The organism is Wolbachia endosymbiont (group A) of Barypeithes pellucidus, from assembly GCF_964030885.1.
In the GTDB taxonomy this organism is placed as follows: Bacteria; Pseudomonadota; Alphaproteobacteria; order Rickettsiales; family Anaplasmataceae; genus Wolbachia.
Genome location: NZ_OZ034985.1, coordinates 115,343 through 576,715, shown reverse-complemented (window position 1 = coordinate 576,715; position 461,373 = coordinate 115,343). Strand labels below are relative to the sequence as shown.

Annotated in this window: 414 protein-coding genes, 15 tRNA genes, 1 rRNA gene and 65 pseudogenes (1 of these 495 running past the window's edge); 223 read left to right on the top strand and 272 right to left on the bottom strand. The window is 35.2% G+C overall.

The genetic code is table 11. The features are described from left to right. Together hisS and ACQH1X_RS03065 are read left to right on the top strand one after the other, a co-directional pair. On the top strand, positions 1–1,076 hold the 3' portion of the coding sequence (hisS, locus tag ACQH1X_RS03070; protein WP_341818581.1) for a histidine--tRNA ligase. 148 nt of this gene lie to the left of the window's left edge; only the last 1,076 of its 1,224 coding nucleotides appear in the window; its start codon lies beyond the left edge, outside the window; its stop codon occupies positions 1,074–1,076. An 82-nt stretch (positions 1,077–1,158) separates the two neighbouring features. Next, a complete protein-coding gene (locus ACQH1X_RS03065) occupies positions 1,159–2,388 on the top strand; it encodes an IS256-like element ISWpi15 family transposase (RefSeq protein ID WP_425385875.1) in 1,230 nt (409 codons plus the stop codon). Positions 2,389–2,444: 56 nt separating this feature from the next. Here ACQH1X_RS03065 and surE read toward each other — a convergent pair whose 3' ends face one another. The 8 genes from surE to rseP all read right to left on the bottom strand — a co-directional run bounded on the left by surE (position 2,445) and on the right by rseP (position 13,991). Beyond that, positions 2,445–3,197, bottom strand: a complete 753-nt coding sequence (surE, locus tag ACQH1X_RS03060; RefSeq protein WP_265025776.1) for a 5'/3'-nucleotidase SurE — start codon at positions 3,195–3,197, stop codon at positions 2,445–2,447. A 285-nt stretch (positions 3,198–3,482) separates the two neighbouring features. Continuing rightward, positions 3,483–4,826 (bottom strand): signal recognition particle protein, encoded by a 1,344-nt coding sequence (gene ffh / locus ACQH1X_RS03055; protein WP_425386513.1) that lies wholly within the window; start codon positions 4,824–4,826, stop codon positions 3,483–3,485. Beyond that, on the bottom strand, positions 4,811–6,370 hold the full coding sequence (locus ACQH1X_RS03050) for a proton-conducting transporter membrane subunit (RefSeq protein WP_425386512.1): 1,560 nt from the start codon (positions 6,368–6,370) through the stop codon (positions 4,811–4,813). The genes ffh and ACQH1X_RS03050 overlap by 16 nt, the downstream gene beginning before the upstream one ends. A gap of 303 nt (positions 6,371–6,673) precedes the next feature. Beyond that, the gene (locus ACQH1X_RS03045) at positions 6,674–9,508 is read right to left on the bottom strand and encodes an FAD-dependent oxidoreductase (RefSeq protein WP_425386511.1); all 2,835 of its coding nucleotides are present in this window, start codon (positions 9,506–9,508) and stop codon (positions 6,674–6,676) included. A 29-nt stretch (positions 9,509–9,537) separates the two neighbouring features. Further along, the gene (fabZ, locus tag ACQH1X_RS03040) at positions 9,538–9,978 is read right to left on the bottom strand and encodes a 3-hydroxyacyl-ACP dehydratase FabZ (protein ID WP_425386510.1); all 441 of its coding nucleotides are present in this window, start codon (positions 9,976–9,978) and stop codon (positions 9,538–9,540) included. Positions 9,979–9,982: 4 nt separating this feature from the next. Further along, positions 9,983–10,534, bottom strand: coding sequence for an OmpH family outer membrane protein (locus tag ACQH1X_RS03035; protein ID WP_425386509.1), 552 nt, complete (start codon positions 10,532–10,534; stop codon positions 9,983–9,985). After that, positions 10,535–12,865 (bottom strand): outer membrane protein assembly factor BamA, encoded by a 2,331-nt coding sequence (bamA, locus tag ACQH1X_RS03030; RefSeq protein ID WP_425386508.1) that lies wholly within the window; start codon positions 12,863–12,865, stop codon positions 10,535–10,537. A gap of 7 nt (positions 12,866–12,872) precedes the next feature. Continuing rightward, a complete protein-coding gene (rseP, locus tag ACQH1X_RS03025; RefSeq protein WP_425386507.1) occupies positions 12,873–13,991 on the bottom strand; it encodes an RIP metalloprotease RseP in 1,119 nt (372 codons plus the stop codon). A 99-nt stretch (positions 13,992–14,090) separates the two neighbouring features. Between rseP and ACQH1X_RS03020 the strand changes: the two genes are divergently transcribed. Next, positions 14,091–14,369, top strand: a complete 279-nt coding sequence (locus ACQH1X_RS03020; RefSeq protein ID WP_182158663.1) for a succinate dehydrogenase assembly factor 2 — start codon at positions 14,091–14,093, stop codon at positions 14,367–14,369. Here the strand turns inward: ACQH1X_RS03020 and ACQH1X_RS03015 are convergent. The 3 genes from ACQH1X_RS03015 to ACQH1X_RS03005 all read right to left on the bottom strand — a co-directional run bounded on the left by ACQH1X_RS03015 (position 14,344) and on the right by ACQH1X_RS03005 (position 16,703). Next, positions 14,344–14,670, bottom strand: coding sequence for a cell division protein ZapA (locus ACQH1X_RS03015; RefSeq protein WP_425386506.1), 327 nt, complete (start codon positions 14,668–14,670; stop codon positions 14,344–14,346). The two genes, ACQH1X_RS03020 and ACQH1X_RS03015, sit on opposite strands and share 26 nt — an antisense overlap. A 72-nt stretch (positions 14,671–14,742) precedes the next feature. After that, complete coding sequence (locus ACQH1X_RS03010; protein ID WP_010963035.1) at positions 14,743–15,021, bottom strand: HU family DNA-binding protein; 279 nt, start codon at positions 15,019–15,021, stop codon at positions 14,743–14,745. A 29-nt stretch (positions 15,022–15,050) separates the two neighbouring features. Beyond that, entirely contained in the window at positions 15,051–16,703 is a 1,653-nt protein-coding gene (locus ACQH1X_RS03005; RefSeq protein ID WP_425386505.1) for a 30S ribosomal protein S1, read from the bottom strand. 139 nt (positions 16,704–16,842) lie between these two features. Between ACQH1X_RS03005 and trmB the strand changes: the two genes are divergently transcribed. Both trmB and ACQH1X_RS02995 read left to right on the top strand, forming a co-directional pair. Beyond that, complete coding sequence (gene trmB / locus ACQH1X_RS03000; protein WP_425386504.1) at positions 16,843–17,508, top strand: tRNA (guanosine(46)-N7)-methyltransferase TrmB; 666 nt, start codon at positions 16,843–16,845, stop codon at positions 17,506–17,508. 1,117 nt (positions 17,509–18,625) lie between these two features. Then, positions 18,626–18,757: a hypothetical protein gene (locus ACQH1X_RS02995; RefSeq protein ID WP_425386503.1), complete on the top strand. Its 132-nt coding sequence runs from the start codon at positions 18,626–18,628 to the stop codon at positions 18,755–18,757. Positions 18,758–18,938: 181 nt separating this feature from the next. Here ACQH1X_RS02995 and ACQH1X_RS02990 read toward each other — a convergent pair whose 3' ends face one another. After that, positions 18,939–19,961, bottom strand: a complete 1,023-nt coding sequence (locus tag ACQH1X_RS02990) for an IS110 family transposase (RefSeq protein ID WP_425385829.1) — start codon at positions 19,959–19,961, stop codon at positions 18,939–18,941. Positions 19,962–20,184: 223 nt separating this feature from the next. Between ACQH1X_RS02990 and ACQH1X_RS02985 the strand changes: the two are divergent. Beyond that, positions 20,185–20,730: pseudogene (locus tag ACQH1X_RS02985) on the top strand (IS256-like element ISWpi15 family transposase); the annotation flags it as partial. Positions 20,731–20,798: 68 nt separating this feature from the next. On the opposite strand, the pseudogene ACQH1X_RS02980 reads toward ACQH1X_RS02985, so the two are convergent. Further along, a pseudogene (locus ACQH1X_RS02980) lies at positions 20,799–20,972 on the bottom strand (transposase); the annotation flags it as partial. A gap of 947 nt (positions 20,973–21,919) precedes the next feature. Next, entirely contained in the window at positions 21,920–22,999 is a 1,080-nt protein-coding gene (prfA, locus tag ACQH1X_RS02975) for a peptide chain release factor 1 (protein ID WP_265025604.1), read from the bottom strand. A gap of 98 nt (positions 23,000–23,097) precedes the next feature. Between prfA and yihA the strand changes: the two genes are divergently transcribed. The 4 genes and pseudogenes from yihA to ACQH1X_RS02955 form a co-directional block, all read left to right on the top strand. Then, positions 23,098–23,691: a ribosome biogenesis GTP-binding protein YihA/YsxC gene (gene yihA / locus ACQH1X_RS02970; RefSeq protein WP_425386502.1), complete on the top strand. Its 594-nt coding sequence runs from the start codon at positions 23,098–23,100 to the stop codon at positions 23,689–23,691. A 4-nt stretch (positions 23,692–23,695) separates the two neighbouring features. Beyond that, positions 23,696–24,607: an acetylglutamate kinase gene (argB, locus tag ACQH1X_RS02965; RefSeq protein ID WP_425386652.1), complete on the top strand. Its 912-nt coding sequence runs from the start codon at positions 23,696–23,698 to the stop codon at positions 24,605–24,607. 223 nt (positions 24,608–24,830) lie between these two features. After that, positions 24,831–26,264: pseudogene (locus ACQH1X_RS02960) on the top strand (IS4 family transposase). 1 nt (position 26,265) lies between these two features. Further along, positions 26,266–27,031: pseudogene (locus ACQH1X_RS02955) on the top strand (IS3 family transposase); the annotation flags it as partial. Here ACQH1X_RS02955 and ACQH1X_RS02950 read toward each other — a convergent pair. From ACQH1X_RS02950 to ACQH1X_RS02940, 3 genes are all read right to left on the bottom strand, one after another. After that, positions 27,017–27,976 carry a hypothetical protein gene (locus ACQH1X_RS02950; protein WP_425386501.1) on the bottom strand — a complete coding sequence of 320 codons (960 nt, stop codon included), beginning with the start codon at positions 27,974–27,976 and terminating at the stop codon, positions 27,017–27,019. The pseudogene ACQH1X_RS02955 and the gene ACQH1X_RS02950 sit on opposite strands and share 15 nt — an antisense overlap. A 414-nt stretch (positions 27,977–28,390) precedes the next feature. After that, positions 28,391–28,789 (bottom strand): hypothetical protein, encoded by a 399-nt coding sequence (locus ACQH1X_RS02945; RefSeq protein ID WP_425386500.1) that lies wholly within the window; start codon positions 28,787–28,789, stop codon positions 28,391–28,393. Between the two features lie 270 nt (positions 28,790–29,059). Further along, entirely contained in the window at positions 29,060–30,727 is a 1,668-nt protein-coding gene (locus tag ACQH1X_RS02940; protein ID WP_425386499.1) for an ankyrin repeat domain-containing protein, read from the bottom strand. A 616-nt stretch (positions 30,728–31,343) separates the two neighbouring features. Between ACQH1X_RS02940 and ruvX the strand changes: the two genes are divergently transcribed. Beyond that, on the top strand, positions 31,344–31,811 hold the full coding sequence (gene ruvX / locus ACQH1X_RS02935) for a Holliday junction resolvase RuvX (RefSeq protein WP_265034323.1): 468 nt from the start codon (positions 31,344–31,346) through the stop codon (positions 31,809–31,811). Between the two features lie 142 nt (positions 31,812–31,953). Here ruvX and ruvC read toward each other — a convergent pair whose 3' ends face one another. The 6 genes from ruvC to ACQH1X_RS02905 form a co-directional block, all read right to left on the bottom strand. Beyond that, positions 31,954–32,442: a crossover junction endodeoxyribonuclease RuvC gene (ruvC, locus tag ACQH1X_RS02930; protein WP_425386498.1), complete on the bottom strand. Its 489-nt coding sequence runs from the start codon at positions 32,440–32,442 to the stop codon at positions 31,954–31,956. Continuing rightward, positions 32,443–33,270, bottom strand: coding sequence for a cytochrome c oxidase subunit 3 (locus ACQH1X_RS02925; RefSeq protein WP_425386497.1), 828 nt, complete (start codon positions 33,268–33,270; stop codon positions 32,443–32,445). It abuts the gene before it with no gap. 47 nt (positions 33,271–33,317) lie between these two features. Continuing rightward, positions 33,318–33,977 (bottom strand): TenA family protein, encoded by a 660-nt coding sequence (locus ACQH1X_RS02920; RefSeq protein ID WP_425386496.1) that lies wholly within the window; start codon positions 33,975–33,977, stop codon positions 33,318–33,320. Between the two features lie 77 nt (positions 33,978–34,054). Further along, positions 34,055–34,807 carry an IS5 family transposase gene (locus ACQH1X_RS02915; RefSeq protein WP_425385758.1) on the bottom strand — a complete coding sequence of 251 codons (753 nt, stop codon included), beginning with the start codon at positions 34,805–34,807 and terminating at the stop codon, positions 34,055–34,057. Positions 34,808–35,062: 255 nt separating this feature from the next. After that, positions 35,063–36,901, bottom strand: coding sequence for an OTU domain-containing protein (locus tag ACQH1X_RS02910; protein ID WP_425386495.1), 1,839 nt, complete (start codon positions 36,899–36,901; stop codon positions 35,063–35,065). 199 nt (positions 36,902–37,100) lie between these two features. Further along, on the bottom strand, positions 37,101–38,204 hold the full coding sequence (locus ACQH1X_RS02905) for a hypothetical protein (protein WP_425386494.1): 1,104 nt from the start codon (positions 38,202–38,204) through the stop codon (positions 37,101–37,103). Positions 38,205–39,120: 916 nt separating this feature from the next. Between ACQH1X_RS02905 and ACQH1X_RS02900 the strand changes: the two genes are divergently transcribed. Next, a complete protein-coding gene (locus ACQH1X_RS02900; RefSeq protein ID WP_425386493.1) occupies positions 39,121–42,273 on the top strand; it encodes a host RNA manipulator TomO in 3,153 nt (1,050 codons plus the stop codon). A gap of 196 nt (positions 42,274–42,469) precedes the next feature. On the opposite strand, the pseudogene ACQH1X_RS02895 reads toward ACQH1X_RS02900, so the two are convergent. Continuing rightward, positions 42,470–43,363 (bottom strand): annotated as a pseudogene (locus ACQH1X_RS02895) (recombinase family protein); the annotation flags it as partial. Positions 43,364–43,435: 72 nt separating this feature from the next. Between ACQH1X_RS02895 and ACQH1X_RS02890 the strand changes: the two are divergent. Genes ACQH1X_RS02890 through ACQH1X_RS02880 form a run of 3 tightly spaced genes read left to right on the top strand, consistent with a single transcriptional unit; the run spans position 43,436 to position 45,284 of the window. Continuing rightward, on the top strand, positions 43,436–43,822 hold the full coding sequence (locus ACQH1X_RS02890; RefSeq protein WP_246433168.1) for a hypothetical protein: 387 nt from the start codon (positions 43,436–43,438) through the stop codon (positions 43,820–43,822). A 26-nt stretch (positions 43,823–43,848) separates the two neighbouring features. Next, on the top strand, positions 43,849–45,150 hold the full coding sequence (ltrA, locus tag ACQH1X_RS02885; RefSeq protein ID WP_425385808.1) for a group II intron reverse transcriptase/maturase: 1,302 nt from the start codon (positions 43,849–43,851) through the stop codon (positions 45,148–45,150). Positions 45,151–45,161: 11 nt separating this feature from the next. After that, positions 45,162–45,284 carry a hypothetical protein gene (locus ACQH1X_RS02880; protein ID WP_425386492.1) on the top strand — a complete coding sequence of 41 codons (123 nt, stop codon included), beginning with the start codon at positions 45,162–45,164 and terminating at the stop codon, positions 45,282–45,284. On the opposite strand, the pseudogene ACQH1X_RS02875 reads toward ACQH1X_RS02880, so the two are convergent. Both ACQH1X_RS02875 and ACQH1X_RS02870 read right to left on the bottom strand, forming a co-directional pair. Beyond that, positions 45,279–45,893: pseudogene (locus ACQH1X_RS02875) on the bottom strand (recombinase family protein); the annotation flags it as partial. The gene ACQH1X_RS02880 and the pseudogene ACQH1X_RS02875 sit on opposite strands and share 6 nt — an antisense overlap. Continuing rightward, a pseudogene (locus tag ACQH1X_RS02870) lies at positions 45,887–46,027 on the bottom strand (DUF2924 domain-containing protein); the annotation flags it as partial. The pseudogenes ACQH1X_RS02870 and ACQH1X_RS02875, both read right to left, overlap by 7 nt. A 245-nt stretch (positions 46,028–46,272) precedes the next feature. On the opposite strand from ACQH1X_RS02870, the gene ACQH1X_RS02865 reads away from it, so the two are divergent. Further along, on the top strand, positions 46,273–47,295 hold the full coding sequence (locus ACQH1X_RS02865) for an IS110 family transposase (RefSeq protein ID WP_425385829.1): 1,023 nt from the start codon (positions 46,273–46,275) through the stop codon (positions 47,293–47,295). Positions 47,296–47,476: 181 nt separating this feature from the next. Here the strand turns inward: ACQH1X_RS02865 and ACQH1X_RS02860 are convergent, their stop codons facing one another. The 7 genes from ACQH1X_RS02860 to ACQH1X_RS02830 all read right to left on the bottom strand — a co-directional run bounded on the left by ACQH1X_RS02860 (position 47,477) and on the right by ACQH1X_RS02830 (position 53,200). Then, entirely contained in the window at positions 47,477–47,878 is a 402-nt protein-coding gene (locus ACQH1X_RS02860) for a DUF2924 domain-containing protein (RefSeq protein WP_425386491.1), read from the bottom strand. 4 nt (positions 47,879–47,882) lie between these two features. Continuing rightward, the gene (locus ACQH1X_RS02855) at positions 47,883–48,347 is read right to left on the bottom strand and encodes an ankyrin repeat domain-containing protein (RefSeq protein ID WP_425386490.1); all 465 of its coding nucleotides are present in this window, start codon (positions 48,345–48,347) and stop codon (positions 47,883–47,885) included. Between the two features lie 33 nt (positions 48,348–48,380). Then, the gene (locus tag ACQH1X_RS02850; RefSeq protein ID WP_425386651.1) at positions 48,381–49,034 is read right to left on the bottom strand and encodes an ankyrin repeat domain-containing protein; all 654 of its coding nucleotides are present in this window, start codon (positions 49,032–49,034) and stop codon (positions 48,381–48,383) included. A 170-nt stretch (positions 49,035–49,204) separates the two neighbouring features. Further along, positions 49,205–50,506, bottom strand: a complete 1,302-nt coding sequence (gene ltrA / locus ACQH1X_RS02845; RefSeq protein ID WP_425385808.1) for a group II intron reverse transcriptase/maturase — start codon at positions 50,504–50,506, stop codon at positions 49,205–49,207. 26 nt (positions 50,507–50,532) lie between these two features. Then, positions 50,533–50,919 carry a hypothetical protein gene (locus ACQH1X_RS02840; protein WP_246433168.1) on the bottom strand — a complete coding sequence of 129 codons (387 nt, stop codon included), beginning with the start codon at positions 50,917–50,919 and terminating at the stop codon, positions 50,533–50,535. Beyond that, positions 50,909–51,640, bottom strand: a complete 732-nt coding sequence (locus tag ACQH1X_RS02835) for a hypothetical protein (RefSeq protein ID WP_425386489.1) — start codon at positions 51,638–51,640, stop codon at positions 50,909–50,911. The genes ACQH1X_RS02840 and ACQH1X_RS02835 overlap by 11 nt, the downstream gene beginning before the upstream one ends. 108 nt (positions 51,641–51,748) lie before the next feature. Continuing rightward, positions 51,749–53,200 carry a replicative DNA helicase gene (locus ACQH1X_RS02830; RefSeq protein WP_425386488.1) on the bottom strand — a complete coding sequence of 484 codons (1,452 nt, stop codon included), beginning with the start codon at positions 53,198–53,200 and terminating at the stop codon, positions 51,749–51,751. Positions 53,201–53,314: 114 nt separating this feature from the next. On the opposite strand from ACQH1X_RS02830, the gene ACQH1X_RS02825 reads away from it, so the two are divergent. Further along, positions 53,315–53,397, top strand: a tRNA-Leu gene (locus ACQH1X_RS02825). A 24-nt stretch (positions 53,398–53,421) separates the two neighbouring features. After that, on the top strand, positions 53,422–54,018 hold the full coding sequence (locus ACQH1X_RS02820) for an RDD family protein (RefSeq protein ID WP_425386487.1): 597 nt from the start codon (positions 53,422–53,424) through the stop codon (positions 54,016–54,018). Between the two features lie 751 nt (positions 54,019–54,769). On the opposite strand, the gene ACQH1X_RS02815 is transcribed toward ACQH1X_RS02820, so the two are convergent. After that, positions 54,770–56,080 (bottom strand): hypothetical protein, encoded by a 1,311-nt coding sequence (locus ACQH1X_RS02815; protein ID WP_425386486.1) that lies wholly within the window; start codon positions 56,078–56,080, stop codon positions 54,770–54,772. 66 nt (positions 56,081–56,146) lie between these two features. Between ACQH1X_RS02815 and ACQH1X_RS02810 the strand changes: the two are divergent. Beyond that, positions 56,147–56,898 (top strand): annotated as a pseudogene (locus ACQH1X_RS02810) (IS5 family transposase). Here the strand turns inward: ACQH1X_RS02810 and ACQH1X_RS02805 are convergent. The 3 genes from ACQH1X_RS02805 to rpmE all read right to left on the bottom strand — a co-directional run bounded on the left by ACQH1X_RS02805 (position 56,852) and on the right by rpmE (position 58,130). Then, complete coding sequence (locus ACQH1X_RS02805; protein WP_425386485.1) at positions 56,852–57,010, bottom strand: hypothetical protein; 159 nt, start codon at positions 57,008–57,010, stop codon at positions 56,852–56,854. The pseudogene ACQH1X_RS02810 and the gene ACQH1X_RS02805 sit on opposite strands and share 47 nt — an antisense overlap. An 83-nt stretch (positions 57,011–57,093) precedes the next feature. Further along, positions 57,094–57,888: an NAD kinase gene (locus ACQH1X_RS02800; protein ID WP_425386484.1), complete on the bottom strand. Its 795-nt coding sequence runs from the start codon at positions 57,886–57,888 to the stop codon at positions 57,094–57,096. 38 nt (positions 57,889–57,926) lie between these two features. Beyond that, positions 57,927–58,130: a 50S ribosomal protein L31 gene (rpmE, locus tag ACQH1X_RS02795; RefSeq protein ID WP_250294634.1), complete on the bottom strand. Its 204-nt coding sequence runs from the start codon at positions 58,128–58,130 to the stop codon at positions 57,927–57,929. A 128-nt stretch (positions 58,131–58,258) separates the two neighbouring features. Here rpmE and fabD point away from each other — a divergent pair, with 128 nt between their 5' ends. Together fabD and ACQH1X_RS02785 are read left to right on the top strand one after the other, a co-directional pair. Continuing rightward, the gene (gene fabD / locus ACQH1X_RS02790; RefSeq protein WP_425386483.1) at positions 58,259–59,239 is read left to right on the top strand and encodes an ACP S-malonyltransferase; all 981 of its coding nucleotides are present in this window, start codon (positions 58,259–58,261) and stop codon (positions 59,237–59,239) included. A 45-nt stretch (positions 59,240–59,284) separates the two neighbouring features. Next, entirely contained in the window at positions 59,285–59,410 is a 126-nt protein-coding gene (locus tag ACQH1X_RS02785) for a hypothetical protein (protein WP_425386482.1), read from the top strand. A gap of 147 nt (positions 59,411–59,557) precedes the next feature. Here the strand turns inward: ACQH1X_RS02785 and gpmI are convergent, their stop codons facing one another. Together gpmI and ACQH1X_RS02775 are read right to left on the bottom strand one after the other, a co-directional pair. Next, entirely contained in the window at positions 59,558–61,054 is a 1,497-nt protein-coding gene (gene gpmI / locus ACQH1X_RS02780) for a 2,3-bisphosphoglycerate-independent phosphoglycerate mutase (protein ID WP_425386481.1), read from the bottom strand. Between the two features lie 33 nt (positions 61,055–61,087). Next, positions 61,088–61,159 (bottom strand) — tRNA-Asn (locus tag ACQH1X_RS02775). 759 nt (positions 61,160–61,918) lie between these two features. Here ACQH1X_RS02775 and ACQH1X_RS02770 point away from each other — a divergent pair. Further along, the gene (locus ACQH1X_RS02770) at positions 61,919–62,875 is read left to right on the top strand and encodes an IS5 family transposase (protein WP_264735368.1); all 957 of its coding nucleotides are present in this window, start codon (positions 61,919–61,921) and stop codon (positions 62,873–62,875) included. A 1,243-nt stretch (positions 62,876–64,118) separates the two neighbouring features. Here ACQH1X_RS02770 and ACQH1X_RS02765 read toward each other — a convergent pair. Next, a complete protein-coding gene (locus ACQH1X_RS02765) occupies positions 64,119–65,639 on the bottom strand; it encodes an HlyD family type I secretion periplasmic adaptor subunit (RefSeq protein ID WP_265025646.1) in 1,521 nt (506 codons plus the stop codon). Positions 65,640–65,905: 266 nt separating this feature from the next. Here ACQH1X_RS02765 and fabG point away from each other — a divergent pair, with 266 nt between their 5' ends. Together fabG and ACQH1X_RS02755 are read left to right on the top strand one after the other, a co-directional pair. Beyond that, the gene (gene fabG, locus ACQH1X_RS02760; RefSeq protein WP_341818330.1) at positions 65,906–66,640 is read left to right on the top strand and encodes a 3-oxoacyl-[acyl-carrier-protein] reductase; all 735 of its coding nucleotides are present in this window, start codon (positions 65,906–65,908) and stop codon (positions 66,638–66,640) included. A gap of 99 nt (positions 66,641–66,739) precedes the next feature. Continuing rightward, entirely contained in the window at positions 66,740–67,072 is a 333-nt protein-coding gene (locus ACQH1X_RS02755) for a TrbC/VirB2 family protein (RefSeq protein ID WP_341818331.1), read from the top strand. Between the two features lie 28 nt (positions 67,073–67,100). Here ACQH1X_RS02755 and ACQH1X_RS02750 read toward each other — a convergent pair whose 3' ends face one another. The 36 genes from ACQH1X_RS02750 to carA all read right to left on the bottom strand — a co-directional run bounded on the left by ACQH1X_RS02750 (position 67,101) and on the right by carA (position 87,951). Further along, positions 67,101–68,381, bottom strand: a complete 1,281-nt coding sequence (locus tag ACQH1X_RS02750) for a M48 family metalloprotease (protein WP_425386480.1) — start codon at positions 68,379–68,381, stop codon at positions 67,101–67,103. Positions 68,382–68,452: 71 nt separating this feature from the next. Continuing rightward, positions 68,453–69,106: a 3,4-dihydroxy-2-butanone-4-phosphate synthase gene (gene ribB, locus ACQH1X_RS02745; RefSeq protein ID WP_265035471.1), complete on the bottom strand. Its 654-nt coding sequence runs from the start codon at positions 69,104–69,106 to the stop codon at positions 68,453–68,455. A gap of 6 nt (positions 69,107–69,112) precedes the next feature. Further along, positions 69,113–69,607, bottom strand: a complete 495-nt coding sequence (gene greA, locus ACQH1X_RS02740) for a transcription elongation factor GreA (RefSeq protein WP_341818333.1) — start codon at positions 69,605–69,607, stop codon at positions 69,113–69,115. A 9-nt stretch (positions 69,608–69,616) separates the two neighbouring features. Beyond that, positions 69,617–71,158 carry a F0F1 ATP synthase subunit alpha gene (gene atpA, locus ACQH1X_RS02735; protein ID WP_425386479.1) on the bottom strand — a complete coding sequence of 514 codons (1,542 nt, stop codon included), beginning with the start codon at positions 71,156–71,158 and terminating at the stop codon, positions 69,617–69,619. Continuing rightward, on the bottom strand, positions 71,155–71,715 hold the full coding sequence (atpH, locus tag ACQH1X_RS02730; protein ID WP_265025655.1) for an ATP synthase F1 subunit delta: 561 nt from the start codon (positions 71,713–71,715) through the stop codon (positions 71,155–71,157). The genes atpA and atpH overlap by 4 nt, the downstream gene beginning before the upstream one ends. 41 nt (positions 71,716–71,756) lie before the next feature. Then, positions 71,757–72,107: a YraN family protein gene (locus ACQH1X_RS02725; protein WP_265035468.1), complete on the bottom strand. Its 351-nt coding sequence runs from the start codon at positions 72,105–72,107 to the stop codon at positions 71,757–71,759. 23 nt (positions 72,108–72,130) lie between these two features. After that, entirely contained in the window at positions 72,131–72,559 is a 429-nt protein-coding gene (rplQ, locus tag ACQH1X_RS02720; RefSeq protein WP_425386478.1) for a 50S ribosomal protein L17, read from the bottom strand. A gap of 7 nt (positions 72,560–72,566) precedes the next feature. Continuing rightward, positions 72,567–73,634, bottom strand: a complete 1,068-nt coding sequence (locus tag ACQH1X_RS02715; RefSeq protein WP_425386477.1) for a DNA-directed RNA polymerase subunit alpha — start codon at positions 73,632–73,634, stop codon at positions 72,567–72,569. 21 nt (positions 73,635–73,655) lie between these two features. After that, positions 73,656–74,042: a 30S ribosomal protein S11 gene (gene rpsK, locus ACQH1X_RS02710; protein ID WP_425386476.1), complete on the bottom strand. Its 387-nt coding sequence runs from the start codon at positions 74,040–74,042 to the stop codon at positions 73,656–73,658. A 24-nt stretch (positions 74,043–74,066) separates the two neighbouring features. Beyond that, positions 74,067–74,435 carry a 30S ribosomal protein S13 gene (gene rpsM, locus ACQH1X_RS02705; RefSeq protein WP_425386475.1) on the bottom strand — a complete coding sequence of 123 codons (369 nt, stop codon included), beginning with the start codon at positions 74,433–74,435 and terminating at the stop codon, positions 74,067–74,069. Between the two features lie 59 nt (positions 74,436–74,494). Further along, positions 74,495–75,136 (bottom strand): adenylate kinase family protein, encoded by a 642-nt coding sequence (locus ACQH1X_RS02700; RefSeq protein WP_425386474.1) that lies wholly within the window; start codon positions 75,134–75,136, stop codon positions 74,495–74,497. Next, positions 75,133–76,461, bottom strand: a complete 1,329-nt coding sequence (gene secY, locus ACQH1X_RS02695) for a preprotein translocase subunit SecY (RefSeq protein WP_265035465.1) — start codon at positions 76,459–76,461, stop codon at positions 75,133–75,135. The genes ACQH1X_RS02700 and secY overlap by 4 nt, the downstream gene beginning before the upstream one ends. 3 nt (positions 76,462–76,464) lie before the next feature. Beyond that, positions 76,465–76,935 (bottom strand): 50S ribosomal protein L15, encoded by a 471-nt coding sequence (gene rplO, locus ACQH1X_RS02690; RefSeq protein ID WP_265025661.1) that lies wholly within the window; start codon positions 76,933–76,935, stop codon positions 76,465–76,467. A 3-nt stretch (positions 76,936–76,938) separates the two neighbouring features. Continuing rightward, positions 76,939–77,451 (bottom strand): 30S ribosomal protein S5, encoded by a 513-nt coding sequence (gene rpsE / locus ACQH1X_RS02685; RefSeq protein WP_265035464.1) that lies wholly within the window; start codon positions 77,449–77,451, stop codon positions 76,939–76,941. A 12-nt stretch (positions 77,452–77,463) separates the two neighbouring features. Further along, the gene (gene rplR / locus ACQH1X_RS02680) at positions 77,464–77,835 is read right to left on the bottom strand and encodes a 50S ribosomal protein L18 (protein WP_265025663.1); all 372 of its coding nucleotides are present in this window, start codon (positions 77,833–77,835) and stop codon (positions 77,464–77,466) included. 5 nt (positions 77,836–77,840) lie between these two features. Continuing rightward, on the bottom strand, positions 77,841–78,386 hold the full coding sequence (rplF, locus tag ACQH1X_RS02675) for a 50S ribosomal protein L6 (RefSeq protein WP_265025664.1): 546 nt from the start codon (positions 78,384–78,386) through the stop codon (positions 77,841–77,843). 16 nt (positions 78,387–78,402) lie between these two features. Beyond that, on the bottom strand, positions 78,403–78,798 hold the full coding sequence (gene rpsH, locus ACQH1X_RS02670) for a 30S ribosomal protein S8 (RefSeq protein WP_265025665.1): 396 nt from the start codon (positions 78,796–78,798) through the stop codon (positions 78,403–78,405). Between the two features lie 21 nt (positions 78,799–78,819). Then, a complete protein-coding gene (rpsN, locus tag ACQH1X_RS02665; RefSeq protein WP_265025667.1) occupies positions 78,820–79,128 on the bottom strand; it encodes a 30S ribosomal protein S14 in 309 nt (102 codons plus the stop codon). Between the two features lie 16 nt (positions 79,129–79,144). After that, a complete protein-coding gene (rplE, locus tag ACQH1X_RS02660) occupies positions 79,145–79,678 on the bottom strand; it encodes a 50S ribosomal protein L5 (RefSeq protein ID WP_010962750.1) in 534 nt (177 codons plus the stop codon). 6 nt (positions 79,679–79,684) lie between these two features. Further along, entirely contained in the window at positions 79,685–80,002 is a 318-nt protein-coding gene (gene rplX, locus ACQH1X_RS02655) for a 50S ribosomal protein L24 (RefSeq protein ID WP_425386473.1), read from the bottom strand. After that, entirely contained in the window at positions 80,002–80,361 is a 360-nt protein-coding gene (gene rplN / locus ACQH1X_RS02650) for a 50S ribosomal protein L14 (RefSeq protein ID WP_006279348.1), read from the bottom strand. The genes rplX and rplN overlap by 1 nt, the downstream gene beginning before the upstream one ends. A gap of 13 nt (positions 80,362–80,374) precedes the next feature. Further along, entirely contained in the window at positions 80,375–80,611 is a 237-nt protein-coding gene (rpsQ, locus tag ACQH1X_RS02645; RefSeq protein WP_265035462.1) for a 30S ribosomal protein S17, read from the bottom strand. Further along, the gene (rpmC, locus tag ACQH1X_RS02640) at positions 80,604–80,807 is read right to left on the bottom strand and encodes a 50S ribosomal protein L29 (protein WP_425386472.1); all 204 of its coding nucleotides are present in this window, start codon (positions 80,805–80,807) and stop codon (positions 80,604–80,606) included. Before rpmC ends, rpsQ begins: the two co-directional genes overlap by 8 nt. Before the next feature lie 11 nt (positions 80,808–80,818). Beyond that, complete coding sequence (gene rplP / locus ACQH1X_RS02635) at positions 80,819–81,232, bottom strand: 50S ribosomal protein L16 (protein ID WP_425386471.1); 414 nt, start codon at positions 81,230–81,232, stop codon at positions 80,819–80,821. Positions 81,233–81,246: 14 nt separating this feature from the next. Beyond that, entirely contained in the window at positions 81,247–81,861 is a 615-nt protein-coding gene (gene rpsC / locus ACQH1X_RS02630; RefSeq protein WP_425386470.1) for a 30S ribosomal protein S3, read from the bottom strand. Positions 81,862–81,900: 39 nt separating this feature from the next. After that, complete coding sequence (rplV, locus tag ACQH1X_RS02625; protein WP_425386469.1) at positions 81,901–82,251, bottom strand: 50S ribosomal protein L22; 351 nt, start codon at positions 82,249–82,251, stop codon at positions 81,901–81,903. A 5-nt stretch (positions 82,252–82,256) separates the two neighbouring features. Then, positions 82,257–82,541, bottom strand: coding sequence for a 30S ribosomal protein S19 (rpsS, locus tag ACQH1X_RS02620; RefSeq protein ID WP_006279181.1), 285 nt, complete (start codon positions 82,539–82,541; stop codon positions 82,257–82,259). A gap of 3 nt (positions 82,542–82,544) precedes the next feature. Continuing rightward, the gene (gene rplB / locus ACQH1X_RS02615; protein WP_425386468.1) at positions 82,545–83,369 is read right to left on the bottom strand and encodes a 50S ribosomal protein L2; all 825 of its coding nucleotides are present in this window, start codon (positions 83,367–83,369) and stop codon (positions 82,545–82,547) included. Between the two features lies 1 nt (position 83,370). Further along, entirely contained in the window at positions 83,371–83,658 is a 288-nt protein-coding gene (locus ACQH1X_RS02610) for a 50S ribosomal protein L23 (protein WP_064124642.1), read from the bottom strand. Beyond that, positions 83,655–84,269, bottom strand: a complete 615-nt coding sequence (gene rplD / locus ACQH1X_RS02605; protein ID WP_425386467.1) for a 50S ribosomal protein L4 — start codon at positions 84,267–84,269, stop codon at positions 83,655–83,657. The genes ACQH1X_RS02610 and rplD overlap by 4 nt, the downstream gene beginning before the upstream one ends. A 2-nt stretch (positions 84,270–84,271) precedes the next feature. Then, entirely contained in the window at positions 84,272–84,994 is a 723-nt protein-coding gene (gene rplC / locus ACQH1X_RS02600; protein ID WP_425386466.1) for a 50S ribosomal protein L3, read from the bottom strand. Between the two features lie 9 nt (positions 84,995–85,003). Beyond that, entirely contained in the window at positions 85,004–85,324 is a 321-nt protein-coding gene (gene rpsJ / locus ACQH1X_RS02595) for a 30S ribosomal protein S10 (RefSeq protein WP_065094535.1), read from the bottom strand. A gap of 14 nt (positions 85,325–85,338) precedes the next feature. Beyond that, positions 85,339–86,511 (bottom strand): elongation factor Tu, encoded by a 1,173-nt coding sequence (gene tuf, locus ACQH1X_RS02590; protein ID WP_425385771.1) that lies wholly within the window; start codon positions 86,509–86,511, stop codon positions 85,339–85,341. A gap of 77 nt (positions 86,512–86,588) precedes the next feature. Next, positions 86,589–86,659 (bottom strand) — tRNA-Gly (locus ACQH1X_RS02585). 4 nt (positions 86,660–86,663) lie between these two features. Further along, positions 86,664–86,745 (bottom strand) — tRNA-Tyr (locus ACQH1X_RS02580). A gap of 114 nt (positions 86,746–86,859) precedes the next feature. Then, positions 86,860–87,951: a glutamine-hydrolyzing carbamoyl-phosphate synthase small subunit gene (gene carA, locus ACQH1X_RS02575; RefSeq protein WP_425386465.1), complete on the bottom strand. Its 1,092-nt coding sequence runs from the start codon at positions 87,949–87,951 to the stop codon at positions 86,860–86,862. Positions 87,952–88,152: 201 nt separating this feature from the next. Between carA and ACQH1X_RS02570 the strand changes: the two genes are divergently transcribed. Continuing rightward, positions 88,153–88,635, top strand: coding sequence for a hypothetical protein (locus tag ACQH1X_RS02570; protein ID WP_425386464.1), 483 nt, complete (start codon positions 88,153–88,155; stop codon positions 88,633–88,635). A gap of 181 nt (positions 88,636–88,816) precedes the next feature. Here the strand turns inward: ACQH1X_RS02570 and glpX are convergent, their stop codons facing one another. Beyond that, a complete protein-coding gene (gene glpX / locus ACQH1X_RS02565; protein ID WP_425386650.1) occupies positions 88,817–89,725 on the bottom strand; it encodes a class II fructose-bisphosphatase in 909 nt (302 codons plus the stop codon). A 118-nt stretch (positions 89,726–89,843) separates the two neighbouring features. Between glpX and ACQH1X_RS02560 the strand changes: the two genes are divergently transcribed. After that, positions 89,844–91,667 carry an ankyrin repeat domain-containing protein gene (locus ACQH1X_RS02560; protein ID WP_425386463.1) on the top strand — a complete coding sequence of 608 codons (1,824 nt, stop codon included), beginning with the start codon at positions 89,844–89,846 and terminating at the stop codon, positions 91,665–91,667. A gap of 172 nt (positions 91,668–91,839) precedes the next feature. Here the strand turns inward: ACQH1X_RS02560 and ppdK are convergent, their stop codons facing one another. Next, the gene (ppdK, locus tag ACQH1X_RS02555; RefSeq protein ID WP_425386649.1) at positions 91,840–94,521 is read right to left on the bottom strand and encodes a pyruvate, phosphate dikinase; all 2,682 of its coding nucleotides are present in this window, start codon (positions 94,519–94,521) and stop codon (positions 91,840–91,842) included. A gap of 236 nt (positions 94,522–94,757) precedes the next feature. Next, a complete protein-coding gene (locus tag ACQH1X_RS02550) occupies positions 94,758–96,107 on the bottom strand; it encodes a phosphomannomutase/phosphoglucomutase (protein ID WP_425386462.1) in 1,350 nt (449 codons plus the stop codon). A gap of 107 nt (positions 96,108–96,214) precedes the next feature. On the opposite strand from ACQH1X_RS02550, the pseudogene ACQH1X_RS02545 reads away from it, so the two are divergent. Continuing rightward, positions 96,215–96,941, top strand: a pseudogene (locus tag ACQH1X_RS02545) (hypothetical protein); the annotation flags it as partial. A gap of 19 nt (positions 96,942–96,960) precedes the next feature. On the opposite strand, the gene ACQH1X_RS02540 reads toward ACQH1X_RS02545, so the two are convergent. Next, a complete protein-coding gene (locus tag ACQH1X_RS02540; RefSeq protein ID WP_425385758.1) occupies positions 96,961–97,713 on the bottom strand; it encodes an IS5 family transposase in 753 nt (250 codons plus the stop codon). A gap of 81 nt (positions 97,714–97,794) precedes the next feature. Between ACQH1X_RS02540 and terL the strand changes: the two are divergent. After that, positions 97,795–98,235: pseudogene (terL, locus tag ACQH1X_RS02535) on the top strand (phage terminase large subunit); the annotation flags it as partial. 94 nt (positions 98,236–98,329) lie between these two features. Here terL and pdhA read toward each other — a convergent pair. Beyond that, positions 98,330–99,310 (bottom strand): pyruvate dehydrogenase (acetyl-transferring) E1 component subunit alpha, encoded by a 981-nt coding sequence (gene pdhA, locus ACQH1X_RS02530; RefSeq protein ID WP_341818618.1) that lies wholly within the window; start codon positions 99,308–99,310, stop codon positions 98,330–98,332. Between the two features lie 65 nt (positions 99,311–99,375). Here pdhA and hemJ point away from each other — a divergent pair, with 65 nt between their 5' ends. The 3 genes and pseudogenes from hemJ (at position 99,376) to ACQH1X_RS02515 (ending at position 102,273) form a co-directional block, all read left to right on the top strand. After that, a complete protein-coding gene (hemJ, locus tag ACQH1X_RS02525; protein ID WP_425386461.1) occupies positions 99,376–99,804 on the top strand; it encodes a protoporphyrinogen oxidase HemJ in 429 nt (142 codons plus the stop codon). A 367-nt stretch (positions 99,805–100,171) separates the two neighbouring features. Then, positions 100,172–100,972, top strand: a pseudogene (locus ACQH1X_RS02520) (IS110 family transposase); the annotation flags it as partial. A 71-nt stretch (positions 100,973–101,043) separates the two neighbouring features. Continuing rightward, positions 101,044–102,273: an IS256-like element ISWpi15 family transposase gene (locus ACQH1X_RS02515; protein ID WP_425385875.1), complete on the top strand. Its 1,230-nt coding sequence runs from the start codon at positions 101,044–101,046 to the stop codon at positions 102,271–102,273. Positions 102,274–102,382: 109 nt separating this feature from the next. Here the strand turns inward: ACQH1X_RS02515 and ACQH1X_RS02510 are convergent, their stop codons facing one another. Both ACQH1X_RS02510 and ACQH1X_RS02505 read right to left on the bottom strand, forming a co-directional pair. Further along, positions 102,383–102,910: a transposase gene (locus tag ACQH1X_RS02510; RefSeq protein WP_425386460.1), complete on the bottom strand. Its 528-nt coding sequence runs from the start codon at positions 102,908–102,910 to the stop codon at positions 102,383–102,385. Then, positions 102,900–103,361, bottom strand: coding sequence for an IS110 family transposase (locus tag ACQH1X_RS02505; RefSeq protein ID WP_425386402.1), 462 nt, complete (start codon positions 103,359–103,361; stop codon positions 102,900–102,902). The genes ACQH1X_RS02510 and ACQH1X_RS02505 overlap by 11 nt, the downstream gene beginning before the upstream one ends. 329 nt (positions 103,362–103,690) lie before the next feature. Between ACQH1X_RS02505 and ACQH1X_RS02500 the strand changes: the two genes are divergently transcribed. The 7 genes and pseudogenes from ACQH1X_RS02500 to ACQH1X_RS02470 all read left to right on the top strand — a co-directional run. Continuing rightward, a complete protein-coding gene (locus ACQH1X_RS02500) occupies positions 103,691–104,122 on the top strand; it encodes a hypothetical protein (RefSeq protein ID WP_425386459.1) in 432 nt (143 codons plus the stop codon). Positions 104,123–104,125: 3 nt separating this feature from the next. After that, a complete protein-coding gene (gene ccmA, locus ACQH1X_RS02495) occupies positions 104,126–104,749 on the top strand; it encodes a heme ABC exporter ATP-binding protein CcmA (RefSeq protein ID WP_425386458.1) in 624 nt (207 codons plus the stop codon). Between the two features lie 106 nt (positions 104,750–104,855). Further along, positions 104,856–106,289 (top strand): annotated as a pseudogene (locus ACQH1X_RS02490) (IS4 family transposase). A gap of 386 nt (positions 106,290–106,675) precedes the next feature. Then, complete coding sequence (locus ACQH1X_RS02485) at positions 106,676–107,668, top strand: hypothetical protein (RefSeq protein ID WP_425386457.1); 993 nt, start codon at positions 106,676–106,678, stop codon at positions 107,666–107,668. A 48-nt stretch (positions 107,669–107,716) separates the two neighbouring features. After that, positions 107,717–108,064 carry an IS630 transposase-related protein gene (locus tag ACQH1X_RS02480; RefSeq protein ID WP_425385784.1) on the top strand — a complete coding sequence of 116 codons (348 nt, stop codon included), beginning with the start codon at positions 107,717–107,719 and terminating at the stop codon, positions 108,062–108,064. A 10-nt stretch (positions 108,065–108,074) separates the two neighbouring features. Then, complete coding sequence (locus ACQH1X_RS02475) at positions 108,075–108,575, top strand: IS630 family transposase (RefSeq protein WP_306794344.1); 501 nt, start codon at positions 108,075–108,077, stop codon at positions 108,573–108,575. An 8-nt stretch (positions 108,576–108,583) separates the two neighbouring features. Next, positions 108,584–108,805, top strand: a pseudogene (locus tag ACQH1X_RS02470) (patatin-like phospholipase family protein); the annotation flags it as partial. Between the two features lie 88 nt (positions 108,806–108,893). Here the strand turns inward: ACQH1X_RS02470 and wmk (ACQH1X_RS02465) are convergent. The 4 genes from wmk (ACQH1X_RS02465) to ACQH1X_RS02450 form a co-directional block, all read right to left on the bottom strand. Further along, positions 108,894–109,814 carry a WO male-killing family protein Wmk gene (gene wmk / locus ACQH1X_RS02465; protein WP_425386456.1) on the bottom strand — a complete coding sequence of 307 codons (921 nt, stop codon included), beginning with the start codon at positions 109,812–109,814 and terminating at the stop codon, positions 108,894–108,896. A 25-nt stretch (positions 109,815–109,839) separates the two neighbouring features. Continuing rightward, a complete protein-coding gene (gene wmk / locus ACQH1X_RS02460; protein WP_425386455.1) occupies positions 109,840–110,745 on the bottom strand; it encodes a WO male-killing family protein Wmk in 906 nt (301 codons plus the stop codon). 215 nt (positions 110,746–110,960) lie between these two features. Then, the gene (gene ltrA / locus ACQH1X_RS02455) at positions 110,961–112,724 is read right to left on the bottom strand and encodes a group II intron reverse transcriptase/maturase (protein ID WP_425386648.1); all 1,764 of its coding nucleotides are present in this window, start codon (positions 112,722–112,724) and stop codon (positions 110,961–110,963) included. Positions 112,725–113,225: 501 nt separating this feature from the next. After that, positions 113,226–114,047, bottom strand: a complete 822-nt coding sequence (locus tag ACQH1X_RS02450; protein ID WP_425386454.1) for a hypothetical protein — start codon at positions 114,045–114,047, stop codon at positions 113,226–113,228. Positions 114,048–114,113: 66 nt separating this feature from the next. On the opposite strand from ACQH1X_RS02450, the gene ACQH1X_RS02445 reads away from it, so the two are divergent. Continuing rightward, a complete protein-coding gene (locus tag ACQH1X_RS02445; RefSeq protein ID WP_425385758.1) occupies positions 114,114–114,866 on the top strand; it encodes an IS5 family transposase in 753 nt (250 codons plus the stop codon). Here ACQH1X_RS02445 and ACQH1X_RS02440 read toward each other — a convergent pair. The 4 genes from ACQH1X_RS02440 to ACQH1X_RS02425 form a co-directional block, all read right to left on the bottom strand. Continuing rightward, positions 114,831–115,151 (bottom strand): recombinase family protein, encoded by a 321-nt coding sequence (locus ACQH1X_RS02440; protein WP_425386453.1) that lies wholly within the window; start codon positions 115,149–115,151, stop codon positions 114,831–114,833. The two genes, ACQH1X_RS02445 and ACQH1X_RS02440, sit on opposite strands and share 36 nt — an antisense overlap. Positions 115,152–115,413: 262 nt before the next feature. Then, positions 115,414–115,569, bottom strand: a complete 156-nt coding sequence (locus ACQH1X_RS02435) for a hypothetical protein (RefSeq protein ID WP_425386452.1) — start codon at positions 115,567–115,569, stop codon at positions 115,414–115,416. A gap of 11 nt (positions 115,570–115,580) precedes the next feature. Further along, complete coding sequence (ltrA, locus tag ACQH1X_RS02430; RefSeq protein ID WP_425385808.1) at positions 115,581–116,882, bottom strand: group II intron reverse transcriptase/maturase; 1,302 nt, start codon at positions 116,880–116,882, stop codon at positions 115,581–115,583. Positions 116,883–116,908: 26 nt separating this feature from the next. After that, entirely contained in the window at positions 116,909–117,295 is a 387-nt protein-coding gene (locus tag ACQH1X_RS02425) for a hypothetical protein (protein WP_246433168.1), read from the bottom strand. Positions 117,296–117,376: 81 nt separating this feature from the next. Between ACQH1X_RS02425 and ACQH1X_RS02420 the strand changes: the two are divergent. Next, positions 117,377–117,769 (top strand): annotated as a pseudogene (locus tag ACQH1X_RS02420) (class II aldolase/adducin family protein); the annotation flags it as partial. 162 nt (positions 117,770–117,931) lie between these two features. On the opposite strand, the gene ACQH1X_RS02415 reads toward ACQH1X_RS02420, so the two are convergent. The 3 genes from ACQH1X_RS02415 to gltX form a co-directional block, all read right to left on the bottom strand. Continuing rightward, entirely contained in the window at positions 117,932–118,879 is a 948-nt protein-coding gene (locus ACQH1X_RS02415) for an IS110 family transposase (RefSeq protein WP_425385766.1), read from the bottom strand. 88 nt (positions 118,880–118,967) lie between these two features. After that, positions 118,968–119,120 carry a hypothetical protein gene (locus ACQH1X_RS02410; RefSeq protein WP_425386451.1) on the bottom strand — a complete coding sequence of 51 codons (153 nt, stop codon included), beginning with the start codon at positions 119,118–119,120 and terminating at the stop codon, positions 118,968–118,970. A gap of 239 nt (positions 119,121–119,359) precedes the next feature. Next, positions 119,360–120,721, bottom strand: coding sequence for a glutamate--tRNA ligase (gene gltX, locus ACQH1X_RS02405; RefSeq protein ID WP_425386450.1), 1,362 nt, complete (start codon positions 120,719–120,721; stop codon positions 119,360–119,362). Between the two features lie 150 nt (positions 120,722–120,871). On the opposite strand from gltX, the gene ACQH1X_RS02400 reads away from it, so the two are divergent. Both ACQH1X_RS02400 and ACQH1X_RS02395 read left to right on the top strand, forming a co-directional pair. Next, positions 120,872–121,627, top strand: coding sequence for an ankyrin repeat domain-containing protein (locus ACQH1X_RS02400; RefSeq protein WP_425386449.1), 756 nt, complete (start codon positions 120,872–120,874; stop codon positions 121,625–121,627). A 69-nt stretch (positions 121,628–121,696) separates the two neighbouring features. Then, on the top strand, positions 121,697–123,676 hold the full coding sequence (locus ACQH1X_RS02395; RefSeq protein ID WP_425386448.1) for an acetyl-CoA carboxylase biotin carboxylase subunit: 1,980 nt from the start codon (positions 121,697–121,699) through the stop codon (positions 123,674–123,676). Here ACQH1X_RS02395 and ACQH1X_RS02390 read toward each other — a convergent pair. The 6 genes from ACQH1X_RS02390 to ACQH1X_RS02365 are packed head-to-tail and all read right to left on the bottom strand — an operon-like array spanning position 123,659 to position 128,223. Further along, positions 123,659–124,657: a COX15/CtaA family protein gene (locus ACQH1X_RS02390; protein WP_425386447.1), complete on the bottom strand. Its 999-nt coding sequence runs from the start codon at positions 124,655–124,657 to the stop codon at positions 123,659–123,661. The two genes, ACQH1X_RS02395 and ACQH1X_RS02390, sit on opposite strands and share 18 nt — an antisense overlap. After that, positions 124,639–126,228: a glycosyltransferase family 2 protein gene (locus ACQH1X_RS02385; protein WP_425386647.1), complete on the bottom strand. Its 1,590-nt coding sequence runs from the start codon at positions 126,226–126,228 to the stop codon at positions 124,639–124,641. Before ACQH1X_RS02385 ends, ACQH1X_RS02390 begins: the two co-directional genes overlap by 19 nt. A gap of 14 nt (positions 126,229–126,242) precedes the next feature. Further along, entirely contained in the window at positions 126,243–126,719 is a 477-nt protein-coding gene (locus tag ACQH1X_RS02380) for a hypothetical protein (protein ID WP_425386446.1), read from the bottom strand. 8 nt (positions 126,720–126,727) lie between these two features. Then, positions 126,728–127,207 carry a hypothetical protein gene (locus ACQH1X_RS02375; protein ID WP_425386445.1) on the bottom strand — a complete coding sequence of 160 codons (480 nt, stop codon included), beginning with the start codon at positions 127,205–127,207 and terminating at the stop codon, positions 126,728–126,730. A gap of 3 nt (positions 127,208–127,210) precedes the next feature. Continuing rightward, positions 127,211–127,438: a F0F1 ATP synthase subunit C gene (locus tag ACQH1X_RS02370; RefSeq protein WP_006014985.1), complete on the bottom strand. Its 228-nt coding sequence runs from the start codon at positions 127,436–127,438 to the stop codon at positions 127,211–127,213. Positions 127,439–127,497: 59 nt separating this feature from the next. After that, the gene (locus tag ACQH1X_RS02365) at positions 127,498–128,223 is read right to left on the bottom strand and encodes a F0F1 ATP synthase subunit A (RefSeq protein ID WP_425386444.1); all 726 of its coding nucleotides are present in this window, start codon (positions 128,221–128,223) and stop codon (positions 127,498–127,500) included. A 183-nt stretch (positions 128,224–128,406) separates the two neighbouring features. Here ACQH1X_RS02365 and ACQH1X_RS02360 point away from each other — a divergent pair, with 183 nt between their 5' ends. The 4 genes from ACQH1X_RS02360 to ACQH1X_RS02345 are packed head-to-tail and all read left to right on the top strand — an operon-like array spanning position 128,407 to position 130,484. Then, entirely contained in the window at positions 128,407–128,547 is a 141-nt protein-coding gene (locus ACQH1X_RS02360; protein ID WP_425386443.1) for a hypothetical protein, read from the top strand. Next, positions 128,537–128,923 carry a hypothetical protein gene (locus ACQH1X_RS02355; protein WP_246433168.1) on the top strand — a complete coding sequence of 129 codons (387 nt, stop codon included), beginning with the start codon at positions 128,537–128,539 and terminating at the stop codon, positions 128,921–128,923. The genes ACQH1X_RS02360 and ACQH1X_RS02355 overlap by 11 nt, the downstream gene beginning before the upstream one ends. 26 nt (positions 128,924–128,949) lie before the next feature. Continuing rightward, positions 128,950–130,251 (top strand): group II intron reverse transcriptase/maturase, encoded by a 1,302-nt coding sequence (ltrA, locus tag ACQH1X_RS02350; protein ID WP_425385808.1) that lies wholly within the window; start codon positions 128,950–128,952, stop codon positions 130,249–130,251. Positions 130,252–130,262: 11 nt separating this feature from the next. Further along, positions 130,263–130,484 carry a hypothetical protein gene (locus ACQH1X_RS02345; protein ID WP_425386701.1) on the top strand — a complete coding sequence of 74 codons (222 nt, stop codon included), beginning with the start codon at positions 130,263–130,265 and terminating at the stop codon, positions 130,482–130,484. On the opposite strand, the pseudogene ACQH1X_RS02340 reads toward ACQH1X_RS02345, so the two are convergent. Further along, positions 130,377–130,667 (bottom strand): annotated as a pseudogene (locus tag ACQH1X_RS02340) (class II aldolase/adducin family protein); the annotation flags it as partial. The gene ACQH1X_RS02345 and the pseudogene ACQH1X_RS02340 sit on opposite strands and share 108 nt — an antisense overlap. A gap of 276 nt (positions 130,668–130,943) precedes the next feature. On the opposite strand from ACQH1X_RS02340, the gene ACQH1X_RS02335 reads away from it, so the two are divergent. Next, positions 130,944–131,546, top strand: coding sequence for an AAA family ATPase (locus ACQH1X_RS02335; protein WP_265025892.1), 603 nt, complete (start codon positions 130,944–130,946; stop codon positions 131,544–131,546). A 1-nt stretch (position 131,547) separates the two neighbouring features. On the opposite strand, the gene tsaB is transcribed toward ACQH1X_RS02335, so the two are convergent. The 3 genes from tsaB to ACQH1X_RS02320 all read right to left on the bottom strand — a co-directional run bounded on the left by tsaB (position 131,548) and on the right by ACQH1X_RS02320 (position 134,476). Continuing rightward, the gene (tsaB, locus tag ACQH1X_RS02330) at positions 131,548–132,141 is read right to left on the bottom strand and encodes a tRNA (adenosine(37)-N6)-threonylcarbamoyltransferase complex dimerization subunit type 1 TsaB (protein WP_425386442.1); all 594 of its coding nucleotides are present in this window, start codon (positions 132,139–132,141) and stop codon (positions 131,548–131,550) included. Then, positions 132,141–133,271 (bottom strand): cation:dicarboxylate symporter family transporter, encoded by a 1,131-nt coding sequence (locus ACQH1X_RS02325; protein WP_425386646.1) that lies wholly within the window; start codon positions 133,269–133,271, stop codon positions 132,141–132,143. Before ACQH1X_RS02325 ends, tsaB begins: the two co-directional genes overlap by 1 nt. Positions 133,272–133,486: 215 nt before the next feature. Continuing rightward, entirely contained in the window at positions 133,487–134,476 is a 990-nt protein-coding gene (locus tag ACQH1X_RS02320; protein WP_265025895.1) for a ribonucleotide-diphosphate reductase subunit beta, read from the bottom strand. A 130-nt stretch (positions 134,477–134,606) separates the two neighbouring features. On the opposite strand from ACQH1X_RS02320, the gene ACQH1X_RS02315 reads away from it, so the two are divergent. Beyond that, positions 134,607–134,945: an outer membrane protein assembly factor BamE gene (locus ACQH1X_RS02315; RefSeq protein ID WP_425386441.1), complete on the top strand. Its 339-nt coding sequence runs from the start codon at positions 134,607–134,609 to the stop codon at positions 134,943–134,945. A 112-nt stretch (positions 134,946–135,057) separates the two neighbouring features. Here ACQH1X_RS02315 and ACQH1X_RS02310 read toward each other — a convergent pair whose 3' ends face one another. Further along, positions 135,058–135,687, bottom strand: a complete 630-nt coding sequence (locus tag ACQH1X_RS02310) for a hypothetical protein (protein WP_425386440.1) — start codon at positions 135,685–135,687, stop codon at positions 135,058–135,060. A gap of 172 nt (positions 135,688–135,859) precedes the next feature. Between ACQH1X_RS02310 and ACQH1X_RS02305 the strand changes: the two genes are divergently transcribed. Both ACQH1X_RS02305 and recO read left to right on the top strand, forming a co-directional pair. Further along, positions 135,860–136,891, top strand: a complete 1,032-nt coding sequence (locus ACQH1X_RS02305; protein WP_425386439.1) for a PDDEXK nuclease domain-containing protein — start codon at positions 135,860–135,862, stop codon at positions 136,889–136,891. 206 nt (positions 136,892–137,097) lie between these two features. After that, positions 137,098–137,820 carry a DNA repair protein RecO gene (gene recO / locus ACQH1X_RS02300; protein WP_265025901.1) on the top strand — a complete coding sequence of 241 codons (723 nt, stop codon included), beginning with the start codon at positions 137,098–137,100 and terminating at the stop codon, positions 137,818–137,820. A 35-nt stretch (positions 137,821–137,855) separates the two neighbouring features. On the opposite strand, the gene ACQH1X_RS02295 is transcribed toward recO, so the two are convergent. The 8 genes from ACQH1X_RS02295 to ACQH1X_RS02260 all read right to left on the bottom strand — a co-directional run bounded on the left by ACQH1X_RS02295 (position 137,856) and on the right by ACQH1X_RS02260 (position 149,367). Then, positions 137,856–139,232 carry a PleD family two-component system response regulator gene (locus ACQH1X_RS02295; protein ID WP_425386438.1) on the bottom strand — a complete coding sequence of 459 codons (1,377 nt, stop codon included), beginning with the start codon at positions 139,230–139,232 and terminating at the stop codon, positions 137,856–137,858. Then, positions 139,204–139,500: a Sec-independent protein translocase subunit TatB gene (tatB, locus tag ACQH1X_RS02290; RefSeq protein WP_425386645.1), complete on the bottom strand. Its 297-nt coding sequence runs from the start codon at positions 139,498–139,500 to the stop codon at positions 139,204–139,206. Before tatB ends, ACQH1X_RS02295 begins: the two co-directional genes overlap by 29 nt. Positions 139,501–139,504: 4 nt before the next feature. Continuing rightward, the gene (locus ACQH1X_RS02285) at positions 139,505–144,211 is read right to left on the bottom strand and encodes an NAD-glutamate dehydrogenase (protein ID WP_425386437.1); all 4,707 of its coding nucleotides are present in this window, start codon (positions 144,209–144,211) and stop codon (positions 139,505–139,507) included. A gap of 27 nt (positions 144,212–144,238) precedes the next feature. Next, positions 144,239–146,896 (bottom strand): ATP-dependent Clp protease ATP-binding subunit, encoded by a 2,658-nt coding sequence (locus ACQH1X_RS02280; protein ID WP_425386436.1) that lies wholly within the window; start codon positions 146,894–146,896, stop codon positions 144,239–144,241. A 167-nt stretch (positions 146,897–147,063) separates the two neighbouring features. Next, positions 147,064–147,849 (bottom strand): hypothetical protein, encoded by a 786-nt coding sequence (locus ACQH1X_RS02275; protein WP_425386435.1) that lies wholly within the window; start codon positions 147,847–147,849, stop codon positions 147,064–147,066. A 65-nt stretch (positions 147,850–147,914) separates the two neighbouring features. Further along, positions 147,915–148,304 (bottom strand): phage tail protein, encoded by a 390-nt coding sequence (locus tag ACQH1X_RS02270; RefSeq protein WP_265025905.1) that lies wholly within the window; start codon positions 148,302–148,304, stop codon positions 147,915–147,917. Continuing rightward, positions 148,279–148,689, bottom strand: coding sequence for a tail completion protein gp17 (gene gp17, locus ACQH1X_RS02265; protein ID WP_265025906.1), 411 nt, complete (start codon positions 148,687–148,689; stop codon positions 148,279–148,281). The genes ACQH1X_RS02270 and gp17 overlap by 26 nt, the downstream gene beginning before the upstream one ends. 228 nt (positions 148,690–148,917) lie before the next feature. Continuing rightward, a complete protein-coding gene (locus ACQH1X_RS02260) occupies positions 148,918–149,367 on the bottom strand; it encodes a phage head-tail connector protein (protein WP_425386644.1) in 450 nt (149 codons plus the stop codon). Between the two features lie 119 nt (positions 149,368–149,486). Here ACQH1X_RS02260 and ACQH1X_RS02255 point away from each other — a divergent pair, with 119 nt between their 5' ends. Both ACQH1X_RS02255 and ACQH1X_RS02250 read left to right on the top strand, forming a co-directional pair. Then, on the top strand, positions 149,487–150,437 hold the full coding sequence (locus ACQH1X_RS02255; RefSeq protein ID WP_425385985.1) for an IS481 family transposase: 951 nt from the start codon (positions 149,487–149,489) through the stop codon (positions 150,435–150,437). A gap of 79 nt (positions 150,438–150,516) precedes the next feature. Then, entirely contained in the window at positions 150,517–151,269 is a 753-nt protein-coding gene (locus ACQH1X_RS02250) for an IS5 family transposase (RefSeq protein ID WP_425385758.1), read from the top strand. Here the strand turns inward: ACQH1X_RS02250 and ACQH1X_RS02245 are convergent. From ACQH1X_RS02245 to ACQH1X_RS02230, 4 genes are all read right to left on the bottom strand, one after another. Further along, positions 151,223–151,351, bottom strand: coding sequence for a hypothetical protein (locus ACQH1X_RS02245; protein ID WP_425386434.1), 129 nt, complete (start codon positions 151,349–151,351; stop codon positions 151,223–151,225). The genes ACQH1X_RS02250 and ACQH1X_RS02245 overlap by 47 nt on opposite strands. A gap of 691 nt (positions 151,352–152,042) precedes the next feature. Beyond that, the gene (gene recF / locus ACQH1X_RS02240; RefSeq protein WP_425386433.1) at positions 152,043–153,140 is read right to left on the bottom strand and encodes a DNA replication/repair protein RecF; all 1,098 of its coding nucleotides are present in this window, start codon (positions 153,138–153,140) and stop codon (positions 152,043–152,045) included. 16 nt (positions 153,141–153,156) lie between these two features. Next, entirely contained in the window at positions 153,157–153,624 is a 468-nt protein-coding gene (gene bcp, locus ACQH1X_RS02235) for a thioredoxin-dependent thiol peroxidase (RefSeq protein WP_425386643.1), read from the bottom strand. 174 nt (positions 153,625–153,798) lie between these two features. Further along, positions 153,799–155,226 carry a sensor histidine kinase gene (locus ACQH1X_RS02230; protein WP_425386432.1) on the bottom strand — a complete coding sequence of 476 codons (1,428 nt, stop codon included), beginning with the start codon at positions 155,224–155,226 and terminating at the stop codon, positions 153,799–153,801. 65 nt (positions 155,227–155,291) lie between these two features. On the opposite strand from ACQH1X_RS02230, the gene ACQH1X_RS02225 reads away from it, so the two are divergent. The 4 genes from ACQH1X_RS02225 (at position 155,292) to ACQH1X_RS02210 (ending at position 158,313) form a co-directional block, all read left to right on the top strand. Next, positions 155,292–156,467: an aspartate aminotransferase family protein gene (locus ACQH1X_RS02225; protein WP_425386431.1), complete on the top strand. Its 1,176-nt coding sequence runs from the start codon at positions 155,292–155,294 to the stop codon at positions 156,465–156,467. A gap of 14 nt (positions 156,468–156,481) precedes the next feature. Next, entirely contained in the window at positions 156,482–156,988 is a 507-nt protein-coding gene (gene rimM, locus ACQH1X_RS02220; protein ID WP_353285151.1) for a ribosome maturation factor RimM, read from the top strand. Positions 156,989–157,050: 62 nt separating this feature from the next. Beyond that, a complete protein-coding gene (efp, locus tag ACQH1X_RS02215) occupies positions 157,051–157,617 on the top strand; it encodes an elongation factor P (RefSeq protein WP_425386430.1) in 567 nt (188 codons plus the stop codon). Next, positions 157,618–158,313, top strand: coding sequence for an inositol monophosphatase family protein (locus ACQH1X_RS02210; protein ID WP_425386429.1), 696 nt, complete (start codon positions 157,618–157,620; stop codon positions 158,311–158,313). Here ACQH1X_RS02210 and hemA read toward each other — a convergent pair. The 3 genes from hemA to htpG form a co-directional block, all read right to left on the bottom strand. Then, on the bottom strand, positions 158,305–159,507 hold the full coding sequence (gene hemA, locus ACQH1X_RS02205) for a 5-aminolevulinate synthase (protein ID WP_425386428.1): 1,203 nt from the start codon (positions 159,505–159,507) through the stop codon (positions 158,305–158,307). The two genes, ACQH1X_RS02210 and hemA, sit on opposite strands and share 9 nt — an antisense overlap. A 68-nt stretch (positions 159,508–159,575) precedes the next feature. After that, positions 159,576–162,878, bottom strand: coding sequence for a host RNA manipulator TomO (locus tag ACQH1X_RS02200; RefSeq protein WP_425386427.1), 3,303 nt, complete (start codon positions 162,876–162,878; stop codon positions 159,576–159,578). 38 nt (positions 162,879–162,916) lie between these two features. Continuing rightward, the gene (htpG, locus tag ACQH1X_RS02195; RefSeq protein ID WP_425386426.1) at positions 162,917–164,821 is read right to left on the bottom strand and encodes a molecular chaperone HtpG; all 1,905 of its coding nucleotides are present in this window, start codon (positions 164,819–164,821) and stop codon (positions 162,917–162,919) included. A gap of 1,056 nt (positions 164,822–165,877) precedes the next feature. Between htpG and gatA the strand changes: the two genes are divergently transcribed. The 3 genes from gatA to ACQH1X_RS02180 all read left to right on the top strand — a co-directional run bounded on the left by gatA (position 165,878) and on the right by ACQH1X_RS02180 (position 169,491). Continuing rightward, complete coding sequence (gene gatA, locus ACQH1X_RS02190) at positions 165,878–167,374, top strand: Asp-tRNA(Asn)/Glu-tRNA(Gln) amidotransferase subunit GatA (RefSeq protein ID WP_425386425.1); 1,497 nt, start codon at positions 165,878–165,880, stop codon at positions 167,372–167,374. Between the two features lie 738 nt (positions 167,375–168,112). After that, positions 168,113–169,069, top strand: coding sequence for an IS5 family transposase (locus ACQH1X_RS02185; protein WP_264735368.1), 957 nt, complete (start codon positions 168,113–168,115; stop codon positions 169,067–169,069). A 293-nt stretch (positions 169,070–169,362) separates the two neighbouring features. Further along, positions 169,363–169,491 (top strand): hypothetical protein, encoded by a 129-nt coding sequence (locus tag ACQH1X_RS02180; RefSeq protein ID WP_425385836.1) that lies wholly within the window; start codon positions 169,363–169,365, stop codon positions 169,489–169,491. 181 nt (positions 169,492–169,672) lie between these two features. On the opposite strand, the gene ACQH1X_RS02175 is transcribed toward ACQH1X_RS02180, so the two are convergent. Beyond that, positions 169,673–170,695, bottom strand: a complete 1,023-nt coding sequence (locus tag ACQH1X_RS02175; protein ID WP_425385829.1) for an IS110 family transposase — start codon at positions 170,693–170,695, stop codon at positions 169,673–169,675. A gap of 401 nt (positions 170,696–171,096) precedes the next feature. Between ACQH1X_RS02175 and radA the strand changes: the two genes are divergently transcribed. After that, the gene (gene radA, locus ACQH1X_RS02170; RefSeq protein WP_425386424.1) at positions 171,097–172,440 is read left to right on the top strand and encodes a DNA repair protein RadA; all 1,344 of its coding nucleotides are present in this window, start codon (positions 171,097–171,099) and stop codon (positions 172,438–172,440) included. On the opposite strand, the gene ftsY is transcribed toward radA, so the two are convergent. Next, positions 172,427–173,338, bottom strand: coding sequence for a signal recognition particle-docking protein FtsY (gene ftsY, locus ACQH1X_RS02165; protein WP_425386423.1), 912 nt, complete (start codon positions 173,336–173,338; stop codon positions 172,427–172,429). The two genes, radA and ftsY, sit on opposite strands and share 14 nt — an antisense overlap. A gap of 179 nt (positions 173,339–173,517) precedes the next feature. Between ftsY and iscU the strand changes: the two genes are divergently transcribed. Genes iscU through hscA form a run of 4 tightly spaced genes read left to right on the top strand, consistent with a single transcriptional unit; the run spans position 173,518 to position 176,513 of the window. Further along, positions 173,518–173,901, top strand: a complete 384-nt coding sequence (gene iscU, locus ACQH1X_RS02160) for a Fe-S cluster assembly scaffold IscU (protein WP_007548853.1) — start codon at positions 173,518–173,520, stop codon at positions 173,899–173,901. A gap of 12 nt (positions 173,902–173,913) precedes the next feature. Beyond that, on the top strand, positions 173,914–174,327 hold the full coding sequence (locus tag ACQH1X_RS02155) for a HesB/IscA family protein (RefSeq protein ID WP_425386422.1): 414 nt from the start codon (positions 173,914–173,916) through the stop codon (positions 174,325–174,327). Continuing rightward, positions 174,320–174,778, top strand: a complete 459-nt coding sequence (locus ACQH1X_RS02150) for an iron-sulfur cluster co-chaperone HscB C-terminal domain-containing protein (RefSeq protein ID WP_425386421.1) — start codon at positions 174,320–174,322, stop codon at positions 174,776–174,778. The genes ACQH1X_RS02155 and ACQH1X_RS02150 overlap by 8 nt, the downstream gene beginning before the upstream one ends. Further along, positions 174,756–176,513, top strand: coding sequence for a Fe-S protein assembly chaperone HscA (gene hscA / locus ACQH1X_RS02145; RefSeq protein WP_425386420.1), 1,758 nt, complete (start codon positions 174,756–174,758; stop codon positions 176,511–176,513). Before ACQH1X_RS02150 ends, hscA begins: the two co-directional genes overlap by 23 nt. Positions 176,514–176,520: 7 nt before the next feature. Here hscA and lepB read toward each other — a convergent pair whose 3' ends face one another. Beyond that, the gene (lepB, locus tag ACQH1X_RS02140; protein WP_425386419.1) at positions 176,521–177,267 is read right to left on the bottom strand and encodes a signal peptidase I; all 747 of its coding nucleotides are present in this window, start codon (positions 177,265–177,267) and stop codon (positions 176,521–176,523) included. A 547-nt stretch (positions 177,268–177,814) separates the two neighbouring features. Between lepB and ACQH1X_RS02135 the strand changes: the two are divergent. Beyond that, positions 177,815–178,293, top strand: a pseudogene (locus ACQH1X_RS02135) (IS4-like element ISWosp8 family transposase); the annotation flags it as partial. 388 nt (positions 178,294–178,681) lie between these two features. Here the strand turns inward: ACQH1X_RS02135 and ACQH1X_RS02130 are convergent. After that, positions 178,682–179,272: a CvpA family protein gene (locus tag ACQH1X_RS02130; protein ID WP_425386418.1), complete on the bottom strand. Its 591-nt coding sequence runs from the start codon at positions 179,270–179,272 to the stop codon at positions 178,682–178,684. A 57-nt stretch (positions 179,273–179,329) separates the two neighbouring features. Next, on the bottom strand, positions 179,330–179,926 hold the full coding sequence (locus ACQH1X_RS02125) for a riboflavin synthase (RefSeq protein ID WP_425386417.1): 597 nt from the start codon (positions 179,924–179,926) through the stop codon (positions 179,330–179,332). Positions 179,927–180,607: 681 nt separating this feature from the next. Here ACQH1X_RS02125 and ACQH1X_RS02120 point away from each other — a divergent pair. From ACQH1X_RS02120 to ACQH1X_RS02105, 4 genes and pseudogenes are all read left to right on the top strand, one after another. Continuing rightward, the gene (locus ACQH1X_RS02120) at positions 180,608–181,015 is read left to right on the top strand and encodes an IS5 family transposase (protein ID WP_425386416.1); all 408 of its coding nucleotides are present in this window, start codon (positions 180,608–180,610) and stop codon (positions 181,013–181,015) included. A gap of 6 nt (positions 181,016–181,021) precedes the next feature. After that, entirely contained in the window at positions 181,022–181,387 is a 366-nt protein-coding gene (locus ACQH1X_RS02115) for a transposase (protein ID WP_425386642.1), read from the top strand. 280 nt (positions 181,388–181,667) lie between these two features. Further along, a pseudogene (locus tag ACQH1X_RS02110) lies at positions 181,668–182,449 on the top strand (IS982 family transposase). A gap of 239 nt (positions 182,450–182,688) precedes the next feature. Then, positions 182,689–183,222: pseudogene (locus ACQH1X_RS02105) on the top strand (transposase); the annotation flags it as partial. Between the two features lie 2 nt (positions 183,223–183,224). On the opposite strand, the gene ACQH1X_RS02100 reads toward ACQH1X_RS02105, so the two are convergent. The 5 genes from ACQH1X_RS02100 to ACQH1X_RS02080 form a co-directional block, all read right to left on the bottom strand. After that, a complete protein-coding gene (locus ACQH1X_RS02100) occupies positions 183,225–183,401 on the bottom strand; it encodes a hypothetical protein (protein WP_425386415.1) in 177 nt (58 codons plus the stop codon). A gap of 11 nt (positions 183,402–183,412) precedes the next feature. Continuing rightward, entirely contained in the window at positions 183,413–184,714 is a 1,302-nt protein-coding gene (ltrA, locus tag ACQH1X_RS02095) for a group II intron reverse transcriptase/maturase (protein WP_425385808.1), read from the bottom strand. 26 nt (positions 184,715–184,740) lie between these two features. Continuing rightward, a complete protein-coding gene (locus tag ACQH1X_RS02090) occupies positions 184,741–185,127 on the bottom strand; it encodes a hypothetical protein (protein ID WP_246433168.1) in 387 nt (128 codons plus the stop codon). Positions 185,128–185,481: 354 nt separating this feature from the next. Next, entirely contained in the window at positions 185,482–187,833 is a 2,352-nt protein-coding gene (locus ACQH1X_RS02085; protein ID WP_425386414.1) for a hypothetical protein, read from the bottom strand. Positions 187,834–187,844: 11 nt separating this feature from the next. Further along, the gene (locus ACQH1X_RS02080; RefSeq protein WP_425386413.1) at positions 187,845–189,410 is read right to left on the bottom strand and encodes a hypothetical protein; all 1,566 of its coding nucleotides are present in this window, start codon (positions 189,408–189,410) and stop codon (positions 187,845–187,847) included. Between the two features lie 199 nt (positions 189,411–189,609). Here ACQH1X_RS02080 and ACQH1X_RS02075 point away from each other — a divergent pair. From ACQH1X_RS02075 to ACQH1X_RS02060, 4 genes and pseudogenes are all read left to right on the top strand, one after another. Beyond that, positions 189,610–190,387, top strand: a pseudogene (locus tag ACQH1X_RS02075) (IS5 family transposase). A gap of 170 nt (positions 190,388–190,557) precedes the next feature. Further along, positions 190,558–192,108: an ankyrin repeat domain-containing protein gene (locus ACQH1X_RS02070; RefSeq protein ID WP_425386412.1), complete on the top strand. Its 1,551-nt coding sequence runs from the start codon at positions 190,558–190,560 to the stop codon at positions 192,106–192,108. Positions 192,109–192,169: 61 nt separating this feature from the next. Further along, positions 192,170–194,584, top strand: a complete 2,415-nt coding sequence (locus ACQH1X_RS02065) for an ankyrin repeat domain-containing protein (RefSeq protein WP_425386411.1) — start codon at positions 192,170–192,172, stop codon at positions 194,582–194,584. 322 nt (positions 194,585–194,906) lie between these two features. Further along, entirely contained in the window at positions 194,907–195,731 is an 825-nt protein-coding gene (locus tag ACQH1X_RS02060; protein ID WP_264711326.1) for a hypothetical protein, read from the top strand. A gap of 112 nt (positions 195,732–195,843) precedes the next feature. Here the strand turns inward: ACQH1X_RS02060 and ACQH1X_RS02055 are convergent. Beyond that, a pseudogene (locus tag ACQH1X_RS02055) lies at positions 195,844–196,389 on the bottom strand (IS256-like element ISWpi15 family transposase); the annotation flags it as partial. 223 nt (positions 196,390–196,612) lie between these two features. On the opposite strand from ACQH1X_RS02055, the gene ACQH1X_RS02050 reads away from it, so the two are divergent. Continuing rightward, positions 196,613–197,635, top strand: a complete 1,023-nt coding sequence (locus ACQH1X_RS02050) for an IS110 family transposase (RefSeq protein ID WP_425385829.1) — start codon at positions 196,613–196,615, stop codon at positions 197,633–197,635. A gap of 301 nt (positions 197,636–197,936) precedes the next feature. Here the strand turns inward: ACQH1X_RS02050 and ACQH1X_RS02045 are convergent. The 9 genes and pseudogenes from ACQH1X_RS02045 to mnmE form a co-directional block, all read right to left on the bottom strand. Then, a pseudogene (locus ACQH1X_RS02045) lies at positions 197,937–198,467 on the bottom strand (IS256 family transposase); the annotation flags it as partial. Continuing rightward, the gene (locus tag ACQH1X_RS02040) at positions 198,455–198,580 is read right to left on the bottom strand and encodes a hypothetical protein (protein ID WP_425385885.1); all 126 of its coding nucleotides are present in this window, start codon (positions 198,578–198,580) and stop codon (positions 198,455–198,457) included. The pseudogene ACQH1X_RS02045 and the gene ACQH1X_RS02040, both read right to left, overlap by 13 nt. Positions 198,581–198,591: 11 nt before the next feature. After that, the gene (gene ltrA, locus ACQH1X_RS02035) at positions 198,592–199,893 is read right to left on the bottom strand and encodes a group II intron reverse transcriptase/maturase (protein WP_425385808.1); all 1,302 of its coding nucleotides are present in this window, start codon (positions 199,891–199,893) and stop codon (positions 198,592–198,594) included. Between the two features lie 26 nt (positions 199,894–199,919). Next, positions 199,920–200,900: a hypothetical protein gene (locus ACQH1X_RS02030; protein WP_425386410.1), complete on the bottom strand. Its 981-nt coding sequence runs from the start codon at positions 200,898–200,900 to the stop codon at positions 199,920–199,922. Between the two features lie 55 nt (positions 200,901–200,955). Further along, positions 200,956–203,406, bottom strand: coding sequence for a type I DNA topoisomerase (gene topA / locus ACQH1X_RS02025; RefSeq protein ID WP_425386409.1), 2,451 nt, complete (start codon positions 203,404–203,406; stop codon positions 200,956–200,958). A gap of 87 nt (positions 203,407–203,493) precedes the next feature. Beyond that, the gene (locus ACQH1X_RS02020; protein WP_425386408.1) at positions 203,494–206,127 is read right to left on the bottom strand and encodes a TomO hydrophobic C-terminal domain-containing protein; all 2,634 of its coding nucleotides are present in this window, start codon (positions 206,125–206,127) and stop codon (positions 203,494–203,496) included. A gap of 1,010 nt (positions 206,128–207,137) precedes the next feature. Then, positions 207,138–208,154, bottom strand: a complete 1,017-nt coding sequence (locus ACQH1X_RS02015; RefSeq protein WP_425386407.1) for an NAD(P)/FAD-dependent oxidoreductase — start codon at positions 208,152–208,154, stop codon at positions 207,138–207,140. A 176-nt stretch (positions 208,155–208,330) separates the two neighbouring features. After that, a tRNA-Ser gene (locus ACQH1X_RS02010) sits at positions 208,331–208,418 on the bottom strand. Between the two features lie 47 nt (positions 208,419–208,465). After that, a complete protein-coding gene (gene mnmE / locus ACQH1X_RS02005) occupies positions 208,466–210,001 on the bottom strand; it encodes a tRNA uridine-5-carboxymethylaminomethyl(34) synthesis GTPase MnmE (protein WP_425386406.1) in 1,536 nt (511 codons plus the stop codon). A 230-nt stretch (positions 210,002–210,231) separates the two neighbouring features. Here mnmE and nuoI point away from each other — a divergent pair, with 230 nt between their 5' ends. After that, positions 210,232–210,714, top strand: a complete 483-nt coding sequence (gene nuoI / locus ACQH1X_RS02000) for an NADH-quinone oxidoreductase subunit NuoI (RefSeq protein ID WP_425386641.1) — start codon at positions 210,232–210,234, stop codon at positions 210,712–210,714. A gap of 255 nt (positions 210,715–210,969) precedes the next feature. On the opposite strand, the pseudogene ACQH1X_RS01995 reads toward nuoI, so the two are convergent. Beyond that, a pseudogene (locus tag ACQH1X_RS01995) lies at positions 210,970–211,871 on the bottom strand (IS5 family transposase). A gap of 722 nt (positions 211,872–212,593) precedes the next feature. On the opposite strand from ACQH1X_RS01995, the gene ACQH1X_RS01990 reads away from it, so the two are divergent. Both ACQH1X_RS01990 and ACQH1X_RS01985 read left to right on the top strand, forming a co-directional pair. Further along, on the top strand, positions 212,594–213,997 hold the full coding sequence (locus ACQH1X_RS01990; protein WP_425386405.1) for an NAD(P)H-dependent flavin oxidoreductase: 1,404 nt from the start codon (positions 212,594–212,596) through the stop codon (positions 213,995–213,997). Between the two features lie 294 nt (positions 213,998–214,291). Further along, a pseudogene (locus ACQH1X_RS01985) lies at positions 214,292–215,232 on the top strand (IS110 family transposase). Positions 215,233–215,265: 33 nt separating this feature from the next. Here the strand turns inward: ACQH1X_RS01985 and ACQH1X_RS01980 are convergent. Beyond that, a pseudogene (locus ACQH1X_RS01980) lies at positions 215,266–215,390 on the bottom strand (IS3 family transposase); the annotation flags it as partial. 367 nt (positions 215,391–215,757) lie between these two features. Continuing rightward, on the bottom strand, positions 215,758–216,312 hold the full coding sequence (locus ACQH1X_RS01975; protein WP_425386404.1) for a hypothetical protein: 555 nt from the start codon (positions 216,310–216,312) through the stop codon (positions 215,758–215,760). A 287-nt stretch (positions 216,313–216,599) separates the two neighbouring features. Here ACQH1X_RS01975 and ACQH1X_RS01970 point away from each other — a divergent pair. After that, positions 216,600–217,503, top strand: a pseudogene (locus ACQH1X_RS01970) (IS4-like element ISWosp8 family transposase). A 161-nt stretch (positions 217,504–217,664) separates the two neighbouring features. Here the strand turns inward: ACQH1X_RS01970 and ACQH1X_RS01965 are convergent. After that, positions 217,665–218,210: pseudogene (locus ACQH1X_RS01965) on the bottom strand (IS256-like element ISWpi15 family transposase); the annotation flags it as partial. Positions 218,211–218,433: 223 nt separating this feature from the next. Here ACQH1X_RS01965 and ACQH1X_RS01960 point away from each other — a divergent pair. Continuing rightward, on the top strand, positions 218,434–219,456 hold the full coding sequence (locus ACQH1X_RS01960) for an IS110 family transposase (RefSeq protein WP_425385829.1): 1,023 nt from the start codon (positions 218,434–218,436) through the stop codon (positions 219,454–219,456). A gap of 301 nt (positions 219,457–219,757) precedes the next feature. Here the strand turns inward: ACQH1X_RS01960 and ACQH1X_RS01955 are convergent. Further along, positions 219,758–220,441: pseudogene (locus ACQH1X_RS01955) on the bottom strand (IS256-like element ISWpi15 family transposase); the annotation flags it as partial. 71 nt (positions 220,442–220,512) lie between these two features. Between ACQH1X_RS01955 and ACQH1X_RS01950 the strand changes: the two are divergent. Further along, positions 220,513–220,692: pseudogene (locus ACQH1X_RS01950) on the top strand (IS110 family transposase); the annotation flags it as partial. Positions 220,693–221,018: 326 nt separating this feature from the next. Here the strand turns inward: ACQH1X_RS01950 and ACQH1X_RS01945 are convergent. Then, positions 221,019–221,579, bottom strand: coding sequence for an IS110 family transposase (locus ACQH1X_RS01945; protein ID WP_425386403.1), 561 nt, complete (start codon positions 221,577–221,579; stop codon positions 221,019–221,021). Continuing rightward, positions 221,569–222,030 (bottom strand): IS110 family transposase, encoded by a 462-nt coding sequence (locus ACQH1X_RS01940; protein WP_425386402.1) that lies wholly within the window; start codon positions 222,028–222,030, stop codon positions 221,569–221,571. Before ACQH1X_RS01940 ends, ACQH1X_RS01945 begins: the two co-directional genes overlap by 11 nt. A gap of 1,447 nt (positions 222,031–223,477) precedes the next feature. Here ACQH1X_RS01940 and ACQH1X_RS01935 point away from each other — a divergent pair. Then, a complete protein-coding gene (locus ACQH1X_RS01935; protein ID WP_425386401.1) occupies positions 223,478–224,023 on the top strand; it encodes a hypothetical protein in 546 nt (181 codons plus the stop codon). Positions 224,024–224,125: 102 nt separating this feature from the next. Further along, complete coding sequence (gene guaA / locus ACQH1X_RS01930; RefSeq protein ID WP_425386400.1) at positions 224,126–225,688, top strand: glutamine-hydrolyzing GMP synthase; 1,563 nt, start codon at positions 224,126–224,128, stop codon at positions 225,686–225,688. Positions 225,689–225,969: 281 nt separating this feature from the next. On the opposite strand, the pseudogene ACQH1X_RS01925 reads toward guaA, so the two are convergent. Then, positions 225,970–227,403, bottom strand: a pseudogene (locus ACQH1X_RS01925) (IS4 family transposase). A 98-nt stretch (positions 227,404–227,501) separates the two neighbouring features. Here ACQH1X_RS01925 and ACQH1X_RS01920 point away from each other — a divergent pair. Next, positions 227,502–228,261 (top strand): annotated as a pseudogene (locus ACQH1X_RS01920) (IS3 family transposase); the annotation flags it as partial. 46 nt (positions 228,262–228,307) lie between these two features. On the opposite strand, the pseudogene ACQH1X_RS01915 reads toward ACQH1X_RS01920, so the two are convergent. Both ACQH1X_RS01915 and ACQH1X_RS01910 read right to left on the bottom strand, forming a co-directional pair. After that, positions 228,308–229,105 (bottom strand): annotated as a pseudogene (locus ACQH1X_RS01915) (IS630 family transposase); the annotation flags it as partial. 856 nt (positions 229,106–229,961) lie between these two features. Further along, the gene (locus tag ACQH1X_RS01910) at positions 229,962–230,576 is read right to left on the bottom strand and encodes a hypothetical protein (protein ID WP_425386399.1); all 615 of its coding nucleotides are present in this window, start codon (positions 230,574–230,576) and stop codon (positions 229,962–229,964) included. A 153-nt stretch (positions 230,577–230,729) separates the two neighbouring features. Between ACQH1X_RS01910 and ACQH1X_RS01905 the strand changes: the two genes are divergently transcribed. The 19 genes and pseudogenes from ACQH1X_RS01905 to ACQH1X_RS01815 form a co-directional block, all read left to right on the top strand. Continuing rightward, positions 230,730–232,233, top strand: a 16S ribosomal RNA gene (locus ACQH1X_RS01905). Positions 232,234–232,333: 100 nt separating this feature from the next. Beyond that, complete coding sequence (sdhC, locus tag ACQH1X_RS01900; protein WP_010963112.1) at positions 232,334–232,711, top strand: succinate dehydrogenase, cytochrome b556 subunit; 378 nt, start codon at positions 232,334–232,336, stop codon at positions 232,709–232,711. Next, positions 232,708–233,064, top strand: a complete 357-nt coding sequence (gene sdhD / locus ACQH1X_RS01895) for a succinate dehydrogenase, hydrophobic membrane anchor protein (RefSeq protein ID WP_425386398.1) — start codon at positions 232,708–232,710, stop codon at positions 233,062–233,064. Before sdhC ends, sdhD begins: the two co-directional genes overlap by 4 nt. A gap of 84 nt (positions 233,065–233,148) precedes the next feature. Then, positions 233,149–234,423, top strand: a complete 1,275-nt coding sequence (locus ACQH1X_RS01890) for a hypothetical protein (RefSeq protein WP_425386397.1) — start codon at positions 233,149–233,151, stop codon at positions 234,421–234,423. A gap of 335 nt (positions 234,424–234,758) precedes the next feature. Beyond that, positions 234,759–236,059 (top strand): annotated as a pseudogene (locus ACQH1X_RS01885) (sugar phosphate nucleotidyltransferase). A 128-nt stretch (positions 236,060–236,187) separates the two neighbouring features. After that, positions 236,188–237,396, top strand: coding sequence for a hypothetical protein (locus ACQH1X_RS01880; protein WP_425386396.1), 1,209 nt, complete (start codon positions 236,188–236,190; stop codon positions 237,394–237,396). Positions 237,397–237,676: 280 nt separating this feature from the next. Beyond that, positions 237,677–238,906, top strand: a complete 1,230-nt coding sequence (locus ACQH1X_RS01875) for a lipoprotein-releasing ABC transporter permease subunit (RefSeq protein ID WP_425386395.1) — start codon at positions 237,677–237,679, stop codon at positions 238,904–238,906. Beyond that, a complete protein-coding gene (locus ACQH1X_RS01870; RefSeq protein WP_425386394.1) occupies positions 238,899–239,630 on the top strand; it encodes a hypothetical protein in 732 nt (243 codons plus the stop codon). Before ACQH1X_RS01875 ends, ACQH1X_RS01870 begins: the two co-directional genes overlap by 8 nt. Next, a complete protein-coding gene (locus ACQH1X_RS01865; RefSeq protein ID WP_425386393.1) occupies positions 239,627–240,847 on the top strand; it encodes a heme biosynthesis protein HemY in 1,221 nt (406 codons plus the stop codon). The genes ACQH1X_RS01870 and ACQH1X_RS01865 overlap by 4 nt, the downstream gene beginning before the upstream one ends. 198 nt (positions 240,848–241,045) lie before the next feature. After that, positions 241,046–241,909, top strand: a complete 864-nt coding sequence (atpG, locus tag ACQH1X_RS01860; RefSeq protein ID WP_425386392.1) for an ATP synthase F1 subunit gamma — start codon at positions 241,046–241,048, stop codon at positions 241,907–241,909. Between the two features lie 18 nt (positions 241,910–241,927). Then, positions 241,928–243,262: a TldD/PmbA family protein gene (locus ACQH1X_RS01855; protein ID WP_419246988.1), complete on the top strand. Its 1,335-nt coding sequence runs from the start codon at positions 241,928–241,930 to the stop codon at positions 243,260–243,262. A 174-nt stretch (positions 243,263–243,436) separates the two neighbouring features. Next, the gene (locus ACQH1X_RS01850) at positions 243,437–243,688 is read left to right on the top strand and encodes a cold-shock protein (RefSeq protein ID WP_064124857.1); all 252 of its coding nucleotides are present in this window, start codon (positions 243,437–243,439) and stop codon (positions 243,686–243,688) included. 35 nt (positions 243,689–243,723) lie between these two features. Next, a complete protein-coding gene (locus ACQH1X_RS01845; protein WP_425386391.1) occupies positions 243,724–244,950 on the top strand; it encodes a DEAD/DEAH box helicase in 1,227 nt (408 codons plus the stop codon). 204 nt (positions 244,951–245,154) lie between these two features. Continuing rightward, a complete protein-coding gene (locus ACQH1X_RS01840; protein WP_425386390.1) occupies positions 245,155–247,461 on the top strand; it encodes an AAA family ATPase in 2,307 nt (768 codons plus the stop codon). 64 nt (positions 247,462–247,525) lie between these two features. After that, complete coding sequence (locus tag ACQH1X_RS01835) at positions 247,526–248,422, top strand: class I fructose-bisphosphate aldolase (RefSeq protein WP_425386640.1); 897 nt, start codon at positions 247,526–247,528, stop codon at positions 248,420–248,422. A gap of 5 nt (positions 248,423–248,427) precedes the next feature. Next, positions 248,428–248,499, top strand: a tRNA-Cys gene (locus ACQH1X_RS01830). 138 nt (positions 248,500–248,637) lie between these two features. Further along, the gene (locus ACQH1X_RS01825) at positions 248,638–249,705 is read left to right on the top strand and encodes a quinone-dependent dihydroorotate dehydrogenase (protein WP_425386389.1); all 1,068 of its coding nucleotides are present in this window, start codon (positions 248,638–248,640) and stop codon (positions 249,703–249,705) included. 92 nt (positions 249,706–249,797) lie between these two features. After that, entirely contained in the window at positions 249,798–250,496 is a 699-nt protein-coding gene (gene rnc, locus ACQH1X_RS01820; RefSeq protein ID WP_425386388.1) for a ribonuclease III, read from the top strand. Positions 250,497–250,577: 81 nt separating this feature from the next. Further along, a pseudogene (locus tag ACQH1X_RS01815) lies at positions 250,578–250,713 on the top strand (IS66 family transposase); the annotation flags it as partial. A gap of 417 nt (positions 250,714–251,130) precedes the next feature. Here ACQH1X_RS01815 and ACQH1X_RS01810 read toward each other — a convergent pair. The 3 genes and pseudogenes from ACQH1X_RS01810 to ACQH1X_RS01800 all read right to left on the bottom strand — a co-directional run bounded on the left by ACQH1X_RS01810 (position 251,131) and on the right by ACQH1X_RS01800 (position 253,823). Continuing rightward, positions 251,131–251,673, bottom strand: coding sequence for a hypothetical protein (locus ACQH1X_RS01810; RefSeq protein ID WP_265035012.1), 543 nt, complete (start codon positions 251,671–251,673; stop codon positions 251,131–251,133). A 109-nt stretch (positions 251,674–251,782) separates the two neighbouring features. Beyond that, positions 251,783–252,313: a phospholipase D family protein gene (locus tag ACQH1X_RS01805; protein ID WP_265025859.1), complete on the bottom strand. Its 531-nt coding sequence runs from the start codon at positions 252,311–252,313 to the stop codon at positions 251,783–251,785. Between the two features lie 758 nt (positions 252,314–253,071). Further along, a pseudogene (locus tag ACQH1X_RS01800) lies at positions 253,072–253,823 on the bottom strand (IS5 family transposase). Between the two features lie 25 nt (positions 253,824–253,848). Between ACQH1X_RS01800 and ACQH1X_RS01795 the strand changes: the two are divergent. The 6 genes from ACQH1X_RS01795 to ACQH1X_RS01770 all read left to right on the top strand — a co-directional run bounded on the left by ACQH1X_RS01795 (position 253,849) and on the right by ACQH1X_RS01770 (position 256,093). Then, positions 253,849–254,328 (top strand): reverse transcriptase domain-containing protein, encoded by a 480-nt coding sequence (locus ACQH1X_RS01795; RefSeq protein WP_425386639.1) that lies wholly within the window; start codon positions 253,849–253,851, stop codon positions 254,326–254,328. A 60-nt stretch (positions 254,329–254,388) separates the two neighbouring features. Then, positions 254,389–254,571, top strand: a complete 183-nt coding sequence (locus tag ACQH1X_RS01790) for a group II intron maturase-specific domain-containing protein (protein WP_425386387.1) — start codon at positions 254,389–254,391, stop codon at positions 254,569–254,571. 111 nt (positions 254,572–254,682) lie between these two features. After that, complete coding sequence (locus ACQH1X_RS01785; protein WP_425386386.1) at positions 254,683–254,805, top strand: hypothetical protein; 123 nt, start codon at positions 254,683–254,685, stop codon at positions 254,803–254,805. Beyond that, positions 254,783–254,884, top strand: a complete 102-nt coding sequence (locus ACQH1X_RS01780) for a transposase DNA-binding-containing protein (RefSeq protein ID WP_425386638.1) — start codon at positions 254,783–254,785, stop codon at positions 254,882–254,884. Before ACQH1X_RS01785 ends, ACQH1X_RS01780 begins: the two co-directional genes overlap by 23 nt. 360 nt (positions 254,885–255,244) lie before the next feature. Then, positions 255,245–255,580 carry a hypothetical protein gene (locus tag ACQH1X_RS01775; RefSeq protein WP_425385942.1) on the top strand — a complete coding sequence of 112 codons (336 nt, stop codon included), beginning with the start codon at positions 255,245–255,247 and terminating at the stop codon, positions 255,578–255,580. Between the two features lie 75 nt (positions 255,581–255,655). Then, entirely contained in the window at positions 255,656–256,093 is a 438-nt protein-coding gene (locus ACQH1X_RS01770) for an IS4 family transposase (RefSeq protein ID WP_425386385.1), read from the top strand. Here ACQH1X_RS01770 and ACQH1X_RS01765 read toward each other — a convergent pair. From ACQH1X_RS01765 to ACQH1X_RS01755, 3 genes are read right to left on the bottom strand one after another with little or no spacing between them, the layout of a single operon-like run. Then, the gene (locus ACQH1X_RS01765) at positions 256,040–256,198 is read right to left on the bottom strand and encodes a hypothetical protein (RefSeq protein WP_425386384.1); all 159 of its coding nucleotides are present in this window, start codon (positions 256,196–256,198) and stop codon (positions 256,040–256,042) included. The genes ACQH1X_RS01770 and ACQH1X_RS01765 overlap by 54 nt on opposite strands. An 11-nt stretch (positions 256,199–256,209) precedes the next feature. Continuing rightward, complete coding sequence (ltrA, locus tag ACQH1X_RS01760) at positions 256,210–257,511, bottom strand: group II intron reverse transcriptase/maturase (RefSeq protein ID WP_425385808.1); 1,302 nt, start codon at positions 257,509–257,511, stop codon at positions 256,210–256,212. 26 nt (positions 257,512–257,537) lie between these two features. Then, complete coding sequence (locus ACQH1X_RS01755) at positions 257,538–257,924, bottom strand: hypothetical protein (protein WP_246433168.1); 387 nt, start codon at positions 257,922–257,924, stop codon at positions 257,538–257,540. Positions 257,925–258,414: 490 nt separating this feature from the next. Here ACQH1X_RS01755 and ACQH1X_RS01750 point away from each other — a divergent pair, with 490 nt between their 5' ends. From ACQH1X_RS01750 to ACQH1X_RS01690, 13 genes and pseudogenes are all read left to right on the top strand, one after another. Then, positions 258,415–258,627, top strand: a complete 213-nt coding sequence (locus tag ACQH1X_RS01750) for a hypothetical protein (RefSeq protein WP_265025921.1) — start codon at positions 258,415–258,417, stop codon at positions 258,625–258,627. Beyond that, positions 258,624–258,797, top strand: a complete 174-nt coding sequence (locus ACQH1X_RS01745; protein WP_425386383.1) for a hypothetical protein — start codon at positions 258,624–258,626, stop codon at positions 258,795–258,797. The genes ACQH1X_RS01750 and ACQH1X_RS01745 overlap by 4 nt, the downstream gene beginning before the upstream one ends. Before the next feature lie 8 nt (positions 258,798–258,805). Then, complete coding sequence (locus tag ACQH1X_RS01740; RefSeq protein ID WP_425386382.1) at positions 258,806–259,696, top strand: hypothetical protein; 891 nt, start codon at positions 258,806–258,808, stop codon at positions 259,694–259,696. Positions 259,697–259,774: 78 nt separating this feature from the next. Further along, positions 259,775–260,050 (top strand): YggT family protein, encoded by a 276-nt coding sequence (locus ACQH1X_RS01735; RefSeq protein WP_341818369.1) that lies wholly within the window; start codon positions 259,775–259,777, stop codon positions 260,048–260,050. A 4-nt stretch (positions 260,051–260,054) separates the two neighbouring features. Continuing rightward, a complete protein-coding gene (locus ACQH1X_RS01730; protein WP_425386381.1) occupies positions 260,055–262,169 on the top strand; it encodes a DNA translocase FtsK 4TM domain-containing protein in 2,115 nt (704 codons plus the stop codon). Between the two features lie 172 nt (positions 262,170–262,341). Continuing rightward, positions 262,342–262,890 (top strand): hypothetical protein, encoded by a 549-nt coding sequence (locus ACQH1X_RS01725; protein WP_425386380.1) that lies wholly within the window; start codon positions 262,342–262,344, stop codon positions 262,888–262,890. Between the two features lie 196 nt (positions 262,891–263,086). Then, a complete protein-coding gene (locus ACQH1X_RS01720) occupies positions 263,087–263,719 on the top strand; it encodes a TRP75-related protein (protein ID WP_265025927.1) in 633 nt (210 codons plus the stop codon). Positions 263,720–263,735: 16 nt separating this feature from the next. After that, on the top strand, positions 263,736–265,016 hold the full coding sequence (ispG, locus tag ACQH1X_RS01715; RefSeq protein ID WP_265034798.1) for a flavodoxin-dependent (E)-4-hydroxy-3-methylbut-2-enyl-diphosphate synthase: 1,281 nt from the start codon (positions 263,736–263,738) through the stop codon (positions 265,014–265,016). A 111-nt stretch (positions 265,017–265,127) separates the two neighbouring features. Then, positions 265,128–265,406: a hypothetical protein gene (locus tag ACQH1X_RS01710; RefSeq protein WP_425386379.1), complete on the top strand. Its 279-nt coding sequence runs from the start codon at positions 265,128–265,130 to the stop codon at positions 265,404–265,406. Positions 265,407–265,795: 389 nt separating this feature from the next. Continuing rightward, positions 265,796–266,041 (top strand): annotated as a pseudogene (locus ACQH1X_RS01705) (PD-(D/E)XK nuclease family transposase); the annotation flags it as partial. Positions 266,042–266,494: 453 nt separating this feature from the next. After that, positions 266,495–266,638, top strand: coding sequence for a hypothetical protein (locus tag ACQH1X_RS01700; RefSeq protein ID WP_425386378.1), 144 nt, complete (start codon positions 266,495–266,497; stop codon positions 266,636–266,638). Further along, the gene (locus ACQH1X_RS01695) at positions 266,625–267,527 is read left to right on the top strand and encodes a reverse transcriptase domain-containing protein (protein ID WP_425386377.1); all 903 of its coding nucleotides are present in this window, start codon (positions 266,625–266,627) and stop codon (positions 267,525–267,527) included. Before ACQH1X_RS01700 ends, ACQH1X_RS01695 begins: the two co-directional genes overlap by 14 nt. A gap of 513 nt (positions 267,528–268,040) precedes the next feature. After that, on the top strand, positions 268,041–268,340 hold the full coding sequence (locus tag ACQH1X_RS01690) for a hypothetical protein (protein ID WP_425386376.1): 300 nt from the start codon (positions 268,041–268,043) through the stop codon (positions 268,338–268,340). A 10-nt stretch (positions 268,341–268,350) separates the two neighbouring features. Here ACQH1X_RS01690 and ACQH1X_RS01685 read toward each other — a convergent pair whose 3' ends face one another. After that, positions 268,351–269,439 (bottom strand): IS481 family transposase, encoded by a 1,089-nt coding sequence (locus tag ACQH1X_RS01685; protein ID WP_425386375.1) that lies wholly within the window; start codon positions 269,437–269,439, stop codon positions 268,351–268,353. 559 nt (positions 269,440–269,998) lie between these two features. Further along, positions 269,999–270,750: pseudogene (locus ACQH1X_RS01680) on the bottom strand (IS5 family transposase). An 834-nt stretch (positions 270,751–271,584) separates the two neighbouring features. Between ACQH1X_RS01680 and ACQH1X_RS01675 the strand changes: the two are divergent. Then, positions 271,585–272,535, top strand: a complete 951-nt coding sequence (locus ACQH1X_RS01675; RefSeq protein WP_425386374.1) for an IS481 family transposase — start codon at positions 271,585–271,587, stop codon at positions 272,533–272,535. A 273-nt stretch (positions 272,536–272,808) separates the two neighbouring features. Here the strand turns inward: ACQH1X_RS01675 and ACQH1X_RS01670 are convergent, their stop codons facing one another. The 3 genes from ACQH1X_RS01670 to ACQH1X_RS01660 form a co-directional block, all read right to left on the bottom strand. Then, the gene (locus tag ACQH1X_RS01670) at positions 272,809–274,287 is read right to left on the bottom strand and encodes a UbiD family decarboxylase (RefSeq protein ID WP_425386373.1); all 1,479 of its coding nucleotides are present in this window, start codon (positions 274,285–274,287) and stop codon (positions 272,809–272,811) included. Between the two features lie 95 nt (positions 274,288–274,382). Further along, a complete protein-coding gene (locus tag ACQH1X_RS01665; RefSeq protein WP_425386372.1) occupies positions 274,383–275,435 on the bottom strand; it encodes a Fic family protein in 1,053 nt (350 codons plus the stop codon). Between the two features lie 16 nt (positions 275,436–275,451). Continuing rightward, positions 275,452–275,604, bottom strand: a complete 153-nt coding sequence (locus ACQH1X_RS01660; RefSeq protein WP_425386371.1) for a hypothetical protein — start codon at positions 275,602–275,604, stop codon at positions 275,452–275,454. A gap of 263 nt (positions 275,605–275,867) precedes the next feature. On the opposite strand from ACQH1X_RS01660, the gene ACQH1X_RS01655 reads away from it, so the two are divergent. The 3 genes and pseudogenes from ACQH1X_RS01655 to ACQH1X_RS01645 all read left to right on the top strand — a co-directional run bounded on the left by ACQH1X_RS01655 (position 275,868) and on the right by ACQH1X_RS01645 (position 278,779). Beyond that, on the top strand, positions 275,868–276,626 hold the full coding sequence (locus ACQH1X_RS01655; protein WP_425386370.1) for a DsbA family protein: 759 nt from the start codon (positions 275,868–275,870) through the stop codon (positions 276,624–276,626). 199 nt (positions 276,627–276,825) lie between these two features. Beyond that, positions 276,826–277,422 (top strand): TIGR02217 family protein, encoded by a 597-nt coding sequence (locus ACQH1X_RS01650; RefSeq protein ID WP_065095104.1) that lies wholly within the window; start codon positions 276,826–276,828, stop codon positions 277,420–277,422. Positions 277,423–278,027: 605 nt separating this feature from the next. Further along, positions 278,028–278,779, top strand: a pseudogene (locus tag ACQH1X_RS01645) (IS5 family transposase). Positions 278,780–278,795: 16 nt separating this feature from the next. On the opposite strand, the pseudogene ACQH1X_RS01640 reads toward ACQH1X_RS01645, so the two are convergent. The 7 genes and pseudogenes from ACQH1X_RS01640 to ACQH1X_RS01610 all read right to left on the bottom strand — a co-directional run. Continuing rightward, a pseudogene (locus tag ACQH1X_RS01640) lies at positions 278,796–279,101 on the bottom strand (AAA family ATPase); the annotation flags it as partial. A 35-nt stretch (positions 279,102–279,136) separates the two neighbouring features. Continuing rightward, the gene (locus ACQH1X_RS01635; protein ID WP_425386369.1) at positions 279,137–279,736 is read right to left on the bottom strand and encodes an AAA family ATPase; all 600 of its coding nucleotides are present in this window, start codon (positions 279,734–279,736) and stop codon (positions 279,137–279,139) included. A 5-nt stretch (positions 279,737–279,741) separates the two neighbouring features. Further along, entirely contained in the window at positions 279,742–280,395 is a 654-nt protein-coding gene (locus ACQH1X_RS01630; RefSeq protein ID WP_425386368.1) for a hypothetical protein, read from the bottom strand. Then, a complete protein-coding gene (locus tag ACQH1X_RS01625) occupies positions 280,392–280,892 on the bottom strand; it encodes a hypothetical protein (protein ID WP_425386367.1) in 501 nt (166 codons plus the stop codon). Before ACQH1X_RS01625 ends, ACQH1X_RS01630 begins: the two co-directional genes overlap by 4 nt. Before the next feature lie 25 nt (positions 280,893–280,917). After that, entirely contained in the window at positions 280,918–281,739 is an 822-nt protein-coding gene (locus tag ACQH1X_RS01620) for an AAA family ATPase (RefSeq protein ID WP_425386366.1), read from the bottom strand. A gap of 12 nt (positions 281,740–281,751) precedes the next feature. Beyond that, a complete protein-coding gene (locus tag ACQH1X_RS01615; RefSeq protein ID WP_425386365.1) occupies positions 281,752–282,555 on the bottom strand; it encodes an ATP-binding protein in 804 nt (267 codons plus the stop codon). A 52-nt stretch (positions 282,556–282,607) separates the two neighbouring features. Then, positions 282,608–283,105: a sigma-70 family RNA polymerase sigma factor gene (locus tag ACQH1X_RS01610; protein ID WP_425386364.1), complete on the bottom strand. Its 498-nt coding sequence runs from the start codon at positions 283,103–283,105 to the stop codon at positions 282,608–282,610. A gap of 251 nt (positions 283,106–283,356) precedes the next feature. Here ACQH1X_RS01610 and ACQH1X_RS01605 point away from each other — a divergent pair, with 251 nt between their 5' ends. Next, positions 283,357–283,557 (top strand): hypothetical protein, encoded by a 201-nt coding sequence (locus ACQH1X_RS01605; protein WP_425386700.1) that lies wholly within the window; start codon positions 283,357–283,359, stop codon positions 283,555–283,557. Here ACQH1X_RS01605 and ACQH1X_RS01600 read toward each other — a convergent pair. The 8 genes and pseudogenes from ACQH1X_RS01600 to pheS all read right to left on the bottom strand — a co-directional run bounded on the left by ACQH1X_RS01600 (position 283,522) and on the right by pheS (position 289,593). Next, positions 283,522–284,273 (bottom strand): annotated as a pseudogene (locus ACQH1X_RS01600) (IS5 family transposase). The gene ACQH1X_RS01605 and the pseudogene ACQH1X_RS01600 sit on opposite strands and share 36 nt — an antisense overlap. A gap of 57 nt (positions 284,274–284,330) precedes the next feature. Beyond that, positions 284,331–284,914 (bottom strand): annotated as a pseudogene (locus tag ACQH1X_RS01595) (TenA family protein). Between the two features lie 224 nt (positions 284,915–285,138). Then, complete coding sequence (gene metK, locus ACQH1X_RS01590) at positions 285,139–286,311, bottom strand: methionine adenosyltransferase (protein WP_265034320.1); 1,173 nt, start codon at positions 286,309–286,311, stop codon at positions 285,139–285,141. A 64-nt stretch (positions 286,312–286,375) separates the two neighbouring features. Then, positions 286,376–286,452, bottom strand: a tRNA-Ile gene (locus tag ACQH1X_RS01585). A gap of 9 nt (positions 286,453–286,461) precedes the next feature. Next, positions 286,462–286,731 carry a 50S ribosomal protein L27 gene (rpmA, locus tag ACQH1X_RS01580; RefSeq protein ID WP_010082252.1) on the bottom strand — a complete coding sequence of 90 codons (270 nt, stop codon included), beginning with the start codon at positions 286,729–286,731 and terminating at the stop codon, positions 286,462–286,464. Between the two features lie 10 nt (positions 286,732–286,741). Continuing rightward, positions 286,742–287,044, bottom strand: a complete 303-nt coding sequence (gene rplU, locus ACQH1X_RS01575) for a 50S ribosomal protein L21 (RefSeq protein ID WP_182366585.1) — start codon at positions 287,042–287,044, stop codon at positions 286,742–286,744. A 212-nt stretch (positions 287,045–287,256) separates the two neighbouring features. Continuing rightward, positions 287,257–288,549, bottom strand: coding sequence for a bifunctional UDP-N-acetylglucosamine diphosphorylase/glucosamine-1-phosphate N-acetyltransferase GlmU (glmU, locus tag ACQH1X_RS01570; RefSeq protein ID WP_425386363.1), 1,293 nt, complete (start codon positions 288,547–288,549; stop codon positions 287,257–287,259). Then, positions 288,550–289,593, bottom strand: coding sequence for a phenylalanine--tRNA ligase subunit alpha (gene pheS / locus ACQH1X_RS01565; protein ID WP_425386362.1), 1,044 nt, complete (start codon positions 289,591–289,593; stop codon positions 288,550–288,552). A 145-nt stretch (positions 289,594–289,738) separates the two neighbouring features. Between pheS and ACQH1X_RS01560 the strand changes: the two genes are divergently transcribed. Continuing rightward, positions 289,739–291,451 carry a hypothetical protein gene (locus ACQH1X_RS01560; protein ID WP_425386361.1) on the top strand — a complete coding sequence of 571 codons (1,713 nt, stop codon included), beginning with the start codon at positions 289,739–289,741 and terminating at the stop codon, positions 291,449–291,451. A gap of 155 nt (positions 291,452–291,606) precedes the next feature. Then, positions 291,607–293,040: pseudogene (locus ACQH1X_RS01555) on the top strand (IS4 family transposase). Positions 293,041–293,566: 526 nt separating this feature from the next. On the opposite strand, the gene ACQH1X_RS01550 reads toward ACQH1X_RS01555, so the two are convergent. After that, positions 293,567–293,643: transfer RNA gene (locus ACQH1X_RS01550), tRNA-Met, on the bottom strand. 236 nt (positions 293,644–293,879) lie between these two features. On the opposite strand from ACQH1X_RS01550, the gene ACQH1X_RS01545 reads away from it, so the two are divergent. From ACQH1X_RS01545 to ACQH1X_RS01525, 5 genes and pseudogenes are all read left to right on the top strand, one after another. Continuing rightward, positions 293,880–294,257, top strand: coding sequence for a hypothetical protein (locus ACQH1X_RS01545; RefSeq protein WP_425386360.1), 378 nt, complete (start codon positions 293,880–293,882; stop codon positions 294,255–294,257). A 4-nt stretch (positions 294,258–294,261) separates the two neighbouring features. After that, positions 294,262–295,881 (top strand): annotated as a pseudogene (locus ACQH1X_RS01540) (ComEC/Rec2 family competence protein); the annotation flags it as partial. 61 nt (positions 295,882–295,942) lie between these two features. Further along, on the top strand, positions 295,943–296,221 hold the full coding sequence (locus ACQH1X_RS01535) for a hypothetical protein (RefSeq protein ID WP_265025942.1): 279 nt from the start codon (positions 295,943–295,945) through the stop codon (positions 296,219–296,221). 196 nt (positions 296,222–296,417) lie between these two features. Continuing rightward, positions 296,418–297,175: pseudogene (locus tag ACQH1X_RS01530) on the top strand (IS5 family transposase). Between the two features lie 48 nt (positions 297,176–297,223). Continuing rightward, positions 297,224–297,880: pseudogene (locus ACQH1X_RS01525) on the top strand (Rpn family recombination-promoting nuclease/putative transposase); the annotation flags it as partial. A gap of 247 nt (positions 297,881–298,127) precedes the next feature. On the opposite strand, the pseudogene ACQH1X_RS01520 reads toward ACQH1X_RS01525, so the two are convergent. Next, a pseudogene (locus ACQH1X_RS01520) lies at positions 298,128–298,879 on the bottom strand (IS5 family transposase). Positions 298,880–299,107: 228 nt separating this feature from the next. Between ACQH1X_RS01520 and ACQH1X_RS01515 the strand changes: the two are divergent. Continuing rightward, on the top strand, positions 299,108–300,307 hold the full coding sequence (locus tag ACQH1X_RS01515; RefSeq protein ID WP_425386637.1) for a ribonuclease D: 1,200 nt from the start codon (positions 299,108–299,110) through the stop codon (positions 300,305–300,307). On the opposite strand, the gene coaE is transcribed toward ACQH1X_RS01515, so the two are convergent. Both coaE and ACQH1X_RS01505 read right to left on the bottom strand, forming a co-directional pair. Further along, positions 300,290–300,877: a dephospho-CoA kinase gene (gene coaE / locus ACQH1X_RS01510; RefSeq protein WP_425386359.1), complete on the bottom strand. Its 588-nt coding sequence runs from the start codon at positions 300,875–300,877 to the stop codon at positions 300,290–300,292. The two genes, ACQH1X_RS01515 and coaE, sit on opposite strands and share 18 nt — an antisense overlap. A gap of 232 nt (positions 300,878–301,109) precedes the next feature. Further along, positions 301,110–301,353 (bottom strand): annotated as a pseudogene (locus ACQH1X_RS01505) (IS5 family transposase); the annotation flags it as partial. 290 nt (positions 301,354–301,643) lie between these two features. Between ACQH1X_RS01505 and thrS the strand changes: the two are divergent. Beyond that, positions 301,644–303,545, top strand: coding sequence for a threonine--tRNA ligase (gene thrS / locus ACQH1X_RS01500; RefSeq protein ID WP_425386358.1), 1,902 nt, complete (start codon positions 301,644–301,646; stop codon positions 303,543–303,545). Positions 303,546–303,557: 12 nt separating this feature from the next. Next, positions 303,558–304,076: a translation initiation factor IF-3 gene (gene infC, locus ACQH1X_RS01495; protein ID WP_265026521.1), complete on the top strand. Its 519-nt coding sequence runs from the start codon at positions 303,558–303,560 to the stop codon at positions 304,074–304,076. A gap of 28 nt (positions 304,077–304,104) precedes the next feature. On the opposite strand, the gene nuoF is transcribed toward infC, so the two are convergent. Beyond that, entirely contained in the window at positions 304,105–305,358 is a 1,254-nt protein-coding gene (gene nuoF, locus ACQH1X_RS01490) for an NADH-quinone oxidoreductase subunit NuoF (protein ID WP_425386357.1), read from the bottom strand. Between the two features lie 18 nt (positions 305,359–305,376). After that, a tRNA-Lys gene (locus ACQH1X_RS01485) sits at positions 305,377–305,449 on the bottom strand. Between the two features lie 348 nt (positions 305,450–305,797). Here ACQH1X_RS01485 and ACQH1X_RS01480 point away from each other — a divergent pair. The 4 genes from ACQH1X_RS01480 (at position 305,798) to ACQH1X_RS01465 (ending at position 308,533) form a co-directional block, all read left to right on the top strand. Continuing rightward, positions 305,798–305,873 (top strand) — tRNA-Ala (locus ACQH1X_RS01480). A gap of 228 nt (positions 305,874–306,101) precedes the next feature. Further along, positions 306,102–307,598 carry a magnesium transporter MgtE N-terminal domain-containing protein gene (locus ACQH1X_RS01475; RefSeq protein ID WP_425386356.1) on the top strand — a complete coding sequence of 499 codons (1,497 nt, stop codon included), beginning with the start codon at positions 306,102–306,104 and terminating at the stop codon, positions 307,596–307,598. A gap of 150 nt (positions 307,599–307,748) precedes the next feature. Next, the gene (locus tag ACQH1X_RS01470; protein ID WP_065094379.1) at positions 307,749–308,063 is read left to right on the top strand and encodes a hypothetical protein; all 315 of its coding nucleotides are present in this window, start codon (positions 307,749–307,751) and stop codon (positions 308,061–308,063) included. A gap of 125 nt (positions 308,064–308,188) precedes the next feature. Continuing rightward, the gene (locus ACQH1X_RS01465) at positions 308,189–308,533 is read left to right on the top strand and encodes a hypothetical protein (protein ID WP_425386355.1); all 345 of its coding nucleotides are present in this window, start codon (positions 308,189–308,191) and stop codon (positions 308,531–308,533) included. 185 nt (positions 308,534–308,718) lie between these two features. On the opposite strand, the gene ccmE is transcribed toward ACQH1X_RS01465, so the two are convergent. The 10 genes from ccmE to ACQH1X_RS01415 form a co-directional block, all read right to left on the bottom strand. Beyond that, positions 308,719–309,111, bottom strand: a complete 393-nt coding sequence (gene ccmE, locus ACQH1X_RS01460; RefSeq protein WP_425386354.1) for a cytochrome c maturation protein CcmE — start codon at positions 309,109–309,111, stop codon at positions 308,719–308,721. Then, entirely contained in the window at positions 309,095–309,232 is a 138-nt protein-coding gene (locus ACQH1X_RS01455) for a CcmD-like small membrane protein (RefSeq protein WP_182158513.1), read from the bottom strand. Before ACQH1X_RS01455 ends, ccmE begins: the two co-directional genes overlap by 17 nt. After that, positions 309,229–309,960: a biotin--[acetyl-CoA-carboxylase] ligase gene (locus ACQH1X_RS01450; protein WP_425386353.1), complete on the bottom strand. Its 732-nt coding sequence runs from the start codon at positions 309,958–309,960 to the stop codon at positions 309,229–309,231. The genes ACQH1X_RS01455 and ACQH1X_RS01450 overlap by 4 nt, the downstream gene beginning before the upstream one ends. Positions 309,961–309,986: 26 nt before the next feature. Beyond that, complete coding sequence (locus ACQH1X_RS01445) at positions 309,987–311,255, bottom strand: hypothetical protein (protein WP_425386352.1); 1,269 nt, start codon at positions 311,253–311,255, stop codon at positions 309,987–309,989. A 48-nt stretch (positions 311,256–311,303) separates the two neighbouring features. Further along, the gene (locus tag ACQH1X_RS01440) at positions 311,304–312,692 is read right to left on the bottom strand and encodes an NADH-quinone oxidoreductase subunit N (protein ID WP_425386351.1); all 1,389 of its coding nucleotides are present in this window, start codon (positions 312,690–312,692) and stop codon (positions 311,304–311,306) included. Further along, on the bottom strand, positions 312,689–314,131 hold the full coding sequence (locus ACQH1X_RS01435) for a complex I subunit 4 family protein (protein ID WP_425386350.1): 1,443 nt from the start codon (positions 314,129–314,131) through the stop codon (positions 312,689–312,691). Before ACQH1X_RS01435 ends, ACQH1X_RS01440 begins: the two co-directional genes overlap by 4 nt. 3 nt (positions 314,132–314,134) lie before the next feature. Further along, positions 314,135–315,991, bottom strand: coding sequence for an NADH-quinone oxidoreductase subunit L (gene nuoL / locus ACQH1X_RS01430; RefSeq protein WP_425386349.1), 1,857 nt, complete (start codon positions 315,989–315,991; stop codon positions 314,135–314,137). A 4-nt stretch (positions 315,992–315,995) separates the two neighbouring features. After that, entirely contained in the window at positions 315,996–316,304 is a 309-nt protein-coding gene (gene nuoK / locus ACQH1X_RS01425; protein ID WP_019236815.1) for an NADH-quinone oxidoreductase subunit NuoK, read from the bottom strand. Beyond that, positions 316,295–316,882, bottom strand: coding sequence for an NADH-quinone oxidoreductase subunit J (locus ACQH1X_RS01420; protein ID WP_425386348.1), 588 nt, complete (start codon positions 316,880–316,882; stop codon positions 316,295–316,297). The genes nuoK and ACQH1X_RS01420 overlap by 10 nt, the downstream gene beginning before the upstream one ends. Before the next feature lie 73 nt (positions 316,883–316,955). Continuing rightward, complete coding sequence (locus tag ACQH1X_RS01415; RefSeq protein ID WP_425386347.1) at positions 316,956–317,702, bottom strand: hypothetical protein; 747 nt, start codon at positions 317,700–317,702, stop codon at positions 316,956–316,958. A 196-nt stretch (positions 317,703–317,898) separates the two neighbouring features. Here ACQH1X_RS01415 and ACQH1X_RS01410 point away from each other — a divergent pair, with 196 nt between their 5' ends. From ACQH1X_RS01410 to ACQH1X_RS01330, 17 genes and pseudogenes are all read left to right on the top strand, one after another. Continuing rightward, entirely contained in the window at positions 317,899–318,327 is a 429-nt protein-coding gene (locus tag ACQH1X_RS01410) for a WD_0964 family protein (RefSeq protein WP_425386346.1), read from the top strand. A gap of 127 nt (positions 318,328–318,454) precedes the next feature. Further along, positions 318,455–320,371 (top strand): ATP-dependent helicase, encoded by a 1,917-nt coding sequence (locus tag ACQH1X_RS01405; protein ID WP_425386345.1) that lies wholly within the window; start codon positions 318,455–318,457, stop codon positions 320,369–320,371. A gap of 284 nt (positions 320,372–320,655) precedes the next feature. Beyond that, positions 320,656–320,796: a hypothetical protein gene (locus ACQH1X_RS01400; RefSeq protein ID WP_425386344.1), complete on the top strand. Its 141-nt coding sequence runs from the start codon at positions 320,656–320,658 to the stop codon at positions 320,794–320,796. 283 nt (positions 320,797–321,079) lie between these two features. Continuing rightward, positions 321,080–321,526, top strand: a complete 447-nt coding sequence (locus ACQH1X_RS01395; protein ID WP_425386343.1) for a hypothetical protein — start codon at positions 321,080–321,082, stop codon at positions 321,524–321,526. Between the two features lie 371 nt (positions 321,527–321,897). Beyond that, on the top strand, positions 321,898–322,845 hold the full coding sequence (locus ACQH1X_RS01390) for an IS110 family transposase (protein WP_425385766.1): 948 nt from the start codon (positions 321,898–321,900) through the stop codon (positions 322,843–322,845). 310 nt (positions 322,846–323,155) lie between these two features. After that, positions 323,156–323,933 (top strand): annotated as a pseudogene (locus tag ACQH1X_RS01385) (IS5 family transposase). A gap of 466 nt (positions 323,934–324,399) precedes the next feature. Next, positions 324,400–324,843, top strand: a complete 444-nt coding sequence (locus tag ACQH1X_RS01380) for a PAS domain-containing protein (protein WP_425386342.1) — start codon at positions 324,400–324,402, stop codon at positions 324,841–324,843. A gap of 98 nt (positions 324,844–324,941) precedes the next feature. Next, a complete protein-coding gene (gene rpmI / locus ACQH1X_RS01375; protein WP_265034920.1) occupies positions 324,942–325,148 on the top strand; it encodes a 50S ribosomal protein L35 in 207 nt (68 codons plus the stop codon). A 20-nt stretch (positions 325,149–325,168) separates the two neighbouring features. Continuing rightward, complete coding sequence (gene rplT / locus ACQH1X_RS01370) at positions 325,169–325,534, top strand: 50S ribosomal protein L20 (protein ID WP_353288842.1); 366 nt, start codon at positions 325,169–325,171, stop codon at positions 325,532–325,534. Positions 325,535–325,546: 12 nt separating this feature from the next. Then, on the top strand, positions 325,547–326,446 hold the full coding sequence (gene fmt / locus ACQH1X_RS01365) for a methionyl-tRNA formyltransferase (protein WP_425386341.1): 900 nt from the start codon (positions 325,547–325,549) through the stop codon (positions 326,444–326,446). 290 nt (positions 326,447–326,736) lie between these two features. Further along, entirely contained in the window at positions 326,737–327,693 is a 957-nt protein-coding gene (locus tag ACQH1X_RS01360; RefSeq protein WP_425385760.1) for an IS5 family transposase, read from the top strand. Positions 327,694–327,969: 276 nt separating this feature from the next. Beyond that, a complete protein-coding gene (gene purH, locus ACQH1X_RS01355; RefSeq protein WP_425386340.1) occupies positions 327,970–329,481 on the top strand; it encodes a bifunctional phosphoribosylaminoimidazolecarboxamide formyltransferase/IMP cyclohydrolase in 1,512 nt (503 codons plus the stop codon). Between the two features lie 145 nt (positions 329,482–329,626). Continuing rightward, positions 329,627–330,468, top strand: a pseudogene (locus ACQH1X_RS01350) (IS982 family transposase). Between the two features lie 860 nt (positions 330,469–331,328). Next, positions 331,329–331,956 (top strand): annotated as a pseudogene (locus ACQH1X_RS01345) (IS110 family transposase); the annotation flags it as partial. Between the two features lie 83 nt (positions 331,957–332,039). Beyond that, positions 332,040–332,650 (top strand): annotated as a pseudogene (locus ACQH1X_RS01340) (IS630 family transposase); the annotation flags it as partial. A gap of 77 nt (positions 332,651–332,727) precedes the next feature. Then, a complete protein-coding gene (locus ACQH1X_RS01335) occupies positions 332,728–332,880 on the top strand; it encodes a transposase (RefSeq protein ID WP_425386339.1) in 153 nt (50 codons plus the stop codon). 26 nt (positions 332,881–332,906) lie between these two features. Further along, positions 332,907–333,658: pseudogene (locus ACQH1X_RS01330) on the top strand (IS5 family transposase). Here ACQH1X_RS01330 and ACQH1X_RS01325 read toward each other — a convergent pair. The 3 genes from ACQH1X_RS01325 to purE form a co-directional block, all read right to left on the bottom strand. Next, entirely contained in the window at positions 333,612–333,761 is a 150-nt protein-coding gene (locus tag ACQH1X_RS01325) for a hypothetical protein (RefSeq protein ID WP_425386338.1), read from the bottom strand. The pseudogene ACQH1X_RS01330 and the gene ACQH1X_RS01325 sit on opposite strands and share 47 nt — an antisense overlap. A gap of 384 nt (positions 333,762–334,145) precedes the next feature. Beyond that, the gene (gene mutL / locus ACQH1X_RS01320) at positions 334,146–336,005 is read right to left on the bottom strand and encodes a DNA mismatch repair endonuclease MutL (protein WP_265026108.1); all 1,860 of its coding nucleotides are present in this window, start codon (positions 336,003–336,005) and stop codon (positions 334,146–334,148) included. Positions 336,006–336,012: 7 nt separating this feature from the next. Next, positions 336,013–336,504, bottom strand: coding sequence for a 5-(carboxyamino)imidazole ribonucleotide mutase (gene purE, locus ACQH1X_RS01315; RefSeq protein ID WP_425386337.1), 492 nt, complete (start codon positions 336,502–336,504; stop codon positions 336,013–336,015). Between the two features lie 435 nt (positions 336,505–336,939). Here purE and ACQH1X_RS01310 point away from each other — a divergent pair, with 435 nt between their 5' ends. The 9 genes from ACQH1X_RS01310 to ACQH1X_RS01270 all read left to right on the top strand — a co-directional run bounded on the left by ACQH1X_RS01310 (position 336,940) and on the right by ACQH1X_RS01270 (position 342,713). Further along, positions 336,940–337,236 (top strand): helix-turn-helix domain-containing protein, encoded by a 297-nt coding sequence (locus ACQH1X_RS01310; RefSeq protein WP_010081926.1) that lies wholly within the window; start codon positions 336,940–336,942, stop codon positions 337,234–337,236. A 60-nt stretch (positions 337,237–337,296) separates the two neighbouring features. Continuing rightward, positions 337,297–337,692: a DNA-directed RNA polymerase subunit omega gene (gene rpoZ / locus ACQH1X_RS01305; protein WP_265034658.1), complete on the top strand. Its 396-nt coding sequence runs from the start codon at positions 337,297–337,299 to the stop codon at positions 337,690–337,692. A gap of 28 nt (positions 337,693–337,720) precedes the next feature. Next, a complete protein-coding gene (locus ACQH1X_RS01300) occupies positions 337,721–337,966 on the top strand; it encodes a monovalent cation/H+ antiporter complex subunit F (RefSeq protein WP_425386336.1) in 246 nt (81 codons plus the stop codon). Between the two features lie 6 nt (positions 337,967–337,972). Beyond that, positions 337,973–338,251, top strand: a complete 279-nt coding sequence (gene mnhG / locus ACQH1X_RS01295; RefSeq protein ID WP_425386335.1) for a monovalent cation/H(+) antiporter subunit G — start codon at positions 337,973–337,975, stop codon at positions 338,249–338,251. 11 nt (positions 338,252–338,262) lie between these two features. Then, positions 338,263–338,790 (top strand): DUF4040 domain-containing protein, encoded by a 528-nt coding sequence (locus tag ACQH1X_RS01290; RefSeq protein ID WP_250294918.1) that lies wholly within the window; start codon positions 338,263–338,265, stop codon positions 338,788–338,790. Beyond that, a complete protein-coding gene (locus tag ACQH1X_RS01285) occupies positions 338,783–339,202 on the top strand; it encodes a Na(+)/H(+) antiporter subunit B (RefSeq protein WP_425386334.1) in 420 nt (139 codons plus the stop codon). The genes ACQH1X_RS01290 and ACQH1X_RS01285 overlap by 8 nt, the downstream gene beginning before the upstream one ends. Beyond that, the gene (locus ACQH1X_RS01280) at positions 339,199–339,525 is read left to right on the top strand and encodes a cation:proton antiporter subunit C (RefSeq protein ID WP_265026103.1); all 327 of its coding nucleotides are present in this window, start codon (positions 339,199–339,201) and stop codon (positions 339,523–339,525) included. Before ACQH1X_RS01285 ends, ACQH1X_RS01280 begins: the two co-directional genes overlap by 4 nt. Positions 339,526–339,648: 123 nt before the next feature. Continuing rightward, positions 339,649–341,592 (top strand): RNA polymerase sigma factor RpoD, encoded by a 1,944-nt coding sequence (gene rpoD, locus ACQH1X_RS01275; RefSeq protein WP_425386333.1) that lies wholly within the window; start codon positions 339,649–339,651, stop codon positions 341,590–341,592. Positions 341,593–341,732: 140 nt separating this feature from the next. Then, complete coding sequence (locus ACQH1X_RS01270; RefSeq protein WP_425386332.1) at positions 341,733–342,713, top strand: SGNH/GDSL hydrolase family protein; 981 nt, start codon at positions 341,733–341,735, stop codon at positions 342,711–342,713. A 349-nt stretch (positions 342,714–343,062) separates the two neighbouring features. On the opposite strand, the gene ACQH1X_RS01265 is transcribed toward ACQH1X_RS01270, so the two are convergent. The 6 genes from ACQH1X_RS01265 to ACQH1X_RS01240 form a co-directional block, all read right to left on the bottom strand. Further along, a complete protein-coding gene (locus tag ACQH1X_RS01265) occupies positions 343,063–344,547 on the bottom strand; it encodes a hypothetical protein (RefSeq protein ID WP_425386331.1) in 1,485 nt (494 codons plus the stop codon). A gap of 1,149 nt (positions 344,548–345,696) precedes the next feature. Further along, a complete protein-coding gene (gene ubiA, locus ACQH1X_RS01260) occupies positions 345,697–346,554 on the bottom strand; it encodes a 4-hydroxybenzoate octaprenyltransferase (RefSeq protein ID WP_425386330.1) in 858 nt (285 codons plus the stop codon). 3 nt (positions 346,555–346,557) lie between these two features. Next, positions 346,558–346,965, bottom strand: coding sequence for a ribosome-binding factor A (locus ACQH1X_RS01255; RefSeq protein ID WP_425386329.1), 408 nt, complete (start codon positions 346,963–346,965; stop codon positions 346,558–346,560). Positions 346,966–346,974: 9 nt separating this feature from the next. Then, positions 346,975–349,299 carry a translation initiation factor IF-2 gene (infB, locus tag ACQH1X_RS01250; RefSeq protein WP_425386328.1) on the bottom strand — a complete coding sequence of 775 codons (2,325 nt, stop codon included), beginning with the start codon at positions 349,297–349,299 and terminating at the stop codon, positions 346,975–346,977. A gap of 9 nt (positions 349,300–349,308) precedes the next feature. Continuing rightward, on the bottom strand, positions 349,309–350,871 hold the full coding sequence (gene nusA / locus ACQH1X_RS01245; protein WP_425386327.1) for a transcription termination factor NusA: 1,563 nt from the start codon (positions 350,869–350,871) through the stop codon (positions 349,309–349,311). Between the two features lie 88 nt (positions 350,872–350,959). Further along, the gene (locus tag ACQH1X_RS01240; protein ID WP_425386326.1) at positions 350,960–354,034 is read right to left on the bottom strand and encodes an efflux RND transporter permease subunit; all 3,075 of its coding nucleotides are present in this window, start codon (positions 354,032–354,034) and stop codon (positions 350,960–350,962) included. A gap of 174 nt (positions 354,035–354,208) precedes the next feature. On the opposite strand from ACQH1X_RS01240, the gene ACQH1X_RS01235 reads away from it, so the two are divergent. Further along, on the top strand, positions 354,209–354,895 hold the full coding sequence (locus ACQH1X_RS01235) for a hypothetical protein (protein WP_425386325.1): 687 nt from the start codon (positions 354,209–354,211) through the stop codon (positions 354,893–354,895). A gap of 68 nt (positions 354,896–354,963) precedes the next feature. On the opposite strand, the gene ACQH1X_RS01230 is transcribed toward ACQH1X_RS01235, so the two are convergent. Further along, positions 354,964–355,701, bottom strand: a complete 738-nt coding sequence (locus ACQH1X_RS01230; RefSeq protein ID WP_425386324.1) for a glutamine synthetase — start codon at positions 355,699–355,701, stop codon at positions 354,964–354,966. 326 nt (positions 355,702–356,027) lie between these two features. Here ACQH1X_RS01230 and dnaA point away from each other — a divergent pair, with 326 nt between their 5' ends. Then, on the top strand, positions 356,028–357,410 hold the full coding sequence (gene dnaA / locus ACQH1X_RS01225; protein WP_425386323.1) for a chromosomal replication initiator protein DnaA: 1,383 nt from the start codon (positions 356,028–356,030) through the stop codon (positions 357,408–357,410). Between the two features lie 27 nt (positions 357,411–357,437). On the opposite strand, the gene ACQH1X_RS01220 is transcribed toward dnaA, so the two are convergent. Next, complete coding sequence (locus tag ACQH1X_RS01220) at positions 357,438–358,712, bottom strand: metallophosphoesterase family protein (RefSeq protein WP_425386322.1); 1,275 nt, start codon at positions 358,710–358,712, stop codon at positions 357,438–357,440. Between the two features lie 190 nt (positions 358,713–358,902). On the opposite strand from ACQH1X_RS01220, the gene ACQH1X_RS01215 reads away from it, so the two are divergent. The 8 genes and pseudogenes from ACQH1X_RS01215 (at position 358,903) to ACQH1X_RS01180 (ending at position 367,099) form a co-directional block, all read left to right on the top strand. After that, positions 358,903–358,990, top strand: a tRNA-Leu gene (locus ACQH1X_RS01215). Between the two features lie 29 nt (positions 358,991–359,019). Next, the gene (locus ACQH1X_RS01210) at positions 359,020–360,102 is read left to right on the top strand and encodes a GTP cyclohydrolase II (protein ID WP_425386321.1); all 1,083 of its coding nucleotides are present in this window, start codon (positions 359,020–359,022) and stop codon (positions 360,100–360,102) included. 72 nt (positions 360,103–360,174) lie between these two features. Further along, on the top strand, positions 360,175–360,855 hold the full coding sequence (locus ACQH1X_RS01205; RefSeq protein ID WP_425386320.1) for a virB8 family protein: 681 nt from the start codon (positions 360,175–360,177) through the stop codon (positions 360,853–360,855). Then, positions 360,842–361,642 (top strand): P-type conjugative transfer protein VirB9, encoded by an 801-nt coding sequence (gene virB9 / locus ACQH1X_RS01200; protein ID WP_425386636.1) that lies wholly within the window; start codon positions 360,842–360,844, stop codon positions 361,640–361,642. The genes ACQH1X_RS01205 and virB9 overlap by 14 nt, the downstream gene beginning before the upstream one ends. A 16-nt stretch (positions 361,643–361,658) precedes the next feature. After that, the gene (locus ACQH1X_RS01195) at positions 361,659–363,104 is read left to right on the top strand and encodes a TrbI/VirB10 family protein (RefSeq protein WP_425386319.1); all 1,446 of its coding nucleotides are present in this window, start codon (positions 361,659–361,661) and stop codon (positions 363,102–363,104) included. A 1-nt stretch (position 363,105) separates the two neighbouring features. Next, positions 363,106–364,098: a P-type DNA transfer ATPase VirB11 gene (gene virB11, locus ACQH1X_RS01190; RefSeq protein WP_425386318.1), complete on the top strand. Its 993-nt coding sequence runs from the start codon at positions 363,106–363,108 to the stop codon at positions 364,096–364,098. Positions 364,099–364,128: 30 nt separating this feature from the next. After that, on the top strand, positions 364,129–366,156 hold the full coding sequence (locus ACQH1X_RS01185; RefSeq protein ID WP_425386317.1) for a type IV secretory system conjugative DNA transfer family protein: 2,028 nt from the start codon (positions 364,129–364,131) through the stop codon (positions 366,154–366,156). A gap of 116 nt (positions 366,157–366,272) precedes the next feature. Further along, a pseudogene (locus ACQH1X_RS01180) lies at positions 366,273–367,099 on the top strand (P44/Msp2 family outer membrane protein). A gap of 513 nt (positions 367,100–367,612) precedes the next feature. Here ACQH1X_RS01180 and prmC read toward each other — a convergent pair. Next, positions 367,613–368,452 (bottom strand): peptide chain release factor N(5)-glutamine methyltransferase, encoded by an 840-nt coding sequence (gene prmC / locus ACQH1X_RS01175; protein ID WP_425386316.1) that lies wholly within the window; start codon positions 368,450–368,452, stop codon positions 367,613–367,615. Between the two features lie 1,083 nt (positions 368,453–369,535). Here prmC and polA point away from each other — a divergent pair. Then, positions 369,536–372,052, top strand: coding sequence for a DNA polymerase I (gene polA / locus ACQH1X_RS01170; protein WP_425386315.1), 2,517 nt, complete (start codon positions 369,536–369,538; stop codon positions 372,050–372,052). Between the two features lie 98 nt (positions 372,053–372,150). After that, positions 372,151–373,272 (top strand): hypothetical protein, encoded by a 1,122-nt coding sequence (locus ACQH1X_RS01165; RefSeq protein ID WP_425386314.1) that lies wholly within the window; start codon positions 372,151–372,153, stop codon positions 373,270–373,272. A gap of 36 nt (positions 373,273–373,308) precedes the next feature. On the opposite strand, the gene ACQH1X_RS01160 is transcribed toward ACQH1X_RS01165, so the two are convergent. From ACQH1X_RS01160 to ACQH1X_RS01140, 5 genes are all read right to left on the bottom strand, one after another. Then, on the bottom strand, positions 373,309–374,088 hold the full coding sequence (locus ACQH1X_RS01160) for an exodeoxyribonuclease III (RefSeq protein ID WP_425386313.1): 780 nt from the start codon (positions 374,086–374,088) through the stop codon (positions 373,309–373,311). Beyond that, positions 374,088–374,795, bottom strand: coding sequence for a uroporphyrinogen-III synthase (locus tag ACQH1X_RS01155; protein WP_265037139.1), 708 nt, complete (start codon positions 374,793–374,795; stop codon positions 374,088–374,090). The genes ACQH1X_RS01160 and ACQH1X_RS01155 overlap by 1 nt, the downstream gene beginning before the upstream one ends. 152 nt (positions 374,796–374,947) lie before the next feature. Further along, positions 374,948–375,331 (bottom strand): hypothetical protein, encoded by a 384-nt coding sequence (locus tag ACQH1X_RS01150; RefSeq protein ID WP_265034410.1) that lies wholly within the window; start codon positions 375,329–375,331, stop codon positions 374,948–374,950. A 66-nt stretch (positions 375,332–375,397) separates the two neighbouring features. Then, complete coding sequence (locus ACQH1X_RS01145) at positions 375,398–375,904, bottom strand: hypothetical protein (protein ID WP_425386312.1); 507 nt, start codon at positions 375,902–375,904, stop codon at positions 375,398–375,400. Positions 375,905–375,974: 70 nt separating this feature from the next. Then, positions 375,975–376,059 (bottom strand) — tRNA-Leu (locus ACQH1X_RS01140). 62 nt (positions 376,060–376,121) lie between these two features. On the opposite strand from ACQH1X_RS01140, the gene tldD reads away from it, so the two are divergent. Next, a complete protein-coding gene (gene tldD, locus ACQH1X_RS01135) occupies positions 376,122–377,540 on the top strand; it encodes a metalloprotease TldD (protein WP_425386311.1) in 1,419 nt (472 codons plus the stop codon). Between the two features lie 738 nt (positions 377,541–378,278). Here tldD and ACQH1X_RS01130 read toward each other — a convergent pair. Together ACQH1X_RS01130 and tyrS are read right to left on the bottom strand one after the other, a co-directional pair. After that, the gene (locus ACQH1X_RS01130) at positions 378,279–378,755 is read right to left on the bottom strand and encodes an SWIM zinc finger family protein (RefSeq protein ID WP_419247260.1); all 477 of its coding nucleotides are present in this window, start codon (positions 378,753–378,755) and stop codon (positions 378,279–378,281) included. Positions 378,756–378,823: 68 nt separating this feature from the next. After that, complete coding sequence (gene tyrS, locus ACQH1X_RS01125) at positions 378,824–380,074, bottom strand: tyrosine--tRNA ligase (protein ID WP_425386310.1); 1,251 nt, start codon at positions 380,072–380,074, stop codon at positions 378,824–378,826. 26 nt (positions 380,075–380,100) lie between these two features. Here tyrS and ACQH1X_RS01120 point away from each other — a divergent pair, with 26 nt between their 5' ends. Beyond that, positions 380,101–380,250 carry a hypothetical protein gene (locus tag ACQH1X_RS01120; RefSeq protein WP_167347162.1) on the top strand — a complete coding sequence of 50 codons (150 nt, stop codon included), beginning with the start codon at positions 380,101–380,103 and terminating at the stop codon, positions 380,248–380,250. A 68-nt stretch (positions 380,251–380,318) separates the two neighbouring features. On the opposite strand, the gene rsfS is transcribed toward ACQH1X_RS01120, so the two are convergent. Beyond that, positions 380,319–380,645 (bottom strand): ribosome silencing factor, encoded by a 327-nt coding sequence (gene rsfS / locus ACQH1X_RS01115; protein WP_425386635.1) that lies wholly within the window; start codon positions 380,643–380,645, stop codon positions 380,319–380,321. A 258-nt stretch (positions 380,646–380,903) separates the two neighbouring features. Here rsfS and ACQH1X_RS01110 point away from each other — a divergent pair. Beyond that, a pseudogene (locus tag ACQH1X_RS01110) lies at positions 380,904–381,226 on the top strand (IS110 family transposase); the annotation flags it as partial. Positions 381,227–381,412: 186 nt separating this feature from the next. Then, positions 381,413–381,541: a hypothetical protein gene (locus ACQH1X_RS01105; protein WP_425385836.1), complete on the top strand. Its 129-nt coding sequence runs from the start codon at positions 381,413–381,415 to the stop codon at positions 381,539–381,541. Between the two features lie 181 nt (positions 381,542–381,722). On the opposite strand, the gene ACQH1X_RS01100 is transcribed toward ACQH1X_RS01105, so the two are convergent. Further along, positions 381,723–382,745 carry an IS110 family transposase gene (locus tag ACQH1X_RS01100; protein WP_425385829.1) on the bottom strand — a complete coding sequence of 341 codons (1,023 nt, stop codon included), beginning with the start codon at positions 382,743–382,745 and terminating at the stop codon, positions 381,723–381,725. Between the two features lie 223 nt (positions 382,746–382,968). On the opposite strand from ACQH1X_RS01100, the pseudogene ACQH1X_RS01095 reads away from it, so the two are divergent. Next, positions 382,969–383,514 (top strand): annotated as a pseudogene (locus ACQH1X_RS01095) (IS256-like element ISWpi15 family transposase); the annotation flags it as partial. A 58-nt stretch (positions 383,515–383,572) separates the two neighbouring features. Then, complete coding sequence (locus ACQH1X_RS01090; protein ID WP_425386309.1) at positions 383,573–384,001, top strand: ankyrin repeat domain-containing protein; 429 nt, start codon at positions 383,573–383,575, stop codon at positions 383,999–384,001. A gap of 84 nt (positions 384,002–384,085) precedes the next feature. Here the strand turns inward: ACQH1X_RS01090 and ACQH1X_RS01085 are convergent, their stop codons facing one another. The 6 genes from ACQH1X_RS01085 to ACQH1X_RS01060 form a co-directional block, all read right to left on the bottom strand. Further along, complete coding sequence (locus ACQH1X_RS01085; protein ID WP_425386308.1) at positions 384,086–384,505, bottom strand: DedA family protein; 420 nt, start codon at positions 384,503–384,505, stop codon at positions 384,086–384,088. Between the two features lie 5 nt (positions 384,506–384,510). Then, complete coding sequence (gene cysS, locus ACQH1X_RS01080) at positions 384,511–385,884, bottom strand: cysteine--tRNA ligase (protein WP_265034349.1); 1,374 nt, start codon at positions 385,882–385,884, stop codon at positions 384,511–384,513. Then, positions 385,877–386,533, bottom strand: coding sequence for an exopolysaccharide biosynthesis protein (locus tag ACQH1X_RS01075; RefSeq protein ID WP_265034348.1), 657 nt, complete (start codon positions 386,531–386,533; stop codon positions 385,877–385,879). The genes cysS and ACQH1X_RS01075 overlap by 8 nt, the downstream gene beginning before the upstream one ends. A gap of 97 nt (positions 386,534–386,630) precedes the next feature. After that, positions 386,631–387,287 (bottom strand): exopolysaccharide biosynthesis protein, encoded by a 657-nt coding sequence (locus ACQH1X_RS01070; RefSeq protein ID WP_425386307.1) that lies wholly within the window; start codon positions 387,285–387,287, stop codon positions 386,631–386,633. 166 nt (positions 387,288–387,453) lie between these two features. Further along, complete coding sequence (gene tatA / locus ACQH1X_RS01065) at positions 387,454–387,621, bottom strand: twin-arginine translocase TatA (protein ID WP_265025453.1); 168 nt, start codon at positions 387,619–387,621, stop codon at positions 387,454–387,456. A 282-nt stretch (positions 387,622–387,903) separates the two neighbouring features. Further along, entirely contained in the window at positions 387,904–388,677 is a 774-nt protein-coding gene (locus tag ACQH1X_RS01060; RefSeq protein WP_425386306.1) for an ABC transporter ATP-binding protein, read from the bottom strand. 149 nt (positions 388,678–388,826) lie between these two features. Here ACQH1X_RS01060 and ACQH1X_RS01055 point away from each other — a divergent pair. After that, a tRNA-Arg gene (locus ACQH1X_RS01055) sits at positions 388,827–388,903 on the top strand. Positions 388,904–389,155: 252 nt separating this feature from the next. On the opposite strand, the gene ACQH1X_RS01050 is transcribed toward ACQH1X_RS01055, so the two are convergent. The 4 genes from ACQH1X_RS01050 to ACQH1X_RS01035 all read right to left on the bottom strand — a co-directional run bounded on the left by ACQH1X_RS01050 (position 389,156) and on the right by ACQH1X_RS01035 (position 391,052). Beyond that, positions 389,156–389,236: a JAB domain-containing protein gene (locus tag ACQH1X_RS01050; protein ID WP_425386634.1), complete on the bottom strand. Its 81-nt coding sequence runs from the start codon at positions 389,234–389,236 to the stop codon at positions 389,156–389,158. A gap of 203 nt (positions 389,237–389,439) precedes the next feature. Further along, entirely contained in the window at positions 389,440–390,387 is a 948-nt protein-coding gene (locus ACQH1X_RS01045) for an IS110 family transposase (protein ID WP_425385766.1), read from the bottom strand. Positions 390,388–390,597: 210 nt separating this feature from the next. Continuing rightward, a complete protein-coding gene (locus ACQH1X_RS01040; RefSeq protein ID WP_425386633.1) occupies positions 390,598–390,753 on the bottom strand; it encodes a type II toxin-antitoxin system RelE family toxin in 156 nt (51 codons plus the stop codon). A gap of 65 nt (positions 390,754–390,818) precedes the next feature. After that, positions 390,819–391,052 carry a DUF6290 family protein gene (locus tag ACQH1X_RS01035; protein ID WP_010081986.1) on the bottom strand — a complete coding sequence of 78 codons (234 nt, stop codon included), beginning with the start codon at positions 391,050–391,052 and terminating at the stop codon, positions 390,819–390,821. 251 nt (positions 391,053–391,303) lie between these two features. On the opposite strand from ACQH1X_RS01035, the gene lipB reads away from it, so the two are divergent. The 7 genes and pseudogenes from lipB (at position 391,304) to lepA (ending at position 396,848) form a co-directional block, all read left to right on the top strand. Next, on the top strand, positions 391,304–391,921 hold the full coding sequence (lipB, locus tag ACQH1X_RS01030) for a lipoyl(octanoyl) transferase LipB (RefSeq protein ID WP_425386305.1): 618 nt from the start codon (positions 391,304–391,306) through the stop codon (positions 391,919–391,921). Beyond that, complete coding sequence (locus ACQH1X_RS01025) at positions 391,921–392,898, top strand: LD-carboxypeptidase (RefSeq protein WP_425386304.1); 978 nt, start codon at positions 391,921–391,923, stop codon at positions 392,896–392,898. Before lipB ends, ACQH1X_RS01025 begins: the two co-directional genes overlap by 1 nt. A gap of 406 nt (positions 392,899–393,304) precedes the next feature. Next, complete coding sequence (locus tag ACQH1X_RS01020; RefSeq protein ID WP_425386699.1) at positions 393,305–393,460, top strand: hypothetical protein; 156 nt, start codon at positions 393,305–393,307, stop codon at positions 393,458–393,460. A gap of 26 nt (positions 393,461–393,486) precedes the next feature. Then, positions 393,487–394,238 (top strand): annotated as a pseudogene (locus ACQH1X_RS01015) (IS5 family transposase). Beyond that, positions 394,226–394,699: a hypothetical protein gene (locus ACQH1X_RS01010; RefSeq protein ID WP_425386303.1), complete on the top strand. Its 474-nt coding sequence runs from the start codon at positions 394,226–394,228 to the stop codon at positions 394,697–394,699. The pseudogene ACQH1X_RS01015 and the gene ACQH1X_RS01010 overlap by 13 nt, the downstream one beginning before the upstream one ends. A gap of 29 nt (positions 394,700–394,728) precedes the next feature. Then, positions 394,729–394,935, top strand: coding sequence for a hypothetical protein (locus ACQH1X_RS01005; protein WP_182320213.1), 207 nt, complete (start codon positions 394,729–394,731; stop codon positions 394,933–394,935). Positions 394,936–395,051: 116 nt separating this feature from the next. Next, entirely contained in the window at positions 395,052–396,848 is a 1,797-nt protein-coding gene (gene lepA, locus ACQH1X_RS01000) for a translation elongation factor 4 (RefSeq protein WP_425386302.1), read from the top strand. 919 nt (positions 396,849–397,767) lie between these two features. On the opposite strand, the gene ACQH1X_RS00995 is transcribed toward lepA, so the two are convergent. After that, complete coding sequence (locus tag ACQH1X_RS00995; protein WP_425386301.1) at positions 397,768–398,841, bottom strand: 5-(carboxyamino)imidazole ribonucleotide synthase; 1,074 nt, start codon at positions 398,839–398,841, stop codon at positions 397,768–397,770. Positions 398,842–398,940: 99 nt separating this feature from the next. Between ACQH1X_RS00995 and apaG the strand changes: the two genes are divergently transcribed. Then, on the top strand, positions 398,941–399,342 hold the full coding sequence (apaG, locus tag ACQH1X_RS00990) for a Co2+/Mg2+ efflux protein ApaG (RefSeq protein WP_425386632.1): 402 nt from the start codon (positions 398,941–398,943) through the stop codon (positions 399,340–399,342). A gap of 13 nt (positions 399,343–399,355) precedes the next feature. On the opposite strand, the gene ACQH1X_RS00985 is transcribed toward apaG, so the two are convergent. Further along, positions 399,356–400,954, bottom strand: a complete 1,599-nt coding sequence (locus ACQH1X_RS00985; RefSeq protein ID WP_425386300.1) for an ABC transporter permease — start codon at positions 400,952–400,954, stop codon at positions 399,356–399,358. 129 nt (positions 400,955–401,083) lie between these two features. Here ACQH1X_RS00985 and ACQH1X_RS00980 point away from each other — a divergent pair, with 129 nt between their 5' ends. After that, on the top strand, positions 401,084–401,890 hold the full coding sequence (locus ACQH1X_RS00980; protein WP_425386299.1) for a rhodanese-related sulfurtransferase: 807 nt from the start codon (positions 401,084–401,086) through the stop codon (positions 401,888–401,890). 493 nt (positions 401,891–402,383) lie between these two features. Here ACQH1X_RS00980 and ACQH1X_RS00975 read toward each other — a convergent pair whose 3' ends face one another. The 8 genes from ACQH1X_RS00975 to ACQH1X_RS00940 all read right to left on the bottom strand — a co-directional run bounded on the left by ACQH1X_RS00975 (position 402,384) and on the right by ACQH1X_RS00940 (position 408,692). Beyond that, complete coding sequence (locus ACQH1X_RS00975; RefSeq protein ID WP_155975170.1) at positions 402,384–402,530, bottom strand: hypothetical protein; 147 nt, start codon at positions 402,528–402,530, stop codon at positions 402,384–402,386. Between the two features lie 2 nt (positions 402,531–402,532). Further along, a complete protein-coding gene (locus tag ACQH1X_RS00970; RefSeq protein ID WP_425386298.1) occupies positions 402,533–402,736 on the bottom strand; it encodes a hypothetical protein in 204 nt (67 codons plus the stop codon). 11 nt (positions 402,737–402,747) lie between these two features. Further along, complete coding sequence (gene ltrA / locus ACQH1X_RS00965) at positions 402,748–404,049, bottom strand: group II intron reverse transcriptase/maturase (protein ID WP_425385808.1); 1,302 nt, start codon at positions 404,047–404,049, stop codon at positions 402,748–402,750. A gap of 26 nt (positions 404,050–404,075) precedes the next feature. Then, the gene (locus tag ACQH1X_RS00960; protein WP_246433168.1) at positions 404,076–404,462 is read right to left on the bottom strand and encodes a hypothetical protein; all 387 of its coding nucleotides are present in this window, start codon (positions 404,460–404,462) and stop codon (positions 404,076–404,078) included. A 114-nt stretch (positions 404,463–404,576) separates the two neighbouring features. Next, entirely contained in the window at positions 404,577–405,059 is a 483-nt protein-coding gene (locus ACQH1X_RS00955; RefSeq protein ID WP_252154099.1) for an IS630 family transposase, read from the bottom strand. 28 nt (positions 405,060–405,087) lie between these two features. Then, positions 405,088–405,435, bottom strand: a complete 348-nt coding sequence (locus tag ACQH1X_RS00950) for an IS630 transposase-related protein (RefSeq protein ID WP_425385784.1) — start codon at positions 405,433–405,435, stop codon at positions 405,088–405,090. After that, the gene (gene mnmG / locus ACQH1X_RS00945) at positions 405,425–407,410 is read right to left on the bottom strand and encodes a tRNA uridine-5-carboxymethylaminomethyl(34) synthesis enzyme MnmG (protein ID WP_425386297.1); all 1,986 of its coding nucleotides are present in this window, start codon (positions 407,408–407,410) and stop codon (positions 405,425–405,427) included. Before mnmG ends, ACQH1X_RS00950 begins: the two co-directional genes overlap by 11 nt. 325 nt (positions 407,411–407,735) lie before the next feature. Beyond that, positions 407,736–408,692 (bottom strand): IS5 family transposase, encoded by a 957-nt coding sequence (locus ACQH1X_RS00940; protein ID WP_425385760.1) that lies wholly within the window; start codon positions 408,690–408,692, stop codon positions 407,736–407,738. A gap of 322 nt (positions 408,693–409,014) precedes the next feature. Between ACQH1X_RS00940 and ACQH1X_RS00935 the strand changes: the two genes are divergently transcribed. The 3 genes from ACQH1X_RS00935 to dnaN all read left to right on the top strand — a co-directional run bounded on the left by ACQH1X_RS00935 (position 409,015) and on the right by dnaN (position 411,679). After that, on the top strand, positions 409,015–409,908 hold the full coding sequence (locus ACQH1X_RS00935) for an RNA polymerase factor sigma-32 (RefSeq protein ID WP_425386296.1): 894 nt from the start codon (positions 409,015–409,017) through the stop codon (positions 409,906–409,908). Continuing rightward, positions 409,901–410,398 carry an invasion associated locus B family protein gene (locus ACQH1X_RS00930; RefSeq protein ID WP_425386295.1) on the top strand — a complete coding sequence of 166 codons (498 nt, stop codon included), beginning with the start codon at positions 409,901–409,903 and terminating at the stop codon, positions 410,396–410,398. Before ACQH1X_RS00935 ends, ACQH1X_RS00930 begins: the two co-directional genes overlap by 8 nt. 123 nt (positions 410,399–410,521) lie before the next feature. Further along, on the top strand, positions 410,522–411,679 hold the full coding sequence (dnaN, locus tag ACQH1X_RS00925; RefSeq protein WP_425386294.1) for a DNA polymerase III subunit beta: 1,158 nt from the start codon (positions 410,522–410,524) through the stop codon (positions 411,677–411,679). An 87-nt stretch (positions 411,680–411,766) separates the two neighbouring features. On the opposite strand, the gene truA is transcribed toward dnaN, so the two are convergent. Beyond that, a complete protein-coding gene (truA, locus tag ACQH1X_RS00920) occupies positions 411,767–412,504 on the bottom strand; it encodes a tRNA pseudouridine(38-40) synthase TruA (RefSeq protein WP_425386293.1) in 738 nt (245 codons plus the stop codon). Between the two features lie 141 nt (positions 412,505–412,645). Between truA and recA the strand changes: the two genes are divergently transcribed. The 6 genes and pseudogenes from recA (at position 412,646) to plsY (ending at position 419,111) form a co-directional block, all read left to right on the top strand. Next, positions 412,646–413,713 carry a recombinase RecA gene (recA, locus tag ACQH1X_RS00915; protein ID WP_425386292.1) on the top strand — a complete coding sequence of 356 codons (1,068 nt, stop codon included), beginning with the start codon at positions 412,646–412,648 and terminating at the stop codon, positions 413,711–413,713. A gap of 182 nt (positions 413,714–413,895) precedes the next feature. Continuing rightward, positions 413,896–414,588, top strand: a complete 693-nt coding sequence (locus tag ACQH1X_RS00910) for a phosphatidylserine decarboxylase (RefSeq protein WP_425386631.1) — start codon at positions 413,896–413,898, stop codon at positions 414,586–414,588. Continuing rightward, complete coding sequence (locus ACQH1X_RS00905; protein WP_425386291.1) at positions 414,585–415,355, top strand: CDP-alcohol phosphatidyltransferase family protein; 771 nt, start codon at positions 414,585–414,587, stop codon at positions 415,353–415,355. Before ACQH1X_RS00910 ends, ACQH1X_RS00905 begins: the two co-directional genes overlap by 4 nt. 22 nt (positions 415,356–415,377) lie before the next feature. Then, positions 415,378–416,721, top strand: a pseudogene (locus tag ACQH1X_RS00900) (alanine/glycine:cation symporter family protein). Between the two features lie 2 nt (positions 416,722–416,723). Then, a complete protein-coding gene (locus tag ACQH1X_RS00895) occupies positions 416,724–418,190 on the top strand; it encodes an alanine/glycine:cation symporter family protein (RefSeq protein ID WP_425386290.1) in 1,467 nt (488 codons plus the stop codon). A gap of 348 nt (positions 418,191–418,538) precedes the next feature. Continuing rightward, complete coding sequence (gene plsY / locus ACQH1X_RS00890; RefSeq protein ID WP_425386630.1) at positions 418,539–419,111, top strand: glycerol-3-phosphate 1-O-acyltransferase PlsY; 573 nt, start codon at positions 418,539–418,541, stop codon at positions 419,109–419,111. Here the strand turns inward: plsY and ACQH1X_RS00885 are convergent. The 3 genes from ACQH1X_RS00885 to ACQH1X_RS00875 form a co-directional block, all read right to left on the bottom strand. Next, a complete protein-coding gene (locus ACQH1X_RS00885; RefSeq protein WP_425386289.1) occupies positions 419,106–420,926 on the bottom strand; it encodes a hypothetical protein in 1,821 nt (606 codons plus the stop codon). The genes plsY and ACQH1X_RS00885 overlap by 6 nt on opposite strands. A gap of 52 nt (positions 420,927–420,978) precedes the next feature. Then, positions 420,979–421,890 carry a cation diffusion facilitator family transporter gene (locus tag ACQH1X_RS00880; protein ID WP_425386288.1) on the bottom strand — a complete coding sequence of 304 codons (912 nt, stop codon included), beginning with the start codon at positions 421,888–421,890 and terminating at the stop codon, positions 420,979–420,981. Positions 421,891–421,901: 11 nt separating this feature from the next. Continuing rightward, a tRNA-Val gene (locus ACQH1X_RS00875) sits at positions 421,902–421,974 on the bottom strand. Positions 421,975–422,217: 243 nt separating this feature from the next. Here ACQH1X_RS00875 and ACQH1X_RS00870 point away from each other — a divergent pair. Next, positions 422,218–423,959 (top strand): annotated as a pseudogene (locus tag ACQH1X_RS00870) (peptidase M2); the annotation flags it as partial. A 19-nt stretch (positions 423,960–423,978) separates the two neighbouring features. Here ACQH1X_RS00870 and ACQH1X_RS00865 read toward each other — a convergent pair. Beyond that, a pseudogene (locus ACQH1X_RS00865) lies at positions 423,979–424,071 on the bottom strand (IS5/IS1182 family transposase); the annotation flags it as partial. Positions 424,072–424,142: 71 nt separating this feature from the next. Here ACQH1X_RS00865 and ACQH1X_RS00860 point away from each other — a divergent pair. After that, positions 424,143–425,372 carry an IS256-like element ISWpi15 family transposase gene (locus ACQH1X_RS00860; RefSeq protein WP_425385843.1) on the top strand — a complete coding sequence of 410 codons (1,230 nt, stop codon included), beginning with the start codon at positions 424,143–424,145 and terminating at the stop codon, positions 425,370–425,372. A gap of 19 nt (positions 425,373–425,391) precedes the next feature. On the opposite strand, the gene ACQH1X_RS00855 is transcribed toward ACQH1X_RS00860, so the two are convergent. The 15 genes and pseudogenes from ACQH1X_RS00855 to ACQH1X_RS00785 all read right to left on the bottom strand — a co-directional run bounded on the left by ACQH1X_RS00855 (position 425,392) and on the right by ACQH1X_RS00785 (position 433,020). Then, positions 425,392–426,075, bottom strand: a complete 684-nt coding sequence (locus tag ACQH1X_RS00855; protein WP_425385939.1) for an IS5 family transposase — start codon at positions 426,073–426,075, stop codon at positions 425,392–425,394. A gap of 26 nt (positions 426,076–426,101) precedes the next feature. Next, positions 426,102–426,899 carry a baseplate assembly protein gene (locus ACQH1X_RS00850; RefSeq protein WP_425386287.1) on the bottom strand — a complete coding sequence of 266 codons (798 nt, stop codon included), beginning with the start codon at positions 426,897–426,899 and terminating at the stop codon, positions 426,102–426,104. Positions 426,900–426,901: 2 nt separating this feature from the next. Continuing rightward, positions 426,902–427,237 carry a GPW/gp25 family protein gene (locus tag ACQH1X_RS00845; RefSeq protein WP_425386286.1) on the bottom strand — a complete coding sequence of 112 codons (336 nt, stop codon included), beginning with the start codon at positions 427,235–427,237 and terminating at the stop codon, positions 426,902–426,904. A 2-nt stretch (positions 427,238–427,239) separates the two neighbouring features. Further along, positions 427,240–427,494 carry a PAAR domain-containing protein gene (locus ACQH1X_RS00840; RefSeq protein ID WP_425386285.1) on the bottom strand — a complete coding sequence of 85 codons (255 nt, stop codon included), beginning with the start codon at positions 427,492–427,494 and terminating at the stop codon, positions 427,240–427,242. Next, on the bottom strand, positions 427,491–427,955 hold the full coding sequence (locus ACQH1X_RS00835) for a phage baseplate assembly protein V (RefSeq protein WP_425386284.1): 465 nt from the start codon (positions 427,953–427,955) through the stop codon (positions 427,491–427,493). Before ACQH1X_RS00835 ends, ACQH1X_RS00840 begins: the two co-directional genes overlap by 4 nt. Further along, positions 427,942–428,415 (bottom strand): hypothetical protein, encoded by a 474-nt coding sequence (locus ACQH1X_RS00830; RefSeq protein WP_425386283.1) that lies wholly within the window; start codon positions 428,413–428,415, stop codon positions 427,942–427,944. The genes ACQH1X_RS00835 and ACQH1X_RS00830 overlap by 14 nt, the downstream gene beginning before the upstream one ends. Beyond that, positions 428,412–428,918, bottom strand: a complete 507-nt coding sequence (locus ACQH1X_RS00825) for a phage tail protein (protein WP_425386282.1) — start codon at positions 428,916–428,918, stop codon at positions 428,412–428,414. The genes ACQH1X_RS00830 and ACQH1X_RS00825 overlap by 4 nt, the downstream gene beginning before the upstream one ends. Before the next feature lies 1 nt (position 428,919). Next, positions 428,920–429,234, bottom strand: coding sequence for a head-tail joining protein (locus ACQH1X_RS00820; protein WP_425386281.1), 315 nt, complete (start codon positions 429,232–429,234; stop codon positions 428,920–428,922). 68 nt (positions 429,235–429,302) lie between these two features. Next, positions 429,303–430,307 carry a major capsid protein gene (locus tag ACQH1X_RS00815; RefSeq protein WP_425386280.1) on the bottom strand — a complete coding sequence of 335 codons (1,005 nt, stop codon included), beginning with the start codon at positions 430,305–430,307 and terminating at the stop codon, positions 429,303–429,305. A 35-nt stretch (positions 430,308–430,342) separates the two neighbouring features. Continuing rightward, positions 430,343–430,711 (bottom strand): head decoration protein, encoded by a 369-nt coding sequence (locus tag ACQH1X_RS00810; protein ID WP_425386279.1) that lies wholly within the window; start codon positions 430,709–430,711, stop codon positions 430,343–430,345. 67 nt (positions 430,712–430,778) lie between these two features. After that, positions 430,779–430,940, bottom strand: a pseudogene (locus tag ACQH1X_RS00805) (S49 family peptidase); the annotation flags it as partial. Between the two features lie 177 nt (positions 430,941–431,117). Next, entirely contained in the window at positions 431,118–432,089 is a 972-nt protein-coding gene (locus tag ACQH1X_RS00800) for an IS110 family transposase (protein WP_425385755.1), read from the bottom strand. A 219-nt stretch (positions 432,090–432,308) separates the two neighbouring features. Next, positions 432,309–432,476, bottom strand: coding sequence for a transposase (locus ACQH1X_RS00795; protein WP_425386278.1), 168 nt, complete (start codon positions 432,474–432,476; stop codon positions 432,309–432,311). A gap of 25 nt (positions 432,477–432,501) precedes the next feature. Continuing rightward, positions 432,502–432,633 (bottom strand): hypothetical protein, encoded by a 132-nt coding sequence (locus ACQH1X_RS00790; protein ID WP_425386277.1) that lies wholly within the window; start codon positions 432,631–432,633, stop codon positions 432,502–432,504. A 114-nt stretch (positions 432,634–432,747) separates the two neighbouring features. After that, a complete protein-coding gene (locus ACQH1X_RS00785; protein WP_265025750.1) occupies positions 432,748–433,020 on the bottom strand; it encodes a transposase in 273 nt (90 codons plus the stop codon). 231 nt (positions 433,021–433,251) lie between these two features. Here ACQH1X_RS00785 and cutA point away from each other — a divergent pair, with 231 nt between their 5' ends. From cutA to ACQH1X_RS00770, 3 genes are all read left to right on the top strand, one after another. Continuing rightward, complete coding sequence (gene cutA, locus ACQH1X_RS00780) at positions 433,252–433,587, top strand: divalent-cation tolerance protein CutA (protein WP_425386276.1); 336 nt, start codon at positions 433,252–433,254, stop codon at positions 433,585–433,587. Continuing rightward, positions 433,578–433,652: transfer RNA gene (locus tag ACQH1X_RS00775), tRNA-Gln, on the top strand. The genes cutA and ACQH1X_RS00775 overlap by 10 nt, the downstream gene beginning before the upstream one ends. 273 nt (positions 433,653–433,925) lie before the next feature. After that, a complete protein-coding gene (locus ACQH1X_RS00770) occupies positions 433,926–434,255 on the top strand; it encodes a hypothetical protein (RefSeq protein WP_425386275.1) in 330 nt (109 codons plus the stop codon). A gap of 15 nt (positions 434,256–434,270) precedes the next feature. Here the strand turns inward: ACQH1X_RS00770 and ACQH1X_RS00765 are convergent, their stop codons facing one another. Beyond that, positions 434,271–434,558 carry a hypothetical protein gene (locus tag ACQH1X_RS00765; RefSeq protein ID WP_265025998.1) on the bottom strand — a complete coding sequence of 96 codons (288 nt, stop codon included), beginning with the start codon at positions 434,556–434,558 and terminating at the stop codon, positions 434,271–434,273. A gap of 611 nt (positions 434,559–435,169) precedes the next feature. Further along, positions 435,170–436,372, bottom strand: a complete 1,203-nt coding sequence (ispD, locus tag ACQH1X_RS00760; protein WP_425386274.1) for a 2-C-methyl-D-erythritol 4-phosphate cytidylyltransferase — start codon at positions 436,370–436,372, stop codon at positions 435,170–435,172. 105 nt (positions 436,373–436,477) lie between these two features. Here ispD and ACQH1X_RS00755 point away from each other — a divergent pair, with 105 nt between their 5' ends. The 8 genes from ACQH1X_RS00755 (at position 436,478) to ACQH1X_RS00720 (ending at position 442,927) form a co-directional block, all read left to right on the top strand. After that, positions 436,478–437,383, top strand: coding sequence for an alpha/beta hydrolase family protein (locus ACQH1X_RS00755; RefSeq protein ID WP_425386273.1), 906 nt, complete (start codon positions 436,478–436,480; stop codon positions 437,381–437,383). 49 nt (positions 437,384–437,432) lie between these two features. Beyond that, a complete protein-coding gene (locus ACQH1X_RS00750; protein ID WP_341818628.1) occupies positions 437,433–438,497 on the top strand; it encodes an AI-2E family transporter in 1,065 nt (354 codons plus the stop codon). Position 438,498: 1 nt separating this feature from the next. Further along, positions 438,499–439,134 carry a DnaA ATPase domain-containing protein gene (locus tag ACQH1X_RS00745; protein ID WP_425386272.1) on the top strand — a complete coding sequence of 212 codons (636 nt, stop codon included), beginning with the start codon at positions 438,499–438,501 and terminating at the stop codon, positions 439,132–439,134. A 213-nt stretch (positions 439,135–439,347) separates the two neighbouring features. Further along, entirely contained in the window at positions 439,348–439,518 is a 171-nt protein-coding gene (locus ACQH1X_RS00740) for a hypothetical protein (protein ID WP_006279319.1), read from the top strand. Then, positions 439,508–440,494 carry a tyrosine-type recombinase/integrase gene (locus tag ACQH1X_RS00735; protein WP_425386271.1) on the top strand — a complete coding sequence of 329 codons (987 nt, stop codon included), beginning with the start codon at positions 439,508–439,510 and terminating at the stop codon, positions 440,492–440,494. The genes ACQH1X_RS00740 and ACQH1X_RS00735 overlap by 11 nt, the downstream gene beginning before the upstream one ends. 55 nt (positions 440,495–440,549) lie before the next feature. Beyond that, positions 440,550–441,275 carry a lysophospholipid acyltransferase family protein gene (locus ACQH1X_RS00730; RefSeq protein ID WP_425386270.1) on the top strand — a complete coding sequence of 242 codons (726 nt, stop codon included), beginning with the start codon at positions 440,550–440,552 and terminating at the stop codon, positions 441,273–441,275. 51 nt (positions 441,276–441,326) lie between these two features. Then, complete coding sequence (gene rpsT / locus ACQH1X_RS00725; RefSeq protein ID WP_425386269.1) at positions 441,327–441,596, top strand: 30S ribosomal protein S20; 270 nt, start codon at positions 441,327–441,329, stop codon at positions 441,594–441,596. 80 nt (positions 441,597–441,676) lie between these two features. Next, complete coding sequence (locus ACQH1X_RS00720) at positions 441,677–442,927, top strand: citrate synthase (RefSeq protein WP_065094622.1); 1,251 nt, start codon at positions 441,677–441,679, stop codon at positions 442,925–442,927. A gap of 283 nt (positions 442,928–443,210) precedes the next feature. Here ACQH1X_RS00720 and ACQH1X_RS00715 read toward each other — a convergent pair. Next, a pseudogene (locus ACQH1X_RS00715) lies at positions 443,211–443,483 on the bottom strand (transposase); the annotation flags it as partial. Between ACQH1X_RS00715 and ACQH1X_RS00710 the strand changes: the two are divergent. Then, positions 443,479–444,040 (top strand): annotated as a pseudogene (locus ACQH1X_RS00710) (transposase); the annotation flags it as partial. The pseudogenes ACQH1X_RS00715 and ACQH1X_RS00710 sit on opposite strands and share 5 nt — an antisense overlap. A gap of 224 nt (positions 444,041–444,264) precedes the next feature. Beyond that, a complete protein-coding gene (locus ACQH1X_RS00705; RefSeq protein WP_425385875.1) occupies positions 444,265–445,494 on the top strand; it encodes an IS256-like element ISWpi15 family transposase in 1,230 nt (409 codons plus the stop codon). Positions 445,495–445,602: 108 nt separating this feature from the next. On the opposite strand, the pseudogene ACQH1X_RS00700 reads toward ACQH1X_RS00705, so the two are convergent. The 3 genes and pseudogenes from ACQH1X_RS00700 to ACQH1X_RS00690 all read right to left on the bottom strand — a co-directional run bounded on the left by ACQH1X_RS00700 (position 445,603) and on the right by ACQH1X_RS00690 (position 447,270). Beyond that, a pseudogene (locus tag ACQH1X_RS00700) lies at positions 445,603–446,380 on the bottom strand (IS5 family transposase). Positions 446,381–446,411: 31 nt separating this feature from the next. Then, positions 446,412–446,894 carry an IS630 family transposase gene (locus tag ACQH1X_RS00695; RefSeq protein WP_252154099.1) on the bottom strand — a complete coding sequence of 161 codons (483 nt, stop codon included), beginning with the start codon at positions 446,892–446,894 and terminating at the stop codon, positions 446,412–446,414. Positions 446,895–446,922: 28 nt separating this feature from the next. Next, positions 446,923–447,270: an IS630 transposase-related protein gene (locus tag ACQH1X_RS00690; RefSeq protein WP_425385784.1), complete on the bottom strand. Its 348-nt coding sequence runs from the start codon at positions 447,268–447,270 to the stop codon at positions 446,923–446,925. 95 nt (positions 447,271–447,365) lie between these two features. Between ACQH1X_RS00690 and ACQH1X_RS00685 the strand changes: the two genes are divergently transcribed. Further along, positions 447,366–447,485 carry an ankyrin repeat domain-containing protein gene (locus ACQH1X_RS00685; protein ID WP_425386629.1) on the top strand — a complete coding sequence of 40 codons (120 nt, stop codon included), beginning with the start codon at positions 447,366–447,368 and terminating at the stop codon, positions 447,483–447,485. Positions 447,486–447,603: 118 nt separating this feature from the next. Here the strand turns inward: ACQH1X_RS00685 and ACQH1X_RS00680 are convergent. Then, a pseudogene (locus ACQH1X_RS00680) lies at positions 447,604–448,149 on the bottom strand (IS256-like element ISWpi15 family transposase); the annotation flags it as partial. Positions 448,150–448,372: 223 nt separating this feature from the next. On the opposite strand from ACQH1X_RS00680, the gene ACQH1X_RS00675 reads away from it, so the two are divergent. Next, the gene (locus ACQH1X_RS00675; protein ID WP_425385829.1) at positions 448,373–449,395 is read left to right on the top strand and encodes an IS110 family transposase; all 1,023 of its coding nucleotides are present in this window, start codon (positions 448,373–448,375) and stop codon (positions 449,393–449,395) included. A 301-nt stretch (positions 449,396–449,696) separates the two neighbouring features. Here the strand turns inward: ACQH1X_RS00675 and ACQH1X_RS00670 are convergent. From ACQH1X_RS00670 to ACQH1X_RS00630, 9 genes and pseudogenes are all read right to left on the bottom strand, one after another. Beyond that, a pseudogene (locus ACQH1X_RS00670) lies at positions 449,697–450,227 on the bottom strand (IS256 family transposase); the annotation flags it as partial. Continuing rightward, on the bottom strand, positions 450,215–450,340 hold the full coding sequence (locus ACQH1X_RS00665; RefSeq protein WP_425385885.1) for a hypothetical protein: 126 nt from the start codon (positions 450,338–450,340) through the stop codon (positions 450,215–450,217). The gene ACQH1X_RS00665 and the pseudogene ACQH1X_RS00670, both read right to left, overlap by 13 nt. Before the next feature lie 11 nt (positions 450,341–450,351). Beyond that, positions 450,352–451,653 (bottom strand): group II intron reverse transcriptase/maturase, encoded by a 1,302-nt coding sequence (gene ltrA, locus ACQH1X_RS00660; RefSeq protein ID WP_425385808.1) that lies wholly within the window; start codon positions 451,651–451,653, stop codon positions 450,352–450,354. A gap of 26 nt (positions 451,654–451,679) precedes the next feature. After that, positions 451,680–452,066, bottom strand: coding sequence for a hypothetical protein (locus ACQH1X_RS00655; RefSeq protein WP_246433168.1), 387 nt, complete (start codon positions 452,064–452,066; stop codon positions 451,680–451,682). Positions 452,067–452,148: 82 nt separating this feature from the next. Next, positions 452,149–452,301, bottom strand: a pseudogene (locus ACQH1X_RS00650) (IS256 family transposase); the annotation flags it as partial. Positions 452,302–452,541: 240 nt separating this feature from the next. Beyond that, entirely contained in the window at positions 452,542–453,294 is a 753-nt protein-coding gene (locus ACQH1X_RS00645) for an alpha/beta hydrolase (RefSeq protein ID WP_425386268.1), read from the bottom strand. Between the two features lies 1 nt (position 453,295). Then, positions 453,296–453,823, bottom strand: coding sequence for a c-type cytochrome (locus tag ACQH1X_RS00640; RefSeq protein ID WP_425386267.1), 528 nt, complete (start codon positions 453,821–453,823; stop codon positions 453,296–453,298). Between the two features lie 77 nt (positions 453,824–453,900). Then, the gene (locus ACQH1X_RS00635; RefSeq protein WP_425386266.1) at positions 453,901–454,425 is read right to left on the bottom strand and encodes a hypothetical protein; all 525 of its coding nucleotides are present in this window, start codon (positions 454,423–454,425) and stop codon (positions 453,901–453,903) included. Positions 454,426–455,073: 648 nt separating this feature from the next. Continuing rightward, positions 455,074–455,574: a Smr/MutS family protein gene (locus ACQH1X_RS00630; RefSeq protein ID WP_425386265.1), complete on the bottom strand. Its 501-nt coding sequence runs from the start codon at positions 455,572–455,574 to the stop codon at positions 455,074–455,076. Positions 455,575–455,666: 92 nt separating this feature from the next. Between ACQH1X_RS00630 and rlmB the strand changes: the two genes are divergently transcribed. The 3 genes from rlmB (at position 455,667) to ACQH1X_RS00615 (ending at position 457,771) form a co-directional block, all read left to right on the top strand. Further along, entirely contained in the window at positions 455,667–456,431 is a 765-nt protein-coding gene (gene rlmB, locus ACQH1X_RS00625) for a 23S rRNA (guanosine(2251)-2'-O)-methyltransferase RlmB (RefSeq protein WP_425386264.1), read from the top strand. 80 nt (positions 456,432–456,511) lie between these two features. Continuing rightward, on the top strand, positions 456,512–457,234 hold the full coding sequence (locus tag ACQH1X_RS00620) for a Bax inhibitor-1/YccA family protein (RefSeq protein ID WP_265034443.1): 723 nt from the start codon (positions 456,512–456,514) through the stop codon (positions 457,232–457,234). Further along, the gene (locus ACQH1X_RS00615) at positions 457,235–457,771 is read left to right on the top strand and encodes a cytochrome c oxidase assembly protein (protein ID WP_253307274.1); all 537 of its coding nucleotides are present in this window, start codon (positions 457,235–457,237) and stop codon (positions 457,769–457,771) included. A 174-nt stretch (positions 457,772–457,945) separates the two neighbouring features. On the opposite strand, the gene ACQH1X_RS00610 is transcribed toward ACQH1X_RS00615, so the two are convergent. From ACQH1X_RS00610 to ACQH1X_RS00600, 3 genes are all read right to left on the bottom strand, one after another. Then, positions 457,946–458,902 carry an IS5 family transposase gene (locus ACQH1X_RS00610; protein ID WP_425385760.1) on the bottom strand — a complete coding sequence of 319 codons (957 nt, stop codon included), beginning with the start codon at positions 458,900–458,902 and terminating at the stop codon, positions 457,946–457,948. Between the two features lie 363 nt (positions 458,903–459,265). After that, a complete protein-coding gene (gene ppa, locus ACQH1X_RS00605; protein WP_425386263.1) occupies positions 459,266–459,772 on the bottom strand; it encodes an inorganic diphosphatase in 507 nt (168 codons plus the stop codon). 45 nt (positions 459,773–459,817) lie between these two features. Then, complete coding sequence (locus tag ACQH1X_RS00600) at positions 459,818–461,056, bottom strand: WD1261 family protein (RefSeq protein ID WP_425386262.1); 1,239 nt, start codon at positions 461,054–461,056, stop codon at positions 459,818–459,820. Between the last annotated feature and the right edge of the window lie 317 nt (positions 461,057–461,373).

Below are 461,373 nucleotides of genomic sequence, written 5' to 3'. Positions count from 1 at the left end.
TCACAAAGACTTTAGGTGATAGCTCAGACATCATCAATAAAGAGATGTACACCTTTAATGATAAAGGAGGAAAGAGCATAACTTTACGTCCTGAGTTCACTGCAGCGATTGTCAGGCTACTCATTGAAAAAAAACTGCAAACACCGATAAAATTATTCTCAACAGGACCTGCATTTCGCTATGAAAGACCGCAAAAGGGAAGACAAAGGCAATTTCATCAGATAAATTTTGAGATTTTTGGCATAGAAGATCCAAAAGCTGATATTGAATTGATATCACTCGCTCAGCACTTACTAACTAAATTTGGCATCAATAAAAATGTAAAGCTGGAAATCAACTCTTTAGGTGATGGTGAAACAATAACTAAATATAGAGAAGCTTTGATCTTATACTTTACAAAGTACCAAAATGATCTATCAGAAGATAGCAAAAATAGGTTGATCAAAAATCCACTCAGAATACTAGATTCTAAGGATGAGAAAGATAGATTAATAATCTCTGGTGCACCTAAAATCAGCAATTATTATACGAAAGAGTCCTCAGATTTCTTTGAACAAATACTAAATGGATTAACAATTCTTGATATACCTTATACCGTAAACAATAAACTAGTTCGAGGTTTGGATTATTATTGCCACACAGTGTTTGAGTTTGTCACAGAAGATTTAGGTGCACAAGGGGCAGTTTTTGCCGGTGGAAGATACGATAATCTAGTATCTTCAGTAGGTGGAAAACACACTCCAGCAATAGGATTTGCAGGAGGTATTGAACGCATAATGGAGTTAATCAATTATTCTCCGAAAGAAGAGCGACCTATTTACCTAATTCCGATCGGCAGAGAGGCTGATGAACATGCTCTAACACTTGCAAATGAATTGCGCAGAAATGGTTTATATGTAATCTATGAATATAGCGGAGCGCTTAAAACCCGAATGAAAAAAGCAAATCAAGCAAATGCTAAAGCTGCCTTAATTTTTGGTGATGAAGAATTGAGTAGTAAAACTTTAAAGATTAAAAACATGGATACAGGTGAAGAAAAAATAATTGCTCGCGATAACACAATAGAAAACATCTAATTAGGAGCAAGGGAGTGTTAAATAAACTGTGTCAAACCGAAAAAAAAGTAATAAATTGATATAAAAAAATGGAGGTTTGACAATGAGTCAGAAAGTAGTAAACAGAACTACCGGTTTGGTAGATTATAAAGAATTAGAAACAAATATCCTGTCGTCTATACGAGAAGGAAGACCGTTGACAGGAAGAGATGGAGCATTAACACCGTTTATAAAAAAGTTGCTGGAGGTAAGCCTGGAAGGTGAAATAGAAAACCACTTGTCGGCTGAAAGCGAAGAGAATAATCGAAGAAATGGGAGAAATGCAAAAACTTTACGTACAAGTGCAGAGCTATTAACACCAAGAGATAGAGAAGGAAGTTTCGAACCACAAATAGTCAAAAAAAGGCAAACAAACTTACATCCAGAGCTTGAAACGAAGATTTTGAGCACATTTGCCAGTGGTATGGGCTATAGAGATATAGTGTCACATGTTGAGGAAATTTATGATCACAAAATATCGGCGGCAGAGATATCAAGTATTACTGACAAATTGCTACCAGTAATCAACGAATGGCGTAGTCGCCCGCTGCAGTCTGTATATCCGATAGTTTTCATGGATGGCATGTTTTTTAAAGTCAAAGAGGACGGGCATTGCGTAAGTAAATGCATGTATAACATATTAGGCATAGATCAAAATGGCAAAAAAGAAGTATTAGGTTTTTATTTGGCTGAAAGTGAAGGAGCTAACTTCTGGTTGGGAGTGTTAAATGACCTCAAAGAAAGAGGAGTAGAAGATATCCTTATTGCCTGCGTTGATGGGCTAAAAAGCTTTCCTGCAGCTATAAACAGTGTCTTTCCTAATGCGGAAGTGCAGATGTGTATAGTGCATCAGATACGCAACTCACTGAAGTATGTGGCCAGTAAAGATGCGAAGAGTTTTTTGAGCGATTTAAAGAAGGTATATCAAGCTTCAAGCAAGGAAATTGCCGAGAATTATCTGTTGGAATTGGATGAAAAATGGGGCACAAAGTACCCTATGGTTATAAAATCTTGGCAGAATAATTGGGAAAACTTGTCTGGTTATTTTAAGTATTCTGGTCCAGTTAGGAGGATAATCTACACCACCAATCCCATAGAGGGGCTACATAGGCAAATTAGGAAATTCACTAAGACCAAAGGCTCATTTACCAGCATAAATGCCTTGTATAAGCAGGTATATTGTGCTATAAAGAAGGCAGAGGAAAAGTGGACGATGCCTGTACATGATTGGGCATTAACTATCTCTCAACTTGATGTTTTCTTTCCTGGCAGATTGAAAATTGAGTCGAACTAAAAATGCGGTTTGACACAGTTTATTTAACACTCCCAGGAGCAATGCAAATGTTTTTCTCAGTCAGCTATAGAAGAAAATTCGTCTGCACAAGAATTTTTCATAGCATTCAATGTATCATAATCTGTAAAATCTAATTTTACTGGTGTGATAGTAATAAATCCTTCTTTTATTTTATTTACACTACCACTGCCTGAGTGCTCTCGAGACCAATTTAAGCTAAAAGAGCCATTCGAATTTTCAGTAAAAGTTAAATCCCCATCAATGTTATATTCACCTTGTTCAGCAAATTCTACTCCTTTTACTTTTTCCGTAGCAGGAAAATTTACACTCATCACTATGTTTTTAGGCCAACCAACCTTAACTAGCTTGGCAATAACCTTTGGTGCAAAAACCTTCGTATTGTGCCAGTCTATTTTATCATGATAAACTTGGCTCAGCGCAATAGAAGGTATAGACCTTGCAGCACCTTCCATTACAGCACCAATTGTTCCTGAATAACAAATATCGTCCCCGACATTTGATCCAATATTTACTCCGGACAATATTAAGTCTGGTTTTTTATTCATAACTTTATTTAGCGCAATAATGACACAATCTGCAGGAGTACCAGACACACTAAATTCCCTTTCACTATGTTGTTTTATTCCAATAGATTGTTTCACTGGATAATCAAGAGATCTTGCAGCCCCGCTTCTATCAGTATCTGGTGCCACTATCCATATTTCTGATGCAAAATTACGTGCAATCTCTTTGAGTAATTTTATTCCTTCACTTCCAAAGCCATCATCGTTTGTTATCAATATTATCATGTACAATACTCAGCTATACAGTTCCAAATTATGTAAATCACTGGCTGTAAATAAACTCATAAGGCTTTAGGTTTCTTTGCATAACTACGAACTGTAACAAAGAACCTGCTGTAAATCAATAAGAAAAGATTAGGAGTGCAAACAGGTTGGAAAGTATAGTATTTCCTAAATTTAATAATAAATTTCTTGGCTAGCAAGAAGCTGTAAATTTTTTTGCGAGACCTAAGCCGCTTTTGATATAGCTAAAGGTTTACTGACAATCGTCTCATTCCACTACCTGCTGACTTACTTTCTGCTTAGCATATCCATCAAATCAGATTCTTTGAGTTTACTATGGTCAACTTTACTGAACTTATTCACTATAGAGCTCATTTGATTATACTGCTTAATTAGAAGATTAACGTCAGTTACACTTGTTCCGGACCCCTTAGAAATTCTAAGTCTTCTTTTGCCATTTAAAATATCTGGATTTTGCCTTTCCTTTTCAGTCATTGAGTTTATGATGGCTATATATTTTTTCACTTTATTGTCATCTGGCACACCGCTGCTTAGCTTTTTTGTGAATGAACTAGGAATGAATTTCATTATGTTGCTAATACCATCCATTTTATTGAGAGTTTTTAACATTCCCACTAGGTCATTTAGGTCGAATTTACCCTTTTTTACTTTCTTTTGTAACTTATCAATTTCTTCCTGACCAACAATCTCAGCAGCTTTTTCAACCAATGATACAACATCACCCATGCTAAGTATCCTTTTTGCAATTCTATCGGGATAAAAATCATCGAGGTCACTTAATTTTTCACCACAAGCAATAAATTTAATTGGACAATCGGTGATCATTTTCATAGAAAGAGCAGCACCACCACGTGCATCACCATCAACGCGGGTGAGAATAATGCCGGTTACACCTATTACCTCATTGAATGATTTGGCAATGTTGACCGCATCCTGGCCTATCATTGCGTCGGCTACTAAAATAACTTCTGCAGGTGAAGCTATTTCCTTTACGGCTTTCAACTCATTCATCATATTATTGTCAATATGAAGCCTGCCTGCGGTGTCTAGTATTAATACATCATAATTATCGTTCTTTGCTGCTGCCAGTGCCCTTTTTGTAATTGCAATAGGCCCCTCATTTATTACTGTAGGTAAAGTTTGTACGTCTATCTGTTTACCCAGCACCTCAAGTTGTTTTTGGGCAGCCGGCCTATAAATGTCTAAAGAGGCAAGCATCACTTTTTTCTTTTGCTTTTTTAGCTTGAAAGCAAGCTTTCCTGAGGTAGTTGTTTTACCTGCACCTTGTAAGCCCACCATCATAATCACAGCAGGGGGTTTAACTGCTAGATTTAAGTCACTTTTCTCTGATCCGAGAACTGCAACTAACTTATCCTGCACAATTTTAATTATCATTTGTGCTGGAGAAACACTTTTTATGACTTTTTCCCCAATCACTTTATCTTTAATGTCGTTGATGAATTTTTTTGCAACTTCAAGTGAAACGTCAGCTTCAATTAAGGCTATGCGTATTTCACGCATGGCAAGATTAAAATCATCTTCAGAAATGATCGACTTTCCTCTTAGTTTACTAAATACAGAATTTAAACTTTCAGTTAACGATTTAAACATAATAGCGTTAGTAGAATACTCATTAAAAAGAGAGAAGAAGCTGAAACAAAACTCACTGAGTTATAACCCAGCACTTCTTTAAGTTTAGTAATATTATTAAAGTATAAACTAGTAAGTGAATTAGTCAAGTTTTGCACTACGCTGGCAAATATTTCTCTAGTTTTAGAGACTAACTGATTGAACAGCAAGATAATATAGGATATGAAAGCTCTAAAAATCCAATCAACATCCATTTTAAAATTTACTCTCGGGTAAAATAACTTGCGTAAAGGAATAAACAATAAAGTGGTACATAGTAACAAATTAAATTGCGACAAAATATTTTCTGTGTTGTACACAAAATCGAAAATCGAAGGTTTATTGTAAATAGGTAAGTAAGGATTGCCAGCGATTACGCATATAAATGCTAAAATGATCATAGTCATTTTGCCCCCCCTCTCTGCTAACGGTTTTGACTTACTTTTTGCAATAAATAAGTAATAAAGAAACTTTAGCCCCACGCTTAAATGAAGCAGCAAATTTAGAACCTTATATAAATTTTTATACCCTTTTAAGGCAACAGTGTTCATTTCAATTTCAGCTGTGATATATGATTTACTGATAAATCCAGCGGTTCCAGGAAATGCAGCCATTGTAAGTATTGCGATTATAGCACACATGCCTTCCACTGACATCAGTTTACCTACTCCATTAAAACTAATTGTTTTTGTTCGTGAAATAATCGAATTGCTGACCACAAACAATAATGATTGATAAACAAGAGAGAAGATTATATGCAGTATCAAAATTGGTATTGCCTTTTCCGAAGGGCTAAGTAAACCTCCTGCAATAATCAGCAAGCCCATTTGTCCTACAACGTTATAGCATAAAAATCTACGAATATTTTGCTCAAGAGAAGCAAATATAATGCTGTAAATTGCAGTGATGGCGCCTACAAGCGCTAATATTTCAGTACAATCTTGCCATAGGTTATAAGTGTGTAAAAGCATCACTAAAAAAGAGACTTTAGTGGTAAATAAAGAGAGATATGTAGTGCCATGTAGCGATGCAGCAGGATATGCATCAACAACCCAAAACGAAAAAGGAAAACAAGCGCAGTTTATCAATAAACCCAAAATTATCAGATTAGTACTTTGCAGTGCCAATCCTGCTGTTAATATAACTCCAACGAAAAAGTGTACACAGGCGTACCTTATTGCAGGTCCATTATCTCTACAGCCAGCTGCGATAGTAAAAAATGCACTGACGGTCATTAATTCACAGAATATTATAACCAATATCATATGTTCAGATAAAACTGCATAAAGTGAACTAATAGTGTAAGCAGCAAAAGATAGCATCTCTGAAAAAGTCAAATTTTGTGCTGGTAGAACAGCTAAAAATGCAACTGATAAAAAAGATATTAGTATGATACGAAAAGATAAATCAAAATCTAGAATTGGGAGAGACCAATTTACTGCAATGCTCAAATTTTCAGGTAATTTTAGGACTATAACTATTAATATAGTCAGTAGGAGTAACAGTGACGATTTACAAAGTTGCACAATAATTTAAACCAATATGGTTTATGCTATCTCAATATATGAATAAAATCAATTTGCATATTAACCACTAATTAAACTAATTATCATATAATTATATCAGAGTTTAGAGGGTTATAGAGAAACCGGTCAGATTAGGTTTTTAATCTAATCTGACCGATAGCTTTAATAGTGAGGTAAGCTTTAATATAGCATTCTTAATTCATAATGCTACACTCGTGCATAATTTATTTTTAATTTGTGCACGAGCGTTAGTAAATTATTTACTTTTTGAAATAAAATTTGGCATCACTTTAATATCCAGACTTAGTAAACCTCAGTAGGGCATCCAGTTGGGCCCATAAGAATTATTTGCTCGCCTTCTCTTAAGTGTCTACATAAATTAGTGGAGCCGCCGGTTTCAAGCACAATAGTGGAAATAACTCCTTTTTTTTTGTCTACTTCAGTGCCAGTTACAGCTATACCTTCCATAGCGAGGTTAGTTTTTCTGCCATTGGTTTCAAAATTTTGCAATCTAAAGAATTGCCCAGGTTTAAAATTCTTTGCCGCAAGAGGTGCTTTAATCACTATTTCTATCACTTTATCTGTTAAATATTGAACTTTTATAACCTTTGCAGTGAATTGCTCTTTGATTTTATTGAAAAATTCTTTGTTAGCCAGATCTTCAACGCTTGACCACGCATTTTTTTTCTGGATCTCAGTATCAGCTACTTGGATGACATCTTTTTTGGTGAAAGTTACTCTTACATTACAACATTCATACAATTGTGCATATGACTCCGAGATTCTAGCTGGAGTGACAGAAACGAAGCTATTAACTCTATTCAAAAGCTGGGAAATAATAGGGTAGCCGTTCTTAGCACTTGCCATAGCTTTCACGACGCTGCCGCTATACGAAGGATGAAGATCACCAAAAAAGCTAATTGTTTTATTGCCTTGCTTATACACTAATATTCTATCTTTATTTTGCATTTTAGGAGAAAATATTGGATCTATTTCTTTTCCTGATGAATTCAAATGAGTAAAATACCCATTACTTAATTTAAAATGCTTTCTATCTTCTGTTGCAATAACCGTATTTGGCTCAGTACCTGCTGCTATAAAAATAGAACGTGCTTTCATGCATTTGATTTCGCCGGATTTTGTGTCTATCAGTTTTATTGATTCAGCATGGTTATATTTATCCGTCACAACTTTAACTGGCTCTAAGTTTTCAATAAAGTAAATCCCTTCTGACAGCGCATTTTGCACCTCTTCGCTATTTAATCGATAACTTGGTGAATCTTTTAGCTCTTTTCTATATACAATTTTCACTCCCCCCAAGCTCTGCATTAACTCTAATACTTTTATTTCTCTATTCTCTTTTTTTGCTAACTCTTGCTTTTCTCGGATCAATTGTGCGTGCAGCATAAACTCATTCGCAATTTCGCGCTCTTCTTCTGTCCAATCTTTTTCAACACAGTCCTTTCCATACTTATCAACTAATATCTCATAACGAAGAAGAAATTTTTCTACTTGAATTGGATAATACGCTAAAGCTTCAGTGGCAGTGTCAATCGCGGTAAGCCCCGCACCTATGACAACTATCGGCATACGAACTTGCAGATTCGCTATAGAATCAAATTTAAGAGCGCCAGTCAGTTGTAACGACATAAGAAAGTCAGATGCCATACGCACTCCACGAGCTAGTATATTCTTTATTTTGATCATTCGTGGCTTGCCAGAGCCAAGCGCTAAAGCGATGTGATCAAAACCCAAGTTGAACGCGTCATCAACATTAATCGTGCCACCAAAACGAATGCCTCCATAAAGTGCGAAATTCTCACGTCTTTCCAGCAGTAATCTAATAATCTTTAAGTAATTCTTATCCCACCGAGAAGTAATGCCATATTCTGCCACCCCACCAAACCCATCTGCCATGCGTTCACTCAATTTTTCGTGTTTGAAATCTTTAATTAGTTGGAAATTATCGATCAAAGGCTCAATTTTTAATCCATCAATAGCGATAACGTTATGCCCATCATTCAACAAATGATGAGCTAAATTAAAACCAGCAGGACCAAGGCCTGCAACTAGAACGTTTTTTCCGGTGTTTTCTCTTGGCAATGAACGCTGAAAATTTAAAGGATTCCAACGGCTGAGCAGAGAATATATTTCAAATCCGTACGGTAAACTGAGCACATCATCCAGAATCCTTGTTTCAATTGCTGGCACATTTACGGGTTCTTGTTTTTGATATATGCACGAATTCATGCAGTCATTGCATATTCTGTGTCCAGTAGCTGCGCATAGCGGATTGTCTATCATCACAATTGCAAGACTTGCTATGCTGTACCCTTCGCTTTTCACCAGATTCATTTCTGATATTTTCTGTTCTAGTGGGCAGCCATGCAGCTCAACTTTTAGTGGGGATTGTTTAAAAGTATTGTCGTTATTAATTAGCCCCTTTGAGCAGCTATCCTTATTTTGCTTATGACAGAATATGCAGTAGTGAGCGTTATCTAATGCTTTATTCAAACTCACCTTTTTGCTTGTTAGATCAAAACCATATCGTCTTTTTACTTCATTTGAATACAGCACTTCAACTTTGTCTACTTCTTTTTTAGAAAATGGTATGAGATTTTCATGGTCAATTTTCCTATGGATACTAAAGAGTATACTCTGTTTATTTTTCACTCTCCACGCTGCATATTGTGCTGCAAGTTCTATTTCCTCTTTGTGATCCTCTTTATTTTCAAACCAATGCATCACCTGCTCAGCAAAATTTTTTTCTGTTGTTGGCAAAGTGAGAAAATGACTTAGTTTGTTAGTAATATCTATATTCGCCACATTAGTGTATTTCCTCAATGCATAGCGTTGGACAAATAACCTTTTGCATTTATATATTACAGCAAAGTCATTGTGTTTTTTCTTTAGCTCCTCTATTTCTTTTTCAACATTGAAAAGTTTTGCAATAAATTCATCAAGTAAGTACGAAAGGTCTATAATCAACTGGCTATCGCCAATGCGATTTTCTCTTGCTTCAATTAATGAACAAAACAAGCTTTCATCACATGATTTAATATAATTCAAAAATGTCTCATCCAATTTTATTAATCCACTGCGAGTATATAGACTAGAAAATGAGATATTAATCTGCATTATACAGTATGCACACTGTCTTTTGTATATTACGTATTTTGTAGCATAGCTAAAATCGTTGCCTCTGCAACCTTTTTTTCACCAACATACGCAATACACTCAAATTTACATGCACTTAAACGTGCATTTTTAACATTAGCTTGAAGAATCAGTGTGTCCCCTGGAGTGATTGGCTTTCTGAATTTTGCATTTTTAATAGACATAAAGTAAATAGCTTTGTTTTCTATTGTACCTTGACTTTCTTTACCAAGAACACATATAGCAGATGCTTGAGCTAGAGATTCAATTATCAAGACTCCTGGCATTATTGGATGACCAGGGAAATGGCCAATAAAAAATGGCTCATTGAAAGTCACATTTTTGATTGCTTTTATACTTTTACCAGGATCACACTCTATAACCCTATCTACTAAGAGAAACGGATAAGAATGTGGTAGTATTTTTATAATATCACTGATATTAAATTGCATAAGCCTACTCAATGCCTTTTAAAGCAAATTCAGGTATTTCCTTGTTTATATTGTTTAATACCATATCCGATAAATCAACTTCATCCATAGAGTATAAAACTTGGTTCTTTTTTGAAATAAATAGTACCAAATCTATGTTGTTTTTTTCTGCCGTTTTTTTAGCAACTTCTTTTATCTTGTTAAAAACACTCTCTACTGCATCTCTATAACTTTCTTCTAAATACAACATTTTTTCAGCGTAAGCATCTCTAGCATTTACAGTATGCTTATTAAACTGTTCTGTCTTTTCCTTTTTTGCTTCTTCTGACAAAAGTTCAAATTCTTCTTTTGATGGCTTAAGTTTTTCTAACTCACTTTCAAATTCTTGTTGTAATCTAGAATTCTGCTCCTTTATTTGTTGTTGTATATTTTGCAGAGCAAGAGATTCATTGATGACTTTGTCACTATCGATAATTGCAGCTTTTGTGTTCTGAGGTTGATATCCTACAAACTTATACCCCACAAATAAGGAAATAATTAAGGCAATAACTGATATAAATAACTGTATATATTTCATTCAAATCCCCGCTTCAATAGAAAATTTAACATTTGGTGATGGTATTATATCATAAGATTCCTTTACTAAAGGAAACCCAAAATCTAATCTAAGTCTACCAAAAGGAGAAGGCATTGAAAAGCCAAAACCTGGTGACACTCTTATAAGCTTACTATCATTATATGGATCTTTATATTTCCCATTTTTATCATCTAAGCCAAAAAGTGTTGCATAGTCAACAAATAATGAGCCTTTGATACCAGCATAGTCATATAGTTTTGGTAGTGGAAAATCTACTTGCTGTGTTAAATTAAAATAAGTTTTGCCTCCTAGTGAGCTTTTATTTTTGTTTTCTGTTCTTGGTCCAATACCGGAAAGGTCAAATCCTCTAATTTCATTACCACCTTTAAAAAAGTGCTGGCCAATGTTTAGATCTTCATCGGTATAAGAAAAAATATGACCTGCTGCCATCTTAAAGCGTAGTATTATGCTATCGTCAATTTTACTTAATATAGGATGCGTGTAAAAAGACAAGAACTCAGATTTTAGGAAGTTTACATTCCCTCCCAATCCTGAAATATCCTGACTTAAGCGCAGTAAATACCCTTCTTTTGGAGTATAGAGGTTATCCAGTTTATTATACGCTAATGTGTATCCTACTGATGAAATCTGATGTTCACCTTCTTGCCCCTTTATTATATCAGAGATGTCATTGTCTTTTCCATCCTTATTATCCATATGTATACGGTTATACTTGTAAGAGTAGCGAATGGAATTAGTTAAGTTTTCTATAACTTTATATGATAATTTTGTTGAAAATCCCATGTCACAACTGTCGAAGCTAGTGTGTGGTTTATCTTGTTTTTCATAAAATACGCCCACACCTAGTGATGTATCAGAATCGTTAAAATTATTTTCAACAACCTCTACATTAGTAGAAAGTGAATATTGATTTTTCTCAAGAGCAAAAGAGAGCTCTTTACCACTACCAAATAAATTACGATCTGTGAAATCAGTTTTAACAAATGCTCCGCCAGGAAAGGACATACCTCCTGCTAAAGATAATGAGGCAGTTCTTTTTTCTTTAACATTTAAGTCAAGATTTACTGCATTGTCATTAACTGCGTAACTATTTACTTTCACTGTTTCAAAAAAATCACTACTCATTAGTTTTTTACGTGATTTTTTAATCTCAGATATATTGTACGCATCACCTTCTGCTATACTTAGCTTACTTCTGATCACCTTATCTAAAGTGCGATCGTTACCATCAATTGTAATTTGATTTATATAAATCTTTTTACCCGGCAGCACTCTGTAGGTCACATCTACAACATTGTCACGTTGTGCATACTCTGGATTAACTTTTGCAAATATATATCCTTTCTCATTTAAATACTTGTTTATTTTTTCTACTGTATTATTAATTTTAACTCTATTAAATATCTTATCGTTTTCCTCTGTTATAAAGTCCAACATTTCTTCTTTTAGGCTTAAATCCTGAATTTCAGTTTCAATATTAACCTCATTATTTCCAAACAAATATTGCTGTCCTTCGTCAATCAAAAAAGTCAACTCTATCTGATTGTTATTATCAACCTCAACAATCGGTTGAATATTATTTTGAATATATCCTTTAGATGAATAAAAACGATCGAGTAATTCTGTGTTAATCAATAAATATTGTGGTGAATAACGAGTTCCGCCCTTAAACATGGCTCTAAATAACTTACTAAATATGTCATTACTATGCACTTTAATAGCTTGCTCTAGCTCGGTTTCAGAAAAGTTTTTGTTACCTATAAATCTTATATCCTTAATTTTAGAGGTTTTACCTTCTTTTATTTTGAAAATTAGATTGACCCTATTACCATCGAGCTTCTCCAACTCATATTCAATTTTAACGCCGACTTTGCCATTATTTCTATAAGTAGTAACTAAATTCATTAAATCGCTTTGCAATTTTGTTTCAGTGAAAATAGTTAGCGATTTTGACTGAATCACATTATTTAGTAACTCTTTGCTATTAAATAACTTATTACCCTTTAATATTATCTTGTTAATTAGTGGATTTTCTTGAATTTTTACTACTAAATTCTTTTTATCATCGATATAAGCGTTAACACTAGCAAACAACTTTGTTTTATATAAACCTTTTATAATCGAATCTATATCATCGTCGTCTACATAACTACCAGGTTCTAACTTTATATAAAACCCTATTGTCTGGTTGCTTACCCTCTCATTACCAATACATTTGACATCTTTCACCTGCACTTTTTCCTTATTTTCTAAAGCAACAAGTAGAGCGGGAAAAATTACTATTAATAATATGTAAAGTAGCTTTTTCATGTTTATTTTAAAAAAGACTCCTAATATCATTCGAAATTGCAATTGCCATAAGCAAAAACAATACGGAAGCACCAAAAGTAGCTGCATATTTTTGATATTTCAAACTTAAATCCCTGCGTATAACTGCTTCTATAATATAGTGAAATAAATGCCCACCATCCAATAGTGGAATTGGCAGCAAGTTAATTGCAGCTAAATTAGCTGCAATAATTGCCATGAAATACACAACCATAATGCCCCCCTTTTTAGCTGATTGCCCTGAATACTTTGCGATTTTTATTGGCCCACCTATTTCATTGATACTCCTTTTACCAACAATAATTTGAAAGAGAGCTTTGATCGTTAAGCACATAGTGTGGTAAGTTTCACTTACTGATAAGCTCACAGCCCCAATAAAAGACGACTGCTTTAATGTATTGACTGAAGTAATCCCTATCATTTCTCTTTCTACTTTGTTACCAAAATCGTCCTTACCCTCTATTATTAACGGAGTGAGGCCAGTTCTGTGCTCTGCATTATTTCTAGTATACTCAATTTCCATTTTTGTCTTAGGGTTTGACATTATCACACGTGAAATATCTTCAAAGTATTTTATTTTATGCTCATTGATTTGTGTAATAGTGTCACCTGGCAACAAACCAGCTTGCTTGGCTGCACTGCCTTCGACTACATTTCCGATAATCGGTGGAGTGTGATAATAGCCTTTAATGCTGAAAAACATTGTAAAAGCGATAACAGCGAGTACCATGTTTGCAAATGGTCCTGCAAAAACCACTGCTGCCTTTTGATGACGTGGCTTTGTATGGAATGAATATAATCTTTCTTCGTTAGTCAATTTTTGCTGATCAGCTGGAACGCTTGCTGCATTAGTATCCCCTAGCATTTTAACGTAGCCACCCAGTGGAACAGCACTTAATCTCCATCTAGTTCCAGATTTATCGTTAAAACCAAAAATTTCAGGACCAAAGCCTATAGAAAAAGATTCAACTTTAACTTTGCATGCTTTAGCAACAATATAATGCCCATATTCATGCACAAACACTATAACAGAAATGATTAAGGCAAATGACAAAAAACAATATATTCCATTGCCAAACTGATGAATGAAATTTGAAATTAACTCCACCTGTGTATTTAGATCTTATACAAATGTTAAGTATATTAAAACGCGCCTCGCTTGACAAGTATTTAGTTTAACTTTTAAATTAAAAAAAGTTTAATTGTAATGACAGATACCTCACTACTCAGAAGAAAATTAATGTATAGAAGCTGGCATAGGGGTTGCAAAGAAACCGATATACTTTTAGGGCATTTCGCATTGAAATATCTTGATAAATTTTCCTTAAGCGAACTAATCGAATACGAAAAAATAGTTGATCTTGATGATTACGAATTATATTGTTACATAACTCGTAAGACAAACCTCCCTCCTGGCTTAAATAGTCAGATAGTCAATTTAATTGCTTGCTTTATTGAAGCTAATCCTTTATGCACTCAAGATTAGTGATAATCTTATTTACTTTATCTAGTACTTCAGTATATTCTATTCTTTTCTCCTTTCTATACTTTTCGCGCTCTTGATTTGCTTCATCCAACCGCTTTGTTAATTCTAAAATTTTATCCTCAAGAATTAGTGCTGCAAGTAAGAAATTTAATGCATCCGAACCCTTACCTCCAGTTTTTTGAGATACAGAACCAACTAGCTTGTCAAAACTATTAGCAAGGCGTAATAAATGGCTCTTCTTCCCACTTTCGCAAGATATTTTGTATGTGTTATTACGTATAACTATTTCTACTACTTGCATATGGTGCTAAAAATTTCTATCGTACAGTATAAACTCAAACCCCTACTTTCATCTTATTTATGGTATAAATTTTTATTCATTTATCAAATCAGATAATTTTTTACTGCTACGAAAATATGTTTTAAAGTATTGATTCTTTGTAAACTTCTGTAACATTAAATGGCTTGTTTCTTTCAAGTTATAACTTCTAACTGAAAAAGAACCAAACCCTCTAATTTCAACTCTATTATGATGCTTCAATGTACTTGAAAGTATCCCAAAAAATCTATCAACTATAGCTGCTATAACAATCTTATCTAAAAAAGGATGTCTTTTTGCTACCCTCGCTATTATATCAGACTTTGTTGCCATTTATATGAAGCCAAAATAAGTAAACCTTATCACTTAGCAGATAATACTATGTTATATTCTTCAACACCCAATACTTCAACTTCTATTTTTTCTGATATAGAGAACTTTTTATTTTCCGGTAAATGCTCTTGATCTATTAGAAGGGTTACATCGTTCTCAACTTCAACGACTAGTCCACTATCTTCTCTCTTACCTACAATAACCTGTATTTTATCGCCTACCTTAACTTTCTTTATCAGTTCTTCAAGAGGATCATACTCTATTTGTTTTATTCCAAGATAAATTCTTGCCCGATTCACGTTAGCCCTTATTACTTTTGCTTCTATTTTATCACCTATATTATACTTCTCTATCTCATCTGAGCTATTTTTAGACCAACTTAAATCTTTCACATATATTGTCCCTTCTACGTTCTCATCTATTTCAGAATCATTGAAAGCAACAGATACATATGAGCCGGTATTATTCTTCACTTCACCAAAAACAATAGAACCAGGAAGATATTTATTGATAAATACTTGCCAAGGGTTGTCTACACACCTTTTCATGCTTAAACTCATCCTACTCTTAGCAATGTCAATACTGAGAATTTTTACATATACTTCTTGTCCCCTTGTCACAAGGCTACTAACCGGTAAATTGCTCTTAACCCAAGTTATTTCTGACGAGTGCACTAAACCTTCAATTCCAGGTCTAAGCTCAACAAACAATCCATAATCTTCTATGCTTGTTACATAACCCTTATGCACACTATCAATTGGATACTTTGACTCTGCATCTTGCCAAGGGCTATCTTCTAGCTGCTTCACACCCAAGGAAATTTTAGCATTTTCCTTATCTATTTTTATAATTTTAACTTTTATAACCTGGCCATAAGCAAAAACTGCAGATGGATGACTTACTCTACTCCAAGAGATATCTGTAATATGTAGCAACCCATCTATAACTCCCACTGCATCTGATTCATGAATACCGACAAATACACCGTAATGAGTGATGCTTTTTATTTTTCCTTCTATTATATCACCTTCATTTAAAGATTCTAAAAATTTAATTTTTTCACCAGCGTGCAATTTTTCTAACACCAGCTTTCTTGATACTACAATATTACCTTGCTTCTTATCCATTTTAAGCACGATGAACTTTTGTTCAGTTTCAATAAGGTGCTTCGCGTCTTTTACTTGCTTCAAATCCACATGACTCAGCGGTAAAAAAGCGCTTATTCCGTCACCAAGATCAACAATAAAACCACATTTAATTGAGCGTTTAATAACTCCGTTTACTTCAGCTCTTGTAACTGTATCTTCTTCTAACTTATTCCATTTTTCGTCCCTAATTGCTTTTTCACGGCTAAGAACAACATTACCATGATAATCTTCAATTCTTTCCACATAAACTCTAATTTTCGAGCCAATAATGACCTCATCATTACAACCGAGTTCCTTGATCAGAATTCTCCCGTCAGACTTTAAACCAATATCAACCACAACGTCGTTAGGGTTTATTCTTGTAATTACACCTTCTACCACATCTCCTTCTTTAATTTTGTTAACAAAAGAATCTTCAAACAAGGCATTATCTTGATCCTCAAATTGGCCTTGACATATCTCTTCTATAAACTTGTTTGATGATAGCTTTCTGATAGTAACCGGTAGATTTACAACTGGATTATTATTATTCATACCTTTAATTTAAACTTTATTAGAACTCATATATTATATAATATTAACAATTATTGACAAGTAATTTTTCGTTAATTCATTTCGAGAATTGTTTAAGCTATGTAAAATGTGGTGAGAAAATTATATATGTATCAAGAATATGCTATTTAAGAATAGCAAGTGGATTAGATCGTTCTCCAGAAGGTCCAGGCTAAAACCGGATGTTGATGAAATATTGGAAAGATATTCTATTCAAAACAGCAAGGAATCTATAGAGAAGATTGTAAATTCACAAAAAAGAATATGGGTAGAAATAGGCTTTGGCAACGGTGAAAATATGCTTTACCAGGTGCTCAATGAACCTGATCTATTATTTATAGGATGTGAGCCCTACTTAAAGGGGGTTTCTCGCTTGTTAACAAACACAGAAATACAAAACATAAAAAACATTTTAATATGGACAGAAGATGCAAGAGAATTGATTGCAAATTTTCCTGACAACAGTGTTGAAAGATTCTTTATTCTCTTTCCAGACCCATGGCCAAAAAGAAGTCACAATAAAAGACGATTAATTAATACGGAATTTTTAAATTTATTAGCAAAAAAAATACTTATAACAGGGGAAATATTCATTGCAACCGATCATCAGGACTATGCAGAGTGGATAGCATCACATATAAAGCAGTGTAACTCTTTAATCTATAGGGAAGACGATTTCACAAGTTGTACTCTTACAAAATACCACAGAAGAGCGCTCAAAGATCAGCGTAAAGTGAAGTTCTTTAAAGTAAGTGTTATTAATAATTTGCAGACTATGGATCAATAGAGTTTTTGCATATCTCTTTTACGTTAACTATAGATTAAGAATAATAAAAAAAGAGGGAGAAATAGAGTAAATTCCTTTAACTACTTTTCCTTATGAAGGAATAGACTTCTTGCATAACCCAAACTAAGTAGAAAAAAGGTACAAGGATGATGTCATTCCAGTGCTTGACACTGGAATCCAGGAAAGTTTGCTTATGAGCAAGCAAACTGATTTGGTGAGTATAAAAGTATAGCTTCTACGTCATGCCGCCACGGTATCTCAGCCGCTAACAAGCAGCGGGATGACAGCAGTCCTACGTCATACCGCCGCGGTATCTCATCCGCTAACACGTAGCGGGATGACGGTTGTCAGGGTGTCATCCCAGTGCCTTGACACATAGCTGTACAAACGTTTTCGGCTTGACTCACCAGTGGGTGTCATTCCAGTGCTCGACACTGGAATCCAGGAAAGTTTGCTTGCTCACAAGCAAACTAGCATAGAAAGTGGTTACAACGTTTTCGATGAGATTATATGGAAAACTAGATCCCAGTGTCAAGCACTGGGATGACACCCTTCACTACCCTTCACGGGCTCTTTTAGCTACAAGTATTAAGAAATTTACCGAATAAAAAAAAGGCAAAAGAAGCCCCGATTAATATCTATTTTAGAACATTGGCGTTTTTTAAGTCTTAAACACTGCAATTTAGCTGCTTTTAAATGCAACTCACCTTAGTTTGAATGTTTAAGAAATTTACTAAGCAGAAAAAAAGGCAAAAGATATCCCGTATTAGCTAGTTGTCACTCTCTAATCCTGCAAATTGGCGTGCTATACTGTCTTAAACGCTTTATAAGCGCGTTTCAGCTTATATAGGTAAAAACCCAGAAATGTTGTGAAGACGTAGGGTGCGCATAGTGCAAAAAATTAAAAATAAGACGCCAACTATGTTGTTTTCTTGCTGTTTAATCTGCACAGATGAAGATAACTGAATACCTTCAGTTTCATGATAAGGGGGCTGGCGAAGGGTGTCAAGTAAGTTTTTTCGTTTCTATTCCCAATAAAAGTTCGTTATATGGTTATGCAAGAAGTCTAATAGCAGATTTTTAAGTTTCTCTTTAACTCTTTAACCAGCGGGCTCCCATGAGGAGAGGAGATACCGTCTCGCCAGTCAACAAGAAAATTACAAAAATTGAATCTAAATTGCCTAAGTTATATTGTGAAATCAAAAAATACTGCCAATTCCCGTCCTGTGTAGCGGTATACAGATTGTAGTTGTATTAAACAAGAGCCTGATATTAGTTTTGACTACCTCAATTCTTCTGTCAGTTAATTCTTGTCTGTCAGATTAAATCTTGTCTTTTACACTTATCAACATATACACTAACCAACTACATTCAATAAATTTGTGTAAGATACCATTTTACATAAGATAGAATGGAAGCATTTTTCGATTTTAAATTACTAAAGCTTCAGTCAATCTCCTAGTCCTGTAGCTTTTGATATGGTCAGGATTAAAAGCCTTTTTTGATTTTAAAATACCAAAAACAATATGAAGCAACTTACGCATTGCAGCACCAACAATGGCCATATTATGCTTGCCTTTTTCTTTTAATCTCTTGCAAAAAGTCATAATAATAGGATTGTGATTTTTAGCTACTATAGCAGGAAAATACATGGCCTTACGTAGTGTTCGTGAACCTGATTTACTTAATCTGGGCTTGGCATATACAGATGAACCTGATGTTATATTTCGTGGTATAGTTCCAGCGTATGCTGCCAATTGTCTGGCATTTATAAAAGCCTTTGTGTCAGGAATTTCAGCTAAAATAGCTATTGCTGATTCCTCTCCTATTCCTGGAATAGTCAATAAGAGTTGAAAGTTTTCCAACAACTCTTTGTGCTGTTTTAATAGTTCACGTATGGAGTTTTTTATTGTTTCTATTGATTGTTCTATGTTCACTGCAAGGTTTTCCCAAGCATTTGCAACTTCTTCAGGCAGTCTCTCCTTCTTTTCTAAATGATTATTTACGAATGTTAATCCATCTTTTAACGCAACCGAGCAACGATAAAGATGTTTTAATTTTTTCATTTCAGGAGAAGGTGGTGTCCAACGAGTAGGTTCCTGTCTTTGGCAATAATCAGCAATAATTTCTGCATCGGTCTGATCATTCTTTTGTCTTACAAGCTTACTCCTCGCATAAGATTTAATACAATAAGGATTTACAACACTTACAAAATGTCCAGCATTGTGTAGAAATTCAGCCAAAGCTTCACTATAACAACCGGTAGCTTCCATACAAGCTTTCACTTGCTCTACGTTATGTTTTTGTAGAAAGCTCTGCAGACCTTGAAACCCATTATCATCGTTCTTAAAGCTTCTTTTCCTAGTTTCACGTTTTCCTTTTTTACTTATAAATGAGAGAAAAACATCAAAGCGATCTTTTGATACATCTATTCCCAGAAAGTTGTTGATCATATATAACCCCATACGTTACTATTTAAAATGAAAAGTAAGGCTAACCTTGTGAATACAGAATTAGAACCATTTAGGTTTTTCTACGATACCGTCCAGCCTATACTTTTGAGAAGGGAATTCTTATCTCCTCTACAGATTTTATATCTAAGAAGAAGCACAGAGTTCCTCCCTTCTCCACCTAATGCTTAAGCTTAAAACATTAGATGCTTTTGACAAGATACAAGTAGAAGATATCCTTATTGCCTGCGTTGATGGGCTAAAAAGCTTTCCTGCAGCTATAAACAGTGTCTTTCCTAATGCGGAAGTGCAGATGTGTATAGTGCATCAGATACGCAACTCACTGAAGTATGTGGCCAGTAAAGATGCGAAGAGTTTTTTGAGCGATTTAAAGAAGGTATATCAAGCTTCAAGCAAGGAAATTGCCGAGAATTATCTGTTGGAATTGGATGAAAAATGGGGCACAAAGTACCCTATGGTTATAAAATCTTGGCAGAATAATTGGGAAAACTTGTCTGGTTATTTTAAGTATTCTGGTCCAGTTAGGAGGATAATCTACACCACCAATCCCATAGAGGGGCTACATAGGCAAATTAGGAAATTCACTAAGACCAAAGGCTCATTTACCAGCATAAATGCCTTGTATAAGCAGGTATATTGTGCTATAAAGAAGGCAGAGGAAAAGTGGACGATGCCTGTACATGATTGGGCATTAACTATCTCTCAACTTGATGTTTTCTTTCCTGGCAGATTGAAAATTGAGTCGAACTAAAAATGCGGTTTGACACAGTTTATTTAACACTCCCTTCTGTGCACTGAGAATACACATATGTAAAACCTCCTAACTTGTGATCTACCGCCCTGAATACGTCTCTTTCCCTTACTAAAACCACTGTCTCGATTAAAAGGTGCAAGTCCTGCAAGGCTAGATATTTGCTTTTCTTGAAGGGTTCCAAGTTCGGGCAAATAGCAAATCAAAGTAATGGCTGTGATTTTGCTTACACCTGGTATACTAGTTATTGATATGTATTTTCTTTTAAGCTCTTGATTTTGATCAATAAATGTAATCATCTCATCTTCTAAAGTTTTAATTTGATCCCCTAACTTTGAAAGTATATCATCCAAATCGACGACGCAATTGCCCGCAAGAGTAGATTTTGGAACGACGCCTCTGGGATTCAACCCATATTGATCAGTTGTCTCCTCTAACGGAGCAGAATTTGGAAGGAAATTTATTGAATTATTTAACGTTGAAAATTCATCCTGAAAAGATCTCTTTCTTTTTTGTGCTAACGATTCATTATCTAAACTGTCTGTATTGGAGTTTTCGGTTCTTATCTTGCTTGAACCCTCTTTATTGTTTAAGTAAAATTTCCTTGAGGTAGACCGAATTCTGGCCGATGCCTCGTCTAAATATGCACGATAGCCTTCTTTTTGCCGATAATTTAATTTATTAAATAGAGTTTTATATGAAGCACGTTGAAAACGATAGGTAGCTTTCAATGTACTGAACGCAAAATCTTGATTCTTTTCGAGTAGATCATAAAATTTCCTAACAGCTTGATCTTTTACCTCTGCTATCAGTATAAAAGACATAGCGCCATTACGAAGCCCCTGTGTTGTTATGTTAAGGTAATACTGTTTATGGTAGTTACTGAGGCTATTAAACGTCTCTCTAAATTTGTTTATTCGCCTGCATCTCGCTGAATCGTTCAATTCTTGAATTACTTCACTGCTTATATCATTAGGACTATTATGCATTTCTCTACCACCACTATTAATCAGTACATTAATGTTATATTAATATTTATCAAGAAATCAATAGAAATATTTAAAAAAAATAGATTAGTCTTAGCATTAAGTATTAGAGGGTTTGAGATCTCTGTGAAAAGAACTACAAGCAGAGTACGTGTATAAGCCTGTTTTGATTAAAAAACAATTGCAGAATTGTTTAATCAATTTTAACTCTCTCCGGCCAATCTTTCTGCTTCATTACGTGAAATTAATGCCTCAATAAATTCATCTAGTTCACCTTCTTTTATAATCTGCTCTAGCCGATGTGAAGTTAGATTAATTCTATGATCTGTTATTCTTGATTGTGGAAAGTTATATGTTCTTATGCGCTCGGAGCGGTCCCCAGAGCCAATCTGACTTTTTCTCATTGTTGACCTTTCCATTTCTTTTTTTTGTCTTTCAATTTCGTATAGCCTTGCCCTCAATACTTTGAGCGCTTTAGCTTTATTTTTATGCTGTGATTTTTCATCTTGCTGTATCACAACTATCCCTGTTGGCAAGTGGGTGACCCTTACTGCGCTGTCAGTTGTATTGACTGACTGCCCTCCAGGGCCACTGGATCTATAAACATCTATGCGTAAGTCTTTTTCTTCTATTTTAAAGTCAACCTCTTCTACTTCAGGTAATATCGCAACAGTAGCGGCAGAGGTATGCAACCTTCCTGAGGATTCAGTTTCTGGCACTCTCTGTACTCTGTGCACCCCTGATTCAAATTTCAACCTTGCAAAAACTTCTGTTCCATTAATGAGTGCAGAAGCTTCCTTATAGCCACCTATACCTGTATTAGAAATGCTTATTGGCTCGAACTTCCAATTTCTTCTTTCTGCATATTTTTGATACATACGAAATAACATTGCTGCAAATAATGCTGCTTCTCCTCCTCCTGTACCTGCTCTGATTTCCAATATTGCATTTCTTGAGTCATCTTCATCTTTGGGCAATAATGCTAACTTTAGTTTTGCTTTTACTTTTGGCAATAATACCTTGTGCTTTTCGAAAAATTCTTCTTTTGCTAACTCTTTTATATCACCTTCGCTGTTTTCATCTTTCATTATTTCTTCTAAGTCTGAAATTTCCTCTTTCAGCGTGTTATATTCATCAATTATCTTGATTATTGGCCTGAGCTCAGAGTATTCCTTTGAAAGGGTAATGAATTCTTTTTGACTTAAATTGGTAGGATTTTCCAAATTCCTCTCTATATCATTAAATTTTTTCTTTAAGTCTTGTAAATTATTTTCCATATCCATATAGCACAGATCTAGCTAAGTAATATATACTGAAATAAAAAATTTCTTATATCAAGCAATAACACTATAATATACCTACTACCTTCTAGTTGAATATAATGGCAAAACAGATAACATCAAACTGCAATTTCATATTTGGAGCTTCGGACATAAAAACATTACCAAATGAGTCGGCTCCAGAGATTGCGTTTGCTGGTAGATCAAATGTAGGAAAATCCAGTCTGATCAACTTACTGATAAACAGCAAAAAAGCTGCCAGAGTTTCCTCTAAACCTGGATGCACTAGACAAATAAATTTTTACTCTATGTACGATGATAAGTTCAGACTTGTTGACCTACCAGGGTATGGCTACTCTCATGCAGGCAAGGAGGAAATTATACAATATTTAAACTTAATTGAGTATTATCTAATTCAAAGAGAAAATCTAAGAAGAGTGTTTGTGTTGATAGATAGCAAGGTAGGATTAAAAGAAATAGACAAAGACTTCATTTATTGGTTAATATATAATAACATTAACTTTAACATTGTGCTAACAAAAATAGATAAAGTAAGTCAAAAAAGCTTAGGTGCTGTTATAGAAGATATTCAAAAATGGATTAATAATGAGAATGTGTCAATTCATCAAATGAGCATCCGTGTTAAGCATAAAATAACCAAGGTAAGAGATGAGTTTTTCAAGTTTACAAGATAAAAAAATGAAAAGTAGTGAATTTTTAAAGGGTGAGGTATCATTTGAACAAAAAGCAGAAATATTACTTGAAGTGTTATCTAACATACCTAGCTTTGTGGGCGAAACTTTTGTCATTAAATGCGGCGGAATAACGATCTCAGATGAAATACTATTCTATACTTTTGTGCATAATGTTGTCTTATTAAAGCAGCTTGGTATAAATCCGGTGATAGTTCATGACGGAGAATATGAAATTAACTCAGTGTTAAAAATGCTGGGTATGGACAGTAAGTTTGTGAATGGTATCAGACTTACAGACAAAGACACTATGAAAATCATTGAAATGGCACTGTGTGGTTCAGTTAATAAAAAAATTGTTCAGCATATAAATTCTGCTGGTGGTTCAGCTATTGGATTATGTGGAAAAGATGGTAACTTAATTAAAGCCGAAAAAATAACCGCTACGCTTAGAGAAGATAGATCAAATAATATCGAAAAGATATTAGACATGGGGTTCATCGGTAGACCCACTGAAATCAATCCTGATATATTATTTTTTATTGAAGAATCAGATTTTATACCAGTTATTGCACCTATCGGTCATGGAAAAGACGGGGAAACATATCATATTGATGCCGATAGTACTGCAAGCGCAATCGCAATTGCAGTTTCTGCATCTAAAATGATAATCTTGAGTGACACAGATGAAGAAATAGATAAAATTGGTGGCAGGAAGATATCTGTTAAAAATTTAAATGCATCGATTGATTGTGGCAAAATTCAAGGAGAAAAATTTATTGGAAGGCTTATGGCATATACTAAAGTGGTAGAGGAATGTGCTGGAGTTGTTCACATAGTTGATGGTAGAATACCTAACATTATGCTTGATTTATTTACTGAAAATAATTCGAGTATATCAATTGTGAGTGATTTATAACTAGACAACTACACGAATGTTGTCTACCAGGGATGCCAGTGCCTTGACTACTTGGATTCAGCTAAGTTGGTGAGCATAAAATAACGCCTTCATACTGCCGCGGTATCTCTAGATCCCGCTAACAACTTACTATTACCCATAAATCTAAAAATGGAGAAAAAGCTGCTATTTTACTAATTCAACTTTCTATTATAAATAGATCTATGGTCTAAAAATGGAATATATGATGAAAAGAAATATAAATACCTCAACTGGCGAATGGGCAGAAAGTGAATTTGGAATTGTTAATTTTGGTGATATAAGATTAAGTAAGAGGCTTTTAAAAATAGTTAATAGTTTTGCTGAATCGCCTGAGCGTTCAATAAATCAAGCTTGTGAAGATTGGCATCAAAGTAAAGCAGCTTATAGATTTTTCCAAAACGATGCCATTTCTGAAAGAAAGATATTAGACAGTCATATAATTAAAACTGTTGAAAGAGCTAAAAACTATCTTAGCTATCCAAGACACGAGTTATATTTCATATAAAAATCATAAAAAGACCGAAGGATTAGGGATTATAGCAGCAAGATTAACATCTAAAACAACTAACTTTAAAACCCATGATGCATACAACGTTTGCAGTTACAACAGAAGGGCTACCTATAGGATTATTAGATCAAAAAATTAGTACTAGACCTCCTTTGGCTGAAGACCTAAAAGAGTTGAAAAGAAGAAGCCATAATACTGCTATTCCGATAGAAGAGAAAGAAAGCATACGGTGGATAGCATCACTTAAAGATTCTACTCACCATCCTGGATTAAAGAACGTTAAGGTAGTTACCGTTTGCGATAGAGAAGCAGATATTTATGATTTATTTGAAGTCGCTTCCACTAATCAATCTCTTTTTGTAGTAAGAGGAAATCAAAACAGAACAGTAAATAAGAAGTCGACTTATTCTGAAAAAGGTGGTGAAAGGTTGTGGGATTTAATGAATCGCATGTCTTGTCAAGGAGAAATTCAAGTCTGCTCGCAATGATAAACCTCAAAGAACAACAGTTTTAGAAGTAAAGTTTAGTAACTTTGTGATGAATGCATCAAAAAATAATGCTAGACGTAAAACCCAAAAACTTCCTAATTTAAGTTTAAATGCTGTCTATGCTATAGAAAAACACCCCCCATTTGGCGAAGAACCTATGAACTGGATTTTGTTGACAAATATAAATATTAATAATTTTGAAGAAGCAGTAGAAAAAATACAATGGTATTGCTTAAGATGGAGAATAGAGGTTTTTCATAAAATTTTAAAATCCGGTCTTAAAGTTGAAGAATGTAGGCTCCAAACAGCAGATAGATTAATCCGCTTTCTTACAATTATGAGTATAATTGCATGGAGAATATTTTTTATCACACTAGTAGCTAGAACAAATCCAAATCTTTCTTGCACTGTCATACTGACTGATGACGAATGGAAGGTTTTGTATACCAAAATGCTTAAGACAAAAGACTATCCTGAAATCCCACCACCTATAAGAGAAATCGTGAGGTGGATAGCCAAATTAGGAGGGTTTTTAGCTCGCAAAAATGACTTAGCTATAGCTTTGTGGAAGGGATGGAAACGTCTCTTTGATTTAGCAGAAGGATGGAGACTCGCTCATGAATTTTATACTTGTGGGTAATAGTAAGTACTATAAGTGGACTACAAGGAAAATAAGCAGTAGAGAATCAGCAAATAAGGAGTTATTAGCAGATATTCAAAAAATATATCAAGCTTCTAAATGTAGATATGGAGCTCCTAAAATTCATGCTGAATTAAAGGCTTCGGGTAAAAGTTGCAACTTGAAAACAGTGCAAAGTATTATGCAGAAAAATGGTATTCAGGCTATATTGAGAAGAAAATTTAAAATTAAGAAACAACAAACGGACAGTAGAGTCGTAATATTAGACCAAAACTTTATTGTCGATCAACCAAATAAAGTATGGGATTACTTATATAAAAACCAAAGAAGGATGGCTATATTTGGCAACAATAATCGATCTATATTCACGCATGGTAGTTGGCTGGTCAATGAGCAGTTCAATAAATAAACAATTGGTTATGGACTCTTTATTAATGGCCGTTAACAAGCGTAAACCTGCCAAAAATCTACTATTACATAGTGATCAAGGTTCACAATATACTTCGCAAGGTTATCAATATCTCTTATCCATAAAAAACATAGTACCTAGCATGAGTCATAAAGGTTGTTGTTACGACAATTCTGTTGTGGAAAGCTTCTTTAGTTCTCTAAAAAGGGAGTTACCAATAGACACCTCTCGGCACTCTAAACAGCATATCAAAACTGCTATATTTGAATATATAGAAATTTTTTATAACAAACAACGTAGACACTCCACTATTAACTATTGCATTCCTGAGCATTTTGATTCATCATTCTCTTTGTAAAAAACATTCCAAACTTTCTCTCCACTTTTTCTGGGTAAGGTCATACCCATCTTTTCCGTCTTCTCCTAATAAGCCTCTTCCCCCTATCACAGCTATAAATTCTTCGAATATTTTATCCCTGTCTTTTTCGTACTTACTAAATTTAGCTTGATTGCATATTCCGTTGAACCATGAAAAAAATGCATTTCTATTGATTGGCCTCTTCCCCTCTACACGCTTTCTCATTTCTGCGTCTTCCTTTGTTACCTTTTCAATAAACTCATGAACAGACAAGAACTCAATTTCCTCTGGAACACGAGTCTCATATTTATTAGTAGTTTCATTATAGTATGCATATTCATATAATTCTTTTGATTTTTTTATAAGATTTTCGGATTTGGTGATATATAGAATTTTCCCTTTCTTGAGCTCCTCTTCTATCTTTCTAAGCTTTTCCAAAGCTACTGATGTCTTTCCACTACCAGCAAATCCACTAACAACTAAAGGTAGATTATACTTTTCTTCAACTATTGCTTCTTGCTTTGCACTAAAAGTGATAAATTTGCCTAACCAACGAATTTGTGGAGCATCTCTAATCTTCACTTCACCCGTACTATCAGAAACTTCTTTGTTGTTTTGATCTACTATTTTTATGTTTTTTATTTTTTCTTTATTTTTTAAGAACTCTGAATTGCCATATTTATGACTCAGAATTACTTCTAAAATAACAAAAGCACCTTCGTTATTATACTTTATACTCGTAAACAATAATCTGTCCCTATCACTCAATTTAGCCCGAAGATATTTAACACCACCCTTACTATGTATGAGCTTTATACTTCCCTGATGTGTACCTCCTCCTTTCTCTAAATCTTCAACTATTGCATTGAACTTTTTTCTTAAAGGACTTTCGCCATCACCTAAATCATGGTCATTAAACTCATCATAAAGAAATACAGGATGCATAACTTCTCCCCTCAATTCAAGCTATAAAAGTTAACCTAATAGATACTATAAATCGTTGTCAGACCTCATTTTAATCGCCAAGTGACTCTTAAGGTACAATAATATCTCTGATTTGCCAATACTCCAATTTTGATTATTTCTTAACACCAATTCTCATTACTATGGAGTAACACTGCAGTTACCATAACTACTGTACATAAAAAATCAATTTTAATATGCTCTAGGTATACTACTCCATCTCTAAACCTTGTCAATCATTAATAAGTTGCTACTAATTTAGCAATACGTGCTGTTAAAAACCTAAACAATACAACCACTTCCAGCAACAAAAACCCAAGGTCGTGAGATACAAGGTGTTCATTTTGAAATCGGAAGGTCTGTGGTTACAATTATCTTGTAAAAACATAATTTATATCAAGCCTGCATTTTTCGCCGTTCACATTCATACATTATACGTTTTATAATACAACGCTCTTGCTTTAATCTCTCAAGTTCATTCTCATATTTGTTAAATTCTATATCAAATTTTGCTTTGCTATTTTCCAAATTCTTGTAATAGGTCCACTCTGCCGCATGCTTTGTATTATTTGAGGTCCAGAACGACTGTACTTTTCTGTCATAGATTGTATTCAACAGCTCTATCTCTCTGTTATAGTTGTCATTCGACAACCGTATTTTTTGGTCAACAGATTGACTGAGTTCATCTATTTCACTTAACCTTATTAAATTATATTCTTGTAACTCACATACGCTTGGATCATCCTCTATTCTTTGTAACGCTATTTCAAATGCATTACTTGTAAAATCTATCACATAACACCTCAAAATTAAAACATATGATTAAATTATATAGGTATTTAATAAAAAAGCAAGTTTTTGCTCGCCAATTCTAATTTCTTAATGTTATTTTCTTATGATTTTTTCTTAATTATATATACACTTTATGTAGATATTAAAATAATATTACTGCTATTCCACAAATCAACAAGAGAGGAAGTTGCTTTGGAATTGGAAGGTCTCTTGCATTACTCTACACATCCGTGTCCATTGCACTATAATGATCACCACTATTATCTTCTTTGTCTAAAGAAACATTAGCATCGGTTTGTGATGTAGATTCATCAGTGTTAGACCCAAATAACCATAAAAAAAACCACCAAAAAATGATGCAATTAATGAAAAAGGCTTCATAAGTATACTAAACAAACTACCAAAGAAAGAGCTCGGCTGTTCTTCTGTTTGTGCAGGTTCTGCGGGAGCAACAGACTCTACACCTTTGGTTTCTACATCTTCTTCTTGACTCACTTTACTATCCGTCGATGATTTATCCACTGGATCAGATTTTTCTGCATTTTTCAATAGGGCTTTTATTTCTTCGTTAGTAGTTAAATTGAAAGGAGTACATCCACTTTTATCTACTGCATCAACCTTTGCCCCTTTATCCAATAGAGCTTTTACTACACCTTCATTGCCATATCGAACAGCAAGATGTAAAGGAGTCTTTCCCTCATTATCTTTTTCATCAACCTCTGCCTTATTAGCCAATAGGGCGTCTACTACCTCTTTATTGTCATTTTCAGCAGCCCAATGTAAAGGAGTCCATCCCTCATTATCTTTTTCATCAACCTTTGCCTTGTTAGCCAATAGGGCGTCTACTATCTCTTTATTGCCATGTACAGCAGCAAAATGTAAAGGAGTCTTTCCACTAATATTTTTTAGATTAGCATTGATTCCATCTTTTCCCAGTAGAGCGTTCAATACATCTATCTCTATGTTGTCCTTTTCAAGAACCAAATGTAAAGGAGTCTTTCCCTCATTATCTTGTGCATTAACGTTTGCATCTTTATCCAATAGGGCTTCTACTGCATCTTTATTGCCATTTTTAGCAGCCAAATGTAAAGGAGTATTTTTTTTGCTATCCGCTAAATTAACATTGATTCCCTTTCCTTTCAGTAGAGCATTCAATACATCCATCTCTATGTTGTCCTCTTCAAGAACCCAATGTAAAGGAGTCTTTCCCTCATTATCTTGTGCATTAACGTTTGCATCTTTATCCAATAGGGCTTCTACTGCATCTTTACGGCCATATTGAGCAGCCAAATGTAAAGGAGTACATTCAAAATTATCTTGTGCATTAACGTTTGCATCTTTAGCCAATAGGGCTTCTACTACCTCTTTATTGCCATTTTTAGCAGCCAAATGTAAAGGAGTATTTTTTTTGCTATCCGCTAAATTAACATTGATTCCCTTTCCTTTCAGTAGAGCATTCAATACATCTATCTCTATGTTGTACTTTTTAAGAACCCAATGTAAAGGAGTCCTTCCACCTAGACATTTTGTATTAACATCAATTTTCTCTGCTGTTAATAGAAGCTCAACTATATCTTTATTGCTATTGAAAGCAGCCAAATGTAAAGGAGTACATCCATTATCATTTTGTAGATCAACAATTGCATCTTTATCCAATAGGGCTTCTACTACCTCTTTATTGCCATGTACAGCAGCCAAATGTAAAGGAGTCCTTCCCTCATTATCTTGTGCATCAACGTTTGCATCTTTATCCAATAGGGCTTCTACTACCTCTTTATTGCCATTTTTAGCAGCCAAATGTAAAGGAGTTTCTTCATTATTGATTTTTGCATTAACATCTGCTCCACCCACTATCAAATTCTTAATTTGCCCTACATCACCATTTTCAACAGCATCAAAAAGTTGGTTATTTAACTCTCTTTTTTGTTGTGTTTCGTTCATAAATCACCAATTTATTAGTATGCTAAATGATAATGCAGTATAAATATTTGATATTTATTAATATTACTACACTTACATTATATATAAAATTTTTAATTCAATTCATCATCACCTACAGCATCAGCAAGCCAAACACTTCCCTTTTTTCGTTGAGCGCCATAAAGCTTTTTCTATACACTTCGACAATCTTTGCCTCGTTTCTATGAGAGTTTCTATTGCATCTTTGTTATAAGATGAGCACAAACCTTTTTTGCCATAAACATGCCTTGATTATTCTTTTTACTCTCGAATAAATTACTATTGATTTTGTAGTATATATTATTAATAATTTAAACAATGCAACCATTTCCAGCAACCAAAATCAGCAAGCGTGAGAGCTTTTTATTTTGGAATCGGTTGGTCTGGGCACTGGGATGACAGGGAAGGAAGGCACTGCCGTCTTGGATGGAAACCAGTGTCAGCTACTCGGATGATACCTTTTTTCTACTTAGTTTGGGTTATGCAAGAAGTTTATTGCATTCCTGAGCTATTTGATTCATTATTCTTTTTGTAAAAAATTTTCTTAACTTTCTCTCTACTTTTTCTGGGTAAGGTCACTTTAAAGGAAGTCTAATAGATGCTACATAGAAATCCAGATGAGTTCCTAAAGTCTATTCCAAAAGATAAGCGCATAATGTGCCTTGACATGGGAGAAAAGCAACTAGGCATAGCATTTAGCGATAAAACACAGCTTATAGCCACAGCTCATAGTGTATATTATAGGAAAAATATGAACAAAGATTTAGGTTATCTGCATAGAATATTTAAAGAAAATGAAGCTGGATCAATGGTAATAGGACTACCATTCAAAATGGACGAGCAAGAAACTAAATGGTGTAAAACCATAATCCAATTCGCAAATAAAATAATAAAAAAATATAAAGTAAATATATACTTACAAGACGAAAGCTTCTCAACATCTATCGCAACTCATACACTAAAAATTACTGGAATATCAATCACAAAATCGAAAAAAATAGATGATAAAATCTCCGCATGTATTATTTTGCAACGAACGTTAGACAAGATAAATACAATCAAATAGTTTTTCTTGAGTTGCTATAACTAGTGCAGCCCTACGTCATACCGTCGCGGTATCTCGTTTGTAGATTCCGCTAACAAGTAACGGAATTTCGGCATTTAGCTATGAATTTAAAATGCATAGTTGAATAATAGAAAACTTAAATCTATTCTACCAAACAAGAACCTTTCGTATAAGCATGACAAATTGCTACAGCAAGAGCGTCAGCAGCATGGTGACATTTTATATCTAAGTTTTTAACTATCTGTTTCACCATAAATATAATATGATCCTTATCAGCATGGCCATTTCCGGTAATGCTTTTTTTTACATAGTTTGCATCATATTCATTCATAGTTAGCTTTGTTATTTTTAACGCTAAAATTACAACCCCTCTTGCATATCCTAAAGTTAGTGAAGATTTAGGATTTTTATTAACAAAAATTTTCTCCACCGCAGCTTCATTCGGAGAGTATAGGGAAATTACTTCCTTTAATTGTTCAAAAATTATATGTAGGCGTTCACCTGTACCCAATTTACCATCAGTTGATATGGTACCGCCGCCCAAAAATTCAATATTATTTTTTTCGATTAGGTCAATAATGGCCCAACCAGTCTTGCTTATCCCTGGATCTAGACCTATTATTTTAACCACTTAATAAACGCTTAACCAATAAATAAATAAAAATAAAAATATCCAGACTACATCTACAAAGTGCCAATACCAGGAGGCGAACTCAAAGCACAAATGGTCCTGAAGTGTAAATTGGCCTTTCCGCGCTCTAAATAAACACACTGATAAAAATATTATTCCTATTATAACGTGTGCGCAGTGAAAACCGGTAATCATATAAAAATTGGATGTATAAATAAGCTTTTCTCCTGTTTCTTGTAGAGAAAAACTCGCTTCATGATACTCTATTGCTTGCACTATTATAAAAAAAAACCCAAGCAATATAGTTATGGACAGCATTTTAATCATGCTCTTTTTATCATTTTCAAGTAAAGAGTGATTTGCCCAAGTAATTGTTGTACCAGAAAGCAATAATATTAATGTATTCATGAATGGTAGTGACCACGGATCAGGTGGCAAAATTCCCTCAGGGGGCCATTCAACTTTTTTTGCAGGAGAAAACGCCTCAAATAAAAAAACTGGATCAAGCCAGGCTTTAAAGAATGAACAAAAGAACACTATAAAAAATACGACCTCCGAGAGAATAAATAAGTACATTGCAAATTTGAGTCCATGTTTTACAATGGTAGTATGACATTTATCATAAATGGCCTCCCTTATTACATCTCTCCACCAGTAGAACAGCACCCCTGATACCGCGAAGATGCCTAAAGCTAAACCAAACATTCCGAAAATTTGTTTATGAAGCGCGCCAACTAATCCAAGTGCAAGAATAAGAATTGCTGCTGATATAGCAATTGGCCAAGGACTTGGGTCCACTAAATGAAAATCATGTTCTTTACTTTTCATAGCATTTTAAAAAATACTTACTAAGGATACAAATTAGCTTAAAATTGTCAATGTTCCTTAGGAAATTGATTGAATCTTGAAAAATTATATGCACCGTTCAAAAAATCTAACACAAATTGTGCAGTTATTCTAAACAACTCAAGCATTTTGCTCTTTTCATTTTCTCTTGCTCTGCTGCAATATCCATCAATAATATTTTCCAAAATAATGCATCCAGACTTTACTGAATCACTGTAACAAAAATTAAACCAATCCCTATATCTATTATTTTTTTTGAATCTATTTTTCATGCTATCAACGACAGTCTTGTATATAAACATGCAAGAATACAAAACCGTCATAGCCTCATAGGTATTACTATACGAGATGGATAAAAGAAAATTAGTGAAATTAAAACACTCAAGAGATTTCTTTCCACGACTTATACCGTACATAGTAAAGTAGTAGTCATATAGCACTCTATTAACAGTCACTGCTCTTTGGGCTACTTCAGTAAGCGAGATAATACTACTATAATTTTCCATTCTGGATGCAGTAATTAAGGTGGTACGAATATAATCACCTAAGAACAACGCCTCTTGTTGAGTATAGAATTTGAAGTTCTCTATATTTAGGGTGTTATTCGCTAACTCAACATCAAAAGGATGCTCAATTATATCCTTTAAAAGATTTGACCCGTAACAGCTCCTAATTATGCCACTGAACACTGTAGTTACCGATAAAGATCAAGTCAACGTAAATAATCCGCTGCTAATATTCTTTGCTAGGCTCTGTGGACAAAATTTTAGAGAAGCCATACAAGAGCCCCGACAAAATTTAGAAAACCCATAAAAACCTCAGCCGTTTTATCGAATCTGGAAAAAATACGCCTAAAGTTCTTAATTTTACCGAAAAAACACTCAATTAAATGACGCTCTTTATAAATGTGTTTATCGTAACCCCTCTGCACTTTTCGATTACGCTTCGGAGGAATAACTGCTGTACATCCCTTGCTTTCAAGACTCGTAACAAAAGCATTGCTGTCATAGCCTTTATCAGCCACTACAGTGGTATTATAGACACTTTCAGTTAATGTTGCTGCTTGTGTAATCTCATTTCTTTGACCAGGGGTCAGAGTAAATTTAAGTGGATTTCCAAGTGCATCGACAAGCGCATGTATTTTAGTTGTAAAGCCACCTTTGCTCCTCCCTAAAGCTTCTTGATCCTTGGAGTTTTTTGTATATCCAGATGAACATGGATGGGCTCGGATGATCGTACCGTCGATTATAGCAACTTCTAAATCAGGCTCTTGTTTAGTATATTCAAGCAATTTTTCCCAGACATCTCTTTCACACCATCTTTTAAATCGCTTATGTATACTCCTGTAATTACCATAAGTTTTTGGTAAAAGTCTCCATTGGCAACCACTTCGGACTATGTACCACACTGCCTCTATGAATATTCTTAAACGTTTTTCATCTTTGCTATGCATTCCTTTTACGCTTTTTATGAACTCTAAAATTTGTTTCCAATTTTCCTCTTTGATGTAATATTGCATATGGTAGTTTCTCCATTTTTTACCTATTAAGCTAAACTACCATCTTTTTCTCTCTTTTCATATTTTTTGTCCACAGAGCCTAAGTTATATTGTGAAATCAAAAAATACTGCCAATTCCCGTCCTGTGTAGCGGTATACAGATTGTAGTTGTATTAAACAAGAGCCTGATATTAGTTTTGACTACCTCAATTCTTCTGTCAGTTAATTCTTGTCTGTCAGATTAAATCTTGTCTTTTACACTTATCAACATATACACTAACCAACTACATTCAATAAATTTGTGTAAGATACCATTTTACATAAGATAGGAGATGGATTATCAAGATTGACACCAACACATAAAATGTTATCCGCAGTAGTTAAAACTCGCCGAACATTTGGTTGGAAGCCTTGTGCATACTTTTCTGTTTGTTGCAAAGCCTTATCTGGAGTAGCGTTAGGACCTGCCCCTGCTTTTAACTCAATAATAATGGGAATAGAATCTAATGCACGATCAGGACCACGAGCTAGCAGGATAATATCAGCATAACCCCTTCCTGCAAATTGCTCTGGGTAAACTCTAAGATTATACCTATAGTGGAAATTCGTGAAAACACCTACCATAAATCCATGATGTGCTGCTTCACGTGCACTACTATCATAGATTAATGAGTTTTCATATTTAGAATGAACCTTACTAATCTTTCTAAGAATTCCCTCAAGAGATTCTTTAACCCCTATCTCTCTACTAGAACTTAGCTCAGCTATATCAGCTTCCGGATTATTCCATACTCCTTTTTCTATTTTATGAAATTCTTTGCTAGCAGGAGAATCAAGTATCTCTTTAACTTCCATATTAACAAAAATACCATCCTTTCCTTTGTAGATCTGTACTAATCTGGATTTTATTCTATCTTGAATTTCATTCTTAATATTTATGATCTCATTCTCAACGTTTCGATTTCTAATCCTCCCCCTATCTATATTATTTCTTAATATGTTTTCCAACTCATTAACAGTAAACTGATGGCCACGCTTACCTTCTGAAATGGAAAATAAATCTATATTATTAATAGCGTCTTCAGCATTTCCAATTTGACCATTTTTAACAACAGCCACTTTTAAAGTTTTCGAAGTATCAAAGCTAAAATAAATCTTTTTAATATTTAACTTTTCTGCAATCTCTGTATCCAGTAAAGTAGAAAAGCTTCCTAGGAAAAAATGTGTAAAAAATCCTGCCTTCTCTACAGAGTGTAAATAGGATGGAATTTGATCTATAAATGATTGAAATCTTGTTTCGAAAGATTTAAAATCCTCTCCTTGCTGGCTTGTGCCAACTGCTTTACCTGCTTCCTCTATCAATAACTGTATTAACTCAAAGTCTTGTGGCCTTACTTTACCCATGACTCTTTTTAAGCCTTTTGCAAGCTCTTTATCATTATCAATAATATTCCTTTCAAGACCAAAATTATAACGGTTTCGTTTACCTGGTGCACCAACATGAAATAACTGTATTTGAATATTTCCATCACCATATTGAGTTTCAACCTCACCAGAAACACTAATTGTTGCGCTAAGTACTCCACTCATTGCTCTTATTTCAGGTTCACCTCCCCAAGTATTAGAGTTCCTCATGTTCTCTAAGTAATTCTCAAAATTGCCTTCAACAAAATCTCTGAACTCATTTTCATGATCACGTATATAATCAACTACTCGATTGCGGAATACATTTCTTACTAAGTTTACAAATGCATCATCATAATCCGCAGTACTTAAATTTCGAACCAAACCTCTAATACGATCTAAATTTTTGGTCACATCTTCTCCATTTCCAAACAAAGCTTTGTACCTTTGTCGAAATAGAGCATCATCGTTTCTGACAGGTATTAAGTAAGCCATAGTAACAGACCAAAATAAGCAGCTACCATCTCCTGGAACATCGATTCTTTTAAACCTACTTTCACTCTCGGAATCAACATCAGACCTTCGATAACGCTCAAATTGAGAAAATTCCTTAACTTGTTCTGTATATTGCATTTCATCTGATAACTCAGCAACTTTTGAATTAACACCTTCTTTTTTAAGACGATTTGTTGGATATTGTGTCTTAAACATAAAACCCCCTTTATTACATTATACCAAACCCACTATTTCTTATCAGAGATATCAATAACATAAACTATTTTTACCTACATGCTAACTTATGTATATAATATCTGTATTATAATGCAACACCTTCCTGACGAAAACTAAACAAGCTAAAGTAGTAACAAGAAACCATCACCTGTTTTATAGAATTACCCTATAATACCTATTAATTACCCAACCCTAATTGCTCACATGCTTTGTTTAATTTTACTTCAGTTAAGCTAGCAGGCCCTTCAGATCTAGAATTACCATATGATAAAAATTTATTTAATGAATCAATATCTCTTTTCTCTAACACAGATCGTATATACTCTGCTTGCCTAGAATCCATAAACTCCTTAATTTGATCAGAATTAGCCTTATCTAATATCGCCCATACTGGTGCCATACAACCTCTATCAATTAAAGGGACTAACAACCTCCCTTGAAATACTGAGCTACTCCTCATTTCTTTATTTAATAATAAGGCACGATGGCTATCAAATCCCTTCTTCATCCACATATACATAAAAAGCTTTACTCCTGCACCCACACAAGACTCTGAGTAATTTTCTAATTCTTTTATATACTTTAACCAAATACAATAACAACTTTCTGAAACATCACTTGACCCCAAGCAGTCAAACAATTTTTGGAATTGATCAAAGCGAAGTGCACTCTGTAGCGTATCTAAACTGCCATAATAACCATTTTCAGCTAAGTCTCTTTTTAGAAGTTCTGGATATTTATCAGGACTTATTTGGCTAAAACAAAATTCGAATATTTCAGGATAACTATTGCAACGGTTCCCTGCTGCATATACCGCTGTTTTCATCAAGATCTCATCCTTTTTCTGTGCACCCATCTCACTTTCAGGTAATGATTTTATTTTATTCCAGAAGAATTCTACTGCCTGCTCTTGCTTAAAACTCATAGCACATTTAAGCCCGTACTCATATGGATGGCAGCCATCTAAATTCAATTTAGAGATATAACCACTGATAAAATGTGACCAAAAAACTATTAAAAGGTTCCCTGATAGGGTCTTAACTAAGTGAGAATACTCCAATAGACTGCTCTTACCTTGAGCTGACAGTTTGTTTTTCCTCTCTTCAAACAAAGCAACAATATCCTCTTCTAGGCAATAACGACAAGCTGTCTCATATCTCTTTTCAGAGCTAAATGGATTATTTGAACCTTGCGCAATCAATTTTTTGCCTACTACTTGCCTATCAAGCTTAACTCCATGTAAATTGTCTACTTTTTTCCAACAATCCTCACTAGATAGCACTTGTGCAAGAAAATTACGTCCTTTCTGGCCGCTTTTTTGGTGTAGACGCCAATTTGCGTAGCACCAGCGTTCAATTTGAAAAAGCTTAGATGCTCTATAGGGGTCATCTTCTTTAATACAAGAAAATAGGACCTTTGGAATATCTGAACGCAGCATAATCACCCCTCTATGAATGGAAAAACATGGAAACTGCTACACCTAACATACACTATAGTAACTTGATACCATTTTGAGTAAGATATCCCGTTTCTAAGTTTTGTCAATCCTCAATTTGAAAAATTTTTTTAGACTTGAATAACTTTTTGCAAAAGGCTCTTAATAGGCTGAATATAAGATCTTTTATTTGCTTTTTAATTTTGTTTTTTGTCATAAGCTTGCCTTAATTCTTCTTTGGTTATTCTAAAACAAATTACTATTAATTTAGTAGCGTATCTTATTAAAAAACTAAATAATACACCCATTTCCAGCACTCAAAACCAAGGGCGGTGAGAAGTGTTTTTCTTGGGATGTGTTGGTCTACCGCTAGATCCGTGCGAACTTTTCAATATAATGATTTTGCTATACGCTAAAATCAGCTATATTGGCTCACTTTTACTAAATCCACGTACGAACTGTTTTGCATAACTTTGTTGCAACAATTTTTCGTTTTTATTTTCATAACCCCGTTTTTGCGTAACTTATTCTCACAAATATACGTACTTTTTTAGATTTTTGGACAAGTAAATAATTAAATTGTTGTTGCTACTAGTTATTGCAATATTTTACCTAAAAATGCCCATTCAAAAAATATTGCTTGTATCGTGGAAGGCGGAGAGACGGATGATAATGATAGCCTATTTATCAAGGAATTAATGATTTGCTTGGCAAGATTATTGTTTGGCGCTATACTTAATTGGTTATTAGTAGGAGATAAGATATGGTTAATCAAACTGACTCCCTAGATTCAAGTTGTGTTAATTTGGGAACAGAAAAGAATCAAGAAATAACCAAAGATCGTCGCTATTCTGGAGATTCAGGCATTGAAGAAAAGGAAGAGTTTGAAGTTTTAGATGGCGAAAATCAAGAGATACAAGCTAATCTATGTGATACACCTCCTGAAGATCTGAGTCTAGAGAATGCAATACTTACGAACTTTCCTGATGGTTGTGATAGGTCGTTTACTGTAGAGTTAAAAGATGAAGATTCATATGATATCATTCCTAAAAACTTAACTTTTGCTGAGATAATAAATATCTTAAATCAAGCTGTAAGGGGAGATAATTGTGAAGAACTAGACAAGGTTGTACAAAATATTGAAGATTATGAAGGTAGGTCTATTACGCTGGATAATGTAAATTTAAAGAGTTTTTGTGAGCAACAACTTAACTTAGATTTACAAGATAGAAGCGATCATCAACATATATATTCAAATGTACTATCACAGTATAAATTTGATCAGGAGAATTTTGAGTGTGATTATTCAGTAAAAGAGTTGGTATTACTAGCAATTGCAGCTAATGACAAGCTGACAGAACGATGTCAGGACATACTTTTTGCTGAAGGAAATCTAAGTCTTTTACCTTTACTTGTTGGTGGTCAAAAATATATTGAAGCTTTTACAGAAAAATTCCATAGTAACGATGGAGTTCATGGAAGGTTAAAAGATCAAGCTATACAACTTGTCGAACCTAATAAGATTAGCTTTTTCTCAGTTATAGCACTAAGAAAAGAGCAAGAATTATTAAATGCAATTTTTGTTGAATACGTTTTAAGAGATTTTGGACAGGTGTTAAAAACAAGTAAACCTGATCCTTTGTATGGTGTGCTTGAAACAGCGTCTCTGATCAAAAATGAAGAATTCATCACGACAGTGCTAGGTGCATTTGAAAAATATATTAATGAGCCAACTAAAAAAGCCTCAACAGAAGGGTTATTAAAAAAGAGCTTTGCTACCTTGTTAGAAACTGCGATAAGTCAAGAACACATATCTGTCATTGAATACTTGTGCAAACGATACACTAATAGTACAGGTCACGCCATTTACGATGTATATGAACAAGCATTTGCAGATGATAAAGTTATTACAATACTAAGGCAACAAATCCTGAAAAACATAGGAGCGCGTGGCAGAAGAGAAATTTACAATTTAGTTCTGAAAACTGCATTGGATGCTGGCAATATTGCATTTATTGAGCATCTATGCAAAGAATGTGCTGAGTGCAGCAATGATGTTATCGGCTATCTCAATCAAAAATTTAAAAATAACGAATTTGATAACATACAAGAATCAATCCTCATTGCATTGTCTAATGTTGAATACAAAAACACAGACGTTATAGTCAAGGTGCTTTTTTACACTGAAGAAATCTATCAAAACGCATCACATAATGAGCAAGTAATTAGGCAGGTCATACAGAATATACTGAAAAATGCAACACACTACTCAATAGGCCAAGAAGATTACTCCTTAGTCAAGGAAGTATGTTACTTATGCACAGAAGAGGGTGCAATTAACGTAATTTTTCAAGAGGAGTGTGGGATTTTTAAATCTAGCATAGAAAAGCGCATAGAAGACCTGAAAAAGGAAAATAAATTATTACAATCTGAAGCTTTACGTGAGTATAATCACAGCTATTTGCCAGGTATTGTAAATGGATTAGCTCAGACTGCTTACATAGCATATGATGAATACACTAAAGATCCAAAAGACAATAAACGTCGAAAGAATATTGATCTAATATTCAGTTTAATGCAAATTAGAAATATTCTACAGTTTTCTATTGACGTGCAAGAATATTCCTGTCATGAATGTCAAGGTTTGTGGGATGAAATGCACCAAACTCCTGGAACTTTTATAATACGAAAAAGAAGTAATAACGTTGCAGATGAATTAGAAATTCCAGTTATAACAAGTGACACTCTATCAGAAAATCCAGGACTTGAAAGTGCTGCCAGTAAGCAGGTAGAAAAAGATGTTCTTGCACAAAAGGGAGAAAGTGATATACTAGATGGCATGATGGTTTCAATAATGGATCGTATAAGTGATAATTTTGAGGAGGATAGAGTGCATAGTAGTGACCAAAATACAAGAAGCATAGAAAAGGAGTTGTCTGATGCTATCTTCAGTCTTGATTATAAAGCAGTAGAATGTTTAGTAAAACGGGTAAAACAAGAGGACAATAATGCAGAACGAATCATTAATCGGGCTTTGGAGAAAGCTCATGAGACAGAAGTTGGAAAGAAAGATCAACAGTCCAAAAATAAGGTTAAAAAAATTAGAGAATTTCTTGCAGTAGAAAGTAAAAGTATTGGTGCTGCTGCAGGTAGACAAGAAGTCCCTGTGGTAGAGCCTAAAGAAAGTGAATCAGATTCACCGAATTCTGAGGAAGAAATTAATGAAGTAAGAATACCTGTAATTGAAGCAATAGAATCTGTAGCTACTGCCATGGTGTCAGAAATGCCTTCAATGGCCACTGAAGAATCTAAATCCGAGCCTGATAACCTAAATGATGAGCAAGATGATCAGCAAAATTTAACAGTACCTAAAGTATCAAGTTCTGTAAGTGAGGATGTTTCGACATCTAGAAGTAATGAAGAAGAATCTGTAGTAATTACACAAGGCAGCCAAAATGATGGTGAACATGATAAAGTTATACCTGAAGAACACCAAGATGATGATGCTATGCAGAACATGCAACCAAAAACTTTAGTTGTTGACAGCAATCCTAGCAATACAGGTGTTGAGGGTGATGAGAAAAAACAAGCTCTCGTTCAGCCTACTGAACCTGTGTCAAAAAATGCTCAAGGTAACAGCAAACAACCTGGTTATCCAAACAAAAACAACCCTAATCCACAAGATGCAAAAAGTAAGTTGCCTGTGATAGCTGCTTCTATGTTAGCAATAACAGGAGTTGCTACAGGAATAGCTGTTGCAGTTTATTTAGAAATGCTAGCAGTGGGAATAACAGTTGGGACTTGTTGCTTAGTTATTGCTTCAATCATATACTATTGTAATAAGCCTTCAAAGTCACTTGAGAATAGCAATGCTGAAGCTGTAGTGAATCAAATAACAGTGCAAAATATAACTTAAGGTAAGAAATATAGCAGGAGAGTTGGCTTTGTTACCTATGAAAGGCCGACTATACAAGCAACTTATTGAAGATCTTATTTTTTTGCAATCAATTTATCCAATTTAGTAGGAGTGTTAAATTTACTAATCTTTCCATAAAAGAATTACAGAGAGATTTAATAATTTAAAGATCCTTCTAAAGAAATTATCTCATTTTTTATTGGCAGACAGCTTGCTTAAACCCGTAAAACTTCTCCATCTGCTCACTCCATAACATTGGTATTTCCCTCAAGTCAGATAGCTTCAAACCCCTTGGCTGCCTCCCATTTACTATATCTTCTTTAATCTTTGGTGCTAAATAATTTAATCTCAAAATTTGCTGTATACGTCTTGTACCTATATTAATTTTGGCACTCAGTTCCTTCACACTTCCATATTTTCCCTCTTCTAGCTGACGTTTCCAGGAATGGGCTCTTACTACTGCTTTGAGTAACGCATTATTTGTTTTCCCCTCTGGTTCTACTACTTTGCATTTGTTTCCTTTCTTCTTTAAATTCATTGCTATAAATATCTCTCCTGATTCAGAACTTATTACTATTCCATCGTCTCTTACCATTACCCCACTTATTAAGTTCCTTACTACTTCCTTCTGTTTTCCGAAGCTTAACTCTTCCCATTCTTCCGCTTTTTCTTGCCAATTTTTGTATAGGTGCTCTGCTCTCTTCATCACTTCTTTTTCCACTTCTCCTGCTACTACTGTTCGATTTACTGATTCACAATTTTTCCCTCCTAGATGATTGTTACATACATAATATCGGTACCTTTTATTTTCCTTTTTTGAGTATGTCAGTGTCATATTTACGTCACAGTTCTTGCACTTGATTATCCCCTTTAGTAGTGCCTCTTCATATTTTTTGCCTTGATAAGGCTGATTCTTTATCAACTCTTGCGCTTTTTGCCATTTTTCTTCTTCTATTATCGCTTCATGCTTTCCTTCATACTCTTTCTCATAATGTCTGATTTTTCCCAGATATATTGGATTTGTTATTATTCTTCTCACCGTCGCTTTTTTAAAGATATCTGATTTTGTCCGGTATCCTGGGTGCGCCAAGAAGTGCTTGGAGAACAGTTGGTGAAAATCCAACACAAACAAAGTCTAGCCAACAGTTTGGAACAGACCACTATGTTGCATGAGGTAACGAGTGTAATAGAGCTAGTGGGATGGACAATGCAGGGTACAACGAAAGTGAAGGGATTGAGTTCCGAAATACCTGAAGACATAGAGGTCGACATTTTCATGGCCATGGAAGACAGCATGAAGGATAACGTAAAGGCAAGTTATCACTCACTCTATCGGGATCTGAGACCGTGCCATGTATTGAAATGGACTTCAAGTGAACTTGGGAGATCCTATGCATTCCTACAAAGGTACGCTGGAACAAGTCAACAAAGGCAAGAACTAGCGGAAGATGCAGGGGAAGTCGGACTGATTGATAGTACTCAGAATGTGGGAAAGCCACGTACAAGGGGAAGCGATCAGCAATATAGTAACTGGAATAGGGATTGCTAGGCCAATACAACGGAGGTTGGAATAACATGCAAAATAAACTAAACCAGATAGCAGTAAGAGCAAAGCAAGATAAGCGACTAAAATTCACATCGTTAGTCCATCTGATAAATACAGAGAATCTTGCGAGATGTTATAAAGAACTGAAGCGTAACAAGGCTTGTGGAGTAGACCAGATAACAGTGGAATCATACGGAGAAAATCTGAATGAGAAACTCGAAGTGCTAGTAGAAAGTATGAAGAGGAAGCAATATCAACCACAACCAGTAAAGAGGGTATATATACCGAAAGCTGGAAGTAAAGAGAAACGCGGACTCGGAATACCATCGACCGAGGATAAATTAGTACAGATTATGCTGAAGAAGATATTAGAAAATATTTACGAGGCAAACTTTCTGGACAGCTCATATGGATTTCGACCTGGAAGAAACTGTCATCAAGCGGTAAATGCACTAGATAAAGCAGTTATGTACAAGCCAATAAACTACATTGTAGAAGTGGATATCAAGAAGTTCTACGATAATATACAGCATAAATGGCTAATGAGATGTCTAAGGGAACGAATAACTGACCCAAATTTGCTGTGGTTAGTAAAGCGGTTTCTCAAGGCAGGGATAGTCGAAGCTGGAAATTATGAAGCAACAAAACAAGGTACACCCCAAGGTGGTATAGTAAGTCCTGTATTAGCAAATATATACTTACATTATGTGTTGGATTTATGGATAGAAAAGAAATTTAAACCAAGATCCAGAGGATATATACAACTAATAAGGTTTTGCGACGATTTTGTGGTTTGTTGCGAAAGTAAGGTAGACGCGGAAGAATTTCTGGAATTACTGAAACAAAGGCTAAATAAATTTGGGTTGGAAGTATCTGAAAACAAGACCAGAGTAGTAAAGTTTGGCAAGAGGGAGTGGCAACAAGCGATAAGAGAGAAACGAAGGACGGAAAGTTTCAATTTTCTGGGGTTTACGCACTATGGTGCAAAAAGTCGTCGTGGTAGATTAATAATGGGACATAAAACCTCAAAGTTAAATCTAGCCAGAAAACTAAAAGAAATCAAGGAGTGGTTGAAAATAGTCCGCGGAAGTATTCGACTTAAAGATTGGTGGCAAGTACTGAAGGCTAAATTAACAGGACACTATAACTACTTTGGTATTAGCGGAAATTATTGGTGTTTGAAACAATTTTACACATCAGTAAGAAAGCTAGCATTTAAATGGATAAATCGGCGTAGTCAGAAAAAGAGTATGACCTGGGAACAGTTTGTACACTACGTAGAAGTAAATCCATTACCAAAGCCAAAAATACATTTTTCTTTATATGCATAAGAGGGACGACTGTGAAAACTAATATTGATGAGCCGTGTGCGGGAAATCTGCAAGCACGGTTCTTTAGGGGGAGTTGTAGTAATAAAACTCAAACGAGAGGAGTAAAGCTACAGCTTCTACCGAACACTATTTAACTCCCTTGCCAATTCTGCCATTGATTTTAGCTCCAAATATCTTTCAAATATGTGCCCTACTATTTTCGCTTCTTTTTCATTTATTATTAATTCTTTATCTTTTACATCATACCCAAGCGGCAAAGTTCCTCCCATCCATAATCCTTGCTCTTTTGATGTTGCTATTTTATTTTTTACTCTCTCCACTATCATTTCTCTTTCTAGTTGTGCTGCTCCTGATAACACTGTTTGTACAAATTTTCCCATTGGCGTATTATTATCAAATATCTGCGTTACTGCTATAAAATTTACTCTATGCCTTCTAAAAAATGATGTCACTTCTATACTATCTTTTGTTTCCCTTGATAGCCTATCCAGAGTATATACCACTACACAATCTACTTCTCCTGCCTTTACATCTTCAAATAATTCCTTTATTGCTGGTCTTTCTAAATTCTTTCCTGAGAAACCTCCATCATCGTATCTTTTGGCCAATGCTACCCATCCTTCTCGGCTTTTTATATATTTTTCACATGCTACACGTTGCGCATCAAGACTATTAAACTTTTGTTCTAGACCATCTTCATTTGACTTCCTAGTATATATCGCACATCTTACCTCTTTCAGCATTCTTTCTCCTTATCTCTCATTCCAAATAGAAGCGGCCCATTGTAGCTCATTCCCATTATTTTCCCTGCTACTGCTGACAATGACGTATAAAACTCTTCTTTATAGATTAAACCCTTATCTGTTACCATCAACGCAGGCAATAAGGATATCTTCTACTTGTATCTTGTCAAAAGCATCTAATGTTTTAAGCTTAAGCATTAGGTGGAGAAGGGAGGAACTCTGTGCTTCTTCTTAGATATAAAATCTGTAGAGGAGATAAGAATTCCCTTCTCAAAAGTATAGGCTGGACGGTATCGTAGAAAAACCTAAATGGTTCTAATTCTGTATTCACAAGGTTAGCCTTACTTTTCATTTTAAATAGTAACGTATGGGGTTATATATGATCAACAACTTTCTGGGAATAGATGTATCAAAAGATCGCTTTGATGTTTTTCTCTCATTTATAAGTAAAAAAGGAAAACGTGAAACTAGGAAAAGAAGCTTTAAGAACGATGATAATGGGTTTCAAGGTCTGCAGAGCTTTCTACAAAAACATAACGTAGAGCAAGTGAAAGCTTGTATGGAAGCTACCGGTTGTTATAGTGAAGCTTTGGCTGAATTTCTACACAATGCTGGACATTTTGTAAGTGTTGTAAATCCTTATTGTATTAAATCTTATGCGAGGAGTAAGCTTGTAAGACAAAAGAATGATCAGACCGATGCAGAAATTATTGCTGATTATTGCCAAAGACAGGAACCTACTCGTTGGACACCACCTTCTCCTGAAATGAAAAAATTAAAACATCTTTATCGTTGCTCGGTTGCGTTAAAAGATGGATTAACATTCGTAAATAATCATTTAGAAAAGAAGGAGAGACTGCCTGAAGAAGTTGCAAATGCTTGGGAAAACCTTGCAGTGAACATAGAACAATCAATAGAAACAATAAAAAACTCCATACGTGAACTATTAAAACAGCACAAAGAGTTGTTGGAAAACTTTCAACTCTTATTGACTATTCCAGGAATAGGAGAGGAATCAGCAATAGCTATTTTAGCTGAAATTCCTGACACAAAGGCTTTTATAAATGCCAGACAATTGGCAGCATACGCTGGAACTATACCACGAAATATAACATCAGGTTCATCTGTATATGCCAAGCCCAGATTAAGTAAATCAGGTTCACGAACACTACGTAAGGCCATGTATTTTCCTGCTATAGTAGCTAAAAATCACAATCCTATTATTATGACTTTTTGCAAGAGATTAAAAGAAAAAGGCAAGCATAATATGGCCATTGTTGGTGCTGCAATGCGTAAGTTGCTTCATATTGTTTTTGGTATTTTAAAATCAAAAAAGGCTTTTAATCCTGACCATATCAAAAGCTACAGGACTAGGAGATTGACTGAAGCTTTAGTAATTTAAAATCGAAAAATGCTTCCATTCTATCTTATGTAAAATGGTATCTTACACAAATTTATTGAATGTAGTTGGTTAGTGTATATGTTGATAAGTGTAAAAGACAAGATTTAATCTGACAGACAAGAATTAACTGACAGAAGAATTGAGGTAGTCAAAACTAATATCAGGCTCTTGTTTAATACAACTACAATCTGTATACCGCTACACAGGACGGGAATTGGCAGTATTTTTTGATTTCACAATATAACTTAGGCAATTTAGATTCAATTTTTGTAATTTTCTTGTTGACTGGCGAGACGGTATCTCCTCTCTCTAATATTAGCTCTGTTCCTGCTACTGGCAGTTTGTCACTACTTATTCTTTTTCCCTTCTCTAGCCGATCTGCTAGATACTCTAGTCTTTTTGTTCCTTTTCTTGACATTTCTCCATACGCTTCCTCCTGTATTCTATATGCTAGTCTCGGTATCAGATATTTCTTTGAGTATCTAGGCGCCTCTTCCCCATATACCTTCTTCCATATTTTTCTCAGTTCATCCAAAGGTTTTCTCTCTAAATTCATTACTTTCTTTTCTACTTCTTTCTCCATATTTTTAGCCTTTCATAAATAACTTCTCAATTCTGTCTGTTTCTTTCTTCAATATCTTGGTTATCTCTTTGCTATTTTTTGCATAATCCATCGCTGTCATTCCAAATTTATCTGCTTGCTCTATTTCTGCTCCTGCTTCCACTAACTCTTTTACTATTTCCACTTTCCCCACCATACATGCAAGGTGTAGAGGTATGAATTTATTTCCATATTCCTCAGCATTTACGTCTGCTCCTGATTTTATCAACTCCCTCACGATTTCTAGGCGTTTCTCCGTTACCGCTAGGTGCAGTGCTGTATATCCTTCTACATCTTTAGCATTCACATTCGCTCCTTTTTCGACTAATAACTCCACTGTTTTTACCTCTACTGCATAATGTAGAGCTGTTCTTCCTTTTTCGTCTCTTTCATAAATATTTTCAAACGAGTTCTCTAATAGTGACTCCTCTTTTTTACCGAGCTTTACCATAACTTACCCCACCTTTTCTTTAAATTTAAATCCCTAAGCCTTCCTTTTTACCACCTCATCTATCATTTCATTCACTTGGCTGATTATCTTGCTTGCTAAATTTTGACATTCTTTCTTTATTAGCGATTTGTCTCTCTTCCTTATTTCTTCTATCTCTATTATTTTTAGCTCCGGCATATAGCTCCCATTCAACATGTCTGCTATTTCTCCCACTAGCCCCTCTATTCCATAGCAGGTCAGTTCTCTACTTTTTGTTACTCCTCCTTTTTCTCTCAAAAATTTACTTGCCTTTTCACTCTCTTTGCTATCACATAGACGATACTTTTCACTTTCCCATATGTAATACATTGGTGTTGCACCATATTTATTCAGCTGATTAACTGCAGCCCCTGCTTTTACTAGCTCTTTTATTATTTCAACTCCTGCTCCTCCTATTTTGCACGCAGAGTGCAGTGGCGTACATCCACTGACATATTGAGTGGCATTTACTTCCGCTCCTTCCCTTAGCAGCACTTTTACATTTTCTAAACTCTTTGCGAATACTGCACAGTGTAGAGGTGTATAACCATTTTTATCTCTTGCATTTATCTCTGCCCCCTTTTTTATTAATAATCTCACTGTTTTGTAATCAGAGATTTCCACTGCTTGGTGCAATATCGTCTCTCCTTTTTCATTTCTTTTATTAATATCGTTACTTGATACTTCTTTAAAAAACTTACTCTTGCTAAAACTGTTCGGTAGAAGCTGTAGCTTTACTCCTCTCGTTTGAGTTTTATTACTACAACTCCCCCTAAAGAACCGTGCTTGCAGATTTCCCGCACACGGCTCATCAATATTAGTTTTCACAGTCGTCCCTCTTATGCATATAAAGAAAAATGTATTTTTGGCTTTGGTAATGGATTTACTTCTACGTAGTGTACAAACTGTTCCCAGGTCATACTCTTTTTCTGACTACGCCGATTTATCCATTTAAATGCTAGCTTTCTTACTGATGTGTAAAATTGTTTCAAACACCAATAATTTCCGCTAATACCAAAGTAGTTATAGTGTCCTGTTAATTTAGCCTTCAGTACTTGCCACCAATCTTTAAGTCGAATACTTCCGCGGACTATTTTCAACCACTCCTTGATTTCTTTTAGTTTTCTGGCTAGATTTAACTTTGAGGTTTTATGTCCCATTATTAATCTACCACGACGACTTTTTGCACCATAGTGCGTAAACCCCAGAAAATTGAAACTTTCCGTCCTTCGTTTCTCTCTTATCGCTTGTTGCCACTCCCTCTTGCCAAACTTTACTACTCTGGTCTTGTTTTCAGATACTTCCAACCCAAATTTATTTAGCCTTTGTTTCAGTAATTCCAGAAATTCTTCCGCGTCTACCTTACTTTCGCAACAAACCACAAAATCGTCGCAAAACCTTATTAGTTGTATATATCCTCTGGATCTTGGTTTAAATTTCTTTTCTATCCATAAATCCAACACATAATGTAAGTATATATTTGCTAATACAGGACTTACTATACCACCTTGGGGTGTACCTTGTTTTGTTGCTTCATAATTTCCAGCTTCGACTATCCCTGCCTTGAGAAACCGCTTTACTAACCACAGCAAATTTGGGTCAGTTATTCGTTCCCTTAGACATCTCATTAGCCATTTATGCTGTATATTATCGTAGAACTTCTTGATATCCACTTCTACAATGTAGTTTATTGGCTTGTACATAACTGCTTTATCTAGTGCATTTACCGCTTGATGACAGTTTCTTCCAGGTCGAAATCCATATGAGCTGTCCAGAAAGTTTGCCTCGTAAATATTTTCTAATATCTTCTTCAGCATAATCTGTACTAATTTATCCTCGGTCGATGGTATTCCGAGTCCGCGTTTCTCTTTACTTCCAGCTTTCGGTATATATACCCTCTTTACTGGTTGTGGTTGATATTGCTTCCTCTTCATACTTTCTACTAGCACTTCGAGTTTCTCATTCAGATTTTCTCCGTATGATTCCACTGTTATCTGGTCTACTCCACAAGCCTTGTTACGCTTCAGTTCTTTATAACATCTCGCAAGATTCTCTGTATTTATCAGATGGACTAACGATGTGAATTTTAGTCGCTTATCTTGCTTTGCTCTTACTGCTATCTGGTTTAGTTTATTTTGCATGTTATTCCAACCTCCGTTGTATTGGCCTAGCAATCCCTATTCCAGTTACTATATTGCTGATCGCTTCCCCTTGTACGTGGCTTTCCCACATTCTGAGTACTATCAATCAGTCCGACTTCCCCTGCATCTTCCGCTAGTTCTTGCCTTTGTTGACTTGTTCCAGCGTACCTTTGTAGGAATGCATAGGATCTCCCAAGTTCACTTGAAGTCCATTTCAATACATGGCACGGTCTCAGATCCCGATAGAGTGAGTGATAACTTGCCTTTACGTTATCCTTCATGCTGTCTTCCATGGCCATGAAAATGTCGACCTCTATGTCTTCAGGTATTTCGGAACTCAATCCCTTCACTTTCGTTGTACCCTGCATTGTCCATCCCACTAGCTCTATTACACTCGTTACCTCATGCAACATAGTGGTCTGTTCCAAACTGTTGGCTAGACTTTGTTTGTGTTGGATTTTCACCAACTGTTCTCCAAGCACTTCTTGGCGCACCATTTGCAACATCACTACGGCGCTGCTTAATAGTACTATGAACGCGCCCACTACTGTAGACTTCTGCTACATATGCAAATGCTTCTTGAGATGCTTCTTTGATATTCTTCATTGCTTGCGGAACAAAAGTTTTTTTGTGTTTAAGTTCTTCTATTTCTTTTTTTTGATTATCAATCTCCTCATTTTTTTTATTAATTTCAATTTTTTGCTTAGAAATTTCTTCCTCTTTAGCTTTTACTTCCGCTTCTTTTTTAGTCAGTTGGTCATTTTGCCCAGAAATTGTTTGCTCTTGAGTTTGTATCTTAGCTTCTAACTCAGAAATTGTTTGCTTTTGAGCCTGTACTTTATCTTCTTCTTTAGCTAGTTGAGCATCTTTTTTAGATATTTCTTCTACTTTCTCAGCCAGTTGAACATCTTTCTCAGAAATAGTTTTGTTCTTACTAATTGCTTTATATGAAAGTGCAATAGTTACAACAGAAAATATAGCACAACCAATAATAAATGGCAGGCCAACACTTAATGCTGCAACTGGAGCTAAGAAACCAATATAAGGAGCTGCAGCAAATATTCCTGATGCCAATAAAGTGAAAGTAGCCAAAGTTCCAGTTATATAATAGGGTACATTGTTTTTATTTATCACGATTATTCCTCACGTACTATAAAATATAGTATCATTATAAATTGTCAAGTTAACTTTTTACATAAAAAAATAATCAATGAACTTGGGAACAAGAAGATTGCTGCCAAGCTACAAACTATGCCTCTCCGTGTAATCTTTAAATGAACCTCTGTTAGAGTCAAAATATAGCTTCACACTGCCAATTGGTCCATTTCTCTGCTTTGCAATAATGAGCTCTGCAATGTTTCTAATTTTTTCCATTTTCTCTTGCCATTCCCGATGTTTATTGTTCCCTTCATTTGGCTGTTTTCTTAGTTCATAATACTCTTCTCTATAGAGAAACATTACTATATCTGCGTCTTGCTCTATGCTTCCTGAATCACGTAAATCAGAAAGTTGTGGTTTTTTATCATCCCTCTGCTCAACAGAACGAGAGAGCTGAGATAGTGCAACAATGGGAATATTTAGCTCCTTTGCAATTGCTTTCAAACCCTGCGTTACTTCCGAGATTTCTTGCACTCTATTTTCATTACTCCTTTTTGTTGTTCCTCTGATTAGCTGCAAATAATCAATGAATACCACTTCTACATTATATAATTGATACAGCAAGCGTATTCTGGTGCGAAGGGCACTAATTGATAGCGCAGGGGTGTCATCTATGATGAAAGGCAGTTCAGACAATTCTGTACTAGTATTGATAAATTCATGCAATTCAAAATCACTAATTCTCCCGGTTAATGCCTTATAATAACTAATCCCTGAATCTATAGTGATCAGCCTTGCAGTTAATTGCTCTGCTGACATTTCAAGCGAGAAAAACGCTACATAGTGTTGTTTATCTGCTCTTTTTTGCAACATCTTACAAGCATTAAGTGCGATGTTTAGCGCCAATGCTGTTTTACCCATAGAAGGCCTTGCAGCTAGAATTAATAGGTCAGATTTCTGCAAACCACCAAGAAGCTGATTTAGATCTTGAAGTCCGGTTGTAACGCCCAGCGCTTCTGGATTATTTTTCAGCGTGCTGATCTTCTCAACTACGTCTTTAATTGAACTTGCAAGTTTTATATATGTTTTCTCACCTTGTTTTTTTATTGCTAAGTTGAACAATTTTGTCATTGCTTGTTCAATTTGCGCCTGTGCAGGGTTTTCAATATCGTAGTTGTAGCTATCACCAACTATTTCTTGCCCGAGCTTAATTAAACATCTCCTTAAGTAAGTGTCACGGATTATTCTAGTCAAACTATAGATATCAAGTGCAATACTTGCTTTAGCTGCAAGCTTTGCTAAGTACTCTACCCCACCACATTCGGTAAATGCTTGGTCGTTCTCAAAAAACATTTTTAGGCTGAGTTCATTGGCAATTATGCCGTGTTTTCTGGTTTTGGATATTTGCGTAAAAATACTTTGATGTAATGGATCATAAAAATTCTCTGCCGTGATTGTGTCTTCAACTGCATCACAGATTCTATTATCACGAATCATTGCACCAATAAGCATTTGCTCGGCTTCTAAATTATGCGGTAATTTACATATTTCCTTGTCTACACTTCTTGAACTGAGGAGACTAGCTAATTCATTCATTTTAAGTTTTGAGAGTAACTGTTGATTATTGTAGAATATTTAGTCCTCATTTGAAAGATGTAAAGGCAAAAAAATTTGACTAATTCCGTGTTGCCTATAGCATTAAAACTTAATGCCCCTGTGGTGGAATGGTAGACACGGCAGACTCAAAATCTGCTGCTTGCAAAAGCATGCTGGTTCAAGTCCGGCCAGGGGCACGTTAAATATTGGAAAGTGTATATATGTTACATAAATTTTTTGATCGTTTATTTTCTATTTTTTCTTCTATAAATGTTATTCAAAAGGTAAAGAAAGATGAAAATGGAATATGTTATGTAACGGGCCTCAGGCGCTATATATCAGTATTGCTTGATTTGATTATTATTGTCTTGTTCTTGCAGTTTTGCAGCCAAGCCTTAAATCAGCTCTTTATGAACTCAGAGGATAGCAAAATATTAAGTCAAATTGCTGCAAAATCCCAAATGCAAGCACCACTGTCTGCGGAAGAAAAGACAACGCAGAGTAGACTTATAAAATTACTAATCCTAAATCAAATAGTCCAATGCATTATGCTCTTTTGCTATGTAACATATATGTGGGTAAGGTTTGCTGCTACACCTGGAAAACTATTACTTGGGCTTAGAGTTGTGGATGCACAAACTTTCGAAAAGATAACTTTAAGACAAGCAACAAAGAGATTTTTTTCCTTTATATTGTCAGTTGCACCATTATTTCTAGGCTTCATATGGTCAAATTTCAACAAACGCTGTCAAACTTGGCACGACAAGATCGCAAGCACAGTGGTTGTCACGAGTAAAAGCCTTAGAAGGCAGAACTAAAAACTACTTGACACCCTTCGCCAGCCCCCTTATCATGAAACTGAAGGTATTCAGTTATCTTCATCTGTGCAGATTAAACAGCAAGAAAACAACGTAGTTGGCGTCTTATTTTTAATTTTTTGCACTATGTGCACCTTATGTCTTCACAATATTTCTAGGTTTTTACCTATATAAGCTGAAACGCGCTTATAAGTCGTTTAAGACAGTATAGTACGCCAATTTGCAGGATTAGGGAGTGAACACTAATTACCACGGGGTTTCTTTTGCCTTTTTTTCTGCTTAGTAAATTTCTTAAACATTTTAGCTAAAGTTAGTTGCACTTAAAAGCAGCTAAATTGCAGCGTTTAAGGCTTAAAAAACGCCAAATACTGAAAATAGACAATGACCAGGGCTTCTTTTGCCTTTTTTTTTGTTTAGTAAATTTCTTAACGTTTGTAGCTAAACGACAACCGTCATCCCAGTACCTTCTCTTGTCATCCCAGTGCCCAGACACTGGGATCCAGGAATTTTATTAAGTTGGTAAGCATAAAAGTAGCCGTTTTATGCTAAAGTACAACGTTTTGATGATTATGAAAAAGCTGGATTCCAGTGTCAAGCACTGGAATGACACCCTCTTGGATGGAAATCAGCGTCAGCTACTGGGATGACAGCTAGCCTGACAACCGTCATTCCGCTGTTTGTTAGCGGAATCTATGCTTGAGATACCGCGGCGGTATGACGTAGGGTTGCACTAGCTATATCATGCATTTTATTAACCGACACTATAAACAACATCCTTACAATTATGAGATTGGACTACAACTTGCTCAAGCGTTAAGCTGCTGCGTTTAGCGTCTTTACTGTGGTTTTCTCCAAGAACCTCTGTTCTTTCTTGTTTTATTTCTTCAATGAATTTCTTGTTAACGCTTTCAGGATCAATCTTTTCCTGAGAATATATAAGGTTAGTGCAATTTGTTTTTCTATAATAATGCACGCCAGAACATATAATTAATAATGCAAATACACCTGAACCTATAAGTAATGATAATCCTATGTTATTAGTCAAAGGGTTTTGGTAAAATTTTTGTACGTTATTAACACCGCCTTCCGCATACAATAATAGAGGAAGTGCTATATTTGCAGCAACTACACCGGTCAGTAATGCAGTAAATAGTGGCCTATTGTTAATTACTGATTCTATTTTACTAGTTTTACTAATTACTTTTTTGTCAATGTTCATGAAGTCGTTTTCAGATTCCAAAGCATTAAATACAAAATTTGAATGAGTGTTATTGCTATATTCCAGTCTTACAGATTTTATAGCTTTATTTTCTGGCTGACACCCCAACACATTATCTAAAATTTCATCTGCATCTTTTCCTTGAGTTTTATGCTCTGCAGTATTTCTAAATTGCTTTATTGCAAAAAGTATTGGACTAATTGCAAGCACCGCAGCAAGTGCGATAACTGGTATAGTGATATATTTTGGGCTGTTTGTAAAAAATGCAATAAATTTTGCTTTATCTTGTAAGTATAATAAAGCTGCAGATGTGCTGAGTATAATAGCAGTGGCAGTAAAAATTATAAAGCCCTTCTGCTGCATGGCATATTTTGCTCTTGGCAAGAATCTGTTTGTTTTTTTATTTTTTAAAATTGCATCGTCATTTATGTCAGATTCACTATTTGTAAGCAAAGACTTTTTAGAGTCGCCCGCGCTCATATATGATGGTAAAGTAGTTGAAGACGTATTGCTAAGTTTGTTACTCAATTCTCCGCTTAACCGTGTTAATGTTTTATCAAGATCAAGATTCTCAGAGTTATCAAATACTGTCTCTTGAGAAGGTGATCTGCTTAGAATTGAATTTTGACCATCTATTCCACTGTCTAAACTCTTTTTCGAAGATTTTGTATCTGGGTCTATAGTTGCATAAATAGGTTCTTCTGATCCATCACCAACTGATCCTTCCATATTTAAGTTTGCTGTTTCTTTATCATCAGACTCGCCATCAAACGGACTTGTAGAGTGTGAAATTTCATTTTTATCGTTTGTTCGTGGCACTGTGCTTCTAGGCTCTGTGGACAAAAAATATGAAAAGAGAGAAAAAGATGGTAGTTTAGCTTAATAGGTAAAAAATGGAGAAACTACCATATGCAATATTACATCAAAGAGGAAAATTGGAAACAAATTTTAGAGTTCATAAAAAGCGTAAAAGGAATGCATAGCAAAGATGAAAAACGTTTAAGAATATTCATAGAGGCAGTGTGGTACATAGTCCGAAGTGGTTGCCAATGGAGACTTTTACCAAAAACTTATGGTAATTACAGGAGTATACATAAGCGATTTAAAAGATGGTGTGGAAGAGATGTCTGGGAAAAATTGCTTGAATATACTAAACAAGAGCCTGATTTAGAAGTTGCTATAATCGACGGTACGATCATCCGAGCCCATCCATGTTCATCTGGATATACAAAAAACTCCAAGGATCAAGAAGCTTTAGGGAGGAGCAAAGGTGGCTTTACAACTAAAATACATGCGCTTGTCGATGCACTTGGAAATCCACTTAAATTTACTCTGACCCCTGGTCAAAGAAATGAGATTACACAAGCAGCAACATTAACTGAAAGTGTCTATAATACCACTGTAGTGGCTGATAAAGGCTATGACAGCAATGCTTTTGTTACGAGTCTTGAAAGCAAGGGATGTACAGCAGTTATTCCTCCGAAGCGTAATCGAAAAGTGCAGAGGGGTTACGATAAACACATTTATAAAGAGCGTCATTTAATTGAGTGTTTTTCGGTAAAATTAAGAACTTTAGGCGTATTTTTTCCAGATTCGATAAAACGGCTGAGGTTTTTATGGGTTTTCTAAATTTTGTCGGGGCTCTTGTATGGCTTCTCTAAAATTTTGTCCACAGAGCCTAGGTGCTGGTGTCGGCAGTACTTTCTTGCCATCTTCATCCTTTTTTGTATAAGAAGTTGGTGTGACATTATCTCCGTTTTCTAATCCATGCATATCTGCTCCAAAATTAATTACTATGCTGCATTGATTACGCTATAGTTATTAAGATGTAGTAAATACCAGTTTACGGATAATTATTAGTATAGAAATTGTCTATCAAAGATCCTTTCATTCAGAGGGTAATCTTTGTCAAAGAGCAAAGTTATTGTGTTTTCATGGTCTTTTTGTATTTTTATCTGTGATATATTATGAAACTCCTTGTAATCTGATACTACAAGTGCTGGACGGTTTTTTGTGTCGTTAATGTCAATTTGTACGATCGTATCATTTGAGATTAGTGCTCCATTCCAATGCCTTGGGTAATAGCTATTAATAGAGGTCAGTGCAAGTAAGTTTGAATTTAGTGGTAAAATTGGGCCACCGGCAGAGAAGTTATATGCAGTGCTACCTGTGGGAGTAGATAATATTACTCCGTCCCCTCTAAATTTTTCTACTTTTAGCTTATCATTAATAGTGATATTCATTTCTACTATTTGGTTTGCTTTTCTAAAAACATATACCTCGTTTACCGCTATGTAATGATATCTCTTGCCACTTGTGTCTGTTGCTTCCATTTTTAGCAAAGTTAACTGAGTTGAAGTTGCATGCTCTATATGATCAATTAAATCTTCACTGCAACTAAAGCATTTATTCATCAAAAACCCAACATTGCCAGTGTTTACTCCGTATACGTGTGTGTTTTTGTTTTCTATAACGTAATTATGCAAGGTGCGTAGCATAAAGCCATCACCGCCAACAACTATCAGTAGATCAATTTCGGACTTATTTTCTTCTGTTATATTGATAAAATTAAGTTTCTTTAATAGTTTAGATACTTCCTGCGATTTTGATGATTGAGAAGCAACATAGCCTATATTTTTGTATTTATGCATACTTCAGTAAACTCTCTAAAACTTAAAGAGGAGGAAAATTAGAAAATGCTTCCATATTTATCGTTAAACTTAGCTAATTTGCTAGTTTTACTTGCTGACCCGCTTGTCAAACTTCCAGTCCATGCAGGGTGAGTAAGAGGATCTCTATCAAGCTTTACCCTGTCTCCCTCCTTTCCATAAGTGGAACGAGTTTCAAATTCTTGACCATCTGTCATAACTATAATAATTTTATGATAATTCATTGTTGCTTATAAACTTTTAGTCAGTTAATATTCTAGTGAACTTAATTCACTAAGTCAATCATTATTCTAAAATATTGACAAAAAATAGATAAAATGTTATACTTAATAGGGAATAAATAATAGTTATCATGATTTTCGCTTTCCCTGGTCAGGGCTCTCAGTTTGTAGGAATGGGAAAGAGCTTATATAGTGAGTTTTCCGTTGCAAGACAAGTATTTAATGAAGTAGATAGCATATTGGGTAGAAAGCTGTCTCATTTAATCTTCAACGGTCCTATTGAAGAATTAACTATTACGGAAAACGCTCAGCCAGCTATAATGGCAGTGTCAATCGCGACGCTACGCGTTATCGAGCATGTGTTTGGCAAATCTCTTTTCACTGATCACAATGTTAAATATGTTTGTGGACATTCAGTTGGCGAATATACAGCGTTGTGTGCTGCAGGAGCGTTAACGCTTGAGTCTGCAGTCAAGCTGCTAAAAGTTCGCAGCGAAGCAATGCATGAAGCTTCACTGAAATGTAAAGGCGGAATGGTCGCATTGCTTGGAGCAGAGATAAATGAAGTGGAAGACATATTAAGATCAGCCAAAATTGACGGAATTTGTGAAATTGCAAACGATAATGGCGGTGGGCAGGTAGTGGTAAGTGGTACTGCAGAAGTCCTTGAGATATTACCTGATTTATTCAAAAACTCGAGTGTGAAGAAATTGATTAAATTACAGGTTAGTGGACCTTTTCATTCATCTCTTATGAAACCTGCTGATGAAAAAGTTTTGGAATTTTTGAAGGGTATTAAAATGACTCGCCCTATAGTTCCTTTGATATCAAATGTTACAGCTAAAGAGGAGAGTGATCCCAAAGTTATAAAAACTTTGCTTGCTAAGCAAATTATAAGCAGAGTGAGATGGAGAGAAATGGTTTTACATATGGCGCGTTGTGGTATTAACAAGTTCGTTGAAATTGGCCCTAATAAAGTTTTATCTAATTTAGTTAAAAGAATTGACCAATCTATCAGTACGAAAAGCATAGGTAGCATTGGCGATATTGACAGCTTCTTTAATGAATCATTAGTACTAACAGCGAAAAATTTAAAAGTTGGGTTAAGTTAAAACACATCTGTTTGCCAGCGCGTCTAGCTGGAATGACAGAGGGTAATGCAAGAAATCAACGAACTACCTGTCATTTTATCAGGTTCTTTAATTCCAAGTAGCTGTAAAATAGTAGGGGCAATATCGGATAACTCCTATGATGTCATTCCAGTGCTTGACACTGGAATCTAATCTTTCACTATCAAAGATATTATTTTTAATATAAGATTACAACTTAATCTTTAATCTGGATTCCAGTGTCAAGCACTGGAATGACACCTTCCCGGTGTCTCAAACTACAACAGCTGTGCATATCCAGTTAGAAAGTAATGCGAAAAATTATACAATCAACGAACTACCTGTCATTTCATCAGGTTTTTTAATTCCAAGTAGCTGTAAAATGGTAGGGGCGATGTCAGATAACCTTCCGTCTCTTAGTTTTAGATTGTTACAAGATACGATGAATGGAACTTTATTTAGAGTATGTGCTGTATGAGGTGTATTATTTTCCTCATCGAACATACATTCCACATTACCATGGTCTGCAGTGACAATTAATGCGGTGTTGCTTGACTTTTTAACAGCACTAAGCACTTTTGCAAGACAATCATCTACAGCTAGCACAGCTTTCTCGGCTGCTTTTATATTACCTGTATGCCCTACCATATCAGGATTAGCGTAATTTACAACTATCAGTGCGAATTCTTGGGAGTGAATTTTTTCTACAAGCTTTTCTGTGAGCTCGGAGGCTGACATTTCGGGCTGCAAATCATAAGTTTGAACTTTTGGTGAGGGAATGAGTATTCTTTCTTCACCAAGGAAAGGTTCTTCTTTTCCACAATTGAAAAAGAAAGTCACATGAGCGTATTTCTCGGTTTCGGCAATGCGTAATTGTCGTAATTTGTTGTCTTCTATTGTTTGTCCTAGAGTATCAACGAAAGAAGTAGGAGGAAAAATATAAGGAATTTTGAGATCTTCTTTATACTTCATCATACTTAGAATTGAAGAGAATTTTGCTACCTCAATATAGTCTGTTTTGCCTAGCAAAATACTTGCTAATTGTATCATTCGATCAGCACGAAAGTTAGCTAACAGCACTCCATCTTCTGGTTTTATACCTTGATAGTCACCTATTACTGCGGGCCTGATAAACTCATCAGTTATGTTATTCTGATAATTTTCATCAATCAACGATACTGCATTATCATGACGAGGTGCCTTTGCAAATGCGATAGCCTCATAAGCCTCAATTGTTCTCTCCCACCTGTTATCACGGTCCATAGCATAGTAACGCCCAGAAACAGTAGCAATTCTTATGTCATTATTCTTTATATTCTCTTCAAATTCTTGAATGCATTTTTTTCCTGAATTCGGCAATGTGTCTCTGCCATCTAAAAATGCATGTATCACCACTTTGATTCCATGCTGTGATATTTTTTTTGCTAAAGCTCCAATATGCTTTTGATGCGAATGAACACCGCCATCTGATATCAACCCCATTATATGGCATATGCCATTCTTACTTTTTAGATTACTAATAAAATTTTGTAGATTTGTATTATTTTCTATTGTTCCGATTTCTTGATTAATGCGCTGAAGGCTTTGCATTACTACTCTACCACTGCCAATATTCATATGGCCAACTTCTGAATTACCTATTTGACCACCAGGTAACCCAACATCAGCTCCACAGGCGGATAAACTGCATTTTGGATAATTAGAGCTAATATATTGCCAGCAGGGTGGATTTACGTTGCTGATAGCATTGTATTTACTGCTTTCCACTCCATTTCCCCAGCCATCTAGTATACATAAAACGACTGATTTAATGCCCATATAAGATTAACACTAGAATTTAACAGAGAAGAGCTCCCCGGGCCGGATTCGAACCAGCGACCAATTGGTTAACAGCCAACTGCTCTACCACTGAGCTACCGAGGAATAAACCGTCTTTAATTTATCACGTTGAACGTTGGTTGTAAACGTTTTTTGTGTAGACTTTGAGTCCAACTGGTCATAGAAACAAAAACTTACTTGACACCCTTCGCCAGCCCCCTTATCATGAAACTGAAGCTATTGTATTTGCTTTCGCCAATCTGCAGATTAAAAGGTAAGGATTACTTAATGTATCGGCGTCTTATGTTCAATTTTTTGCAGTATATAGATACTGTATGTCTTTACAAAACTTCATCTACATCTAGATTTTTATCTAAATAAGCTGAACGCGCTTATAAAGCGTTACAAGACATCAAAAAATGCCAATACTCGACAGAGATAGTAAAAGACTAGCTAACTCGGGGATTCTTTGTCTTTTTTTCTGCTTAGTAAATTTCTTAAACATTTGCAGCGTAGGTTAGTTGCAATTAAAAGCAGCTGAATCTCGCTTGTCAAGCGTTTAAAACATAAAAAACGCCAATATTTTAAAGCGGATAATAACCACGGGGCTTCTTTTGCCTTTTTTTTTTATTTGGTAAATTTCTTAATATTTATAGCTAACATGAACAAACATTTGAGAGTAACTTCCGCTAGTAGGGTGTCATCCCAGTGCGTGACACTGGGATCTAGCCTTTATTATGCAGTCACTTGGTTGAAATTAAGTCTTCTGGATCCCAGTGGGCTTTGTTGCACAGCAACCGAAAAAATCTGGTAGCTACTGACAAAATTCATTATAAATAACCATTTAACTGTTGAAGAAAAAATATGCCACAGAAAATGAAAGTCAGTAACCAAAACGAATATAACAAATTCCTTGAAAAAAGGGGAAATATTTTTCGTTACATCGATGAAGCTATCGAAAATTGGTATGAAAATAGTCCAAAAATGCAGGGCGGCAACTATATTTACAGTGATAAAGTCGTAATTTTGGTGCATATAATTGTCAATCTTTTTAGAATTGGTTTAAGACAAACGGTGGGGTTTATAAAAGGATATCTGCAACAAATAGGAAAAAATTTGGCAGTTATCAGCTATTCACAAGCATCAAGAAGGTTTAAAAAACTTAATATTAAGATAAATGATTGCAGGGTTGATAAAAGCAACATGGAAAATATTGAAATTATCATAGATAGCACAAGTATCAGCATTTACAGTAACACTCCTGGCCACAGTAAGGAAAACAGTGCAGATAGAAAGTACCGAAGCTACGAGCAAGTAAGAAAGTTACATGTTATGTTAAGTGTGAATAGTAAAAAAGCTATAGCTGCAAGATACAGTAATGGCGTCTACTCTGACCACTATGGAGCTTGCGATTTGCTTGAAGAAGTTAATTTTCAGCACAAAATAAAAGCATTATATGCAGATAGGGCATACGATAGGCACAAACTTTATAAATTGTGTAAGAAATACGATATAAAGACAAAAGTTCTACCAAAAAAGGATGCAGCAGAACATTCAAAAATAGATTATATGTCTGACAGAAATGCTGCTATTAGGTTAATAAAATTATATGGACAAGATGGTGTAAAAGAGTGGAAAAAGGAAGCGATTTATGGAAAGAGATCTTACATAGAAGGATTTTTCTCAAGGTTGAAGCAAGTATTTGGATTTAGCTTTAGGAATAAATCTGAAGTAAATCGTGAAAAAGAATTACTAATTAAGTGCTATTTGCTCAACAAATTCACTGATATTGGTATGGCTAAATTTGAAATCATTACATAAATTTGTCGTAAACCATCACTGCTTAAGGTGCTATGCAACAAAGCCCACTGGGATCCAGAAGACTTAATTTCAACCAAGTGGCTGCATAATAAAGGCTGGATGCCAGTGGGCTTTGTTGCATCGCTAGCTATGATGGATTAAAGATAAAAAAGATAGAGAATATCAGTAGCTTATTATTCTGGTATTTATAACAAGAACGGTCAGTGAATACCTAAATTTGAGTAAAAGAAATTTCACTACCACTCACTAATCCGGCTAAAATTCAAGAATTTCAATGCTTTAGCTATTTTCAATAGAATTAAATTTATTAATATAAATAATACATTACTATTCTTAAATTTGATCAGATTGATTGCAAAAAAACAAGATTTTCAATAGGTTGCTTATAATCCTAACTATAGTTAGCCTTTCATAAGTAGCGATGCAACAAAGCCACTGGGATCCAGGAATTTTATTAAGTTGGCGAGCATAAAAATAGCTGTTTTATGTTAAAATACAACGTTTTAATGATTATGAAAAAGCTGGATTCCAGTGTCAAGCACTGGAATGACAAGAAGAGGGTACTTGGATAAGAGGCATTGCCCTTCTGGTAGGCCCAAATCACAATGTTCGTACAGTTATGGATTCATTCGCGGTATCTCTAGATCCCGCTACTTGTTAGCGGGATGACGGTTGTCGTTTAGCCATAAATGTTTAAGAAATCTACCAAATAAAAAAAAGGCAAAAGAAGCCCCGTGGTGGTTGGCTATTTACTATGTACTAAAATATCGGCGTTTTTTTTATTCTAAAACGCTTGATTAAGAGCGATTTAGCTGCTTTTAACTTGCAACTAACCTACACCGCAAGTGTTTAAGAAATTTACCAAGCAGGAAAAAAGGCAAAGAAACCCCGTAGTAGCTAGCATTCAAATTCTCCCTTGTCAATTTGACGTTTTTTGCTGTCTTAAACGCTTTGTAAGCGCGTTTCGGCTTATATAGGTAAAAACCCAGAAATTTTTAAAGACATGCGATGCACGTAGTGCGAAAAATTAAACATGAGACGCCAAATACCCTAAGTTTTTTGTCACTAACCTGCACAGATTGCGAAGATAAATAAATAGCTTCAGTTTCATGATAAGGGGGCTGGCGGAGTTTGTAAAGCAATTTTTCGTTTCTATTGAATGACACTGGGAGGTAGTGCAAGAAGCCTATTGTCTAACTATATACCTAAATTTTATTACGGCACTTTTACTTTAACGAGTGAGCTACCTTTCTATAAAAGACCTATCGACTGTTGCAATTATAGGTGTAAACAAGAATGATAAAAGAGTACGGGATTGAGTAACTATGTACACTTCTGCTGGCATACCAGGGTATAGGTATACATTTTTAAACTGAGCAAGCTCTGACTTTGGTATCACCACGCGCACTGAATAATAACGCCCTAGTCTTGGATCATCAAGAGCATCAGGAGAAATATGGCTTACTATACCACTAATTAAACTTAAACGACGTGCACTGTAAGCACTTAACCGGACTTTAACCTTTAGTCCTTCTAGCCCATCAATAGAGACTATGTTGCTATCTTTCTTTTGTGCTGACAGTACCTCTTCTATGTTTCTGGTCTGAATTTTAGCATCTATTATTAAGTCATCATCCGATGGCACTACGCTCATGATCGGAACTCCAGATTGTATAACACCACCTTCAGTATGGTATCTTATATCTGTAACTATCCCATCTTGAGGGGATTTAATTATTGTACGTGCCAGTGAATCTTCAGCAACCATCAGCCTCTCTTTCAAGTCTGCAATAGACGTACTAACTTCCTTAAGTTCAGCGTTTGCTCTTTCTTGAGAATCATTTTTTACGTTTATAATTTCTAATTCATTCTCTCCAATTTTTTGCTGCACTTGAGATATTGCAGAACGGTAATGTCCAACTCTGCCTTCAATTTCAGCAAACTGTTTTTCTAAAGCTAAAATGTGTGGTTTGCTTATATGGCCACTATCAAGTAATTGTCTTTTTGTTTCCAACTCCTCAGTTATCAAGTCATATTGCTTATGAGCTGCATTTAGTTGAAAGTTTAGCCCCGCTAATTCATCATTTAACTGCTTTATACGTTGTTGCAGTATGTCTGTTTTTCCCAATATGCTCTTTCTCTGAGAGTTGAACAACTTTACTTGATTCTTTATCGCTTTATTTACAAGTTCATCGTGAGATAATTTTTTAACCTCATCAGGAAACTCGAGCGTGTCCAAATCTACTCTGATTGCAAGAAGCCTTGCTTCTGTTGCTAAAAATGATAAGAGCTTCTCTTTGATAATACTTAAATTCGCCTTCTCGTTAACATCACTCAACAAAACTAGAGGCTCATCTTTTTTAACTGCTTGGCTCTCTTTTACTAAAATTTTGCTTATTATTCCTCCGCCCAAGTGTTGAACTATTTTCCTATTTGAAGATACAATAACTTCTCCACTTGCATGCACCGCACCGTCAATTGGAGCTATAGCCGACCAAATACCGCCTATTCCAAAAAAGATGAGTATCACTATCAGACCAAAAGATAGTGGCCCCCATGTTACTTTCAGGACTTCATTTACGTTATTACTTTCGCGTTTTAAAATAAAATTTATCACTGCATCAATCAATGCAAACGTCTTATCCAAAAATTTTGGGTACTTCTTCTTTTTATTTTTTGCTCCTTGCATATTTATATTATCACTATGGCCAATCAAGCCTGTCAAAGAAAATCCAGCGCTAAGCTTTTTTAACTTACTTATCATAATACTACTGTGAATTTGTGTTAACTCAAGATAACACACAAAAACAAAGAATCCATAATTTAAGCATTCCATTTAGACTGTAGAGCACCAGAATAAACTATTTAGTAACAATTTCTGCATCAACTATGTTTTTAAAATTTTTTGACGTTTAACTTCATTATAACTTTTCCTTTATTTTGTGAATATCTGAGTTACTTATATTATGTAAGAAATCTATTGCCAACCAGTCAATATTCTGTTAGGAGTTAAGATAATATAAAGTTATTATGTTTGGATTGGAAAGCAGAAAGTTCCTGATCACTGGCGCATCAGGCGGAATAGGGCAAGCAATTGTAAAAATTATGCATAAAGCCGGAGCAACTTTATGTATTTCTGGCACAAAAAAAGAAGTGCTTGAAGAAGTTGCTAAACAATATGAAAAAAATATACACATACTCCCTTGTGACTTATCAAATGCTGAGGAAGTAAATCAACTAATAAATAGAGCAAGTGAGTTGATGGAAGGCTTTGACGGGCTTGTATGCAATGCGGGCATTACGCGAGACAGTTTATTATTGAGGATGACAGATGAAGCATGGCAAAAAGTAATTGATATTAACTTGAGCTCTACATTTAAGCTGAGTAGAGAAGCATGTAAGAAACTAATTAAGAATAATTGGGGAAGAATTATAAATATTTCCTCAATAGTAGGGCTGACAGGAAACGCCGGGCAAGCAAATTATGCAGCATCTAAAGCTGGAATAATAGCTATGAGCAAATCTATAGCAAAAGAAGTTGCAAGTCGTAATATAACAGTAAATTGTATTGCTCCTGGATTTATAGATACTAAAATGACTGAAGTTTTAAATGAAGGACAAAAGGGAAAAATATTAGATAATATTCCAATGAAAAGAATGGGAACAGGGGAAGAAATAGCAGCAGGGGTCTTATTTTTAGCAAGTGATGAAGCAAAATATATAACAGGGCATGTGCTTAACATTAATGGTGGGTTATTTATGTAGCAACACTTATGTATGGACAAATTATAAGTTTTACTTTAAAATAAAAAATGTGTAGTGTAGGTTTAAGTTTGCGTTAATTTATTATTTAAAGGCAAAAAAATGAGCTCTATAATAAAAAGATTTTTTAGTGTTTTTTGTGTAGTATTGCTTTTCTCTTTCTCAGGTTATGCAGCTGACTCTGATATGGATGACACAACTAAAGTAATATGCAATATTATTGGTTATGTTTGGGGGATAGGCGGTCCACTTATGACGGTAGTAATAATTGGTGCAGCTTTGCTTGCAATATTTGGCAGGATGCCATGGCCAGCCCTCTTTGCTCTAGGCATGTTCTGTGGTGTATTTTTTGGCGCTAAAACTATCATAACGAAAATTATGCCCAACGTAAGCGATGAAGCAAAAGCTATGTTGGAAAAGTGTGGACAAAAATAACCCATAAAAGTGCAGAAATGCTTTTTTGTTATCCATTAAATCGTTTCATATCTTCAACTTGCAACAAATAAGGGCTATCTTTTGGTAGAGTTTTAACAGCTAGCCTAGCATATTTTGTAAATTGCTTTAAATCACCTTCAATACAAGCCTTTTTTGTCAAGGCAAAATAATGCATTGCCGTATCAGCTTCACATTTATATGCAATGCTTAAATATTTCCAGACAAAGGCGTTATTTGGTTCTACATTCAAAATCTGCTCCAGGTAAAAAATCGCCTTTTTTGCATCACCGTGTAATAATAAAGTATGAGATAATGCGAGTTTTACTAAATAACTATTCTTCTCAGATAAATACCTAAGCGATTCTTCATACATTTTTATTGCTTCACTTAAATTTCCAGCCTTGTATAGCATTTCTGCTTTTAATTCATATAGGTATGGGTCATTGCGTGATTCTTGAATCAATGAATTAACTTTAGCTATAGCCTCTTCTATCTTTCCTTGCCTATAGTAAACTATAGCATTTACATACTCAGAATTACCTTCATATTTATTAGATAACACATGAATAGGAGTAAAGAAAGAGTCTAGCTTTGCAACCACACGCTCAAACTTTAGTAATTTATCCGCAAAAATTGGTTTTACATTGTTTTTAACCTTATAATTTTGCACAGCAAATATGCGTTTATCACTAAGTGGGTGAGTGCGGAAATATTCCTCGGTGTTCTCATGCTCAATACTTTTAAAATAGTCAAAAATCTCTTTCATACCTGAATTATCATAGCCAGATTCATCAAGATACCTTAAAGCATAGCTATCTGCTACACTTTCTTGCTCTTGAGAATAGTTAAAAAACAGCCTTGAACTAAGCGCTACACCACTAAGCAAAATTGCACCAGCAATCTGAGGATTAATGATAATACTAGAAACTAATCCTACCATATAACTAATCATTGCTATTGATTGAAAATAACCCATAGCACCACTCATTTTCAATATATGACCAGCAGATATATGAGCAATTTCATGTGCTAATATACCAAGCAGAACATAAGGTTTAGCCGAATATTGTAAAAGCCCTAAATGAATGAAAATACTATTATTGCTAATTACGAAAGCGTTAATCGAATTATCATTAATTATAAAAACCTTCATTCGGTCACTATCAACATCCGCAGCAGAAAATAAAGGTTGCGCTAGCTCTTTCACTATTGCTTCCACTTCACTATCTCTAATAATGTTAATAGAGTAAGCATTATTATAATATGCAAAAAAGAACAATAAAGTCAAAAACTTAGCAATTTTAAACATGAAAATTCTGTATTTGTACAACTTACAGGAATTTTATATTTTAACACTTAAATTATACAAATTTATAAACGCTAGTTTGATTTTTTGACGTAACTGATAAGTTTGTCGATGGTGGTTAACTTAATTTTATGATGTTCAGCAAATTCAAGCAGCTCAGGTAAGCGCATCATAGAGCCATCATCATTCACTAATTCACACCCTACAGCTGCATGATTAAAGCCAACTAACTTTGCTATTTCAACACTTGCTTCAGTATGACCATTGCGTGCTAAAACCCCACCATCATTTGCAATAATAGGAAAAACATGCCCAGGAGTAATAATATCATCTTTAGTACTCTTTTCATCAATAGCGGTAAGTATCGTATGCGTTCTATCATGAGCAGAAACACCTGTTGTAATGCCATAACGCGCATCAATTGACGTAGTAAATGCAGTATGAGGAGTAAGCTTTTCATCCACATTACTTCTTCTCATAAACTCAAGATTTAGTTTATTCATATGAAGCTTTGTCATAGCTAAAAACACAATGCCAGTACCGTACCTAACCATAAAAGCCATATGTTCTGGTTTTACTTTTTCAGCTAAGACAACCAAATCACCTTCATTCTCTCTATTTTCATCATCAACTAAAATGAATAATTTACCGGAACGAGCATCCTCTAACACATCTTCCACAGAAGAAATACCGGGTAGACTCATTGAAGCATAAGTGGCCTGTACCATAATAATTTACTTAAATTCAATCTTAACTATTTTATACAATTTCTCTCCATTTGGCACTGTCACTTCCACATACTCACCGACTTTTTTGCCGATTAAGGCACTCCCGAGTGGTGAACTAGTAGATATTAACTGCTTTGAAACATCAGCTTCATATTCGCCTACAACTTTATAAACATACTCCACTTCACCGTTATTATCACTTAACATGCTTAATGTCACAGTTGCACCAAACATTACTGAATCACCAGACAAATTTTTTACTTCTATTATTTCCGCATGTGAGAGCTTACTCTCTATCTCCATTATACGGCCTTCAATAAAACCTAACCTTTCCCGTGCTGCATGATACTCTGCGTTTTCAGACAAATCACCTTGATCACGAGCATCAGAAATAGCTTGTATAACAGAAGGTTTTTCTTCCTTTAATTTTTCAAGTTCGGCTTGCATATTCTCAAAACCTTCCCTCGTCATAGGAAATTTATTAATAATGGATGAAGCCATAATCACCACCTAAACGCAATTAAATTGAGTAACGAAATTACTCACAATGTTAAAAATATCACCTTTTATATCATCACTCATGTCATTTGACAACTTTTTTAAAACCCCAGGATGCACAGTATGAAAATAATTAATAAGATCATGTTCAAATTTATTAATGTAACTTATTTGTATTTTACTTAACTGATTATACAGGTTAGAAAAAATATACATCAGCACTACTTGCTCTTCTATTGACATAGGTAAATGTTGTTTTTGCTTTAATAACTCGACAAGATATTTACCCTTACTCAAGGATAATTGAACACTAGCATCAAGATCAGAACCAAATTTTGCGAAATCTTCTAATTCTCTATACTGAGCTAAGCTTAGCTTAATAGAACCAGCAACTTTCTTCACAGACTTTAGTTGTGCAGCAGAACCAACCCGTGAAACTGACAAACCTATATTTACTGCAGGTCGAAATCCTTTATAAAATAATTCAGACTCAAGAAAGATCTGCCCATCGGTAATTGAAATAACATTTGTTGGCACATATGCAGATACATCACCAGCTTGAGTTTCGACAATTGGCAAAGCAGTTAAAGACCCCTGCCCTTTTTTATCAGACATTTTAGCAGCTCTTTCAAGCAAGCGAGAATGTACATAGAATATATCTCCAGGGTAAGCTTCACGACCAGGAGGACGTCTGAGCAATAAAGACATCTGCCTATATGCCACAGCATGCTTAGATAAATCATCATATACAATCAAACAATGCATTCCATTGTCACGGAAAAATTCCCCAATAGTGCAACCAGCATAAGGTGCTAAAAATTGCATAGGCGCGCAGTCAGATGCACTAGCCACAACTACAGTTGTATACTTTAATGCTCCGCTTTCTTTCAGCTTATTTACCACTTTTGCTACTGTTGAAATTTTTTGTCCAATAGCAACATAAACACAGTAAACTTTTTGATTTTCGTTTACCTCATCGTTAATCTTTTTCTGATTGATAATAGTATCAAGCGCAATAGTAGTTTTACCAATTTGTCTATCACCAATAATTAATTCACGCTGCCCTCTACCTATTGGAATTAGCAAATCTATAATTTTAATTCCTGTTTGCAGTGGCTCATGCACAGACTTACGATCAATAATGCCTGGCGCTTTAGATTCTATATCCATTCTGTTTTTGGCTCTAATTTCCCCACCGTCGTCTATAGGATGGCCCAACGCATTTACAACTCTCCCTAACAATTCATGCCCTATAGGCACCTGCACAACATCACCACTACATTTTACAACGTCCCCTTCTTTCACATCACGGTCATTACCAAGTACAACTATTCCAGCCGTATCATGATCTAAATCAAGAACTATTCCTTCTACACCGCTTGCAAAAAATACCTTTTCACCGAATTTTGCTTTTTCCAGTCCATAAACCAATGCGATACCATCTGTTACTGAAATTACTTCACCTATATTTTCCCGCTTTATAGGATTATCAAACGTCTCAACCTTTTCTCTTATTATACTTGCTATCTCAGAAACATTCATACTGTTCTTCATACAAAATTCCTTACTTTTAATATTTCCATTTTACTTAATTCAACTAACCTATCCAAGCAACTTTTTAGCGAAGCATCGATCAAATTAAAACCATACCTAACTACGAAGCCACCTAGTATAGAAGGGTCAACCACATTGCTTACTTTTATTATTTTACCAAGAAAGCTCAAAGATTCAGTAATTATTTTTATATCAGATTCCTTTAAAGTTTCTGCTGACTTTATAGTAATCTCGAATTCATTTTCATTTTCTCTTGCAAGACTTAAGAATTTTTCTAATATAAGGATCAATAAACTAGAGCGTTTATTTGCAAATATAACCATAATAAATTTTACTAAATTCTCACTCAAGTGCTCATTTATAGAAAGCATCACTTCTTTTTTGTGTGCAAAAGAAATCATAGGATGAGATAGGTACACAAAAACATCACGTTGATCCTTAAAAAAAGCCAACAAAAATTCTACTTCTTTCCTTATAATACCTAACCTGCTTCCTGAGACATGAAACAGCACTCTAGCGTAAGATGAAACTAAATTATTGTATTGGGTCTTTTTCATATTAAATCCAGTAAATCTAAATTAATTCAGCTACAAATCTTTCATTCTTCAATCCAAGCATTTTTTATATAAACAGGTCTTCTCTTTAAGGAAAGAAAATATAAATCATATCTGACTGAATAATCTAAAAAACTAAGGTTTTTACTTAAGAAATACTTAGAAGAATTTATAATAGAATGACATTGAAGATGAGATATCGGTATTTCTTTTCCAAGTAAACTTGTTTTAACTTCTATAAAAATCAGCTCCTTTTTTTTAGATACAATTAAGTCAATTTCACCGAACTTACAACGGTAACGGCGTTTTATAACATTATACCATTTCAGTTTTAAATATACTAAAACTAATAACTCGCCAAAGTAACCTACAAAGTAGCGTAACCTACTTACCATAAGAAGAACAATTATGATAACAATTAACTTTGTGTAACTACTTTGCCTCCTTCTTTATTTTTACTATAAACCTTACCTCTTGCTGCAATATCCCTATCAACCAGTTCTATCACTGCCATTGAAGCGCAATCACCCTTTCGAGTGCTAAATTTTATTATTCTAGAATACCCACCTTTACGATCTTGATAACGGCTGGCTAAGACGTTTAATAACTTATCAACTGCTAACTTACTATTATGAAGGCGTGAAAGCAAAAGTCTTCTACCATGTAAAGTATTCTTATTCTTAGCAATTGTAATAAACTTTTCGACATATGGACGAAGTTCCTTAGCTTTTGGTAAAGTAGTTACAATCTGCTCATGGTTAACTAATGAGATAGATAGATTCTTTAACGTCGATAATCTATGTTCAGTGCAACGAGATAGTTTACGTTTTTTTATTCCATGTTTCATATATCACCTAATCTTCATCAGTATGTTGTTTAGCCAACTCATCTATATCCTTAGGCGGCCAATTTAGCACATTCATACCCAAAGACAAGCCAAAATTAGCCAAAACTGCCTTAATCTCATTCAAAGACTTTCTGCCAAAATTAGCAGTTCTTAACATTTCACCTTCTGTCTTTTGCACAAGATCACCTATATAAGTGATATTTTCGTTTTTCAGACAGTTATGAGATCTGACAGATAATTCCATTTCATCTACCTTACGCAATAAGACAGGGTCATAACCCAAATCTTTAGCACCACTAGACGAAGAAACCTGCGATTTTTTATAACTTACATCAGAACTAATAAAGGGCTGAAGTTGCTCCTGCAATATTCTTGCAGCAGAGTCAACAGCTTGACTCGGAGAGATTGTACCATCAGTTTCAATTGACAATATCAGCTTATCCTTATCAGTCACTTGGCCAACACGACTGTTCTCTACCCTGTACGAAACCCTGTTGACAGGGCTATACAAAGCATTAACTGGAATAAAGCCAATTAAATCCTGTTCACTCATAAGCTTCAAAAGTTCATTTTCTTTATACTTAATTACAGGAAGATAACCTTTTCCGCTAGCCACATATATGGTCATGTTAAGCTCTACATTTTGCCCCAGCGTACATATTAATAAATCTTTATTAACAATAGAGCATTGATCATCAGTTTCTATCATCCCAGCTAATACCTGGTAAGGCCCTTTAGCGTTTAAATTTAAGCATTTATTAGAAGCACCATTTAATTTACACCTCAACATGCCCATATTTAATACTATATCAGTTACGTCTTCTCTCACCCCTTGAACTGAAGTAAACTCATGAGTTACACCTTCAATTTTTATTCCATAAACAGCACTACCTTTAAGAGAAGATAACATTACACGTCTTAATGCATTACCTAATGTTAAAGCAAAACCACTTTCCAACGGTTCTAGCACTATATCACTTTTTTCACTGGAATCATCTGATATTACCTTAACTGAACTAGGTTTAATCAATTTATCTAAATTGCTACAGAGAGAAACATCATTATTATAATACATAAAACAACCTTTTCAAATATCCTATACTCTTCTTTTTTTTCTTAACCTGCACCCATTATGAGGAATTGCGGTTTTATCTGCAATTGAAGTCACAGTCAACCCACAGCTCTGAAGTGCTTTAACCGCAGCTTCGGTACCAAAGCCAGGACCACGAATTATTACAGAGACAACCTTCATACCAAATCTCTCCATTGCCTTCTTCGCAGCAGCCTCCGCAGCCTTACCTGCAGCATAAGGTGTGGATTTTCTCGAACCTGAAAAACCACATACACCCACAGAAGTTTGACATAGCGTATTACCATGAACATCAGTTACATTTACAAAAGTATTATTAAAAGTTGCACGAATATGAACAACACCAGTAATAAACTCTTTTGTACTCTTACCAACCGTTTTGACTTTTTTCATTAAAACTCACAATAATAATAAATTTTATTTTTTCCCAGCAATAGGCAACCGAGATCTACCTTTACGAGTCTTAGCATTAGTATGAGTCCTTTGCCCTCTCACAGGTAAACCTTTTCTATGTCTCACTCCTCTATAGCATCCCATTTCCACTAAAGATTTTATGTTCATAGCCACTTCTTTTCTGAGCTCACCTTCTATAACATAATTTTGTCTAATGAAACTGCTGATCTTTTCTATATCTTCATCTCGTAATTCTGAAACACGTTCGCGCTTATCAACTTCGCAAGCGTGACAAATTACATTCGCAGTAGCAATACCTATACCATATATATAAGTTAATGCAAAAGGAACACATTTCCTCACTGGAATATTTATGCCTGCAATACGTGCCACTGGTACCTCGATACTTTATTAATAACAACTCTTAATTTATACCATAAAACAACTCAGAGTCAAACCAAATTACAAGAAATTTTACTTTCAATCTCTTGCGTTACCTCATCAACACTCAAATTAGCGTCAATTGTTAATAATTTGCCTTTATAATACTCGCGTAAACCTTTCATTTGAAGGTGATATTCACTTATTCTCTTATTAATTGCAGACATATCAGCATCATCAATTCTTTTCTCTAACTTCGTACTTTTACACTTAGCACAAGTAGTACTCTTAAAAGAAGATATACTATATATACTTTTACAGTCCAAACACGCAAGACGATTTTTTAATCTATCGATTGCAATATTATCGTCAAGCTGCATCTCAATTACAATATCAACATCTGTACTATATTTCTCCTGCAAAATTTGAGTCAAGAAATGAGCTTGGTTTAAATTTCTCGGAAACCCGTCTAACAAGCAATTACCATCCATTGATGCAAGCTGGTCACGCAATAATCCACATATAATTTCATCTTGAATTAAATTACCAGATTCTACGGTACCCTTTATTTTTTCACCTAACTCACTACTGCTAGATATAATATTCCTTAATAAATCCCCTACTGAAATTAATTTTAAATTATATTTTGCTATTAACAAGCTTGACTGAGTACCTTTACCAGAACCTGGAGGACCAAAAATCGTAATGATCATCTTACTTTCCTCGTTTTAGACTCATATTTCTTTATCCAGCTATCGTACCTATTCGAAAAAATATAAGATTGTATTTGCACAATAGTATCAGTAATAACGTTCACTATAATCAGCAAGCTCGTTCCACCAAAAATAAATGGTATATCATAATAATATCTCATAACTTCAGGTACGGTACATATAACTACCAAATACGCAGAGCCAATGAATGTCAACTTAAAAACTATATCTTGAAGGTAATCAGAAGTATGTTTCCCAGGCCTTCTACCAGGTATAAAACCACCATTTTTTTTAAGAAAATCTGCGTTTTCCTCTGGATTAAATATAAAATTGGTATAGAAAAAATTAAAAAATACTATCAGCACCAAATAGGCTACAATATATACTACTTTATTTGCCATAAAGTAATTCAAAATAAAATCGGAAAAAGCGTGCCCCTTATAGAAATTTGCAATTGAAATAGGTGTCAATAAAATTGCATTAGCAAAAATGGTTGGTACTACACCAGATAAATTAATCTTCAATGGAATATAAGTAAAATCGTCATTATGTAATCTTTTAAATTGCTTTTTAGGATGTTGAACAATAACCTTTCTATAAGAAGACTCTACAAAAATGACTAAGAGTAGCAGTAAAAAAAACAATATCAAAACAAAAAGGATAATAAATAACGATACGCTACCGTTTTTATTTAACGTTAACAAAGATGACAAAGCGCTGTGTAACTCTGATATTATGCCCGTGAAAATGATTAATGAGATACCATTGCCTATACCGCTAGCGCTGATTCGTTCACCAAGCCATATTAAAAGCATAGTTCCACCTAAAAGGCTAAAAACACCTATTGTACGAAACATAACACCAGGTTCGATTACAACCAATACCCCTTCCCTATTCATCCCTTCCAATCCAACCAAAATTGGAATTGATTGAAATACACAAATTACTATGGTCAGGTAGCGTATATAAGAATTCATCTTTCTACGGCCTGACTCTCCATCATTCTTAACTTCCTTCATTCCTTTAATCGCAGAAGAAAGCAACTGAATAATGATAGAAGCCATTATATATGGCATAACGTTCAATGCTAGAATTGTCATTCTAGCCAATGCACCACCAGAAAATAAATTAAATACTCCAAAAACGCCTGAGCCCTCTTTGGGAAATATATCATTAATTACATCAAGATTAATTCCAGGGATAGGCACATAAGTACCCAAGCGATAGCAAATTAAAGCTATTAGCGTAAAAAATATACGTTTTAATAAATCGCCTTTATATAACAACGTAGGATCCAAGCTATTAAATGCGGATTTATTGCCCATAATTTACGATAGTATTTCCACACTACCACCAACTGAAGCTACAGATTTTTTTGCAGCTTCTGACGCAAAATCAACATGAAACACAAATTTTTCGCTCAACTTACCTTTATTAAGAAGTTTAATTTTATTCTTAATAGACTTTATAAAACCTAATTTATACAGCCTCTCCTTATCTATAACAGAGTCTTTCACTATTTTTTTAGCTTCCATTAAGCGCTGTATATCGCCAACATTAATTATAGAGTATATGTTCCTACGTATAGGCTTAAAACCTCTTTTAGGCAAACGAGTATATATAGACTGTTGTCCACCCTCAAAACCATTTATGGAAACTCCACTTCTAGCCTTTTGCCCTTTATGCCCTCTACCGGATGTTTTACCTTTACCACAACCGATACCTCTACCCAGCAACTTAGGCTTCTTTTTCTTAGATAATTTAGTAAATATAGAGTTTAATTTTACAGCATTATTCATACTTTACCTGTTTCCAACTATCTCGCTAATCTTTTTGCCTCTTTTGCTTGCCACCTGACGAGGAGACAACATACTATCAAAAGCCTTAAACACCGCACATATAACGTTATGAGGATTATTTGATCTAGTAGATTTAGCTACCACATCCTTTATACCTAACACCTCAAAAACTGACCTAACCGCTCCACCAGCAATAATACCTGTTCCGGCTCTTGCGGTTCTTAAAACTATCTCACCAGAACAAAATTTAGCTTTAATATCATGATGCAAAGTTCTACCTTCACGCAAGTACACTCTAATCATCGATTTCTTTGCAGCATTTACAGCTTTGACTCTTGCTTCAGCAACTTCTGCGTGCTTACCTATTCCACATCCTACCCTACCCTTCTCATCGCCAACAACAACCAAAATTGAAAATGAAAATCTTCTACCACCTTTGGTAACCGTTGTTACTCTTCGTACCGAAACTAAAAGCTCTGATAAATCATTATTATTTTGTAAATTCTTTATAGCCATATTCAAACCCTTCTAAAATTCAAATCCAGAACTTCTTAAAGCCTCAGCAAATTGAGAAACTAATCCTGTATATTTATACGCTCCACGATCAAACGTAAGCTGCTGCTCTAATTTCATGCCAGACAGACGCTCAACCATTAAAGAAGAAACCTGTTTTATAGTTTCAGCGTTGACTTTCCCTTTACATACATCCTTAATTTTAGCATCCAAAGTAGAAGCTGAAGTGAGAGTTACTCCTTTTACATCATTAATTAACTGGACATAAAAATGCCTATTAGATTTAAATATGGATATACGCAAACGTTCAGCGCTCTTGTCAAGCTTCGCTCTATTACGCAACTTCCTTTTTTCAGCATTACTTAAAAAATTATATAACCTTCTCATCTTAATTACTTCTTTTTACTTACAACTTTACGCAACATAAATTTACCCTTTATTACAACACCCTTACCTTTATAAGGATCATATTTTCTAATTTTGCATATATCAGACGCCACCATATAGACCTTCTGCTTATCCATACCACTAACTACTAAGTGAGTTGGCTTTATACACTTAATCTCAACATCTTTAGGCACTTTATATTTCACATTATGGCTATAACCAAGATACAAAGTCAAATACTTACCATCACACTCTGCCTTATATCCAACACCGTTAATCTCAAGATTAACAGAAAAACCATCAATCATGCCGTTAATGATATTATTAATATTACTCCTATAAGTGCCCCACATAGGCTTTATTTCATCATAATCATCTTTATCTTGATCAACAGAAAGCAATAGCTGATTATCAACAATCCGGCACACAACATCACTGATTAAGCTAACTTCTTTTTCAGCCTTAGCGCTCTTTATTAACACACTACCATTATTATATTCAACTGAAACACCAGCAGGAATATTGATAGGAGCAGCACCTATACGAGACATGAATTTCTCCTATTATTTAAAACACACGACACAAAACTTCTCCACCAACCTTTAACTTATGTGCATTATAATCAGTCATCACTCCTTTGGGTGTCGATATAATAAAAATACCAAGACCATTATATGCTTTAGAAATGTCCTTATACTTAGAATAACGACGACAACCAGGCTTTGACACCCTAACTATGTCACTAATTACAGGTGACTTCTCATAATACTTCAATTTTACAATGAAAGAAGGTAAATTATCTACAACTTGCTTTTCATAATCAAGGATATACCCTTCATCTTTTAAAATCTTCAGTATAGAAGAATTCACTTTAGAAAACAACACTCTTGTTGTTCTATGCATTGCTAATTGAGCATTACGTATCCTTGTTAAAAAATCACCAATACTATCAGATAACGCCACAATATACTCCTTATATTATATTCACCAACTAGACTTTGTAACTCCTGGAACTTGCCCAAAAGAACATAAATCACGCAAAACAATTCTACATAAACCAAATTTTCTATATACTCCTCTTGGTCTCCCAGTTAAAGCACACCTATTTCTAATTTTGGTTTTAGAAGAATTTCTAGGCAATTTTTTAATTAATTTATTTTGAGCTGTAAACCTTTCTACAATAGACAAATTCTTATCATTTATTATAGATTTCAATTTTTCTCTTTTTTCTTTATATTGATCGCACAGCTTTATTCTGCGAAGATTTCTTTCTATCATAGATTTTTTTGCCATATATTTCTCCTCTCAATTAATCAAAAAAAGGAAATTTAAGAGCCAGTAATAATTCCTTTGCTTCCTTATCGCTAACTGCACTTGTTATAATATTAATATCCATACCTCTAATTTTACTTATTTTATCATAGTCTATTTCTAAAAACGAGATATGTTCCTTTATACCAAAGGAAAAATTACCATTACCGTCAAATTGCTTCACACTAAATCCTCTAAAATCTTTTTCCCTTGGCAAAGCAATATATATCAATCTTTCTAAAAACTCATACATTTTATCTCTACGCAAAGTTACTTTGCAACCTACTGTAGCACCTTTTCTGATCTTGAAGCCAGAAATAGATTTTTTTGCAAAAGTTGATAAAGGCTTCTGCCCAGCAATCAAATATAGGCTATCAAGTGGTTCATTTATTGCTTTACTATCTGTAGCAGCATCTCCAACGCCCATATTGATACACACCTTGACAAGTTTAGGCACTTGCATTATATTGCCGTAATTAAACTTATCCTTTAAGGACTTTACTATGCTATCTTTATACAATTCTTTAAACATATCAACCTAATCTATCACTTCTCCAGAAACTTTTGCAAAACGCACTTTTCTACCATCTATAACCTTAAACCCCACTCTAGTTGGAGTTTTATATTTAGGGTCCAATGTTGCAACGTTGGATATATCAATAGCTAACTCTTTATTTAATATACCACCACTACTACCAGCTTTTGGTTTAGTGTGTCTCTTATGTACATTTACCCCAGAAACAATTACCTTTCTTTTAGCATCATATGCCACAACTTTAATCACTTTACCAATTTTTCCCTTATCTCTACCAGTTAAAACTATAACGTCGTCACCACTTTTTATTTTAGCACTCATTATAAAACCTCAACAGCCAATGACATTATCTTCATAAAAGAACCAGATGATAACTTTTTTACCGGACCAAATACCCGAGTGCCAAGTGGTTCACCTTGATCGTTAATCAAAACTACAGCATTGCTAGAAAAACGAATTACAGAACCATCAGATTTTCTAATAGGGCTTTTCACCCTCACCACAACTGCTCTATATACTTTTCCCTTCTCAACCTTCCCTCTTGGAGTAATAGATTTAGTAGATACAATAACTGTGTCACCTATAGATGCAGACTTTCTACCACCCAATAAACCAATACAAAGCACTGCACGCGCACCAGAATTATCAGCTACTTCCAACAATGTATTTTTTTGAATCATATAAATATCCTATTCAATGTGAGCTATTAACAACAACCCATTTTTTAGTAATAGAAATAGGCTTGTGTTCTTGTATTAAAACCTTGTCCCCTTCTTTACAACTATTATTCTCATCATGTGCTGTATACTTCTTGTATTTTTTTATAACCTTTTTATACAGCTCATCCTTATACACTTGTAATACCGAAACCTTTACAGTTTTATCACATTTAGTCTTAATTACAGTACCACAAAAAACCTTCTTAGGCATTCTTTTCCTCTCCTTTTCTTTCATTTAATGCAGTTAGAATACGAGCTATGCTCTTTTTTATCAAACCAAAACGCGAAATATTGTTGCACTGGCCTAACTTTTTTTGAAAAACCAAATTAACAAACTCTTTTCTCAAATTTACAAGAATTTCATGCAATTCTTGTAAGGATTTTGACCTAATGTCAGCTATATCCATTGCAACTCCATTTAATTATGATTAGATACAAATTTACACTTCATAGGAAGCTTAGCGGTTGCCTTTTCAAGCGCCAATTTTGCTAAATGCATGGGAACATCACTGCTAATTTCAAACAACATTCTACCGGGCTTAGCTTTAAATACCCAAAATTCAACACTACCTTTCCCTTTACCCATACGCACATCTGCCGGCTTTTTACTAACAGGGGTATCAGGAAAAATTCTTATCCACACTTTACCAGAGCGTTTCAATGTTCTAGATATTACACGCCTTGCAGTTTCAATATGCTTAGACTGAATCCTACCAGCTTCCATAGCCTTTAGACCATAATCTCCAAAAGATAGCGTACTACCACCTTTCGTGTTACCCTTAATTCGTCCTTTAAATACTTTTTTATATTTACTTTTTTTGGGAACAAACATTTCAATATACCTAATTAGTTACCAATATAAACCCAGACCTTAACTCCTATGGTGCCATATATAGTTTTTGCTTCACAAAAAGCATAATCTATATTAGCACGTAAAGTATGCAAAGGCAAACGACCTTCTTTATACCATTCAGTACGAGCTATCTCAGCTCCGCCAAGGCGCCCAGAACAACTTACTTTAATACCTCTAGCACCCATCCTCAAACAACTTTGAATAGCTTTTTTCATCGCTCTTCTAAATGAACCCCTTTTTTCTAACTGTTGTGCAATGCTGCTTGATATTAAAACTGCATCTATTTCAGACCTTTTAACCCCTACTACATTCACTTCTACATTATTTTTTACTTTTTTAGCTATTTTTTGCTTTATCTTCTCAATATCTGAGCCTTTCTTACCTATTATTACTCCAGGTCTAGAAGAATGTATTATTACAGACACCAAATCGATCGTACGCTCTATAATTACTTTAGAAACACCAGCATGCTTAAAAGATTCATTTATATAACTGCGAATAGATAAATCTTGATGCAACCCTTGTTTATAACCCTTCTCAGCATACCAAACAGATGACCAAGTATTAATTATTTTTAACCTAAATCCTTTAGGATTAACGTTTCCCATACTTTTGCACTTTCCTTATTAATTTTCTATTTTTATGAATCATATAATTTCCCCCAATTTTACAGTTATATTACTATAACGTTTACTAACTCTATTAGCTCTACCCATAGCTTTTGGACATACCCTACGCAAAGTAAGAGACTTACCTATTGAAATTTCTTTTATATATAAATTATCGATATCCAATCCATAATTATATTGAGCATTAGCAATCGCAGAATTTAATACCTTCCTTATAAGACCCGCAGCTTTCTTTTCACAAAATCTTAATTGCACAGTGGCAAAAGAAACTTTTTTATTACGTACTAAACCAGCAACCAAATTCAATTTACGAGGAGTTGATTTTAAAACCTTAGAACCAGCTTTAACTATTACATCTCTGTTTTTCATATCAATTACCTTCTTGTCGCCTTTTTATCACCACTATGCCCAGTAAATTTACGAGTGGGCGAAAATTCACCAAATTTATGACCTATCATATTCTGATCATTAACATTAACAGGAATGTAATCCTTACCATTATAAACAGCAAACTTTAAACCCAAACAATTAGGAAGAATTACAGAAGCCCTGGAATGAACTTTTATAGCCATGTTAACAAACCCCTTGTTTAAAGCATTATTCACCGACTTTAATATAGAAGGATGACAAAAAGGAGGCTTCCACGCAGATCTACTCATAAACTAACCTTTCAATTGTTTTATATACTTATCACTAGATTTATTTTTCCTCCGAGTTTTCTTTCCTTTTGTTGCAACACCCCAAGGAGTAACAGGATGACGACCACCAGAGGTTTTTCCTCCCCCACCTCCATGAGGATGGTCAACCGGATTCATCGCAACCCCACGCACAGTAGGTCTAATTCCAAGCCACCTACTTCTTCCAGCTTTACCCAGCTTTCTATTCTTATGGTCAGGATTAGATACTACACCAATAGTAGCCTTGCAAGAAGATAAAATCAACCTAATTTGACCAGACCTGAGTCGTAATAAAACATATTGGCCATCACGACCAACGATTTGCGCATAACAACCAGCAGCTCTAGCAATCGCAGCACCATTACCTGGTTTCAGCTCAACATTATGAACGAAAGAACCAACAGGTATATACTTGAGTAGCAAACAATTTCCTGGTAAAATATCAGCATCATTTCCAGCTGTAACAACATCACCAGGCTTCATACCTTGAGGAGCTAATATATAAGACTTAATATCATCTTCCTTATATGATATTAACGCTAAAAACCCACTTCTATTTGGATCATACTCTATTTTTTCAACTATACCCTGACCACTTCTATTACGCTTAAAATCTATAACTCTATACTTCTTTTTGTGACCACCACCCCTATGACGAGTTGTAATTCTACCATAATTATTCCTTCCACCACTGGACTTTTTACCGGATGTAAGAGACTTTTCTGGCTCGTCTTTTGATAAACCAACTTTACTTACTAACACAGTTCCACGAGAAGACGGAGTAACAGGATTAAAAAATTTCATACCCATATTAAACGCTCATTATATCTAATTTTTGACCATCTATCAAAGAAAAATAAACTTTCTTTTTCTGTTTTTCACAACCAATCACACCCCTGAAACGCCTATATTTAGGCTTAATTCTAACAACATTTATAGAAGAAATTTTAACATCAAATAGAGACTCTATTGCCAACTTTATTTGACGCTTATTTACATTTACAAAAACATACAAAGAATATTTATTAAACTTCTCCCTCAGAAAAGAGGCCTTTTCTGTAATTATAGGAGATTTTATTATATTATTATATTTGATCATAATAATCTACCTTCAAGATGCTTTAAAGTATCCTTTGTCAACATCACGCATTCGTGATTCAATATATCAAAGACATTTAACCCAATAGGTTTGATTAAGTCTACATAATGCAAGTTTCTAACAGCACGCAACAAATCATCTCCATAATCACCAATTATCAAAAAGGAAGAAAATTTAAAATTTTCAATACATTTACACATTTCAGACGTTCTCTTCACATCAATATTTAAATTATCCAGAATAATCACTTGATTATTTAAATACTTTAGAGATAAAGCAATTTTTAAACCAAATTTGCGTACCTTCTTATTAAGAGAATAACTATGACTCCTCACAACAGGGCCGAAAATAATCCCACCACCTCCAAATTGAGGAGATCGCAAGCTCCCTTGTCTTGCCCTACCGGTACGTTTTTGACCATAAGGTTTAGCTGTTGTACCAGAGACATCACTGATACCTTTTGTTTTATGAGTACCAGCTCTTCTCTTCGCTAATTGCCATCTCACTATATCATGCAAAATACTCAATTTTTGCTTAGCAGAAAATATCAAAGGATTGAGCTGAGCAGTACCTACATTATTATTAGATAGATTAACTAAATTACATTCCATAACTAACTTACCAAATTACTAGCATCGTCATTTACATCTAACAGCAGACCTACCGGAAAAGGAACATCTTTATGTAAAGATTTTTTAACTGCATCTCTTACAAAAACATAGGAATTTTTAAACCCAGGAACATTATTACCCTTCACAGCAATTATACTATTTTCATGATCAATGGATAATATCTTCATATTTTGTGCAGTTATTCTGCTGTTACCTAAATGACCAGCCATTTTCTTTCCTTTAAATACTCTACCAGGATCCTGACATTGACCAGTAGAACCTTGTGATCTGTGAGCAATAGAAACACCATGAGATGCCCTAAGCCCACTGAAGTTATGCCGCTTCATCACACCAGCAAATCCTTTACCTATAGAATAACCCGTAATATCAAGATATTGACCAACCACAAAATGATTGATTCCCACTTTTTTACCACATTCTATTCCCGACAGGTCATTTAATCTACTTTCGTATAACTTACATTTATTATTTATACCCTTTTTCTTTAAATATTCCAACTGAGGTTTTGCTATATTTTTAAAATCTCCTGTGCCTAAAATGACTGAATTATAGCCACATTTATCTTGTCCTTTTATATCAATAATATAAGTTTCGCTGAGATGCAATAAAGTTACAGCCATGCGACTATTGTCAGAACACATAGCAGTATGACCAATATTCATCATTAGTAAACCAATTCTCCTCAGCGAATTTATTCTCTTCATTTCCTTCTCCTAAACCTTAACTTCCTTGACTTTTAAATCCACTTCTACGCCAGCAGAAAAAGATAAACCTGTAAGCATCTGCATCATAGTAGGAGTAAGATCATGTAAAACAATCAAACGCCTAGAAGTTCTTATTTCAAACTGTTCACGAGATTTTTTATCAACATGAGGAGATCTATTAACAATAAATTTAGAATCTTTTCTTGGCAACGCAATCGGACCAGATAATTTTGCACTGGACCGCTTTAATTCATCAACAAATTTTCGAACACACTCCTCCAATAAAGAACAATCGAAAGCCTTAATGTTAATATATATATCTTGCTTCATCTTAGTTACTACACTCACTCCAAAATCTCAGAAACAACGCCAGAACCAACAGTTCTACCGCCTTCTCTTATCGCAAAACGCAATCCCTTATCCATTGCTATCGGTACTTGCAATCCTACTTCTACACTCACATTATCTCCTGGCATTACCATCTCCTTCCCATCTAGCAATTTTATGCTCCCAGTTACATCCGTTGTCCTTAAATAAAACTGTGGCTGGTAATTCGCAAAAAATGGTGTATGCCTTCCTCCTTCCTCTTTCTTTAATATATAAACCTCCGCCTTAAACTTTCTATGCGGCGTTATCGTCCCCGGTTTTGCTAATACTTGCCCTCTCTCCACTTCTTCTCTTTTTGTTCCTCTTAACAATATTCCTACATTGAGTCCTGCACTTCCCTTATCCAGCAACTTCTTAAACATTTCTACACCTGTGCATATCGTCTTTTGCGTCTCCTTCAGACCTATTATCTCTATCTCTTCTCCCGTCTTTATCTCTCCCTTCTCTATCCTTCCTGTTACCACCGTTCCTCGCCCCGATATCGAAAACACATCTTCGATTGGCAATAAAAATGGTAAATCCACAGGCCTTGGTGGAACCGCCACATATTCATCTAACTTTTCCATCAATTTGTCTATTGATTTCTTTCCATATTCGCCGCTGTCATCCTCCAGCGCCTTGAGTGCTGACCCAACTACCACAGGCACTTCATCCCCTGGAAATCCGTATTTACTCAGCAATTCCCTCACTTCCATTTCTACTAAATCTATCATATCAGCATCAGCAACATCAGCTTTATTTATATACACCACGATATATCCAACACCCACCTGCTTCGCCAGCAATATATGCTCTCTCGTTTGTGGCATTGGCCCATCAACCCCTGACACTACTAATATCGCTGCATCCATCTGCGCTGCACCTACTATCATGTTCTTTACATAGTCAGCATGTCCAGGACAATCAACGTGTGCATAATGCCTTTTTTCCGTCTGATACTCAACATGCGCTGTTGCTATCGTTATCCCCCTCTTCCTTTCTTCTGGCGCTTTATCTATCTGATCGTACGCTACAAAATTTCCATAATGCTTCGTTATCGCCGCTGTTAACGTTGTCTTCCCATGATCCACATGTCCTATTGTTCCCACATTTACATGCGGCTTTCCAAATGCTTCCACTACTGCTGTCATAATTTAAACTTTTCTACCTAAAATACAAATACATCAATAAATAATATGTTGATTTTATAAAAATACAACAAAAAAAGAGCGGATAGTGGGAATTGAACCCACGTCACTAGCTTGGAAGGCTAGAGCTCTACCATTGAGCTATACCCGCACAATGGAGGAGGTAGGATTCGAACCTACGTACGCAACGCGGACAGATTTACAGTCTGTTACCTTTAACCACTCGGTCACTCCTCCACAAAAATTTGTTAAGAGAACGCTATTTTAGTACCTTAACTCAAGCTTTTATTGTATTTAATACTAAACACCTAAAATTAAAAAATCAAGCAATAAAACCCACCCTGATTAAAATCATGCAGATTTCATTTTATACAACACAATATTGCCAATAAAACGTCTAAACAAATAATGCGAATCATGCGTACCTGGCGCTTCTTCTGGATGGTATTGCACAGAAAAGACTAGGTAATCCTTCATCATTATTCCCTCTACACTATTATCAAATAGAGAAATGTGAGTAATTTCAACATTACTTGGAAGAGAAGCTGAATCAACAACGAAACCATGATTTTGGCTAGTGATCTCAACTTTTCCACTACTTACATCATAAACTGGATGGTTACTCCCTCGGTGACCAATATCCATCTTGATGGTCTTTGCCCCCAAAGTAATCGCAAGTAATTGATGGCCCATGCATATGCCAAAAATTGGTATTTTAGATTTTATAATAATGTCTATTTCTGAAACTACACTTTCTCCTATTTCTTGCGGATCACCAGGACCATTTGAAAGCACTATACCATCTGGATTCATACTCAACACTTTTTGAGCAAAACCTGTGCTTGGTCTGATTAATTCAACTGTACAACCAAGTTCTATTAAGCGTGAAACTATACTGATTTTTACGCCAAAATCAACGATTACAACCCTATATTTTGCATTAAGGTCACTTTTAAAATTACTATGCAAGCTGACTTTATTGGTTATTTCTATCCCATTTACAGATTTGTATTCCTTCAATTTGTCCAACGCATGCGCCTTACTCGATGAGCATATCGTTCCATTTTGAGATCCATGTTCTCTCAAATGTCTCGTTAAAGCTCTAGTATCAACTCCTGATATCCCAATCACGTTATTTTTCTCTAACCAATCATTTAAACTGATATATGAAGAAGGGTGGGACATAGAAGAAAGTTCACGCATAACCACACCACTTGCAAAAATTTTCTTTCCTTCATTATCTTTATGGTTTATTCCAATGTTACCAATATGAGGAAAAGTGAACGTTATAATTTGATCAGCAAAAGAAGGATCAGTTATAGTATGCTGATAACCGGTCATACCAGTGGTAAAACAGACCTCACCTATGCACTTGCCTTTTTTACCTACTGATTTTCCCCAAAAGCACTTGCCATCTTGTAAAATTAAAACTGCGTCCTGCACTTCATTATCTATTTAACTGATTCAAAACAGTATACAAGAATTTTAAATAATACGTAACTCTTTCTAAAATTCCAAATTTAACCACGAGGCGGCGAAGAACAATATGAAAAAAATTTTTAACGTGCCCTTTCATAAAATATGTTGACTATCTCCGTATTTTATATTAGGTATACTCCGGCAATTATGAAATGGAGGTTTATTATGTCAAATGAAATCCAACCTAAAAATAAGTTACTAATTGTAGGAGCTGGCTTGCTATTCTTTGCGATGGTGTTTCCATCATTTTTTCTCTTAGCAAAAATAGCCATAGGATTAGCTATGATCGCAATTGCAACAATCGTGGTAAAAATTCTCTCAAAAACAATATCAAACGTTCTTGAAAAAAAAAAAGTAGATCAGAATCAGGCAGAACAACAAACAACACAAAGTAAAATTATAAACCTAGCTATTGGATTAACATTTATATTTGCAGGAGGATTATCAATGCTCATTATAGCAAAAACTGGCTTAATTGCAGCATGTGCAGCTATAACTGCTTTAGCTCTACACGAATATGTTAAAAATGAAGAAATAGGAAAAGAGATAAATGATAAATTCGATAAGGTAGCTGACGATACAATCAATTTTATTGTTAGCAGTGTTGAAAAACTTATTCCAACAAAGCCGCCAGGCATACCAGCCTAAACTGTCTCCGTTCAGCAGAGTGGTTTAAGAAACAATAGATAGAAGGTTTTGAAAAGGGTTCAGCCTTCTTTTTATGTCCGTCTTGAGGAACTTCTTGTACAATTAGTTTCTCTTGAGAAAATGAATCTAACATTTTAACATTCCCTTTAACTCTTACATAATATATTGAAAAATAATCAACCTAACTTATAACCTGCAGCTTTATCAGCTTGTTAGGCAGGATTATTAAAGAATTAGTTGAACAGACGTTATCAACTCCATCCACAAGTTCTCCGCTTGTTACTCCAGTTGCAATGAACACTGATTCACCTCTTGCCATATCTTTTACGGTGTAGATTTTTTCTGGATCGTGGATGTTTAAATTTTTTGCTCTTTCTTTTAACTGATCCGTGTCAAATATTAATCTTCCCTCCATCTGTCCGCCGATTGAGCTTATCGCTGCAGCCGCAAGCACCCCTTCTGGTGCTCCTCCTATGCCGATATACATATCATGATTGCCATTTACTAGTGAAACTACGGCCGCAACATCACCATCATCTATTAGTTTAATTTTTGCTCCTAATTTCCTGATTTTCTCTATTAATTCATCATGCCTTTCACGTTTAAGTACAGTTACCACGAGATCATTCACTTTGCATTTTTTTGCCTTGGCTAAATTGTCTAGATTCTTCTCAATGCTATTTTTTAGTGAGACTACACCCTCTGGAAGATTTTTTCCTACCGCTATCTTTTCCATATAAACATCAGGTGCATGTAAAAAATCACCTTTTTTCGTTGCAGCAAGAACGGACATTGCCCCCTGTTTGTAGTGAGCGCAAATTGTGGTACCCTCAAGTGGGTCAACAGCAATGTCGATTTCAGGACCATTTCCAGTGCCAACCTTCTCGCCAATATATAGCATTGGTGCTGAATCTCTCTCACCTTCACCAATTACGATAGTACCATTTATTTCCATTGAATTTAATACTGTACGCATTGCATCAACTGCAACCTGATCAGCCTTTTTTTCATCGCCGAAGCCTGCTAGTTTATATGCAGCAAGTGCTGCAGCTTCAGTCACTTTAACTAATTTATAGGCTAAATCTTCCATCATTTGCTTTAAGAACTATATTCAATATATATCATGCTGCTTGAAACTGCAATATGTCTTGACTGGTTGTGGGAAAGTTGCTACAATAAATTGGATAGTAATAGTGGTAAAATTTGACATGACTTATGAAAAGATAAAGGAAATTGTAACTAACAATCCTAATATAACTGCTGAGGAGTTTGGTGAGAAGTTAAAACAAAGTGGGACAACGGATACAAAGATTTGTGATTTATTTATGGATATCATCCGTTCAACTTTAAACGATCGTAATACATTTCTAAAAGCTGTTGAATTGCTCGCGAAGTCAAACATTAAAATTGATATTGGAGATACTGTTTCTAAGACTGTATTGGATTATGCTGTGGTATGTGGACAACCTGACGTTATAAAGATATTTTTGGAAAGCGGTAAGTTTGATCAAAAAAGAAAATTGAATGCTTTCTCTCTTGCTATTAATGGGGAGAAAGTCCAAGAGTTTGAGGTGTTTTTAGACTACATAGATCATGCAAGCACACAAGAGCATCTAAATGCAGCTCCTCGCAATGAGAACACTGACATTATGAAGATGCTTTTAGATAATAAGAGACTTACTGGAATAGAAAAGGTTAACGCTCTGAGTGGTGCCTCTATAGATGGTGACTTACCAAAAGTTAGGTTACTTTTAAAGCATATGACAGGTATACCAGAAGATGGTATAAGAAATCTTCTAAAAATAATTGAAGAGAGGAAATTATCACTTGGAGAAGAACTTAAAATAGATTCTGAGTTTAAATTAGACTTCAACAACCCTAATCACCATACGTACCTCTCAAATTATGTAATAATTGCAATACTTAGATCAGCAATAAACAAAAAAGAGGAGCGAAATACACCTGACGCAGGAAAAAATGGAGCTGGGTTCAGTAGCAGTAATATAAGTACTGATCAGACTACTACACTAAATAATGTTGAGGACTTATGTGAAAAGATAGATAAGAATATAAAACTTGCAATTCGTTATGATAATGGAATCGCTGATCTTGAAGGCTTGCAAAAAAGATTAAAGAGAGAGATTAATTTTCGAGATAAATGTAAGCAAGGTGCTGTGCTAGGAAATGCATTGTTAGAGCATGCAATTAAAAATGAAAGATTAAACACTATAAAATTTCTCCTACAAAATGGAGTAACCGTTATTAATGTAATTGGTCAAGAAAAAGGAATTAATCGATACTACATTAGTAAAACTGAGGAGAGTAAATCTATATTATGCTCTGTTGTTTCCTATACTGATAATAGTAATGCTGAGATTCTAAGCACGCTACTGCAAAGTGTTAATGCAGAGCAATCAAAGTTAAATCCCGAAGACGAATTATACATATTATACCAACAATTAAAAGATGATGCGTTCTGCACTGCTATTGCAGAAAATAATTCTGTAGCAGCGACAGTGCTAATACAGAACGATCAAGAAACACGCGCATCAGCAGTAAGCAAGAATGGGATACCTATAGCAACAGTGCATCCTATATTAACAAAAGAAACAAATACCAATCAAACTGTTACACCAAATAGTGGTAACGGTCAGCATCATAATAACAAAAATAAAACGCCTGTATCAACAAGGACTGACCGAACTGCCACACCAAATAATGATAACAAAGCTAACAGCTTCATAGATGCTCAATTTTCTCCACCAAATACACAAGAAACTAAATATAAAGAAAGCAAGGAAAATTTTTATACCTCATTAACAAAAGATGTTGTTGGAGTTGTTGTTACAGGGTTATTCATTGCTGCTGCTGTGATGGTTCCATCTGTGGCTGGTGCGGTGGTTTGTGGTGTTATAGCTGCTTTGGTTGCAACATATATCGGATTACATGTAAAAAATTCTACATTACCAAGCTATAAAGAAATGGAAAAAAATAAAGTTGAACACGTGAGTTCAGGTATACAAAAGGTGTGATTTAAGAGAAATCTTTGCCAAGCAGGATGTCATCCGAGTAGCTGACACTGGGATCTATAGCTAGCACAGCCCTACGTCATACCGCCGCGGATAGATTCCGCTAACAAGTAGCGGAATGACGAGTTTCACACTTATCAAATTGTAGGTAAACCTAAATTACTTTAGCTATAATTTACCCAACAAACTTAGATTTTATGCTAAATTGTGCTGCTACTAACTTTGCAACCGGTACTCTATAGGGCGAGCATGAAACGTAATCCACCCCTGATTCGATGAGAAACTCTATAGATCTTGGATCTGCTCCATGCTCTCCACATATACCCAGTTTTATTTCTTTTCGGGTTTTTTTACCTCTTTCAATGGCTATCTTGATTAACCCCCCTACCCCTTCGATGTCCAGCACTTCAAATGGGTCGTTTTCGAATATGTTGCTTTCCTTATAAGAATCGAGGAAATTAACTGAATCATCTCTTGAAAGTCCCATGGTTGTTTGCGTTAAATCATTAGTGCCAAAACTAAAAAACTCTGCATGTTTTGCTAACTTATCAGCAATCAGTGCCGCTCGTGGCAGTTCTATCATAGTGCCGATTGAATAAGCCTTGTCTGATGTCATTCCAGCGCGTGACGCTGGAATCTGCATCTGGATCCCAGCTGAGATGACAGAGGATTCTTTCTTTGCTAGCTCGCATATCAGAACAAACTCTTTCTCACTCATGATAAAAGGAATCATGATTTCAGGCTCCACTTCTATCTTCTTTTCTTTCTTTAATTCACTTGCAGCACTAAGTATTGCCCTAATCTGCATGCTATATATTTCAGGATGAGAAATGGCAAGTCTACAACCTCGATGGCCAAGCATTGGGTTCTTTTCTGACAACTGTGCTATTTTATTTTTTACTGATTCAACTGACTTACTAAGTGATTTGGCGATTTTTTCTATAGTAGACTGATTATTGGGTAAAAATTCATGCAAAGGCGGATCAAGCAACCGTATAGTGACTTCCCTGCCCTCCATAATAGAAAATATTTCTTTGAAATCAGACTTTTGCATTTCTTCCAGTTTAATGAGCGCATTTGCCCTTTCATTTTCATCGTCAGCTATTATCAACTTTTGAATGAATTCGATTCTATCACTAGCGAAAAACATATGTTCTGTGCGACATAAGCCTATACCTTCTGCACCGAATTCTTTTGCAATTTTTGCATCTTTTGGAGTATCAGCGTTCGCTCTCACTTTGATCGTTTTGATTTCATCTATCCAGTTAATTATCGTTTTGAATTCTTGCGATAATTCAGGTAAAATTGTAGGGAGAATGCCAAGCATAACCTCCCCTGTTCCTCCGTTGATGGTAATTGGTTCACCTTTATTTACTTTTGTATCCCCTACAGAAAAGAAAATTCCATCTTTATCGATATAAAGTCCACTCACACTGCAAATGCATGGCTTACCCATTCCACGGGTTACAACAGCAGCATGCGAGGTCATCCCTCCACGTGCTGTTACTATGCCACTTGCAGCATTCATTCCATTAATATCTTCAGGACTCGTTTCTGACCTTACTAAAATCACTTTTTTGCCCTGCTCTGCAGCTTTTTCAGCATCACTTGCACTAAACACTACATATCCGGAAGCAACCCCTGGAGAAGCCGGCAGTCCCTTCCCTATTACTTTCTGGTCACTCTTAACATCAAGAACTGGATGCAATAAATTGTCAAAAGTTTTTGGATCAATTCTCAATATTCCTTCTTCTTTTGTAATCGTTCCTTCGTTTACCATATCAACTATTATGCGAATAGCAGCTTCAGCCGTGCGCTTGCCAGACCTAGTCTGCAAAATCCATAACTTACCGTCCTGTACAGTAAATTCGATATCCTGCATGTCTTTATAATGCCTTTCAAGTTTTTCACATACCACGCATAATTTTCGGTAGACACTTGGCAGCAACTTCTCCATGGTGTTTTTTTGCTCTCCGTCAATTGGCATAGGAGTATAAACACCAGAAACCACATCCTCACCCTGAGCATTAACCAAAAACTCACCAAAAAGCTTTTTTTCTCCAGTTGAAGGGTTTCGTGTAAATATCACACCAGTTGCAGAATTATCATTTAAATTACCAAAAACCATTGCTTGCACGTTGACTGCTGTTCCAAGGTTTTCAGGAATATTATGTATTCTTCTATAGGAAACAGCCCTATCATTTTTCCAAGAGGCAAATACTGCATTAACTGAGTTTAACAATTGCTCTTCAACGTTCTGCGGAAAATGTTTTCCTGTTTTTTCATGTACTATCCTTTTGAAATTGCTAACAATTCTCTTTAAAACATCAACATCAAGATCAGCTAAGCTTTTTGCTCCACTCTTTTGCTGCTCATTATCAACAACATCTTGAAATAGGTGATGGTCAAGCTGTAGTACAACATTGGAGTACATCATAATGAAACGGCAGTAGCTATCGTAAGCAAAACGTTCGCCACTTTTTTTTGCAAGCCCAACAACGGTTTCATCATTTAGACCAACATTTAAAATAGTATCAAGCATGCCCGGCATTGAGTTGACACTACCAGAGCGTATGGAAACTAATAAGGGGTTATTTAAATCCCCGAATTTACAACCGATGTCATTTTCGAGCATCGTCATGTAGTTTTTGATCTCGTTACGTAGGTCGTTAGACAATTCATTATCCTGACAGTAGGCCTGACAAACAGAGGTGGAAATTGTGAAACCAGGTGGAACAGGAATGCCAACATTGCACATTTCTGCTAAATTTGCTCCCTTCCCTCCCAGCAGATTTTTCATTTCTGCATTGCCTTCGCACTTGTTCTGGCTGAAGTAATGTATTAACTTTTCCCCCATCATTTTCTCCGGATTTTCACTGATAAACACATTGTACATATAGTCCCAATAAACCTGTGAGGACTTGAAACCTTAGGATAATAAATTTTACAAAATTTGGCAACAACGTTCCTTCTGGCAACATCAGTAAAGTTAACAAAAAAGATGACAAATTATTATCAATAAGAATATATAATATAAAGATACATTTAAAAATTTTTTTATGGCTCTTTATTTAAGAGATAGGGTCAATTTTTCTATGAGTAGCTACAATTTAAAGACCTTGCTTCATCAATGTAATGGAACAAAACCTTTTTAGTAAGTTCAAAACCTTCTAAAGTCTCTCCTTCGCATCTTGCTGTAATGCAGTTTTGCGTATTTGATACCCTAAGAAGCCACCAACCTTTATTATCGGTTACCTTAACACCATCAAGATTTGAAAATACAATATTTTGCTGCTCCAGTGTTTTCTTTATTGATTCAATTATTTGAAATTTTTTCTCATCTTTCACTATAATCTTTACTTCATGAGTGATATATAACTTCGGTAAATCCTCAATTACTTGAGATAGGCTTTGGTTTTTCTTAAGCAAAATGTCAACTGCTTTAACAGCAGAATATAGCCCATCATCAAAACCTAGCTCAGAAAAGAAGAAGTGCCCGCTTAATTCACCAGCAAACTTTGCCTCTTCCTCTACCATCTTCTTCTTAACTAGTGAGTGTCCAGTAGCGCAGGTAATAACTTGCCCTCCTAACTTACTAACAAAATCATGCACTTTCATACTCATTTTTACGTTGGCAATAACTTTGCTTTCTGGATATTCCTCCAACACTTCACGTGCAAAAATTATAAATAAATGGTCATTGGAAACAACGTTGCCTTTATTATCAATTAAGCGCACCCTATCGCTATCGCCATCTAGCGCAATGCCAAGATCACATCCATATTCCTTCACAATGTCAATTAATTGAGCGAGATTTTTTTCCTCTATGGGATCTGGATCATGCAGTGGAAATGCCCCATCTATAGAGTTATTGGTTACGATATGCGTATGACCAGGCAAGATCTTTTCAATATACCTTATAATTCCACTTGCTGGACTATTTCCACAATCCCAGGCTATTTTTAATTTCTGTGTAGCATTATTCTTCACTGCACCTTTTAATATGCGAATGTACTCACCATATATATTTATGTTAATTAAGCTTCCAATTCTTGTACTATTTTTAATTGGACTGCTTATAATTTCCTTCATTTCTTGATCTGAGAAGACTTTTTTATTACTAAAAAATTTAAAGCCATTATATTCGCTGGGGTTATGAGAGGCAGTTATTATGATACCAAGATCCGCCTGCGTGATTTGTGTTGCAGCGTAGAGCATAGGTGAAGAGCATAGTCCAACGCGTATAACATTTGCACCGGATAAAGTTAAGCCCCTAATTAATTCTCTTTCTATACCTGGTGAATCTATTCTGCTGTCGTAGCCGACACAAACACTAGCTACGGTTTGGCCAAACTTTCTACCTATCTCGTACCCATCATTAATCTGCAAATCTTTGCCTACTATACCTCTAATATCGTATTTTCTTATAATGGTATTGTCCATACTGCACTGCTTAAGGAGTAACTACTATATAACATAATGGACAAGTGTTCAAATTTCTTCTTTATTTACCCATATAATTAGTTGATTTTTTAATTAAAATTGTTAGTATTATAGTATATTTTCTAAAAATGTAAAATTATGCCATGGGAGAACGAAAATGTATTTATAGCTGAGGGTCAAAGTTTAAATGTAGATGAACAGCAGAAAAAGGATATTTTAGATGTGATTGAATCTTGTAGCAGCTTTCAAGAGACTATAAAACAATTGGAGGAAAAAAATTTAATCTGGTATTTTATTGGCCCTTTACGCAAAGATGAGAACATTACAGGACAGATAAATTTAAAGTGGGAAAAGGAGTTCCAAAAATTTGAGCAATCAATAAATGAAACACATAGAGAATTTGAAGCATCTTTACCAAATCAAAATTTCTTAGTGTATTCAACAAAAGATAATGACTTCAAAATTAGATTTGAAAATGAAGAAAAACCAATAGAAATTAGCAATATTTTAGGGGCCAGCAGTGAAGGTAAGGTTTATAACATATCTTTAGGGAAAGATAGTCAAATAACCGCAAGCAAGAAAAATGGCAATGAGAGGCACTATGATTTTACTGGCTCCGGCTCATGTGAAATGACCATTAACTGGCAGGCTAAAGATTCTGAAGGTAACAGCATAGACTGTAGCATGATCGTAAAATTGGATTCTGGTGGTATACAGAGTGTTATTGGTAAGCCAAAGTTTGGAGGAATAACGAGTTCAGAAGAAGTATTAAAGTTAGTTGGACAAAATAAAGAAGTTTTTATCAACGGAAAAACTTTATATCAAGCTTTTACTAGGCTCTGTGGACAAAATTTTAGAGAAGCCATACAAGAGCCCCGACAAAATTTAGAAAACCCATAAAAACCTCAGCCGTTTTATCGAATCTGGAAAAAATACGCCTAAAGTTCTTAATTTTACCGAAAAAACACTCAATTAAATGACGCTCTTTATAAATGTGTTTATCGTAACCCCTCTGCACTTTTCGATTACGCTTCGGAGGAATAACTGCTGTACATCCCTTGCTTTCAAGACTCGTAACAAAAGCATTGCTGTCATAGCCTTTATCAGCCACTACAGTGGTATTATAGACACTTTCAGTTAATGTTGCTGCTTGTGTAATCTCATTTCTTTGACCAGGGGTCAGAGTAAATTTAAGTGGATTTCCAAGTGCATCGACAAGCGCATGTATTTTAGTTGTAAAGCCACCTTTGCTCCTCCCTAAAGCTTCTTGATCCTTGGAGTTTTTTGTATATCCAGATGAACATGGATGGGCTCGGATGATCGTACCGTCGATTATAGCAACTTCTAAATCAGGCTCTTGTTTAGTATATTCAAGCAATTTTTCCCAGACATCTCTTTCACACCATCTTTTAAATCGCTTATGTATACTCCTGTAATTACCATAAGTTTTTGGTAAAAGTCTCCATTGGCAACCACTTCGGACTATGTACCACACTGCCTCTATGAATATTCTTAAACGTTTTTCATCTTTGCTATGCATTCCTTTTACGCTTTTTATGAACTCTAAAATTTGTTTCCAATTTTCCTCTTTGATGTAATATTGCATATGGTAGTTTCTCCATTTTTTACCTATTAAGCTAAACTACCATCTTTTTCTCTCTTTTCATATTTTTTGTCCACAGAGCCTAGCGGCTTTAGCGTTTGTACCACCTGGGCAAAAGCGGATAATAAATTCTATTTACTTGATGTATATCGTGCAAAGCTTGAGTATCCAAAATTTAAAGAACAAGTTCTGTCACTAGCTGCAAGGTGGAAGCCACATGCAATTTTAATCGAAGCAAAAACGAGTGGTCAGCAATTGATTCAAGAGCTAAAGGCAAATAGTGACCTACCTGTTATCGAGATAGTGCCACATAGCGGTAAACTTGCTCGATTCTACCAAATTGTTCCAATAATAGAGTCTGGTAAGGTTTTTCTGCCACACCAAGCAGTATGGCTCAACGATTTTGAGTATGAAATTTTTATGTTTCCGGAAACGCGCTACGATGACCAAGTAGACAGTACCGTACAATATCTGCAGTGGGTAAGAAATAGTGCCTCTAGGGTTATGGCTGTACGAACATTGTGATTTAGGCCCACCAGATGCAAGTAGCCTATGGATGACGGGAGAATTAAATGACATCGTTTACTATACAATGTTTGTACAGTTCTGGATAAAAAAATTAGCTAACAAATTTATAAACATCAGTATACAACTCATCAACGCTTGGTTCTTTACTATTTTTGGCAAAATCTTCCGACTTTTTTACTAAATCACGTACTTCCTTATCAATTACTTTACATTCTTCTTCTGAAGCAATTTTATTATCTATCATGTATTTCTTTAAAGTGCCTATAGGGTCATGATTTTGCTTCATATCTTCAACTTCTTCTTTTAAGCGATAAGTAGCAGGATCTGACATCGAATGGCCGCGATATCGATATGTCTTCATTTCAAGCAGGATAGGCCCTTTTCCGCTGCGTGTGTGTTCCGCTGCTTCGCTTGTAGCCGCATAAACAGAGAAAAAATCCATTCCATCAACTTGTTTTCCAGAAATACCAAAACTTTCTCCTCTTTTATATAACTCTGTTACTAAAGTTGATCTTTGCACAGAAGTTCCCATTGCGTATTCGTTATTTTCTATGATGTAAACCACAGGCAACTTCCACAAAGCTGCCATATTAAATGATTCATATACTTGTCCTTGATTTGCAGCACCGTCACCAAAATACGTGAATACCACGTTATCTTTTTTCTTATACTTATTAGCAAATGCTATTCCTGTGCCAATTGGAACTTGTGCTCCCACTATTCCATGTCCACCGAAGAATTTTTTTTCAACGTCAAATACGTGCATCGAACCACCTTTACCTTTCGAGCATCCTGTTTCTTTGCCAGTGAGTTCTGCCATTACAACATTTGGATCAGAATCACATGCGAGCATTAAGCCATGGTCTCTATAACTTGTGATAAAAGCGTCACCTAATTTTGATGCAGCTTGAGTTCCAACTGCAACTGCTTCCTGTCCTATTGATAGGTGACAGAACCCGCCTATTAATCCCATCCCATATAATTGTCCTGCTTTTTCCTCAAATCTGCGTATGAGTAGCATTTTCCTGTAGAATCCAATTATCTGTTCTTTAGTGAAATTTTCTGCTTTCATATCGATTTCTTTTTCATTAAACTAAAATAATATCAGAAATTTTTAACATTTTGTAATAAATCTTAATGGATTACTACCACTGGCTTGAAGCTTTTCACATTATCTCCGTCATTATGTGGATGGCAGGTATGCTTTATTTACCCAGGCTTTATGTCTACCACGCAACTGTAAAACCGGGATCGAAAAATGATAGCTTGCTTCAAACAATGGAAAAGAGGCTACTTAGATATATCATAAACCCTGCAATGCTTTTCTCACTTGGTTTGGGAATGACATTAATGATTATAAGAGAAGCATATCGCGAAGGGTGGTTTCATGTGAAAGCACTAGCATTATTTTTTATGTTTGCTATTCATGGACTGCTTGCAAAATACAGGAAAGATTTTGCAATGGGTTCAAATGAAAAAAAACACGTTTATTTTCGTGTTTTAAATGAAGCAGTTACAGTATTGATAATAGTTATAGTTATTATGGTTGTTGTAAAACCTTTTTGACTGACCTTACCCAAAAAAAGCAGAGAGCTCAGCTACTCTTCTATTTTCATTTTTGACTTTTTTGAAAATAACATAAGCTAAAGTGACTTAGGTTCTCTAATTGCACATAAGTCAACAATAATTTTCACACAAATCAAAACAGCATATCTTCTTATATGTTGAAATTAAGTCTTTATAAGTATTAAGAAGTAGTAATATAAAGATGTATAGAGAAGAGGAACCGTATATCTTCTTGGTCATAAGGACCGCGGTGGAGCAAGGTTCTCTTCTCTGTTTATTATACTGAAAGTTCCGAACAACTGATTGAGCTTTTAGGCTCGTATATAAGGCTGGAAAATGCAGTATATGTTATTATTATGGAGGAATTATGAATTCATCAAACATTATTGCTGGCATTGATGTTAGCAAAGGTAAATTAGATATCCACATTCACCCACTTGAGCATTATAAAATATTTGAAAACAATGTACAATCCATTGATGAAATACTGGACTTTTTACGTTTGCATAATGTAACCAAAGTTGGTCTTGAGGCAACTGGTGGATACGAAAAATTATGTGCCTATACTTTACTAAGCAATGGTTTTGAGGTGTACATCATTCAACCAAGGTGGGTGAGAGACTATGCTAAAAGCCTTGGTATTACTACAAAAACTGATAAAATAGACTGCAGTATCATTTCACGTTATATCAATAACACAGATATGCGTGTTACTCCTTTAACAGTTGATAATGGTAATATTGATTGCTTGAAACAAAAATTATCTCGTAGAAACCAACTTGTAGAAATAGCAAAAATACAAAAAACCCAAATCCAACAGGTAACGGATACATCTATAATCAAACAAATAGAGGAGCTTCTTGCAATTTTACGTAATCAAATTAAAACTTTAGAAGATGAGATGATTACATTTATCGATCAAAATCAAGAGCTTAAAAGAAAATACATATCAATAACTAGTATACCAGGTGTAAGCAAAATCACAGCCATTACTTTGATTTGCTATTTGCCCGAACTTGGAACCCTTCAAGAAAAGCAAATATCTAGCCTTGCAGGACTTGCACCTTTTAATCGAGACAGTGGTTTTAGTAAAGGAAAGAGATGTATTCAGGGCGGTAGATCACAAGTTAGGACGGTTTTACATATGTGTATTCTCAGTGCACAGAAGGGAGTGTTAAATAAACTGTGTCAAACCGAAAAAAAAGTAATAAATTGATATAAAAAAATGGAGGTTTGACAATGAGTCAGAAAGTAGTAAACAGAACTACCGGTTTGGTAGATTATAAAGAATTAGAAACAAATATCCTGTCGTCTATACGAGAAGGAAGACCGTTGACAGGAAGAGATGGAGCATTAACACCGTTTATAAAAAAGTTGCTGGAGGTAAGCCTGGAAGGTGAAATAGAAAACCACTTGTCGGCTGAAAGCGAAGAGAATAATCGAAGAAATGGGAGAAATGCAAAAACTTTACGTACAAGTGCAGAGCTATTAACACCAAGAGATAGAGAAGGAAGTTTCGAACCACAAATAGTCAAAAAAAGGCAAACAAACTTACATCCAGAGCTTGAAACGAAGATTTTGAGCACATTTGCCAGTGGTATGGGCTATAGAGATATAGTGTCACATGTTGAGGAAATTTATGATCACAAAATATCGGCGGCAGAGATATCAAGTATTACTGACAAATTGCTACCAGTAATCAACGAATGGCGTAGTCGCCCGCTGCAGTCTGTATATCCGATAGTTTTCATGGATGGCATGTTTTTTAAAGTCAAAGAGGACGGGCATTGCGTAAGTAAATGCATGTATAACATATTAGGCATAGATCAAAATGGCAAAAAAGAAGTATTAGGTTTTTATTTGGCTGAAAGTGAAGGAGCTAACTTCTGGTTGGGAGTGTTAAATGACCTCAAAGAAAGAGGAGTAGAAGATATCCTTATTGCCTGCGTTGATGGGCTAAAAAGCTTTCCTGCAGCTATAAACAGTGTCTTTCCTAATGCGGAAGTGCAGATGTGTATAGTGCATCAGATACGCAACTCACTGAAGTATGTGGCCAGTAAAGATGCGAAGAGTTTTTTGAGCGATTTAAAGAAGGTATATCAAGCTTCAAGCAAGGAAATTGCCGAGAATTATCTGTTGGAATTGGATGAAAAATGGGGCACAAAGTACCCTATGGTTATAAAATCTTGGCAGAATAATTGGGAAAACTTGTCTGGTTATTTTAAGTATTCTGGTCCAGTTAGGAGGATAATCTACACCACCAATCCCATAGAGGGGCTACATAGGCAAATTAGGAAATTCACTAAGACCAAAGGCTCATTTACCAGCATAAATGCCTTGTATAAGCAGGTATATTGTGCTATAAAGAAGGCAGAGGAAAAGTGGACGATGCCTGTACATGATTGGGCATTAACTATCTCTCAACTTGATGTTTTCTTTCCTGGCAGATTGAAAATTGAGTCGAACTAAAAATGCGGTTTGACACAGTTTATTTAACACTCCCTATAATCAATATAAAAAGCCATATAAAATTGCTTCCACTGCTGCCATGAGAAAATTACTTACTCTTGCTAACTCTTTAGTAAGAGATGGTAGAGTGTTCACTGAGGAATATAGTCCTAATTCTACTTTTATCTAGTACTAGCGTAGCTGTGAATAAATACGTCCACACAAACTTTAAGTATTTATTCACAGCTACATCAATTTTTCTATTGACTTTTAACACAACTGCTCTACATTCCATGGGACCCATTTTTGATATACTACCATGTCGGTCAACTTCTCCAGAAGAATATTGCCTTGGTGTCAACCCTATATATGCTCCAACTGTATCAGATTTCTCAAACCTATGTGGATTATCAATAGCAGCTTTAAATGTCATTGCCACTATAATACCAACTCCTGGAGTAGTAGTTAACAATTTGCAATCTTCATCTTTTTCACCTTGTTCTGAAAGTATTTTGTCAAGCTTTCTTAATGACTTTTCTATTGCTTCCAAACTACAAACTAACGCTTCAATTGAAGTCTTACTGACTTTATCTAAATCTTTAATTGCTTTTTCCACTCTTAAAGACAAGCTTTCAAATTTTGATCCTTTACCGACCATGTATCTTCAATAACCCTCTTATTGTTCCGACAATTTGCTGTTTGCTACATATTAACTGTCTTCTGCTTCCAAGCGCTATTTTAATTTGACAAGACTCATCTGATTTTACTAACACTTCTTTGTACAACCCAGCCCTCATCATCTGCGCTATACCCCTCGCATCGTTTTTATCATTCTTATTGATTCTTGCAGACAATGCTGCTGCCATATGCCTTGCATCTACACAAATTACTGGTAATCCAAAACTCCTTAACTCTTTGCACATTGATATTGACAACTGTCCACTTTCTATTCCTATGGATTCGTATTTTTTGCCTTGGCTAAGCAAATACTCTGCTATTGCATTACTTTCGCTTGCAACAACCTCTTCCTTAACAATTTTTCCTTTCTCATCAACGATACTGATGAAAGTTTCTTTGAGTGAGACATCTAATCCGCTATAATATTTCATGACCTACTGTAAAAGTTTAAATTATTTTTGAAGAATTTATTCTACTGAATTCGTTACTTCGTGCTAAAATAATGGAGTATGTCTCTCCATCATTCAACAGCAATTACAGTATGTTTACCTATAATTTGATAAGCGTAAAACTCGTCATTCCGCTACGTGTTAGCGCCGCGGCGGTATGACGCAGGAAGACCTGATCTGTAGCTGTATTTGTCCAATTTACGAAATAGAGCAGTATTACTTTTATACTGTCTTTACCCGCAAAAAAATTGCACAATTTCTATAATTATGGTATAATGGTAAGGGTATTTTTAATGAATTAGATACAGGAAATGCCACTTACACAGATCATATTATATAGCGTAACATTACTTGCTGTAGCTGCAGTATTTCTCTTTTTGAGAAAAATATACAAAAATCGCATTAGAAAAATCATATTTCCTAGAAAAGTTTTTAAAGAAGAGTGGGAAGAAGACAGAAAATTCAATGAATTGTATCAAAAAAATAAGCAAAAAGAGTTGCTGAAGCAACAAGAAACGCTACGCGAGAAACAAAAAGATGTGCAAGTTTATAAAGAAGATCCAGAAATAGTTGACATAGCAAACCCGGTAGGTAAATGGACAAAGATGGTTATGATGGGTAATGGTTTAATGCAGCGTTTTGCACAATTGATACATAGAGAAGGCGGCCAGAAAGGATTTTGGGAGCTGTTTGTAAAAGCTCAGGCTTCAACTCAAGGTAAACATAAGGGGAAGGGCAGATAATCCATGCTTGAATGTGAAAATTTATCCTGCGCTCGTAATAACAAAGTATTATTTAAACATCTTAGCTTTAAAGCTGAGCCAAAATCAAAGATTCTAATCACTGGTCCAAATGGTAGTGGTAAAACCAGCTTAATTAGAAGTTTATCTGGACTTTTGCCGCCGGTATCAGGCAATATAAGGCACTGCGGAAAAGACATATATGATGATCCAAAATCCTATATACCTTCTATGGTCTACGTAGGGCATAAAAATGCCTGCAAGGATAGCTTAACTGTGACTCAAAACATAGAATTCTGGGCAGGAATACGAAATACTAGGGAATTGATTGTGGCAGCTGTTTGTTGCTTGCAGTTACAGCCTGTACTTAATATTAGATATGGCGAACTTTCTGCAGGCTGGAGAAGAAGAGTTGCGCTTGCCCGCCTCGTGATTTCTAATGCAAACGTTTGGCTGATAGATGAACCATTTTGTAATCTTGATAGTGCGACGTGTGAATTAGTGCTGAACCTAATCTCAATACGCTCTGAGCAAAATGGTATAGTAATTATTACAGGGCATAGCTCTACAGAGCAATTGTGTGATTTTACAACGATCGATATACGCGATTTCAATAGACTTCTTGCATAGTTTTTGGCCTTACTATTACCCATAAATCTAAAAATGGAGAAAAAGCTGCTATTTTACTAATTCAACTTTCTATTATAAATAGATCTATGGTCTAAAAATGGAATATATGATGAAAAGAAATATAAATACCTCAACTGGCGAATGGGCAGAAAGTGAATTTGGAATTGTTAATTTTGGTGATATAAGATTAAGTAAGAGGCTTTTAAAAATAGTTAATAGTTTTGCTGAATCGCCTGAGCGTTCAATAAATCAAGCTTGTGAAGATTGGCATCAAAGTAAAGCAGCTTATAGATTTTTCCAAAACGATGCCATTTCTGAAAGAAAGATATTAGACAGTCATATAATTAAAACTGTTGAAAGAGCTAAAAACTATCTTAGCTATCCAAGACACGAGTTATATTTCATATAAAAATCATAAAAAGACCGAAGGATTAGGGATTATAGCAGCAAGATTAACATCTAAAACAACTAACTTTAAAACCCATGATGCATACAACGTTTGCAGTTACAACAGAAGGGCTACCTATAGGATTATTAGATCAAAAAATTAGTACTAGACCTCCTTTGGCTGAAGACCTAAAAGAGTTGAAAAGAAGAAGCCATAATACTGCTATTCCGATAGAAGAGAAAGAAAGCATACGGTGGATAGCATCACTTAAAGATTCTACTCACCATCCTGGATTAAAGAACGTTAAGGTAGTTACCGTTTGCGATAGAGAAGCAGATATTTATGATTTATTTGAAGTCGCTTCCACTAATCAATCTCTTTTTGTAGTAAGAGGAAATCAAAACAGAACAGTAAATAAGAAGTCGACTTATTCTGAAAAAGGTGGTGAAAGGTTGTGGGATTTAATGAATCGCATGTCTTGTCAAGGAGAAATTCAAGTCTGCTCGCAATGATAAACCTCAAAGAACAACAGTTTTAGAAGTAAAGTTTAGTAACTTTGTGATGAATGCATCAAAAAATAATGCTAGACGTAAAACCCAAAAACTTCCTAATTTAAGTTTAAATGCTGTCTATGCTATAGAAAAACACCCCCCATTTGGCGAAGAACCTATGAACTGGATTTTGTTGACAAATATAAATATTAATAATTTTGAAGAAGCAGTAGAAAAAATACAATGGTATTGCTTAAGATGGAGAATAGAGGTTTTTCATAAAATTTTAAAATCCGGTCTTAAAGTTGAAGAATGTAGGCTCCAAACAGCAGATAGATTAATCCGCTTTCTTACAATTATGAGTATAATTGCATGGAGAATATTTTTTATCACACTAGTAGCTAGAACAAATCCAAATCTTTCTTGCACTGTCATACTGACTGATGACGAATGGAAGGTTTTGTATACCAAAATGCTTAAGACAAAAGACTATCCTGAAATCCCACCACCTATAAGAGAAATCGTGAGGTGGATAGCCAAATTAGGAGGGTTTTTAGCTCGCAAAAATGACTTAGCTATAGCTTTGTGGAAGGGATGGAAACGTCTCTTTGATTTAGCAGAAGGATGGAGACTCGCTCATGAATTTTATACTTGTGGGTAATAGTAAGTCGCAAAACTGTACGTAAACCTCTCGATTTATACAGCTTCTATTACTCAACCTTGATGATTCTATCAAAGTCTTTGTTTTAACCGATTGCTCCTCCCATTTCTGGTTGATAGTCAGCTAAAACCGAATAACTCAGCCCCTTCGCTCCATTCCCATTACAGAAACTTCTTTACTACTATGAGCTAATCCGCCCCTGTATAAAACATAGTATAAAAAGAGCTATTTCAGCAAAATTTTAAACAAATAAAGTTCATTAGCTTCACAATTGGCACTTTATGAGAAAAGTACACTTGATATATAAATTTAAAATACAAGTTAACGAATTATTATGATTTTTACCAAGATAATAATATAGTAAGGTTTGGTAGTGAGGTATCAAAATGGGAAAATACACTAACGCATGGTTTTATAAGAAGACTGACCCAAATCATCACGATTGTGCAAATGATGGTACTTGCGGGCAATCTATAACGGATTTTAGGATTGGTAATTCTGACATTTCTTTTTTTGATAGTAACAAAAACTTAATTGCCAAAGTACCTAAACTACCAAAGTATTCTAGGGATAAATATGGGCATCAATTGTATAAGGAAGCTGAGTCAAAGCAGTTCAATTATTTTTCCACAAATATACATGATGTTTTATCTAACAGCTTTACCGTTAAATACGGGTATATAAATTGTACTATAAAATACGACAACTTATCTCAACAAGAACGAAGTCAAATAGAAACAGACATTAAAACTGCCTATGAGGCATTTAAAGAAAAGTTTTGCTTGAAAAATAGTAATGCAAGTTACGATATAACGGTTTACATTTTTAATAATAGAAGCGATTATACAAAGTATAACAATCTTCTCAGCATAGATGAAGATGGTGGTCCAGGATATATTACACGAGGAGTAACAGATTATCAGAATATTCTGACATATAAGCAAAGTGCCATGGATTTTGTTCTAGGTCATGAGCTAGGTCACATATTTCAATTACGTTTTTCACCATCAGCAACAGTCCGAACTTTGAATATTCTGGATACTGAACTCATAGCAAATGTTGTTGGACGAGAGGTAGAAGAAAAAAATTATAAAGCTATTTGCAAGCAGATGGGTGTAGATGAATATAAAGACCGTGGATGGATGTTTCAATTTAAATATAAGGACACAACTGGTAGTATATACCGCAAAGATCTTTCAGAAGAAGAAAAATTTCAAATTATACAACGTATCAAGAACTCTGGATTAGATGAATATGAAGACCGTGGATCGATGTTTCAATTTAAATATAAAGGTACACTTTATAAATATCACAAGAACCTTTCAGAAGAAGAAAAATTTAAAGCTATACAAAATGTCAAGAATATTCATGAACTATAGTATTTCCCAAAGTAAATGATAAAGGTATAATAAGGTATTTGGGTTATAATGGCGTATAGTGTGGATTTAAGAGAAAAGGCAATATCGATGATAGGAAAAGGGAAGAAGAAGGTTGAGGTGGCAGAGCTTCTGGAGATAGGAATAGCAACTTTGTACCGCTGGTTAAAAAAGAAAGCTGCTGGTGAAAGCCTCAAGCCATCTAAAAACGGCAGCTTTATTCGAAAAATAGACCCAAAAATACTCGAAGAATATGTTACAAAGAATCCAGATCATACTCTGGCAGAGATGAAACAAAATCTTGGATTTGGAATAAATTCAATTTGGTATAGACTAAAACAGCTAAAAATTACTTTAAAAAAAAGTCACACTATATCAAGAGCGCAATCAAGAAGATAGGCAGCAGTTTATTGATAAAATCTCAAAAATAGACCATTCCAGCATCTTATATATAGATGAAGCAGGAGTTGATAATAAATTATACCGAGAATATGGACGTGCTCCAAGAGGAAAGAAAATTTATGCAGATATTCCAGGGAGAACTCGAGAGAGAATCAGTATAGTAGCCGGGTGGATTGGAATGAGATTTATTGCACCAATGACTTTCAAAGGTGGGTGTGACAAAGAGGTATTCAATATATGGTTGGAGAAGATGTTATTACCTAAATTGCCACTTGGCACAACCATAGTTATGGATAATGCTACATTTCATAAGACCACTAAAACAAAATCATTAATAGAGTCTTTTGGCTGTCATGTGCTGTATCTTCCAACATATTCACCAGATTTGAATCCCATAGAACACTGTTGGCATACCATCAAAAGCCGCCTCAGACCTCTAATGTATAAATGTACAGACTTACAACTTTTGGTTGGTAATACCATAATGGAAATTTATCATTCATTTTAGAAAATACTATACTACATGTGATGTTTGCTTCAAGTTTAGATGCAGTAAACTACCAACTAGATCAAGTTATAGCTGATAAATATATACGTATACAATCGCAATTAAAAATAGCATCACCTGACATGGATAATATTACATCAAAAAATATCAAATCTCTTCAGCAGGAGGCAAATGCAATGATAGAAGGTAATCAAAAAGTAATCGATAAATTCTGTGATGTTATATCTTGATACTTAGAAATGCCAAATTCTGTAGAGCTAAGCAAGAGTTTAGAACAGATAGCATGTTAACTACTTTTACTTATATATTAAACACAATTCAATTTTCACACTCATCCAACTCATCAGCAGTTAGGCCACTTGCTCGCACAATAATATCACTAGCAACACCTGCCTTTGCTAGATTTTTCGCAACTTTGATTTTTTCTATTTTTTTAACCTTTTCTTTACTATCCTTCATATCCCTAGATAAAAATTTCTTCACTAATTCTTGCTCTTCAGTTTTTCTTAGTAAATTGAGTAGTTTATTCTCTTCATTATCTTCATTTGTTTTAGGCAGCAGAACTTTAATATTCACTGATAATGCATCTGATATTTCATATAATTTGTCGAATGAAACAGTAGTATATCCTTTTTCATACTCGTGTATTTCCTTGAGTGTTAAACCAACTTTATCCGCCAAATCTTTTTGAGTATATCTTCTTATCAACCTCCATTCTCTTATTCTTTGCCCTATTCTGTAGTATATAGAATCAGTGCAGACTTCTTTTCTTATATCGTTATATTCGTAAATAGATAAGCCGGTTGCTTGGGAAATTATGTCAACTGAAACTCCTTCTTTAACTAGATTTTTTGCTACTTCTAATCTTGCCTCCTCTTGATTGATTTTCTCGCTAATATGAACAAACCTGACTAATGAAGGTACTATTTTGCCTAACTTTTGATTCTCGTATATTTTTGTTAGATAGAGTATTTCCTCGTCTTCATCTTCATACTCTCTTACTGTTATTGGTTTAGGTAATAGATCTACAGCATTAACTGACAATACTCTTGCTATTACATATAGTACTTCAATTGGAATAGGAATATACCCATTTTCATAGCTGTTTACTTCTTGGTATGTTAAACCTATTTGACTTGCTAATTCTATTTGAGTATGCCCTCGCATTAACCTGCTATTTTCTATTTTTTGTCCTATTTTGTAGCTTATAGAACTAATATCTCTTACAGAAACAAACATATATACCTTACTTAGAAACAAATTTTCATGCAATTTGATCAGCAGATAAGCCGACTATTTGCAAAATAATATCAATAGAAATTCCTCCTTTTACTAGATCTCTTGCAACTTTGATCCTTTCCGCTTTTCTCACTTTTTCTTCACAACCTTCAAACAAAGATTTTATTAGTGCATTACGTAGTTCTTGGCTCTCAATTTCTTTGTATTCTTTAATCAAATCAAGCAGCTCATTTTCCACTTTACTACCTTCATCTTTCTCTATTAGTAGATCTGTAATATTAATCGATAACGCTTCTGCCATTTCATATAATTTATCAAGTGGAACAGCAGTCCTTCCTTGTTCATAGTTGCTTACTTCGTGACGTGTTGTACTCATTTTTTCTGCTAAATCTTTTTGAGTATACTCTCTCATTAGCCTCCATTCTTTTATCTTCTTTCCTATTTGGCAGTAAATAGAACCTCCTTTTTCTTCAACGCATTCATCAGCAGAGAGACCAATTGTTTTTGCAACAATATCAACAGAAACTCCTGCTTTCACCAAACCCTTTGCAATTTTTATTTTTTCCGATTTTCTACTACTTTTTTCACTAACTTTGACAAATTTGGTTAGTAAACAAAACATCTTACGTAACTCCTGATCATTGATCTTTTTATATTCTCTTACTAGATTTAATATTTCTTCTCCCTCATCTTCAAGACAGCTTTTTGATACAGGAATAAGATCCGTAATACTGATTGATAGTGCTTCAGCTATAGTATATAACTTTTCAATTGGAACTCTACGATTCCCTTTCTCATATTGCAGTATTACCCAGTATTTTACACCAATTTTCTCAGCTAAATCTTTCTGAGTATACCCCCTCTCTAACCTCCAACTTTTCACTTTTTCCCCTACTTCATAGTCTAGAATTTTTTCCACGCAAAGAACCATACATATAATATTTTCTATTATAGCTCAAAGGCTCCAGATATAATAGCCAGACTCTGGAACCTTTAAATTAAAGTGCCCTACAAGTTTCTTTACTATTTTCACGTACTTTGTCTGCCCATGAAAACAATTTTTCACTTACTTCCTTCTGCTTTTCACTCCATAAGCCACATCTAGTGAAACTACCTCTTTCTACCGCTTCTTTAACTTTCACTCCGTTATCTAAGTGAAGAAGGTCGCCCTTCCTCACTTGACTTCAAAACCGGACTTGATAGTTTCCCATCATCCGGCTCCTCTTTAATTTGGTGCTTGTCATTCATACTCCTGTGTAAATCATCATGACAATGTCCATGTAACAAGGTTAAATTTTTGTTCATATTATTACGTCTGTTTCGGTCTATATGATGTATCTCTAAGATGTCATCATTTTTAAACCAAAGCCGACAATGGCTACATTTACCTTGCTGTAACTTCAATAATTTTATTACTCTTAGTGGTTTTTCTGGTATTTTCTTTAGACGATTACCCCAATAAACCCAATCACCATCATATGGGGACTTGGTTCCTTTTACTTTGACATGCCTTTTAATAGCATGATCTCCGTGTTTAATAAGAAGTATTTTGTTATTCTTCATAAATCGCCAATTATCGTTTTTATACTTTTTAAAGTATTTACCTTTAATCCAGTATTTTCCTTTGGCTGGGTGTCTATAGACTGCCCATTTCCAGAGCTTTCTAAACATTATATTATCAATAAACTTAAAGGTTTTTTTTGAAACCACTGAAGAGTAATATTGACACCACCCTCTGGTGATTGGGTTGAGCTCTTTTATTATTGCTTCTTGTGGTGCTCCACGTAGTTCTCTAAGTTTATGTTTGATAGTAAATGCATGCTGTTTTATAGATTCTCGACTTGGTTTGATTAATAATTTATAACCTTTCTTATTATTTTTCGTAGGGTAATGCCTTATTGAGAAACCAAGAAAATTAAATCCCGGCTTTTCCCCTTTTAGAGTGTGAGAAATTCTTGTCTTTGAAGGTTTTAATTCTAATCCGATGGTTTTTAACCACTCTTCAACTAGAATCTTTGCCTTAAGAATAATTTCCTCACTCTCATGTATGATAACAAAGTCATCACCATAGAGAGCTACACTTATAGATCCTTGTGCATCTCTATGTGATCCCTTACCATATTTCTTTTTCCAAAATTGAAAAAGTTCACTTGTTAATGCTTGCTTAATATTTTGTTCTAATCCATATAATGCTATACATGCAAGTAATGGTGATGTTGTTCCACCTTGAATTGTACCACATTTAGTGGGTTTAAACTTTTTTTCTTCCATAACGCCTGCTTCCAACCATCCTTTTATAATTTTTCTTAGAGTTGGTGTGGTATTAAGTTTTTCTAACATTGCGTTATGATCGATATTATCAAAGCATCCGGAAATATCAGCATCCAGTATAAATGTTGTTTTCCTTCCAAGCACAATAAATATGGCTTCTATTGCATCATGACATGATCTACCAGGTCTAAAACCATATGCGTTTGGTTCAAACTTCGCCTCCCATTCTGGTTCTAGTGCCATTTTTACAAATGTTTGTTTTGCTCGATCTGCTATTGTGGGTATCCCTAACGGACGTTTCTCAGTCTTTCTAGGTTTGGGAATCCAAATGCGTCTTGATGGCTTTGCTTTTTCTCTTATATCTAAGGAATTTGCCAATTGCAATCTTTCTCTTTGATTAAGATTAGCTTTTCCATCAATACCTGCAGTCTTTTTCCCTCTGTTATCCTGAGTTACCCTTCTAACAGCGAGCGTTCTTGTACTTGTTGATTTGAGTAATAACCTCTGAAGATTATGCATCTTTTTGATATCATTACATTTAGAAGCTTGGTAAATTCGTTTTTGTAGCTTAAATGAAGATTTCTCCAGCTTACGCCAGGGAATTTCATTCCATTCATACCTAACTTTTTGTTGGTCCATAACATATTCACTATTATTCACAACTTTACCTTCCAAATTAAAGTATCTACGTCTGCGTATCCTAAGCATTACCTTAGGCATTAGCTTCTTAGACAATCCCTCCACATAAATGCTTGTGGCTGGCTACCTACTTATACTCAAGCGAATATAAGAGCATTCATGTAGGTTACTCCGTTTCACGGTTTTTGTTTCACGTTAGACTTAGATTCCTACTGTTTGCCGGAAGCTGAGAACATCTATAATTAAGATTTGGAAGTCTTAATTCCTCATTTGCTTCATACCTTTTGGTCTATGCGTCTTCAACCTCATTTCGCATATTCTGCCTAACGACAGTTCTGACGTAGGTTTCTCTCGTAATCATATCTAACTCTGTTTGCGGGGATTTGCTATAAGGTTTAGCATTACCCGCTTTTGTCTCATGCTTGCACCCCAGAGGTTGCCACTCTCTGAAATGTGAGACATACATTATCCCTGATGTCTAGGGAGGATGGAATTTAACCATCACAAAAACCGCAACATCGGATCGCACTCCAAATCTGCATTCTTTTCCTCTAGTACAGTTAAATTAGCTTCACTTTGCTTCAATTTCTTCTGTAGTTCTTTATTTATCCCATTTACTGATTGAACTTCATTTTCTTTATCTTTCAACTGATCATTTAAGCTCTTTATTACATCATTTTCCTGTAGTTCTTTCTCTATCTTTTGTGTTAACTGCTCAATATTTTGATTCTTCCAAGCTAATTCTTGCGCCATCCTTTTCAATTCAGCTTTAAGTCTTTCAGCTTCTTCTTCCCAAATTTGCTTTCCCTCGCTTAATGCGCTTATTTGTGTATCACCTTCTTTTTCTATCTTTTGATTAAGTTCTCCTAATTTTTCGAGTTTCTCTATAAGTGACTCAATAGAAGCATCTTGTTCCTTTATTCTTTGATCTCTTTCAAATATCGCTCGCTGTTGTTCATTAACTTTATCTCTCAAGGAGTTGCGTTCTAAGCTTAGATTGTCACGCAGCTCTGCAAGTTTGTTAATTTCATTTATAGCCTCATCTACACCTTTTAATCCTTCTTGTTCATACTTTTTCTCATAATCTTTGTGTATTTCTTGTTCATCGTAGTCATCGTCAATGTATTCATCAGTAATTTCAGACTCTTCATCACCAATCTCGCTTTCAACAGAAAAAGAACTTCTACGTGAAGAAGGTGTGCTAGGAGAGGAATACCCACTGCTGCTTGGTGTAGGTGACTGTGGTGATATATGTGGATCTTTTGTAAATATTTCCTCTGCTGGTACTTGCTGATCGTCTACACTCCTAGGCTCTGTGGACAAAAAATATGAAAAGAGAGAAAAAGATGGTAGTTTAGCTTAATAGGTAAAAAATGGAGAAACTACCATATGCAATATTACATCAAAGAGGAAAATTGGAAACAAATTTTAGAGTTCATAAAAAGCGTAAAAGGAATGCATAGCAAAGATGAAAAACGTTTAAGAATATTCATAGAGGCAGTGTGGTACATAGTCCGAAGTGGTTGCCAATGGAGACTTTTACCAAAAACTTATGGTAATTACAGGAGTATACATAAGCGATTTAAAAGATGGTGTGAAAGAGATGTCTGGGAAAAATTGCTTGAATATACTAAACAAGAGCCTGATTTAGAAGTTGCTATAATCGACGGTACGATCATCCGAGCCCATCCATGTTCATCTGGATATACAAAAAACTCCAAGGATCAAGAAGCTTTAGGGAGGAGCAAAGGTGGCTTTACAACTAAAATACATGCGCTTGTCGATGCACTTGGAAATCCACTTAAATTTACTCTGACCCCTGGTCAAAGAAATGAGATTACACAAGCAGCAACATTAACTGAAAGTGTCTATAATACCACTGTAGTGGCTGATAAAGGCTATGACAGCAATGCTTTTGTTACGAGTCTTGAAAGCAAGGGATGTACAGCAGTTATTCCTCCGAAGCGTAATCGAAAAGTGCAGAGGGGTTACGATAAACACATTTATAAAGAGCGTCATTTAATTGAGTGTTTTTTCGGTAAAATTAAGAACTTTAGGCGTATTTTTTCCAGATTCGATAAAACGGCTGAGGTTTTTATGGGTTTTCTAAATTTTGTCGGGGCTCTTGTATGGCTTCTCTAAAATTTTGTCCACAGAGCCTAGATAAACGATCAGGAGAGTGAATCTATCAATTTTACCTTCTGTTACTTTATCGCGTAATTTTTCTAGATCAGGACGAACCAAATTAGATCCACTGTAGCCGTTATCAATAAATTTATACTCACTCAATAATTTGTACCCATCCATACCAATTTGCTTCTCTAAAGCTGCAACTTGACTTGCTATTGTATTTTCTTGTGCTTGTTTCCCTGAAGAAACCCTTGCATATAAACTCACTGTTACCATTTGATCCTCCTTGAATCCCATTTTTACCCTTTAAGTTTTTTTGACTTTCTCCCTTTGATGCTGACTTTTCATAAGCATCTGATAAATACTTTTCTGCCAACCGGTTAGGCTCATGGCTACAACTAATCCGTATAGCTAATCTCTTATTTCCCATTATCTTTCCTTGAAATAATATGTTCATATCATTCATTGAAGCTGATGGTTAATTGATTATTAGCGCTATAAATAAATGGAACTCTTGTTTTTGGACACAGAAGTTTTCGAGAAATAGTTTTCTCTAGTTTTATGTTTTTTGCGACATTGTTGGCGGAGTAATAAGAGCCTTGTTCGGTAGAAGCTGTAGCTTTACTCCTCTCGTTTGAGTTTTATTACTACAACTCCCCCTAAAGAACCGTGCTTGCAGATTTCCCGCACACGGCTCATCAATATTAGTTTTCACAGTCGTCCCTCTTATGCATATAAAGAAAAATGTATTTTTGGCTTTGGTAATGGATTTACTTCTACGTAGTGTACAAACTGTTCCCAGGTCATACTCTTTTTCTGACTACGCCGATTTATCCATTTAAATGCTAGCTTTCTTACTGATGTGTAAAATTGTTTCAAACACCAATAATTTCCGCTAATACCAAAGTAGTTATAGTGTCCTGTTAATTTAGCCTTCAGTACTTGCCACCAATCTTTAAGTCGAATACTTCCGCGGACTATTTTCAACCACTCCTTGATTTCTTTTAGTTTTCTGGCTAGATTTAACTTTGAGGTTTTATGTCCCATTATTAATCTACCACGACGACTTTTTGCACCATAGTGCGTAAACCCCAGAAAATTGAAACTTTCCGTCCTTCGTTTCTCTCTTATCGCTTGTTGCCACTCCCTCTTGCCAAACTTTACTACTCTGGTCTTGTTTTCAGATACTTCCAACCCAAATTTATTTAGCCTTTGTTTCAGTAATTCCAGAAATTCTTCCGCGTCTACCTTACTTTCGCAACAAACCACAAAATCGTCGCAAAACCTTATTAGTTGTATATATCCTCTGGATCTTGGTTTAAATTTCTTTTCTATCCATAAATCCAACACATAATGTAAGTATATATTTGCTAATACAGGACTTACTATACCACCTTGGGGTGTACCTTGTTTTGTTGCTTCATAATTTCCAGCTTCGACTATCCCTGCCTTGAGAAACCGCTTTACTAACCACAGCAAATTTGGGTCAGTTATTCGTTCCCTTAGACATCTCATTAGCCATTTATGCTGTATATTATCGTAGAACTTCTTGATATCCACTTCTACAATGTAGTTTATTGGCTTGTACATAACTGCTTTATCTAGTGCATTTACCGCTTGATGACAGTTTCTTCCAGGTCGAAATCCATATGAGCTGTCCAGAAAGTTTGCCTCGTAAATATTTTCTAATATCTTCTTCAGCATAATCTGTACTAATTTATCCTCGGTCGATGGTATTCCGAGTCCGCGTTTCTCTTTACTTCCAGCTTTCGGTATATATACCCTCTTTACTGGTTGTGGTTGATATTGCTTCCTCTTCATACTTTCTACTAGCACTTCGAGTTTCTCATTCAGATTTTCTCCGTATGATTCCACTGTTATCTGGTCTACTCCACAAGCCTTGTTACGCTTCAGTTCTTTATAACATCTCGCAAGATTCTCTGTATTTATCAGATGGACTAACGATGTGAATTTTAGTCGCTTATCTTGCTTTGCTCTTACTGCTATCTGGTTTAGTTTATTTTGCATGTTATTCCAACCTCCGTTGTATTGGCCTAGCAATCCCTATTCCAGTTACTATATTGCTGATCGCTTCCCCTTGTACGTGGCTTTCCCACATTCTGAGTACTATCAATCAGTCCGACTTCCCCTGCATCTTCCGCTAGTTCTTGCCTTTGTTGACTTGTTCCAGCGTACCTTTGTAGGAATGCATAGGATCTCCCAAGTTCACTTGAAGTCCATTTCAATACATGGCACGGTCTCAGATCCCGATAGAGTGAGTGATAACTTGCCTTTACGTTATCCTTCATGCTGTCTTCCATGGCCATGAAAATGTCGACCTCTATGTCTTCAGGTATTTCGGAACTCAATCCCTTCACTTTCGTTGTACCCTGCATTGTCCATCCCACTAGCTCTATTACACTCGTTACCTCATGCAACATAGTGGTCTGTTCCAAACTGTTGGCTAGACTTTGTTTGTGTTGGATTTTCACCAACTGTTCTCCAAGCACTTCTTGGCGCACCATCTGCATACACCCTCTATTGTAGCGGTTTCTTCTCTCAAGGATGGGCTGCTTCCTATAAGTCAATGGGCACTGCACTTTTATAATAAAATATCTTACCATGATTATAATTCCCTGGCACTTGATGATGCAGAAGGAAAGAGACTAATAGCTGACCTGAAAGAGAATTTTGTGATGTTAATGCGTAATCATGGATCCATAACGTGTGGTCGGACTATACAAGAAGCAATGTTTTACACGTATCATTTAGAACGAGCGTGCAAAACTCAATGTTTAACGTTAGCAATGAATAAGGAGTTATCAATTCCAAGTGAAGAAATTTGCTCAAAAGCTGTAAAGGATCTCCTATCAACTATGTTTTTTTTAAAATTTTTTATTTGTGTAATTCTGTAACTTTGTTCAATCATGTAGGCAATAAAAACCCGTGTGTCATAGAAATAAAATTTTATATCAAACACTGCCACAACAATTTCTGCTTAGCTAATGAATATGTGCTTTAAGTCTGTGTGGACGCACATATTCATTAGCCAATTTCAGTTACCGTTGTGAGGATTTTTAAGTATGCAAATTAATTGCTTCTTTAAGTTTTGCATTAGCAATTACTATAATTTTTCGCATTAGAGCTGTTATAGCTACCATTTTCTTCTTACCACTTTCAACAAGCTTGGAATAAAAGGCACCAAGTACAGATTTGGACCTTGCAGCAGACATGGCAGCTATAAAAAGCTTTTTACGGACATTACTTCTACCACCTATAATCCTTCGATAACCAACAGCTTTACCACTTTCCCTAGGATGAGGTGCAACTCCGGCAAGACTTGCTACTTCTCTTCTGTTTAAGTAACCAAGCTCTGGTATTAAACACAGAAAATCTTGTGATAACTTTTTACCTATTCCAGGAACTGTTTTAAGGATTTTTTGATGTTCTTGTAACTCATGGCTTTCATCAATGATTTTTTGTATAGTATTACTGAGTTCATCTATTTGGCTATTAAAGAATTCAATAGTTTTTTGACAACTTTCCCTTATATGGTCGTTTTCAGGTGCTTCCAGTCTACATTTTTCCTGAGTTCTCATTTGCGTGATGCCATCACGACGTTGACAAAGTGCAACCAAGGTTGATTGTTTTTCAGAAGTAGGTACAAATAGAGAGAGAGTTCTATGGCGTTCAAATCCATATTGAGCAAGAGCCCTTGCATCTGATTTATCGGATTTTGCTAAAGTTCCGTGAGATAAAATAAAACTTTTTACTTTGCGGGTATTAGCTCGATGTACGGTGATATTCTTGTCAATAAGAAAATGCGACAAACCAAGCTCATATTTTCCTGTGTTTTCTAAAGTCACTAAAGAATTAGGTAAGATATCTGAGAATTTTTGAAACAATTGTTGCCAACCAGAAGTATTATTGTCAAATTCGACAGCATTTTTCTGTTTGTGAACCGCAACAACATTCTTGAATTTTCCGATGTCAATGCCAATAAAATTTTGATAAGATGTAACCATGATAACCTCGATAGTTTTATTAATTTAAGATTGTAAACGGGTGCATATATATGTCCCATACAACTATTCAAACGTATCGAGAGATGGGCTAGTGTACCTTGATAGGAACGGTTGTAATACCAATCTTTGTTCGGTCGCACACGCCCGTGATAGCCCTATTCCTATAGTGAGTAGGGTTATCTTCCCTCTTGTTTCTTTTATAACATGTTTTTAACTTACAATCTTTGTCGAGTATTGGCATTTTTTGATGTCTTGTAACGCTTTGTAAGCGCGTTCAGCTTATTTAGATAAAAATCTAGATGTAGATGAAGTTTTGTAAAGACATACAGTATCTATATACTGCAAAAAATTAAACATAAGACGCCGATACATTAAGTAATCCTTACCTTTTAATCTGCAGATTGGCGAAAGCAAATACAATAGCTTCACTGTCATGATAAAGGGGCTGGCAAAGCTTGTCAAGGAATTTTCTTATTTCATTTAAATTGCTTGTAACCTTTTTATACACTCGTCTTTACCAAGAATCACCATGATATCAATGATTCCAGGTGCGTCCATTACCCCGGTTGTGGGAGCACGTAATGAGTGGTATACATCGCTTATTTTCATATCGTGCAATTTTGCAAATTCCTTGATCTGAGAAGATAAAAAACCCTTGTTCCAGTCTTCATCACCGATCTTTGACAGAAATGACGCGAGTAACTTGATTATATCGAGGTTAGATTTGACAATTTGCTTGGCTTCTTCACTTAAATCAAGAGGCGGGTCTTTTATATAAAACTGCGCTAAATCCAGCAGTTCAGTCAGGTAATTTGCTCTTTTTTTCAGCTCCGTCAGCCCTTGCAGTAAATAGCCCTTTTTCCTGTCAGTTAGAGTACTTTCTCCAAGTATTAGAGCCAGAATATCTTTATTGCTCATATTACTAATATAGTGGTTATTCAAATGCTCCAGCTTTTTGAAATCGAGCCGTGCAGGTGAACGACCAATGCTTTCTAAATTAAACCACTCTATTGCTTGCTCATCGCTAATAATCTCATCATTACCATGGCTCCAACCAAGCCTCAGTAGGTAATTACGCATCGCTTTTGGCAATATTCCCATTTTCTCGTAGTCGCAAACACTTGTTGCACCGTGCCTTTTGGATAGCTTATTTCCATCTTCCCCATGAATAAGCGGCACATGTGCAAAACGTGGAACATCAAAATCAAGAGCCTGGTATATTAGCAATTGCTTAAAAGTATTAGTGAGATGGTCAGAACCGCGTATTATATCAGTTATTCCAGCATCATGATCGTCAACTACCACGGCAAAAATATATGTTGGAGTGTTATCAGAGCGTAAGATCACTATATCATCAAGCTGCTCGCTATTTACTTTGATTTGGCCGTATATTTTATCATCAATGACGATCTCTTGCGAGTCTGGCACTTTAAAGCGGACAACAGGCTTTACGTTTGATGTCACACTAGTACATTTATGCTTGTATATTTTTCCTTCTTCTCTTGCTTTTGTCTTCTTTTCTGTAACTTCATCCTCAGAGCAATAACAGTGATACGCCCTACCCTTCTCAACTAAAAGGTTTGCTACTTCTTTATGCCGCTCTATTCTTTTTGACTGATATACTATTTCCCCATCATAGCTCATACCGAGCCATTTTAGCCCTTCTATAATTGCATCAATTGCTTCTTGTGTTGAACGTTTTCTGTCGGTGTCCTCAATCCTTAGCAAAAACCTGCCACCATGGTGCCTCGCGTAGAGCCAGTTAAATAAAGCAGTACGAGCCCCTCCAATGTGCAAAAACCCTGTTGGTGATGGAGCGAATCTCGTGACTACGTCTGGCATGTTATTGTTACAGTAAAGTATAGGCTATGATACCCAAAATCCACGTTTGTAACAATGTAGAATTTATTTATCCTGAGAGATTAAATTTTATTTATTTTTAATAAATTGTGTTGTATAATTTAGTATTGGTTGAATATAGCGAGGTGAGTTATGGATGGACTTGTAGATATAGCAAAATTGCTTTCAGATAATGAAGCCAATGTCAGTTGGCGTTACACCGGCCCATTTGATAAAACAAAACAAAGAGTACAGGTAGATAATCTCCTGCATTTAGCTGCAAGAATACAAAACAAAGGTAAATTTGTAGACATTTGTAAGAAGAACATTGCTTCTGTAACTGCGCATAATGAATATGGAGATAATCCATTTCATGAAGCAGCAAGAAGTGGAATTTTGCTGCCTGCAGTAAAAGAGATTGTGAATTACTTAGAGACGGAAGCTTATAACAAAATTACAAAAGCAAAAGAAGCTGGAGATTGGAAAGAAGTAAGCAGATTGAAAGAGGAACTCAAATGTAAAAAAAAATATATTAAAGATGCGCTCTGCAGTAAAGACCGTGCTTTTAATAAGAAAAGGGAAACTCCTTTTTATTACTTAGATGCTGCACAACAGAAAGAAATTAAGCAAATCGCAGACATAAAAGACAGCTTTATATGTAATCAGAAGTTTCACCTGTGTTTATATATAGTAGGGGCTATAGCGTGTATTGCTGCCTTGTGCTTATCTTTATATTTTCTGTATCTATCTTCTCAGACTTTTGCACTAAGCTCGATGGTTGCAATAGCTTCTGGCGGAGTCACATACCTGTCAGTTAAGGCATGTAACGAGATACATGCCTTGCATAACGAAAGCACTTTAGCGGAAGTTAATGTTATGCAGAGTTCAGGTGGTTTAGCTCCAGCATGAAGATTAAAATTACTTGCAGGCAATGATATAGAAATTTACTTTCTTAACTTAAGAAAGTATACTCATAAGATGATGGAAAAGAAGTACAGTAAGATTTTAATAGCAAACAGAGGGGAAATTGCCTGCAGGATTATCAGGACTGCTCGTAGGATGGGTATATCTTGTGTATGCGTATATTCGGATGCGGATATAAATTCTGTGCATGTAAGACAAGCAGATGAGTCAAGATATATCGGCCCTTCGCCATCTTGTCTCAGTTATTTAAACATTGAAAAAATATGTGAAGCAGCAGTTGAAACAGGTGCTGAGGCAGTTCATCCTGGCTACGGTTTTTTAGCAGAAAATCCAGATTTTCCACGTGCTCTTCAAAAACATAATATAGACTTCATCGGTCCCAGTGCAGAAACAATAGAAGTTACAGCCAACAAAATAACAGCAAAAGAAGCGGCAAGAAAAGCTGGAGTGAATGTAGTGCCAGGATATATGGGTAAGATCAGCGATGCTGCCCACGCAGCTCAAGTTGCTGAAGAAATTGGCTTTCCGGTTATGCTTAAAGCCGCATCAGGCGGTGGTGGCAAAGGAATGCGAATTGTAAATTCCAAAAAAGAAATTGAACTAGCGTTCACATCAGCAACAAATGAAGCAGAGAAAAGTTTTAAGGATGGCAGTATCTTTATAGAGAAATATATAGAACTACCAAGACATATTGAAATACAAATCATAGCAGATAAATATGGCAATATAGTGTGTCTTGGAGAAAGAGAATGCTCGATACAAAGGAATAATCAGAAAATAATAGAAGAAACTCCAAGTCCATTCATTAGTGAAGAAGTAAGACAAAAAATGTATGCCCAATGTGTTTCTTTAGCAAAGCAAGTTGGCTATTTTTCAGCAGGTACTGTTGAGTTTGTTGTAGATAAAGACCAAAACTTCTATTTTCTTGAGGTAAATACGAGATTACAAGTTGAGCATCCAGTAACAGAATTTATAACTGGAATAGACATAGTAGAAGAAATGATTAGAACTTCCTGTGGAGAAAAATTGAGATTCAATCAGGATGATATTAAACTTACTGGTTCTGCAATAGAAAGTAGAATTTGCGCTGAAGACCCATCAAAGAAATTTTTCCCTTCCAGCGGAAGAATAAAATATTACGATAAACCGGGTGAAAATGATTATGTAAGAATAGATGATGGAGTTGCTGCAGGTTCAGAAATTAGCACGTTCTATGACTCAATGATTGCAAAAGTTATAACATATGGAAAAGATAGAGTAGAAGCGATCAGCAGAATGCAAAAAGCATTGTCTGAATGCTATATAGAAGGAGTAACAAATAATATAGAATTTCTAGAATCCATCTTCCATCACCCAAATTTTATTGCAGCAAAGCTCCACACGAGATTCATTCCAAACCATTACCCCAGTGGGTTTCACGGCGATTTTGTTACAGAAGAATATATAAAAGTATTTATTTTTGTTTCGTTATATGTTTATTTAGAAAACGAAGAAAAGTACCATTATAAAGCAGTGAATGAAACGCTTGTAGTTGTAATAAATGACAATAAGTACTCTGTAAACGCAAAGTACCAAGATAATATATTAACAACAGTATATAATCACAATACATACTCTGTAGTAGGCAAGTGGAAATCAAGTTATAGGTTGCTAAACATCACGATTAACGATGATACCGATATAACACTTAAAGTAGAAAAACAAGGCAGCAAATACTTCATAAGACATGCAGGCATGAAAGCTGAGTGTTGTATATTTAAACCTCATGTAGCTGAATTAAGTAAGTTAATGCTAAATAATGAAACAGAAGGGATTTCAGTAGATGCTGTAAAATCCCCAATATCTGGCTTATTAGTTAAGTTGCACGTAAATACAGGAGATCAGGTAGAAATAGGACAACCTTTATTTGTGGTGGAGGCAATGAAAATGGAAAATATTATATGTGCTGAAGCAGCAATGGTGATAAAAAATATTCCCGTTCAAGAAGGAAAAAATGTGCAGATTGGTGATGTAGTATTAGCTCTGCTTTCTTAAATAACACAAGAAGTATAAACTTGACCCAAACAAGATAAATGAAAACACTTGATGAGCTATGGCAATGGCTATTGGTATGTGCAATAATAGAGTAATTACACCCAAAATGATCTGAATGATAACGGAGAGCAGCATAATATATACCGGTTTTACACTGGCATTTTTTATTGTGAGTATCACTGTCAGAACTAATATTAGCAATGCCAGTGCTCGGTGTATAAATTGCACTGTCGCTCTGTTCTCAAAGATATTCAGCCATATAGGCTGTAAGAAAAATAAATCTTCTGGAACGATTTGTCCGTCCATTAGTGGAAAGGTATTGTAAATCAAACCAGCATTTAATCCTGCAACAAATGCGCCGAAAATTATTTGTATCATGATCAAAACTAAAATAATTCCTACGTAGTACTTGGTGTTACAACTAATCTTAAGTTTTGTCTGCTTTGGCCTGATTTGGTAATCAAAAAATTGATATGACAATAATGCAAAGATAATTAATGCTAATAATAAGTGAAGTGCAAGCCTATAGTGGCTAACATGAGGTTCAGTTACTAAACCACTCTTAACCATATACCAACCAGCAAAAGCTTGTAAAGCTCCAAATAATAATGCCACAAATAGCCTTATTACTACCTTTTTAGATATTTTTCTTCTTAATGTAAAATATATAAATGGCAGGACAAAAACTAAACCTGTTAGTCTTGCAACCAATCTGTGTACATATTCTATTAAGTATATAGCGCGAAACTCCTCCATACTCATACCATAGTTAAGTGCTTTATATTCAGGTGTAGCTTCGTATTTTAATTTTTCTTGTAGCCAGTCTTGTTCACTCAGTGGTGGTAATGTCCCAGTAATGGGTTTCCACTCCGTGATTGACAATCCTGCTTTTGAAAATCTGGTAAATCCACCAATCCCTACCATAAGGATTACCATGACCGAGCAGAGAAAAAGCCAAATAGTTACAGCTTTTGCTTCCATAAACCATGCTGAGTTTTGTTCCATCGCTCAGGGTAAAGAATAAATTCCCACAAGGCAAGAAAAGCTGCAACGCTATGTAGCAGACTATAGACCGGAAAAAATATCGATACTATATAAAAATAAAAAGGCATCTTTTGCTGTTTGACAGCTATTACCAAAAGAATCAGGTTAGTAATGTATACCACTACAAAGTAGTACAAAAATAATTCATTTAAAACTTTAGTTAATATCAATGAAAGCAGTAAAAATGGAGTAGTAAAAAATATAAAAGCTGCAGAGCCAACAAAAAGATTCAATAGCAAAATTCCTTTAAATCCAGTGTGTTTATAAAGTGACTTTATATTTTTTAAATGAACAATATAAGTTTGCATATAGCCTTTGATCCAGCGCGCTCTTTGCTTAATCCAAGCAAACACAGTAATCGGTGATTCTTCCAATGTTTCCGAATCAATAATTCTAGTTTTATATCCCATTTGCGCAAGTCTCAAACCGAGGTCAGCATCTTCGGTCACACTATAAGCATCCCAGAAAAACATTTTTCTTAGAATTTTTACTGAAAAATGATTACTGCTACCACCTAAAGGTATCGGCATGTTCATTTTTTGGAATCCAGGCAATAAGTATTGAAACCAGCTCATATACTCCAGAGAGAAGGATTTTGTAAGAAAATTATAATCACAATTATAGTAATTTAATTTCGCTTGTACACAGGCAAGCTTATCGTCGCCCTTATTAAATTCAATCAGCGCTTTTTTTAACTGCAATGGATCAGGCTTGTCATCTGCATCATATATTACTGCATACTTTCCTCTAGCAAAGCTCATAGCATAATTGCATGACTTGGCTTTTGTTTTAGGCAAAGAGTGAGGCACTTTTATTACTTCAAAATACTGCGGTAAAGTATACTTTTCTATAGCTGCCAGTGTTTCCTGGTCATCACTTTCTACCAGAAGCTTTACATCTAATTTCGACTTTGGATAATCCAAACTTTTAACGCTTTCAATTAATTGCCCTATTACTGCACTTTCTTCAAATACAGGCAGTAAAATAGTATATATAGGTTCATTCAGCTTACTATAATCCACTTTTTGATTAGAGGTTTCACATAAGCTAAAAACTGTAGCTATAAACTTGAATAAATAACTAGAACATCCGATTATAAATATCAACATCAAAGCAAAATATGTATATTTCTCTGTTAGTGTTAAAATTGAAGTTACAATAAAGAAAGAAGCAAAAAATATTGAGCTTAGTTTAATGCTTTTGGCTGAAAAATTAGGATTCTTGTAATATAAGTAGTTGCTTGCAAATTCTGAAATACCAAAGTGCGAGTTAAGAAGATTTAAAATCTGTTCGCTATCCACTTTTATTAATACATAGTCAATACCGTAATGTGCTTCGACCCAACGATTGACATCTCGGCTTGTGTCTTCAACTATAAAAAAAGTAGTATCATTTAATTTTTGCCAAGGCATTATATTAAATTTATAGTAAAAAAGTTTCTCTTGCTCTTTGCACAAACTAGAATCAAACTTAATTTTTTCTATATTATCAGCTTGAAGTATAGGCAATTGTTGCATTAAACCTAATGCAATTTTTTATTTAAGTCACGTGAAAATGAAGATATGACCTCGCTACTACGCTTATCATCTTTACGTTCATGCATTATTTTTTTTACAGCATCAGCAGCTACACTCGCTGTGTTAGCCTGTAAATCTCCAAGAGCTTTTTCAACTTGGTCAGTGACTTTCTTCAAGTTAGAATGGGCATTGTCATCTAATGTCTGATCTAGCTGCTGTCTATTGTGCTTAATGATACTATTAGCTTTATCAAGTGCTTCATTCATCATTTTATTAACTTCTGCATCTAATTCTTTGTATTTTTCAGAAGATTTTTTGTAATACTCCAACATATCTTTCCTGAATTTTTCAGTTTCTTCACTTGAAAATTTGCTTTTGTTACGCTTATTGTTAAGCGCATTTTCTATCACTTTCTTTAGCAATTTATACGAAAGGACAAAACTTACCAAGAAGGCAAGACCGATAATCAGTGATGTAGACATAAAAACCCCTAAAATTCTTTGGACACCAAGTCAGCAACAAACTCCTCTTCAATTTCAGAATTAGTCAATTTAGTATAATAAATTAAAGCAATACTAGTAGCCATTTGTTTTAACTGATCAGTATATTCAGATTTAAATTCTACCACTTTTTCTTCAATAAGCTTGCTCTTTTTTTTGTCTTCCTCTTCTAATATACTCTTAACATTAGCTCTCATTTCTTCTACCTGAGCAAGTGCATCATCTATGATTTTTTTTGCCTGTATTCTAGCTTGGTTTAAAGCGGCATTATATTTGGCAATCTGATCTTCCGTAAGTCTTAAAAGATGAACAGAACTATTAAAAGAACCCAATACTTCTTTACTTCTAGTGCTTATTATTTCATCTAACTTTGGTAAAAATAAACAACTTACTACGAAAAAAAGTGAAGAGAAAAAAATTAAAAACCAAAAAACTTGAGAAAAGAAGGTTGAAACATCAAGCTGTGGCATGTGTTAAGCAGCAAATATTAATAACATTGCAAGTACAAACGCAAGCAATCCCATGATTTCAACCATGGCAGCACCAATATAAACGTAACTTTTCATTTTACCTTCTGATTCAGGGTTTCTCGCAATCCCATTTAACATAGCAGAGAAGATATTAGCTATACCTAAACCAGCACCGAGCATTCCAAACACAGCTAAACCAATTGCTATAAATTTTAAAGCTACTAAATCCATATATTACCTTTAATTATTTCTTTATAATATAATTGTAAAATATTCTACAAGGAAGTCAATTACTTTACTGCATCTGACAAATATACACATGTTAATATAGTAAATATATAAGCTTGTAAAATTGCAACAAATACTTCAAATCCTATCAATGCAATTATGAACAAAAACGGCGCAGGAGTGAGAAATATGTTCATATTTACAATAAACCCTGCTATCACTTTGATGATTGTATGACCAGCAATCATATTTGCTGCAAGCCTTATTGATAGGCTAATCGGCCTTACTAAATAAGCAAACAACTTAATAATAATTATTATAGGTGCAAGCCACGAAGGAGTTCCTTTTGGTAGCAATATGCGTAAAAATTCTACTCCCCTTTCTTTAAATCCAACAATCGTTATATAAGTAAAAACTACCATCGATAAAGCGAAGGTGACTATCACATGACTTGTGACCGTGAAACTATAAGGAAGAACACCAACTAAATTACACGATAAAATGAAAATAAATACTGTGAATATCAATGGAATGTGCTGCAAGCCTTTGCTTCCAGTGTTATTTTCTATTATTGAAATAACAAAATCATATACATATTCAACTGCAGCTTGCAAATATCCTGGTATTACTGACCCCTTCTTTATTCCAAAAAGCAAAAAGAGTATCACCAATATCACCGAAATCATTGTGAAAAGAGATGAATTGGTAAAGCTTACGTCATACCCAAATAACCTAGGTAACTCTATTATTGTATATACTTTAAACTGTTCCAGTGGATTTAATGCCATTTTAATCTGAACTATAAACAGTAAATAAAGTATGAATTTTATAGGACAAAGTCAAGAGTTAAGATAGGGCTCTATGTTATTGTAATATTAGCATATTAACAAAATATGTAATTAGGATGCCAATTATAGCCAGCACTGTGTTTTTAAATTTACCAATCTTATTAAATTATTCAATAATTTGACTTGACATCTTATTTTAATTATAATTTAATTTTTAGTGAGGTATTCCAAGGTGCGCCAAGAAGTGCTTGGAGAACAGTTGGTGAAAATCCAACACAAACAAAGTCTAGCCAACAGTTTGGAACAGACCACTATGTTGCATGAGGTAACGAGTGTAATAGAGCTAGTGGGATGGACAATGCAGGGTACAACGAAAGTGAAGGGATTGAGTTCCGAAATACCTGAAGACATAGAGGTCGACATTTTCATGGCCATGGAAGACAGCATGAAGGATAACGTAAAGGCAAGTTATCACTCACTCTATCGGGATCTGAGACCGTGCCATGTATTGAAATGGACTTCAAGTGAACTTGGGAGATCCTATGCATTCCTACAAAGGTACGCTGGAACAAGTCAACAAAGGCAAGAACTAGCGGAAGATGCAGGGGAAGTCGGACTGATTGATAGTACTCAGAATGTGGGAAAGCCACGTACAAGGGGAAGCGATCAGCAATATAGTAACTGGAATAGGGATTGCTAGGCCAATACAACGGAGGTTGGAATAACATGCAAAATAAACTAAACCAGATAGCAGTAAGAGCAAAGCAAGATAAGCGACTAAAATTCACATCGTTAGTCCATCTGATAAATACAGAGAATCTTGCGAGATGTTATAAAGAACTGAAGCGTAACAAGGCTTGTGGAGTAGACCAGATAACAGTGGAATCATACGGAGAAAATCTGAATGAGAAACTCGAAGTGCTAGTAGAAAGTATGAAGAGGAAGCAATATCAACCACAACCAGTAAAGAGGGTATATATACCGAAAGCTGGAAGTAAAGAGAAACGCGGACTCGGAATACCATCGACCGAGGATAAATTAGTACAGATTATGCTGAAGAAGATATTAGAAAATATTTACGAGGCAAACTTTCTGGACAGCTCATATGGATTTCGACCTGGAAGAAACTGTCATCAAGCGGTAAATGCACTAGATAAAGCAGTTATGTACAAGCCAATAAACTACATTGTAGAAGTGGATATCAAGAAGTTCTACGATAATATACAGCATAAATGGCTAATGAGATGTCTAAGGGAACGAATAACTGACCCAAATTTGCTGTGGTTAGTAAAGCGGTTTCTCAAGGCAGGGATAGTCGAAGCTGGAAATTATGAAGCAACAAAACAAGGTACACCCCAAGGTGGTATAGTAAGTCCTGTATTAGCAAATATATACTTACATTATGTGTTGGATTTATGGATAGAAAAGAAATTTAAACCAAGATCCAGAGGATATATACAACTAATAAGGTTTTGCGACGATTTTGTGGTTTGTTGCGAAAGTAAGGTAGACGCGGAAGAATTTCTGGAATTACTGAAACAAAGGCTAAATAAATTTGGGTTGGAAGTATCTGAAAACAAGACCAGAGTAGTAAAGTTTGGCAAGAGGGAGTGGCAACAAGCGATAAGAGAGAAACGAAGGACGGAAAGTTTCAATTTTCTGGGGTTTACGCACTATGGTGCAAAAAGTCGTCGTGGTAGATTAATAATGGGACATAAAACCTCAAAGTTAAATCTAGCCAGAAAACTAAAAGAAATCAAGGAGTGGTTGAAAATAGTCCGCGGAAGTATTCGACTTAAAGATTGGTGGCAAGTACTGAAGGCTAAATTAACAGGACACTATAACTACTTTGGTATTAGCGGAAATTATTGGTGTTTGAAACAATTTTACACATCAGTAAGAAAGCTAGCATTTAAATGGATAAATCGGCGTAGTCAGAAAAAGAGTATGACCTGGGAACAGTTTGTACACTACGTAGAAGTAAATCCATTACCAAAGCCAAAAATACATTTTTCTTTATATGCATAAGAGGGACGACTGTGAAAACTAATATTGATGAGCCGTGTGCGGGAAATCTGCAAGCACGGTTCTTTAGGGGGAGTTGTAGTAATATAACTCAAACGAGAGGAGTAAAGCTACAGCTTCTACCGAACAAAAATTGCTTGAATGTCTTTTCTTGCTTGATAAATAAAACCGTGGATTATATAGCCAGTTTTATTATATTGATATTCTGTACCCTCAATCACATTTCCATCAAGTGATACTCTCATCAATGAATTTTCATTCACTTCGTCAAAGCGTATACCAAATTGGTAAATATAAAACGACTTTTGATCTTCAGAACGTACCGAGAGGTGAGTGTATGTATGGTCATCCAGCTTAAGGTAGGACAAAATTTGATAGGCGTAAACCAGATCCCTTTTTACTTCGCTTTTTGTTAACATCCCTGTTAAAATCTTCTGAAGGTTTATACACAAAAAGAGGCTTGTAGTAAACTAATAAGTTTATGCCACTCTGTCTTGCTTTCTGAATACCAAACACTTTTGTGTTGTAGCTTGCTTAAAAATAGTTATCATTATTATAGAGTTTATATACAGAATTTATGCTTCTAAATTACATAATATCTTAACTATAAAAATAATTTTCTATATAATATTTCATATGTTTTAAAGCTTCATTTTTATGTTATTATAAATGTAGGTTTTAAGATTGAAAATAATATGGTAAATATTAACACAAAAAAGCAGCCAGCAGGGTTTTTCATATATCTCTCTGGTCTTTCAGGAAGTGGTAAACTTTCCACAGCAATAGAATTATCCTATATGATAAACGCATTAATTGTAAATAGTAAGTTCTATAACAATATTCAAGTTTGCTCTATATACAATGGTGTCTTTGAACGTGATCAAATACCTAAAGAAGTTCAAGATAGAATATATGGCATTATGCAAATTATGCTTCAGGTAATAGAAAATTATCCAATTCACTCAAAAAATTACATATTTATTGATGAGTTGATGGAAAATAATGACCAGAACATGAGGATGTATGATTCAATAGTAAGGCTTAGTAAAAAAATGAACACAGAAATCCTTCCTGTGGTACTTAGGTGTGATCTGCCGACATTACAAAAGCGTATTGCATTAAAAAGGCAAAGAAAAAATAGGAAGGCGATTAATGTAAATAGCATGATAGAGCAATGTAGAATTAACAATTTATTTATACCACCGAGTGCCATAGAGATAGAAAATTCAGATATGAGTATAAAAGAAGTAGCTCAAGAGATAGTAAACCAGATGCACAGGCTTTACGCAAAAGAATAGTCTATAGCAATTTCATATACTGAGGCTCATTTAAATATAGAGCTTCAACTTCTTTTAATTTTTGCTTGTTCTTCAGTCTATAATGAACTAATAGTCCTGCATGGCCAGCATTTAAATTGCAATCCATATATGTAATGCAGTCACTGCTTGTAGCATGACCAGGGTCACGTGCTGCAGTTGGACCAGATAGCGGCAATAAATTGAAATCAAATAACTGCGTATAAAACCCTTGAGCATTTTTGATTATAGCTCTGATATTTTTTTTGCTATTCGTACAAAGCAAAGATATTGTGTAAGCTTGAACTTCCAGCGCATTAACTCCGTATAATGGCTTATCTGTAGCAAGATTTATACCTTGTGCAGCTGATATACCAACTCTAATTCCAGTGAAACTTCCTGGTCCAACTACTACCGCCAAATGATCTATTTTATCATAATTATAGTTGTGCTTATCAAACAAAGTATTCAGTATTTGAAAAAATGATTCTGCATGACTATTGCTGGCGGAATTGCGCTCTACAAAACAGTTACCATCATAATCAACTATTGCTATTGAACTACCAATACCTACAGTATCAATCGCCAAAATAGACATTACTTAAGCTTATCATGGAGTTTTGAAAATATTATAGCAAAGGCACCATTACCCATAACATTTGCTGAAGTGATTATTGGATCAAACACTATATACAATGCTGTGATTAACGAAAGCATTTCTGGAGAGAATTTAAGATATTTCTCAAGAATAGGTAGCATTACCATAATTCCTCCTGCCGGCACTGCAACAATAGCAAACTTAAATAACAAAAAATAGAGAAGGAAAGTCACATAGTCTGTTGTGCACAATGAATAACCGGAGGCAATTATCATCGATAATATTATGATAAAAAAGCAATCACCTACTAAATGAAAGCTAGCAGTTATTGGTACAACAGACGATGCTATGTCAGGTTGCTTTACATTTTTTTTGCTTCCTTCAAGAGTAAGCGGCATAGTTGCATTACTAGACATTGTGCTCATTGCAGTAATAAATGCCGGTATCATATTGCCTATACTAGCTATCCAGCTTGTGATCTTGAATGAATTTGCTGCTCCATATAAGAGAAAAACATAAAGGTAGGTTGCAGATGCTATAATAATGAAAATTATTGAGTAATCCTTAAATATTATAGATAAAACTTGATCATGCTGCATTTTTAAAGCAAGCCCAAGTACGAATATTGGAATAATCGGCGTCAAAAACGTCTTCAAAATAAAGAGAGTTAAATCTAACATTTTGTTCGAAAGCTCTTTGCTTTTCTTAGGTAGCAGTATAGACACTACTATGCTGGACACAAATCCACAAGCAAGGGCATAAAAATTAGAAAGGAGTAGCGGCAGCCTAAATGACCATAAAGGAACAATTGTTTCTTCATACGTTATATCTTGTATTGAATAAGTGTTTTGTATGATAAAATGCCCAACAGAATAAGCTATTAAACTTGAAGCCAGATTCGATAAGAAGATCATTATAATAAGTAACAATATAAACTTTATAGCTGACTGCTTAAGATTGTTAACACTGCTAAAGATTAACGCAAAAACAATAAAAGGCATTATAAATAGCAAAACCTCTTTTATACTCAGGCTCGTTGAGTACAAAAAGGTTTTTACTTCCACTGGAACTAAATGACCAAAGAATGCAACTGAAGTGATGACCGTGAGTAAGATTAATAGTTGTAGCACGTTCTTATATACCAATGTCCTATGGACATATATATGGTAAGTTAGTTGTTAAGTAAAGCACAACTGTCTAAACTGCTGTGGAACACTATGAAAAACCAGCTGCTTTTGTTGCTCCCGCGCGTACTGTACGAATATTATCTATCAGATCCCAGTGCCCTCTTCTTTGTCATTCCAGTGCTTGACACTGGAATGACAAAGAAGAGTGAAATTAGCACTCACTTATTATTCGTGTCGTTTTCAGTAAAAGCCTCCTCCCATGTGCCTTGAGTTGCTGCACGGCTATACTCTGTTACTCTATTTTCAAAGAAATTCGTATGTTCCACGCCATTTAGTATTTCATCGAGCCATGGAATAGGATTATCATTGACATCATATATGGATTCAAGACCTAATTGCATTAACCGTCTGTTTGCTACGTAGCGTATGTAATTGCGCACTTCTTCTGCGGATAGTCCTTCAACATCTCCGAAATCAAAAGCAAGCTTTATAAATTCATCTTCAAGTTCAACGATAGTGCGGCATGCAGAGTATAATTCCTCTTTAAATTCTTCGTCCCAAATTTCATTATTCTCTTTAATAAATGTATTAAATAACATAATAATTGAATTGGTGTGCAAAGTTTCATCACGGGCTGACCAGGCGATTATCTGCCCCATGCCTTTCATTTTTCCAAAGCGTTGGAAATTGAGCAAAATTGCAAACGATGCGAATAACTGCAACCCCTCGGTAAATGCACCAAACACTGCTAGAGTTTTAGCTACATGTTTTTTATCGTGTTTTTTGCTTTCCTCAAATTCTAGCATGTACTCATACTTCTTTCTCATAGCATCATACTTTAAGAATGCTTGATACTCGCTTTCTTGCATGCCAATTGTGTCTAAAAGATAAGAATAAGCTGCAATATGTATAGTTTCCATATTGGAAAAGCTTGCAAGCATCATGCATATTTCTGTTGGCTTAAATATATTTGAATAATGCCTCATGTAGCAGTTATTTACTTCAATGTCCGCTTGAGTAAAGAATCTAAAAATCTGAGTTAGTAGATTTTTCTCTACGTTTGAAAGTTTAGTTTTCCAATCTTTCACGTCATCAGCAAGCGGAACTTCTTCAGGTATCCAATGGATTCTTTGTTGCTGCAGCCACGCATCATACGCCCAAGGGTAATTAAAAGGTTTGTATATTGGATCTGCTTCTAACAATGACATAAGACACCTATTATTTTCTAAAGTAAATATTATATTAAGTGATATTGAGAACTAGTCAATTTAATTTTTTGAAATTTGACGTCAGGTAGTTTATTAGTGTATTATAGCTTCAAGTAATTTATCAACAGAAATGCGAATATTAATATCTTTTATTTTATTATTTACAGTGAGCTGCACTCACACTATTCACAATCACGGAGCTCCTGGCATTAGTGTTGAATTGTGGAGCAAGATAAAAGTAGGTGACGATAAAGAAAAAGTGGTTCACACTTTAGGATCACCAACATTAGTATCAAAGTTCGATGGTAACGTTTGGTACTATGTCTCATATAAAATTAAACAAGCTAACTTCTTAGGAAAAAGGAAGTATAGCAGTAAGTCTCTGCAAATTTCATTCGATCAGAACGGTAAAGTTGCAGATACAAAAGAAACTGACATCTTAGAGAGATCTTTGGCTGTTTCTGATTGAAAGTTTGCTCAGATCTTCCTACGTCATACCGCGGTTCATTCGCGGTATCTCAGCATAGATTCCGCTAACAAGTAGCGGAATGATGGCTTATTAAATTATAGAATTACTTTAGCTATAGAATAAAGTCTAGTGTTACTTCACGCCAAATGTGGTGGTGCTGAGTAGGCAAGCCAGTCAATGGGCTACATTTATATACTGCACGCATTGCGTTATCTGCTATCGACCTGAAAAGTGGATTATTTCGATAGGAATCACTGTCTGCTACATCGGCCATAATTATCTCGCCTTGACTGGACAATAATAAGTTAATTTTTATATTAAAATTTTCTTTGTAAGCTATGCTTTCAGGAATGCTCCAGCATTTTGTAAGTTTGTCTCTTATAGAGTTAATAATTTCTGTTACAACTAATTCATCCTTTTTACTCTCAACGCTTTTTTCATTTCCTATTTCATTTTTTGCCTCTCTAACATCCCTTCTTAGTTTTTTCTCTACACTTTTTTTTCTTTTTGGAATTGGAATGAACTCTTTACCCTCGTTAATAATGACTTCTTCTTGCATTTCGATAATTTGCCTCGGTTGTGCTGTTTTTTTCACAACAGTGTGCTCAACTATTTCTTTTTTCCTTTGTGGTATAGGAACAGCTGACGTATCATTCGTTTGGGCTTTTGTTGAAGATAACGAAAAAAGCAAAAAACAACATAAAGACAAAAAAAGAATATAATTAGAATAGAAAAAACGCATATGTTAAGCAGCTTGTTTTACTGGTTTAAAGCTAATATTGCACGTAAAGTCAATATATTTTAGTTGATGGACGAGTTTGAAGTAAATAAGGAATCCCTTCAAAGCTGAAGGCAAGCGAAAGATTGCCTTCTCGACAGACAAAGGAATTGTATAATGGATTAAAAGGAACCGTATGACAAAAATTATAGCAAAAGAATATACAGAACTTTTAGAGCAGTTGAAGGATCGTATTGCAACAAGCCGTTATAAGGCAGCAAGAACAGTAAATAAAGAACTGCTACTGCTTTATCATTATATTGGAACACGGATTCTAGAAAAACAAAAGAGTCAGGGTTGGGGATCTAAAGTAATTGAGCAGTTAAGTAGAGACTTAAAGGCTGGATTCCCTGAAATGAAAGGTTTTAGCACGAGAAACTTGAAATATATGCGCCAATTTGCAGTGGAGTATCAAGATATTGAATTTGTGCAACAACTTGTTGCCCAATTGCCGTGGGGACATAATGTATTTCTAATGGACTTAGTTCAGGACAAAGAAGCGAGGCTATTCTACATAAAAGAAGCTATAGAACATGGCTGGTCACGTAACATTATGGTGATGCAGATAGAACTTGGACTACATAAACGTCAAGGGAAAGCTATTACTAACTTTAAAGAAAAATTACCATCCTCTCAATCAGATTTAGCACATTATACATTAAAAGATCCGTATATTTTTGATTTTTTAAGTATAGGTAAAGATGCTCACGAAAGAGAAGTAGAAAAAGGACTCGTAGGACATATGGAAAAATTTCTGTTAGAACTCGGTGAGGGATTTGCTTTTGTTGGCAGACAATTTCATTTAGATGTTGGAGATGAAGACTTTTATATTGATTTATTATTCTACCATTTAAAATTACGTTGCTTTATAGTGATTGAGTTGAAAGATAATAAATTCAAACCAGAATACGCTGGAAAAATGAATTTTTATCTTTCTGCAGTTGATGACTTACTGAAGCATGAGACTGATCAACCATCTATAGGATTAATTTTATGTAAATCAAAAAATAATGTACTGGCCGAATATACACTGCAAGACATGACAAAGCCAATAGGTCTTGCAGAATACCGAATAACTGAAAATCTACCAGAGAACATAAAAACAGCTTTACCGACGATAGAAGAATTAGAAGCTGAATTATCCAAAATTTCAGATAAGGAAAAGTAGTGTTACTAAAATCATTCAAACAATTATTTAGCAAACCAAAAACCAAAAGCTCAGCATGGAGGCTCAGGAAGAAGAGTGGCAGCCAATAACTTACTCTCTCATAGCCTTGAAACTTTGGAAGCAGACAGTGACGGAGTAAGTAATTTTTATGGATTACAAGCTCTAGGTGCACTATCCTATAATATCATACGGTCAATATACTCTAAATGAGATGGAAAGATGAAGGCATCATTATAGCTGCTAAAAAATACGGCGATAAAAACTTAATTCTTTCTCTGTTTACAAAAAATCATGGAAAGCGCAGGGGATTAACTAAGCTAACAAACAATAGCAATTATAAGTTTCAAATAAGTAATCTATTACATGCAGAATGGAGTGCTAAGTTACCTGAAAATCTAGGTTTTTTTAAGTGCGAATTAATCGAATCTCCATTCCATCATTTCTTTCAAGATAGGTTAAAAAGCATTACTATTGTTTCTTTCTCCTCTATTTTAGAAAAAGTGCTTCCAGAGAGTGAACCTTGTGTTGTACTGTACGATAACTTTCGATATTTCATCGATATAATTAAGCACAATAATGAACTTTGGCAAGGCCATTACCTCAACTTAGAGCTTCTGCTTCTTACGCAATTGGGATTCAAGTTAGACTTATCCAAATGCGCTGTAACAGGTGTTAAGGAAAATCTACAATTTATTTCTCCAAAAACTGGCAGAGCAGTGTCAAAAAAAGCAGGAGATTATTATGCAGATAAACTCCTACCTTTTCCACCAATGTTGCATGATGTATACAATAATAACCTACAAAACAGCTACTCATTCCAAGAATTTCAGTTAGGACTGAAAGTCACAGGATATTTCTTAAATAAGTATCTATTTTTGCAACTAAATATGGAATTTCCAGAGCTAAGAAATCTCATGCTTTCGCTTTAATCTTAGTTATCATTTTTTTGAAAGAATTTTAGAATTCAGCCAGTAATCACTCTATTTCTACCACTGTTTTTTGCCTTATATAAATATTTGTCAGCACGTACTATAAATTTTTTAATATCGTCAAGGTCAGATTCTTGCATTTCTGCAATTCCAATGCTCACAGTTACATTGTGGGTTGTATTTTTATCCGCAAGTATAAAAGGTTTTTTAGCAATAATTTTGCGTATTCTTTCCGCAATAGTATACGCATCTGATGTATCGGTATCTGGCATTACAACAACAAATTCCTCACCACCAAATCTAGCTAACAAATCTGTCACTCTAATATTTTCAGAAATTCTTCTCTGTATTTGCTTTAAAAGTTCATCTCCAGCACTATGTCCAAAATTGTCATTCACCATCTTAAAATAGTCTATATCAAGTATCATAAGAGACAACCTTCTATCTTTTTCTACAGAGTCCTTAACAATGTTTCTCAAGTGTGCATCAAAATATCTTCTATTATAACAGTTAGTTAATGGGTCCTTTATAGACATTTCCGCATTATTAAATAAATTCATTCTCAAGGCATCTTGATATCTTTTGCGTTTCACTTGCGAATTAACCCTTGCTATTAACTCACCCTCATCCAAAGGTACTGTTAAATAATCATTAGCACCTACATCAAGTGCTTTTACTAAATTGTTTTTATCATAATCCTCAGAAAGAATTAGAATTGGTGTATAACGTGTTTCCACCTTACTACGAAACCCAGAACACAAACGCAAGCCGTCAGTTTTTGAAAACTGCATATCAGAAATGATCAGGTCGTAATTATCCTTAATACCAACCTTTAATGCCTCTACTGGATCACTCAGTATTTTAATTGACCTAAAGCGGTGCTTTAGTACATTATATATCTGCTCTGCTTGAAAGACATCTTCATCTACAACAAGTATGTTAGCATCAAAAATCTGATTAGAATAATCCATAATACTGTTTCCTGCTACTCCGCCAATCTCAGCGTTGGTTTCTCCTCTTAAACGCAATTCATCTATAATCATTTTTAAGCGCGTGAGAGACTTGATCCTTGCAGATAAAGCAGTTTCGTCTATTGGTTTAGTCAGAAAATCATCTGCACCAGCATTAATGCCCTGTACTCTATCATGAGCGTCATGCAGTGCAGTTACCATAATTATTGGAATATGAGTCGTTAAGGGATCACTCTTTAGCTTCTTACAGACTTCAAAGCCATTCATTTTTGGCATCATGATATCGAGCAATATAATATCAGGCTGCTGCTTTGCTACTAAATCCATGGCTTCCTCACCATCATAGGCTACGATAACCGTATAGTACTCTGCTTTTAGTCGAGCTTCTAAAAGCTTGACATTAGATAGTACATCATCTACTACCAGAATCTTCGCTGTCATTATCTTTAGATGTATTATCTATATCGTAAGTAGGATAAAGCTTACCATTTTTACCAACTATGTAATTTACTTTCTCAGTATTACACTCTTTATATAAGTCTTCAATTCCGGCATCCTTCAATAACCTTTTGGCTTTTGACTTTGCAATTATAAAACACCTATATATAGTCTTAATAAAATCAATAAATACAGGTACCTTATTTTTATCAAGAACAATTATGCTCACTAAAGCTACAACTAAAATTTCTGAAAGACCTATATTGAACATTTTCCTATGAAGCAAGTACTTTAATCCTTCTGATTATAAATATTAATTTGCTTAAATCAAGTTTAGAAGCAACCATCTCATCTAAAAAACTATTATAACGTTCTATGTAGTCCTTATCATTACAAGCCCAGGTTTGAACCTTATCTTCGGGGTTATCAGTAGCTTTTATGACTTTAACAGCTAGCTTGTGATGGTAATTGCTTAAATCGTCCAATAAATCATTAACTAAGCTGCGATCCCAATAAGAAGAGCGGCTTTTCATCTTGATGGCAATTGTTCTAATCAGATCGAATCTTAACAGCGACTTCAACTCAAAGTATATTTTACCAGCATCAAGAATGGACAAAGATGTCTGTTCAGCAACAGATATAATGTCCAGTGCATAAGCAAGAACGCATAGATCAGCAACTTTTTTTGCTAGATCTTTATTTATATTAAGTTCTACTAAAGAAGTTGATCCATGGCTATAGACCTTTAATAGGTGTTCATCTAAAACATCAGTTAAGTTCTGGCCTAAAGTTTCAATTGCATCTTTAAATTTTGTAACATCATCCAATTCTACAAAGCTAAGCTTGCCAAGATTTTTCACTAACCAAAATGATACCCTACCAATAAATTTCTGCACGTTCCTCACTATTTGTAAGTATGAGTTAACATCAATTTTTCCATCCAATTCATCAATTTTCTGCCACAGGCTGTTTAAATCATACAGGTGGTTAACAACAATATATATGTTAACCGCTTCTTGTATCTTAATTCCAGTGTTCTCAGCCAAATTATTGATGAATATACAGCCCATTCTATTCACTACATCATTTGCAATGCAAGTAGAGATAATTTCTCTACGAAGTTGGTGTTTTAATATGAAATCCTTAAATTTTGTTACCATCTTTTTAGGAAAATAACCTAGCAAGTAGTCATTAGATATAAGATCTTTTTCAGGCAGATCGGAATGTATAATTTCATTTTTTATTGCCGTTCTAGCATAAGACATTAGAACAGAGAGCTGAGGAGAACTGAAACCTTCTGCACCAGTTAACATCCTTGCTATCTCTTCTTCAGCTGGAAGAAATTCTACGCTTCGGTTTAACAGTCCAGATTTTTCTAAACTGAGCAGCAACCTGTGGTGCTGCTCCAATCTCTCTTTAGCTTGCAAACACTCAAGGAGTAATGCTTTTGTTTCAATTCTGTTGTGGTTCTCAAGCACTTTGGATGCAACTTCGTCCACCATACTTGCCAGTATTTCATTCCTTTTTTCTAAAGAAATATCCCCTGCTTTCATAGCTAAAACAAATGCAATCTTGATGTTAACTTCAAGATCCGAACATATCACTCCTGCCGAATTATCAACAAAATCTGCATTGATATATCCACCTCTTTCAGCATATTCTATTCTTCCAAGCTGTGTGCATCCCAAATTTCCGCCTTCTATAAACATAGAAGCTCTAATATCTTTACCATTCACTCTTAACTCATCGTTTGCTTTGTCACCGACCATGCTATGGTTTTCACTCTTTGCCTTAACAAACGTGCCGATTCCTCCATTCCATATGAAGTCCACTTCTGCTTTGAGTAGATATCTAATCAAATCACTTGGAGGTAGCATATCTTCTGTTATATCAAAGCATTTTTTCATTTCTTGAGAAATGTTTACTTGCTTGCTGCTACGCTCAAATACTCCTCCACCCTCAGAAATCAAATCTTTGTTATAATCCATCCAAGTTGAAAATGGTAACTCAAAGAGACGTTTACGCTCTGTGAAACTCTTTTCTGCACTAGGATTTGGATCAATAAAAATATGCATATGGTTAAATGCGCCGATTAAATGTATATTTTTTGAAAGCAGCATACCATTTCCAAATAAGTCGCCAGCCATATCCCCAATTCCAATAACAGTTGCATCTTGGTAAATATCCTTATTCATTTTCCAAAAATGCCTCTGCGCTGCAATCCATGCACCTCTGGCTGTAATACCCATTTTTTTGTGATCATAACCTGCTGATCCACCAGATGCAAATGCATCGCCAAGCCAAAAGTTGTATTCAGAGGCTATTTGGTTTGCATAGTCAGAAAAAGAAGCAGTGCCTTTATCTGCTGCAACTACCAAGTATGGATCATCCTCATCATACCTAATCACATTCTCTGGTGGAATTATTTTGCCATTAACTACATTATCAGTAATGTCAAGCATTCCCCTGATAAAACTCTTATAGCATTCAACACCTTTCTCTCTTAAAATATCTTTGTCTTTATAAACTTGCTTAATTACAAACCCACCCTTTGCGCCAACAGGTACAATAACCGCATTTTTTGTCATCTGAGCTTTCATGAGCCCCAAAACTTCAGTGCGAAAATCTTCCGTCCTATCCGACCACCTTAAGCCACCACGGGCTAATTTCCCTCCTCTTAGATGTATTCCCTCAAAAAGGTTTGAATAAATATATAATTCACGATACGGGCGAGGATCAGGCAAACCATTTATTTTACTTGAGTCAAATTTTGTAGATAAATATGGTTTATCGTCTTGATAATAACTGGTCCTTAAAATAGCCATTATCAAGTAAAATATCGAGCGCAAAACGTAATCATGTGAAACATTGCTGATCTCTTTTAGAAGTTCCTCAAATTTTTCTATGAAAATGTCCGTGGTTTCTGCTCTATCAATGTCTATGCTAGGATCAAATCTTGCATGAAATAGTTGTATCAAATACTTTACTATTTTTGGATACTCTGAGACTACCTTTTGGATATATTCTGGATTGTAGTTAAATGACGTCTGCTTTAGGTAAGCACTTAACGCTCTAACCAGAAGCACTTCTTTCCACTCCAGCCCAGCAATAATGACCAAACTATTGAAATAATCATTTTTAATTTCCTTTCTAAACACTTTCGCAAGTGTTATTTCAAATTGCTCTTTTAGAGTAATGTTGTCTATTAATTCATCGACTCTTGACAACACAAAATGGTGTATCCATATTCCGCCGTTGATTTTTATGTAATAACCATTATGAGATAGGATCTTCGCTCCCAAATTCTTAGTAATCCTTAATATCTTCGATAATTCAAGACCTCCATTGCTCGAAGTGTAAACCTTTAATTGATAATTAAGATTGTCACGAGTAAGTCTTAAATCGACCTCGCTAACTCCTTTTTTCCTCACTATCTCCAATTTTTTCATATCGTAATATGCGTCATGAGGTTCGAAACTCTCTTGATAGCTTATTGGAAATGCCTTGCAATAACGGATGAATATATCCTCAACAGTGCTAAAAGTATTATATAAATTGTCTATAAAACGATCTTCCCATTTTTCCGTAATGTTCCTTAATTTGTTTTCGATACGCAAAACTTCATCATCAGGAACACTAGCGTTTTTAGCCTTTAGCACCACGTGCAATTTCATTAAGTCATATTCGTTTATAATGTGGTGGTTATAAATATCTGAACTTTCTGCATTTATCTCATCCTTCAATATATTGCTTATCTTGAGCATTAGCCTGGAGCTAGCATAACGCATCGGTATCAGCACTATACAACTAGTAAACGCTCCCTTACTTCTTAAGCATAACTTGACTCTTGGTCTTATTGCAAGGGACATAATAGAAGTACAAATTTGAAATAATTCTTCCTCATTAAACTGGAACAATTCATCACATGAGAATGCTTGTAAAATATAAATTAGAGCTTTGTTATTGTGGCCCCCGGTTACAAACCCTGCATTTTTTTCTATAACTTTAACTTTATCTCTTATTATTGGAATAGTTCGAATATCTTGGACCTCCGCTATAGAAGTAAATAATCCAAAAAAACGCCGTTCCTTTACCACATTACCCTGGTCATCAAATTCTTTTACTCCTATACAATTCATGTATGTACGCCGATGGACTATTGAGATTAGATCTGATCTCAATATGTATAGGGAATCAAGGTTTACAGAAGGAATCAACGTACTTTGACCTACTCTCATCAGGCCAAGGTCCTTTTTGCTATCACAGATGAGTTTTTCATCTTTACCAGCAATATATTCTTGATAACCTAGAAATACAAAATTATTGTTTTTTAGCCAATCTAAGAAATCCTTTCCTGGTGTCACTCCAGCATTCGACGCTGGCTGCTCGATGATAGAAAGAAGACTTTTTGCTTCATCAAGTTTCTTGAGCATTAAGTGCCAATCTTTCACAACGCAATTAACCGCTTTCAGCGTTTTCTGTAGAGATTCTTTTAATGTATCAACAAAGCTGTCACTTATACCTTTGATAATTACATATATAACTGACTCTTTGATTCCATTACTTTCTTCCAAAGGGTAAATCTCATCTATTAGGCCATCTTTTCTTTTAATGTTAATTATGCTATTGCTGTAATAGCATATGGTTAAATCGTGCGACTTAATAGTTGCAATAACGGAGTCAACCAAAAATGGCATATCATCGTTTGTTATCTTAATCGTGGTAAAATCGCCTTCTATTCCTGGTATATCATCTATATTGCTTACTACTAACTTACTTTCATCTTTCTCTTTTTGAGAAACAAAATTGTAAGCATCGTTTACAATATATAGCAAAAACTTATCGTTGGCTTTTAGGTCGCTTTTATAAACAAAACTATAAAAATACTTAATAAATTTTTTAATTTTTTCTTTATCTTGCTGATTTTCTTGATCAGCTAACTTAAATAAAGACTCAGTGTCAACATTATGATCTATACACATTTTTTTTAACAAAAATACACAGTGAACTTAAACCTTTTTAACTAAGATTTCATTATCAAGAGCGTACACTATTAGTTCATCATTTTCTACTACTTCCCCTGATAAAACTAATTTAGCTAAATTATTTTGAATACACTCTTGTATAACCCTTTTTAGGGGCCTTGCTCCATATTCAGGGTCATAGCCAGTTTGTGCTATTAGTTCTTTAGCTTCCTGCGACAAACTTATACTCAGTTTACGCTTAGCAAGTGTTTTTTGTAAATAAGAAAATTGAACATCTATAATTTTATAGATGTCATCTCTGGTTAAACTGTGAAATATAATAATTTCATCCAGTCTGTTTAAAAATTCTGGACGAAATGTTGATTTAACTATTTGCATCACTTCATTTGATCTCTCTGGTGTCATTCCAGTGCGTGACGCTGGAATCCACTTTTTTTCCTGGATCCCAGTGTCAAGCACTGGAATGACAGAGGGCTTTTCAAGAGAGCTATTTTCTTTTGCTCCTTTAAGCATTATCTCAGCGCCAAGGTTAGAAGTTAAAGTCAGTATGGTGTTGCGAAAATCAATTAATTTGCCATGACTATCAGTGAGTCTCCCCTCATCCAAGATTTGCAACAATAGATTAAATATATCTGGATTTGCCTTCTCTATTTCATCAAACAGAATAACCTGATATGGCCTTCTTCTTACTGCTTCGGTTAATCTGCCACCTTGCTCGTAGCCAACATACCCTGGAGGCGCGCCAATTAGCTTTGAAACAGAATGTTTTTCCATATATTCTGACATATCAAAACGCAGAAGCGCTGATTGATCGTCAAACAGAAATTCAGCAAGGGCTTTCGCAAGTTCCGTTTTTCCAACTCCAGTTGGACCTAAAAATAAAAATGAACCAAAAGGCCTGTTGGTATCTTGCACCCCAGAGCGGGAGCGCCTAACTGCATTACTTATCGCTTCTATTGCATCTTTCTGCCCTATTACTCTTCTTCCTATTTCATTCTCCATGTTAAGGAGTTTTTCCTTTTCACTGTGCATCATATTATCAACTGGAATTCCCGTCCACTTTGAAACAATGTTTGCAATGTCATCTCCAGTCACTTCTTTCTTTAAGAAACTATCAGTAACCTTTTCCTGATTTTTTAATTCATTCTCAAGCTGAGGAATCACACCATACATCAATTCCCCTGCCCTTCCTAAATTTCCACTCCGCTGAGTTAATTCCAGCTCTTTTCTAGCGTTATCTAAATTTTCGGCTGTTTCTTGTATTCTAGCTATTTTATTCTTTTCCATCTGCCATTTGCTGTTCAAGTCAGCAAATTTACTGTTTAGGTTTTCGATCTCTTCATTTATCTTTTTTAAACGCTGTTTAGAATTTTCATCACTTTCTTTTTTTAGAGCCTCTGCTTCAATCTTTAGCTGTATAACCTTTCTCTCAAGTTCATCAATAACTTCAGGCTTGCTATCCATTTCAATTCTCACCCTGCTTGCTGCTTCATCAATCAAATCAATTGCTTTATCAGGTAAAAACCTATCTGTTATATACCTATTGGACAACGTTGCAGCGGCAATTATTGCACCGTCTGTAATTCTTATACCATGATGCACCTCATATCTTTCCTTCAAACCCCTGAGTATTGAAATGGTATCAGTTTCAGTTGGTTGAGAGATAAACACAGGCTGAAAACGCCTTGCAAGTGCAGGATCTTTTTCTATATGCTGACGATATTCATCTAAAGTTGTGGCTCCTATACAGCGAATTTCTCCACGCGCAAGAGCAGGCTTTAGCAAATTTGAAGCATCCATTGCACCACTTGTTGCTCCTGCTCCAACTAAAGTATGAAGCTCATCTATAAACAAGATAACTTTTCCCTCCGCTTTCGAAAGCTCATTAATAACTGCTTTTAACCTTTCTTCAAATTCTCCTCTAAATTTTGTTCCAGCAATTAATGCGCCAAGATCGAGGGCTAAAACTTTTGCATCACGCAAACCAAGTGGCACGTCATTTGCAACGATTCTATTTGCAAGCCCCTCAACTATTGCAGTTTTTCCAACGCCAGGTTCACCGATCAGCACTGGATTATTTTTTGTCCGCCTCAGTGACACCTGCATAGTTCTTCTGATCTCTTCATCACGACCAATTACAGGATCAAGCTTTCCTTGCATAGCAAGCTCTGTAATATCTTTTGTATATTTCTTTGCCGCGTTTAATTTTTCCTCACTGTTTGGCGAGTCCGCACTGCTGCCTTTTCTCATTTCTGCAATAACTGAGTTCAGTTTTTGTGGAGTAACACCATTCTCCGCCAGAATTTTGCCTGCAGTATCATCTTTTTGTGCAGTGAGGCCCTGCAGTAAACGCTCAACGGCAACAAACGAATCTTTATTCCTCCGAGCAATACCAATTGAATCTTCAAAAACTTTTGCTATTTCTCTTGAAAGTTGAAGGCTCCCACTTCCTGGACCTTCAATTACTGGCAACTTTTTTATTGCGCTATCCACAGCATCGGAAATACTTTGCACATTTCCACCACAAGCGTTTATCAAATCCTGAACTAAACCTAATTCATCCTCAAGCATCACTTTGAGTAAATGCTCAGGCATAAAAATCTGATGCCCAGCTCCCAACGCTTTCATCTGAGCACTTTGAATTAGACTTTTTGCTTTTTCGGTAAATTTATTTAAGTCCATAACACCAGTTAAATTCGTATTTGCTGATGTATATAACAACTGATTTCATAAATTTAAACCTAAAGTTGTTTATTGTTAGGTATGAAATTTAAAACTTTTTTTTAAAAGAAACTATTATAGTAATTATAGCCCTACCCTTTACTTCATTAGACCATCTTATGGATAGTCTATACAGATCGACCCTTTTGTGAATCTGCGTTTCTGCTTTCTTCAACTTGTTTTGCAAAAGATGTTTCCTGTTTCTGAAGTGGTTTAGCAATTTCGCGTACAACGGCAGTAACTGCTGTTAAAAACGTTTTTAACAATGCACCTAAAACTCCACCAACTGCTTCCCTGCCATGTATATGAGCTTGCTTTTCGTTGTCGTCAGCAGTTTCCCCTGCCCTCCTTCTTGGATCCATCCTATGAGCAATCACCGAAAACAACACTCCCCTGATTGAAGACTTCACTTTTTCCTTTGCTTCGTGGACATCCCCATCTTTTGCTGTTTCATGTCCATGGCTTAAGTGTTTAGCGTTCATTAGCTCCTTTTGTTGCTGGGCAAACATGCCACTTAATACTTCTTCTATCACTTGCTTTCTTCTCTTCTCTCTAACTCTTTTCATAGATTCTGATTTATCGCGAGTGTGTTTGGTAGTTTCAAATTCTGCATCAATATCTTCAGACGCAGCCTGACTATATAAAGTCTCTATGAGCCTGTCTATACTTCGCTTTATTTGCATAGTCCTTTCGTAACTATCCGAATTATCGATTCCTTCGTCGATCTGATTTAGAATATCCTCAAAAACTTTTAAATAGTCTTGAATATATTGTATTATATATTGTTTATCTTCCTCTTTGTGTTGTTCTTCTTGATTCAACTGATTTTCATTTTCCAAACTTCTCTCTCTTTTATCATCGTTATTTTCTTCAATATTATCACCGTCTTCCTCGAAAAGGTTTTCGTCGTTCATGATTTTTTTTAATTTAGTTAAAATTCTCACCAGTTATTATTGTATATGAAAAATTTAAATTAACATTAATGAAAAGCGTTTACAACTTCAGCACTAGTTAAAACTACAGTAAAGCTGTCAAAAGTAACAGGATCATAATATCTCTCATACAATTCAACTGAACACCTAAGCCTTATCTTTTCCTTAGCATTAAAACTAATTTCATAATCATTATTAGAGTTTAGCATAGCAGAATTACGTAATAATTCATCAGCTAATACAGAGTCTAAAATTCCATTAATTTTTATCGTAATGTGTCTGCTTCCAGCACAATCGAGCACTTTCCTCCAGCCAAAAGAAGAAATATCTTTCACCTCTTCTCTGTTATTACGCAAAGTAAACCTTAGGTTTCTTATATTATTTAACACAATAAAATTATTGTCATGACCTTTAATTTTTAGCTGTAATTTGCTCATTATCACCTCCTTTTATTAAAATATCAAAATTAATTGTTGAATGTAAAATTTCATCGTGCTGATCCATAGCACAATTACTTTCTAAAATGACCTCACTACTAAAACCTTCAATGCTCTTAAGTATCAAGTTAATATGCCTTATAATGGCAAACATACTGTCTATATGATAAGTATATATGTCGCATGAAAATCTTGCCTTTGTAGCAAAATTGGACAGCATATGCAGGTTATTATAATTCACTACACGCAATCTCAGGTAAGGAATGGTGACCTGTTTAGGTAAGTAGTCATAAATGTTAGTAACATATTTCCTTAAATCAGAGTTTGCTTTTAGTGCTGCATAAATACTATTGTACAACTCGTTTATAGCTTGAATTTTTTCCATGATTAATCCTCAGATTTACTCAGACGCGGCTGTACGGACATTGCAATTTGCAGGCAATTTGCGTGGCAGATGGTGTCATTCCAGTGCTTGACACTGGAATCCAGCTTTTGATCGAAAATGTTGTATAGTGCACAATCAATTTTTCTGGATCCAAGTAGTCAAGGCACTGGGATGACACCCTTCTGGTGGACAATGTTTGTACAGAGCTACTTGGATGACAAGAAAGAGCTACAAAACAACCTTTGGTTCGCGAAATGGAGAATAAACCTTCTTCACTTCAGATAAATGGCTACTTACCCCCGATTCACGATCTTTGTAAATAGCAGAAACATGCCGCATAATACCGAGTTTTATCTGCTCAGGAACATTGTCATAGCCAGCCTCGTATACAACATCAACTCTTATTGCATTCAAATAATTGAAAAACTCAACGTAGCCCCCTACATCGCTAAAATAATACTTAAGTGTTCTCTTCTCTTGATTTTTAGACATCATTGCAGTAGCCAATACTATCTTACTCACAGGGCCATAGCTTAAATAGATCCTACGAGGTACATAATCTTCATATGAAACTTGCCATGTTTGCTTTACTAGTGACTTTTCCATATGCCATTCAGCGTAATCAGTTGCCATAAAAATTAAACTTGAAATCAATTTATCATCCTGGTCGTTCTCAATGCGTAAAAAAGATTTAACCTCTTCTAAAGTAACTGGAAAAGATTCAGGCTTAGGTGTACAGTCCTAGAGTGTGATGGTATGATAAAATATGAGAAAAAAATACCATCAAAGGAGGAGTTATGGGACAAATATTACATGGGTGCGCCAAAACAACACAGACGATTCGTAGAGCAATACAAAATAGAAAAGAGAGCATAGCAAAACTCTCCAAGCATTATAACCTTAATCCAAAAACTATTATTAAGTGGAGAAAACGTTCATTTACGAAAGATGCTGATATGGGTCCAAAGCATCCAAGATCGACTGTTTTAACGCTAGAAGAGGAAGCTATAATAGTTACATTTCGCAAGTATACACTACTGCCACTAGATGATTGCCTTTACGCTCTGCAGTCTACAATTCCGCATTTGACTCGCTCTAGCTTGCATCGTTGTTTACAAAGACACAACATTAGCAGATTACCAACTGTTGATGGAGAAGTTAAGTCAAAAAAGAAATTCAAACAATATCCTATCGGTTACTTTCATATTGATATTGCTGAAGTTAGAACTGAGGAGGGCAAATTACATTTGTTTGTTGCTATTGATAGGACATCCAAATTTACCTATGTTGAGTTGCGTAACAGTGCTACAAAACCCATAGCTGCTGAGTTCTTACGTAATTTGATTAGAATTTTACCGTATAAAATCCATACTATTTTGACAGATAACGGTATACAATTTACAAACCAGAAGCGTCATAAGTATGCTTTCCAACACATATTTAATAGAGTTTGCGAAGAGAATGTTATTGAACATCGTTTGACAAAAGTTAGCCATCCTTGGACAAATGGGCAAGTTGAGCGTATGAATAAAACTTTAAAGGATGCTACAGTTAAGAAGTATTACTATCAATCGCACCAGCAACTTAAAGAACACCTTTATAACTTTGTTATGGCTTATAATTATGCAAAGAGACTCAAAACTCTTAAGGGTCTTACTCCTTATGAATTTATATGTTATCAGTGGACACAGTCTCCAGAATTATTTATACTAAATCCACACCATCACACTCTGGGACCATACACTTAGGCTCTGTGGACAAAAAATATGAAAAGAGAGAAAAAGATGGTAGTTTAGCTTAATAGGTAAAAAATGGAGAAACTACCATATGCAATATTACATCAAAGAGGAAAATTGGAAACAAATTTTAGAGTTCATAAAAAGCGTAAAAGGAATGCATAGCAAAGATGAAAAACGTTTAAGAATATTCATAGAGGCAGTGTGGTACATAGTCCGAAGTGGTTGCCAATGGAGACTTTTACCAAAAACTTATGGTAATTACAGGAGTATACATAAGCGATTTAAAAGATGGTGTGAAAGAGATGTCTGGGAAAAATTGCTTGAATATACTAAACAAGAGCCTGATTTAGAAGTTGCTATAATCGACGGTACGATCATCCGAGCCCATCCATGTTCATCTGGATATACAAAAAACTCCAAGGATCAAGAAGCTTTAGGGAGGAGCAAAGGTGGCTTTACAACTAAAATACATGCGCTTGTCGATGCACTTGGAAATCCACTTAAATTTACTCTGACCCCTGGTCAAAGAAATGAGATTACACAAGCAGCAACATTAACTGAAAGTGTCTATAATACCACTGTAGTGGCTGATAAAGGCTATGACAGCAATGCTTTTGTTACGAGTCTTGAAAGCAAGGGATGTACAGCAGTTATTCCTCCGAAGCGTAATCGAAAAGTGCAGAGGGGTTACGATAAACACATTTATAAAGAGCGTCATTTAATTGAGTGTTTTTTCGGTAAAATTAAGAACTTTAGGCGTATTTTTTCCAGATTCGATAAAACGGCTGAGGTTTTTATGGGTTTTCTAAATTTTGTCGGGGCTCTTGTATGGCTTCTCTAAAATTTTGTCCACAGAGCCTAGGCAATTTAGATTCAATTTTTGTAATTTTCTTGTTGACTGGCGAGACGGTATCTCCTGTCATCCCAGCACCTTCTTCCTGTTATCTAAGTAGCTGACTACTTGGATCCAGAAAACTTAACTTTAAATAAGTGGCTGCATCTAGATTCCAGACTGGAATGACAAGGCTATAAGTGTCAACACTGGGTTAGCCCAAGCGAGACGTCATGCCGCCGCGGATAGATCCCGCTAACAAGTAGCGGGATGACGAGGTTATCGTCATGCCACCGCGAACCGTCATACCGCCGCGGTATCTCTTAGCCGCTAACACGTAGCGGGATGACGGTTGTCGTTTAGCCATAAATGTTTAAGAAATTTACCAAACGAAAAAAAAGGCAAAAGAAGCCTTAGTCATTGTCTATTTTCAGTATTGGCGTTTTTTAAGTCTTAAACACTGCAATTTAGCTGCTTTTAAATGCAACTCACCTTTGTTTAAATGTTTAAGAAATTTACTAAGCAGAAAAAAAGGCAAAAGAAACCCCGTGTTAGCTAGTTGTCACTTTCTAATCCTGCAAATTGGCGTTCTCTACTGTCTTAAACGCTTTGTAAGCGCGTTTCGGCTTATATAGCTAGAAATGTTGTGAAGACATAAGGTGCACATAGTGCGAAAAATTAAAAATAAGACGCCAAGTACGTTGTTTTTTTGCTGTTTAATCTGCACAGATGAAGATAACTGAATACCTTCAGTACCATGATATGGGCGCTGGCGGAGTTTGTCAAGTAGGTTTTGCATTTAATTCATTTGATAATTCAAAAAACTTGAAAGAATAAAGATAGCTATTGAAATTATCTTGATTTACATCAGTTATCCAAGTTTGACATTGAATACTTAACACTTCCTCTATTAACGCCTTTCTGTAATGTTTATCCAGATGAGACATTATATCATCAAGTAGAAGAAGTGGTGCCTTATTGTAATGAATACACCTTGCTTTTACACTGGATAAAATAATAGAAAGCAGTAATAACTTTTGTTCTCCAGTGGAGCACAGATTTATTGGTACGTTTCTTTTTTGACAAAAAACCCGAAAATTATCGTTATGCACACCAAGGGTTACTCTACCAGTCAATGAATCTTTTTCTCTGTTTTCCTTTAGACGATTCTGAAAATATTCTGCAGTATCGTCCAAAGTTAGCTGGCTGCTGAATTTCAAACTTGCCTTCGGAAAAAGCTTACTGGAATGGTTATCAATTGTATCTTGTAATATTTTTAAAACAGACGATCGCATATGTAAAATACTAACTGCATTAACGGCCATTATGTTTTCAAGACTAGAGAACCAGTTTTTGTTCAAAATGTTCTCCCTCAATAGTTTACTTCGCTCATGTTTAGCTTTTCTATATTTCATGTAGCAGCAAGTGTAATTTTCTTCAAACAGTGAAACTATACGGTCTAAAAATTTTAATCTGTCACTTGGAGAATTAAGAAGAACATAGTCCATTTGTGGAATCAGCCATATTACATTGGATATCTTATACAGAGATGAATAACTTGATTGCGTTTTTCCATCAATTTGTATTAGTTTCTTATCAAAACTCTTTGCGATACCAATTGAATTAAAATCCGTTCCATTAAAAAAATCATAGTGCACTACCCAATCTTCATTACTGAATCTATTTTGTATCTCACTGGCTTTTGCTTTTTTCATTCCATTGCTTTTAGCAAGCAACGAGATTGCTTCAAGTATATTAGTTTTACCAATACCATTTTCGCCAGTTATTACAACTGAGCTATCATCTGAATCCAGTTCAAAGTTTGAGTGGCTACGAAAATTATGTAATTTCAGCTTTTTTATGTAGCAATGGGTAGCCATTAACCTATTCTTTAGTTTACATTCTCCTTACTTCTTCCAGAACCTCATCAACATGCCTACTAACTTTTACATTTTTCCAGATCTTCACTACTTTACCTTTTTTATCTATTAAAAAAGTAGTGCGCTCTATTCCCATATACTTTTTGCCAAACATACTTTTCTCTACCCAAACACCATATTTTTCCAACATTTCAGCATTCTCATCAGAAACTAAGGAAAATGGCAGAGAATATTTTGCTTTGAAGTTAGCGTGGCGCTTAACACTATCTTTTGATACACCAATTATCACTGTGTCAAGGGAAGAAAAATCATCTATTTTATCTCTAAAGCCTTTTGCCTCCATTGTACAACCCGGAGTATCATCTTTAGGATAAAAATAAAGAACTACATTTTTTTTATCAAAGAATTCACTCAATGATAAATTTTCACCAGAATCTGTTGGTAAGCTAAAATCAGGTGCATTATTTCCTACTGCTAATTCCATACCTTGCTCCATTAATAACACTTCTATCTATAGTAGTATATTGTAGTCAGAGTATCAAATTTTATATATAGCTAACACAGATAAGATTCTTGATAGGGGGCTTATTGATAACTGCCTTCTCGGCTTGCCGCTTTTGATAAAGTGTGGTTTTCAAGACCATATCAATAGATCCTATTAAAAACCAATCGAATCTTCACATGTTTGTTCTTCATAAAAGAAGTTCAATGTTATCGTAGTACCAAGTTTTGCTTCACTTTTAATGTCGAAAGTTCCACCCATTAACTCTACTAATTTCTTGCTTAGCGGCAATCCGATGCCCGTACCTTCATTTCTATATCCCGAATCTGCTTGGCCAAAAACAGACATAACTTTATATATATCCTGCTGCATTATTCCTATTCCATTGTCATGAAACTCAATAGTTAATAAGTTTTTTTCTATATTTTCTTTTACCACCATTCTTATTAAACCACCCTTTGGGGTAAATTTGATTGAGTTTGATAATAAATTTATTATAACTTGTTTCATTCTCTTAGGATCTGCAATAACTAATAATTGCTTATTAATTATCTCTTTTTTTAAATTAATCTCAGTTTCTCTTAATTTAGGTAATAGCATATTTATGCATGAATCCATTATTTTGTTCAGGTTAAACTTCACTTTTTCTACTGTTAAACTACTTGATTCAGCTTTTGAAAAATCTAACACATCATTAATTAAGGTAAGTAAGTGTGTTCCTGCATTATATATATCGTCTGCATACTCCTTGTATTGAGAATTATCCATTGAACCTAAAGTTTTATTTTTGATCAACTCCGCAAATCCAATAATAGCATTAAGAGGTGTGCGTAATTCATGTGTAACGCTTGCAAAAAACTTTAGCTTGTTTGCATTTTCTTGCTCTAATGTCTCTTTTATCTGCTGTAATTCAATGTTAGTTTTATGTTGCTTGGCTAGCATTTGGGTATTAGAAGAGTGCAAATAGAACATTATTAATATTAAAATTATTAATAATAAGCCTAAAAATGTTAAAAATAGGCCATATGCTATAATATAAGAATTATTGTGGTTTCGAAGAATCTTCAAAAAAAACGACGGTTTAACGCTATTTTCATGGAATATAGGAAAAATAGAAGTTAATGTATTTCCTGTAGTATAAAATATTTCTTGGTTACTTAATAGTTCATCAATTTCATCGTTTGTAAGTAACTGTTCATAATCATAATCTTGAGTGTTAAAATTACTGAATATTATTCTGCCGTTTTGATCATACAGTATTAAGCTGAAATCCTTTACTTTGCTCACTGATTGTAATAATTCAGCACGCAGTTTTACCAGTTGGTTTATGTAGTCAAAACTTTTGTATTTAATGTGATGCTTTTCTATTAGTAAATAATGGTATTTTTTTATTATGCCATTTTCCAGTATACTTTTTAAGTTTACACTTGAATCACGGTAAGAAGAAAGGAAATTACTCCTTAGTAAATAATTACAATATATCACACTGAATAAAATCATAAAGATCGATGAGAGTAATGCAATAACTTTTGTGTATTTGTTTTTCTCCAGCGCAGAAAACATTGATTTACCTAGCTTATACATATCCTTCTTATTGTGAAACAACGGTTTTTATGTTATTAATAATAAAATTTAGCATATAATATTTTATGACAATTTCTCCTATTTTGCCAGTTTATTCTCCTGTTAACATAAATTTTTCTTATGGTAAAGGTATCTACCTATATGATGTTGATGGTGAGCGCTACGTAGATTTTCACTCCGGAATAGCCGTTAGTAGCTTAGGTCACACTAATTCGCGATTAATTAGTGCTCTTAAATTGCAAGGAGAAAAATTATGGCATATATCAAATACCTATAATATACCTGCCGCCAATAATTTTGCAGAAAAATTAATAAACAACAGTTTCGCTGACACTGTATTTTTCTCAAATTCTGGATCAGAGGCAGTAGAATGTGGGCTTAAGATTGCTAGGGTCTATCAAAACGGAAAAGGCAATAAAAACCGTCACAGAATTTTAACATTCCATGGTGCATTTCATGGAAGAACCTTCCTAACTTGTGCTGCAAACGATAAACAGAAATTTTCTGAATTACTGAGTCCCTGTATTGATTGGTGTGATAATATCGAGCCCAATATTGAGAGTGTAAAGAAAGCAATTTCAAGTGATATAGGCGTTATATTAATAGAACCAATACAAGGGCAAGGTGGTATCAAAGTAATGAATGAAGTCTTTATGAAAGAACTAAGAAAGCTGTGTGATGAGAATGACATATTGTTATTTTTTGATTGCGTGCAATGCGGTGCCGGTAGGACAGGAAAATTATTCGCATACGAACATATAGGAGTGGAACCTGATATATGTGCTCTTGCAAAGGGAATAGGCGGGGGGTTTCCGCTAGGGGCTTGTCTTGCAACTGAAAATGCTGCTAAATACATGGCAGTTGGTATGCACGGTTCCACTTTTGGTGGCAATCCGCTTGCAACCTCAGTAGGTAATGCTGTGCTCGAAGAATTGCTCAGCCCCGGCTTTTTGAAAAATGTTGAAATTAGAGGTAAATACCTAAAAAATAAACTAGAAAACTTAGCAAGTAAATTTCCAATAATAGAGGAAGTGAGAGGGAAAGGGTTAATGCTTGGAATAAAAGTGAAAGCAGACAATCAAAAGTTTGCAGAAGAGTTAAGTCATCGTGGTTTACTCACTGTTGGGGTAACATCAGATAATGTTGTAAGGATTTTGCCCCCATTAATCATCACTGAAAAAGAGATTGATGAAGGCATCGAGATTTTGACTCAATATTTATCTGAGAAATCTTCTGATTAGATCCTTGCATTAATATGAACGACAATCTGGTATGTTTAGGAATTATTACCTCTCCTCACGGAATTAAAGGAGCTGTTAAAGTAAAAACCTTTACTGAAAAGCCCGAAAATATCTCCTTATATGGTGAGCTAATAAGTGGTGATGAGAATTATGAAATAGACTCAGTATCCGTCATAGGTGATAATTTAGTAATAGCTACAATAAGCGGAGTAAATTCCCGTAATGAAGCAGAGCTTTTAAGGAATAAGAAGCTATATATAGAAAGAAGCAAGTTACCAGAGCTAAATGATGAGGATGAATTTTACCAAAGTGACCTTGTAGATATGGAAGTAAGGCTGAAAAGTAATGAATTATATGGCCATGTAAAATCTGTGTATAATTTTGGCTCAGGGGATATATTAGAAATTTTAGTTATCAGCACAAAAAAACGCATTATGCTATCTTTCACTAAAGAGATATTTCCACATATAAATATAAAGGGGAGGTATATAGTATTAAATATGCCAGAATTTATTGACTAATAAAGACTTTGATATTTATATAAAGCTACTTATAATTGTAAGATCAAACTAAAAATGTAATTATGGCAGAAAGAGCTAACGATATCAGACCAGGTCAGGTGTTGGAACATAACGGCGGATTATTTTTGGTTGTAGGTATTATGCATACTCAACCTGGTAAAGGTGGTGCATACATACAAGCCGAAATGAAAAACATCAAAACCGGAGCAAAACACTATGAAAGATTTCGCTCTGATGCAACAATCAGAAGGGCAATTTTAGATGAAGAGGAGTATGTTTACCTTTTCACTGAAGGAAACATTGTAAATCTTATGCATCCAAGTAATTACGAACAAATCACTATAAATTTAGAATTATTGGGAGAAAAAAAGATTTATTTGCAAGATAATATGAAAATTAAAGTAGTAACTTATCAAGACAAAATAATTTCTGCGCATGTGCCTGATTATGTTACACTTGCTGTGAAAGAAACAGAGTCTGTTATTAAAGGACAAACTGCTACTGCTTCTTATAAGCCTGCAATTTTAGAAAACGGAATGCGTGTTAACGTGCCTCAGTTTATAAAAGAAGAGAATAAAATTATAGTACACACTACTGATGACAGCTATTACGAAAGAGTAAAAGAGTAAATGTCCATTTCCTCACCACGAATCAATGTGATGCTTGATTCTGTACGCAGTGCTTCCAAGCAGCTTATGCGCGATTTTAATGAATTGCAAATCTCCAGTGTTAAGTCAGCGGACTTTATCAATAAAACTTATTCAAAATCCAAGCAAACCATATACGATTGCTTGCACGACTACAAACGAGACTATGGGTTTATTTCCGAAGATGATACTGATCAAGAAGTAAAAGATGACACTTATACCTGGTTTATTATGCCTATAGAGGGCAGGGAGAATTTTTCTAGTTGTATGGTTTATTTTGCAGTATCAGTCTGCCTCATTCATAAAAACAAAGTTGTAGCAGCTGTAATTGATGCTCCGGCTCTTAGAGAAACTTTTTGGGCAGAAGAAAAGAAAGGTGCTTTTCTTGAGGATTTTAGATCTCGTCATATAAAAATGCGGGTGAAAAGCCGTGAAGGGGGTCTAATAGATGTAAGTGGTAATTTGTTAAAATTGCTGCCTGGCAATAATAATGTACGCTCCATCGGTTCAACAGTTCTGGGTTTTGCATATCTTGCTGCAGGAAGATACAGTGGAATAGTTTACTCTGGAATTAACAAATACAAAACTTCGCTCGGTAGGCTTTTTCTGCAAGAAAGCGGTGGAAGGCTAACGGAAGACAACGGATTGATTATTGCTGGCGATATTAAATTAGGATAAACAGGCTACAGAGATAGACAACTTTTCGAAAACTTTTACAAGAGATTCTGTTAAATGTTCTATCATTTCATCGGTATGGTAAGGTGTAGGGGTAATACGGAAACGCTCAGTTCCTCTTGGAACTGTCGGGTAATTTATATGTTGAACGTATATTCCATACTCATCAAATAATAATTTTGATGCTCCTTTGGATAACTCTGGGTCGCCAATTATTATTGGAATTATATGAGTTTCTGTTGGAATGAAGTTAATTCCTGCATTTCTCAGTGAGTTTTTTACTTTTTCAACGACTTGCTTTTGCTTTTCCCTTTCAATGTTGCTCGATTTTAGGTGCTCAACGCTTGCCTTTGCTGCCGCTGCTAAAACAGGCGACATAGCAGTGGTGAAAATAAATCCTGGAGCGGAACTTCTTATTACATCCACCAAATTCTTTGAAGACGCTATATACCCACCCATCACTCCAAAAGCCTTCGATAGTGTACCTTGAATAACGGTTATTCTATCCATCAGGCCTTCTCTTTCTGCAATTCCGCCACCATGTGAACCATACATGCCAACTGCGTGCACCTCATCCAAATAGGTGATTGCATTATGTTGATCTGCAAGATCGCATATCGTTTCAAGCGGCGCTATATCGCCATCCATTGAATATACGGATTCAAGTGCTATTATCTTTGGTGTTTTTGTGTCTACGGACTTTAACAACTGCTCTAAGTGATCAACATCATTATGTCTAAATATATGTTTTGGTCTTTTTCCTGATTTTATGCCTTCTATCATCGAAGAATGGTTTTTCTCATCTGAGAAAATTACCACGTCAGGAATAACAGACGATAAAGTGCTAAGTGTTGTCTGGTTAGCGAGGTAGCCACAAGCAAAAGTTAAAGCAGCCTCTTTTTTATGCAAACAAGCTAAGGATTTTTCAAGTTCGACAACCTCTTTTGTTGTGCCAGATATATTTCTTGTTCCTCCAGCGCCAACAGATGAATTTTGAATAGCGGCAATAACTTTCTCATTTTGTGACATTCCTAAATAGTTATTACTGCACCAGACTATTACTTCCCTATTTCTTTCATAGTCCATAATGTGAGGGAGCCTACCTGGCAATGACGCAAAGTTCGTAAATTCACGGTAGCGCCCCTCATCTTTTATATCTTTGATTTTGTTCAAGAATATTTCTTCGTAGTTTACCAAGTTTTTATTCGCTAATAATTAATATAATTATAATAAATTATTAAATGGTAAACTACAATATTTATTCTTCAACTTACTGTTGCAGCAAGCTCTTTATCAGCTATAAGTTCAACATTACTACCCTTAAATGAACTTGAAGGTCTGTTACAGCAATATATGATTAAAGCAGCAACTAAACAACAAACTCCAACACCTGCTATTATTCCTGTTGTCAGCAAGCTAACACTAAAAGCAAAATATGCAGCCGGTGCAGCAGCCCCTGCAAGTATTCCAGCTACTGCGAACGTCCATATAGCTACGGTAGGCCACTTACTCTTTTGCGTATTTTGTGTTGCAGTAATACTTCCATTTCCTGGATTATTAGGCAGCTTGCCATTGGTTTGAGTATCACCTACTTGTCCAGAGCTTCCGTCAGCTACTGGAGGCACTGGTTCTGGTGTTGGCACTGGATTCGGTGTTGGTGTTAGATTCGGTGTTGGCACCAGCGTAGGTGTTAGAATTGGATCTTGTGTTAGGTCCGGTGTCAGTCCTGGCGCCGGCGTAGGTGTTGGAATTGGATTCGGTGTTGGTGTTAGATTCGGCGTTGGCGCCGGCGTAGGTGTTGGAATTGGATTCGGTTCTTGCTGCCTGGTGGTAGTTTGAGTACCATCTTCTTGTTCAGGGATTTCGTTAGTTAATGTAGGTACTGGATCTCCTAGAAGACTATTGCCATCATCACTTGAAAAATCTATTAAATCTTTTTTTAGTGCATCATCTTGGTGCTCTTTAGACACGGTTTTATCATGCTCACCATCATTTGGCTGTCTTGTTGTAATTACTACAGGCTCTTCTTCATTAACTATATCCTGAATTGGAGAGCTGCTGCCAGAACCTGAAGGAATTACAACATATTCGCTGCTAGGGTTTGAAGGAGTACCACTATGCTCATCACCACTCACAGAACTCTGTAGTAAAAGTGGTTGTGTGTCTTGATCACCTTCAAGCTGGAAACTATTCTCACTTGAAGAAGCATTAGGCGTTTCAGGTGTAGTTGGTTGAACAGGTGGTACAGTATTGCTTAGATTACTAGGCTGCCCGCCATTGGTTTGAGCACCATTTTTCTTATTTTTTATGTATTGGGTTAAAAATTCTACTACTTCACCCCTAAAGGGACCTTCTTGATTTTTCGCGTATTTTAGTACAAGATCATGGTTTGCATTTTTCAGGACATCTTTAAATTCCTCTTCTAAGTTATCATTACCTTTGCTTATAATTTCATCAATCTTTTTCTTAACAGGACTAGCAAGTTCCTTAACATCTTTTTTTTTGCTTCTTTTAAACATTTTACCCCTCCTATAATCATTACCTATAGCTTCTTCTATTGAAGCCTCACCACTATTTATAATATCTTTTTCATTGTCAACAATATTTTTTTCTGTCTGCTTACTGCCAGCACTTTCAAGTCCTGGATTTTCTGATTGATCATCACTTTTTTCATTCACTACTTGGCTCAAGACCGGAAGTTCATTTATTACAGTTGAAACACCTTCAACATTTATAACAGGTGATACTGCATTATTACTGCTTCCTTTATTAACTTGTGTATCTGTTTGTGTCTGTATATTTGCTTTACTGGAAGTATTGATTAATTTACTACTTTTTAACAAATTGCTAATTAGATATAGATTATTCAAAGTATCTCTATTTTTTTGATACTCATTACGAGTCATACTTGGAAAAAGTTCCATGCTTGTTTTTTCAAGCTGCTCTGCAACTACTGGTAAAGCTTTCTCAAATTCTTCCTTGCATATTGCCTGAAGAGCTGCGAATTTTAGGTCAACATGCTGACATAAGAGTACAACAACTTCATAACTAGCTTCCTTTATCGCATTTCTCAGTATATTTTGTATGGTTTGCCTGAATACTTGCTGTTTATTATTGAGTATGCTTTGACAAATTTGAACACGAGCTAGAACACTGACTATAATGTCTTGACTTCCAGTATTAGACAATGCAACTAGAATTGATTCATATATTTCATCAAATTCGTTATTTTTAAGTTTATGATCAAGATAATTAATCACATCGTTGCTGCACTTAGCACATTCTTTGCATAAGTGCTCAATAAATGTAACATTACCAGCATCCAATGCAGTTTTCAGAATTAAATCATAAATTTCTTTTCTGCCACGAGCTCCTATGTTTTTCAGGATTTGTTGCCTTAGTATTGTAATAACTTTATCATCTGTAAATGCTTGTTTATATACATCGTAAATGGCATGATCTGCACTATTAGTGTATCGTTTGCACAAGTATTCAATGACAGATATGTGTTCTTGACTTATCGCAGTTTCTAACAAGGTAGCAAAGCTCTTTTTTAATAACTCTTCTGTTGAGGCTTTTTTAGTTGGCTCATTAATATATCTTTCAAATGCATCCAGCACTATCGTGATGAATTCTTCATTTTTGATCAGAGACGCTGTTTCAAGCACACCATACAAAGGATCAGGTTTACTTGTTTTTAACACCTGTCCAAAATCTCTTAAAACGTATTCGACAAAAACTGCATTTAATAATTCTTGCTCTTTTCTTAATGCTGTAGCTGAGAAGAAGTCAATCTTATTAGGTTCGACAAGTTGTATAGCTTGACCTTTTAATCTTCCATAAACTCCATCGGTACCATGGAATTTTTCTATAAAAGCTTCAATATATTTTTGACCACCAACAAGGAGAGGTAAAAGACTTAAATTTTCTTCAGCAAAAAGAAAATCCTGATATTGCTCTACTAGCTTGTCATTAGCTGCAATTGCCAATAGTACCAATTCTTTTACTGAATAATCATACTTGAACTCTACTTGGTCAAATTTATACTGTGATAGTACATTTGAATATATATGTTGATGGTTGCTTCTGTTTTGTAACTCCAAATTAAGTTGATTTGAACAGAAATCTTTGAGATTTTCATTATCCAGCGTAATAGACCTGCCTTCATAATTTTCAATATTTTGTACAACCTTGTCTAATTCTTCACAATTATCTTCTTGTATAGCTTGATTTAAGATATTTATAATCTCAGCAAAAGTTAAGTTTTTAGGAATGATACCATATGAATCTTCATCTTTTAACTCTACAGTAAACGACCTATCACAACCATCAGGAAAGTTTGCAAGTATTGCATTCTCTAAACTTAGATCTTCAGGGGGTGTGCTACATGGAGTAGCTGGTATCTCTTGACTTTCGCTATCTAAAACTTCAAACTCTTCTTCAATACCTGAATCTTCAGAATCTGGTTTTTCAAAACCATGCCAACTTTTGATTAATCTTTCAGAATTTGATTGGCCCTGTGAAGTTGTATCTTGTGATACAAAGTCTCTAAAATTGGAACCAAACATGTTTTACCTCCTAACTAGCAGCTAAGCTAAGTATAGCATTAAACAGAAATCTTGCCAAGCAAATTATTCAGTCTCTTAGCAAAGCTGCTCGCGTCATCCATCTCTTCGCCTTCCACGATGCAAGCTTGGTAAAACAATAAGTGAATCATGTCCTCCAATGTTGGGTTTTCACCATTTTCAGCGTGAGATTTCATTATACTTTTTATTACAGGATGCTTAGTGTTAATTTCCAGCACCTTTGGCGTGCGGTAATTTAGCTGCTTTTGTTCACGCAAAAAACGCTCCATGCGAAGATCCATAGCACCTTCATCAACTGCTAGACATACAGGGCTGTCAGTCAATTTTTTAGAGATCTTTACGCTTTTCACTGAATTGCCAAGAACCTTGGTGAAATATTGCAGTATAGAGTCCGTATTTTCTTCAGTCTTTTCTTCATCTTGCTTATTTTCTTCATCTTTTTTATCTTCTTCTGAAGAGAATTTTTCCAAATCAACATCAGCACGGGTCACAGACTTAAATTTTTGATCTTTATATTCATGAATCACGCTAGTCCAGAAATCATCAACTGGATCAACAAATAGGAGCACTTCTAGTCCTTTACTGACGAATCCCTCAAGTTGCGGACTGTTTTTCACTGAATCGAGGCTATTCCCGGTGAGATAATAGATATGTTCCTGCTCAGGCTTCATTCTGCTTATGTAGTCATCAATGCTGACTAATTTCTCATCACCAGTACTATGAAATCTGCAAATTGAGAGTAGCGCTTCTCTCTCATCAGTTGGCATAGCTTCACAAAGACCCTCTTTTAATACTGCACCAAAATTGGTCCAGAATTTTGTATATTCCTCTAAATTCTCTTTTGCCTTTTTACCGAGCTCTGATATTACACGCTTAGTGAGGGATTTTCTGATTTGCTCAACAACACGATTATTCTGCAGCGTTTCTCTGCTGATATTAAGAGGCAAGTCCGGTGAATCAACAATACCTTTCAAGAAACGTAAATACTGCGGTATGATCTGTACGTTATCTTCAGTGATAAATACTTTATTTACATATAACTTAACAGAGCAACGTCTATCTGGATGAAATAAATCAAAAGGTTTAATAGAGGGAACATAAAGCAAATTTGTATATTCTATTGCACCTTCATTTTTATTATGCAATATCATCCAAGGCTCCCCGCCAACATGAGCAACACTGCGGAAAAAATCATTGTGCTCCTCTTGAGTAACGTCATTTTTTGGCTTAGTCCAAATTGCAGCTTTACTGTTTAACTTTTCACTTTTTCCTTCTTCATTTATGAATTCAACAGGAAAATTGATGTGATCAGAGTAAGTAGTGACAATGTTTTCAACACGAAATTTATCTAAAAACTCACTCTCTTCAGGATGCATAATGAGTGTAATTTTAGTTCCACGAGAAATTTGATTATCTAGTTTACTTATCGAATACTCTCCATCTCCTTTGGATTGCCAGACCCAAGACTCCTCTTCTCCAGCTCTCCTTGATTCCACTATCACCTCCGATGCAACCATAAAGCTTGAGTAAAAACCAACACCAAACTTCCCAATCAGCTCCACAGCTTGGCTTGAATCCTTGCTATTCTTAATTGCATCCAAAAATTTTTGCGTACCAGAGCTGGCAATTGTACCAAGGTTGTCTATTAAATCTTGCCTATTCATTCCGATGCCATTATCAGTGATATATAGCTCGTTCTTATCTTTATTGGAGCTGATAGTGATTTTTAATTCGTCATTCAAATCTAGCAAATTAGGATTTAGTTGAGATTCATAGCGCAATTTATCACATGCATCCGATGCATTTGATATTAATTCACGCAGAAAAATGTCTTTATTGGTGTAAAGTGAGTGAATCACTATGTTTAGTACTTTCCCTACTTCAGCGTCAAATTTTAAATTTTCAGTTTCTTGTACGTTATGCATTTTGAGCTCCATTATTTGCCTACTACCCTAATAATTTAAGTATTGAATTACGATCTTTCAAGGTCACGTACATCAAAATTAATGTGGGTGTAGTTATTATGACACCCAATTTATGGGATCTCTTGCATAACAAACTTTTGGCAGCGTGTTGAGAAACAAAAAAACTTCCTTGACAAACTCCGCCAGCCCCCTTATTATCATAATAAGGGTGTTTATGACTCAAAACTTGTTTTTGACCTGCAGGCTCAATGACAAAATTCAGTAAAAAACTCGAGGTATCTTTTGGCGGATTACATAAAATTATAGCGGCTGCATGTCTTTTAAATTTTTTCTACATTCAGCAAAAACGCGCTTCATTTAAGCGTTAGCGCATTATTATAGCGCCAATTTAAATTATTAAAGGGTCAAAACTCGCACTACGGGGCTTCTTTGCCTTTTTTTTTATTTGGTAAATTTCTTAAATATTTATGACTAAAAGAGCCCGTGAAGGGTGTCATTCCAGCGCGTGGCACTATCCAAGAGGGTGTCATTCCAGTGCTTGACACTGGAATCCAGCTTTTTCATAATCATCAAAACGTTGTACTTTAACATAAAACGGCTACTTTTATGCTTACCAACTTAATAAAATTCCTGGATCCCAGTGTCTGGGCACTGGGATGACAAGAGAAGGTACTGGGATGACACCCTGACAACCGTCATCCCGCTGCTTGTTAGCGGCTGAGATACCGTGGCGGTATGACGTAGAATTTTATACTCACCAACTCACCTGGATCCAAGTAGTCTGGGCACTTTAGACAATGTTACAAAAAATATTATAGAATTTAAGAAGATAATCCCTAGAAAATTCCCACGTTCAAAGGTAAGTCGTGTATAATGTTGTTTAATGTTTTGAATAGAAGAGTAGGCGGCATAATTTAAGGCGTATTGCCAACTTAATCATAAACCCATTTTGGTGAATCTAAATTACCTTAGCTACATTTCTAGCTGTAACTATAAATGTATGGATTTTTTATCGTACTATGTTACAATTAATGTCTTGCTAAAAATTAAATATTAATGAACGAACTAAGAAGGTTAAGTATTACACAAATGCATGACGGGCTCAAAAAAAAGAGTTTTTCTGCCGTTGAACTCGTAGAGGCGCACATCAGTGCGGTTGAAAATGAGAAATTAAATGCATTTATAACAAAAACCCCAGAGGTAGCGATGAAAGCTGCCAAAGCTGCAGATGAATATTTCTCTAGGCAAAAGGATGATTTAATCTCGCCGCTCATGGGTATACCAGTTGGCATCAAAGATCTATTCTGTACAAAAGGAATAAAAACAACATCATGCTCAAAAATGCTGGAAAATTTCGTTCCGACTTACGAATCTACGGTGTCTGACTTGCTTTTAAAAAGTGGAGCAGCCATGCTCGGTAAGCTTAATATGGATGAATTTGCTATGGGTTCTGCGAACACAAACAGCTATTTTGGCCCTGTTGAAAATGTGTGGATTAGAAAAAGTGATGGGGAAAAAGTTGTTCCTGGTGGATCATCTGGTGGATCTGCAGCATCGGTTGCTGGATTTTTATGCGCTGGAGCGTTAGGGAGCGACACCGGTGGATCTGTACGCCAACCAGCAGCTTATTGTGGAGTAGTTGGAATAAAGCCAACTTATGGAAGATGCTCGCGTTTTGGTATGATTGCATTTGCGAGTTCTCTGGATCAAGCAGGAGTCATTACTCGTTCTGTCTCTGATTCAGCATTAATGCTGGAAGCAATTTGTGGCTATGATACAAAAGATTCAATATCAAGCGAAAAGCCAGTGCCTAAATTTTCTAGCTTCATAAATGGTGATGTCAAGGGTAAGCGTATTGGTATACCAAAAGAATATAGGATGGATGGAATTTCAGAGGAAATAGTTCATAATTGGGAAAGAGTTGCTTCCTATTTAAAAGAAAATGGTGCTGAAGTTGTTGACGTTACTCTGCCACATACTAAATATGCAATACCAGTCTATTATTTAATCTGTTCTGCTGAAACTTCATCCAATCTTGCTCGTTATGATGGTGTGCGTTATGGATTAAGGGTTGATGCTGATACCCTTGAAGAAATGTATTCACTAACAAGAGCAGAAGGTTTCGGTAAAGAGGTGAAAAGAAGAATTTTAATTGGCGCTTATGCGCTTTCCTCAGGTCATTACAATGAATATTACGAAAAAGCGCAGTGCATTAGGGCATTAATCAGAAATGATTTTATAAAAGCGTTTGAAAAAATAGATTACATACTTGTGCCATCTGCTCCAACAGAAGCTTTTGGCTTAAATGAAAAGCCAGATCCGCTAATTATGTGCATCAATGATGTGTTTACTGTGCCGGCAAGTCTGGCAGGATTGCCTGCTATTTCTGTTCCTGTAGGACTCTCCAATGAGGGTTTACCACTTGCCTTGCAAGTAATTGGAAATTATTACGACGAAGCTGGAATATTAAATGTGGCAAGTGTGATAGAGCAAAATTGTGGCAGAACAATTAGCACTGATTTCCATCCAAAAGAGTGTCATTCCAGCGCGTGAAGCTGGCATAAAACGGAACTAGAATTAAATGCAAAAATTGCTTTACAAGCTTCGCCAGCCCCCTTATCATGAAACTGAAGCTATTTATTTATCTTCGCAATCTGTGCAGGTTAATGACAAAAAACTTAGGGTATTTGGCGTCTCATGTTTAATTTTTCGCACTACATGCATCGCATGTCTTTAAAAATTTTTAGGTTTTTACCTATATAAGCCGAAACGCGCTTACAAAGCGTTTAAGACAGCAAAAAACGTCAAATTGACAAGGGAGAATTTGAATACTAGCTACTATGGGGTTTCTTTGCCTTTTTTCCTGCTTAGTAAATTTCTTAAACACTTGCGGTGTAGGTTAGTTGCAAGTTAAAAGCAGCTAAATCGCTCTTAATCAAGCGTTTTAGAATAAAAAAACGCCGATATTTTAGTACATAGTGAATAGCTAACCACCACGGGGCTTTTTTTGCCTTTTTTTTCATTTGGTAAATTTCTTAATATTTATAGCAACATGAACAAACATTTGAGAGTAACTTCCGCTAGTAGGGTGTCATCCCAGTGCTCCTGTGATGTCATTCCAGTACTCCTTTCTCGTCATCCCAGTGCGTGACACTGGGATCTAGCCTTTATTATTTGGTTGAAATTAAGTCTTCTGGATCCCAGTGGGCTTTGTTGCATAGCAACCGAAAAAATCTGGTAGCTACTGACAAAATTCATTATAAATAACCATTTAACTGTTGAAGAAAAAATATGCCACAGAAAATGAAAGTCAGTAACCAAAACGAATATAACAAATTCCTTGAAAAAAGGGGAAATATTTTTCGTTACATCGATGAAGCTATCGAAAATTGGTATGAAAATAGTCCAAAAATGCAGGGCGGCAACTATATTTACAGTGATAAAGTCGTAATTTTGGTGCATATAATTGTCAATCTTTTTAGAATTGGTTTAAGACAAACGGTGGGGTTTATAAAAGGATATCTGCAACAAATAGGAAAAAATTTGGCAGTTATCAGCTATTCACAAGCATCAAGAAGGTTTAAAAAACTTAATATTAAGATAAATGATTGCAGGGTTGATAAAAGCAACATGGAAAATATTGAAATTATCATAGATAGCACAAGTATCAGCATTTACAGTAACACTCCTGGCCACAGTAAGGAAAACAGTGCAGATAGAAAGTACCGAAGCTACGAGCAAGTAAGAAAGTTACATGTTATGTTAAGTGTGAATAGTAAAAAAGCTATAGCTGCAAGATACAGTAATGGCGTCTACTCTGACCACTATGGAGCTTGCGATTTGCTTGAAGAAGTTAATTTTCAGCACAAAATAAAAGCATTATATGCAGATAGGGCATACGATAGGCACAAACTTTATAAATTGTGTAAGAAATACGATATAAAGACAAAAGTTCTACCAAAAAAGGATGCAGCAGAACATTCAAAAATAGATTATATGTCTGACAGAAATGCTGCTATTAGGTTAATAAAATTATATGGACAAGATGGTGTAAAAGAGTGGAAAAAGGAAGCGATTTATGGAAAGAGATCTTACATAGAAGGATTTTTCTCAAGGTTGAAGCAAGTATTTGGATTTAGCTTTAGGAATAAATCTGAAGTAAATCGTGAAAAAGAATTACTAATTAAGTGCTATTTGCTCAACAAATTCACTGATATTGGTATGGCTAAATTTGAAATCATTACATAAATTTGTCGTAAACCATCACTGCTTAAGGTGCTATGCAACAAAGCCATCCCAGTGTCAGTTACTTTCATGACATCATCATAAAGTAAAATGAGATCCCAGTGTCACGCACTGGGATGACGAGAAAGGAGTACTGGGATAACACCTACGCACGCTCACTTTGTCATTCCAGCGCGTGACGCTGGAATCTAGTTCTTATTGTACATTTACTTGGTGTAGAGTTAAGTTTCCTGGATCCCAGTGTCTGGGCACTGGGATGACACCCTCTTGGATGGAAACCAGTGTCAGCTACTCGGATGACAGGAGATACCGTCTCGCCAGTCAACAAGAAAATTACAAAAATTGAATCTAAATTGCCTAAGTTATATTGTGAAATCAAAAAATACTGCCAATTCCCGTCCTGTGTAGCGGTATACAGATTGTAGTTGTATTAAACAAGAGCCTGATATTAGTTTTGACTACCTCAATTCTTCTGTCAGTTAATTCTTGTCTGTCAGATTAAATCTTGTCTTTTACACTTATCAACATATACACTAACCAACTACATTCAATAAATTTGTGTAAGATACCATTTTACATAAGATAGAATGGAAGCATTTTTCGATTTTAAATTACTAAAGCTTCAGTCAATCTCCTAGTCCTGTAGCTTTTGATATGGTCAGGATTAAAAGCCTTTTTTGATTTTAAAATACCAAAAACAATATGAAGCAACTTACGCATTGCAGCACCAACAATGGCCATATTATGCTTGCCTTTTTCTTTTAATCTCTTGCAAAAAGTCATAATAATAGGATTGTGATTTTTAGCTACTATAGCAGGAAAATACATGGCCTTACGTAGTGTTCGTGAACCTGATTTACTTAATCTGGGCTTGGCATATACAGATGAACCTGATGTTATATTTCGTGGTATAGTTCCAGCGTATGCTGCCAATTGTCTGGCATTTATAAAAGCCTTTGTGTCAGGAATTTCAGCTAAAATAGCTATTGCTGATTCCTCTCCTATTCCTGGAATAGTCAATAAGAGTTGAAAGTTTTCCAACAACTCTTTGTGCTGTTTTAATAGTTCACGTATGGAGTTTTTTATTGTTTCTATTGATTGTTCTATGTTCACTGCAAGGTTTTCCCAAGCATTTGCAACTTCTTCAGGCAGTCTCTCCTTCTTTTCTAAATGATTATTTACGAATGTTAATCCATCTTTTAACGCAACCGAGCAACGATAAAGATGTTTTAATTTTTTCATTTCAGGAGAAGGTGGTGTCCAACGAGTAGGTTCCTGTCTTTGGCAATAATCAGCAATAATTTCTGCATCGGTCTGATCATTCTTTTGTCTTACAAGCTTACTCCTCGCATAAGATTTAATACAATAAGGATTTACAACACTTACAAAATGTCCAGCATTGTGTAGAAATTCAGCCAAAGCTTCACTATAACAACCGGTAGCTTCCATACAAGCTTTCACTTGCTCTACGTTATGTTTTTGTAGAAAGCTCTGCAGACCTTGAAACCCATTATCATCGTTCTTAAAGCTTCTTTTCCTAGTTTCACGTTTTCCTTTTTTACTTATAAATGAGAGAAAAACATCAAAGCGATCTTTTGATACATCTATTCCCAGAAAGTTGTTGATCATATATAACCCCATACGTTACTATTTAAAATGAAAAGTAAGGCTAACCTTGTGAATACAGAATTAGAACCATTTAGGTTTTTCTACGATACCGTCCAGCCTATACTTTTGAGAAGGGAATTCTTATCTCCTCTACAGATTTTATATCTAAGAAGAAGCACAGAGTTCCTCCCTTCTCCACCTAATGCTTAAGCTTAAAACATTAGATGCTTTTGACAAGATACAAGTAGAGGCTACTTAGATCCTGGAGGGAAGCGTGCGTGCAATTATTGTGCATGAATTTAAATGGCACAACTTATGACAATTATCTTCGCACCACAACGTTTGTGAGACTCAGTGTTTAGATTTACTTCGCCTATTCAGCTAATTTTTATTACAATTATAACAAAATAATTTTGATTTTAATGAAAACTGTATATGTATGTCAATCCTGTGGTCACAGCACTGGTAGGTGGGTAGGGAAGTGTATTGCATGTGACAATTGGGATACAGTTGTTGAGGAAATAGCAGTAAAAACGAGCAAAAGAAGTATATCTTCGCCAATTTTAATAAAGACGTTATCGGGTAGCGAAATTATCATTCCAAGTCGTTTCCTAACAGGGATAGAAGAATTAGATAGAGTTTTTGGTGGGGGTATCGTTCAAGGTGCTAGCATTTTAATTGGTGGCGAACCTGGAATTGGGAAATCTACCCTTTTGCTTAAAATTGCAGCTAATGTTGTGCAACTTTCCTCTTTTGAATGTCTTTATGTATCTGGCGAGGAATCTTTAGAGCAAGTGAGTCTCAGAGCAAAGCGTCTTAAGATAAATGAACCTAAAATCAAGCTTTTATCTACAGTGTCTTTAACTGATGTAGTAGCAACAATAAAGGAAAATAAAAGTATTAAATTCTTAGTAATTGACTCTATACAAACAATGTATGATAGCAGAATTACATCGGCACCAGGAACTGTAACTCAGGTTCGTACTTGTGCACATGAATTAACCATTCTTGCGAAACAATATGGTGTTTCTCTCTTGATAGTTGGCCATATAACGAAAGATGGACAAATAGCTGGACCTAAAACTTTGGAGCATATGGTAGATACGGTATTATATTTTGAAGGTGAAAATAGTAATCAATATCGCATTTTACGCACTATTAAAAATAGATTTGGTCCTGCAAATGAAATTGGTGTTTTTGAGATGTCTGAAGCAGGACTTGTGCCTGTTGATAATCCATCATCATTGTTTCTGATGGCCCATGACAGAGAAGTAGTTGGCAGCGCCGTATTTGCAGGAATTGAAGGTTCAAGACCAATTTTAATGGAAGTGCAAGCATTAATAGCAGGGACTAATATGGCAACCCCAAGAAGGGCAGTAGTTGGGTGGGATATTAATCGATTGGCTATGATCATCGCGGTGCTAAATGCTCGTTGCAAAATGTTTTTGCATGATAAAGAGGTATACCTAAACATTGCAGGGGGACTCAAAATACAGGAACCATCGGCTGATCTTGCTGTTGCTGCTTCCCTTATTTCAAGTGTAGTAAATTTACCGCTGCCAACTTCTTCAATAATCTGCGGTGAAGTTGCACTTTCAGGAGAAATTAGGAATGTCTCGCATGCTGATCTCAGACTAAAAGAAGCACAAAAGTTAGGATTCAAAAAAGCAATTATGCCTAAAAATGGTAATTACTCTTCTCATGATATTGAGATAATTAAGCTTGGTCACGTAAGGGAATTAAGAGAAATTTTTAATTACAATTAAATAATGCTTCAGCAAATTCTTTACTAGTAAACTCCTTTAAGTCCTCTATACTTTCGCCAATTCCTATAGCATGTAACTTTACCTTATAAGCTTCTGCAAGTCCAATTACTACTCCGCCCTTAGCGGTGCCATCTAGCTTTGTTACGATTAGCCCGGTAACATTAACCATTTTGCTAAATGCTTCTAATTGGCTATAAGCATTTTGGCCGGTAGTTGCATCAAGAACTAAAATAACGTCATGAGGGGCAGTGTCATCCAATTTCTTTATCGTTCTATATATTTTTGATAACTCCTCCATAAGGTTCACATTATTTTGTAGCCTGCCTGCTGTGTCAATTAGAACAACATCAACGTTATCTTTTATAGCTTGACTCACAGCCCTATACGCCACACTTGCAGAGTCGCTACCGTACTCTCCAGTAACAATGGAACAATCAGAACGTTCTGCCCAAATGTTTAATTGTTCACTAGCAGCAGCTCTAAATGTATCGCATGCAACAAGCATAACGGACTTTCCCATCTCCTTATATTTATATGCAAGTTTACCTATAGTTGTGGTTTTACCATTACCATTTACTCCGCATACCATTATTATATGTGGTTTTTTATTTAAAATTAACGGTTGCACGACAGGGTTTAATATAGCTTCTATTTCGTTCATTAACTGCTGTGTGATGATATTATACTCAACTTCCTTGTCAAATTTGATGCTTGTGAGCCTGTTAATAATTAATTTGGAAGTTTTATGACCAATGTCCATGCTAATTAGCAATTCTTCTAGCTCATCTAAAAGCGACTGATCTAATTTTTTTTTGCCAGAAAAAATACTTTTCACCCCGTCGCTAAAGCGAGAAGAAGTTTTTAACAGTCCTTTATAAAGGTTACCAAATAAACTCAAGGGAATACTCCTTTTAAAATTACAATATAAAGAATGACACGCACTACGTGTATTTGTAAAGTAAATACACTCGTAACCCATATATTTTGTGAGTAAAATATACTGTTTGCTAGTGCATTTTTCTTTAGTTTTTAACCTAAATATGTTATAACGTAGAATAGCAGTTCACAGGTAATTTTATGAGTTATAATGAGAAAATTTTAGATCATTACGAAAATCCAAGAAATGTTGGCTCTCTGGATAAAAATGATCCAAATGTTGGTACTGGTTTAGTTGGTGCACCATCGTGCGGTGATGTAATGAAATTGCAGATAAAGGTCAATGACAAAGGTGTTATTGAAGATGCAAAATTTAAAACTTTTGGTTGTGGTTCTGCCATTGCTTCAAGTTCCTTGTTAACAGAGATGATAAAAGGGAGAACCATCAGTGACGTTACACAGATAAAGAATACTCAAATAGTGGAAGAGTTGTCTTTACCTCCAGTGAAGATACACTGTTCGGTACTTGCTGAAGATGCTATAAAGGCTGCTATTCATGACTATCAAAGTAAACAAAAGAATTAAGAAGCTACGAACATGGGTGAATATCAAGAAGTAGGCGGAGGTAAAACTGTAAAAAAGAATAAAAAACTTATCACTATAACTGCGGAAGCAGTAGAAAGGATAAGGTATTTATTGGACCAAAAGAAGCATACTAACCTCGAGAAACCGGAAGAAGCAATAGGAATAAGAGTGCTAATTAAACAAAAAGGATGTTCTGGTTTAAAATATGATATTGAATATGCATATGATACTCGTCCTTTAGAGTCGATAATTGAGGAAACCTGTAGTGATGACCAAAAAGTTAAAGTGTTGATCGATCCAAAATCCGTCATGTTTATTCTTGGCTCTGAAATGGATTATGTAGAAGAAAAATTTTCATCGGGTTTTGTTTTCAAAAATCCTAATGAGAAAGGAAAATGTGGTTGTGGAGAGAGTTTTCATGTCTAGCAACTATTTTGCATTGTTTGAAATTGAACCAACTTTCAATATCAGCTTTGATGGGCTAGAGAAAAAATATATTGAGCTAAGCAAGACTGATATAAATGAAAGACAGTCCAAAAACATGGAAAATATCAACAAAGCTTATCAAGTGCTAAAGTCACCACTAGAACGTGCCGAGCATTTGTTGAATCTTTTTGGTGTGGGAAGCCCAAAGGATCATCCGAATTCTGAAATATTAAATGAATCAATGGAAATAAGAGAGTACTTACTAGACTGCAACGATCTACAATTTGCAAGCAGGATGATTGATGAAAAAATAAAAGATTGCGTTAAAAACCTAATTAACACTTTTGCTGTAAAGAATTTTGATGGAGCTGCTACACAAGTCCTAAGATTAAAATATTTATATAAGTCATTTGAGGAGGTGAAAAAGAATGCAACCAATTCAAATTTCTGAACCAAATTCAAGTGAAGTAGTTTTTGGTATAGATCTTGGTACTACCAATTCTTTAATTGCCATGGTAAATAAAGCTGGCAATGCAGAAATATTTAAAGATGAGCAAGGAAGAGAGCTACTGCCTTCTGTTATTTCATATGAAGATAATACATTGAAAACTGGCTGTAACGTCGGTCGAAATGCAATCTACTCAATAAAGCGTTTAATGGGTAAAAGTGTTGAAGAATTAAATAAAGAAGGCCTCAATTTTGAAATAGATAACGAAAGTGAAAAAGTTATTAGAGTAAAATGCGCAGAGGAAAAGTATCTTACTCCTGTTGAGATTTCTGCTGAGATATTAAAAGCTTTATGTGAGAGGGTAAAAAAGTCTAAGGGGCTGGAAGTAAAAAAAGCAGTGATTACTGTGCCAGCTTACTTTGACGATTCAGCACGTAACGCAACTAAATATGCAGCAAAATTAGCTGGAATAGAAGTTCTTCGCCTCGTTAACGAGCCAACCGCTGCAGCGCTTTCTTACTCCATTGAAAAGAACAATAATAGTGGAATATATGCAGTTTATGACCTTGGTGGAGGAACATTTGATATTTCGATATTGAAATTACATCAAGGAGTGTTTCAAGTCCTTGCAGTTGGTGGTGACACCAAACTCGGCGGTGATGATTTTGATCATCTTCTGAGTTCAATTGTGCTTAATAAGTATAGAGAAAAGACTGGAGAAACCCCTAAGCAACTAAATTCCTTACTTATCGAATCACGCTCTGTGAAAGAGTACCTAAGCAATCACACTATGGGTATCTTCGAATTTAATGTTAATGGCAAGTCATTTAAATGCGAAATTACTAGAGAAGAATTCGAGCCGGCAATAAGTCCTTTAGTTAATAGGACTATCAATATAGTCACTCGTACTATAAGTGATATAGATCTTAAAATTGATGATATAAAAGGAGTAATTTTAGTTGGTGGTGCAACTAGAACACCATTGGTTCAAAATTCACTAGTCAAACTCTTTGGAAATAAAGTACTGAATGACGTGGATCCAGATAAAGCAGTTGCCATTGGGGCAGCCCTGCAGGCTCACGATTTAACTTCGAGCTCAAAAGATAGGAATATTCTCCTGGATGTTCTACCTTTATCACTTGGCATAGAAACTATGGGAGGCATAGTTGAAAAAATCATACCAAGAAATACGCCACTACCAGTTTCAGAAACAAAAGAGTTTACAACTTATGTTGATGGGCAAACAGCAATGAAAATTCACGTTTGTCAGGGAGAACGTGAAATGATAGAGGATAACAAATCTCTAGCGCAGTTTGAACTAAAAGGTATACCGCCACTGCCTGCAGGTTCTGCAAGAGTTGAAATAGAATTTACAGTTAACGTTGACGGGATCTTGACTGTTACTGCAAGAGAAAAAACTACTGGAATTGAGCAGGCAGTTAAAGTAAATTCAAGTTTTGGCTTGAGTGAAGCTGATGTTCAAAATATGGTTAACCAGTCAATAAACAGCTTTGATGAAGATATGAAGGCTCGTTCCCTTGCAGGTGCTAAAATTAATGGAAATAAACTCATACACTTGGTTGAAAACAATAATAACCTTTCCACTGATCAAAAGTTGAAAAACCTATTACAAAATGCAAAAAACGCTTTACAAGGCAATGACTTGAATGAAATTAACAACACTATCGCCGAGTTAGAAAATTCTTCTTTAGAGTTATGTGAATTAACAAATAGGTAGAAAAAGCTTACACAACCTTGTGCAATACCCTATTTAATCTCAAAGCAACAGGTAACCTGAAATTAAATGGTAACCAATCGACCTTCCCCAATTTAAACGATAAACCAACTATGCTTACACGCCCAATGATATTTTCCATTGGTACAAAACCAACTTCAGGAAACCTGCTATCCAAAGAATTATTTCTATTGTCTCCCATAACAAAAAATTGATCGTTAGGTACATAATAAACCGGAGTGTTATATGATAGCTTATTAGAAATGTTATCTATCAAAATCTCATGTTCCTTGCCACTTAAAAGCGTTTCTATATATCTTGGTATGTTACGATTTGACTCATAATCAAAAAAACTTTCAATTTGCTTTCGCTCTACTTTCTGATCATTTAGGTATAATTCTCCCTCTATTATTTGCACTTTGTCGCCCGGTGTTCCTATTACCCGCTTAACAAATCGGATACTGTCGTTTTTTGTGGGTTTGAAAACTACTATGTCGCCACGCTTTGGAGGGGTGTAAAAAATCCTGCCGCTAAAAATGTTTGGAGAAAATGGAAAGGAGTGTTTACTGTAACCGTATGAGTATTTACTAGTAAAAATGTAATCCCCTTCAAGTAGGGTGCTTTTCATTGAACCAGAAGGTATATGAAATGGCTCGAATAAAAAACTACGTATTGATAGCGCAATTAGTAGTAAAAAAAACAATGAAGATAAAAATCTTCCCGTTCTTATCACCCAGTTTTTGCTTAGTCCTTCCAACTTTGTTTTTCTTATAAATTAAGTTTATTATAATACATAAATTAAAAAATGGTAATATGAAATTTTACTTGTGAATGTTATTCCTCTATTCAAAACAATTTTGAAAAGGCGGTTCATTTCTTTCAACGGTGTCATCCAAGTAGCGTGACACATAACTGTACGAACATTGCAATTTGCAGGTAGGCAGATGAAAGTAGCTGACACTAGAATCCAGCCTTCCTGCAATCTCATCGAAAACGTTGTGTTTTAACAACCACTTTTTATGCTAGTTTGCTTGTAAGCAAGCAAACTGATTTGGTGAGTATAAAAGTATAGCTAACGCGAGCTCTACGTCATACCGCCACGGTATCTCTTAGCATAGATCCCGCTAACAAGTAGCAACTGTTCAGCCAATGGCGTCAACTTAAGGGAAAATATCAATGATTGTGCATAAAACTTCTCTCTAAATTTTTTACCATTAAATTACCCAAAAGCTGCAATAAACAGCACTTTTGTTTCTGTTTTATTTCAACAAAGAAGTCTAAAATGTGTCCTTTTTAGGTGAAACATGCAAAAAGGAAAAAATCTTATTCTACAAATTAAAAATATAATATACTCGAAAGCTTTTCAGAGAATCCATTGTGTTGAGTTTCACACGAACAAGCTTTTACGACAGTATTTTCTATGATTTTAAAGTTAATTAAGAAAAGTTTAGGAATAGAATGTGAGCTCATTAAGTTCCACCCTCAAAGCAAGCTTTTTCTAAAGCAAGATATAAATACAGGTTTTAAAGAATTTAAGCATCCAAACAGCCTATCAAGATGAGCCTGAGCTGGAGAGGCTATAGGTTTATTGCAGCAGATGGTTCTGGTATTCAACTCTGAAGAAATCGTATCCGAGTTTGAACCAAATGGAACAACAAGCACCGCTAGCAATTTGTTCGTTGATTTGTGTACTTTGCTAATTTGTAGTGCTCGTCTTGCAGTTTGGGAGCAAACGTTGGCAGAGGAGAACGACTCACTCCCCCTTTCGATGTTCACTTCCCTTTTCAACACGTTCATCAGTGGTTCACTCACGTTCGTCTTTCTGATCCACACCTTCCAGCTTATATGCTGATTTTTCCTTAACGCTTATGACCCTATCTCTTGAATAGAGCCACTTAAGGTGGTTTGAAACCTGCTCCTGAAAACCGATTTCGAAGGACCTCCTTCATCTTCAATAAAACAAACATTACTTTGTTTGTTACTGCAGCACACCATCATTCTTAGGGTCGAGAAATTTAGAAAGAGCCATTGCCAAAATGCTTAGAAAAGATTAATAATTATACACACAGTTATTCAACCATATTTTTGACTTACAATTTTGAATATTTGCTCTTAACCTGACACATATGGCTTTTTGAATACTCCCAATGAACATATTTATAAATAAATATTTACTCTTCTTTTTTATTGTTTTTAGGTTTTTCTTGATCAACCATTTCTCCACCGATCTCTTTTATTTTTAGTATCAACGACTCTGGTACATACATGTCAATTACTTCTTCTGCTGTCACAAATAAAGTCTGATAAGAGTGTGAATTTATTATCCAATTAGGCAATATGTCTTCTGCTTTTATTGCAGAATGTTCCTCTTTTTTGTCATATACTGTGTAGCAATATAAGTGCACAGCAAAAAATAATATATAAGAGAGCAATATTCCTTTAAGCACTCCGAGAAAGATTCCAGTAACTCTATCGATAAACCCCAACCTTATGGGCGATAATATGTACATTAGCCAGTTATTTATTATCATCAATATAAGATTAAGTATAATAAATACAGAAATTGTAGAGAGTATGTTTAACGTAACTTTAGAATCAAAATATTTACTATAATTTAGAGTGAAAAAATCATAGTGATTAGCTGTCAGAAAAACTGATAAAAATAGAAACATTAGTGCGCATAGCTCTTTTATAAAGCCTCTAGTTATCGAGATTATTACACATAGAACAACAATGAAGATAATTAGACTATCGAAAAGCATATTTTATATCTATATGGTTTTCAAGATATAATAGTTATAAATAACGAGGTTGTAAAATTAATTGTATTTATGCTGCATCAGTTGATCTAAATACCTAGTGATCATGTCAATTTCTAAATTCAGATAATCATTTACTTTGTTGTACTGAAAAGTTGTATTTTCCCATGTATAGGGAGTGATATTTACTGTAAATTCCTGATTAATAACTGAGTTCACTGTGAGAGAAACCCCATCTAGTGTAACAGAGCCTTTTTTTGCAACAAATTTAATTAATTCTTGTGGGCATGATAGCTTGATTTTATGAGAATCTAAATTTCGCTCAATTGTTAAAATTTTTACTATCCCGTCAACATGACCCTGAACTAGGTGGCCATCGATCTTATCACTTAATCTCATTGCTTGTTCGAGATTTATTTTTTTGCCTATCTTCCACGTATTTAAGTTAGAAACCTTCATAGTTTCTTGAGACGTTTGGACTGTAAATGTATCGCTCATTATATCAACAACAGTTAAACACACACCAGAGCAAGCTATTGAGTCTCCTTTATTTATAGAAGGTAAGTTTTGTGTTTTGATATGGAAAATTTGATCAGAGTTGGAGTGAGTGGTAGTATCAGTTATAGTCCCGATATCCGTGATAATTCCTTTAAACATGTGGTGAAAATAAATAATTTTACCATGAAAAATTTTTTACAACAACTTATTTCTATTTTGTTATAGCTAAAGTAATTCTGGTTTACCGACGATTTAAAAAACGACAAATTTGTCATTCCGCTACTTGTTAGCGGCTAAGAGATACCGCGGCGGTTGTAAGTTAAAAATATGTTATAAAAGAAACACCTTGGTTACACTTTGTCAACGTCGTTACGCAAATGAGAGCTCAAGAAAAATGCAGACTAGAAGCACCGGCATGTAAAGGAAAGTTGTCAAAAAACTGGCCCTACCCAGAAGGTATGAATTAGGTATTGCTTGGTTGGAAGCAAGAGAAGATAATCACTTCTCAGAGTGGATAGGTGGCAGGTTGGCACTTTTTCTGAGTGTTCTTGTATAAAGTATATGAAAGAAGACCTCGTTACTCAGATTCTGCCACCGGTGATGCTCACAAAATGTGATGACCTCGTATAGGAGTTTGGACCAACCAGTACTCTGATATATTGAAATGTGCAATTGGAGGAAAAATATGCGTCACATAGGCATTATACCAATAGTTTTACTGTTTGTTACTTGCAAGAAGGAAAATCGGAGTATATTCAAACGTTTCGCTTAAAAGACTTAAGAGGTTGTCCGGAAACTAGTAAAAGGCTATAATATCTGAAATTTTAGTACGGGGTAAAGATGAGAAAAAAGTATCCAACAGATCTAAGCGAAAGGGAATGGGCAAGAATAGAAAAACACTTCAGAGTATCATACAAGAAAGGAGGAGGGCCGCCAAAGTATAGCAAAAGAGAAATATTAGAAGCAATTTTCTATGTATTGCGTACAGGGTGTCAATGGCGGTATTTACCAAATGATTTTCCGCTATGGAAGACTGTGTATGAGCAGTTCAGGCAATGGAAGAAGCAGGGAATTTTTGAGAAAATGAATTATGAAATTACAAAATATAGTAGAAGAAAAATAGGAAGGAATGAGCAGCCGAGTGCCTGTATAGTAATCTGTAAAGACTACAGAAAAAGGGGGATCAAAGGCTATGATGGAAGTAAAAAAGTAAAGGGTAGAAAAAGGCATATAATTACAGACACTTAGGGTTTTATACTAGGTTGTTACGTAGGCGCTGCTAACGAAAATGATAGAGATGGTATTAAAATAGCATTAAACAATATGAGAACAAAATATACTAAAGTTAAAAAAATGTGGGCTGACATGGGATACCAAGGAAGAAATTTAAAGAATCACATAAAGGAAGAATATGACATAGATATTGAAATTGTTAAAAGGCCTCCATGTAGATTTTGGGTGCACAAAGATACGCCACCTGAGCTACTACCAACAAGAGAACAAGGGTTTAAAGTACAGCCAAGAAGATGGGTTGTAGAAAGGACTTTTGCTTGGGTTAATAGGAATAGAAGGCTATCGAAGGAGTATTCACAACATCCACTGAGAATTTCATATACCTAGCTATGAGTAGGGTTATGTTAAAGAGGGAATATGCTTGAATTTACTAGTTTCTGGACAACCTCTAAGTTGGGCTTGAATACCATTTTCCTGCATAACACTTTCCACTGTTTTGATGTTATAATTTTTGCCTAAAGCTTTTATGTATTTTAGACGCTAACTATGGATTAGAAAAATAGTAAGAGAGGAGGGAAAAAGAGGGTAAACTCCAGTATTTTAGCGATAATAGGAGGTTACTCAATGAATAAGAATATAACACTGTTTTGTAGATGATTATTGTAAAATAATAGATGAAAATTTTGCAAGCAGACTACTGCCAAGTGGCAAAAAACCTACCAGAGTGCCAGAAATAACGTATTCTGAAATTATAACAATAATTCTACTATATCAGCAATCTAGATATGAAAATTTTAAATCATTTTATCAATACTATCTAAAGTTATTACATAAGTCAGACTTTCCAACACTGCCTTCATATGATAGGTTCATTGCATTAAAGCCGCGAGTTTTATGGTATTTAGCGATTCTGCTGCAATGGTTAAGCAAAAGAGACAGTATATTGATTCAACACCTATTGCAGTATGTCACAGAAAGAGAATCTCAAAAAACAAAGTTTTTTCCGGAATTGCTGAGATAGGAAAAAGCACTTATGGTTGGTTTTATGGTTTCAAATTACATATGGTAATCAATGAAAAAGGTAAGGGGTTACTTTGACAAAAGGTAATGTTGACGATAGGAAACCAGTTCCAGACCTGACTAAAAAATTAGCGGGTTTATTATTTGGAGATAAAGGCTATATTAAAAAAGATCTATTTTTTTGATAGAAATCTCAAGCTTGTGACCAAGATAAAAAAAGGTATGAAAAATGTATTAATCTCGCTAAATGAGAAGATTTTTCTGAGAAAAAGATCTATCATTGAAACCGTCTTTGGTTACCTAAAAAACAGATTAGATACCCGCCATAGAACTCCTATTAATTTTTTAGTTCACATTTTTTCCACCCTTATTTCATATTCTTTAAAACGGAAAAAACCTTCTATTTCCAACACTTTCTTCATCAGCTAATCCATAGTTAGCGTCTTGACTACTTGGATCCAGAAAAATTGATTGTGCACTATACAACATTTTCGATCAAAAGCTGGATTCCAGTGTCAAGCACTGGAATGACACCACCTGCCACGTAAATTGCCCGCAAATTGCAATGTTCGTACAGTTATGTGTCACGCACTGGGATGACAAAAAAAGGAGCTACTCGGATGACACCACTTTTGCTTCAATATTTGCGATGCCCCTGAACAGATACCAGCAAAGAAAATAGCAAAGATAGAGAGTACCGCGGCTATAAACAAGTAAGAAAATTGCACATAATGTTGAGCAAACAAGTCATAGCTACAAAATACAGTAATGGCGTTTACTCTGATCACTATGGAGCATTGGGGAAATTTGATGTTAAATATGCTATAAAAGCACTATATGCAGATAGGGCATATGATAGAAAAAAGCTCTATAAGCTGTGTAATCAATATGGCATAAAAACGAAAATTCCTCCGAAAAACAACGCAGCAGAGCATCCAAAATTGGATTATATGCTTGATAGAAATGCCGCTATTCAGTTAATGAAATTACATGGTGAGAATGGTATAAAAAGATGGAAAGAAGAAGTAAATTACGGAAAAAGATCGTATATTGAAGAATTTTTCTCAAGGTTGAAGCGAATATTTGGGTTTAGTTTTAAGAATAAATCTGAGACAAATAGAGAGAAGGAACTACTTATTAAATGCTACTTAATGAACAAATTTACTGCAATTGGTATGCCTAAATTTGAAATAGTCGCATAAAATTATTTACTCTGGAAAAAACTTACGTTGCTATGCAACAAAGCCATCCCAGTGTCGGCTACTTTGTTCGGTAGAAGCTGTAGCTTTACTCCTCTCGTTTGAGTTTTATTACTACAACTCCCCCTAAAGAACCGTGCTTGCAGATTTCCCGCACACGGCTCATCAATATTAGTTTTCACAGTCGTCCCTCTTATGCATATAAAGAAAAATGTATTTTTGGCTTTGGTAATGGATTTACTTCTACGTAGTGTACAAACTGTTCCCAGGTCATACTCTTTTTCTGACTACGCCGATTTATCCATTTAAATGCTAGCTTTCTTACTGATGTGTAAAATTGTTTCAAACACCAATAATTTCCGCTAATACCAAAGTAGTTATAGTGTCCTGTTAATTTAGCCTTCAGTACTTGCCACCAATCTTTAAGTCGAATACTTCCGCGGACTATTTTCAACCACTCCTTGATTTCTTTTAGTTTTCTGGCTAGATTTAACTTTGAGGTTTTATGTCCCATTATTAATCTACCACGACGACTTTTTGCACCATAGTGCGTAAACCCCAGAAAATTGAAACTTTCCGTCCTTCGTTTCTCTCTTATCGCTTGTTGCCACTCCCTCTTGCCAAACTTTACTACTCTGGTCTTGTTTTCAGATACTTCCAACCCAAATTTATTTAGCCTTTGTTTCAGTAATTCCAGAAATTCTTCCGCGTCTACCTTACTTTCGCAACAAACCACAAAATCGTCGCAAAACCTTATTAGTTGTATATATCCTCTGGATCTTGGTTTAAATTTCTTTTCTATCCATAAATCCAACACATAATGTAAGTATATATTTGCTAATACAGGACTTACTATACCACCTTGGGGTGTACCTTGTTTTGTTGCTTCATAATTTCCAGCTTCGACTATCCCTGCCTTGAGAAACCGCTTTACTAACCACAGCAAATTTGGGTCAGTTATTCGTTCCCTTAGACATCTCATTAGCCATTTATGCTGTATATTATCGTAGAACTTCTTGATATCCACTTCTACAATGTAGTTTATTGGCTTGTACATAACTGCTTTATCTAGTGCATTTACCGCTTGATGACAGTTTCTTCCAGGTCGAAATCCATATGAGCTGTCCAGAAAGTTTGCCTCGTAAATATTTTCTAATATCTTCTTCAGCATAATCTGTACTAATTTATCCTCGGTCGATGGTATTCCGAGTCCGCGTTTCTCTTTACTTCCAGCTTTCGGTATATATACCCTCTTTACTGGTTGTGGTTGATATTGCTTCCTCTTCATACTTTCTACTAGCACTTCGAGTTTCTCATTCAGATTTTCTCCGTATGATTCCACTGTTATCTGGTCTACTCCACAAGCCTTGTTACGCTTCAGTTCTTTATAACATCTCGCAAGATTCTCTGTATTTATCAGATGGACTAACGATGTGAATTTTAGTCGCTTATCTTGCTTTGCTCTTACTGCTATCTGGTTTAGTTTATTTTGCATGTTATTCCAACCTCCGTTGTATTGGCCTAGCAATCCCTATTCCAGTTACTATATTGCTGATCGCTTCCCCTTGTACGTGGCTTTCCCACATTCTGAGTACTATCAATCAGTCCGACTTCCCCTGCATCTTCCGCTAGTTCTTGCCTTTGTTGACTTGTTCCAGCGTACCTTTGTAGGAATGCATAGGATCTCCCAAGTTCACTTGAAGTCCATTTCAATACATGGCACGGTCTCAGATCCCGATAGAGTGAGTGATAACTTGCCTTTACGTTATCCTTCATGCTGTCTTCCATGGCCATGAAAATGTCGACCTCTATGTCTTCAGGTATTTCGGAACTCAATCCCTTCACTTTCGTTGTACCCTGCATTGTCCATCCCACTAGCTCTATTACACTCGTTACCTCATGCAACATAGTGGTCTGTTCCAAACTGTTGGCTAGACTTTGTTTGTGTTGGATTTTCACCAACTGTTCTCCAAGCACTTCTTGGCGCACCTTGGAATACCTCTTAATTATTGCTAAAATACTCGAGCTTACCCTGTTTTCCTCTTCTTAGCTGCACTTTTATCTCTTTATTTAATCCATAGTTGGGGTTAAAAACATTTTAGATGCCTCGCACTTTTATTATAGATTGTCTTTAACACAAATTTTCAAACTATTAAATCCGTGTCCACCTTGTAGTTAAGGAAGGACATTTCTCCATTGTTCAATCAAAGCGTGTACCTTCAACATTCTTATACCCGACGATAACTACTTCCTCTCTTCGATTTACTTGGCTAGGGATCTTGTATTGATGTTGGTAGCAATAGATAATCCAGATAGTTTACTGCTAAGACTGACATCTGTCGAGCTGTGCGGAACACCAGCCACAATAAACTTTTCGCTTACTAGTATCAAATTATCTCTTTTATCAGCATTGCTGTTGAAAACAACTCCAATAAACGCTACCTTGTCACCTTCTGTTATTGATTTGATATTTTGAGATCTTGCATATCCCTCTATCTGATTATTTGCTTCTTTTAACTTTTCACTAGCTGCCTCCTTTGTTGTTTCAGAGTACTTCAATTCAAACCCCATAGATACAGATTCTTTTAGCTCTTCCATCTTCTTCTTTTCATCAGGATTTTCGTTATCTACAACTTGTACCATAATATCAACTCTACCTCCTTCTCCAACTTGAAATTCTGTAAGTACAGCAATTACTTTATCTTTATCCAAATCACTTAATCCAGTGAATAGCCCATCTAAAAAAGCTTTAAACCTGTTTTCACTACTAATCATTGATACAAGACTTTGTTTTGGTTTCCCATTTTCATCACACATTAACTCTTTAACTGCATCAAACAAGTTTTTATATGCACATAACTCAAATTTATTGTCATTTCTTCCTAACTCTTTCTTTTTTCCTTCAATTTCTTCCCTTAATCCTTTTTGTTGATAATTTATTGCTTCTCTAAATTTATCAATTAATTTAGGTGCAAGATTGATTAGTTGCACCTCTCCTTTGAACTTATTCTTAGATGTGATAGATCTTGTTTGTCTCCCTTGAGAAGAAAAAGCTCCTTCAAAGTATTCCCTTGAATCTTTATTTTCAACCTTTACTAAGTCTTTATTTTGATAAAAAGTGCCAGGTGAAGGTGCTGATTGACTAGGTCCGGTTTCTCCATAACCCATTACATATACCTGAGTGACTTGTCTAATTTCTCCTTGTTTGAGGCCAATTTTATTTAATATTTCTTCAGTAAATGAATACTTGTTATACTTAAATTTTTCACTACCAGCTTCCTGTACATGAAAAATAAATACCTTGCTTTTATTGACTTGTTCCTTAATAACAATTATGTACGTAGTAAGACGGTCCTGTATATCTGCTTCTGAGTGGTTAAATAAGCATACTTTTATATCTTTTGCCTTTTTAGGCTTTTTTACTAAAGGCAACTGTCCAAGTAAGAACCTACTTAAGTAATCTCTTGTATATTGCTCTGAAGGAAACGTGTAGTATACTTGGCCTAATAGATTTTCCATTCTATTTTGAGTATCTTCATTACTATAAACCGTATTAAACAAGGATTGCATAATAGGTTCTTCATTTCTTTTTATCTTAGATGCTACTTCAGGAATTTTATATGATTTTTTCTGCTCATTAAGGTTAATACCTACACAAATAGCTTTATCAGCATTTGTTAATAAGCGCATCTTATTACGACGCAATCCCCTAGCGTAACTTTCTGCTTCTGTTAATGCATTATTTACATTACCCTCTGCCTTTAATTCCATTACCACAGGAACAGCTGACCAAGATCGCTCTTTTCCTCTTATAAGCAACATAATATCACTATACCCCCTCCCTGTTAATAACTCTAAGTATAACTTCAAGTTGTAGCGATAACGAAAGTTTATCAACATACCACTGATAAAGCCATGTTGTGCTGCTTCTTTGCTACTATTTTGTACGAGATTTTTTCCTTTGAGGTCAGAGTAAAGTTTTTTAGCTTCTTGAATTATCTTTTCAATAACATCTATACCATCTTGAAAGTCACCTGTAGCTAACTTAACTATACTGCCTTCTAAATTTTCATCTGCTTTGCAATCTACTTTTTTAAAATCTTTGACTTCAGGGTTCTTACTTGTTTTATGTTCTACTAAGACTTTAAACTTCCACCTCTGATCCTCTTTTTTCTTTTTTTCTTCTTCTTCAAGTATTTCTCTACCTATTAGAACCTTAGTTCCTACATTTTTGCCTATATTGTCGCCTATATTCTTTATTTCTTCCTCCAAATTGGCACTGGACTTTTTGCCTTTGCTTTCTGAGAAAACAAAAAGATGTTTTTTCTTATCTTCTCCAAATTCTGCAATAACATGTAAATCTTTTCTAATTACCTGAACTTCCCGAAAATGCAAATTTTGTAGCTCAAGTTTTGCAGCAAGTTCTGTGCTCTTTAAACTAGCGAACATGCCAAGAAAGAAGTTTATAAAGAACCCTTCCTTTTCTGGTGCAGCAGAAGCTCCACTTGGTTTTGGTATTTGATCCAAGAATGACTGAAATCTTTCTTGAAATTTTTTATTAGCAGTGCTCGCCTCGAAAAGATGCTGTATTAACTCCTTTTTATCATCTGGCATATTACCACTCCTTAATGTGTTCTATACTTAGATACGTCTGCTTGAATAGAAGCGGTAGACTTCAGATCATTTAAAGATGATGATACATCGCCACCAGCCTGACTAGCTTGCTCGAACTCATTTATTTTCTTATCTATAATATCACTTAACCCGCAGTCCGATAGTAATTCCAAGATTTTTGTCATAGATTCTTTTATTCTAAATTCCTTATGTAGGTTGCACGCGCAATCCCATTTTTGTTTGTAAGCAGGATTTTGTTTTAGAATTTCCTCTATAGCCCTTACAAAATTATTACTATATTTAGTATCATCAAGAACTTTATCCAACAGATCTTTTCTACCTTGAATGTATAAAGCACAACAAGGCTCCTGTAGCATACGAAATGACTCGGCTATCTCCTTACGCCCTGCTTTAGTTACAGAGTCTAATATCTTTTCTAAAGGCTCAAATGCACCAGCTTTGGAAAGTTCTGATAACATATTAATTAATCCAGGATCACCTTTACTTAATTTATTGAGACAGTATTCCCTATGTTTTGCAAAACCTTCTTTATCCAATATCCACGTTAAAAAATCACCTCTTACCTGCATTAATTTCTTATCAAGCGCCACACATACTTGACGTCCTATCCCAGAAATCAAGTGAACAGAATATTTCTCAAATGAGATATTCTCAGGCTCCAAACAACCAATTAACTCTTTTACATACCAGAACAAATACCTACCCTCTAACTCGTCCAATATAGAGTAATTGCCACGAACCTCAAAATCTTTCTGCAGAAGCATCTTATACTTATCAGCACCTAGATTAGCAAGACAAAAGTCTATGACATTAGCATTGCTATGCCTGAGATTGAAACTACCCGAGGAAGTAGCATACAGTGCTGTGTCAATTAAAATTCCATCACGTTCATTTTGTGTTATTCTCCCTTCTAATTTACCTAAAAAGAATTCAAGAGCTTCTATACACCCTTCTTTTTTTGCACATTCAAACCCATATTTCCATAAGTCAACTTGGGTGTTATAGTCTAAGTTTTTATGATAGTTCTTATTATATTTTGCTATTAATTCTTTGAAGTTATTTAGGATTTTTTCATTAGGATTTGAAATAAGGTCACCATTTTTATCCATTATCCGAATATAGTGTGACCAGAACTCCATCAGCCTAGAATACCTACCCAGTGTGTCTGTAACAAACTCCCCTTCTGACTCTGAATCGCCTTGATATTGCTTTAGAGATGGAAAATTTTTACGTATACTTTCCTCTGAGCAAAGCCAACAAACAACTTGATACCTGTCGTAGTCATCTAATAGATCTTCATCGTCTATTCTCTTTATGCCAAGTAATTCATTTACAATAGAGGCTCTATTGAGAATAAAATCACCAAATTGCCTGTGCATCCAATACTTAGCATCTGAGAAATTATTTAGCTTTTCAGCAACATAAGAAAGATCTGCACTCATTAAGATTTTTTTCCCAAATGGCTCATACCATTCCTTAATCTGAAAGCGCTTTACAGCATGATCTGGGTCACTTTCTGGAACTGAATTTATAAACTTTTTTTCATTTTCATTCATGACTATCTTACCCCCACCAAGTTAATATTAGCATCGTTTTTCATGAAAGCATATATTAGCCAGAATTGCAAGATTTTTAATGAAGAAAGAGTAGGGTTAAGGAAGGCTATAAAAAATTAATTAAAAAGAATGTTTAAGAGACTGTACATGATGTCAAGAAAGGAATAAACTAAGAGATAGTATATATAAATGAGGATATATGAGGAGTGTATACCCAAGTGACATAAGTCGGGAAAGATTTGAGATTATTTTACCAGATCTAGAGTCCTGTAGAAAAAAAACAAAACCAAGAAAACTGGATTTGTATGATGTATTTTGTGGAGTGTTATACGTCCTGAAAAGCGGTTGTCAGTGGAGAATGCTACCAAAAGCGTTTCCAAAATGGCGCAATTGTTACAACTATTTTAAAAAATGGAGTGAAAAACCAAGCATAGGTGAAGAAAGTATTTTGGAATGCGTTTAAAAAAAATTAGTTGGAGAAGTCCGAAGAAACAATGGTCGGAAAGAGAAAACCAGTTTCTGTATAATTGATGCTCAAAGTGTTAAAAACGCAGATACTGCTGAAAGAAAAGGCTATGATGCAGGTAAAAAGATTTTAGGCATAAAGCGCCATATTGCTGTAGATACACAAGGTTTACCGCATGCAATTTATGTAACGACTGCAGAAGCAGCTGATCGTAGCAGTGCTGTGAAAATGGTTAAAAATGCTAAAGAAAACCTCTCTGAAGTTAAAAATATACTAGTTGATGCTGGCTATACAGGAGAAAATTTTGCAACTCAAATAAAAGCAACTAGAGGTAATAAAACGAAGCGAATTACATACCTTTGCTGTATTGCCAAAAAGATGGGTTGTAGAGAGGTCTTTTGCTTGGTTGGAAAAATGTAGAAGGTTATGGAAAAATTGCGAGCGTAAACTCAACACCAGCTTACAAATGGTCGTTCTGGCTTTTACTGCTTTGCTTCTCAAAAGATTATGAACAGGTTCTTATGACACTAAGTTGAATGTTTTTCTATCCAATTTGAAATAAAAGATATTTTTCTACACCTATATACAACAAATTTGCTGTTCTAAAAAATACATAAAACTCTTGCTAATTAGATCAAGTGTATAATAATCAAAACATAGATTTTTAGAGTGAGGTAAATTATGTATCATAATGTACGCGAAAGTAACGGTAATACTAAGTTACATTGTGCTGCTTTTCATGGTAACTTAGAAGTAGTTCAAGCTCTATTAGATGAAGACGCTAATGTTGATGCACAAAACGACAATGGCGATACTGCTTTACATATAGCTGCTCAAGAAGGCCACTTAGAAATAGTTCAAGCTCTGTTAGATAAAGGAGCTAGTGTTGAAAAACAAAATAGTGAAGGCTGCGCTGCTCTTCATTGTGCTACTGAAAAGGGTTGCTTAGCAGTAGTTAAGTACTTTATAAATGAAAAAAGAATCAATGTTAACCAAAAGAACGATGATGACACTCCTTTACATATAGCTGCTGAAGATGGCCACTTAGAAGTAGTTCAATTTCTGTTAGAAAAAGGGGCTAGCGTTGAGGAACTAGGTAACGAAGGATGTACTGCTTTGCATTATGCTGCTAGAGGAGGTCACTTAGGGATAGTTCAAGCTCTATTAGATAAAGATGCTGATATTGATGCACAAAACAACAATGGCAATACTGCTTTGCATATTGCTGCCGAAGACGGTCGCTTAGCAATAGTTAAGTACTTTGTAGACGAAAAAGGAATTGATATTAACCAAGAGAACGATGATAATGAAACTCCTTTGCATCTTGCTGCTAGCAAGGGACGCTTAGAAGTAGTTCAATTTCTGTTGGAAAAAGGAGCCGTTTTTGAGGCAAAAGAAAATGATGACTTAACTGCTTTGCATTATGCTGCTACAAATGGTCCCTTAGCAGTAGTTCAAGCTCTATTAGATAAAATGGATAATGCTGACATACTAAAGAAGAGTTTCAAATATGTCTTGCATATTGCTGCTCGAGAGGGTTACTTAAAAATAGTACAAGCTCTACTAGACAAAGGTGCTGATATTGATGCACAAAACAAGGATGGCGATACTGCTTTGAATGAAGCTGCTGGACGTGGTCATTTGAAAGTAGTTCAATGTCTGTTAGAAAAGGGTGCTAGTTTTGAAACACGAAACAACGAAGGCTGTACTGCTTTGCATATTGCTGCTGAGATGGGTCACTTAGACATAGTTCAAGTTCTATCAGATAAAGGGGCTGATGTTGATACACAGAGCGGGCATGGTAATACTCCTTTGAATGAAGCTGCTCAAATGGGTTACTTAGACGTAGTTCGATATCTTGTAGAGAAAAAAGATGCTAATATTTATATAAAAAATACTTATAATAATACTCCTTTGGATAGTGCTTGTTCCAAAGATCGTAAAGATATTGTTGAGTATCTTAATTTTCAAGAAAAGAAGCATTCTGAAACTTCAAGAGCAATAAAGACCGGTTTCTCTGTAGGTGTAATAGCCACGTTGACAGTAACCATTGGACGCATTGTTACTCATATAAGTTTATCAATATTAGTTATTGCTGCATTGATAGTTGGAGCCATTGCTGGTGGCATGACATATACAGTATTAAAGCCTAGTACTAAGCTAAATGAATATGAAGTAGAGGGACAAAGTTTACCAGAAACCGATAACATCTTAAGAGTAAATGCTACATAGCTCTTGTTTTTTATGTCAAGTATATAATAATAAAATATGAGGTTTTAAACTGAGGAGAATTATGAGTTTTGACAAGTTGGAAGAAATACTAGCTTCTATTGATACTGACGTTGGTTCAAGTAAGAGTAATATCGTTGGAAAAATAGAAGAGAAGCTAAAACAAGTAGATACATCTGGCCTATTACAGCTTGCTGTTTTGAAAAACAATAAACGAATAGTAGAAACTCTTATACAAAAAGGGGCTGATGTTAATGGGGTGGATATATACAATCGTGATCCATTATATTATGCTATCTTACATAGAAATACACGAATGGTAGAGGTCCTGATAAAAAATGGGGCAAGTGTTAGGAAGAAATATAATGATGGAAGTACTCCTTTGCATCATGCTATCTTGGGTAACAAAACAAAAATAGTAGAGCACCTAATAAACAATGGGGCTGATCTTAATGCAGTAGATGAAAAAGGTAGGACTCCATTATACTTGGCTGGCCGAAATACAAAAATGATCTCGATTCTTATGAAGAATGGAGCATGTCCCTTACTGGAAAATAGAAATGTTGAATTTTTGAAGTATTTAATTGCACTCATTAAAGATGGTGATATAGATAATTTGGAGAAGAGAGAAGCGAAACAGAAAGAAGAGCAAGTAGATGATGAATATGAATCACTTAAATACTCATTGCTGCTTAGTGATAACAGCTCTTTGATCTCTATTATAAAAAGGGAAGAATTCAATAATTTAATATCTGAGTGGTCTTCAGGTGCACCTGACTTAAAAGAGGGCCAAAAAAATTTGAATAAGGCGTTGTTAAGTCTCCTAAAAGACTTTCCATTTTGTAACATTACAAGGTTTGAGAATTTTTTACAAGACAACAAAAGTAATGATGATCTAAAGATTGTTCTCAATCTTCAAAAAGGAAAGTCCAAGTTGACAATACTGCATGTAATACAAAGTATGGAGCATTTGGCAGTAGAAAAAGATATGGCCTGGGCAGTTGGAGCATTTATAACTTTACTTTTAAAGGCTGGAGCTGACCCTAACATAGTTGACAGTGAAGGACAAACACCTTTGCACTATGCTGCTTATTATAATACTTTAAATATACCTTTACTTCTGAACAAAGGAGCACGTAATCAACCTGATAAACAAGGAAAAACTCCTCTAGATATTGTAATTATTAACAAAAAACCTTTTGAAGTGAATATTTTAGAACAAATCTTTTTAACTCAGGAGCAAATGAGAGCAAAAAGCCATTTAGAAAATATTTGCGGTCATAGCCTTGACACTAATCAACTAAGAGAGTTTTTAAATCAGCACAGAGGAAATGAAGGTCTTAAAGAGATTTTAAATCTTCGTGATAGCAAAGGAAAGTCTCGTATTTTTCAAAAGATTAGAGATGCTTGTTATGGTGATAAAATTCATTTTAAAGAAGCAGAAAGGTTGCTGTTAGAAGCAGGAGCAATTGATTACAAAGGATGGAAGGACAAAGAACATTTACCTAAAGCTTCCACTTTATGGGACATTTTAATATTAAACCAACGGGAGGAATTGAAAACTTTTTTAGATATGGTCAATGCAGCCGAAAACATGAACGAGTTAGAGCAAGTTGTAAAAAGAGCTATAGAAGCAGGAGTAATGCTGAACTTTGCTGTGTCAGGAAGTTTATATGACAAGAAATATGAGAGTAAATATGGCTTTGCAGATTGTGTAATAAGAAAAATTAGTGAATTAAAAAAGAACTCTAGAATTGCAAGTGATGTAGAGGTTGCTAGTCGTATAGTATGTAACTTAGTATCAAAAGGAGTAGTACTACATACTATAAGCAGCATCCTTGTCATTGATGAACTAGAAGAGTTTAAAAGCCACAAAGCTAATATGGTAAAAGCCTATGAAAGTTATGCAAAGCGTAGTTTGAAATTTATGGAAATTGTTAAAAGTGCAACTACTGGCAAGGTGAAAAATGTAAAAGCGGATAACTCTATTCTCTATTTGGAATATTCAGAAAATAGTGTAGTTGAGGTTGCGAAAATCATAAATGAAGCAAATTTAACTCATGGAAGTATAGAATCTAGAAGAGATGTAATAGCAATCGGTGAAAGTGAGGTAGAAATTATAACGGAAGATGGGATAAGAAATTATACTAATCTTACGGGCAATATAGTACTGACTTTCTATACTAGTTTGGGAAAGATAGACGTTAAACTGTATCCTGACGTACAAGATAAAAGCAAAATTATAGTAGAAGTGAGTAATAAAGAGGAAGTATTGGAAAAATTCGAAGGTCATGAAGAAGAATTAGGCGAGGATTGTGAACTTGGTAATTATTGTGTCTACGATGCTATTGAACGGGGATATTTTGAAAGATCTGGTGGATTAATGCGTCCTGAAGTAATAAGCGAGTCTAACAACAAATGGGCAGAACGTGAAGAATTAAGAAGGGTTTCTAATTCGAGGGAAGAAATTGCTAAGTAGAAGGTATTAAATATTAACTAAGATAATTAGCAATCTAAGAAACGAATTATCTTAAGCTCTACACAAATCACTCGCTCTTTTTTACAATTAATTTGGTTTATAGAACTACTCGTAGTAATCAAAATAAGATTTTTTCTTATAGTCAAGTTATAGTAAAATGAAATGCGATAAAGTTGCATTATTCTTTCTACAGCTAAATTTTTGCCTTAGCGTATTTATTATACAGGTAGTACAAAGCCATCGTTACACTTATATATCGTCAATAATCTATTAACAATTCCTATAGTATAATTAATTTTGAAGGCTTTAGTAAGGGGGAAGTATGACAGAAGCAAATCCAATAGTTACATTAAAGGCTAAAATTAAAGAATTTGGTTTTAATAAATTAAGAGCTAAAGATAATAAAAGCGCAAATTCTGGTGAGCAAGCATATAAAGACATTAATAGAATGGATTTCATCATTAACGGAGAGAATATAGATAGGGACTTTGTTGACCGATTATATAAAAAACATATTAGCTTGGTTAAAAATAATAAAGATGGAGAAAAGAATTATCGTTCATTTGCAAAAGAGGTTTTTAAGGAGATGTTTCAACATTCTAGAGCAGAAGCTCCAAATGATCATATTCTAGAAGAGTTAGCTACTAATTGCAATCAAGCAGGATATGAACATATATATGGACCATTTATGATGGAACTTTACGAGAAACATAAATTATTTATGAATGTCAATAGTGGTGTTGAGAGAAAAGTGTACATTGACTGCAAAAATCCAAATTCTGTAAAAGTTGAGTGTAAAATCCCCAAAGCACCTGTAAAGCTTCTAGATTTTTCTGAGAAAAAAATATGTGATATATCATTTTCAATGGAATTTACACTTGAATCTCAGAATGGTAAAGAGGGTCTAATATATAGAGACGGTAAGTTATTACTTGATGTTCCTGAGGAGTTAAAAAACTACCAAGATGGCGATAAGAGTTTATTTGATATTATAAGAGAATATTTCGAAAAATTTTGCAAAATATTAGGATTTACGTTTGCAACAAAAATAGAGCACAACTTAGGAAATGAATTGAAAGTAGACAGTCATGGCTATCTGGAAAATGTGGAACCTCCTGTCCGGAGCAATAATCATGCTCATGGTTAAAAAAGTATACTCTATAAGCTCAAATGAGAAGAAATTACCTAATTTAAAAATTTTACTTGATGATTATGGATTTTCTCAGGGAGTGTTAAATAAACTGTGTCAAACCGCATTTTTAGTTCGACTCAATTTTCAATCTGCCAGGAAAGAAAACATCAAGTTGAGAGATAGTTAATGCCCAATCATGTACAGGCATCGTCCACTTTTCCTCTGCCTTCTTTATAGCACAATATACCTGCTTATACAAGGCATTTATGCTGGTAAATGAGCCTTTGGTCTTAGTGAATTTCCTAATTTGCCTATGTAGCCCCTCTATGGGATTGGTGGTGTAGATTATCCTCCTAACTGGACCAGAATACTTAAAATAACCAGACAAGTTTTCCCAATTATTCTGCCAAGATTTTATAACCATAGGGTACTTTGTGCCCCATTTTTCATCCAATTCCAACAGATAATTCTCGGCAATTTCCTTGCTTGAAGCTTGATATACCTTCTTTAAATCGCTCAAAAAACTCTTCGCATCTTTACTGGCCACATACTTCAGTGAGTTGCGTATCTGATGCACTATACACATCTGCACTTCCGCATTAGGAAAGACACTGTTTATAGCTGCAGGAAAGCTTTTTAGCCCATCAACGCAGGCAATAAGGATATCTTCTACTTGTATCTTGTCAAAAGCATCTAATGTTTTAAGCTTAAGCATTAGGTGGAGAAGGGAGGAACTCTGTGCTTCTTCTTAGATATAAAATCTGTAGAGGAGATAAGAATTCCCTTCTCAAAAGTATAGGCTGGACGGTATCGTAGAAAAACCTAAATGGTTCTAATTCTGTATTCACAAGGTTAGCCTTACTTTTCATTTTAAATAGTAACGTATGGGGTTATATATGATCAACAACTTTCTGGGAATAGATGTATCAAAAGATCGCTTTGATGTTTTTCTCTCATTTATAAGTAAAAAAGGAAAACGTGAAACTAGGAAAAGAAGCTTTAAGAACGATGATAATGGGTTTCAAGGTCTGCAGAGCTTTCTACAAAAACATAACGTAGAGCAAGTGAAAGCTTGTATGGAAGCTACCGGTTGTTATAGTGAAGCTTTGGCTGAATTTCTACACAATGCTGGACATTTTGTAAGTGTTGTAAATCCTTATTGTATTAAATCTTATGCGAGGAGTAAGCTTGTAAGACAAAAGAATGATCAGACCGATGCAGAAATTATTGCTGATTATTGCCAAAGACAGGAACCTACTCGTTGGACACCACCTTCTCCTGAAATGAAAAAATTAAAACATCTTTATCGTTGCTCGGTTGCGTTAAAAGATGGATTAACATTCGTAAATAATCATTTAGAAAAGAAGGAGAGACTGCCTGAAGAAGTTGCAAATGCTTGGGAAAACCTTGCAGTGAACATAGAACAATCAATAGAAACAATAAAAAACTCCATACGTGAACTATTAAAACAGCACAAAGAGTTGTTGGAAAACTTTCAACTCTTATTGACTATTCCAGGAATAGGAGAGGAATCAGCAATAGCTATTTTAGCTGAAATTCCTGACACAAAGGCTTTTATAAATGCCAGACAATTGGCAGCATACGCTGGAACTATACCACGAAATATAACATCAGGTTCATCTGTATATGCCAAGCCCAGATTAAGTAAATCAGGTTCACGAACACTACGTAAGGCCATGTATTTTCCTGCTATAGTAGCTAAAAATCACAATCCTATTATTATGACTTTTTGCAAGAGATTAAAAGAAAAAGGCAAGCATAATATGGCCATTGTTGGTGCTGCAATGCGTAAGTTGCTTCATATTGTTTTTGGTATTTTAAAATCAAAAAAGGCTTTTAATCCTGACCATATCAAAAGCTACAGGACTAGGAGATTGACTGAAGCTTTAGTAATTTAAAATCGAAAAATGCTTCCATTCTATCTTATGTAAAATGGTATCTTACACAAATTTATTGAATGTAGTTGGTTAGTGTATATGTTGATAAGTGTAAAAGACAAGATTTAATCTGACAGACAAGAATTAACTGACAGAAGAATTGAGGTAGTCAAAACTAATATCAGGCTCTTGTTTAATACAACTACAATCTGTATACCGCTACACAGGACGGGAATTGGCAGTATTTTTTGATTTCACAATATAACTTAGGCAATTTAGATTCAATTTTTGTAATTTTCTTGTTGACTGGCGAGACGGTATCTCCTCTTTCTTTGAGGTCATTTAGCACTCCCAACCAGAAGTTAGCTCCTTCACTTTCAGCCAAATAAAAACCTAATACTTCTTTTTTGCCATTTTGATCTATGCCTAATATGTTATACATGCATTTACTTACGCAATGCCCGTCCTCTTTGACTTTAAAAAACATGCCATCCATGAAAACTATCGGATATACAGACTGCAGCGGGCGACTACGCCATTCGTTGATTACTGGTAGCAATTTGTCAGTAATACTTGATATCTCTGCCGCCGATATTTTGTGATCATAAATTTCCTCAACATGTGACACTATATCTCTATAGCCCATACCACTGGCAAATGTGCTCAAAATCTTCGTTTCAAGCTCTGGATGTAAGTTTGTTTGCCTTTTTTTGACTATTTGTGGTTCGAAACTTCCTTCTCTATCTCTTGGTGTTAATAGCTCTGCACTTGTACGTAAAGTTTTTGCATTTCTCCCATTTCTTCGATTATTCTCTTCGCTTTTAGCCGACAAGTGGTTTTCTATTTCACCTTGTTCGGTAGAAGCTGTAGCTTTACTCCTCTCGTTTGAGTTTTATTACTACAACTCCCCCTAAAGAACCGTGCTTGCAGATTTCCCGCACACGGCTCATCAATATTAGTTTTCACAGTCGTCCCTCTTATGCATATAAAGAAAAATGTATTTTTGGCTTTGGTAATGGATTTACTTCTACGTAGTGTACAAACTGTTCCCAGGTCATACTCTTTTTCTGACTACGCCGATTTATCCATTTAAATGCTAGCTTTCTTACTGATGTGTAAAATTGTTTCAAACACCAATAATTTCCGCTAATACCAAAGTAGTTATAGTGTCCTGTTAATTTAGCCTTCAGTACTTGCCACCAATCTTTAAGTCGAATACTTCCGCGGACTATTTTCAACCACTCCTTGATTTCTTTTAGTTTTCTGGCTAGATTTAACTTTGAGGTTTTATGTCCCATTATTAATCTACCACGACGACTTTTTGCACCATAGTGCGTAAACCCCAGAAAATTGAAACTTTCCGTCCTTCGTTTCTCTCTTATCGCTTGTTGCCACTCCCTCTTGCCAAACTTTACTACTCTGGTCTTGTTTTCAGATACTTCCAACCCAAATTTATTTAGCCTTTGTTTCAGTAATTCCAGAAATTCTTCCGCGTCTACCTTACTTTCGCAACAAACCACAAAATCGTCGCAAAACCTTATTAGTTGTATATATCCTCTGGATCTTGGTTTAAATTTCTTTTCTATCCATAAATCCAACACATAATGTAAGTATATATTTGCTAATACAGGACTTACTATACCACCTTGGGGTGTACCTTGTTTTGTTGCTTCATAATTTCCAGCTTCGACTATCCCTGCCTTGAGAAACCGCTTTACTAACCACAGCAAATTTGGGTCAGTTATTCGTTCCCTTAGACATCTCATTAGCCATTTATGCTGTATATTATCGTAGAACTTCTTGATATCCACTTCTACAATGTAGTTTATTGGCTTGTACATAACTGCTTTATCTAGTGCATTTACCGCTTGATGACAGTTTCTTCCAGGTCGAAATCCATATGAGCTGTCCAGAAAGTTTGCCTCGTAAATATTTTCTAATATCTTCTTCAGCATAATCTGTACTAATTTATCCTCGGTCGATGGTATTCCGAGTCCGCGTTTCTCTTTACTTCCAGCTTTCGGTATATATACCCTCTTTACTGGTTGTGGTTGATATTGCTTCCTCTTCATACTTTCTACTAGCACTTCGAGTTTCTCATTCAGATTTTCTCCGTATGATTCCACTGTTATCTGGTCTACTCCACAAGCCTTGTTACGCTTCAGTTCTTTATAACATCTCGCAAGATTCTCTGTATTTATCAGATGGACTAACGATGTGAATTTTAGTCGCTTATCTTGCTTTGCTCTTACTGCTATCTGGTTTAGTTTATTTTGCATGTTATTCCAACCTCCGTTGTATTGGCCTAGCAATCCCTATTCCAGTTACTATATTGCTGATCGCTTCCCCTTGTACGTGGCTTTCCCACATTCTGAGTACTATCAATCAGTCCGACTTCCCCTGCATCTTCCGCTAGTTCTTGCCTTTGTTGACTTGTTCCAGCGTACCTTTGTAGGAATGCATAGGATCTCCCAAGTTCACTTGAAGTCCATTTCAATACATGGCACGGTCTCAGATCCCGATAGAGTGAGTGATAACTTGCCTTTACGTTATCCTTCATGCTGTCTTCCATGGCCATGAAAATGTCGACCTCTATGTCTTCAGGTATTTCGGAACTCAATCCCTTCACTTTCGTTGTACCCTGCATTGTCCATCCCACTAGCTCTATTACACTCGTTACCTCATGCAACATAGTGGTCTGTTCCAAACTGTTGGCTAGACTTTGTTTGTGTTGGATTTTCACCAACTGTTCTCCAAGCACTTCTTGGCGCACCACAGCATAACCCACCCCAGCTCCAAGCAATGCACCAATTACAGCAGATGCAATAAACACTGCAACAGAGACGCCAACAGGAATTAAAGCAGCAGCCCCTAAACAATATGCTGCAACTAGACCAATAACTAAACCAACTGTTGCTCCACAAATATAGTATTTGCTACTGCTTTTAAGTTTTTCTTGCGAGTTTGATACCTGATTTACATTTCCACTTTTATTGCTAGTATTGCATCTTTCTAAACCACTTTCTAAATAACTTCCCAAACTATTTTTTAAACCATCTTTTAAATCACTGGCTAACTCTTCTTCACTGCAATCTTCTATTATTACAATACCTCGTTTGAGTAATTCTTCTTCATATTCATCATTAATACTGTTCCTACCAAGATCAAGCACTTTGATTTCCGTTTTTTGTTTAACAAAGCCTAATAACTCGGTTGTATCTACGTTATCCAACTCATGTAAATCTAAAGTTTTACCTCGGATATATCTATTAAATTCTATTGCCATTCTCCCTAAGCATTGTCAAATATATTTCAATTTTACCTAATATTTCAACAAAAGTCTACTTCTTATTCTTAATCAACTCTAAAGCCTTCTCCAAATCTATACTCTCAATATCTGCACTCTTGCCCAAAGCAACGTTTGTTTTACCGCATTTTATATAGAATCCGTACCTACCGTTGCAGATAAAAACTTCTTTTCCCTTTTCATTGACCCCGAGAGATTTTAACTCTTTGCGTGGACTGTTTGCAATAATTTGTACAACTTCGCTCAATTCTGTATTCAGCACCTCTTTGGAGCTTTTCTTAAGAGAAAAGTATCTACCATCATAGAAAATATAGTACCCAAATCGCCCAAGGCCTATTTTTACTTCCTTTCTGGTTTCAGGGTGTTCTCCGATTACTTTTGGCAAGGAAAGTAATTGAGTAGCAGTGCTCAGATCAATATCATTAACATTTATATCTTTTGGTATAGAAACCGCTTTTTTCTTTTCTGACTCATTATTAAACTGCAGGTAAAGCCCAAAAGGACCTTTTTTGATCACCACCTCTTGTCCTGTTATATCATCTACACCTAAACTTTTTGGATATTCTGAATTGTCGTTACTACCTGTAATTTCTTTTGTATGGTTGCATTCAGGATAGTTAGAACATCCAAGAAATACCCCCGCGCGCCCGAAGTTCAATTTCAATATGCCATCAGAGCAAATAGGACATTTCGTATTCACCTCTTTTCTTCCTTCTTCTGAACAAAACCAATCGACTACCAAATCGTGAATGCCGCTGAAAACTTCATCATGCGTCATTTGCTTAACAGAGTTTACATGACCAAAAAATGGCACCCAAAAGTGGCCTAATTCTTTTTTCCAATCTGCATGTCCATTTGAGATTAAATCAAGCTTTTCTTCCATTTGTGCTGTGAAGTCATACTCTACACAACGCTGAAAAAAGGTTTCTAAAAATATAGTAACGATTTTACCGCGGCTGCTTGGAATAAATCTTTTGTTATCCAATGAAACGTACTCACGATCTTGTAATACCGAAATAATTGTTGCATAAGTTGATGGGCGGCCTATACCGATTTCTTCCATTTTTTTAACGATACTTGCTTCACTATAACGAGGTGGCGGTTGAGTGAAATGCTGTTTTGGCTCAACTGAAATCAGCTTGCATGCTTCCCCTTCCTTCATGGCAGGTAGCAGGCCTTCATTTTCGGCTTCCATGTTATCTTGGTAGACTTTATAAAAACCATCAAAGAATATACTTGATCCACTTGCTCGCAGAATTACTTTCTGGTCAGTAGAACTAATTTCAACTACCACTTGATCAAGGATCGCCGATTCCATTTGACTTGCAATGGTCCTTTTCCAGATTAAATCGTACAATTTAAATTGCTCTGGCGTTAAGTAATCCTTAATACTACCCGGCGTTCTACTTATATCAGTTGGACGAATTGCTTCATGTGCTTCTTGAGCATTTTTGACCTTTTTTACATATTTACGAGGAGACTGCGGTAAATATTTATCACCATATAATGACTTAATTGACCCTCTAATTGAGTTTATAGCCTCATCTGCAATATGAAACCCATCTGTACGCATGTAAGTTATCAACCCTACAGTTTCACCACCAATATCGATACCTTCATATAAATTTTGCGCTATGCGCATAACACTTTTCACATTAAAATACAGTTTATTCACTGCATCTTGCTGAAGACTTGAAGTAATAAATGGAGGAAGCGGGTTTCTCTTAACTTGCTTGCGTTCTACTGTGCTTACAGCATACTGCCTTGACTCAATCTCCCTGACTAAGTTCTTTGCTTCTTCTTCATTCTTAATATCAAATTTTTCTAGCTTTTTATTGTCATAGTGGCTTAGCATAGCAAAAAAAGCCTCATCTTTGCTATTTTGCATTTCTGCCTTTATGCTCCAATACTCCTGTGTTATAAACTTACTGATTTCATCTTCTCGTTCGCATATAAGCTTTAATGCAACAGACTGCACTCGCCCTGCAGACTTGCTCCCCGACAATTTCGTCCACAGCAGTGGTGACAAACTAAATCCAACTAGATAATCCAAAGCTCTGCGTGTTTGCTGTGCACGCACTAAATCCATATTTATTTCACGTGGATTTTTTATAGCCTCTTGTACTGCTCTTTTTGTTATCTCATTAAAGACCACTCTATAAATGTTGTTTTCATTACTGATTGCTTTCTTTTCTTTTAATGTCTCTATCACATGCCAAGCCATTGCTTCCCCTTCTCTGTCTGGGTCTGTTGCAAGATATATATCTGATGTTTTGCTTGCAGCTTTTACTAACTCTTTTATATACTTTTCTGCTTTTTCAATGGTTTTATACTTTATAGCAAAATCATTATCCGGATCGACAGAACCGTTTTTTGCTGGAAGATCCCTCACATGTCCAAAGGATGCAGCTACTTTGAACTCTTTACCCAAATATTTACCTATTGTCTTTGCTTTCGCAGGTGATTCAACTATTAATAATGCCATGTTGTTAATTATTTTAGTACTTAAAGATAATATGTTGAGAAATATACGATGAAAAGTAAAAAAATATTTTAATAGGTCTTGTGAATTTTACACAATGGGTTGTGGAACCTTTTCAGAAACCCGTTGGACGTTGTTATCTTCAAGTGACTTTGAAGGCTCATTACAATAGTATATGATCGCAGCAGCAACCAGACAACAAATTGCTCCAACTGCTATTCCCATTGCTAACATTTCCAAATGAACTGCAATAGCTACTCCTAAAGCAACTCCAGCTATTCCAATAACCATACTACACCCAATACCTATCTTACTATAAACACTTTGAGATTCTTTTACTGGCTGATTTAAATCTTTTATATTAGATTGTGTAAGTATTTGTGGTTGATCATCTTCCTCTAGTGCAAAATCTTTCATCATCTTAATTTTAAATAATTCTTTAATGATAATTTTATACTCATCTTCTTTTGGTATGCTTCTATCGTAATTGGGCAAGAAACTCTTGATATTTGCACTAAATTCTTGATTAATTTTTGCAAGGGCCCTTTGCTGTTCAAATTGGATATTTTCAGGTCTATCTAAATCTATTCCTCTCAGTATAAAATTATCTACCAAATCTTCTTTGAACTCTGGATTATTTCTAGCATATTGAATTAATTTCTTAGCTAAATTTTCTACAAATGGTGTAATGTTCTCTTTTGTAATAACATCTTTTTGTGCTTCTAGCTTTTGTTCTTCTTCTAAATGGCGATCATATTGTGCCACGATTTCGGAGCTAATTTCGTTTATACTACTAATAATCTGGGTCCATGTGCCTTGAATGCAGGCACTGCTACTTTCACCATAAGTTGTTGCTGCTATATATATTTGTTTTAGGAGAACAAACTCTTTTTGCTCTCTCCAGACCTCTTCTATATTCAAACAACTGATCTCTTTGAACAACTCATCTACTTTTTTACCGTCATCTATACCATTTAATAATTCATGTAGTTCTGTTTTATTAAACTGTTCTTTATCGAGGATTACGCTATTTCCAAGTTTTTCTTTTACCTTAGATAATTTGTTCTTTACCAAATCTGGATTTTGTTCCATAAGAGTGACTAGCAACTCCTTTTTTTCTTTCAGTGGAACGGAAAATTTATCAATAAGTAGTTTTATATAACCTATAGATTCAGGTATAGTAATTTTTGCATCATCTCTCGTATAATCATATTGTAATTCTTGTGTAGGGTATCCTTGGTCATATTCACCGTGGAAGTTCTTTTTTAAATACTGCTGTTTTAGTACTTGCTCAGCTTTATCAATGACAGTCTTAATAAATTCTTCATCACTTGGTACATCACCACCGTTTAACACTTCCTCCATTACACTTTTTTTTTCGTTCTCTTTAAGACCGAGTAACCCTATTTTAACTTGATCATTTTGATATTCCTTAAGCAGTTTAGGTATACTTTCCACATAAGAATTTACTGCTTGCTCTAATTGACCTTCACTAGCTTTTATAGATTCTACTAAGTTTTTAGTGATAAACTTCGTTTTCTTAACTGCTAAACCTGCGTGCACAGATTGTTTATCATTAGTAATATTTCGTAGTGTACTATCTTTTTCAGGAACTAAACCATGCTTGAACAAAAACTCTTGTATCTCAGGTGAGTGATTATAAAAATGAGATAGTGTGTGCCATTGCTCATCTTTTGAATTGATTAAAAAAGGGTATTTATCAGGTTGTGTCAATATGTACCTCACCAAATCTCCACTATAATTACTTCTAGCTACATTAAAAATCATCTTTTTTATGCTCTCTTTATCTACGACTTGATTGTTAGAACATTTTTTCAATAGGAAATCATAAAAGACCTTCTGATCTCGATTATTTAACTTGATTCCAGAACATTTAGATCTGGCTAGAACCTCTATATGTTCAAAATCAATATTATTATAAGATAGATCAAATTTAGTAAACTTTGTAAGGTTAACATTAGCTAAAGCTTCTGCACCCTTATTACCAATGTTGTTACAACCTAAATCAAGTGAAGTAAGATTTGGAAGGTTGTCCTTAGCTAAAGCTTCTGCACCTTCAGCGCTAATGTTGTTAGAGAATAAATTAAGCTTTTTAAGATTTGTAAGATTACCATTAGCTAAAGCCTCTGCACCTTCATCACCAACTTTGCAATGATTTAAATTAAGCTTTTTAAGATTTGTAAGATTACCATTAGCTAAAGCCTCTGCACTTTCAGCGCTAATGTTGTTACTAGATAATTCAAGTGAAGTAAGGTTTGGAAGATTGCCCTTAGCTAGAGCTTCTATACCTTTATCACCAATGTTATTGCTTAAATCAGGGCTAAGAAGATTTCTAACATTCTTAGTAGCGAATAAAGCTTCTACACTTTTTTTATCAAAATGATTCCCTAAATGAAGCAATTTAAGATTTGGAAGATTGCCATTAGCTAAAGCTTTTGCACCTTCATTACCAATCTTATTAGCTACTAACCGAAGTGAAGTAAGATTTATAAGGTTACCATTAGCTAAAGCTTTTGCACCTTCATCACTAATGTCGTTACAAAGTAAATGAAGTGAAGTAAGATTTATAAGGTTACCATTAGCTAAAGCTTCTGCACCTTCAGCGCTAATGTTGTTACAAAATAAATGAAGTGAAGTAAGATTTGGAAGATTGCCACTAGCTAAAACTTTTGCACCTTCATCACCTATTTTGCTAAAACGCAAGATAAGCCTTGTAATGCTTTGGTTCCTTTCTAGGAAGCTTACTAAGTCGCTTATATTTATGGCGTTAGATGAAAATAAAAGAGTATCCCCTTTGACATATTGTTTAAAATCCACTTTTTCTTCTCGCTCAACATTACCACATAAATATTTTAGTTGGTATTTCAGTGATTGTCAATTTTATTAACAAATTACGTGAAAGTTTGTAGAAAATACTGGACTCTGTAGCATTACAAAAAATCCAATTATTTTCTTGCATTACTCTCTGTCATCCTGTTGCTCCTTTCTTGTCATTCCGCCGCGAACCGTCATACCGTCACGGTATCTCTTAGCCGCTAACTAGTAGCGGGATGACGAATCACTTGACCGTCATACCACCGCGAACCGTCATACCGCCGCGGTATCTCAGCCGCTAACACGTAGCAACTGTTCTCCCTCGTCACGGTATCTCTTAGCCGCTAACACGTAGCGGTATGACGAGCTTATCGTCATACTGCCACGAACCGTCATGCCACCGTGAACCGTCATACCGCCGCGGTATCTCTAGATCCCGCTAACAAGCAGCGGGATGACGGTTGTCGTTTAGCCAAAATATTAAGAAATTTACCAAATAAAAAAAAAGGCAAAAGAAGCCCCGATTAATATCTATTTTAGAACATTGGCGTTTTTTAAGTCTTAAACACTGCAATTTAGCTGCTTTTAAATGCAACTCACCTTAGTTTGAATGTTTAAGAAATTTACTAAGCAGAAAAAAAGGCAAAAGATATCCCGTATTAGCTAGTTGTCACTCTCTAATCCTGCAAATTGGCGTGCTATACTGTCTTAAACGCTTTATAAGCGCGTTTCAGCTTATATAGGTAAAAACCCAGAAATGTTGTGAAGACGTAGGGTGCGCATAGTGCAAAAAATTAAAAATAAGACGCCAATTACGTAATACTGTTGTCGTTTAATCTGCACAGATTGAAGATAAATGAATACCTCCACTACCATGATAAGGGGGCTGGCGAAGGGTGTCAAGCAAGTTTTTCTTTCCCGTGAATTCCTTTTGAAGTCGAGTATTGAAAATTGACTGGAGAGTTGTGGATTATTTTGTATATGTCATAACAAGCCATGGCACTCTCAGCAAAACCACTTAATATTAACTTTAGTTTGCCTGAATAAGTAGCTATATCTCCGATTGCATATATCCTATCTCTACTGGTTTTTAAGGTAGTCGGATCAACAACTATGCGGCCATGTTCTAACTCTATACCCCAACTGTTTATTGGCCCAAGATTCATTGACAATCCAAAAAATGGCAGCAAAAAATCAGCGGATATTTCTTTTTCTTCCTTAGAGGCAATGTTTTTTACTATCACTGCGCTCAACTGCCCATCACCTCCTGCTAGTTCGTGTAATTGATATGGCACTACCAGTTCTATCTTTCCATCATTTTCAAGTGATTCTAATTTATTTCTAGTTTCAGGAGTGCAGCGAAATTCCTTTCTTCTATGTATCACATAAATTTTCTTTGCAACTTTAGAAAGTTCTACAGTCCAATCAGCTGCAGAATCACCCCCCCCTGCAATGACTATAGTTTTGTCCTGAAAATCAGAAATCTTATTTACACTGTAAAATACAGATTTATTTTCATATTCTAATATACCACTTAAGGGTGGACGGTTAGGTTCAAACATTCCGTTACCTGCAGCAACAATAACAGCCTTACATTTTACCTCTGTGCCTGTATTAGTTATGATAATAAAGCTTTGATCGCAGTTATTCGAAATCTTTTCCACTTTTTGACTTAAATGGTAAACGGGCTCAAATGGTGAAGCTTGCTCCGTTAGTCGTTCAATTAATTTCTGGGCAGTAATTACAGGATAACCAGGTATATCGTATATTGGCTTTTCTGGGTAAAGAGCTGTGCATTGTCCTCCTGCTTGATCCAAAACATCTATTACATGACATCCCATATCAAGCATTCCCGCTTGAAAAGCAGTGAATATTCCAACAGGCCCTGCACCTATTATTACTATATCGGTTTTCATATTCAGATGGTAATCTATTTATAGATATTAGCTTTCTTCGCTAATAAGGTCAATTCACAAAGGGATGTATTTTTAAAAATGTGGCTAGATTAGATAAGATTTCCAGCGTTACGAACCACATAGTCCAAATAAGCTCTAAAAATCAGCTAACATAGTGGGATGCTAAAAGTAGCGTGCGGACGGAATGGGATTCGAACCCATGGTACGCTCATCACGTACGTCAGTTTTCAAGACTGGTGCCTTAAACCGCTCGGCCATCCGTCCATTTCTTTTCTATCACAACATTTGATTTTAAGCAATCTATAAAAGCTTTACTTGCCCACGCAAAAGTTGCTAAATATACTGTCCAATATTTCCTCAACATCAATAATTCCAATCACCGCACCAAGTTCAAATGCAGCAAGCCTCAAATCTTCAGATATTAATTCAATTGGATTATCGATATTAAAACGTTGTAAATGTTCCAGTGCTTTCTGCATGTGACTCCTATGTCTTTGCCGAGTAATCACAGGAGTGTCTCTATCATGCCCAAATTTTTCCTCTGCCTTCTCTTTTATGAGAGAGATCAACTTGTTTGTACCTATTCCCTTTAGAATAGAAATGGGTAAAAGATCTATGCCATTAATTTTTATATTGTGATTATTGATAACATCGTCAGCTTTGCTCAGAACATAAATGGTGTCATTTTGGTCTGATGTCATGCAAGTAGCTGACACTGGAATCCAGCTTATCTCATCATGAACATTGTTTTCAGCACATGTTTCTAGAATCCATTGTCTATTGCATAATTTGCAAGTATTTTTATATCTGGATCCCAGTGTCACGCACTGGGATGACACCGTTTGTTGATTACAATATTTGCATAGTTGTGTGTCAACGACAGATGGTATATTGCCTGCGGCTTGATAGTTGACATCGTGTCGTTGTTCAAAAGGAAATAGTTCTATTCTTAAATCAGCTTCAAAAGACCTTTTTTTCGCTCGACTTATACCTTCTGATTCTATTGGATCTGAACTCTCACGAATTCCAGCAGTATCAGAGAGAATGATTGGGTATCCGCCAATGTCAATATGAGCTTCAAGTATATCTCTTGTTGTGCCTGCATATTCAGAAACAATAGCAATATCACGCTTGGCTAAGAAATTAAACAGAGTTGATTTACCGACATTTGGTTTACCAGTTATTACAATATGTAAACCCTCACGCAACCTTTCGCCCCGTCTATTATCATTTAAATGCTCTTGTATCAACTGCACGAGAGATTGCACTTCATTATTAATTTTTTCCAATTCACTTTTTTCTGCCCAAATGTCCTCTGGAAAGTCTATATATGCTTCGATTTTGGATTGTATCGTTATTAATCTTTGCCTCCAATTGCTGTATAGTCTCTCTAATTCTCCTGATATCTGCTTAATTGCTTGTTTAGCTTGCATTTTCGTCTCAGCATCAATTAAGTCTGCAATCCCTTCTATTTGCGTTAAGTCAAATTTACCATTTAGAAAAGCCCTAAGTGAGAATTCTCCTGGTCTGGCCATAACAAAAATTTTCGATAATTCCTCCAAGATGATTTTTATGACTGCCTTGCTTCCATGCACTTGTAACTCTATAACGTCCTCGCCAGTGAAACTGTTTGGAGCAGGGAAATAGATGATTATTCCATTATCTATCAATTGATTGGAATCATCATATAGATCAACTAAAGTAGCAAATCTTGGTTTAATTTCTTTCTTAATATGAAAATGATTTAAAGCTTTAAGCGCGTAGTTGCCTGAAATTCTAATTACTGCAACTCCTGACTTACCAAATACGGTCGATAAAGCGAAAATAGTTTCATTTGTGTTTGTCATTATTTATATAAACTAGTTTGCTTTTTAGCAATGTTATACTTAAGGAACCAAAATACCTAATCTAAAGATATCTAAAATTTTTACTTATTTTGCTGATTTATATTAATGCAGTACTATCATACTAGTGAATGTATTATATAGAAAAGCTGTAAAAGTCACCCAGGTGAAAATATTTATTTTGAAAACTGATAATATGATTTATAATGACTGACACAAGTTTTAAATATTTTATGCTCAAGAAATTAGCTTGGTATTGGTCTTTTGTAGAGTTAATTAAAGGGTTTGCTATTACATTGAAATATATGTTCAAACCAAAGGTTACGTTGAGATATCCTATGGAGAAGGGCCCTTTAAGTCCAAGGTTTCGTGGTGAGCATGCGTTGCGTAGGTATTCAAACGGTGAAGAACGATGCATAGCTTGTAAATTATGCGAAGTTATCTGCCCTGCTCAAGCAATAGTTATTGAAGCAGAGGAAAGAGAAGACGGTAGTCGTCGCACCACACGCTATGATATTGACATGACAAAATGCATATACTGCGGGCTTTGCCAAGAGGCATGTCCAGTTGATGCAATTGTGGAGGGTCCTAACTTTGAATTTGCTACTGAAACAAGAGAGGAGCTAATGTACAATAAAGAAAAGTTATTGCGTAATGGTGAAGTTTGGGAAGACGCAATTGCACTTAGGTCAAAAAAGAATAGACCTTATTATTAACTAGGTATGTCAACAATTAAAATTTCTTACAGCAAGTATGTAATAGATCTCTTGTACAACTGTGATTTAAGTGAAAGACTAACAGCCTACCTTTTGGCAGCACATGACGCTGGAATCTGGAAAAAAGGACCAGTGTCAAGCACACAATTGTGCGAACGTTTTAACCTGAATGTGCAGCAAATGGTGTCATGCAAGTAGCTGACACTGGGATGGCTTTGTTGCATAGCACCTTGTGTTGGATAGATCAGGAAAAACTTATGTAGCCATTTCAAACTTAGGCACGCCTATTTCGATAAATTTATTCAGCAAATAACACTTGAGTAGCAGTTCCTTCCCACGATTAATTTCAGATTTGTTCCGAAAATTAAACCCGAATGTTTGTTTCAGTCGCGAGAAAAAACTTTCTACATAAGATCTTTTTCCGTAGTTTGTTTGCCTTTTCCACCTCTTCATTCCATCTTCGCTGTATGACTTTATTAGTCTAATTGCAGCATTTCTCTCTGCCATACTTTGGATGCTCTGCTGCATCGTTTTTTGGAGGAATTTTTGTCTTTATGCCGCATTCATCATACAATTTATAGAGTTTATGTCTGTCATATGCTCTGTCTGCATATAGTACTTTTATGGCATGAACTTCTTTAAGCAAATCGCAAGCTCCATAGTGATCAGACCGTTACTGTATTTTGCAGCTATGGCTTTTTTGCTGTTTATATTCAACATTACGTGTAGTTTCTTTACTTGTTCATAGCTGCGATACTTTCTATTTTCGCTATTTTCCTTGCTGTGGCCAGGTTATAAATGCTGATGCTTGTGCTATCTATGGCAATTTCGATATCTTCCATATTATTTTTATCAACTCTGCAATCATTGATCTTAATATTAAGTTTCTTTTGATGCTTGTGAATAGCTGCAAATTTTTTCCTATTTGTTCAATGTATCCCTTTAAAAATCCCACTCAAATCTATTCTGAATAGATGGGTTGTTATATGTATCAAAATCACCACTTTATCACTATAAATATAGTTGCCGCCCTGCATTTTTGGCCCAATTTCATACCAATTTTCGATAGCTTCATCGATGTAGCGAAAAATATTTCCCCTTTTTTCAAGGAATTTGTTATATTCGTTTTGGTTACTGACTTTCATTTTCTGTGGCATATTTTTTCTTCAAAGGTTAAATGGCTATTTTATAATGAATTTTGTCAGTAGCCACCAGATTTTTTCAGTTGCTATGCAACAAAGCCCACTGGGATCCAGCTTCTGTATCAAAAACGTTTGTTTTAGCATAAAACAGCTACCTTTAGCTCATCAGCTCAGTATGCTTACTTATAATCAAAATTCCTGGATTCCAGTGGGCTTTGTTGCATCGCTACCTATGAAAGGCTAACATAGTTAGGATTGTAAGCAACCTATAGAAAATCTTGTTTTTTTGCAATCAATCTGATCAAATTTAAGAATAGTAATTTGTTATTTGTATTAATAAACTTAATTCTATTGAAAATAGCTAAAGCATTGAAATTCTTGAATTTTAGCCGGATTAGTGAGTGGTAGTGAAATTTCTTTTACTCAAATTTAGGTATTTACTGACCGTTCTTGTTATAAATACCAGAATAATAAGCTACTGATATTCTCTATCTTTTTTATCTTTAATCCATCATAGCTAGCGATGCAACAAAGCCATTCCAGTGTCAAGCACTGGAATGACAAGAAGAGGCTACTTGGATGACACCCTTCCCTAGCGGAAATTGCTCTCAAACTACAATATTTGTGCAGCGTGGATAGGATAGTAGCTATAGAAGCTTTAATGATACAAGAAAAAATAAACAGCTATTATTTTTTTAGTAATTAAGTAAAATAGAGTGAAAGATTGCGAGGAAGTTTTGAAAAATAAGATAAAAAAAATAGTAATTTCAGGAAAGGAAGTGTGGCCAATCATCGAGGGCGGCAAAGGCATTGCAATCAGTGATGGAAGGTCAAGTGGAGCATTTGCTGCAGCAGATGCTGTGGGTACGTTTTCTGGTGCAAATGCTAAGCTTATTGATGATAATGGCGAGTTAGTGCCATTAATTTACAAAGGCAAAACAAGAAATGAAAAACACAGTGAATTGATAGAGTATAGTATTGAAGCTGGGATTAGTCAGGCAAGAATAGCAAATGAAATATCAAAAGGCCGTGGAAGAGTACATATGAATGTGCTTTGGGAGATGGGGGCAGCAGAACGCGTGCTTCATGGCATATTGGAAAGAGCAAAAGGCTTAGTTCATGGTATTACCTGCGGTGCTGGTATGCCTTATAGGCTTGGAGAAATTGCAGCTAAATATCAGGTTTATTATTACCCTATTATCTCATCGGTACGCGCTTTTAAAGCATTATGGAAACGTGCTTACCAAAAAATATCTTCTTATTGGCTAGGTGGAGTAGTTTATGAGGATCCATGGCTTGCTGGTGGTCACAATGGACTGAGTAACAGTGAAGACCCAGAACTACCACAGGCTCCATTTGAAAGAGTTGCAGAGCTTAGATCTTTCATGAACGAGATCGGTCTTTCAGAAACACCAATTGTTATGGCAGGAGGAGTGTGGCATTTGAAAGATTGGGAACATTGGTTTGACAATCTGCAAATTGGACCAATAGCTTTTCAGTTTGGCACTCGTCCACTTTTGACGAAAGAAAGCCCAATTTCTGCAGAGTGGAAAAAGAAGCTACTCACTTTAGAAGAAGGTGACGTATTTTTAAATAAATTCAGTCCAACAGGATTTTACTCATCTGCAGTAGAAAATAACTTCATACGTGAGTTGCAGGAACGGAATTCACGTCAAATAAAGTTTTCAGAAAATGCCAGCAAGGAATTCAATAGTGAATTTGCAATGGGTAGCAGAGGTAGGAAGATTTACCTTACTGCAAAAGACAAAGAACTGGCAAATACATGGACTAAAGCAGGGTACACAGAAGCAATGAAAACCCCAGATTCAACTGTTATTTTTGTGACGCCAGACAAATTTGCAGAGATAAGACAAGATCAAATCAATTGCATGGGATGTTTGAGCCATTGCCTGTTTAGCAATTGGAAAGATCATGGCGACCATTCAACAGGGCAAAAACCAGATCCACGGAGTTTTTGTATACAACAGACACTGCAAAACATTATACATGACAGCGATATTGAAAATGAACTCATGTTTTCCGGACATAATGTATATAAATTCAAGCAAGATCCGTTTTATGAGAATGGCTATGTACCGACAGTAAAAGAACTGGTAAAAAGGATATTGACTGGGTATTGAGTCAGCAGTGGCCTGAAAAGTCCATTTTTCACTTTATAAAATGTTTATATTTTACCACCTACTGACCTTACCCAGAAGGTATGAATTAGGTATTGCTTGGTTGGAAGCAAGAGAAGATAATCACTTCTCAGAGTGGATAGGTGGCAGGTTGGCACTTTTTCTGAGTGTTCTTGTATAAAGTATATGAAAGAAGACCTCGTTACTCAGATTCTGCCACCGGTGATGCTCACAAAATGTGATGACCTCGTATAGGAGTTTGGACCAACCAGTACTCTGATATATTGAAATGTGCAATTGGAGGAAAAATATGCGTCACATAGGCATTATACCAATAGTTTTACTGTTTGTTACTTGCAAGAAGGAAAATCGGAGTATATTCAAACGTTTCGCTTAAAAGACTTAAATAATTTTATCAGAAATCTTCAAGAAACAGATGAAATAGCTAACAGGCAATAGCTGTTTTTTTTATGACGCAGTGTCACCTTATGTTAAGAGCGTGGTCTCCTGGACAGTTTGAAGTTGTTCGTCGCTCTGTGAACAAAACGGACAAGCACGATGCGCGAGCTATTGCTTTTTTTCTAAGCAAAGGTATGTTGCCTGAAGCAAAGCAAACAATGCAAGCAGTTAGCTTCTCTTCTTCAAACAAGAGACCAGTTACGGGTATCTTTAATCAATAAAATGCATGGTCTTTTTAATTACCATGCGGTAAAAATTAAAAAGGAAGCACTTACAACTAAGGTGGGTGCTATTGGAAAGTATACTTGGGATCCTTTAGAAAAGGTTGAAATTGAAGTAATTAGCTATCATTTGGAAGCTATTCGGGAAATCTTAAAAAACTTGAGAAGGAAATTATAGCTTTTGCCAAACAGCTTCCTGAACCTTATCAGCATAAAAGGAATTGGCCCAATTTCTGCAGCTATTTTTATTGCAACAATTGGAGACATTAATGATTTTCATAGGCCTGAAAAACTTACTGCATATTTTGGAATTGTGCCACGAGTTTCTCAATCTAATCAACAGTGCACGATCGGAACAAACGTGATATTCTTTAGTGCAGTGTACTTGGGTTGCTATACGCTTATCTGAACAGCTTATGTAAAAAAAAGCGTGGTTCTGCTAAGGCTATTATTGCTACTGCCAGGAAATTTCTTACAACTATTTTCTATACTCTTAAAAATGACTGGGTTTTTAAAGATTTCACAAAATTTGAATTTTTTATTGGACAACAATCATAGGAGAAAAAGTGAAGAGAAAGTTAAGAAAATTTTTTACAAAAAGAACGATGAATCAAAATGTTCAGGAATGCAATAATTAATAGCAGAATGCCTACGCTATTTATTGTAAAAATTTCTATGTATTCAAATATAGCAGTTCTAGCTTGTTGAACGGAGTGCTTAGGTATACCAATCACATAAGCAACTTAAAGATCACCTTTACAACTTTGTTATATTATGCAAAAAGACTCAAAACTCTCAAAACCTTATGAATTTATATGTAACCAGTGGACACAAGCATCCTGTATTATTTATACTAAATCCATACTATCACACTTTGGACCTAGTTCTTTATTCATTCTCACAATCCGTGAACGGTTACAAATACTGGAGTTTACCCTTCTTCTTGTTATTTTTCTAATCTATAGTTAGCGTTCAAAACCATATTCGAAAAGTATCTCATATATTTCCAGATTTTTTTAATGATGTTTATTTCATCCTCAACATTGTCTCTACCTTTATGAACTAAATTACAATTTAGCAGCATTAAAAATTATAACGTATTCCTACTTCTAGAATCGCGTTCGGTATTTGCACTGGTGGTTTAAAGCCCCTCAGTTGCCCGCCCGCGGTAATACCAACTGTACCAACTATCTGTGGAGCAATTTCATAATCAACACCAACCTTCAGTTTATAGGAAATAGAACCCAGCATTTTATCTACTACCTCACCTTCACCAAAGCTAAAAGGCATTACTTGTAGGTATCCTCCTAAGCCTCCACTGACATACAGCTTAACGGGATCAATGTCAAGGTCAGGGTAATAACGGTAATTTGCCAATAAACTAGCCCCCCTTTTCTTTTCTTCTTTACCAAACATATCACTTATGTCAGTGAGAACCTCAAGTTCAAACTTAGAGTTTTTGTCATGATGATAACCAAAAACAACGCTAGGTTTTATTTTTAAGCTGCTACCCCATCCGGCACCAAAGTTTAAACCTGCATAATACTGATCTTCTGACTTACTTGCACTATTACTAGCTGCACCTGCTAAAGATGAAGTAAGCAACACAGCCAAAACGCACAATCTCTTTATTTTCATATAACTCCTCATACAAAAAAATATATAATGCATAAGTATATATGCTTTGTATTAAAAAAGATATAACTACATGTCAAAAAAAGTATACCCACAAAGTAAAGGATGTGCTACTCGGATGTATCCGTTCAGCCAATGGCGTCAACTTAAGGGAAAATATCAGTGATTGTGTATAAAACTTCTCTCTAAATTTTTTACCATTAAATTACCCAAAAGCTGCAATAAACAGCACTTTTGTTTCTGTTTTATTTCAACAAAGAAGTCTAAAATATGTCCTTTTTAGGTGAAACATGCAAAAAGGAAAAAAACTTATTCTACAAATTAAAAATATAATATACTCGAAAGCTTTTCAGAGAATCCATTGTGTTGAGTTTTACACGAACAAGAAAACTTCCTTTTACGACAGTATTTTCTATGATTTTAAAGTTAATTAAGAAAAGTTTAGGAAATAGAATGTGAGCTCATTAAGTTCCACCCTCAAAGCAAGCTTTTTCTAAAGCAAGATATAAATACAGGTCTTAAAGAATTTAAGCATCCAAACAGCCTATTGAGCAAACGTTAGCAGAAACCTGAAGTCGTTACTCAAATGCGTTCATTAAATCAAATTATTTATCTACGACCGTCTTCATTAAAATTTATTCAGCAGCATTATGAATTGAAAGTAGACTTTATTTTTCGCTCGCAAAAAAGAAATTATAGCAAGCTATGGTTCATCTGGTGAATTAGATTTTGTGCTAGAAAATAAAACGAAAAGCCAAAAAGTAAGAGTAATAGTGCTTACATTAGCCAATGGGGAAACAGAGTTTTTGACCGAGACTTTGGAGCAAAGCTTATGTGTTAAGGTGGCATATAGAAGAGCGCTATAAACGATTCAAAATAGGTGCAGAGTTAGAGAATTTTTCTGGCGTAAATTTAGAGGCTGTATTACAAGAATTTTGGGCAAACTTAGTCATGTGTAATATATTGTTGCTTCATATCACAAGGGCCTTGGAATCCAGATAAAATTGCTGATAAATTTTTCAGTTTTATTTGGTGTAATGAGGCAGAAACTCTATCAGGTACTTATTGCGCCAAAAAACTTTCAAGCCCTTTTTGATAGAGCAAGTATACGCGCTAAAGTTAAAATCCGACCAGGACAGCCGCAATAAGGTAGATAAGCCCAAACGCCATCATGTCTTTAGGAGAGTTTGCTAATGAAAGTTCTTAAGTTGACGCCATTGAGTGAACGGTTACTATTTAAAAGGATATGTTCAAAAAAACTGTGTCAAATCAACTCATACATTTCATTACCAACTTCATGATGAAGTTCTGCAGTTGGATGGGGAGTGTTAAATAAACTGTGTCAAACCGCATTTTTAGTTCGACTCAATTTTCAATCTGCCAGGAAAGAAAACATCAAGTTGAGAGATAGTTAATGCCCAATCATGTACAGGCATCGTCCACTTTTCCTCTGCCTTCTTTATAGCACAATATACCTGCTTATACAAGGCATTTATGCTGGTAAATGAGCCTTTGGTCTTAGTGAATTTCCTAATTTGCCTATGTAGCCCCTCTATGGGATTGGTGGTGTAGATTATCCTCCTAACTGGACCAGAATACTTAAAATAACCAGACAAGTTTTCCCAATTATTCTGCCAAGATTTTATAACCATAGGGTACTTTGTGCCCCATTTTTCATCCAATTCCAACAGATAATTCTCGGCAATTTCCTTGCTTGAAGCTTGATATACCTTCTTTAAATCGCTCAAAAAACTCTTCGCATCTTTACTGGCCACATACTTCAGTGAGTTGCGTATCTGATGCACTATACACATCTGCACTTCCGCATTAGGAAAGACACTGTTTATAGCTGCAGGAAAGCTTTTTAGCCCATCAACGCAGGCAATAAGGATATCTTCTACTTGTATCTTGTCAAAAGCATCTAATGTTTTAAGCTTAAGCATTAGGTGGAGAAGGGAGGAACTCTGTGCTTCTTCTTAGATATAAAATCTGTAGAGGAGATAAGAATTCCCTTCTCAAAAGTATAGGCTGGACGGTATCGTAGAAAAACCTAAATGGTTCTAATTCTGTATTCACAAGGTTAGCCTTACTTTTCATTTTAAATAGTAACGTATGGGGTTATATATGATCAACAACTTTCTGGGAATAGATGTATCAAAAGATCGCTTTGATGTTTTTCTCTCATTTATAAGTAAAAAAGGAAAACGTGAAACTAGGAAAAGAAGCTTTAAGAACGATGATAATGGGTTTCAAGGTCTGCAGAGCTTTCTACAAAAACATAACGTAGAGCAAGTGAAAGCTTGTATGGAAGCTACCGGTTGTTATAGTGAAGCTTTGGCTGAATTTCTACACAATGCTGGACATTTTGTAAGTGTTGTAAATCCTTATTGTATTAAATCTTATGCGAGGAGTAAGCTTGTAAGACAAAAGAATGATCAGACCGATGCAGAAATTATTGCTGATTATTGCCAAAGACAGGAACCTACTCGTTGGACACCACCTTCTCCTGAAATGAAAAAATTAAAACATCTTTATCGTTGCTCGGTTGCGTTAAAAGATGGATTAACATTCGTAAATAATCATTTAGAAAAGAAGGAGAGACTGCCTGAAGAAGTTGCAAATGCTTGGGAAAACCTTGCAGTGAACATAGAACAATCAATAGAAACAATAAAAAACTCCATACGTGAACTATTAAAACAGCACAAAGAGTTGTTGGAAAACTTTCAACTCTTATTGACTATTCCAGGAATAGGAGAGGAATCAGCAATAGCTATTTTAGCTGAAATTCCTGACACAAAGGCTTTTATAAATGCCAGACAATTGGCAGCATACGCTGGAACTATACCACGAAATATAACATCAGGTTCATCTGTATATGCCAAGCCCAGATTAAGTAAATCAGGTTCACGAACACTACGTAAGGCCATGTATTTTCCTGCTATAGTAGCTAAAAATCACAATCCTATTATTATGACTTTTTGCAAGAGATTAAAAGAAAAAGGCAAGCATAATATGGCCATTGTTGGTGCTGCAATGCGTAAGTTGCTTCATATTGTTTTTGGTATTTTAAAATCAAAAAAGGCTTTTAATCCTGACCATATCAAAAGCTACAGGACTAGGAGATTGACTGAAGCTTTAGTAATTTAAAATCGAAAAATGCTTCCATTCTATCTTATGTAAAATGGTATCTTACACAAATTTATTGAATGTAGTTGGTTAGTGTATATGTTGATAAGTGTAAAAGACAAGATTTAATCTGACAGACAAGAATTAACTGACAGAAGAATTGAGGTAGTCAAAACTAATATCAGGCTCTTGTTTAATACAACTACAATCTGTATACCGCTACACAGGACGGGAATTGGCAGTATTTTTTGATTTCACAATATAACTTAGGCAATTTAGATTCAATTTTTGTAATTTTCTTGTTGACTGGCGAGACGGTATCTCCTCTTTCTTTGAGGTCATTTAGCACTCCCAACCAGAAGTTAGCTCCTTCACTTTCAGCCAAATAAAAACCTAATACTTCTTTTTTGCCATTTTGATCTATGCCTAATATGTTATACATGCATTTACTTACGCAATGCCCGTCCTCTTTGACTTTAAAAAACATGCCATCCATGAAAACTATCGGATATACAGACTGCAGCGGGCGACTACGCCATTCGTTGATTACTGGTAGCAATTTGTCAGTAATACTTGATATCTCTGCCGCCGATATTTTGTGATCATAAATTTCCTCAACATGTGACACTATATCTCTATAGCCCATACCACTGGCAAATGTGCTCAAAATCTTCGTTTCAAGCTCTGGATGTAAGTTTGTTTGCCTTTTTTTGACTATTTGTGGTTCGAAACTTCCTTCTCTATCTCTTGGTGTTAATAGCTCTGCACTTGTACGTAAAGTTTTTGCATTTCTCCCATTTCTTCGATTATTCTCTTCGCTTTTAGCCGACAAGTGGTTTTCTATTTCACCTTCCAGGCTTACCTCCAGCAACTTTTTTATAAACGGTGTTAATGCTCCATCTCTTCCTGTCAACGGTCTTCCTTCTCGTATAGACGACAGGATATTTGTTTCTAATTCTTTATAATCTACCAAACCGGTAGTTCTGTTTACTACTTTCTGACTCATTGTCAAACCTCCATTTTTTTATATCAATTTATTACTTTTTTTCGGTTTGACACAGTTTATTTAACACTCCCGCACAGAAAGTTAATTCTTATATCAAACCTTTCTTTACTAGATTATATAATCAATATAAAAAGCCATATAAAATTGCTTCCACTGCTGCCATGAGAAAATTACTTACTCTTGCTAACTCTTTAGTAAGAGATGGTAGAGTGTTCACTGAGGAATATAGTCCTAATTCTACTTTTATCTAGTACTAGCGTAGCTGTGAATAAATACGTCCACACAAACTTTAAGTATTTATTCACAGCTACATCAATTTTTCTATTGACTTTTAACACAACTGCTCCATAATCCTTGGTAATTTTACATAAGTTAAAAGTAGCATGCTTTCCATGGTTCTCTCCGCGGTCTGAGATGACAATAAATTTGTCAAGCCGCATTATACTTGTTAGGCGGAAGTGGACGGCAACATGTTTACCACGAAGTCTAAGCTTCACCCTAAGTTCTTGCTTGTCCCTTCCATCGGCATTGCTATCTTTATTTTCAATAAAATTATTGTCCTATGCTCTTTTGATGTTTATTGATAACAAAATTCTGTTTTATCAACCAACATCCTATGCATAATTACAGCTAATTTTCTTGCTACTGCTACAATTGCTTTTTTCATCCCTTTTTTCTTCGCAAGCTTCAATCCCCAGCTTCTCAACTTAAAATTTTTCCTACTGATTGTAAGTAAGACTTGTGCAGCTTCATACAACATACTTCTACATTCCATGGGACCCATTTTTGATATACTACCATGTCGGTCAACTTCTCCAGAAGAATATTGCCTTGGTGTCAACCCTATATATGCTCCAACTGTATCAGATTTCTCAAACCTATGTGGATTATCAATAGCAGCTTTAAATGTCATTGCCACTATAATACCAACTCCTGGAGTAGTAGTTAACAATTTGCAATCTTCATCTTTTTCACCTTGTTCTGAAAGTATTTTGTCAAGCTTTCTTAATGACTTTTCTATTGCTTCCAAACTACAAACTAACGCTTCAATTGAAGTCTTACTGACTTTATCTAAATCTTTAATTGCTTTTTCCACTCTTAAAGACAAGCTTTCAAATTTTGATCCTTTACCGACCATGTATCTTCAATAACCCTCTTATTGTTCCGACAATTTGCTGTTTGCTACATATTAACTGTCTTCTGCTTCCAAGCGCTATTTTAATTTGACAAGACTCATCTGATTTTACTAACACTTCTTTGTACAACCCAGCCCTCATCATCTGCGCTATACCCCTCGCATCGTTTTTATCATTCTTATTGATTCTTGCAGACAATGCTGCTGCCATATGCCTTGCATCTACACAAATTACTGGTAATCCAAAACTCCTTAACTCTTTGCACATTGATATTGACAACTGTCCACTTTCTATTCCTATGGATTCGTATTTTTTGCCTTGGCTAAGCAAATACTCTGCTATTGCATTACTTTCGCTTGCAACAACCTCTTCCTTAACAATTTTTCCTTTCTCATCAACGATACTGATGAAAGTTTCTTTGAGTGAGACATCTAATCCGCTATAATATTTCATGACCTACTGTAAAAGTTTAAATTATTTTTGAAGAATTTATTCTACTGAATTCGTTACTTCGTGCTAAAATAATGGAGTATGTCTCTCCATCATTCAACAGCAATTACAGTATGTTTTCCATTCATCCTCTTAAATAAGTTCACTACTTATCGTTCTACAGCCAGAATGTCACACAAACGAAAGTTTAATCTGTGCTTACTGTAGACATGGGGTTTTAAATGTGATACCCATGGATGTGAAGTCCCACCCCTGAAGATTAGAATTCAAGCAGTTTAGCTTTAACCATATTGATCAGGTGTTGCAAGCCGTTATCTTACACATCTTCAGACAACTCTCGCTTTACATACATGCTCTTGTCCTCCTTCCCTTTCGGGTTAAAGTTAGTTGTTCACCTCGAGGCCATTTATTCTGAACCCCGCTTAGCTCCGCTAAGTATTTCTTAATGCGTACCACGGCGCACCCTCTCGATTTATACAGCTTCCATTACTCAACCTTGATGATTCCATCAAAGTCTTTGTTTTAACCGATTGCTCCTCCCATTTCTGGTTGATAGTCAGCTAAAACCGAATAACTCAGCCCCTTCGCTCCATTCCCATTACAGAAACTTCTTTACTACTATGAGCTAATCAGCCCCTGTTTTTCGCATCAGTACTCTCACCCTTGGAGTTTAGCTCCTTGGATTTCTCCCTTACCATCGAAACGACAGGTTCCCACAGTTCCACACAATAGCCTAAAATAGATTCATGCCACCTATATGCCGGACGCTACCTACCCAGTAAGCAAGTTTCCGGTAGATTTATCCCAGAAGAGTAGTGGACTCCTGGTTTTAACGTCATCCAAAGCCTTTCGTACACCTCATCAGTGGTTCATTTTCATTCATCTCTCTATTTCATACATGACGTATAAATACGCCTTTTCCATAACGCTCACTACCTTGCCAAAGCAGCTTATGGTTGTTTGAAGCCTGCTCTTGCAAACCGGCTCCGAGGGGCCCTCCCTCATCTATTGCGTAGCTTTTGCACTTAGTTTGCTCTTACTTGAACATTCTTTGTGTCTCTACGGCACACCTAACCCAAGAAAGGTTTCCCTACGTCATACCGCCGCGGCGCTAACGAGTAGCGGAATGACGAATTTGTTGTTTTTCAAATTGTAGGTAAACCTAAGCCACTTTAGCTATAAAAAGTAGATCATAGCTAACGTTTAAGCCATGTGTTAAAGCTTTTAAAGAGGTCTTAGTTTACTTACTTCTTTATTTTCTTTATTATCAGATATCACTTTTAAATAATATGGAGGAGCAAATTGTCAGCAATTGCCATTATTGATTTTGGTTCACGTACGACATCGGTAGTTAACATTAGCTACCTGAGGGTCAGAGTCGCCTTTCTTAAAGATATTTTAAGTATACTAGATGTATTATTGATACGTGATAATAAAACTGGGGGGTTTTATGGAAACATCTGAATTAACTTTACTCGACTTGCAGAACTTTTTTGAAAAATTAAAAGGGCATGTGCGTAGTGAAGTAGAAAAATATGTAGATGAAGAGGCAAAAGAAATTAAGGACAAAGCAGCAACTTATATAACAAACAAAGTATTAAATAATATGGTGGGTAATAAACCGATAGGTGAGCTCCAAATAGATAAACCCAAAACAGATAAGCCTAAAAAAGTTATGGTAGCTGAGAATCAATATGGTGGAGCGCAAAATAAAGAGGTCATCAAAGCTCTATTTATAGGGAAAATACTTGTATGGAATCGCTCAAATAGTGGCCAGAAATACGAAATTAAAGTTAAGGGAGTGGAAGAGTTTGTAGATAACAAAACTGGAAAAGTGATTGAGGCTAAGTCTCTATCCAGAGTGTGTATAAAATTGGTTGGTGGTGGAAGTTATAGTGGTTGGGAAGAATTGAAATTATGTCTTGACCATAAAGAAGGGCTGCAACCCCTGAAGTACCACCGTAAAAAGTTCTTCTTAGATAAAAATAGATCATAGCCAACCCACGCCGTCCGTCAAAGTTTTAAAGAGGTCTTAGTTTACTTACTCCATTATTTTCTTTATTATCAGATATTGCTTTAAATAATATGGAGGAACAAATTGTCAGCAATTGCCATTATTGATTTTGGTTCACAGTTTACACAGCTTATCGCAAGACAAGTAAGAGGAATGGGCGTTTATTGTGAGATATTTCCAAGCAACATCAGTTTTGAAACAATATCAAAATTCAATGGGTTTATTCTCTCTGGAGGACCACAATCTGTAAATGATGATTGTTCTAAAATAAGTGGAGTAGCGCATGAAATTATAAAACTTAATGAGGCAACAAACGTTCCTATACTTGGAATATGCTATGGACAGCAACTCATTTGTCATTATTTTGGAGCAAAAGTAAAAGAGAGTTTCAAACAGGAGTTTGGCAGAACTAAAATCAAGATACTAAAAGAATCCCCCATTATAAAGGATACCTGGGATGTTAATTCTGAAGTGGATGTATTAATGAACCATGCGGACAGTGTTGATACTATACCACAAGGATTTACTGTTATCGCATCAGGTGTGATAAATCAAACAATTGCAATGATTGTCAGCGAACAGCGGAAGATTTACTGTACTCAGTTCCATCCTGAAGTTAAGCCTACAACAAATGGCAGTAAATTGCTCTCTAACTTCTTGGATATTGCAAATTGCAAGAGAGACTGGACAATGAAATCGTTTATTGAAAAGCAGAAGGAAAAAATCAAAAATGTAGTAGGAGAGAAAAAAGTGATCGCTGCAGTAAGTGGTGGGGTTGACTCAAGTGTTGCAGCGGCTCTCACACATAAAGCTATAGGAAAACAATTGAACTGTATTTTCATCGATACTGGGTTGTTACGCAAGAACCAGACCATTGCTATGTTAAAAGAGATTCCGATAAACTACGTTGATAAGTCAAATTTATTTTTGAGTAGGTTGAAGGGAATAACTGATCCAGAAGAAAAGCGAAAAATTATCGGTAACGCTTTCATTGAAGTGTTTGAAGAAGAAGCAAAAAAAATAGGTGATGTGGATTTTTTGATGCAAGGTACCATCTACTCTGATGTAGTTGAGTCAGGGCATGCCTCAGACAACACTAGTACAATTAAGTCTCACCATAATGTTGGTGGGTTGCCAGAAAAGATGAACCTGAAGCTAGTAGAGCCTTTACGCTACCTCTTTAAAGATGAGGTAAGGCTACTTGGAAAAGAAATTGGGCTTTCAGACGAGATAATATTTCAACATCCATTTCCTGGACCCGGACTTGCAGTGAGGATTATAAGTGAAGTCGATGAAGAAAAGGTGCGAATATTGCAAGAAGTAGATGAAATATATATTAATACGATGAAAAATTACGATCTATACGATAAGATATGGCAAGCTTTTGCTGTATTATTACCAATAAAAACTGTAGGCGTCATGGGAGATGGTCGTACGTACGGATATGTTTGTGCTTTGAGGGCTGTAACATCGTCCGATGGTATGACGGCTGATGCATTTCCATTTGAAAGTAAGGATCAACACTTGCTAGTATTTTGGGATTTTTTACGCAATGTCGGCAGTATAATTGTTAATAATGTTCCCGGAGTAAATAGAGTTGTTTATGATATAACTTCCAAGCCACCTGCAACTATTGAGTGGGAGTAAATCAAAAAGATCCCGTGACGGTATAGTAATTCGTCATTCCCCTACGTGCTAGCGGCTGAGATACCGCGAATGAATCGCGGTATGACGGTGTAGATGACGGTTAAGTAATTCGTCATCCCGCTACGTGTTAGCGGGATCTATGTGAGATACCGCGGCAGTATGACGTAGGACTGCTGTTATCCCGCTGCGTGTTAGCGGCTGAGATACCGCGAATGAATCGCGGTATGACGGTTCGCGGCGGTATAGTAACTCGTCATCCCGCTACGTGTTAGCGCTTACTATTACCCACAAGTATAAAATTCATGAGCGAGTCTCCATCCTTCTGCTAAATCAAAGAGACGTTTCCATCCCTTCCACAAAGCTATAGCTAAGTCATTTTTGCGAGCTAAAAACCCTCCTAATTTGGCTATCCACCTCACGATTTCTCTTATAGGTGGTGGGATTTCAGGATAGTCTTTTGTCTTAAGCATTTTGGTATACAAAACCTTCCATTCGTCATCAGTCAGTATGACAGTGCAAGAAAGATTTGGATTTGTTCTAGCTACTAGTGTGATAAAAAATATTCTCCATGCAATTATACTCATAATTGTAAGAAAGCGGATTAATCTATCTGCTGTTTGGAGCCTACATTCTTCAACTTTAAGACCGGATTTTAAAATTTTATGAAAAACCTCTATTCTCCATCTTAAGCAATACCATTGTATTTTTTCTACTGCTTCTTCAAAATTATTAATATTTATATTTGTCAACAAAATCCAGTTCATAGGTTCTTCGCCAAATGGGGGGTGTTTTTCTATAGCATAGACAGCATTTAAACTTAAATTAGGAAGTTTTTGGGTTTTACGTCTAGCATTATTTTTTGATGCATTCATCACAAAGTTACTAAACTTTACTTCTAAAACTGTTGTTCTTTGAGGTTTATCATTGCGAGCAGACTTGAATTTCTCCTTGACAAGACATGCGATTCATTAAATCCCACAACCTTTCACCACCTTTTTCAGAATAAGTCGACTTCTTATTTACTGTTCTGTTTTGATTTCCTCTTACTACAAAAAGAGATTGATTAGTGGAAGCGACTTCAAATAAATCATAAATATCTGCTTCTCTATCGCAAACGGTAACTACCTTAACGTTCTTTAATCCAGGATGGTGAGTAGAATCTTTAAGTGATGCTATCCACCGTATGCTTTCTTTCTCTTCTATCGGAATAGCAGTATTATGGCTTCTTCTTTTCAACTCTTTTAGGTCTTCAGCCAAAGGAGGTCTAGTACTAATTTTTTGATCTAATAATCCTATAGGTAGCCCTTCTGTTGTAACTGCAAACGTTGTATGCATCATGGGTTTTAAAGTTAGTTGTTTTAGATGTTAATCTTGCTGCTATAATCCCTAATCCTTCGGTCTTTTTATGATTTTTATATGAAATATAACTCGTGTCTTGGATAGCTAAGATAGTTTTTAGCTCTTTCAACAGTTTTAATTATATGACTGTCTAATATCTTTCTTTCAGAAATGGCATCGTTTTGGAAAAATCTATAAGCTGCTTTACTTTGATGCCAATCTTCACAAGCTTGATTTATTGAACGCTCAGGCGATTCAGCAAAACTATTAACTATTTTTAAAAGCCTCTTACTTAATCTTATATCACCAAAATTAACAATTCCAAATTCACTTTCTGCCCATTCGCCAGTTGAGGTATTTATATTTCTTTTCATCATATATTCCATTTTTAGACCATAGATCTATTTATAATAGAAAGTTGAATTAGTAAAATAGCAGCTTTTTCTCCATTTTTAGATTTATGGGTAATAGTAAGTACTATAAGTGGACTACAAGGAAAATAAGCAGTAGAGAATCAGCAAATAAGGAGTTATTAGCAGATATTCAAAAAATATATCAAGCTTCTAAATGTAGATATGGAGCTCCTAAAATTCATGCTGAATTAAAGGCTTCGGGTAAAAGTTGCAACTTGAAAACAGTGCAAAGTATTATGCAGAAAAATGGTATTCAGGCTATATTGAGAAGAAAATTTAAAATTAAGAAACAACAAACGGACAGTAGAGTCGTAATATTAGACCAAAACTTTATTGTCGATCAACCAAATAAAGTATGGGATTACTTATATAAAAACCAAAGAAGGATGGCTATATTTGGCAACAATAATCGATCTATATTCACGCATGGTAGTTGGCTGGTCAATGAGCAGTTCAATAAATAAACAATTGGTTATGGACTCTTTATTAATGGCCGTTAACAAGCGTAAACCTGCCAAAAATCTACTATTACATAGTGATCAAGGTTCACAATATACTTCGCAAGGTTATCAATATCTCTTATCCATAAAAAACATAGTACCTAGCATGAGTCATAAAGGTTGTTGTTACGACAATTCTGTTGTGGAAAGCTTCTTTAGTTCTCTAAAAAGGGAGTTACCAATAGACACCTCTCGGCACTCTAAACAGCATATCAAAACTGCTATATTTGAATATATAGAAATTTTTTATAACAAACAACGTAGACACTCCACTATTAACTATTGCATTCCTGAGCATTTTGATTCATCATTCTCTTTGTAAAAAACATTCCAAACTTTCTCTCCACTTTTTCTGGGTAAGGTCAGTCGATATTTTTAGGTACTTTTAAATTTTTTGACTTATGCCAACTAGCACAATCCATGATAAGAAATGCCTCCCTTGTTCCTAAATATTGTGACATCTGCTCAAGGAATATATTCATACAATCAGTATTGACGTTTGAGCTAGAACTCTCTCCATTTCTGGGATTAACTGCACTATAGAGATAAAAATTTTCCTACCTAGTTTTACCTTAACCTGTGTCCTAATGCCTTTTTTAAACCACCCGTGTCCAATCTTTGAATGTGTGCCAAACCGCGATTCATCGAAGAAAAATAGCTCTTTTTCAGGATACATGACAATAGTTTCATTAAGATTTTTTTTTAAATCCCTCTTGTTTACTTTTATCTTGTCCGTTATGCACTGGTCTTGGTGTGATACATGAGAATTTCATTCTTTGCATATTACGGTGTACTGTAGATTTGCTGATATTCAAACCAAACTTTTCTTGAATTCTTATTTTCATTTCTTTTATAGTAATATTGGGGTTTTCCTCTATCCACACCTCAACTTGTTCACGTTGACTTTGATTCAATATAGTTTTTCTACGGCGTTGAGGCGGAGCAAATAATTTTTCTTCTCTGCCAAATTTTAGGTGCTTTATCCATGCAGTAAGTGCCTTTCTTGAAATGCAGCATATCTTTGCTACGGCTGTTATACTGTGCTTTTTTGCTGCAATTACAGCATTTAGTTTTTTTGCAACATATGCGTTATTTCTTACTTTCTTCAGCATTTCTTTTGCTGATTCCACCACTTTTTCATCCAATAATTTTGATCTTAATGCCATTTAAACCTCGCTATTTTACTTACTTCAGTATGGCTTTTTTTCTATTATTGTCTATCCGTTACTTGTGTAGCGGGAATTGGTATAAGTAGCCTTCTTCTCCTGTCATCCCAGCACCTTCTTCCTGTTATCTAAGTAGCTGACTACTTGGATCCAGAAAACTTAACTTTAAATAAGTGGCTGCATCTAGATTCCAGACTGGAATGACAAGGCTATAAGTGTCAACACTGGGTTAGCCCAAGCGAGACGTCATGCCGCCGCGGATAGATCCCGCTAACAAGTAGCGGGATGACGAGGTTATCGTCATGCCACCGCGAACCGTCATACCGCCGCGGTATCTCTTAGCCGCTAACACGTAGCGGGATGACGGTTGTCGTTTAGCCATAAATGTTTAAGAAATTTACCAAACGAAAAAAAAGGCAAAAGAAGCCTTAGTCATTGTCTATTTTCAGTATTGGCGTTTTTTAAGTCTTAAACACTGCAATTTAGCTGCTTTTAAATGCAACTCACCTTTGTTTAAATGTTTAAGAAATTTACTAAGCAGAAAAAAAGGCAAAAGAAACCCCGTGTTAGCTAGTTGTCACTTTCTAATCCTGCAAATTGGCGTTCTCTACTGTCTTAAACGCTTTGTAAGCGCGTTTCGGCTTATATAGCTAGAAATGTTGTGAAGACATAAGGTGCACATAGTGCGAAAAATTAAAAATAAGACGCCAAGTACGTTGTTTTTTTGCTGTTTAATCTGCACAGATGAAGATAACTGAATACCTTCAGTACCATGATATGGGCGCTGGCGAAGGGTGTCAAGTAAGTTTTTCGTTTCTCAACACGCTGCCAAAAGCTATGCAAAAAGTCTAATGAGTTAACTCCCATATATCCTGAGTAGCTCTTGTGCATTAGCCTTTATTAGAGTAGGGCATTTTCTGTCATTTAATAGGGAACGCAATATTTCAGTTGCACCTTTAATGTCGTTATTATGTATCTTTACTACAGCGATAGCTTCTTGGCTTGAGTAAGGATACACTGCACTTGATTCTAAATTATCAATTTTATCTTTATTTATTTTTTCACCGTTGGAGTGAAGTAAGCTCATTACTTCTAAGTATTGTGCTAACTCACGCAAAACATTAGGAGCATCTTTATTATCTGCCAAATCATTATAAATAGATGCTGTGTCTGTTGGCATTGAATCTGAGATATGATTGAATGCGCGTTCAAAATTTGCTAAATACTCCCAATTTGAATCTATTTCTTCTAGCAGCGGCTTATTATCTTTTTTAAAGAATAATACTTCGTAAAACTTGTCACCCGCAGTTATAGATTGTTTTGTGTTATCAATGTTGCGCAATAAGTATAATGTGATACCAATTAACATTGGTGCGAGTGCAAGCAGAAAGATGTATTTTTTCATGGTAGTATTCCAAATAGTTATATATTTATACATTAATGCTTTTGATTTGCAAAAACATATTGACATAGTGATTATATCACATAATAATATTCTCAAAGTTGTTTGAATAGTTGGAGATTAAAATATTTCTAAAGTAGAAATAAAGACAGCAGTATTAAGCTAAATTATTTTTTGTCGGATTTATCCGATGTACCCTCAACCTTTTATAGGTTGAAGTCTAAATTTGAGAGTTTGATCCTGGCTCAGAATGAACGCTGGCGGCAGGCCTAACACATGCAAGTCGAACGGAGTTATATTGTAGCTTGCTATGGTATAACTTAGTGGCAGACGGGTGAGTAATGTATAGGAATCTACCTAGTAGTACGGAATAATTGTTGGAAACGGCAACTAATACCGTATACGCCCTACGGGGGAAAAATTTATTGCTATTAGATGAGCCTATATTAGATTAGCTAGTTGGTGGGGTAATAGCCTACCAAGGCAATGATCTATAGCTGATCTGAGAGGATGATCAGCCACACTGGAACTGAGATACGGTCCAGACTCCTACGGGAGGCAGCAGTGGGGAATATTGGACAATGGGCGAAAGCCTGATCCAGCCATGCCGCATGAGTGAAGAAGGCCTTCGGGTTGTAAAGCTCTTTTAGTGAGGAAGATAATGACGGTACTCACAGAAGAAGTCCTGGCTAACTCCGTGCCAGCAGCCGCGGTAATACGGAGAGGGCTAGCGTTATTCGGAATCATTGGGCGTAAAGGGCGCGTAGGCGGATTAGTAAGTTAAAAGTGAAATCCCAAGGCTCAACCTTGGAATTGCTTTTAAAACTGCTAGTCTAGAGATTGAAAGAGGATAGAGGAATTCCTAGTGTAGAGGTGAAATTCGTAAATATTAGGAGGAACACCAGTGGCGAAGGCGTCTATCTGGTTCAAATCTGACGCTGAGGCGCGAAGGCGTGGGGAGCAAACAGGATTAGATACCCTGGTAGTCCACGCTGTAAACGATGAATGTTAAATATGGGAAGTTTACTTTCTGTATTACAGCTAACGCGTTAAACATTCCGCCTGGGGACTACGGTCGCAAGATTAAAACTCAAAGGAATTGACGGGGACCCGCACAAGCGGTGGAGCATGTGGTTTAATTCGATGCAGCGCGAAAAACCTTACCACTCCTTGACATGGAAATTATACCTATTCGAAGGGATAGGGTCGGTTCGGCCGGGTTTCACACAGGTGTTGCATGGCTGTCGTCAGCTCGTGTCGTGAGATGTTGGGTTAAGTCCCGCAACGAGCGCAACCCTCATCCTTAGTTACCATCAGGTAATGCTGGGGACTTTAAGGAAACTGCCAGTGATAAACTGGAGGAAGGTGGGGATGATGTCAAGTCATCATGGCCCTTATGGAGTGGGCTACACACGTGCTACAATGGTGGCTACAATGGGCTGCAAAGTCGCGAGGCTAAGCCAATCCCTTAAAAGCCATCTCAGTTCGAATTGTACTCTGCAACTCGAGTGCATGAAGTTGGAATCGCTAGTAATCGTGGATCAGCACGCCACGGTGAATACGTTCTCGGGTCTTGTACACACTGCCCGTCACGCCATGGGAATTGGTTTCACTCGAAGCTAACGACCTAACCGCAAGGAGGGAGTTATTTAAAGTGGGATCGGTGACTGGGGTGAAGTCGTAACAAGGTAGCGGTAGGGGAATCTGCAGCTGGATTACCTCCTTAGGCTTTGCACATAACTTACCATTTTTAATGATGGTGTTGTTATGTGCTATACTGCTGTCTTTACTTCTACTTTATTTTAATTTCCCGATAACGGAATTTTATGAGTGATAGACCTCTTTCTCCACATTTACAAATATATAAAGTACAAGTTACTAGTTTTTTCTCTATTATGCACAGATTGACTGGTATCTTGCTATTCCTTTTATTAATGATACTTTCTTGGTATTTCATATTACATGTTTACTTTCCTGAGTTACTTATAGTAAGGTACTTAAATGCATTATTATTCACTCCTGTTGCTAAATTAGCTTATGTCTTATGTTTTATAAGTTTTGTATATCATTTTCTTAATGGTATTCGTCATTTATTGTGGGATGTTGGGCTTAATTTAGAAATTACTGGCGTTTCAAGGAGTGCTATACTGCTGACAGTAACGCTACTTCTTTCTACTATGGCTTTTTTATTTATGTTTATATGAGTCAATCTGGAAATTCAGTACATCATTGGTGGGACCAGCGTGTTTCTGCGGTAATTTTACTATTCCTGTTTCCTTGGTTTATCTATTCATTTTCTTGCGCATTTTATACTGATAGCTCTTTGTCTTTTAGTGAAAAATTTATTAATCACCCTTTAGAGCTTTTATTTTTTGTTGTATTGTTGTTTTGCATTTTTTGGCACGCAGTTCTTGGAATGCAGGTAGTGTGCGAAGATTATATACACAGCGTACCTCTAAGGATTTTTACAATTACATGCATAAAGTACTTATCAAGCATTACTTATATAGTCCTTGCTTTTACAAGCTTTATCTTCTACAGGCATATTTTCTTGTAAAATTGCCAATTCTGTGTTAATATATTATTAGTGTACTAGTTTTATTATTGAGCTATAGCATTATAGCGATTTTGGTTTAGCAATATGTTCGGGGTATTAAAAAAGGGGGCAACAGATCTTACACTTAAAGCAAAAGGTCTATTTACTTCATCTGAGCCTGCCACAACTTATGTCGAAGACCTTAGAAAGGTAATGACATATAAAGGTGAAAGAAAATGCAAATATCCAGGGAATTACGATCAGATTAAAAAGTCTGGAAAAATTATAGAAAACAGGGATATACATGGAAAGCTTATACTAGAAGATGGAAAACCCACGTATAAACTTTTGTATGGTCAAAAAGATGAGAATGGAGAACAACCAAGTTTCAGATTATCTTTAGTTACCGAAAATAAAGATAATGATAATGATAGATCTTATTTTACTATCAATTATATAGACAATCAGGGTAAGCAAATTCCTATAGATTGGTTAGATAAGTCATATTTTGAGCCATTAGGCTTTTCGAGAATGGATTTGAAAAAATACGTGCCAATTTTTGAAGCTAAAAAAACTAATGATCCTCAATATCCGTTTGAATTAACTAACTCTTCTGTAGAGGTAAAAAATAAAGAAGGTAAAGTTCAGGAAGTTGTTGATGAAAAAGGAAGAAATGGAAAATTACTATACACTAGTGATTACAAGAAGTTAAACACTAGTTTTTCTGAAATTAGAGATCAGAATGGTAATCTAGAGCTAGATAAAAGTCTTATATCTGTTCCTATCGTTTTTGCTACAAGCTTGGCTAAAGTTTGTACTAAATTGTTGACTTCTCTTCCTATAAAGTTAGGGGAGCATTTAATAAGCAAACAAAATCCAATTGCAAAGTCTTTTGGTTATCTTTTATTTACTCCTGCAATGGCAGTAAAAAATTTAGTGAATATGGGAGCTACTATACTTAAGGCTCCAATTTTATTATTTGTAGCAGATAAGAAGAAGTATGGTGATGCTTACTACACTATGTGGAAACACCAATTGAAAGGATGTTGGGAAGAAGCAAAAAGTGACTTTAATGTTATTAAAGGTGGAGAAAGGCTAAAGCCGGAGCAAAATGATGATGAGCCACTTAGTATAGTGGGCACATGGGATGAGCTTGACGCCAGGAGGAGAGGCTTAGAAAACGCGCTGAATAAAAGTAGTGAAAGTATAGATAAATTTAGAGAACCAGGTGTTGAAAAAAGCTTAAAGAATGAAAGCTTAGCTGAATCTAAAAAAGCGGCTACCAATCAGGAGAAAGTGAGTGCCGCTCCTCATGCTGATAAAGTACTAAGCAAACGAAATTCATTGCGAGATGAAGAAATTCGATTACCTTCTCGCTAATTACAACTGTACGAACGTTGTGATTTGTAGGTAATTTTCATAACAAGCGGTGTCATGCCAGTGCTTGACACTGGCATCCAGTTTTTGGTAGTTTCATTGAAAATGCTGTATAGTGCGCTTGTTTATGATCGATTTTGCTGGATCCCAGTGTCTAGGCACTGGGATGACACCCTCCTGGTAAGCTCAAATCACAATGCTCGTACAGCTATGCCTCGCTAATTAGCCATTACTTTAAATTGATACCCACCCTCTATTTAATCATTTTACAACAAAAACTTGCATGCATCTTGCTCTTAGTATAAGATATTAATTATTTAATTAATTTTCTTAACTATATGCGCCCTGTGATATTATGTGGTGGTAGTGGCAGTAGACTTTGGCCTTTATCTAAGCCAAAGCAATTTCAGAAAATATTTAGTCAGAACACTATGTTTCACAACACTTTGTTGAGACTAAAAAGTAGTTATATGCCACCCATAATTACCACAAATATACAGTACGAGTCGTTAGTGAAGAAGGAGTTGCATACGCTGCGAGAATATAAAGTGATTTTCGAACCAGTGAAAATTGGAACAGCAGCAGCGATATTAATTGCTGCGCTTCTCTGCAATGAAAACGAGATAATGTTAATTCTGCCTTCAGACCATTTTATAGGCGATTTAAATAATTTTTATGCTTCTATTGAGAAAGCGTCTAAGTTAGCCTCTGAAACTAACTCTATAGTAACTTTTGGGGTTAAGCCTCATGAATTCAATTCTGAATACGGCTATATAAATGCAGTATATGATCAGAAAGAAAAATGTCATATAGTGAAAGATTTTACAGAAAAACCCGAGCGTAAGTTAAGTAACGATCATTATTGGAACTCTGGAATATTTGTATTTAAAGCAAAACGCTACATAGATGAGATCAAAAAATCTGCCCCGAATCTTTACAATTCATGTTTTGCAAGTGTGAAACATTTCACACCGCAAGAGAGATTTCTATATTTAAAACAACGAGATTTTGCAGGAATTGAAGGCATATCCATTGATTACTTGGTAATGGAAAAAGCAAAGAACATTACAATGGTAGAGGCTAATTTCGATTGGTTGGATGTTGGAACTTGGAATTCAGTTTTAGAATTGAGTGAGAAGTTTAGCAAAGAACCAGTGTCATTTCAGCATGTGATTAGAGAAAAAGAACCAGTTTCAACGACAGAAAGTAATAAAAATTTATTGGTGGAGCTTATAAGCAACCAAACAAAAGCCTAATATCGTTTATTAATAAGGTTAAGAAAGCAAAAGCGATAAGAAGAGAAGTCAAGCCATGGGGGTTTTATAGTATAATTTTAATGAGCGAAAATTTTCTTATAAAATATCTTTTTATAAATCCATTAAGCTGCACTTCTAAGCAATTCCATCACTATAGAGATGAATACCATATAGTACTATCGGGAGTTGGGTATGTTAGTTTAGGCGACAAAGAATATGCTATAGTAAAAGACCATATGATAGAAATCCCAAGGGAAGTTTCCCATAGGATTGAAAATAGAAGCACAAGCTCTCCACTTGAAATAGTTGAATTTCAGATAGGAGAGCATTTATCTGATAATGATATAGTGAGATTGGATGATGTATATGGAAGAATATGGTAACGCCATAAATGCATTTGTTGGCAATTTATAATATGGGTATAGCTGCTTTATGTAAAAAATAATATTTACTAAATCTTAATATTTTAAACCTATACCCATATTTTAATAAATAATGAGTTGTAATTAATATGAAGGATCCATTTAAAAGTGACAATTATAGAGAAAATCTCGATTTCCTTAAAGAAGCTATAAAAGCAGGAGATGAGTTAGTAACTATTAGACATTATAATAAAACGGTAAGGGATTTATCTCAGGCATTAAAGCGTTTTACAGATAAGGCAGAAGATGTAGCTAAGTTTGTTATACGTAGTGACTCAATTGATTATATAAAATCGATGAATGGAAAGCCATCAGGTCTTAAGATATTAAAGGAAATATTGAATAGAATCTCGGGAAGAAATGTTCCAGTTAAGAATATAAGTAGTTTTATTGATAAATTACCTCTTCCTACTTCAATGACAATCTTTGAATATCTAGAGGCTTATCGTAAAATTTCAGGTTTGGAGCAAGTTGAAAGAGGAAATATTGTAATAGCTCCAGAAAAGCCAGAACGCAGTTTTCTAAAAGAAGATAGACAAGTGGAAGTTAATTATAATGATTCAGGCCATGGAAATTCATTAGATGAAAAGCCTGGATACAAAGAGATATCAAATTATCAAGAGAAGAAGAGTAAAATTTTAACAGAAAATTCACAAAGTTCAAAATCGCCTAGAGAAGAGCTAATTTATGCAACAGTTTCTAAAGAACATATAGAAGCAAAAAAAGAACTTAAACAAAAACAACAATCTAAACCTCCAATATTGCCAAAACCATCAATAGCACCCCCATTGCCAAAAAAAATGTTTACTGCTGGTCAAGAAGTTAGACAAAAACCAAAAGTAGTAGGAACTGTTTCTAAATCAACTAAAGATAAACCTGAATTACCACCAAAACTTAAAAAGTTAGGTCATACTGATCAAAAATCAAGCACAAAGCTAGAAATGGTAGTATCTTCTATGGAAAAAGAAATTAATTATAATATCGATATTAAAGTACAAGAGATAAGAAAAAAATTCAAACAAAATCAAGCAAAAGAAAGTCCTAATGCGCAAACTATTGAAAGCAGGACCCCTCCTGTTGCACAAGTGAATATAGATGTGGAGAAAAAAACTAGGCCATCACCAAAAGTTGCTTCCCAATCTCGCTTATTTCCAATGAGGGATGAAATATCTCAGATGAATCCCTTATCAGCAAAATCTGATCCGAGACCTCATGTTAGCAAAAGTGCTCTTCTCACAGATGTAAATGTAAAGCAAATAGTTGTACAATTTGAAAATTATGGAAGGAAAGTATCATAACTTATTGAATAAAGCCAATAATATTCTTGATTTCTTTTATGTTATAGAAGCACAAGCTCTCCACTTGAAATAGTTGAATTTCAGATAGGAGAGCATTTATCTGATAATGATATAGTGAGGTTGGATGATGTATATGGAAGATTTTGAAATTCTAATGTTAAAGATACTCTATAAGTCTGCTAAATTTAAGGAAGCAAAAATCTCTAGTTTTCAAATAAAGAAAAGTCTACAATTATACGAAGTTTCAAAAATATAATGTTTTACCTCAAAATATTTTGTAATGTCCATTGCCTTTGAAATTACTATGGCTGCTTGCTATTTGCGAGCAAGAAATGCCAGATTTTGCTCTATAATGACTTTGTTCTCTATTATCGGCATTGCCCTTGGAGTTGCAACGCTAATAGTAGTGATGTCTGTGATGAACGGATTCAGAGCAAAGTTGCTTGACTCAATACTTGGCATTGATGGCCATATTAATGTTTATTTTGATAGGAACATAAATTCAGATTACTGCACAGTTTCGAAATCTATTGAGAAAATTCCTGGTATATTAAAAGCTACTCCTATGACCAATGATCAAGTTATTATTGTAGCAAATGGTAAAATTGCAGGTAGCGTAGTGCGAGGTGTGTCAACTAAAGATTTGCTTGATAGTACTGCCGTTACAAATAATGTAATTATAGGTGATGTAAAAAAATTTGATGAAGGGATAATAATAGGAGCACGATTGGCAGAAGCTTTGAACGTTGACTATGGCGACGAAATTACGTTTATATCATCTGAAGAATTTGATGCATTACTTGGTGAAATGCCGCGAATGAAAAAATATAAAGTTATAGCAATATTTGATATGGGTATGTTTGAGTATGATAATACCTTGATATATATGCCTCTAAAATCAGCACAAGCCTTTTTTAATTATGAAAATAGTATAAAAAATATAGAAGTACTTGTAGACGACGTTACTAGAGCTGATAAGCTAGCAGATGCTATAGAAAAAGAAATAGGAATGGAAGCTGAAAGTTGGCAATCACAACAAAGCCATTATTTTAGTGCTTTAGAAACTGAAAGAAATGTGATGTTTTTAATTCTTACTTTGATTATAGTTGTAGCAGCGTTTAATATTATCTCAAATTTAATGATGATAGTGCAAGAAAAGAAATCCGCGATTGCAATTATGCGTACATTTGGTGCAACAAGTGGAAGCATTATGCGCATATTTTGTGCTTGTGGTCTATTAATCGGTTTTACGGGAACTTGTCTTGGCTGTATTATAGGTGTCGTTTTTTCTCTCAATATCGAAAGTATTAGAGTATTTTTAGAAAACGTTACTAACGTCAAGCTGTTTGATCCTATGATATACTTTTTTTCAAGTTTGCCAGTGATATTAGTACCCCAAGACGTAGTAAATATTTCTGCACTTGCGTTATTCTTATCATTTTTAGCGACAATTGCTCCTGCATTGCAGGCAGCTGCACAAGATCCTGCGGAGATACTACGTTATGAATGATACTCAGCAAAAGTACATAGGTTGGTTCTTAATTGTATTGTTATTTACCGGTTACATCGCAATAAATAACATAATCTTTTTTAAAATAAATCAGCAAGAGAGTGAAAATAATGTGAAAATTTTAATGGAAGGCATGGATGAGCTTAGAATGTTGCTTGAAGTTAATCAATCTAGAACGGAAAAAAGGATATTTGACTTAAAGAGAAGTCAGCATACTCAGTGTGAGCAAGGTGATAATAACTCAAGATGTAAGAACCTTGCAAAATTGCTATTACTTGTGGTTAAAATGAAGGATTCGTTATTGCGAGAAGCAAAATTTGATAATCATATAAATTCAATAAAGCCTTTGATATCAGAGCTTGACGATCCAGAGATAGAAAATGCAATGAGTGAATTAGAAAATGTGAAAGAGATAAATACTTTACATGAATTAAAATTATCTTTTGAAAAAACCATTGCTGTTATTAACTACAATAAAAGTACATTATTAAAAAAAATCATTTCAAACTGGATAAAGGTAGACGACCGGAATGATCCATTAAGAGTAAAATTTGCGAAAATTGAGGAGTCAATAAACGATAATGATTGGCAGAGCATAGCTACTACAATAGGAGATTTAGCACACCCAGAATTCAAGCCATGGCTGAATAAATTGAATGGTCTTATTGTAGCTTCTAAGAATATTTCAACAATATATCATCACTTATTACAATATATCTCATGATTTATTTTATAATTTTCGCTTTTTCGTTTTTATTTGGCATATGGGTCAAGGTAAGTGGTGAAGTAATAAAATTAGAATTAGGCAATTACGCTATAAGTATTGATCTATATTTCATTATTTTTACTTGTGTAGTTTTGTTATTTTTATTAATTACACTTGTACGCTTTTTTTCCTCCATTTCATCAACATTTGCCAACATAAGAAATAGAAGAAGGGATAGGGAAGAATTGCTTCTCTTTGAAGCTTTCTTTAGCATAGACTTAGACAATATAGAGAACGCCCAAAAGGTAGTTAAAAGTCTAAATGAGAAGAGCGATAGGTTGTCTTTAATAAAGCTCTTTAACTCAGGTAAGACGGGAAATTACAGCTTTTTCAGTAATGGTTTAACAGACATTGCAAATAAAAATCGTAACTTAGCTCTACTTCTAGCCAATAAGCTAATTGTTTACCTTAAACAAGAAAAGGTAGTCTTTCAAAAATTTATAGAATATTGCTCTAGCTCAATCAACGATAAAATGCTATCTATTCCCTTTCAAATAGAGCATTGCATATTGAAAGAAGATTGGATTAATGCAATTTTGAGATTAAAGGAAGCAGTTAAGTTCAATATTTTTCTTCCCTTTGACCATAAAGAAATGTTTGCAGTTTTTTATTGTGCTTTGGCAAAACAATATGAAAGTAAAGGGGATTTTAAAGGGGCTATAAAGTCTTTATTCAGAGCACAAAGTTATTATGCAACTTTTCGGCCCATCAATTATTTAAAGGCAGAATTATATATTAAACTTGGAAAAATCAGAAAAGCTTCTGCAGTGCTAGAGATAGAATATGCAGTAAATCCTACTCCTCAGTCAGCTAGAATGTACATCAATTTAAATAGTAAAGGTGCTGAAAGACTATACAACTTACGCCCTGATTATTATTTTAGTTACTGTTTACTTGCTTTGTCCTCAATGAGTTCAGGTAAATATGATCTTGCAAGTCAATATTTAGACACTGCTATCAAAAAAGCTAATTACATGTCAATCTACTTTATTGTAATACAGCTCAAGGTTACATTGCAAGAACACGACAAGGTAATTTATTGGCTAAACAAGATGGGCTCAGAAGCTTTGCCTGATCCAGGCTGGAAGTGTAAAAATTGTAACAGAGAACTAAAGCAATGGGATCATAAGTGTTCAAGTTGTAATAGTTTTAATTGTATTTATTATGTATTATAAGATTCCACAAAGTGTAGAAATTACCATTAGGCTACTTTCACATTGATATTGCTGAAGTTAGAACACTTTCTTAATATAATCCTTATCTTCAAACAATAAACCTGCAAGTTTCTTAGTTAGACTTGGTTTTAATGTCAAAAAAACTTGCTTTTAGACACTAACAGTTATATATTTTTAATAAATAGAGTTGTATACAAAATGAAGAGCTTAAAGGAATTATCCTTAAGAATTAAGAATATTAGGTCTGTCCAGAAAACCACGAAAATAATGCAAATGGTTTCTGCAGCAAAGTTATTACAAAGCCAAAAGAAATTATCAAATTCAAAATTATATGTATCTAAGCTGCATAGCATTATTTCTTCATTAATGCTATCAGTTGATCAAGAATTACTGGCAAAAATTCTAAATGTCAGTAACGACGGTTCTTACCTAGTATTCATTGTTGCGTCTGATCGTGGCTTATGCGGCAACTTTAACTCTTCTATTGTCAAATTTAGTCAAAATAAGTTAATCGCAAATGGCAAAAAAGTAGATATTGTATTTCTTGGTAAAAAAGCTTTTGATGTAGGTAAAAATAGATTTGACTCTAAAAGTATCTTAAAAATTGAAAATAGTAAGGGAATCACGTTAAAGCACGTAGAAGCTTTGGTTGATGGTATAGATTTAAGTAAATACGATAAAGTTAAAGTTTTTTATAGTAAATTCTATAATACCTTCACGCAAAAACCAATGTTGGAAACAATAAAACCATGGAGTGAAGACTCATCCTTGATTGACAACTCTCTGGCTGGTCCAACAATAGATTACGGCTATGAGTATGAACCACAAAACATTGAATTTATTTTAAAATCTTTGGTTCAAGATTACGTTGTAATTGCTCTTTACTCTGCTTTGCTTGAAAGTGCAACAAGTGAGAATAGTGCTAGAATGGTTGCTATGGAATCAGCAAACAGAAACACTAAAGAGATGCTGAACAAACTAGCATTGCTTTATAATCGTTCTCGTCAAGCAGCAATTACAACTGATTTAATTGAAGTTATAGGTGGTGCAGAGTCTTTATAAAAATCTAAGGAATAGAAAATGAATATATTAAATATTGCAGCAGATATCACTAAATTAATAAAAAAGCAGAATCAAGACGCGGAAGTTACAATATATGAGACTAATAAAACTTCAGTTTCTCAGCGTCTATCAAAAATTGAGCAAATATCACAATCTAAAAATTGCACTGTGGGAATCAGAGCTATAGCAGGTAAAAACAAAGCTGCGTATATTTCTACAAACGATTTGAATAATCTTAGTGATACGGTAAGCCAAGTGGTAGAAATGGCAAAGAATGCGCCAGAAGATCCTTGCATTAATTTTGCTGTAAATGGTAGTAATTATATCTCTTCTGCAGATTTAAGTATCTCAGATAATAATGTTGTAACCGTTGATAACCTAAAAGAAATTGCTGAAGCTGCAGAAAATTCAGCCCTTGCACATAAGAGTATCACTAATTCTGAAGGAGCCTCTTCTTCATACGCTTTAGTGAATACAGTATTATCGACTGTTTCTGGTTTTATTGGCTCGTTTAGTAAATCAACCTTTGCTAATCAGGTCTCTGTTGTTGCTGGAAGAGAAAGTGAAATGAAGGTTGGTTACGATTATGATATAGCATGTAATTTTAGTGATTTAAAGTTGCCAGAGTTAATAGGAAAAGAAGCAGCAAAAAGAGCAGTTGATCAATTGAATTCACGTACAATTAAAACTGGTAAATTTCCAGTTATTTTTGAAAAAAGAGCAGCAAAAGGGCTAGTAAAAAGTTTTGCTTCTGCTATAAATGGGAGCAGTATTATAAGCAACAGTTCTTTCTTGAGGGGTAGTTTAAACGCTCAGATTTTCAACGATAGAATTAATATTATCGATGACCCGTTGTTGCCAAGAGGCATAGCATCGAGACCATTTGATGGAGAAGGGATAACTAGCAAAAAAAATATATTTGTAAAAAACGGAATATTACAAAATTGGATTTTAGACTTATACTCGGCTAAAAAATTAGACTCAGAAACAACCGGAAGTGCAACTCGTGCAAGTAATGCTGCAGTTATTCCTGCAGCTAGTAACTTCTATATTGAGAATGGTAATGTATCGTTTGAAGAATTAATTCAGGAAGTGAAAAAGGGAGTATATGTAACTGATTTATTTGGTTTTGGTATCAATTTAATCAATGGCGATTACAGCCAAGGCGCTTCCGGATTTTTTATAGAAGATGGAAAAATAACGTATCCAATACATGAGATTACCATTGCTAGCAATTTGAAGGATATGTTTAGCAATTTAGTCGTTGCAGATGATCTAACTTTTTGTGGGCAATTTAATTCACCGACAATTAAAGTTAGCGAAATGACGGTTGCAGGTTCGCTTAACGATTAAAAAATTTATTTGCATCAAGTACAACAATTGTGTATTATTGTCATGTAATGTTAAGAATAGACTATGGAGTATAAAGGTTTAGTTTCAATAGCTAAGCTTAAAGCATTCTCAATCGTAATTTCAAAGTTTTTCATCACATTAGTAATGTTAGTTAATAATTTAGGAGTTGTTTAAATGGAATTTGGTAATGTAAAATGGTTTAATGCCGAAAAAGGCTATGGTTTCATCAAGCCAGAAGGTAAAGGGGGTGATGTTTTTGTACATATTAGCACATTGGAACGTTCAGGAATAAGGCCTGAGACACTTAAAGGAGAGAATAAAGAGAAGGGAATAAAAGGAGAAAGGGTGAGTTATGAGGTTAAAGAGGAGCGCGGTAGAAACGGAGAAGATAAAAAATCTGCAATAAATTTAAGATTGGAAGATTAATCTATTATGAAATCTTTTAACAGGATTAACGTATTGTGAATAATTTTCATGGGATGGGTCTCCCAGCTTCGCTTACACAAGCTCTAGATAAAAATAATCTTTTCGTCCCAACTCCGATTCAAGTACAAGCGATTCCCTTAGCGCTACAAGGTAAAGATATTCTCGGATCTGCTCAAACGGGAACTGGAAAAACTTTGGCATTTGCTATTCCATTGGTTGCTAAGTTGCTGAATGAGCCTAACACTGGTTCAGCTTTAGTCATCGTGCCAACCAGGGAGCTTGCGCATCAGGTAACAAATGAGATAAGAAAACTCTTATCTCAAAATTCTGCACTAAGGGTCGCTTTGTTGATTGGTGGTGAGCCTATTTTTAGGCAGCTAAATCAGCTTCAGAAAAAACCACAAATTGTAATAGGTACTCCTGGTCGTATTATAGACCATATTGAGCGTAAAACTTTGATTACTCGCAATGTTAGCGTTCTTGTGCTTGATGAAACGGATCGTATGTTTGATATGGGCTTTGGAATTCAAATTGAAGGGATCATGAAATATCTGCCAAAAATACGGCAGACTCTTATGTTTTCTGCAACTCTTCCTAGTGATATAGTTAAACTTACTGAGAAGTACCTTAATCGACCAGAACGTATTTCTGTTGATTGTGAGACTACAACTTCTGTAAAAATTAAGCAAGAGATTGTTTATGCATCAGAATCAGAAAAATATGAAAAGCTTGTTACACAACTATGTCAGCGCGAAGGATCAATCATTATCTTTGTCAAAACAAAGCAAGGAGCGGATCTGCTAGCTAGCAGATTGCACAAAGATGACTATAGCGCTTTAGCAATTCATGGTGATTTAAGGCAGCACAAGCGCGAAAGGGTCATTAATTCTTTTCGTCGTGGCCGCAATCAAATCATGGTTGCAACAGATGTTGCTTCTCGCGGCCTTGATATTCCCCACATTCAACATGTTATCAATTATGATGCACCACAATCGCAAGCTGACTATATTCATCGTATAGGCAGAACTGCACGTGCTGGAGCTGAAGGGCATGCGCTATCTTTTGTTACACCTCAAGATAAGAGAAGACTGCCTGCATTGGCAGACAAAGAAGGAGAGCCAAATTTTGATTGTAGTGTGCAATTTAAAAAACGTAATAGCAAAAAGGTCTTTAAAAGGCCAAGTACGTTAAAGACTAAATACGGTAGAAAAAAGATCAATGCATTTAAGAAGAAAAGCAGAGTACTAGAAAAAGCGTATTAAATAGGATTTACCTACAACTTGATAAGCGTAAAACTCGTCATTCCGCTACTCATTAGCGGAATCTATGTTGAGATATCGCGGTGCTATGACGTAGATCCATAGTGGGGATTCAAATTGGCTACAGCGAACTCCTGGATTTCAATTTTTTTAATAATTGTGTGCTATTCATTATATATGAGTTCCCACTTTTAAAGAGAATAGGAGATGATTTCCAAAAACTTAGAGGCAAGTTTGAATAGAGCACTACTCATTGCTTCTAATTTTAATCTAAAATATGCGAAAGTAGAACATTTATTGCTGGCGTTAACTAAAGACGTGGACGTAAATTACGTTTTATCAAGATGTAATATCAGAGCCGATGAAATCATCAATATGGATAACATTCTATCAAGATGCAATATTAAGGCTAATGATTATAATAATAATATAAAAGGGTTTTTACAAAGCAGTTCTGAATTGATTATCAGTGGAGTTAAACCTAGCTCAATCTTTCAATGCATAATACACAGAGCAATAATACGGGCTCATAGCTTGGGGAAAAAAGAAATAAATGGAGCAAGTGTTCTAGTAGAAATTTTGTCTGGGCAAGATTTCTACGTTGAAGATCTATTGCAGAAACAAAGTGCGAAAGATTCCAATTTGATTTACCATATATCTAATATGAAATACTCTAACGATATAGATGAATACACCACCAATCATAAAGTAAAACTTGATAAAAATAATGACGCTCCTACTACAGTAAATAAAGGTGAGCTACTAAAAGATGAGGAAATTCTACAAAGTTATTGTAAAAATTTAAATGACTATGCAAGAAGCAAAAAAATAGATTATGTTATTGGTCGTGATTATGAATTAAATCGCACTATAGAAATATTATTGAGGCGTAGAAAAAACAACCCTTTATATGTTGGAGACCCAGGTGTTGGCAAAACAACAATAGTTGAGGGTTTTGTATTGAAGATCATTGAAGGCAGTGTTCCGAGTGCGCTCAGGTCCAGTGTAATTTATGCTTTGGATTTAGGATCACTCCTTGCAGGGACACGCTACAGAGGTGATTTTGAAGAGAGAATAAAATCTATAATAAAAGCGATTGAGGCAAAACCAGGTGCTATCCTTTTTATTGACGAAATACACACTATCATTGGAGCAGGTTCTACAAGTGGTAGCTTTCTTGATGCAGGTAACCTACTCAAACCTGCGCTTGCAAGAGGTACACTGCGTTGTATAGGTGCAACTACATATAGAGAATACAGCACTAGTTTTGAAAAAGATAAAGCACTAGCGAGAAGGTTTCAAAAAATTAATGTTAAAGAATCTTCTGTTAATGAAACGATAAAGATACTAGATGGTATAAAGCACTACTATGAAGGGTATCATGGAGTATATTATACAAAGAATGCCATTAGGTCTGCGGCTGAACTTTCGCATAAGTATATTACTGGGCGAATATTACCTGATAAAGCGGTTGATGTTATTGATGAGGCAGGAGCATATTGTAAATTGCTAAGAAACAGGGGTAAAATTGTAAATAGTAGAGATATTAAGAATACCATTACTAGAATTACAAATGTGCCTTGCGGATCTGAATCTGATGATTTGCAGAAAGTAAAGTCTTTAAAAGCTAATCTAGAGAAGGTGATTTTTGGCCAAGAGCAGGCAATAGAATCTCTTGTTAGTTCTATTAAAATTGCTAAATCTGGGTTGAGAAATTACAATAAGCCTTTAGCAAATTATCTTTTTGCAGGGCCAACCGGTGTTGGTAAAACCGAGCTAGCAAAACAATTAGCAGAAAGCATGGGCATGAATCTTATACGCTTTGATATGTCCGAATACATTGAATCTCATACGATATCAAGGATGATTGGTTCTCCTCCTGGATATGTAGGTTATGATCAGGGTGGATTACTCACAGAGTCTGTATCTAACAATCAATATAGTGTTGTGTTGCTTGATGAAATTGAAAAGGCCCATAGCGATATCTATAATATATTGCTACAAATTATGGATTATGGTTGTGTTACAGACACTTACGGACGTAAAGTTAACTTTTCCAATATAATTTTAATTATGACAACTAATGCAGGAGCAGTTGAACGCAGCAAAAGTTTTGTTGGCTTTGGGCATAAAAATTTTAACATTGGTGATAGTGAAAAAGCGATAGAACAGGTTTTTAGCCCTGAATTTCGTAATCGTCTTGATGCGATTATTTCTTTTTCTGACTTAAGTACGGATGTGATTTTGCATATTGTGGATAAATTTGTCCTAGAACTGAAAAAGCAACTGACGCAAAAAGGCATAAACTGCTTGGTAGAGGATGAAGTGAAATCTTATCTTGTACAAATGGGTTATAGTAAAGAAATGGGAGCACGTCCGATAGAGAGACTTATTGAAAAAGAGATAAAAAGTTACTTAGCGGAAGAAATACTGAATCGTAAATTAACAAAAGGAAAGAAATTAAGAATTTATATGAATAAAGTAGTAAATAAAATTGCTTTTGATATAGTTTAAAATCCTTGTATTGAACTTCATCTTTGTTACAATTTATAACTTAAATTTAATTTGAATTATAGTGATAAGTGATAAAGTAAAACAAGTTCTAAGCTACTACGAAAGTGAAAACCCCGGGGTAAAAGCAAACCTTACTCGTATTCTCATGCATGGAAAGCTTGGTGGCACTGGCAAGTTAGTGATTCTGCCTGTAGACCAAGGGTTTGAGCACGGGCCAATAAAAAGCTTTGAAGTTAATCCCGATGCTTATGACCCACATTATCATTTTCAGCTTGCGGTTGATTCGGGAGTAAGTGCATATGCTGCTCCACTTGGTATGATTGAAGCTGGTGCTTCGACTTATGCTGGAATGCTCCCACTTATTTTGAAACTTAATAGTTCCAACTCCTTACATTCAAAAAATCTGACTTCTGATCAAGCAATAACCTCTTCTGTGAAAGATGCGCTGCGTTTGGGCTGCTTGGCTGTTGGATTTACTATATATCCTGGTTCTGCCAAGTGTTTTGATATGATGGAAGAAGCTCGTGAAATCGTAGCTGAAGCCAAATCTTATGGGCTTGCAGTAGTGCTATGGTCTTATCCACGTGGTGAAGGAATTTCCAAAGAAGGTGAAACAGCAGTTGATGTTATTGCCTATGCTGCGCACATAGTAGCTTTACTTGGCGCTAATATAATCAAAGTAAAGCTTCCAACTAGATATTTGGAAAAAGAAAAGATAGAAACAGAAAATATTGAATCATTATCTAAAAGAATTGAATATGTTAAAAAATCTTGTTTTGCAGGGAAAAGAATAGTAGTTTTTTCTGGTGGCGAATCGAAGGAAGTAGATGACATATGCAATGAAGCGAAAGAAATTAAGCAGGGTGGTGGTAATGGTTCAATCATTGGACGTAACACTTTTCAACGCAAAAGGGAGGAAGCTTTATCTATGCTAAAAGATATAATGGATATCTACACATAAAAAACGGCTGGGTGGCAGAATGGCTTATGCGGAGGACTGCAAATCCTTTTATACCGGTTCAATTCCGGTCCCGGCCTCTTTCATTTTCTATATCTTGTAAAAGTTGCTCAATTCAACAGTAGCTTTAAGTGTGTAACCTATAGAGAAAGCTTGTCCATTATTCATAAGTAAAATCAATTTCTTTTCAAGTTATGTTTATACTCTTATAGCGTTTCATGGTAAAAAATAAACTAAAAATAAGCAAAGTGTTTTACAAAATGATATTACGTAATTTATTGTTTTTACTGCCGCCTGAAGTTGCTCACTCTTTGGCAATCATGGCATTAAAGAAAATACCTTATAAGAATCCTATAGAGCTACCAGAATCTTTGAGTGTGAATTTTTTTGGTAGTAAGCTCAGAAGCCCCGTAGGCTTGGCTGCAGGTTTTGACAAGAATGCAGAAGTTATAAGGCCTATGCTTTCATTTGGTTTTGGGTTTATTGAAACTGGTACTGTAACTCGTAATCCACAATATGGAAACAAAAAACCAAGAATTTTTCGGTTAATTAAAAATCAAGGGGTAATTAACAGATTGGGATTTAACAATAAAGGAATAGACTATTTTCTTAAACAAATAGATGAAACCAAGCTTGATGACTGCATTTTTGGTATAAATATAGGAAAAAATAGTGCATCGAAAGACCAAATCCGTGATTATGTTGATTTAATAAAGATGGTATATGGAAAAAGCAATTATATAGTGCTGAACATCTCATCCCCAAACACGCCTAATTTACGCAATCTGCACAATAAGCAAGAATTATCGGAATTGTTGAAATCCATAACTCTAACCCGGAAATCAATTGATAATTCCGCAATAATATTAAAAATCTCACCAGATATAGATCAGCAAACGAAAGAAAATATCGCTGAGCTTGCGTTGGAATATAAGATTGACGGATTAACAGTAAGCAACACTACGGTAAGTAGAGATAATCTGCATTCCCACCACAACGAAAGTGGCGGATTGAGTGGCAAACCACTGTTCAAACTTTCAACCGAGTTATTGGGCGATATGTACAAATTTACTAAGGGCAAAATATTATTGATAGGGTGCGGAGGAATCTCAAGTGGTGCTGATGCATATAAAAAAATAAAGGCAGGAGCCTCTTTAGTGCAACTGTACACTGCTCTCATATACCAAGGGCCTCAAGTTGTGGATAAAATCAATCTGGAACTTGCAGAATTAGTAAGAAGGGATGGATTTAGTAACATTAGTGAGGTGGTGGGTTGTATACATTAATTTTGAAAGTTGTTGTTATTATTTTAGTAAAACTAAACTAATTCTCTGATATAAAAGTGTGGTAGGAAGTGCTTTTCTTTTAAACAATGGGTATGAAAAATTTGAATGATGCAATATCTAAAATCATTGATTATAAATTTACAAATTATGCAATATTAGAAGAGGCACTAACTCACCCAAGCGTAAATAAAAGGAATAGCAAAAACCAGATTGTAAGCTACGAAAGACTGGAGTTTTTAGGCGATAGTGTTTTGAATATGGTTGTGTCTGCTATATTGTATAAACTATTTCCTGAAGAAAAAGAAGGAGCATTGGCAAAAAGAAAAACGGATTTAGTTTGTGGCAACACCATTGCTAATGTTGCTAAAGAGATAAAATTAGGCAGTTTTATCATCATGAATAATAGTGAACGCTGCAATGGAGGAAGATGTAACCTAAAAAATTTAGAAAACTCGCTTGAAGCACTAATAGGTGCAATTTATATTGATGGCGGGCTTGAAAATGTTGAAAAATTTATTATCCAATATTGGGAAAAGCTAGCTAAAAGTATGCTTGACCCCCCTCAAGATCCTAAAACCTCACTGCAAGAGTGGACTCAGAAAAGCAAATTGCCTTTACCAGAATATGAGCTTGTAAAACAAACTGGACCAGCACACAATCCTGAATTTACTATATCAGTTTGCATAGAAGATTATGGTAAAGTTTCTGCATGCGCTTCTAGTAAGAAGATTGCTGAACAAAAAGCTGCTGAGTTGATGCTAGAAAAAATTGGAAAAAACGCTTCAGTTTAGGCAAAATAGGCATTAATGTAAGTTTTAAGGAAGCTAATAGCGTTTAGGGGAAATGGTCAATTTAAGGAGAAGCATAGTATTATTCATAAAAAAGTTGATCTACCAAAAATTAAGCCTTATGTAGTGGAATATCAATGGCCGTTGTTGGAGATGCGGAAAAAAAAGAAGTAGCAAGTTACCAAAAGGTGTTATGCCAGATACATTTGGTCCAAGAGTTGTTTTGTGAAGTTGACAGAGTCAAGGAGAATGAAAGTTTTAAAAAATAGCATATTTTTTAATTATAAAAATTTAATATTAACTGATATAGCTAACCCAAGAAAGGTTTTCCTACGTCATACCGCCGCGGTATCTCAGCATAGATTCCGCTAACAAGTAGCGGAATGACGAATTTTTGTTTTTCAAATTATCGGTAAATCTAAGTCAGTTTAGCTATATTATCTCTCACACCGCTTAGCTGAACAGATACCATAAAAGATAGCTAGAAAGCAATTGCACTTGCAGCAAATTTCAAGATACAAGCTTCTGTATTTATTTTAAATTAAAAAAAGCTCAAGAAAAATAAAGTCAATTTTTGACGTCCCAAATATTACAGAATGTAGTTGGTTGATTGAGTAAAAACCAGTGAACGGTCAGGTTAAAACATGTTTTTAAATTTTTGCCAAAATCCTGGTTTATTATCATTAACCTTTGTAAATGTTATATTTAAACTGTATTTCGGATCATTTGGCACGTCGTATTTTATGCTAAATGTTGAAACTTTATCGTTATTGTAAATATGCACATCATCATATGATAGCTTTGTTGTGTAACACTTTACATGCTTTTGCTTATCATACACTAAATCGCCTGACTCCCTTTCTAGTTCCACAAATTTCGTTTTTTTCTGACATTCCTTTATTTTTATTAAATCCTTATCTAGTGATATTGAAACTGGCAGCGTATTTCCAGCGTATTCTTTAGCTAAAAGTTCACTTTGAGGATACATTTTTATTTCCCTTCCAAAATGTGAGTCTATGAAATTATTACTCCAAAATTTATCGCCAGAATGTACGTATTCGTCAGTAGCATACGGTACACCACCATAACTGCATTGAACTTTATAATCTCCAACACCGTTGTTTTGAAAAAAATCGTGAATGGCAGTATAGCTACCGGCAGCATCGTTTATATAATCCATTACCTTATTCCTTGAACTTTTGGTTTATTATATCATAATCATCAGGCCAATCAATCAAAAAAGCTCTCTCTTGCTGTTTTTAGAACTGATTTTAAGCAAGTGCTCTTGATTAGTTGGGAGCATATTTATAAGACTGTGACATTCGTGCCTCCCAGTTTTTCACATACTGCTGAATCAATTCAGGATAATCTGTAATAATTAATAAATTTTCAGCATTTCCTTTTTTAGCTGTCTTACTCAGGTTAAACGACCCTGTGATAACTTTTTGATTATCAACAATCATTATCTTATTATGAGCAATTTTTGGCTTATCATCGATCCAAACTGGTACTCCACCTGAAAATAATTCATTTATAACACTATATTTTGAGTAGAGTTGCGATTTATCTAAAATGACTTTAACATCAACGCCACGCTCTTTAGCATTGATCAAAGATTTTGCAATTGTTCCAAGAGTAAATGTATATTCTTGAACTAAGATAGATTTTTTAGACTGATCTATTACGCTGATTATCGGCATAGCACAGTCTTCTCCAGGTGAAAAGCAAACCGTAGCTTTTGGGCAGGGCGAAAATATAAAACCCGCATAGTAATACAGAGAAAAACACATTAACAAGAATAAAAAGTGAAAAAGCCTCACAACAACCCACCCCCGGATATACGGCGATAGGCTACATCATAATTTAATCACCTGTCAATAGACTTCTTGCATAACCATATAACAAACTTTTATTGGGAATAGAAACGAAAAAACTTACTTGACACCCTTTGCCAGCCCCCTTATCATAAAACTGAAGGTATTCAGTTATCTTCATCTGTGCAGATTAAACAGCAAGAAAACAACGTAGTTGGCGTCTTATTTTTAATTTTTTGCACTATGTGCACCTTATGTCTTCACAATACTTCTAGGTTTTTACCTATATAAGCTGAAACGCGCTTATAAGTCGTTTAAGACAGTATAGTACGCCAATTTGCAGGATTAGAGAGTGACAACTAGCTAACACGGGATTTCTTTGCCTTTTTTTCTGCTTAGTAAATTTCTTAAATATTTAAACAAAGGTGAGTTGCATTTAAAAGCAGCTAAATTGCAGTGTTTAAAACTTAAAAAACGCCAATACTGAAAGTAGACAATGACTAGGGCTTCTTTTGCCTTTTTTTCGTTTGGTAAATTTCTTAATATTTATAGTTAAACGACAACCGTCATACCGCTACGTGTTAGCGGAATCTATGCCGAGATACCGCGAATGAATCGCGGTATGACGGTGTAGATGATGGTTAAGTATCCCGCTACGTGTTAGCGGGATCTAGAGATACCGTGACGGTATGACGGTTCGCGGCGGTATAGTAATTCGTCATCCCGCTGCTTGTTAGCGGGATCTAGGCTCTGTGGACAAAATTTTAGAGAAGCCATACAAGAGCCCCGACAAAATTTAGAAAACCCATAAAAACCTCAGCCGTTTTATCGAATCTGGAAAAAATACGCCTAAAGTTCTTAATTTTACCGAAAAACACTCAATTAAATGACGCTCTTTATAAATGTGTTTATCGTAACCCCTCTGCACTTTTCGATTACGCTTCGGAGGAATAACTGCTGTACATCCCTTGCTTTCAAGACTCGTAACAAAAGCATTGCTGTCATAGCCTTTATCAGCCACTACAGTGGTATTATAGACACTTTCAGTTAATGTTGCTGCTTGTGTAATCTCATTTCTTTGACCAGGGGTCAGAGTAAATTTAAGTGGATTTCCAAGTGCATCGACAAGCGCATGTATTTTAGTTGTAAAGCCACCTTTGCTCCTCCCTAAAGCTTCTTGATCCTTGGAGTTTTTTGTATATCCAGATGAACATGGATGGGCTCGGATGATCGTACCGTCGATTATAGCAACTTCTAAATCAGGCTCTTGTTTAGTATATTCAAGCAATTTTTCCCAGACATCTCTTCCACACCATCTTTTAAATCGCTTATGTATACTCCTGTAATTACCATAAGTTTTTGGTAAAAGTCTCCATTGGCAACCACTTCGGACTATGTACCACACTGCCTCTATGAATATTCTTAAACGTTTTTCATCTTTGCTATGCATTCCTTTTACGCTTTTTATGAACTCTAAAATTTGTTTCCAATTTTCCTCTTTGATGTAATATTGCATATGGTAGTTTCTCCATTTTTTACCTATTAAGCTAAACTACCATCTTTTTCTCTCTTTTCATATTTTTTGTCCACAGAGCCTAGAAAATAAAACGAAAAGCCAAAAAGTAAGAGTAATCTCTCCAGTACTAGCTAACTTTACCTTAGATGGTCTTGAAAAGTTATTAGAAAGTCGCTTTGGTAAACTTGGTAGTAGAAGAAGGGATAAAATCAGAAGTGGAGTAAATTTAATCAGGTACGCGGACGACTTTATTATTTCAGGTAACACATGCGAGTTACTAGAAAATGAAGTCAAGCCATTAGTATCATTCTTCCTTCGTGAGAGGGGTCTAGCCCTGTCAGAAGAAAAGACAAAGATTACATTTATTACAAAAGGGTTCGACTTTCTTAGTTGTAATGTACGTAGACATAGCAAGAAATTAATTATTACGCCCTCGAAGGAAAGTATTAAGAGGTTTCTTAAAAAAGCGCGTGCATTAATAAAAGCAAATATAGGCAGTTCATAAGCTGTAGTAATTAAGTCACTCAATCCTTTATTAAGAGGATGGGGAAACTATTACCGTCATGTGTGTGCTAAAAAAGCGTTTAGTAAGATCGACAATGAAATTTGGCATAGTTTATGGAAATGGGCAAAGAAAAGACATCCCCGTAAAGGATTACGTTGGATAAAGAATCGCTACTTTAAAGTAATGAACCATCGTCAATGGGTCTTTGCTACTTCTGTATGCAAAACAAATCAAAGAAAATAAGGCTTATGAGCTTACTCAAACTAAGCGATATTCCTATTAGACGTCATATTAAAATCCTTACTTTTACTCACAAATATAAAAAGTGAGTAAGCTAAATAATTTAGGATCAAAATGATAGAAACAAGTACAAGCGTGCAATATACAGATGGCTTAGGGGATAAATGGCTGGAAAGAGAGTTAAAACACATTAATTTGGGAGATATAAGGCTTAATAACAGATGGCTTAGGGGATAAATGGCTGGAAAGAGAGTTAAAACACATTAATTTGGGAGATATAAGGCTTAATAAAAGACTTATAAAAACAAGTTATTAGCTGTAGTGGGTGGTAAGGGTGCATATAAGCAATGAAAAGCTTGAAGATAAGGAAATTTATTCTTCCCATTATAAAGAAACTAAGGAAAGAATAAAAGGAAACCAGTTGGTATTTTCAGTTCAAGATACAAGTTATTTGGATTTTGACTCTCATATAAAGACCAAGAGACTAGGCAGTATTTCTAAAGCTTATACAAAGCATAAAATGGGTTTACTGTTGCATAGTGCCTAGCAAAGACGGATTACCTTTAGGTCTATCTTCCCAACAATGTTGGGCGCGTTCTATTAGGGAAGAAGAAACGGTACAAGAAAAAGCAAACAGAAAATACCGTACCTCCATAGAAGAAAAAGAAAGTTATAAGTGGATAACAGCTCTCAAAGAAACTATAAACAACCTTCCTCCAAATGTACAACTTTTGGTGATAGGGAAGCAGACATCTTCAAATTTTTATGGGTGGCTGAGACGTTAGGTAGTTTTTATGTAATCCGCAATCGAGCTAATAGAAGATTTATCTGTACTGAAGTCGGAAAAACAGATTTGCAAACACGCATCACTCAACTGCCAGTAAAAAAGAAAATTTCTCTAGAAGTTACTAAAGGTGAAAACCAGAGATCAAGGAAAGCTAATATTGAAGTTAAGTATATGAAAGCCTATCAGATCTTCTTCCATTTATGGGTCAAAAGATACAATACATAAAATAAGTCCCTGTATATGTGGTAAGTGCAAAAGCTCCTGATGGATTGGAAGCTGTCGACTGGACTCTACTAACTAATGTACCATACTTTAGATGCCATAGAAAAGATAAATTGGTATAAGCTAAGATGGAAAATTGAAGAGTATTTTAGGATTTTAAAATCAGGATGTAAGATAGAAAGCTCTCGCTTAGCTACAAAAGAAAGATTACAGAAGTTAATTGCTATAAAAAGTATAATCGCGTTTAAAATTTTATATTTGACAAAAGTGGCTTTATCAAATCCCATGGAAACTTGTACTAAAATTTTAAGCAACGAAGAGTGGAAGGTCCTTTACATGCGTGAGTATCGGGTAGCAACATTACCCGAAGAACCTCCAAACATAAAACAAGCTATTATTTGGTTAGGAAAATTGGGTGGATTTATGAATAGAAAAAGTGATAATTTACCAGGGTCTATGACTCTATGGCGGGGCTATGAAAACCTTAAGGAGAGCATTGTTATGCTTGTTCGGTAGAAGCTGTAGCTTTACTCCTCTCGTTTGAGTTTTATTACTACAACTCCCCCTAAAGAACCGTGCTTGCAGATTTCCCGCACACGGCTCATCAATATTAGTTTTCACAGTCGTCCCTCTTATGCATATAAAGAAAAATGTATTTTTGGCTTTGGTAATGGATTTACTTCTACGTAGTGTACAAACTGTTCCCAGGTCATACTCTTTTTCTGACTACGCCGATTTATCCATTTAAATGCTAGCTTTCTTACTGATGTGTAAAATTGTTTCAAACACCAATAATTTCCGCTAATACCAAAGTAGTTATAGTGTCCTGTTAATTTAGCCTTCAGTACTTGCCACCAATCTTTAAGTCGAATACTTCCGCGGACTATTTTCAACCACTCCTTGATTTCTTTTAGTTTTCTGGCTAGATTTAACTTTGAGGTTTTATGTCCCATTATTAATCTACCACGACGACTTTTTGCACCATAGTGCGTAAACCCCAGAAAATTGAAACTTTCCGTCCTTCGTTTCTCTCTTATCGCTTGTTGCCACTCCCTCTTGCCAAACTTTACTACTCTGGTCTTGTTTTCAGATACTTCCAACCCAAATTTATTTAGCCTTTGTTTCAGTAATTCCAGAAATTCTTCCGCGTCTACCTTACTTTCGCAACAAACCACAAAATCGTCGCAAAACCTTATTAGTTGTATATATCCTCTGGATCTTGGTTTAAATTTCTTTTCTATCCATAAATCCAACACATAATGTAAGTATATATTTGCTAATACAGGACTTACTATACCACCTTGGGGTGTACCTTGTTTTGTTGCTTCATAATTTCCAGCTTCGACTATCCCTGCCTTGAGAAACCGCTTTACTAACCACAGCAAATTTGGGTCAGTTATTCGTTCCCTTAGACATCTCATTAGCCATTTATGCTGTATATTATCGTAGAACTTCTTGATATCCACTTCTACAATGTAGTTTATTGGCTTGTACATAACTGCTTTATCTAGTGCATTTACCGCTTGATGACAGTTTCTTCCAGGTCGAAATCCATATGAGCTGTCCAGAAAGTTTGCCTCGTAAATATTTTCTAATATCTTCTTCAGCATAATCTGTACTAATTTATCCTCGGTCGATGGTATTCCGAGTCCGCGTTTCTCTTTACTTCCAGCTTTCGGTATATATACCCTCTTTACTGGTTGTGGTTGATATTGCTTCCTCTTCATACTTTCTACTAGCACTTCGAGTTTCTCATTCAGATTTTCTCCGTATGATTCCACTGTTATCTGGTCTACTCCACAAGCCTTGTTACGCTTCAGTTCTTTATAACATCTCGCAAGATTCTCTGTATTTATCAGATGGACTAACGATGTGAATTTTAGTCGCTTATCTTGCTTTGCTCTTACTGCTATCTGGTTTAGTTTATTTTGCATGTTATTCCAACCTCCGTTGTATTGGCCTAGCAATCCCTATTCCAGTTACTATATTGCTGATCGCTTCCCCTTGTACGTGGCTTTCCCACATTCTGAGTACTATCAATCAGTCCGACTTCCCCTGCATCTTCCGCTAGTTCTTGCCTTTGTTGACTTGTTCCAGCGTACCTTTGTAGGAATGCATAGGATCTCCCAAGTTCACTTGAAGTCCATTTCAATACATGGCACGGTCTCAGATCCCGATAGAGTGAGTGATAACTTGCCTTTACGTTATCCTTCATGCTGTCTTCCATGGCCATGAAAATGTCGACCTCTATGTCTTCAGGTATTTCGGAACTCAATCCCTTCACTTTCGTTGTACCCTGCATTGTCCATCCCACTAGCTCTATTACACTCGTTACCTCATGCAACATAGTGGTCTGTTCCAAACTGTTGGCTAGACTTTGTTTGTGTTGGATTTTCACCAACTGTTCTCCAAGCACTTCTTGGCGCACCACATCATAACCTCTCAAAATTGTGGGTAAAAGTAAGATCTAAATCCGATAGAGCATTGTTGGCACACCATCAAAAGTCGCCTCAGACCTCTAATGCACCACTATACAGACTTGCAGCTTTTAGTTGGTAGTACCATAATGGAATTTTATCATTCATTTTAGAAACTACTATAGTTAGCGGAATCTATGCCGAGATACCGCGGCGGTATGACATGGGGAAACCTTGCTTGGGTCAGCTATAGTAAAAAGATTACTAAACATTTCTCCTTAATTAATTTTATTAAATATTAGCATAATAAATTAAGTTTAATATTTTTTTATTAAAATATTAAATTAAAATATTGATTACTTAAACAGCATGAATTATGATATTATTAATTTATATAGTTGAAATTTTAGGAATATGTTTATGCCAAAATATGTTAAGGAGTATATTAAGGAATATGTTAGTAATATTGCTGAGTCTAATATATTAAAGGTTTATACTTTCAAAAATGAATCTCAAATTCAGGTATTTTTCAAAATTGAAAATGAAGAAATTGATAGAATTTTTTCAGGACAAGAAATAGTAACATTTTTAAATTACACTACCAAAAAGAACTTAAACCTGAAAAAAATATGATAGATCGTAAAAATAACTTTACCATTAGTAAAAACGTAAAACAAGGCATTATTAAAGATGTAGAAGGTATACGTAGAAAAAATGGTAGATATTCATATAAAGTACCAGTTTTATCACCTGAAGAACAATACGAGGAATTGTTTGAAAGCAAGCTATCCGATTTGATTTGAATCATTTTATGTCAAGCAACATATCAAAAAGCATGAACTTGAAGAATAGATTTGAAGAAACTTTGGGTTTTGACCCCGAAGAAGGGCTATGTCATCCGTTAAATTATTTTATTACTGCTATAGGACTAAAGAATAAAGAAGATTTTGCTAAGCTTCTCAAGCATGAATATGTTGTATCTGAGCAAGATTTTATAGCTTATGTTGATACAGGACAAGGACAAACGACTAAGTTATTAGCAATACAGGTTTTAGCGCAATGCTTACCTGTTCTTGATGTTCAGAGCATTGACAGGCGTGAAGGAGAATCATTTTATGATGAAATGATATACGATCAACTATGTAAAGATTCATCCTTGATGAGAAGACAAGTTAACATTGATCAAGAACAAGTCAAACGTGCTTTAAAGGATGTAGGAACAGAACGCTACTTAGAATTTATCTTTGCTTGTGGTACTTACTGTAAAAAGAATGGTACTGATAATTCCTATTACACCTCCAATAGTGATAGCGATTACCCCATAGATAATAATGATTATAACGTAAGCTCTGCACATTCTATGTTGGTGTATAAAGCAGAAAATAGTAAATATATATTTTTTGATCCTAATGAAGGGGCAGTTGGCTTTTGCCCCGATACAGGAGTTGCTAATTTAACCTCTGAAGAAATTTGTAAGACACTAGAGTTGGCTGTAAACCTTTATTCATACGATCAATATATTGAAGATTTTTTGATTGTTCCAGACAGTTTTTACACTTATGTTATGCTTGCAGATGCAACATTAATGTTAAAAAAAGCTGAACAATTTTACGAAACAGCAAAAGATCCAAGCTCAAAAATTGTAGATATATCTGTTAATAAAAATACTGGTAATTTATCATTTATACCTGTAATACCATAAAAGTGTATAATTGCTACAAGACTTGATTTTTAACCTTTCATGTAATACAAGTGCAATATAGTCAATTAAAGCAAAGCTATGCATCCAATCATATATCTACTCAACACGTTACTTGATTTTTATAGCTTCATTCTAATATGTTGGATTATCCTAGATTTGCTGATTAGGCTTAATATAGTGAACGTGTATAATGATACTGTCAATCGCATAATGCGCACCTTGAATCAGTTGACTTATCCACCACTGAAAATTATCAGAAGATACATACCACCGTTCAACGGATTAGATTTATCTATAATGATATTGCTAATAGCAATTCGCTTTGTACAATATACAATGAATTACTACTTTTAAGTAGATGCTAAAAAGATATCTAAAAGCAGCAGTATGTCTATCACTCTTAATATATATATATATATCAGTTTTTAGCTACAACTATAAAGATCCTTCCTTAAACACAGCCACAAATGAGGAAGTGACAAATTTAGGTGGAATAGTAAGTTCATATTTAGCTGATATATTGGTTCAATTTCTTGGATTAACTAGTGTTACAATAGCTACAACCATAGTTTACTTGTTGATCTTCAGGCCATCAAAAAGGCTGCTAAAAATTCTCTATTTAATATTAATCAATTTAGGGATATGTGCTATACTACCACAACTTTCGCTAGGCATCACTGCAAGGTACAGACACAGTGGAATAATAGGGAATGCACTAATTAATAACTGCCCGTTTTATGTATTTGTGATAGTAACATCAATAGGTCTTATAGGATCGGTTGGTTGGAAGAGAACAATTTACTCTCTATTCTTCTTATGTAAAAAAATAGCTTACTTATTTGTAAATGTTCCATTCTTCAGATCACATAAAACTGCTGAGTATTCAATTGCACCATTAGTAGTAGAAGAAAAACATAGAACTAAAATCACTACTAAACAACAACCAAAAGAAAGACAGAAAAAAGCTACCGAAGAAATTTTCAGTGAGTTCGAGTTTCCAAGCATTCATTTACTTTCTAAAGCAGAGGAGTCTTTGCAGAGAAAGCAGCTGAATAAAATGGAGAGCAATAAAAATTTATCTCTGCTGGAACAAGTCCTGAGTGATTTTGGCGTGCAAGGAAAAATTATCAGTGTATGCTATGGGCCGGTTGTGACTTTATACAAACTTGAACCACAAGCTGGCACGAAATCTGCAAGAGTGATTGGCCTTGCAGATGATATTGCACGTTCAATGAGTGCACTCTCTGCACGTATTTCAATAATTCGTGGGCAAAATGCTATGGGAATAGAGTTGCCGAACAAGGAACGAGAAATTGTAATGCTGCGTGATTTGCTTGAATCCCCAGAATACCAGAATGCAAACTTAAATCTTCCAATTGCGCTTGGCAAGGAAATAAGCGGAAAACCAGTTATTGCAGATCTGACTAAAATGCCCCACTTGCTTGTTGCTGGAACCACAGGGTCGGGTAAATCAGTTGCGATTAACACTATGATTCTTTCACTCGTTTATCGATTAAGTCCTGATGAATGTAAGATGATAATGATCGACCCCAAAATGCTTGAGCTTTCGATATATGATGCAATACCGCATCTAATAACGCCAGTGGTAACAGAGCCAAAAAAGGCTGTAGTCGCTCTTAAGTGGATAGTGAAAGAAATGGAAAATCGTTATCGCATGATGTCGTATTTGAATGTGCGCAACGTAATAAACTATAATCAGAAAATCACAGAAGCGATGAATAGTGGAATAGAATTGGAGCGCGTTGTGCAGATTGGCTTTAATTCAACAACAGGCAAACCTTTGTTCGAAAAAATACCAATCAAGATGGAGACATTTCCATATATTGTAGTGATCGTGGATGAAATGGCAGATCTAATGCTTGTTGCCGGTAAAGAAATAGAGTGCTCTATTCAACGTTTAGCTCAGATGGCTCGTGCTGCAGGAATACACATCATAATGGCAACACAACGTCCATCCGTGGATGTGATAACAGGTGTGATAAAGGCAAACTTTCCAACAAGAATCAGTTTTGCTGTTACTTCTAAGATAGATAGCCGCACAATACTTGGCGAACAAGGGGCTGAACAATTGCTCGGCATGGGTGATATGCTCTATATGGCCTCTGGTGGTAAGATCATTCGAGTTCACGGCCCATTTGTAAGTGATAATGAGGTGCAAGATATAGTTGATCATCTAAAAATGCAAGGTGAGCCGAATTACATGGAGGAAATCACCAAAGAAGATGAAAATTCTTCTGTGGAATCAGAAGGTGAAACAGAGGATGAAGAAAACGACCTTTACAACCAAGCAGTGGCCATCATTCAAAGAGATCAAAAAGTTTCAACCAGTTATATTCAACGACAACTTAGAATAGGCTATAACAGAGCTGCAAACATCGTTGAAAGAATGGAAAAGGAAGGTATTATCAGCGCTCCAAATTACTCAGGGAAAAGAGAGATATTGGTTGAATAACAGGGCTTCTTTTTTTGCAACCTTGTAAATACCTTAATTTAAGTTTCCGCACTTTCAAAAAGCAAGTCAAACAAAATTATTAAAAGGTCAATACATAATGACAGTTAATTTAATAATAACTTAAACATTGGGAATGTAAAATTATAATATATTAATTAACTAGGGGGTAAAAATGTCAACAAATTGGCTTCATGATTTTTTTTTCGGTTCTAATGAATCGACAATAAAAGCACTAGAAAAACTTCAACAGGTGGATGCTGAGCAGTTTCAAAAGGCATTCAGTGCACTAGAAAAATTGCAAAAAGGTCAACAGATCAACGCTGATCAACTTCAAATTGCATTTAGCAGGTTAGAGGAATTGCAGGCAACTCAAAAGATCGATGCTGAACGGTTCGAAAGTATACAAAAGTATTTAGACGGTTTGCAAGAAAGACTCGCAGACGTGGAAGAAAAAGTGGAAACACTTACAGAAGCAGTAGGGGAGCAAGAAAAAGTAATGGCAACTTGTATCATAGTCAGTGCTGTTGCCGCAATAGCGATAACTTGTTTTGTTGCATTCTGCATCTATCAGGGAGTTAAACTTGAAAAGGAGAAAGAAAAGAACTTGTCTAAAGATACGCCAGACGCAAAACTTAATAATGCAGATGACGCTGGTATCTCTGAAAAACTGGATAACTTAAAAGTGGATGGCTTACAAAAATCTGTAAACATAGCTGCATAACACTCTTCTTGAGGAGGTGTTACATAGCTTGTAACACCTTACTCTTCTCTTAGCCTATGTAGGTTTTTTGATAGCAAACATATCACTTTTTAGAAAAATATTTGTGACATATTATTGTAAAGTTAGTAAAGATTCTGGTTTACTTAAAGTTTGTTAATTGCTATCTTTTAAAACACTATATTTACTATAGCACCATATGCTCAGGATTTTTTCTAAAGTTTTGTTTATATTAATGTTTTTGGTTTCTAGCTTTTTTACTGTGCATAGTGCTGAAGCTAAGTCTAAGGTAAAGCTCAGTAAGAAATACATACCTCCTGGTAACCCTGGTGGTGCAAACTTTCATACAGATGAGGATTTTGCTGAGTCATATAAACTGTATGAGAAGCGTAGGGAATTGCTCAAGAAAAAAAAGTCACAAGATCGAGCTATAAATAAAGAAGATCTAATCAAAAAATTAAAAGAGAAAAAAATTGCTAGTCTTGATAATGAGCCAAATGACATGGAAGCTTGCATAGTCGACGATGAAGAGAGCGCTATGATAAATCAGCATGGTATTAATATCGCGCGTTTAAGGGGTGCTGTATTTATAGATCAAGAGCCAGTTTCCCAGTATGAAAATAAGCAGTATGAAAGTGAGCAGCATGAACAAGAAGGAAAAAAAATTACTTCAACACGAGAAAAAAAAGTTTCTCCTATGAATATCACTATAAAAAAAACTCCATCAAAAAGAACATGTTCACATGATTCTATTGCTAATTTGGATAACGTAGATGCTTATAGTTTGAATGGTTCGAGTTCATTTGGCAGTGTAGCTGACACAGTAAAATAGTATCACAATTAATAATATGCTAGATAAAGACCTAATATTGAATGATGATGCATATGAATTATCGCCGATTTCCAGGCACAAAACTCATGTTGTAGAAGTTGGAAAAGTAAAGATAGGTGGAAATAATCCTGTAGTTGTACAATCTATGGCGCTTGGCGTGCATATAGATTCTGATAATATAAAAAGTAGCGCAAAACATTATGCAAAAGAGATAACAGAACTAGCACGTGCAGGTTCAGAGTTAGTACGGATTGCTTTGAATTCAGAGGAGGTAGCAAGAGCAATACCTTATATAGTAGAAGAGATAAATAAAGAAGGTTTTGACGGTAAAATATTGGTAGGCTGTGGTCAGTATGAGCTAGATAAATTAGTTCAAGATTATCCAGACAACATCAAAATGCTGGGTAAAATTAGAATCAATCCAGGCAATATAGGCTTTGGCCACAAACGTGATGAGAAGTTTGAAAGGGTTATAGAGTATGCAATAATGCATACTCTTCCGGTTAGAATTGGAGTAAATTGGGGTAGTCTTGATAAATACCTTTTACAAAAACTGATGGATGAAAACTCTTCGCTTAGTAATTCAAGGCCTTCTGATGTTATACTGCGCAAAGCACTTGTAATGTCTGCTCTTGATAGTGCAAAAAAAGCTGAAGAAATTGGTCTAAGTTCAAACAAAATAATCATTTCATGTAAAGTTAGCAAAGTACAAGATTTAATTTTAGTTTATACGGCACTTGCAAAATCTTCCAATTATGCACTGCATTTGGGTTTAACTGAGGCTGGTATGGGCAATAAAGGTGTGGTAAATACCGCAGCAGGGCTTACTTATTTATTGCAAAATGGCATTGGAGATACCATACGGGCTTCTTTGACTCAACGTCCTGGTGAATCGCGTACTAATGAAGTGGTGGTGTGTCAGGAAATATTGCAGTCTATAGGCTTGCGACACTTTAACCCTCAGGTTAATTCATGTCCTGGTTGTGGGCGCACGAGTAGCGATCGTTTTCGTATATTAACTGAAGAGGTGAATGGCTATATAAAAACTCATATGCCGATGTGGAAGAAAAAAAATCCAGGTGTAGAGCATATGAGCATTGCTGTTATGGGATGCATAGTAAATGGTCCTGGAGAAAGCAAACACGCAAATTTGGGAATCAGCTTGCCTGGATATGGAGAAAAACCTGTTTCAGCAGTCTACAAAAACGGCAAATATTTCAAAACTTTACAAGGTGATAATGTCTCTGAAGAATTTAAGGCAATTATTGATAATTATGTGAAGGAGCATTACACGTAACCTTTCACGGTTAATTAATAGATAAATCGCAAATAAAAAAGAAAATTAAACCTTGTTTTTCTTTTTTCGCTATTAATATATTTATAACACAATTGAGTTTAAATAATTGATATGAAAAGCTTTTTACTTATTTTACTATTAGTTTTGTCTCCATTTTTAGCATCATCTATAAGCATTGAGGACATCGAAGAAAATTGCAATTACGAATATTACCCTAAATTAGATTCTTCTTCTGCTGATGAGTTATACGTTATAAAGCGAAATTATTATAGATACGGTAAGGAATTAAAAATACTAGCAGATGAGAGGATAAAGGAGATCACTTTAGGCACTAGTGATGTAACCAGACTGCATTCTGTGGTTTTTAGCAAAACACGATCTTTCATTTGAGCTTTCTTCAATTTAAAGTAAATACAGAAAATTGCTGCCTATAGCTAAACTGACTTAGATTTACCGACAATTTGAAAAACCGTCATTCCGCTACGTGTTAGCGGGATCTATGCTAAGAGATACCGTGACGGTATGACGGTTCGCGGCAGCATGACGATAACCTCGTCATCCCGCTACGTGTTAGCGGCTAAGATACTGCGAATGAATCGCGGTATGACGGTTCGCAGCGGAATCTATGCCGAGATACCGCGAATGAATCGCGGTATGACGGTTCGTGGCAGTTGTAAGTTAAAAATATATGACGCGTTAGCTATAGCTATCTTCAAAAATATGATTGAATAATTATTAATAATAGTGTATAATTATTAATATTTTTAAGCACTTTTGCTATGGCTCTTTCAAAATTTCTCGATCCTCGCAATGATTTGTGTTTCAAAAAAATCTTTGGAACGGAAAAAAATAAGAATATCCTGATCCACTTTTTGAACGATATTTTAGGGTTTACTGAGATAAATGCAATACAAGAAGTTGAGTTTCTTAGCACTATTATGGATCCCGAAGTTGCCTCTGATAAACAAAGTATTGTTGATGTTCTCTGCAAGGATTCTCACGGAAATAGATATATAGCAGAAATGGTGCGACCTGAAAGTCTTTGGTCATATTGTTTAAATGGAGAGGAATTCCTTCAGAAAGAAACTGAAAGGATTCTAAAACTTATTAAACCAGATGTTTTGCCATCTGAGTCTACGTATTAGTGCGAATCGGGCAACCGGTTGGTGCCGAGCGATGCGGACAATGAACCTCCTCTTAAAAAAGAAGATGCTCAATCGTAAGAATGGCATAAACTGCAAGCATCATGTGGTTGGAGGGCTAGGCTAAGTGGTATGGTGAACTTAAGTGAAGCTTTATAAGTACCGATACGATGAAAGAGCTAAAGATGCTGATAAGCTCTGACCAAAAGGTAATGTGGATAAGTTACATTTTTCATTTCTGGATGTACGCAAATAATAATTCCACCGGTATAGAGAAGCCACCTAACCCACTGCTGTATGACTGGAGGAACAGGGTAAGCCTGTATTTCCGCCTACATGGCAAGCAAACCGCAAGGAATGCTGATGGATGTGCAGGTAAAGGAAAATGGAGAAAGCGAATGCTATTTTGTAACGAAATGGATAGAATTTGTAACATTAATTCGCGTGAAAACGAGCAGACTTCCATTTGGTCCCTCGTGACAAGAAACTTTGTCAACCACTTAAGGTAGGAAAGCAGATGATTACAAGTAAAACTGTAAGTGCACCTACCAACAACACCGAAACATGGAACCAGTTACCCTGGAAGAAATGTCAAAAAGTTGTTATGAGGCTACAAAGACGTATTGTTAAGGCTGTTCAACAAGGAAGATGTGGTAAGGTGAAAGCTTTACAACATCTGCTCACACGCTCTTTTAGTGGCAAAGCTTTGGCTGTTAAGAGAGTGACTGAAAATCAAGGAAAAAACACAGCAGGTATAGATCGTCAACTATGGTCAACTTGCAACACAAAATTTCAAGGAATAAAGCTATTAAAACAAAGAGGATACAAACCTTCTCCGCTAAAACGAATTTACATTAGTAAGTCTAATGGCAAAAGAAGACCTCTTGGAATACCCACGATAAAAGATAGAGCCATGCAAGCATTATATCTGCTGGCGTTGGAACCGGTAGCTGAAACAATCAGTGACCGACACTCCTACGGCTTTAGACCCAAAAGATCCTGCGCAGATGCTATTGTCGCTAGCCATTTGTTATTGGCAAGTCGCAATCAACTTCAATGGATACTCGAAGGTGATATCAAAGGATGTTTTGATAACATTAACCATGAATGGCTTATAAAGCATATTCCTATGGAGAAGAAAATTCTTCATAGCTGGTTAAAAGCTGGCTTCCTAGAGTCAAAAACTCTGTATCCCACAACTGCAGGTACCCCGCAAGGTGGTATAATCTCTCCAATACTAGCTAATTTTACCTTAAATGGTCTTGAAAAACTATTAGAAAGTCGATTTGGTAAACTAGGTAGTAAAAGAAGAAGCAAAATCAGAAGTGGAGTGAATGTAATTAGATACGCAGATGACAGTGCGCCGTAGAAACACGGGAAGTGTTGAAGCTGTGCAATAGATGAGGGAGGGCTCCTCGGAGCCGGTTTACAAGAGCAGGCTTCAAACAGCCATAAGCTGCTTTGGTAAAGAGCTAAGGTAGTGAGCGTTATGGAAAAGGCACAATTATGTGTCATGTGTGAAATAGAAAGACGAACGCAAGTGAATCACTGATGAAGTGTCGAAAGCGTAGAGACGACGTCAAAACCAGGGGGTAGTCGTTAATCTGGGATAAATCTACCGGGAGCTTGTTTACTGGGTAGGTGGCGTCCGGCATAAAAGTGGCGTGAATCTATTTTAGGCTATTGCATGGAACTACGGGAACCTGTCGTTTCGATGATAAGGAAGAAGTCCAAAGAGCAGATCTCTGAGGATGAGAGTACCGATGCGGAAAACAGGGGCGGATCAGTTTGTAGTAGTGAAGAAGTTTCTGTAATGGAAATGGAGCGAAGGGACTGAGTTATTTAGTTTTAATTATTTTGTCAACCGTAATGGGAGGAATTAATGAATAAAACAAAGTCTTTTGATATACCGAAGCAACTTATTTGGAGAGCTTATAAACAAGTATCGAAAAATAAAGGTGCTGCAGGTGTAGATGAGGTCTCGATAACAAAGTTTGAGGAAAATCTAAAAGATAATTTGTACAAACTATGGAATCGGATGTCATCCGGAAGTTATTTTCCTGAGCCAGTAAAAGCTGTTGCAATACCGAAAGATACGGGAGGACAAAGAACTTTATGTGTTCCTTCAGTGTCCGATAGGATAGCACAAACAGCCGCTTGTACTAGACACAACTTAATCTGACAGGTGAGAATTAACTGACAGAAGGATTGAGGTAGTTAAAACTAATATCAGTCTCTTGTTTGATGCTACTAATATTTTTCTGAAAAGCAATATGTTTGCTATCAAGAAAAGTCTGCATCGGTGTTTTGCCATAGCAATACTTACCTGAATGAGGTCTTGTCTCATTGTAAGAACGCAACCAATGATCAACATCAATCTGCAAATCTTCCAAAGAACTGTAGATTTTCTTTCTAAAGATAATATTGTAACACTCATCTTGCATAGTTCTATGAAACCTCTCACATATGCCATTAGTTTGTGGTGAATTGGCCTTAGTTCTTGAATGATCAATGTTTTCAATTCCTAAATATAGCTGATAAGCGTGATTTTCTGGTTTGCCACAGTATTCCGTACCCCTATCAGTCAAAATGCGGGATAATGGTACATTTTGTCCATCAAAGAACGGTATGACTCTATCATTAAGAAGATCTGCAGCAGTAATTGCAGTTTTGTCTGTATAAAGCTTTGCCATAGCAACCCTTGAATAGGTATCAATAAAAGTTTGCTGATAGATTCTTCCTATACCCTTGATATTGCCTACATAATAAGTGTCTTGAGAACCTAAGTAACCAGGATGCTCTGTTTCAATTTCACCATGTGCTTCCCTTTGTTCTTTCACTTTCTCTAAAGCTGCAAGTTGCTCTTCAGTTAAAATTATGCCATCTTGTGCAACCTTCGCTTCAAGAGCTTTAAGTCTTTTTTTGAACGTTTCAATATCGTTTCTTAGCCATACAGATCTTACACCACCTTCGGAAATTATTATACCCCTTTTTCTCAGCTCATTTGCAGCTCTTTGTTGTCCATATGCTGGAAATTCTGTTGCGATATTTACTACTGCTCTTTCTATGTCTTCGGAAACTCTGTTTGCCATAAGTGATTTTTTCTTACTTATCTCATGCAGTGCTTCTTCTCCTCCATTTTCATATAATTCCTTGAATCGATAAAACGTATCTCTTGAGTAGCCCATTACTTTGCACGCTTGAGATACATTTCCTAATTGTTTTGCTAGCTCTAATAACCCTAACTTTGGTTTTAGTATTTTTGCTTGTATTGTACTCATATCTAACACTCCTTTCTTTTATTATTTTATAACTTACTTTTCTAAAGTGTCAGATCAAGTCTTGTTTAATACAACTAAGTAGAAAAAAGGTATCATCCGAGTAGCTGACACTGGTTTCCATCCAAGACGGTAGTGCCTTCCTTCCCTGTCATCCCAGTGCCCAGACCAACCGATTCCAAAATAAAAAGCTCTCACGCTTGCTGATTTTGGTTGCTGGAAATGGTTGTATTGTTTAAATTATTAATAATATATACTATAAAATCAATAGTAATTTATTCGAGAGTAAAAAGAATAATCAAGGCATATTTATGGCAAAAAAGGTTTGTGCCCATCTTATGACAAAGATGCAATAAAAACTCTCATGGAAAAGAGGCAAAGATTGTAGAAGTATACAGAAAAAGCTTTATGATGCTCAACGGAAAAGGGAAGTGTTTGGCTTGCTGATGCTGTAGGTGATGATGAATTGAATTAAAAATTTTATATATAATGTAAGTGCATTAATATTAATAAATATCAAATATTTATACTGCATTATCACCTAGGCTCTGTGGACAAAATTTTAGAGAAGCCATACAAGAGCCCCGACAAAATTTAGAAAACCCATAAAAACCTCAGCCGTTTTATCGAATCTGGAAAAAATACGCCTAAAGTTCTTAATTTTACCGAAAAACACTCAATTAAATGACGCTCTTTATAAATGTGTTTATCGTAACCCCTCTGCACTTTTCGATTACGCTTCGGAGGAATAACTGCTGTACATCCCTTGCTTTCAAGACTCGTAACAAAAGCATTGCTGTCATAGCCTTTATCAGCCACTACAGTGGTATTATAGACACTTTCAGTTAATGTTGCTGCTTGTGTAATCTCATTTCTTTGACCAGGGGTCAGAGTAAATTTAAGTGGATTTCCAAGTGCATCGACAAGCGCATGTATTTTAGTTGTAAAGCCACCTTTGCTCCTCCCTAAAGCTTCTTGATCCTTGGAGTTTTTTGTATATCCAGATGAACATGGATGGGCTCGGATGATCGTACCGTCGATTATAGCAACTTCTAAATCAGGCTCTTGTTTAGTATATTCAAGCAATTTTTCCCAGACATCTCTTCCACACCATCTTTTAAATCGCTTATGTATACTCCTGTAATTACCATAAGTTTTTGGTAAAAGTCTCCATTGGCAACCACTTCGGACTATGTACCACACTGCCTCTATGAATATTCTTAAACGTTTTTCATCTTTGCTATGCATTCCTTTTACGCTTTTTATGAACTCTAAAATTTGTTTCCAATTTTCCTCTTTGATGTAATATTGCATATGGTAGTTTCTCCATTTTTTACCTATTAAGCTAAACTACCATCTTTTTCTCTCTTTTCATATTTTTTGTCCACAGAGCCTAGAGATACCGCGAATGAATCCACAACTGTACGAACATTCATTCTTGAAGGTAAACTGCACAGCAAATGGTGTCATTCCAGTGCTTGACACTGGAATCCAGCCTTGCCGTAATCTCATCAAGAACGTTGTGTTTTAACATAAGATCAGCCACTTTTATGCTTACCAACTTAGTGCCCAGTCAAAATTCCTGGATCCCAGTGTCTGGGCACTGGGATGACATCCTTCTGGTAGGCTCAAATTGTAATGTTCGTACAGTTGTGGAATGAATCGCGGTATGACGGTGTAGATGATGGTTAAGTATCCCGCTACGTGTTAGCGGGATCTAGAGATACCGTGACGGTATGACGGTTCGCGGCGGGATGACGGTTCGTGGCGGTATAGTAATTCGTCATTCCGCTACCCGTTAGCGCCGCGGCGGTATAGCTATAGGATGACAAAAAAAAGGGCACTGTGACGTACTTAAACCACAATTATCAGTTAATACTAATCGCGGCATTACAAAAAACGCCAAACTTTTCTCTGCTTTTATGCAAGAAGTCTAGTCCATATATTCTTCCCACTTCTCTGTAACCTTTCCAATTATTTCTTCGCTCATTTCAAACTTTTGAGTTATTACATCAATCAACTATAAACCCTACTCCCTCCTCTATATTTTTGTACATCTTCTGGATTAAATCTTGAACTTACATGTACAGTCCCAGAGTGTGATGGTATGATAAAATATGAGAAAAAAATACCATCAAAGGAGGAGTTATGGGACAAATATTACATGGGTGCGCCAAAACAACACAGACGATTCGTAGAGCAATACAAAATAGAAAAGAGAGCATAGCAAAACTCTCCAAGCATTATAACCTTAATCCAAAAACTATTATTAAGTGGAGAAAACGTTCATTTACGAAAGATGCTGATATGGGTCCAAAGCATCCAAGATCGACTGTTTTAACGCTAGAAGAGGAAGCTATAATAGTTACATTTCGCAAGTATACACTACTGCCACTAGATGATTGCCTTTACGCTCTGCAGTCTACAATTCCGCATTTGACTCGCTCTAGCTTGCATCGTTGTTTACAAAGACACAACATTAGCAGATTACCAACTGTTGATGGAGAAGTTAAGTCAAAAAAGAAATTCAAACAATATCCTATCGGTTACTTTCATATTGATATTGCTGAAGTTAGAACTGAGGAGGGCAAATTACATTTGTTTGTTGCTATTGATAGGACATCCAAATTTACCTATGTTGAGTTGCGTAACAGTGCTACAAAACCCATAGCTGCTGAGTTCTTACGTAATTTGATTAGAATTTTACCGTATAAAATCCATACTATTTTGACAGATAACGGTATACAATTTACAAACCAGAAGCGTCATAAGTATGCTTTCCAACACATATTTAATAGAGTTTGCGAAGAGAATGTTATTGAACATCGTTTGACAAAAGTTAGCCATCCTTGGACAAATGGGCAAGTTGAGCGTATGAATAAAACTTTAAAGGATGCTACAGTTAAGAAGTATTACTATCAATCGCACCAGCAACTTAAAGAACACCTTTATAACTTTGTTATGGCTTATAATTATGCAAAGAGACTCAAAACTCTTAAGGGTCTTACTCCTTATGAATTTATATGTTATCAGTGGACACAGTCTCCAGAATTATTTATACTAAATCCACACCATTACACTCTGGGACCATACATTTGATATAAATGGGGCAAAAAGACTCCTAAGTATCCTTTTAATTTGTGTCTCTATAAAAATCCTCAAATCATTTAATGTACTTTTATTGCTAAGATTAGTAATGTACCTACCTTTAGTTCTTCCAGTGCGTTCAAATTTTACATCCTTAAATTTGTCTTGTAATTCATCAATGTAATTACAATTGACATGAGCTTGGTGTCCTTGAGTGCTTACCATAACATTTACCTGACTATGAACAAAACACTATAATATATCATATTTTTAATTTTTTAGCAATTACAGTCCGTATTCCTCCCACTTCTCCGTGATTTTTCTTACTATTTCTTCGCTCATTTCAATTTTCTCTCCCCATTCTCGTTTGGTTTCAGGCGGAATTTTGTTTGTCGCATCAAATCCCATTTTACCTCCCAGGCCACTTTTAGGGGAAGCAAAGTCTAAATAATCAATAGGTGCATTTTCTATCATGATTGTATCACGCACAGGGTCCATTCTCGTTGATATTGCCCACATCACTTCCTTCCAATCACGTACATTTATATCATCATCAACAACGATGATAAATTTTGTGTATAAAAACTGCTTGAGAAAAGAAAGTATGCCCATAACAATTCTTTTTGCCTGCCCTGGATAGGATTTTTTTATCGACACTACTGCTATTCTATATGAGCAACCTTCCGGCGGCAGATAAAAGTCCACTATCTCTGGAAATTGATTGATGAGGATGGGCACAAAAATTTCATTGAGTGCTTCACCAAGAGTTGATGGTTCATCAGGTGGCTTGCCGGTGAAAGTGCTAAGATATATCGGGTTTTTACGCATTGTAATTGCAGTAATGTTAAATTCAGGAAATTGCTCAACAGAATTATAGTAGCCAGTGTGATCTCCGTATGGCCCTTCGTTTTGATATCTATCCAAACTCACATAGCCTTCCAGAACGATTTCCGCGTGAGCTGGCACTTGAAGCGGAATAGTCTTACAATTTACAAGCTCAAGCGGCTTCTTTCGCAGTAGTCCAGCAAATTGGTATTCTGACAATGTTTCTGGCACCGGGGTTACTGCAGCAATAATCGTTGCAGGATCACTACCGATCACAGCAGCAGCAGGAAATTTCATATTTTGTTCCTTCTCTTTCCATCGTTTATGGTGACCTGCACCACCACGATGTGCAAGCCAGCGCATTAGAGTCGTTTTTTTATCTATGACCTGCATACGATATATTCCAAGATTGAAATTATCTTGTTTGTCTTTCGTGGGTCCTTTTGTTACCACAATCGGCCAGGTGATAAGTGGTGCAGGTTCATTTGGCCAGCATGTTTGAATGGGCAGTAGACTTAGGTCCACGTCATCTCCGGTTAGCACTACCTCTTGACATGGAGCTTTGTTCACGACTTTACTTCGCATCGATAACACGATTTTTAATAGAGGAAACATTTTTATAGCATCCTTAAAGTTTTTTGGCGGCTCAGGTGATCGCAAAAATGCTAAAAGTTTACCAAGATCTCTTAGTTCATCAGGATTTATGTTCAACCCCAATGCAATCCTCTTAATAGTACCAAATAAATTCACCAAAACTGGAATCGAATTTTTGCCATTTTCTGTGATAACATTTTCAAAAATGATCGCTGGCCCTTTGCTTGACAAAACTCTGCGATGAATTTCTGTCATTTCAAGAACTGTTGAAACCTCTTCCTTAATCCTAATCAGATCCTTTTTTTCTTCTAAGGCTTTAATGAAGTCGCGTAAGTTGTTGTACATATTCCAGTTTTTAAAATTTTAAGTTTACATTTAGTTTTCAAGCACTTTATTAAAATTTGATCTATGCACTGCTTTTCTGTCTAACAAGCTTTCAGTTAATTTGAGATCAAATCTTCATATTGCTTACTAAGTTTGTATTTCCTTCCTCTATTGGAAAAATCTACAATCTCGATAAACCCCATTTCCACCCACTTTTTACAAAGTTGCGCATTAGTACGAGGCTTAAAATTAAATAGTTTGCCAACCTGACTAGCTGTAATAGCGGAAAACTCCTGGAAGAGTTCAAGAGCTTTACGTTGTTTAGGATCAAGCTTACGTATAAGATCAGTCTGATCAGTGTGGTATTCTTCTTCATTTATACGTTGTAAAACGTTCTCAAATGAATTTGCCATACCTTCTACGAAATACTCCACCCACTTAGTGATATCTGCTTCAGCTCGCCCCATGTAATAATTGTGCGATGTTATTGCTTCATAATAAGCCCCTAGATTTTTAGCATAATATTCTTCCAATGAGTAAAGCCCTTTTAGGTCATATCCACCAAGGTGTAAAATTAATGTAGTCAGCAATCTTGCAGTACGACCATTACCGTCATAGTAGGGGTGAATTGTTACAAATTGATAATGAGCAATACCTGCAATAACTGGGCAAGGCACTTGCTCACTGTCACGAATCCAACCAATCATACTGCTCATGAGCTTTGGTACATCCTTTGCTTCAGGTGGCATATAAATTATTGCACGTGTACGGCTATCACGAATAACGTTTTGACCATCACGATAAGAGGTTGGCTTCACTTTAGATTTTCCACTTGCCATATGAAGCGTTTGAATGGCTTTCTCAGTAATAGGGATCGTTCTCGCTGATTGTTCAACTTGGGTTAAAGCTGCATAATATCCTTTAACCTCATTTTCATCTCTCCTATATTTTGGAAAGTGGCTTTTACCACTTAAAACCTCTTCAATCTGTTTAGGCTCAAGTCGATTTCCTTCGATCATAGTAGAATAGTGTGTGGTATAAAGCCGTGCAGTTTCACGAAGAGACGAAAGCATCGGTACAGTGAGCGGCAAATGTAACACTTTTTCTTTTGCTGCTTCAATCCTCATAAGGCAATTAGCAATTTTAGAAGTAATCGTATAATTTGGCATCGGCATAATATCTGCATTACATTACTTCTATATTATGCTGATAAAATGCAGATAATACAACATTTACACAACGCCGACCATAAACTGCAATAAATTCGGCTGATCGAGAAAGAAGTTTGTCTTGTAGAATAGCTATTTCTTTTTCCCTGCCAATTATTGGCTCGTTCATATGTTTATTCCGCGAAAAATTATACACAGCGGAATAAAACAAACAACTTAAATTTATGCTCCACGCGCTTTTGCTGTTTGCATCTTAAACTTTCTGATTAGTTTTGCGCTTAGTTTGTATTGTTAAAGTTTGCATTTGAGGCAAAACTGGCTATAAAATACACTTGATATAAATGTTTTTATATATTAACATTAGATGCTTTTTTTAATATACAGATAAATGTGTACTAAAAGTTTTATATTGTAGGTTTTTAAATAAATTGTATGTCTAGGGTATCGTTTTTATTGATTTTAATAATAGCAATAGCAAGCTTGCCGATAATAAATAATTGGCTTTCAAATCGCAGCCAAATGCTAAACGATGATTATATAGGTGAGAGATTAGATGATTATATCAGTAGAAATTTTGATAAGATCGTAAGAACTCTCAAAGAGGAGTCGATTAAAAGTAGTTACGCTGCTCGAGATAATGTGACCAAAAGTAAAATTTCACAATACAAGGATCAAATATTTGACCTTACTTATCCTTACTCCGGAAATGAAAATAGTAGTGTTGTAGCTGCAGGCTTCTTTGACTATTCTTGTGGATATTGCAAAGCTATGAAGAATGATATAAAGCAGTTAATTAACGACGGTAAAATTAAGTATATCTTTAGGGATGCTCCAATACTTGGTAACGCCTCTTTAAGGGCAGCAAAAAGCGCTTTAGCTGTTTACTTTATTGATAAAGAAAAATATTTCGACTTTCACTATTCTGCTTTAAGTCACAAAGGAGGATTTTCAGACGAAAGCATATTGGATATAGTGAAAAGCATAGGGATTGATGAGGACGATTTTAATAATTCCATGAAAAATAATGCAGACAAAATTGAGCAAATGATAAACGACAGTAAGCTCCTAGTAAGAGATTTGGGAGTAGGTGGTACACCTTTTTTAATAATTGGGGATAGTCTGTTTGTAGGAGCAACTGATTTGAATGTATTACGCAAAAAAGTAGATGAATTAAGTCATAAACAAGGCTAGTTGCAATTTGCCATAAAATTTTATTTTTTTTGCTTGACAACTCAAATGAACCTGAGTATAGTAATTGTGGGTATGACAGCAGTTTAAGGTATTATCTCAGTGGTCTCATCCACTTTCCATAGCGTCATTTACTATGTGAAACACTTTCAAATTACAACATTTTCTTCAACCAAACTATTTTACTTTCACAGGAGGACATATGTCATTCACAGAAATTAGATTTCCAGAAAATATATCTTATGGTTCCGCTGGAGGACCGGAATTTTCCACTGACGTTGTAACAACTCATAACGGTTGTGAACAGCGCAACATCAATTGGTCTCATGCACGTACTAGATACAACATAGCTTACGGGGTCAGATCAAACGAGCAGCTATTAGAATTAATAACATTTTTTCATGCACGAAAAGGTAAAGCAATAGGGTTTCGTTTTAAGGATTGGTCGGATTTTATAGCCATTAATCAAGAGATTGGTATAGGAGATAACAAAAAAACGACTTTTCAGCTAATCAAAACTTATGTAAGTGGGGAAGATAAGCATATACGCATGATCAAAAAGCCAGTACATGGGACAGTAAAGATTTATTTAAATGGTAAAGAAGAGAGTGAATATTCAGTAAATTATTCAACGGGAGAAATAACATTTATGAAGCCACCAGTAAAAGATGCGATAATCACTGCGAGCTTCGAATTTGATGTGCCCGTGCGCTTTGATACAGATTACTTAAACGCTTCTATTGATGACTATGGAAGCAATAGCTGGAACAACATTCCACTAGTGGAAGTGAAATTTTAGTTATAAGCGAGCATAGATCTACATCATACTACAACAACTGTATTATAATTCGAAAGCAGCTTGCTCAGCCCTATGCCCTCAAATATGAAGATGTCATTCCAGTCTGGAATCCAGGAATTTTGATTGGACGCTAAGTTGGAGAACATAGAAAGTAGCTTGCTTTATGCTAAAATAAGCATTTTTGATAAAACTGTATGGAAAACTGGATCCCAGTGGGCTTTGTCGCATCGCTATTTATGAAAGGCTAACTATAGTTAGGATTATAAGCAACCTATTGAAAATCTTGTTTTTTTGCAATCAATCTGATCAAATTTAAGAATAGTAATTTATTATTTATATTAATAAATTTAATTCTATTGAAAATAGCTAAAGCATTGAAATTCTTGAATTTTAGCCGGATTAGTGAGTGGTAGTGAAATTTCTTTTACTCAAATTTAGGTATTCACTGACCGCTCTTGTTATAAATACCAGAATAATAAGCTACTGATATTCTCCATCTTTTTTATCTTTAATCCATCATAGCTAGGCTCTGTGGACAAAAAATATGAAAAGAGAGAAAAAGATGGTAGTTTAGCTTAATAGGTAAAAAATGGAGAAACTACCATATGCAATATTACATCAAAGAGGAAAATTGGAAACAAATTTTAGAGTTCATAAAAAGCGTAAAAGGAATGCATAGCAAAGATGAAAAACGTTTAAGAATATTCATAGAGGCAGTGTGGTACATAGTCCGAAGTGGTTGCCAATGGAGACTTTTACCAAAAACTTATGGTAATTACAGGAGTATACATAAGCGATTTAAAAGATGGTGTGGAAGAGATGTCTGGGAAAAATTGCTTGAATATACTAAACAAGAGCCTGATTTAGAAGTTGCTATAATCGACGGTACGATCATCCGAGCCCATCCATGTTCATCTGGATATACAAAAAACTCCAAGGATCAAGAAGCTTTAGGGAGGAGCAAAGGTGGCTTTACAACTAAAATACATGCGCTTGTCGATGCACTTGGAAATCCACTTAAATTTACTCTGACCCCTGGTCAAAGAAATGAGATTACACAAGCAGCAACATTAACTGAAAGTGTCTATAATACCACTGTAGTGGCTGATAAAGGCTATGACAGCAATGCTTTTGTTACGAGTCTTGAAAGCAAGGGATGTACAGCAGTTATTCCTCCGAAGCGTAATCGAAAAGTGCAGAGGGGTTACGATAAACACATTTATAAAGAGCGTCATTTAATTGAGTGTTTTTCGGTAAAATTAAGAACTTTAGGCGTATTTTTTCCAGATTCGATAAAACGGCTGAGGTTTTTATGGGTTTTCTAAATTTTGTCGGGGCTCTTGTATGGCTTCTCTAAAATTTTGTCCACAGAGCCTAGTGCTTTTTCTATGTACTTCTGCCCAAAGGTCAATGATATCACCACCTTCTTTTGTTGCAAAATCGTGCCATAGGCCAGCTTCACTGCCACTTACTTCTACTACTAGACTCTTTCCTTTATCACCTTGTACATTGCCTACATAAAACTTATCACCACGAAAAATACCTCTTGTCAATAGATAAGAAAGACATGATCTGATATTTAGTAGAAGTTGATCTTTTAACTGTTCTTTCTCCTCTAATGGCTTATAATGTCCATTCTTTAGTGGAGTTGCGGTATTAAAATCACAATAGATATCCATAAAATCTCCAATATATTTAAAGTTTAGAAATTTGGTTAAGCTGTAGCTATCCAGCGTCCGTTAACGTTCTTAACGAATTTTGTTGGTATAGGCTTTCCGTTTCTGAGCTCGTACATTACTTTTAAGGTATTTTTATGCTCTTTAGGTTTAAACATTACAATGCCAGACGTGTAGAAATTTCTTAAAACTCCTGCACCACTTAAAGATTGAAATGGATTCTTTTCTAACATGGCTGTAGATACTTTTTTAGTATGATGCGTAAGGATGATGCCAGCCATGGGACTCGTTATAGAACGTAATTTTTCAGTTCCATCTTGCAAAAAAGAAAGCATGGCTCTGCTATTTCCATAATCACGTATATTATAGAGAGAATCTATCACAATAAGATCAACTGTTTTTGGGTTAAATTTTTCTTCTATAATACTTTTTATTCTTTCTATGCCTTCAAGGTTCAAAGCTAATTTTGTTTTTGGAGTAATAGCTAAGTTTTCTGTTGCTATATCAAGAATCTTTTGGTTAACTTTCAGTTGCTGCAAACGTTCTCTTATATAATCGTATTCCATTTCATTCTGTAGGTAGAATACTTTCAGTGGTCTTTCAGGTTTCATGCCAAGAAATGATATTCCTCCGGCCATATGCACTAATAAAGAAAGTAAAAAATTACTTTTGCCGATTTTTGGAGTACACCTATAACTAAAAGACCACCTGGAGTTAAGATTCTTGGGCCTATTATATCTTTTGGCATTGGTGATTTATCATTTAAGTAATGTCTTACAGAAAATACTTTTTCTCCGTTTTCTTGCAACGTGGAATTTTTTTCAGCTTTAGTGTTCAACCACTTTTTGGCAGAATCTATGTTACCTTCAACAAAAGTCCAAAGACTGAGTATGTCTCCCTTCTTTTCTTTATAAATGTCGTTCCAATTTCCTGCTTTCTCTCCTTTTATTTCAACTATTATCTTATCTTTACCTAAATTTCCCAGATAGAACCTATCTTGATAAAATTCTCCGCCCGGAAGTAAGTAAGATACACATTCCTTAATATTATTAATCAATAGTGATTTAATCTTTTGAGATGAAAAATCCATAAAATCTCCTTTTTTTCCAATAATTTTACTCAACATATTTTTTAAACGTTCAGAGTCCAAGTTAGCGAGTTCGCAAACAGTTCTAAAAGATTCTGTGCTGTGGATCCATGAATAAGCTTCTTCTCTAAGCTCTCTATTCTTTCCTGTTGCTTCCCGAATAGCTTGTTCAACAACAGCAGTCCATAGTTTCTCTTCATCGTACTTCAAAACGGAACCCAGTCAGATTTAATGTCGTTACTTTGTTCAGGAGTAATAGCTGCAGCAATTCTATTCCTGTCTCCATATCTACTATCGGTCTCAATGCCAACTTTTGCGGTAAATTCTAGGCCATTTAAATCAGCAATGGAGCTAAGTTTACGAGCAAGTGTTGCTTTTTCTGAAGGGTCATTTTGATGAATATTGCGAGCAGACTCCAAAATACTTCTAATCATAGCACGACCCATTTCTCCCCAGACATCTTCTTTTTCAACGCTTGCTTTGCCACTTTTAATACCAATTACTTGATAAATCTTACGTTTTGCATATGGCCCTTCAGTGACAGTAAATTCAGCGTTTAAATAGATGCTGCCAGTAGAAAGACTCCTAGCGAACCAACTTTCATATCCTCCCGGCTTTATTGCCATTTTTACCTTGACTATTGTACCTTTCGGTATTAAACTGCTTTGCAGTTTCACGTTGTTAAAATCAGTTAAATCCTGTAACATAAATACTTCTATAATAAAGTTGAAATCAGTTATTCCATTGGTCAACGAACTGCCAGCGGCCATCTATCTTATCGACAGTCTTGCGCAGAACACGTTTTCCATTGCGTAACTCAAATACTATTTGACATGCGGTTTTTTCATCGTCATTTTCTTCATCCTTTCGGAACATCACCATTCCTGTGGTGTAAAACCCTCTTAAAGATCCAGCACCACTTAAACCTTGAAATGGATCTTCTTCTAGCATCTTTTTGGACAATTTTTTCGTGTGGTGAGTGAGTATTATACCGGCATCTGGATTGACAACATTACGAAGTTTTTTAAGTGTTTTTTGTAAAAAGAATAGCATAGCGCTGTTATCATTTTCGTTGCCATATTCACTGCTAAAGATGTTACGAAGAGGATCTATGGCCAAAATATCAGGCTTAAAACATTTGTCCTCTAGAGAGTTTTTTATTTCGTCTATCTCCTCACTACTAAGCGATAGTTGTACTCTTGGCGTGATCATGAAGTTGTTTGCACCAACGTCCAAAAATTCTTTATCGAGTTTTAACTCTTGTAGACGCTCTTTTAAATATCCATCATCAATTTCAGTCTGCAGACAGAGAACTTTCATAGGCTGATTGGGAATCATACCCAGAAATGAAACGCCTGCTGCCATGTGCATGAGCCATGAAATTAAAAAATCGCTTTTACCAATTTTAGGTGGCCCGCCAAATACCAACAAACCCCTTGGAGTTAATATCCTCGGGTAGATGATGTCTTCTGGGATTGGTGCTTTGTCACTTAAATACTCTTTTACGCTGAAAAAAGGGATTTTTTGACCAGTAGTAAAAATGTTTTGTAGCATAGTTATTCTCCATTAAGCAGCAGTAGAACAGGCTTTAGCTTTGATTTTCGTTAGTAATTTACCCAGATGCGGTTCTTCAACCATATCAAGGCACCCACTTCGATCTTTAGCCGGATATCCCCAAGAATTAATCGTCTGACAGACAAATGAACGTTTCTCCGTTCCATCATCTTTCTTGATTCCAACCATGCTGATTACTTCATCAACAATGCCGGGAATTTCACTTGCGGTTTTAGCGCCTTCACATTGAGGTAGCCAAGTTGAGCGATTGAAATCATCAAGGTATTGTCCAAGAGTTCCAACGGTAATAATGTCTTTATTTGGAATATGTTGAAACTGATTGAGCCAAGCTATCATCTCTTGAGCAAGTGTTCCGTAAGCAGCTCTCATATCTTGCTTTCCACTTCTCTCAGAAAAAGCTTCCGGTTGCATTTTTGCCCATAAGAGACAAAGACGTGATGCTACGGTAATGCTATCAATGAAAATACATCGATATTTAGAAAACTCTTCATTGTATTTACTTGATACGTGCTCATAGTGTTTTTGGCTATACGCTTGATCAGATTTTAGTGCAGGGTTTGGACCACCAATTAGGCAGGCAATATCCCGAGCTTGACTCCAAGTACGAACACTAATCGAATCTCCCTGCCAATCTTGAACAGCAAGCAGACCTGCTTCAAAGTCAAGACATAGTGTTGGTTCACTTATAGTCTTTAAGAGACTGGTTTTACCAATACCGTAAGGACCAAAAATTACTACTTTTATGCCTGTAGTTGTTTTCAATCTTTCATTATTGTTTAAAATTTTAAAAGTCATTTATTCACCTCAATGGTATATGTTATATATTCAGGAAAGGTAGAATTTATGTTCAATTTTTCTTTTTGCCCTTGTAGTAGATGGAAGAGAGTTTTATACGTATTTTTCTTACCATAGTATTTAAAGTAGTTCTTGATATGTTGTTCATCTTAGCAACTTCATATAAGTTAAAGTACTTGAGTTGTTCGCATATCCTCTGCATCTTTCTTGGTAGCGTTGAAATCATGTAATCTACATCAGTACGTTTCGCTACTTCATCTTCAAAAGCTTCTGTTTTCTCAATATTGATGTAGTTATTAATATTGCGTTTTATACATAGTTGTTTCTCTAATAAGTTGTTGGCACGACGTTCAGTTAATCTTGCTACAAAAGTGTTAAAGCTACCTTTACTTTCATCATATCTATCAAGATAAGTCCAAATTTCACAGAAAAGTTCTTGCTCAAGATCTTCATGAGTTTCATGAGTAAAGCATTCAAAAAGTTTTAATCTCCTAGCTTGATACCGTATATTTTGAACAACTATGGGGTCAACACCAGTTTTTAGTTTCATAACTTTTCCCTAAAACAATTAATGCTTTAAGGATGAGAACCTATAGGTGCACTTTGTAGGACAGGGGCAAAAATAAATAATACAGATGCAATTTTTAAACTACTGATATTCAATTACTTTTCTTCAAGAATAATACACATCCAAATTTAAATAATACTGCAACAAAAAATTAGGCAAAAATTCATTTTTTTTGGACAAAAATTTTCCAAATCCTGAATATATATTATATAAGCCTTTCAAACTCATCACAGGTGTCAATTCTTACACAATCAGGAAGAGCAGCAATAGCAGCCAGCATAAAAAAGCAATCTATCCATCTTGCTTGGGGAACAGGTGATTCAAGCTCTGGAAGTAGCCATCAGGTCGAAAAAGTTTTTGTTGAGGGTGAAATAGCTCTAGGCTCTGTGGACAAAATTTTAGAGAAGCCATACAAGAGCCCCGACAAAATTTAGAAAACCCATAAAAACCTCAGCCGTTTTATCGAATCTGGAAAAAATACGCCTAAAGTTCTTAATTTTACCGAAAAACACTCAATTAAATGACGCTCTTTATAAATGTGTTTATCGTAACCCCTCTGCACTTTTCGATTACGCTTCGGAGGAATAACTGCTGTACATCCCTTGCTTTCAAGACTCGTAACAAAAGCATTGCTGTCATAGCCTTTATCAGCCACTACAGTGGTATTATAGACACTTTCAGTTAATGTTGCTGCTTGTGTAATCTCATTTCTTTGACCAGGGGTCAGAGTAAATTTAAGTGGATTTCCAAGTGCATCGACAAGCGCATGTATTTTAGTTGTAAAGCCACCTTTGCTCCTCCCTAAAGCTTCTTGATCCTTGGAGTTTTTTGTATATCCAGATGAACATGGATGGGCTCGGATGATCGTACCGTCGATTATAGCAACTTCTAAATCAGGCTCTTGTTTAGTATATTCAAGCAATTTTTCCCAGACATCTCTTTCACACCATCTTTTAAATCGCTTATGTATACTCCTGTAATTACCATAAGTTTTTGGTAAAAGTCTCCATTGGCAACCACTTCGGACTATGTACCACACTGCCTCTATGAATATTCTTAAACGTTTTTCATCTTTGCTATGCATTCCTTTTACGCTTTTTATGAACTCTAAAATTTGTTTCCAATTTTCCTCTTTGATGTAATATTGCATATGGTAGTTTCTCCATTTTTTACCTATTAAGCTAAACTACCATCTTTTTCTCTCTTTTCATATTTTTTGTCCACAGAGCCTAGATATATTAGAGTAATACACCTCATCCCAGAATATTACCCCAAGTTCTAATCCGTTACGAAAAAACTCGAGCATCTTTTTCTTCTCCTTATTACTAGATTCTCTATACAGCTTATTCACAATCTCAGTTATAGCATCAGCTGTGTTATCCACTATATTAGTATTATAGAGATTAATCCATTTTTTATACTTATTGCTTGAAGGAATGCTATCTTTTACCGTATGTTGAAAGGTGATCTGACACATACCAAAACATGGATAAGAAGCTGCTAAGCTTTCAGCTACTGAATTATGGTATGCAGCACGCATGAAGAAATCAATGAGGGCAGAACTAGATTTCGATCTTTTGTGGCTATCGGATGAGTTACATTCTGTAAACTGCTCCTCACATAGACTTCGCATACTGAATATTTTACGAGCTATAAAGGTTAATTTATCCATTGTTTCAATATCATTAGCTCTAGATGCAATAATTAAAAAAGCACGAGTGCAATCCACTAAGCATAAAAAGTCTGTTGAACGTAGAACTTGAACTTCTTATAACTTAATTTGCCATTCATCAATTCAACATAAAAAGGATGTTCTTCTATTCTATCAATAAGATCAGATGATTCTTTTATAGCTATGCTACAAAATTCTTCTTTTATGTCATTATACATTGCATGAGCCTCACAATAAAAACTGAATATAATAATTATCACTAATATAGTATAATTATTATGAAAAAGCAATTATACTTTAACAATAAGCTAATATATAAATGTGGGGCTGTAAATCAAAAATTTCAGCAACCTAAAGAAATTTTACTATTACCTTCTATATTGAATTCTCTACAAAGATCAGCAGACAAGTTCATGCTTTCCCAAGAAAATCCACCGTCATTTTCTGACTCTTTACCAAAATGTCCATAACAGGCTGTACGTTTATATATAGGATGATTAAGCGATAAATGCTTGATTATACCTTTTGTTGATAAATCCACACTATTCTCAATAAACTTTTTAATCTTTTTTTCATCTATCGTATTTGTACTAAATGTGTCAATATAGAATGAAGTAGGTTGTGATATACCAATTGCATAAGAAAGCTGCACAAGACAACGTTTAGCCAAACCTGCAAAGACAATATTTTTAGCAAGGTATCTTGCCATATAAGCTGCAGATCTATCAACTTTGGTTGCATCTTTTCCGGAAAACGCTCCTCCACCGTGTGGAATATAACCTCCATAAGTATCAACCATAATTTTCCGTCCGGTTAATCCACAATCACCAACCGGCCCACCAATAACAAATCTACCTGTTGGATTGACTAAGAGATTTTCCTCATGACACATCCATCCTTCAGGTAAAGATGAAACTATGTAAGGGTAAATTATTTCTTTTACTTTTGATTGATCCAAATCCTCAGGGTGCTGTATTGAGACAATAATACTTTCAGCACGTACCGGGAGGTTATTCTCATATGCCAAAGTGATTTGTGACTTTGCATCCGGACCAAGTTTTGCTTCTTTAACTGCGCTCATGATATTTTTCAGAATCGAGTGCGCATAAAAAATGGGAGCCGGCATAAGGTTTTCTGTCTCTGTTGTTGCATAGCCATACATTATGCCCTGATCTCCAGCACCTTGATCCAACCCTATTGCAATGTCATTTGATTGCTCATGTAATAATATATTTACCTTCACTTTTCTCCAGTGGAAACCATCATGCTCATAACCAATATCTTTTATTGTATTCCGTACAATACTTTCAATCCTGCTATTTTTGATGTTAGGTCCGAATACTTCCCCAGCTATAATAACGTTATCTTTGGTGACTAAAGTCTCTATTGCAGCTCGCGCAAAAGGATCAGTGAAAAGGTATTCATCAAGTATTGCATCTGAAATTTGATCTGCTACTTTATCTGGATGACCAGCCGCCACTGATTCACTGGTTACTAAATTTTTATATGAACTCATGCTTTAGGTTTCTGCTTATATAATACCAAAACTGCTATAAAAAACACAGTTAGTAATCATTAAATGGTGGGTCTGGGAAGAGTTGAACCTCCGACCTCACGCTTATCAGGCGTGCGCTCTAACCACCTGAGCTACAGACCCATGATTTATTCAAGCTGAAGCTTTCATATTATCTGTAGGCAAGATATCAATAAAAGTCTTTTTATTTGCTGACCTTCTAAAGCTGACCCAGCCTTCTATTTTAGCAAAAATCGTATGATCTTTACCTATACCAACATTCTTTCCAGGATGGAATTTTGTGCCTCTTTGGCGCACAATTATGTTACCAGGAATAACCTTCCCATTCTTCTTTATTCCTAACCTACGACCTGCTGAATCTCTACCATTACAGGAACTACCACCTGATTTTTTAGTTGCCATATTTTACCTCTTACTTTTGAAGATTAATTTCATTGATACGAAGAACAGTTATATACTGCCTATGACCAGTTTTCCTACGGTAATTTTTTCTTCTTTTCTTCTTAAAGATTATAATTTTTTCTCCTCTACACTGCTCCAATACTTCAGCTTTAACAGTAGCATTAGATGAATAAGATAAGCCATTATTTGAAATACAAATCACCTTATTGATTTCCACCTCTTTTTTTTCTTCAGCTTCTAACTTCTCTACCTTTATTATACTGCCTTCTTTTACTAAATATTGCTTTCCACCAGTCTCAATTACTGCAAACATGATAAATATAAATTATTGTTATTAACTTTAATCGTAAACGATGTCATATATACTGTCAATATAAATAAAAAGCACGACTTAACGTTCTTTTTGAGCTACTAAAATACTTTTAAGTAAACTCGAGAACAGGGTTTGCATTATGCTCTAAAAGTAATTCTACAAGCTCTTGCAACAGTTCTGTTATTAGGAAGATCTGCTATAATTACAGCGAATTACTTTATTTTCTTAATCACTTGTTTTTCTCTTGCTATTGCAAGGCTTTTCTCTGGCACGTTCTTAACTATAACACTGCCCGCTGCAATTATAGAGTCATCATAAACATTGAGCGGTGCAATGAGTGAGCTATTGGCGCCAACAAAGCAATTGCTCCCTATATTCGTTTCATATTTATTTTTCCCATCATAATTACAAACAATAGTGCCTGCTCCTATATTACTCCCCTGCCCTACTTTAGTATTTCCTATATAACTTAAGTGTTTTATTCTAGTGTTTTGACCAACTTCACTTGTTTTCACTTCCACAAAATTTCCTATTTTTGCCTTATTACCAATTGTTGTGTTTCCGCGTATTCTGGTAAATGGACCGACCTCAGCATTACTTTTAATTAAGCAGTTTTCTAAATGCAAAAATGGCAGTATTTTCGCACCAGACTCTATTTTCACTCCAGGACCAAAAAAAACGTATGGGTAAATCACTGAATCTCTGGCAATTTGCGTATCAAGAGAAAAGAAAACAGTCTCTGGCGCAACAAGCGTTACTCCGGCGTCGGTAAAAATTTTTCTTTTATTTTCTTGAAAGTAAAATTCAGCTTTTATAAGGTCATTTCTGTTATTTATTCCCGTTGCTTCTTCTCCACCCGTAATAACGTAACCGACATTTAAATTACTCTTCACTGCAATGGAAACTATATCGGTCAAATAATATTCATGAGTTGAGCTATTGCACTCTATTTTCTCCACCAATTCACGTAAATTCTTTGCATATGCAACCATTATTCCAGCATTGGCAAGAAACTCTTCATGATTATTTTGATCACTCTTTGCTTCTACGATTTCTCTTAAGGAACCATTCTCAATGATTAACCTACCATATTCTTTATTGCTTGCCCTAAAACCTAGGCAAACTAGAGCCTTGCCTTCTAAATAACTAATCATTTTAGTTATTGTGCTGCTTTTTATGAGCGGAGTATCTCCATACTGCACAACAACTATGTTCGAGTCTGGCAATTCTTTCAGGTTTCTCATCGCAGTTTTGACTGCATCTCCCGTGCCGAGTGTTAATTCTTGTGTAATTAACTGTATATCCTCAAAGCACTTTAGTCTTTCAATTAAAGGCAGATCAACTACAACAGCAATATTTTCAGGATTTAACTGTTTTGCATTGTAAATGACATGCTGAAGCATGGAAAAATTGCCTATTTCGTGCAGAACCTTAGGCAAATCTGAATTCATCCGCCTGCCATACCCGGCAGCAAGTATGATGAAAGTATGAGCTTTATTTATCACTTATCTTAAAGATGAAAAATGAAAACCATAATGATCAAGCCAACTGATTTTGTTATCGTAAAAGCTTCTTAGGTCGCTGATTTGATATTTTAGCATCGCAAGCCTTTCTATACCAATGCCAAACGCAAAACCATTGTATTTAGTGCAGTTTATTCCAACATTTTGAAAGACATTTGGATGCACCATACCACATCCAAGCACTTCTATCCATTTACTACCTTTATAACTTATGTCCACTTCCGCAGAGGGTTCAGTAAAAGGGAAAAAACTATTACGAAAACGTATCTTCAGCCCTTTATCTCCAAAAAACTTATTAAGGAAGTGATGAGTAGTAAATTTTAACTGGCCCATATTGACGTTTTCATCGACATATAACCCTTCTATCTGGTGAAACATAGGAGTATGAGTTGCATCAAAGTCATTTCTGTATACTCTACCTGCGGCTACTATTTTAATTGGGAAATTTTTTGTTTTTTCCATGGTTCTAATCTGCACAGATGAGGTGTGAGTGCGCAGTACCATTCTTTTATCGTTTATTTTATTCTTTAAGTAGAAGGTATCTTGCTCCTCTCGCGCAGGATGATGACTTGGAGTATTCAGTGCATCAAATACATGAAATTCATCTTCAATGTCAGGGCCATCAACTGCTTTAAAACCCATATGTGCAAAAATAAGCTTTACTTCATTTATAACTTTACTGAGTGGATGGATCTTGCCAATTTTTTCTGGTCTAACGGGCAACGTAATATCAACTGCCTCGTTCTGCAATTTAAAGTTAACTTCTTCTGTTTTTAGTACATTTTCCCTATTCATGATAAGATGATCTATCTTATCACGTAAAGCGTTAATAACTGCGCCTAAATCACGCTTTTTCTCTGCATTTTCTATCTTTTTTAAGTTATCAAAATAAGCTCTAACTACACCCTTTTTTCCCAAATATAATAGCCTAACTTTTTCTAAATCTTGCAAAGAAGAAGCATTCTCAATTTCGGAAACTGCTTTATCTTCAAGTGAAAGTATGTCATCTAATAACTCTTTATTCATCTTAAAATGCTGGCTTAAACTTTCATTATAGTGAAATTTTAAATATCATCAACAATCCGAAAAATTGCCCTATTCTGATTATTAATTTATTGACCAATTAATCTTTTTTATTTACCTTTGTGTTGATGAATTTGCTGTATCAACTATGTACAACAGTAACACTGAAACTAAGAATAAGTATAAAATAGAGGATTTACCTAAGCTCTTTAAGGAAAAATCCAAAAACATAAGTAAAGCATTTTCTAGCGAAACAATTAAGATCAGTACTATTCGCTCGAGAAGTATTGAAAGCAATATACAAAAATTTTCATTTGAGCTAACAGCAACAGATAAAGACACCTTTAATATAAGATTATTTAGAATAAACCCTTTAATTGATTTTTTCAAAATCTGCCTTCCTCAGGAAAAAAATTTTACAGTCAACATGAAAGTGCCGAAAGAAAGCAGTGAATTATATAATCACTACCGTAAAACTAACAGTTATAAAACTGTAGAAGAATTCATAAATAATGCTCCATCTCAAATTCTCTTACAAGGAATAACAATAACACTACAAACAGATGCTAAAAACATTAATCTGGATAATTTGCACCAAATTGGGTCATTTTTAAACGAAAAGTCAAAACATGCAGAAAAAAATGAAAATCAAGACAAAAAAGAACAGAGTGAGACTAACCAAAAAAACGCACAAAATAGACAAATCGTACCAGTTACAGGCCTGTTTGGCTATAATTTAACAAGTAGTAAAAAGCAAGTGATGCGGGTTCCAATAGTTGTTGCTGCAATGCGTGACAATTTTTTTTGGTTTGGATCTTCTTTTCGGCTACCCAATTTTTTTAATACAATACAATTCTTCTTTCAACAGCCACCAAAACTGTCCATACGAAAACAGAGGGCTTTGACTTACCACCCAACACTTCAAGAGGCAAAACAGGACAAGGTAACACAAAAAGATGGAATCGATGAAAGAAGAATAGAAGGCGTCACAACGCTTATTTCTGATTTCGGTCAAACTACTTCGCACACAGAGTATTTTAAAGCTAATAGAAAAAAATCGAAAAAGCAATCTCAAGAACTACCAGAAGAAGAAAAACAATCTACCATAAAACAAGTACGAAATGATGCTAGAGTAGCTATGATAGATAACCAAATTGAGCACAGGGGGAAAAAACTCGATGAAATATTTATTGAAGTGATAAGTGGATACAAAAATCAAGATCCAGAAACATTTTGCAATATTTTCAGCTCAGTATTCAATATTGTTTACTTTCAAGATAAACAATTACATGCAATATTAGAGCCAGGCGAAATATCAGAAGTATTACAGATACTCGAAAGGCCACAACCTCTTAGTAACTCACTTTTAGGTAAAGAATATTTACAAAAACAAGTATATAGAAAAAAAGAGCAATTGCTCAAATTAGTTTCAGGTGTTTATATACAACAACCTTCTCCACAACATGAAAATACTCCTCATAAATCTACAAACCCTTTACCAATTAAAGATCTTTCACCAGCAACAAATGAAGCTAAAACTCTACCACCTACTAACATTACACTCAAATCATCATTAAAAACTGTATTTTCCTCAAAAAAGGCTTATTTTTGTCTATTTATAATAATAGCATCTGCATCAACACTTTGCTTATGGCATTTTCCGTTAGGAAAAGTGTCAATGTTAAAAGGATTAGTGCCACCAGAAAAAAGAGAAAGTATTGGGTTAGCATTGAACATAGGACTACCAATATTAATCGCGCTGTGTATTTTGAATTTAGCTCGCTTTATATATTCTGAATATTCTATAGAATCTGTTAAGCAAGTAAGTGAAAACGATCCCCTTTCTCACGCCTATAGCTAGTGCAGGCTCAGTTTTTCTACGTCATACCGCCGCGGTATCTCTAGATCCCGCTAACAACTTACTATTACCCATAAATCTAAAAATGGAGAAAAAGCTGCTATTTTACTAATTCAACTTTCTATTATAAATAGATCTATGGTCTAAAAATGGAATATATGATGAAAAGAAATATAAATACCTCAACTGGCGAATGGGCAGAAAGTGAATTTGGAATTGTTAATTTTGGTGATATAAGATTAAGTAAGAGGCTTTTAAAAATAGTTAATAGTTTTGCTGAATCGCCTGAGCGTTCAATAAATCAAGCTTGTGAAGATTGGCATCAAAGTAAAGCAGCTTATAGATTTTTCCAAAACGATGCCATTTCTGAAAGAAAGATATTAGACAGTCATATAATTAAAACTGTTGAAAGAGCTAAAAACTATCTTAGCTATCCAAGACACGAGTTATATTTCATATAAAAATCATAAAAAGACCGAAGGATTAGGGATTATAGCAGCAAGATTAACATCTAAAACAACTAACTTTAAAACCCATGATGCATACAACGTTTGCAGTTACAACAGAAGGGCTACCTATAGGATTATTAGATCAAAAAATTAGTACTAGACCTCCTTTGGCTGAAGACCTAAAAGAGTTGAAAAGAAGAAGCCATAATACTGCTATTCCGATAGAAGAGAAAGAAAGCATACGGTGGATAGCATCACTTAAAGATTCTACTCACCATCCTGGATTAAAGAACGTTAAGGTAGTTACCGTTTGCGATAGAGAAGCAGATATTTATGATTTATTTGAAGTCGCTTCCACTAATCAATCTCTTTTTGTAGTAAGAGGAAATCAAAACAGAACAGTAAATAAGAAGTCGACTTATTCTGAAAAAGGTGGTGAAAGGTTGTGGGATTTAATGAATCGCATGTCTTGTCAAGGAGAAATTCAAGTCTGCTCGCAATGATAAACCTCAAAGAACAACAGTTTTAGAAGTAAAGTTTAGTAACTTTGTGATGAATGCATCAAAAAATAATGCTAGACGTAAAACCCAAAAACTTCCTAATTTAAGTTTAAATGCTGTCTATGCTATAGAAAAACACCCCCCATTTGGCGAAGAACCTATGAACTGGATTTTGTTGACAAATATAAATATTAATAATTTTGAAGAAGCAGTAGAAAAAATACAATGGTATTGCTTAAGATGGAGAATAGAGGTTTTTCATAAAATTTTAAAATCCGGTCTTAAAGTTGAAGAATGTAGGCTCCAAACAGCAGATAGATTAATCCGCTTTCTTACAATTATGAGTATAATTGCATGGAGAATATTTTTTATCACACTAGTAGCTAGAACAAATCCAAATCTTTCTTGCACTGTCATACTGACTGATGACGAATGGAAGGTTTTGTATACCAAAATGCTTAAGACAAAAGACTATCCTGAAATCCCACCACCTATAAGAGAAATCGTGAGGTGGATAGCCAAATTAGGAGGGTTTTTAGCTCGCAAAAATGACTTAGCTATAGCTTTGTGGAAGGGATGGAAACGTCTCTTTGATTTAGCAGAAGGATGGAGACTCGCTCATGAATTTTATACTTGTGGGTAATAGTAAGCGCTAACAAGCAGCGGGATGACGGTTGTCGTTTAGCCATAAATATTAAGAAATTTACCGAATAAAAAAAAGGCAAAAGAAGCCCCGATTAATATCTATTTAAAAACATTGGCGTTTTTTTATATTTTAACCGTCTAATAACCGCGATTCAGCTGCTTTTTAATGCAACTAACCTTTAGTCATAAATGTTTAAGAAATTTACTAAGCAGAAAAAAAGGCAAAAGATATCCCGTGTTAGCTAGTTGTCACTCTCTAATCCTGCAAATTGGCGTTCTATACTGTCTTAAACGCTTTATAAGCGCGTTTCAGCTTATATAGGTAAAAACCTAGAAATGTTGTGAAGACATAAGGTGCTCATAGTGCAAAAAATTAAAAATAAGACGCCAATTACGTAATACTGTTGTCGTTTAATCTGCACAGATTGAAGATAACTGAATACCTTCAGTTTCATGATAAGGGAACTGGGGGAATTTGTCAAGTAGTTTCTACCTGAAACCACAATATTCGTACAGTTGGAAAATGGTTGCGGGAGTAGGATTTGAACCTACGACCTTCAGGTTATGAGCCTGACGAGCTACCGAGCTGCTCCATCCCGCGTCGTTGCTTATTTAGTTATTATATATACAATAATAGAAAATAAAAGAATAAAATTGCGTCACAGTCACATATCGGTATGTTTGTTAACTTTCTTTGACATAATAGTTAGTTATATACGTCATAACCTACACAATGAAAAATATAACTTGATACTATGGTTTCCTGTGTGTCAGTGTGTAGGAATTTTAACCTATTTTTCCCTAAGTTTTGAACCAAGCTGCATATCTATTTTTCTTTTGCTTTTACCCACACTAATTCTGATTGCAATATTGTATAAAAGGTACGCGATATTATGTATCGCTTTAATTGCAGTGCTCATAGGGTTTACAGCTAGTAAATTAAGAACAGCTTTAGTTGATACTCAAATTCTTAATAAAGAGAGATATGTAAAAGATATCGTTGCTACAGTGAAAGATATTAATGACAGGGGCTCATATAAACAATTTCTGCTTTCTGTTGAAAAATCCCCTACTATCTCAAAATCCTTTCCTATCATCCCAGTGCCCTCTTCTGTCATCCCAGTGCCCCCTTTTGTCATCCCAGTACTTGATACTGGGATCCAGAAAAAAAAAGATATGGATTCCAGCGTCACGTGCTGGAATGACACCGGATAGAGCTCTAGATAACATCAGAATATCAGTTAGAACCAAAGTGGAAAAAGGCATTAAAATAGGCGATCAAGTAAAATTATCAGCAAAACTCTTCCCTCTAAAGATTGCGCCCTCGGAGCATGCATATGATTTTGCAAGAATAGCATATTACCAGAAAATAAGTGCAACAGGTTTTGCAACAAGCAAAATAGCTTTGCACAAAAAGGCTGAAGCAAGGAAATTTCTAGAGTATATAGAATCTTTCCGTCAATATATTTATGAAAACCTGCAGCAAAATATCAAAAAACCACATGCGGATATAATCTCTGCATTACTGATCGGTAAAAAGGACGGGATAGATCAAAAAACTATGGACGCGATACGAGATTCAGATATAGCACATTTATTTGCTATATCTGGTTTGCATTTATCATTCGTTGCTGGTCTGTTTTTTGTAGTGTTTCGTAATTTATTCGCAATATCTGAAACTTTGACTCTTAAGTATAACACCAAGAAAATATCTGCATTCCTTACTATCTTGCCAACCACGTTTTATTTGTTGATTACCGGTATGCAAATTTCTGCTCAGCGTGCCTACATCATGGTGATTTTAGTACTCGTTGCAATAATGATAGAGAGAAAATATCGAGGGTTAATAGCAATTGCGTTTGCTGCTTCAGTGATACTCTCAGTAGAACCAGAAGCAATTTTAAAGCCAGGCTTTCAGATGTCATTTTCTGCGGTTTTGGCACTGGTTGCCAGTTATCAAATTAATGCTAATAAATTGTTCAAAATAAAAATAATGAAATATTTTGTATCGATAATGATCAGCTCAGTAATAGCAAGTTTAGCAACTGTTCCGTACACGATATACAATTTTAATTATTTTTCAATTAGTGGCATTATCACAAATTTAGTTGCTATACCAATAGTTACATTAATTATTATTCCACTTGGAATAATTTATGTCTTATTGATTCCTTTAGGTATTGAATGGATTATAGCGCCATTTATAGAGCGCCCAATTGACAGTATTTTGTATATAACAAACGCTATCGCTAGTCTTCAGTATTTGGTTATTCCCATTCGCACTTTTCCTGCCTTATCAATTATTATAATAACATTTGGGTTATTATGGCTGTGCTTGTGGGAAAGAAATTGGCGCTTCTTCGGAATTTTCTTTATTGTGCTGGGTATTTTCTCTAGTGCTATGTATAGAACTCCTGATATCTTGATAAGTGCTGATAATGTTGCTGCAAAGGAGAGTGACAACTTACTATATTCTCTCACCAGAAAAAATAGGAACTTTGTTGTCAAAACATGGGCAAAGCAAAATGGGCAGAACCAAATTTTGAATCATAAAAAATACAATAACTCAGATAAAAGGCTAAAATGTAACGATTATGGCTGCATATATAATAAAGGAAATAATAAGTCAGTGTTGCTAGCTTATAAAAAAGAAGATATTCTAGAAAATTGTGATAAAGTTGACTTAATAATTCAATTAAGTGAATTCGACTATTCAGTTTATAATACTAAAACTATCAAATATGCCGATTTAGAAACACATGCAATTTGGTTAACAAATCGTTACATAAAGATTAATAAAGTGCGCTCCAATAGGCCTTGGCACATGTTGAAAAATTAAGAAACTTGATTTTAAGGTTTGGTTAATGTATACTTAAATAAATTTAAACTAGAAAAATGTTATGGTTACAGACACTAAAGATCCTTTCAAAGACTATTTTGATTTTTTAGGATTTAGAAAACTTTCTGACCAGCCCAGTAGAATTTTGAGCTCTATAAGAAAGTATTCTGGTACTATATCGATAGCAAGTACCATTGCTACTCTTATAGCATTTACTGCCTTTTCTATTCAGCCTGTTATAGTGGCCCTACCCAGATGGTATGAATTAGGTATTGCTTGGTTGGAAGCAAGAGAAGATAATCACTTCTCAGAGTGGATAGGGTCAATCCAAAATATTTAAGGTTAACCATGCAAGTATCGATGATGAGAAAATAAGGGAACTGGGATCAAGCAAAACAACTGCGTCAATTAGTGCAGGGTATGCCATCTAAGGATTCTTGCGATCCAAATTATCGACGTCTTTGGTATGTTAGAACCTGTTTAAAATCTCAAAGAGATGAGCTAAAGTAGGAACAGGTAAATAATGAGGTGTATAAATGAGTCAAAGGTATCCAAGCGACATAAGTCGTGAGCAATTTGAAAAAATCAAACCAATTTTAGAAAGTAGGAAAAAGAAAACGAGACCAAGATTAATTGATATATACAAAGTATTTTGTGGAGTGTTATACGTGCTAAAAAGTGGTTGTCAGTGGAGAATGTTGCCAAAAGAGTTTCCAAGGTGGGAAAACATATATTACTATTTTCAAATGTGGAGTAAAAAGAAAGGAAAGGAGCCAAGCTTGTTGGTTAAAAAAAATTGGTTGCGACAAAACAGTGGTCGGAAAGAGAAAACCAGTTTCTGCATAATTGATGCTCAAAGCGTCAAAAACGCAGATACTGCTGAAAGAAAGGGCTATGATGCAGGTAAAAAGATTTCAGGGTCATATCGCAGTTGATACACAACACATGCAATTCATATAACAACGGCAGAAGCAACTGATCGTAGCAGTGCTGTGAAAATGGTGGAAAATGCTAAAGAAAACCTCTCTGAAGTCAAAAATATACTCGTTGATGCTGGCTATACAGGAGAAAATTTTGCAACACAAATAAAAGCAACTATTGGTGCAACTGTTGAGGCAGTAAAACGAAGCGAATTACATACCTTTGCTGTATTGCCAAAAAGATGGGTTGTCGAGCGGTCTTTTGCTTGGTTGGAAAAATGTAGACGGTTATGGAAAATTGCGAGCGTAAACTCAACACAAGTTTACAAATGGTTGTTCTTTCCTTCATTTCTCTTCTATTGAGGAGATTTTAAACAGGTTCTAAGGGAGGGGATAGTAGTAATACTGTCTCCTTACCTAACCAAGTTGCTAAAACTAAAGGATTTGAAAAACGTGCTCAATACTATGCTGCTAAAGCTTACTCAAGGCAAGCTGATAAAGGTGACCAGTATCATAACCTTAAGGAAATTATCTTCATTGCTATAGCAGATTGTGTACTGTTTCCTAATAAATCTGAGTACAAATCAAAGCATACTATTCGAGATGAAGACACTAATGAGCATGATCTAAAAGATTTCTATTTTATATTTATTGAGTTGCCAAAATTTCCAAAGAATAAGGAAGATCAGTTGGAAAATATAGTTAAAAAATGGGTTTATTTTTTTCGATATGCAGATGAGACTAGTGAAGAAGAGCTGGAAAAAATAATAGGTAGTGATGTAATAATTAAAAAGGCCTATGAAGAGCTAAATAGATTTAACTGGTCAGAAAAAGAATTTATTGCCTATGAACAGAAAATAAAACGTATTCTTGATGAACAGGCTGTCCTTGCTCAAAAGCTTGATGATGCTACTGAAAAAGGCATCAAAATTGGTAAAGAGAAAGGTAGGAAAGAAGGGAGAGAGGAAGGCAAAATTGAAGTCGCAAAAGCAATGCTGGCTAATAATGTTGATGTCAACACTATTGTTAAGTTTACTGGACTTTCCATTAAAGAAATTGCAGAATTAAGGTCAAGTTAAGAAGAAGTAGCATTAGAAAGGACTATTTTAAAATTAAACAATAAAGTTAGTGGGTTTTCTAAAAAAATTGTTTTGCTCTACTTTCCTAAAAAATAAATGTAACAAATAAGATGTCTATTTTAAGCATTGCTTATTTGCCAATATTCCCTTAACTTGACGCTTATGCACAGTCCACGGTATCACTCCAGTGCGTGACACTTGTATCTAGTTCTTATTATACAACCACCTAGGCTCTGTGGACAAAATTTTAGAGAAGCCATACAAGAGCCCCGACAAAATTTAGAAAACCCATAAAAACCTCAGCCGTTTTATCGAATCTGGAAAAAATACGCCTAAAGTTCTTAATTTTACCGAAAAACACTCAATTAAATGACGCTCTTTATAAATGTGTTTATCGTAACCCCTCTGCACTTTTCGATTACGCTTCGGAGGAATAACTGCTGTACATCCCTTGCTTTCAAGACTCGTAACAAAAGCATTGCTGTCATAGCCTTTATCAGCCACTACAGTGGTATTATAGACACTTTCAGTTAATGTTGCTGCTTGTGTAATCTCATTTCTTTGACCAGGGGTCAGAGTAAATTTAAGTGGATTTCCAAGTGCATCGACAAGCGCATGTATTTTAGTTGTAAAGCCACCTTTGCTCCTCCCTAAAGCTTCTTGATCCTTGGAGTTTTTTGTATATCCAGATGAACATGGATGGGCTCGGATGATCGTACCGTCGATTATAGCAACTTCTAAATCAGGCTCTTGTTTAGTATATTCAAGCAATTTTTCCCAGACATCTCTTCCACACCATCTTTTAAATCGCTTATGTATACTCCTGTAATTACCATAAGTTTTTGGTAAAAGTCTCCATTGGCAACCACTTCGGACTATGTACCACACTGCCTCTATGAATATTCTTAAACGTTTTTCATCTTTGCTATGCATTCCTTTTACGCTTTTTATGAACTCTAAAATTTGTTTCCAATTTTCCTCTTTGATGTAATATTGCATATGGTAGTTTCTCCATTTTTTACCTATTAAGCTAAACTACCATCTTTTTCTCTCTTTTCATATTTTTTGTCCACAGAGCCTAGTGTACTCGTTTCTAATTGAGTTTTCTGGATCCAAGTAGTCACGCTACTTGGATGACACCAATGAGTGATAGAAAGTTTTGCAAGAAGTCACTAATTGCAAAAATTTAATGTAAGTGGTAAAGTAGAACCACTGAATAAAAAACATATGTTAATTAATACAACGTCGGAGCTGGAGGACATATGTGAGGGGTTGATAGCAGAAAAGCCGAAATTTATAGCAGTTGACACGGAGTTCATTAGAAATAATTTAATCTACTACCCAAAATTATCGTTAATTCAAATTTCTTGCGGAGAGAAGAGTTTTATTGTAGACGCATTAGTGCCAGAAATTGATTTATCATTCATTAAGAAAATAATGCTAAATCAGGGGATAACCAAAGTGTTTCATAGCTGCCGGCAGGATATAGAATCCTTACTCACTGTGTTTAAATGTATTCCCACTCCCATTTTTGATACCCAAGTTGCCGCTATGTTTTGTCATTATTATCATGACTTTATTGGTTACTCAAAAGTAGTGGAGCAATATCAAGGAATAGCACTGGATAAAATTAAAGCTAAAAATTCAGACTGGTTAAGAAGGCCGTTATCCGAGGATCAGTTAGATTATGCAGTAAACGACGTGATACACCTATATGACCTATACCAAATATTGTGCGATAAACTTGAAGAAAATAATAGGATGGGTTGGTTTCAAGAAGAGATGGAATCAATAGTTGATATAAATAAGTATCTACATAATCCAAAAGATGCATGGAAGAGGATTAAATTTAATTATGAAGTAAATCCAAGATTGATACTAACTGTTAAAGCAGTTAGTGAGTGGCAAGAGACCTTAGCACAGCGCTATAATATGAATCGTAATAAAGTAATTAATAATGCTGTAATAGCTGGTTTTATTGAAAATAATGTAGAGCATGTTGATGAGATTTTAGATGATCTCAAGAGGAATGCAAAAAATATAAGAGATGCAGATTTACTAGAGTTTGTGAATATTTTTAATGAAAATGAGAGAAATTGGATGCAGCAAAACAACACCTTCCCGAATAATTATGACAAATCTGTATTCGATATACTCTCAATTATTTTAGATAGTAAATGTAAAGAAAGTAACATATCAAGGAAATTAGTTTCTTCAAAAGATGAGTTAACTGGGTCAATATCTAGGCAGACAGATAAACTATTCAAGGGGTGGAGATATGATTTTTTTGGCAGGTCAGTTGAATCATTTTTGAACACAAGCTCAAAATTTGAGATTTTAGCAGTGAAATCCGCAAATAATACAACTAAAATTCGGAGTAATTTGGTGGAAGCAAATTGTGAATTGAAATCAACTGCTGAGATTTAACGAGTCCACTATATCTTTTACTTGAGAAAAAACATACTCTTTGCTTACACTGGTATCGATAATAAAGTCACTCATCTTCCTTTTCTCCTCAATAGATAACTGAACATTGGAGATTAAATTTAGCTTTTCTTTATTTATGTTGCGTTCGTTAAGTCTTTGAGCTTGCACAACGCTATCTGCATGGACGAAAACAATAAGGTTGCAATATAAATAAAATTTTGTTTCTAATAGAAGTGGCACATCTAAAACTAAAAGTTTTCTATCGATCTTTATTTCCTTAGCAATAAAAAGTTCTAGTTCATTTCGCACAACGGCATGAACCAAAGATTGAAATTGTTTCCAATTTTCATCGTAGGCTAAGAAATATTTAGACAGTACTGTTCTATCTATTTCACCATTTACTACCACTCCAGGAAAATTTTTTTCTGCATAGCTTATTATGCTTTTATCCACTTTATAAAGTTGGTGTACAACAGAATCAGCATCAAATACAGCAGCACCAAACTCTTGAAAGCAATTAGCTACAAAGCTCTTTCCTACACCAATTCCGCCTGTTAGACCTATGATCATATAGCAAAATACATCAGACTCTTTTCGAAACTATAGCTAAGGTTTCTCTATATATATTAACTAGATTTTCTAGATCCCAGTGGGCTTTGTTGCATAGCAACTGAAAAAATCTGGTGGCTACTGACAAAATTCATTATAAAATAGCCATTTAACCTTTGAAGAAAAAATATGCCACAGAAAATGAAAGTCAGTAACCAAAACGAATATAACAAATTCCTTGAAAAAAGGGGAAATTTTTTCCTATTTGTTCAATGTATCCCTCTAAAAATCCCACTCAAACCTATTCTGAATAGATGGGTTGTTATATGTATCAAAATCACCACTTTATCACTATAAATATAGTTGCCGCCCTGCATTTTTGGCCCAATTTCATACCAATTTTCGATAGCTTCATCGATGTAACGAAAAATATTTCCCCTTTTTTCAAGGAATTTGTTATATTCGTTTTGGTTACTGACTTTCATTTTCTGTGGCATATTTTTTCTTCAAAGGTTAAATGGCTATTTTATAATGAATTTTGTCAGTAGCCACCAGATTTTTTCAGTTGCTATGCAACAAAGCCCACTGGGATCTAGGTGTAAAAGTATTTGCAAATTATGCAATGGACAGCTGACTCTAGGGGTATATGTCAAAACAATGTTCGTAAGCTGGATTCCAGTGTCACGCACTGGAATGACATCAATCGTTAACGTCTTACATTTATTCTATTGCCTTATGGAACATTTGAACAATCACGCTTGGATTTGGATGACAAAAGGTCTGATGAATGATTAAAGTTACTTTTTCAACCGAACAAAAAGTAAAAGAATACAGTGGTAAAGTCACTGGCTTTGATATATTACAACCGGATGCTTTGAAAGAAGTAGTTGCATTGAAAGTAAATGGTGAGTTATATGATCTCTCACGTGAAATTGAATCTGATACAGAGATAGAGGTGATACAACTGAGTGACGAAGCGGGTTTAGATATAATAAGGCATGATGCTGCTCATATAATGGCGCAGGCAGTGAAAGAGCTATTTCCTAATACTCAGATTACTATCGGCCCAACAATTCAGGACGGTTTTTACTATGATTTTGCTACAGATCGTACCTTCACTACGGATGATCTTGCTGCAATAGAAAAGAAAATGAAAGAGATTGTAAAAAGTAATCACAGATTTGTTCGAGAGGTTTGGACTCGCAAGCAGGCAGTTGATTTCTTTAGTGGTATAGGCGAAAAATATAAGGTTGAAATTATATCCTCTATATCAGAGAGTGAAAACCTAACTGTTTATAGACAAGGCGATTTTGTAGACCTATGCCGTGGTCCGCACTCACCATCAACCGGCAGAGTTAAAGCGTTTAAACTTATGAAAGTAGCGGGTGCATACTGGCGAGGTGATGCAAAGGGCCCAATGTTGCAGCGAATATATGGCACAGCATGGAGAAATAAGGATGAATTAAACGCTTATCTTGAGTGTCTCAAAGAAGCAGAGAAACGTGATCACCGCAAAATTGCCAAGGATATGGATTTATTTCACATCCAAGAGGAAGCTGTCGGGCAGGTTTTTTGGCATGAACAAGGATATATTTTATATAATGTTCTCGAGTCTTACATCAGAAAGAAGTTAATAAATAATGGCTATTTTGAGGTAAAAACCCCTATTTTAGTAGGCAAAGAGCTGTGGGGAAAATCTGGACATTGGGATAAGTTTCGTGAAAATATGTTTACTGTTGACGAGTCTGAAAGTAAAAAGCTAGCAATAAAACCCATGAATTGCCCCTGTCATGTGCAGATTTTTAATTCTCACACCAGAAGCTATCGTGATTTACCGATACGTATGGCAGAGTTTGGCATATGCCATAGAAATGAAAGCTCAGGCTCATTGCATGGACTGATGCGAGTGCGTGGTTTTACGCAAGACGATGCACACATTTTTTGTATGGAAGAACAAGTGAATTCTGAGACTATAAAGTTTTGTGACCTTTTAAAAGAAGTATATTCAGAGCTTGGATTTAATGAAATTTCTGTGAAATTTTCAGACCGTCCAGATATTAGAGCAGGTAATGATGAAGTGTGGGATAGAGCTGAAAAAGCGCTGCTTGAAGCCGTTCAAGAAGCGGGCTTGAGTTATAAACTTAACCCTGGTGAAGGTGCATTTTATGGTCCAAAGTTAGAGTTCGTTTTGAAAGACGCAATAGGCAGAAATTGGCAATGTGGAACATTACAAGTTGATTTCATTTTACCAGAACGTCTGGGAGCTTTTTATATAGGGGCAGATGGACACAAGCATCACCCTGTCATGTTACATAGGGCAATTCTTGGGACTTTTGAGCGTTTTATTGGAATTTTGATAGAAAATTATGCAGGAAAATTTCCAGTTTGGCTTGCTCCAACGCAACTTGCTATTCTGACCATTACAAATGAGGCTGACAGTTACGCCACAGAAATCAGCAATGTCTTAAAAAAACAAGGTGTGAGAGTCAAGACTGATTTGACCAATGAAAAAATTAGTTATAAGATACGTTTGCATAGTTCAAACAAGGTTCCTATATTATGGATTATAGGCAAAAATGAAGTTACAAGTAAAACTGTGTCAGTGAGAAATTTAGGATCAGAAAGACAGGAGTCTTTTTCTTTGGAAAAGGCTACTGAATCGCTGTTAAAAAGTATTAATTTGAATTAAGGGAGTTAAAGTTTGCAAGTTAAAAAGAACAATAAAAACAGAATTAATGGATTCATCACAGCTAAGGAGGTACGCTTAGTTGATCATAGTGGTGAAATGGTCGGAATCGTGCCAATAGAACGAGCTTTGGAATTTGCACAGGGTGTTGGTTTAGACTTGGTAGAAATTGCACCTGATTCAACTCCTCCAGTATGTAAAGTTCTGGATTATAGCAAACAAAAGTATGATATAAAAAAGAAGGCAAGTGAAGCAAAAAAGAAACAAAAAACATTAACTATAAAAGAGATTAAACTGGGCCCCAATATTGGTGATCACGATTACGAAACAAAATTGCGTCAAGCAAGAGACTTACTTGCCCACGGACATAAAATCAAAGTTACAATGAGATTTAAGGGCAGAGAGCTTATAAACACTGAAGTCGGACTGGAAAAATTAGAACGGCTAATTAGAGACACTGAAGATATTGCAAAGGTAGAATTGGCACCTAAAAGGGAAGGGAATCAATATTTTTTAGCTCTGGTTGCTAAGTAGCAAAACGGCTTAAGAAGTATAAGTAGAGTTAAACTATCGCTCTCTCTTTGATAACATGGCGAAAATGTCTTATTAATCCTTGAATCGGCCAAGCTGCAGCATCACCAAGCGCGCAAATTGTATGTCCTTCTATTTGAGTTGTAAGGTCAAGCAGCTTATCTATTTCATCAGGCTTAATATCTCCTGCCACCATCCTCTTCATAATCCTCCACATCCATCCAGTACCTTCACGGCATGGTGTGCATTGTCCACAGGACTCATGCATGTAAAAGTGTGATAACCTCTCTATTGCAGCTATTATATCAGTTGATTTATCCATCACTATTACAGCAGCAGTACCAAGCCCTGATTGTGCGGTTCTTAATGAATCAAAATCCATTTCAATAGTATCGCATATAGATTTTGGAATTAATGGCACTGAAGACCCACCAGGTATTACAGCAAGTAAATTATCCCAACCCCCTCGCACTCCACCTGCGTATTTTTCAATCAATTCACGTAGTGGAACTCCGAGCTCTTCTTCAACATTACACGGGTTGTTTACGTGTCCTGAAATACAAAAGACCTTGGTACCAGTATTATTTGGTTTACCAAGAGATGCAAACCATTCTCCTCCGCGATTCAGAATATCTGGAACCATGGCTATAGTTTCAACGTTGTTTATTGTGGTTGGGCAGCCAAAAAGTCCAACACCTGCGGGAAATGGAGGTTTCATGCGAGGAAAGCCCTTTTTTCCTTCAATTGATTCGAGTTGAGCTGTTTCTTCCCCACATATGTAAGCTCCTGCACCCCTATGGATAAACACATCAAGATCATAACCTGATTTGCAGGCATTTTTTCCAATTAAGTTTTCTTTATAGGCTTCCTCAAGTGCTTTTTTTAGAACTAAATATTCATTATAAAATTCACCCCTGATATAAATATACGCAACTGATGCGCTGATCGCTTTGCCGGCTAGGAGAATTCCCTCAAGTAACTTATGTGGCTCATATCGCAATATATCTCTATCTTTACATGTACCAGGTTCTGACTCATCTGCATTGACTACTAAATATGCTTTTGGGAGATTTTTGGGCATAAAGCTCCACTTAAGGCCGGTGGAAAATCCTGCACCTCCTCGACCTCTCAAACCAGATTTCTTTACTTCATCAATGATCTTTTCTGATCCTAAATCTAGTAACTCCTTTGTTTTTTGCCAGCTACCACGTTTTTTTGCATCCTCAAGTAGTGGAGTTTCTTTACCATTTAAGTTTGTAAATATTTTGTCCTGTTCCTTCAGCATGCTTTTTAAGATTCTAAGTGATCCCGACGCGATTCGAACGCGTGACCCACTGATTAAAAGTCAGTTGCTCTACCGGCTGAGCTACGGGATCATTTCATTTTTTAGCTATACTAAACAGTAATATAGTTTTTATCCGTTTTAATCAAACTAAAATTTTCATGTGTGGTTAAATAAATTATATAATATACTGCGTTAGTGATAATTTAGTTCAAAAATCTATGGATAATTAAAAAAAATTTCCAAAGGAAAACTTCTTGTTAATTTTCGGTTCACAGATTTATTTGGCAAAGCTTATAGTGTGATGTACAAATCTGAAAAGACAAAAAGATAGAGAATTGTACATAACTGCAGAATTTGTGCACTATTTAGCAATAGCCTAACAGATAAATATTTCTTGCATTTCAGCCTGAGTGATTTATGCTTTAAGCAAGAATTACCTGGGGGTATAGCTCAGCTGGTAGAGCATCTGTTTTGCACGCAGAAGGTCAGCGGTTCGATCCCGCTTGCCTCCACCAATATAGGTTCTAGCATATCATAAAGTCAGCTTATTTTAGCTCATGAGTATTTTATACTAGTTCCCTAAAAAATCCCTATTTCTTTTCGTAACTTTTCTCTACACAAGTAATGTTTGTTATTATAATTCTGATATATACTAACTTAACAATAAATTAATCAATAAATGTTAGAATACTAACAATGAATTTATTGGTAACACCTATGAGTGGAAAAAACATGTTTTTAAGATGGTGCCTGGAAAAGAGATGCTCATCAACAAGATTAGCCATATATATTGGCCTGACCGGAATACACCTATTAAAAAAGTTGAGCTTGTACCACTGGATGATAAAAACGATATAGCACTAGACTTACTACCTATAAAATTTTGCGGTGGTAATCTTTGCCAAGACCATTTCTCATGCATAGAGGAAGAAAATGAAGGAAGTCTGGCGATCGACCGTCATAAATATGATTCTAACTTAGATCACATAAATAATAAGCATGCATTTGTATATTATGGTAATGATACATTGGCTAAGTTATCAATTGCAACACAGCTTATTAATCCTAAGTCCCTCAATATTTGTGGTAGTATTATCGGATCGAAACAATTGGAATACAAATATGTAACATGGGAAGATTCTGGCAACAGTAAATATTATTTTTCAGACAGGGAAGGAAATATAATAGATTCACCTGACAATAAGGCATTACAAGATATTATATCATACTACTGCGAAAAATATATAAAAGATATACCACTATCTAGTATACAAAAGAGCACACTGTTATCAAGCGTGTTTGCCAAAATCTTTATTCAGGACCTAACAGAAAACCAACTAAAGACCCTTGCAAATACTCTTAGTAACGAGCAACTACAAAAAATAATTCCTGAACTAAATTCAAATCAACTGCAGGTTCTTGCACAGAATTTAACGAATGGACAGCTACAAAAAATAATTCCTGAGTTGAGTTCAAACCAGTTGCAGGCTTTAGCAGAGAACTTAACAGATGAACAACTCCAAGCTTTAGTGGATCATCTAACCGACTACCAATTACAAACTCTCGCTCAGGAACTAAATCCAGAAAAATTACAAATAATTGTTCCTATTTTAAATGATGCTCAGCTTGAAGCTCTAGTTAGAGACTTAAATCCAGAGCAAGTAAAAGAAATTTTACCTCACTTAAAAGTGGATCAGTTCAAAGCACTTATTAAAACTTTAAATGACGAGCAATTTACAGTGCTTGCAAAAGACTTGGCTGAGCACCATTTGACGATACTCTCCAAAGAATTAGAAGGTGATCAGTTAAAAGCTTTAGTAAATAGTCTGCAAGAAGACCAACTGAAAGACTTAGTTAATAAGCTTGATCCTAAGAAACTTGAAGCAATTGCTCAGGATTTAACTGATTCTAATAGGATTCAGATTATCATTAAGTCTTTAGCTGACAACCCAGACAAACTTCAAGCTTTTGCTCGCAATATGTCTAATGAGCGGTTTAAAGAACTTTTGGATAACGTAGGTGCAGAAGAGCTTAAAGACATCATTCACAAGCTGCCTTATGAGAAAGTAACAGCTGTGATTGGTGATCTTGGCAATCAAGATCAGTCTAAAGCTATTATTGATGCATTAAAAGAGAAGTTTGATGAACAAAACAAGAAACAAGAGGAAATGAAAGAAAAACTTGAAGAACTTAAGGAATTGCTGGAAGGTGATGATATAGTTAACCCCCAATCAATTTAGCTATCAACATTCTTTTGTAGTAAATGAAGAGTATTACCTTAACAGTAATGATGCTTATACTGTTCAGGATTACTCCATATCTGTTTAGCAGATTACAGAAGATAATGAATAATATTATTTTTAATATTATTATTTAAGGAGTTAATGAATATGAGTAATTTAACAGAAGATAAAAAATTTAATGTGGAGTTAATTGAGACACCATTAAAAGAGATATCAGGAACTAAAGGGATGGTACAAACTTCGACATTTGTAGGATCAGTCAATTCCATAATAAAACATATCAATAATGTAGTAAGCCAAACCACACAGCACTTATCTACAATAAAGAAGGAAATTGGTGATAAAGATTCAGGTTTAATTGAGAAAATCGATAAATTGAGAGATGAAGTAGATTCATTCACGGATTCTGACATAACAAATCCCAACACCTTTTTTTCTCCAGAGTTAAATCCACTAGGATAGAAAATAGCTAATAATTAGCAAAAATAAGAAAAAGGTAATAGCCCACTGGGCTATTACCTTTTTTCACATACCATTTCAATATAGCTGAATTGATTTTGAAATTATAATTTTTTATAGGAGTTAATATGAGTAATTACAGTATGAAAGAAAGCGAAGACGACTTTGAAGTGAAAAGCGGAATGAGCGGTACTAACCATAGAATAATAAATGACATAGAGGTCAAAATTAAACCTAAATCTTTTGAGAGCGATAAAGAAAAGAATGCACAGGTCAAGTATGTCCACACAATTCTAGATAAACTAATCGCAGATTTAAACGACACATTTGTTCCTAAATTGAATGACGTGTTGAAAGGTCATCAAGATTATATGGATGAATTGTATGATAAAATTGACGAATTAAAAACAGGAGCAACTGGTGGTGATAACATAGATGAATGGGAAGCACCAACTCACTCTGATATCTTGTAGTAGTTAGGAAAGTAACAGCTTACTATAGCTAAAGTAACTTAAGTTTACAACGATTTGATAAACGACAAATTCGTCATCCCGCTGCTTGTTAGCGGGATCTAGAGATACCGCGGCCTGACTTGTACTAGCTATAGCAGGCTGTTACTCTCTCTACATACCGTTTCAATACAGCTGAATCAGGGAATCTATTTTAAAACTTTCGGCATATAATTCTCATCATGTTTTGCAAACACCGTATCTGCAAGAAAGGTACTATTATCAAACATTTTACCTTGCATAACAACACCACTTTTTTCTGAAAACATTGGTGGAAGTATTCCCTGATATTTCACCATAACGCTCTTATTAAAATCTGTCATTTGAAAAATCACTTCACTTTCGTTGCGTATCACGCTATTTTCAACGACCATTCCACCAACACGGATTGGCTTTTGATTATTTGGTAAAACTATTGCCTCACTTACTGTATAGAAAAATGAGATATTTTCTTTGAGCGTTGTTAAAATAAAAAAGACTATGCAGCTTAAAAAGCAGAAAATTCCTGAAGTTATAAGTAATCGCTTATGTTTCTTCTTCATTATTATCTTTCAGGCTTTCTAGAATTTTTTTACTTTTAGTATAGCAAGAAATGGTAAAAATCAGTTCTCCGGTAATCAACGTAAAACTAATAAGGTAAGCAAAAATTACATACGTATTCATAATGCACTGCCAATAAATAACTCACCTGCATCAAAATAAATTAAGCTTCCATCCTTTTGCTGCAACACCAATTTACCACTTTTATCTATATCAGCAAAAATTCCTTCATACAATTTGTCAGCTAACTTTACACTGATTTGCTCGTTCATCTTGAATGCTCTTGTAAGCCACATTTTTCTTATAGCATAAAACCCATCAAATAGCCATTGCTTTCTTAGCTTGTTAAAATTTATTATTAATTTTTTTAACAGATCCATGTTAGACACAGATTCACCGTAATTGCTAATGCACGTTGTTCCTGGAAGTGGTGCATGATTGACATTAATTCCAATTCCTATAATCAGCCAATTCGAATTGGATCTTTTTTCAAGCAATATTCCGCTTATTTTCTTGCCATCGATTAGAATATCATTTGGCCACTTATACTGGAGATTTAGACCATTTATAAATGACAGTATAGTATTTCCAACAGCAAGAGCAGTAACAAAAGTCAATTCTGTTAATTTGCCAATATCTGTGACTTGATTTATCACCAAACTCGCATAGAGATTACCTTCTGGAGAAACCCAACTTTTTCCAGTGCGTCCCCTACCTTCTGTTTGTTTATCGGCAATAATAATAGTTTCATTAGATATCCCTCTCTCAATTAAATCCAACGCTTCTTCGTTAGTGCTTGAAACTTCTTTATAGTGATGAATATGAAAGCCCTCAAATGTTTCAGGAATCATTTTCTTAATTCTATCAAAAAACTCTCTTATCCAGAAAAACTGTTGCTACGGTTAGCAAAACTTGATAATACAGGTGATTTCATATTGCTATATGGAACCATATTATCATTTACGTCATAGGGCATTGCTTTAGGACCGCTGTTAACATTTGTTTCAGTAAGTGGAAATACCCATTTGTAATTAGGAGCTTCCCCTGCATGCTCGGAAAGTCTAGCATGATTTACTTGAAAATTAACGCTATCAAAATTTTTTTTACTTACATCATATAAAAGCTTCTTCTTTGGTTGAAAAGACTGCACTGATGGATTGTCACTTCCTAAACTTGCTTGTAGCCTATCTGGTTCTTGTATTGATGAAAGCATAGAAGAACAATAACTGTTAGAGCAATTATTCATAAGAGATAGCTGTCTTCGATACTCGAGTATATTATGAACATTATTTAGTTCAGAAAAACACCTAACTCCTCCTGACCGTTCTTCTAATTCTTGGGTGATACTAACACTAGGAAGGCTATTGTTGGCAATTATTGAGTCCTCAAAGTCACTGCCCCAGGAAACGTCAATATCTATTGTACTAGCCTGATTAGGTTGTTGCCTTCTTTCATTTAATGCATAACTAAGCCCCAAGGCCAGTTTTGCATTATGTAAAATCTGAGATTGTTGGGGCAAATATATTGGAAGTGACATATTTTCTTGATAAATTTTGATGGAATTACTACCATCTCCCAAATTGTTGTGTGCATCCACAACAATTGACGGCAATTCAGGAAACGATTTGAGTTGATCCATGCTATTTAGAGGCGAGGTGGGTTCTGGATATGGTGGCAACGATTCCTCTGTTTGGTTAGCTTGCTGATCAGCACCATTAACCATAACGTTTTCAGGTTGCGGTGTTTCTGTTTCTTCCACTGGATCATCAACTGGTGGTTGTTGTGGAATAGGAATAACCGACTTTTCAGGCTCTTGCGAGAGCAACGGTGGCGTAGGAGTAGGTGCATCTTTTTCTTGTACTAGACTTTGTCCTTTTTCTTCATTTTTACTTCCTGGTTCGCTACTAACCTTATTAGATTTACCCTTACTGCGTATGGCGGAAATAGTAAATGCTGCTAATGTAATTACTGAAGCTAATGCAGCAACTACAGAAATGGCAAAAATTGCCAGAGGAGCTGTAGAAATTACAATACCAAATTTAATTGCTAAAGCAACATAAGGAAAATATAAAACAGCTACAGCGCTAAATCCACCTAGCAAGAGAGCGGCAATTGAAAATTTCAAAACAGTTTTTCTTTTACTCATTTTTCACCACAAAATATTAATTAATCACTAATTATAAACACTAAGTTGTTAATTTGTCAATGAATTAATCAATGAGTAAAGATCTTCTGCGTACAAGAAAAGAACGAGGTTGATCAGTGAAGCCACTGAAGTGATAATGAATAGACCCTTAGAATAAGCAACCTTATTACCACTAGCTTTATCAAAATACATAACTTTCATGATATTTAAATAATAGTAGCATGATATCACACTCGCTATTACAAGGATCAAAGACAGGCTGATAAAGCCAGAATTTATTAAACTTTTGAATATAAAAAATTTAGCGATAAAACCTGCAAGTGGAGGTATTCCCGACATCGAGAGTAACAGTACAGAAAGATGAAATGCTACAATTGGGTGTTTCTTCCCTATACCAGATAAATTTGCAATATCACAATCGTCATCGTCAATTTGTACGAGATATGAGAATAGTCCTATGCTTGTGATGATATATATCACCAGATACATTAAGGCACTATCTGTTCCTGCTTGTGTAAAAATAGAAAGTGAAGCAAATATAAAACCAATGTGACCAATTGAACTGTAAGCAAGCAGCCTTTTTAAGTTTTGCTGACGCAAGGCCCCAAAAGCTGAGATAAGCACAGACAATGCTGAAACGTATAAGAAAATAGGCTGAACATAACTTTTTACATTTACTAACTCTTCATTCATCAATCGAATTAAAAATGTTACAAGTGCAGCTTTTGGAGCTGTAGAAAAAAACGCAGTTACTATGGTAGGTGCACCTTGATAGACATCTGGAGCCCACATATGAAAAGGAACAATAGCAAGCTTGAAACACAAACCAATTAGAACAAAGACTAACCCAAAGACTGTTCCATAAGTTATTTGATGGTTTTGCAAGAATGAACTTAACTCAGAGAAATTGACTTGTCCTGTATATCCATAAAGCAGCGACATTCCATATAGCATAATGCAGGAAGATAGTGCACTGAGTGTAAAATATTTCACTCCCGCTTCACATGAATAAATCGAATCTTTATTAAAGCTCGCAAGAACATACAAAGATATACTCATCAACTCAAAAGCTAAATAAAAAGAAATCAGACTATTTGCTGAAACTAAAGTTATCATGCCAAATAGCGCAAAAAGAATCAGTATTGAAAATTCATATTTATAGTCATATTTTGATAAATTCAGCATCAAAAGTATTAAAATTCCTGTGCTGAGAATTAACCCTTGGGCTGACCTAATGTATAAATTGAGTTTTAACAACGAATTAAAGAGAAAAATTTCATTGTTTTCTGCCGAAAGAATTAAAATAATCAAAGTTATCACTGTGCAGCCAAGTGCTAATAAGTTGATAGTTCGGCGGTTAAATATAATTCCAAGCAGTAGCAACACTAACGAGGAGATAATAGAGAACGTTTCCGGCAATATCTGTATATAATTCATAGCGCATCATATTTGACTAACAAATTTGCCATACATGGCTTCAAATAATTCAGTGCAAGGGTTGGGTAGAATCCAAGCAAAATAACAAACACTGCAAGCAGAATTAAGACAGAAAATTCTATGCTATCCAAGCGGTTATTTAATAATTTAGAATAGCTAACCCCCCATATTATTTGCTTACATAAATTCAGCATATAAACTGCGCTTAAAATAGTGCCAAGTGCGATAAATCCTGTAAAAAACCCTATGCTCTTAAACATTCCAACCATAGCCAAAAACTCACCTATGAATCCAGATGTTCCAGGTAGCCCTATTGAAGCCATTGAAAATAAAATGAACATAAAACCAAATTTTGGCATTGTGTTTACTATGCCAAAATATTTTGCAATCTCCAAAGTTCCAGTTCGAGTATATAGCATTCCAACACATAAAAATAAAGCAGCAGAAATAAGGCCATGACTAATCATTTGAAATATAGCGCCGAGTACTCCTTCCTCACAAAATGAAAAGAGGCCAGCAGTAACGATCCCCATATGTGCTATTGAAGAATAAGCTATTAACTTCTTTATATCATCTTGAGCAAACGCAACTAGAGAAGCATATATCACAGCAATAATGCTCAGCACAACAACGAAATTTGAAAAATACAAACTTGCCTGAGGAAGCATTGGAATAGAAAACCTTAAAAATCCATATCCCCCCATTTTAATAAGCAAGCCAGCTAAAATCACAGATCCAGAAGTTGGTGATTGCACATGTGCATCAGGAAGCCAAGTGTGAAATGGAAACATCGGTACTTTTATTGCAAAAGAAATAAAAAATGCAATCCACAGCAATGACTGCACTTTAAGATCAAGGCTTGGCACTAATGTAGCTAATTCTTGTATATTAAACGTCCCAAAAATGCTATAGATGTACACCAATCCAAGTAGAAATAATAATGAGCCAGTTAATGTATAAAGAAACAACTTAAACGTCGCATATACCCTTTGCTTCCCTCCCCAGATGCCAATAATAAAGAACATTGGTATTAAAACAGCTTCAAAAAACACATAAAAGCTTATAGCATTCAGTGAAACGAAAAAACCGACTACAACACTCTCAAGCAGTAGAAATAATGCCATATATGGCTTGAGGGTCGTATAACTCATTTTGCAGTTGTAGAGTATACAAATTACAAACAAGAAAGTTGTAAGCAGAAGGAAAAGCAACGATATACCATCTATCCCTATTCCAACATTTCTAATTGGGTAGCTGACAAACTGAAAGTCCGCATCGTTATAATCAAATTCTATACAAGCTACAATGCTAAGCAAAAATGGAAGTACAGCAAAAAATAGGGCAAGGAATCTTAAGTGTATAGATTGATGATTAATCCTGATTAAGGATAAAATCAATGCTCCTATCAGTGGAAGCAAGAATATACTAAGTAACAACACCTTCTATTTAATTCCAACAATATATAAAGCACCGATTATTAGAGTAACAAACATAATAAATGCATAATCAAATATATAACCAGTTTGCAACTTTATAGAACTTTTTGAACATTCATTAACCAACCTTACAACACCATTTGGCCCAAATGAATCAATGGCCTTAACATCAAACTTCCATAGAAGCCTAGACATAAACCTTATCGGTGCAATGATAACAAACTCATACACCTCATCAAAGTACCATTTATTCTGCAAAAACTTAAGTAAAAATTTACTCTTAATTTGCCTAATTACTTGATATTGGTAAATTAGGTATGCAAGTGCTATTCCACTTAGGCTCGCTAAGGTTGGCAGTAGTTTTATAAAGAAATTATGAACTCCATGCTCATCAATCACCATTAAACTTGATTTCCAAAACGCATTACTAGTTATGTTCAAAATATTTGCTCCCCACACTCCAGAAAATACCGAACCAAAAGCAAGTATCAGTAATGGTATAAGCATAATCTTTGGTGCCTCATGTATATTAATTTTACTTTGTTTTTGGCTATGGAACACAAGAAGCAATAACCTCCAAGAGTAAAACGCTGTGAAGAATGCAACAACTAAGCTTATTACAAAAGCAAAGCTATCCGTGCTATAAGCATGTTCAATTATCAAGTCTTTTGAGTAAAAACCTGCAAATGGAAATATTCCAGAAAGTGCAAGAGACCCAATCCACATGAGAGTGTAAGTGCAAGGGATTTTCTTCCAGCAATTTCCCATTTTCTGAATATTTTGCTCATGATGCATTGCATGAATCACATTGCCAGCACCAAGAAATAGTAAAGCTTTAAAAAAAGCGTGTGTCATTAAATGAAAAATAGCAACATTGTAAGCAGAAAGCCCACATGCCATGAACATATAACCAAGTTGACTGCAGGTTGAATAAGCAATTATTTTCTTTATATCGTTCTGAGTAATCGCAACGGTGGCTGCAAAAAAAGCAGTAAGTGCACCAACAATAACTATTAATTCTCGTGCCACATTTGATAACTCAAACAATGGAGAACATTTTGCTATTAAAAATATACCGGCTGTTACCATCGTTGCTGCGTGAATGAGTGCAGAAACAGGGGTTGGCCCTTCCATTGCATCTGGCAACCAAACATGTAAACCAAGCTGTGCAGATTTACCCATACAGCCAATAAAAAGTAATATGCATATTATATGAATTATTTTAAATTCACAGCAGAATGCCCTAATGTTCTGTGCGCCAAGAAGATCAGCTGTGTCAAAAACTTCAGTAAATTTCAAAGAGTGAAATGTATAATAAATGAGAAAGATCCCAATCAATAGTGCAAAGTCTCCTACCCTATTCACAACAAATGCTTTAATTGCTGCATTATTTGCAGAATATTTTTGGAACCAAAATCCTATGAGTAAATAAGAACATAGGCCAACCCCTTCCCAGCCAAAAAAAAGCTGCACGAAATTATCGCTTACAACCAGCACAATCATGCAAAACGTAAACAGCGATAGGTAAGAAAAAAACCTCGACTTCCCTTTATCATGCTCCATATAACCGATAGAATAGAGGTGGACTACTAGTGAAACGGTGGTAATAACAATAAGCATTAAGGATGAGAGAGCATCCACACTAATTGCCCAATTTACTTTTAATACACTTAATGAAAACAAAGGAAATAAAACTAAATGATAGTTTTCAGAGAAGGTGAGAAAAACATACCAAGATAAAACTGCAGATATTCCAATCCCTGCCGTTGTAACTAACTGACTAAAAACATCTTTTTTAAAAAGTGCTGCAAATAGCGAACCAAAGAGTGGCAAAAATACTATTAATTTCAGTATATCCATCATACTTTCATTCTTTCATTAAGTTCGCTTGTTCAACATCTATATTGCCACGGCTTCTATAATATACAACCAATATTGCAAGCCCAACTCCTGACTCTGCTGCCGCAACAGTCAACACAAACATCACAAAAATTTGCCCAACTATATCATTCATAAAGGCAGAAAAAGCAACTAGATTGATGTTAATCGCCAGCAATAATATTTCTATTGACAACAGTATGTTGATTATGCTCTTACGGTTGATGAAAATACCGCATACTCCAATAGTGAACAAAATAGCAGCAACTATCAGAAAATGATTTAATCCTATTTCCATTCTACTCCTTTTCCAAATTTAGCCTTAATCAATTTTACAGATGAAGATTGTGTCAATTGCTTTAATACATTCTGTTTTTTAACTCCTTTTTTCTTGTCCTGCAAAGTAAGAGCAATTGCACCGACAATTGCAACAAGCAGCAGAATACCAGAAAGATGAAAAGCGTACATGTAGTCGGTATACAGCAAATTACCAATAGCTTTCACATTATTGGTATTATAGTTTATAACATTGCTTATATTCGGTGCTGAGCTGCGGATTACAAAGCTGATGACTAGAAAAAACACAACACACAACATAGCACCAAGAGTGCAATGCTTTGCAAAACCCTGGCGCAACCTTATGTAGTCAATATCGAGCATCATAACTGCAAAGAGGAACAACACCGCAACCGCACCGATGTATACTATCAGCACCATCATAGCAATGAATTCAGCTCCAAGGAGAATAAAAAGAACTGCAGAATTAACGAAGGTGAAAATTAAAAATAATACTGCATGCACAGGATTTCTTACACTAATCACACAAACAGCAGATAAAATGCTAAGAATTGCAAAAAAATAAAAGAAAAAAGGCATTGATACTTTAACTGCAACAACAATTACTAATTTAAAGTGACTATCGTAGTAAAGTCAATATTAAATGCCTACCTTATGGATGAACTTGCGATTGTGATTTTAAACATTCGGGAGTAAGTACATTCTTAATTGCAGTACACATACTCATATCAGGATCATTTTGCTTCTCTTCACTTACTTTCTCGCAAAACTTTCCAATACCATAACCCACCAGTGCACCAACTACTGCAGCTGCAATAAACACCACAACAGCAACAATAGCAGGAGCTAAAGTGGCGGCTCCTGCAAGGTATGCTATAGCTGCTCCAATAATTGCACTACCACTTAAAGCACAACAAGTTTTATAGATACTTGTCTTGATCTTCACTTCTGTTTGTGGTTTTGAAGCTTCTTCTATCCGTTCAAGTTTTCTTGCAAGTAAACGTCTACCAATCTCCGTACCATCTGAACTACCACATTTCTCCAAAATCTTCGAAATATATTCTACATAGCTCCCAATAGATTTTATATACCCTCTTAATATGTCTATCTTACCTTCATTGACATATTTTTCAATAGTATCAGGGGTAAGCTCATCAAATATTAGCAAATAGCGGATTTCTGTTTCATTAATTGTTTCAATAAATTGCTCAGAAGGTTTCCCTACACATTCAATATACTTATCTATGATATCGGTATTTTTTTTAGATAACTCTGCAACACCTCGTCCTGATTCATATCTTTTTAATTTATGTTCGTATCTACACAGCAACATGTCCACAACAGCACTTTCCAATTCTTCAAGCGATATTTTTCTTTGCTCATCAGAATTAGTAGGCATATTTTCTCCTATTTACTATACTTAACATACAATAATTTTAACTAATATTTTCACAATTGTCAAATTTAGGCGTCCATTTTTCTCAAAGTTCAAAGTACACAACAAAAACTTTACAGAGTGCAAGTAGTAAAATTCTTGACAACTTTAATTTATTAATACATAATATATGTATATTAATAATCAGCGGTAGCTCAAGATGTACAACATATTTGGTTATTTCAAAAGCAACAATAGTTCTAACGCACAAAGTAGCAGACTAGATGGAGAAAGTTATCAATACACCACAAGAGACTATATGACAATTTACTTTAATAACACACTAGCAAGTTTCAGTAGATCATTGAGAGAATTTAAAGAAAAAGCGTATGGATTTATGTATGATATCGGAACTTGGTTGAAAGAAACATATGAAAATCTCACTGAACGACCTGCAACGCATAATCGCTATACCCCAAAAGAAAAACCCCTTGTTGAAGTTGAAGAAATAGAAATGAAGAAACTAAACCGTACATATAAGCCATTCCAAACTCCACTTATCCACCCAACAAGCAGAAGTTCTGGTGCCAATACCTCAAATCAAGTTGTTGTTACTCGACATACACCTGAAACTACTAAAACAAAATAGATGTAAAACCTACGTTTAAATATGTAGTACTTGAGTGAAGCATTCTTTAACTGTTCTATTCAATAAAACCTTTACAATATTTCAATCATAGGTTTAACTTTACGAAGTTATAATCTATAGGGCTACGATGAACGATTATCTCTCACTGCTAAATCCAGAACAACAATCAGCTGTAACTAACATAGATGGACCAGTTTTGATACTGGCAGGAGCCGGGACGGGAAAAACAAGAACGATTACTTCAAGAATAGCACACATAATTAGGAACGGTCACGCTTATTCTGATGAGATATTAGCAGTTACATTCACAAATAAAGCAGCAAATGAGATGGTATCAAGGGTACTTGAGCTAACTGGCACAAACATACCATGGCTTGGCACTTTCCATGCAATTGCAGCAAAAATTTTGCGCCTGCATGCAGAAATTGTGGGCTTAAACCCCAATTTTACAATCATTGGTGTGGATGACCAATTACAGGTAATAAAAAACGTCATGAATGAAATAAGCCCTGATTACCTATCAGAAAAATGCAAGACCATTATGAATATTATTCAGCAATGGAAAGAGAAGTGCTTATTGCCATCTGAAGTGGAAGATATTCAATCATTTAGGCCAGTATATGTAACTGCACTCAAAGTCTATCACCAGTATCAGGAAAGGTTGAAATTCCTTAATTCTGTCGATTTTGGTGACTTATTGCTATATAACATACAGCTCTTTAATCAAAAGACCGAAGTTCTGTCCTACTACCAAAACAAGTTTAAATATGTTATGGTAGATGAATATCAAGATACAAATGCAATACAATATCTTTGGCTAAAATACCTTGCAAAAGAGCACTCAAATATTTGCTGTGTAGGAGATGATGACCAGTCGATATATAGTTGGCGTGGTGCAGAAGTTGAAAATATTTTAAAGTTCTCCGATGATTTTAAAAATGCAAAAACCTTCAAGTTAGAGTGTAATTATAGATCAACACCCCACATACTTGCAACTGCGTCATATGTTATCAATCACAATAAGACTCGCTTAGAAAAAAAATTGTGGACAACAAACATTGAAGGGGAAAAGGTAAATCTAATAAAATTATGGGACGGAAAAGCTGAAGCAAGGTTCATAAGCGAACAGATATTAAAGCTCAATAAATACAGACTTAGTGACATTGCAGTGCTGGTAAGGGCCACTTTTCAAACTAGAGTTCTCGAAGAGTATTTTATAAAATATTCAATTCCCTACAAGATTATAAGTGGCGTAAAATTCTACGAACGTCAGGAAGTCAGGGATATAATTGCATATTTAAGGCTTGTTACAAACAATAACGATGACTTAGCTTTCGAAAGGATCGTAAATCGGCCAAAAAGAAGCATAGGAGCTACAACTCTAAAGAAAATATACACGACTGCTCAGGATAACAAAATTTCTTTTTTTGAGGCAGCAAAAATATTAGTTAATAGTAATCAAGTAACCGAAAGAATTAAACTCTCACTCAACGATTTTTTAAATAAAATTAAAGCTTGGGAAGAAATAGTAAGCGTAAAACCACTGCATGAATTCATTAAAATCGTAGCAAACCAATCAGGGTATATTGAAATGCTTGAAAATGAGGAGGTAACAGGCTTAGCACGAATAGAAAATGTCAAGGAGCTCATCTCATCTTTAAAGAATTTCGATAATGCCACAACTTTCTTGGAGCACATAAGTTTGGTGATGGAAGTGGATAATATGAATAACGATGACACTGTATATGTTATGACTCTTCATGCAGCCAAAGGACTTGAATTCCCGTGCGTGTTTCTACCTGGTTGGGAAGAGGGATTATTTCCTCATCAAAGATCTTTTGATGATAAAAGTGGTAAAGCTTTAGAAGAAGAAAGGAGACTTGCATATGTTGGCATAACCAGGGCAAAGGAAAAGTTAATCATTTCATGTGCAGATAGGAGAGAAATTAATAATCAGTGGCAACCAATGCGCACTTCTCGATTCATTAAAGAATTGCCAAGAGAAAATGTTGAGGTAATTAAAAGCAACATTGCTTACTGTTGAAGCTATAATTGCAGCCCTTACTACAAACACATCTTGCAAACCTGAATTACTTCAATTATATGTTTCTCCTGGCAAAAAGGGAGTGTTAAATAAACCATACGCGTCAAGTTAAGGAAATATCGCCCAATATAGCACCATTTAAACTTGTTTGTTACATTTATTTTTTTGGAAATTTTGATCTAAAATAAGATAATTCTTTTGTGTGTCCAGATAAGGTGAGTATGTTCAGTGGGAATCAAACCCCATCAGGATAAAAGTCGGAGTCCTGTAGCTAGGGTAGCAATGTGGAGGGAAACCAAGATATTGAAGCCTACCGACAACGTTATCGTAAGGATAATGGCGAATTACCAGGCCGTAGCGAAAGCGAACACATAGGTGGCCCCGAATGTCAAGTACTAAAAGCTGAGCCCACAAAAGAAGGGTGAAAGCAGTATAGGTGGCTGAAATACGAATGACACAGCGTACCTACTTTAGCGGGGTGTTAGTGACAGCATGGTAATGAGGACATACAAAGTAACTGGAGAAGCCCTCCTCATCCCAAGGAGAAATACCTTGGAGTGATAGGTTCTATAACTGGAAAACAGGAAGTGAACTGAAGATGAGAGGGTGGCGGATGGGTGCGTAGTAGTGAAGAAATGAGGTAACGCTCATGGAGCAAAGGCACCCTACTAGTAGAAATCTTTTAACAAAAGGGAGGTAAAGGTAAAAATGACAAAAATACCAACAAAATTACAAGACCTGAGAAGGAATATATATACCAAAGCGAAGGCAGAACCGGAATGGCGATTCTGGGGAATCTATGTTCATGTCTGTAAAATGGAGACACTGGAGGAAGCTTACAAGCTAACGAAGAGGAGTAATGGGGCACCAGGAATTGACGGGGTGACATTCGAATCGATAGAGGCAGAAGGCATAAGAAAGTATCTTCAACAAATAAGACACGAACTAATAACCAAGACCTATAGCCCAAATAGGAACCGGAGAAAGGAAATACCAAAATCTGGAGAAAAATTCAGAACGTTGAACATACCCTGCATCCGGGATAGAATAGTGCAAAGTGCACTAAAGCTAATAATTGAACCGATATTTGAGTCTGACTTTCAGGACGGATCATATGGGTATAGACCAAAAAGAAAAGCGCATGAAGCAGAGTAGCGAAAGTAGCAATCAAAGGCAAAACAAAATGTATTGACGTAGATCTGAAATCCTACTTTGATAACGTGAGACATCATATTCTTATGGAGAAAATTGCCAAAAGGATAAATGATAAAGAAATCATGCACTTGATCAAGCTAATCCTTAAGGTTGTAAGTTAAAAACATGTTATAAAAGAAACAAGAGGGAAGATAACCCTACTCACTATAGGAATAGGGCTATCACGGGCGTGTGCGACCGAACAAAGATTGGTATTACAACCGTTCCTATCAAGGTACACTAGCCCATCTCTCGATACGTTTGAATAGTTGTATGGGACATATATATGCACCCGTTTACAATCTTAAATTAATAAAACTATCGAGGTTATCATGGTTACATCTTATCAAAATTTTATTGGCATTGACATCGGAAAATTCAAGAATGTTGTTGCGGTTCACAAACAGAAAAATGCTGTCGAATTTGACAATAATACTTCTGGTTGGCAACAATTGTTTCAAAAATTCTCAGATATCTTACCTAATTCTTTAGTGACTTTAGAAAACACAGGAAAATATGAGCTTGGTTTGTCGCATTTTCTTATTGACAAGAATATCACCGTACATCGAGCTAATACCCGCAAAGTAAAAAGTTTTATTTTATCTCACGGAACTTTAGCAAAATCCGATAAATCAGATGCAAGGGCTCTTGCTCAATATGGATTTGAACGCCATAGAACTCTCTCTCTATTTGTACCTACTTCTGAAAAACAATCAACCTTGGTTGCACTTTGTCAACGTCGTGATGGCATCACGCAAATGAGAACTCAGGAAAAATGTAGACTGGAAGCACCTGAAAACGACCATATAAGGGAAAGTTGTCAAAAAACTATTGAATTCTTTAATAGCCAAATAGATGAACTCAGTAATACTATACAAAAAATCATTGATGAAAGCCATGAGTTACAAGAACATCAAAAAATCCTTAAAACAGTTCCTGGAATAGGTAAAAAGTTATCACAAGATTTTCTGTGTTTAATACCAGAGCTTGGTTACTTAAACAGAAGAGAAGTAGCAAGTCTTGCCGGAGTTGCACCTCATCCTAGGGAAAGTGGTAAAGCTGTTGGTTATCGAAGGATTATAGGTGGTAGAAGTAATGTCCGTAAAAAGCTTTTTATAGCTGCCATGTCTGCTGCAAGGTCCAAATCTGTACTTGGTGCCTTTTATTCCAAGCTTGTTGAAAGTGGTAAGAAGAAAATGGTAGCTATAACAGCTCTAATGCGAAAAATTATAGTAATTGCTAATGCAAAACTTAAAGAAGCAATTAATTTGCATACTTAAAAATCCTCACAACGGTAACTGAAATTGGCTAATGAATATGTGCGTCCACACAGACTTAAAGCACATATTCATTAGCTAAGCAGAAATTGTTGTGGCAGTGTTTGATATAAAATTTTATTTCTATGACACACGGGTTTTTATTGCCTACATGATTGAACAAAGTTACAGAATTACACAAATAAAAAATTTTAAAAAAAACATAGTTGATAGGATTATTGGATCAGAAAATTAGTACTAGACCTTCCTTAGAGACTGTACATGATCTCAAGAAAGGAATAAACTAAGAGATAGTGTATATAAATGAGGATATATGAGGAGTTTATACCCAAGTGACATAAGTCGAGAAAAGTTTGAGATTATTGTAGCAGATCTGGAATCTTGCAGAAAGAAGACAAAACCAAGAACACTTGATTTATATGATGTATTTTGTGGGGTGCTATACGTCTTAAAAAGCGGCTGCCAGTGGAGAATGTTACCAAAAGAGTTTCCAAAATGGCGCAATTGTTACGACTATTTTAAGAAGTGGAGTGAAAAATCAGATGTAAATAAAGAAAGTGTTCTGGAGCTGGTATTAAAAAAAAATAGTTGGCGTGGTCCGACAAAACAATGGTCGGAAAGAAAAAACCAGCTTCTGCATAATTGATGCACAAAGTGTAAAAAATGCAGATACTGCTGAAGAAAAAGGCTATGATGCAGGCAAAAAGATTTCAGGAATAAAACGCCATATTGCAGTAGATACGCAAGCATGCAATTTATATAACGACAGCAGAGATAACTGACCGTAGCAGTGCTGTGAGAATGGTCGAAAATGCAAAAGAAAACCTCTCGAGAGTAAAAAATGTACTGGTTGATGCAGTGGAGAGAATTTTGCAACTCAAATAAAAACGATTATTGGTGCAACCGTTGAAGTGGTAAAAAGAAATGAATTACATTCCTTTGTTGTGTTGCCCAAAAGATGGGTTGTGGAGCGATCTTTTGCTTGGTTAGAAAAATGTAGAAGATTGTGGAAAAATTGTGAGCGGAAACTCAACACTAGCCTGCAAATGGTCGTTCTTGCTTTCACTGCTTTACTCCTTAAAAGATTATGAACAGGCTCTTAGAACAGTGATCAAACTCAACTTGAGCATTCCAGAGCTACACCGAAAACAGAGGAAAGAGGATCTTTGTCCAGCAGAGTAAGCAATGCCACATCAGTAGCGCATCTATCTTCTCAAATTAGCACCGAATATTAGCACTTGTCCAAACTAGGGGATGTTTTTTAAACATCCCCTAAATTCACATACAGGATTCTTTAATAAATCAATAGAATTGTATATCCTGTTTTAATATTTCCTTTACTAAATCCACAACTTTTTCATTTAATAATTTTGATGTTAATGCTACCCTAAACCAACTAGCTATATTTACCTTGTATAATCTTGTTTCCCATATTGTTTATTCTATAAACAGGAATCGGTACAAGAACTTCTAGTGATATGCACCTTGTGGTAAGAAAAAATCAATATATTCACGATAAATTTACCTCATATCTGTGTTTTATATGTGGAAATTGGAATGGAAATTTATGTAGGCAAAGAAAAAAGAATAGCAAATGTGGTAACTGAGCACTGGAGTGACATAAAAGGATCAGACAGAGATTGGCCAGAAAGGCCCGAAATAGACACTGCAGAAATAATGGAGTCATGGCAGCATTGTTTTATCATTGAAGTCAAGGATCAAGGTTATATTTGTGAAAATGCAGGAGAAAAGGCTGTTGAATTCTATGGTTTTGAGAAAAAGACGCGCATTGATAATAAGTATGCAATTGATGCACCATTTCTGCGACTATATAAAATAGATGCAGTCATTGATAAACTTGATACTGTAATAGAGAGTAAATGCCCAATCAATGAAGAGGAAGAAAGTGAAAGTGTTAAAATGAGACAAGTATTGTTGCCACTTGGGAATAAAGAAGGTATAACACATATATTGGGCGTAATTACATTTAAGCTCCTTTAATATACAATTTAAATTTGATTCTTTAATAAAATTATTTATACTAATGCTTAATTACTATTAAAGAACTCAATAGTAGTATTTGTAAATTTATTTGGAATATGAAGAAAATAAAATTAAAAACCAAATCTTCTGTTAAAAAGCGCTTTCACCTTACAGCTAAGGGTAAAGTCATTTCTACTCAGTCAGGCAAAAGGCATGGCATGATAAAGAGAAGTAAATCTAATATTCGTAATCAGCGCGGTACAACGATTCTTGGTAAATCTGACTCGCGTATAGTTAAGCTTTATATGCCTTATGGTATTTAATAAAATGGAGGTAAAATAAAATGGCTCGGGTAAAACGTGGGGTCACTACTCACGCTCGTCATAAAAAAATATTGAAATTGGCGAAAGGTTATAGAGGACGCGCAAAAAGTTGTTATAGAATTGCATTACAAAGAGTTGAAAAAGCATTGCAATATGCTTATAGAGACAGAAGAACTCGTAAACGTGATTTCCGTAGCTTATGGATAATACGTATTAATGCAGCAGCAAGAGAGCATGGGCTTACTTATGGTAGGTTTATACATGGTCTTACACTTGCTGGCATTGATTTAAATAGAAAAATTCTTGCTGAGATGGCCGTTAATTATAAGGATGATTTTGCCAAATTAGTAGAAGCTGTAAGTGGTAAATTAGCGGAGAATTCTTAAAGCAAAAACACTGTGAGAATTATTTTCATGGGGTCACCAGGGTTTGCTGTTAATTCTCTGAGCTTGTTACTGAAATCAAAGAGCAAAGTGGTAGCAGTATACACCAAGGCTCCAAAACCTTCAGGGCGTGGACAGAAGCCAACGAAATCTCCAGTACATGTTATTGCTGAAGAAAGTAACATAGAGGTATGCACTCCTATCTCTCTAAAGTTTTCGGCAGAGCAAGAAAAATTTAGAAATTTAAAACCAGACGTTGCAGTTGTTGCCGCGTATGGATTGATACTTCCAAGAGAAATTTTGAATATTCCCAAATATGGTTGTATTAATATTCATCCTTCATTATTACCAAGGTGGCGTGGTGCAGCTCCGATACAGCACACAATTTTAGCAGGAGATCAAGAAACCGGGGTTAGCATTATGCAATTGGATGAAGGATTAGATTCCGGCCCTGTTTTAAAACAGGAAAAATTTCTTATCGAAAAGAACGATAACTACAAGACATTGCATGATAAATTGTCTGAATTAGGCAGTGATTTACTGCTGAAAGTGCTAAACGAAATTGAAAAACAGGTTCCCTTAAAACAGAACGATAATGATGCATGTTACGCTGACAAAGTGGAAGACTATAAAATTTATGCAAGTGATGCTTGTGAGGTTGCTTATAGAAAGGTTAAAGCGTTTTACCCAAAAGCGTTCATCAAGATAGAGAATAAACGTATCAGGATACTTGATGCTGACTTTGAAGCTCTCGCTTCAGAACAAGGTAAGATTGTTAACGATAATATGCACATAAGTTTAAAAGGTGGCACTTTAATTCCTAAAGTTATACAAATGGAAGGGAGAAATCCTTGCAGTATTGAAGATTTTATTCGTGGCTTGAAATCAAGCATGGTAAAAAAATTTATAGAATAGACTACTTTGAAGGGAAGGTTAGGAGGGCTAAAGCAACTTCTACAATTTGGTATTCCGCTGCTTGTTACACAACTGTACAAACATTCATTTGTGAAAGCAGTGTGTTAAATATTATAGCAGGTTTTGCCTCAAACACAAAGGCGGTGCCCAGACTACTTGGATCCAGAAAAAAGGATGATGTCATCCCAGTACTTGACACTGGGATGGCTTTGTTGCATAGCAACCGAAAAAATCTGGTAGCTACTGACAAAATTCATTATAAATAACCATTTAACTGTTGAAGAAAAAATATGCCACAGAAAATGAAAGTCAGTAACCAAAACGAATATAACAAATTCCTTGAAAAAAGGGGAAATATTTTTCATTACATCGATGAAGCTATCGAAAATTGGTATGAAAATAGTCCAAAAATGCAGGGCGGCAACTATATTTACAGTGATAAAGTCGTAATTTTGGTGCATATAATTGTCAATCTTTTTAGAATTGGTTTAAGACAAACGGTGGGGTTTATAAAAGGATATCTGCAACAAATAGGAAAAAATTTGGCAGTTATCAGCTATTCACAAGCATCAAGAAGGTTTAAAAAACTTAATATTAAGATAAATGATTGCAGGGTTGATAAAAGCAACATGGAAAATATTGAAATTATCATAGATAGCACAAGTATCAGCATTTACAGTAACACTCCTGGCCACAGTAAGGAAAACAGTGCAGATAGAAAGTACCGAAGCTACGAGCAAGTAAGAAAGTTACATGTTATGTTAAGTGTGAATAGTAAAAAAGCTATAGCTGCAAGATACAGTAATGGCGTCTACTCTGACCACTATGGAGCTTGCGATTTGCTTGAAGAAGTTAATTTTCAGCACAAAATAAAAGCATTATATGCAGATAGGGCATACGATAGGCACAAACTTTATAAATTGTGTAAGAAATACGATATAAAGACAAAAGTTCTACCAAAAAAGGATGCAGCAGAACATTCAAAAATAGATTATATGTCTGACAGAAATGCTGCTATTAGGTTAATAAAATTATATGGACAAGATGGTGTAAAAGAGTGGAAAAAGGAAGCGATTTATGGAAAGAGATCTTACATAGAAGGATTTTTCTCAAGGTTGAAGCAAGTATTTGGATTTAGCTTTAGGAATAAATCTGAAGTAAATCGTGAAAAAGAATTACTAATTAAGTGCTATTTGCTCAACAAATTCACTGATATTGGTATGGCTAAATTTGAAATCATTACATAAATTTGTCGTAAACCATCACTGCTTAAGGTGCTATGCAACAAAGCCCACTGGGATCCAGGAAACTTGACTTTAAATAAGTGGCTGCATAATAAAGACTAGATTCCAGTGCCAAACACTGGAATGACACCATTTGCTGTGCGATTTACCTTCAAAAATGAATGTTCGTACAGCTATAGCGGAATCTACAATAAGATACCGCGACGGTATGACGTAGTAGCTATATATAGACAAATTTTCTTTTCTTAGATATAATCTTAAAAAACTTTCCATATAAAAATGAAAATAAAAAGAGCTTTAATATCAGTATACGATAAAACGAATATAATTGATCTTGCATCGTTTTTAACGCAGCAACAAATAGAAATTCTTTCAACGGGAAATACTTATAAAGCACTATCTGATGCCGGAATAAAAACACAAGAGGTTTCAGATTACACACAATTTCCAGAGATACTGGGTGGTAGAGTAAAAACTTTACACCCTAAAATTCATGGAGGAATACTTTGCAATAGAGAAAAGCACAAAACGGAAATACAAAATCTAGGTATTGAGCCAATAGACCTGCTTATAACTAACCTATACCCATTTTGGGAGACAGTGAATAGCGGCTCAAATGAAGAACAAATTATAGAACAAATTGATATCGGCGGAGTGGCGTTAATTAGAGCTGCAGCAAAAAACTTTCGTTTTACTTCAGTTATTTCTAGCATTCAAGACTATGAAGCACTAAAAGCTGAGATGATAAAAAATAACAATGAAGCAACATTGGAATATAGAAAACATTTAGCAATCAAAGCATTTGCTTTCACTGCACACTACGATTCTAATATTCACAGTTGGTTTTTATCCCAGAGTAAAAATAATGAGTTGCCAGAGTTTTTTGCACTATATGGACATAAAGTACAAGAACTCAGGTATGGTGAAAATCCTCATCAAAAAGCTGCATTTTATAGCAATCAATTTACCAAATATCCGCTGGAAAAAATACATGGAAAAGAGTTGAGTTATAATAATATAGTAGATATAGAGTCCGCACTTAACATAATTTCTGAGTTTAAAGAGCCTGCAGCAGTAATAATAAAGCACAATAACCCATGTGGCGCTGCTGTTAGTAATAATGCTTTGGAGGCATATGAAAAGGCCCTATCGTGTGATGAAGTAAGCAGTTTTGGTGGCATAGTTGCCTTAAATCGGGAAATAGATTTAAAGCTAGCAGAAAAATTAAACGAGATATTTTTGGAAGTAGTGATAGCACCATCGGTAAACAATGAGGTACTAAAAATTTTGCAAAGAAAGAAAAATTTAAGAGTGATTATTCATAAATCTTTCCAACAAAATGTGAAATACCAAACTAAAAATGTTGTTGGTGGGTTTTTGGTGCAAGAAAATAATGACCACACAATAAAAGCAGAACAAGTAACAGAATGCACTACAACAGAAAAAGAAAAGGAAGATCTTATTTTTGCCTGGAAAATATGTAAACATGTGAAATCCAACGCAATAGTTATAGCAAAAGATGGTTGTGCTATTGGCATCGGTGCAGGGCAAACAAGCAGAATAGATAGTGTGAACATTGCAGTAAAAAAAGCAGGTGAAAAATGTAAAGGTGCAGTGCTTGCTTCAGATGCATTTTTTCCATTCCCAGATAGCATAGTAGAAAGTGCAAAACATGGAATTACAGCTATAATTCAGCCTGGTGGCTCGCTGAAAGATCAAGATGTGATAAAAGCTGCAAATGAAAATAAAATTGCTATGTTTTTCACTGGCGTTCGCAGTTTTTTCCATTAGGCTTTGTGTCTTATCCAAACTACACTGCTACAACTATACGAACATCGTCTACCATGCACGCTAACTATGGATTAGAAAAATAGTAAGAGAGGAGGGAAAAAGAGGGTAAACTCCAGTATTTTAGCAAGAAATAGGAGGTTACCCAATGAATAAGAATATAATAGAATTGTTCTGTTTTGTAGATGATTATTGTAAAATAATAGATGAAAATTTTGCCAACAGACTGTTGTCTAATGGTAAAAAACCTACCAGAGTGCCAGAAATAACGTATTCTGAAATTATCACAATAATTCTACTATACCAGCAATCTAGATACGAAAATTTTAAATCATTTTATCTATATTACTTAAAGTTGTTACATAAGTCGGACTTTCCAACACTACCTTCATATGATAGGTTTATTGCGTTAAAACCACGAGTTTTGTGGTATTTAGCAATGTTGCTACAGTGGTTAAGCAAAAACCACAGGCATTTCCTATATTGATTCAACTTCAATTGCAGTATGTCATAAAAAAAGAATCTAAAAACACAAAGTCTTTGCTAGAATTGCAAAAATAGGGAAAAACACTACTGGCTGGTTTTATGGCTTTAAATTACATATGGTAATCAATGAAATAGGTAAGGGGTTACTTTGACAAAGGGTAACGTTGACGATAGGAAACCAGTTCCAGACCTGACTAAAAAGTTAGCAGGTTTATTATTTGGAGATAAAGGTTATATTAAAAAAGATCTATTTTTTTGATAGAAATCTAAAGCTTGTTACCAAGGTGAAAAAAGGTATGAAAAATGCATTAATTCCTCTGAAAGAGAAGATTTTGTTACGGAAGAGATCGATTATCGAAACGGTCTTTGGTTACCTAAAAAATAGATTGGAAATTGAACATACTCGCCATAGATCTCCTGTTAGTTCACATTTTTTCCACGCTTATTTCATATTCCCTAAAACGGAAAAAACCTTCTATTTCCAGCACTTTCTTTACCGGCTAATCCATAGTTAGCGTTAGAGATACCGTGAATAAATCACGGTATGACGTAGAGCTCGCGTTAGCTATACTTTTATACTCACCAACTCAGCGTCCAATCTGGATCCCAGTGGGCTTTGTTGCATTGCTAGCTATGATGGATTAAAGATAAAAAAGATAGAGAATATCAGTAGCTTATTATTCTGGTATTTATAACAAGAACGGTCAGTGAATACCTAAATTTGAGTAAAAGAAATTTCACTACCACTCACTAATCCGGCTAAAATTCAAGAATTTCAATGCTTTAGCTATTTTCAATAGAATTAAATTTATTAATATAAATAATAAATTACTATTCTTAAATTTGATCAGATTGATTGCAAAAAAACAAGATTTTCAATAGGTTGCTTATAATCCTAACTATAGTTAGCCTTTCATAAATAGCGATGCAACAAAGCCATCCCAGTGTCAAGCACTGGGATGACAGGAGAAGGAGGCTACTTGGATGACAGGGGAAGGTACTAGCCTGACAACCGTCATCTCGCCACGTGTTAGCGGGATCTATGTTAAAGTATGACGGTTAAGTAACTCGTCATTCCGCTACTTGTTAGCGGGATCTGGAGATACCGCGAATGAATCGCGGTATGACGTAGAGCTCGCGTTAGCTATACTTTTATACTTACCAACTTAATAAAATTCCTGGATTGTATCTTAAAAAAAGTCAAAAGACTATGATAAGCAAAGGAGTGATACTGTGTCTGGGTAAAAACCGTTGCTGGCTTAAAGCAAAATGTAGTACGAGCGGTAGGTGGATCTAAAAGATCGAATTACAATTCTGTATACAGCATTTTGCATTATTGTTTGATTATATTTATAGGTACAAAAATGGCTAGAATAATTTTTATGGAAGTGGATGTTTCCAAGGAAACATTGGATTAACGGCAAGCATAAGCGCATAGCAAACGTGAGTGATGCTATATCTAAGTTTATAGAAACAAATATAGTCGATTTACCCATCAAGTTATGTGTAAACCGGCGGCTACGAAAAACTCGTTGCAAAATTGTTACAAGATAACTGTCCATAAAGCTCACCCGAATCGGGTATATGCATTTGCCAAAGCTTGCAATCATTTTGCAAAAACTGACAAATTAGATGCTAAATTACTGGAAAAATACGCTGAATTTATCAGTAAAGATGGTGAAGTAAAAGGATGTACAAAAGCAAGAAGAATTAAAGGAGCTAGGAGCAGTTGAGCGTAATTTAAATCATGCAAATAAGTGTCGTCTGCAAAATGCAACGGGAAAAGCTAGAGAATATATAGAAAGACAAATAGAGTTTGCTGAAAAACAATTGAAGGAAATTAGGCAAGACATAGAAGACGTGATAGCTGAATTGAAAGGAAAAAATGAGCTTTTAATCAGCTATAAAGGTATTGGGCCAAAGACAGCGAGCGTTCTACTGACAGAGGTACCTGAGCTTGGTAGATTAGAGAATAGAGAAATTGCATGCTTATACCAATTCCCATTACACGGCAAACAGATGGACAATGATGGAAAAAAAGCCATAATGAAGTAAGTAAAATAGTTGAGGTATAAATGGCATTAAGATCAAAATTATTGGATGAAAAAGTAGTAGAATCAGCAAAAGAAATGCTGAAGAAAGTAAGGAATAATGCATATGTTTCAAAAAAACTAAATGCTGTAATTGCAGCAAAAAAGTACAGTATAACGGCTGTAGCAAAAATATATTGCATTTCAAGAAGCGCACTAACTTCGTGGGTAAAACTCTTGAAATTTGGCAGAGAAGAAAAACTGTTTGCTCCTCCACAACGCCGTAGAAAAACTAAATTAAATCAGGCTCAACTACAACAAATTGAAGCATGGATAGAAGAAAATCCTAATATTACCATTAAAGAAATGAGAATAAGAATCCAGGAAAAGTTCGGATTAAATATCAGTAAATCTACAGTACACCGCCATATGCAAAAGATGAAATTCTCATATATTACACCAAGACCAGTTCATAATGAACAAGATAAAAGCAAACAAGAGGAATTCAAAAAAAAATCTCAATGGAGCTATTAGCAAGTATCCAGAAAAAGAGCTATTTTTCTTTGATGAATCACGGTTTGGCACACATTCAAAGGTTGGACATGGGTGGTTTAAAAAGGGCACAGGTTAAAACAAAATTAGGTAGGCAAAATTTCTGACCTTACCCAGAAAAAGTGGAGAGAAAGTTGGTACGTTTTTATAATAAAAAAATGTTTTTATAGAGAGGTAGAATATGTCAAATGGAAGAGAATATACAGCAGAGTTGAAAGAAGAAGCTGTAAAACTTTTTAAAGAAAGAGGAGAAACAATTTCGAAAGTAGCAAAAGATCTAGGCTCTGTGGACAAAAAATATGAAAAGAGAGAAAAAGATGGTAGTTTAGCTTAATAGGTAAAAAATGGAGAAACTACCATATGCAATATTACATCAAAGAGGAAAATTGGAAACAAATTTTAGAGTTCATAAAAAGCGTAAAAGGAATGCATAGCAAAGATGAAAAACGTTTAAGAATATTCATAGAGGCAGTGTGGTACATAGTCCGAAGTGGTTGCCAATGGAGACTTTTACCAAAAACTTATGGTAATTACAGGAGTATACATAAGCGATTTAAAAGATGGTGTGGAAGAGATGTCTGGGAAAAATTGCTTGAATATACTAAACAAGAGCCTGATTTAGAAGTTGCTATAATCGACGGTACGATCATCCGAGCCCATCCATGTTCATCTGGATATACAAAAAACTCCAAGGATCAAGAAGCTTTAGGGAGGAGCAAAGGTGGCTTTACAACTAAAATACATGCGCTTGTCGATGCACTTGGAAATCCACTTAAATTTACTCTGACCCCTGGTCAAAGAAATGAGATTACACAAGCAGCAACATTAACTGAAAGTGTCTATAATACCACTGTAGTGGCTGATAAAGGCTATGACAGCAATGCTTTTGTTACGAGTCTTGAAAGCAAGGGATGTACAGCAGTTATTCCTCCGAAGCGTAATCGAAAAGTGCAGAGGGGTTACGATAAACACATTTATAAAGAGCGTCATTTAATTGAGTGTTTTTCGGTAAAATTAAGAACTTTAGGCGTATTTTTTCCAGATTCGATAAAACGGCTGAGGTTTTTATGGGTTTTCTAAATTTTGTCGGGGCTCTTGTATGGCTTCTCTAAAATTTTGTCCACAGAGCCTAGCGATGCAACAAAGCCATCCCAGTGTCAAGCACTGGGATGACATCACAGGAGCACTGGAATGACACCTTCCTGCCCAGTTCATGTTGCTATAAATATTAAAAAATTTACCAAACAAAAAAAAGGCAAAAGAAGCCCCGAGTAGCGAGTTTTGACTCTATATTACTGTAAGTGGCGCTGTAATAATGTGCTGACGCTTAGTTTAAGCGCGGTTTGGCTGAATGTAGAAAAAATTTAAAAGACATGCAGCCGCTATAATTTTATGTAATCCGCCAATAAACACTCTGAGTTTTTTACTGAATTTTGTCATTGAGCCTGCAGGTCAAAAACAAGTTTTGAGTCATAAATACCCTTACTATCATGATAAGGGGGCTGGCGGAGTTTGTCAAGGAAGTTTTTTCGTTTAATCCGTTTCTATGAGCTACTTGGATGACGAGGAAGGAGCACTTACATATTTATGGCAACCTCATTACCTACGCTCGAACAGTTTTTCAATATCACTCAATTTCATTTCTATATAAGTTGGCCTTCCGTGGTTGCATTGTCCGGAATATGGGGTTTTTTCCATTTGCCTCAGCAACTCATTCATCTCCTCTAACCTCATTTTTCTACCCGCTCTAATTGATCCATGACAAGCGATAGTGGCCAATATTTTGTTCACTTTATCTTCTACTGGCAATGTATCTTCTATTTCCGTTAATCTACCCACTATATTAATTAGCATCTCTTTCACATCTATTGCTCCCAAAATTGCAGGGATTTCTTTTACTATCACTTTATTCTCTGATTTGATTTCAATATCAAAACCCATTTCAAATAACTTATCTTTATAGATTTCAATCATCTCCATTCCAGCTTGATTTTTGATTTCAACCGTTTCAGGAAGAAGTAGTTTTTGTCTTTTTATACTTGATTTTTGTTTTAGGCATTCATATACTAGTCTTTCGTGGGCTGCATGCTGGTCGACTATAATCAATTTGTCTCTTACCTCGGCAATAATGTAAGTATTATAGACCTGACAGCGTGCAAACCCGAGTGGGTGGCTCTCTATCAAATCAACTTGCTCTAACACCTTTTTTTCTAGAACCATAGCCTCCGCTTGTGCTGGGAATTTCTGTATGCCGGTATAATTAAACGATTTTGACTGTTCTGATAAGCCTTTTGCTTTTTCATTTGGAGAGGCAAATTCTTTTATTAGTTGATTTTCAAAAGGACTTGGCCTCCTTTCATAAAATTCTTTTTGAACATTAGACTTATCAAAAGGATCTGATAATGAACCTTTCACAAAACCCTCTATCGTATTAGTAGTTTTCTGGTCACTAGCTGGAATGACATCAAAGGTGCCTATCCTTCTTGACAACGCTTTAATTAATCCTCTTGTCACTATCTCATATATGAGCTTCTTATTCTGAAACCTTACTTCTGATTTATTTGGATGCACATTTACATCTACTTGATCATAAGGTATCTCTAAATGTAACGCTGCAAAAGGATACCTATCGCTTGGAATAAAATCATGATATGCATACCTAACCGCACCAATAAGTAAATTATCTTTAATTGGCCTTCCATTAACAAACGTATAGATTTGAGTTGACTTACCACGATTGACGGTCGGCTTACAGATGTGTCCCGTAAGTTTAATGCCGTCTTCTTCTTCATTGACCTCCAAAGAATTGCCCTGAAATTCTTCTTCTACTTCACACAATCTATGAAATAACGAAGTCTGCTTAGCGTATTTTAAGAGCTTTTTATTACCTGAAGTGAGAGTAAACCCTATATGATAGTTAATCATTGCTAGGTTGTTTACAATATCAACAATGCTTTGAGTTTCTGCTCTTTCGGTTTTTAGAAATTTTAGTCTATTTGGGGTAGCGAAAAACAAATCTCGTACTTCAATATGTGTCCCTTGTGATAAAGAGTAAGGAGTTAGCTCCCCTATTTTCTCTCCACCCTCATAACTTATAGACCATGCTTCACTTGCTTCTCTTGCCTTAGACGATAATTTTATCCTACTTACTGCTGCAATTGAAGGTAGAGCTTCTCCTCTAAAGCCAAGATGCTTGATTTCTATCAACTCACTATCGCTCAATTTTGAAGTAGCATGGCGCATAAACGCAAGTTCTAAATCGTTTTTTTCTACTCCGTTACCATCATCTGTCACAATAATAAGGTTACGCCCACCACTTTCTATTTTGATCTCTATTTCTAAACTTCCAGCATCTATTGCATTTTCCACTAATTCCTTTACTACACTTGCTGGCCTTTCTATCACCTCCCCCGCTGCTATACGGTTTATGGTTTTTGTGTCTAAAAGAATTATTGCCATAGATTTATTATGAAACTGGTTTTTCTTTTACTTCTTTGGTCTGTTTTTCTCTCCACTTTTTTAACCTACCTGCAATTTCACTGTTGGAATTTGACAATATAGATACGGCGGTAATGGCAGCATTATATGCTCCATTTTCTCCTATAGACATGGTTGCAACTGGAACACCCTTTGGCATTTGAACTATAGAGAGTAGACTGTCCAGCCCATTTAATTGTTTACTATGCACAGGAACGCCGATAACTGGTAAACAAGTTAGTGACGCAACCATACCAGGTAAATGAGCTGCACCTCCTGCACCAGCTATAATAACCTTAAAACCTTCTTCTTGTGCAGATTTAGCAAAATTGAAGAGCCTTTCTGGTGTTCTATGTGCAGATATTATGAATATGTCATGTGAAGCTTCTAATGCTTTTAACATATTAACGGTATGGACCATAGTGGTGTAATCTGACTCACTTCCCATAATAACAGCAACATCTTTTTTTATTTTTGTCATATTCAACACAATTTTACTTACTAACTAAATAATGTTCCAGCTAAAAAGCAACAAATATTTAAGTCATATTATAAATAGAATATATAGAATTCTCGTTAAAATAGAAATTTTAAAAATTTAAATAAATATCTATATTAAGATATAGAGTATAAACTTCTTATGTAAGATAAATTTATAAAATAATTATTTTTGTATTTCAAGCTTTGTAATTTTAGCTTGTTCTTTCTGTAAATGACTTTTTCAGATAGGCTGATAGTAAAATGATAATTTAAAATTACTAGAAATTTGATTGAAATATTAATATACAATCAACTTAAAGTTTTAAATATTGATATCATATAATTATTGACAAGTTATATGATATTAATATCTTGGTATATTAAATATTATGTTATAATGTTTAATAAAGTTAATTGATATGTGAGTGTAAAAATTATGGAAATAATATCGTTAAATAACTTAGACAGTGCAGGAATAAAAACAAAGTTGCTTTATATAATAAATAAAATTATAGAAAAAAATGCTTGGACTCAGGCTTTTGCAGCTGAGAAACTTGGTATTGATCAGCCAAAGGTATCGCAAATTAAAAATGGTAAAATAGATGGTTTTTCTTTAGAGCGATTGTTAGGATTTCTAAAAAAACTTGATCATGAAATAACAATCACGATGACAGAAAGCCAAGAAATAAAATCTGAGGCAGAAAAAGTAAAACATGAAGTTGAATCGCAATAGATACAAAGTTGACAACTTGTTTTTTGTGATATAGTATAAAACTTATTAAGGTAGTATCTTATGGCTGAGTCTATTGTAGAAAAGTGTACAGAACAGGTAAGTAACCGTTTCAAATTGGTTCTATTGGCAAGTCAAAGAACACATGATTTAAATACAGGGGCAAGTAATCCAGTTCAAACAGCTCAGTTTAAAGACCATAAGAACACCATAGTTTCCTTACATGAAATAGCAGAAAAACAGGTGGATACTCATGACCTATTTAACCTTTTGGTAGGTAGATGCAAGGAGTACATGAAAGGAAATATGAATAATGTTTACAGCAGTAATACAAGTAAGCTAGCGAATTTATTAAATTTTTCTGATAACACAGATCTTGATGTAAGTCAAGAAAGCCAAGATTATGAAGTGGATGGTGAAATAAATGATCAAGATGGCGATGAAGAAGTATCCGTTTAGAAATCTACTGAAGTTACATAGTCTTTAAATGATTCACATTGCTATCTATACACTGTTGTTCTGTATGAGTGTAATGTTGTGTCGCATAGTCTCTAAGTCAAGTGATGTGTACAATAAGGTTTTAGCGTTCAATAAATTCTCAACGCAAGTAGTTGTACTCATAACAGCAATATCAATCATTCTGAATAATTTTTTTTTAATTGATATAGCATTGTTGTATGCTAGCGTTAGCTTTATATCAACTATAGCACTAATGAGATTAATGTTGTTTTAATAATTTATGATAGGATCCGTTCTTATATTTTTAGGCATTTGTTTAGTAATTATTTCAAGTGTGGGAGTAATTAGATTTCCTGATTTCTATACTAGGTTACATGCAGCAGGTATTACAGATTCTAGCGGTGCAACGTTATTGTTAATTGGTTTTTCTTTGCAGAATGGATTTTCAATCAATACTGTTAAAATAATATTATTAATTCTTATAATATGGGTAGCTAGCTCAACTAATGGCTATATTTTAGCGCGCACTTATTATAAAGTTAAGAAAAAAAACTGTTAAAGAAGGTTAAGGTGTTAGAAATATTAAATGTAGTGCTACTTTTGTTGTTACTAACAGTTACGGTTTTTATAGTCTTCTCGCGACATTTAGTCGTAAGTGCTGTTCTAATGTGTGTATTTAGTTCACTTATTGCGCTTATATACTTAATTATGAATGCACCTGATGTTGCAATTACTGAAGCTTCTGTTGGTGCGGGGCTCAGTACGGTTTTTACGTTTGCAGCACTCTCCTTGATAAAGAATCATAAAGTAAATCTATCTCATAACCCTATAACGCTTTTTTTTATGTTATTTCTGGCTGTATGTTTGTCATATTTTATGATTCAATTGCCAGATTTTGGCAGCCACAATGCTCCGATCCACTTGCATGTTGCTCCTTATTATGTGGAAAATACCGAAAAAGCTACCGGTATTCCTAATATAGTGACAGCTGTTTTGGCAAGCTTTCGTGGTTATGACACGTTTGGAGAAACTATAGTAGTTTTTACTGCTGCGCTTTGTATAACGTTGATATTAAAAGAAGAAAAAGAAAATGATTAAAGATCCGATATTAAATGCAGTAACATTTTTGATGATACCTTTTATCATTTTATTTGGTTTATACATACAATTTCACGGTGATTACACTCCGGGTGGAGGTTTTCAAGCAGGAATAATTATTGCCTCCGGGATAATATTATATTCAATGCTATTTGGTGTATCTACAACTCTAAAAGCAATACCTTATTCTGTGATTAGATTGACTAACATGTTAGGTATTTTAATTTATGGAGGAACGGGCGTTGCAACAACTTTACTTGGCCAAAGTTTTTTATCTTACGATATCTTGTCAGCCAATAATAGAACCGGTCAAAAATTGGGTATTTTTTTTGTGGAATTAGGTGTAGCATTTACTGTCTGCTCCTCTATGTTAATTATATATATAAATTTTGCTCGTAGGAAAAAACAATGACTTTATATAATTATACAATTATTATTATATTAATGGTGCTAGGTTTATATATTATTATAAACGATAAAAATTTAATCAAGAAAATGATAGGAGTAAGTGTCTTCCAAGCATCTGTTTTGTTGTTTTACATATCTCTAGGGTATATAAAAAGTTCCTTGCCTCCTATATTGGTTTCAAATTTTTATTCATATAGCAATCCTATACCCCATGTTTTAATGCTTACTGCTATAGTGGTTGGAATTGCAACATTTTCAGTTGGATTGTCCATAGCAGTAAAAATAGAAGAAAAGTATGGAACAATTGATCAAGACAAGTGTACATAAATTAACAGTATCTTAAACTATATGAAGTAACAAATAGCCACAAGTTAAAAGTAAAATTATAGACTTGCTCGTTGTAAGTTTGTTTGTTAATAAGGAATAAAATTATAAACTATAAAGGTAATGATGTCAACTATTAATGATGCAGAAGATAAGAAAAAAATTATCAGAGATCTTGTAACTAAAAGTATAAAAAAAGGTGGTTTTGTCACCTTTGATGATATAAATGATAAATTATCAGATGAAAATTTTTCGTCTGACTTTATAGATGATGCTATATCTTTATTGCAGGACTCCGGAATTAATGTGCTTGAAAGTAGCGAAGATGAAGAAGATGTTCCTTCCAACAGTGATGATAGTAAACTTGATGATGATGACACATCGCCAAATGTTACTGCAACTTTAGTACAAAATGATGATCCAGTAAGGATTTATTTACAAGACATGAGCTCTGTAAAGCTTTTGTCAAGGGCAGATGAAATCGAGATAGCAAAAAAAATTGAATCTGAAAAGCATAACATGTTACGTGCAATAATTGAAACATCAGTAACATTAAAGGTGATAAAAGTATGGCGTGATGATTTAAGTAGTGGAGCTCTCTTACTGAGAGAAATTATAGATCTGGATGCAATTTATAACTCTGATTTTAATGTGGTACCCAAAGAAGAGAGTGAAGAAAGTGCTGAAGATGTTGAGGATTCTGAGGATGTTTCTGAAGATGCTGAGTACTGTAGTGATGATGAGAAAGATAGTAAAAAAAGTGATGATGAGAAAGACGGTGATAATGAAGATATAAGTTCAGTCAATTTAAATGTTTCTATTCTTGAAATGGAAAGTGACTTATTGCCAAAGGTCATAGTTGCATTGGATGAGATAATTACTTTAGCAAATGAAGCATTCGTATTAAGAAAAAATTCTAAAGATTCCTCTGATGAACTAGAGAATTTATATAATCAAATATGGTCTATAGCATTACAAATTAAGTTAAGTGATGCTGCTGTTGCCAGAATTACACAAGAACTTTATAAGATAAATAGATCCATCACGCTTGAAGAGGCTAATCTTATTGCTGAGGCTAGAAAATACGATATCGATAGAGAAAGTTTCTATAAAGTTTATGATGACGTGCTTTTAAAGCACGAATTGAAAAAGATAAGTCTTTTAAAGATCAATGAAAATCAGTCCTCTTTTACAGGTGAATTAAAAAACAAATTTTTAAGGTTTATAGACGATAACTCTGAACATATAGCTAGTACTTTGAACGGTATTAAGCAGCATATACAGGAAGATAACGTGCAAGAATTTAAGGAGCTAATCAGGAGAATACAAAAACACGAACGAGAAGTCTCTGAAGCAAAGCAAGAGATGATTAAGGCTAACTTAAGGCTAGTAGTTTCCATTGCTAAGAAGTATTCAAAAAGAGGCCTTGATCTGCTTGATTTGATACAAGAAGGCAATATTGGTCTTATGAAGGCCGTGGATAAGTTTGATTACAAACGTGGATATAAATTTTCAACTTATGGCACTTGGTGGGTAAGACAATCAATCACTAGGGCAATACCTGAGCAGTCTAAAGTAGTTAGAATACCAGTTCATATGGTGGAAATTATCAGTAAAATCAACAGAGCATTAAGAAAGATGACTCATGAGATGGGAAGGGAGCCGACGTTAGAGGAATTGAGTGTAGAACTGACAATGCCACTGGAAAGAATACGCAAAGTTATGAAAATAGCAAGGGACCCAGTAAGTCTTGAAGCTCCAACAGGAAAGGATGATAGTAGTACCTTCGGTGATTGTATAGAAGATAAGCGCGTTTCCAGACCAGAGGATGCTGCAATACTTGCTGACTTGCGCGGCATTACGACCAACGTTCTTGCAACTCTAACACCAAAAGAAGAAAGAATTCTAAGAATGCGTTTTGGCCTTGGTAAAGATGGGAAGGAGCATACCTTAGAAGAAGTAGGAAAAATTTTTAATGTAACACGTGAGAGAATTAGGCAAATAGAGGCAAAAGCACTGCGCAAGTTGAAACATCCAAGCCGCGCTAGAAAACTTAGAGGGTTCTTTTAAGCATATGCGTCAAGTTAAGAAGAAGCTGATTTTGCCCGGAAAAAATGGAGAGAAAGTTAGGCTAAAGTTGTATAATTTCACCACTATTTTTCTTTTTTTATGAATCTAATGAAACAACATGCTAATTTACGGTAAATATTATGACAAACAAAAATGACAATTCTAATTCAAAGTATAGAAATTTTTATGTTCTGGGTGATAGTTTATCCGATAATGGCGCAATCATTGGAATTTTAAATAATTTGTCCTTTGCAAAAAGCGTAAAATTTGATGCCCCTTTTTATCAAGGGGGATCTTTTAGCAATGGCCCTACTGCTGTTGAATATGTAGCAAAATATTTAGATTTAGATGAATTTAAACCTGGGTGGAGTTATTCATTTTTTGGTAGATGCCACGAACAGCAAGGTCAAAACTATGCAGTTTCATGTGCAACAGCGTCTGAAATTTTTGACCCTATTTTTTCTTATTTCTTCAATAAATTTCGTTTAGCTAACCAGCTAGATGCGGTAATTAAACATCATCCAGATATAGGTAAAGAAGATTTATTTTGCATCATGATCGGCGGAAATGATGTTATGGTTGCAACTGCTTATGACAATACTAAAGCGGAAGAAGTGTTGGAACAAGCAGTGAGTGAAATATGTAATGCACTTAAGGTTCTAAATGAACATGGTGTTAAGCATGTAGTTGTTGCAAACGCACCTGAAGTTGGCTCAATACCAGCTTTTAATAGAGATGAAGAAGCAAGGGAACTAGCTACAAAGCTCACAGAGAGTTTCAATGCAAAATTGGCTAATGGCTTAGATTGTATGAAGAAAAGTACAGATCTTGAAATCAAAGCATTTGATCTTAACTCTAAAATGAAAAGTATGCTTAGCGAATACAAGAGCAAAGGTTTAAATTGTCAAGATGCATGCACATCGAACATTGCAGACCAAATTGGGAGATTTAAAGAAAATATAAAAATACTCTTAAAGTTGATATTTAAAGGGGAACTTGACATTCACTATAACCCTAGGTGTAGCGAAGAAACACTAAAGTATTATTTCTTTTTTGATTGTTTCCATCCAACTGCAGAACTTCATCATGAAGTTGGTAATGAAGTGTATGAGTTGATTTGACACAGTTTTTTGAACATTCCCTAGATCCCAGTGTCCCTATGATGTCATCCCAGTGCTTGACACTGGGAACCAGAAAAGTTTGCTTGTTCACAAGCAAACTAGCACAGAAAGTGATTACAACATTTTCGATGAGATTATATGGAAAACTGGATCCCAGTGTCTGGGCACTGGGATGACATCGTTTACTATGTGCCATATTGCAATGTTCATACAGCTGTGAGTCACGCACTTTGCTTCAATATTTGCACATTAGCCACTCCTCTGAACAGATACAGTCAGTTTAGCTATAATTTCCTAAGTTTGCTCATAATCTCTTGACTTGACACATATGTTTTTTTCCCAAATGTTACTATCTTCCTCCTTTTCCTTTCTCAATTTGTGCAACCATTTCCTTTACATTTGCACGCGTGAGAAGGGAATTTTTGCTGACATGAGATTTTGCTGCTGTTAGGTGATTCATTGCAGATCTTTTATTTCCTGTTGGAAATGAATGAGATTGTTTTTTCTTCACACCGATATCCGCTTGTGCTGCTGGGGTGGTTTTGCTTTCAGCAAGCCGTACATTAGCATTTCCTTTTACTTGATTTTGCTCAAATTTTTCTTTTAATGCCTTTACTTTACTGCCCATCTCGCGATTAGCTCCTCCTTTCATAGTAGCTGCTGCTACTTTTGGTATCGCCTTACCAGCAGCTTTTTGTGCTGATTTCCTATTGTCTTGATTTTCAGATTTTAGTGGTACTGTAGGTTTACTTTCAACTGATTTTTTCCCTACTACTTTTGGCTCTGTGTTTACTTTTTGGCTTAGATTTTTAGGCTTTGGCGGTACTGCAGGTTTATCTTTGACTACCACTTTCGATTTTTGTCTAACTTCTTGACCAGTAGTAAACATTTTTTTTGGTACTTGCGGTGCTCTTGGTGGTTTTGGTGGTACGAGGGATTGAGATTGTTGTTTCTGCTTACGTTCTCTTTTTGCTTCTATATGTTCTTTAGAAACTGTTGCATAAATTGGCTCTTCTTTGGGCGATTTTGAACTCTGCGAATTTTCTATTAAAATTTTACTCTTCTTCTCTTGATAATTTGATATCTCTTCGTATACAGACTCTTCATTTAATGAACTTCCATAGCCTAAATCTTCTCTCTGTTCATATAAAGGATTTTCCTTTTGCTTTTTCTCTTGATAATTTGATATGTCTTCATATTCATGCTCTTTATCTAATGAACTTCCATAGCCTAAATCTTCTCTCTGCTCATATAAAGGATTTTCCTTTTGCTTTTTCTCTTGATAATTTGATATGTCTTCATATTCATGCTCTTTATCTAATGAACTTCCATAGCCTGAATCTCCTTTTCTTTCTTGTAGCTCATATAAAGGATTTTCTTCTTGCTTTGACGCTGTTCTATCCTCTAAGTTCACTCCATACAATCTATGTTCCTCCTGATTTTTTTTACTTTGCTCTAAATCTGAAATTTTCTTTAAAACATTTAGGTATTCGAATGTTATTTTTTCAGCAAGACTGGGCAATTTATCATTAGCAAAATTTCTTATACCGTTATCCTGAATTGAAGTATCTTTTCCCAAGATTTTATTAAATGTTTCCTTGAATATTCCAAAAAAACCTGATGGCTTTTTGTTCACCGGTTCTATATAATTATTCAAGTCACTACATATAACAAACTTAGCTACATCTTCTGCCTTATCTGTAAAACTCTCTAATGTTTGGGATAAATCCCTCACTGTTTTATTATATTGTTCACCAATGTTTTTCAGCTTTATAGCTTCTATCAAGGAGTCGAGATTTTTTTTATAGTTCTCACTTTTAAATGGATCATTCATACTAATTACAGCTCATTATTTGTTAAAATATAGATCTAAAATATTAAGATCTAGTAAATATTACCTTTGTAATTCATGTAGAACTATAGCTACATAAGTAAGATTTCCCTACGTCATACCGCGATTTATTCACGGTATCTCATCCGCTAACAAGCAGCGGGATACTTAACCATCATCTACACCGTCATACCGCCGCGGTATCTCTTAGCCGCTAACAAGTAGCGGAATGACAGCAGTCCTACGTCATCCCACCGCGAACCGTCATACCGCGATTCATTCGCGGTATCTCTAGATCCCGCTAACAAGCAGCGGGATGACGATTGTCAGGCTAGCTGTCATTCAAGTAGCTGACACTGGTTCCTTTATGACGGCAGTGCCCAGAGGTGTCATCCCAGTGCCCAGACACTGGGATCCAGAAAACTTAATTCTAACCAAGTGGCTGCATAATAAAGACTGGATGCCAGTGTCAAGCACTGGCATGACAGCAGTCCTACGTCATACCGTCACGGTATCTCTAGATCCCGCTAACAAGCAGCGGGATGACGAATTACTTAGCTGTCATACCGCCACGAACCGTCATACCGTCACGGTATCTCTTAGCATAGATCCCGCTAACACGTAGCGGGATGACGATTGTCGTTTAGCCATAAACATTAAGAAATTTACCAAACGAAAAAAAAGGCAAAAGAAGCCCTAATCATTGTCTATTTTCAGTATTGGCGTTTTTTAAGTCTTAAACACTGCAATTTAGCTACTTTTAAATGCAACTAACCTTAGCTATAAATGTTTAAGAAATTTACTAAGCAGAAAAAAAGGCAAAAGAAATCCCGTGTTAGCTAGTTGTCACTCTCTAATCCTGCAAATCGGCGTTCTATACTGTCTTAAACGACTTATAAGCGCATTTCAGCTTGTGTAGGTAAAAACCCAGAAATGTTGTGAAGACATAAGGTGCACATAGTGCAAAAAATTAAAAATAAGACGCCAACCACGTTGTTTTTTTGCTGTTTAATCTGCACAGATGAAGATAACTGAATACCTTCAGTCTCATGATAAGGGGGCTGGCGGAGCTTGTCAAGGAAGTTTTTTCGTTTCTGTGAGCTACCTGGATAAGAAGTCTATTGATTTCATTAGAGCCAAAACTCTTGAGACCTAGGTGATAATTCTATCTAAAAGGATGCCAAAAAAGAGAAGCAACCCTACGTAGGAATTATTTTTAAATATGGACATGCATTGACTGGGATCGTCAGGATTGAAATTTTTGTATTGGCGGTGAAATATGAACCCTACAGCAAGTAGAGCAATATAAAAAATGTTATTTAATGATGATAAGATACCAGCATATAGCCACGTCATAAGAGATATTAAATAAAATCTTTTCAACCAAGATTTTGTTGTATTACCAAAATATAATGCGGTAGATTTCATTCCGAGTTTTTCATCATCTTTTTTATCTTGATGAGCGTATACGGTGTCATAACTAAGCGTCCAAAAGACGCATCCTATATAAAACAGCAAGGATTCTATACTGATCTGGTTTATTATTGCTGCTGAGCCCATGAGCGATCCCATATTGAAGGTAAACCCTAAGAACAATTGTGGCCACCAAACATACCGCTTTAATAAAGGGTAAGTAGCTATCATACACATTGAAATTATTCCAAGTATGAGTGTAGTTTTATTAGTTAATAATAAGATTACCAGGGCAATAGACAGTAACAGTGAAAGTAAAGCTAAAGCCTGCTTTATGTTTAATGCACCACTTGCAAGTGGCCTATATTTTGTTCGTTCAACGTGCGCATCTATTTCTCTATCGAAAATGTCATTGATTATGCACCCTGCAGGTCTCATTAAAAATGCACCTATAGTAAACAAAACAAGAAGAAAAAGAGCCTGATACGATAGAGAAGTTGAGGCTAAAAGAATACCGCTCAAACTGGGAAATAGCACAAGCCACAAACCTGTTAAACTGTGCAATCTCATTAATGAAAAGTAACGATTGAAATGCATTAATTAAGTGTGATTATGTAATATTTTGCTTACATTAACAAAATTATCGAACGCTAAATCAGGCTTGAAAACTAACTCAGGTATAAATCGCAAATCAACATAACACAATATAGATTTACGTATTGACCATGCAGATTGGTTCATTTCATTAACAACAGTGTCAATATCACAGTTATTCTCAGAAGGATCTCCAGTGTGTGACCACGTACTTTTTTCTGGATCTAAGTAGTCAGCTACTTGGATCTTCAATGAAGATAACACAATATATACATCTGCTTTTTTCAAATCTTTACTTAATTTTACGTCAGATACTGCTACATTTTTATTGAACACCTTACCTTCCATTAGGACTCTTGATATTGCTCTATGCAATACCGATGCTATTTTTAGGTTTCTAATTTCCTTTTTCATATCCAGCTACTATAACACCCTTTCTTCTTGCACTAATTGATAAGCTTCCAAAATATCTCCAACTTTAATATCGATATTACCCTCTAGTGATACTCCGCATTCAAAGTTTACACCTACTTCTTTAACATCATCTTTAAATCTACGTAGTGCTTTTAACTTTCCTTCATGCACCAATTTGCCACCACGCACTACCTTAATTAAAGAATCTTTTTTTATGACTCCATCACTTACATAACATCCAATGATATTACCAGCTTTAGATACATTAAATATTTGCCTTACAGATGCAGAACCAACACGAACCTCTCGTGTAATAGGCTTTAACATTTTAGTTAAATACATTCTCATGTCGTCAATGAGCTCGTATATTATGTTATAAGTATGTATTTCTATACCTTTTTGTTTTGCCAAATCCCTTATTTTTGAGTCCACTTTTACATTAAAAGCTAAAATTACTGCACTTGATGCTTCTGCAAGCAGCACATCTGAATCTGTTATCCCTCCTACTGCTTTGTGTAGGATATTTAATTTCACTTGGTCTTTACCGAGTTTATCAATTGAACTTGATATTGCTTCAATAGAACCAGTTACATCGCACTTTAAAACTACAGATAGTTCTTCTGTTTCACTGTTATTACGACTGAATATATCTAAATTATTGTCGCCCAAATCTTCTTTCTTTTTCTTGATCAACTCTAGCCTGTATTCAACAATTTCACGCGCCTGCTTTTCAGAATTTACAACAACAAATTTATCTCCAGCATTTGGCACACCATTTAGACCAGTAATTTCAATTGGAGCGGAGGGTAGTGCTGCTTTTTCTCTTTGACCAAGGTGATTAACCATACTACGTACTTTACTGTATGTTGTACCAACTACCAATATATCACCAACCTTTAACGTTCCTTCCTCAACTATCAACGTAGCTGATATTCCTTTTGCTTTATCTATTTTGGATTCTATTACCCATCCAAGTGCTCGACAATCTTCTATTGCTTCTAGCTTCATTAATTCAGCGATTAACAAAATTGCCTCTTCTAGTTTATCTAAATTAGTTTTCTTTTTTGCTGATACTGGCACAATTATAACATCACCACCGAGCTCTTCAGGAATGAGATCATATTGAGGTAAGCTACTCATTACTTTCTCCACATCACCAGGCTCAGATTTATCAATTTTATTAATAGCAACTATAATAGAAACATTTGCTGCTTTTGCATGATTTATTGCTTCAACTGTTTGTTTCATGATTCCATCGTCAGCTGCAACTACTATTACAACTATATTAGTAATATTGGCACCACATGCACGCATCGCAGTGAACGCTTCATGTCCTGGTGTATCAATGAAAGTAATTTTTTGCTTATCTTTTGTCGTTATTTGATAAGCACCTATGTGTTGAGTTATGCCACCTGACTCTCTTTCTGCAACATTAGATTCACGAAATGCATCGAGCAATGAGGTTTTACCATGATCCACGTGGCCCATAAAAGTGACGATTGGTGGTTTAAGTTTTTTAAGCAGGCTTTCTCTGCCTTCTATAAAAAATAAATCCTTTTCTTTGTTGGCATCGCTCACTCGTTTGGCCGTATGATTAAATTTTTTCACTATTTCACATGCTATATCTGGATCCACCAGATCATCTACTCTATAACTCTCACCAACTTCTTCTTTGAACATTTTTAGCACACTCTTGCTATCTTCTGCCATACGAATAGATAACTCCCTGATAGTTATTTTGTCTAGTACAATAACTTCTCTTGATATATTTTTACCCTTAGTAAACTTTGACTTTCTACCTCTTATACCAAATCTTTGCTTAAATACAGGGGGTTGTTCAGTTTTTTCATCTATTGCCTGTGCAATTACCAGTTTAGAATGCTTAGAATATATATCTTTGTTGACTTTAGAAGACTTTTTATCGTCGCCCTCATAGTCAATATTATCTTCTCTTAGTTCAACTAAGTGAGTATCACTTAAAACTTTCTTATTTATTTCTTTAGATAAAGCGTCCGCTTCATTTTTCTCGTCAATCTCTTTATTGCTGTCTTCTTTTGCTGTTTTCTCTTTTTCTTCTCTCTGATTTCTTTCTTTCAGCAAAGCAGCATTCTGCACAGCATTAATGCGGAAAATTTGTTCTTTCTCTGTTAAAGAACATAATTTACTCTCGTCAAATAAATTATGTTCTTCTGCATCATGAGATTTTTTTCTTCTTTTTTTTACTACTGTAGCTCCAGTACTTGGGCTAGCTGAAGAGTTTAAATTGAGGTCTAATTTAAGCTTGCTTAAGCCTTGGAGCGTTAATTTTTTATTACTGATATCTTCATTATTCATATTATTTTATTATATTAATCCAAGCTTTTTACGTGCTTCTATGATTATTGAATCTACTGTATCTTTTAGATTTTCTTTGCTATCAGCTGAGGAAGAGAGCATGCTGCAAAACTCATAACTTGATAAATCTGCTATGTCCTCTAAAGTCTTAATATCATGTTTACTAAGAGCAATTTTATTGTCTATTGATAAAGTTAAATTGATTACATCATCTTCCATACCTAAACTTTTTAGCTCTTCTATTTTTCTATCATTTTCTGTTTTTAGGTACTTGTTTGCTCTATTATGAAGTTCGTTTGCAATATCTTCATTAAAGCCCTCTATTGAAGCAAGCTCTTTAATTGAAGCGCTGGATATATCTTCTACGCTTGAAAAACCTTCTGTTACCAATAGCTGACCCATAATCTCTTCTAAGTTTAAAGCTTCAGCAAATAAAGCTGAACATTGACTAAGTTCTTTACTTCGCCTTTCTGATTCTTGCTGAGTGCTTAATATCTCAATTTTCCATCCAACAAGCTCTGAAGCTAATCTTACATTCTGGCCCTTTTTTCCTATAGCTAAACTCAATTGATCTTCAGCAACTATTAACTCCATGCAATTTTCATTTTCATCAATAATAACCTTCGATACTTCTGCAGGAGTAATGGCTTTAATAACAAATTGACCCAAATCTGAGGAGTAATTTATAACGTCAATTTTTTCACCATTTAATTCGTGTATAATAGTTTTTATTCTATCTCCCTTAACTCCAACACAAGCACCTACTGGATCAATGTTCTTGTCAGGAGAGAAAACAGCGACCTTAGACCTTGAGCCGGCGTCTCTAGCTATACCTTTAATTGTTACTAACCTGTCAGCAATTTCTGGTATTTCTTGATTTAATAATGCCTCTAAAAAGCCTTCATGAGTCCTAGAAAGAATAATTTGACGTCCATCATCAGAGCGCTTAACAGTCTGTATGTAAGCTTTAACCTTATCGCCTTCACGAAATGATTCACCACCGGTCAAATTTCGCAAAGGAAGGTATGCCCTAGTGCCATTTATGTCTATAATAAGATCTGAATATTCTACTTGTTTAACAATACCATACCTTATTTCTCCCGCCTTATCTTTAAATTCCTCATATTGCTTTTTTGACTCTTCATCTTTAATTATTTGAGCAATCTTTTGCTGGGCAATTCTTGCTGAAGCAAGATCAGTGTTAAGAGAGAGCAATTCACTAACAGTATCTCCAACTTTTGCATCTCCTTTTATTAATTTAGCTTGTGTAAGCGTAATTGATTCATACTCAGTGTTCTCTTCTTCATTTGATTCGTCATCAATAACTTTTAGTTTTCTGTATGAAGTAACTTTGCCTGTATTTCTATCTATATTAACTACAATTTTACTTTTGCTACCACACTTTTGATAAGCCACTGCTTCTATAGCACTTTCCAGTGCCTTTATTACAACATCAAAATCTAAACCTTTTTGAAGTGAAAGCTCTCCTGCTGTTTTTATTACATCAAGGCTTCCAACTATGTTATTCTTGTTACTTTTCTGCTTAACACTGCTTTTACGATTAGCAATCATAATAAATAAATCCAATGTAATTAGTTATAATTATAGCTTCAACGGGCAAAGAACGCTATCTTAAATGTTGAATGATTGCTAATTTAAGTCAAGTTTTTTCATGTCTTTGTATGACAAGCAACGCAGGAGTAAAGAATAAAGTTAAAACCGTTGCAGCCAATATTCCACTTGCTATGGTTGTTGAAATGTCAACCCACCACTGGCTTGATGGAGCATCATATGTGATTTGTAGCGTAAAAAAATTGATATTTAACCTGGTAATCATCGGTATTAAACCAAGAACTGTGGTTGCAACGGTAAGCAATATTGGCCTAACGCGAGAAATTGCAGCGTTTATTACACATCGCTTGATGTCATTTTTGTGTACCTTAATTTGGTGACGAAAGGCATCAAGCAATAGTATGTTATTATTCACTATAATTCCTGCCAAAGCAATTATCCCCACTCCACACATAACAACTACGAAAACTTGTTGGATAAGAAAGAAAACAAAAAACACACATGTGGTGGATAAAAACACTGCTGTCATTACGATAAATGTATGGTATACATTATTAAACTGTGTCACTAATACTAATATCATTAGTGTAATCGCTAATATAAAAGCCTTTAACAAAAATGTTCCTGATTTTTGTTGATCTTCTTTGTCGCCTTTAAAATCAAATTTTACTCCCTTGTCCCAATTCTGGGCAATAGAACTCTGAATGAACTTTACTCTTTCATCAACAAGATAGCCAGTATCCACATCAGCGGAAATTGTCACTGTACGTAATCCATCAATCCTATTTAGTTTGTTTACCTTTTTTTCGGGAGCATATTTTACTATGTTGCTCATAGGATACGGGCCATTAACTGTATTGATAAAAAGATTATCTATAGTCTTCATGTTGCGGTCCCTTCTGGGGAAACGGAGTACAATATCGATTTCTTCATCCGTGTTATTTGGTCTATATTTTCCAATCAACACTCCATTTGTAACCATCTTTATAAAATCGCCAATGGTTGCAACACTTACTCCAGAACTTGTAGCTTTACTCTTATCAACACTCATATTCCACTCTATTTCAGGTGCTGATCTGCTATCTTGAATATTTATAAACCCGGATGAAGGTTGGTTCATAATTTCTAGAATTTTCTCTGCTGCTAAATTCAAACTGGATGCACTTCCGCTGAGGTTAATTTGTATTGGCTTGTCAGCCGAAGGTCCTAACTTTTCCTCTTGAACATTAATTATTATTCCTTTCATGTCTTGCACACTGCTCCTTATATCATTTAGTATGTGCTTAGCTTTGCGCCTGAAGCGCCAATCCATAAGTTCTAGTTGTATTCTGGCGATAACGTTGTCTGAAAATGCTCCTGATCTAGCATAAGAAACATGAATTTCTTTTTCAACGCTCAAAATGCGTTCTTCCACTTCTTTTAGTATCAAATCTCGTTCTTTGGCTGATAAGCTTTCTTTTGCTTTAACACTGATTAAAATATTATCTGAATCCACTTTCGGAAAAAACTTTACTCCAGGGCCAAAAGTAAAGTACAGCACACTAAATGAAAACAAAACGAATACAGTAGCACATACGAATTTTTTAGGATGATCCAAAACCTTCTCTAGCATGCGTACGTAAGCTCTTATTATAGGCCCAGCATTTTTTATTTCACCACTTTCTATAGCACTCATTTTTTTTGTTTCTTTTTTTGAAGTTATCGAAGGCTTACCAAATATTGCACCAAGTGTTGGTATAAAAACCAAAGCCATAATGAGCGATCCAGTCAAAGTTAGAATTATTGTAATTGGTATGTACTGCATGAATTTACCAACAGTATCAGGCCAGAATAATAGAGGAAAAAACACTGCTAATTTAGTTAACGTCGATGATAGAACCGGATAAAACATATCACGAACTGAAGTGTGAAAGGCTTCTACTTTGTCCATTCCGCAAATCATCTTTCTATCGGCATATTCGCTGATCACAATTGCATCATCAACCAGCATGCCAACAGCCATGATTAAACTGAAGAGCACAACGATATTTAAGGTTATACCCATAAAGTAAAGAGCTATTATCCCAATGAGAAAGGAACCGGGTATCGAGAGTGCCACAAGAATAGCAATTCTTGTTCCCACAGAAAGCATCATTATGATCAATATTAACAACACAGCAAATATTATGCCGTTTTCCAAGTCATCAAGCACATCGCGGACGTTTTTTGACTGGTCGTTTAAGTACGCCACTTTTAAATTTTTAGGTAATTGATCTTTTGCCTTATCCATTAAGTATTTTACTTGATTTACTGTGTCTATTATGTTTTTTCCGTTACGTTTTGAAATTTCTAGCACGACACTAGGTAATCCATTAATGCGAGCAAACCCTTGGTGATCCTCAAACCTAGGGTATACTTTTGCTATATCTTTGATTCTCAAAACTGCATCGCCTTGAGATCTAATAGGAATATTCATAATATCTTCTATATCTTTTAATAACCCTGATATTTTAATCGAATATTTACCGGTATCGTTTTCCAGTGACCCAGCTCCCACTAGTCTATTATTGCTTGATATAGCTTGGAATATTTCGTTTGATTGAATGTTATATTTTGTTAGAACTGTGGGCTCAATTATAACTTCCACTGTTTCTTTACGCATACCTGCCACTTCAACTTTGAGAACATTTGGCAGAGATTCTATTTCTTTCTTTAGCTTGCGTGCTATTTCAGTCAAGGCTCTTTCTGGCAAATTACCAATTAAGCCGACATTGAGTATCGGAAATAAGCTCAAGTTTATTTCATTGATTATCGGAGATTCCGCTTCAACAGGTAACTTCGATTTTATGTTTGAAAGCTTTGAACGGACATTATCGAGCACTTCTTTATTATCATACTCTGTTCCAAATTCGAGTATCATGTGAGCACCATCATTAGTCACGAATGCCTTTAGTTCTCTTACACCTTCGATGGATCTTAGTTCATTTTCTATAGGAAGCACTAATAGCTTTTCACTATCTTGAGCAGAAATCCCAGGAAGTCCAACAAACACGCTGATTATAGGAATTTGTATATCAGGGTTACTTTCCCTTGGCATTTTTACATAAACGTATGAACCGAAGATAAAAATTACTATAAGTAATAATACCACCGCCCTGTTTCGCTCTATGAGTAAGCTCTGCATGTTGAATGTTAACTGAATATGTGCGTTTGTACAATATTATAGTCGAGATACATTGCATATTAATTAATCCTTGTATAGCTTTAAAACTTTACGCAAATAATTAAAATTTCGCAAAATTGCAAGTATAAGAAAATTTCTGTATAATAATTCTAGAACAGTATTTGAGAGGTTATTATGGTGGCAATTTTAAATGTAACAAAAGGCAAGAGAAGAGTTATTGTGTCTGGATTAGCTGGAGCTTTATCAGCTTTAATATTTTTAACAGCAATCCACATTGCCGCAAAGATAGCCATTATCATTTCTGCTGCTGTGGTTACTTACTTATTACTTTCGCTGATTCATAAAATAAGAACTAAAAAAGAACGGCCTGCTGAAATTACTGGTGTTTCAGAAGATGAAGGGTATAGCAGTGTTGATGAAGGTGAAGAAAAAGATATGGAAATATCCGAAAAAGAACCAAAAAAAGAACCAAAAAGAACTGAAACTGAGCTAGAAGAAGAATTAAAAAATAAAAGAGCACAAGAACGCATGGAGAAAAGATTACTTGGTGACTCTATAAATGCGTTTGGCGAACCAATTCTTGTTGAAATTATAGATACTGGAAATAGTAATCCTGTTGATTATACAAAAACTATGGTAGTGCCTGAGAAAATTATTCTTGGCATGCCAGATGATAAAACTCTTACACAAAATAGCTCTAGCTCTATAAAGAATCAGATGAAATCTCTTCCTGAACACATGGATGTATCTGATAATCCACTTCCTGGGCAGCCATCGAGCGACCTTACCAATGTAGGGCTTGAGTCAAAAGCACGCAGAAACTATCTGCTGCAAAGTGGCTATCACAGTATGGGAGTATAACCAATAATTCAATGAGAATGCCAGAGCGGCTAACTATGGAAGATATTGTTAACCAACGTGTTTAGAGTTTATATCAAACTCTCCATCTTATATTGAGGATCAGATGCAATGCCATACACTCTATTTGGCGGAGTAATTTTATTTTCTATACCAAAAACCATACCTTCAATTATTGCTGTGAGTACTTTTTCAAGGTTACAGTCTGCTCCAGGAACACGGTGCTCTAGGCGGCATCTTTTAGAATCGTTGCCAAAATAGGGAATTCTTATCGCAGCAGTTCTGTTATTTACTCCCCAACTAATCGTAGTTGGAGTGTGAATATCCGGGTACTGAAATCTTAAATATGAATCATCATTTGGAGCAAAAAACAACATATGTTTTTTCATCATTGCACATAATCCGCCAATACTATGAATCAAATAATCACTATACTTTTGCTCATTGATATAAAATAAGTTATCGTTATTTGAATTCACGAGATTAACATGCACATTTAATGCACTGCCTGCTCTATCCAAATAAGGCTTTGCTTTAAAAGAAACGTTCCCACCAAGTTTTTGTGCTACTTCAGTAAGTAATTGTTTTGCTAACTCAAAATGCTTAATTAAATTGTCGGAGTTCGTATAACAACCACTTTTTATCTCATATTGATGTGTAGAATTCTCCTTCTCGCAAGAAAATTCAAGAAATGCTATTTTATTTTTGATGCTATTCAGAAATAAATATTCTTTTTCTATTCCTTCAATGTAAAACTCTAGTTCAATACCGAATACAGCATAACAACTCAAATTACTTAATATAATCATAAATTTGCTTCAGTAAATCTATATTAGGTTAGCTATATTTATATGAATACTTTACTTATTTGCCAGTAAATTTAACATCTTATTTATACATAATGTATTACTATTTTTAATAGCATGCTTCTAATCCTCGATACAAGCGACATTTACAAATTTTTCATTTCTTTGAAATAAAAATGATCAATTTTAGTGTTTTTATACCCTTTACAACCCATCAAAAAATCACCATAATTTTTAGTATGTATTAAGTAGTATTAGCTTTTCATTTTGCAGTAAGCTATTGATTGTCTTATATTTTTCTAATTATTGCTTTTTTCTTGGTGTGGTATATGAACTTAACTAGCCCTAAGGTTTCTACTATGTTTTTTGATCAGATTATTACAGTAACGGATCACAATGTTACTTGGGAAAAAATCCAAAATTGTCTTTATAATCTTTATGGAGAAGCAACATATAACAGCTGGCTGAGTTCGCTAAAATTTATCAGTAGCAGAAATGAGGAAGTTCTTTTATCCGTGTCAACAAGGTTTATAAAAGAGTGGATTACAGTTCATTACATGAAAAAAATACTATCATTATGGCAAAGCGAAGATAAAAGTATATGTTCTATTGATATTCAAGTAATTGAGGAAAGGAATTCAAATTCTAATGTTATACTAAAAAACAGAGAGGAAAGTAATCATAATCTTGGTTCACCACTGGATCCCAGATTCACTTTTGATAATTTTGTGGTAGGAAAGTCAAATGAATTAGCATTTACGGCGGCAAAGCGTGTGGCAGAATCTATAGATCCAATATTAGGCAGCAATCCTTTGTTTCTATATGGTGGAGTGGGACTTGGTAAAACACATCTAATGCATGCTATAGCTTGGCACATAGTCAATTCCCCATCAGAAAAAAGAAAAGTAGTATATTTATCAGCAGAGAAATTCATGTACCAATATATTACAGCGCTGCGAAGCAAAGATATTATGTTATTTAAAGAGCAATTTAGATCAGTAGATGTATTGATGGTAGATGATGTGCAATTTATCAGTGGTAAAGATAGTACACAAGAAGAATTTTTTCACACTTTCAATGCATTGATAGACCAAAATAAACAATTGGTTATATCAGCTGATAGGTCTCCTAGTGATCTTGATGGAGTGGAAGAAAGAATAAGATCACGACTCGGTTGGGGGTTGGTGGCAGATATTAATGAAACAACTTTTGAATTAAGGCTTGGTATATTGCAGGCAAAAGTGGAGCAGATGAATATGTATGTTCCGAAAGATGTCCTAGAGTTTTTAGCAAGGAACATAAAATCTAATATAAGAGAATTAGAAGGAGCATTAAATAAGGTTACCCATACCTCATTAATTGGAAGAAGTATGACGGTAGAATCAGCTAGTGAAACCCTAATCGATCTTCTTAGGTCAAATCATAGGTCAGTCACAATAGAAGAAATACAAAAGAAAGTAGCTGAATTTTTCAATATAAAGGTTGCAGATATGCAATCCAATAGAAGGCTTCGCAGTCTTGCAAGGCCAAGACAAATAGCTATGTATTTTGCCAAAAAATTTACGCAAAAAAGCCTACCAGATATTGGGAGAAACTTTGGTGGCAGAGACCATGCTACTGTTATACATGCAGTAAAACAAGTAGAAAATTTTATAAAGACCGACTCAAAATTTGCTGATGAAATCAATCGATTAAAAAAAATGTTTAAGTAGCGTTTTTAAAATAGCTAATAACAAATCCTAAAATGAATCGACTATAGTTTTAATCCGTTTAAGTTTAAAATCTTCTGTTAGCTTCGCAGAATACATTTCCTTATTGTGTTGATTATAGAAGGTAAATTCGTGATCATCTAAATTTAGTATTGCAAAGCCAAAGCCAAAAAAGTTTCTAACCTCGTGTGCTAAGTAGTTTTTACCATTTGAATAGTCAAATTCTACATTTTGATAAACAGATTCTTGATCTTGAGCGTGTAATGATGCACCACCGTTTCCAACTATAATTTGGTCTGGAACATTATCCATTAATAAAATCTGGGCTATATGAATGTGGCCAGAAACTATGGTAGTAACATTGCTTGGAAATTTATCTCCAAAAGCTTCGATTTGTGTAAGATTACCATGGCTTTTTAATGTCAAAAATTCTTTTTTTGGAGATCTCCAAAGCGGTTTATGAGTTAAAAACCACATGGGCTTGTCAGAACTATTTTGTATCAATTTATCAAATTGCCTCTCAAAAGCATCAATTGTGCTTTGGGTTGTAAAAATATCCTCACCGGATGAAGAGTCGAAGATAAAAAATTTCATCGGTCCAGTATCTAAGGACCAACTAGAAACGAAGTTTCCACATTTTTCAGACGAAAAGGGGTATGAATCTAGATACCTGAACCATCCTTCATAAGCTCTATCACAACTCTCATGGTTTCCACGAACAAAAAGGAAAGGGGATTGTGATAAAATATCCTTTGCAGGCTCAAACCAATCAGCGTACCAAACTTCTTTATTATATCCATAAATATCGCCACACTTTTTTGTATTTCTACATTTTGTTTGTCTATAATGATAATCACCAACATGGATAATTAAATCTGGTTTATGAAGGGCGATTGAATCTAAATTTTTTTTTAAAGGCCAGCTATCTACCGAATTACATTCCTGCTGAAATAACATATTTATTCTACAGCCCGTGTCACCAATGAAAGCAATTTTATTAACCTTTTTTGGTAATATAGGAACCCGTAGATCCTCAATACTAATGTTTTTGGCACTTGTTTGTACTGTCAGTTCACAAACTGTTTCGTTATGATCACCATTGTTAATTGAGCTGCGATTCAGCATTTCTGTTTCCTCGCCATCGACATAAACAATGGGACACATGTCATTGTCTGTAATTGCACGTATGCTTAATTTATTTTCTGGGATAACTTGAGACCATGTGTATAATATTTGTGCATGGACGAAATGAAAGCTAGTTATAAGAGAGAGAGCTAAAAAAATAAAGATATTAGCTATATTCATTTGTATAAAAACCTAAGTTAAAAATTAGTAGTAAGGTTATCTTAAATGATTAAAATTTATAATCACAAAATTCATAATCAAATTATACAGGTAATTTCTAAATTATTCTAGTATCAGATTGACACTCTAGATGAAAAATTCTAAAATGATTAAGTAATTTAAAATAATTATATAAAAACTAGAATATAGTGCGGCCGTGGTGGAATTGGTAGACACGCAGCGTTGAGGTCGCTGTGGCTCATAAGGCCTTGGAAGTTCAAGTCTTCTCGGCCGCACCAGTTTTTATCGCTGTTTAATATGGGTAAAAATGTTTATAGGAAATCAGAGTAGCAATAAGGTGGAAAGAGCTATCAGCGAAATCAGACGCGGTCGGCCAATTGTAATATATGATGAAAGTAATTACCTATTGTTCGCTGCTGCTGAGGCTTTAGAAAGAGATTTATTTAATCAATACAAGCTTATATCAAGTAATGTATATGTTACTTTAACTTCAAGTAAGGTAAAATACATATCTCAGAATAAAGAACATAATAGCAAACGTCTGTTGGTGAATAATTTTGATGAACTGCTCCATTTAATAAACTGTTCAAAGGAAGATTGCATAAAAGAGTTGCAATGCTCAAAGACAATAGATGAATGTGCTATTGCCTTGCTTAAGTTCTCAGAATTATTGCCATACGCGTTAGTGGCTGATATGATTTTTGAGAATAACCATGAAATGCGAAATTGGTGCGAGAAAAATGACGTTATTGCACTGGACACGTCATTCATAAATAATTTTCAAGAAAATCAGGATGTATATGAAGTGTGCAAAACATCATTATTTTTAAAACAGACTCAAGAAGTAAATATCATATCTTATAGAACCGAAAGTGGCGGAAGAGAACATCATGCAATTATCATTGGCAATCCAGATAAAGATGATGAACCATTAGTGAGAATTCATTCTTCGTGCTATACTGGTGACTTGTTGGATAGCTTATCATGCGATTGCAGAAATCAGTTACATCAAGCAATTCAAATGATAGCTGACTCTGGAAGTGGTATTATATTGTATTTGATGCAAGATGGAAGAGGCATTGGTTTAACTAATAAGTTAAGAGCGTACAGTATGCAAAGAGGACATAATCTTGATACTGTTGATGCAAATAGAATATTGGGTTTTGAAGATGATGAAAGAAGTTTTGCTGTTGCAGCTAAAATGCTTAAGAAATTGAACATTAACAAAATCCAATTACTTACAAACAATGATAGGAAATTGTCAGAATTGGAAAGTAGTGGTATAGGAGTTACAAAGTGTCTACCACTTATTGTGGAACGTAATAAATATAACGATTCATATATGGAGACAAAGTTTAGTAAGCTAGGCCATAGATTAAGAGTTTTTTAGCTTTTTTGTTGTAACTACTTTGTTAATTTGCTATGTTTATTAACATAAGTTAAGATTTTTAGGAATACTAAAATGCTAAGATTTTTTAAGCGAGAAAAAAATACTGAATCCTTAGATAAGGATATAAATTGGAATTCAAACCGCTACAGCACAGTTATTGCTCAAAGGAATATTCTACTTTTATTTGCATTAATATTATTAGCAACGATCTCTATCAGCATATTAGTCATATTTAAAATTAGCACAAGTAGCACTATTGAGCCATTTGTTATAGAAATTGACAAGAAATCAGGAATAGTGCAATTGGTTGATCCTGTCACAGTAAAACAGTATTCTGCAGATGAAGCGCTAAACGATTATTTTATTTCAGAGTATATAAAAGCAAGGGAGGTTTTTGATCCATATCATTATAATTATAACTATTATACAAAGGTGAGGTTGTTTTCCTCACCTAATGTGTATAATGAATTTAGAAATTATGTAGGATCGCAGAATATGGATGATCTTTTTAATTTATACTCAGATACCAAAAGTGGATTTAAAATTCGCTCAATTCAAAAATTGGGTAACGATGCTCTTCAGGTGAGGTTTTTTGTGGAATTTATACGGAAAGATGGAAGTTCCACAAGAAAAAATAAGATAGTTATTATGTCATATAGATATGCATCGCTTGAAATGGATGATCAGCAAAGATATATTAACCCATTAGGATTTCAAGTTATTTCATATAGAGTAGATGATGAATATGTATAGGATATTATTAGTTTTAGCTTTACTTGTAAGTGGCAATTTAAACGCATCCATTAATTATAATGAGCCTATTTCTGTAGATAGTAGAATAAAGACTTTTGTGTATAGCCCTAATGAAGTATTTACGGTGGTTTTTAGTCAGGGTTACTATTCTTATATTGAATTTGCGGAAGGAGAAAAAGTTAAAAATATCGCTGTTGGTGATGCATCAAGTTGGAAAATTAATCCTTATGACAATAAATTGCTTATCATGCCATTTGAAGTTAGTAGTCGCACTAACATGATTATTACGACAACTAAAAAAAGAAATTACATTTTTGATTTAATCTCAAGGCCAAACTACGATAAATACCCAGATACTGATGCTAAAAAAGTGGATCATGATTATTCTGTTGAAAAGGATATATCTTACGTAGTACGTTTTTATTATCCTCAAGAAGAAGGTGAATTTGATGTTGATTTAGATGAGGTTTCTTTACCTACTCAAATGCAATATACTACAGACAAGCCAGAAAAAATAATACAAGAAAATGATACGAAGTACAATTATACATATATTGATGAAGGTGGTAATGTGGATATAGTTCCGATTGAGCTATTTGATGATGGTTATTTAACCTATTTAAAATTTAGAAATAATAATAAAATACCTCAGATTTTTGTAGAAGAGGAGGATAAACCTTGTAAAAGGCTGTTATTTGATGATTATGTTATAATAAAAGGAGTACATAAAAAGCTATTTATGCGTTATGAAGATGGTGAAGTTGAAATTATAAATAGGTCACTTTAGCTGTGGTACATGCAATATGAATAAAGAAAGGCGTAACAATTCAGAAGATGAATCAGAAATAGAGAACAAGGTAGTAACAGTTGGCTCTAATCAAGGTCATAGGGCATTGATGGTCGTTATTTTAGTGCTTCTGGTTGGTGGAGTGTATTATCTCTATTTTAGTCCTTCTCCTAAAGAGGGTTTAGAAGTTATTAAAAAAGAGGAAACAAAGCAAAACGTTCAAGAATTGAAAGGAAAGTTGGAACAAGTTCCAGATAATGTAATGGTTCCTGAAAGAATAATAACTGATCCCTTACCACCCTTACCTCCTCTTCCTACACCACAAATCATACCAGAAATAAAACCAATAAAAAAAGAAGAAGAGAAACCAAAAGAAATCTCTGTGTCAAATATACCTATTTTGCCAAAGCAAAATTTTCCTTCTAGTAATGTTATGGGCAATTTACCTACCTCGTTTCCTACAATAGGGGGTGGCGGTTATCCTAGAGACAGACGTAGTGCACAAATGTTAACAATTTCAGGTGATGGTGGAGAGAATAAGGCTGCTGATGCTATTTTATCTGACACTTCAGCACAATCGAGCAAAGCTACCAGAGTAGGAAAGCTTGGTTTAATGGTTACTCAAGGTAAAATTATTGATGCTGTTCTTGAAACTGCAATAAACTCTGATCTGCAAGGAATGCTGCGTGCTATGGTGAGTAGAGATGTTTATGCAGAAACTGGTGATACAGTTTTAATACCTAAAGGCTCAAGATTGATAGGCAGTTATTCATTTGACTCGAATGTTGCAAGAGCCCGTGTAAATATAAATTGGAACAGAGTGATTATGCCACATGGAATAGATATTGCTATCTCATCACTTAGTACTGACGAGCTTGGTAGAGCAGGAATTGCAGGAATAGTTGATAATAAAATAGTAAGTGCATTATTCTCTTCAGTGGCACTTGCTGGTGTTTCAATTGGTTCAGCTGTTGTAGGACAAAAGGCCTCTAATCTTATTGGTACGCTAACTCCTATGGATGCGGTGAGATCCATCACTGTAACTGAAATAGATTTTTCTTCATTCAAAGATGTTATTGGTGAAGCAGCAAAGGGTAAATCTAGTGATAAATGGAAACTGGGCCTTGGAGCTATTGGAAAAATTCGTAATGCTAAAAATGAGCAAGATTTGCTGAAAATAATGAAAAAGGAAATAGCAAAAGCGCTAGAAATTGAGGAAGACAAGGTGACTATAAGCCTGGAAAACGTAAATCAACTGTTACAACAATTTCAAAGAAAAAGCAAGTCTGTTTATGATGAAGCAATCGGAAAATCAATCAATGATTTTTCTAAAGACATGCGAGATATAGTGGGCAGATATACAGATAAGAAACCAACTATTTATGTCGATCAAGGCACCGCATTGAAAGTATTTGTTAACCAAGATATAGTATTTTCTTCACAGGCAATATTAAATCAATGAAATGAATTATGCTGCACTTGATACATATTTGGAGCCATTACAAGGCATGTTTCAAGAAGAAGGCGTAAATGAAATATCAATAAATAAGCCAAAGGAAGTATGGATTGAAAATCGCGGTGAAATAAGGTGTGAAAAATTAGAAGTATTCGATCTTAACCATTTGAAATCTCTTGGCAGACTGATTGCTCAAGCTACAGAACAAAAACTTAGCGAAGAAGCACCGTTACTTTCGGCAACATTACCAAATGGTTATCGTATACAGATAGTATTTCCACCAGCATGTGAACCTGATAAAGTAGTCATGTCGATTCGTAAGCCTTCTAGCATGCAATTAGCATTGGATGATTACGAAAAAATGGGGGCTTTTTCTGAAACTGTTACAGAAGCAACTGATAATCTAGTTGACCGTCATTTGGATTTACTGTTAAAACAAAAGAAAATAAAAGAGTTTTTAGAATACGCTGTAATAAGTAAGAAAAATATTATAATTAGCGGTGGAACTTCCACTGGTAAGACTACTTTTACTAATGCTACTTTGCGTGCTATTCCAGCTGAGGAAAGAATTATTACTGTTGAGGATGCAAGGGAAATTGTTTTGAATGAACATCCCAATAAAGTCCATCTAATTGCCTCTAAAGGAGGGCAGGGCAGAGCAAAAGTAATCACTCAAGATTTGATAGAAGCGTGCTTACGTTTAAGGCCAGATAGAATAATAGTTGGTGAACTTCGTGGGGCGGAAGCTTTTAGCTTTCTCAGGGCAATAAATACTGGTCACCCTGGATCAGTATCAACCCTTCATGCGGATAGTCCAACAATGGCCCTTGAGCAAATAAAATTGATGGTTATGCAGGCAAATCTTGGCATTCCTCCAGATCAGATCATACCATACATTAGAAATGTGATTGATATTGTTATTCAGCTAAAAAGAACCGGTGGGGGCAAAAGAAGCATTTCTGAGATATTATTTACTAGATCTGCGAGCGAAAATGCTTAAATTTATACATAAGTTAAGGAAGAGTAGTTTATGAGTAATGGAAATCACCTGCGTAATATTCTCGTAGGAGGTGTAGTAGCTTTTAGCGTACTTGACTTTTGCTTCTATCTATCTGGTATATTGTTTGTTCTGTTTGCTGATGGTCCAGATGCTGTGGATTTTAAGGCAATTAATCCTAGTTTGACGCCTTTCCCTCAAGCTCTTTGGCCAACGATTTTTGATCATATACAATATTGTTGGCATCATCCAAAGTTATATAGCCTTGAGCTCAAAATCAAATTAATTATATCTTCTGCACTGCCTATCGTTGTTTTAATGATTATTTTGTGGAATTTAAGAGAAAGGATAATTGAGTGGCGACCATTTAAAAAGAAAGAATCACTTCATGGAGACTCGCAGTGGGCATCAGAGAAAGACATACGAAAAGCAGGATTAAGAAGCCAAAAGGGATTATTGATTGGTAAAGATAAAAGAGGATACTTCATTGCTGATGGGTTTCAGCATGCATTGTTATTTGCACCTACAGGTTCTGGTAAGGGTGTTGGCTTTGTAATTCCTAATTTATTATTTTGGACTGACTCGGTAATTGTACACGACATAAAATTAGAAAACTATGAAATAACAAGTGGTTGGCGAGAACGACAAGGACAAAAAGTATACGTATGGAATCCAGCGCAGCCAGATGGAATAAGTCACTGTTACAATCCATTACAATGGATTAGTGAAAAACCTGGACAGATGGTTGACGATGTGCAGAAAATAGCTAACCTGATCATGCCTGAACAAGACTTTTGGCAAAATGAAGCAAGAAGCTTATTTGTTGGAGTGGTGTTATACTTACTTGCTGCACCAGAGAAAGTTAAATCTTTTGGTGAAGTTGTGCGTACGATGCGTAGTGATGACGTGGTTTATAATCTTGCTGTTGCTCTTGATACAATGGGTAAAATAATACACCCTGTAGCATATATGAATATTGCAGCTTTTTTACAAAAAGCTGATAAAGAAAGGTCGGGTGTTGTATCAACTATGAACTCATCGCTTGAATTATGGGCAAACCCATTGATTGATACTGCAACTGCGTCAAGTGATTTTAATATTTTAGATTTTAAAAAGAAGAAAACTACAGTTTATGTTGGTTTAACTCCTGACAACTTGACTAGGCTCAGGCCTTTAATGCAGGTTTTTTACCAACAGGCAACTGAGTTTTTATGTAGAAAATTGCCATCGGATGACGAGCCTTATGGCGTATTGTTTTTAATGGATGAGTTCCCTACACTTGGAAAAATGGAGCAATTTCAAACAGGTATTGCATATTTTCGTGGTTATCGAGTTAGGTTATTCTTAATTGTTCAAGATACTGAGCAGCTCAAAGGAATATACGAAGAAGCAGGAATGAACTCCTTTTTGTCAAACTCGACTTACAGAATAACTTTTGCAGCCAATAATATTGAAACAGCTAATTTAATATCGCAACTTATAGGAAACAAAACTGTACAACAAGAATCGTTGAATAAGCCTAAATTTTTAGATTTAAATCCTGCTTCAAGGTCATTACATATCTCTGAAACACAGAGAGCATTGCTATTGCCTCAAGAAGTTATTATGTTGCCACGTGACGATCAGATAATTTTAATAGAGTCGACTTACCCAATTAAATCAAAGAAAATTTTGTACTACAGTGATACCACCTTCACAAAAAGACTGCTCAAACAAACTCGTGTGCCTACACAAGAACCATATGACCCAAACAAAGTTCTTTCTGCCGCTGCGAGCAAAGATAAGGTTAATAATGAGGGGAATAATGCTCTTGAGGGGCCTAATTCAGTTGATTATCCTGCTGAAACTAAACCAGAAGATGCAGTATATGATGAATCAGATGAATTTGCAGACGAAGATATTGATGATGAAGATATTGACGATAAGTTTGAAGATGATGACGAAGAAGATGAGGATAGGAGCGATGATGGGTTCGATGACGAAGAAGAGGAGGATGAATTTGAAGATGAGGATATTGACGATAAATTAAAAAATGATGATAAAGCCGAAGATAAAGGTTGACTTCGCCTATTTTTTAGCTTAGAAAAGTGCAAGTTATGCAAATAATTAGGTTTTTCATATTAAGCCATTTTTAATTAATTAGTATTAGATTAGCTATTTTAACTAGGGGAGTAGTAATGATTAGTAGAAAAACATTAGCGGTTACAGCACTTGCTTTGCTGTTGTCACAACAATCTTTTGCAAGTGAAACAGAAGGATTTTACTTTGGTAGTGGGTATTACGGTCAATTTTTAAATGGCATGGGTGAGTTGAAAGCAAAAATTGGAGATAAGGATGCTGCAGATACTAATAAGGTATCTATAAATGACAGGAGTGCTGAGAGTACAGAAGGTCAGTTACTAAGTAAGTATAAAGGAGATTATAATCCACCTTTTGCTGCAAATGTGGCATTTGGTTACACAGGAGAATTGGGTAACAACAGCTATAGGGCTGAATTGGAAGGGATGTATTCTTCTGTAAAAGTGGATAATATTGGTTTAACAAGCGGCCAGATGACAATATCCTACACAAGGGATAAAACTAGACCAAAGAGAGCTATGGAGCAATAGTCAATCATGACCAAATTGAGAACATATCTGTAATGGCAAATGTTTATCATCATTGGAAAAGTGACCGTTTCTCTTTTTCTCCTTACGTTGGTATTGGAATCGGTGCAACAAGAATGACGATGTTTGAAAAATCGTCAATAAGACCCGCAGGTCAATTAAAAGCTGGCCTTGATTATCGCATAAACGAAGATGTAAATATGCATATTGGATATAGAGGTTTTGGTGCTATTGGTAGCAGTGAGTGCAAACTAGAAACCTTAAAGAGGGATACTGCAACAAGTAAAATGGTTAAACAAACAGGTAGTGATCAAGTATCTACTACCATACAGAATGGCTTTTTTCACACACACGGCATAGAGGCTGGTCTTACTTTCCATTTTGCTAGTAAAGCTTAAACATGTTGCCCTTTAAAAAATGCATGGCTAATCAAAACCGTTCCTGTCATCCTATGGCTTGACCATAGGATCTAGTTAAATATAGATCCCAGTGGGCTTTGTTGCATCGCTAGCTATGATGGATTAAAGATAAAAAAGATAGAGAATATCAGTAGCTTATTATTCTGGTATTTATAACAAGAACGGTCAGTGAATACCTAAATTTGAGTAAAAGAAATTTCACTACCACTCACTAATCCGGCTAAAATTCAAGAATTTCAATGCTTTAGCTATTTTCAATAGAATTAAATTTATTAATATAAATAATAAATTACTATTCTTAAATTTGATCAGATTGATTGCAAAAAAACAAGATTTTCAATAGGTTGCTTATAATCCTAACTATAGTTAGCCTTTCATAAGTAGCGATGCAACAAAGCCATCCCAGTGTCACGCACTGGGATGACGAGGTAGAGGGTACTGGGATGACATAGGATAATATGGGATGAAGGAGATAATACAAGAAAACATTAGCTATGTTTTTTGCATAACAATGCCTCTCTTCATTCCTGCCAAATCATATACGTATTCTTGAAAAGCTAATTCGTATGAGGGTATTATTTTGTCAATATCATTTTGATCTTCACCTATCTCCAATATCGCAAACCCATTTTTTTTAAGACACCTCCTTAATATTGGAAAAATGCTCAAGTAACAACTCAAACCATCAATACCACCATCAAGGGCAATTCTTGGCTCTTTTTGCACTTCGGCTTGTAAGTCTTTCAATTTGCTTCTTTTAATATATGGAGGATTACTGATTATAAGGTCGAATGAACCTCTGCACTCTGTCCATGAGCTTGGAAATATTTTGGCTCTGCTGAGAAGATTATGTTTCTTTGTGTTCTGATAGGCAATTTTGTATGCTTCCAAGCTTTTTTCAAAACCGACGCCAACAGCATATTTATACTCACTAAGTACGGATATCAATAAACAACCTGTGCCTGTACCAAAATCTGCAATTTTTAGTCTCTGCTTTTTATTTGGGTAATATTTTAACACTGCTAGGATTATTGTTTCACTATCTGGTCTTGGATCCAAAACATGCTGGTTAACTATAAAATTTTTACTCCAGAATTCACGATTACCTATTATTTGCGATATTGGATATCTTTCCGCTCTTTTTTTTGTTAATTTCCAAAATAGAAGTTCTTTGTCTCTTGGTACCTGATTAGTGTGATTCATAATTATGAATGATCTTTCCACTCCAAGTACGTGCTGTATGATGATTTCACAATCTAAATGTGGTGATTCAACTTTATGTGACGATAATAACTCCGATCCTTCTTGAATTAAAGTGCTGATTGTTTTCATTATTCTAAAAATGTGTTCCTTTCAGCCAAGAATAGCAAGATGAGCTTCCAGTTTAGGGTAGCTGCACTAAATCCCAGTGTCAAGCACGCAGCTGTACGAACATTGCAATCTGCAGATTCAAGTAGCTTGACTACTTGGATCCAGCTAAGTTGGTGAGTATAAAAGTATAGCTTCTACGTCATGCCGCCGCGGCGCTAACACGTAGCGGTATGACGAGGTTATCGTCATACCACCGCGAACCGTCATACCGCGATTCATTCGCGGTATCTCATCAGCTAACAAAGCAGGATGACAGCGGTCCTACGTCATACCGCCGCAGTATCTTTTAGCATAGATCCAGCTAACAAGCAGCGGTATGACGAGGTTATCGTCATACCGCCACGAACCGTCATACCGCGATTCATTCGCGGTATCTCATCCGCTAACAAGTAGCGGGATGACGGTTGTTGTTTAGCTATAAATATTAAGAAATTTACCAAATGAAAAAAAAGGCAAAAGAAGCCCCGTGGTTGGCTAATTACTTACATTATACTTTCAAGTATGGCGTTTTTTTATTCTAAACACTTAATAACCGCGATTCAGCTACTTTTAAATGCAACTAACCTAAATTATAAACGTTAAGAAATTTACTAAACAGAAAAAAAAGGCAAAGAAAACCTAGGGTAGCTAATTACTCACTATCCATTTTTTAAGTTGGCGTTTTTTTATGTTTTAAACGCTTTATAAGCGCTTTTCAGCTTATGTAGGTAAAAACCCAGAAATTTGATAAAGACATAAGGTGCACATAGTGCAAAAATTTAAACATGAGACGCCAAATACGTTGAGTTTTTTTGTCATTTAATCTGTACAGAGAAGATGAATAAATAGCTTCAGTTTCATGATAAGGGGGCTGGCGGAGTTTGTCAAGGAAGTTTTTCGTTTCTATTCCCAATGTTATATGGTTATGCAAGAAGTCTAATTGGTATAACCATACATAAATGCTATTTTCGGTAAAATCTCTTACAACGCTCAAAAGCAGAAAAACAAAAACTTGATTTTCGCAGTTAAATAGTGGACCATCAAAAGCACGCATAAATATCTACAATGAAAGAAAAAACTTTCACAATCATCGATGGCTATGGTTTTCTTTTCAGAGCTTATTATGTACTACCTCACTTAATTACCACAACAGGAATGCCAATAGGTGGTGTATATGGCTTTCTGAATATGGTTCTTAAGTACATTGCCCATTCAGACTACTTAATTATAGCACTTGATGCAGGAAAAAAGAATTTTAGGCACGATTTATATCCTGAGTACAAAGCAAACAGAGTAACGCCTCCTGAGGATCTAATTCCACAGTTCACCATACTGAGGGAAGCGGTAGAAGCTTTTAACCTCAGCTATGAAGAAATTGAAGGTTATGAAGCAGATGACATAATTGCAACACTGGCTGCAAAGTATGCCAACCATCAAGACTTTAAGGTGGTAGTCGTTTCGTCAGATAAAGATTTGTTTCAACTCTTGAATCACAATATTTTAATATTCGATCCCATTAAAAATATATACATAGATGAAAAACAAGTAATAGAAAAATTTGGTGTAAATTCAAACAAGCTTCTTGATTTATTTTCTCTAACTGGTGATGCATCCGATAACATTCCAGGCGTTCCGGGAATAGGTCCGAAGACTGCAGCTAAATTACTAGATGAATTTGATTCATTGAATAATATTATAGAGAACATTGATAACATTGAGCAAACGAGGATTCGTAATATTCTTACCGAACATAAGGAAAAAGCACTAATTTCAAGAGAACTTTTATCACTATGCGAAAAAGTAGACCTTCAACATGATATTGCAAAATATGAAGTCCATTCTCCAAATATGGAGAAACTATTATCCTTTTTAAAGAAGTATGAATTCAATTCCTTAATAGGTAAAATGGAAAAGCTTTTTTCTTACAATGGATCTAGCACAGAAAAGAAAACAGAATATAGTAGTGAAGAGTTAGAGAAATTTTTGGAGCATTGTAGATATGAAGGCAAAATTGTAATTCATTACCACCTTGAAAACAATGTATTAAGTCTATCTTATAGCGAAAGTAATATTTTTTGTATAGAGCAAGACAGCATACAAAATGCACTCATTACAATCAACTCAACTTTACTCTCAAATGGGGTGCTTAAAATAATACATAACATTAAAGAGATCAGGAAAATCTTCCCTGCAGTAGAGAAGATGCTAGATTCAGTTGATGATTTGATGATAATGTCGTATAGCTTGGATACAGGAAAGCATGATCACAGTATTCCAAACATAGTTGCGCATAATTTGAGTGAAAATGCAGAAATTTTCTCGGCAAAAACTTTAATAGCAATTCATGAAAAGCTAAAGCAAAGGTTGTTTCAGGAAAAATTGTTCACAATTTACGAGCGCTTCGATAAGCCACTTATGAAAGTAATATTTGATATGGAGAAAAATGGAATATTGCTAAATATTCAAAAACTACAGGAGCTATCCGATAAATTTCAGCAGGTAATTGCCGTGCTTGAAGATGAGATATATAACTTAGCAGGGGAAAGATTTAATATTGCTTCGCCAAAGCAATTAAGTGATGTTTTATTTAATAAAATGGGGCTTAATAAAAAGAAAAAGTCAAAATCTGGATCGTATAGCACCAATCATGAAGTTCTAGAGGCACTCGAAGAAGAAGGGGTAGAAATCGCAAGTAAAATTCTAAATTGGCGACATTTAAGTAAATTAAAAGGCACCTACACTGATGCGCTAATAAAGCAAGTTGATCTCATTGATGGTAGGATACACACAAACTTTTCAACGACTGCAACTGCAACTGGAAGGCTGAGCTCCAGCAATCCTAATTTACAGAATATTCCTATCAGAAGCGAAGAGGGAAATCTTATCAGACAAGCATTTATTGTGCCAAAAGGGTGCAAGATAATCTCTGCTGACTATTCACAAATAGAATTGAGACTCCTGGCACATGTTGCAAACGTTGCAGCATTTAAAGAAGCTTTTGCAAACGGACAAGATATTCACGATATCACCGCAAGGCAAGTTTTTGGAGTGCAAGAAATAGATGAGCAATTAAGACGCAAAGCAAAGTCCATCAATTTTGGCATTATATACGGCATTAGTCCGTTTGGCCTTGCAAAACGGCTTGGAATTACCATTGCGGAGGCTGCTGAATACATTAATTACTATTTTTCCTGTTACCCAGAAATAAAGGTCTATATGGAAAAAGCAGTGTCTATCGCAAGATTGCATGGTTATGTAGAAACTTTGTTTGGCAGGAGATGCTTTGTAAGAGACATAAACAATACAATTCCTTATGTAAGACAATTTGCGGAGAGAGCAGCAATAAATGCACCACTGCAAGGAACCGCTGCTGATATAATAAAACGTGCGATGATTCAGCTTTTTGATCAGCTGAAGATAGGTAAAATAATCCTCCAAGTTCACGATGAATTACTGGTTGAAGTAGAAGACGAAAAGGTACAAGAAACAGCAAAACTTATGAAAAATATAATGGAAAATGCAATAGAAATTTCTATACCACTTGAAGTAGAAATAAAAATTGGCGACAACTGGGGTTCTTAATTATGATTTAAACATTGCGAATTCTAGGAGTATAAATCATTTGAACTAATACGAAAAATATGTTAGAATAGAGCATAGCAAATGCAAATAGGTCAGCCATGACAGGCCCACAAGTAAAAAGTTCAAAACCTCCAAAGTTACCTACTCAGGTAACTAACAAAGATGAGAAAATTTTTGAGAAAGAGGAATATCAGGCAATCTGTCGTGCTTTCCTAGATACTTTAGAAAATCCAGAAAAGCAAACGAAACAGGAAATAGAAAAGAAGAAACAGAAATTGAAAGAAGAACTTCCAGATCGAAAAAAACAAGAATTACAGAGTGATCTGGAGTTATTAGATAAACGATTAGAGCGATTACAGAATGGAAATGAAAAGAAAATTTTTACTTTTGTATTTGAGAATAGAGAAGAGATATTCAAGAATATTAATCAAAAAGATATAAAGTTACTAAGTGAAGAAAATTTTCTTCAGTTTTTACTTTCTGTGTTTAAAGAAATTAGAGAGCAAGGCTTAGCTAGAGAAGAGAAATTAAATAATGATAAAATACAACAAATAATAACCAAGTGTGTAGCTGATATACGGGGTACAGAAGCTAAAGATTCACTAATAAAGCTTCTCGGGTGGCCGCTTGGAGTAAAGGTAGATCCTAAAAACGCTCTTGGCTCTATTAAAGACGGATTATTAGAGAAGGTGCCATTTTTCGGTAAAGACAAAAAAGAGGAAGATGAACCACCACTCAGTGATGAAGAGATGGTAACAACGTTCTTACGTAAGATCTTTCTTCCTATTCTTTTTTCCATTGCTTCAATATCAATTTTTGGTCCTACTACACTTGCGGTAGTTGTTGCTGCTATTGGTGCAATATTTGCTATAAAAGGAGGAGTGGGAGTTCTTTTTTCAAATAACAAAAAAGGTACTTTGTATGACCCTAGCTCACAAGATAAAGATGATACAGAAAAGAGAGCAAAACTGAATGGAAAAATTCTCGAGGGCATTGATGATATTTTAAAAACCCCAGTTACAGGAGTTGAGAAAGGCACCTCTGTTTCTGAACAAATTTCCCAAGAAAAAGAAAAGAGTGAACAACAACCTGTTCCTGAGCAAATTTCCCAGGAAAACAACAGGGGAAACGAAAAGAGTGAGCAGCAAGATCGATCTTGGGCAGGAAAGGAAAACAAACGAAGGGAAGAGACCATAGAGCAGCAACCAAGTAAGACCTAGGTTTGCCAAAAAGTGAGTTGTGTAAGAGGTCTACTATTATTCTATAGCACATACAACAGGAGTATGGTCAGACGGATTTTCTAGCTTACGCAATCTATCATCTATGTAGCATGTTTCCAATTTATCTACAGCTTGTGGTGATAACAGCATATAATCTATTCGCATTCCTTGATTATTTCTGAGTGAATTGCCTTGATAATGCCACCAAGTAAATTGTTGCAAATTTGGGTGAGATATTCTAAACGCGTCTTTAAACCCAAGATTCAAGACTGCTCTTAACTTCTCACGTTCTTTTATATGAAAGCACACTTGGCCATTCAATAAATTTGAATCAAAAACATCAATTTCATCCAGTGCAACATTATAATCGCCAGCTATAATAGTTAACTCTTCATTTTTCAACAAAGTGCTCATCCTTTCATATAGGTTATCAAAAAACTTGAGTTTATATTCAAATGCGTGAGAGTCCGGGCTTTGACCGTTTGGAACGTATACACTTCCTACCCTTATCTTACTATTGGTATATTTTATCACACACTCTATATAACGCGCTTCTTGATGACTCTCTACAACATCAATTTTTAATTTTTCCAGTATCGGATATTTAGATAAAACACAAACGCCGTTTCTTGCAACTTGTCCATAGATAGCATATTCATATCCTAACTTTTCTATCTCTGCATAAGGAAATTGCTCTTCTGTACATTTTATCTCTTGCAGCAAAACTATATCTATCTGACTATCAACTATAAAACTACAAAGTTGGTTAACTCTTTTACGTATGGAGTTTACATTCCAAGTTGCAATCTTTAGCATCAACAGTCCTTATTAATTATATCAATTAAACTCTCCCCAGTAGGCAACCTCGATGTTATAATTTTTTTCCATTTGATTAACTTTAAACTATCAGCAATGTTCTTACTCATGGTATATGCAACTGTATTATTCATCACATGAGATAGCCCACTTTTTAGAACTAATGAACAAAATACCCTTGCTGTCTGTGAGGAAAAAAAAGCAACGCTATCAATTTTACCATCCAACAGTAAATTTTTACACCGATTAGTTAGACTCCTTTTAATAATTGTTTTATAGAGTACAACTTCTCTTACGTTAAAATCTTCTTCAGATAATCTCTTTTTTAGGTCACATGATACTTCTTGTCCCCTTATATACAAGAACTTTATTGCGTTTGAATAATGAGCTTTTATGAACGATATCAGACCATCAACGTTGCTGTCTGCTGAGATTATATCAGAAAATCCCAAATTTTTTGCAGCCTGCATGGTTGAATTACCAACTGTAATAATCGGAAAGTCATCCTCTTTGCATATTTGACTAAAAGCCTTTACACTGTTTTTACTTGTAGATATCACAACGTCAAATTCGTACGCAGATATATCAGGATTTAAGTACTTTATTGTGAATACTGGTTCTATAAAAACTTTGTATCCATACTTTCTCAATATATTTCTTGTATTGAACGAATCCAATAAAGGCCTCGTTAATAAAATAGACTTCATTCTGATTTATTTCACTACTAGTAAAATAGTACTCTTTATACACAAATTACTGAATAAAAATTTTTATTTTGATGGCTTGAGCAACTATTCAAGTAATTGATGTTGAAATAAGGATACTCAGTCCCCTATTTACCACTAAGCTTTAAATTCACTTATACTTTTTTAATGCTAATTACATTGAACTCTGTTGAATCATTCCATTCACCTGGAGTTATATTGAATACTAATTCTCTCTCATCTAAAGATAAAGTTCCATTATCTATCTTATAGTTATTTGTATAACACTTTTTGATTCTGCTATCTTCTATCCTCTCTTCTATTTGTAAAGATTTGGGATTAAGCATTATATCTTTATGTACGTTTCCATCGGAACATATATATGTATATAAGTTTTTGAATACCAAATTCTCATATTCATCACGTTCTACTACATATGCACTACGATCTATCAGATCTGGATTATCCTTATTATATTCAGATATTACATAATGAGCATTATCCTCAAAAAAATCTGGGTGACTGTTTGAAAAATCCATATACTAACCTCTTTTATTATTAAACTATTAGTATTATAGCTAATATTCCTATACAAGTCAAATAAGTTAACTTGTTAACACTTGAACTGCTTTTTCGGTTGGAGAGAGGTTGTCAGTAGGTTTTTCTGCCTGTGGTTTGCTGATCAAAGTCCGAATGATATTAGTTGCCATAATAGCACAACCTAAAATAAAAAAAGGTGTAGAAACAAAATAGATAACAGAAGACTCAAAAAGCGACATAGATGCAATACCTCCTATTAGAAATGAAACACTGGATACTATATCAAGATAGATCTTCGTTAATTTTTCTTGTCCAGGAGAGTTTTCTACACCAAGCTGCTTATTAAGCTCACATTTTCGAAAGTGATCAGTACGTGACCATAAATTTAAGCCAAGTGAAATTGCACTTAGTGTGATACTAAGAGCGGCAGAATGTACACTTAGCCCAGAAATATTAAAGACTAATATTGCTATATATCCAATAAAAAGGGCAGTAGATAGCGCAGTAACTAAGCGTTTCGAGTAAGTTCGTACCTTCTTTCTGTAGGCTAACTTATCTTTTTCACCATACATAGCATAAATATTACCTAATATGTTATATTGTAGCATTAATTAATTCAACAAGCAATATGGAAGCTAAGAGTGCCCGAGAGAAGACTTGAACTTCCACAACTTAAAAAGTTACTAGCACCTGAAGCTAGCGCGTCTACCAATTCCGCCACCCGGGCTTTTTATAGTTTACTATGTTAAAGTTAAATAATATACTTAAGCAATTTTTAGTTCAAAGGTAATGCCAAATTTAGATCAAATATTTTTCACTCAAAACAATGTTAATATTAATAACGTATATAAAATAGTCAATAGCGCTTTGAGCAATAGCGATGGTGGTGAGCTGTTTCTAGAATTTTGCCAGTCGGAGTCCCTGCTTTTTGAGGATAACATATTAAAACACATGGACTTGAATACTAGAAGGGGATTTGGTTTAAGGTCTTTTTGTGAGGATAGTACATCTTTCGTTTGTTCTTCTGAGATTAGCGAAAAAGAAATTAGTAATGCTGCTTCTATGGTAAAAAGCTCAGTGTCTTTAAACAAGACAAATTCAATAAATTTAAATGAAGAGACAACAAGCCTATATTCGAGGATTAACCCCATAAATGAAATGGATCTGAATTCAAAGATTAAACTACTCAATGAGGTTAATGAGTATGTAAGGTCCAAAAATAACTGCGTGAAGCAAGTAAAAATAACTTTAAGTGGAGAATGGCAAGTCGTACAAATAATAAAAGGTGATCACAGATTAAGCGATATCAGGCCTCTGGTACGTTTCAATGTGCTAGTCATTGTAGAAAAAGATGGTCGTACCGAAAGAGGTTCTGCAGGGCATGGTGGAAGGGACTCTTATAGTAAGTTTATTTCTGAGAAAAAGTGGAAAGAAGTTGCAAACCAAGCGTTAGAACAAGCACTGGTAAATCTTGAAGCAATTCCAACTCCAGCCGGAGAAATGACAGTCGTTTTAGGTCCAGGCTGGCCAGGAATATTGTTACACGAAGCCGTGGGTCATGGACTTGAGGGCGACTTCAATCGTAAAAAAGTTTCAGCATTTTCAAATTCTGTGGGTAAACAAGTAGCAGCTAGTGACATCACAGTAGTTGATGACGGAACTCTGCCTAATTTGCGTGGCTCTATCAGCGTAGACGATGAAGGCACTCCACCCAGTTATAATATATTGATAGAGAATGGGATCCTCAAAGGATACATGCAGGATCATATGAACGCTAAACTCATGGGTGTAAATCCAACCGGTAATGGTAGAAGAGAAAGTTATAAAGAAGTTATTATGCCGCGCATGACAAACACCTATATGTTGCCTGGAAAGCATACACCGAAGGAAATAATATCTAGCGTAAAGAAAGGTCTATATGCAGTAAATTTCGGTGGTGGGCAGGTTGATATAACGTCAGGAAAATTTGTTTTTTCATCTTCGGAAGCTTACCTAATAGAAAATGGTAAAATTACACAGCCAGTCAAAGGAGCAACACTAATTGGTGACGGTCCAACAGTGTTGAAAAAAGTATCTATGGTTGGTAATGATCTAAAGTTGGATCCTGGTGTTGGCACATGCTCAAAAGATGGACAAAATGTACCCGTTGGAGTTGGTCAGCCGACACTCAAAGTCGACGCAATAACTGTTGGTGGAACTGAGATATAGATAAGGGCTAAAACGGATTCCAGCGCATGACGTACAATTGTACAAACATTGTAGCCGTTATCCAAGTAGCCTGCAGAAACGAAAAAACTTACTTGACACCCTTTGCCAGCCACCTTATCATAAAGATGAAGCTATTTATTTATCTTCTCTGTACAGATTAAATGACAAAAAAACTCAACGTATTTGGCGTCTCATGTTTAATTTTTTGCACTATGTGCACCTTATGTCTTTATCAAATTTCTGGGTTTTTACCTACATAAGCTGAAAAGTGCTTAAAACATAAAAAAACGCCAACTTAAAAAATGGGTAGTGAGTAATTAGCTACCCTAGGGTTTCTTTTGCCTTTTTTTCTGTTTAGTAAATTTCCTAACGTTTATAATTTAGATTAGTTGCGGCTTAAAAGCAGCTGAGTCGCGGTTATTAAGTGTTTAGAATAAAAAAACGCCATACTTGAAAGTATAATGTAAGTAACTAGCCAACCACGGGGTTTCTTTTGCCTTTTTTTTCGCTTGGTAAATTTCTTAATATTTATGGCTAAACGACAACCGTCATCCCGCTGCTTGTTAGCTGATGAGATACCGCGAATGAATCGCGGTATGACGGTCGCGGCGGCATGACATAGGACTGCTGTCGTCCCGCTACGTGTTAGCGGCTAAGAGATATCGCGGCGGTATGACATAGGGAAACCTTGCTTGGGCCAGCTATAGATTACCTGATCTCACCATCTTTCCAATCACTTTATACATAATTCTCGGATTTTGAAAACTTACTTTGAGTGAATTGCTCATATTCTTCATCCTCTAGTTCTTCAAAAATCTCTGGATGTTGGTCACCTAGACGAACAATTATTGAAATGAGCTCTTTGTTTGTTTTTTTAAGTAAAAACCTTTCAAGGAGAGTTTGTTTATCAACATATCCCGGGCACATAGATGATCGATACTCCTTTCTGTCAAGATCAATCAAAGTAAAACCCGTTGCAGCCATATGCTTACATGGACCAAAGTAACAGAATGCAGGGCAGGAACATGTTCCACTGAAAAGAGGACCATCGTGCTTTAGTGTTACCTGATATTTACTTGACCCAACCACCTTTGATTTAGCGTGAGATTCATCAACAGATATGATCTGCACCTTTCCTTTGTTAAAATAATCTCTTCCGCTAGAGAGGTAGGGTTCTTTGATAAGACCTGTGATATCTTTATAATACAGTCTCATTTTTGCCTCCTTATTTCATATATAAAGCCCTCAATTTTCTAATATATCCTTTCTTCCATAAAAATTTATTAACCCACCACGACTTTTATATGGCGTTTCTTTCCTGCAGACAGTTTTATAAATGACCGACCTTTGAAGCTCTCGGAATTTATTATGTAGTTAACGTCGGTTATAATATTATCATTAACTTTGCACCCATTGCCCTGTATTAAACGCTTTGCAGCACCTTTGGACAATTCAAAACCAGTATCGTGTAACAGGTCTACTAAGGATATGCCGCTTGCAACTTGTTCTTTTTTTATGATGTAATCAGGAAGTAGTGAGCTATCTTCATTTTCAAAAGCAGAAACTGCAGCAGATCGTGCAAGTTCTGCTTCTTTATTACCATGACATATTTTTGTCACTTCTGTTGCCAAAACTTTTTTTGCTTCATTTATTTCTTGATCCTTTAAAGATTCTAGTTTTCTAATCTCATCAATTGGCACATCAGTGAGCAATCTCAAAAAACGTCCAACATCTTGATCATCAACGTTGCGAAAATATTGCCAATAATCGTAAGGTTTTAGCATATCGCCATCGAGCCATATTGCTCCACTTTCAGTTTTGCCCATTTTTTTTCCTTGTGCATTTAATAAAAGAGGCGTAGTAAGGCCAAACAGCTCAGGTAAATTCAACTTTTTTCCAAGCTCAATTCCGTTTACTATATTTCCCCACTGGTCTGACCCTCCAATCTGCAGACGACAGCCATGCTTTTTATTCAACTCAACAAAATCATAAGCCTGCAATAGCATGTAATTAAATTCTAAGAAGCTTAAGGTTTGCTCTCTATCCAGCCTAGTTTTCACACTATCAAAACTTAGCATGCGATTTACTGAAAAATGTATTCCTATATCACGCAAAAAGTCTATATATTTTATACTATCCAGCCAGTCTGCGTTATTTACTATAACTGCACCAGTCTTTCCATCATCGAAAGATATCATTTTCTCCAATGTTTTCTTTATACTAGATATATTTTCGCTAATATCCTTGATAGATAAGAAGCTTCTTGCTTTATCCTTACCGGATGGGTCGCCGATTTTCGTTGTGCCACCTCCAAGTAAAACTATCGACTTGTAACCAAATTTTTGCAGGTGGCGGAACATCATAATATGCATTAGATGACCAATATGAAGACTTGGTGCTGTGCAATCAAACCCAATGTATGCGACTATATGATTATTTTCGGATAATAGCTGATCTAACCCTTCAATATTTGTACATTGGTATAGGTACCCTCTTTCTTGGATAAAATTTAAAAACTCGGACTTGTGTTTCATAATCTTTTTAGTATGTTATTTTATATGTGAACATTGTCATTGAAGATATCGATGATGATGTCATTCCAGCGCGTGACGCTGGAATCCAGTTTTTTATGCAATTTCATCAAAAGCGTTGTATAGTGTGCTCGTTTATAATTAAGTTTTCTGGATCCCAGTGTCAAGCACTGGGATGACACCTTTTCTTGGGGAGCTATCCTAAAGGTGCGATACTTATACAGTTGTACTTGAATGGCCCAGGCAATCAATTCCACAGTTCTTCTATTTTATAATACTTCCTTACTTCTGACCTGAATATGTGAACCATTATGCCTTGAAAATTCAAAACCACCCAATTGCCTTCATCCATACCTTCTACATCTATTTTATCATGTCGCTCGAGACTTTTTATTACGTGTTCAGCTAACGCTTTCACATGGCGACTTGAATCACCAGATGCAATAATCATATATTTTGCAATAATGGTTCTATTCTGCACATCGAAAGTAACTATATCGTGACCTTTATTTTGATCTATTATACTTACAATCATGCTTTTTATTGATTCTGTATCACTGGATACATTAGTCATCATCTTAAATTATTTAATTTGCTTATAATTATACACTCAAAATCTCTAAATATGAACTTGTATCTTTATGATGTAAGGTATTAGAGCTAAAATATCTTGCAGGGAAGGGTGAAGCCGGATGTGAACTAACGCCAATAAGGCCGAAAATTAGATTTTGCTCTCCTTCCAATAGAGTTAAAAGACTGAACAGTATCTTTGGAATTATATCCCGTATTTACAAGAACTCTCAATTTTGTTTATAGTCTTGGAGGCGGTTCTATGCAAACAAATGCTATTTTAGTTATAGATATTGCTAAACAAAAATTTGATGCTTGTTTGTTGGTAGGCAGCAAAAAACGACATAAAGTTTTTCACAACAACCAAGATGGTTTTGAAAAGCTTGTGACTTGGTGCAATAATCATGGAGCAGAGCTTATTCATCTGTGTCTTGAAGCAACAGGTTGTTATAGTGAAAAATTTTATGTATGACCTGGGACATAATGTAAGTGCCAGCCCAAATCAAAGCTTTTGGCAAAAGTGAGCTACTTAGAAATAAAACAGATAGATCAGATGCTGCTATGATCGCTAGGTTTTGTATTGCTTTTCCTTGTAAAAATTTGGCTTATCTTTATATCAGCTCATTCAAACAGCATTAACATGACTTATGCCTTTTTTTGGATGTAGAAATTTTCTAGGAATTGTCTTCTTGAATTCTATGGTATTTTGTTTAACATTGAAACAAGATTCCAGTGTCAAGCACTGGAATGACAGGAGAAGGGGCTACTTAGATGACAGGAGATACCGTCTCGCCAGTCAACAAGAAAATTACAAAAATTGAATCTAAATTGCCTAAGTTATATTGTGAAATCAAAAAATACTGCCAATTCCCGTCCTGTGTAGCGGTATACAGATTGTAGTTGTATTAAACAAGAGCCTGATATTAGTTTTGACTACCTCAATTCTTCTGTCAGTTAATTCTTGTCTGTCAGATTAAATCTTGTCTTTTACACTTATCAACATATACACTAACCAACTACATTCAATAAATTTGTGTAAGATACCATTTTACATAAGATAGAATGGAAGCATTTTTCGATTTTAAATTACTAAAGCTTCAGTCAATCTCCTAGTCCTGTAGCTTTTGATATGGTCAGGATTAAAAGCCTTTTTTGATTTTAAAATACCAAAAACAATATGAAGCAACTTACGCATTGCAGCACCAACAATGGCCATATTATGCTTGCCTTTTTCTTTTAATCTCTTGCAAAAAGTCATAATAATAGGATTGTGATTTTTAGCTACTATAGCAGGAAAATACATGGCCTTACGTAGTGTTCGTGAACCTGATTTACTTAATCTGGGCTTGGCATATACAGATGAACCTGATGTTATATTTCGTGGTATAGTTCCAGCGTATGCTGCCAATTGTCTGGCATTTATAAAAGCCTTTGTGTCAGGAATTTCAGCTAAAATAGCTATTGCTGATTCCTCTCCTATTCCTGGAATAGTCAATAAGAGTTGAAAGTTTTCCAACAACTCTTTGTGCTGTTTTAATAGTTCACGTATGGAGTTTTTTATTGTTTCTATTGATTGTTCTATGTTCACTGCAAGGTTTTCCCAAGCATTTGCAACTTCTTCAGGCAGTCTCTCCTTCTTTTCTAAATGATTATTTACGAATGTTAATCCATCTTTTAACGCAACCGAGCAACGATAAAGATGTTTTAATTTTTTCATTTCAGGAGAAGGTGGTGTCCAACGAGTAGGTTCCTGTCTTTGGCAATAATCAGCAATAATTTCTGCATCGGTCTGATCATTCTTTTGTCTTACAAGCTTACTCCTCGCATAAGATTTAATACAATAAGGATTTACAACACTTACAAAATGTCCAGCATTGTGTAGAAATTCAGCCAAAGCTTCACTATAACAACCGGTAGCTTCCATACAAGCTTTCACTTGCTCTACGTTATGTTTTTGTAGAAAGCTCTGCAGACCTTGAAACCCATTATCATCGTTCTTAAAGCTTCTTTTCCTAGTTTCACGTTTTCCTTTTTTACTTATAAATGAGAGAAAAACATCAAAGCGATCTTTTGATACATCTATTCCCAGAAAGTTGTTGATCATATATAACCCCATACGTTACTATTTAAAATGAAAAGTAAGGCTAACCTTGTGAATACAGAATTAGAACCATTTAGGTTTTTCTACGATACCGTCCAGCCTATACTTTTGAGAAGGGAATTCTTATCTCCTCTACAGATTTTATATCTAAGAAGAAGCACAGAGTTCCTCCCTTCTCCACCTAATGCTTAAGCTTAAAACATTAGATGCTTTTGACAAGATACAAGTAGAAGATATCCTTATTGCCTGCGTTGATGGGCTAAAAAGCTTTCCTGCAGCTATAAACAGTGTCTTTCCTAATGCGGAAGTGCAGATGTGTATAGTGCATCAGATACGCAACTCACTGAAGTATGTGGCCAGTAAAGATGCGAAGAGTTTTTTGAGCGATTTAAAGAAGGTATATCAAGCTTCAAGCAAGGAAATTGCCGAGAATTATCTGTTGGAATTGGATGAAAAATGGGGCACAAAGTACCCTATGGTTATAAAATCTTGGCAGAATAATTGGGAAAACTTGTCTGGTTATTTTAAGTATTCTGGTCCAGTTAGGAGGATAATCTACACCACCAATCCCATAGAGGGGCTACATAGGCAAATTAGGAAATTCACTAAGACCAAAGGCTCATTTACCAGCATAAATGCCTTGTATAAGCAGGTATATTGTGCTATAAAGAAGGCAGAGGAAAAGTGGACGATGCCTGTACATGATTGGGCATTAACTATCTCTCAACTTGATGTTTTCTTTCCTGGCAGATTGAAAATTGAGTCGAACTAAAAATGCGGTTTGACACAGTTTATTTAACACTCCCGCTTGTGGTGGGAAATTAGATATATTGAAGTATCTCATCAGTAAGGGTGCTGACATTAATTCTGGTGACAGAACACTACTACACTCTGCCGTTCTTGGACAAAACTTGAGAATAGTAGAGTATCTAATTAATAAAGGTGCTGATGTTAATGCTAAGGATGAACGTGGTTTCACTCCATTGTACCTCTCTGCTTTGTGTGAAGGCTATGATATAACAGAACATCTCATCGAAAAAGGTGCCGATGTTAATGCTAAGAATAATGGTGGCAACACTTCACTACACCTTGCTACTATTATGAGAAATTTTGGCACGGCTAGAGTGCTACTAAAACACAACGCAGACGTTAACACTAAAAATAATGAAGGAAGAACAGCATTACATTATGCCACTGATTTCAATCATAGGGACCTTGTGGAATTGCTTTTAGCTCATGGTGCATCCCGTGACTATTGAAATTTTGCATTTAATTTATAGCTCAGCCTCTGTCAGGCCATAGGATGACAGAAGTGGGCTTTAATGGCTGTAGTACTATAGCTGTTATACTTCAAAAATAAGTATTAGATATAACAAATAGAAGAAATTAGATAGAATGATTAAAGGGGCAAGGATATAAAGGTTTAACTTAAAATAACCTGATAAAATTTGAATCACACTCCCAAGTGCTGGCACCCACGAAAGTAATAAAGTTGCAAAAATTAGCAAATTTTTTGTAACTTTTGGCATTGTATATTCGTTTTCTAATTTGTGGTATGATTTTCGTATAGAGATTGTTATTCTACCTAAGTACCAATTAACTATTCCACCAAGGCTTGATCCTAGTACTCCAAAAAATAACATAAGTAGTGGAGTGTAATACGACCTGAAATAAAGCATGGTATTGAACACAAAACCTTGATGTATGGGTAAGACTAATGATGATAATAGGCTGTCTTTAAACAGCAGAAAGTAATCTTCCATATAAGTTACCAAGTTGTTGTACCATCTTCATTGTCAGAAATTGTAATCCCCATTTGTTTCAACTGATCCCTTATTTTGTCTGCAGTATCGTAATTTTTATTTTTTTTTGCAATTTTTCTTAAGTCTATCAACCTTTCTATTTCTTGATGATTTACATCCACAGCAAACCACTCTTGATAACTTGACTCAAGAAGACCAATAAATCTGGCACTCTTAACAAAACTCTCAGTTAATTTAAGCTTTTCACTTTCATTACTCATTTTGTTGATTTTTGCAGCCATTTCATGTAATATAGCTAGAGCTTCAGGAATGTTTAAGTCGTTTTTTAAAGCGTCTATAAAATCTTTAGAAATCTCTGCATTACTTTCATCAATATTTATTGTATCTAAACCACGTGATAACCGATTAAATTTATTTAAGGTTTCCTGTGCATCAGAAATAACGTTTTCTGTCCAATCAAGTGGTTTTCTGTAGTGAGTTTTGAGCAGTGCATAGCGTATTACTTCACCCTTTATTCCACTATCTAGCAAATCCCTTACTTTGACTATATTAAATAAGGACTTGCTCATTTTTTCTTCATTTACTGTAAGAAAACCGTTATGCATCCAGTATTTTGCAAACATTGATCCAGCAAATGCAGACTTACTCTGTGCAATTTCATTTTCATGGTGAGGAAATTGTAAATCTATGCCGCCACCATGAATGTCAAAATCCTTGCCAAGGTAAGCATATGACATCGCTGAACACTCTATATGCCATCCTGGTCTTCCTTCTCCCCATGGGCTATTCCAATAACTTGAAAGTTTGTAGTCAATATCACTTGCAGGTTTCCACAGTACAAAATCTCCAGGGTGCTTTTTATTTTCATTAACTTCAACTCTGCTACCTGGAACCAATTCATCAGTTTTTTTTCCTGATAAAGCACCATATTCATGGTAAGATTCTACACTAAAATATACATGTTTATTGGATTCATAAGCATGACCAGATCGCAGCAAATGTTCAATTAATTCTATAATATAATCTACGTTTTCCGTTGCTTTTGGCTCGTGTGTTGGCTCTTTACAATTTATGCTTTCCATATCATCATGAAAAGCTTTAATGTAATATGTGGTTATACTTTCTATGTTGCTATTTTTTTCACTTGCTGCATTAATTATCTTATCATCAATGTCGGTTATGTTACGCACGTAGGTAACTTTACCATAACAAAACTTAAGTAGCTGAAATAACACATCATACACAACAACAGACCGTGCATTGCCTATATGTGCTGTGTCATATACTGTTGGTCCGCAAACATACATTTTCACATGATCTTTATCGATTGGTGTAAAAAGTTCCTTTTTTTTTGTTAAGGTATTGTAAAGCCTAACCATATACGAAGCTTTTGAGAAAAGAAAATGCCCCAATGATAAGTTGTGGCCCTTTGACTACTACAACAAGAGTAAGCAATAACCCACACAATGATATTAAAACTCCCAATATGGATAGAAACCCATCTTTACTCATAATGCCAAGTGAAATAAGAGTCGTACCAATTGCAGGAATAAAGTTGGTAAGAGGTAATGGAAGAGCTATTGATAATGCACAAAGCAACATTATAAAAGCTAAAATCTTTTCACCGGGCCCATAGAAAATAAAAGACATTCTTGGTTTCATGAACTTTTCTATTTTTCTTAATGCTGGAGAAGTTTTTTCCACCACAAGAGCTAGTGTTGAACGCTGAAAAGACCTTCTTTCCAACCAATGCGGCATCCAAGGAGAATCAAATCCAAATAGAAGCTGCAGTGAGAATAAGATTAAAGGTATAGAAAGAATAGTTGTATAACCAGGTGGAACCGGTATAGGCACCGATAGCGGCAAGGAGAAGATGATTATTAAAATACCAAAACCGCGCTCATGCAAAGCTGTTTTAATGTCAAACAAAGTTACTTTATCGCTATCATTGTTATTGGTATCTGCAACCTCTTTTAGAATATCAGAAGCTAATTTTTTATTTTCGGTCAATTTCTTACTTTTTTGCACAAGTTACTCTTTAATACAACTATTCTTTCTAACTAACATAATTATTGCCATATTTCAATATGCATTATTCATTTTGCGCTAGTAATTCGTTCTTTTGTTAAAGTGTTGTAAAGCTTTTAAGAAGAAAAAGTGCTCCGGTTATAAGTTGTGGTCCTTTGACTATTACAACAAGAGTAAGCAACAACGCACACAATGACACTAAAACTCCCAATATGGATAGAAACCCGTCTTTACTCATAATGCTAAGTGAAATAAGAGTTGTGCCAATTGCAGGAAGGAAGTGAGTAAAAGGTAATGGAAGAGCTATTATTATTGCACAAAGCAACATCATAAAAGCCAGAATCTTCTCACCAGGCCCATAGAAAATGAAAGACAGTCTTGGCTTCATGAATTTTTCTATTTTTTCTAATACAGGGGAAGTTTTCTCTACCACAAGAGCTAGTGTTGAACGCTGAAAAGACCTTCTTTCCAACCAATGTGGCATCCAAGGAGAGTCAAACCCAAATAGAAGTTGCAGTGAGAATAAGATTAAAGGTATAGAAAGAATAGTTGTATAACCAGGTGGAACCGGTATAGGCACCGATAGCGGCAAGGAGAAGATGATTATTAAAATACCAAAACCGCGCTCATGCAAAGCTGTTTTAATGTCAAACAAAGTTACTTTATCGCTATCATTGTTATTGGTATCTGCAACCTCTTTTAGAATATCAGAAGCTAGTTTTTTATCTTTAGTTAGTTTCTCACTTTTTTGCACAATTATCCTTTAATAAAATATTTCTCCTAGGCTAACATAGTTGTTGCTGTATTTCAATATTTGTTATTTATTTCATACCAACACTTCATCTCTTTCATTCTTTAACCTGACTAAGTTTTTAAACAGATGACATGCACTAAGGTGCATGTCACGAAGTATGAGGACGCTAACGATCTGGTTCGTTAGGCGATAATTTTTCTGAGTCCTTAAGCTCCTGTTTAAGGTTTTTGATGCCTTTTCCTAAATCACCCATAACTTGCGGTAATTTGCCTGCACCAAACAGAACTAAAATTATTATTAAGACTAGAAACAATTGCCATGGTCCTAAACTCATTTTCACCTCCATTTAAAATATTGACCTTTAAATATTAAAACTTGACTGGAGTCAAGTAACACATAGATTATATCACCTTTATTTAATTATAAATCAAGGTTTTTTAATATTTAATTCTATAGCTAACCCAAATTAGGTTTACCGAAACAAATTTTATGGTTGTATTGAACAATTTAAGTTAGCGCGTGACGCTGGAATCTAGATTTTTTTCTATGGTCAAGCCATAGGATGACAAAAGAGTAAACTTTATCTGTGTGAGCTATATCTTATAACAATTCCAGACTAGATTATTTTCTTGCAGCGAATAAGTGGAAACTTTTCGCTTAACTGTAGAGTAGAAGAGAGCTCACTAAAAAACTTTGCTAGCGTATCATCTTTAGGCCTATGGTATATATCGCTAGAAACTCCTGATTGAATAATTTTACCATTTTTCATTACGTAGATAAAATCTGCAACTTTCAATGCTTCTTGCGGGTCATGAGTTACCATTAGCACAGGGATATTTTTACTTCTAAAAAGGGACAATATATGTTGTCTTATTCGGCACTTGAGCAGTATATCTAAATTAGAAAATGGTTCATCTAACAACACAACATCAGGGTTTTGTGCCATCACTCTTGCTATTGCAACTAATTGTTGCTGTCCTCCAGATAAGGCGTTAGGGTACATATTTTCGTATTTTTCTATATTGAGTAACTTCAAAATTTCCAATGCAATTAGGTGCTCTTCTCTCTTGGAAGAGCTGCGGATAGCAAAGGTTATATTTTCTACTACTGTTTTATGAGGAAATAATGCAGAATGCTGAAAAATCAATCCGATATTTCTATGCTCTATAGCAACTGATGCCTTATTGCTTGCAACTAACCTATCATTTATAAAAATGGTTCCAAATTTTGGATTTTCTATCCCCGCAATTAACTTCAAAATTGTTGACTTGCCACAGCCAGAATGCCCCAATAAACATGCAACACTTCCTTTTTTTACTTTAATGTTTATGTTGCTTAAAGCAAAGTCGTCTTGATTGTTATAAAAATAACCAATGTTGTTAACTAGCATTAATCTTACTTAAACCATGTTATTAAATATAATAGCATTATACTCAAGAAGTACAGAAATGTTTTTTTGTCGTCATAAATTGGTTATGCAAGAAATCTAGAAAAGAGAAGGATTTTTTGCTATAACTTTACATAAATGGTAGAAAACACGGGACTATAGCTCAGCAGGATAGAGCGTTGGACTCCTAATCCGAAGGTCGTGCGTTCGAATCGCACTAGTCCCACCACATTGCTTCACAAATTTCATGGAGATTTTTTTTCACAAATACACACACTTTTTTTGCGGTTTTGAGATATAAATTCCCTTTAAGTTAATATGTATAGCTGGCCCAAGCAACACGTCATACCGCCGCGGTATCTCAGCCGCTAACACGTAGCGGAATGACGAGTTACTATACCGCCGCGGTATCTCTTAGCCGCTAACAAGTAGCGGGATGACGATTGTCGGTAAACCTAAGTTACTGTAGCTATAAAAGCTTTCACAATAACCTATTTTCCTTGAAACTAAAATAGCTACTGAATGTAATAATAATGTGATCTATTAATTCTATTCCTATCAACTATGTTTTTTTTAAAATTTTTTATTTGTGTAATTCTGTAACTTTGTTCAATCATGTAGGCAATAAAAACCCGTGTGTCATAGAAATAAAATTTTATATCAAACACTGCCACAACAATTTCTGCTTAGCTAATGAATATGTGCTTTAAGTCTGTGTGGACGCACATATTCATTAGCCAATTTCAGTTACCGTTGTGAGGATTTTTAAGTATGCAAATTAATTGCTTCTTTAAGTTTTGCATTAGCAATTACTATAATTTTTCGCATTAGAGCTGTTATAGCTACCATTTTCTTCTTACCACTTTCAACAAGCTTGGAATAAAAGGCACCAAGTACAGATTTGGACCTTGCAGCAGACATGGCAGCTATAAAAAGCTTTTTACGGACATTACTTCTACCACCTATAATCCTTCGATAACCAACAGCTTTACCACTTTCCCTAGGATGAGGTGCAACTCCGGCAAGACTTGCTACTTCTCTTCTGTTTAAGTAACCAAGCTCTGGTATTAAACACAGAAAATCTTGTGATAACTTTTTACCTATTCCAGGAACTGTTTTAAGGATTTTTTGATGTTCTTGTAACTCATGGCTTTCATCAATGATTTTTTGTATAGTATTACTGAGTTCATCTATTTGGCTATTAAAGAATTCAATAGTTTTTTGACAACTTTCCCTTATATGGTCGTTTTCAGGTGCTTCCAGTCTACATTTTTCCTGAGTTCTCATTTGCGTGATGCCATCACGACGTTGACAAAGTGCAACCAAGGTTGATTGTTTTTCAGAAGTAGGTACAAATAGAGAGAGAGTTCTATGGCGTTCAAATCCATATTGAGCAAGAGCCCTTGCATCTGATTTATCGGATTTTGCTAAAGTTCCGTGAGATAAAATAAAACTTTTTACTTTGCGGGTATTAGCTCGATGTACGGTGATATTCTTGTCAATAAGAAAATGCGACAAACCAAGCTCATATTTTCCTGTGTTTTCTAAAGTCACTAAAGAATTAGGTAAGATATCTGAGAATTTTTGAAACAATTGTTGCCAACCAGAAGTATTATTGTCAAATTCGACAGCATTTTTCTGTTTGTGAACCGCAACAACATTCTTGAATTTTCCGATGTCAATGCCAATAAAATTTTGATAAGATGTAACCATGATAACCTCGATAGTTTTATTAATTTAAGATTGTAAACGGGTGCATATATATGTCCCATACAACTATTCAAACGTATCGAGAGATGGGCTAGTGTACCTTGATAGGAACGGTTGTAATACCAATCTTTGTTCGGTCGCACACGCCCGTGATAGCCCTATTCCTATAGTGAGTAGGGTTATCTTCCCTCTTGTTTCTTTTATAACATGTTTTTAACTTACAATCTCTGTGATAACCACTTCATATTTTATAATATTTACGGAATAGATAACGCGATAATCACCTACCCTTAATCTTCTTTGTCCTTTAAATCTGTAATATAATGGCTCACCAAGGTTAATGGGATCAATTGTAAGGCGCTTATTTATCGCATTTATGATCCTTAATCTTATTGTTTTTGGAAGAGCTGGAAGGTCTTTCTCAAGAACGCTTTCTATGAAGATAATATTGTATTCCAGTCTACATCCTCACTTCTAATTTTCTTTACACCTGAAACATTACGTTTAGCAGCACGCTCAATTAGTATTTTATCTTCCTCATTTTCAATTGCTTCTTGTATTAGCTTCTCTGTTAGTTCTTTAATGGACTTATTTCTTATTTTAGCTAGTCCAGCAAGACACTCTGAAATTTCGTTGTTGAAAGTTATGCTAAATTTTGAGTTTGCCATATATTTTACCTAAAATCTACTAATAATTATACAACATTTTTCTGAATTTTTCAATAAAAAAAGTTGCCTATACGTAAAGAGGACCTGTGTTGACAAACAATTAAACATTTGTCATGTACTATGTTTGTTAAGGAGAAATAGCACAGAAGTTAGTATTAAGTATATTAGGAATAAGAAAGGCTGCGCTCAGTGTCACACACTGGAATAACAGGAAAAAACGAACTGCTATACTAAAAAAAAAGAAATAGAATATGACAGAATGGCTAATATCTAATCAGCTTATTGATTATAACTGTGCCGTAAAATCTATGGAAGAAAAAATTCAACAAATTTACAATAATTCAGCAGACGAATTAGTATGGCTACTCCAGCACCCTCCACTTTATACTGCAGGAATCAGTGCAACAGATGATGATATTGTTGAAAAACTATTTCCTATATATAAAACAGGAAGGGGTGGTAAACACACATATCATGGTCCAGGACAGCGCATCATATATTTAATGTTAAACCTTAAAAAAAGAAATAAATGCGACATAAAGCTATATATTAGAGATCTAAGTAAGTGGATCATAAATGTTTTAAAGCAATTTAATATACTTGGAGAGTTTAGAGAAGATAGAATAGGCATTTGGGTGAACCATAACGGAGTAGAAAAAAAAATTGCAGCTTTTGGTATCCGTTTAAGAAAATGGGTAACTTATCATGGCATAGCGCTTAACGTTTTTCCAGACCTCTCTCATTATAAGGGTATTATTCCTTGTGGACTGCAAGATTATGGCGTCACATCAATGGAAGAACTAGGAGTGAAGGTTCCGCTCTCTGAATTGGATGATATACTAAAAAAAGAGTTTTATAAGATATTTTAATGATCATTTACCTTTTATATTTTATTTTCACTTTATGTGCTAATACAAGTATTTATGCAATTGATAAAGTTGATATTATTGCTCCTTCTTCGAAAGGAAAAGAATCAGATCTGACTACCATAAAAGGGTATGTAGAAGCTTTGGATTTTAATCCCCATATTTCGGAGAAAGTATATAGTAATGATAATCCATTTTATTCCGACTCTGATGAATTCAGAGCAAATGATTTGATTAATGCACTAACTAATGATAGCAAAATAATTTGGTGTATCAGAGGAGGAGAAGGGGCTTCTCGGTTAATTCCCTATCTAGAAAAGTTACCTAATGATAAAAAAGAAAGGATTGCTCAAAACAAAAAAATCCTCATAGGCTATAGCGATATAACTGCCTTGCACATCTATCTACAAGTCAAATATGATTGGCAAACTCTTCATGGTACCATGTTGGAAATGATAGTAAATAACTCCGTTTCTGAAAGCTCTGTTGAAAAATTAAAAGGACTAATCCTAAGTCAGCAGAATTCTATTAGATTTGATAATATAAAGATGATAAATAATGGCATTAGACTAAAAGATGGCAGATTAGAGTCTAAAATCATCGGTGGTAATACAACTTTAGTTGAAAACAGTATAGGAACTGCTTGGCAAATAAATGCGAAAGGTAAAATTCTATTTTTAGAGGACATAAGAGTTTACCCATACGCAATAGAGCGCAGTTTAGATCACCTAAAACAAGCTCACATCTTTGATGGAGTACATGCAGTAATCTTTGGGGATTTCGTTAACTGTTATAATGATAATCTTGTTGAAGTTGTAAAAGAAAGGTTTGCAAAAAGTGTTAACTTTCCTGTATTTACAATGAAAGGGGTAGGCCATGGGCATACAAATGACCCTTTACCTCTTAACACTCACGCTATTATTAGCGTTCAAGACGAAAAAGAAGGTTTGTTTTTTATGGATGTGCAAAATGTTAGCTAATCTTATAGCTAACGAAGCTCGCTTCTATCATCCTATGGTGTCAAGCCCACAGCTGTACGAACATTGTGATTTGGGCCCATCAGTAGGGTGTCATTCAAGTAGCGTGACTACTGGAATCCAGCTTTTCGGTAATTTTATCGAAAATGTTGTATAGTGCACAATCAATTTTTCTGGATCGAAGTAGTCAAGGCACTGGGATGACACCCTACTTAACCGTCATACCGCCGCGGTATCTCTTAGCATAGATCCCGCTAACACGTAGCGGGATGACGAGCTTATCGTCATACTGCCGCGAACCGTCATACCGCGATTCATTCGCGGTATCTCATCAGCTGACCTTACCCAGAAAAAGTGGAGAGAAAGAAAGGAGTTTTTTCGGGTAAAATAAAATTTTGGAGGATTAGAAATGGCAAGAGAATATACGGCAGAATTCAAATTGGAAGCTGTTAAGCTGGCAAATGAACAAAGAAAGGCAGGTCAACCAGTTGCAAAAGTAGCAAGAGATCTAGGCTCTGTGGACAAAAAATATGAAAAGAGAGAAAAAGATGGTAGTTTAGCTTAATAGGTAAAAAATGGAGAAACTACCATATGCAATATTACATCAAAGAGGAAAATTGGAAACAAATTTTAGAGTTCATAAAAAGCGTAAAAGGAATGCATAGCAAAGATGAAAAACGTTTAAGAATATTCATAGAGGCAGTGTGGTACATAGTCCGAAGTGGTTGCCAATGGAGACTTTTACCAAAAACTTATGGTAATTACAGGAGTATACATAAGCGATTTAAAAGATGGTGTGGAAGAGATGTCTGGGAAAAATTGCTTGAATATACTAAACAAGAGCCTGATTTAGAAGTTGCTATAATCGACGGTACGATCATCCGAGCCCATCCATGTTCATCTGGATATACAAAAAACTCCAAGGATCAAGAAGCTTTAGGGAGGAGCAAAGGTGGCTTTACAACTAAAATACATGCGCTTGTCGATGCACTTGGAAATCCACTTAAATTTACTCTGACCCCTGGTCAAAGAAATGAGATTACACAAGCAGCAACATTAACTGAAAGTGTCTATAATACCACTGTAGTGGCTGATAAAGGCTATGACAGCAATGCTTTTGTTACGAGTCTTGAAAGCAAGGGATGTACAGCAGTTATTCCTCCGAAGCGTAATCGAAAAGTGCAGAGGGGTTACGATAAACACATTTATAAAGAGCGTCATTTAATTGAGTGTTTTTCGGTAAAATTAAGAACTTTAGGCGTATTTTTTCCAGATTCGATAAAACGGCTGAGGTTTTTATGGGTTTTCTAAATTTTGTCGGGGCTCTTGTATGGCTTCTCTAAAATTTTGTCCACAGAGCCTAGAAAAAATGCAACAGCAGCAATTGCCACAAAGTGCAACGAATCAAGGTAATGATGTAAACGAACATCCTGACGATGCTAATGAAAACGAATACAGTAAATTAGAAGAAGAAGCTAAAACCAAATTTAGTAAGTGCATAGAAAACGGTACTATTGATGGAGTATCAATTGGAAGGTATGAGGATGGTGACCTGTGTGCAATAATTAAACTGCAAGATAATAATAATGAAAACGCGAGTATTAAAATAAGTGAGTTTTTAAATAGTAAATTCTGCACAGAAAACAACATTGCTGGTTTCTCAATATTAAATGGTAGTCAGAGAGAAGTTATAAAAGGCCACATAGATGATAAAAGAGTAAGGTACTATGATTTAGGTACCACAGCTCAATATGGAATAAAGTTTGATTGGTATGTAGGTGAAAAAAATGTAGCATTACATTAAGTGCTAATGGCGATGGCAGTATTAAAATAGTGGGTGATAGACCAGCTGATGGAGATTTGGAAAAAAATAAAGATGTAAAGATTAAAGTTGGTGATCGTTATCTAAGCCTTGCTGATGCAGTAAAAACATGCAAACAGAATAGCCAGCAAAGGAATGAAAATTTGAGTAAAGTGAGTAGCAAATTTGACCAATCATTAGTTAGTCAGGGTGCGGAACGCATCAATAGTCGTACGTAAAAAACCTAATGCGCTATTTTCTTATAGAAGAAAGAAGTTCCTATATACATAAATAATTGCCCTGATAACACTTAAAATGTAAAATAGTTTTACTAATTAAGTATAGTAGGCCATAAATGAACAACATAAGAAATTTTGCAATAATAGCGCATATAGACCACGGTAAGTCAACGCTTGCTGACCGTTTAATAGAGAAATGTAACGGCCTTGAGGCAAGAGAAATGATCAATCAAATACTCGATTCAATGGATATAGAGCGTGAACGTGGCATTACAATTAAAGCACAGACGGTAAAACTCAATTATACGGCAAATGACGGTAATCAATATTGCCTAAATCTCATGGACACCCCAGGTCACGTTGACTTTTCTTACGAGGTAAGTCGAAGCTTAGCTGCATGTGAAGGTTCACTTTTAGTAGTAGATAGTAGCCAGGGCGTTGAAGCACAAACCCTTGCAAATGTATATAAAGCTATTGACAACAACCATGAAATAATAGTTGTGCTCAATAAAGTTGATCTTCCTGCTGCAGATCCAGAAGGGGTAAAACTCCAGGTTGAGGAAATAATTGGTATTGACGCAAGTGAGTCAGTTTTAATATCGGCAAAAACTGGACTTGGGATAAAAGATGTACTGGAAGCAATAGTGGCAAAACTTCCAGCTCCTCAAGGTGATGTAAATGCTCCACTGCAAGCAATTTTAGTTGATAGTTGGTATGACACTTACTTAGGAGTAGTAATTTTAGTGCGAGTTAAAAATGGAGTGCTAAAAAAAGGCATGAGAATTGTTATGATGTCTAATAATGCTACATATCAAGTAGACAATATTGGTATTTTCACCCCTAAAAAAGTTATGACGAGTGAGCTTTCAGCGGGTGAAGTTGGTTTTATAACTGCTTCAATGAAGGAAGTAGCAGACTGCAAGGTAGGGGACACTATCACTGAGGAAAAGAGACCTTGTAGTGAAGCACTTCCTGGATTTAAAGAAGTGCATCCTGTGGTATTTTGTAGCATTTTCCCTCACAAAACGGATGATTTTAAATATTTAAGGGAAGCTCTAGAAAAGTTACATTTAAATGATGCAAGTTTTACCTTCGAAGCTGAAACTTCAAATGCGCTAGGCTATGGATTTCGTTGTGGTTTTTTGGGAATGTTGCATCTTGAAGTTATTCAAGAAAGGCTCGAGAGAGAATTTGATTTAGACCTAACAGCAACTGCACCGAGTGTTATATATAGGGTTACGACACGAAGTGGTGAAGTTTTGAATATTCATAACCCAAGTGATATGCCAGATCCAACGAAAATTGAAACTGTGGAAGAACCATGGATTACTGCAACAATAATGGTCCCCGACCAATACTTGGGAGAGATTCTATCTCTATGTGAAGAAAGGAGGGGAGAACAGGAAGATTTATCTTACATTGGTAACACAACAACAGCATTATTAAGATATAAATTACCACTGTCTGAGGTTGTTTTTGACTTTTATGATCGATTAAAATCAATTTCCAAAGGGTACGCAAGTTTGGATTGGGAAATCTCTAGTTATCGGGAAAGTCAAATAGATAAATTAAGCTTTTTAATTAATGGAGAGCCCGTAGATGCATTAGCCTGTATTGTTCACAAAAGTAGGGCAGAAAAAAGGGGGCGTGAAATATGTGCACGCTTGAAGGATCTAATATCACGTCAGCAATATAAAATTGCGATTCAAGCGGCAGTGGGCGGAAAAATTATTGCCAGAGAAACGATTAACCCATACAGAAAAGATGTAACAGCTAAACTCTATGGTGGAGATGTAACGCGAAGAATGAAACTACTTGAAAAGCAAAAGAAGGGTAAAAAAAGGTTACATTCTATAGGGAACGTAAATATTCCACAGAATGCTTTTATTCAAGCCTTGAAGATAAGTGATTGATCTTAAAAGACTTCTTGTATAGTTTTTGGCAACAACCGTTAGAAACGAAAAAACTTCCTTGACAAACTCCGCCAGCCCCCTTATCATGGTGCTGAAGGTATTCAATTATCTTCAATCTGTGCAGATTAAACGACAACAGTATTACGTAATTGGCGTCTTATTTTTAATTTTTTGCACTATGCGCACCCTACGTCTTCGCAACATTTCTGGGTTTTTACCTATATAAGCTGAAACGCGCTTATAAAGCGTTTAAGACAGTATAGCACGCCAATTTGCAGGATTAGAGAGTGACAACTAGCTAATACGGGATATCTTTTGCCTTTTTTTCTGCTTAGTAAATTTCTTAAACATTCAAACTAAGGTGAGTTGCATTTAAAAGCAGCTAAATTGCAGTGTTTAAGACTTAAAAAACGCCAATGTTCTAAAATAGATATTAGCCGGGGCTTCTTTTGTCTTTTTTTTTATTTGGTAAATTTCTTAATGTTTATGGCTAAACGACAACTGTCATCCCGCTACGTGTTAGCGGGATCTAGAGATACCGCGGCGGTATGACGTAGGATTGCTGTCATTCCGCTACTTATTAGCGGCTGAGATACCGCGAATGAATCGCGGTACGACGTAGAGCTCGCGTTAGCTATACTTTTATACTTACCAACTTAATAAAATTCCTGGATTCCAGTGTCTGGGCACTGAGATGACGGGAGAAGGAGACACTGCCATCATAAAGTGAAATGAGATCCTGCTAACACGTAGCGGGATGACGGGAAAAGAGGTGCTGGGAGACATCCTTCCTGGTGTGCTTAAATAACAATGTTCGTACAAGTTGTGTGTCACGCGCTAGAATGACATCGTTTACTATGTAACATCTCATCATATCACAATGTTCGTACAGTTGTGGCGTTATGACGTAGAAAAACTATTAACTTAAATCTATATTGACATGTCCCATTTTACGCTTATCTCTAACCTCTTTTTTCCCATATATGGTTAAACTAGCTTTTTCGTTGCTCAAATACTTATGAGAATCATATATATCGTTACCTATTATATTTTTCGTCATACAAGGAAAGCGTAATACTACTTCCTGCATAGGTAGCCCGCATATTATCCTAACCAGCTGTTCAAATTGACTAACGTTACATGCATCCAAGCTCCAGTGGCAAGAATTGTGAGGTCTTGGAGCTAGTTCATTAACTAACAACTCGTTATCTTTAGTAACAAAAAATTCAATAGTCAGAATTCCTATTACATCGAGCGCATTTGCTATTTTCTTTGCAGCTCGTTGTACCTCTTGAGTTAATTTGCTATCTATTTTAGCTGGCACTGTTGAAGTATCAAGTATTCCATCAACGTGGTAATTTTCTGCTATAGGAAAAAAAGCTACTTTACCGTTTTTATCTCTTGCAATGACTATTGAAACCTCTTTCAGTAAATCAACACTTGCTTCAAGCATGTACTCTGTATTCCAATCAAAGGAAGCAAATTGCTTCACTTCAGAATCATTCTCAAGCACATATTGCCCTTTTCCATCGTAACCCATTTCTGTTGTTTTCAGCCTTGTTGGATAGCCAAAAGCTCTACTGCTTTTCAGTAGCTCATTATAATTTTGTATACTCTTATAGTTAGCAGTTTTTACACCCAAGTTTTTATTAAAATCCTTTTCTCTCAGTCTGTTTTGCGAAATGTGTAATGCTTTTTTACCTGGATAAAAATCTGCGTGCTGTGATACGATATCAATTGCGCTACATGGAATATTTTCAGACTCAATAGTGACCAAATCCACACTCTGTGCAAAAGATTCAAGCGCTTTCTTATCAGAGAAATCTGCTATTGTGAAATCATCAGCAACAGAGCAAGCCGGATCATCCTTAGCACTGGCAAAAACATGTGTTTTTTGTCCAAGTTTTGTTGCAGCGATAGCAGCCATTTTACCTAATTGTCCACCACCTATTATTCCTATTACTTTTTTGCTAAGCGCATCTGGTTCATTCATACTATAAATTGATATTTCCTAATTAAAGTATACTTGAAAAATCTATGAAAAAAGTATATAATTAAAATGCCATCTTTTTATCATGAATATTCTATAATGATTCTAGAATACACGCTAACTACCAACTTTGTTGAAGTTACAGTTTTACCAATTTACATTGAAGAGCAATCCATTCCTTATGAAAATTGCTATGTATGGATGTATAACGTTAAGATAAAAAACAAAAGCCAATCAACTATTCAATTGTTAAGTCGTCATTGGCAAATAATAGATTATAAGGGAAAAATAAATGAAATTGCCGGAGTTGGTGTTATCGGAGAACAACCTGTGATAAAATCTGGAGAGGTATTCAGATACACAAGTGGAACATACTTAAATGCACCGTCAGGAATAATGCAGGGTAAGTATGAATTTCTGAATGAAGAAAGCATAAAAATTTTTGAGGTTATGATACCACCCTTTTCTTTGGATAGTCCATACGTCAACACTAGACCCCATTAACTATCAAAATAGTTTATTTTTTATCCTTATCATCAAGTGTAAATAAGGTTATTGTAGAGATTAAGCCTATTATAACTATTATTAACGAAAATGGGGCAGCTTCTCTATAGCGCTCATCGCTTACAAGTTCATATATTCTAGTTGATATAGTTTCAAAATTAAATGGTCTTATAATGAGTGTTGCTGTGAGCTCTTTGATAGTATCCATAAATACGAGCAAAAATCCCGATAATATACTCTTCTTGATGAGAGGGATATGAACATTCAAACATGTGGAAATAGGCCCATGACCCATGGTATATGCAGTCCACTCAATTTCATTTGGTGTTTTTTTGAGCCCTGACTCTACCGCCTTGAAAGATATAGCAAAAAAACGAAATAAATATGAGTAAACTAATGCGCCAATAGTTCCTACTAAGCTAATTTCCACAATATATTGAGTAATGAAAGAGGATATTCTGCTTAAAAATATTATTATACTAATTGCGATAATTGCATTTGGAATCGCATAGCCCAGGGAAATGAGACGCGCTATATTGTTGATTACCTTATTTTTACGCGCCGTATATCCAATCATTATTGCAATGCTAATTGAGATTAATGCGGTGATAAATGATAAACTAACGCTATTTGCTATTATGTTATAAAATCTTGCTTCGTATATGAAAAACCCCTTCTCTATGCTCCAATATATGAGCGGAATCATTGGCAAAATAAAACCTATTAATATCGGCAATACACACATAAGATAAGCAAAGATCAACGGTATAGCGCCACTTATACTCCGTTTATTGTGATAATCTGAATTGGTATTGATTGAAGAGTAGGATATTCCTTTTTTTTGTAGTTTTTTTTCGATAGCTATTAGTGTTGCAACGAAAATCAATTCTGCAACTGCTAAAACAGTAGTTGAATATTTGTCATGCAGTAAAAACCAGGTGCGATATATTCCTGTCGTGAAAGTATCAATAGCAAGAAACTGTGGTGTGCCGAAATCCGTAATTACTTCCATTAGTACCAAGGATAACCCAGCTATAATTGATGGGCGTATGGAGGGTATAATGACAAAAAGTAAGCTCCTTAATGAGGAAAAACCAAGTGTTGATGCAATAGTGACTGAGTTACTAACATTCTTTAGACTTGAGCGGACTAACATATAAACGTATGGATATAGGCTAAATCCCATCACTAATATTCCACCACCTAGAGATTTTATTTCAGGAAACCAATAGTCACCTTTGCTCCAATCTAAAATGTCTCTTAATGAGCTTTGCACCGGACCTGAAAACTCTAGCGTATTTACATAGACGAACGCTACTATATATCCAGGAATCGATATCGGAAAGAATAAAGCAATCTCAAAAATTTTACTTCCAGGGAATGAAAAAAATGTGGTGAGCCAAGCTGGAATTACTCCAAATATGAAGGATATCCCCCCCACTCCTATCATCAAAATTAACGTACTCAGTATATATTCAGGAAAAAGTGTGCTGATTACCCATCCGGAATTCGCTGTATCTGTAAATAGAATTGATATTAATGATAATATTGGGCAGACAAATAATATACTTACTAGAAATAAGAATATATTTTTAAATACTCTTAAAAACATTAATTTGAATCTATATTTAATATTAAAATGTTATATGTAAAAACTGAAGATATCCAGTAATTAACAGCCGATCTATTGAATATCTTGATAATCTCATATATTATATTTTAAGTTTATAGATTAGTAACCATGAGCTTCATCATTGCAACTTTCTATCATTTTGTAGAACTTTCTAATTATTATGACATGAAAGATGAAATAAAAACTGCATGCGACAACGTTGAATTAAAGGGTACTATACTCCTTGCAGAAGAGGGTATTAATGCAACCGTATCTGGTGAAAGAAACGCGATTGATAAAATATTTGATTTTCTACGTTCTGATTATAGGCTAAGGAACCTTACATGGAAAGAGAGTGCAGCAGAATATCAACCATTTAGTAAGATGAAGGTAAAGTTAAAAAGAGAGATTGTGAATCTTGGTGTAAGCAATCTTGATATTTCCCTTAAGGGTAAATATGTTGATCCAGAGCATTGGGATGATTTTACTTCTCAACCTGACGTTTTAGTGATAGATACACGAAATGAGTATGAAGTGAAATTAGGTAAGTTTAAAAATGCAATTAATCCACACACACAATGTTTCCGTGAGTTTCCTCAGTGGACAGAGTCATTTTCTGAGAGTAAAGACCTGAAAGTGGCTATGTACTGCACTGGTGGAATTAGATGTGAAAAATCAACAGCATATATGAAAAGTCTTGGATTTAACGATGTGTACCACCTGAAAGGCGGCATTCTTTCTTACCTTGAAAAAACTTATAATAAAAATGGTAATTGGAAAGGTGAGTGTTTTGTTTTTGATGATAGAATTGCTGTTGATAACTCACTTACTCCAAGCAACACAATAAAATGCATACTCTGCTCAAATCAAGTTTCAACTGATGAGCTGAAGTCAGTTCCACGTGGCCAGGTGGTTTGTTTCAACTGTAAACTTTAGTGTTATAGCTATAATAAATAAGATTTCTCTACGTCATACCGCCGCAGTATCTCTAGATCCCGCTACGAACCGTCATACCGCGATTCATTCGCGGGATGACGGTTGTCAGGGTGTCATCCAAGTACCTTCTCCTGTCATCCCAGTGCCCTGACTACTTGGATCCAGGAATTTTGATTAGAGATTAAGTTGGTGAGTATAAAAGTAGCTAACCTTATGTTAAAACACAATATTTTTGGTGAGGGGTTGCATTAAAAGCTGGATCCCAGTGGGCTTTGTTGCATCGCTAGCTATGATGGATTAAAGATAAAAAAGATAGAGAATATCAGTAGCTTATTATTCTGGTATTTATAACAAGAACGGTCAGTGAATACCTAAATTTGAGTAAAAGAAATTTCACTACCACTCACTAATCCGGCTAAAATTCAAGAATTTCAATGCTTTAGCTATTTTCAATAGAATTAAATTTATTAATATAAATAATAAATTACTATTCTTAAATTTGATCAGATTGATTGCAAAAAAACAAGATTTTCAATAGGTTGCTTATAATCCTAACTATAGTTAGCCTTTCATAAGTAGCGATGCAACAAAGCCATCCCAGTGTCAAGCACTGGGATGACACCATTTGTTGTAAACTCACTTTTACTCTATGGTTATACTACCTTGCGCTATCCTGAACGGATACCCTTTGTGGTTGCTATTGTTTAATTCAGTGCTTTCAAGATATGTACTGTTCGGTAGAAGCTGTAGCTTTACTCCTCTCGTTTGAGTTTTATTACTACAACTCCCCCTAAAGAACCGTGCTTGCAGATTTCCCGCACACGGCTCATCAATATTAGTTTTCACAGTCGTCCCTCTTATGCATATAAAGAAAAATGTATTTTTGGCTTTGGTAATGGATTTACTTCTACGTAGTGTACAAACTGTTCCCAGGTCATACTCTTTTTCTGACTACGCCGATTTATCCATTTAAATGCTAGCTTTCTTACTGATGTGTAAAATTGTTTCAAACACCAATAATTTCCGCTAATACCAAAGTAGTTATAGTGTCCTGTTAATTTAGCCTTCAGTACTTGCCACCAATCTTTAAGTCGAATACTTCCGCGGACTATTTTCAACCACTCCTTGATTTCTTTTAGTTTTCTGGCTAGATTTAACTTTGAGGTTTTATGTCCCATTATTAATCTACCACGACGACTTTTTGCACCATAGTGCGTAAACCCCAGAAAATTGAAACTTTCCGTCCTTCGTTTCTCTCTTATCGCTTGTTGCCACTCCCTCTTGCCAAACTTTACTACTCTGGTCTTGTTTTCAGATACTTCCAACCCAAATTTATTTAGCCTTTGTTTCAGTAATTCCAGAAATTCTTCCGCGTCTACCTTACTTTCGCAACAAACCACAAAATCGTCGCAAAACCTTATTAGTTGTATATATCCTCTGGATCTTGGTTTAAATTTCTTTTCTATCCATAAATCCAACACATAATGTAAGTATATATTTGCTAATACAGGACTTACTATACCACCTTGGGGTGTACCTTGTTTTGTTGCTTCATAATTTCCAGCTTCGACTATCCCTGCCTTGAGAAACCGCTTTACTAACCACAGCAAATTTGGGTCAGTTATTCGTTCCCTTAGACATCTCATTAGCCATTTATGCTGTATATTATCGTAGAACTTCTTGATATCCACTTCTACAATGTAGTTTATTGGCTTGTACATAACTGCTTTATCTAGTGCATTTACCGCTTGATGACAGTTTCTTCCAGGTCGAAATCCATATGAGCTGTCCAGAAAGTTTGCCTCGTAAATATTTTCTAATATCTTCTTCAGCATAATCTGTACTAATTTATCCTCGGTCGATGGTATTCCGAGTCCGCGTTTCTCTTTACTTCCAGCTTTCGGTATATATACCCTCTTTACTGGTTGTGGTTGATATTGCTTCCTCTTCATACTTTCTACTAGCACTTCGAGTTTCTCATTCAGATTTTCTCCGTATGATTCCACTGTTATCTGGTCTACTCCACAAGCCTTGTTACGCTTCAGTTCTTTATAACATCTCGCAAGATTCTCTGTATTTATCAGATGGACTAACGATGTGAATTTTAGTCGCTTATCTTGCTTTGCTCTTACTGCTATCTGGTTTAGTTTATTTTGCATGTTATTCCAACCTCCGTTGTATTGGCCTAGCAATCCCTATTCCAGTTACTATATTGCTGATCGCTTCCCCTTGTACGTGGCTTTCCCACATTCTGAGTACTATCAATCAGTCCGACTTCCCCTGCATCTTCCGCTAGTTCTTGCCTTTGTTGACTTGTTCCAGCGTACCTTTGTAGGAATGCATAGGATCTCCCAAGTTCACTTGAAGTCCATTTCAATACATGGCACGGTCTCAGATCCCGATAGAGTGAGTGATAACTTGCCTTTACGTTATCCTTCATGCTGTCTTCCATGGCCATGAAAATGTCGACCTCTATGTCTTCAGGTATTTCGGAACTCAATCCCTTCACTTTCGTTGTACCCTGCATTGTCCATCCCACTAGCTCTATTACACTCGTTACCTCATGCAACATAGTGGTCTGTTCCAAACTGTTGGCTAGACTTTGTTTGTGTTGGATTTTCACCAACTGTTCTCCAAGCACTTCTTGGCGCACCTTGGAATACCTCACGCAAAACTATAGTATTTTCTAAAATGAATGATAAATTTCCATTATGGTATTACCAACCAAAAGTTGTAAGTCTGTACATTTATACATTAGAGGTCTGAGGCGGCTTTTGATGGTATGCCAACAGTGTTCTATGGGATTCAAATCTGGTGAATATGTTGGAAGATACAGCACATGACAGCCAAAAGACTCTATTAATGATTTTGTTTTAGTGGTCTTATGAAATGTAGCATTATCCATAACTATGGTTGTGCCAAGTGGCAATTTAGGTAATAACATCTTCTCCAACCATATATTGAATACCTCTTTGTCACACCCACCTTTGAAAGTCATTGGTGCAATAAATCTCATTCCAATCCACCCGGCTACTATACTGATTCTCTCTCGAGTTCTCCCTGGAATATCTGCATAAATTTTCTTTCCTCTTGGAGCACGTCCATATTCTCGGTATAATTTATTATCAACTCCTGCTTCATCTATATATAAGATGCTGGAATGGTCTATTTTTGAGATTTTATCAATAAACTGCTGCCTATCTTCTTGATTGCGCTCTTGATATAGTGTGACTTTTTTTTAAAGTAATTTTTAGCTGTTTTAGTCTATACCAAATTGAATTTATTCCAAATCCAAGATTTTGTTTCATCTCTGCCAGAGTATGATCTGGATTCTTTGTAACATATTCTTCGAGTATTTTTGGGTCTATTTTTCGAATAAAGCTGCCGTTTTTAGATGGCTTGAGGCTTTCACCAGCAGCTTTCTTTTTTAACCAGCGGTACAAAGTTGCTATTCCTATCTCCAGAAGCTCTGCCACCTCAACCTTCTTCTTCCCTTTTCCTATCATCGATATTGCCTTTTCTCTTAAATCCACACTATACGCCATTATAACCCAAATACCTTATTATACCTTTATCATTTACTTTGGGAAATACTATAGCAGCTACTTTCGTTTTCTTATTCCTAAGGTACACTAATATGCTAACTATTGCTGCTGGAGTGATGCCTTGTATTTGCTTTGCAATGCCAATTGTTGCTGGTTTTATCATCTGCAACTTTTCTATTACTTCACTTGACAAGCCTTTAACTTGTGAATAGTTGAAGTTGATTGGAATTTGAGTGTTAATTTCCTCTCGTAAAAACTTCATATCCGCTTCTTGCCTTATTAGATAAGGTTTGTATTTTGCTTCAATTTCAACCGCTTCGCATATTTCATTCTTAGTTGCATTATCCGCTTTGGTGTGTCCCATTTTGCCATTCCAGCGCGTGACGCTGCTTAACTCCGGCCATATTTCTTGTAATTTATTCCAGTCGATATTTGGGTAGCTAAGTAAATCTAGTGCCGTTTTTCTTATCCCATCATAAGATATTTTGATACCATAAGACCTAAGCTGCTCAGGAGTAATCGTCAGACTCCCTAACTTCTCTTCAAGCTGCTTAATGGATTCAAGTTTATTCTGTAAAACAGAGTATCTCTCATGCGAAACAAGGGAAATATCATAACCTTTTTGTGTTAATCTTCTATCTGCATTGTCTGACCTGATAGCTAGCCTATATTCTGCACGTGAGGTAAATAATCTATAAGGCTCGATCACCCCTTTGGTGACCAAATCGTCTATCATTACACCGATATATGAATCTGTGCGGTGAAGAATAAAGCTTTCTTTTTTGCCAGATGAGGAGAGTGCTGCATTAATTCCGGCGATAATTCCTTGTCCTGCTGCTTCTTCATATCCAGTAGTGCCATTAATTTGGCCAGCAAAATATAGACCTTTGACTTTCTTAGTTTCAAGAGTATGGCTTAGTTCTCGTGGATCAATATAATCGTATTCAACCGCATATCCAGATCTTAATATTTCTGCATTTTCAAGTCCCTTGATACTATTTATCATTTCACGCTGCACTTCAATAGGCAATGAATTTGAAATTCCATTTGGATATATAGTGTTATCGTCAAGCCCTTCTGGTTCTAAAAATATTTGGTGACTGCTTTTTTCTGCAAATTTTTTAACTTTAACTTCAATTGATGGACAGTATCTTGGTGCAACAATGTCATCTAAATATGAAGAAGCTGACCTATGAAGATTCTCTCTAATTATTTTATGCGTATCTTCATTAGTATGGGTAATAAAGCATGATACCTGAGGTTGGTTAATTTTTTCTGTGAGATAAGAAAACGGCACAGGTGGATTATCACCCACTTGCTCTTGCAATATTGACCAGTTTATAGTGCCACGATCAAGTCTTGGCGGAGTTCCGGTACGCAGTCTACCTAATTTGAAATTATATTTCTTCAACGTATTTGCAAGTTCTACGGCAGACTTATCTCCCATTCTCCCTGAAGGAGTTGTTTGCTCTCCTATATGAATCACACCTTGCAGGAAAGTCCCTGTAGTTAGAACGACTTTGCTTGTCAGTATATGTTCCCCTGAGCTTGTTATTACAGCTTTAATGCACAATTCTCCATTGCTATTACTTTCTATAAGAAAATTGTCAACTGACTCTTCTTTTACCGTCAATTTGTTATAATTTAGAATAATTTCCTGTATTGCCTGCTTATATAATTTTCGGTCTGCCTGTGCACGCGGGCCCCATACTGCTGCACCTCTGCTGCTATTTAAAATGACTGAGTGTATGCTTGCTTGATCGATTGCTCTTCCCATTATTCCATCAAGAGCGTCAACTTCCCTGACTACAACACCCTTTGCAACTCCTCCAATTGCTGGATTGCAGGACATTTCTCCTATAGTTGAAATTTTATGAGTTATAAGCAGCGTGTTTGTACCAAGGCGAGCTGCCGCAGCAGCAGCTTCGCACCCTGCATGACCACCACCTACTACTACTACGTCATATTTATGCATGCTTTTTTGAGTAATTCTACTCTACTAATATTCCGATTATCAACGGTTAATGTCAAATTTTATAGTGATACCTCTCCTGTTACTCCGTACTGCACATACAACTATACGCACATTCGTTTTTGCTAAGGTAATTCGCACGACAAATGATGTCATGCCAGCACGTGACGTACAGCTGTACAAACATTGCAGTTTGCAGGTAATTTGTGTGGCAGGTAGTCAGTGCCCCTATAATGTCATCTCAGTGTCCTCTTCTTGTCATTCCAGTGCTTGACACTGGAATGGCTTTGTTGCATAGCACCTTAAGCAGTGATGATTTACGACAAATTTATGTAATGATTTCAAATTTAGCCATACCAATATCAGTGAATTTGTTGAGCAAATAGCACTTAATTAGTAATTCTTTTTCACGATTTACTTCAGATTTATTCCTAAAGCTAAATCCAAATACTTGCTTCAACCTTGAGAAAAATCCTTCTATGTAAGATCTCTTTCCATAAATCGCTTCCTTTTTCCACTCTTTTACACCATCTTGTCCATATAATTTTATTAACCTAATAGCAGCATTTCTGTCAGACATATAATCTATTTTTGAATGTTCTGCTGCATCCTTTTTTGGTAGAACTTTTGTCTTTATATCGTATTTCTTACACAATTTATAAAGTTTGTGCCTATCGTATGCCCTATCTGCATATAATGCTTTTATTTTGTGCTGAAAATTAACTTCTTCAAGCAAATCGCAAGCTCCATAGTGGTCAGAGTAGACGCCATTACTGTATCTTGCAGCTATAGCTTTTTTACTATTCACACTTAACATAACATGTAACTTTCTTACTTGCTCGTAGCTTCGGTACTTTCTATCTGCACTGTTTTCCTTACTGTGGCCAGGAGTGTTACTGTAAATGCTGATACTTGTGCTATCTATGATAATTTCAATATTTTCCATGTTGCTTTTATCAACCCTGCAATCATTTATCTTAATATTAAGTTTTTTAAACCTTCTTGATGCTTGTGAATAGCTGATAACTGCCAAATTTTTTCCTATTTGTTGCAGATATCCTTTTATAAACCCCACCGTTTGTCTTAAACCAATTCTAAAAAGATTGACAATTATATGCACCAAAATTACGACTTTATCACTGTAAATATAGTTGCCGCCCTGCATTTTTGGACTATTTTCATACCAATTTTCGATAGCTTCATCGATGTAATGAAAAATATTTCCCCTTTTTTCAAGGAATTTGTTATATTCGTTTTGGTTACTGACTTTCATTTTCTGTGGCATATTTTTTCTTCAACAGTTAAATGGTTATTTATAATGAATTTTGTCAGTAGCTACCAGATTTTTTCGGTTGCTATGCAACAAAGCCATCCCAGTGTCAAGGCACTGGAATAACACTACTTGCTATGTGTTTAAGCTATAACGTTCACCGTTACACACTGGCAGGATGTCAATGTTATATAGTGTCACCCAGGTAGCTGATGCTGGGGCTTATCGTCTTTAAGATCCCAATTAGATGGAAAATTTGTACTTTTTTCAAATCAAAGCTTGAATTTTTGCTGGAAAATCAATATATTATATATATGAAGTTTTAATTTAAGTTGTTATGTTGACCCCAATGGCAAGCTTATGTGTTGATAGCAGAACCAATCTCATGCAATATATTGCTAGGGTGCGAAAATTTCCCATGCTGTCTCAAGAGGAAGAAGTACAACTAGCAAAAAATTGGAACCAATACAAGGATATTTCTTCTGCTCATAAATTGATTACCAGCCATTTAAATTTGGTAGTGAAAATTGCAATGAAATTCAAAAATTATGGATTATTGTTGATGGACCTGGTCATGGAAGGGAATATGGGTTTAATGCATGCAGTGAAAAAGTTTAATCCTGATTTAGGGTTTCGTTTTTCAACTTATGCAGTGTGGTGGATTGAAGCTTCAATAAAAGACTTTATATTGAAATCTTGGTCATTTGTGAAAATAGGCACAACGCAAGCACAAAGAAGATTATTTTTTAGTTTACGTAAAATAAAAAAAAGAATTTTACAGTATACAAACAGAGAAACTTTAAATAATGAAGAAATAAAAGCAATATCTAATGAGCTTTCTGTATCCGAAGGAGACGTTCTGCAGATGAATTACCGTATGGCTTGTAAGGATCAGTCGCTAAATGATTGCATAAAAATAGGTGACGACTCTAAAAGGGAGTTGCAAGATATGATCCCATGTAACTTGGTCAGTCAAGAAGTAACCTATCAGAATCATGAAGAGAAAGAATTAAAAGAAACAATTTTAAACAATGCACTAGCGAGCCTCAACGAAAGGGCAAGAGACATTTTTATCAGTAGATATTTGTCTGAAAACACTCAAACTCTAGATGAACTTAGTAAAAAGTATTGTGTTTCAAGAGAAAGAATAAGACAGTTAGCTGAGCAGGCGATGGTCAAGGTAAAACGATATATACAATCTGAAAGTTTGAAATTTGGTTTGCATGCGTAGTTTTTTTATATTTCTAATATTTTTTTCAATAGGCGCTTTTGCATCAGTTAGTGATGTACAATTGAAGGAAAAATATAAAGATTGGCTCGTGTATACTGCACTGGAAGATGGAGAGAAAGTATGTTATATTGTATCCTATCCTAAAAAAAAAAGCGAACATTATACAACCAACCGCAAGCCGTATGTAATGGTTAGTTATGTTGATAAAAAAGCAGATGAGGTAAGCGTTACCTCTGGTTTTCAGTATGATAAGGAGCCTGTGGCTCTCAATATCGACAAAAAAATAAAATATACACTGCCTATAATACAGGGAAGTTTTGCGTGGGCAGAGCATACAAAAATAGATCAAGATCTCATTCTAAAAATGAAGCAGGGATTATCAATGGTAGTGAATGGAAAAGCAAAAACAGTAACCATTGATGATACTTATTCCCTACTTGGGTTTCAAAAAGCGTATCAAAAAATGCATGATTTATGCCATACAAAGTAAACTATTGTAACAGAATACTCAGCTATAGTATAAACTAGACTACTCTTTCAATGGAAATATAAATAGCACTTTACTTTATATGGGATGCGGATATCATTTAAAATATATTTTTGAGAGTTAGTAATGTCAGAGGTTGCAGGTGTAGATACAGAAATCAAAAAGCAAAATTCTGTGTGCGAGCAGATGCGTTTTAGCGTGAGCCGTACAAGTCTTTTAAATACATTATCCAGAGTAAGTGGAGTGGTTGAAAGGCGTAATGCAATAGATGTTTTGGCATGTATAAATATCAAAGCACAACACGGCAGCATAAAACTAATGGCAACTGATCTTGACATTTCAATGTTTGCCTCACTTGCTGCGACCGTATTAACAGAAGGAGAAGTAAAAATTTCAGCGCATACTTTACATGACATAGTGAAGAAGTTACCCGCTGATTTGGATGTCAATTTTGAAGTAAACAACCAAGGAAAATTATTGATGTCTTGTGGAAATGCAAACTTTTCTTTACCGAATGTAGTTTCAAGCAGTTTTCCTGCTCTTGAAGAAGACAATTATAAACATGATTTTATTCTACTAAATACGGACTTGATAGACTTATTAACTAAAACAAAATTTGCTGTATCACTAGATGATACAAGGTATAATTTAAATGGAATATATCTACATACGGATGAGCAGTTTCTGTACTGCGTTGCAACTGATGGCCATCGTTTATCGTGTATCAAGAGGCCAAAGCCTGGGAACATCAATGGCGAATTTGGTGTGATCATTCCACGTAAAACTGTTATGGAGCTGTTAAAAATATTGGACGATTGTAACGAAATTAATGTAAAACTCTCAGACAGAAAAATCAAGTTTACATGCGGCGAATATATTCTAATATCAAAATTAATAGATGGGACTTTTCCAAATTATAAAGCAGTTATTCCAGTATCTCAAGATAAGCATATGATTATTGAAAGTAAAAAACTTTCAGATGTTATAGATCGAGTTTCCGTTGTTGTATCTGATAAAGTAAAATCCATTAAATTCTCACTACAAGAAAAGCTGCTAACTCTGCATTCAAACTCTCAAGAGTGCAGTGATGCAACTGAATCCATAGAAGCGGACTACAATAAAGCCCCTATAGAAATAGGGTTCAACTCGCGTTATTTGCTTGATGTTCTATCTTGCATAAAAAATAAATGTAAGTTTAGCTTAGCCGATGGTAATAGTGCTACAATTATCACTGATGAAGACGATTCAAGTGCATTATATGTAGTGATGCCAATGAGAACTTAAACTCGTCACCCGCTGCTTGTTAGCTGGATCTAGAGATACTGCGGCGGTATGACACTTATTTCACTAAGCATGTTACTTTTTATTAAATTAGTAATCTATCTTTACCAAATATAAGCCAAAAGGCGGCGCAGTAACTCCAGCTGCGTTTCTTTTGCATTGGTTTAATATATTTAGCATTTCTTGCGGATTGGTTCTATTTTTTCCAAATTCAACTAAAGTACCCACAATAATCCTTACTTGGTTATGTAAAAAGGAAATAGCAGATATTTTGATGTGTATATGGCTCCCGTTTTGTATTATATCGATATCATCAATTGTTCTTATCGGATTCGCAGCTTGACAATCTTTTGAATAGAAACTTGAAAGGTCATGTTTTCCAAGTAGATGTTTAGCAGCTTCACGCATAACATTTACATCAAGTGGGCTAAACACTTGCCATACATAACCAGTCTCTAGGGTGGCAGGAGCATAGCGATTAACTATTCTGTATTCGTAATGTCTTTTTTTTGCTGAAAACCGTGCGTGAAACGCATCATCTACAACTTCTACATTGAGCACGACTATAGGAATTGATTTTAAATGATAATTTATTGCGTTTCTTATTCTATAAAGCTCAAATTCCTTTTCCATATCAAAATGAGCAACTTGTCCTAAAGCATGAACCCCTGCATCAGTCCTGCCACCGCAGTACAAAGTAACTTTCTCACCACTAAAATTAAATATAGCATTTTCTATGGCTTCCTGGATTGAATTAGCAGAATGTTGCTGCTTCTGCCAGCCAGAGAAACTACTACCATTATATTCTATCGTTATTTTGTATCGCACTGCAGAGTCTATCTAACTTTCTATCTTAATATAATTTAGGTAACTAATTTTTCTACGATAACGTTCTTCGTTATTAAAAAACCCTTGGCAGGTTGTTCACATTCGATTATCATGGAAGTTATACAAGTTAATAAATGATCCATGGCAAACAACTCAGAAGAAAGAAATAATGATAAGCAAAAAGCATTAGATAACGCAATAAGCCAGATTGAAAAAGCATTTGGTAAAGGTGCAATAATGAAGTTGAAGCAAAACCCTGTAGAGAAAATAGACACAATATCCACAGGATCAATTGCGCTTGATTCGGCTCTAGGTATTGGAGGTTTGCCAAAAGGACGTATAATTGAAATATTTGGTCCCGAGAGTTCTGGTAAAACCACTCTTGCCTTGCACGTGATTGCTGAAGCACAAAAAAAAGGAGGATCATGCGCATTTATCGATGCAGAACATGCATTGGATGTCTTATATGCTCGTAAACTTGGGGTAAGCACTGATGATTTAGTGATTTCACAACCAGACACTGGAGAGCAGGCGTTGCATATTGTTGAGTATTTAGTGTGTTCTGGCGCGGTTGACGTGATAGTTATTGACTCTGTTGCAGCGTTAACTCCAAGAGCTGAAATTGAAGGTGATATGGGTGATCAACATATGGGGCTGCAAGCAAGGCTTCTAAGTCACGGGCTACGAAAGCTAACCTCTGCCGTTTCAAAAGCGAGCTGTATATTGATATTTATTAATCAAATTCGTATGAAAATAGGAGTAGTGTATGGAAATCCTGAAACTACCACGGGTGGAAATGCATTAAAATTCTATACTTCTGTAAGGCTTGACATAAGAAAAGTTGGTGTAATAAAAGACAAAGAAAATATTACAGGCAATGAAACAAGAGTTAAAGTTGTAAAAAATAAAGTTGCTCCTCCATTTAGAGAAGCGAAATTTGATATAATGTACAATGAAGGTATATCAAAACTCGGAGAAATAATAGATATGGGAGCAAAGCTTGGTGTGCTTGAAAAAGCAGGTGCTTACTATTCATATAACAACACACGTCTTGGACAAGGAAGAGAGAATGTAAAAACTTACCTAAAAACAAACAAAGAAGTCGCAAATGAAATAGAAACGAAAATCAGAGATTTACTCAGAAATCATGATAATTCTATCACAATAGACGAAGATAGCGAGCAGCTTTTAGAAGAATCGGTGTTCTAATCTAGACTATATAAATTTTTAGAATCAATACGCATTCTCTCTTGTCATTCCAGCGCGTGACGCTGGAATTGGTTATTTTTTTGCTCATCTTAGCTATAATAGTACAAATCCTCTTAAAAAAAGCTTTTCATGAGAAGTGATAGATGATAAGTTGTTAATAATAGGTTATTGTGAATAAGATTATGTGTTTTGGTTTACCTAATATAAATAGGGAAGGTTATTCATTTATAGTAGTTTCCTTTATAGTAACGTGTATAGCATTCTCTATATCTTGGGGGTTTGGTGTTACGTGCTTGTTTCCGACATTATTGTGTACTTATTTCTTTCGTGATCCAGCAAGAGTTGTGCCAAACAATAAGGATCTTATATTAAGTCCTGCTGATGGTGTGATTTCAAAAATTGAAGAAGTTAATTATCCTTTATCGGCAGAAAATGGAGAAGAGAAGAAGTTCACGCTTGTTAGCATATTTTTAAGTGTTTTGAACGTCCATGTGAATCGTATACCAATATCTGGTACGATAAAGGAAATGAGTTATAAAAAAGGCAAGTTTGTATCCGCAATGAGCAATAGGTCTAGTAATGAAAATGAAAAGCAGGTTATTGTGATTGAATACGAAAAGGGAAAAGAAATTATTGTGGAGCAAATAGCTGGATTAATTGCACGTCGTATCGTTTGTAATTTAGGAGTATCCCAGAATGTGAAAGCAGGTGAAAGGTTTGGAATTATAAGATTTGGCAGTAGAGTAAATATTTATGTTCCTGCTGATATAGAAGTAAGAGTTTCAGAAGGGCAAACTGTTATTGGTGGTGAAACAATTATAGCAAACTTAAATAAGGAAAACGTTCAAGAGAAGCTTACTTTTGACGTTATATGAATAACGATGGAAGTAACAGTAGATTCTTACCTATTACTAAATTATTCCCAAACTTTATAACTTTATTGGGTTTATGTTCTGGTCTCACTTCACTTAAATTTACATTTAATGAACAATGGGAATTCTCAGTAATTTTTATCATCATTGCAGCAATAATAGATGGAATGGATGGCAGAATAGCTAGAATTCTAAAATCAACTAGCGATTTTGGAGCCCAGCTTGATTCTTTTGCAGATTTTCTAAATTTTGGTGCAGCGCCTGCATTTCTTTTGTATTTTTGGAAGCTAAATGAAATCAAAGTCATAGGTTGGATTTTAGTAATGATATACGTAATCTGCATATCAATAAGACTTGCAAGATTCAATGTTTCGCTACACTCAGAACAATCATACTGGGAAAAATTTTTCTTTTCTGGTGTTCCAGCTCCAGTGTGTGCTTTACTTTCTTTGTTACCAATAATTATTACCTTTCAATCTCATGAGAGTGAATACTTACTTCTCATAGAGCGATTTTTTAACACAAGAAACGTAGCTTGTTACTTTCTGGCCATTTCATTTTTTTCGGTAAGTCACATTCCAACTTTCTCTGCAAAATATATTTATATTCCCAAAAGCCTATCCTATATATTTGTGTCATTTTTTGGAGTACTTATTGTATTTTTCATCAGTAAGCCCTGGATGACTCTACCAATTTTAGGTATAGTGTATACGCTTACTATTCCAATAAGCATTGGGTTTTATATATATTTTACATATAAAACTCGTTAGCTAACAAAAAATAGAAAACTGCATGATTTTGAAGATAAGTGAACTATTAAATTCATTTCTGTATATAAAGATATTCAACATTCCATTTATAATTATTTGGGTAATTGCAACTGGAATCTTTTGTACTGCCCAGTTCAAATTCATTAACTTTAGGTTACTTAAATATGGAATACAGACGCTATTCAATCTAAAGTGTAATAACAGTAACAATGGCATAATCACTCATATTCAAGCGTTTGCAACAGTAATTTCAGGAACAGTTGGTCTTGGAACAATATCAGGAGTTGCAATAGCTATCACAATAGGGGGCCCAAGTGCAGTTTTTTGGATGGTAATTACTGGAATACTTGGTATGTCGATAAAGTTTGCCGAGGTGGTGCTTGCATTCACTTATCGCTCTGAAAATACAACTGGTGGTGCTTTTTATTACATGGAATACGGGCTTGCAAAGATTGGATTTGCAAAAACTGGTAGATTTCTTGCCTTCACTTATGCGATTATGCTACTTATTGCAATGATTTTGGGCGGTATACCATTTCAAGCAAATCAAATAGCAGCACTATCAAATAACCTCCTAGAATACAACGCATCCATTATTATATCCCTGCTTGTCTTTATTGTAATATTGGGAGGAATAAAGCGCATTGCTTTCGTTTCAACGAGCTTAGCACCAATTATGATAGTGCTATATGTGGGTATGTGTATATATTTAATTTATGTAAACAGAAGTAATTTGCTGAATGCTCTATCCATAATATTCCAAGACATCTTCAATAAATCAGCTATAGGAGGCGGAGTATTGAGCGAATTAATAGCCGGAGTGAGAAGATCAGTGTTTGCTAACGAAGCAGGTACCGGAACAGCAGCTATAGCACATTCAGCTGTAAAAGAAGAAGATCCAATTAAAGTCGGGTGCGTTGCAATGATTACACCACTTATAGACACAATATTAATCTCATTTTTGACCGGTATCGTGATAATTATCACTGGTATGCACAGCACTGATAACGTGGGTGATATTACATTAATTAGCTCGGTATTTTCAACAGCTTTGCCCTTGTTCAGCAAGTTAGTTTTTCCGCTAATGATGTTTTCCTTTGCATTTTCCACAATAATAGCTTATTGTTACTACTGTGAAGTTGCTTTGCTGTAATTATTTGGCAATAAAAAAATACTGATACTGTTCCAAATTCTTATAGTGATTTCAGTGTATATTAGTTGTATGTCAAAAAATATAGAATTTATATCTTATCTAGGTGACAGTTTGTTTATGTACCTTATGATTCCAAATGCTGTTGCAATATATCTACTGAGAAGGGAAGTTTTGAATACAATAGATTCTTATTACAATTCTAAAGGGTATTAAACATGATTTATAGATTGCTTTGTATGGTGTTATTTTGCCTATCGTTTAATGATGTGTACGCTGCTTCAGGTTTTCACGAAAGTTATGATGCTGTGTTGAATGGAATAAATAATTTCATGAATGAAGTACTGTTTTTCAAGATCCTTTATGTGCCATTTATAATCCTTCTACTAGTTTTTGGTTATGTGTTTCTAACATTACGTTTTGGATTTCTCAACATAAGAATGTTTAAGCATGCGTTTGCTATTTTATGTGGAAAATATGACACGAATCACCATGATGGTCATATTACGCATTTTCAGGCATTTATGACTGCACTTTCAAGCACAGTAGGCCTTGGAACTGTTGCTGGAGTCGCAATTGCAGTTTCAATGGGTGGACCAGGAGCGGTGCCTTGGATGATGATCACAGGTTTTTTTGGTATGTCAGCAAAATTTGCTGAGGTAACGTTGGCGTTTAGACATAGAACAGAAGATCAGGACCAATTGTTTAGTGGTCCCTTTCAGTATATAAGGAATGGTCTGGAGGAATTTGGATTTAAAAAACTTGGTATTGTGCTGGCTGCCATGTATGCAGTATTCTTTGTATTATCAGGTCTTGGTGGAAGTGTAGCGTTTCAAACCAACCAAATGGTTTCAATATTATCTGGCTATTCAAGTTGGGTAGATGGTCACTCTTGGTTTCTTTCTTCCATAATCTCTGCGCTGCTTGCTCTAGTGATTATTGGCGGAATTAAAAGGATAGCTAGAGTATCTTCTGCACTAGTGCCTATTATGTCACTTATATATATCTTTAGTTGTATTATTATTATTGCATTTAATATTCATAACCTTGGTTATACGTTGAAAATATTATTTTCCACTATGATAGATTTCAATGCTGTTGGTGGAGGGATGGTAGGAGCATTTGTTGCTGGAATTCAAAGGGCAATCTTTGCCAGCGAAGCGGGTGTTGGTTCTGCTTCAATTACTCATGCAACAACTAAAGATGAAGAACCAGTAAGAACTGGGCTTGTTGCTATGATAGAACCATGCTTTGACACAATGTTAATTTGCTGTTTAACAGGAATAACAATAGTAATAACAGGTGCATACCAGACTAGTGTTGGTGAAGGGATATTAATTACTCAAAAGGCATTTGAGACAGTTTCTCCATGGTTTCCTATACTTTTAACCATAGCTGCACCTTTGTTTGCATTTTCTTCGGTAATTTCATTTGTATATTGTTGTGAAATGGGGTGGCTATATTTATTCGGTGCAAAAAGTATAGTGATATATCGCATAGCGGTAATAATTGTGGCGTTTTTCTCTGGCCTTTCTAAAGACATAATGGCTATTGCTAATATTGGCGGAACTTTATTCTCTTGTTTAGCTCTTATCAACATGACAGCACTTATACTGTTTAGTAATCAGATTAACGATGAAGTTCAGTGCTACCTAAAAAGGCTGAGGAATAATAAAATTAATTAAATTTTGGCATATGAAGGTACAATAACAGATGTCATTTCAGTGCCATCTTCTTGTCATTCCAGTAGCTGACACACAATTGTACGAACTTTATATTTTAAAGCAACATGTGCAACTAATGGTGTCATTCCAGTGCCATCTTCTTGTCATAGCAAAACTCCCTCTTGTCATCCCAAAACTCTTTCTTGTCATCCCAGTGCGTGACACTGGGATCTATTTTGTATATAGTTCCACCATAGTGTTATGTTTTAATGTAAAATTTTATATTTATCTACTAGGTTCGTTTGCGAACAAAGTTCGCTGGATCCCAGTGTCAGCTACTTGGATGACAAGAGAGAGGATGCTAGAATGATGGAGCGGTACGTAATCCTTATACTATCCTACGTACTCGGTTCAATACCGTTTAGCTTAATCATTACAAGAATAAAAGGGATAAACTTAAGAGAAGTAGGTTCAGGAAACATTGGTGCTACAAACGTTGCAAGGACGGGAAATAAATTTCTTGCTGCTTTGGCATTACTTCTGGATTCCTTGAAAGGATTCATTGCAGTTTATATAGCACAACAAATTTTTGATGATAATCTTTGTATATACATATCTGCAATTTTAGCAGTTTTAGGACACATGTTTCCTATTTGGCTAAAATTCAGTGGAGGAAAGGGCGTTGCAACCACTCTAGGGATACTGATAGCATTTAACATTGATATTACTTTAGTATTCGTAATAATTTGGATAATAGTCTTTCTTGCCTTTAGATACTCTTCCCTTGCTTCACTCAGTGCTACTTCAACAGCTGTAGCATGGTCCTTTTTTTTTCAGAGGAATTTGTTCTTAACATTACTAGTTATAGGAGCACTAGTTTTCCTAAAACACCACAGAAATATTGTGAACCTTCTGCAAGGTAAGGAAAATAAATTTTTATAAGTGTGCTGACTCTGTTGCTATATTACTAACAGATACTTCATGCGAGAAACGACTTGAGACTACTTCTTCTACTTTTTTTATCATTTCTTCCATGCTTTTTCCACTTTTCTTACATGCATCATCAAGTGCTAATTTTAGCTTACGTATATCATTCTCTTCTAGCATCTTATTCATTTCTTTTTTCGTTATCTCTAATTTTTTTAGTAAGATGTTCTCCATTATCTCTCTTTCATCATCTTTATACTGGCTACTTAGCCTGCTATACGCAATGCAACACTTCTTTTCTCGTGGCAAGGCTGACAGATTTTGCAATGTAGCATCTATTTGAGCTTCTATAGGGTTAACTTTCCTAGCCTTTTCAGCAGCTTCTGACCTAAATTTCTCAACTTCTCCTATTATTATTTTGTCAGCTATTCTCTTAGCTCCATCCAAAGATGAATCCTTGAGAGAAAAATCTGTCTCGAGTAGATCTCGATTTAATAGCTCTAAGAATACTTTTTTTCCGATGTTTTCGAGTAAACTTTCTTGGTCACCTAAACCATGCTCCTGCAGTTTATTTCTCATGTGCTGAACCAGCTCACAACATTGTAATTTATTTAACTTTATAGAGCTAATATTTTTCATTAACGTCAGCACAATTTGTTCACTATATTGAGAAGTAATACTCAATAATTTTCTCATTAAAGGAATACTTACTTCTGAAATAAAATCATCAACTATTTTTTGACTTTCATCGTCTTCATAACCATTTTGAACGTCATACCAAGCCTTAAAAATTTCTTTATTGTTTTTCTTGTTTTTTAACCTGTCTAACATGAACTTACGTGCTTCATTTTGTGCTCCTGGAAGTAATATTTGCCTAGGAGGAGTAAATCTAATTTCTGGATCAGGATGAATACCCTCTAGCGTGCTTAACATTCTATAGATAATACCGGTGAAGCAAGTGTTAGGAATTCGCTCTTTTCTAGAGAAAGTTTGGCTATCAAGCAAATTTGTAATTAACGCGTCTTTTTTATTTTTTACAGCTTCTCTGTCTCCATCATTGCAGGCTTTCAGAACTAAAAGTAAAATCCGTCCACCTGTAAAGCGGGAGCTATACTTTTGATCATCTTTGCAAAAGTCATTTAAAAATGTAATTACTCTTCCTTTATCCTCATCACTAAATTGACGATAATTAAGTTCATTTAAATCATTTATATATTCAATAAATTGCTTAAATTCTCTATCATTAATAACGTCTTCGGATACTTTTTCACCATACTTATCTTTTAATTTATCAATATTTTTAATGATATCATCATTTAATTGATGGGGCAGTAAATGTTCAAGCTTCACATCAAAACTATTAACCATACCACGTAAATTCTCTTTTATACCTTCCAAAAAGAAATTTATAGAAGCTTTAAGCAGCGTAAATGGGTTAAAATCTTTTGGCCTTAGTTCACTCTGCAATAAAATTAATAGCATTGTAAGTGGTATAGTTCCCAGTAACGAAATAAGCAAGAAAGTGGTAGTGAAAGTTAGATATGTTATGAAAGCAGAAAACAAGAGGAAGGCTGCTACCTTGATTGTATTGTTCTTAAAAAATATTTCCCAATATTCCCTTTTGCTCATTTTTTGCTGTTTTGCCGTTTTTATTTCTTTGTAGATATAAAGAGTTTTAATTTCAGACCTGAAGAATATAGTACCAAGAGAAAAAAGAACATTAACGGGATTAGTGATAATGCTTAAAGAAACAAAAGTTGCAAAATAACTAACAAACTTTAGCTTGCTAGATTCCTTTGAAGGAAATTGTATTTGAGAAATGCCTATCATAGCCTACCTTTAACATCATTGCACTCTAGTAATAGCATAATAATTTAAAACGTCAATGTTTAAGTATCTTATTATCCGCACACTCATCGTATTCGATCTCGACTGTAGAGTGTGCTATCTCGAACTTATCTAGCAATATTTTTTTTATTTCATATAAAACATTGGTGTGCTGCACATTTTGCTTTATTTTAGCATGCATGGTAATTATAAAATAATTATCAGACAGCGACCATGCATGTATGTGGTGCACATCTATCACTTCAGGTAGCTTAGATACAATTTTACTTTTTATTTCTTCAGTTGATATGCCTTCAGGTGTACCTTCAAGAAGTATATGGCAAGAATTCTTTAGAATTTTGTAGCCACTATTTAAAATTATTACACTAACAAGTACTGACAGAATTGGATCCACCACTTGCCACCCGGTAAGCATGATAATTATGGATGCAAGTATAGCAGCTACAGAACCTAAGATATCTCCTATAACATGTAGTACAGCACTTTTTATGTTTATATTGCTTTCGCATTTACTATGTAATATAAAAAAGACTATGATATTAGAGATCAGGCCAAGTGTAGCAATTATTAACATTACTTTCCACTCAACATTGACTGGAAAAATAAACCTTTTTATTGACTCAATTATAATGATTACTGCAATGAGGAATAGAGTTAAACCATTAACAAATGCTGCAATTATCTGCAACCGATGATACCCGTATGATCTCTGCAAATCGGATTTCTTAGCTGAAAACCTATGTGCTAACCAGCTTAAAACCAAGGCAAAAAGGTCAGTGAGCATATGCCCTGCATCTGATAATAGAGCAAGCGAATGTGAAATTATTCCACCTACTATTTCCATAAACATTGTTATCGCAACTATTATTATGGAATAGATTAAGCGCTTGGACTGCGCTGCTGAGTGTTTACCGTTATGCACTGCTGTCATATAAAATCTTTTCATAAACAAAAACGTGGGTAACACTGGGTTCGAACCAGCGACCGCTTGCACGTCAAGCAAGTGCTCTACCAACTGAGCTAATTACCCATCGTGGTTTTAGTATAGTGCTTTGGTGGAATGAAAGTCAATTTGCTTTTAAATTCTTACCCTATTCAATGTGATATTAGAATCTAGATTTTTTTGTAGTCAAGCTATATCTTATATTGTTCATATTAAATTAATTACTTATATTTTTTCACTAAGATATAGATTATACCAATATGAAAATTCACACTTTTTTAGTAGAGATCACCTTATATTTGAAGAGTTAATAAATTAGAGGTTAGAATTATGACAATCAATCAACAAATAAATAAAAATATAACTAAAGAAGAATACTTTAACAATAACGGCAAAGGGTTTAATTCGCCACATGTTGTAGAAGTTGAAGACTTAAATATTAAAGTAGAAGTTTATTCTCATAATTTAAGAGCAAGTAAAATTGCAACAATTGAAAGTGAGATAAGAGAAACAGCTACTAGTTTTAAAGATACATTCAAGTTAGAACACAGCAACTCAGAACAAACATTTAAAATTTATATGTTTGATGACAAGGATGATTACACTCACCTTGGCGGAAGCGAGCATTTCGGTTCTTACCTTGGAGATGAGGGTGGTAAATGTTACTACAAAGGGGAAGCTGATGTTTTTGCTGAAATGTATGTCTATCAGCAAGGTGGCGTTCATAATCTTCAGCATGAATTTGCACATGGTTTAACTTACTTGGCTACAGGAGGTAAGCACCTACCTACAGTATTAATGGAAGGAATTGCAGATTACTTTGAGCACCATTCAGATCATAAATTCAATTCTCAAGGATCAAGTATCGACAAAACTGAAGCTGCAAATTTGGATTTAGATAAAATTTTAAGTTTAGAATATTCAAAGGACAGCGAAGCAAATAGCCTGGTTTATAAAACAGGTCATGCGTTGATAATGTACTTACAGGAAAAAGATCCTAGTTTATTAAGAGACTACCTAGATGCTTTACGTCAAGGTAACTCAGATGAGTCAAAAAGTTTCTTGAAAGACATAAAAGGACACGATACTGACTTCAAAAGTTGGCTTACTGAGAATGATACAGAAACTGCAATGGAACACCTTAACGCTTTGCAAGTTACAAAAGGAGATTTTATAGCAACTGGTCAAGAAATAGCGGGTGGAGAAATTAAAAACATATCCTACTATAAAGCAAATATAGAAAAAATGGATGGAGAAAACGTTGGAAGTTTTTCTCCTGTAGAACACGTTGCATTTTATGATGTTGCTCGTGCTATAAATAGGGCAACAAATGATACACTTGATATATCAAAGGAATATCATTTCCTCAAGGTAGTAAAAACTTCCGATGGACAGGATAAACTAACTTACTCTGACCAACAAGGTAATGAATATCAAAACAGTCAAGAGTATAAAAATCAGGCTTTAAGGGTATTATCAAAATATGATACAGAAATTAAGAATCAGGTAGATGAATTTGGTGATTTGAATAAAGAACGTGGTGAAATGTATCAAAAATATCATAAAGGAGAGATTACTATTGAAGAGTTACGTAATGAGGAAAATACAAAATACGGACCAGCATTTTTAAAGTTTGATCAACTAAAAAACAAAGCCGTTGATGAAATTGAAAATAATTCCCAAGCAGCAAAAATATTAGATGGGCTGGTCAATATCGATTCACACTTGATAAGAGGTATAAATCATATTGATCTACAAGAAGGTAAGATTTTTTCTATGCAAGCTCATGGTCAAGGAAATATGGGTGCACTGTCTATATATGACGGAAATACAAAGCTTGGAGAGTTATTGAGCGAATCAGGATTTTTTAAGCAAGTTGAGGTCAAACTAAAGAAACTTTTGTTTTTGAGGATATATTGCACAACTTAAATACTCAATATGATGGTGGTGCTTATATGGCGGTCACAAAAGAAAATGGTCAGTATAAAGCTTCTTTAATAGACGGCAGAACAGTTGAACGCGATGAATACTTTGATGAAGCACATTTACATGAAAACGAATTGTTGCATCCTAGGCTCTGTGGACAAAATTTTAGAGAAGCCATACAAGAGCCCCGACAAAATTTAGAAAACCCATAAAAACCTCAGCCGTTTTATCGAATCTGGAAAAAATACGCCTAAAGTGGGAGTGTTAAATAAACTGTGTCAAACCGAAAAAAAAGTAATAAATTGATATAAAAAAATGGAGGTTTGACAATGAGTCAGAAAGTAGTAAACAGAACTACCGGTTTGGTAGATTATAAAGAATTAGAAACAAATATCCTGTCGTCTATACGAGAAGGAAGACCGTTGACAGGAAGAGATGGAGCATTAACACCGTTTATAAAAAAGTTGCTGGAGGTAAGCCTGGAAGGTGAAATAGAAAACCACTTGTCGGCTAAAAGCGAAGAGAATAATCGAAGAAATGGGAGAAATGCAAAAACTTTACGTACAAGTGCAGAGCTATTAACACCAAGAGATAGAGAAGGAAGTTTCGAACCACAAATAGTCAAAAAAAGGCAAACAAACTTACATCCAGAGCTTGAAACGAAGATTTTGAGCACATTTGCCAGTGGTATGGGCTATAGAGATATAGTGTCACATGTTGAGGAAATTTATGATCACAAAATATCGGCGGCAGAGATATCAAGTATTACTGACAAATTGCTACCAGTAATCAACGAATGGCGTAGTCGCCCGCTGCAGTCTGTATATCCGATAGTTTTCATGGATGGCATGTTTTTTAAAGTCAAAGAGGACGGGCATTGCGTAAGTAAATGCATGTATAACATATTAGGCATAGATCAAAATGGCAAAAAAGAAGTATTAGGTTTTTATTTGGCTGAAAGTGAAGGAGCTAACTTCTGGTTGGGAGTGTTAAATGACCTCAAAGAAAGAGGAGTAGAAGATATCCTTATTGCCTGCGTTGATGGGCTAAAAAGCTTTCCTGCAGCTATAAACAGTGTCTTTCCTAATGCGGAAGTGCAGATGTGTATAGTGCATCAGATACGCAACTCACTGAAGTATGTGGCCAGTAAAGATGCGAAGAGTTTTTTGAGCGATTTAAAGAAGGTATATCAAGCTTCAAGCAAGGAAATTGCCGAGAATTATCTGTTGGAATTGGATGAAAAATGGGGCACAAAGTACCCTATGGTTATAAAATCTTGGCAGAATAATTGGGAAAACTTGTCTGGTTATTTTAAGTATTCTGGTCCAGTTAGGAGGATAATCTACACCACCAATCCCATAGAGGGGCTACATAGGCAAATTAGGAAATTCACTAAGACCAAAGGCTCATTTACCAGCATAAATGCCTTGTATAAGCAGGTATATTGTGCTATAAAGAAGGCAGAGGAAAAGTGGACGATGCCTGTACATGATTGGGCATTAACTATCTCTCAACTTGATGTTTTCTTTCCTGGCAGATTGAAAATTGAGTCGAACTAAAAATGCGGTTTGACACAGTTTATTTAACACTCCCCCTAAAGTTCTTAATTTTACCGAAAAAACACTCAATTAAATGACGCTCTTTATAAATGTGTTTATCGTAACCCCTCTGCACTTTTCGATTACGCTTCGGAGGAATAACTGCTGTACATCCCTTGCTTTCAAGACTCGTAACAAAAGCATTGCTGTCATAGCCTTTATCAGCCACTACAGTGGTATTATAGACACTTTCAGTTAATGTTGCTGCTTGTGTAATCTCATTTCTTTGACCAGGGGTCAGAGTAAATTTAAGTGGATTTCCAAGTGCATCGACAAGCGCATGTATTTTAGTTGTAAAGCCACCTTTGCTCCTCCCTAAAGCTTCTTGATCCTTGGAGTTTTTTGTATATCCAGATGAACATGGATGGGCTCGGATGATCGTACCGTCGATTATAGCAACTTCTAAATCAGGCTCTTGTTTAGTATATTCAAGCAATTTTTCCCAGACATCTCTTTCACACCATCTTTTAAATCGCTTATGTATACTCCTGTAATTACCATAAGTTTTTGGTAAAAGTCTCCATTGGCAACCACTTCGGACTATGTACCACACTGCCTCTATGAATATTCTTAAACGTTTTTCATCTTTGCTATGCATTCCTTTTACGCTTTTTATGAACTCTAAAATTTGTTTCCAATTTTCCTCTTTGATGTAATATTGCATATGGTAGTTTCTCCATTTTTTACCTATTAAGCTAAACTACCATCTTTTTCTCTCTTTTCATATTTTTTGTCCACAGAGCCTAGCACCACAACATCCTCTTTTGGCTCTATTAATTCTACGTTTTCTACACCATCTACAAACAAATTCGCTATTATCCATGATCTTGTTACGTTCCATCCCAACCTTTTGCTTGCTTCAAACTTCTTAATAAATTGCTTCTTGATTTCCTCCTTTGATATTACAGGACTTATGCTCATTCTGCTGTGAATATCTATTTCCGTAATATTGCAACTAATTACTGTTACTGTATCTGTTAAAACCCTTATATCATCTCTAGTAACCTGCTTTTTTACAATTTCTAGTAGCTCTTCTGACGCTGTGGATAACTCTGTGGATAAAATTGAGATTTCTACACTTCCTGGCACTTTTGACTCAACCAGCGCATCCTTTACTCTTCTATCTGCTGACAGTGCATGATACCTATAATACTCCTTGCTCCCACATGTGCTCCAACCCATTATCTTTGCTTTAATTCTTTTTCTAAATCGTTCATCCTCTTCTTCTTTTTGCCTCTCCACTCCATAAAACTCAGCTAAATTATCAAGATCTTCTCCCGTTGCAAATTTTAGTAAATTACTCTTTACTGCTTCATTTATTCTTTGTCTTAGTAACAATTCCCTCCATGCTGCTACTTCTAATACCTTCATCGCTGGGTCACTTTCTACTAATGCTGTAAAACTTTCATCTCTACGCACTAACTCTTCCTTCATTCTGGAAAATATTTCCTCATAGCTTAGTTTTTCAATAATATTAGATGTCTGCATTTCTAAACAACTACTCCACTAATACCTATGAATTTGCCTTCTGAAAGATACATACCTTCAAGTACAAGAGTCATTTTTCCTTCTTTAGCTTCAGCAATCTTTACTTTTTCTAACTTAAATCTCTTCTCAAATTTCCCCAGTGCTTCTGCTGTTGCTGCATAGATCTCCAAAGTAAAATCTCTACTGATTGGTTTATCCACTAATTCAAATAATCTTGACCCATAATCTCTCCTCATTATTCTACTGTTAATAGGAGTGGTCAGTATATCAATTATCGACTGCTTTAAGTGCTCTATTCCTTCTAACGTTTTTCCTGTTTTAGCATCCATCCCTTTCATTTTTAGCCTGCAAACACGTCTTCACTGCCTTTTATTACTTTAAACCCACATGAAACTATATCTCCTACTCTTCCTATACCAAGACCATTTGCAAACACTGTTCTTGATCCTTGAATCATTACTTTTCCTTCACTAAAACTGTCTCCTTGTCTACATATTGACTTACCGTTTACAAAAACATTATTACTGCCGCTAATGCAGAAATGTGGTATAGCTTCTCCACAGTAGTCTCCTAACCTCACTATTCCTTTGTTCAATTTAAGTCGATCCTTTCTGCTTTCAGTTTTATTCCACTTTTTGTCATTTCTATGCTCGATTCCCCAGCTTTCAGTGTTATTTTATCTACTACTTCAATCTCTAAATGATGTTTTTCTTTATCGTATGACAACTTTGTTCCATCTTGAAATGTTAAGCTACTCACCTCTTTTTTATTTTCTGGAGCAGAGTACTTTTGTTGATATATTCCAGGAAGTACTACTCCTAAAGATAATTCTCCCAGCGGGGAAAGTATAACTACTTGCTCATCGATATCTGGTGGAGACCAATCTCTATCTTTTCCTGCTTTGCTTGTTATCCATGGCAACCAATCTGTTAAAAATTCTCCTATTTTAACTCTTACTTTTGCTTTTTCATAATCTACTTCTTTTACAACTCCTATACGAATGATATTCGCTAATTTTCTATTTAGCTCTGAAATTGCAAAACTATGGTCTAACATGCACTTCACCTATCTCAATAACATGTGGCATTATGCCAGTTGACCATACTGATTTACCCGCATGCACTTCATGAGTCCACTCCACTAACCACACTAAATATGCATCGAGCTCCGGCCTAAATCCGTCAATTTCCGCAGAGATAAATTCTCCTGGCGAAACATTCTTCACGTTCCAAGTATTTTTATTTACTACTCTCGCAACCTCAGCAGCTAATGTTCTGACAATAATAGGGGCATTTTCTATTGTGCTATCAATCACAATTCGTGCTTCAAATCTTGCTTTCAGCGCTAATTCCTCTGTTCCAGGATCATGTCCTTTTTCAAAGCTACTAAATTCTACAAATACCGCTGGTGCTATCAATTCTTTCCTTATTGCTGGATAAATTTCGCACGTCTGTATTGCTGATATTTCTTCTTTTAACTTAGTGCAAATTGCTTGATGTAAATCTTGCCAATTCATATAGGTGTAATGTAACTTAATTCGCGGTGGAAGAATTTTTCAAATACCTTTTCAACTTCATAATTAACAAGATTTTCTATTATCCTTGAAGCCTCAGGTTCTAGTGGCAACTTAACTTCCTTTATTGGCAATGCTGTTCTTCCTTCACGCTTAAAAATACCGCTATTTCCTTTTGGCATCACTGCTGCAAATCCTCCTATAAACTCATGCTTTCCTACTTTCGATCCTCTTCTTGTTTTTTGTATTTTGCCAATTGTCGATGCTCTAATGTCATAGAGATTTGCTCTCATTAACACGTCTAATCTGCTAGTTTTTGCCTTAAAAATTCTTAATCTCTTTCTTATCAAACTTAATTTTATCTTCTTTTCCTCACTAATTTCTTTTGCTGTCTTCAATTTTAGCCATAGTGCTGTTCTGTTTAACGCTCTCACTATTGCTAATTCTATTTTTTTTCTTTTAGCATTTACACTTTCTATACTATTAACTTCTATATGAATAGACATTCTATACCCCAGATGCTTTGATTTGCCAGACCATTCCAGATTTATCTCTAAGTGGTGGTGTGTGTATTTTGTATTTGCAATCACCTATAACAAAAATATCTCCTACCATTGGCTGCAGTACATCAAACGCACTTACTTCCAACACTAAAGTTTCTCCTACAAATTGCCCTTCACCAATCTCGTATAATTTATCTGTCTCTTGCTTTAATACCTGTACCATATATGACTTATCCTTTGACTCATATAAAGCTATCTCCCCTAAATGGATAAGACAATCTTTCAATAATCGCTTAATATTTCTTGCATTTTTATGCATTAAGTCCTTATAAATATGCTAAGAAGGGTCATACTGGTAGAGTTCTCACCGCTTTGTAGTTAGTATTGTTATGCTGCAACGACTTTTACTAGTACCCCTGGTCTATGGCACATTGGCAGAGGATTTGACTGTGTATGTAAATCTGTTCCTCTATCAAATCTTCTTGGTTCTTGCTTTGCATACAGTGGCTGTCCTAGTGTGTTTACCGTCTCATTAAAATCTACTGGTGCAAAATATGTCGTAAATGTACTTGCTGTTCCTAGTGGAAAACAGTTTCCACTTTCTCTTTCTATAAACCTTCTCACATTTCCCTCAGGATCAGTTGCTTGCCCTCTATATTCCTCAAATGTTATTCCGCAGAACGTAAATCCTGACCTCATATCGTTCCGGAGCGCCGCACCTTCTTGCCATCTTTCATATGCTTCTTTTACTTTTGCATGAGAAGTAAGTGCATCAAAAAACTCAGGGCTTACCAAGGCATGAATTCCTGTCATATATTCACCACTTAAGTTGTCCTCAATATGCCTCAATACCTCCAAACACTTACGTTTTACATCTGTTGTTGCTGTTCCAAGGGCAAAATTTACTACTTTTGGTGTTATTTCAAATTCGTTGTACAGATTTAACAATTCTGACCCATCAGCATCTAAAATTATTCCTTTCAGCGCTCCCATTCGCAAATGCTCTAATGTTATTGCATGTTTGTTTCTCATTAGCTGTAAATGATCGGTTATTACATCTGCCAGCGCTTTCAGTTCACTTTCTGATCCAAATGCCCTTATTCCTTGTACTTCTTCTGGCAGCACTACATCATCATGCGGAATGTGCGGAATCGTAAATGTTCTTACCTTTCTTTTTCCTCTTTTTCCCACTGTTGCTGGTGCTCCTGGAACTTGCGTTGGTAATAAACTCAATACTCCGTTTTGCTCTTCTATGGTAATATGTCTAAATCTTACTGACCTACTTGGAAACAAATTTAAATTTTCAACTCGTCCATAATTTATCGGCAATATATTCATCGCATTTGTTAGTGCCGTCATGCTAAATGCTGTATTTGTAAATGGATTTTGCATTTTTTCTTTTCCCCCTTTATGTTTTTTATTATTTACTAGACCCCTTTGCGGATGATGATCCCTCGTCCTTCAAGTTGCTTTATTGCTGCAACTTTCTGCTCTTCAGTGATATTTGCTGGCCATACAACTGCATAATCCGCTAGCATTGCACCGCGAGCAATAATTACTCCTCTACTATTTTCCTTTGCGTTTACATCGCTTGCTATCACTCCTATCGCCGTTTGTGTCCCATCTGTGGCAGTTGGATTGATTATCTTAACCATGCTATCTTTATCGAGAGCCACTACTGTACCAAGCTTTAGGTTCTGCCCTTTTGCTACTGTTATCTGATCTCTTGAATATAGACTTGATGCCTCATACTTTAATAAGTCACCCAGATTATTTTGTTCGCTTATACAACTCATAAATTTCTCTCCTTAACTGCTTACCGCCGCTTTTATCAATGCTATATACGGCGGTTATAAAAATACTTTAACTCCTACGACTTTTCGCTACCTGTATCATCAATTCTTCTCCTGAATTCTGTGGTATTGCACTTAGTATTTCTGTCTTCTTCGTTCGCTCTGCAAGTAACTCCATTAAAACTTCCCTGGCTTGCTCAACACTTACGCTTTGCTCAATAAATTCTCCTATCAACTATGTTTTTTTTAAAATTTTTTATTTGTGCAATTTTTTAACTTTGTTCAATCATGTGGGCAATAAAAACCCGTTTGTTATAGAAATAGAATTTTATATCAAACAGCTACTGCCTCAATGAATATGTGAATAAGTACTTTAAGTCTGTGTGAACGTACTTATTCACAATATTCATTAGCCAATTTCAGCTACTGTTGTAAGAGTATGCAAATTAATTGCTTCTTTAAGTCTTGCATTAGCAATTACTATAATTTTTCGCATTAGAGCTGTTATAGCTACCATCTTCTTCTTACCACTTTCAATAAGCTTAGAATAAAAGCCACCAAGTACAGATTTGGATCTTGTAACAGACATAGCTGCTGTAAAGAGCTTTGAACGAACATTACTCCTACCACCTATAATCCTTCGGTAACCAACAGCCTTACCACTTTCCTTAGGATGAGGTGCTACTCCAGCAAGACTTGCTACTTCTTTTCTACTTAAGTAGCCAAGCTCTGGCATTAGACACAAAAAATCTTGTGATAACTTTTTGCCTATTCCAGGAACTGTTTTAAGGATTTTTTGACGTTGTTGTAGCTCATGGCTGTCATCGATAATTTTTTGTATAGTGTCATTGAGTTCGTTTATTTGACTATTGAAAAATTCAATGGTCTTCTGGCAACTTTCCTTTATATGGTCATTTTTAGGAGCTTCCAGTCTACACTTTTCCTGAGTTCTCATTTGCGTAATGTCGTCACGACGTTGACAAAGCGCAGCTAGAGTTGATTGTTCTTTTGACGCAGGTGCAAATAGAGAGAGAGTTCTATGGCGTTCACATCCATATTGAGCAAGAGCCATTGCATCTGATTTATCAGACTTTGCTAAAGTTCCGTGGGACAAGATAAAACTTTTTACTTTTCGAGTATTAGCTCGATGTACTGCAATATTCTTGTCAACAAGAAAATGTAATAAACCAAGCTCATATTTTCCTGTGTTTTCTAAAGTTACTAAAGAATTAGGCAGAATATCTGAAAACTCTTGAAATAATTGTTGCCAACCAGCAGGATCATTATCCAATTTGACAGTGTTCTTCTGTTTGTGAATTGCAACGACATTTTTAAATTTTCCAATGTCAATACCAATAAAATTTTGATAAGATGTAACCATAATAAACCTCGATAGTTTCAGTTAATTTTAGATTGTAAACGGGTGCATATATACGTCCCAAACAACTATTCAAACGTATCGAGAGATAGGGCTAGTGTACCTTGATAAAAGCGGTTGTAATACCAATTTTTTTTCGGTCGCACACGCCCGTGATAGCCCTATTCCTATAGTGAGTAGGGTTATCTTTCCCTCTTGTTTTCTTTATATCATATTTTTGACTTACAATTTTTGTGGGTAAAAGTGAGCTGGTGAATATGCTGGAAGGTACAACAAATGACAGCCAAAAGACTCTATTAATGACTTTGTTTTAGGAGTCTTATGAAATGTAGCATTATCCATAACTATAGTTGTACCACGCTTTAACTGTGGCAGTAATATCTCACGCATTAAATACTTCTTTCTCCCGTGAAAGTTATTGGTGCAATGAACTTCTCATCCGCCTATTATACTTACTCTCTCTCGCTTTTTTCCAGAGCATATATTTTTTCTCCTTTTGGAGCTCGTCCATATTCTCGGTATAATCTATTATCAACTCCTGCTTCATCTATATATAAAATGCTAGAGTGGTCTATTTTTGAGATTTTATCGGTAAAGCGCTGCCTATCTTCTTGACTACGTTCTGTGACTTTTTTTTAAGGTTATTTTTAGCTGTTTTAACCTATACCAAATTGAATTTATTCCAAATCCTAGATTTTGTTTCATTTCTGCTAGCTGGGTGTTTTTTGACATATTCTTTGAGTACTTCTGGATCTATTTTTCGAATAAAACTTCCATTCTTTCCTGCCTCCAGGCTCTCACCGTTTCCTTTCTTTTTCAGCCATCTGTACAAGGTTGCAATTCCTATTTCTAGAAGATCTGCTACTTCAGATTTTGACTTCCCTCTTTCCACCAAAGAGATAGCTTTCTCCCTTAAGTCTACACTGTATGCCATTACTTACCTCATATTTCATTAATTCCATATTATACCTTTATCATTTGTTTTGGGAAATACTATAGTAGCGGAATGACGAATTTGTTGCTTATTGAATTGTAGGTAAACTTTTGGCTATAGGTTCCAGCATCACGCGCTGAAATGACAGGATTTCGAAGTAAATCTAATCTATTTTCTCTTGATGAATAAACCTGAGTGAAGTATAGTAGCAATGCGTTTATATAGATTCTAATGAATAGTTTAGTTTTGGTTTATACAACTTTTTCAAATTTTGAAGAAGCTAAAACTGTTTCTGAAGAATTGTTAAACGAGAAATTAATTGTATGTGTCAATATATTTCCCGAAGTGAATTCTCTGTATTTATGGGAAGGTAAAATTAGTAATAGTTGTGAAGTAGTAGCAATTACGAAGAGCAAAAATGATCAAGTTGATAAAATTGTAGAAAAAATCGAAGCAATGCATTCTTATGATCAGCCAGCTATTGCTGTGATGTCCATAGAAAAAGCAAATAAATCTTTTACTAATTGGGCTAATAGTGTTATTGATGTAAGTAGTATTGGGGTGTAGCCAAGTGGTAAGGCAGCGGTTTTTGATACCGCCACGCGAAGGTTCGAATCCTTCCACCCCAGCCATGTTGAAGTGGGTGTAAAATGATATCACTTTTCTATAGATTAAGATTATTAAATTATATATTAGGTAGTCTAAAAGATATAACTGTGAAACTGTTTCTCTTCACAATGTATCTTTATATATCCAGCATTATGCTCATGTTTCTCAGCAATGGTTTTTGGTATGCTGTAGAATTTGGCTCTTTCAAAAATGCGTTTTACCGTTTGTTTCAATATTGCAAGTGGTATTATGAAAACAGGGAAGATCTCGGTTACGGAATTTCTATTCGAATATTAGTGGCGTTTCTTACTCCGCATTTTCTCTATAAGTTGTTCCTTAGCACAGGCTGGAAGTCCTTTTTAAAGGAAAAGATAGTGCAGATACTCAAGTTCATAATCACAAGAAGAAAAAAGGGTAGTGAGTTCAGTAACAGTAGTAAACCAAGTAGCAGTAGTTATAGTGATAAGAATAATTACAGCAATAACAGTGGTAACAATGAGCATCATGCTCAAGATGCAAAGCGGAAAGTAAACATGATAAAGCAGCTATTAGTCAAAGATATAGAGAAAACTATAGATAGGAGATTGCATGATATTTTTTTCGGTAAAAGGAGTAAACCTCATTGAGTATATAAAAAGGCTTTATCTAGTAAGGCTTTTTAAGATTGGCTGTATTTTGTTTTTTACGTATACCGGATCACAATCAGCCAATATACATGTGTGCACAAAATCTTGACTAAAGTCTGACAACCAAGAAATTGCTTTACGTTTTTCCACCAAGCTTTCTGTTTTTTTACAGTTACTTGCTGCATCAGTCATTGCCTGTGCTATCACTGATTTCCACAGTATACAGTACCGTTGTATATCATCTGACGTACTGTTTGCTTCGTAATGGTGAAAAAATTCTTTGAAATTGAAGTTGTTTGACATGATGATACCTCTTTGGATTGAAATTTGAAATGATTTGAGTTTATGTTGCCACAGCAGATTTCGCTAACAAGTAGCGGAATGACGAGTTACTATACCGCCGCGAACCGTCATGCCGCCGCGGTATCTCGGCCGCTAACAAGTAGCGGGATGACGGTTGTCGTTTAGCCATAAATGTTTAAGGAATTTACCAAATAAAAAAAAAGGCAAAAGAAACCCTGGTCATTGTCTATTTTCAGTATTGGCGTTTTTTAAGTCTTAAACACTGCAATTTAGCTGCTTTTAAATGCAACTCACCTTTGTTTAAATGTTTAAGAAATTTACTAAGCAGAAAAAAAGGCAAAGAAATCCCGTGTTAGCTAGTTGTCACTCTCTAATCCTGCAAATTGGCGTACTATACTGTCTTAAACGACTTATAAGCGCGTTTCAGCTTGTGTAGGTAAAAACCTAGAAATACTGTGAAGACATAAGGTGCACATAGTGCAAAAAATTAAAAATAAGACGCCAACTACGTTGTTTTCTTGCTGTTTAATCTGCACAGATGAAGATAACTGAATACCTTCAGTCTCATGATAAGGGGGCTGGCGAAGGGTGTCAAGTAAGTTTTTTCGTTTCTATTTCCAATAAAAGTTTGTATGCAATAACACAGAAGCATATGCTGCTATTCCTTCATTTCTTCCAATAGAACCTAATTTTTCTGCAGTGGTTGCTTTGATATTTACAAATTCATCATCAATTTCTAATGCTTTTGATATGAATTTCTTCATTTCTACTTTGTAAGGCGATATTTTAGGCTCCTCACAAACTATAGTAATATCTAAATTAGACACGCTGTACCCTTTTTCCTTTGCTTTTTTAGCAGCAAAGTCAAGAAAGTGAGATGAATTGCAATCTTTCCATTCAGAGGAACTAGGAGGGAAATGTTCTCCTATGTCGCCACATCCCAGTGCTCCGAGTATTGCATCAACGATTGCATGTATTGCAACATCACCATCGGAATGTGCTTCTATTGCCATGTTGTGCTCAATTTTCACACCGCAAATTTTTATAAAGCTCTCAGCACCATTTTGAACTTTAATGAACTTATGTATATCATAACCAGCTCCGACACGAAATTTTGGCTCTTCAAAAAGAAGCTTTGCCATACTGATATCCTCTTTTGTGGTTAACTTAAAATTGCTTTTCTCACCTTTAATAATCACAACGCGCTTTTTGTGCTCTACCATTAGCGATGAATCATCAGTAAATTCTTTGTCTGATTGATGGCACGATAATAATTCTTTGAAATTAAAAATTTGAGGAGTTTGTATGGCTCTGAGTTTTCCTCTTGAAATCGTAGATTCAATGAAATCATCATTCACCAATGACATAGTATCTTCGACCTCTATTGCTGGAACTACTCCTGTATATTGATCATTAATCATGAACTGAGCCAAGTTATCTATCAGAGCATTTGACACAAAAGGCCTGCAAGCATCGTGTATAACTACAAAATCTGGGTTAACTTTTTGTAAGCTTTTAAGCCCTAGTTTAACTGAATTTTGCCTGTTTTCTCCTCCGTATACAGGGCTTAGTAATTTAGTGTCTGTAATTAGTGATATAGCTTTCTCATAGAAATTTTCATGGTCTCTATTAATTGCTATTCTTATGTAATCTATATATTGGTTAGCCAGAAATCTTTTAATTGCATGAAATAAAACAGATTTACCTGCAAGTTCTGTATACTGCTTAGGAATTGTGTTACTGCATCTACTGCCTACTCCCGCTGCAACTATTAATGCTGCTATCTTGTATTTCTCAAATTTGTTAGCACACATATTTATCACTTTTAGCGTAAGTGTATGATAGCAGGTTATCTAAAGTTTTGATAAGGTTGAAATCATTCAAAAAAATAGTACACTATATAATCTGGAAATTTAACAATGAAAGTAACTAATACCAATAAAAAAAATGAAGTGCATATAATATTCTTTCATGGAATAGGAGACAATTATAAAATAGCTCAACAGAGAATAGAGAATTTATGTACCAGTAATAAGCTGGAGGTTACTGCTCATGCACATAAATACCCAACTACATTTCAAAACTATATAATTTATGCTATAGTCAGCTTTTTATTCCTCGGAGCGTTTATATTAGCGCCCATTACAATATTACTTATGAATCCAATAACAACTGGAGCAGTTGGTTTAGCAAGCTTAGCTGCTCTAACTTGCATTTTTTTATCCGTAATGCTTATTATTATTCCCTTTATAAATAGAGATCAAAGTTTGCTTAAGCCCTCGATAGAAGAAATCAATGAATTAATGGACAAGGGTGTGAAGCCTGAAAACATTATACTTTACGGCCATTCCTTTGGAGGAGCAGTTGCAGCAGCGGTTTTGAAGCATTTTGCAGATAAAAATATTAAACTTAGAGGCATTGTTTTTACTAGTACTTTTAGCTCCTTTCATGCGGCAATAAAACATTTTCCAATGCCTCAAGCAAAAATTTTAAGTATGTTGCCCTCATCCATTTTTAAAAAATTGCTAAAGGCTTTAGATCTAGATTTTGATTTAGTGAACGATATACGAAAGTTGCAAGATGAGGGAAAATTGAATATGCCAATAATAGTTATTAATAACAAAGGAGATCACTTAATACCACAACCTGCACAATTGGCGCACGCAATAGAAAATGATAAATTGATATGTGAAAAATTGATCAAGACTGTTAATTCGAAAAGGTGTGAAGATGATCCACATAACGGAGTTTTACCTAGTTGGGAATTGGATGAAAATTTGACTGATCTAATACTTAATAAAATTGATAAAACAATGAATAGATAGTATTTACAATAAACTGTATATTTTTCAGTAAATTGACTATGCTAAAAGCATGCAAAAACGTCATATAACTATTTGTTTTATACTGCTTTTTATAATAGGGATGTTATTCCTGATGCGTCCTATGATTTTTCCATGTTTAATATCTATTGTTATTGCATATTTGTTTAATCCGCTAGTAGTCAAATTTGAAAAGTATAGAATACCGCGTTCATGTTCTGTAATTTTTATAATACTTGTTTTGTTAATAGCTTTTATACTAGTTATAACATTTGTTTTACCTATTATATATGTTCAAATTACTTCAATATTAAATTTCTTAGTGAGTAAAGTGCCTTCATTAAAGCTTAAAGTAATCCCCTCTGTATTAGAATTTCTTAATATAAAAATCGAGGATAGCTTATTTGATCACTTATCTAAAAATCTAGCAGAAAATTACAGCGACTATGTATCTTATTTCATGAATGCTCTTGATATTGCTAGTAACTTTATAATCCAAGTGTTAAGTTCAAGCTTTAACACGGTATCATTAATGGTGATTACTCCTGTAGTGTTTTTCTATATATTACGTGATTGGCCTTTAATTATAGAAAAAGCTAATAAATTAATTCCTGTTTCTTATAGAGAAAAAGTTGCAAATTATTTTTCCAAAGTGGATTTCATCATATCTAATTATCTAAAGGGGCAGGTAAATGTATGTATTGTCATGATGGTCTTTTACTCTGTGAGCCTGAGCATAATCGGATTGAAACACTCTATTGTTATTGGAATTTTATCAGGAATGTTAACGTTCATACCTTACGTAGGGCCATTATTATACACCATTATTGGGTTTTTGAGCGCTATTACTCAATTTAGTGGATGGTTTGAAAGTGCTGCTGTTTTGCTATTATTTGGTGTTGGACAATTAATAGATTCAAACATATTAGTTCCTTTATTAATAGGAAAAAAAGTTCATATACATCCAACTGTAATTATTCTGGGAATTACTATATGCGCTTCATATTTTGGATTTACAGGTATATTACTTTTTATTCCAATAATAGCAATGTTCAATGTATCAGTAGAATATGCAATCAATAAATATTTTAAAAGTGAGCTTTATAAAAACGGCTAATGTGCAATTAAATTTATTTAACAACAATCAAGCTGATTATAGTCGGCAAAATTACATCATCTTAGATGAAAATAAGCACATATATAATTCAGTAATTGATGATTTATCTTGGAAATGTCTGATTCTTTTTGGACCTAAAAGCTCTGGTAAAACTCATCTTGCTCATATTTGGCAATCAATAAACGATGCAATTTTTATCAATGTGAATAACTTCGTAAGCGAGATTAGGTATAGCGATGCTTTTATTTTAGAAGACGTACAAAACATTAAAGATGAAGCAATGTTGTTACATTGTTACAATTACATGAAAGAAAGTGACAAGAGGCTGCTAATCACTTCTCCAATTTCACCAAAAAAGCTTAACTTCAAACTAAGAGATTTAAGCTCTCGAATATTGTCAACTATCAGCGTAAAAATTTTGCCTGCAAGCGAGGAATTATTAAGAATCATGCTAATAAAACGATTTTCAGATAAACAGTTGAAAATTGATTTAAAAGTGATTAATTATATTTTAGCAAGAATAGAACGTTCTTTCTATAGCATTGATAAAATTATAGAGAAGATAGATAATGAATCTATAGGGTCAAATGTGACCGTTCCTTTTATTAGCACTTTATTAAAAAAAGATGCCATTTGATTTCTTCTTTTGTAAAGTACTCATTGTATATATTAAAAATTTATTAATACCCATAACACTAACGTAATTGAAATCTCTATCTGTCCATGTTAGAATTATAATAAATGTTATGTTATAATAAATATAGATAGATACAGCTAAGAAGTATTCTATATTTATAGTAGAGCTCACTTTATAAGGTGTTTTTTATAGATTTAACGTTATAATTTAACTATGATAAGAGTAAGATTAAATTTAAGAAAAAGGTTAAAGCAAAAGTTTGTGATGTTCACTCTATTGATAAATGCTTTATTTGTCTCATATTTTCTCATAAGAAACACAGGGAACACTTCTAATCAAATTATAGCCAAAGAAATAAATATAGGAGCTGATAATGAAAAATAAACAGTCGCAAAATAAAAAAGAAAATCTTTACATAACATATTACATAGATGCTTTGGCTTCAGAGAGGTCCGCTACACAAAATACTCTGGAAAGTTATCGTTCGGATTTACACCAGTTTGAAGAATTTTTATTAGAAAGCAGCACTACCTTGGTTGGTGTAAACAAAACCAATATTAAAGATTATGTGAAATCTCTATGTACACAAAAAAAATATAAAAGTAGCTCTATATCAAGAAAAATATCCGCTATGAAAAATTTCTACAAGTGTCTATTTAATGACGGAATAATAGATTTTAATCCAGCGCCGGCTAATGATGCTGAATTAAAGAATCCAAAAGTTTCTCGTCCTTTGCCTAAGTATTTAAGTGTCGAAGAAATATTTTTGTTAATGGACACAGTGAGAAAATCAGCAAGCGAATCGAATAAAGAGATAAGCAGTAAAAGGCTATGTGCGATTTTAGATATCCTTTACTCTTCTGGAATGCGTGTTTCTGAACTAATTAATATGAAGTTATATGAAGTGTCACATTTAATAAACAGTAATAACAAAGAATGCTATATAATAATAAAAGGAAAAAGTGGTAGAGAGAGGCAAATTCTTTTTAATGAACAAGCATTGCAGAGCCTTAGAAATTATTTATCAGTTCGTGACAATCTGATCCCTAACGGAAAGGAATTCGATTGGCTATTCCCAGGTGATAAACCTAATAAACCAATTACAAGGCAGAGGGTCGGTCAATTAATGAAGGAGTTAGCAAGAAAATGCAATGTTGATGAAAATAAGATCTCTCCACACGTGATTAGGCATTCTTTTGCTACCCATCTACTGGATAGCGGAGCAAATATTGTGTTGATACAGAAAGTTCTTGGCCATACTAACCTTTCTACAACACAAATATATACTCATATTGCTAACGAAAAGTTAAAGGACAAATTAGCTGATTCGCATCCTATTACTCAGATGATCAATAATTAAACTTATTGCTTTTAATTTGTAGTAAAGTTAAATTTAAATAAATTTATGTGAGTTTGTGATTTCAAGTTTATTGTTTAACTTCTTCCTTATATTATGGGAAGTATTCTATACTTTAATTACTCTCCCTGTAATTTTCTTTCCTGAGTGTGTAATAACCATTTTCCTCGTCTGCTCGGTGAGAGTTGTATTGTTCATGCTGCGTTTATTATGTGGCATTAAATATGAAGTGAGGGGAATGGAAAACATTCCTAAGCAACCTTTTATAATTGCATCCAAACACCAATCTCCATTTGAAACATTTATTTTTATACTACTATTTAGAAAAGCGGTTTTTATTTTAAAACGTGAATTGAAATGGATTCCATTCATTGGTTTGCACCTCATAGCGCTGAAAATGATTTTTATTAACCGTTCAGATGGTATCAGTTCTATACGCCATATAATCAAACTAGCAAAAATGCGTATAAAAGAAAATAGAAGCATAATAATATTTCCTGAAGGTACAAGAACGACTATAAACCAAAATATAAAATATCAACCAGGTATTGCTGCTTTATATAGCGTATTATCTGTTCCTGTGTTACCGGTTGCTTTAAACACTGGTTTGTTTTGGCCAAAAAGCATACTTTCTCTGAGAAAGAATCCCGGAAAGGCAGTAATAGAAATATTGCCCCCAATATATCCTGGGTTAAACAAAAATGAATTCTTGCAAAGTTTAGAAAAAATTATTGAAGAGAGAAGCGGTAGATTAACCACAGAAAAAACTGATATTGCAAATTAATAAAAAAATTTTATAATTAAAAGAAAAGTACAGTATTTTAGGTATTAATATATGGCAAATCATAAGAGTGCTAAAAAAATGATAAAGGTAATAGCAAAGCGCACTTTAATAAATAAGATGCGGAAAAGTAAAACTCGCACCTCTATTAGAAAATTGGTTGATATAATCAAGTCTGGCGACGAAGAAAATGTTGTTCTGGCATTTCGGAATGCTGAATCTAATTTACACAAGTGTGTGAATAAAGGTGTTATTCATAGGAATACTGCTGCGCGTAAAATAAGTCGCTTAAATGCAAAAGTAAAAGCATTGATGACCGCTTAATACGGTTAATGTAAAGTTAACTGTATTAATATATACTCTTCAGTTTGTATATTCTGTATAAAATTTAAGTAGCTTAAGTGATGGATAAAAAAGTGCTATTAGAACTAAGTAATGGATTAAAAATCGAGCTACCTGTATTAAGTGGAACAATAGGTCCTGACGTGTTAAATATCAAGGATTTATATAAGACGACAGGATTATTCACTTATGATCCGGGGTTTGTTTCTACAGCTTCATGCTCTTCCACAATTACATTCATTGATGGAGATGAAGGAGTTCTTAAATATAGGGGACATGATATAGCTGATTTGGCAGAGAATAATAGTTTTACTGCTGTGATTTATTTATTGCTCTATGGTGAATTACCCAGTTCAGAGCAACACAAAAAATTTCTTCTCAAAATACAAAAATTATCCAAAGTATCAGAGCAAGTTACAAATGTAATCAAAGCATTTCCAAAGACTGCTCACCCTATGTCGATTTTAATTGCATGTTTTGCAAGTTTGTCAGCATCTTACCATGAAAAGCATGGCAACAATATCAATGGTGAAGATCTAGATTTTGGAATTTCTGCAATAGCACAAGTTCCTGCAATTGTTGCAATGATTTATAGGCATATCAACAATCAGGAATTCATAAATGCTAACAATGAATTAAGTTACAGTGAAAATTTCTTAAAGATGATATTTGGCGATGCTGTTGATAATGATAAAAGCGCCCTTTTTGCAAAAGCTCTGGATAAAATCTTTACTCTCCATGCTGATCATGAACAGAATGCTTCTACGGCGGCTGTCAGATTGGTGGGATCGGCTGGTTCTAATCTGTTTGCAAGCCTCTCTGCAGGAGTTGCTACACTTTGGGGACCAGCACATGGTGGAGCTAATGAGGCAGTTATAAATATGCTAAAAGAGATAGAGCAAAGTGGAGATATAGATAAATTCATCGAAAAAGCTAAAGATGATAAGGATCCATTTAAATTGATGGGATTTGGACATCGTGTTTATAAAAATTATGATCCGCGCGCGCGCATATTGAAAGACGCTTGCCATGAGGTTCTAAGTAAACTAGAACAAAATAATGAATTGCTCAAAATTGCAAAAAAACTTGAAGAAATAGCTTTAAAGGATGAATATTTTATTGTGCGTAAGTTATATCCAAATGTTGATTTTTACTCAGGTATAATAATGAATGCTATCGATATTCCCTCAAATATGTTCACGCCTATTTTTGCACTTGCAAGAACCACTGGTTGGGTTACTCAGTGGTATGAAATGATAAATGATAAAGAAACTAAGATCTGTAGACCAAGGCAACTCTATTTTGGTAAATAAATTTATTTTCACTTCATTAGACTTCTTGCATAACCCAAACTAAGTAGAAAAAAGGTGTCATCTGAGTAGCTGACACTGGAGTAATGCCCTCCTTTGTCATCCCAGTGCCTTGACTACTTGGATCCAGATTGGGCACTAAGTTGGTAAGCATAAAAGTGTTATGTTAAAACACAGCGTTCTTGATGAGATTACGGCAAGGCTGGATTCCAGCGTCACGCGCTGGAATGACAAGGCTATAGGTTGCAAGCGAAACGTCATACCGCCACGGTATCTTAGAACCTGTTTAAAATCTCCTCAATAGAAGAGAAATAAAGGAAAGAACAACCATTTGTAAACTTGTGTTGAGTTTACGCTCGCAATTTTTCCATAACCGTCTACATTTTTCCAACCAAGCAAAAGACCGCTCGACAACCCATCTTTTTGGCAATACAGCAAAGGTATGTAATTCGCTTCGTTTTACTGCCTCAACAGTTGCACCAATAGTTGCTTTTATTTGTGTTGCAAAATTTTCTCCTGTATAGCCAGCATCAACGAGTATATTTTTGACTTCAGAAATGAACTACGATATCACTAAATATAGTAGGTCAAAAATGGGAAGAAACGAGGAGCCAAGTGCTTGCATAGTAATCTGTAAAAACGACAGAAAAAGGGGGGTCAAAGGTTATGATGGGAGTAAAAAAGTAAAAGGTAGAAAAAGGCACATAATCTCAGGGTTTTATATTAGGCTGTTATGTGGGTGCTGCTAGTGAAAATGACAGAGATGGTAGCATTGGATAATATGAGAAAAAAATATACTAACGTTAAGAAAATGTGGGCTGATATGGGGTATCAAGGAAGAAATTTAAAGGAGTACATAGAAAAAGAGTACGGAATAGACATTGAAATTGTTAAAAGGCCTCCATGTAGGTTTTGGGTACACAAAGACACACCACCTGAACTACTACCAATGAGGGAACAGGGGTTTAAAGTACAGTCAAGAAGATGGGTTGTAGAAAGGACTTTTGCTTGAGGAATAGAAGGCTATCAAAGGAATACGATTTACTTACAACATCCACTGAAAATTTCATATACCTGGCTATGAGTAGGGTTATGTTAAGGAGGGAATATGCTTGAGTTTACCAGTTTCCGGACAAGCTCTTAAAGGATTATCATAGCCTTTTAGAAAAAAACACAAAAAAACGTTATTAGAAAAGGTAAAATCCGATCTAGAAGAAATACGTAATTTGAAAATAGAAACTCCAGAGAACGTTGATGGTGTTAAATAAGGGGAGTGTTAAATAAACTGTGTCAAACCGAAAAAAAGTAATAAATTGATATAAAAAAATGGAGGTTTGACAATGAGTCAGAAAGTAGTAAACAGAACTACCGGTTTGGTAGATTATAAAGAATTAGAAACAAATATCCTGTCGTCTATACGAGAAGGAAGACCGTTGACAGGAAGAGATGGAGCATTAACACCGTTTATAAAAAAGTTGCTGGAGGTAAGCCTGGAAGGTGAAATAGAAAACCACTTGTCGGCTGAAAGCGAAGAGAATAATCGAAGAAATGGGAGAAATGCAAAAACTTTACGTACAAGTGCAGAGCTATTAACACCAAGAGATAGAGAAGGAAGTTTCGAACCACAAATAGTCAAAAAAAGGCAAACAAACTTACATCCAGAGCTTGAAACGAAGATTTTGAGCACATTTGCCAGTGGTATGGGCTATAGAGATATAGTGTCACATGTTGAGGAAATTTATGATCACAAAATATCGGCGGCAGAGATATCAAGTATTACTGACAAATTGCTACCAGTAATCAACGAATGGCGTAGTCGCCCGCTGCAGTCTGTATATCCGATAGTTTTCATGGATGGCATGTTTTTTAAAGTCAAAGAGGACGGGCATTGCGTAAGTAAATGCATGTATAACATATTAGGCATAGATCAAAATGGCAAAAAAGAAGTATTAGGTTTTTATTTGGCTGAAAGTGAAGGAGCTAACTTCTGGTTGGGAGTGTTAAATGACCTCAAAGAAAGAGGAGTAGAAGATATCCTTATTGCCTGCGTTGATGGGCTAAAAAGCTTTCCTGCAGCTATAAACAGTGTCTTTCCTAATGCGGAAGTGCAGATGTGTATAGTGCATCAGATACGCAACTCACTGAAGTATGTGGCCAGTAAAGATGCGAAGAGTTTTTTGAGCGATTTAAAGAAGGTATATCAAGCTTCAAGCAAGGAAATTGCCGAGAATTATCTGTTGGAATTGGATGAAAAATGGGGCACAAAGTACCCTATGGTTATAAAATCTTGGCAGAATAATTGGGAAAACTTGTCTGGTTATTTTAAGTATTCTGGTCCAGTTAGGAGGATAATCTACACCACCAATCCCATAGAGGGGCTACATAGGCAAATTAGGAAATTCACTAAGACCAAAGGCTCATTTACCAGCATAAATGCCTTGTATAAGCAGGTATATTGTGCTATAAAGAAGGCAGAGGAAAAGTGGACGATGCCTGTACATGATTGGGCATTAACTATCTCTCAACTTGATGTTTTCTTTCCTGGCAGATTGAAAATTGAGTCGAACTAAAAATGTGGTTTGACACAGTTTATTTAACACTCCCTTAATAAGCGTAGTTTTTGTCCTAGTCACTAATCAATTCCTCCCACCCAAGCATTCACTTGCCTAAGAGCCTGTTCATAATCTTTTAAGGAGTAAAGCAGTGAAAGCAAGAACGACCATTTGCAGGCTAGTGTTGAGTTTCCGCTCACAATTTTTCCACAATCTTCTACATTTTTCTAACCAAGCAAAAGATCGCTCCACAACCCATCTTTTGGGCAACACAACAAAGGAATGTAATTCATTTCTTTTTACCACTTCAACGGTTGCACCAATAATCGTTTTTATTTGAGTTGCAAAATTCTCTCCACTGCATCAACCAGTACATTTTTTACTCTCGAGAGGTTTTCTTTTGCATTTTCGACCATTCTCACAGCACTGCTACGGTCAGTTATCTCTGCTGTCGTTATATAAATTGCATGCTTGCGTATCTACTGCAATATGGCGTTTTATTCCTGAAATCTTTTTGCCTGCATCATAGCCTTTTTCTTCAGCAGTATCTGCATTTTTTACACTTTGTGCATCAATTATGCAGAAGCTGGTTTTTTCTTTCCGACCATTGTTTTGTCGGACCACGCCAACTATTTTTTTTTAATACCAGCTCCAGAACACTTTCTTTATTTACATCTGATTTTTCACTCCACTTCTTAAAATAGTCGTAACAATTGCGCCATTTTGGAAACTCTTTTGGTAACATTCTCCACTGGCAGCCGCTTTTTAAGACGTATAGCACCCCACAAAATACATCATATAAATCAAGTGTTCTTGGTTTTGTCTTCTTTCTGCAAGATTCCAGATCTGCTACAATAATCTCAAACTTTTCTCGACTTATGTCACTTGGGTATAAACTCCTCATATATCCTCATTTATATACACTATAGTATTTTCTAAAATGAATGATAAATTTCCATTATGGTATTACCAACCAAAAGTTGTAAGTCTGTACATTTATACATTAGAGGTCTGAGGCGGCTTTTGATGGTATGCCAACAGTGTTCTATGGGATTCAAATCTGGTGAATATGTTGGAAGATACAGCACATGACAGCCAAAAGACTCTATTAATGATTTTGTTTTAGTGGTCTTATGAAATGTAGCATTATCCATAACTATGGTTGTGCCAAGTGGCAATTTAGGTAATAACATCTTCTCCAACCATATATTGAATACCTCTTTGTCACACCCACCTTTGAAAGTCATTGGTGCAATAAATCTCATTCCAATCCACCCGGCTACTATACTGATTCTCTCTCGAGTTCTCCCTGGAATATCTGCATAAATTTTCTTTCCTCTTGGAGCACGTCCATATTCTCGGTATAATTTATTATCAACTCCTGCTTCATCTATATATAAGATGCTGGAATGGTCTATTTTTGAGATTTTATCAATAAACTGCTGCCTATCTTCTTGATTGCGCTCTTGATATAGTGTGACTTTTTTTTAAAGTAATTTTTAGCTGTTTTAGTCTATACCAAATTGAATTTATTCCAAATCCAAGATTTTGTTTCATCTCTGCCAGAGTATGATCTGGATTCTTTGTAACATATTCTTCGAGTATTTTTGGGTCTATTTTTCGAATAAAGCTGCCGTTTTTAGATGGCTTGAGGCTTTCACCAGCAGCTTTCTTTTTTAACCAGCGGTACAAAGTTGCTATTCCTATCTCCAGAAGCTCTGCCACCTCAACCTTCTTCTTCCCTTTTCCTATCATCGATATTGCCTTTTCTCTTAAATCCACACTATACGCCATTATAACCCAAATACCTTATTATACCTTTATCATTTACTTTGGGAAATACTATATCTCTTAGTTTATTCCTTTCTTGAGATCATGTACAGTCTCTAATAGAAAAAGAGGCAAAGGTTAATGCAAAAGATCAAGATGGATGGACTCCTTTACATTGGGCTGTTAGAAATGGTCATATAGATACAGTAAAAACTCTAATAGAAAAAAGAGCAGATTGACCTTACCCAGAAAAAGTGGAGAGAAAGTTGAGAATGTTTTTTTATAAAAAGAATGATGAATCAAAATGCTCAGGGATGCAATAGGGGAGTGTTAAATAAACTGTGTCAAACCGCATTTTTAGTTCGACTCAATTTTCAATCTGCCAGGAAAGAAAACATCAAGTTGAGAGATAGTTAATGCCCAATCATGTACAGGCATCGTCCACTTTTCCTCTGCCTTCTTTATAGCACAATATACCTGCTTATACAAGGCATTTATGCTGGTAAATGAGCCTTTGGTCTTAGTGAATTTCCTAATTTGCCTATGTAGCCCCTCTATGGGATTGGTGGTGTAGATTATCCTCCTAACTGGACCAGAATACTTAAAATAACCAGACAAGTTTTCCCAATTATTCTGCCAAGATTTTATAACCATAGGGTACTTTGTGCCCCATTTTTCATCCAATTCCAACAGATAATTCTCGGCAATTTCCTTGCTTGAAGCTTGATATACCTTCTTTAAATCGCTCAAAAAACTCTTCGCATCTTTACTGGCCACATACTTCAGTGAGTTGCGTATCTGATGCACTATACACATCTGCACTTCCGCATTAGGAAAGACACTGTTTATAGCTGCAGGAAAGCTTTTTAGCCCATCAACGCAGGCAATAAGGATATCTTCTACTTGTATCTTGTCAAAAGCATCTAATGTTTTAAGCTTAAGCATTAGGTGGAGAAGGGAGGAACTCTGTGCTTCTTCTTAGATATAAAATCTGTAGAGGAGATAAGAATTCCCTTCTCAAAAGTATAGGCTGGACGGTATCGTAGAAAAACCTAAATGGTTCTAATTCTGTATTCACAAGGTTAGCCTTACTTTTCATTTTAAATAGTAACGTATGGGGTTATATATGATCAACAACTTTCTGGGAATAGATGTATCAAAAGATCGCTTTGATGTTTTTCTCTCATTTATAAGTAAAAAAGGAAAACGTGAAACTAGGAAAAGAAGCTTTAAGAACGATGATAATGGGTTTCAAGGTCTGCAGAGCTTTCTACAAAAACATAACGTAGAGCAAGTGAAAGCTTGTATGGAAGCTACCGGTTGTTATAGTGAAGCTTTGGCTGAATTTCTACACAATGCTGGACATTTTGTAAGTGTTGTAAATCCTTATTGTATTAAATCTTATGCGAGGAGTAAGCTTGTAAGACAAAAGAATGATCAGACCGATGCAGAAATTATTGCTGATTATTGCCAAAGACAGGAACCTACTCGTTGGACACCACCTTCTCCTGAAATGAAAAAATTAAAACATCTTTATCGTTGCTCGGTTGCGTTAAAAGATGGATTAACATTCGTAAATAATCATTTAGAAAAGAAGGAGAGACTGCCTGAAGAAGTTGCAAATGCTTGGGAAAACCTTGCAGTGAACATAGAACAATCAATAGAAACAATAAAAAACTCCATACGTGAACTATTAAAACAGCACAAAGAGTTGTTGGAAAACTTTCAACTCTTATTGACTATTCCAGGAATAGGAGAGGAATCAGCAATAGCTATTTTAGCTGAAATTCCTGACACAAAGGCTTTTATAAATGCCAGACAATTGGCAGCATACGCTGGAACTATACCACGAAATATAACATCAGGTTCATCTGTATATGCCAAGCCCAGATTAAGTAAATCAGGTTCACGAACACTACGTAAGGCCATGTATTTTCCTGCTATAGTAGCTAAAAATCACAATCCTATTATTATGACTTTTTGCAAGAGATTAAAAGAAAAAGGCAAGCATAATATGGCCATTGTTGGTGCTGCAATGCGTAAGTTGCTTCATATTGTTTTTGGTATTTTAAAATCAAAAAAGGCTTTTAATCCTGACCATATCAAAAGCTACAGGACTAGGAGATTGACTGAAGCTTTAGTAATTTAAAATCGAAAAATGCTTCCATTCTATCTTATGTAAAATGGTATCTTACACAAATTTATTGAATGTAGTTGGTTAGTGTATATGTTGATAAGTGTAAAAGACAAGATTTAATCTGACAGACAAGAATTAACTGACAGAAGAATTGAGGTAGTCAAAACTAATATCAGGCTCTTGTTTAATACAACTACAATCTGTATACCGCTACACAGGACGGGAATTGGCAGTATTTTTTGATTTCACAATATAACTTAGGCAATTTAGATTCAATTTTTGTAATTTTCTTGTTGACTGGCGAGACGGTATCTCCTCTTTCTTTGAGGTCATTTAGCACTCCCAACCAGAAGTTAGCTCCTTCACTTTCAGCCAAATAAAAACCTAATACTTCTTTTTTGCCATTTTGATCTATGCCTAATATGTTATACATGCATTTACTTACGCAATGCCCGTCCTCTTTGACTTTAAAAAACATGCCATCCATGAAAACTATCGGATATACAGACTGCAGCGGGCGACTACGCCATTCGTTGATTACTGGTAGCAATTTGTCAGTAATACTTGATATCTCTGCCGCCGATATTTTGTGATCATAAATTTCCTCAACATGTGACACTATATCTCTATAGCCCATACCACTGGCAAATGTGCTCAAAATCTTCGTTTCAAGCTCTGGATGTAAGTTTGTTTGCCTTTTTTTGACTATTTGTGGTTCGAAACTTCCTTCTCTATCTCTTGGTGTTAATAGCTCTGCACTTGTACGTAAAGTTTTTGCATTTCTCCCATTTCTTCGATTATTCTCTTCGCTTTTAGCCGACAAGTGGTTTTCTATTTCACCTTGTTCGGTAGAAGCTGTAGCTTTACTCCTCTCGTTTGAGTTTTATTACTACAACTCCCCCTAAAGAACCGTGCTTGCAGATTTCCCGCACACGGCTCATCAATATTAGTTTTCACAGTCGTCCCTCTTATGCATATAAAGAAAAATGTATTTTTGGCTTTGGTAATGGATTTACTTCTACGTAGTGTACAAACTGTTCCCAGGTCATACTCTTTTTCTGACTACGCCGATTTATCCATTTAAATGCTAGCTTTCTTACTGATGTGTAAAATTGTTTCAAACACCAATAATTTCCGCTAATACCAAAGTAGTTATAGTGTCCTGTTAATTTAGCCTTCAGTACTTGCCACCAATCTTTAAGTCGAATACTTCCGCGGACTATTTTCAACCACTCCTTGATTTCTTTTAGTTTTCTGGCTAGATTTAACTTTGAGGTTTTATGTCCCATTATTAATCTACCACGACGACTTTTTGCACCATAGTGCGTAAACCCCAGAAAATTGAAACTTTCCGTCCTTCGTTTCTCTCTTATCGCTTGTTGCCACTCCCTCTTGCCAAACTTTACTACTCTGGTCTTGTTTTCAGATACTTCCAACCCAAATTTATTTAGCCTTTGTTTCAGTAATTCCAGAAATTCTTCCGCGTCTACCTTACTTTCGCAACAAACCACAAAATCGTCGCAAAACCTTATTAGTTGTATATATCCTCTGGATCTTGGTTTAAATTTCTTTTCTATCCATAAATCCAACACATAATGTAAGTATATATTTGCTAATACAGGACTTACTATACCACCTTGGGGTGTACCTTGTTTTGTTGCTTCATAATTTCCAGCTTCGACTATCCCTGCCTTGAGAAACCGCTTTACTAACCACAGCAAATTTGGGTCAGTTATTCGTTCCCTTAGACATCTCATTAGCCATTTATGCTGTATATTATCGTAGAACTTCTTGATATCCACTTCTACAATGTAGTTTATTGGCTTGTACATAACTGCTTTATCTAGTGCATTTACCGCTTGATGACAGTTTCTTCCAGGTCGAAATCCATATGAGCTGTCCAGAAAGTTTGCCTCGTAAATATTTTCTAATATCTTCTTCAGCATAATCTGTACTAATTTATCCTCGGTCGATGGTATTCCGAGTCCGCGTTTCTCTTTACTTCCAGCTTTCGGTATATATACCCTCTTTACTGGTTGTGGTTGATATTGCTTCCTCTTCATACTTTCTACTAGCACTTCGAGTTTCTCATTCAGATTTTCTCCGTATGATTCCACTGTTATCTGGTCTACTCCACAAGCCTTGTTACGCTTCAGTTCTTTATAACATCTCGCAAGATTCTCTGTATTTATCAGATGGACTAACGATGTGAATTTTAGTCGCTTATCTTGCTTTGCTCTTACTGCTATCTGGTTTAGTTTATTTTGCATGTTATTCCAACCTCCGTTGTATTGGCCTAGCAATCCCTATTCCAGTTACTATATTGCTGATCGCTTCCCCTTGTACGTGGCTTTCCCACATTCTGAGTACTATCAATCAGTCCGACTTCCCCTGCATCTTCCGCTAGTTCTTGCCTTTGTTGACTTGTTCCAGCGTACCTTTGTAGGAATGCATAGGATCTCCCAAGTTCACTTGAAGTCCATTTCAATACATGGCACGGTCTCAGATCCCGATAGAGTGAGTGATAACTTGCCTTTACGTTATCCTTCATGCTGTCTTCCATGGCCATGAAAATGTCGACCTCTATGTCTTCAGGTATTTCGGAACTCAATCCCTTCACTTTCGTTGTACCCTGCATTGTCCATCCCACTAGCTCTATTACACTCGTTACCTCATGCAACATAGTGGTCTGTTCCAAACTGTTGGCTAGACTTTGTTTGTGTTGGATTTTCACCAACTGTTCTCCAAGCACTTCTTGGCGCACCCAGGCTTACCTCCAGCAACTTTTTTATAAACGGTGTTAATGCTCCATCTCTTCCTGTCAGCGGCCTTCCTTCTCTTATCGATGATAGAATATTTGCTTCCAGTTCTTTATAGTCTACCAATCCGGTAGTTTTATTTGCTATTCTTTGATTCATATGTGAAACCTCCATTTTTTTATATCAACTTACTACTTTTTTTCGGTTTGACACAGTTTATTTAACACTCCCAATTTTTTATAACAAACAACGTCACTATTAACTATTGCATCCCTGAACATTTTGATTCATCATTCTTTTTATAAAAAAACATTCTCAACTTTCTCTCCACTTTTTCTGGGTAAGGTCAGTTTAGCTATAGGCAGCAATTTTCTGTATTTACTTTAAATTGAAGAAAGCTCAAATAAGTGAACGGTTACAAAATTCCCTAATGGTCTTAAATAAAACTTCCAGTGAATGATTGTCAGACATGTTATGCTCTGCTGATTTTATTAAGTGTACTTCAACATCAGTTGACTTGATTTTTTCAGCTAAATTCAATGAAGTTTGATAAGGAACATCTTTATCATTAATGCTATGCAATAAGCGCACAGGACAGTTTATATCTATTGTCTCTTTGTTTAAAAGAAGGTTCTTTCTGCCATCTTCGATCAAATTTTTAGTTATTTTGTATGTACAATGCTCTGAAGTAAAATCTATTACACCTTTAGAATCTAGTTCTTCTTTTTGCTTGCCTGACAATTGCTTGAATATCAAATCTTCAGTGAAATCGGGAGCAGACGATATGCCGATTAATGCTGCAATTTTTTCTGAAAATTGAAGGGCAGTGAGCAGCATCAGCCATCCTCCCATACTTGAACCTATAACTATTTGTTTACCATTAGTTAATTCACTTATCACTTTAGCACAATTTTTTTGCCAATCACTTATTGTATAATCGGCAAAATTACCACTTGAGTTACCGTGACCAAAGTAATCAAATAGCACAAGTGCTACGTCATTTTCTTGGCAAAATTTGTAAATAGCAGTTGCTTTAGTTCCATTCATATTTGATGCAAATCCACCAAAAAAAACTACAGAAGCTTTCTTTCCTTGTAGCTTTCGATATGCTATGTGACCATTATTTCCATCAAACAATTTACAATAATCCATACTACTTTGGCAAAGCAACCGGGTTATCACTCAATTGACGCAAATAACTAACTAGATCTGCAATTTCTTGTGGATTGGAAATACCTGCAAATGCCATACGTGTACCTTTTATATAGGCTTTTGGGTTCTTTAAAAAGGCAAATAGTTCCTCATACCCCCATTTTCCACCTTTTTCAAGCACTGCTTTTGAGTAATTGAATGAGTTGCCAAGATGGGCCTTTTTGTTTCCAATTACGTTCCATAAATTTGGTCCTACTTTATTCATTCCACTTTTCCCAAAACTATGGCAAGCTATACATTTTTTCGCTGCTGATTTACCTTTCTCAAAGCTAGCATTCTGCATGAGCGCTCCAATATCGAGCGCCACTTGCTCGATTTTTTGCTGAGATTCATTGCTGCCAGCAGCTACTATCGTTTGGTGTTCAATCTTATATTCCTCTGGACTATACAGCATATCAACTACGTTGCTGACTATCATAATGATTAGCCCAGAAAGTAAAATCGATGCTGCAATCTTATTAAGCTCCATAGTTAATTTTTATTAAGTAATGTTACTTAAATTATGCGAATATTTTCGCAAATAGCAACCAATTACCTTGAAGCTCGCTAAAGATTAGAGTCTCTATCTGACATAACACACTCATGTGTACTTCCTGCAAATATTGCTGCAACAGCTGCCCCTGTAACTATTCCTGTGGGTAATGCAATGGCTCCTATTCCTGCACCTGCTGCTATTGCCCACCAAGTTGCAAAGATACCAGGAAGAACAGCATTTGCGGTTGCAGCAAGGCTCACTCCAGTTGCTACACTTGCAATTGCTGCAAAAAGAAAAGGTGGCGTTAGTGCTGCTATTACACGTTTCTCTACAATACCTTCTTTCCTTTTTTCTTTGTTAATCTCATTGCGATAGTAACAGCGCAACCCTATAGCTACGAGCGCTAGCAAAGCCGGAAATACAGCACCAACTACTCCACCTATAACCAAAGGTGACAGAGCTGTAAAACTAAGCCCTAGCCCTGCAAGAGCTCCTATTACAGCACCCACTCCTACAACAGCTCCTACACCTATTCTTACGTAAGACTGCAATTCATAAGACGAAGAATAAACACAATCATGTTTTCTGCCACTCATATAACCTCCTTAATGCTTTATTAAAAAGCATACAGTAGCACTTTTACATCGAACTGTCAAGCTACCAAAAGTATGTAATTATTTTCAGAAGAATACAATAGACTTCTTGCATAACCTAAGCAGAAAAAAGGCAAAAGAAACCCTAGTCATTGTCTATTTTCAGTATTGACGTTTTTTAAGTCTTAAACGCTGCAATTTAGCTGCTTTTAAGTGCAACTAGCCTTAGCTTTAATATTTAAGAAATTTACTAAGCAGAAAAAAAGGCAAAAGATATCCCGTGTTAGCTAGTTGTCACTCTCTAATCCTGCAAATTGGCGTTCTATACTGTCTTAAACGCTTTATAAGCGCGTTTCAGCTTATATAGTTAGAAATGTTGTGAAGACATAAGGTGCGCATAGTGCAAAAAATTAAAAATAAGACGCCATTACGTAATACTGTTGTCGTTTAATCTGCACAGATTGAAGATAAATGAATACCTTCAGTACCATGATAGGGGGGCTGGCAAAATGTGTCAAGTAAGTTTTTTCGTTTCTATAGCTACTTGAATAACGGCTACAATGTTTGTACAATTGTGCGTCATGCGCTGCCGAACACTGATTTTTATATGGTTATACAAGAAAAATTAAGGCTTAAAAGGAATTTTAAGTATCAGGACTCAAGGTTTTTATTCCTTCTTAATAAAACATAAAAAGCTCCTTTACCACCATGTTTTTTCGTAGCTTGCTGGTAGTATAGAACCATATGCTGGATTTTAGTGTCATTTAACCATTTATTTAAGTTACTCTTTATAGTGTCTGTTTTATTTGTTGCACTGCCGTATCCCGTAATTACCAATAAACATCTATTCCCTGCTCGATAATTTTTGATAATAAAATCTATCAATTTACAACAAGCATCCTCTATATTATAGCCATGCAAATCGAGCTTATCGCTTATAAAATATTTACCCCTATCAATCTTTGATTTTGTGTTGTAGTCAAGACAAAATGATGAATTACCATTATTGGTATTAAGAAAATTCCCTTGTAAGTCGGAGGTACCTTTATCAACCATAGACTTTATATTTACTTTATGATCAACTTTCAAAGTAACTTTTCTACATTCTATTGGCTTAACATTTTTTTGCCAATCCAACTCATCGTCCGACATAAACGCATTAATCGAATTGTATAATTTTACAACAATATCTAAACATAGTAAAATGTTGCTTATTCTATAAAAACCCGATTTTCAATAATACGATGAAATCGTCAAAAACTAATGAGAATTTTTGGCTGTATGGAAAGCACACCTGCATGTCAGCACTGAAGAATAAAAATAGGCGGTGTATAGAACTGTTAGCAACAGAAAATTTCTATAGAGAACACGAAAAAGAAATTAGGCAATGTGTAGACAATAAGGGCATTAAAGTTCGATTAGTAGAAAACAAAATACTTAATGACGTTTTACCCAAAGGTGCTAACCATCAGGGAATTGCTTTAAATGTTGCCCCTATTCTTTATAACTTAAGCATCGAAGAAGTAGCTGAAAGCTCAAACGACAGCTCTACTATAGTCATTTTAGATCAAGTCACTGACACGCACAATATTGGATCAATTTTAAGAACTTCAGCTTGTTTTAATGTCGACGCATTGGTTTTACCACATAATCATTCACCTGGCGAAAATGCATCTATTGCAAAAGCAGCAAGTGGAGCATTGGATATTGTTCCGCTAATATACGTTACAAATATAGTAAAAACTATGCAGTATTTAAAAAAGGTCGGCTACTGGTGTTACGGGTTTGATTTCAATGCTAAAGAAAATATAGATGAAATAAAGAGCTTTGAGAAAAAAAGAGTAATTATTTTTGGTTCTGAAGAGAAAGGAATGCGAAGGTTAGTTAAAGAAAATTGTGATTATCTTTTAAAAATACCAATGTCAAACGTAATTGACAGCTTAAATGTTTCAAATGCAGCAGCAATAGGCCTATATTCTATTTATATTAAAACAAATGCCAGCGCATAGCTGTTTATAATAAAAATACTTGATAAAAATGTGGTTTTATATTATAATGTGTTAAATAGTAGACAAAAGGAGTTTATATTATGTCTTACATGAGAAATGAACAGGATATTCGCTCTCAAGGCGCTTATTATAGTGCTGGGCTTAGAAGTTACCTAACTAAAGTGTATAACTACATGGCTTTAGCTTTAGGCGTTACAGGGCTTGTTGCGTTTCTAACGGTATTTTCTGGTCTTTTTCAGGTAATTCATTCTAATCCTGTTCTGTCGCTTGTGATAATATTCTCTCCAGCTGCATTGGTGATCTATATGCGGTATAGAATTCAACACCTAAGTGCTCAGTCTGCCGTTACTATATTTTTCTCGTTCTCAGTGTTAATGGGGCTTTCCTTATCTTATATTTTTATAGTTTATACTGCAGAAAATATAGCAAGAGCGTTTTTCATTACATCAATTATGTTTGGCTCTATGGCTTTATATGGTAATACCACAAAAAGAGATCTTACAAGTATGGGCTCTTTCTTGATTATGGGAGTCTTGGGGATAATTATAGCATCCATAGTAAATTTATTCCTTGGAAGTAGTCCTCTCTACTTTGCAATATCGTTCATATCAGTAATAGTCTTTACCTTAATGACTGCGTATGATGCTCAAAGAATCAAGGACGTTTATTATAAATATAACGACGGATCAGAAGTCGCTACTACTAAATTGGCAATACTGGGTGCAACTGATCTTTATTTTAACTTTATTAACATATTTCTCAATCTACTCAGGTTACTTAACTTGTTCAATAATAGGGACTAGATGTTTTCCTTTTTAAGGAAAGGTAGTAAGAATTCTATAGTTTTCTTTTTAATATCTTTAGTCGTGTTGATGCTATGTCTTGCATATGCATCGGTGCCTCTATACAGCATTTTTTGCAAAGCTACTGGATATGGTGGCACAACAAGAAAAGTAACTAATGCAACAATAAGTGCAACTGACCAAAAAATCAGGGTTCACTTCAATGCTGATATAATGTCCGATCTACCTTGGGAATTTAAATCAGAAACTAACTACGTTGATGTAAACATAGGAGAACAAAGTTTAGCTTTTTATTACGCAAAAAATCTATCTGATCATCTTTCATTTGGTATGGCAGTATATAACGTTACGCCTTTCAAAGCAGGTAAGTATTTCAATAAAGTTGCATGCTTTTGTTTTGAAGAGCAAATGTTGCTACCAAAACAAAAAGCTGCTATGCCCGTATCTTTCTATATAGATCCTGAGATAATGCTTGATAGTAATACAAAAGATTTGAGCGAAATAACACTATCATACACGTTTTTTAAGCTTAAGTAACAAACTTTTTCCTATTGTCATCCAAAGCTGAAAGAAGGTATCCGTTCAGGATAGCGGCAAGGTAGTATAACCATAGAGTAAAAGTGAGTTTACAACAAATGGTGTCATCCCAGTGCGTGACACTGGGATGGCTTTGTTGCATAGCACCTTAAGCAGTGATGGTTTACGACAAATTTATGTAATGATTTCAAATTTAGCCATACCAATATCAGTGAATTTGTTGAGCAAATAGCACTTAATTAGTAATTCTTTTTCACGATTTACTTCAGATTTATTCCTAAAGCTAAATCCAAATACTTGCTTCAACCTTGAGAAAAATCCTTCTATGTAAGATCTCTTTCCATAAATCGCTTCCTTTTTCCACTCTTTTACACCATCTTGTCCATATAATTTTATTAACCTAATAGCAGCATTTCTGTCAGACATATAATCTATTTTTGAATGTTCTGCTGCATCCTTTTTTGGTAGAACTTTTGTCTTTATATCGTATTTCTTACACAATTTATAAAGTTTGTGCCTATCGTATGCCCTATCTGCATATAATGCTTTTATTTTGTGCTGAAAATTAACTTCTTCAAGCAAATCGCAAGCTCCATAGTGGTCAGAGTAGACGCCATTACTGTATCTTGCAGCTATAGCTTTTTTACTATTCACACTTAACATAACATGTAACTTTCTTACTTGCTCGTAGCTTCGGTACTTTCTATCTGCACTGTTTTCCTTACTGTGGCCAGGAGTGTTACTGTAAATGCTGATACTTGTGCTATCTATGATAATTTCAATATTTTCCATGTTGCTTTTATCAACCCTGCAATCATTTATCTTAATATTAAGTTTTTTAAACCTTCTTGATGCTTGTGAATAGCTGATAACTGCCAAATTTTTTCCTATTTGTTGCAGATATCCTTTTATAAACCCCACCGTTTGTCTTAAACCAATTCTAAAAAGATTGACAATTATATGCACCAAAATTACGACTTTATCACTGTAAATATAGTTGCCGCCCTGCATTTTTGGACTATTTTCATACCAATTTTCGATAGCTTCATCGATGTAATGAAAAATATTTCCCCTTTTTTCAAGGAATTTGTTATATTCGTTTTGGTTACTGACTTTCATTTTCTGTGGCATATTTTTTCTTCAACAGTTAAATGGTTATTTATAATGAATTTTGTCAGTAGCTACCAGATTTTTTCGGTTGCTATGCAACAAAGCCCACTGGGATCCAGATTGGGCACTAAGTTGGTAAGCATAAAAGTGGCTGATCTTATGTTAAAACACAACGTTCTTGATGAGATTACGGCAAGGCTGGATTCCAGTGTCAAGCACTGGAATGACACCATTTGCTGTGCAGTTTACCTTCAAGAATGAATGTTCGTACAGTTGTGCGCGGTATCTCAGCATAGATTCCGCTAACAAGTAGCGGAATGACGAATTTGTTGTTTTTCAAATTGTGGGTAAACCTAAGCCACTTTAGCTATAAATCAACAAAAACTAATTTCTGCTTTTTTCAATGATTTTCTTTGCTTCTTCTATACCAACCCATTCTCCAACTGCTACCGTTTTTCCCTTTTCTAGATCTTTATAATGAGAAAAGAAATGAGCAATTTTATCTAGTAGGTTTTTAGATAAGTCAGAATAGTCCTTTATATTGTCATAATAGCTATCAACACTGAAAACAGGCACAGCTAATATTTTCTCATCTTCTCCTTTTTCATCTTTAGTGAGTAATGCGCCTATTGGACGCACCGATATCAAAACACTAGATGCTAAGGGAAATTGAGTTAGCACCAAAACATCCACAGGATCACCATCACCTGCACAGGTATTTGGTATAAACCCATAATTGCAAGGATAAGTCATTGAGGTAGACAAAAATCTGTCAACTTGTAACAACCCAAGCTCTTTATTAAATTCATACTTTACAGGCTCAGCATTTGCACTTATTTCAATTACCACATTCACCGCATTTGGTCCCGCTGTTATTTTACTTAAATCCATAAATTACCTCTTAACTTAAGAATAAGCATTATACAATATATGCTTTTAAGTTGCTACATTTATAGCTTGTTTTGCATGGAGCGGTTCTAATTTTTTATTCTGCACATCATCGACTGTTGAAAGCGGTGGTTCCTGTGATAATTGAAATAAAGCATATACTATTACAACAGTAAGCACTGCAGCAATTACTAGATTAACAAAATTATCCTGTGGTAGAACACTTTTTATTGGATTAAATAATTTTTGCTCCATAAGGAAATAATCAGCAACATATAACCCAACAGATAATACAAACATACCCAAAATAAGTTTACAGACTGTGTCTTTATGGTCTTTTTCTTTTTTCTTGCTGACAATGAAATTTGGCCTACATTTATTCTCTTCTTGTGGCACTGAGTAGTATATATTTTTAGGGCTCGTTACTAATTGTTCAAATTCATCACTATTTTGGTTTTTTAACAGTTGCTCTAGGGTGTTTTTTGTATTTATAGGATATATTAATCCATCCATTTTTAATTCTTTCTCTTGTCGATCCACATTCTCATGGTTGATTGTATATTTGATGGTTCCATCTTTACTTGATAATCCGATCATGTGTAGTTTGCCAGCCAAGAACATTATATAGCTCTCTATTAACTGATTCTCACATATCTCTAATACTTCTCTTTTTACTGTTTTGTTAGATGACGAAAGTTCTTTATAGTGACCACCCAAAGAAAAGAACAATGCTATATCTTTATCTGCTTTTATGTCATGAATGGAATAATAGCTGCTGATAACGCACTTATTTAATGCAAATTCTCTGTCATATTTGTTTAATGTATTTCCTTCACTTAGTAACTTTCTAAGACCAATGAGTACTTTATTTTCAAAATCTTCTTCTGTTTTAAATATTGGTTCTCTCTTTGGACTTGCTAAGATGTTAAGTAAATCTAATTTACTTCCATCTACTACTTCATTTATATCTCTATTTAACTCAGACCCTTTAATAACTTCATATATTTTATCTATGACATCTTTAGTATTCAGGTTATTGTTTTCACTAAGTATCTTATAAGCTTGAGCATAAATTAAAAACAGCCCTTGTAGACTAAACTTTAAGTTAAAATATTCATCTAATGGCTCCCCCTCTTTTTTAATGAATGCAGACAAACCAAAATGATTTCTGCGGTCCATACTACGATCTAAGTCAGCATGTTGAAAGCCACCTAAAAAAATAAACAAAGTCTCTAATAAATTACCCTTGCCAACAATTTTTATTAATTCTTCAACTTCTTTAACCATTGCTAAAACCTATAATGTTCTACTTTATAGTATAAGGAATATATGGCAAAATAGCAATAAATGTTATTAGACTTCTTGCATAACCCAAACTAAGTAGAAAAAGGTATAGCTATACCGTTGCGGTATCTCTAGATCCCGCTAACACGTAGCGGGATGACGGTTATCAGGCTAGCTGTCATCCCAGTGCGTGAAGGTGGAATCTAGTTTTACTTTATGATGGTGTCATTCCAGTCTGGAATCCAGGAAAAAGAATGGTGTCATCCCAGTGTCCAGAGGTGTCATCCCAGTGCGTGACACTGGGATCTAGCCTTTTATTA

What these genes read in the sequence shown, in the direction of transcription:
- ACQH1X_RS03065 (WP_425385875.1), top strand. Translation starts at nt 1,159, where the DNA reads ATGAGTCAGAAAGTAGTAAACAGAACTACCGGTTTGGTAGATTATAAA.
- surE (WP_265025776.1), bottom strand. Translation starts at nt 3,197, where the DNA reads ATGATAATATTGATAACAAACGATGATGGCTTTGGAAGTGAAGGAATA.
- ffh (WP_425386513.1), bottom strand. Translation starts at nt 4,826, where the DNA reads ATGTTTAAATCGTTAACTGAAAGTTTAAATTCTGTATTTAGTAAACTA.
- ACQH1X_RS03045 (WP_425386511.1), bottom strand. Translation starts at nt 9,508, where the DNA reads ATGCAGATTAATATCTCATTTTCTAGTCTATATACTCGCAGTGGATTA.
- fabZ (WP_425386510.1), bottom strand. Translation starts at nt 9,978, where the DNA reads ATGCAATTTAATATCAGTGATATTATAAAAATACTACCACATTCTTAT.
- ACQH1X_RS03035 (WP_425386509.1), bottom strand. Translation starts at nt 10,534, where the DNA reads ATGAAATATATACAGTTATTTATATCAGTTATTGCCTTAATTATTTCC.
- bamA (WP_425386508.1), bottom strand. Translation starts at nt 12,865, where the DNA reads ATGAAAAAGCTACTTTACATATTATTAATAGTAATTTTTCCCGCTCTA.
- ACQH1X_RS03020 (WP_182158663.1), top strand. Translation starts at nt 14,091, where the DNA reads ATGACAGATACCTCACTACTCAGAAGAAAATTAATGTATAGAAGCTGG.
- ACQH1X_RS03015 (WP_425386506.1), bottom strand. Translation starts at nt 14,670, where the DNA reads ATGCAAGTAGTAGAAATAGTTATACGTAATAACACATACAAAATATCT.
- ACQH1X_RS03010 (WP_010963035.1), bottom strand. Translation starts at nt 15,021, where the DNA reads ATGGCAACAAAGTCTGATATAATAGCGAGGGTAGCAAAAAGACATCCT.
- ACQH1X_RS03005 (WP_425386505.1), bottom strand. Translation starts at nt 16,703, where the DNA reads ATGAATAATAATAATCCAGTTGTAAATCTACCGGTTACTATCAGAAAG.
- trmB (WP_425386504.1), top strand. Translation starts at nt 16,843, where the DNA reads ATGCTATTTAAGAATAGCAAGTGGATTAGATCGTTCTCCAGAAGGTCC.
- ACQH1X_RS02995 (WP_425386503.1), top strand. Translation starts at nt 18,626, where the DNA reads ATGAGGAGAGGAGATACCGTCTCGCCAGTCAACAAGAAAATTACAAAA.
- ACQH1X_RS02990 (WP_425385829.1), bottom strand. Translation starts at nt 19,961, where the DNA reads ATGATCAACAACTTTCTGGGAATAGATGTATCAAAAGATCGCTTTGAT.
- prfA (WP_265025604.1), bottom strand. Translation starts at nt 22,999, where the DNA reads ATGGATATGGAAAATAATTTACAAGACTTAAAGAAAAAATTTAATGAT.
- yihA (WP_425386502.1), top strand. Translation starts at nt 23,098, where the DNA reads ATGGCAAAACAGATAACATCAAACTGCAATTTCATATTTGGAGCTTCG.
- argB (WP_425386652.1), top strand. Translation starts at nt 23,696, where the DNA reads ATGAAAAGTAGTGAATTTTTAAAGGGTGAGGTATCATTTGAACAAAAA.
- ACQH1X_RS02950 (WP_425386501.1), bottom strand. Translation starts at nt 27,976, where the DNA reads ATGCATCCTGTATTTCTTTATGATGAGTTTAATGACCATGATTTAGGT.
- ACQH1X_RS02940 (WP_425386499.1), bottom strand. Translation starts at nt 30,727, where the DNA reads ATGAACGAAACACAACAAAAAAGAGAGTTAAATAACCAACTTTTTGAT.
- ruvX (WP_265034323.1), top strand. Translation starts at nt 31,344, where the DNA reads ATGCTACATAGAAATCCAGATGAGTTCCTAAAGTCTATTCCAAAAGAT.
- ACQH1X_RS02925 (WP_425386497.1), bottom strand. Translation starts at nt 33,270, where the DNA reads ATGAAAAGTAAAGAACATGATTTTCATTTAGTGGACCCAAGTCCTTGG.
- ACQH1X_RS02915 (WP_425385758.1), bottom strand. Translation starts at nt 34,807, where the DNA reads ATGCAATATTACATCAAAGAGGAAAATTGGAAACAAATTTTAGAGTTC.
- ACQH1X_RS02910 (WP_425386495.1), bottom strand. Translation starts at nt 36,901, where the DNA reads ATGTTTAAGACACAATATCCAACAAATCGTCTTAAAAAAGAAGGTGTT.
- ACQH1X_RS02900 (WP_425386493.1), top strand. Translation starts at nt 39,121, where the DNA reads ATGGTTAATCAAACTGACTCCCTAGATTCAAGTTGTGTTAATTTGGGA.
- ACQH1X_RS02890 (WP_246433168.1), top strand. Translation starts at nt 43,436, where the DNA reads ATGTTGCATGAGGTAACGAGTGTAATAGAGCTAGTGGGATGGACAATG.
- ltrA (WP_425385808.1), top strand. Translation starts at nt 43,849, where the DNA reads ATGCAAAATAAACTAAACCAGATAGCAGTAAGAGCAAAGCAAGATAAG.
- ACQH1X_RS02865 (WP_425385829.1), top strand. Translation starts at nt 46,273, where the DNA reads ATGATCAACAACTTTCTGGGAATAGATGTATCAAAAGATCGCTTTGAT.
- ACQH1X_RS02860 (WP_425386491.1), bottom strand. Translation starts at nt 47,878, where the DNA reads ATGGAGAAAGAAGTAGAAAAGAAAGTAATGAATTTAGAGAGAAAACCT.
- ACQH1X_RS02855 (WP_425386490.1), bottom strand. Translation starts at nt 48,347, where the DNA reads ATGGTAAAGCTCGGTAAAAAAGAGGAGTCACTATTAGAGAACTCGTTT.
- ltrA (WP_425385808.1), bottom strand. Translation starts at nt 50,506, where the DNA reads ATGCAAAATAAACTAAACCAGATAGCAGTAAGAGCAAAGCAAGATAAG.
- ACQH1X_RS02840 (WP_246433168.1), bottom strand. Translation starts at nt 50,919, where the DNA reads ATGTTGCATGAGGTAACGAGTGTAATAGAGCTAGTGGGATGGACAATG.
- ACQH1X_RS02830 (WP_425386488.1), bottom strand. Translation starts at nt 53,200, where the DNA reads ATGAATGAATTAGCTAGTCTCCTCAGTTCAAGAAGTGTAGACAAGGAA.
- ACQH1X_RS02820 (WP_425386487.1), top strand. Translation starts at nt 53,422, where the DNA reads ATGTTACATAAATTTTTTGATCGTTTATTTTCTATTTTTTCTTCTATA.
- ACQH1X_RS02805 (WP_425386485.1), bottom strand. Translation starts at nt 57,010, where the DNA reads ATGCATGGATTAGAAAACGGAGATAATGTCACACCAACTTCTTATACA.
- ACQH1X_RS02800 (WP_425386484.1), bottom strand. Translation starts at nt 57,888, where the DNA reads ATGCATAAATACAAAAATATAGGCTATGTTGCTTCTCAATCATCAAAA.
- rpmE (WP_250294634.1), bottom strand. Translation starts at nt 58,130, where the DNA reads ATGAATTATCATAAAATTATTATAGTTATGACAGATGGTCAAGAATTT.
- fabD (WP_425386483.1), top strand. Translation starts at nt 58,259, where the DNA reads ATGATTTTCGCTTTCCCTGGTCAGGGCTCTCAGTTTGTAGGAATGGGA.
- ACQH1X_RS02785 (WP_425386482.1), top strand. Translation starts at nt 59,285, where the DNA reads ATGCAAGAAATCAACGAACTACCTGTCATTTTATCAGGTTCTTTAATT.
- gpmI (WP_425386481.1), bottom strand. Translation starts at nt 61,054, where the DNA reads ATGGGCATTAAATCAGTCGTTTTATGTATACTAGATGGCTGGGGAAAT.
- ACQH1X_RS02770 (WP_264735368.1), top strand. Translation starts at nt 61,919, where the DNA reads ATGCCACAGAAAATGAAAGTCAGTAACCAAAACGAATATAACAAATTC.
- ACQH1X_RS02765 (WP_265025646.1), bottom strand. Translation starts at nt 65,639, where the DNA reads ATGATAAGTAAGTTAAAAAAGCTTAGCGCTGGATTTTCTTTGACAGGC.
- fabG (WP_341818330.1), top strand. Translation starts at nt 65,906, where the DNA reads ATGTTTGGATTGGAAAGCAGAAAGTTCCTGATCACTGGCGCATCAGGC.
- ACQH1X_RS02755 (WP_341818331.1), top strand. Translation starts at nt 66,740, where the DNA reads ATGAGCTCTATAATAAAAAGATTTTTTAGTGTTTTTTGTGTAGTATTG.
- ACQH1X_RS02750 (WP_425386480.1), bottom strand. Translation starts at nt 68,381, where the DNA reads ATGTTTAAAATTGCTAAGTTTTTGACTTTATTGTTCTTTTTTGCATAT.
- ribB (WP_265035471.1), bottom strand. Translation starts at nt 69,106, where the DNA reads ATGGTACAGGCCACTTATGCTTCAATGAGTCTACCCGGTATTTCTTCT.
- greA (WP_341818333.1), bottom strand. Translation starts at nt 69,607, where the DNA reads ATGGCTTCATCCATTATTAATAAATTTCCTATGACGAGGGAAGGTTTT.
- atpA (WP_425386479.1), bottom strand. Translation starts at nt 71,158, where the DNA reads ATGAAGAACAGTATGAATGTTTCTGAGATAGCAAGTATAATAAGAGAA.
- atpH (WP_265025655.1), bottom strand. Translation starts at nt 71,715, where the DNA reads ATGAAAAAGACCCAATACAATAATTTAGTTTCATCTTACGCTAGAGTG.
- ACQH1X_RS02725 (WP_265035468.1), bottom strand. Translation starts at nt 72,107, where the DNA reads ATGGTAAGTAGGTTACGCTACTTTGTAGGTTACTTTGGCGAGTTATTA.
- rplQ (WP_425386478.1), bottom strand. Translation starts at nt 72,559, where the DNA reads ATGAAACATGGAATAAAAAAACGTAAACTATCTCGTTGCACTGAACAT.
- ACQH1X_RS02715 (WP_425386477.1), bottom strand. Translation starts at nt 73,634, where the DNA reads ATGTATTATAATAATGATGTTTCTCTCTGTAGCAATTTAGATAAATTG.
- rpsK (WP_425386476.1), bottom strand. Translation starts at nt 74,042, where the DNA reads ATGAAAAAAGTCAAAACGGTTGGTAAGAGTACAAAAGAGTTTATTACT.
- ACQH1X_RS02700 (WP_425386474.1), bottom strand. Translation starts at nt 75,136, where the DNA reads ATGATCATTACGATTTTTGGTCCTCCAGGTTCTGGTAAAGGTACTCAG.
- secY (WP_265035465.1), bottom strand. Translation starts at nt 76,461, where the DNA reads ATGGGCAATAAATCCGCATTTAATAGCTTGGATCCTACGTTGTTATAT.
- rplO (WP_265025661.1), bottom strand. Translation starts at nt 76,935, where the DNA reads ATGAATAATGCTGTAAAATTAAACTCTATATTTACTAAATTATCTAAG.
- rpsE (WP_265035464.1), bottom strand. Translation starts at nt 77,451, where the DNA reads ATGGCTATAAAGAATTTACAAAATAATAATGATTTATCAGAGCTTTTA.
- rplR (WP_265025663.1), bottom strand. Translation starts at nt 77,835, where the DNA reads ATGAGAAGGTTATATAATTTTTTAAGTAATGCTGAAAAAAGGAAGTTG.
- rplF (WP_265025664.1), bottom strand. Translation starts at nt 78,386, where the DNA reads ATGTCTCGTATAGGTGCTGCTCCTATCAATATTCCTGCTGGTGTTTCA.
- rpsN (WP_265025667.1), bottom strand. Translation starts at nt 79,128, where the DNA reads ATGGCAAAAAAATCTATGATAGAAAGAAATCTTCGCAGAATAAAGCTG.
- rplE (WP_010962750.1), bottom strand. Translation starts at nt 79,678, where the DNA reads ATGTTTAAAGAATTGTATAAAGATAGCATAGTAAAGTCCTTAAAGGAT.
- rplX (WP_425386473.1), bottom strand. Translation starts at nt 80,002, where the DNA reads ATGAGTGCTAAAATAAAAAGTGGTGACGACGTTATAGTTTTAACTGGT.
- rplN (WP_006279348.1), bottom strand. Translation starts at nt 80,361, where the DNA reads ATGATTCAAAAAAATACATTGTTGGAAGTAGCTGATAATTCTGGTGCG.
- rpsQ (WP_265035462.1), bottom strand. Translation starts at nt 80,611, where the DNA reads ATGCCTAAGAAGGTTTTTTGTGGTACTGTAATTAAGACTAAATGTGAT.
- rpmC (WP_425386472.1), bottom strand. Translation starts at nt 80,807, where the DNA reads ATGGATATAGCTGACATTAGGTCAAAATCCTTACAAGAATTGCATGAA.
- rplP (WP_425386471.1), bottom strand. Translation starts at nt 81,232, where the DNA reads ATGTTTGTTCCCAAAAAAAGTAAATATAAAAAAGTATTTAAAGGACGA.
- rpsC (WP_425386470.1), bottom strand. Translation starts at nt 81,861, where the DNA reads ATGGGAAACGTTAATCCTAAAGGATTTAGGTTAAAAATAATTAATACT.
- rplV (WP_425386469.1), bottom strand. Translation starts at nt 82,251, where the DNA reads ATGAAAAACAGAGATGTAATAGTTAAAGCTGGTTCTAAGGTTTTAAAA.
- rpsS (WP_006279181.1), bottom strand. Translation starts at nt 82,541, where the DNA reads ATGAGTAGATCTGCGTGGAAGCCTCCTTTTTGTCATCCTTCTATATTA.
- rplB (WP_425386468.1), bottom strand. Translation starts at nt 83,369, where the DNA reads ATGGGTATGAAATTTTTTAATCCTGTTACTCCGTCTTCTCGTGGAACT.
- ACQH1X_RS02610 (WP_064124642.1), bottom strand. Translation starts at nt 83,658, where the DNA reads ATGATCAAATATAATAATATAATAAAATCTCCTATAATTACAGAAAAG.
- rplD (WP_425386467.1), bottom strand. Translation starts at nt 84,269, where the DNA reads ATGGAATGTAATTTAGTTAATCTATCTAATAATAATGTAGGTACTGCT.
- rplC (WP_425386466.1), bottom strand. Translation starts at nt 84,994, where the DNA reads ATGAAGAGAATAAATTCGCTGAGGAGAATTGGTTTACTAATGATGAAT.
- rpsJ (WP_065094535.1), bottom strand. Translation starts at nt 85,324, where the DNA reads ATGAAGCAAGATATATATATTAACATTAAGGCTTTCGATTGTTCTTTA.
- tuf (WP_425385771.1), bottom strand. Translation starts at nt 86,511, where the DNA reads ATGACAGCAGTAGTGGAAGCATTTGGAAAGCCGCATGTAAATGTGGGA.
- ACQH1X_RS02570 (WP_425386464.1), top strand. Translation starts at nt 88,153, where the DNA reads ATGTCAAATGAAATCCAACCTAAAAATAAGTTACTAATTGTAGGAGCT.
- glpX (WP_425386650.1), bottom strand. Translation starts at nt 89,725, where the DNA reads ATGGAAGATTTAGCCTATAAATTAGTTAAAGTGACTGAAGCTGCAGCA.
- ACQH1X_RS02560 (WP_425386463.1), top strand. Translation starts at nt 89,844, where the DNA reads ATGACTTATGAAAAGATAAAGGAAATTGTAACTAACAATCCTAATATA.
- ppdK (WP_425386649.1), bottom strand. Translation starts at nt 94,521, where the DNA reads ATGGGGGAAAAGTTAATACATTACTTCAGCCAGAACAAGTGCGAAGGC.
- ACQH1X_RS02550 (WP_425386462.1), bottom strand. Translation starts at nt 96,107, where the DNA reads ATGGACAATACCATTATAAGAAAATACGATATTAGAGGTATAGTAGGC.
- ACQH1X_RS02540 (WP_425385758.1), bottom strand. Translation starts at nt 97,713, where the DNA reads ATGCAATATTACATCAAAGAGGAAAATTGGAAACAAATTTTAGAGTTC.
- pdhA (WP_341818618.1), bottom strand. Translation starts at nt 99,310, where the DNA reads ATGAAAGCAGAAAATTTCACTAAAGAACAGATAATTGGATTCTACAGG.
- hemJ (WP_425386461.1), top strand. Translation starts at nt 99,376, where the DNA reads ATGGATTACTACCACTGGCTTGAAGCTTTTCACATTATCTCCGTCATT.
- ACQH1X_RS02515 (WP_425385875.1), top strand. Translation starts at nt 101,044, where the DNA reads ATGAGTCAGAAAGTAGTAAACAGAACTACCGGTTTGGTAGATTATAAA.
- ACQH1X_RS02510 (WP_425386460.1), bottom strand. Translation starts at nt 102,910, where the DNA reads ATGGTCGGTAAAGGATCAAAATTTGAAAGCTTGTCTTTAAGAGTGGAA.
- ACQH1X_RS02505 (WP_425386402.1), bottom strand. Translation starts at nt 103,361, where the DNA reads ATGAAATATTATAGCGGATTAGATGTCTCACTCAAAGAAACTTTCATC.
- ACQH1X_RS02500 (WP_425386459.1), top strand. Translation starts at nt 103,691, where the DNA reads ATGCCACTTACACAGATCATATTATATAGCGTAACATTACTTGCTGTA.
- ccmA (WP_425386458.1), top strand. Translation starts at nt 104,126, where the DNA reads ATGCTTGAATGTGAAAATTTATCCTGCGCTCGTAATAACAAAGTATTA.
- ACQH1X_RS02485 (WP_425386457.1), top strand. Translation starts at nt 106,676, where the DNA reads ATGGGAAAATACACTAACGCATGGTTTTATAAGAAGACTGACCCAAAT.
- ACQH1X_RS02480 (WP_425385784.1), top strand. Translation starts at nt 107,717, where the DNA reads ATGGCGTATAGTGTGGATTTAAGAGAAAAGGCAATATCGATGATAGGA.
- wmk (WP_425386456.1), bottom strand. Translation starts at nt 109,814, where the DNA reads ATGTTTGTTTCTGTAAGAGATATTAGTTCTATAAGCTACAAAATAGGA.
- wmk (WP_425386455.1), bottom strand. Translation starts at nt 110,745, where the DNA reads ATGGTTCTTTGCGTGGAAAAAATTCTAGACTATGAAGTAGGGGAAAAA.
- ltrA (WP_425386648.1), bottom strand. Translation starts at nt 112,724, where the DNA reads ATGGACCAACAAAAAGTTAGGTATGAATGGAATGAAATTCCCTGGCGT.
- ACQH1X_RS02445 (WP_425385758.1), top strand. Translation starts at nt 114,114, where the DNA reads ATGCAATATTACATCAAAGAGGAAAATTGGAAACAAATTTTAGAGTTC.
- ACQH1X_RS02440 (WP_425386453.1), bottom strand. Translation starts at nt 115,151, where the DNA reads ATGGGATTCAAGGAGGATCAAATGGTAACAGTGAGTTTATATGCAAGG.
- ltrA (WP_425385808.1), bottom strand. Translation starts at nt 116,882, where the DNA reads ATGCAAAATAAACTAAACCAGATAGCAGTAAGAGCAAAGCAAGATAAG.
- ACQH1X_RS02425 (WP_246433168.1), bottom strand. Translation starts at nt 117,295, where the DNA reads ATGTTGCATGAGGTAACGAGTGTAATAGAGCTAGTGGGATGGACAATG.
- ACQH1X_RS02415 (WP_425385766.1), bottom strand. Translation starts at nt 118,879, where the DNA reads ATGGTTACATCTTATCAAAATTTTATTGGCATTGACATCGGAAAATTC.
- ACQH1X_RS02410 (WP_425386451.1), bottom strand. Translation starts at nt 119,120, where the DNA reads ATGCCAATACTCGACAAAGATTGTAAGTTAAAAACATGTTATAAAAGA.
- gltX (WP_425386450.1), bottom strand. Translation starts at nt 120,721, where the DNA reads ATGCCAGACGTAGTCACGAGATTCGCTCCATCACCAACAGGGTTTTTG.
- ACQH1X_RS02400 (WP_425386449.1), top strand. Translation starts at nt 120,872, where the DNA reads ATGGATGGACTTGTAGATATAGCAAAATTGCTTTCAGATAATGAAGCC.
- ACQH1X_RS02395 (WP_425386448.1), top strand. Translation starts at nt 121,697, where the DNA reads ATGATGGAAAAGAAGTACAGTAAGATTTTAATAGCAAACAGAGGGGAA.
- ACQH1X_RS02390 (WP_425386447.1), bottom strand. Translation starts at nt 124,657, where the DNA reads ATGGAAGCAAAAGCTGTAACTATTTGGCTTTTTCTCTGCTCGGTCATG.
- ACQH1X_RS02380 (WP_425386446.1), bottom strand. Translation starts at nt 126,719, where the DNA reads ATGTCTACATCACTGATTATCGGTCTTGCCTTCTTGGTAAGTTTTGTC.
- ACQH1X_RS02375 (WP_425386445.1), bottom strand. Translation starts at nt 127,207, where the DNA reads ATGCCACAGCTTGATGTTTCAACCTTCTTTTCTCAAGTTTTTTGGTTT.
- ACQH1X_RS02370 (WP_006014985.1), bottom strand. Translation starts at nt 127,438, where the DNA reads ATGGATTTAGTAGCTTTAAAATTTATAGCAATTGGTTTAGCTGTGTTT.
- ACQH1X_RS02365 (WP_425386444.1), bottom strand. Translation starts at nt 128,223, where the DNA reads ATGGCATTAAATCCACTGGAACAGTTTAAAGTATATACAATAATAGAG.
- ACQH1X_RS02355 (WP_246433168.1), top strand. Translation starts at nt 128,537, where the DNA reads ATGTTGCATGAGGTAACGAGTGTAATAGAGCTAGTGGGATGGACAATG.
- ltrA (WP_425385808.1), top strand. Translation starts at nt 128,950, where the DNA reads ATGCAAAATAAACTAAACCAGATAGCAGTAAGAGCAAAGCAAGATAAG.
- ACQH1X_RS02335 (WP_265025892.1), top strand. Translation starts at nt 130,944, where the DNA reads ATGGTAAATATTAACACAAAAAAGCAGCCAGCAGGGTTTTTCATATAT.
- tsaB (WP_425386442.1), bottom strand. Translation starts at nt 132,141, where the DNA reads ATGTCTATTTTGGCGATTGATACTGTAGGTATTGGTAGTTCAATAGCA.
- ACQH1X_RS02320 (WP_265025895.1), bottom strand. Translation starts at nt 134,476, where the DNA reads ATGTCATTGTTAGAAGCAGATCCAATATACAAACCTTTTAATTACCCT.
- ACQH1X_RS02315 (WP_425386441.1), top strand. Translation starts at nt 134,607, where the DNA reads ATGCGAATATTAATATCTTTTATTTTATTATTTACAGTGAGCTGCACT.
- ACQH1X_RS02310 (WP_425386440.1), bottom strand. Translation starts at nt 135,687, where the DNA reads ATGCGTTTTTTCTATTCTAATTATATTCTTTTTTTGTCTTTATGTTGT.
- ACQH1X_RS02305 (WP_425386439.1), top strand. Translation starts at nt 135,860, where the DNA reads ATGACAAAAATTATAGCAAAAGAATATACAGAACTTTTAGAGCAGTTG.
- recO (WP_265025901.1), top strand. Translation starts at nt 137,098, where the DNA reads ATGAGATGGAAAGATGAAGGCATCATTATAGCTGCTAAAAAATACGGC.
- ACQH1X_RS02295 (WP_425386438.1), bottom strand. Translation starts at nt 139,232, where the DNA reads ATGACAGCGAAGATTCTGGTAGTAGATGATGTACTATCTAATGTCAAG.
- tatB (WP_425386645.1), bottom strand. Translation starts at nt 139,500, where the DNA reads ATGTTCAATATAGGTCTTTCAGAAATTTTAGTTGTAGCTTTAGTGAGC.
- ACQH1X_RS02285 (WP_425386437.1), bottom strand. Translation starts at nt 144,211, where the DNA reads ATGTGTATAGATCATAATGTTGACACTGAGTCTTTATTTAAGTTAGCT.
- ACQH1X_RS02280 (WP_425386436.1), bottom strand. Translation starts at nt 146,896, where the DNA reads ATGGACTTAAATAAATTTACCGAAAAAGCAAAAAGTCTAATTCAAAGT.
- ACQH1X_RS02275 (WP_425386435.1), bottom strand. Translation starts at nt 147,849, where the DNA reads ATGAACGACGAAAACCTTTTCGAGGAAGACGGTGATAATATTGAAGAA.
- ACQH1X_RS02270 (WP_265025905.1), bottom strand. Translation starts at nt 148,304, where the DNA reads ATGAGCAAATTACAGCTAAAAATTAAAGGTCATGACAATAATTTTATT.
- gp17 (WP_265025906.1), bottom strand. Translation starts at nt 148,689, where the DNA reads ATGGAAAAAATTCAAGCTATAAACGAGTTGTACAATAGTATTTATGCA.
- ACQH1X_RS02255 (WP_425385985.1), top strand. Translation starts at nt 149,487, where the DNA reads ATGGGACAAATATTACATGGGTGCGCCAAAACAACACAGACGATTCGT.
- ACQH1X_RS02250 (WP_425385758.1), top strand. Translation starts at nt 150,517, where the DNA reads ATGCAATATTACATCAAAGAGGAAAATTGGAAACAAATTTTAGAGTTC.
- ACQH1X_RS02245 (WP_425386434.1), bottom strand. Translation starts at nt 151,351, where the DNA reads ATGACAGGAGATACCGTCTCGCCAGTCAACAAGAAAATTACAAAAATT.
- recF (WP_425386433.1), bottom strand. Translation starts at nt 153,140, where the DNA reads ATGGCTACCCATTGCTACATAAAAAAGCTGAAATTACATAATTTTCGT.
- bcp (WP_425386643.1), bottom strand. Translation starts at nt 153,624, where the DNA reads ATGGAATTAGCAGTAGGAAATAATGCACCTGATTTTAGCTTACCAACA.
- ACQH1X_RS02230 (WP_425386432.1), bottom strand. Translation starts at nt 155,226, where the DNA reads ATGTATAAGCTAGGTAAATCAATGTTTTCTGCGCTGGAGAAAAACAAA.
- ACQH1X_RS02225 (WP_425386431.1), top strand. Translation starts at nt 155,292, where the DNA reads ATGACAATTTCTCCTATTTTGCCAGTTTATTCTCCTGTTAACATAAAT.
- rimM (WP_353285151.1), top strand. Translation starts at nt 156,482, where the DNA reads ATGAACGACAATCTGGTATGTTTAGGAATTATTACCTCTCCTCACGGA.
- efp (WP_425386430.1), top strand. Translation starts at nt 157,051, where the DNA reads ATGGCAGAAAGAGCTAACGATATCAGACCAGGTCAGGTGTTGGAACAT.
- ACQH1X_RS02210 (WP_425386429.1), top strand. Translation starts at nt 157,618, where the DNA reads ATGTCCATTTCCTCACCACGAATCAATGTGATGCTTGATTCTGTACGC.
- ACQH1X_RS02200 (WP_425386427.1), bottom strand. Translation starts at nt 162,878, where the DNA reads ATGTTTGGTTCCAATTTTAGAGACTTTGTATCACAAGATACAACTTCA.
- htpG (WP_425386426.1), bottom strand. Translation starts at nt 164,821, where the DNA reads ATGCATAACGTACAAGAAACTGAAAATTTAAAATTTGACGCTGAAGTA.
- gatA (WP_425386425.1), top strand. Translation starts at nt 165,878, where the DNA reads ATGAACGAACTAAGAAGGTTAAGTATTACACAAATGCATGACGGGCTC.
- ACQH1X_RS02185 (WP_264735368.1), top strand. Translation starts at nt 168,113, where the DNA reads ATGCCACAGAAAATGAAAGTCAGTAACCAAAACGAATATAACAAATTC.
- ACQH1X_RS02180 (WP_425385836.1), top strand. Translation starts at nt 169,363, where the DNA reads ATGACAGGAGATACCGTCTCGCCAGTCAACAAGAAAATTACAAAAATT.
- ACQH1X_RS02175 (WP_425385829.1), bottom strand. Translation starts at nt 170,695, where the DNA reads ATGATCAACAACTTTCTGGGAATAGATGTATCAAAAGATCGCTTTGAT.
- radA (WP_425386424.1), top strand. Translation starts at nt 171,097, where the DNA reads ATGAAAACTGTATATGTATGTCAATCCTGTGGTCACAGCACTGGTAGG.
- iscU (WP_007548853.1), top strand. Translation starts at nt 173,518, where the DNA reads ATGAGTTATAATGAGAAAATTTTAGATCATTACGAAAATCCAAGAAAT.
- ACQH1X_RS02155 (WP_425386422.1), top strand. Translation starts at nt 173,914, where the DNA reads ATGGGTGAATATCAAGAAGTAGGCGGAGGTAAAACTGTAAAAAAGAAT.
- ACQH1X_RS02150 (WP_425386421.1), top strand. Translation starts at nt 174,320, where the DNA reads ATGTCTAGCAACTATTTTGCATTGTTTGAAATTGAACCAACTTTCAAT.
- hscA (WP_425386420.1), top strand. Translation starts at nt 174,756, where the DNA reads ATGCAACCAATTCAAATTTCTGAACCAAATTCAAGTGAAGTAGTTTTT.
- ACQH1X_RS02130 (WP_425386418.1), bottom strand. Translation starts at nt 179,272, where the DNA reads ATGCTTTTCGATAGTCTAATTATCTTCATTGTTGTTCTATGTGTAATA.
- ACQH1X_RS02125 (WP_425386417.1), bottom strand. Translation starts at nt 179,926, where the DNA reads ATGTTTAAAGGAATTATCACGGATATCGGGACTATAACTGATACTACC.
- ACQH1X_RS02120 (WP_425386416.1), top strand. Translation starts at nt 180,608, where the DNA reads ATGAGAAAAAAGTATCCAACAGATCTAAGCGAAAGGGAATGGGCAAGA.
- ltrA (WP_425385808.1), bottom strand. Translation starts at nt 184,714, where the DNA reads ATGCAAAATAAACTAAACCAGATAGCAGTAAGAGCAAAGCAAGATAAG.
- ACQH1X_RS02090 (WP_246433168.1), bottom strand. Translation starts at nt 185,127, where the DNA reads ATGTTGCATGAGGTAACGAGTGTAATAGAGCTAGTGGGATGGACAATG.
- ACQH1X_RS02085 (WP_425386414.1), bottom strand. Translation starts at nt 187,833, where the DNA reads ATGCCAGATGATAAAAAGGAGTTAATACAGCATCTTTTCGAGGCGAGC.
- ACQH1X_RS02080 (WP_425386413.1), bottom strand. Translation starts at nt 189,410, where the DNA reads ATGAATGAAAATGAAAAAAAGTTTATAAATTCAGTTCCAGAAAGTGAC.
- ACQH1X_RS02070 (WP_425386412.1), top strand. Translation starts at nt 190,558, where the DNA reads ATGTATCATAATGTACGCGAAAGTAACGGTAATACTAAGTTACATTGT.
- ACQH1X_RS02065 (WP_425386411.1), top strand. Translation starts at nt 192,170, where the DNA reads ATGAGTTTTGACAAGTTGGAAGAAATACTAGCTTCTATTGATACTGAC.
- ACQH1X_RS02060 (WP_264711326.1), top strand. Translation starts at nt 194,907, where the DNA reads ATGACAGAAGCAAATCCAATAGTTACATTAAAGGCTAAAATTAAAGAA.
- ACQH1X_RS02050 (WP_425385829.1), top strand. Translation starts at nt 196,613, where the DNA reads ATGATCAACAACTTTCTGGGAATAGATGTATCAAAAGATCGCTTTGAT.
- ltrA (WP_425385808.1), bottom strand. Translation starts at nt 199,893, where the DNA reads ATGCAAAATAAACTAAACCAGATAGCAGTAAGAGCAAAGCAAGATAAG.
- ACQH1X_RS02030 (WP_425386410.1), bottom strand. Translation starts at nt 200,900, where the DNA reads ATGGCAATAGAATTTAATAGATATATCCGAGGTAAAACTTTAGATTTA.
- topA (WP_425386409.1), bottom strand. Translation starts at nt 203,406, where the DNA reads ATGGCATTATTAATAGTTGAATCACCTGCGAAAGCAAAGACAATAGGT.
- ACQH1X_RS02015 (WP_425386407.1), bottom strand. Translation starts at nt 208,154, where the DNA reads ATGAAAACCGATATAGTAATAATAGGTGCAGGGCCTGTTGGAATATTC.
- mnmE (WP_425386406.1), bottom strand. Translation starts at nt 210,001, where the DNA reads ATGACAAACACAAATGAAACTATTTTCGCTTTATCGACCGTATTTGGT.
- nuoI (WP_425386641.1), top strand. Translation starts at nt 210,232, where the DNA reads ATGCTCAAGAAATTAGCTTGGTATTGGTCTTTTGTAGAGTTAATTAAA.
- ACQH1X_RS01975 (WP_425386404.1), bottom strand. Translation starts at nt 216,312, where the DNA reads ATGAAAATAAAGAGATTGTGCGTTTTGGCTGTGTTGCTTACTTCATCT.
- ACQH1X_RS01960 (WP_425385829.1), top strand. Translation starts at nt 218,434, where the DNA reads ATGATCAACAACTTTCTGGGAATAGATGTATCAAAAGATCGCTTTGAT.
- ACQH1X_RS01945 (WP_425386403.1), bottom strand. Translation starts at nt 221,579, where the DNA reads ATGGTCGGTAAAGGATCAAAATTTGAAAGCTTGTCTTTAAGAGTGGAA.
- ACQH1X_RS01940 (WP_425386402.1), bottom strand. Translation starts at nt 222,030, where the DNA reads ATGAAATATTATAGCGGATTAGATGTCTCACTCAAAGAAACTTTCATC.
- ACQH1X_RS01935 (WP_425386401.1), top strand. Translation starts at nt 223,478, where the DNA reads ATGGAAACATCTGAATTAACTTTACTCGACTTGCAGAACTTTTTTGAA.
- ACQH1X_RS01910 (WP_425386399.1), bottom strand. Translation starts at nt 230,576, where the DNA reads ATGTCAATATGTTTTTGCAAATCAAAAGCATTAATGTATAAATATATA.
- sdhC (WP_010963112.1), top strand. Translation starts at nt 232,334, where the DNA reads ATGAGTGATAGACCTCTTTCTCCACATTTACAAATATATAAAGTACAA.
- sdhD (WP_425386398.1), top strand. Translation starts at nt 232,708, where the DNA reads ATGAGTCAATCTGGAAATTCAGTACATCATTGGTGGGACCAGCGTGTT.
- ACQH1X_RS01890 (WP_425386397.1), top strand. Translation starts at nt 233,149, where the DNA reads ATGTTCGGGGTATTAAAAAAGGGGGCAACAGATCTTACACTTAAAGCA.
- ACQH1X_RS01880 (WP_425386396.1), top strand. Translation starts at nt 236,188, where the DNA reads ATGAAGGATCCATTTAAAAGTGACAATTATAGAGAAAATCTCGATTTC.
- ACQH1X_RS01875 (WP_425386395.1), top strand. Translation starts at nt 237,677, where the DNA reads ATGTCCATTGCCTTTGAAATTACTATGGCTGCTTGCTATTTGCGAGCA.
- ACQH1X_RS01870 (WP_425386394.1), top strand. Translation starts at nt 238,899, where the DNA reads ATGAATGATACTCAGCAAAAGTACATAGGTTGGTTCTTAATTGTATTG.
- ACQH1X_RS01865 (WP_425386393.1), top strand. Translation starts at nt 239,627, where the DNA reads ATGATTTATTTTATAATTTTCGCTTTTTCGTTTTTATTTGGCATATGG.
- atpG (WP_425386392.1), top strand. Translation starts at nt 241,046, where the DNA reads ATGAAGAGCTTAAAGGAATTATCCTTAAGAATTAAGAATATTAGGTCT.
- ACQH1X_RS01855 (WP_419246988.1), top strand. Translation starts at nt 241,928, where the DNA reads ATGAATATATTAAATATTGCAGCAGATATCACTAAATTAATAAAAAAG.
- ACQH1X_RS01850 (WP_064124857.1), top strand. Translation starts at nt 243,437, where the DNA reads ATGGAATTTGGTAATGTAAAATGGTTTAATGCCGAAAAAGGCTATGGT.
- ACQH1X_RS01840 (WP_425386390.1), top strand. Translation starts at nt 245,155, where the DNA reads ATGATTTCCAAAAACTTAGAGGCAAGTTTGAATAGAGCACTACTCATT.
- ACQH1X_RS01825 (WP_425386389.1), top strand. Translation starts at nt 248,638, where the DNA reads ATGGTAAAAAATAAACTAAAAATAAGCAAAGTGTTTTACAAAATGATA.
- rnc (WP_425386388.1), top strand. Translation starts at nt 249,798, where the DNA reads ATGAAAAATTTGAATGATGCAATATCTAAAATCATTGATTATAAATTT.
- ACQH1X_RS01810 (WP_265035012.1), bottom strand. Translation starts at nt 251,673, where the DNA reads ATGGATTATATAAACGATGCTGCCGGTAGCTATACTGCCATTCACGAT.
- ACQH1X_RS01785 (WP_425386386.1), top strand. Translation starts at nt 254,683, where the DNA reads ATGATAGAAACAAGTACAAGCGTGCAATATACAGATGGCTTAGGGGAT.
- ACQH1X_RS01770 (WP_425386385.1), top strand. Translation starts at nt 255,656, where the DNA reads ATGTACCATACTTTAGATGCCATAGAAAAGATAAATTGGTATAAGCTA.
- ltrA (WP_425385808.1), bottom strand. Translation starts at nt 257,511, where the DNA reads ATGCAAAATAAACTAAACCAGATAGCAGTAAGAGCAAAGCAAGATAAG.
- ACQH1X_RS01755 (WP_246433168.1), bottom strand. Translation starts at nt 257,924, where the DNA reads ATGTTGCATGAGGTAACGAGTGTAATAGAGCTAGTGGGATGGACAATG.
- ACQH1X_RS01750 (WP_265025921.1), top strand. Translation starts at nt 258,415, where the DNA reads ATGCCAAAATATGTTAAGGAGTATATTAAGGAATATGTTAGTAATATT.
- ACQH1X_RS01745 (WP_425386383.1), top strand. Translation starts at nt 258,624, where the DNA reads ATGATAGATCGTAAAAATAACTTTACCATTAGTAAAAACGTAAAACAA.
- ACQH1X_RS01740 (WP_425386382.1), top strand. Translation starts at nt 258,806, where the DNA reads ATGTCAAGCAACATATCAAAAAGCATGAACTTGAAGAATAGATTTGAA.
- ACQH1X_RS01735 (WP_341818369.1), top strand. Translation starts at nt 259,775, where the DNA reads ATGCATCCAATCATATATCTACTCAACACGTTACTTGATTTTTATAGC.
- ACQH1X_RS01730 (WP_425386381.1), top strand. Translation starts at nt 260,055, where the DNA reads ATGCTAAAAAGATATCTAAAAGCAGCAGTATGTCTATCACTCTTAATA.
- ACQH1X_RS01725 (WP_425386380.1), top strand. Translation starts at nt 262,342, where the DNA reads ATGTCAACAAATTGGCTTCATGATTTTTTTTTCGGTTCTAATGAATCG.
- ACQH1X_RS01720 (WP_265025927.1), top strand. Translation starts at nt 263,087, where the DNA reads ATGCTCAGGATTTTTTCTAAAGTTTTGTTTATATTAATGTTTTTGGTT.
- ispG (WP_265034798.1), top strand. Translation starts at nt 263,736, where the DNA reads ATGCTAGATAAAGACCTAATATTGAATGATGATGCATATGAATTATCG.
- ACQH1X_RS01710 (WP_425386379.1), top strand. Translation starts at nt 265,128, where the DNA reads ATGAAAAGCTTTTTACTTATTTTACTATTAGTTTTGTCTCCATTTTTA.
- ACQH1X_RS01700 (WP_425386378.1), top strand. Translation starts at nt 266,495, where the DNA reads ATGGCAAGCAAACCGCAAGGAATGCTGATGGATGTGCAGGTAAAGGAA.
- ACQH1X_RS01690 (WP_425386376.1), top strand. Translation starts at nt 268,041, where the DNA reads ATGAATAAAACAAAGTCTTTTGATATACCGAAGCAACTTATTTGGAGA.
- ACQH1X_RS01685 (WP_425386375.1), bottom strand. Translation starts at nt 269,439, where the DNA reads ATGAGTACAATACAAGCAAAAATACTAAAACCAAAGTTAGGGTTATTA.
- ACQH1X_RS01675 (WP_425386374.1), top strand. Translation starts at nt 271,585, where the DNA reads ATGGGACAAATATTACATGGGTGCGCCAAAACAACACAGACGATTCGT.
- ACQH1X_RS01670 (WP_425386373.1), bottom strand. Translation starts at nt 274,287, where the DNA reads ATGTACAACAACTTACGCGACTTCATTAAAGCCTTAGAAGAAAAAAAG.
- ACQH1X_RS01665 (WP_425386372.1), bottom strand. Translation starts at nt 275,435, where the DNA reads ATGCCAAATTATACGATTACTTCTAAAATTGCTAATTGCCTTATGAGG.
- ACQH1X_RS01660 (WP_425386371.1), bottom strand. Translation starts at nt 275,604, where the DNA reads ATGAACGAGCCAATAATTGGCAGGGAAAAAGAAATAGCTATTCTACAA.
- ACQH1X_RS01655 (WP_425386370.1), top strand. Translation starts at nt 275,868, where the DNA reads ATGTCTAGGGTATCGTTTTTATTGATTTTAATAATAGCAATAGCAAGC.
- ACQH1X_RS01650 (WP_065095104.1), top strand. Translation starts at nt 276,826, where the DNA reads ATGTCATTCACAGAAATTAGATTTCCAGAAAATATATCTTATGGTTCC.
- ACQH1X_RS01635 (WP_425386369.1), bottom strand. Translation starts at nt 279,736, where the DNA reads ATGGCCGGAGGAATATCATTTCTTGGCATGAAACCTGAAAGACCACTG.
- ACQH1X_RS01625 (WP_425386367.1), bottom strand. Translation starts at nt 280,892, where the DNA reads ATGTTACAGGATTTAACTGATTTTAACAACGTGAAACTGCAAAGCAGT.
- ACQH1X_RS01620 (WP_425386366.1), bottom strand. Translation starts at nt 281,739, where the DNA reads ATGCTACAAAACATTTTTACTACTGGTCAAAAAATCCCTTTTTTCAGC.
- ACQH1X_RS01615 (WP_425386365.1), bottom strand. Translation starts at nt 282,555, where the DNA reads ATGACTTTTAAAATTTTAAACAATAATGAAAGATTGAAAACAACTACA.
- ACQH1X_RS01610 (WP_425386364.1), bottom strand. Translation starts at nt 283,105, where the DNA reads ATGAAACTAAAAACTGGTGTTGACCCCATAGTTGTTCAAAATATACGG.
- metK (WP_265034320.1), bottom strand. Translation starts at nt 286,311, where the DNA reads ATGAGTTCATATAAAAATTTAGTAACCAGTGAATCAGTGGCGGCTGGT.
- rpmA (WP_010082252.1), bottom strand. Translation starts at nt 286,731, where the DNA reads ATGGCAACTAAAAAATCAGGTGGTAGTTCCTGTAATGGTAGAGATTCA.
- rplU (WP_182366585.1), bottom strand. Translation starts at nt 287,044, where the DNA reads ATGTTTGCAGTAATTGAGACTGGTGGAAAGCAATATTTAGTAAAAGAA.
- pheS (WP_425386362.1), bottom strand. Translation starts at nt 289,593, where the DNA reads ATGAATAAAGAGTTATTAGATGACATACTTTCACTTGAAGATAAAGCA.
- ACQH1X_RS01560 (WP_425386361.1), top strand. Translation starts at nt 289,739, where the DNA reads ATGTACAACAGTAACACTGAAACTAAGAATAAGTATAAAATAGAGGAT.
- ACQH1X_RS01535 (WP_265025942.1), top strand. Translation starts at nt 295,943, where the DNA reads ATGGTTACAGACACTAAAGATCCTTTCAAAGACTATTTTGATTTTTTA.
- ACQH1X_RS01515 (WP_425386637.1), top strand. Translation starts at nt 299,108, where the DNA reads ATGTTAATTAATACAACGTCGGAGCTGGAGGACATATGTGAGGGGTTG.
- coaE (WP_425386359.1), bottom strand. Translation starts at nt 300,877, where the DNA reads ATGATCATAGGTCTAACAGGCGGAATTGGTGTAGGAAAGAGCTTTGTA.
- thrS (WP_425386358.1), top strand. Translation starts at nt 301,644, where the DNA reads ATGATTAAAGTTACTTTTTCAACCGAACAAAAAGTAAAAGAATACAGT.
- nuoF (WP_425386357.1), bottom strand. Translation starts at nt 305,358, where the DNA reads ATGCTGAAGGAACAGGACAAAATATTTACAAACTTAAATGGTAAAGAA.
- ACQH1X_RS01475 (WP_425386356.1), top strand. Translation starts at nt 306,102, where the DNA reads ATGGTGCCTGGAAAAGAGATGCTCATCAACAAGATTAGCCATATATAT.
- ACQH1X_RS01470 (WP_065094379.1), top strand. Translation starts at nt 307,749, where the DNA reads ATGAGTAATTTAACAGAAGATAAAAAATTTAATGTGGAGTTAATTGAG.
- ACQH1X_RS01465 (WP_425386355.1), top strand. Translation starts at nt 308,189, where the DNA reads ATGAGTAATTACAGTATGAAAGAAAGCGAAGACGACTTTGAAGTGAAA.
- ccmE (WP_425386354.1), bottom strand. Translation starts at nt 309,111, where the DNA reads ATGAAGAAGAAACATAAGCGATTACTTATAACTTCAGGAATTTTCTGC.
- ACQH1X_RS01455 (WP_182158513.1), bottom strand. Translation starts at nt 309,232, where the DNA reads ATGAATACGTATGTAATTTTTGCTTACCTTATTAGTTTTACGTTGATT.
- ACQH1X_RS01450 (WP_425386353.1), bottom strand. Translation starts at nt 309,960, where the DNA reads ATGATTCCTGAAACATTTGAGGGCTTTCATATTCATCACTATAAAGAA.
- ACQH1X_RS01445 (WP_425386352.1), bottom strand. Translation starts at nt 311,255, where the DNA reads ATGAGTAAAAGAAAAACTGTTTTGAAATTTTCAATTGCCGCTCTCTTG.
- ACQH1X_RS01440 (WP_425386351.1), bottom strand. Translation starts at nt 312,692, where the DNA reads ATGAATTATATACAGATATTGCCGGAAACGTTCTCTATTATCTCCTCG.
- nuoL (WP_425386349.1), bottom strand. Translation starts at nt 315,991, where the DNA reads ATGATGGATATACTGAAATTAATAGTATTTTTGCCACTCTTTGGTTCG.
- nuoK (WP_019236815.1), bottom strand. Translation starts at nt 316,304, where the DNA reads ATGGAAATAGGATTAAATCATTTTCTGATAGTTGCTGCTATTTTGTTC.
- ACQH1X_RS01420 (WP_425386348.1), bottom strand. Translation starts at nt 316,882, where the DNA reads ATGCCTTTTTTCTTTTATTTTTTTGCAATTCTTAGCATTTTATCTGCT.
- ACQH1X_RS01415 (WP_425386347.1), bottom strand. Translation starts at nt 317,702, where the DNA reads ATGCCTACTAATTCTGATGAGCAAAGAAAAATATCGCTTGAAGAATTG.
- ACQH1X_RS01410 (WP_425386346.1), top strand. Translation starts at nt 317,899, where the DNA reads ATGTACAACATATTTGGTTATTTCAAAAGCAACAATAGTTCTAACGCA.
- ACQH1X_RS01405 (WP_425386345.1), top strand. Translation starts at nt 318,455, where the DNA reads ATGAACGATTATCTCTCACTGCTAAATCCAGAACAACAATCAGCTGTA.
- ACQH1X_RS01395 (WP_425386343.1), top strand. Translation starts at nt 321,080, where the DNA reads ATGACAAAAATACCAACAAAATTACAAGACCTGAGAAGGAATATATAT.
- ACQH1X_RS01390 (WP_425385766.1), top strand. Translation starts at nt 321,898, where the DNA reads ATGGTTACATCTTATCAAAATTTTATTGGCATTGACATCGGAAAATTC.
- ACQH1X_RS01380 (WP_425386342.1), top strand. Translation starts at nt 324,400, where the DNA reads ATGGAAATTTATGTAGGCAAAGAAAAAAGAATAGCAAATGTGGTAACT.
- rpmI (WP_265034920.1), top strand. Translation starts at nt 324,942, where the DNA reads ATGAAGAAAATAAAATTAAAAACCAAATCTTCTGTTAAAAAGCGCTTT.
- rplT (WP_353288842.1), top strand. Translation starts at nt 325,169, where the DNA reads ATGGCTCGGGTAAAACGTGGGGTCACTACTCACGCTCGTCATAAAAAA.
- ACQH1X_RS01360 (WP_425385760.1), top strand. Translation starts at nt 326,737, where the DNA reads ATGCCACAGAAAATGAAAGTCAGTAACCAAAACGAATATAACAAATTC.
- purH (WP_425386340.1), top strand. Translation starts at nt 327,970, where the DNA reads ATGAAAATAAAAAGAGCTTTAATATCAGTATACGATAAAACGAATATA.
- ACQH1X_RS01335 (WP_425386339.1), top strand. Translation starts at nt 332,728, where the DNA reads ATGTCAAATGGAAGAGAATATACAGCAGAGTTGAAAGAAGAAGCTGTA.
- ACQH1X_RS01325 (WP_425386338.1), bottom strand. Translation starts at nt 333,761, where the DNA reads ATGAACTGGGCAGGAAGGTGTCATTCCAGTGCTCCTGTGATGTCATCC.
- mutL (WP_265026108.1), bottom strand. Translation starts at nt 336,005, where the DNA reads ATGGCAATAATTCTTTTAGACACAAAAACCATAAACCGTATAGCAGCG.
- purE (WP_425386337.1), bottom strand. Translation starts at nt 336,504, where the DNA reads ATGACAAAAATAAAAAAAGATGTTGCTGTTATTATGGGAAGTGAGTCA.
- ACQH1X_RS01310 (WP_010081926.1), top strand. Translation starts at nt 336,940, where the DNA reads ATGGAAATAATATCGTTAAATAACTTAGACAGTGCAGGAATAAAAACA.
- rpoZ (WP_265034658.1), top strand. Translation starts at nt 337,297, where the DNA reads ATGGCTGAGTCTATTGTAGAAAAGTGTACAGAACAGGTAAGTAACCGT.
- ACQH1X_RS01300 (WP_425386336.1), top strand. Translation starts at nt 337,721, where the DNA reads ATGATTCACATTGCTATCTATACACTGTTGTTCTGTATGAGTGTAATG.
- mnhG (WP_425386335.1), top strand. Translation starts at nt 337,973, where the DNA reads ATGATAGGATCCGTTCTTATATTTTTAGGCATTTGTTTAGTAATTATT.
- ACQH1X_RS01285 (WP_425386334.1), top strand. Translation starts at nt 338,783, where the DNA reads ATGATTAAAGATCCGATATTAAATGCAGTAACATTTTTGATGATACCT.
- ACQH1X_RS01280 (WP_265026103.1), top strand. Translation starts at nt 339,199, where the DNA reads ATGACTTTATATAATTATACAATTATTATTATATTAATGGTGCTAGGT.
- rpoD (WP_425386333.1), top strand. Translation starts at nt 339,649, where the DNA reads ATGTCAACTATTAATGATGCAGAAGATAAGAAAAAAATTATCAGAGAT.
- ACQH1X_RS01270 (WP_425386332.1), top strand. Translation starts at nt 341,733, where the DNA reads ATGACAAACAAAAATGACAATTCTAATTCAAAGTATAGAAATTTTTAT.
- ACQH1X_RS01265 (WP_425386331.1), bottom strand. Translation starts at nt 344,547, where the DNA reads ATGAATGATCCATTTAAAAGTGAGAACTATAAAAAAAATCTCGACTCC.
- ubiA (WP_425386330.1), bottom strand. Translation starts at nt 346,554, where the DNA reads ATGCATTTCAATCGTTACTTTTCATTAATGAGATTGCACAGTTTAACA.
- ACQH1X_RS01255 (WP_425386329.1), bottom strand. Translation starts at nt 346,965, where the DNA reads ATGAAAAAGGAAATTAGAAACCTAAAAATAGCATCGGTATTGCATAGA.
- infB (WP_425386328.1), bottom strand. Translation starts at nt 349,299, where the DNA reads ATGAATAATGAAGATATCAGTAATAAAAAATTAACGCTCCAAGGCTTA.
- nusA (WP_425386327.1), bottom strand. Translation starts at nt 350,871, where the DNA reads ATGATTGCTAATCGTAAAAGCAGTGTTAAGCAGAAAAGTAACAAGAAT.
- ACQH1X_RS01240 (WP_425386326.1), bottom strand. Translation starts at nt 354,034, where the DNA reads ATGCAGAGCTTACTCATAGAGCGAAACAGGGCGGTGGTATTATTACTT.
- ACQH1X_RS01235 (WP_425386325.1), top strand. Translation starts at nt 354,209, where the DNA reads ATGGTGGCAATTTTAAATGTAACAAAAGGCAAGAGAAGAGTTATTGTG.
- ACQH1X_RS01230 (WP_425386324.1), bottom strand. Translation starts at nt 355,701, where the DNA reads ATGATTATATTAAGTAATTTGAGTTGTTATGCTGTATTCGGTATTGAA.
- dnaA (WP_425386323.1), top strand. Translation starts at nt 356,028, where the DNA reads ATGAACTTAACTAGCCCTAAGGTTTCTACTATGTTTTTTGATCAGATT.
- ACQH1X_RS01220 (WP_425386322.1), bottom strand. Translation starts at nt 358,712, where the DNA reads ATGAATATAGCTAATATCTTTATTTTTTTAGCTCTCTCTCTTATAACT.
- ACQH1X_RS01210 (WP_425386321.1), top strand. Translation starts at nt 359,020, where the DNA reads ATGTTTATAGGAAATCAGAGTAGCAATAAGGTGGAAAGAGCTATCAGC.
- ACQH1X_RS01205 (WP_425386320.1), top strand. Translation starts at nt 360,175, where the DNA reads ATGCTAAGATTTTTTAAGCGAGAAAAAAATACTGAATCCTTAGATAAG.
- virB9 (WP_425386636.1), top strand. Translation starts at nt 360,842, where the DNA reads ATGAATATGTATAGGATATTATTAGTTTTAGCTTTACTTGTAAGTGGC.
- ACQH1X_RS01195 (WP_425386319.1), top strand. Translation starts at nt 361,659, where the DNA reads ATGAATAAAGAAAGGCGTAACAATTCAGAAGATGAATCAGAAATAGAG.
- virB11 (WP_425386318.1), top strand. Translation starts at nt 363,106, where the DNA reads ATGAATTATGCTGCACTTGATACATATTTGGAGCCATTACAAGGCATG.
- ACQH1X_RS01185 (WP_425386317.1), top strand. Translation starts at nt 364,129, where the DNA reads ATGAGTAATGGAAATCACCTGCGTAATATTCTCGTAGGAGGTGTAGTA.
- prmC (WP_425386316.1), bottom strand. Translation starts at nt 368,452, where the DNA reads ATGAAAACAATCAGCACTTTAATTCAAGAAGGATCGGAGTTATTATCG.
- polA (WP_425386315.1), top strand. Translation starts at nt 369,536, where the DNA reads ATGAAAGAAAAAACTTTCACAATCATCGATGGCTATGGTTTTCTTTTC.
- ACQH1X_RS01165 (WP_425386314.1), top strand. Translation starts at nt 372,151, where the DNA reads ATGACAGGCCCACAAGTAAAAAGTTCAAAACCTCCAAAGTTACCTACT.
- ACQH1X_RS01160 (WP_425386313.1), bottom strand. Translation starts at nt 374,088, where the DNA reads ATGCTAAAGATTGCAACTTGGAATGTAAACTCCATACGTAAAAGAGTT.
- ACQH1X_RS01155 (WP_265037139.1), bottom strand. Translation starts at nt 374,795, where the DNA reads ATGAAGTCTATTTTATTAACGAGGCCTTTATTGGATTCGTTCAATACA.
- ACQH1X_RS01150 (WP_265034410.1), bottom strand. Translation starts at nt 375,331, where the DNA reads ATGGATTTTTCAAACAGTCACCCAGATTTTTTTGAGGATAATGCTCAT.
- ACQH1X_RS01145 (WP_425386312.1), bottom strand. Translation starts at nt 375,904, where the DNA reads ATGTATGGTGAAAAAGATAAGTTAGCCTACAGAAAGAAGGTACGAACT.
- tldD (WP_425386311.1), top strand. Translation starts at nt 376,122, where the DNA reads ATGCCAAATTTAGATCAAATATTTTTCACTCAAAACAATGTTAATATT.
- ACQH1X_RS01130 (WP_419247260.1), bottom strand. Translation starts at nt 378,755, where the DNA reads ATGAGACTGTATTATAAAGATATCACAGGTCTTATCAAAGAACCCTAC.
- tyrS (WP_425386310.1), bottom strand. Translation starts at nt 380,074, where the DNA reads ATGAAACACAAGTCCGAGTTTTTAAATTTTATCCAAGAAAGAGGGTAC.
- rsfS (WP_425386635.1), bottom strand. Translation starts at nt 380,645, where the DNA reads ATGACTAATGTATCCAGTGATACAGAATCAATAAAAAGCATGATTGTA.
- ACQH1X_RS01105 (WP_425385836.1), top strand. Translation starts at nt 381,413, where the DNA reads ATGACAGGAGATACCGTCTCGCCAGTCAACAAGAAAATTACAAAAATT.
- ACQH1X_RS01100 (WP_425385829.1), bottom strand. Translation starts at nt 382,745, where the DNA reads ATGATCAACAACTTTCTGGGAATAGATGTATCAAAAGATCGCTTTGAT.
- ACQH1X_RS01085 (WP_425386308.1), bottom strand. Translation starts at nt 384,505, where the DNA reads ATGGAAGATTACTTTCTGCTGTTTAAAGACAGCCTATTATCATCATTA.
- cysS (WP_265034349.1), bottom strand. Translation starts at nt 385,884, where the DNA reads ATGGTTAGGCTTTACAATACCTTAACAAAAAAAAAGGAACTTTTTACA.
- tatA (WP_265025453.1), bottom strand. Translation starts at nt 387,621, where the DNA reads ATGAGTTTAGGACCATGGCAATTGTTTCTAGTCTTAATAATAATTTTA.
- ACQH1X_RS01060 (WP_425386306.1), bottom strand. Translation starts at nt 388,677, where the DNA reads ATGCTAGTTAACAACATTGGTTATTTTTATAACAATCAAGACGACTTT.
- ACQH1X_RS01045 (WP_425385766.1), bottom strand. Translation starts at nt 390,387, where the DNA reads ATGGTTACATCTTATCAAAATTTTATTGGCATTGACATCGGAAAATTC.
- ACQH1X_RS01035 (WP_010081986.1), bottom strand. Translation starts at nt 391,052, where the DNA reads ATGGCAAACTCAAAATTTAGCATAACTTTCAACAACGAAATTTCAGAG.
- lipB (WP_425386305.1), top strand. Translation starts at nt 391,304, where the DNA reads ATGACAGAATGGCTAATATCTAATCAGCTTATTGATTATAACTGTGCC.
- ACQH1X_RS01025 (WP_425386304.1), top strand. Translation starts at nt 391,921, where the DNA reads ATGATCATTTACCTTTTATATTTTATTTTCACTTTATGTGCTAATACA.
- ACQH1X_RS01020 (WP_425386699.1), top strand. Translation starts at nt 393,305, where the DNA reads ATGGCAAGAGAATATACGGCAGAATTCAAATTGGAAGCTGTTAAGCTG.
- ACQH1X_RS01010 (WP_425386303.1), top strand. Translation starts at nt 394,226, where the DNA reads ATGGCTTCTCTAAAATTTTGTCCACAGAGCCTAGAAAAAATGCAACAG.
- lepA (WP_425386302.1), top strand. Translation starts at nt 395,052, where the DNA reads ATGAACAACATAAGAAATTTTGCAATAATAGCGCATATAGACCACGGT.
- ACQH1X_RS00995 (WP_425386301.1), bottom strand. Translation starts at nt 398,841, where the DNA reads ATGAATGAACCAGATGCGCTTAGCAAAAAAGTAATAGGAATAATAGGT.
- ACQH1X_RS00985 (WP_425386300.1), bottom strand. Translation starts at nt 400,954, where the DNA reads ATGTTTTTAAGAGTATTTAAAAATATATTCTTATTTCTAGTAAGTATA.
- ACQH1X_RS00980 (WP_425386299.1), top strand. Translation starts at nt 401,084, where the DNA reads ATGAGCTTCATCATTGCAACTTTCTATCATTTTGTAGAACTTTCTAAT.
- ltrA (WP_425385808.1), bottom strand. Translation starts at nt 404,049, where the DNA reads ATGCAAAATAAACTAAACCAGATAGCAGTAAGAGCAAAGCAAGATAAG.
- ACQH1X_RS00960 (WP_246433168.1), bottom strand. Translation starts at nt 404,462, where the DNA reads ATGTTGCATGAGGTAACGAGTGTAATAGAGCTAGTGGGATGGACAATG.
- ACQH1X_RS00950 (WP_425385784.1), bottom strand. Translation starts at nt 405,435, where the DNA reads ATGGCGTATAGTGTGGATTTAAGAGAAAAGGCAATATCGATGATAGGA.
- mnmG (WP_425386297.1), bottom strand. Translation starts at nt 407,410, where the DNA reads ATGCATAAATATGACGTAGTAGTAGTAGGTGGTGGTCATGCAGGGTGC.
- ACQH1X_RS00940 (WP_425385760.1), bottom strand. Translation starts at nt 408,692, where the DNA reads ATGCCACAGAAAATGAAAGTCAGTAACCAAAACGAATATAACAAATTC.
- ACQH1X_RS00935 (WP_425386296.1), top strand. Translation starts at nt 409,015, where the DNA reads ATGTTGACCCCAATGGCAAGCTTATGTGTTGATAGCAGAACCAATCTC.
- ACQH1X_RS00930 (WP_425386295.1), top strand. Translation starts at nt 409,901, where the DNA reads ATGCGTAGTTTTTTTATATTTCTAATATTTTTTTCAATAGGCGCTTTT.
- dnaN (WP_425386294.1), top strand. Translation starts at nt 410,522, where the DNA reads ATGTCAGAGGTTGCAGGTGTAGATACAGAAATCAAAAAGCAAAATTCT.
- recA (WP_425386292.1), top strand. Translation starts at nt 412,646, where the DNA reads ATGGCAAACAACTCAGAAGAAAGAAATAATGATAAGCAAAAAGCATTA.
- ACQH1X_RS00910 (WP_425386631.1), top strand. Translation starts at nt 413,896, where the DNA reads ATGTGTTTTGGTTTACCTAATATAAATAGGGAAGGTTATTCATTTATA.
- ACQH1X_RS00905 (WP_425386291.1), top strand. Translation starts at nt 414,585, where the DNA reads ATGAATAACGATGGAAGTAACAGTAGATTCTTACCTATTACTAAATTA.
- ACQH1X_RS00895 (WP_425386290.1), top strand. Translation starts at nt 416,724, where the DNA reads ATGATTTATAGATTGCTTTGTATGGTGTTATTTTGCCTATCGTTTAAT.
- plsY (WP_425386630.1), top strand. Translation starts at nt 418,539, where the DNA reads ATGGAGCGGTACGTAATCCTTATACTATCCTACGTACTCGGTTCAATA.
- ACQH1X_RS00885 (WP_425386289.1), bottom strand. Translation starts at nt 420,926, where the DNA reads ATGATAGGCATTTCTCAAATACAATTTCCTTCAAAGGAATCTAGCAAG.
- ACQH1X_RS00880 (WP_425386288.1), bottom strand. Translation starts at nt 421,890, where the DNA reads ATGAAAAGATTTTATATGACAGCAGTGCATAACGGTAAACACTCAGCA.
- ACQH1X_RS00860 (WP_425385843.1), top strand. Translation starts at nt 424,143, where the DNA reads ATGAGTCAGAAAGTAGTAAACAGAACTACCGGTTTGGTAGATTATAAA.
- ACQH1X_RS00855 (WP_425385939.1), bottom strand. Translation starts at nt 426,075, where the DNA reads ATGCAATATTACATCAAAGAGGAAAATTGGAAACAAATTTTAGAGTTC.
- ACQH1X_RS00850 (WP_425386287.1), bottom strand. Translation starts at nt 426,899, where the DNA reads ATGCAGACATCTAATATTATTGAAAAACTAAGCTATGAGGAAATATTT.
- ACQH1X_RS00845 (WP_425386286.1), bottom strand. Translation starts at nt 427,237, where the DNA reads ATGAAAGGGATGGATGCTAAAACAGGAAAAACGTTAGAAGGAATAGAG.
- ACQH1X_RS00835 (WP_425386284.1), bottom strand. Translation starts at nt 427,955, where the DNA reads ATGTTAGACCATAGTTTTGCAATTTCAGAGCTAAATAGAAAATTAGCG.
- ACQH1X_RS00830 (WP_425386283.1), bottom strand. Translation starts at nt 428,415, where the DNA reads ATGAATTGGCAAGATTTACATCAAGCAATTTGCACTAAGTTAAAAGAA.
- ACQH1X_RS00825 (WP_425386282.1), bottom strand. Translation starts at nt 428,918, where the DNA reads ATGTCTATTCATATAGAAGTTAATAGTATAGAAAGTGTAAATGCTAAA.
- ACQH1X_RS00820 (WP_425386281.1), bottom strand. Translation starts at nt 429,234, where the DNA reads ATGCATAAAAATGCAAGAAATATTAAGCGATTATTGAAAGATTGTCTT.
- ACQH1X_RS00815 (WP_425386280.1), bottom strand. Translation starts at nt 430,307, where the DNA reads ATGCAAAATCCATTTACAAATACAGCATTTAGCATGACGGCACTAACA.
- ACQH1X_RS00810 (WP_425386279.1), bottom strand. Translation starts at nt 430,711, where the DNA reads ATGAGTTGTATAAGCGAACAAAATAATCTGGGTGACTTATTAAAGTAT.
- ACQH1X_RS00800 (WP_425385755.1), bottom strand. Translation starts at nt 432,089, where the DNA reads ATGGTTACATCTTATCAAAATTTTATTGGTATTGACATTGGAAAATTT.
- ACQH1X_RS00795 (WP_425386278.1), bottom strand. Translation starts at nt 432,476, where the DNA reads ATGCGTGAGATATTACTGCCACAGTTAAAGCGTGGTACAACTATAGTT.
- ACQH1X_RS00790 (WP_425386277.1), bottom strand. Translation starts at nt 432,633, where the DNA reads ATGAAGCAGGAGTTGATAATAGATTATACCGAGAATATGGACGAGCTC.
- ACQH1X_RS00785 (WP_265025750.1), bottom strand. Translation starts at nt 433,020, where the DNA reads ATGGCATACAGTGTAGACTTAAGGGAGAAAGCTATCTCTTTGGTGGAA.
- cutA (WP_425386276.1), top strand. Translation starts at nt 433,252, where the DNA reads ATGAATAGTTTAGTTTTGGTTTATACAACTTTTTCAAATTTTGAAGAA.
- ACQH1X_RS00765 (WP_265025998.1), bottom strand. Translation starts at nt 434,558, where the DNA reads ATGTCAAACAACTTCAATTTCAAAGAATTTTTTCACCATTACGAAGCA.
- ispD (WP_425386274.1), bottom strand. Translation starts at nt 436,372, where the DNA reads ATGTGTGCTAACAAATTTGAGAAATACAAGATAGCAGCATTAATAGTT.
- ACQH1X_RS00755 (WP_425386273.1), top strand. Translation starts at nt 436,478, where the DNA reads ATGAAAGTAACTAATACCAATAAAAAAAATGAAGTGCATATAATATTC.
- ACQH1X_RS00750 (WP_341818628.1), top strand. Translation starts at nt 437,433, where the DNA reads ATGCAAAAACGTCATATAACTATTTGTTTTATACTGCTTTTTATAATA.
- ACQH1X_RS00740 (WP_006279319.1), top strand. Translation starts at nt 439,348, where the DNA reads ATGATAAGAGTAAGATTAAATTTAAGAAAAAGGTTAAAGCAAAAGTTT.
- ACQH1X_RS00735 (WP_425386271.1), top strand. Translation starts at nt 439,508, where the DNA reads ATGAAAAATAAACAGTCGCAAAATAAAAAAGAAAATCTTTACATAACA.
- rpsT (WP_425386269.1), top strand. Translation starts at nt 441,327, where the DNA reads ATGGCAAATCATAAGAGTGCTAAAAAAATGATAAAGGTAATAGCAAAG.
- ACQH1X_RS00720 (WP_065094622.1), top strand. Translation starts at nt 441,677, where the DNA reads ATGGATAAAAAAGTGCTATTAGAACTAAGTAATGGATTAAAAATCGAG.
- ACQH1X_RS00705 (WP_425385875.1), top strand. Translation starts at nt 444,265, where the DNA reads ATGAGTCAGAAAGTAGTAAACAGAACTACCGGTTTGGTAGATTATAAA.
- ACQH1X_RS00690 (WP_425385784.1), bottom strand. Translation starts at nt 447,270, where the DNA reads ATGGCGTATAGTGTGGATTTAAGAGAAAAGGCAATATCGATGATAGGA.
- ACQH1X_RS00675 (WP_425385829.1), top strand. Translation starts at nt 448,373, where the DNA reads ATGATCAACAACTTTCTGGGAATAGATGTATCAAAAGATCGCTTTGAT.
- ltrA (WP_425385808.1), bottom strand. Translation starts at nt 451,653, where the DNA reads ATGCAAAATAAACTAAACCAGATAGCAGTAAGAGCAAAGCAAGATAAG.
- ACQH1X_RS00655 (WP_246433168.1), bottom strand. Translation starts at nt 452,066, where the DNA reads ATGTTGCATGAGGTAACGAGTGTAATAGAGCTAGTGGGATGGACAATG.
- ACQH1X_RS00645 (WP_425386268.1), bottom strand. Translation starts at nt 453,294, where the DNA reads ATGGATTATTGTAAATTGTTTGATGGAAATAATGGTCACATAGCATAT.
- ACQH1X_RS00640 (WP_425386267.1), bottom strand. Translation starts at nt 453,823, where the DNA reads ATGGAGCTTAATAAGATTGCAGCATCGATTTTACTTTCTGGGCTAATC.
- ACQH1X_RS00635 (WP_425386266.1), bottom strand. Translation starts at nt 454,425, where the DNA reads ATGAGTGGCAGAAAACATGATTGTGTTTATTCTTCGTCTTATGAATTG.
- ACQH1X_RS00630 (WP_425386265.1), bottom strand. Translation starts at nt 455,574, where the DNA reads ATGTCGGACGATGAGTTGGATTGGCAAAAAAATGTTAAGCCAATAGAA.
- rlmB (WP_425386264.1), top strand. Translation starts at nt 455,667, where the DNA reads ATGAAATCGTCAAAAACTAATGAGAATTTTTGGCTGTATGGAAAGCAC.
- ACQH1X_RS00620 (WP_265034443.1), top strand. Translation starts at nt 456,512, where the DNA reads ATGTCTTACATGAGAAATGAACAGGATATTCGCTCTCAAGGCGCTTAT.
- ACQH1X_RS00615 (WP_253307274.1), top strand. Translation starts at nt 457,235, where the DNA reads ATGTTTTCCTTTTTAAGGAAAGGTAGTAAGAATTCTATAGTTTTCTTT.
- ACQH1X_RS00610 (WP_425385760.1), bottom strand. Translation starts at nt 458,902, where the DNA reads ATGCCACAGAAAATGAAAGTCAGTAACCAAAACGAATATAACAAATTC.
- ppa (WP_425386263.1), bottom strand. Translation starts at nt 459,772, where the DNA reads ATGGATTTAAGTAAAATAACAGCGGGACCAAATGCGGTGAATGTGGTA.
- ACQH1X_RS00600 (WP_425386262.1), bottom strand. Translation starts at nt 461,056, where the DNA reads ATGGTTAAAGAAGTTGAAGAATTAATAAAAATTGTTGGCAAGGGTAAT.